Source organism: Psychromonas ingrahamii 37 (assembly GCF_000015285.1).
GTDB classification, from domain to species: Bacteria; Pseudomonadota; Gammaproteobacteria; order Enterobacterales; family Psychromonadaceae; genus Psychromonas; species Psychromonas ingrahamii.
This window is the reverse complement of sequence record NC_008709.1, coordinates 3,344,946-3,806,318: the sequence shown is the minus strand read 5'-3', so window position 1 is coordinate 3,806,318 and position 461,373 is coordinate 3,344,946. Positions and strand designations below refer to the sequence as shown.

Here is a 461,373-nt window from a genome sequence, read left to right as displayed (position 1 = left end):
CATTAGTTACCTGGTGGAATAGGCGCAGGTAATTAGGGTTAGAAAAAAGGGGAATCGATTATTAACAGTTAAGTCATTTTCTTACAATTGTCTTCGCGCTAGTTTCATCAAACTGTTGATTTTGGGGCTATGGAGTATGGCTTTGTGGGCATACTTTGTATTTGTTTAAATTTTACGGTTACATGATTTTTTGGGTCTTTATTCCTAGCCAAATAGGTTTGTTTATAAGGATACTGCATAGCCACCCATAATTATTTTTAGAAAAATGGGAGGCATTATCATTATATGTTTTTTAAGCTAAATTAGTTTATTTATCAAGCAACCATTGACTTTTATTGTAGATTCTTTAAAATAAAACTCAGCAAGAAAGAAAGCCTTTTTTTTACATTCTCCGTTACGTTGTTTTATTGATAATACCTCGCTCTGTAGTTTTTAAGTTCCAGTCTGTTTTTACGCTATTCAAGCCTTTTGAAGGCAACCTCACATTCAAATTACAGGATATTATTATGTCTAATAAAGAACAAGGAACCGTTAAATGGTTCAACGAAGCAAAAGGTTTTGGTTTTATCGAACAAGCATCTGGTCCAGATGTATTCGTTCACTTTAGTGCTATTGCAAGCGAAGGTTTTAAAACCTTAGCTGAAGGCCAAAAAGTAGAATTCACTGTAAGCCAAGGTCAAAAAGGCCCACAAGCAGACAGTGTCGTAGGGCTTTAATTTCTATGATATTTTAGCTCCCATACAGAGCTAATTTAATATCAAAAAAATGGTAAACCTTTGCGGGTTTGCCATTTTTTTTGTTCATTTTAAAATGAGAATGAAATCCAGCTAATATTTTAACAGCCCATATCACCTTCTTCCCGAATTAGTTACAGTGTAACTAATAGATAAAAAAAGGACACCGTTTGGGTAGCCTTTGAGTAATTTATATCTTGGGCGTTATGGTAAATGAAGAAGTAACACCTAACGGATCTTTAGGTGTTTATAGGATTTTTATTGCTTTGCTAGGGAATTTTTACTGATTCCTTACAAGCGAATCTCATAGCGTTGATAGCTCGTGTATTATCAAAGAATACTTTAAGTTCATATACCCAGTGAGCTCACCCAACAGGTCAAATACAACTGCTACATTTATATTCATATTTTCGCGAGTCGTTTTGGAAAAAATCATCAGAGTGGGGTGGGGGCGTTAGAAGAATTAGCCTCTTACGCTGAATATACTGGTAAATATTGGATTTTCAAGAAGAATGTCTTGCATCTATCTTTACATTAAACCTCTGATTTAAAAACGCGTTAAATTCAGCCCATCTAACTATTTAGCGTTCTTTTCAATGATGCTACCTTAATAAACACTTAAATTCTGCTGATTAGGGCTGATATTTGTGAGTCTTTATATTAAATGATGGTCAGTGTAATTAATGGATGTCCGTAATTGTTTAGCAATTGTTATTCTCGAAATTTTAATTAGTAGAACAAGTGAATAAATTAAATTTTATTAGATGAACTTTTTTGTCTATGGGGTTATTTAAATTTTGTGAAATTGGTAATATTACTATTTTCAGTTAAAGCGATATTCAGTCTGTGGAATTATTTTCAAAAGCAATAAGGCCTAAAAAATGATTTATAGAAAGGTAATGCGAGACCAAAGCCATCGGAAAGGAATTTCATGATACGAATACTTGCTCAGATCTGGCCCCTTCTACTCGGCATCGTCTTTATCATGCTGGGCAACGGTATGCATTTTACACTTATCGGCCTGCGCGGAGGGATAGAAGGTTTTTCGTCGGCAGAACTGGCGATTGTGACCTCGGGATATTTCCTTGGTTTTCTCTCTGGGGCACGTATCAGTCCGTTGATGATACGGCGTGTTGGCCATGTGCGAGTCTTCGCGGCACTTGGTAGTTTTATGTCGGCAGGTTTAATCGCTTTCCCACTAGTTACCGAACCCTGGGTTTGGACGGTGCTGCGGGTGATTGTCGGCTTTTGTATGTCAGGCATTTATGTCACTGCCGAGAGTTGGCTTAACAACTCTGCGACGAATGAGACACGTGGCTCAGTACTGTCAGCCTACATGCTCGCTCAGACTTTGGGTATCATTGGCGCTCAGGGGTTATTGACGTTGGGCGATGCAGGCACCGCTGTGCTATTTATTGGTGCATCGATGTTGGTGTCAATTTCTTTTGGGCCAATCCTGCTATCTGCAACCTCGGTTCCAAAGGCTGAGATTACTCGCCCGATGCCCTTGCGTCAGCTCTTTACGAACTCTCCACTAGGTACCGTGGGCATCTTCTTGCTGGGCAGTGTTTATGCAACTCAATCAGGTATGGGTGCGGTTTTTGGTACCAAAATCGGTCTCTCGGCGGAGCAGATTTCGCTGTTCATTGCGATGCTCTTTGCTGGAGCACTATTGCTGCAATATCCTATTGGATGGCTTTCGGACCGGATGGACAGGCGCAAGCTAATTTTTGGGGCGGCCTCTCTCGGAGCGATATCCTGTGCATTCGCATGGTTTACTAGTGCTGGCCTCTGGCCTTTAATGGCGGCTGCCTTCTTTGCCGGTGGGGTTACAACACCGCTTTACGCACTGTTTCTGGCATACACTAATGATTATCTTTCGGCCGAGGATATGCCAGCCGCGTCTGGCGGTCTTGTTTTCACCTTTGGACTGGGCGCTATCGCGGGCCCCCTAATCACCGGTTGGGCGATGCATGGATTAGGCCCGTTCGCGTTCTGGCTAGTGCTTGGTGTGACCTTCGGTGTTATCGCGCTCTATGCGCTTTACCGAATGACACAGCGCGCGGCTGTGCCTCAGACTGAAACTGAGAGTTATCTGGGTGTGCTTCCGACTGCGTCTCCGGTAACGGTGGAGGTCGCTGGTGCGTGGGCCGCTGACCGTGCGCAGGCTGAACGAGATTCCGAAGAGCAGTCCTGACGCAATGTCTTAAAACATCATTAGCCGGCAACAAAGATCGACCTTAGCGACAAAATATGATCTGTCATAATAACTGGACATTGCGAGGCCGATACCGGGAGCGTCCATCTTAGTACCTAACTAATTAAGTAAATATTAATCCGCTTCTCTATTTTATTCAGGCGCTGTTTTGAATGATTAGAAGCGCATTATGGCGCAATCTTGTGCAACACCGGTTTCCTGGTTGATACGCCTTACTTTATGAATAACATCCCTGTTATTCACTTCTTCAAAGTCGGCTGAAGCTGTTCAAATTTATTCCCTAAAAATTTATTATTGTATTTCCCGTTGTGTACGTCGTGCTTTTTTATGTGGCAAGGATAAGTTCAGCGTGCAAAGCTTTGAGTATCGCAGACAATGTTTGGTCGGGCGCCTCCAGTTCTTAACCTCTATTTTTTAACTTCTATTTTCAATATTGATACCTGAGTTCATGCCATTAAGGCTAATCACTAGCATCTGGTTTTGCATGTTAATGAATTAGACAAACAGTGAGTTAACCAATTAAAAGGTTAGACAAATGGGTGGTTTGGTTGTTTTTTATGGTTGTTTTTTGGCTTGGTTGTTTTCTAGCCATCATTCAATTGTTTGTGTTATATTTTTTTTAAGCTAGATTAGCTCATTTATCAAGCAATCATTGCTTTTTATTTTAGATTCTGTAAAATGATCTTCAGCAAGAAAGAAAGCCTTTTTTTTACATTCTCCGTTACGTTGTTTTATTGATAATACCTCGCTCTGTAGTTTTTAAGTTCCAGTCTATTTTTACGCTATTCAAGCCTTTTGAAGGTAACCTCACATTAAAATTACAGGATATTATTATGTCTAATAAAGAACAAGGAACCGTTAAATGGTTCAACGAAGCGAAAGGTTTTGGTTTTATCGAACAAGCATCTGGTCCAGATGTATTCGTTCACTTTAGTGCTATTGCAAGCGAAGGTTTCAAAACGTTAGCTGAAGGCCAAAAAGTAGAATTCTCTGTAAGCCAAGGTCAAAAAGGCCCGCAAGCAGACAGTATCGTCGGGCTTTAATTTCTATGATATTTTAGCTCCCATACAGAGCTAATTTAATAGTTAGAAAATGGTAAACCTTTGCGGGTTTGCCATTTTTTTTGTCAATTGAAAAATAAGAATGAAATCCAGCTAATATTTTAACAGCCCATATCACCTTCTTCCTGAATTAGTTACAGTGTAATTAATGGATGTCCACTATTTTCTTAAGCAGGAGATTAAACTTTAATCTCCTGCTTAAGAAAATGCCCAACCATAATATCTGCACATAAGGCTAAATTTAGGGTACTTGAACTCACCGGCTTATTTATCGGAAAATAATTTAAAAAACATTCTACATCATGATTCCCCATCTCTTAAGAATGTTTGAGATCATTAAAACCTGCAAATCTTCTAATCCAATATAAATAGGTTTTTTCAGTGCAGATGCTATAAGTGCCGTGTTCTCAATTCGGACCATCTTGATTCAATAAAAGGAGAATTTAAAATATTTACGCTCCTTACTATCTAACTGTTTTTATGCATATTATATGAACTCTGATGCACAAATTTTACACTGCAAATTATTTAACAAATTGAAAATAAACAGTTTATTTTCATTATTTTCATTTTTAGAGGTCTTTATAAATGAAAACCCGTCATTTCCTCAACATAAAATGTCAATTTATAATCATGATTTGGATCTATCTAACTGTTTTATAAGTCTGTTATTATATAATTATTATCAAAAAATAAAATTTTAAATGTGTATCGTGAAAATGCAGATGAATACACTGTTAGAGCGAATAAAAAATCAGAAGGCAATAATGACTGAACTCATACACTTGATATACGCAAGCAAAGCTTCTATCGACTTTTCTAAAGACGAAATAGTGGTTTTGCTGGAAAAAGCTAGAAATACGAACAAATTTCTTGATGTCACCGGAATGCTACTTTCTGATAGCGGTGGTTTTTTACAGGTTCTAGAAGGCGAAGAAAAAACTGTAAACCAGTTATTTTCGGTGATAAGCGGAGACGGTCGACATAACAACGTTGTAAAGATAATATCTGAAGCGATACCAGAGCGCCAATTTGATGATTGGACTATGGGCGAGGCATCTATATCGAGACAAGAGTTGGTGGAAATTGAAGGAATGAACGATTTTTTTACTGGAAACACGTGTCTGGTCAATATTAACGTAGGCAGAGCAAAGAAAATTCTTGATGCTTTTGCGCAAGGGCGATGGAGATTGGAATGATCAAAGGTATTGAATATACTCACGCATTTCAACCAATCATTAATATTGACGCTGGCAAAGTGGTTTCTTATGAAGTGTTGTTGAGAGGAAAACATAATGAACCTCCCGGTTTCATATTTGACCAAGTGCCCACTGAAAGCTTAATGGAATTCGATCAAGCTAATCGAGAGCGCGCTATAAAGCAAGCTTCTAATCTTGGGCTTGAGTGCAGCTTAAATTTAAACTTTACACCTGGTTCTATTTTGTTTGAAGGCGGAAAATATGTGGAGGAGACCATTGCTGTTTCTCAATATCACGGTATAGATGCCAAACAACTCGTCATAGAGATGACAGAATGCGAAGCAATTAATACCGCCAGCGAGTTGTCGAATGTACTAAATAAATTGCGTAGAACTGGGGTTACAATTGCACTTGATGATTTTGGTTCCGGATATGCCGGTTTAAACTTGCTCGTAGATGTGCAGCCTGACTTGATAAAGCTGGATATGTATTTGCTAAGGAATATTGATAAAAATGGTCCACGGCAAGCAATCGTCAGGGCTATATTTGATGTTTGTCTGGATCTTGGGATAGATGTGCTCGCTGAAGGAGTTGAGACCGAAGAGGAATTCGACTTTTTAAATAAATTAGGAGTGTCCTTATATCAGGGATATCTTTTTGCAAAGCCAGGGTTTGAGAGTTTTCCGCCTGTTTCAATCCAATATCTGAAAAGATGATCAAGCTATAATGAATAACATAGTCAGCCATAATCCTTGGCGCTCACCCTTAGGGCCAGCTAAAGCTGTTCTCATTTATTCCTTATAAATGATTGGGAAGGGCACTTTAAATCCCAGGTATTACTTGATGAAGTAGCAATACTCGCTTGCATGGCGTATGTTGATTTAAACCCCATTCGCGCCAAGATGGCGACAACCCCTGAAGCCTCAGACTACACCAGCATTCAACGCCGAATTCACTCCGCCATAAAAGGTGAGCAACCAGCAGAATTACTGCCATTCGTAGGTAATGAACGTTTGAACATGCCTGAGGGGTTGAAGAAAGAATAATATAGCCACCCATAATTATTGGCGAATATTTGCGCATTGGTCTAATCTTTAGTTACCTTTATTTACTGCAGGTAATAAATGATGGCCAAACCAAGAAAAACCATAGTGAGCTTAGATGACACGCCTTACTATCACTGCTGTTCACGTGTTGTGCGTAAAGCATTCTTGTGTGGTATTGATAGTGCAACAGGTGAAAACTATGAACATCGTCGAGAGTGGGTTGACTCTCGTATTGTTGAGCTTGCCACCATCTTTGCGATTGATATCTGTGCTTATGCTGTCATGAGTAATCACCTGCATGTTGTCCTTAAAGTGAATGCTGATAAAGCCGTAAACTGGTCTGATAAAGCAGTGCTTGTTCAATGGCATAAAGGCTTTAAAGGCACGTTACTGACGCAGAAATTTATTAAAGGTGAAGACCTTAATACATTTGAGCTTGAAACCGTTAATGACTGCATTACCGAATATCGTCGACGTTTAATCGATATTAGCTGGTTTATGCGCTCACTCAGTGAGCCGATTGCAAGACAGGCCAACAAAGAAGATAGCTGTACTGGCAGATTCTGGGAAGGACGCTTTAAATCTCAGGCATTACTCGATGAAACAGCCGTATTAGCTTGTATGGCGTATGTTGATTTGAATCCTATTCGCGCCAAAATAGCGACGACACCTGAAACCTCAGATCACACCAGCATCCAACGCCGAATTCACTCCGCCATAAAAGGTGAGCAACCAGCAGAATTACTGCTGTTTGTAGGTGATGAACGCCTTAATATGCCTGACGGGCTTATGTTCAGTGTGAAGGATTACATTGTGCTTGTTGAAGATACCGGTCGAATCATACGAGAAGATAAGCGTGGTGCCATCAGCTCAAGCAGCCAACACATTCTAAACCGACTTAATATTCCGACAGAGAACTGGCTTAAAATTAGCACTGAATTTGGTCATTTATTTAAAGGGGCGGTAGGTGCCTTACCCGCATTAACCGAATACTGTGAACATTTAGACCGCAAGCGACGCCACGGTGCAGCAAACTGTCAACGTTGGTTGCGTGCTTAAAGCTTAATTTTTTAACTACCTGTCAGTCATTCGCTCACTTGATTAAAATCAAGATTCTGCTGTTGGTTTAAAAGGACCATATTCCTCATATTTGACAATCTAAAGCCCCATTTCTTGAAAAAAGTTCAATTGGTGTGTATCAATCGTCATCAAAGACTACCGCAATGAATGTTGAAAGAAGCTATTTTATTGGTTAGAAAAATGGGTGGCATAGTTATAGCAATATTATTGGTTAGAAAAATGGGTGGCATAGTTATAGGCATAGTTATAGCAGCATAGTTATAGCTCGCTGACATATTGCGTTAGTTAAAAAATCAGCTCTATCCCTGAAAGAGAAATCCTGAAGTCGAACGCCTTATATAAAAAGGGTGGACGATAACAATTACGTTGCTGTGCTTTAGAAGAATAAACCCTCGTAATTTTTGATCTTACAGTCGATAATCCAACATAATTAATAGCGACGTTACTATTATTGCGATGATGTTTGAATCAATTCGCACACACTTCTTTGACAGATGATAGTTTATCGAGGACTTTCAAGCCTTAATGTTGCTTGTCTCTATCGCTATAGGCTTCGCAGTTAAATAGTACCTACCACTATTTTTCTTTTATCACTTACAGGATTTTTATGACACCAATTACAACCTTACCTAGCCAATTGAATACCACCGCCATTTTACTGGTTTTAGCGTTAGGCACATTTATTTTGGGATTATCGGAGTTCTCGATGATGCCAATGCTGCCCTTAATCAGTGAAACATTTGCCTCAACACCGTCACAAAGCGGTTATGCTATTAGTGCTTACGCGATAGGGGTTGTTGTTGGGGCACCCATTTTAATGCTGACGACGGCCAACATGAAAAAACGCGATGTCTTGGCTATTTTTCTGACATTAATGTTTATTGCCAATGGCTTAAGTGCCATGGCAACCTCACTTGAGCAGCTAATGGTTTTTCGTTTTTTAAGTGGCCTGCCCCATGGCGCTTACTTTGGTGCCGCCATATTATTAGCCGCAGATATTGCCCCACAAAATAAACGCGCCAGCTATATGTCCAAAGTGTTTATGGGCTTAACCATTGCGACTATTGTCGGGGTGCCTATAGTGACATTAGTCGGCCAATATTTAAGCTGGCGCTATTGTTTAGCAGGTGCATCTGCTCTCGCCTTAGTGGCACTGGTGTGTGTGTATTTAGTGATCCCTAAAATAGAAAATAGCCAGCCGTCAAATTTAATTAATGAATTTGGCGTGTTGAAAAATAAATTGGTCTGGTCAATTCTAGGTATTGTGATTATTGGCTTTGGCGGCGTATTTTGTATTTACACTTACATTGCCGACACTATTTTAGTGGTTACCGAAACCCCCGCATACACGATTTCAATCGCGATGGTAATGTTTGGTATTGGTTGTACATTAGGTAACTACGTATTAGGCAAAGCGGCCGATCGTGCGGCTTTAAAAACCACCGGCATAGCCTTAATTTGTATGATTATATTTTCCCTCGCCTACGTCAGTGCCAGCCATAATATTTTGCTATTGTATGCGGTGATTTTCTTTATTGGCTGCAGTTTGGGCTTAGCCACCTTAATTCAAACCTTGCTAATGGATGTATCACCAAACGGCCACGCAATGATAGGTGCTTTGGTGCAGTGCTCATTTAACATTGCCAATGCCATCGGGCCTTTGCTGGGCGGCATGGTTATCGCACAAGGAGCATTACCCAACGAGACGGGTTATGTTGCGGCGGTGCTATTTACTGGCGGCTTAATAATGTGGCTGCTAAGTTATCTGCAAATGAATAACAAAAATGCCCAATTGAAGCAGTGCAGAGCCTAATTAAATTGTCGATAACCTACTCGATGAGATTGCGCTTAATGAACCTATTACGTATATGGGGTCGCGTCTGAATGGCGCTATCTTAAGTTATATCTATATGATTATACCGATTTAATATTTTAAAATTCGGAAAGAGCAGCGAGGAAAAATTGAAAGTGGTTGGAAAAATGGGTGGCATAGCTAGCGACAATCATCATCCAGATGGATCAAAGTCCAACGATGCATTAGCATTCAAACGGGATCAGTCGTTGAGAGACGATATTCGAAAACGGGTTAAGCAACAGATCAGTCTTTCGACAGCTTAGCGTCAATTGCTAACACTGACCTGAAAACCTGGTTCACGATGCCAGGAATGAGAGCAGCAGGTGCAGGCTTGGCATAATAGTAGCCCTGAACTACATCACATCCCATTTCTTGAACCATCATGATTTCCTCAATAGTTTCTGTTCCTTCAATAATAACTTTAAAGTCGAGCTCAGTCGTGAGTGAAAGAATACCCCGCATGACCTTCTGCTTGCGGCTATCTATATCAATATTGGTGACGAAGCTACTGTCAATTTTCAGCTGATTGAAGGGCATGTTGTTGAGATAGCTTAGCGATGAATAGCCCGAGCCGAAATCATCGAGTGATAGCATCACACCAAGTGATCGAATAAGCTCTAGAACCCGTAGCGTGTTGTGTTTGGTATTGTCGATAAACACACTTTCTGTAATTTCGATGCAGATACAATTAGCCGGCAGTTTGTATTTTTCTAATGCAGCACTCAAAACGTCGATAAAATTGTCCTGCCATAACTGGATGGGTGAGACATTGACTGCAATATGTTTAAAGTCGAAGTTTGCCTTACGCCATTGCGCCGCTTGTTGGCATGCCATATCAATGATCAGGGTGCCAAGCTTGACAATCTGCCCGCTGTCTTCGGCGATAGGAATAAATTTAGCGGGTGGAATCTGACCCAAGCTTGGGTGGTTCCAGCGGGCGAGGGCTTCTAACCCAGCTAATTTATTAGATGACAGAATGATCTGTGGCTGGAAATGGATCTCGATCTCCCTTTTTTCGATCGCCATCTCAAGTATTTTTATCAACGTCACCCGTTCTTGGTGCTCGTCGTTTAATTCTGAGGAGAAAATCGCATATTGATCGCCTCCTGCTCTCTGGGCTTTGCGAAGCGCTAAATTCCCATTGAGATGTGCCTCGTCAGGCTCATCAAAATCTTTGAGCACATCGATTACACCTATTGAACCGGTTATGAAAATTTTGCCAACCTGAGTCTGGAACCCTTTGCGCATGGTCTCAATAAGGTTTTGGGCGAGCACTGTAATTTTGTCAGTTGCCAGACGATTATCGATAATGATAGAAAAATCAGCTGCGCTGGGACGCGCTACCTTTGCCTGATTTCCTGCAACCTGCTGAATTCTAGACCCAAGCCTTTTGAGAATCTTATCGCCCATTTCCTGCCCATAGGCATCATTGAGGTGGCTAAATTTGTCGATGCTGAGGTGTAACAATACCCAAGATCCGTTGCCCGATTGGCTCTCCCTCAAAGCCACCTGAAGATCAGCAAGGTAACGGCTGCGATTACCAAGACCTGTGAGCTCGTCTGTATAGGCCAGATGAGCGAGTTTACTCTGCAGGCCAGCCACACGATTAAGGCCTTCGGACAGTGCGCCGACCTCGTCGCTTTGGCCGAGGAAGGGTACGCTTCCCAAGACTTTTTCAGAGGCCATATCCTCAGCATATTTTGCCAAAACCCGAATTGGCCTGAGTGCGTGACTGATATAGGCGGCGCCGAGAAGGGCTTCCAAAATAAGGATTATGCCGGCAACCAGTATGCTTTGGTTGCGCAACTCATCCCGCGCGGCGATCAAGTCATCAACCCAGCCCACGTCAACGGCAAGCACGCCTTTCACCGATTTGTCCAAGGCTATGATCGGCATCAGCTCTGCTAATCTTAAACGCCCCATAACGGGCACTTGCCCGCGATGGATCCGACCATTGATAATATTTTTATAGGCGGGGTGACCGACACTGATAGACATCGGTGGTGGCATGGAGCCATCAGGTTTCCGGAAGGTCGTGACAAAACGATCAAACGCCTTGGTTTGAGAGTTGAACTTAAAAAGGTTAGCCGCACCGTGATTAGTCGACCCTATGTCCTTTAGAATGACATCATACTCGTCGCGAAAAGACAGGGATGTTGCAGCGGTATCGCCTTTGAGCTGGATTGCCTTCACATTACCCTGGTCATCGAATACCGCAGTAAATTCCTCCGCAAAGCGTTCGGACAAGATGACTGCTGCGGCATGCGCGGCGCGTCCAATTCGGATTTCTGAGTTGTTCGCGGTAACTTGGTAGATCTTGATATAGCCAATAGCGGCAATAATTAGGATCGACAGTGCCGCGAAAAGCAAAAAACGCGATGTGATTCTGCCCGTAATACCGGTTATTAAATGTTGAATATTTATCATATTACTTCACTCCAAAAAACACTGAATACAAGATAGCTTCATTAAGCAGTGAAAGCGGCCAAGGGCTTGTAAGCCAATCGGGTTTTCTGTGGAAAGAGATGCGACGATGAGGACCCACATGCCACTGACCTATGAACAAGTATTTCAGATAGAAATGTCTCTTTCTCTTTTTATACCTTGATTTTAGATAAACTACTATAATTATTAATGTTTATATTGTATTACATAATATTACATTGGTGGCGTCCTTTCTTATGAAAATGACCAACTACGCAGAAATAAACACAGGAACTGGTTCGCAATTTCCTTTGTGCCGTTTAAAATTCTGTGTGTTGATGATGAGCTCAGTGTATTAAGTGCGTTCAAACGTTGATTAGTTAGGCCCGTCTATGACGTATTTCTGAAGGCAATGGGCGAGATGCGTTAACACTGATGTAATAACACCCTATCGAACAGGTGATTTCTGATATGTGTCTGCCCGAAATAAGGGGCATTGTAGACAATAATTATTTTTCTGTAATAACTGGACCCAGCTAATTGACTAAATATTAATTGGCTTCTCTGTTTTATTCAGAGACTGTTTTAAATGATTCGGAGCGCGTTATGACGCAATCTTGTGCAACACAGTTTTTCCTGGTTACTTTAATAAATCACTTAAATTCAGCTTCTCAGAGCTGATATTTAGGCATCTTTATATTAAATTATAGTCATTATAATTAATGGATTTCCGTAACTTATTCCTTTTCCTATTTAAGATAACTCTTTGTATTTAAAAGAAGTAAATTGCCTTAGTTTGAGGGAAGATTAAATACGGCTTTATATTACGTTTAGATATTCATTTCGCCATCAGTTTGACATGGGATAGACGACCGGTCTAATATGGGTATCATGAAATCAAACGATACTCGCAAAAACATTATTCAGGTTGGTGCCAGCCTGATTGCTCAAAAGGGCTTTGGTGCAACTGGGCTGAACGCGGTGCTTACTAAGTGTGGTGTACCAAAGGGATCCTTCTACTATTATTTTAGCAGTAAGAATGATTTCGGCCTGGCGGTGATTGATACCTTCGCTGAAGAATACGATGCCAAGCTGGATCGGATCCTTACGGACAAAACGCGCTCCTGTATCGAACGGTTGCAGGTCTATTTTTCTACCAGTCTGGAAACCATGACCAACTGTGAATACAAAGAGGGCTGCCTGATTGGTAATCTAGGTCAGGAACTGGCGGGGCAGAATGAAATGTTCCGAACCCGCCTGAACACGGTATTTACAGCTTGGGAGATGAAGTTTGCCCTATGCCTGGCTGAAGGCCAGACCGATGGGGATATCAACCCAGACCTTGACCCCCACGATGCAGCCAGCTTTTTGTTGTCGGGTTGGGAAGGCGCTATTTTGAGGTCTAAAGTACTCAAGTCCTTCGAACCAATGGAGCGATTTATTCGGGTGTTTTTTGAACACTGCCTGCGGCCCAGCTAATTTTTTGAAAACCATTGTTAGTAAACTGGCCTAATTAATTCCAATTCATTTAAAAGGAAATAACACTATGAGTAACGAAAATCAGAAAGACGTATTGTTCGATACATTTAAGCTGGGCAACCTGTCGCTGCGAAACCGCGTGCTGATGTCTCCGCTAACCCGCTCGCGCTCCAGCCAGCCGGGTGATATACCCAATGCGATGAACGTCCAGTACTATGAGCAGCGTGCCAGTGCAGGCCTTATCATCAGCGAAGCGACCCAGGTATCGCCACAGGGCAAGGGCTACGCTTTTACCCCGGGCATTCACTCGCAAGAGCAGATTGCCGGCTGGAAGCGGGTCACCGACGCAGTTCATAAAGCGGGCGGTCTTATTCACATGCAGCTTTGGCATGTTGGCCGGATTTCTCATCCGGACCTGCAACCCGATGGCCAAAAGCCAGTTGCTCCCTCTGCGATTGCACCCAAAGGTGCTAAAACCTTTGTCAGTGCAACTTCCGGTATGGTGGATATTCTTGAGCCACGTGCTCTGGAAACAGATGAGATCCCCTCTATCGTTGAGCAGTTCAGGGTTGGTGCGGAGAATGCTAAAGCCGCAGGCTTTGATGGTGTTGAAATCCATGCTGCCAACGGCTACCTGCTGGATCAGTTTCTTAAGAGTGACAGCAACCAGCGTACCGATCAGTATGGTGGCTCCGTCGAAAATCGTATCCGTCTAACCTTGATGGTAACTGAGGCCGTTGTCGAGGTCTGGGGCAAAGAAAACGTTGGTATTCGCGTTAGCCCAACCGGGAGTTTTAACGCAGTGCATGATCAGAACCCAATTGAAACTTTTGGCACGCTGGCTAAACATCTGAACGATATCGGTATTGCTTATATCGAGGTGGTGGAAGACTCGTTTCAGGGCAACCATGCCAATGGTCGACCGCAGACTGTGATTGATGCTATTCAGGCGGCTTTTAAAGGTGTATACATCGCCAATGGCGCCTACACCGCGGACGAAGCAAGAACGCGGATAGGTAAAGGCCAGTGTGACCTGGTCACTTTTGGACGCCCATTCATCGCCAATCCGGATCTGCCTGAACGCTTCCGAACCCATGCAGAGCTTAACCGCTGGGACGACAGCACTTTCTACGGTGGTGACGCTGAGGGTTACATCGACTACCCAACGTTGTCTGTTTAACCGGGGTCTGTGGAGAATTACAGAGACCGCCAATATAAAAATAACGGCTCTGTAGGGCTTCTATTATAAGCCATGAAGGAAAATAACCGCGAATATTAAGTTGTCTAAGTGGGATACTTTACTGAATGTAACTATTGTATTTTGCTAAACAGCGTCGCGGTGATTTTTCTCGATTTATTGCTTCCGAGTAGCGCAAATTTATAAAGAATAATGTTCAGGGGTGAAACTGGCTTCTTTAGAAACACTGTTTTCCCCAATTGAACGGCGCGCCAAAGATGGCAAGACTGGGTGATAATCATCACGGATGTTTTATAGGCGAACTAACAATAAGATAATGTATCGCGTAATCATATTCTGTTTTAACCAAGGTGCGTAGCACGGATGTGGTTGTTAGCAGCACGCAGGAGCGGTTATATCAATGCGATTCATTAATTTCCCTCATTTATTCAATCTCTTGAGCTAAGTGTTTACACTTTCTATATCTCTGATAAAAATATCCTACGCTCGGCTACATTCTTTAACCATATCTTAGTAAGTTAAAGGAGAAAAAACGTGTCAGTAAACGAGGACAGCCAACCCTTTTTGACTAATTGTAAATTTATACCTGTTATAAAATAAGGTTTTTTATCTTTATGTGAAAGATAGGTATGACGCAATCACGCTCTTCATTAATTTCGCTTGTTGATACCCCTTATTTTATGAATAATATCCCTGTTATTCGTTTCTTCGAACCCAGCTAAAGCTGTTCAAATTTATTCCCTAAAAATTTGTCATTGTATTTCCCGTTAGCGTACGCCGAGATTTTTTGTGTCGCTAAGATCAATCTGAATTGAGTATAGGAAGAATAAAAGCCTTTTATCCTGCCTATATTCACCCACCAGACTTGCCAGTAGATTTTATTCAGCTCTATTTTTCTAGTTTATAAGCCACCACATAGTCACCTAAGGTAGTGCCAAGTGAACCATGTCCACCCGCGACCTGAACCACCATCTGTTCACCTTTGCTGTTTAGGTAGGTCATGGGTGTGGCTTGTCCACCGGCAGGTAATCTTGCCGTCCATAACACTTGCCCGGTTTTGAGATCGTACCCACGTAAATAGTCATCCAGTGATGCTGCCATGAATGCAACACCGCCTTTGGTGATAATCGGCCCGCCAATGCCCGGCATCCCCAATGGGATAGGCAGTGGCAGTGCAGTCATATCTCGAGTCGTGCCATTTTTGTGCTGCCATACCTTTTCACCTGTTCTTAAATTCACACCGGCAACAGAACCCCAAGGTGGCTGCTGACAGGGTATGCCAAGTGGCGATAAGAAAGGCGATAGTGACACAGAATACGGGCTACCAGTATTAGTGCTCACACCCTGTTCACCCGTATTGACCGGACCAAGATCTTGCTGATTATCATTGGGGATCAATTTCGATACAAAGGCCAAATCCAGTGGCATAGCAAACATCACCTGACGTTCAGGATCAACCGCAACGCCGCCCCAGTTGAACACGCCAAAGTTACCCGGGTAAACAAGAGTACCTTGTATAGATGGTGGTGTGTACTGGCCTTCATAGCGTAATTTTTTAAACTGAATACGGCAAATCAGTTGATCAATAGGTGTTGCACCCCACATCTGCGCACCGGTCATTTTCTCTGGCTTAAAGTTTAACGCAGAGCTTGGTTGTGTAGGCGAAGCATAATCTTCAGGAATGGTTCCTTGTGGGGCTGGTTGCTCGGTGATCGGTATAATCGGTTCACCTGTCTTACGATTCAGTACATACACGTCACCCTGTTTGGTCGGAACGACCAATGCAGGCTGAAGGCCGCTTTTAGTTTGAAGATCTAGTAACGACGGTTGAGCGGGTGTGTCCATATCCCACAAATCATGGTGGATGAACTGTTGCACCCAAGCAACTTTACCCGTCTCGATATGCAGCGCAACAACCGATGTTGCATATTTCTCTTCGGCCGGTGAGCGATACATACCTAACTGATCGGGGGTACTGTTGCCCATCGGTAAATAGATAAGACCGAGTTTGTCATCTGCACTCGCGATCGACCAACTATTGGGTGAGCTAACTGCGTAGGTTTCATTTGGGCCTATCGGGGCAGTCTCATCTGGATTTCCCGAATCCCAGTTCCATGCCAATTCACCCGTACTGGTATTGTAGGCACGAATAACACCCGAAGGCTCATTCACATCATAGTTATCGTTAACCGAACCGCCGACAACCACAAAACCATTGGAAACTAAAGGCGGTGATGTAGAGTAATAGTAACCGGCCTGCTTAAAGGGCATGTTTTTGGTTAAATCAATAACGCCATCGTCACCAAATCCTTGGCAACGAGCGCCAGTAACAGGATCCAACGCAATCAGGCGTGCATCTGATGTTGGTAAAAATAACTTCGCGTCACAGCTAACCGAAGCTAGATTTTCGGATGGCTGAGTTTGATTTATCGCCATTGGGATAGTCCCTGATGCAGGGGGTTGATAAGAAACTCCCCGACAGGTTTGGTGCTGACGTTGCATCTCAGGCAAGACTTTAGAGTCATAAACCCAACGTTTCTCACCACTATCCGCATCTAACGCCACCAACCAATTATGTGGTGTACAAAGATATAAACTATTACCCACTTTTAATGGTGTCGCCTCATAGGTGGTTTCACCGACGTCTTTAGGCCCCTTCATATCACCGGTTCGGTATACCCAAGCTTGTTTGAGATTAGCGATATTATCTGGCGTGATATCCTCAAGTGGAGAATATCGCTGCCCGAGATTAGAACGACCATACGCATTCCAGTCCCCTTTAGGCACACTGTCCTCGGTATTTGCATTAATACTTGCCATAGGTAATTCACCTTGCTTATCGAAAGGTGCATTTATTAAACTTGCCAGCATCACAAGCGTAATAATTGTCCATACCGCCACAAGTATTTTCCGGCTTACGGACCATGAGCGTGTAAAAAAGAGTGGCAGAGCGATGGCTAAAAAGAGACCAAGGCGTGGTGCTAACCCCCACCAATAATAACCCGATTCGCTAAGCGCCCAGATAAAAGTGCCAAGCAGAAAAATACTATAAAGATACAAAGACGATGGTTGGCGTTTAAATGCTAAACCACTGGTAATCAGTAGCACAATTCCCGCTATCAAGTAGTAAGCACTGCCACCAAGAGAGAGTAAATATCCTCCACCAAGGGTAAGGGTAAGACCTACAATCCATCCTAATATGGAAAAAAAACGCATAGATGACTCCATTTGAATAGAAGCTGAGCTGAATGGATATGGCGTAAATTATTCATCAAAGCTTTAAGGTTTATTTGTAACATTTTGTTATCACAGTAAAGTAAAATGTGTTTAATATCAATAGGTTTGAATTAGATGAAGATTTTATGATTAATCAGAATGATAAACAATAAGTTATAGATGATGGAAATATGATGATAAAAAGAAGATGAGTAATCAAAATAGAGATTAAAAAAGAGCTCAAAATACTGAAAAAATTCAGGACAGCCAATCCTTTTTTCCTGCTTGTAAATTTTTACCTACTATAAAATAAGGGACTTATATTCATGTGGTTGTCTTTATTTTATTGCTATCAATAGCTTTAAATTATCCTTTTTTGATAAAAAACAAGATTCACTTAAGGAGTTTGACCTTTAAATTAATGAAATATTTTCTATCTTGTTAATTTTGCATTACCTTTATATTATTTTTATATTTACATTTATATAAATATTTCTCTGCCTTGTGTCGGCCGTGCTGTCTTAATGCTAGTTAATTCAAATTTAGTATTGAGCTAAAGGTCGAAAATAAAATTAATCGTCGGTGAAATTGTAAATTTTTAACTTCATATTTTGCCAATTTAGTAGGAAAATAAGCATCGCTCAAAGTGTATAAGCCATTAAGCTTCACAAGCAGCTCTATCAGGCTATTATTACAGTTGTCACTGTGTTCGCTAAAGATTAAAATCTGCAAAAATAACACCAACCTAGGTGCGTGTATTTGCTGTGTTATGCGCTTATATGTCTTTTGAAATAATCAAATGTTTTTATTAATAGGTAATTAATTTGGTAGGCCTAAAGCAATTCCCCTCAATAGAGGGTAGTAGTATGAGTGATGAAACACTTTTTGGTATTATAGCTCAAGATATTGAAAATAAAGGATATAGCGTCCTCCCAAGCGCGTTGCCAGAAAAGTTGGCTAGTGCATTATTTTCTTATCAGCAAACCATGGAGGCAGAACAATTTAAAAGTGCAGGCATAGGTAGGGGGAATGAATACCTAGAAAATAAATTTGTCAGAACAGATGAAATTTGTTGGATTACGGGGGACACTGAAACAGGTAAAAAGTGGCTAGATTGGTCTTCAAATCTGCAACGTTTCTTAAACCGACGTTTATTTTTAGGTCTTTTTTCATTTGAAAGTCATTTTGCCCACTATGGACCTGGAGATTATTACAAAAGACATTGTGATGCCTTTAGAGGTGAAGCTAATCGCATTTTATCAATTGTTGTATATTTTAATACCGGCTGGACGAGTGCTGATGGTGGCGAATTAGTGATATATAAAGATGAGCACGATCAAGACGGGATTAAAGTCGTCCCTCTTTTAGGTACATTGGTTACTTTCTTAAGTGAGGAATTTCCTCATGAAGTGCTTGCTGCTAATCGGGATCGTTATTCTATTGCGGGATGGTTTCGTGTTAATACATCCGTTACCGCTAAAGTAGATCCGCCCCTATAGGCTACGCAAGGTAAAGGCGGCGAGGCTGGCCCGAATGGCATGTTCACCTCGGGTGATGCATGGCATCTTAAAAAGGCACGGGCATCTCCGGGTTACTGGTATCAAGCAACGGGATAAGCGCGTCCTTCGGCAGTGTTGCGTGGCCTTTGATCCAATCTTTCATCCACTGTGGATCTGCCTCTTTTCTGGGATTAAAGCCGGGCAGCAGAGCCCTGAACATAAAAGGACCAACCTCTACACACAAATTAACTATTTCTTTGGCTATCTGAAACAGCGTTTTTAGACGATACAATATTTTGTCTTTTTTAAGCGCAATGCACATCCCCCAAAATCCCAGTCCCATGACGTGGCAACTGCCGTGAAAAACACCCAGGAAGCGAGCGAAGTACTGGCCTGAACAAGCCATATAGGCATCGTAAGCTACCGTTTTGTGCTCTCCTTCTTCAATCATATGCATGATCCAGAAGGAACTGACATGTCGGTCCGCACCGCCGAAAAGCGCAACGCGTTTGTTGATAAGCCAGTGAGTAAAGCCATTTGTAATAGACTCAAAACCAGCTGAGTAGGCCAACTGAGTGCGTAAGCTTCTTTTCTCAAGGCGGGCATAAGCCTTGGTCATATGCTTCTCCAGCCGCTCCAACTCAGGATAGCCATTGGCTTTCAATAACTCATTGTACTTGCGATGACACTTGAAATGATTTGCCTCCTGCCGATTAAAGCCCGCGAGATCTTTCAGCAGCTCAGGGTCAGTAATATGCTCGCGCGCTCTCAGTATCGAATGTATCAGGTAGGGTTCAAGGTAAGGCATGATCAGGGAAAAGCCATTAAATAAGTGCGAGCGCACCGGGTTACCGGGTATCCAAACCGGATCAAGGTCCTCCGGAAAATCAAAAGTGAAATTCCTTACTACGATCTGATCGACATCCTTGGGCTGATATTCATACAGGGGTTCTGTCATAGCTGACTCCGTTATTTTTATTGTGCAGCGCTAAAAGCCTGCGTCTTATATCGCTACTTGACCAAGAAATCCCGGTACAGATGTTGTGTGGATGCCCATCTGCAGATGGGTCAGAAAACCCTAAATTATCAGCTGCGTCCTAATCTCACTGGCACAGTATAGGGCATAAAACTGATGCGCCTGTCCATAAACAGACGAATCGACCATCGTCGGTTCAAGATCGAATGGTTACTTTGGTTAAGTTCCGGAATGTTGCTGCTTCAGTAATAGTGATCAGCTGAGGTCTCTCTTTTATCAGGGAATCCATGCTGTACAACTTCTGTTATCGGTTAGGTATAACTTAAAATATCAGAAAGATAACATAGATAGACTTAATTACTAATCAATAGAAAAATATTGGAAGCACATGATCCCGCTATTTATTAATTAAATATAAGTAAATTCGATACTTGCCGATAATCAGGCGGCTAGATCCCCATTGACGGTTATAGCTTAACCCTTTATTAAAAGAAAATTTAGATAAAAAGATTTGGGTATCTTGTTTTTTGTCAGAAATTACGTCAATCTCACAGGGAAGGATTAATATTGTCGATGTCCGATACAACTTGGTTTCTACCATTTTCTTTGGCGTAGTATAAAAAATCATCCGCGCGTTTGAGTGTTTCATCAAGAGATTCATTTACTCTTTTTTGAGTAACACCGATACTGCTGGTGGTTTTTATCACCAAACCATCGGTTAATTGCACCGATTCTTGACTTATCATCCGTCTTATCCTCTGCCCTATTCGAGTGGCTTGTTCTAACCCTATTTCAGGAAGAATAGCGACAAATTCTTCCCCACCAAAACGTGCAACAATATCACTCTGTCGTAACTCTCGTTGAATAACCTGAGCGATGGAAACGAGCACTTTATCACCTACACCATGGCCGTAAGTATCATTAATACGTTTAAATCGGTCCAGATCAAACATGATCAGACAAAAGTTTGATTGTTTTTCCAGATCATTGGCAGCCAATCTAAATAGCACTCTACGATTGATTAATTTGGTTAATGGATCAACGGTTGATTCTCGATAAAGCTTCATCAACATTGACAATTGCCCTACTTGTAACCATAAACTTATGCCTGCAAATAAAAGAAATAGCCAAATATCATTAAAAATGACCCAGTAACTGTTATTGCTAATCCATAATTCAAAACCGACAAACTGGATGGAAATCAATGAAATAACTAAAGCACCACCGCTGATAGTTAACGGGAATAACCCTAACATGGCTAAAATAAAATATGGCATCATCTCAAAAATGGCAGGAATGTTTTCATTTGGCGTAGGGGAAATAATTACCATAGTGAAAATAAAGAAAAACATTGGTACTAAAAACACTATCGGCATAACGATACGTACCGTACGTACGCTAGGCTGGTTTTTAAGGATAAAAGCTAAAATAAATAAACAAAAAGAAAGGAGCAAACGCGCAGCAAACAAATAACGCGCTTCTTGTTGAGAAAATAGAATAAAATCAAGAAATGAACATACTGGAACAGACAAAGCAAAAAATATACATATCAGCCAAAGTCGAGAAGTTATAAAGCTGGTACGAGTATTAACAAAGTCTTTAGAATGCAGATTAGTAGAGAGTAGATCTGTCAACGCAGTACGGCCTAAGCTAAAAAATGAGCGGGTTATGTTGGTTGATGAGACAGATTTTCTTCGTTCCGTCTGTTCATTAGCATCATTTGATACTGTTAGCTCATAATCAATACAGGCTTCCTGTGTGACGTCTTTGTTAATCATCTCTTTTACACTGCCTCAAAGGAATTTTTTTGGTGAATCGTCAATTAATTTTATTATTCAATGGCGGTGACCATATAACATACAGAGACAGTTTAGTTTGTTCTAAATCAAACCTTAACAAAATAAACATAATGTTAACAAATATTTACCTTCTCTAAAAAACAAAAAAGCAGGCCAGCCAGTGCGCTGGGATAAATAAGTAGAAGATGAGAGGTGAAATCCGTTAGCTAGGTAAGGTACCTAACCATCTAAATATTGCGTTATTGGCTTTTTACCATAAGGTGTCGTTTAAGTTAAGGGAATGGGTGTTGACAGAGGAAGCGATAGGCTGCTTATTTTTCAATCTTGGGAGCTTCGAAATTATAATTATGCCAAAATAAATTAAATGATGATCTTAATTAAAAAGTGGGAATATTAATTTAAATTAACAGTTGAAGGATTTATGCCTTTTTACAATGTAATCACTTAATTATTTCTTTTGGTATTAAGCGTGCCGACCTTGTTAGTTGAAAGGGAAAACAATACGATGAGCAGACATAAAAGCAAATGTTAACGCTAGTCACCTGTCAGCTCTCGCAGTCTATAGACCTTGCGCAGGTGGTGATGTCTTTTATCTGATATTACAAAAAGATTGTTCTTTTTCCCTCTTATTATTTTGCTATTTTATCTCTAGCAAGTGAATGAAAAATTAGAGTGAGCTGAGGGGCTAATCTGAATGGCCTTTATATCGATAGCATCAATCAATACGTCAGACTAGATTTCCGTGTTAAAATATTACAAATCATCAATAAACTGAATTAAAAATAATGTATGAAGAATTATTAGCGCCTATTAACTCCTTTTTAAAATGTAGTACGCCTGATTCTTGGGTTGATCAAGCTAAAAAAGCAGAAAATTTACCCATTCTTCTTCGGGATCACTTGATATGTGAATTAAAAGCTTCTCAAAGTGCCCTGTTTTTACTTAAGCGTTATGCCCTAAGAGAAGAGGGGATAGAGCAACTAGGGGAACTTGTAAAACCTTATGAACAATTTGCTTATAAGCGTATCGGTAATCTGGAAACCCTTAAAGGTAAGAATGCTATATCAAAGTCGATTAAGGCGCGTTCAGACTGTCCTTACGGTCAGGATATGGTCGATAAAATGGTTTTATTGATAAGAGAAGAATTACATCACTTTTATCAGGTATTAGAAATTATTGAAGACAATAATATTGCTTATGAACCAATACCTGGATCACGTTATGCAAAAGGGTTGTTAAAAAATGTTCGCACTTATGAACCGGAAGCGCTTATTGATAAATTGATAATCGGTGCTTTTATAGAAGCAAGATCCTGTGAAAGGTTTGCTAAAATCGCCCCACATTTAGATCCTAAAATAGGAAAGTTTTATTTATCTCTACTCCGTTCAGAAGCACGACATTATCAAGATTATTTAGCATTAGCAGAGCATATTTCAGGGCAAGACATAACCGAGAGAGTTACTTTTTTTGCTGTTGTTGAAGCTGAGCTCATTCAATCACCGGATTCTGACTTTAAATTCCATTCAGGAAAGCCAAACTTTTTTTAAGGCTCTATTCCATTTTATTGTTGCCCCCATGTATCTCTTTTAGCTGGGTTTTGCTTGAATCTTATTCGTAGGTCGAAGATCACTATACCAATGTTATTTATTTTTACTCTCGCCGGAAAATATTTAATTGCCAAGCCTGATTTATGGCTGCACATTTATGACCCGCTTCATTTTGTTGCAGCCTATTTTTTGTGAATGATTTTTTACAAAAAATCTAATTTTTAACTAAACTTTATTTGTTATCACACTATTAGCCAGTAGCAATAAAAGGATGTTGAATGCTAAATTTTCCTGCTCTATCACCTATCAAAATAATTCTTTATCAATTAAGCAATAATCACGTTATCAAGGAGGCAAAAGAAGACTGCTGGATAAACACTTCAAACAACAAATTGACAGCAACTATCTTTACCGCCATCTGTTTATTACTATCACCTGTTACTCTTGCTAAGCAATCAGACTCGATCGCGGTTTCCGCTGGCGTGTTTGATATAACAAATGATAATAATGATATGGCAACAGAGGTTGGTATTGAGTATCGTTTTTCACCACTCAAATCAGTATATAACCTGATACCAGCAGTGGGCTTTACCGTTAATGCTGATCAAGCGTACTGGTTCTACGGCGGTGTTCGTTATGATTTCCCGTTAAATAAAAAGTGGGTACTGACACCAAATTGGGCAATCAGCTACTATAACGAAGGTGACAGTACAGATTTGGGAGCTGATATAGAATTCCGTACTGGTCTGGAACTGGCTTATAAGCTGAGCGCTAATTCCCGTCTGGGTGTGGGCGGTTATCATTTATCCAATGCGGGTCTTGCAAGTAGAAATCCTGGTTCAAATTCAATTATCCTGAGTTATAATTTTTCATTCGGTGGTTTTAAGTAAGGAATTGGAAGAGCCATCGTTCGATTGTAACAAAAAGGTTAGCTCGTAATAAAAAGCTCTATTCTAGTTTGGTCAATCTGTTGTTATAAAATAGTGCTTTGCGGGCATACTTTGTCCTCATTTGAGGGAAAATTAAACTGTCATCTCCTGCTTATTAACATGCCAACACATCAATATAACTGCGCATAATACTAAATACTGCTACTTAAACTCACTTGTCTATTTACGCTCCTTACGATACAGCTTTATATAATTTATATTAGGGGTTTTCCACTTTTATTGCACGTTATATGCACACTTGATGCGCAAGTTTCGCATGCCTGAAATTTAACTTTTTGAAAATAAATAGTTATTTTTTTTTTTGCATTTATAGAGAACGCTGTAAATGCAGATCCATCATTTTTCCAATATAAAAAGTCAGATGTATATCCTATCTAATCATTTTTCATACTTATTGTTCTATAATTTTTATCAATAAAGAATATTTAATATATTTATTAATAAGAATGTAGGCTAATACATGGTTAGGGAGGTGATAACGATATGAGGATTTAGAGAGCAGTGAAATATGGTAAGAATTTTAGTACTGGTAAAAGCCTTATCTTACGGAAAAGTTACCAGCCAAATCTTAAAAGTGCAAAATACACATATTAAGGAATTTATGTTATGACGAAGTACATATTTAAAGGGAAACTACGCGCCTATATTTGTAAAGAATGTCTGGACGTTCTCGCCAATGTCCAAGTGCGGATTTATCGGCACCGGAGCGATCAGGATGTCTCTGGCTTGGTGGCCGCAGAGTCGAAACATACTTTTGTAGTGCTTTCTGATGACGACGTAAAGGCCAAGGAGCAGTATCTGATTGCCGAGGCCCGCACCGATCAAAATGGCGAATTTACTGTTCAGATCAACGCCGAAAAGAATAAATATTCAGGTGAGGCATTTGAGGTAGATGTGCGTATGACTACTATGCCGGGCCGCGATCCGGATGCCAAGCCGATCCCTGTGCAATTCGCCATTACCTCGTTAGAGCCGGAATGGACTCAGCAAGACAAGCAATATACTACCGCTTACTGGGATTATATCATTAGCTCACGTCACTGGTGTTATCTGCTTGCCTATTATGATGTCTGGGTTATCTGTGGAAAATTTGTTACCTGCGAGGGGAAAAAGCCACTTCCTGGCGCCATCATTCGTGCTTTCGATTCTGACTGGGTCCAGCACGATTCGCTTGGCGAAACAACAACTGACTTTAACGGTCGCTTCCGTATCTATTACACCTCCGCCACTTTCAAAAAAACCCCATTCTCACCCTTAATTAACATTGAGCTCACCGGTGGGCCGGATCTTTTCTTTCAGGCCGAGTTTGGCGGCAGCCTGGTTATCAATGAAAGCTCCTTGGCAGGTCGTAAGCCCGGTCGCGAGAATGTCGGCCATTGCGTCTGTATTGAGTTATGTACTGATAAGATTGTCCCGCCGGACGCAGATGAAATTCCCCATTGGGAACGTGTCGAGGACTTGGAGGTGGACACGGATTTCTCTCCTGAAGGCTACGGTGGTGCGAGCTCACTGGTAATGCATGACTGTATCGAGCTATTTGGCAATATGCCACTGAAGAACACCGCCAATAACAAGGCGCTTAAATATCGCTTCCTTATTGCCCCGTGGACCTGGCCTGGCGCCGAAGATCCGGCGGTCATCCCACCCAATGCCCCGGCCGATGGCGACCTTGTCCCAGTAAAATCGATCTGCACCACCAAAGTGGGTTATATCTATTATACCGATGCCAATGGTGACCCTCGTTCTGCGCCGGTCAATCTGAATTCGAGTAATCTGGATGGTGACGGTTGCATTACCCTGCTTGGGACGTTGGTCAAGGTAGATATGCACGATGGCACAATGGCAGACAAAGCCGTTACTGAAGAAAATTTTGTCGGAGCATATTTGCTGATGCAATTGAATTCAATCGCCTATACTCCCGCACCTTACAGCCCGAATGAATATCTGGGACTGGCAGCGGCAGGCAGCGCAGTTGCAGTGGTGGATCGTGCTCCGATTCGGCGCTTTAAATTGCGCTTTCAGGTGTATGATGATGGCCAGGCAGTCAATCAGATCGCCAATAACAAGACACTCAATGCTCTTGTGATTGACAACTCACCGGTGAAATATGCGTTGAACCTGACTGAATTGGCGGGTGACTTGTGTAATAAGGTCACCAACGATGTACATATCCTTTACACCATCGACCACCCGCACTTGAGTTACTTCAACATTACGATTGAAAATAATAGCGGCATAGTGCACAGCGCGCCGCCACTACCTAACGGCGCGTTCAGCGGAAACTTTTTTTTCAGGGGTGGGGAAAGTGGCGCTGCTGGCTTTCCGGTGATTGTCTCAGGCGACCCCGTCTGTGCATACGCCGTCAAGCTTAGTTGGGCGACCAGGCACTATCACAGCAACAGGGGGTACAACATGCATACCCAGATACTTTATTGCAAATAAGATGTGACTTTTCGGGAAGTAGGCGCTAAGCGTTAAAAAGGGGGCAGGTTCAAGCCTGTCCCCTTTGAATTAAACGCAAATGAAAATGCAAAGCCCAATAAATAAACCGAGGTCTGAATGGCATGATCCTATTGACACTATAGCGAAATAATTGGTGAAAATAGTGTTTATGGTCGATGTGATTTTAAGATTGATTTTGATCGTGATATTGTTGAACTAGGGTCGGGATTAGAGGTGATATAGTGCCTGTTCAGCTGTACCTTAAGTACATGTAAGGCAATGTGTCAGGCTTTAAATTTGATGCCTATATACGTGTATTACTTAAATGCTGGAACAACGATCATTCCATCAGCTAATGAGAAATAGAGCGCAAGAAACAGATTTGTGAAGCTCAAAATTCTGGTAATCAATATACCGGTGAATGTTAGAGGAAATTTATGGCCAAGCCAAATACTAAAGCTCCCTCTAGAAGTGTGAATATTTATTGCAGTAAATGCCAACATCAACTTTTTAAATATAAAAAAGGCGGAAAAGGCTCTCTTGTAAAATGCTTCAAAGAGCGAATTACTAAAAACTTTACAACAGAAGAATGCACTTGTCCTGAATGCGCAACAGTGTTTGCTAGAGAGATGCTAATACGAGGCACCCCTGCCTATAAAATGATAGGCGGAAAAGTTTGGTTTAAATAGGTAAATTATTTTATATCGCTTAATGCTAAAAGAGTGAAGGCTTATTGCACATCAGTCATGTTTCTTGTGCTGATCACTTTGTAAAATCTTTTGAGTGTCTCCATGGTATTTTCTGCCATGATAATAAGGATTGCTGTCCAGCTTTCTGTTGCCACTTTCTTTTCTGGCTTGTTCAATAATAGGATTAAGTCGTGCTTCGCGTTGCTCACACGACCTGTCCTTATTTGTTATATGCCGCCATTGTTAATATATTATTTACTTTCTTTTGAACAGCTTGTGCCCGCATGAGCAGCAATAATGTTTATATTTTGGATCTTGAGGGGGAGTTAAAGGTTGGAAAGTAACCTTTTCAGAACCGCATGCATAGCACTTTGCATTTTCATCATTACTCATTTTGCATTCGGGATGCTTTAATAAATATTCTTTTAATGTTGGAATCTTTTCCCAATCTTCTTGCTGTACTGGTGAGTAATATACAAAATAATACATCAAAGCGCTTACTGCTATTAATGTTAAACCAAACCAAAACCAATAATCTATAATCCATAATTTATAATCCATCATTAGACTCCTAATAATCTACACATAATAGAATATTAGTCGTCATTCTTACTAATACACATTTTAAATCTTCATTTTTACAGGTTTCTATCAGCATATTTTACATTTCTTCTGTTTAATTTTAATAATCACATAAGCCATTCAATAAGGATAAGATACAGTTGAATTTTTCCCTTTGTCGCTAATTTTAGCCGATAATTTTTGTATCTTAAGCCGGTGTTGACGGTATAGAATAACTCGGTTGGAAAATTTAAGAGCCTTTTTAAAGGTTACAAACTGGCTAGAGAAATAGACGCGTTTAAAACTCGTTTATTTCTAAAATTAGGCCGTAACAATAATTCTATAGCCTCGTTAGGCGTAAGCAAATATTAGTCCTATCTAGTTGGAAAGGTTAGGCAATCTGGCCTATATAATGAGAATTATTGATCTGTTGAAGTATCAACTTAAAGGATTGGTTTAATGAGCCTGCGTACTAAATTATCACTGTTACTTGTTTTTCTCTTTGTCTTCTCTATTGGTAATACTTTATTTACTTTCGTCTTGGATAAGTTTGGAGAAGAAAAGCTTGGATGGGTAATACATACGCATGAGGTTTTAAATAGCGCACAAAAATTATTAAGTTCGATGACCGATGCAGAAACAGGGCAAAGGGGTTTTTTACTGACGGGGAATCCTGATTACTTAGCGCCATATCTTAAGGGCATACTTTCATCGGAACAAAGTTTCAATAATTTATCTGGTTTGACATCAGACAATCCTAAACAGACAAAACGCTTGAATGATATTAAAGCATTTATGGAAAAGAAGTTTATAGAATTAAAACTAACAATTGAACTTTATCAAAGTGGCAATACGGAAGATAAAAGAAAGGCGATTGAGATAGTAGAGCAGAATACCGGTAAAAAAATGATGGATGAGATAAGGCTTCAAATTACTTTATTCACGAATCATGAGCATTTATTATTAGAAAGAAGAAAGGCTGATTTCAGAGAAAGCAGAGCACAGTTGACTACTATAGTGATTATTGAGCTTATATTATTTGTATTTTTAGGAATAATAACAATGTTTTTCATAAGGGAAAGGTTATTTTCTCCACTCAAATTGTTGCTTTTAAATGCCGAGAAAATGGAAAGGGGAGAAAGACAAAATATTGAAGATATTTTGCCTAAAGATGAAATGGGCTACTTACTCTCTCGTTTTTATCAAGTAAGTGAAAAAATTTATACCGATACTGAAATATTAACCTATGAAGCAACTCATGATGCTTTGACCGGTTTAGCCAATAGAGTAGGGATTGATATAGCAATTAGGCACTCTATTGCAGCTATAGCAGGCAGTGATAGAAAAATGGCTGTTCTTTTTATCGATCTCAATAAATTTAAAAAACTTAATGATACTCTGGGGCATGATGCGGGAGATGCCGTTCTAAAAGAGACTGCTAATCGCCTTAAAGAGGCTTTACGTTCTGATGATAAGGCGTTTCGCTTAGGAGGGGACGAGTTTGTTATCGCTTTAAATGATCTTTCTGAGATATCACATATTAAAATTGTAGTGGATAATATATTAGATAAATTTAAATCACCGTTTATATTCAACAATGATCCTATTGAAATTTCTCTGAGTATAGGCATCGCGATTGCACCTGACAATTCAACAGATAGTGAAGCAATATTAAAATTCTCAGATATCGCAATGTACATGGCTAAACATAATAAAAATCATAATTACAGTTTCTCTGACAAAACCATGCTGAAACGTGAAAATGATAAATAGTATAGCTGGAAGTATTCAGCCTGCAAGTCCCACAGCACAACGCTCCGCACAGGGTGGTTCATTTTTCTTTATTAATATTAAATACTTACTCACACTTGCTGTTTTAAAAACGCATTACTGTTCGCAATAGTGATCCCCTTTTTTTAGTACTATTACATGGCACTTTGCTGGTTACTCCCCGGGTAATAGCAGATGTTCGCTAACTCCTCATTTTATTAAATTTCGTACTTTGGTGCGCGGTTTAAGCCATTGTCGCCAGTAATAAATCCACAATCCTATAACAATGCAACTAACAACCAATATGCTTGATCCACAAGTTTTGTATTTATGGGGAGCTTTATAAATAAAAGTGCGTCATTTTCCTATTATAAAAGTCAACTTATAATCATATATGTATACTATACGACTATTTTTTATATTCTTAATGATATAATTTTCATAAATAAATTGGTTTTTAAGTGCGAATGTAGATTAATACACTGTTAGCAGTATAAATTAGTAATGGATATATAATGAAAAAATTAGTGGTAGCCCTAGCAGTATTCATTATGACTGGTTGTACGACCGTAAAATATAACCAGGCGGATAATTATATAAAACAAGTTGATTATCCAGAAACTGGAAAAGTGATCACTGTTTATGTAGGTGGTCATTTAGTTCGAAAAGGGACAATTTCAGAGGAAAATGTGTTGATTGTTTATCGGACAATTGATGGTGCCTTTTATGATATACCAGAAAAAAAATACCTACAAATAGGGTTTGATAATAAAAAAGATTTTTACTCTGCCGTTGGTGTTGTACGTGGTGGTTTTTCAGATCCAATTAAGGCTTTAGCGCTAGGTAAACATAAAAATGCTGAATTGTGTGTAATAACAGTGTTTGGTGGCAGTGCTTGTTATGCTGGTGAATTCGAACGAAAAAAACAACTTTCTGAAAGAGGTCATAGCTTTCAGCAAGCACTTATTTACAGTGGTCGAGTAGGTAATCAAATCAATATTGGGTACAGAGAATTTAGCAATAACAGTCCGAGACCTGCTTTCAATAATGATGTTGAGTATGATTTATCTTCCTCAAATATCATCGGATATAAAGGTGCTTCTATAGAGGTTATCAAAGCTGATAACAGTAGTATTACATATAGGCTAATTCGGAACTTTCCGTGAAAAAATGCGAACAATTTGCCCAACATAGACGCTAATAGTTGTCGCTATTTCTGAAAAAGAAAAAACGTAAAAATACAGCGTTTTCCGACGATAATCAGACCGAGTCGATAAAAACATCGATGGTATTAAGACTTCCTTAATGATGATTAATCAATATACCTGCAAGCATTATGACTTTCTTTACCGTGTGCTTACTCAGCCTTTATATCATAGGTGCTGATCGTGACAGCATGGATGTTTATCATGGAGACGGACAGATTATTTGGTGAAAATGTTATTAGTACGCCGCAGCCAAGGCATATAAAAAGGTTAAAGGCGGGCTGTCACGGTTTTTTAAAATAAAAGTAGCAAAAAATAGCGTTAACCTACGCGAAGATCTTTGCAGCTTAATGCGAAATCTAATTCAGCAATAACTGAGTCATATTTAATGATTGATCCTAAGGCCGTTTTTATCGCGCGTTATTTTCCTGTTGAACCAAGTTTGTGCGAAATTTAAGGTGCATTAATATGAAAAGTGAAACATGCTTTGGAAAAAGGTCAAGGCAACCTCTAAGCCAGTATTTTTATGAAGATGAAGCACAAAATGCGGCTGAATACTTAAAGAAAAACTATCATCAGGATCTGGCTCCCTATGAATGTAATAAATGTGGTTTTTGGCATCTGTCACCTAAAACGAGGATAACACCCAGTAAGAAATGCACTAGATGTACTGCTGGAGATGGTACCTATAAAGAGACCTATCGCACAAAAAAAGAAGCCAATACCAGAGCTAATATTATATCTGGTGAACAGGGGGTTGATTTAAAAGTCTATAAATGCAGATATGGTGACGGTTGGCATTTAACTAAACAATTTTGGTGCTGAGTGTTTACGGCTCAAAAGACATAAGATAATTGGCTATAAAATAATATTAAGCTGTCAATTCACTAAATAATTATGCAACGGGAGCCGTCAGAAAGATGCTTTCACTTGTAATCTTTTATAATTTAACAGCTCATAATTGTCTTCGTTCGAGTTTCACTCCTTATTACATTTTTTTGAAAGATTATTAAAAATTACTTTAATGCTATTTTGGGCTTTATTGTTATCAGAAGAAGGGGGATTCGTCTTTTCAGTTTTTAGCCCGTTAACTTTTTAATCTGTTAACAAGGGCGTAGTGTATCAAATAGGGTTGGGTTCAATGATGAGTTTTAGAAATTGTGAATATGGTGTAGGAGACAACCCTTACATAATGGCGGGACAGTTGTCTGGTATTACTAAACTTGTTGATGATTTTTATAATAATATGGATGTTTTTTCAACATCAAAAAAAATTAGAGATATGCATTCGAGTGATTTATCAGAGTCTCGAAAAAAACTCTCCTATTTTTTGTCTGGTTGGCTTGGTGGACCGAAATTGTATACTGAGCATTACGGGAGTATCAATATTCCCTTAGCACATAAGCATTTGTCAGTAGGTATTGAGGAAAGCGAAGCATGGCTTTTATGTATGCAAAAAGCCGTAGATCAACAACCCTATGAACCATCATTTAAAGTTTATTTAATGGCACAATTACGTGTTCCAGCAGAACGAATTAGAACAGTGTCAGGCACCTAAGCGAACAAGAATGCATTCCAGCAGAACGAATTAGATCAGTGTCAGGCACCTAAGTGAACAAGAATGCATTCCAGCAGAACGAATTAGAATGATGTCAGGCACCTAAGTGAACAAGAATGCATTCCAGCAGAACGAATTAGATCAGTGTCAGGCACCTAAGTGAACAAGAATGCGTTTCAGCAGAAAAAATTAGAACAGTGTCAGGCACCTAAGCGAACAAGAATGCGTTTCAGCAGAAAAAATTAGAACAGTGTCAGGCACCTAAGCGAACAAAGACGCGTTCCAGCGGAACGAATTAGAACAGTGTCAGACACCTAAGTGAACAAAGACGCGTCCCAGCAGAACGAATTAGAACAGTGTCAGGCACCTAAGCGAACAAGAATGCGTTTCAGCAGAACGAATTAGAATGATGTCAGGCACCTAAGCGAACAAGGAAAATAGCATGCAACCAGATAAAATAATTCAGTTTCGCAAGCAGTTGATAGCCCTTAAGGAAGATCTTATTAGTGTGCTTGCCAGCACTGCAAATGAAATCAAGCCAGTGGTTCTGGATCAGGCCGCTGTTGGTCGCGTATCGAGGGTCGATGCCATGCAGATCCAGCAAATGGCACTTGAATCTTCGCGCCGTCGCGAACGTCGATTAATCAGTGTGGAGCAGGCGCTAAAGCGATTGGAGAAACAGATATATGGAATCTGTGTCGACTGTGACGAAGACATCAATGTTCACCGTTTGGAAATCGATCCAACGGCCATTCGCTGTATCAAATGTGCACAAGTACTTTCGCTGTGATCACCTTCAACGGGACGTGTCACGACAGTTATTTTTTTTTCAAAAGAAAAACCACAACCTGCACGACGGTTAACCAAGCGTTATGAGCATCTAGGAAAGCCATGCTAATCAGAATATTTCACGATAAAATCCTGAATAGCTTTCTATTTAAATGATTGGTATTTTAAATATCCATACCTGATATTGTTGTTTAAAAATAGACTCTGCAACCAAATCACCGCTCACCCAGAAATTTTTTTTGTTGATGGCAGATTAATGTTCAGATTGTCATCTTCATTTGCCTGATCATTTTTGGCTGTCTAGCTTTCTCCATGCCGCTTTCTGTGGCAGTATACGCACCATTTTGGGTCTTTTTTTATAGTGGAAGTCCCGATGACATTTATTTTTGGAGTGTATTTTGAACCTGAAACAAATACAAATCGCGATTTATTCGTTATTTTTAACCAACAAATTTGGCTTCAAATTAAATAAGGCGACAACAAATGCTGACAAAAAGAAGCTCCGCTTGGAGTACGCTGTCAGCTTGTTCTCCAAACTTAATATTGAAATCGTGGTTTCTGGCCTCGATAAGGTAAACCCTGACGGACAGTATCTTCTACTTTCTAATCACCGCAGTATTATCGATCCCTGTGTGATTGAAATGGCGTTAAAAGACACTAATGTTTTTGGCTTATGGGTTGCAAAAAAAGAACTCTATAACTCTTTTTTCTTTGGTAAGTTTGTCCGTAATGGAGGCTCTATTTTACTGGATAGAGGCTCAAATAAAATGAGTCAATTCTTTAAAGATATTAAAAAAAGTTTGAGCAATAATGCTTCTATTTTTATATTTCCCGAAGGTACGCGTAATGTGCAGGACACAGACCTTACCGAGTTTAAGAAAGGGACGCAGCTTATCGCGGTTAAAAACAAGTTGCAGATACTGCCTGTATATATAAGAACTAATTCAAATACGGCATTAAAAACAGCGATAAAAAACCGTGAAAAAAAATTACAGATAGAAGTCGAGTTTGGTGATGTGATCGATTATAAAGATAGAACGATGGATCTTGAGCAGGCATATAGAAACATGTTTGATACACAAGCCTAATCAGTCGGAATCAAATGAAGAGCTGGACCAACAAACTGCCAGGCGCTTTTTTGACCACGGATGTCGAGCGTTAAGACTGTCTAATAACTCACTTTTTATAATTCTATAAAAACGTTATAGGATTTCAACGTGTTGTATTTGGTGGTGTTTTCCATGGCCTGGGTATGATGCTATTAGCGCTAATCTCACTCACAAGGCAATGCACTGGACGCATTACTTTGTCGCTGAAGCAGCAACAATGGCATTTTATACGCTGTTGTTTATGTGGAGAGAGAAGTGAAAAAAAAAGCAACTAAGGCTGTAATGGCATTCGATGGCAAGAGAGTTAAAATGTCTTCATTTTGTGTTATGGAGGGAGAAATACTGGTTGTGAATATTCTTGGAACACCTGGCGCGAAGAAGGATGCTGTCGGAAAGGCGCAGGGAATTCAGCTGAGGGTTCGTGTTACTGCAACGCCTGTCGCCGGCAGAGCAACTGATCATATGGTTAGATTTCTCGCGAAAGAATTTAGTGTTTCACCCGATGATATAACAGTTGTTTTTGGTCGGTTGAACATCAATAAACAGTTGCGTATCAAAGCGCCGAAAAAAATGCCTTCCGTAGTGGCAAAAGCGCTTTCAAAAAAAGACAGTGCCTAATAAGCGTCGTCATGCTTAGAATACCAATTATCCCTATAATACGCTTAAAACAGATAATCCTGCCAATGTACTTTGATGAACCCTATCATGTCCCCGTTTTTCATTCTGTTAAATTATCCCCGCGGGGAGAAAACCTAAAAATATTCTACCAAAGGGAGTGGCTAAATCTAAGCAGTTAATTAGTTCTTTTACTATAAATTGCAAAAGAACGGCTATTATTATCAGATGGCCTAATTCTATGTAACTCCCTCTAAAAATCATTTTCTTAGATGTGCCTGTTTTATTTTTCACTGTGATCTGGAGTAAGTATGTTTTCAGCTTCGAATGGTAAACCAGATAAGTTAGGCGTGACCTATAGCAGCAAAGGTGCCAATTTTTGTATTTATGCGCGGCTGGCAGAAAGTGTCGAACTGCTTTTTTTTGAAGATAAAGATGCCGATGCAGCGAGCAATATATTTAAATTTTCAACTAATGATAATCGTACCGCTTATTATTGGCATATTTTTATTGAAGATGTAAAACCGGGACAACTCTATGGCTTTCGTGTCAATGGACCTTATCGCCCCTATCAAGGAACGGCTTTTTCCCCAAAGAAAGTGTTATTAGACCCCTATGGATTATTGGTTGAACGGGGTGATCACTTTTCCCGTGAGGCAGCACTTGGCAGCGGCTCCAATATTGATACCTGTTTAAAAAGTGTGGTGGTTGATATAGATGATTATGATTGGCAGGAAGATCAACATCCTCGGCACTCTTTTTATAAAACAGTTATTTATGAAATGCATGTGGGCGGTTTTACTCGCCATCAAAGTGCTAATATTGCAAAAAAAAAACGCGGTACTTATGCGGGCTTAATTGAAAAGATCCCCTATTTAAAAGAACTGGGGGTAACCGCCGTTGAACTAATGCCGATTCATCAGTTCGATCCGGGTGAACATCACGCCGGATTGGCTAACTATTGGGGATATAGCCCGTTATCCTTTTTCGCAGTGCATCGCGAATACAGCTCAGACAGATCCAGGCTGGGCCCCGTTAATGAATTTAGAGATATGGTAAAAGCCCTGCATGCGGCTGATATTGAAGTTATTTTGGATGTGGTTTATAACCATAGCGCAGAGGGTGGGGAAGGTGGCCCGTCTTTTTCGTTGCGTGGTTTTGATAACAATGATTATTACATCTTATCCAAAGATAGACAGCATTATATGAATTTTAGTGGTTGTGGTAATACCCTTAACGGTACACATTCCGTGGTTAGACGCATGATTATTGACAGTTTGCACTTTTGGGTAGACAAAATGCATATAGATGGATTTCGTTTTGATTTGGCCTCTATTCTATCCCGTGATGAGCTTGGTGCGCCTATGCTCAGCCCGCCGACGTTATTCAGTATTGATACTGATCCGATTTTGTCCTCAATTAAGCTGATAGCAGAAGCATGGGATGCAGGGGGATTATATCAAGTGGGTAGTCTGGCAGGGCAGCGTTGGCGAGAATGGAACGGTCATTTTAGAGATGATGTACGGCGTTTTGTGCGTGGCGATCAGGGTATGGTAAGTCAGTTTGCCAACCGTTTGATTGGCAGTCCGGATATTTACGGTGAACATCACTTTGAACCGGAAAAATCGGTAAACTTTATTACCTGCCATGACGGCTTTACGCTTAATGATCTGGTCAGTTATAATAACAAACATAATTTGCCCAATGGTGAAAATAATCTCGATGGATGTGATTATAATTTCAGCTGGAATCATGGGGTTGAAGGTGAAACGAATGATCCTAAAATCCTTCAGCTGCGCAATAAGCAAATCAAAAACATGCTGACGATAACTTTGCTCTCTTTAGGTACGCCGATGATTTTAATGGGTGATGAAATAGGGCATTCGCAAAAAGGCAATAATAATGGCTATTGTCAGGATAATCCGGCATTTTGGTTTGATTGGAGTCAGATTAAAAAGAACAGGGCGCTTTTTGACTTTACTAAGGGTTTAATTAAACAGCGTACCGCTATCTATCTCAATCCCAGTTTCCGCTATTCTTTGCATGATATTATTCTACGGTCAGACATTCATTGGCATGGTGTGAAACTCAATCAACCTGATTGGAGTGAGTGTTCTCATAGCATTGCCATGGAAAGTACACACCCTCACTCAGGGGTTGTCTCTTATGTTATTTTTAATGCTTTTTGGGAAGTACTTAACTTTGAATTACCAATATCTGCATGCGGGAAATGGTTGCGAATCGTTGATACTTCCTTAGTGGATGGTAACGATATTTATAAGAGTGGCGATAAAAAATACTGGTTTAACGATCAATACCTTGTTGCACCACGATCCGTGGTGATTTTGATTGGAGAAACACCCGATGATTAATATAAATCATCATACTACTGTCTTCAGACTTAAGTTTGTTACAAAAAAATGCAGCACCACAGAGCCCACGCACACTTCATCAGACTGAGAAACGTTGTTTCGATTCTTCTTCATCAACAGAGTCAAAGAAGGAAAACATTAGCAATAATATGTTTTAGTCTTTCCTCTGTGTAGCGCTTAGCGCCTCTGTGTTCTCTGTGGTAATACCTTTAAGTTTGTTACAAAAAATGCCCATACCCATAGTCTTTCATCTTAAGCTACGGGTGCTAATTTTTTATGCTATTTTAATTGTTCTTTGATTAATTTATCCAGTTGCTTGGCTTGGTCCAATCGCTTTTCATTGTTATCACGCTTTCCAGCTGTAACTCAGAATAGACGGGATCTTGTAAAATAACGCCGATTTTATTGGCTTTACAGGTGATACACCAATCAGCTGTTACATCAACAAAAACGGTATTTCCCTATTTTACATATTGATCAATGCTCTTTTTATTGAGTGGCAACCAGGTCAGATTATCCTCTATCAGTGTCGCCCAATGTCTTATGGTAAGGCTGGCAGTCAAAAGCCCGGCACTGGTTATTAATAAGCTAAGGGTTAAAATCACAATCACTGTTTTTTTACCCCGATTTTTAGCTATGTGGTATAACAAATAAACACAGAACAATAAACCGATGACGACGGTTAGTAAGCCACCGATAACAGGCACGAGCAAACTTAATAACCACAGTGTTGTTGCCAGCATCATTAACCCAAAAAGCGCTTTTATTTTATGTATCCACCGCCCTGGTTTAGGCATCAAGAAAAGAAGGTTTGGGTATAACGAAAAAAGCAGTCAGGGCAATGCCATGCCTAATCCTAAAAAGGTAAATACGATCCACATTTCAAAGATGCTTGCCCCTGATTACCCAAACGTTTTAATCCTGACAATAAAGCCTGACTGCCGATATTACATATAACTTGCGAACACTGGCATTTTAGCGCCTTGTTTTCGAACAGCGAACGTGCACATAAACTCCACCATGTTTTTGACTGGGTGATCATCTTTTTTCTGACGGTAAGCATCAGGAAGGATTGCATACTGTGGTCACGGAAACCCATGGTTTTCTGCTTAGGAAACCCGTTGTCAGGGGCAGAGAAGCCAAATGCCGGCAATACTCTGAATCAGAAAATTGAATGAATGGATGGCGTGGGAAAGTTTATTTAAGCGATTTTTTTATATACTATTTTTTTATGAAAATGATATTTTTCATTCTGTGTTTTTTATAATTAGGTAGATAACAGCTTGATTTAAGACTTAAACAGGGTAGCGTGTACTTAAGTTTTGAGAAGTTGATCACGAATTTGATGAAATATGGGCTGTAAAACGTCACTATAGAGCTCGTAGCATGGCAGCCAGTTGCCGAAAGTGAATAAACCCTTTTTTTATTTTTCGCTGTTGAAATTTACATATAACCACTTTATTTAAAAGTGGAGGTAATAGCTAAAAAGAACAATTTTGTTGATCAAGATAAAAGTAATCACCTTGTAATGGTTATCTATCAAACGAATTTCTGTGTGAATAAAAGAAGGACCTATGTTATGAAATCAATATTAAAAATAAGCAAATTAGCCGCGCTTATTACCCTAGTGACAACTGCAGGCTTAGCGAATGCAGCCTCTCAGGGGTCGACCGGAGGCACATCAACAGGCTCATCAGAGGTAACTGTCAGTGTCGAGCCTCGAATAGTCATTAATAATGTTGCTGACGTATCAACAACATCCACCGGTACTGGAGACCTTGAACTTATTAATACTATGTGTGTGGGTACCAATGTAGACGGAGGAACATATAAGGTAGCTGTAACAGGAACTGGTGGCACTACTGATGCTTTTTCATTAGTTAATGCTCTTGACGATGATACTATCCCATATACTGCATCTTGGGCTGACACTGTAGCAGCAACAACCGTTACTGCTTTAGTTTCTGGCGCTCCTTTAAGTTCTCAAACAAGTACTATCAACACAGCATGTGGAACGGATAATGCAACATTAATCCTTGATATCGCAGAGTCTGAGTTACAAGGTGCGACTGCAGGCGACTATACCGGTACAGTAACTATGGTTGTCACACCAATTTAATTGTATTTAGCCAAACAATCTAGGTGACTTGAGTTTATTAATTAAAGTCGCTTTTTTTATTTATAAGAAAGACAGATCACTACTTAACCCATTCTTAATAACCCCTCAACCTGATTGTTTATCCTTACTGCGTGATTAATAAACTATTCCTTTTCTACGCAATTATTGGAATAAGTGGCCACCAAATTACTTGTCAGACCAAATATATGGCTAGTATTGATGCTTTGGTCTTCCCTAAACGACACAAATATCGGCTCTGGACTCCATTTTGATTTGATTTTGAGTCAATTAACTCAATGAGGCTTGTTGTTATTTTAATGGTTTGACAAGCGCCTAATCGGCGCTTGTCTGATAACATTTGAGCTTGTTTAATAGGATAACCCCGCTTACCTTTATTACGGGAAAACTCTCTGCTGACCGTTGATTGGCTAAGACTTAGTTGCGTTGCTATTTTATTTTGGCTCAGACCTGTTTTTTCGACAGGTAATCTCTTTTAAATTAACTAAGTCATTATTAATTAAATCTTCTTTTTTTATATCAATAATACAAAGATCACTATTTTTAATGGTTAATTCAGTTTCACCTGTTATCTCAGCTTGGAAATAGCCAAATTGATCTGTCATTGCAATACCACTTGTACCCAAAATTTTACTGTTTATTATTGGTAATCCATCCTCATTAACGATTTTACCAAAAATGGTAAATACTTTGGTGATACTCCAAGTTAAGGTTTGTACATTACCTGGATATACAATGACACTTCTGGGCCCTGAGTCATAGATTGCAAATGGTGCATTACTGGCAACAAGTTGTATCTGGCTTTCTCGGTACGAACTCAAATAGACAGGAATAGAGTCACCTACTTTCAGATCCCTCATATAAAGCTGATTATTAACCTTAATATCAAAGCGCGCAGACTTCACATTGCCATCAACATTGACTATTACTGCGCTATTGCCAGACTCGCCCCCTATTACCATATTTCGGGTGGTTGAGATTAATCCTGCATTAAAATTGAGATATGTTCTTTTTGACGAATTGTTCTCATTATCATTGGCCCATTCGCCCCCAGCCGAATATTTTCCATATTGATTTTTTACTGTTGCATTAGAAAATAATCGTTGTAATCCATTTTCTTTTTGTTCTGCGCCAGCATCTAGAGTCCCTTTCCCACCTAAAATATCATCAGAATTGACTTGGGCTGAGCCAGAGGAATAGGTTCCCGAGGGTGTTGACTGTTGTTTTTTATATCCTGTAGCGACTTGATAAGATTGGTTTTCTGCTGAAAAGTTAACCTTTAGACCAAGTAAAAATAACGTGTCGTCGTTGGTTTTATTAGCACTAGTAGTTAACATGACGTTACTGCCGTATAAATGAAATAATGGCAGGCTTAAAGAGGCGCCATAACGGTAGCTCGGGTCAATTTCAATATCATGTAACGTATAAGATCCATTAAATGCCAATATGCTATTTTTTGGCAGTACCAAGGACAGCTGCGAATAGTACGTCGTTGTGCTTCCTCTAGAAAGGTAACTAATGGGGATTTCATCATTAGGATCGCTAATATGGGTATTGATTGTGCTGAAATTAAAAAATAGGTTGTCTAAATGAGTAAAAACAGAAAATGATTGTGCAAAATTTTCTTTACTGCTGCCTAATAATGCAAGTTTAAGGGTAGAGTTTGCGAAAAGTGTGCTGGCGTTTAGTTCTAATGAAAAAGAATCACCAACGGAAAGGAGATCAGCACCAACAGCATACTGGTCATTGATATGGTTCAAGAATCGAGTGTTGAGCCAGTATGTTTCAGATACATCAGGCAGCCAGTTATCAAGATCTTTTTTTGCCACTCTACCAATTTCTGCCTTGTAAAAGGGCTTTCCCACGGGGGGTAAGTTTATGCTTTTAATAAAAAGCTGTTGTTCTTCACGCACAACCCCACTGGTTCCCCTGATTTTTAAGTTAATGAGATAGGTGCCGTTTGGTAAACTGCTGGTATCTATTTCTTGATTTCCAGCTTCGTAGGAAGCTGTATTAAGTAAGTGGTCCTCTCGCCATATTTCTACTTGTGATGATTGTGACAAAAACAGAATAATTTTACTGCCTCTTTCTCTATTTTTATGAATAGCGGTTCTTCTTGAAGTTGCAATATTAGCGCCATACATGAGTGTAGAATCAGTAAGGTTTGATCCTGCCGTTCTAAATAGTCCACCACCATAAAAATAACCAGGCTGATCGTGTTGAAACAATGTTTTTTCTACGAAGCCTCTTGAAGCGCTAGAATGATAAGCGCCAAAAGCGAGATGAGAGTTGTTATAAGCAGCAATGGAACTGAGTGAAACAGAAGAGTTTACCTCTTCATCCGAAAATGCATTTTTACTATAGGAATAAGCACCGTTTAAGTTATTTATTATTGAAAAACCCGATTCAGGGAGAGGGAGGTACTCTTTTTCTGTCATCGTTTCTATTGTTAAAAACGAAGGATGAATAAATAATTGCAGTTTATAGCGTGAAGAGGTGTATATAAAGCCAACCGGGTTAGCCAGTGTCAGTTCTAATTCTCCACAACCGGGCTTTTTTATCGGCAGACATGATTTTGCAGCATTATCGGGTAGAGGTGAACTCAGCGCATTGATCACCATTTGTAGGTCTTTAATATTAGAGATTAAATTGGTAACGGCAATGGGCGATTTTAAGGTCAGTTTTCCTAATAAAGAGGTGGCTTGAGCTGTACCGATAAAGGTGTCTTGGTAGATAATATCGACAACCAGTTCCTGACTATCAAGTAATGACTCAAAACCTGGAGGTACGTTAGCAGCTTCTACTGGTTTAATTAGAAGGAGGATTAAACTGAGATTAACTAAATAAATGCCTAGCCTGTACAAATTTTACATTCCTCATCAATAGCCGTTATTCAGGTTCTACAGTAATTGTTATGGTGCCAGTATGGCTTCCTGACTTGGCTTGTTGTAGCTGAGCCGCAGATATTTTAACGATGAGAGTGGCATTTTTCGCGCTGCAGTCCGTTGATTGCCCCGATGGTTGACCTGTAATGTAAACACCACTAGTGGCAGAAAAACCGCTGGTTTGTCCGGATTGTGATGCCCATTCAATAGTGTACTCAAGAGTATCAGTTGCATTTTTTTGCAGTGAGAAACTATTACCTGAGCCGCTACCGGTCATTCTCACTTTATAGGTAGTCGCTGGAGCACCTAATCCTACACAAAGTGAATTATTAAACTGAATTGAGCCACCAGATAACCAGGATGTAGAAAGGTCTGTGGTACCCGTAATGATGCTGTCTGTGGCAATGGCGTTGGATGAAATAAATTGGCACAGGCAAATGAATAAGCCTAACGCGCTTTTTTTGGACATGATAATAATTCCTTAGACACTAATAAATAGAGCCTATTTACTGTTTGTCTCGAGTGTAAAATGTTGCTGTTTATTACCTGTACTAAGAATATATTTTAATACTGATGCGCTATATGGCAGAGGTATCTTATGGGTAATGCCGGGATAGAGTCTTTTAGCAGGAAAATGAGTACATTTATCGTCATTTGAATCGCATTGAACCGCGTTTAACAATAAAGCATTGGTATTGCCCGTATTGGTGAAAATAGCAACACCCTCTTTGATGCTTACTTGAATGTTAGAATCAGTATTTTTGGGTCTTGCTATCACTAGTACTTCGTATCCAACAAGAACTTTAACCATTATTTTTTGATTACTTTTAATTTCACCATAGGGAACGGGTTTGATTGTGGTGCGATAGATTCTCTCCTTGTCTTTTGACCCTAGCAGGGCAAATCTTACAATTTTCATTTCTCCGGGCTCTAGGATTAATTTTGCAGGGGAGACTAATAATCCGCGCTTTTCTGGATTGGGCTCATATGATCTTTTTTCATTCTCAGTGCCAGGTTTGATAATTTCATAGGGTGTCACCTCTACAAAAATTCTTTTTGAACCTTCGTTAAAAACAGAGATATCTTGCCTTGCGATCTGCTCTGGCCAAAAATCAATAATGGATTGACTAATACGAATGTTGGCGAATGAATACGAGGAAAAGAGAAGGCACAAGACGGGCATTATTTTGTAAAAAATCTGATAAACCATTGTATTAAATCCTTGTTAAAAAGAGGGCGGATTATATTTTATTTATTGTACATCATATATAAATAATAAATATTGGCCTAGTGCTAACCCGCAGCAAATCGCATTGAAAATATTTTGATACAGAGCTGTAGATTTTATCTATCCATCGGGCGAAGTACTCCATCTAAGTCTTGCGAGCAGAAGCGAGTAAACTTAGGTGGTGGTGTAAGCCCATGCAACATAGTTGCATTTATTTATTGGCAATCTACACAAATAGTGATATTTTACTAGAATGAAAAAGAAAGCGTATAAATACAGATTTTACCCAACCGACGAACAATCTTTGCTTCTAGCAAAGACTTTCGGCTGTGTACGCTTTATTTACAACCGGGTCTTAAAAGTGAGAACCGACGCATACTACAAAGATGGTGCTAGTGTTAACTACTCTGCCGCCAGTAAAATACTAACAGAGCTTAAAAAAGACCCTGAGCTTGTCTGGCTGAAAGAAGTCGCATCGGTGGCGCTGCAACAAAGTTTACGTCACCAGCAAACGGCATTTACCAACTTCTGGGATCGCCGTGCAAAATACCCAACCTTTAAGAAGAAAAATGCTCGTCAATCGTTTAGCTTGGTGGGCACTGCCTTCCGTTATCGTGATGGGAACATTTATATTCCAAAATCTAACGAGCCACTAAATATTCGATGGTCACAGGCGATGCCTTGTGAACCATCAACCATTACTATCTCAAAAGATGCCGCTGGGCGCTATTTTATTAGCTGTCTGTGTGAAATTGATATTAAACCAATGCCAATCTCAGCTAAACAGGTTGGCATCGATTTAGGATTAACCGATCTTTACATTACCAGCGATGGTTTTAAATCTGGTAACCCCCGCCATTTAAAGCGATATGAAGCGAAATTAGCATACTTGCAGCGCATGCTGTCAAGAAAGAAAAAAGGCGCTAAAAACCGCAATAAAATGCGTTTAAAAGTAGCCCAACTTCACGCTAAGATCGCTGATTGCCGGATGGACGCCACCCATAAGGCGACCCGTAAACTTATTAACGAAAACCAAGTTGTTTGCGTCGAAAATCTTGCTGTTAAAAACATGATCAAAAACCCCAAACTAGCGAAGCATATTGCTGATGCAAATTGGGGGGAATTCGTTCGCCAATTACACTACAAAGGTGTTTGGGCTGGGCGAAATGTGATTGAAATAGATCGGTGGTTCCCGTCATCAAAGCGCTGTAGCACCGAGGGTTGTGGATTCGTAAATGAATCATTACCACTTAGTGTGCGGAGATGGGCATGCCCGAAATGCGGTTCGCACCATGACCGCGACATCAATGCAGCAAAGAATATTAAAGCCGTCGGACTGACGGTGTTAGCCTCTGGAGCGACTGGATCGGGGGCAAAAGTAGCGTAAGTTATTTTTGTCTAGTGAAGGCGTGTTGATAGAGGAAACCCTAGCGAGTGATCACTAGGAATCCCCTTCAAAATATTGTGAGCTTTAAGCGAGCAAATTTAGTGGGGGAGGATGTCAATACTGTACTTTTAAAACAGTCTGATACCAATCATATGGTAAGTTCAACTTTGCAGTGTATAACCACTAAGCAGCCATTAATTTGGCTGACGTTTTGTAATTTATTTTCTTTCTTTCTTGGATGCTCATTGAGCTTTATTATTACACTGTGAACTACCGATTATGATACTTTTTTGAAGTCTAAAATTTTTTCCCGCTTTACCCATACTGAAAATCACACACTCAGGCATGAATCCTCAACCCCTTGAAAATCCTGTTGATAAAGAGATAAAAGTCAAGATAGTTTTGGCTCTGTTTCTATTAACTCCTTTGTCATTTCAGTCAACAAAATAAAACAAAAAAAAGACGAGTGAATTTAATTTTCAATAGGGCTTAAAATATGTTCAAAATAACCAAACTAAATTTTTTGCAGCGCGCCATAGAGAATGTCTGATGCTTGCCGATATCGATGATCCATTGTAAAGGGGTTGAGCAAACTTGTTGCAATGAACTTGTCGCAATAAAGAAGTGTGCTTATTCTTATTACATTCGAGGATAATTATTTGATATGAGGAAGCGATGATGGCTTTTAATCATGAAGTAGGCGAAAAACTACGCGAAATAGCGGCGTTACTAAAAACCCAGCGTGCTAACCCCTTCCGCTACCAGGCTTATTTTCATGCGGCGAATACTCTGGACAACTTGAGCGAGGATTTGCGCGAACTGGTGCAGGCTAAAGGCATGAAAGGACTAACAGATTTACCTGCCATTGGTTCGGGGATTGCGCAGTGTATTTATGAATACGTCGCGACAGGTCGTATCAGCCGTCTGGAAAGTCTGCAGGGTGAATCTGATCCGATAGGATTATTCCAATCTATACCGACCGTTGGCCGGACACTAGCACAGCGCATTTATGACCGCCTGCATATCGATACGCTGGAATCACTGGAAAATGCTACCCGCAATGGTCAGCTTGACAAGGTAGAAGGTCTGGGTGTTAAGCGTAAGGAGGCGATAGAATCCTGGCTGTTAAAGCATTTTAGTGAACGCCGCCAGACATCAATAGCAGCGTCAAGCCTTATACCCGTTGGTTTACTGTTAAAAGTGGATACTGAATACCGCAGCAAAGCCGCTGCCGGAAAACTGCCCCAGATTACCCCCAAACGTTTTAATCCTGATAATAAAGCCTGGCTGCCGATATTGCATATAACTTGCGATCACTGGCATTTTAGCGCCCTGTTTTCGAACAGCGAACGTGCGCATAAACTCCACCATGTTTTTGACTGGGTGATCATTTTTTTTTCTGACGACAACCACCGGGAAGGACAGCATACTGTGGTCACAGAAACCCATGGTTCTTTGCTTGGCAAACGAGTAGTTAGAGGCCGAGAAGGCGAATGCCAGGAATACTATCAATCGCAGAGCTGAGTGGATGGCATGAAAAAATCTATTTAACAGCTTTCTCTCATATACTTTTTTTTCATAAAAAGAATATTACTTATTCTCTTTTGGCTCCTTAAAATAACATTTTTTATTCCCTTTTTTTATAATAAGATAGATAATCGCTTGATTTAATATTTTAAATTGTTACCATGGACTCACGTTTTGAGATAACTAATTCGCAAACCTGGGGAAACCCTGGGGCGCAAAGCTATAGGGCCTGTAAAATGGTAGCCAGTTGCCAAGAGTGTATAGACACTTTTGCTATTGAGCTGATTTTTATGAATGGCCTTCCTTGGAAGGCCATTTTTTTACCTTTTTTTTGTGTACTGCTGTCTAAATGCGCATACAAGTACTTAATTTAAAAATGAAATGTTTTTTGATCCAAAACAAGGTGAACACTTTGTAAAGGTTATAAAATCAATTGGCAAACTTAGATAAAGACAAAACTATTGAGACGGTAAAACAGTAACCAGTTGCTACAGAAAATGAAGCATTTTTTATTTACTATTTTTAATTTTTTTATCTAAGCACTTGATGTGAAAATGAAAGATGATAGCCTTTAAATGTAGAAACGTTATTTAAATAAGAAAAGACATATTTTTTAAATAAGAAATAATATAATCGCTTTGTAAGAGTTATGAAGTTGATTCGCAAACCTGGGGAAACCTTGGGGCGCAAAGCTATAGGGCCTGTAAAATGGTAGCCAGTTGCCGAAAGCGTGTAGACGCTTTTGCCTTTTGAGCTGATTTTTATGTATGGTCTTCCCTGGAAGGCCATTTTTTTTGCTTTTTTTTGATAAAAAAGAAAGCAAAACAGAAAAACTAATAATAGGAAGTAACGCGGTTAATATGAAAAAGTACGTTGTTAAAGCGCTTGTCGTCATCTCATTGGCAGTTTGTTCCGCAAGCAGTTTCGCTGCATTCTCGGTCACTCGGACAAGCATGGGTGTCAACCTTGAGCAACCGGTGACAAAAGAGACCACTCTGATTAATTCAGGGAATAAACCGGTGAGAGTGAGGGTCAATTTTGAAAAACCCGCATGGGCTAAAGATAAATACTATCTGGGAGAGCAGCTGGTGGCTTATCCGAGAATAGTGGTGATTCCGCCAAAGGGTAAGATACAAGTAAAAGTTGCACCAAGAATAAAAAAAGATTTACAGGATGGGGAATATGTCGCTCTGCTTATGTTTAAAGAGATGCCCCCAAGAAGCAGTGGTAATCAGGTAACCATGCTGATGAATATCGGTATTCCCTACTACGGCAGGAAAGGAAAACTTGAAACCGGACTCGATTTTGACGCATTGCGGATCGAGAAATCAGGCAAGGGTTATGACCTGCTGGGAACGGCTAAAAACACCGGGAATTTTTCTTACCCGCTTGATATAGAAGTTAAGTTTTACAGCAATAAGAAACTGATAAAAGAGCAAAGCTTTAAACAGGGGTTCTACCGGGAACATTCGTTCGAGCTTAAAAAGTCAACGGAAATGGATAAAAAAGCCGATTATGCGCAGGTTGTTTTTGCAAATAAGCAACTTAATTTGTCCAAGAAATTTGACTTTGAACTCTGAAATGAATTCGAAAAGACCCTGAGATGAATAAAGCGCTGTTTATTCTTTTTCTTTTTCTGTCAACGCCTCTATCTGCAGCAAATGGACAGTTTACTATCGAAGGGCACGCGGTAAAAGAAATGACCCTGTCTCTTGGGGTGAGCAGCATCGATTTTGGTGATGTTTACAAGGACAGTGAGGTGGAGAGTGTTCTGGTGGATTTTTATGTCAATGCAGAAGATACCTTTGACTATACGGTGGAGCTAAGCAATGACGACAGCAGCGGCACTATACAGATGTCACGCAGTTTAAGCTCAGGATACACAGGGGGCAGTTTAACTTATATAGAGACAGCCAACGGATTAGACCAGAGACATGATTTTTATGTTGATCTGGCCACAGGAAATATGAGCGGCGACTTAGCCGTTACGATCACTGTGATGGTTATGTACAACAATATCGACTAATGATCTTTCAGCAATACCGCGGAAGGATTATTTAATTTAACGTAAAACTTATTTTAACTTAAAAATTATTTTAACGTAAAACATGGAGAGTGCAAAATGAAAAACTTATTCTTAACAACACCAAAAAAAGTATTACTAGCTACATCAATTCTAGCCATGTCAACAACGGCAATCGCTGAGTCATCAACTGAACTAGATGGTTCTAAAGATGCTGGTTTAACTGTCGCTGCGCACTATGTCACCCCACTGACAGTTGGCTTAGATTTAGCAGCAATTGATTTTGGTGATGTTTTTACTGATTCCGTTGTCGCAGATCAGGCAGTTAAAGCTACAGTCGCAGGTACACAGGGTGAAACATTTACTTACTCAGTTGTAAGCAGCAAGCCTTTATTAGTAACAGTAGATACTCTTGCTGCTACGTTAACAGGCGTTGCTTTTACAACGGGATCAACAACACTTGACTTTAATATAGGTCTTGATGCTTCAAAAATTGTAGATGGTGCGGACGTAGCTGAGACTATAACAGTTACAGTTACTTATGATTCAATAGATAGCACAACAAATACAACAGCAGCTTAATAGCTATTGTTGAAAGCGCTGCGGCCTAAAAGCCGCAGCGCTTTTTTTTATATGACTGAGACAATGAAGAAAATTTTTCTGGTGTTATTTGTACTCTATTCAGGGTCTGTTTTTTCTCTGGAGACCGTCAGAGTGAAAAATGCCGAACTGAACGAGCTCTATCTGTATAACGGCAGCAGGTTGGAGGTCATTCCCGCGGAAGGGGTGATTGTTTATGTCGAGGGCAATGCAAATAAAAGAGTAAAGTTAACAATTAAGGCGACTGGAGCTGTCTATCTGACCTCTGGAGTGAGAATTGACAATCTCAGGGCTAAAAATCCGATTATAAGGCTCGATAAATACGGCGAAGGACAGTTTGAAATAGGGTTTTCTCTGCTGGGGGAAAAAAAAGTCAGCGGTAAACACAAAAAACAGATAAAGTATGAGATTGAATATTTAGACTAACTGAATATCCTACCCGTTTACCATTTCCTATCCACTTGTGTTCAACTATTCAACTATTCAACTATTTAACTATTTAACTATTTAACTATTTAACTATGTAACCATACAAGCAGTTCAACCATTTCAACCATTTCAACTTCAAGTTACGCTTCCCTTAATAAGGCTAAACTCTCCATCGGTGACTTATATTAGAGGATTACAGGCAACTCAGAGCAGATTAATTCGATAAGGCAGGTTTAGTTTTGAATATAACTCCGTGTCCATTTTTACCTGACCCTTTCACTATTCAGAATGATTTAGCAGCTAACCTGAATAAAGTGATACAACAATGCCTGTCCGCAAAGAAAGCTTCTGCCAGCAAAAAAAAATTATTTCTATTACCATTCTTCGACTTGTTATTAAAAGCCATCTGCTGCTGTGATTATTTGCCCGTTGAAAAATTCATGGTTAAAAATGCCATTAAACCACATTCAAAAAAACTGGCTTATTATGTAATGCTTTTCGCAGCAGTGCTTCCCGTACTGACATTGTGGAAAGAATGATCTTGATAAGAGCGGCATTGCTTATGTTATCCAGCTTTCTTTTTTGTCATTCTGCTTTTTCCAGCGTCCAGGATGACTATTTTGAAAATATGGTAACCCTTCGAGTGGGCAGTTATCTGCAGCAGGAATTCGTTGAAGTAATGAGCGATTTTGACGGGGGTATCTATCTGGATATTGAAAATTTTCTGGAACTTACCGAGCTCACAGAATATACCCAGCTTTCGGTCGATCAGGGAAAGGTCACTCTGCTGATGGCGGGTAGCCTGTTTCCCGACAGGCAGAAGCGGCGAATAACAACAGAACTAAAAAAGCTTAACAGTATAGAAATCGATGGCAGGCTGTATATTGATAAGGATAGCATTAGTGAACTTATTCCCCTGAAGGGAGTTCAGTGGGTAGCGGAAAAATACACTCTGGTAATATTACCGAATTTCAATCTGCCTCTGAATAGCCGGGTAAGCGCCGAAAAAAGAAAGCGTAAGCTAGAAGCAGACAAAAACGCTAAGGAAGCCTCCCCGAAGGATGACTTGTTTTTGAAAGCGGATCGCAGAATAATCGATTTTGGTATGCTAAAGCTGAGGTATGACATAAGCAAACTTGGAAATTATTTTAAAAAAGAAGAGGAAAATGGCAATCTGGAGTTAGAGTACAGCTCCCAACTTTTCTACGGCGATTTTAATATCAGTCACAGTCTTTACCCCAGCGAAAAACTGCACAATATCAGCCTGAAATATCCTTACTTTCTTAAGGAGAAGACAGTTACTCTCGGGGATAACTATGTCGCAGGGCAGGATATTCTGGGGTATAACAGTAAGATTCGGGGGATATCGGTCAGTACTAATGACTACAGTGTCCAACGTTCAGGGCGGGATCTCACCATCAGGGGGGAGGCACCCAAAAATTCAATGGTTGAAATCTATCAAAACGGTAAGGTAATGGACTATTTGACAGTGGAAGGCAAGGAGTATCAGTTCACCCTAACGATGAGAAGTAAAAAAGATGCTTTTGAAATAAAAATATATGACAGAAATGGTGTCCTTACTGAGGTGAAAGATATTAATGTAATGTCGGGAAATGGTTTTCTCTCGCAGGGTAAGTGGGATTATGATTTTTTCTACGGACAAAACTCAGGAGCAGAAAATCGCGCCTGGGATGATCTTAAATACGGCCTCTCCTACGGCTTGACCAACAATCTCAGCTATTCCTTCGATTATTATAATACCCGCAATGAAGACAAGCTGTATCGATATGCAAAGCACCACGCCGGATACCGTTTTTCAAATTTAGCCGTGCCCTTAGTCATCAATATTGCCCATTATGATTCTTTTGAAGACCCCAGCAAGGGTTATATAACCGAATTGGAAAGTGAGCTTTTCTCTCAGCAATTATATTACAGCTATGAGCAGTACAGCAGCCTACTGGCGAAGGATGAAGGAAAGGATAGTTATCACGAGGCTGAAATAAGCGGGGATTATGGCCGAAGTGACTATTTTTTCCGCTTTTCAAATGAAAATTATGAGAGCAGAAAAAAATACAAATACGATACGGGACTGAGTTATAACATTACAAAAAAGATACGCATGGATTGGGATCTTGGTAAAACAATTATAAAGAATGGTGACATAAGTGCTAATTACACCAGCAATATAGGTTTTAAGGCCAGTCGGGGAAATTTTACCTATAGCTTGAATGCCGGGTATAATGTGGGAAGAGATCCCAAGTGGCAGTACAAGGGCAGTCTGAGGAAGAGACTCAGTAAGGGCAATAAATACTCTTATAATGTGAATGTTGATTATAATAAAAATGATCTTTTGACTCTGGGAATAGGTTTTCAGTATAAATTTAATGCGTTTTTAAAGATGAACTATGACTACAGCAGCAAAAATGATGAGATGTACAATGTTGGTGCCAACTACGAACAAGTTATTAATCTGAAAAAACCTTTCACACTCAATAGTGCTCGGGATCCTGATCATGGTTATGTCGAAGGAGCTGTTTTTATAGATAAAAATGGCAACGGGAAAAAAGAACTAGATGAACAACCCCTTGCCAATGTCGGTGTTGGCATAGGTAAAAACCAGGTGACAACCAATAAAGACGGGCTGTTTTATCTCTCGGGGGTCGCTCCCTATAAAAACAACAAACTGAGCTATGACTATTCTGGCACTATGATTGATCCCACCCTCAGAGCGGCTAATTCTCAGGAAATAAAGCTTATCCCCGCATCGGGTAGAAAAGTGGGTGTAGGACTTATCCCTTTGTCTATGATTATGGGCTCCATTAACCTGCCGGCAGTAGATAGAAAAATCAAGAAAAAGTTTTTCACTTATGTGGAGATAATAGTAGAAAAAGCAGGCGTCTACTACCGCAGTATCAAGCCTGAATACGATGGTTTTTATGTTATTCAGGATCTGCAGCCGGGAGAATATTCCCTTAAAATAAATTATCTGGGCAGTGAACAAGTGACCCTTGAAAAGGATGTTCTTGAGGTCGTTGTGAGCTCAGGAGAGACTGGGGATTTCTATGATGGAATAAATTTTAAAGTGACAGACATTCAAACTAAAAAAATTAAGAGCACCTTTGATGATGCAGACAATAACGATCAAACTATTTTAAAGTAAATGTTGAAAAAATGGTGTGCATCAGGTTTTATTTGCAATTTTCACACTCGATTCTAAAACGTGAAAAGATGTGACATTTGCAATACAGTTTGAAAATATCCAATTTATAATTGATCTTACCTTAAGGGAAGAGTCTAAGGTGTTTTTATCCATTCATCTATCGACTTAATATGACGAATAAACGAGTATAAGTATAGCCTTTGACGGAGTGATATTTTTAGATTAAAGTCTGAGCCGATTCTCTGATGTCTGATCCCAGTAGCTAAAATAAACGGCTATATCTGAATTAGCTGTTGTGGCATTGGCCCAACAGTCTCAAATAAACAAATATCAGGTGTTATCACTGATTAATCCCCCGGCCCAGATAGTGCCTACATATTTTGTGGCTGCACCATGAAATCAGTTCATCCATTGCTTTAGACGACTATCAAAAGCATTAATATTTTGGATAAGAAAACGCCACTGGCTCTGGGGCTCCTTGCTAGGGAAAGCTGACGTTTAATGTTCCTTATTATTTATATCCATTACAAAAAACACACTTTTTATAACTCCACAGCGTAATTATCCGATCATTTATGGTTATAACTTAACCTTTTATTAAAATAAAATTTAAGTGAAAAAGTGTGGTTGCCAGCTCTCTGCCTGTAGACCAAATTGGCTAAATCCAGGGTTGAAAACGATAGAGCCTGCAAAATGCTAGCCAGTTGCTAAGTGTGTATAGACCTTTTTTCTTTTTGAGCTGATTTTTACGTATGCTCTTCTTTGAAAGGCTGTTTTTGTTTTTTATTGATTTTTTTAAAAAATAGATAAAGAAATCAAAAGGAAGTAATACAGTTAATGTGAAAAGGTACGTTAAAGCGCTTGGTATTATATATTTCAGCCCCTCTTTTTTAATGACTTAAGGTTGTTTTATCACTTTTAGTTCATGACTTTTATTGTTAAAATATTATTGTGTGATTAAGTTTTTAGGAAAGTCATTCGCAAACTTGGGGAAATTCAAGGACGCAAAACTATAGGGCCTGTAAAATGGCAGCCAGTTGCCAAAAGTGAATAGACACTTTTGTTTTTTGAGCTGAATTTTATGTATGGTCTTCTTTGGAAGGCCATTTTTTTTGCTTTTTTTGACAAAAAACATAAAAACTAATAAAAGGAAGTAACACCGTTAATATGAAAAAATACGCTAAAGCATTTATCGGACTATTCCTGGCCGTTTGTTCTGCCAGCAACTTTGTGGCATTTATGGTCACGCGGACAAGTATGGACATAAACCTTGACCAACTGGTGACGTAAGAGAATACCCTGATTAACTCAGGGAAAAAGCCGGTAAGCGTGAGGGTGGATCTTGAAAAACCCGCATGGACGCCATTAAAAATACCGGAAATTTTTCCTATCCCCTTGAGATAGACGTTAAGTTCTACAGCAACAATAAACTGATAAAAGAGCAAAGCTTTAAACAGGGCTCCTACCGGGAGCATATGCTTGAGCTGAAAAAGTTAACAACAATGGATAAAAAATCTGATTATGTGTAGGTTTTTTTGTAAATGAACAACTTAACTTTTCCTAGAAATTAGACTTTGAACTCTAAAAGATATTTCCCTGTTTCTCCAGTATAGCAGTATCAATTTTGGGGATGTTTACCGGGATATCCAAGTGGACAGTGCTCCAGTCTATTTTGATGTGAATGCAGAAGCAGACTATAACTATAGGGTTGAAATAAATAATGATGACAGCACAGGAGTCGTACAGCTTTCATGCAGTTTAAGCACGGGTTACACCGGTGACAGTATAACTTATACAGTGACAGGCAACGGATTAGATCATCGACATAATTTTTATGTTGATCTGGACACAGGGAATATAAGCGGTGACCTTCCCGCGAAAATCACTGTAATGGTTGCCTACAAAGAGATCGCACAATAATCTTTCAGCAATATCGTGGGAGCATTATTTTTAAAGTGAAAAATGGGGAGTTACAAATGAAAAAATTATCAATATTAGCTATATCAATATTCGCAATGTCAACAACGGCAATGGCTGCGACATCTGGTACATCTGTTGATGGGCACTATGTAATACCATTGACGATCAACTTAGATTTATCATCAATTGATTTTGGTGATGTTTGGACTGATTCTATTGTCGCAGCTGAGAGCGTTGAAGCTACTGTAACAGGTGAAAACGGTGAAACTTTTACCTATAAAATCACAAGCAAAGAAAGTCTGATTAAGATAGTCGATAATTACAATACTGAGAACACCACAATGAGTGATCCACTAACTCTGGCCGATGCTACTCCAACAGTTATTCCCTTTACTGTCGGTCTTAACACTTCAGGTCTTACTGAGAATCAAGACATAGATACAGATGTAACAGTCACAGTTATTTATAATGATATTGCTGGAACAACATCAGCTTAATAACTATTGTTGAAAGCGCTGCGGCCTAAAAACCGCAGCGCTTTTTTTATATGGCTGAGATAATGAAGAAAATATTTTAAAAGGGGTGAAGTTAAAAATAATAATCAAACCAAACTTGGGTCGGTCACTTCCCCCTTTTCCTGCACGAGGTAAGGCACTAAAAATACTGCTACTGTTGATTATTTGAGCCTCTTATCTTGCAATTCAATGCATTAAAACCGATTATCCTAACTAACCTATTAACACTGCGTTATTCGTTTTATACCCAAGTCACCTGAATCTTCAGGCAGCTTAGGTATAAAACCTTCTTAAATTATTTGGGGTATTTTATGCGTAAAAATTTAGTTCCTTCTGTTTGTATTGATGCGGTTTTTAGTGGTCAATCTTTCGATCAGGCTTGTGCACAGGTTAAAGATGCTAATATCAGTCATATCGAATTTTGGGGCTGGTGGGACAAAGATCTTGATAGCTTACAAGCAGCGCAGCATAAACAGGGTTTAACAATAGCGGCTTGTTGTACCAAATTTATCAGTTTAGTTGAGCCTGCACTGCGTGATAATTATTTACAGGGACTGCAGGAATCGATTCAAGCGGCGCAGAAACTGGGCATTAAAATATTGATATCGCAGGTTGGTGATTTTATTGAATCTAGATCGCGAGCGGAGCAGCAACAATCAATTATAAATGGCTTAAAAGCCGCCGCGCCTTTATTAGAAGCGGCAGATATAACCCTAGTAATAGAGCCGCTTAATGAACGGGTTGATCATGCCGGTTATTTCCTGGTTCGCAGTGATCAGGCTTTTGATATTGTTAAACAAGTCGCAAGCCCAAAGGTAAAAGTATTATTTGATATTTATCATCAGCAGATAAGTGAAGGTAATGTTATCCGTAATATTGTCGATAATATTGATTATATCGGCCACTTCCATGCGGCAGGTAATCCGGGTAGAAATGAACTACAACGTGGCGAAATTAATTATCCACAGGTATTTTCCGCCATTCAAAAAACAAACTTTATCGGGCATGTCGGCCTTGAATATTGGCCAACGAACGATCAGCCGGTTGCGGCGCTGCGCGACGTTGCCACCTGGTTAATTTAATCTGTACAGCCAAATCGGCGCAACCATATCGATATAAGGAGTGGGTCCAAAGGTTTTGAACTCACTGCTTTGATGATTTTTTTTCTCTGGTTATTTTAATGGGAAAAGGCTCGGTAACACTGCCTGCGTAGAGACTAATATGCGGGAAAGGTATTTCGATTTCCTGTTTATCAAAAGCGATTTTTATCTGCTCGTAAATCGAATTTTTTAATTCCAAAAAATTTTCCCGCTTTGCCCAGACTGAAAACTGCAGACTTAAGCATGAATCTTCAAATCCTTGAAAAATATATAAAGGTTTTGGCTCCTCCAAAGATAACGGATTATCCGATGCGACCTGCTGTAAAATAGTTTTCACTTTATCAATATTTTCTTTATAGGCGATGCCAATCTTTAGATCCAGCCGCCTAATCGGGAATTTAGTGAGGGTGGTCACCTCGGATTTAATTAATGTTTCATTAGGCAAGCGGACAAATAAGTTATCAAAGGTACGCAACTTAACCGATAGCAGATCAATGGATAAGACTTCTCCTACTGTGGTGCCCACACGAATCACATCCCCGACGCTAAATGAGCGTTCAGCCATCAGGAAAATACCGCTAATAAAATTGGATGCTGAGGTTTGTGAAGCAAAGCCCACCGCCACGGTTAATACGCTGGCAGCACCCAGCAGAACGTTAAGATTAAAGCCCATCTCTAACATTGCTGAAAAGATAAAGAGTATAAAAATCAGGTGATAGATGATTCGCTTAATAAGACCGGCGGTCTGCAGGGTAAATACTTTTTCGCTAAAGCGTGTGCTGTAATAACTGAGCAATTTGGCAAAGATAAAGCCTAATATTAATAATAAAGCTGCGCGCAGCAGTTTGGCGATAAATTCGATATTAAAAACATCAGAGAGGTAATGCCCGATCTCATTCATTTTGTATCCTTAGTTAAATTTCGCTAAAGCGCGTACTGTAATAACTGATCAGCTTGGCAAAGATAAAACCTAATATTAATAATAAAGCCGCGCGCAGCAGTTTGGCGAGGAACTCGATATTAACAATATCAGTGAGGTAATGCCCTATCTCATTCATTTTATATCTTTAATTAAAAATGGCACTAAAGGCGCGAATTATCTGACTATGGCCTATGTTTTTTCTTGGTCCATTAACGAATGACATTTTCAGCGGAGCTTTGCCTAATTTTAGCTGTGCAAAATCACCATTATCTTCCCGGGTTAGGGTGATATTTTCGGTCCATAATTGACCATTTTTAGCGGCGTAAAGTGATAATAGGGGGGTGGGTAAGGCGACTCTTTCAAAAAGTAAATTATCATCGGCATTATTATGTATCAGCAGAGGGGTTGTCGCTCTTTGAATGCGATAGGGGAGTTTTTGCAAATCTAAACGACCACTGGTGGCACTGGCGTAACATAACTCACCACTGCAGGTTGACGGACCAAACCAGGTATCGGAAAGACGCTGAGTGGCGAGTTCCTGTAATAAGGAGGTTTTGCTGTTGACGACGTTAATCATCAAATAAATCGGGGTGCTAACATATAAAGTCACACTTGCACCGGCATCAAGGTTGATTGGCGCAACCGGCCGGCAAACGACTGACCTGTCGGCCAATGCCGGTAATAATTGAATATGATTGCTGCTGCTGTTGACAATATAGCGTGCGACATCCTGATAATAACAGGGCGAAAATTGGCCGACTATTTTGTGCAGACGATTATCATTAGTATCGACCTCCTTTTCCCGTTGAGAATGGATGCGCCACTCATGGGCGTCATGCTCTATCGCTACGGACAAAGGGCCAATGTCTAATTGCAGACAACGCTCTTTATCCAGATTAACCTCTCCCCACCAGGGAGTCTCATTATTCATAATAGTTATGCTCATTTATAATAGTTATGTATATTATTTATAATTATGATGCTCTATCGCCACGGACAAAGGGGTAATATTGTCTAGTTGTAAACAACGCTCTTTATCGAGATTAACCTCACCCCACCAGGGTGCTTTATTATCCATAATAGTTATGCTCTATCGTCACGGACAAAGGGGTAATATTGTCTAGTTGCAAACAACGCTCTTTATCCAGATTAACCTCTCCCCACCAGGGAGTCTCATTATTCATAATAGTTATGCTCATTTATAATAGTTATGTATATTATTTATAATTATGATGCTCTATCGCCACGGACAAAGGGGTAATATTGTCTAGCTGCAAACAACGCTCTTTATCCAGATTAACCTCACCCCACCAGGGAGTCTCATTATTCATAATAGTTATGCTCATTTATAATAGTTATGTATATTATTTATAATTATGATGCTCTATCGCCACGGACAAAGGGGTAACATTGTCTAGTTGTAAACAACGCTCTTTATCCAGATTAACCTCTCCCCACCAGGGAGTCTCATTATTCATAATAGTTATGCTCATTTATGATAGTTATGTGTATTATTTATAATCGTGATGCTCTATCGTCACGGACAAAGGGGTAATATTGTCTAGCTGCAAACAACACTCTTTATCCAGATTAACCTCTCCCCAGCAGAACGTTTCAGTATCCATTTGACTTGCTCTACATTGATTTTATAGTTAATTTTCACTGCAAAATTGTAGACCATTTAATGGCTTTTTTCTGTTTATTCTTTATTGATAAAGCGACTAAATGGATTTATTTAAAGTGACAGGCAATTAGCAAGTCATTGGGGGATGGCATTTTATAAAGCGCAGAGATAGCGGAGTATAAAGGTGTTTAGGAATGTCGAAATAGAGCGGTAAGCGTGGGCTCAGCTTAAGGAAAAGCATTAGTGTCTTCGGACTTAAGTTTGTTACAAAAAATGCACTACAGACACCTCATCATAAAAATGTATTTTCGTATTTAAGTCTGAAAGCACTAGAGACAGCCAAAAGGCAGCGGTAATCGGTGCATAGAATGCACCCTACGAGTTAGTCTTCACTCTGTGTAGCGCGCAGCGCCTCTGTGTCCTCTGTGGTAATACTTTTAAGGCAGCAATCGGTGCATAGAATGCACCCTACGAACTGTTGTTGCCCTATGCTGTTATCGCGAGCATATAAAGGTAATCGACTTATTTCAGGGCAGTTATCGGTAGGGTGCATTTTATGCACCGCAAGGAGCGCACCCTACGGGGTATGCGATTGTTATTATGGACTGTGCTAGTTGGCACTCAAATAAGACCGCCATTAAATTTGATCATTTCTTCATTATCCGCCTTGTTAGCTTTCATTTTCATCCATGATCTCACTTAACTCCTCTTCAAGCTCGATAAAGAGTTGCTGGTAGTCACTATCAAAAGTGTGTTCGGAGCTGCTTTCCTGCCATATTTTGTATAAAGAACGGCTGCCTTTTACCTCTGCATTCATGAATTTATGGCGCAGGTTAGTGACATTATCTTGAGCAAAGCCTAAATCTTTCAAGGCTTGTGTTCCCAACTCTACAGCGGACAGGTAGGTTTCACTGATAATATAGTCGGCCCCGGCGTGGGCAAGTGAATAATAATGACCGCGATCATAAGCGCGTGCGAGAATTTTTACCTGCGGGTGAGTGTGTTTTATATAGTTAACTAACTCAGTGGCACGTATTTTATCGTCGATCGAAACAATTAATAATTTTGCCTGCTCAATGCCTGCGGTACGCATAATATCCGGGCGTGTTACATCCCCGTAAAAACTTTTTACATTAACCTGCCTTAAGCGATCGATCATGCTTGACTCATGATCGATCACTACCGTGGGGACATTATTGGCGACCAGTAAGCGATTAACTACCTGTCCAAATCGACCCGCTCCGGCAATAATTACAGAGCCTGTTTGATCTATTTTATCTTGTGCGCGGCGGTTACTGGTTTGCTGATGATGCGGTAAAATAACCTTTTCGAAGAAAATAAACAGGGCGGGTGTCAGAAACATGGATAGCGTAATAACCAGTGATAAAGGCGCGGCCATTGCCGAGGGTAAAACATGCTGCTGTACCGTAAAGCTTAATAAAACCAAACCAAACTCACCCGCTTGGGCGAGGCTCAAGGCAAACAACCAACGGTCACTGTTCTTAATTTTAAATATTATCGCCAGAAAAAATAAAACAGTCGCTTTTAATAAGATGATGCCGAGGGTTAGCGTGAGGATCACCATAAAGTCAGAATATAAAAGATTAAAATCTATCCCTGCGCCAACGGTAATAAAAAACAGTCCCAGTAAAAGCCCTTTAAAGGGCTCAATATTAGATTTTAATTCATGGCGAAACTCTGAGTTTGCCAATACAACACCCGCTAAAAAAGTGCCCAGGGCGGGGGATAAATCCACTAAACTCATTAATGCAGCGATGCCGATCACCAGCATCAATGCCGAGGCGGTGAACATTTCTCGTAAACCTGAGCTGGCGACAAATCTGAATAAAGGGCGGCTTAAATAGTGTCCACCAGAGACGACCGCTATAATGGAGGTGACAACGGTCAGTGCGTAAGCCCAGCTCGGTAAGCCTGCCACTAAACTTAAGTGCTCGTTTTGCTGCGCTGCGGTTGATGCCAGCTGCTGTGATTTTTCGATAAGTTCGGGCAAAGCCATTAAGGGTATTAATGCCAGCATCGGAATAACCGCTATATCCTGAAAGAGCAAAATTGAAAAGGCATTTTTGCCACCTGTTGTTTTGCTTAACCCTTTTTCATTAAAGGTTTGCAGCACAATCGCTGTTGAAGAAGGTGACAAAATCAAACCAATCGTTAAGGCGGTTGCCCAATGATCGACAAAATAGAATGCAATCCCCATCACTAATAGGGTGCTTAAAATAACTTGAAGTCCACCTAATCCCAGCAGGCGATTACGCATTTTCCAAAGCAGTTTTGGTTCGAGTTCCAGACCGACCAAAAACAGCATCAGGACAACCCCAAATTCAGCAAAGTGTTTAATACTGCTGGTCTCATCACCCACTAAACCAATAATCGGGCCGATCACCACCCCTGCGATTAAATACCCGAGCACTGAACCGAGTCCGCAGCGTGTCGCAATAGGGACAGCTATTACAGCAGCAGCCAGATAAATAAAAGCATAAACAAAATATTCGGTCATAAGGTTTCTTATTGTGGTTGTCATACCAAAAGAATTAATGAAGTGATCAAGGATTTTAACCAGCAAGGGTGATCATCTTTTTCGTTCTTTTGGTATTAGCTGATTAATCCGTAAATAAGGTTAATAGATCATTAAGGTAACGATAACCTAATGGGCTTACTTGCCAACTCTGCTCATTTTCAACTAACAGATTTTTTGCAATGGCTGTTTGAAGTGGGAGTTTAATCGACTCAAGACTTAATCCGGTGAAATCTTCAAATTCAGTAAAAGGAACAGCCTCAAATAAACGCAGGCGGTTGATCATATACTCAAAAGCTAAATCACTTTTTTCGACCTGATTGATGTGATCAAGATAGGCGCGGGTTGGCTCTAAATAACCCTTGGGATGTTTGACTTTAACGGTGCGTAATATTTTATTCTGCAGGGGCAGGGTCAACTTGCCATGAGCACCGCAACCAATACCGATATAATCACCAAATTTCCAGTAGTTTAAGTTATGTAAACATTCAAAACCCACTTTGCCATAAGCTGAAATCTCGTATTGAATATAACCATTATCAGCCAGTAACTGCTGCCCTTTTTCTTGAATCTCCCATAATAAATCATCTTCAGGTAATACGGGCGGCTTGGAAAAAAACTGCGTATTGGGCTCTATGGTGAGTTGATACCAGGAGATGTGGGTAGGATTAAGATCGATAGCTGTCTGCAAATCACTTAATGCATCGTCAAGGCTTTGATCCGGTAAACCATGCATTAAATCTAAATTAAAGGTTTTCATGCCAACGTGATGGGCTTGCCTTGCTGCTGTTTTTGCTTCCTCTACGCCATGAATACGGCCCAGTTTTGTAAGTTTATCCTGTTGGAAACTTTGTACGCCAAAGGAGAAGCGATTAATACCGAATGCTTTGAAGTCGGCTATTTTTTGATTCTCAATGGCGCCTGGATTGGCTTCTAAGGTGATCTCCATATTCTTTTTGAAGGGGATTTTTTTCTCTATTTCGGTTAATAACCAGCCGATACCCGATGCTGATAATAAACTTGGCGTTCCGCCGCCAATAAAAATGGTTTCCAGGACGCGGCCCTGAACATAAACCAAATCATTGCTTAGATCTTCCAATAAAGCGTGCAGATACTCCTTTTCAGGCACCTCTCCACGTAATTTATGTGAATTAAAATCACAGTATGGACATTTTTCAATGCACCAGGGGATATGAATATAAAGGCTTAGCGGAGGAAGTTTTAACATGAAGTACTCGAAATTATTGGGAGAAAAACGCAGATGATAGTCTGCGTTTATTGTTATCTTAAATCTTAATTTAACCTAATTGCTTTTTAAGCAATTCAACTAATTTTCCCAGGGCTTGACCCCGGTGACTCAATTCAGCTTTACGTTGTTTGCTTAATTGTGCTGACGTTGATTGTTCACTTTCAACCCAAAATACGGGATCGTAGCCAAAGCCGTTTTCACCCTGCTGTGATTCTGTGATAATACCCTGCCAAGTCCCTTGACAAATAATCGGTGTGGGGTCTAATTCATGGCGTAAATAAACCAATACACATTGGAAACGCGCTCGGCGCTGCTCTGTGCCGATGCCTTCTAATTTACTTAATAAAAGTTCAATGTTTTCCTGGTCAGTGGCATTTTCGCCAGCGAAACGCGCAGAACGAATGCCCGGTTGGCCATTTAAAAAATCGACTTCTAACCCGGAATCATCGGCAATGGCGGGTAACCCTGTTACTTTAGCCGCATGACGTGCTTTTATAATGGCATTTTCGACAAAGGTTGTGCCAGTTTCTGCAACGTCTGATACTTCAAACTGACTTTGTGGCAGCACTTCGATCGAAAAGCTATTCAGCAGTTCGCTCATTTCTTGTACTTTACCTTTATTGCCGGTGGCGAGTACCCATTTTTTTTTCATGTGTTATTGGTCCTTTATGCTCTTTATTTAACTTATTCAATATAAAACTTATGTTGAAATTTTAATACATTGGTTTTGTTTGAGGTTTTAATAATAATGTTAAAATTAACAATTTCTTCATTAAGAAACGGATAGTCAGCAATATAATAAATACTGTCTCCCTCTTTAATTTCTTGAAATTTTAGCGCTTCACTTTGTCCTAAAAGGTTTTTTCCTGACCCGCTTAGACTGGCTGAAAGTGACTTGTTATTATTCCTTTTATCCAGTACCGATATATTAATCAGGCCATTATATTGACTGCGTTTGATATTGTATTTTTTGGCAATGTCGGGTTGTAAAAAGGTACTGGGCAGGGCAATGTAATGGACTTCCAGATTATCAAAATCTTGGAATTGTGCAGCCATACCCGTTTGGCTAAAGCAAAATAGTGAGGCAATAAATAAGACCTGATAATACTGTTTTATTTTAAGCATAATAACTCCTTTGAATTTTCATTCATTCAGACTGTTAAAAAATTCAGGCATTTTTTTCGGTGCGCAGACTCGGACCCGTTTATGCCGGCTTAATAACCCTTTTTCTATAATAATGGCACCTTTTGCAACTTTGAACTGCTTGCTCAAAAATTTAATCAGGTGCGCATTGGCCTTGCCGTCTACAGGTGGCGCTGTAATGGCGATTTTAAGCTCATCTCCCAGCAGTCCGATAAATTGATCGCGGCTGGATTTTGGTTGTAAAACAAGGCGAAGCAAAAGATCTTCGCCTTCATATTGGAGATTATCAACCGCCATTAAAATAATTTAGCCAATACATCACTGACCAGCATCTCTAAAAACTGCAATCCAATTAAGACGACTAACATAGAGAGATCTAATCCTCCCATTTGCGGCATAAAACGACGAATCGGTGCTAAAAGAGGCTCAGTAAGCTGGATCATCACCGCTTCAATAGGATTATTACCACGGCTTACCCAACTTAAAATTGCGCGTAATATCAACACCCAAAAGAGTATTTTAAAGATTGCCGCTATTAAGATGCTCAAACCGACAATAAGGATCACCACGGGATTGATTGCCGTCCCCGAGATTAAGGATAAAGTCGTTATTTTCAAACAGGCAACAGCAAAAGCAAATAAAATGGTGGCGAGATCCCAACCGCCAAGTCCTGGAATTATTTTGCGTAGTGGTCCGACAACAGGTTGTGTCGCTTTAATGACAAATTGGCTGAAAGGGTTGTAAAAATCGGCTCTCGCAACCTGTAACCAGATACGTAATAATACGATCATGATATAAAGATCAAACAGGGTCTCCGCTAAAAAATTTACTGCATTCATTATACTTTCTCTCTATTTTATGAACTGAAGTTTAGAATAATTTTTCCATTTCTTCACCACGATCAGAAGCTGCCTGCATCGCTTTAGCGACGATTTCAGTTAATTGTAATTCATTAAAAGTATCAAGCGCTTTTGCAGTTGATCCTTCTTTAGAAGTGACGTTTTCACGAAGCTTACCAATAGAGATATCTGGGTTTTGTTTGACCATTTCAATGCTGCCCAGTGCGGCTTGCGACACTAATAAACGTGCTTGTTCCGGATCAAAGCCCATTTCTATTGCTTTTGTCTGCATCGCTTCCATAAACAGGAAGAAGTACGCAGGTGAAGATCCTGACGCGGCGATAACGGAATTAATCATGCTTTCTTCTTTTACCCAGACTGTCTCACCCACAGCTGACATCAAGTCGCCCGCAAAGGTTTTATATTCTTCGCTTACCTGTTCCGATGCAAATAACCCGGTCATTCCTTTTTGTAATAAGCTTGGGGTATTAGGCATAGTGCGAATAATTTGGGCTTTCTCGCCTAATAAAGACTGCAGGCGCTGTACAGAGATACCAGCCGCAATGGAGATAACTAACTTATTGCTAAAATCTGCGCCCTGGTCAACCATCGCCTGACAAACATCTGCCATCATTTGCGGTTTAACGCCTAGCACAATAACTTCGGCCCAATCGACTGCAGTCACATTGTCTTGGCTGGCCTGAATTGAAAATTGGTCTGCTAGTTTTTGTGTATTGTTCGCACTGGGTGCACATGCACAGATCAAATCCGCAGGATAGCCAGATTTAGCTAATCCGCTGATTATACTGCCGGCCATGTTGCCGGCACCAATAAAGGTAATTTTCTTATGTAACATTTTATTTCTCCTGACGCCCTTTGTGACTTTAAACATAAATCAACTGTTCCAGTGCAAGGGCTTTTTTTTAAGTAAGGTATGGGCAAGCATGTCTAGTCCATGGTTTAATATCTTGCGACTTAATCGACCAGATAGTATCCATCCGATAATTCGAACATTTTCCTGCCCAAACCCGGTTCATATTAAATGCTTCCGTTAATTGACCTATCAAGGGTTCAACCAAACGCGTTTTTCAGACAAATTTCCTGCTGTTCTCTAACCTCTTGAACCAAAAATATCAGTTCCGATTCTGACCATAGTACTGCCGCAGGCAATTGCTTTTTCTAAATCCCCACTCATTCCCATCGACAGAGTATCAACTTGCGGGTATAACTGTTGTAGGTGCAGGTAAATGTTATGGAGTTCATTGAACTGTTTTTCAAGTCGCAGCTGATCGTCGGTTTTTTCCGGAATCGCCATAATACCACGCAGTGTTAAACGTGGTAGATTATTAACTTGTGAAGCCAGTTCGATAACTTGTAATAAAGTAGTACCCGATTTACTTTGTTCTCCGCTAATATTAACCTGTAAACAAACATTTAGTTTGGGTAAATGGTCAGGGCGTTGATCATTTAAGCGCTGTGCTATTTTTAGTCGCTCGACACTCTGTACCCAATCGAAGTTTTCAGCCACAGGGCGTGTTTTATTAGATTGCAGCGGGCCAATAAAATACCAGAAAACGGCTTGCTCAAAATCAGTATCAAGTTTGATCTGCTGAATTTTTTCGATGCTTTCTTGTACATAGTTTTCACCAAAATGACGTAAGCCTGCCAGGTAAGCTTCTTTTATCAGTGCTACCGGTTTGGTTTTACTGACCGCGAGTAATTGAATTTGATCAGCATTCCGGCCCGCTCGTTGAGCCGCCTGAATGATTGTTTGTTCTACATTTTTAATTTTTTTAGATATATTAGTCATAAATAAGGTTTTAATCACATGGATATAACAGAATTATTGGCTTTCAGTGTAAAGCATAATGCGTCAGATCTACACCTTTCTTCAGGAGTTCCTCCAATGATTAGGGTCGATGGGGAGGTGCGTAAATTAAATGTCCCTGCTTTAGATCCTAAAGAGGCACAGACTCTTATTTACGACATTATGAATGATAAACAGCGTAAAGATTTTGAAGAGGATTTAGAAACCGACTTTTCCTTTGAAATTCCAGGCTTAGCGCGTTTCCGTGTTAATGCTTTTAACCAGAACCGTGGTGTATCGGCTGTCTTTCGTACTATCCCAAGCAAAGTGTTAACATTAGATGAACTGGGCGCACCTGAAATATTTAAAACAATATCAGAATACCCTCGCGGTTTAGTCTTAGTAACGGGGCCAACGGGCTCGGGTAAGTCAACCACCTTAGCAGCAATGATTGACTATATTAATGAAAGTCGTCATGAGCACATTTTAACCATCGAAGATCCTGTCGAATTTGTCCATGAAACAAAAAAATCGCTGATCAACCAGCGTGAAGTTTATAGACACACCTTAAGTTTTCAGCGCGCACTAAAAAGTGCATTGCGGGAAGATCCCGATATTATTTTAGTCGGAGAACTGCGTGATTTAGAAACCATTCGTTTAGCAATCACAGCAGCGGAAACGGGTCACTTGGTCTTTGCTACCCTGCATACCACTTCTGCGGCTAAAACGATTAACCGTATTATTGATGTCTTTCCTGCGGGAGAGAAAAGCATGGTGCGCTCAATGTTATCTGAATCATTACGTGCCGTTATTTCGCAAGCTTTACTTAAAAAACCGGGTGGCGGGCGAGTTGCTGCGCATGAAATTATGTTGGGCATTCCCGCAATTCGGAATTTGATTCGTGAAGATAAAGTTGCGCAAATGTACTCAGTAATTCAAACCGGAATGGTACATGGCATGCAAACACTAGATCAAAGTTTACGTGATTTAGTTGGCCAGGGTCTTATTGCACACGCTGATGCTACGAAAAAAGCGGTCGATCCAAAAACATTCTAAGGGCAATTTATTATGTTAGAAAAGTTATTAATTAAGGTCGATGAATCAAAAGCATCTGATTTATATATTTCAGTTGGTTTGCCGGCAACAATGAAATTAAATGGAACATTAAAGGCTATTAATGAACATATACTGACCAGCGAAGAAGTTTATGATCTCTTAAAAGAGGTCATGGATGAAAAACATTTTAATGAATTTATGACTATTAAAGAATCCAATTTTGCGCACCATCCCAACGATGGTAAGCGTTTTAGGATCAGTGCTTTTATGCAAAAAGGGCAACCTGCTATGGTGCTCCGCCGTATAGAAACTAAAATACCTGAATTTGCTGAGATAAATTTACCGGAACGATTAAAAGATGTCTGTCTGGCAAAAGAGGGCTTAATTTTATTTGTAGGTGCAACGGGTGTCGGTAAATCAACGACACAAGCAGCAATGATTGGTTTTCGAAATCAAAATTCATGCGATCATATCCTGACCATTGAAGATCCGATTGAGTTTATTCACGAACATGGAAAATCTGTGATCACCCAACGCGAAATTGGTGTTGATACTGGTTCATTTGATGAGGCGCTGAAAAATTCATTACGCCAAGCGGCTGATGTTATTGTCGTCGGTGAAATACGAACACGACAAACCATGGAATTCGTTCTGTCATTTGCTGAGACCGGGCATTTATGTATGGCGACTATGCATGCTAAAAATGCGAATCAGGCTTTAGATCGTATTCTACATTTAGTGCCGCAGGAAAATCATCGCCAGTTTCTATTTGATCTGTCGGTCAATTTACGTGCAATAGTTGCCCAGCAGTTAATTCCAACAACAGATGGACAAGGGCGGCGAGCTGCATTTGAAATTTTATATAATACACCGACCATGGCTGAAGCTATTCGTACTGGCGAGCTGCATACCCTTAAACAGATTATGAAATCATCAGGACAACATGGTATGCAAACCTTTGACCAAGCGCTGTTTGATTTATATGAAAGCGGCATTATCGGTTATACCGAAGCATTGGCCTATTCTGATTCAGCAAATGATGTACGCTTAATGATTAAGCTTAAATCAACTGAAAGCCGAAAAAGTTTAGACAGTGGCAAGCTTTCTGATGTTACAGTCGACTTTTAATCTCTACCCCTTGTGATTATTTTAATAAAAAAGCGGCATGAGTCGCTTTTTAATAACCCGTTATTAATAGGAAGTCGAATGTTAGTTGTACTCTCTCCGGCTAAAACGTTAGACGTTGAAACACCCGCACCCGTGACCGCATTTTCGCAGGCTGATTTACTTGATGACAGTCAGTTATTGATAAATCGTTGTAATCAATTATCCATGCAGGATATTGCATCCTTGATGAAAGTGAGTGATAAAATCGCTGGATTAAATGTTGCTCGTTTTAGTCAGTGGCATAGGCCGTTTGTTTTAAATAATGCCAAACAAGCGTTATTTGCATTTCAAGGGGATGTCTATACCGGGTTGCAGGCAGAATCATTAAGTCTTGAAGCGATAAATTATGCTCAAATGCATTTACGTATTTTATCGGGATTATACGGTTTATTAAGACCACTGGATTTAATGCAGGCCTATCGTTTAGAAATGGGGACTAAATTAGAGAATGTGCGTGGAGCGAATTTATACCAGTTTTGGGGCAGTTTAATTACTCAAAGATTAAATAAAGCATTAGCAGCGCAAGGTGATAATTTATTGATTAACCTCGCTTCAAATGAGTATTTTAAAGCCGTGAAGATAAAAGAGTTAAACGGGCTGATTATTACACCGGTATTTAAAGATCAAAAAAATGGCCAATATAAGGTGATTAGCTTCTATGCCAAAAAGGCGCGAGGTTTAATGACACGTTATATTATTGAACAACAGGTGACTGCATTGGATAAGTTAAAAGAGTTTGATAGTGCAGGCTATTATTTTGTTGAATCTGCATCGAGTGCCACAGAATTGGTTTTTTATCGGGATGAAATGTAAATATCGGCTGTTAGCTGTCAGCTGTCAGCCGATAACTGACAGCTGAGATAGCTATTCTTCAGTTTTATTTTCTGTTTTACCTTTTCCAGCCCAGCTTGGTTTACCTTTCGCTTTTATATTACGATGGCGCTGTTTACCCATATCTTCTTTTTTCTTAAGACGTTTAGCTTTTTGTTCTTTTTTCAACTCTTCTTCGCGATTTTTACTTTTTTTATTGACGTTATTTTTTGTTTTACGCTGGCTAGGTTGCGCTTCTTTATGCGTCGGGCGCAGGGTTTTGACCACGCGGCGTTTTATAATTTGGTCTGTGTAACGCTCAACTTTTGCAAGCATATCAACATCATGTGCTTCAATTAATGAAATCGCGATACCTTTTTTACCGCCACGCGCAGTACGGCCAATGCGATGCACGTAAATATCGGCACTGCGCGGCATATCATAGTTAATAACATGGGTGATATCAGGCACATCAATACCACGGGCTGCTACATCGGTTGCAATCAAAATATTAATGTTACCCGCTCTAAATTGGTTTAAAGCCAGGTTGCGTTTTTCCTGATCCATTTCGCCACGCAGATAGGTACAAGGGATTTGTAACTCTGCAAGTTGTGCGACCAGTTCAGTTAAACGATCGCGTGTTTTTACAAACACTATTACTTTTTGTTGCTGTTCTTCTTCTTTTACTGGCTGTTCTAAAATAGCTGCTAGTAACTGCAGTTTATGCTCGGGGCTGTCCGCAAGATGAACCCATTGTAAAATCTTGCCACTTTCACGACGCGAAACTTCAGCCGTTAATTGCGCAGGATTTCTTAATACATCACGACAAAATTCACGCAGACCTCTACCTTCGAGTGTTGCTGAGAAAAGGGCGGTATGTTTACGCCAGCGAGTTTCACCTACAATCCTGTCCATCGCTTTGATAAAGCCCATATCTAACATGCGGTCCGCTTCATCTAGAATTAGGGTTTCGACTTCCCGACAATCAAAGGCTTCGGAATCGATGTATTCCATTAAACGACCCGGCGTTGCGATCACTATATCAACACTGTCAGTAATCACTTCTTCCTGTTCCTGGTAAGAAACTCCACCGATGATATTACCCACAACCAGCTGTGTCCCTTCAACAAGCGCAGAAGCAACACCGCTAATTTGCACCGCGAGTTCGCGTGTGGGTGTTAATATTAAAATTCGCGCAGAGCCGCCTTTTCGACGAGGAAAATCAATCAAACGCTGGACTGCAGGCAGCAAAAACGCCAATGTTTTGCCGGTGCCAGTGGGGGCACTTGCCATAATGTCACGTTCATCCATCGCGAGCGGGATAGCTAAGGTTTGAATGCTTGTTGGGCGAGTATGCCCCATTTTAGCAATGGCGTTTAATAAATGTTGGTCGAGCTCAAGCGCTTCAAAAGACATGCGTGTTTCCAGTTCCGATAGGTAATAATGGGCATTATAAAGCAAAGATTATAATAGTGTTCAAAATTGATAAAAAAAGAAAAAAAGTTAAACAACGGATCGGATGCTCAGCACAAGAACGAAACAGGTCATTGCAGATATTTGATTATTTCACTGCCACTTTGCGGGAGTGCAACACATTTTGAGCAGGACTTTATGGAGTAAGAATAAGTAAAAAGCCAATTTTATTCAAAAGTTGGCTTTTTACTTGTCTGGAGGCGTTTGTGATCAGAAATGTAGCTTTTTCAGCGCACTGTAATATAAATGTTCATAATGTTTAGCGGCATCAGACCAGTAGAAGTGGGATTGCATCGCTTTTGTTTTCAAGCGTAACATCTCTTCCGGATGCTCAATATAGAGTAATAATGCCCGCCGCAGTATATGAAGCAGTTGATTTGGATTCGGATCAAAGAACACAAAACCATTGGCACTGTCCGGATCCTGATCATAATCCAATACCGTATCTTTTAATCCACCTACAGCCCGGACAATGGGCAGTGTACCGTAAGCTAAACTATACAATTGGTTTAAACCGCATGGTTCAAAGATTGATGGCATTAAAAAAAAGTCTGCGCCCGCTTCAACCATATGTGCCAGTTTATCACTGTAAATATTTATAAATTTAAACTTATTTGGAAAGTGCGCCGCAATGGCGTTGAGTTGTCCGGTGATCGAAGGCTCGCCAGATCCAACGATAACAACTTGCACATTATGCTTAAGAAAACGCTCTAACATTGGCAGAATCAGACCAAAGCCTTTCTGATCTGTTATGCGACAGACCATGCCAAAAAAAGGATTATCGCTGCTTGGCAGGCCAACCTCTTTTTGCAGGGTATTTTTACAAATTTCTTTACCGCTGATATCCGTCGCGCTGAAATTTACCGGAATATAGGGATCCGTTTCAGGGTTCCAGTCGTTGTAATCACAGCCATTTAAAATGCCTTCAAAGTCATGAATACGCCTGATAAAAAGCTCTGACATACCATGGGAACCCAGTGGTGTAAGTAGCTCGCTTGCATAGTTGGGACTGACGGTGTTGATTTTATCACTGTAAGTTAATCCCACTTTAAGGTAGTTGATATAGCTGTAATTATCCAGAACACGATCATCCATGCACGAACCCACTTCGGGAATAATATTTAATTGAGATTTGTCAAAAATCCCCTGATAACAGGCATTATGGGTGGTGAATACGGTTTTGGTGTCGGCAAAACGGCTGTTATCTGCATAGCGGGTTTTCAGAAGGTAGGGAACCAATCCGGTGTGCCAATCATTACAGTGGATAATATCTGGGGTGAAATCCATCGCATCACAGGCTTTTATGGCTGCCCAAGAGAAAAATGCAAAACGTTCACCATTATCTTGATAAGCACGATTATCTTCCCCGTATAATCCGTCACGATCAAAATAATGCGCATTATCAATGGTTAAAACAGGAATTCCATCTAAATCCAGCTGATGCACTTGAAAATGAATATCGGGCCGAGAATAGTCTGTTTTGAGTACTAAATTTAAAAGCTGCTGAGCATCTTCACTATGATTAATAGCACGATAAAATGGCGTGATAATTTTAACTTCGTGGCCCAGGTTACGTAATTCTATGGGTAATGACTTGGCAACATCGGCTAATCCACCCGTTTTTGAGAATCCTTCAACTTCTGATGAAATAAAAAGAATTTTTAATTTTTTGTCCAATGGAGAACTCCTTCGGCAATTTTGCCATTACCAGTTAGATTAACAATAGCCCACTATTGCTCAATTAAACGCGTTTTTTTATTTTTATCTGGAGGCTTATGGCTTATAAATCAGACGAAATAGAAGCAAGAAGCCACATTATATGTGGCTTCCAGGTCTTATACTTATTTAGTTTTCGCCATGATGCCGGAGCAGTTAAAAGCCAATTCTTGCGCCCTTAGGAATAACAACAATCCCTTCCTCAGATACGGTAAAGCGTCTTTTGTCTTCTTCTAAATTAACACCTATCTGTACATTATCTGCAATATGTACATCTTTATCGATGATTGTTTTAAGGAGTATACAGTTTCGACCTATTGTTGATTCACCAAGCAGTACTGATTCGTGAATTTCCGTGTCATTGCCGACAATACATTTAAATCCTAAAACCGATTTTTTAATTAATGCACCGGTAATCAAACAGCCATCTGAAATAAGACATTTTCGGATATGACAAAACGACGTTTCACCATTTCTAAAATTAGCTGGCGGCAGTGCCGGGTAATAAGTGTGCATCGGCCATTTTCGGTTATAAAGCGAAATAGGGGGTGTTGATTGAATTAAATCCATGTTCGCTTCCCAATAGGACTCAATGGTACCTACATCACGCCAGTAGGTATTATGATCTTCACCAGGAATAGTATTTGTAGTAAAATCATAAACAAATACTTTACCCTGAGGGTATAGATAGGGAATGATATCTTTACCAAAATCATGGCTTGAATCTCCAACAGCGGCATCGCGGATTAGCTCTGCTTGTAATGCTTTAGAATCAAAAACATAGTTACCCATGGAAGCTAATACATGATCCGGATCGCCGGGGATGGTTTTAGCATCTTCAACGGCAGGTTTTTCGTCAAAACCTATCATGCGGCCTTCAGCATCAACTTCAATAATACCAAAGTGGTAAGCTTGCTCTTTAGGCAGTCTGATTGCTGATACCGTTAGCACCGCCTCTTTTTCCTGGTGGTATGCTATTTTTTGACGGATATCCATTTTATAGATATGGTCACTACCAAAAATACAGACCAGTTCAGCTTCATCGGATTCAATAAATTGCAGATTTTGATAAATAGCATCGGCTGTACCTGAATACCAATGTTTACCTTTGCGCATTTGCGCTGGAATCGCATCGATAAAGGTATCAGTAATATTATTTAGCTCCCATGCTTTTCTCAGATGTTGGTTGAGTGATTGAGATTTAAATTGTGTTAACACGTAAATACGTAATAAGTCTGAATTTACAAAATTGTTGAGTGCAAAATCCACTAACCGATAACTACCACCAAAGGGTACAGAAGGTTTAGTGCGAGATTGGGTTAATGGATAAAGGCGAGAACCTTCACCCCCCGCTAAAATCATTGATAGAACTTTTGCCATCTTAGAAACCTATTTATTTAGAATAAAAATTGATCAGGGTAATGATTTCATTACCCACTAAAAAGTGTCATTAAAAACCGATTCTACTGCCCTTGGCGATAGCGATGACACCTTCGTCGGACACAGTGAAGTTTTTACGATCTTCTTCCAAATTTTCTCCGATAATAGTATTCGGAGCAATTTCTATATCTTTATCAAGAATGACTTTGGTTAAGCGCGAGCCTGCCCCTATTTTTGCATTACCCAGAAAAATTGAATCTTTAATAATTACATTTTGGCAGACATGACTACGGAATCCTAAAATAGAGTTTTCAATTTTAGCGCCGTTAATATATGAACCTGCACCAATCAATGATTGAGCAACAGCCGTTTCGCAACCTTCTGGATCGCGGAAGGTTGCGGGTGGCAATGGTGGATGATAAGTATGTAACGGCCAATTTTTATTATAAAGAGAGAAGGGGGCTTCAGGTTTGAGCATGTCCATATGTGCCTCCCAGTATGAATCGAGTGTACCTACATCACGCCAATAAGCGGTGGCGGGTTCGCCGGGAATAAAGTTGTCACTTAATCGATACACAAAAACATTCCCAGCCGGGTAAAGTTTTGGAATGATATCGTTACCGAAGTCATGTTGTGATGTGCTATTAGCAGCATCTTCATATAATTCTTTTAGTAATACTTTTGACTCGAAAATGTAGTTACCCATTGAGGCTAATACATGGTCAGGATCACCAGGGATTGTTTTAGCATCTTCAACGGCAGGTTTTTCAGCAAAACCTATCATACGGCCTTCGTCATCTACTTCTATAATACCAAAATGATATGCCTGTTCTTTAACAATTCGAATGGCAGAAACGGTGAGTGCGCCGCCTTTTCGTTCATGGTGTTCAACCATTTGTTGGACATCCATTTTATAGATGTGATCACTACCAAAAATACAAACATGCTCCGCAGCACTTTTTTCTATAAAACGTGCATTTTGATAAATCGCATCTGCGGTGCCTGAATACCAGTTTTTATTAACACGTTGCTGTGCTGGAATGGCTTCAATAAAACGGTTTGCTTTACCTATGCCTGACAAACGCCAGGCTTTTCGTAAATGAATATTTAATGATTGAGACTTAAATTGCGTTAAGACATAAATTTTCATTAAATCTGCATTAACAAAATTGTTCAGTGCGAAATCGACTAAACGATAATTCCCCCCAAAGGGTACTGCGGGTTTTGTTCTAGTTTGAGTTAAAGGGAAAAGGCGAGAGCCTTCCCCTCCTGCAAGAATCATAGCAAGAATTCCAGCCATAAATGTCTCCAGATAAAAGTAAGATGAATGTTATGCGTAGTACATAACGAGGCAATTTCCCAAGGTTAATGCAATACTTCCATCATATACGAAGACTATGTCAGTTTTTTATTATTTATCAAGTTTTTGTGATGCAACTCAACACTTTAAATTTATTGCTTTCTTGATCTATTTTTACGTTTGAAAAAGCCTTAAAAAGTAACCCTTCGTAGTTCAAAAATCTATTCGCTACAATAGACAGTTTCCCTTTTGATTTCAGGTGGTTAGTTGATTGGTTTATAAAGGTTTCTGCAGCGGTATAGTCGGTGTTTTTTCCGGAATGAAAAGGCGGGTTAGAAAGCAGTATATTATATTTTTCTTTGATGTCTGAAAATACGTTTGATGGGAAGACGTTGCCTTCTAGTTGATTGCTTTGCAGTGATAACTTTGCACTCGCTAAAGCAAAGGCGTTAATATCCACAAGATCAACGCTAAGTTGCGGGTGTTTTTTTAAAACATAACATGCAATAACACCCGCGCCACATCCAAAATCAAGCACTCTGCCAGACATTTTATCGGGTAAGTTTTGTAATAATAACTCACTGCCTTTATCTAATTCTCCATAGCTAAAAACACCCGGTAAAGAACAGATCTGTAACTCAGTATTATTGATGTTTAATGGGTAAGTTTTTATCCATTGTGATTGTGTGAAGGCGTTGACCGGTTGATTTAATTCAGCATGGAGAATACTGCAGTGGCGAGCTGAATCAATCATATTTATTCTGTTTGAATAGGACGCTAATAATGAGTCGGCACTCTTGATGCCACATTTTTTTTCACCCACTAAAATAATACTCGCTCCTGGTTGCAAATGGGGGGTGAGATTCGCTAATAAGTACAAAGTTTCCTGCTTTGCTTTAGGTAAAAAAATCAGTAACAGGTCAAATTTTGTTTCACCCTGATAGTTATCGGTAAAGTGCACCTCAGATGTCGTTAATTTATCTTTTAACACACTATAATAACGATAATCACTGAAACAAAAGGTAGATGAATTGGCTAATGCCTGTAACTGCAACGGATACTCATCATCAATGTTACCTGCAACGAGAATATTCTTGTTTGTAAAAAGGGATTCATTGCGTTGCAATACTCGGCTGGGATTTGAAAATGTGTGATTCGCAAGTGACATTGGGTTTTCCTGTTGTTAACTCTACTCAAAATCGGAGTAAGTTCATATTAATGGGTAAGTTGATATTAATGGATGCGCGCATTATATTGTTATTTTTATATTTCTCACCCGCAGAATGTCATTTTTAATGGTTAAGAGATAAATTTAGAATTATAACCGCTAAAATTATCCCAACAGGCCTGCTCTACAAACACCTGTAGCGGCTCTTTATATATCCAAATTAAATTAAAATCTAGCGGGTTACACTTAAGTCAGATCTGTTCTCTCTTTCCTGTTCTCTTTTAATCCGTCTAACCCCTGCAGACCGCCAGTGTGCAGGGCAACGATATGTTCGCCTCGGTTAAAATAGCCTTGTTCGATAAGTTTAAATAAGCCATAAAACATTTTGCCTGTGTAAATAGGTTCAACGGGAATGCCCGTTTGCAGGCTAAACTGCTCACAAAAATGGTTTAATTCAAGCGGTACTTTGGCATAACCCCCATGGTGAAATTCTGTTTGTAAGCGCCAGTTATTCTTATTGTTGATCTTGGCCTGTTGCAATAGTAAGGCTATTTCTTGATTAAGATAGTGTGCATTTTTTAACACGGCAATACCTGTTACTTTCGGTTGTCGTTGCGATTGTGCTATGCCTGCAACCAGTCCTGCTAACGTACTGCCACTGCCGGTGGCCGTTATAATATGATCAACAGTAACACTTGCTTGTTGTTGAATTTCCTGTAGCGCTTCTATTACCCCGCGTAGGGCAAATCGGTTGCTGCCCCCTTCGGGCACAATAAAAGCGTTCGGATAGGCGCTCTGTAAAGATTGCAGGTAGGCAGGCTCTGCTCTTTGTTTATATTCCTGGCGAGTCACAAATTGTAACTCCATTCCCCATGCTAAGGCTTGTTTTAGTGTGGGGTTATTTGCATACCAACTCTCTCCACGGATAATGGCAGTGGTTTTAAAACCAAAATAAAATCCTGCAGCAGCAAGTGCATGAATATGGTTTGAATAAGCACCGCCAAAACTAATAATATGATCAACTTGTTGTCTGCGCGCCTCCAATAAGTTGTACTTTAATTTCCGCCATTTATTCCCAGATATTGCCGGATGTAAAAGATCATCTCTTTTAACCGACAGGGTTAACTGCCAAAAATCTAATAAAGGATGTTCAATTTTCTGCAATGGGGAGGGGGCAATAATGCTTTGCATTTTTTTTTCAAGTTGTTGTAAGCCATTGCTTGCTTGATCTTGAGATTGATTCTGTGGTGGGTGCAATATTTTCTTGCCTCAATAAATGGCGGTATATTGTTGTCTTACGCGGAAGGTGATAAAAAGGCGCCGTATATAACAGGAAAAGCGCATTCAATGCGCTTTTCCTAGTGGCGTGGGTAATTTTATTTCACTTCCTGGCCAGATGCTTGTAAATCCGCATGGTATGAGGAGCGAACTAAGGGGCCGCAAGCCGCTTGATCAAATCCGAGGGCTTTGGCTTTTACGCCTAATTCATCAAACTCTGAGGGCGGAACAAAACGCTGTACCGCTAAATGGTCCAGGCTAGGTTGTAAGTATTGCCCTAGGGTTAACATATTAACATCATGCGCTCTAAGGTCAGTAAGTACTTGCTCTATATCTTCATTTGTTTCACCGAGTCCCACCATTAAACCTGATTTTGTTGGAATATGCGGATGTTTCTCTTTGAATTTTTGAAGCAGTTTTAAAGACCATTTATAATCAGCGCCAGGTCGAACCTGCTTATATAAATGCGGTGCTGTTTCAAGGTTATGATTAAATACATCAGGCAGATCCTGCTCAAAACAGGCCAAGGCTTTATCCATACGGCCTTTAAAATCAGGCACTAAAATTTCGATTTTAATCTCTGGGTTTAATAAGCGAATTTCACGGATACAATCGGCAAAATGTTGCGCTCCTCCATCACGAAGATCATCGCGATCCACCGAGGTGATAACAACATATTTTAGTTTCATATCCTTAATGGTTTCAGCCAGTTTTTTAGGTTCGTTGGCATCGACAGCCAGCGGTTTACCATGACCGACATCACAAAATGGGCAACGGCGCGTACAAATATCACCCAAAATCATAAAAGTTGCGGTGCCGTGATTGAAACACTCATTGAGGTTTGGGCATGAGGCCTCTTCACAAACTGAATGAAGGTTGTTTTTACGTAATGCTGCTTTTATTTCATTGACGCGTGTATTGTCAGAAGAAAGTTTTATTTTCATCCAGGATGGTTTTTTTAATAGCGTCGATTTGTTCGAAGGGACAACTTTAATCGGAATATGAGACATTTTATCAGCGTCGCGTAGTTTTTTGCCTGCAGTTAATTGACTTGGTTTATTACTCATGGTGAAAACTCTCAATATGTGAATAGTCTAATTGTTGATTCATTTTTTCAATCAATAACGGTGCGAGTTCGTCAACTGAAAGCGTTAACCCCTCAGCCTTACATTGGGTCATCTCCAGTCCCGCGTAACCACAGGGATTAATTTGCAAAAAAGGGGATAAATCCATATCAACATTTAATGCCAATCCGTGGAAAGAACAGCCTTTGCGAATCTTCAGTCCCAGTGATGCTATTTTTTTACCATTAACATAGACACCTGGCGCATCGGGTTTAGCCACTGCGATAACATTATAATCTGCTAATAAATTAATAATGCTGTCTTCCATAACCGTGACTAATGCGCGTACATTAAGCGCTTTGCGGCGAAGGTTAATCAGTAAGTATACCACCAACTGTCCGGGTGCATGAAAAGTGATTTGTCCACCACGATCGCTTTGCACGATCGGGATTTCACTGTGCTTTAACAGGTGTTCAGCTTTGCCCGCAAGCCCTTGGGTAAACACCGCAGGGTGCTCGACTAACCATATTTCATCGATGGTATTTTCATCACGTTGATTAGTGAAGTCGCTCATTGCCTGCCACGAGGTTAGGTAATCTTGTCTACCTAAGTAACGTAATTTAAGCTGTGTATCCAATGTTTTCATTCAGTAACCATTAGTGTTAAAGAATATGGCGAACAAGTTCAAGTTCGCTCACCTTAGTGTAAATCGTTTCAATGTGGTCTTTGCTGGTGACAGTCACAGGAATGCTCAAAGCACAATAATTGCCCTTTGAACTGGGTTTTATGGTCGGCGCATAATCCCCGGGAGCGTGCTTTTGGATCACCTCAAGCACTTTCTCCATAAATTCTGGTTTAGCAAGCCCCATTATTTTAAAGGTAAATAAACAGGGGAACTCTAATAGGGTATCAAAGTTGGTATTTAACGCCATTTTAAACTCCAGGGGCAATGTTAATCGAATTTTTTATGTTCTATGGCGAACTCGCTCAGGAGAAAGCTCACTTATTATTATAATGTGGGGCTAAAATCAGCTAAACCAACCAATAAATAATAACTTAATATAATCTATCAAGCGACTAAATAAACCACCTTCTTCCACGGTTTCTAAGGCGATCAGATCGTAGGTCGCAATCGGTTCGTCATCCACTGTCTGTTGACCCGTCACTGAATAGTTTACCTTGCCGACCACATCACCTTTTTGGATGGGGGCGCGCAATTCATTTTCAATAATAAAATTAGCGGTTAAATTTTTGGCCTCACCTCTTGGCAGCGTAATAGGCGTATCATCTTTTACGCCTAATCGAATCATTGGCTGGCTACCCATCCAAATTCTTTCATTCGCTAATTGGTCGCCAGCATTGTAAGGAGTCAGCGTTTCAAAAAAGCGGAATCCCCAATTGAGTAATTTTTTACTTTCGGTTAGACGTGCAGAAGTTGAACGGGTGCCCATTACTACACTGATTAGACGCATGCCATCTTTGGTTGCCGAAGAAATCAAGCTGTAACCTGCCTCGTTGGTATGGCCTGTTTTGATACCATCTACGTCTAAACTTTTGTCCCATAATAAAGCGTTACGATTTGGTTGATCAATACCATTAAATTTAAATGATTTTTCACTGTATATAAGGTATTCATCGGGCACATCATTAATTAATGCTTGCGCCAAGATAGCCATATCATGCGGTGTTGTGTAGTGACCCTCAGCTGTTAAACCGTGGCTATTTTTAAATTGCGTATTATTCATTCCTAACTGGGCTGCCCAAGAATTCATTAAATCTGCAAAGGCACCTTCACTACCGGCGATATATTCAGCCATCGCCACACAGGCATCATTACCTGATTGTATGATAATGCCACGATTTAAGTCGGCGACGCTCACTTCCTTACCCACTTCAATAAACATCTTAGAAGACTCAGGGAAATTTTTTGACCACGCCTTTTCGGAAATAGTCACTTTATCGTCGGGTGATAAGTTGCCGGATTTAATTTCCTGGCCAATGATATAACTGGTCATCATTTTTGTAAGGCTGGCTGGATTAAGTCTTACATCACTATTATTTTCAGAAAGTACTTTTCCTGAATTAAAATCAATAAGCAGATATCCCTTTGCGCCAATTTCCGGTGCACTTGGCGTTATTGTTGGGTTTGCAAATAGGTTAAAGCTGAAAATGAGCGCGGTAACCAGAAGGCTTATTTTTTTCATGAAAGATACCTGTGAATGATTAGAATAAAAATATTTTCTTATCATAGCAGATCAACCTTTATTTGCTAAGGGGTGAAGAGTGATTTCTACAGATCAAGGATGCTTTAAAATCAGGCTGTCACATTCACCTATTCATTTTATTAATATGAAGGTCTATAAAGCGATTGCGGTTATTTAAGTCGCTTATTTATTTTTGTGCCCAAAGACGTAATAGTTGCACTTTTTTGGTGCATGGTTGAGATTGGAAAGATTAACGCTAATGATTAACCTATTGTATATTAAAGGTTTTTATTTTTGGCATGTTATTTGCTTATATTTAAACAAAGGTAAAAATAATCAACTCGTTATTTTTACCACCAATTGAAATTTCAAAATAAGAAGGGAATGCTGATGAAAATGTTAACCGCAATAATTAAACCGTTTAAATTAGATGAAGTAAGAGAAGCGATTATGAATGCTGGCATTGCTGGCGTAACCGTTTCAGAAGTTAAAGGTTTTGGCCGTCAAAAAGGCCACACTGAACTTTATCGTGGTGCTGAATATCAGGTGGACTTTTTACCCAAAGTGAAACTTGAAATTGCCATAAAAACAGAAGATGTAGAACGTCTAGTTGAAGCTATTTGTGCTGCTGCTAATACCGGGAAAGTAGGTGATGGGAAAATATTTATTCATCCCCTTGAGCAAGTTGTGCGTATTCGTACCGGTGAGCTTGATGAAGAAGCCCTTTAATCTATTAAGTAATTTTTAAAAAGAGGAATTATTATGGAAAACACAGTAACAGAACTCAGGTTTGCGCTCGATACCTTCTATTTTTTAATATCAGGTGTCTTAGTCATGTGGATGGCGGCAGGTTTTGCAATGTTAGAGGCCGGGCTTGTTCGATCTAAAAACACCACTGAAATTTTAACTAAAAACATCGTGTTATATGCCATCGCTTGTACCATGTTCCTGCTGGTTGGTTATAACATTATGTATGTTGATAATAGCGCAGGGGGCTGGTTACCTTCATTTGGCAGTTTGATAGGTATCCAAGCGGAAGGTGCTGACCATTCACTTGAATCAGATTTCTTCTTCCAAGTTGTTTTTGTGGCAACAGCAATGTCAATCGTATCTGGCGCAGTGGCTGAACGTATGAAATTGTGGGCATTCTTAATATTCTCGGTCTTTTTAACAGGTTTCATTTACCCAATGGAAGGATACTGGACTTGGGGCGGTGGTTTCCTTGCTGAAGCCGGTTTTAGTGATTTTGCAGGTTCTGGTATTGTTCATATGGCAGGTGCTGCTGCGGCATTAGCAGCTGTTATATTACTGGGTGCACGTAAAGGTAAATTTGGTAAAAATGGTTCAGTTCACCCTATCCCGGGTTCAAACATGCCACTTGCAACATTAGGTACACTTATTTTATGGATGGGCTGGTTTGGTTTTAACGGTGGCTCACAATTAGCACTGTCGAATGCAGAAAATGCCAGTGCGGTTGGTTTGATTTTTGTTAATACCAATGCGGCGGCAGCAACAGGTGCCATTGCTGCTCTAATAGTCAGTAAACTTAAATGGGGTAAAGCTGATTTAACCATGATTTTAAATGGTGCATTAGCAGGCTTAGTTGCCATTACTGCGGATCCTTTATCGCCTACTCCACTATTCTCAGCAGGTATCGGTGCGGTTGCAGGTATCATCGTTGTTTACAGTATCCTGACTTTTGATAAATTAAAGTTAGATGATCCGGTAGGTGCCTTATCTGTGCATGGTGTCTGTGGTCTGTTTGGTCTATTAGTGGTGCCACTAAATAATGAGGGTGCTTCTTTTGCGACCCAATTATACGGTGCTGCGGTTATCTTCGGTTTTGTCTTTGTTGCGTCATGGATTGTCTGGAGCGTTATTAAAGTCACTATGGGCGTTCGTGTTACCGCTGAAGAAGAAGAAACAGGTATGGATTTACACGATTGTGGTGTAGAGGCTTATCCGGAGTTCACTGCTCGATAACAGCTAAAAAAGTCATTTAATTAGCCCTGCCTTATTACTAAGTCAGGGCTTTTTTAGTTTTGACTAAAGTTAAAAATAGGCACGAATAAAGATATCTAGCACCAACGTACATATTAATCTGTTATGTTTATTACTTCATATAATCTTCTGTGTTAGCATTCAAATACCCCTTAATGATTGTCTTTGTACAAATATTATCCTTAAATTTATTAGGTTAAGTTCATGCTGCACTGCAAAATGCTGACGGTTGTCCGTGAGGATCGTATTTTATTCAAAGATCTAAGCTTTACCATCAAACCGGGTGAGATAGTGCAGATTGAAGGACCTAATGGCGTAGGTAAAACAAGCCTGTTTCGGTTGCTAATAGGTTTGTCCACGCCGTATTCAGGTGATATTTTTTGGCAAGGCTCCTCAATAGATAAAGATCGTGAATTTTTTTACCAGCAGCTTTTATATCTGGGTCATAAATCAGGTATAAAACCTGAGTTAACCCCTTTAGAAAATTTACAGTTTTTTCAGACGTTACATGCTGCAGAGCAAGATATTGATTTGTGGTTTGTTTTAGCACAGGTTGGGTTGGCAGGTTATGAAGATGTGACAACGGCTCAGCTTTCTGCCGGACAACAACGCCGGGTGGCTTTAGCCCGATTATGGATTAATAAATGCCCGTTATGGGTATTAGATGAACCTTTTACCGCCATTGATAAGTCAGGTATCGCCGTGTTGGAGTCTTTATTTATAAAGCATGCAGAAAAAGGGGGGATTGTTCTCCTCACTACACATCAGGATCTGAGGCTCGATGCTTCATTGTTACGGAAAATTCAATTAGGTGGGGTTGCTGCCGGTGAAGAATATGTTTAGCGCATTTTTTCAAGTCGTTGCTAAAGAGTTAAAAGGGGCTTTTCGTCACGGCAGTGATATTTTAAATCCGGTTTGGTTTTTTATTATTGTTGTCACGCTCTTCCCCTTAGGTATTGGTACAGATCCCGCTTTACTGCAGCGCATTGCACCCGGTATTATTTGGGTGGCTGCATTATTGGCGGCTTTATTATCCTTTGAGCGCTTATTTAAAGATGATTTTATTGACGGTTCATTAGAGCAGTTGATGTTGTCCCCTTTTCCGCTTGCGTGGCTGGTCAGCGCGAAGGTTTTTTCTCACTGGTTACTGACAGGGTTGCCTCTTTTATTGGTTTCTCCGCTACTGGCGGCTTTTTTATCACTTGATATTGATACCTATTTTGCATTATTTTTAACGCTTTTAATCGGTACGCCCATTTTGAGTTTATTTGGTGCTATTGGTGTTGCACTGACAGTTGGCTTAAGAAAAGGGGGGATCCTATTGAGTTTAATTATGCTCCCGCTTAGTATTCCCATTTTAATTTTTTCGACAATGGCGATTGATGCCGCATCCTATGGACAATCCTATATAGGGTTATTAGCTTTATTAGGGGCAATGTTAATTACCGCCATTATTTTAGCGCCTTTTGCAATAGCAGCATCATTGCGTGTCAGCGTCAGTTGATAATATGCACTTATTATTTGATCCTAAAACCTAAAACCTAAGTATTAACAAAAACAGATAGAGATAGATTATGTGGAAATGGCTGCATCCTTATGCAAAACCTGAAAAGAGTTATCAATTAGCGGGCAAACTATTACCCTGGTTTGTTGTTCTGACAATAATTACATTTATAATTGGCTTGCTGTGGGGACTGTTATTTGCCCCTGCAGATTATCAACAAGGTGATAGTTTTCGAATAATTTATATTCATGTCCCCGCGGCTATGATGGCGATGGGGGCGTATTCCAGCATGGCTATTGCCGCCTTTGTGGCTTTAGTGTGGCAAATTAGACTGGCAGAAATGACCGTTGCAGCAATGGCTCCCGTGGGTGCGGTGTTTACTTTTATTGCCCTGTTTACCGGTGCTGCATGGGGAAAACCTATGTGGGGGGCATGGTGGGTTTGGGATGCACGTTTGACCTCAGAGCTGATATTACTGTTTATCTATTTAGGTATTATTGCTTTATATAATGCATTTTCTGATAAAGTATTAGCCGGCAGAGCCGCTTCAATCTTGACCTTAGTGGGAGTGATTAACTTACCTATTATTCATTACTCTGTTGTGTGGTGGAACACCTTGCATCAGGGGCCAACTATCAGTAAATTTGGCAAACCATCCATGGCACTGGAAATGTTATGGCCCTTACTGATTATGATTTTAGCTTTTGCGACTTTATTAGGGGCGTTAACCTTGATGCGCTTTCGAAATGAAATTTTAGCACGTGAAAGTCATCGTCCCTGGGTAAGGCAGTTAGCGTTAAACAATGTTAAAATGACGGGAAAAAATTAAGATGGCATTTAATTCATGGGCAGATTTTTTTGCAATGGGGGGCTACGGTTTTTATGTTTGGTTGGCTTACGGTATCTCTTTTTTAGCGCTAGCTGTTTTAATCCTCAATACCCTAACAAAAAGAAAAAAAATATTAAAAACTGTCAATCAGCGTATCGCACGTGAAGAGCGAATAAAGAAAGCAAAAAACAGGAAAGGTACATTATGAATCCGAGACGTAAAAAGCGTTTGTTAATCACCTCCTTATTGGCGGTTGCCCTCTCACTGGCAGTAGGGTTAGTTCTTTTTGCTTTACAGCAAAATATCGATCTTTTTTATACACCGACAGAAATCATTGAAGGTAAAAAAGAAACCGGTATAAAACCCGAAGTCGGGCAACGCTTACGCATTGGCGGCATGGTCGTACAGGGATCAGTAAAACGGAATCCAGAGAGTTTAAAAGTAAGCTTTGATTTGGTGGATAACGGTGGTGGTATTGTGACTGTCTTTTTTGATGGTATTTTGCCGGATTTATTCCGTGAGGGGCAAGGTATTGTTGCTCAGGGTAATTTACTGAATGCCACAGAAATTAACGCTTCTGAAGTGCTTGCTAAACATGACGAAGAGTATATGCCCCCGGAAGTTTCTGAGGCACTGGTTGGCATGGATAATTTCAAAGCCAATAACAAATAACTATAAGGAAAAGACATTTCATGTTACCTGAAATTGGTCAAGTTGTGCTGGCAATAGCCTGCATGTTTTCATTATTACAAGTCGTTTATCCGCTCTATGGGATTTATGCTCACCAGCAAAGTGCCATTGAATCTGCTAAGATTTTAACTGTTTTACAGTTTGTTTTTGTTGCTTTGTCATTTATTATCTTAGCTTATTTGTTTCTGGTTAATGATTTTACGGTGGCTTATATTGCTACCAATTCTAACTCAGCGATGCCCTGGTATTACCGCTTGTCTGCCGTCTGGGGAGCACATGAAGGATCGTTACTTTTATGGGTGCTTCTATTGTCAATGTGGAGTATGGCTGTTGCGCTGATGAGTAAACGCTTACCTGTTGAGTCCGTTGCCCGAGTACTCGCTGTATTAGGTTTATTATCATTGGGTTTTTACTTATTTGTTTTATTAACCTCGAACCCTTTTGATCGCACTCTCCCCTATTTCCCCGTTGATGGCCGGGATCTTAACCCGCTACTGCAGGATATTGGCCTTATTTTTCACCCACCTATGCTGTATATGGGTTATGTCGGTTTTTCAGTTGCTTTTGCTTTTGCTATTGCGGCACTAATGGAAGGGCGCCTGGACAGTGCCTGGGCTAAATGGTCCCGTCCTTGGACAATAGCTGCCTGGACCTTCTTAACATTAGGTATCGCATTGGGAAGCTGGTGGGCTTATTACGAATTGGGTTGGGGTGGATGGTGGTTTTGGGATCCCGTTGAAAATGCTTCTTTTATGCCCTGGCTTGCCGGTACGGCTTTAATCCATTCGTTAGCGGTGAGTGAAAAACGGGGTGTTTTTAAATCCTGGACAGTGCTACTTGCGATCAGCGCATTTTCATTAAGCTTGCTGGGCACTTTTTTGGTGCGCTCGGGTGTTTTGGTGTCGGTGCACGCCTTTGCAAGTGACCCTACTCGTGGTCTATTTATATTAACCTATTTGATTTTAGTGATTGGTGGTTCATTATTACTTTACGCAGTACAGGCTTCGAAAGTAAAAAGTCGCGGTCGTTATAGTATTATCTCCCGTGAAACTATGCTGCTCAGTAATAATATTTTATTAATCGCGGCGTTAATTGTGGTTTTATTAGGGACACTATTACCGCTTGTCCATAAAGAAATGGGTTTAGGCAGTATTTCGATTGGTGAACCCTTCTTTAACCGTATATTTACTGTTTTGATTGTACCCTTTGCACTCTTTTTAGGCGTGGGCTCTTTAGTGCGCTGGCAACGTCAGAATCTAACCGATTTGTTTAAACCAATGGTTATTCTATTAGTCGTTAGTACTTTGTTAACGCTTGTTTTTCTAGGAACTCTTGCCTCCCATTTTACCTGGCTTGCTGTATTAGGCATCTTTCTGGCTATGTGGATATTGACAGGAACTTGTGTGGAGATTTACCTGCGTTCGACACACCGTTTTAGCCTGTGGACAGGTATGCGTAAATTAGGTAACAGTCATTGGGCAATGACTTTGGGTCATGCCGGATTCGCAATTATGTTAATCGGTATTACGATGACCCAAAATTTCTCTATTGAGCGTGATGTTAAATTAAGCGTAGGAGAAAGTGTTCGCTTTGAGCATTACGATTTTCATTTTGATGCAGTCAATGACCTGCAGGGCAAAAACTACGGCGGCATTGTCGGGAAATTTACCGTTAAATATGATCAAAAAACGGTCGCCGTTATGGAGCCTGAAAAAAGAATTTATAATGTGCAAAGAACGGCGATGACCGAAGCCGCTATTGATTCAGGTTTTACCCGTGATTTGTATATCGCAATGGGTGAAGTATTACCGGACGGGGCTTGGTCTGTACGTGTTTATTATAAATCTTTTATACGTTGGATCTGGTTTGGTCCGATGATGATGGCATTGGCGGGTGTTTTGGTGATCTTTGATCGCCGCTACCGGGTCAAAAAAGTGCCCGAATCAGCAGCGGAGGTTATCTGAAAATGGCCAATAGCAAAAAAATACTGACGCTATCAGTCCCTTTAGCGATCTTTTTGATTGCTTGTTATTTCCTGTTTCAAGGTTTGTACACTGATCCTCGAAAACTCGAGTCCACTTTAATTGGTCAAACTGTCCCGGAGTTTACTCTGCAGGATCTTTATGACCCGGACAAGCAGCACGATGCCTCTATATTTAAAGGTCAAAAATTATTACTTAATGTCTGGGCTACCTGGTGCCCAACCTGTTATGCCGAGCATCAATTTTTAACTAAGTTGGCCGGGGAGGGGCTGTATATTATTGGTATGGACTACAAAGATAATCGTATTAAAGCGATTAAGTGGTTAACGGATCTTAAGGATCCCTATGCAATCAGTCTGTTTGATAAAGATGGTATGCTGGGGCTTGATTTGGGTGTTTATGGTGCGCCTGAAACCTTCTTTATTGATAGCAAAGGTATCATCCAGTATCGCCATGTCGGGGATTTAAATGACCGCAATTGGCAAGATAAATTATCTGCTATCTTTGATAATATGGAGTAACCGATGCAATTGACTTCAGTAGATCTACATGTTCAAAATAATCGCTTTAAAACAGTTAATTTCAGCGCTTATCTGTTTTGTCTCATGTTTTTTTTCAGCCCTTTAGCTTTTAGTGCGACTGATCTTTTTGAGTTTGATAATGCACAACAAGAACAGACTTTTCATGACTTAACAAAGCAGTTACGTTGCCCTAAATGTCAGAATCAGAATATTGCCGATTCTAATGCAGAGCTCGCGGAAGATTTACGCAACAAAACCTATGAACTGGTGAAAGAAGGCAAAAATGAAGAGCAAGTTATTGCCTATATGGTTGCCCGTTACGGTAACTTTATACGTTATGATCCGCCGATGACACCTGCGACTATTTTCCTGTGGCTTGGTCCTTTGTTGTTTATTTTGGTAGGGTTCTACTTTATATATGCTCTGGTAAAACGACAAAAAAAACAGGCGCCACAGTTAGATCCTGACGAAGAACAGCGTTTGCAAAAAATTCTGGGTGATAAAAAACCCACAGATAAAAAGTCACAAAAAGGGAATAAGCAATGATTTTACAGTTTTGGTTGACCAGTATTTTGCTTGTAATAATCGCAAGTGCTCTGCTGACGATCCCTTTTATACGCAGCTATAAAAATCGCCAGCAAGGGGAGCGCCGTAATCAATTAAATCGCGCATTATATGATATTCGTTTAACTGAACTTGAAAACGATGAAGCACAGGATCTTATTGTTGATAAAGAAACCTTCCGCACTGAATTGCAACATAATTTGCTCGATGATGTGATTGATAAAGAGACACCTGATAATTATAAAAACAGTAAAATGTTGTGGCTGCCAGCGGTTCTTATTCTGGTTTTTGGCAGTTATGGACTGTATAGCTCCGTGGGTGCCTATCAAGAGGTTGAGCAGTGGCAATCGGTTATGGAGCGCTACCCGGACCTGCAAAATAAACTCTTTAATGATCAAGATAGCAGTCCAAGTGAGCAGGAACTGCGCGATTTAATGCTAGGTTTACGCACCCAACTAAGTCAAAACAGCAATAATGCCGATGGCTGGTTATTATATAGCCGCTTAGCAATGGTCTTTAAGGAGACCGAGGTTGCCTTAGATGCGATTAAAAAAGCGTTATTGCTCGATCCTAAGTCACTCAATATACGCCTTGTTGATATCCAGTTGAAAATGCAGACGGGTGATGCCGGCATCCAAAATCAAGCGGAATCGTTATTAACAGAGCTGTTAAGGGAGTATCCCAATGAGCTGCAAGCATGGTCTATGTACGCATTTATAGCACTTGAAAAGAAGGATTATGCGTTGGCCATCCAACGTTGGGAAAAAATGCAAACGCTGGTTGAGAATGATTCACCACAGGCAGAGACCCTGCGTGACAGCATTGGCTACGCAAAACAGCAAATGTCTAAAGATGCTGGTAGTGTTATTGATAATGCCACTCCTAATCTCAATAACAGCATTGACAATCTGCCTGCTGCCATTGGGGTGACTTATCGGGTGGAGATTTCTGTTGATGATAATGTTGTTGTGCCAAAAGATGGCTTTTTATTTGTTTATGCTCAAGCCGTTGGCGGCCCGCCAATGCCGATTGCAGCGCTCAAAATAAAACTACCCACTTTTCCTGCAACCATTGAGCTTTCTGATGCTAATTCTATGGTGAAGGGGGTAAAACTAAGTGATTATCCTAATTTCATTATTAAAGCACGTATTTCAGTTGATGGTAATGCAAGCAATAGTGCCGGACAGTGGCAAGGTGAAAGTCCTGCGATTGCCGCCGGAGAAAAACAAAATGTAAAAGTGCTTGTTTCACAACTGCTAGAGTAAATTTTTATTCAATTTAAAAAGTATAACGATTTAAATTTTGAATCGTTATACCTAATGCCGTGAGTTTTTTAACAACTAAGACCGATCACTTTTTCTTGGTATCGGATACTGTAGATTCATAATAAGTGACGCTGTATTTTCCCGTTGTAAAATCATACAAACTGGGTATCTACTTTAAGAACAAAGAGTATTCCAATATGCTAAAATTAACTTTTTTTATTTTTTTGCTGTTTTCAACTGCGCCGTTTGCGCAAACGGTTAATGGCGATAGTCAATATCAAATGAGTGATCCTATTGAACCTGTTAACCGTCTTATTTGGGAATTTAACTATAAGGTGTTGGACACTTACCTATACCGTCCAGTAACAAAAAGTTATATTTATGTAATGCCAAATAATGGCCGCAGAGCGATTCACAATTTTGTCTTAAATCTTGAAGAGCCGACAACGGTATTAAATAATTTAATACAGTTTGAGTTTAAGCATTCATTTGATGCATTAATGCGGTTTACCCTTAACTCTACTTTTGGAATTTTCGGGTTGATAGATGTAGGCAGTTCAATTGGGATTGAGCGACGTAGAGAAAATTTTAGTAACGTGCTTGGAAGATGGTCAGTGCCAAATGGCCCGTATTTGATGGTACCGGTGATCGGGCCTCGCAGCACGCGGAAATTGGTTGGGGATGTTGTCGACAGGTTGTTTTTTCCGACCAGTTACCTTAGCTTTTGGCAAAATGTAGGTGTGTGGGGGCTTGATGGTGCCGAAATACGGGCAGGATTTATCGATAAGGAACCCCTTCTTGAACAATCGCTGGATCCCTATTTATTTGTTAAAGAAGCCTACATTCAGTATGAAGCCTTTCAGTTTTACTCTAACAGTACAGATATCGAGCACTTTATAAAGAAAACGACTCAAGAGCAAAAAGAAGTAGAGCAAAACTTGAATGAATTTATGGATGAAATAAATTAATTTTTATAGTGATGGCAACTATCACCACTATTTGATTAGCTTTAGTTTTTGGTAATCACAATTTTTAAATATAATTTTTAAGCGATCCAAGGAGTTTATGTGTCTAACATTAATTTGGTCACTGTTGACGGCCCAAGTGGTTCAGGAAAGGGCACTGTATGCCATATAATAGCAGCAAGACTAAAGTGGAATCTGCTTGATAGCGGTGCCCTGTATAGAATTTTAGCTTTTGCAGCGCTACAAAAAAAAATAAGTTTGGATGATCAAAAAAGTTTGGCCAATTTGGCATTAAACCTGAATGTTTCTTTTCAATCTAATGGCGTTGGTGTTGATACTTTATTAGCAGGTGAGAACGTTGGTGATAAATTAAGAACCGAAACAGTGGCACAAGCCGCCTCTCAGGTTGCTTCATTGCAACTTGTTCGTGATGCTCTATTGACCCGGCAAAAGGCATTCTACAAAGAACCCGGTTTGATTGCCGACGGACGAGACATGGGGACAGTAGTCTTTCCCGATGCACCAGTTAAAATATTCCTGGATGCGAGCGCAGAGCAGCGTGCGTTGCGGCGTTTTAATCAGTTGCAAAGTAAGGGGTTTAATGTTAGCCTTGCGGAAATTTTAAGCGAAATCAAAGAACGTGATTTTCGAGATCGAAATCGTCCTGTTGCGCCTTTAAAACCCGCAGAAGATGCTTTAGTGATCGATTCAACGTCATTAACTGTTGTGCAGGTTGTGGATCAGATCTTTGAATTGATGAAACTTAAACTCAAATTAATAGTTGAATAAGCAACTATTAACTAATATTGCTTTATGGACGAAGCAGTAATCTTTTTCAGCCTCCCTTGCTAATGGACTGTAAGTGGTTGTATAAAAAATAAGTGTGAATAAATAGATGATGGAATCTTTTGCTGAACTATTTGAAGAATCTCTACAAACGGTAGAAACTCGTCCCGGTACGATTGTTAAAGGTACAATCGTAGGAATCCGTAACAACCTAGTATTTGTTGATGCAGGTCTTAAATCTGAAGCTGCAATCCCAGTTGAAGAATTTAAAAATGCTGCTGGTGAACTAGAAGTTGCTGTTGGCGATGTTGTCGATGTAGCGTTAGACGCGGTAGAGGACGGTTTCGGTGAAACTAAACTTTCTCGTGAAAAAGCGAAACGTCACGAAGCTTGGATCCAGCTAGAGAAAGCGTACGAAGACCAAGAAACTGTTATCGGTGTTATCAACGGTAAAGTTAAAGGTGGTTTCACTGTTGAATTAAACGGTATCCGTGCTTTCCTACCAGGATCATTAGTTGACGTACGTCCGGTACGTGACACTGCTCACCTTGAAAACAAAGATATTGAATTCAAAGTGATTAAACTTGATCAAAAACGTAACAACGTTGTTGTATCTCGCCGTGCTGTTATCGAAACTGAAAACAGTGTTGAACGCGATGAACTACTTGAAAACCTTCAAGAAGGTCAAGAAATTAAAGGTATCGTTAAGAACTTAACCGACTACGGCGCATTCGTAGATCTAGGTGGTGTTGACGGTCTATTACACATTACCGATATGGCTTGGAAGCGTGTTAAACACCCAAGTGAAATCGTCAATGTTGGTGATGAAATCAATGTTAAAGTGCTTAAATTTGATCGTGAGCGTACTCGTGTATCGCTAGGTCTTAAGCAACTTGGTGAAGATCCATGGGTAGCAATCGCTAAACGTTACCCTGAAGGCACTCGCTTAACGGGTAAAGTGACTAACTTAACTGACTACGGTTGTTTTGTTGAGATTGAAGAAGGCGTTGAAGGTTTAGTTCACGTTTCAGAAATGGATTGGACTAACAAAAACATTCACCCGTCTAAAGTTGTTAACCTTGGTGATGCAGCTGAAGTTATGGTACTGGATATCGATGAAGAACGTCGTCGTATCTCTCTAGGCCTTAAACAGTGTAAAGCTAATCCATGGGAAGAGTTCTCTTCAACTCATGATAAAGGTCAAAAAGTTTCTGGTAAGATTAAATCTATCACTGACTTTGGTATCTTCATCGGTCTTGATGGCAACATCGATGGTCTAGTTCACCTTTCTGATATTAGTTGGGAAGCTGAAGGCGAAAAAGCTGTTCTAGATTACAAAAAAGGCGATGAGATCGAAGCTGTTGTGCTTCAAGTTGATCCTGAGCGTGAGCGTATCTCTTTGGGTATCAAGCAAATTTCAATTGACCCGTTCAATAATTACTTAGCAGAAAACAAGAAAGGGTCTATTGTTGTAGGGACTATCTCTGAAGTTGATGCTAAAGGTGCAACTATTACTCTTGCTGAAGGCGTTGAAGGTTACATTCGTGTAGGTGATATCGCACGTGAGCGTGTTGAGAATGCAGCTACAGTGCTTAAAGCTGGTGACGCTATTGATGCTAAATTTGTCGGTGTAGATCGTAAAAACCGTGTAATTAGCCTTTCTATCAAAGCTAAAGATGAAGCTGATGAGAAAGAAGCTGTTGATAGCTTAAAACAACAAGATGAAGCAAGCATGGGTAATGCAATGCTTGATGCATTTAACGCAGCTAAAGGCAAATAATTATTGAGTGGCTGGTAATCAGCCACTCTTGCCTAAATAATTTGGGAAAAGCATCTCCGATTTTCCAGAGCGCTTAGGTAATAATTAGCATTAACTGGAGTCGGTTTACTGTATTCAAATTTGAACGCGAGGTAAGTTATGACTAAGTCTGATTTGATTGAAAGACTAACCAGTAAGCACTTTCAATTGTCGGTAAAAGAGGTGGAAGATAGTGTAAAAGAAACATTAACGCTAATGGCTAATTCACTTGCACAAGGCGAACGAATTGAAGTTAGAGGTTTTGGTAGTTTCTCTTTACATTATCGCGCCCCAAGAGTTGGACGAAATCCCAAAACAGGGGATAGAGTTGAACTCGATGGTAAGTATGTTCCTCACTTTAAACCTGGCAAGGCATTGAGAGAGCGAGTAAATGCAGCAAATGCTTAACTAAAAAATGGTGCTTTTATAGCACCATTTTTTTTACCTTAAATTCACCTTACCTCTCCTTTAAAAAATTAAATTCTTTGTTTTTATCCATTTTCCTTGCGCCTGAATAGATTACCTAATCACTGGAATGGGTATTCGCATAATAAAACCTGCAATACATACATATCAATGATTTATTCCCTGTGTAATATATACTAGACTGGTAACTCATCTTCTTTGCTAAGGTATCGCTATGAAACGTATTATTACTCTCATTATTACCATTTTATTCTTTGTGGTTGCTGCTTTGCTTGGTTTAAAAAATCAGCAGTTAATTAATATTAATTATTTGCTGGCGCAAAGTGAAATGCGCCTTTCTACATTATTAGCAATTATATTTTTAATTGGCTTTATTACCTCCGGTATTATTTCTGTGCTCTTTTATTTGAAGTTAAAAATAAAAAATAGGCAATTACTTAAAATGAATAAAAAGCACAGTAAGGAGCTTAATGAGTTACGTGCCTTACCAGTGAAAGATTAACTTTTAGTGCAAGAGCTGTTTTTTCTTTTACTCCCTGTCGCCGCCTTATATGGCTGGTACATGGGAGTCAGAAGCGTACATCAAAAAAAACAAAAAAAAGGTAATAAACTCAGCAGAGATTACGTCCAAGGGTTGAACTTTTTGTTAAGCGATCAACCCGATAAAGCGGTTGATCACTTTATTGCTCTGCTGGAGGTTGATAATGAAACCATTGAAACTCACCTTGCATTGGGCAACCTATTCCGTCAGCGTGGCGAAGTCGAACGTGCTATTCGCATTCACCAGAACTTAATCGCTCGTCCCTCACTGACACTAGAACAACGAGATTTAGCTTTGCTGCAGTTAGGCAAAGACTTTTACCAGGCAGGTTTATTTGATCGCAGTGAAGAAACATTTGTACAGTTAAAGGCATCGCCTGAGTATCAGGAGGTCGCACTGGAAAATTTGCTGCTAATTTATCAGCAGCTTAAAGAATGGAAAGATGCGGTGAGAGTGACTGAGTCTCTGTATAAATTATCTAAGGGGACAAAAAAGCGCAGAACGTTATCCTATCTCTACTGCAGTTTGGCGGATCAATTTAAAAATCCGAGCGATGACAAACAAAAAATTAAACTTTATCAAAAGGCATTAACTGTTTTTCCAAATTGTATGCGCGCAAATATCGCTCTCTGTGATTATTATATTTTGCAAAATAAGCCGCAAAAGGCGCTGCAAATTTTACAATCAATTCCTGAACTGGATATTGATTTTACCGAGGTTATATTAGACAGGTTATTAAAATTACATCAGCAGCAGGGCAGTGAACAGGAATTAATCGGCTACCTTTATAGTATCGTCAGTATAGGAGCAGGGGCCAGTGCCGTTATATTGTTAGCTGAACTTATTGCTAAATATCATGGCATTGAAAAAGCCCAGGAATTCATGCTGCAAGAGTTACGGCGTAACACTACGATGAAAGGCTTTAACCATTTAATGACTTACCATTTGCAGTTAGCCCAATCGATAAGTGAAAAAGAGAGTCTTACTTTTTTACAAAAACTAGTGTCAGAACAGATTAAACTGCGCCCTAAATATCGCTGTCAAAAATGTGGATATTCGAGCAAAAAATTATATTGGCAATGCCCTTCCTGTAAAAATTGGGGAAGAATTAAGCCTATTCGCGGCCTTGATGGCGAATAAAAAATGAATGCTTAAAGGCTGGAGCGCTGGAAAGTAGGAAGGCTGGAACGCCTTCTAGCTTTCCAGCCTTCTCGCCTTAATATGTAAATTATAGGAAATAGAATGAATCAGTTAGTAGATCCTAAAGTCGTTATTGCATTAGATTATCAGGATAAACAGCAGGCATTGCACTTTATCAGCCAGTTGGATCCAAAACATTGCCGCTTAAAAGTTGGTAAAGAGATGTTTACCCATTTTGGTCCTGAATTTGTTAAGCAGTTAGTTGCCAAGGAGTTTGATGTTTTTTTAGATCTCAAATTTCACGATATTCCCAATACCGTTGCCAGTGCTGTTAAAGTGGCTGCTGATTTAGGTGTGTGGATGGTGAATGTGCATGCCAGCGGAGGACGGCGCATGATGGAGGCGGCAAAAAAAATTCTAGAGCCTTATGGTACTAATGCACCGCTATTAATTGCAGTGACAGTGTTAACCAGTATGGATCAAAGCGACTTACAAGAGTTGGGTATTGAATTATCCCCCGCAGAGCAGGTAAAGCGTCTCGCTAAGCTGGCTAAATTAAGCGGTCTGGATGGTGTCGTATGTTCGGCCCATGAAGCGCAGGAATTAAAAACCTTATTAGGTGCTGAGTTTAAGTTAATAACACCAGGAATTCGTCCAATGGGCTCTGATGCCGGTGATCAGCGCCGAATTATGACACCCAAGCAAGCAATTGATGCCGGTTCTGATTATCTGGTTATTGGCCGACCAATCACACGGGCGACAAATCCTGTTGAAGTATTAAAAAATATTAATGACAGTCTAGTTTGACGGTGTTGCGTGACAAGCACATATCTTCCACCATTAACTTGGAATTGTTAAATGAAAAAGTTTGATATGAATAAATATAAAATTGAATTTATGGAAAAATTTGCCATTGACTTTAAAAAATGGATGTCTCCCTCTATTCGAGATTATTATTCATTATTTATTAAAAATGCCTATCACAATAAAAGCCAGCTCTTATTGTGGGTGAAAGAATATGCGGTGTTAGAAGATGGCCAGTCGGTCAATGTGGCGCAAAAACCGGTACAGTTGTTACCCGAGGTAAGGGAGCTGTTTTTCTCTTTGCAAAGTCAAATCGGAGAAGAAGTGCACGTCGGTGACTGGTTAACGGTTTCTCAACAGAGAATTGACCAGTTTGCTGATGTTACTGAAGATCATCAGTGGCTGCATAACGATGTTGAAAAGGCAAAAACGGATTCTCCTTTTAAAACAACCATTGCCCATGGTTTTTTAACTTTGTCGCTATTACCGCGTTTAACCGATAGTGTGAATCCTACAAAGCCACTTTATCCAAATGCAAAAATGATGGTTAATTATGGTCTTAACCAGGTTCGTTTCCCCTATCCGGTTAAAACAGGCAGTGTTATTCGAGCGCATAGTCGCTTAATTAAAGTGACCCCAGTCAAGAGTGGTTTAGAAATAGAAAAAGAGATTTCCGTTGAAATAAAAAACACTCGCCGCCCGGGCTGTGTTGCGGTATCTGTGGTACGTGTTTATTTTTAAATTGGGTACGATGACAAAGAGAGCTTATATCCGTTACATTTTTCTGTTGAACAGCTTCTTTAGTACAGGGTTATATTGACTTAAATCAAGAAAACCTCAATAAAATAGAAAACCGCTTGCAAATGGTAATGATTATCATTATTATTATTGTATCGTGAATTATTACCATTTAGGACAATATAATGTTTATAAAAAAATTACTTACCTCTGCCGCCATTTTCTCAACCTTAAGTGTCAGCAGCTTTACCGCTTATGCTGAAGAAGTAAATATTTACTCATTTCGTCAGCCTTTTCTGATCGAGCCTATTATGGAAAAATTCACTAAACAAACGGGCATTAAAGTAAATATATTATTTGCCAAAAGTGGTTTGATTGAGCGTGTCAAACGTGAAGGGAAATTATCGCCTGCGGATCTCGTATTAACCTCAGATTTTAGCCGCTTAATGATGATCAATGATGAGCGTCTTACGCAATCCGTTGACAGTAAAATATTAACCGAAAATATCCCCAGCCAGTATCGCGATCCGCAACAGCATTGGTTTGCATTAACAACACGGGTACGCAATATTTACTCTTCTGCTGAGCGGGTTGGGCCAACGCCGAATATTACCTATCAAGATTTAGCCAGCCCGGAGTTTAAAGGTAAAGTATGTATGCGTGCAGGCAAGCATCCTTACAATGTATCACTGCTTGCTTCTGTGATTGCTCATGAAGGTAAGGCAAATGCAAAAACCTGGCTTGAAGGCCTAAAAGCGAATCTTGCGCGTAAACCCCAGGGTAATGATCGTGCTCAAGTGAAAGCGATTAAAGATGGCCTCTGTGATTATGCCTTAGGTAACAGTTATTATCTGGGTAAGATGCTTGCCGATCCGCAACAGTTAAGTTGGGCTGAAGCGGTCAATATTAACTTCCCGAATCAGACAACAACCGGTTCACATATTAATGTCAGTGGTGTGGTATTGACTAAGTATGCACCTAATAAAGCAAGCGCCATTAAACTGATGGAATTTTTATCAGGTGAAACTGCCCAACAGATTTACGCAGAAGCTAATTACGAGTATCCTGTAAATGCAAACGTGGCTCCTTCTGAATTAGTCGGATCATGGGGCGAATTCAAAGCAGATTCCATTTCGCTTTCTGATATTGCCAAGCAGCATCGAACAGCCGTTAAGTTACTGGATGAAGTGAAATTTGATCTCTAGAATAAATCTTTACAAGTTACTGCCATGGGCAGTAACTTGCCTTTTAATTACGCCCATATTAGCACTTATTTTAAGTGCTTTTCAGATCGATGATAGTGGTAGTTTTCAACACTTAATTGATACAGTATTGTGGGATTACAGTTTAAATACATTACTTATGGTTTTAGGAGTGATTACTTTAAGTTGTATTTTTGCACTGCCCGTTGCCTGGTTTGTTGCCTGTTGCGAATTCCCCGGTCGTAGCATTCTGCAGTGGGCATTAATGCTACCGCTGGCTCTTCCGCCTTATATCATTGCCATTGTATACACTGACTTGATGGACTTTTCAGGTCCAGTGCAGCATTTTTTACGTGCATTAATGGGCTGGCAACAGACATCTGATTATTATTTTCCCGATATTCGTACTATTTCCGGCGCCATCATTATTTTAAGCTTAGCGCTCTATCCTTATTTATATTTGTTATTGCGGGGTGCTTTTTTAGGTCAATCGGGTGGATTATTTCAAGCTGCCCGTACTCTGGGCTTATCACCTATGCGTGCTTTTTTACGTGTCTCCTTACCGCTTTCTCGTACTGCTCTTGCGGTGGGATTATCATTAATTGCGATGGAAACATTGGGTGATTTTGCAACAGTTCATTATTTTTCAGTCAGCACCTTAACCACGGCCGTTTATAATACCTGGCTAGAGTTAGGCAGTTTGACGACCGCTGCAAAAATATCATCACTGATGTTATTGGCTCTGGTTATTTTAATCAGTCTCGAAAATTACAGCCGCCGCAGACAAAAATTATACCAAGGTAGTGGTTCAACCCATACCGAGTTACGTTTTGTTTTACAGGGCTGGCAGAAGTGGGGTGTATTAAGCTTTTCCTGGGGACTGTTATTTTTTGCTTTTATTCTGCCTTTAGCGGTTTTGTTTTATTATGCGAGCCTCTATTTCAGCCAGTCATTTAACCTTTCTTTATGGAAATACACCCTAAACAGTGTTTGGCTGGCAACCATTGTTGCCTCTTTAGCACTATTAATCGCATTAATTGTTAATTTCTACCAGCGCTTATCACCGGGAGTATCGGCTAAAGCTACAATACGATTATCCTCTTTAGGTTATGCACTGCCCGGTACCGTAGTTGCGATCGCAGTGCTTATTCCCTTCACCAGTTTAGATTTGTGGCTCAACAGACAGCTTGTTGAGTATGGTTATTCAAGAGTAGGGCTGCTGTTTTCCGGTACGCTGTTCATTTTAGTGGCCGGTTATTTAGTGCGCTTTAGTGCGATAGCCGTTGGTAGTATCGACAGCAGTCTGGCTCAAGTTTCTCCGTCATTGGACAGTGCCTCGCGTACGCTTGGGCAAAGTGCGGCACAAACCATTCGCCGCGTTGATTTGCCGTTAATCACAAGAGGAATGTTAAGTGCCTTTATTTTGGTTTTTATCGAGGCTATGAAAGAACTGCCTACGGCTTTATTATTGCGCCCGTTTAATTTTGAAACGCTGGCAACTTATGCTTATCAATTTGTTTCTGATGAGATGATAGAATATGCAGCCTTACCCGCTTTATTAATTGTTTTAATAGGGCTTGTGCCTTTTATTGTTGTCAGCCGTTTAATGGAGAAATCCTCTTAATGTCCACCCTTATTGTTAATAAATTAAGTTGTTTTTATCAAAAGAACCAAGTGCTTAATTCTCTGGATTTAGAACTCGCAAATAATGAAATAGTGTGTTTATTAGGGGAGAGTGGCTGTGGTAAAACAACCCTGTTAAGGGCGATTGCCGGGTTACAGCTCGATCTTTCCGGCGAGATACAAATAAATGCTAAAACCGTTAATAATACAGGCATTAATATTCCACCGGAAGAACGAAAAGTAGGTTTGATTTTTCAGGATTATGCACTTTTCCCCCATCTTAATGTTTTTGACAATATCGCGTTTTCATTACAGAAACTGAGCCGTAGCGAGCAACGAAAACTGGTTACTGAAGTATTAACCCTGGTACGACTAAAGGATTATGCCGATCGTTTTCCACATCAACTTTCCGGCGGACAGCAGCAGCGTATTGCGATTGCCCGTGCGCTGGCTTATCAACCTGAATTAATGCTATTAGATGAACCTTTCTCGAACTTAGACCCGCATGTTCGTTTTCAGTTAATCGATGAAATCAGACAGTTACTTAAAGCGCATTCCATGAGCGCATTATTTGTTACTCATTCTAAAGAGGAAGGTTTTGCTTTTGCAGATAGAATTGCTTTGATGCGGTCGGGTAAAATAGTGCAGATTGATACTGCTCAAATGTTATACAGTCATCCCAACTCAAGGTATGTGGCTGATTTTATGGGCTTGAGTAATTATCTCAGGGTCACGGTAAAGGATAAATACTCTTACCAGTCCGATCTTGGTTTACTCAACTGCAATGCTATTATTGAACACCCAATAAATACACCATTAACCCTGTTATTACGACCCGAGCAGCTCGCAGTTGAAGTTGATCCCGTTGGCAAAGGGACTATCAAAAAGGTTGATTTCTTAGGCGCATACCAGCATGTCAGCATTGTCTATTTAAGTAAGCATTATATCGTTAAGCAGAGTAATCATTATGGTAACTGTATGCAGTTGAAGGTCGGAGATAAAATTTCGTTGATTGTATTAAGCCATGATTTTGTTGCCTTCCAAACAGAATAATAAAATTTCGTTGACTGTATTAGAAGCTCGAAGCTCGCAGCCTTAAAGCTCAGCCATGATTTTGTAACCTTTGAAACAGAATAAAATTAATGGCGAGTTTCCGCCATTAATTAGTTGCTGCAAATTTTTATCAGTCAGGGCTAAGCTTGATCATCAACTGGGCTTTTAAGTTTTCTTCCTGCTGCTCAGTCAGTGCATTCCCTTCGGCCGTTGAAATAATAAAGAGATCCTCCGCACGCTCGCCAATGGTGGTTATTTTAGCCGTAAAAAGAACCATGCCGCTGAATCTGAAAATCTCGCCAATATCAGCTAAAATTCCCGGTGCATCAAAAGCGACCAGTTCAATTTGGGTGCGTTTACGGCGTGTGGGTAAAAAAGTCACTTGCGGTTCAAATTTGAATTGGCGTTTAACACGTGCCAGGCGAGTTTGTTGTCTATTGACTTTTTCTGGCGCAAGCAGTGCCATTTCGATTTCTTTTTTGAGGCGCTGAATTTTCTCAGGATCAATATGGCTACCGTCCTCTTCCAATACAGTAAAAGTACTTAATGAAAAATCATCTCTGCTTGAGAGAATTTTTGCATCATGAATACTGAGTTTTTTATTATCAATAACAGTGACAACGCTGGAAAATAACGCTGGCATCTCTTTATGATAGACAAAAATTTCAGTTGCCTCACTGCTTTTTTGCTCACTGATTAAAACCATTGGTCGACTATGATCTTTATGGGCTAAAAGATTTTTAGTATGCCAAGCTATTTGTTTCGAGCGATAACGGAAAAAATAATCGAGCTTAAAGCGTTTCCAAAGTGTTTTTGCTTGAGAGTCTGTAACACCTTGCTGGCGTAAAAGAACCAGAGTCTTACGTTGCCTGTCGCGGATCCGATCACGAATATCCGGCGGGCTTTCCAATCCGCGCCGCAGTACTTTTAAGGTACTTAAATATAAATCGCGTAATAAAGCCGCTTTCCAACTGTTCCAGGTTTCTTCATTGGTGGCGCGAATATCAGCAACGGTCAAGCATTGTAATAGGTTTAAGCGCTTTTCATCGCGCACTATTTTTGCAAATTCAATGACCACCCGCGGATCACTGATATCGCGACGTTGCGCCGTTACCGACATGGTGAGATGTTGCTTAACTAACCAGGCAACTGTTTTACTCTCATAGCGAGTGAGTCCGTGTAATTCACAAAATGCCCGTGCATCAACCGCTCCCAATGTAGAATGATCTCCCTTTTGCCCTTTAGCAATATCATGAAAAATAGCCGCTATATAAAGGAGTTCAGGTTTATCTAACTGATTAAAAATGTCAGTGGTTATAGGGTATATCTGTTTATTCTCGTTAAAGTTGCAAATATTCTTAATCAATTTATGGGTATGCTCATCAACGGTGTAAGCATGAAACAAGTCAAACTGCATCTGTCCGACAATTCGGCTCCACTGTGGAATATAAGCCGCTAGAATGCCATATTTGTGCATCAGGGTGAATGCCAGTCCGATTCCCCGCGGGTGCCTGATAATTTCCATAAAAATATCACGGCACTCGGGAATGTCCTGCAACCAGTGTGTTAAGCAGCGTCGTGCGCCATGAAGTTCACGCAGAGTGGGAGAGTAGATCCCTTTAATTTTGGGATTTTCAGCGATATGCAGGAATAGCTGTAGGATTGATTCTGGTTGTTCGTTAAATAATGAGGTGGTTTTTAGCTCAATCATATCTTCGCGCAATTGAAAATTTTCATCAATAGATTCAATGTGCGTTGGAATATTACCTAAAATAGCTTCATCAAAATATTGCAGTAACATCTCATTGAGCTCTTTTACGCGATGGATAGTTTGATAAAACGCTTTCATCATCTGCTCAATAGCAGTATTACCAGATCCTGAATAACCAAGCATACGTGCAACCTCGGTCTGATAATCAAACAGCAGACGATTATCGGGTCGATTTGTAACAGAATGCAGCGCAAACCGAATTGTCCAAAGCATTGCCTGACAGTCGACTAATTCACGGTATTCCCCTTGGGTTATATAGTTGGAACCAGTTAATTCTATCAGGCTGTTGACACCAAAATGACGTTTGGCAATCCATGCAATAGTTTGAATGTCACGTAAACCGCCACTGCCATTTTTAAGATCCGGTTCGAGGTTATAACCATCACCGCGGCAATTTTTATGACGCTTAATTTGTTCTTCTTTTTTAACCGTAAAGAACCGATCCGAAGGCCAAAAATCTTTATCTTCAATGAGTGCCGTCAGCTTTTCAAACGCTTGTTTATTGCCACTGATATAACGCGCTTCGAGCATACTGGTTGCAACCGTAATATCCGCACTACCCTGTTCAAAACAATCTTTTAAGGTACGTACGCTGTTACCAATATCGAGTTTTAGATCCCATAATTGAGTAATAAAGGCGCTTATCTTTTTTTCTGATTCTTCATCAAATCCTTCTTTTGAAAGAATAAGGAGATCAATATCAGATTTAGGATGCAGTTCACCGCGACCATAACCTCCGACAGCCACAAGGCAGATATTTTCACTTAATGCGAGTCCCGCATATTTCCACAAACGTGTTAACAGTTGATCAATATAATGTGCCCGCAGTGTCACAATGTCGGCGATTTTATGTTTTTTATAAAAGCACTCAACCTGCCATTCGTGGAATTCCTTTAAATGATTTTTTAGGAAGGGCAGCGTCAGGTCATCTTCGGGTATATTGTTTGGGGCAAGCGCTTCAAAATCCATTGTAACCTCTGCTTAATTAGAACTAAATGATGGGTGTAAAACACCTAATATACCAAATCTACTCATTTTCTATTCATTTATGCTGGTTAAAATGGATGCTAGCTAGACATAAAACTCTGTTTTAGTCTGTGCTATTGATTTTATAATTAGAATAACTAGTTACTGCAATCAATGCCTTGCTTTCATCCATTTTTCCTACACCTAAATAGACCATCTAATGAGTGGAATTGGTATTAGAATGAAGAAAGGTTTAATTTTTAGGATTTAAATTAGTTATGATTAATAACACGTGCAATGGTTTCTTCAGGGCGCAGGGTTAATATCTCTACACCAGTTTCAGTGACTAATAAAGTATGTTCCCATTGTGCCGATAATTTTTTATCTTTTGTAATAACAGTCCAATCATCACCAAGGACTTTACAGGTTTTTTTACCCGCATTGATCATCGGCTCAATAGTAAAGCACTGGCCTACTTTAATCACTTCGCCTGTATTGGCTTTACCATAATGTAATACTTGTGGCTCTTCATGAAAGCCAGTGCCAATACCATGACCACAGTATTCACGCACTACAGAATAACTGTTTTTTTCTGCATGTTTTTGAATTGCTGCACCGATATCGCCCAAGCGTGCGCCGGGTTTTACTAAATTAATTCCCAGATATAAACATTCCTGCGTAATACGTGCTAGACGTTCCGCTTGAATAGAAGGTTTACCAACGAAAAACATTTTTGACGTATCACCGTGATAACCATCTTTAATAACCGTGATATCAATGTTTATTGAATCCCCGTCCCTTAATGCTTTATCATTGGGAATACCATGACAGACTACATAGTTAACCGATGTACAGACTGATTTTGGAAAACCGTGGTAATTTAAAGGTGCCGGGATACAGCCTTGTACGTCAACAATATAATCATGGCAGATTTTGTCCAATTCATTAGTCGTGACCCCTATTTGAATAAAAGGTTCGATCATCGTCAATACATCTGCAGCCAGTTGTCCGGCAATACGCATTTTTTCGATTTCTTCGGATGTTTTAATGATTCCAGTCATATTTTATTCTCTTTAATTGTTACTTATAAATTTAAATATTACTATAAAGAATTTATCGCAATGAAGCCAGCGAAGTTAAATCCTTTTATTGATATGGGAATAGCCGTAAAAGAGTAGTGTCAGCTGCCTTTTGGTTATCAACTTGTTGTTTTTTATTGCTTTTAAACCAGCCTCGCTTTAACCTCAACGGCTGAAAAAGGCGTCGCTAAAACAAAAGCAATGTTCGGTTGATAGCGTATTGACTTTTGGTAAGTCTTCTTTGCCCGCGTTCCTGCAGAAATAAAGAATAAGCTTATTTTTTTTAAAGGAAGATTGATGCGGCCTAAATTTAAAGCCTTTATTTTATGGTTAGAGGCTTTTCACCGTTAAAAAATAACTGTTTTTATGACAAGGCTGCAATTTTTACTTGCCTCAATTTACGGGTTTATCAGTTTCCCAGCAAGTTTTATCTTGGCATTATAGTGCTTATTTTTCGACCACCAATGAGTGTTATAAACGATTGAACATATTATTTAAGGAGTCCCCCTCATGACCCAAGTTATCAATAAAGAGACTAAAGTATGTATGTCTCTTGCCGCAAGGCCTAGTAATTTCGGTACCCGTTTCCACAATTTTTTATATCAGGCGCTGGATCTGGATTATTTGTACAAAGCTTTTTCAACCACGGATTTACCCGGTGCCATTGGGGGTGTAAGGGCCCTTGGTATTCGCGGCTGCGCGATATCTATGCCGTTTAAAGAGGAGGTTATCGAATTGGTAGATGAATTGGACCCATCGGCAAAAGCAATCAACTCAGTGAATACGATCGTCAATGAAAAGGGTTACCTTAAAGCCTATAATACCGACTATATAGCTATCGCTACCTTGTTATCACAATACCAGCTGAACAAAGATCTGGTCTTTGCATTAAAAGGCAGTGGCGGAATGGCAAAAGCGGTTGCCTGTGCGTTAAAAGATGCGGGTTTCCCTCACGGTTACATTGTCGCCAGAAGCGAAAAAAGGGGTAAGAAATTAGCGCAATTAAGTGGTTATCAGTGGCTCCCTGATACGCAAGGACTGGAAGCCGATCTACTGATTAACGTAACACCAATTGGCATGTCCGGAGGCCCGGATGAAAATGCCCTCTCTTTTACGGAAAGTGAAGTGGATACTGCAGAGATTGTTTTTGATGTCGTTGCACTGCCCGCCATTACCCCATTGATAAGTTATGCCAAATCACAGGGAAAAACAGTGATCACCGGCAGTGAAGTGTTTGCATTGCAGGCAGTAGAGCAATTTGTCCTATATACCGGTATTCGCCCTAGTGATGCCTTGTTTGAGGAAGCAGCAACATATTCTCGAAGCTGATAAAAATGGCGTCTTCTTTTGATCGTTGGCTGACGCTCCTTAAAGAGGCGTTGCACAAAAGCCAACAACGATAAAAAACAAGGCGACTTTATTGACGGTTGCTGCAGGAATAAAGTTAAATGGCGCTAGCTGATCACGAACTGTATCAATAAGTTAACGTGGAGAATCATGGTAAGAGTCTAATCTAAATTAGGTTTTCCTAAGGAAGGTTGCGTTAAAAGATGAACATTAAATTTAGTTGTAAAAAACGCTTATTGTGGATCCCGGCGTTGCTTTTAGGTGTATTAGTATTGCTGTTTGCCCTTAATTAAACAAGCGCCACCTGAAAGCAGTCAAGTTGCCAGCCCGAAAGTCGTTCGGGTGATTAAAATACAGCTGCGCAGAATACAACCTGAAGCTATTGGTTATGGTTATATTCAACCAGACCTGCGGTTTGCTTGAAAGCTGAGGGTTTTATTTTTATTATTGGTATTGTGCCCTGATTGCGTATTGCTAGTTCCGATGCTCCGTATGGTCATGTCGATGCCACATTGGTGATTGGCAAGCCTTATTTGTGGTAACTTTTTTTGTTTGTATTCCGCCCTTGACGGCGGGTTCAAGAAGGGGAAGTGCTGCTGTGCGGCAGCTATTCTTTACTTCCGCCACTGCTAAAAACTTCAGGTATAGAAATGCTGACGTACCCGCTCTTCAAGTAGTTCTCGCACCTTATCTTCATTTAAGCCATTTAATTTCTCTGAGATACCTTTGGACATGGGAACAAAAAGGCGCATTAGCGTTGCGTCAAAATGAGAGCCTGTATCTTTCTTAAGAATATCCATCACCTTTTCGTAAGGCATCGGCTCTTTATAGGGGCGTTTTGAAGAAAGGGCATCAAAGACATCCGCTATTGCAAAAATGCGTGCTGATAAAGGGATTTCTTCATGTTTTAATGCTCTAGGATAGCCGCTGCCATCCCACTTTTCATGATGAGCCGAAACGACTTCATTAGCGCCATCTAACCAGCCCATCCCCATGACGATTTCTTCGCCTTGTTGAACATGAGTACGTATCACTGCAAATTCTGACTCTGAAAGTTTACCCGGCTTTAATAAAATCGCATCGGGGATACCAATTTTTCCGACATCATGCAGGAAGCTTCCGGCAATCAAAGACTGCATTTTACCTCCAGATAAACCCACTTCTTCACCAAGCTTTGCCGCTATCCAGGCGACACGATAATTATGAGCACCCGTATCAGAATCCCGCTTTGCGATCGCGCGGCCCAAAGATTCCATCATTGCAATGTGCGAGTTTAGTATCTCTAGTGTTTTATTTTCATTTTCCTTGGACAGGCTTACAACGATTGGATAGATGATCATTCCGCACAATAAGGCTGCAAGACTGACAAGCATTGATACAATAAAAGAATTTTGGAAGATCTGTTTTTTTTGCCATTCGGGAACAATTCTCACCCCTTCTAAATAACCCAAATCGGTATTGAGTTTTGTTTCTGTTAATGAATGCAAAGGAACAAATACAGTTAAAACCCATTCTCCATTGGCTAAAGTAACACTTTCATATTCAGATTTATTTGTATTGAGGAAGACATGCTCTGGAAGTTGATCTTCTATTTTTTTGCCTTCAGCTGTTAATGATTCAGCCAGCTTTTTGCCATTCACATCATATATTTCAGCAATATCAAACAATCCCCCCGTTAACGTTTGCACGCCTTGCTGAATAACTGTTTCTCCATTATCACTTTTTTGATCAATAGACTTGTGATGCATGATTAACCGGTGTGATTCTTCATAAGCCAAAGAAATAATACTTTTTTCAAAGTTTTCCTTAGAAATATACCAGGCAAAAACACTGGAGATAATCGCCAATATCAGGCTTGCGCAGCCAATCCGTATAGCCGCTTTTTGTTTGAAATTTGTCATACTGCGATCCTTCCCATTTGGATTCCATTAACTTTTTATCAACGGAACCTAGGATACGCTTTAAATTTTCTTTTACTTCGATGAATTATTTTATTGTGAACTTCGGATAATAAAATATCAGCCGTTCTTTTAGATGCACTAAAGTCGGCTTTTCTGTAGAAAAATAAGAATGAAAATAAGAAGACACCCATCATAACGTACCTGTTTTTTGAGCAGTTCTAAACTTATTAGGAGGTTTATTTTTAGTCCGGTCGGTGGGTTATGCCACAGTCTTGAAAAAGCCAAGTTAGTTTAATTGAGAGACCTTATTTTATGAGTAATATCTCTGTTCTTTACTTCTTCGAAGCGAGCTGAAGCTGTTCAAATTTATTCCCTCAAAATTTATCATTGTGTTTCTCGTTGTGTGTGTCTCTCATTTTTGTGCGGTACTCAGGAAAAAGTTACGATCAACGTTGGGTTGGGTAGAAGACTGCTTGCTGTTTTTATCTGCTCATATTTTTTTTTGTTACTATACTGTTAAAAACAGCAAACTTATTCAATTTCCGAAGGAGAAATAAAATGGACAGTAACATTATGTTGTTGATGCATCCCATGACCGGAGTGCTTGCCATTCTGTGCGCATTATGGGTTTTTGTTGATACGCTGAATGTTAGTGAGGCCTCTGTAACACGGATAAAAAATGTAAGTATTCTTTGCTCTATACTGATCTGGCTAACATATATAGTTGGAGGATATTGGTATGTGGTGTATTACGGCATTGACAAAGAAATCATAAAATCCGGGCCATGGCCTTTTGCTCATAATATATTTATGGAAATTAAAGAGCATGTTTTTCTGATGCTTCTTTTGTTAGGCACTTATCTTCCAATTGCCGCAAACAAAAATATCGCCGTCAGCAAGCCAGCACGCAAGATTCTTCTATGGGTATCAGGCTTCATTATTCCAATCTCCCTGTTTATGGAAGGTTCCGGTGCCATCATTTCCAGTGCGGTTAAAATCGGGCTGCTATTTAAACTGTCATAAAGAGGTGAATCATGGAAAAAACAGAAATTGGAAAATATACCAGAAGTTTTGGTTTGTCTTTTAGCATTACCAGTGTTTTCAGCGCTGTTCTTGTTACTTTAAAAGAAACTTACCAGGAATCCCTTCTAGAAATAATGAAATCTTTGACAGGTCACCATTGGGTCACTCATGGAGTGATAGATATTCTCGTTTTTTTAATTCTTGGCTGGATATTATCAAAGATGAACAAAGGGCTAGGTGTGAATCTCTCAGCCAATATTCTGGTGGGTTGCATTGTTGGGGCGATAGTCGTTAACTTTGCTCTTACCTCCGGATTTTATCTTCTTTATTGATTCGCTCGCTGTCACTTTCACTATTGGTATTCTGCCTTGACGGCGAGTTATTTTTTCGTTGCCTCACTCAACGTGGTCTGGAAATTGTCTAGCTGCGCCGGTTGTTTGTAAGCTTTCGCTTGTTGCTGTTGGTTTAACTTTTTTGTTGGTATTCCGCCCTGACGGCATGTAGATGATGAAAAACCGAAACGCCGTTTCGCAGTTCGAGAGAGTCATGCTCTTTCAACAGCAAAAGAAAACAGGGTACGCAGAGATTAGACCGCTCGTGACATTATGCAGCAGCATAATGTCACGAGCGGAAAACCAACAATAAAAGTTAAAGGAAGCGCTCACCAGCGAAGGCCTATAAATAACCGATGCGTCATCAACATCACCATGCAAACTGTAGGGACCTGCAGCACGCCGTTAAGTGCCTAATACTAGTAAATAAATTTAAACCAATCGCTTACAAGCTAAAGTCTGCAAACCAATCAAATCAGCTAGGTTACAAATTCATTGAGATTCTCGACTAAACATCTCGAGAATGACGGTCAGGAATCGAAGAAAATAAAGTAGCAGTCAAAGGTGAAACTCCAAAAACTCAACAACCAGCTACTAAAGTAGGTGGGTGAGGATCTATGGACTAAAGTCCGGATACGGGTCAAAGACCCGTTGTTTTAGTGCTCAGTTCTAAAATTATCATCGACTTTTGGCTCAAAATGATGGGCTAAATACTCTTTAATCATTTCTTCAGTAACACCCCCAGATGTGACATAAAAATATCCTCTAGACCAAAAATGACGCCCCCAGTATCGCTTTTTTAAGTTGGGGAAACATTTAAATAGTTTAGATGAGGATCTCCCCTTCACCCTTCTCATTATTTTACTTGGTGCCATATTAGGGGGAGCTGAAACTAAAAGATGAACATGATCTTTGCTAACAACTTCTTTTAAAATCTCAATTTCAAAAGAATTACATGTTTGCCTGATTAATTCTCTGACCTTCAACCCAACATCACTTTTTAAAACTTGATACCTATATTTAGTAACAAAAACAAAATGATACTGAATCTTAAAAACCGTATGGCTACCATATCGATAATCCATTCCCATCTCCTAACCAAATACCTATTAAGATTTTATAGCTAAAGCTGACCGGCTAAAGCCGAGGGTTTTAACCTTTTCAGGAGACTAATAAAGTTAAACCAAACACTTATTAGCGAAGCTCCGGCTAAATCTGTTGGCTGTCAGCCGATCGCCAACAGCTGTTGCCTCTTTATTTCTCTGTTTTCTGATTTTTCTTATTCTTAAAATAACCAACCGCTTTCACCGTAACAACCGCACACAATCCCCAGAAAATGGCATGATAAAAAAGGTGTAATGACCCTTCACCAAGGGCGTGATCTTGATGAGCAAAGCCTTGTGCGCTGATAAGTAGGGTAAAGATAAAAGTAAAAAATTTCATAATATTTCCTTTTTATAAGTTGACGATAATAGGGTGCTTATTTAAGCATGCCTTCAGTTTCAATAAAGTCGATAATTTCAGCCAAACCCTGCTGGGTTTTCATATTACTAAACACAAAAGGCCTGTCGCCGCGCATCTTTTTGGTATCTCTGTCCATTACCTCTAATGACGCACCGACCAGATCTGCGACATCTATTTTATTGATAATCAGCAGATCTGACTTAGTAATACCCGGGCCACCTTTACGGGGGATCTTATCGCCCGCTGAGACATCAATAACATACAAGGTTAAGTCCGAAAGCTCCGGGCTGAAGGTTGCGCTGAGATTATCCCCGCCGCTTTCAACTAATACAAAATCCAGGTTGGGATGACGTTCGTGCAGATCATCGATTGCCGCTAAGTTCATTGAGGCATCTTCCCGAATGGCGGTATGCGGGCAGCCGCCCGTTTCAACGCCGATAATGCGATCTTCAGCCAGGGCATTATTGCGGGTTAGAAACTGCGCATCTTCATGGGTATAGATATCATTGGTGACCACAGCCATATCGTATTTATCACGGAGTGCAAGGCATAACTGGCTGAGCAGGGCGGTTTTACCTGAGCCAACTGGGCCACCGACGCCAATACGTAAAAGTTGTTTTTTTCTCATAATAAATAATCTCTCTGGTTAAATTTTTTAAGATCTAATTTTTTTTAGGATCTAAATAATCGCGTGTATTGGGTTTCATGCCAGGCGCTGGCCATCGCTAAACGCGGTAAGCTACCACCTATTTCATGATCTTTTAATTGGTTGGCGATGGTCAACAGATGATCCACTTCTGCGCTTAAATCAAATAAAAGGTTTTGTGCCTGGGTTTGCCCTAAAGGGACTAATTTAGTGGCTGCTGCAACCTGGTTATCAATATAGGTCCAGCAAAAACCGCTTTGTGCCGCGGTTAAATCCAGCTCACAAAGGTATGCGCTAATAGCAAATACGCTGACAAAACTCAGTTCTGGTTCATTTAATAATTCTGAATAAGGCTCGCTGTCGAGGCTGTCTAGCTGCTTTAATAAACGCACAAAGGCTTTACCCATGGCCAGATCCGCGAAACGCAATTCACTGCTTTCACGGCAGGCGATAAGGTGCTGGTTAGCCAGTTTAAAAGCTGTAAAATCACTGCTGTCTAAGGCTTGATATAGGCGTTTTAAAATGGCTAAATCGGTGCGCGAGAGCGACTCGCTTAAGTTCAGTTCAATCCACTCAAAGGTGCTTTTTTGGCCGCTTATCCAGTTCATCTCAACCGCATACTCGAGCCCCTGGGAGAATGAAAACCCGCCGACCGGCAAGTTGGCACTGCACAGTTGCAGTAAACGGTTAAGTTTCAGCGTAGAACTTTGCTTATCAGCTGTCATGTGCATGGCTATGACCGTGGCTGCGCACGCCGTAGGCCCCATTTTCAGGCTCAAAAACAGCCGGTATACTATTAACCGATAAACCGTAATTTTCAGCCAGCTGCTCGAGCACATGGTCGGGCTTAAAACGTACCCATAACTCGCCGATTTGCAGTGTGGTATGGCGGTTCCCTAAGTGGTAACAGACCTTGCTGAAATTCAGCCAGTCGTTCGCCACTGCGGTTGAAACATCTTCAGCTTTACCTTTGACTTCAATCAGTAAACCGCATTCTGTTTTTAATATCTCCCCGACTAATAGCGGGTGACCACGTTCAACGAAAATACCGATATTAGCCCCTTTATCGGTGACACTTTTAATCCGTGATTTTTTACGGGTATCCTGATCCAGAGTAATTGAATCACTGATTTCATCGTGGGTATGATCGAGTCTTTCAAATACTTGTAACATTTTTTTCCACCTTTCTTGTTACTATTTAGCTGCAATAACAATGCTCTACCACAGAGAAATAAGAGGCGCTGCGCGCTACACCGAGAAAAAAAACAGATGATCTTAAATTTTTATTTCTCGGTGTGCTCTGTGCACTCTGTGGTTAATTATTGTGTCTTTAGCCACTCTATTTCAATGCTGCTGAATAATAATTTCTAAAATAAGCAGTAGCGTTGTGTGAGTGGCAGTTCGGTGGCCGGCTCACAGGTTAAAAGCTCTCCATCAGCGCGCACTTCATAGGTCTGTGCATCCACTTCAATTTTTGGCTGCCAGTTGTTATGGATCATGTCCTTTTTGCCAATATTGCGGGTGTTTTTACACACGCCGACCATGCGGGTCATGCCGATTTTTTCTGGCACACCTTGATCAATCGCTGCCTGGGATAAAAAAGTCATGGAGGTTTTCGCCGCCGCCGATCCGAATGAGCCAAACATAGGGCGATAATAAACGGGTTGAGGTGTTGGAATCGAGGCATTGGCATCGCCCATCGGCGCGGCGGCAATAAAGCCCGATTTTAAGATCATCGCCGGTTTAATGCCGAAAAAGGCCGGTTTCCATAATACTAAATCGGCCAGTTTACCCACTTCAATGGAGCCAACTTCATGGCTGATGCCGTGGCTAATCGCGGGATTAATAGTGTATTTGGCGATATAGCGTTTTATACGGAAGTTATCATTGCGCTCGGTATCGGGTGCTAATGGCCCGCGCTGCTGTTTCATTTTATTGGCAGTCTGCCAGGTACGGGTGATCATTTCCCCAACACGGCCCATCGCTTGAGAGTCCGAGGCGATCATGCTGATTGCGCCGAGATCATGCATAATATCCTCGGCGGCAATACTCTCTTTGCGAATACGCGAATCGGCAAAGGCAACATCTTCAGGAATAGAGGGGTCAAGATGATGACAAACCATCAGCATATCAAGGTGTTCATCTATGGTATTAACCGTATAAGGACGGGTCGGATTAGTTGAAGAGGGCAGTACATTGGGCTCACCACAGGCGCGAATAATATCAGGGGAATGCCCGCCGCCCGCACCTTCGGTATGGTAGGTATGAATAGTGCGACCTTTAAAAGCGGCCATAGTATCTTCGACAAAACCCGCCTCATTTAAGGTGTCTGTATGAATGGCTACCTGCACATCATAGCGTTCGGCAACGGCTAAACAGTTATCAATGGACGCCGGAGTCGTGCCCCAGTCTTCATGGAGTTTTAAGCCGCACACACCCGCTTCAATTTGCTCTTCAAGCGCGAGCGGCAAGCTGGTATTACCTTTGCCGAGAAAGCCAAAGTTCATGGCGAAATCGTTGGTGGCCTGCAGCATTTTATGAATATTCCATGGACCGGAGGTGCAGGTTGTCGCATTAGTGCCTGTTGCCGGACCGGTGCCGCCGCCTATCATAGTGGTGACTCCCGACATTTGCGCCTCTTCAATCTGCTGCGGGCAAATAAAGTGAATATGCGCATCAATGCCGCCGGCGGTTAATATTTTACCTTCACCAGCAATCACTTCGGTACCCGGGCCAATTTCGATATCAATATTGTCCTGAATATCCGGGTTGCCTGCTTTACCTATAATAGCGATTCGGCCTTCTTTAATGCCCACATCGGCTTTAATTATTCCCCAGTGATCAACAATCAGCGCGTTGGTTATAACCAAGTCCACGGTATCAAAACAGGATGCCTGGCTTTGTCCCATGCCGTCACGAATGACTTTGCCGCCGCCAAATTTAACTTCTTCACCGTACTGGGTATAATCTTTTTCAACTTCTAACCATAAATCGGTATCGGCTAAACGTACCCGATCACCCACAGTAGGCCCGAACATATGTGCATAGGAATGCTTATCAATTGTTGCCATTTTATAGATCTCCTTGAATGCTTGCACGAAAGCCAAATACCCGGCGTTTACCGCGATAGGCTATCAATGTGACTTGGCGTTGCTGACCCGGCTCAAAACGCACGGCGGTGCCGGAGGTGATATCAAGACGATAACCGCGACACTTTTCCCGCTCAAATTTAAGGGCCGGATTGACTTCATAAAAATGATAGTGTGAGCCGACTTGAATCGGGCGATCACCAGAATTTGCCACCGTCACTGTTAATTGCTCACAACCCACATTTAACTGCAGGTCACCGGCATCTGTTTTTATTTCACCTGGAATCATAAATTGCTCCTTAAAATACTGCTGTCGGCGGTCGGCGGTCGGCCGTCAGCCCGCAACTCGAAGCTCGAAGCTCGAAGGCTCGAAGCTCGAAGGCTCGAAGCTCGAAAGCTCGCAGCTGATAGCTGATAGCCAATCGCCGTGTTAAATAATCGGGTTATGCACAGTCACAAGCTTAGTGCCATCGACAAAAGTGGCTTCAACCTGTACATCGGGAATCAGCTCGGCGATGCCATCCATTACCTGATCGCGGGTCAGTAAAGTACGGCCATAATCCATCATTTCCGCCACGCTTTTTCCGTCACGCGCACCTTCAATAATCTCCATGGAGATATAGGCCATGGCTTCGGGATAATTGAGTTTTAAACCGCGATTTAAACGTCGTTCTGCAAGTAACGCGGCGGTGAAAATCAGTAACTTGTCTTTTTCTCGAGGTAATAAGTCCATAATAATCTCTTTTTATGTGTGTCAGTTATGAGTACCAGTCAGGTGTGCCAAATTCGCGGTTGCACCGCCGTTTTATTCAATAATAAAGGTCGCAATAGTTGCCATAAGCTGATAAATAACTGCTTGCACTCCTGAGCGTGATGCCCTAAATAACGGATCACTAATAAACCGTTAATTTCCGTAATACTGACTTTTTCCTGGGCACTTTCTGCTGTTATTTTTGCTCGAATCTGCATCACTAAGGCTTTATGCTGCTGGGGTTTATTGGAATGCTCAGGGTTATTGTGCAAGATAGGGGCATAGGCTAAAAATGTCGCAAAAACCGTGTTGCCCGCGAGACCTGCCGGGTGCGCCAATAAATTATTGCTTGGTGACAGACTAATACGATCATGATAAATAAGTTTAGCGTCACAAAACAGGCGGTTTAACTGACAGTATTTTCCCTTAATAAAGGTTTGATCTGAATTAGGCAGCCCCAGGCAAGTGATATCCCAACCGAGATAAACACTTGTCGATGTTAAGTTTATATCCACGCTATTAAAGCCGTCGGCACCTTCATAAACGATGGTTTCCTGCGGAAAATTTTCACATTTTGCCTGCGCCTCAAGGTCAAATTGAGTGATTTGAGTCTGCTGAGAATCCCCAATAGTGAGATCTTCACGGGCGCGGTAAAAACGTCCGGCCCCTGGGGTGGTAAATAACAAATGGGCATTTTTTTTTACGTCAATGCCAATCCGCAGCTCATCCCCGGAGACTATTCCCGCGGGTGGATGTAGCAGATAAATATGCGCGCAGTCAGGCCCCTCAGGATAAAACGCTTTCTGCACTGACAGCGGCCCTTTACGTTTGGTGCGGGTCAGCTGCGTACCGACCGGAGTGTCGCTAAATTCCAGCATTAAATGCGCCAGCCATTGGTTTTTTGGCTTTGCTGTGATCGGCGGTTTTGTTATGACAGTGCTTAACATGCTTAAATTAATCATCCTTATTTAACCTTTATTCGGTTTGCCTATCCCGATCTAAGCTTATTTATACCGCTAAGTATTTACCCACCAGCTGATCTGTTAGTTCCTGCATTTCCCCAGAAGCGATAACCTGGCCTTTTTCCATCAGATGGAAATATTCACCAACCGCGCGTGCAAAGGGCAGCTTCTGCTCAACCAAAATAATGGTCATGCCCTGTTCTTTATTTAACTTTAGCAGCACATCGCGGATCAGCTGCACTATATTGGGCTGAATACCTTCGTTGGGCTCATCCAAAATAAGAATATCCGGATTGAGCACTAAGGCGCGGGCGATCGCCAGTTGCTGCTGCTGCCCGCCGGAGAGATCCCCTCCGCGCCGGTGAAGCATTTCCTGGAGCACCGGAAAGAGTTTAAAGATATGTTTTGGTATGCTTTTACTGGGTTGACGCGAACAATTTAAACTTATCTTTAAATTTTCTTCAACGGTCAACTGCGGAAAAATATGACGCCCCTGCGGCACGTAACCGACACCTATTTCAGGGCGCTTTTCGACGCTGCCTTTACTCATGTCGTGACCGTTAATCACTAAACTGCCTGAGCTTATCGGCAATAAACCCATAATAGTTTTCAGCAGGGTGGTTTTGCCTACCCCGTTACGGCCCATAATGCAGGTGCGCGATCCTTGTTTAATATCAAGGGAGAGATCCCATAATATCTGCGTGCCGCCATATTTTTGATCAACCGATTTTAATTCAATCATAATTCAGCCTGCTCCTCACCCAAATAAACTTCCCGTACATCTTTATTTTCCTGAATTTCATTCATTGATCCTTCAGCCAGTACTGAACCCTGATGCAATACGGTGACAGTTCGGGCAATGGAGCGTACAAAGGCCATATCATGTTCAACGACGACCACTGAATGTTTGCCTGCCAGTGAGGTTAATAACTCGGCAGTACGCTCGGTCTCCTGCGCTGTCATCCCCGCAACGGGCTCATCAACCAATAACAGGCGCGGCTCTGCAGCGAGCAGCATGCCAATTTCGAGCCACTGTTTCTGGCCGTGGGATAAACGCCCGGCCGGGTAGTGGCGCTCGGCAATCAAGCCGATAGTCTCAAGCACTTCATCTATTTTATCTTTTTGTGCGCCGCTGAGTTTATGAAACAGTGCGCTCCAAATGCCTTTATCGCCTTTAAGGCTGAGCTCTATATTTTCAAATACGCTCAGCGCTTCAAAGACCGTAGGTTTTTGAAACTTACGTCCTATTCCCGCGCGGGCAATCTGCGATTCATCAAGCTCCAGCAGATCTATCTGCTGACCGAAACTGACTTTACCTGTGTCGGGCCGGGTTTTGCCGGTAATAACATCCATCAAGGTGGTTTTACCCGCCCCGTTGGCACCGATCAGGCAGCGCAGCTCGCCATCTTTGATATACAAGTTGAGATCGTTAAGGGCTTTAAAACCGTCAAAGCTCACACTGACCCCTTCCACATATAAGATCATGCCGTGCGAAGTATCCGGGCTAATCGACTCTTTTGAAGAGATGGGCGAGCCGTGTTTATTTACTATCATGATTTACTCTCCGCGGCTGTAGTTGCAGTGGTGGAGGGGGCTTGTGGCTCGTTTGCCGGCTGTGTGGGTGGATCGAGTTTATTGAGCACACTGGCAAACAGACCCGCAATTCCTTTGGGTAATAACAGGGTGACTAAAACAAACAGGCCACCCAGTCCAAATAGCCATACTTCGGGCATAATCGCGGTAAAACGTGTTTTTGCATAACTGACCACGACTGCGCCAATAATTGCGCCATATAAAGTGCCGCGTCCGCCGATGGCGACCCAGATAACAATCTCAATGGAATTCAGAGGTGAAAATTCGCCGGGATTGATCATGCCGACCTGGGGGACATAGAGTGCACCCGCCAGACCTGCCAGCATTGCCGAGACAACAAAAATCCACACTTTGTAATGTTGGGGTTTATAACCAACAAAACGCACTCGGTCTTCAGCATCGCGAATCGCGGTGACCACTCGGCCCATTTTTGAGTTAACAATAAAATGGCTGACTGCGTATCCAAAAGCCAGTGCAACGGCTGTGGCGACAAACAGTGCCAGTTTGGTATCCGGTGACTGCAATGAAAAACCAAAAATCTCTTTAAAATCAGTTAAGCCATTATTACCGCCAAAGCCCATTTCATTACGGAAGAATGACAGCATCAGTGCATAGGTCATTGCCTGGGTTATAATCGACAAGTAGACACCGCTTACCCGGGAGCGAAAGGCCATCGTACCGAAAATGTATGCAAGCAGTCCGGGGCCGGCAAAGACCAGTAATACCATAAACAGGACATTATCCGAGCCCGCCCAGTACCAGGGCAATTCAGTCCAATTTAGAAAGACCATAAAATCGGGCAGATCCGGGTTGCCGTAGACACCGCGATCGCCTATCTGGCGCATCAGATACATCCCCATAGCATAACCGCCGAGCGCAAAAAAAGCGCCGTGGCCCAAGCTTAAAATACCGCAATATCCCCAGACTAAATCGACTGCCAGTGCGAGCAGGGCATAACAAAGATATTTTCCGAGCAGGGAGACAGTATAATTACTGACATAAAAAAATGAGCCGGGTGCAAAGGCTAAGTTACACACTGTCACATACAGGGTTGTGATAAATAAAATCGCAATCACAAAATGTAAACTGTTAAGTTTTTTAAAACCAGGTGAATGAAGTAAATTTTTCATTATTCAGCAGACCTCCCTTTTTGAGGAAACAAGCCCTTAGGTCGTTTTTGAATAAACAAGACTAACCCGACCAGGACGATGATATTAGCCAGAACAGGCCCCATCGACGGCTCTAAGAATTTGTTAAAGGTGCCCAGCGTCATTGCGGCCACTAATGTGCCCCATAGGCTACCGACACCACCAAATACCACCACCAAAAATGAATCAATAATATAGTCCTGTCCGAGGTTAGGGCCAACATTGGTTAACTGGCTTAATGCCACACCGGCGATGCCCGCAACGCCTGATCCTAAGCCAAAGGTGATGGCATCAACCCATGAGCTTTTTATGCTTAGCGCGCGTGCCATATCGCGGTTTTGTGAAACGGCCCGCACATGCAGTCCCAGCGATGATTTTTTCAAAATCATTAATAAAGAGAAAAACACCATCAGCGCGAATATAATGATATATAAACGGTTATAGGTTAATGAAAAAATAGGATTAATTTCCAGTGAGCCGCTCATCCACTGTGGCGCTTCCACTTGACGGTTGAGCGGTGAGAAAACCGTTCTTACTAATTGCTGTAAAATAAGGCTGATACCAAAAGTAGCCAACAGCGTTTCTAACGGGCGTCCTTTTAGAAAACGGATCACGCCGCGTTCAATTAACACACCGACTAAACCTGACACCAAAAAGGCAGCGGGCACCGCCATCAGCAGTGAATACTCTATTAAATTTGGAAAGGTTTGCTGAATCACATAAGTGGTATAGGCACCAAGCATCATCATTTCACCGTGGGCCATATTAATCACGCCCATGACTCCAAAGGTAATAGTCAAACCGATGGCTGCCAGTAATAAAACCGAGCCCATGCTTAAGCCAAAGAAGAGATAATCAAGCAGCTGGTAGAAATCACCATCCTGTTCCATTTGACCAATAGCACGGGTGAGTGCTTTATGAAGTTCGCTCTTATCTTGTGAAATAGATAAGTCTTGTGAAGCAGATAATTTTTTAAGCTCTTTTACCAGTGCATTTTTAACCGTCGGTTCCAATCTGCCTTCTAACTGGCTAATAGCGGCGAGTTTTTCAGCCGTCTGACCTTTCTCTAACTGCTCAATCAGCAGCACCACGGACATCAGTTCGCGTATCTCTTTTTCCTGCTCTGTTTTTATTAATCGCGTAATGCTGGTTATGCCGGTTTTACTCGGGTTATCTAAAAGCTGCTTAATAGCCTGCAGGCGAACGGCAGGAGAGCTATTGGATAAATACATATTGGCCAGCAAATCACGAATTTGCCCGCGGATACGGTTATTAGTTCTGATTTTTTTGAGTGCATAAATACTGACGGGTGCTAATGCTTCGGTCTTTAAAACAGACGTTAAATCATAGGTTTGTTGCTGGTTTGGCTGAGCATAGACAAGCTCGTTAGCGGCTTTCAGGTAATACAGCTCGCCCTCCATTAAGTGCTGCAGCAGTTCCGGTACTTGCGGTGATGGTTGCGCTGCGATTTTATCTACTAAAGGCGCCATTTTGGATAATTTGGTTGACGGTAACTGCGCAAGCAGTGTTTCGAATTGAGTGTTGCTCTCTGTTGCCGGCGCATTTTCGGCAAGGGCAAACCACGACATGCAGGAGAAAACCAACAGGGAAAATATTCGTAACATTAGCTTTTCCTTAATGTTAAATAATCTACTTCTTATAAAAAAGAGAGGTATTGTTACCTCTCTGATAATCACTTTATATTCACTATAACTGAGGTTTATTCACCAGAGCATTTAGCTGTTTTGATATTAAAGTTGCCACAGCTCACGGGGGCAGTCCAATCTGAGATTAAGTCTTTAGAGACGGGTAGAAAATCTGACCATGCATCACCGATAACTGTATCAGGTGTTGACCAAACGACTTCAAACTGACCATTTGCTTGAATTTCACCAATCAGTACAGGCTTAGATAAATGGTGGTTGGCGTTCATCACGGCAATGCCGCCGGTTAAGTTAGGTACTGCTATGCCAATCATCGCTTGTTCAACGGCATCAACGTCCGTCGTACCCGCTTTCTCAACCGCTTTGACCCACATTTTGAAACCTATATAGGTCGCTTCCATCGGATCATTAGTCACGCGTTCATCATCGCCAATAAATTTTTTCCAGCTTTTGATAAATTTGTCGTTTTCTTCTGTTCTAACACTTTGGAAGTAGTTCCAAGCTGCTAAGTGGCCCACTAGCGGAGTGGTATCAAAACCAGACAGCTCTTCTTCACCGACAGAGAATGCCATTACAGGAATATCTTCAGCTGAAATGCCCTGGTTACCCAGTTCTTTGTAGAAGGGGATATTAGCGTCACCGTTAATGGTTGATACAACAGCTGTTTTCTTACCTGTTGAGCCAAATGTTTTCACATCAGCAACAATATTCTGCCAGTCTGAATGACCGAAAGGTGTGTAGTTGATCATAATATCTTTCGCTTCGACCCCTTTTGATAACAGGTAAGCTTCTAATATTTTATTGGTGGTACGCGGGTAGACATAATCTGTACCTAGTAATACCCAACGTTCTGCCCCGATATCATTCATCAGGTAATCAACCGCAGGAATAGCCTGCTGGTTTGGTGCAGCGCCGGTGTAAAATACATTTTGCGATGACTCTTCACCTTCATACTGAACCGGATAGAACATCAGTCCATTGAGCTCTTCAAGGACAGGTAATACAGACTTACGCGATACAGAAGTCCAGCTGCCGAAAATAACATCGACTTTTTCTTTGGCAAGCAGCTCGCGTCCTTTCTCAGCAAAAAGAGGCCAGTTTGAAGCTGGATCAACGACCACTGCTTCCAGTTTTTTGCCAAGCAGACCGCCTTTGGCATTTTGATCCGCTATCATCATCAGCACGGTATCTTTGAGTGTTGTTTCACTGATAGCCATAGTGCCTGATAAAGAATGTAATACGCCGACTTTGATGTTCTCTGCTGCATAGGTTAAATTGGTCATTAACCCCGTCGCAACAATTGAACTGGCTAAAATAAGCTTTTTAAATTTCATAGTGAATTTCCTTTATCTTTATCATTAGGTGTTAAAACTTTTTTATCGGCTTAAATGACCGGCTAAAAATCTTAATCACAACCTTTACTACAAGTGGGCTTAGTATCCGGTAATTTAGGCAAGCATTAAATGCGCAGAAAGACGCAATAGACTACGTAAAACTACGCATATAAATGGCTCTGTTAGTGCTATAAAATATGCCGGCAAACTGAACTAACTACGTAAAACTATGCATACAAATGGCTTTGCTGGTGGTATAAAGTAGTTGGTCATTTACACAAAAACCAAACCTATTACGTCAATCTATGCGTATAAATGGCCATGCTAGTGGTATGAAATAGTAGAATATTTGCCCCAAACTAAGCCAGTTAAGCTCAACCTATTCATTTAGAAATATTTATTTAAACTAAGTCACTTAAAGCAAGTCGTACCTTATGATAGCTAATCAGAAAATAGTAAAAGCCCGCCGTACTTATAATAAGCTCGTTGCTAACGAGATGATGGAAGATTTTGCCCTACGTTTTACGGCGAGACGTGCCAGAAAGTGGTCATTAAACCGTATTTCCGTGACGGCATTAGGGACGGTCTCTTTTCTGGTATTAGAAGCGATTGGCGGGGCGATTACGCTTAACTACGGCTTTGAAAATTCGGCGTGGGCGATTTTGGCGGTGACTTTTATTATCTTTTTTACCGGGCTGCCGATCAGTTATTACGCGGCAAAATACGGTGTAGATATCGACCTGCTCAGCCGTGGCGCCGGATTTGGTTATATCGGTTCAACCATTGCCTCCCTTATCTACGCTTCTTTTACTTTTATCTTTTTTGCCCTTGAAGCCTCTATTATGTCAATGGCGCTGCAAATGCTGTTTGGATTGCCCTTATCAATAGGTTATATCATCAGCGCATTATTGGTCTTGCCCTTAGTGACACACGGTATTACCTATATCAGCCGTTTTCAGGTGTGGACACAGCCCCTGTGGATTGCACTGCAGCTGCTGCCGCTGTTTTTTGTTTTTACACACGCCGACAGTCAGCTCGATGCTTGGGTTAACTTTACCGGCAAAGTGGGGGAATCTGGCGGGTCATTTAACCTGTTATTGTTTGGCGCTGCGTCCGCGGTATTGTTATCTTTAGTGGCGCAGATTGGCGAGCAAGTGGATTTTCTGCGTTTTTTACCTGAAAAACCGCAGCAGGGTGCGTGGCGATGGTGGCTGGCTCTGATTGCTGGTGGACCGGGTTGGATTTTTTTTGGTGCATTGAAACTGTTTTTAGGATCCTTTCTGGCCTATTTTGCGCTGCAGCAGGGGATAGCGAGCGATCTTGCGGGCGATCCCGCACATATGTATCAACTTGCCTACGGTTATGTTTTTGCCAATCCTCAAATCAGTATGATTGTGGCCTGTACTTTTGTGGTCATTTCGCAGTTAAAAATCAATGTTGCCAATGCTTATGCTGGCTCGCTGGCATGGTCAAACTTCTTTTCGCGAGTGACCCTTACTCATCCCGGCCGTGTGGTGTGGATGTTATTTAATGTCGCGATTGCTTTATTGCTGATGGAACTTGGAATTTACCAAGCTATTGCCAGCATGCTGTCGGTTTATTCGGTGCTTGTTTTAGCCTGGCTAAGCTCAGTGGTTGCGGATCTTGTTATTAATAAACCTTTGGGGATAAGTCCCAAGCATATTGAATTTAAACGCTCCCATTTATACGATATTAACCCGGTCGGTGTTGGTTCAATGCTGATCGCGTCATTGGCCGGTTTTAGTGCACATCTCGGCTGGTATGGTGAAACCATAAAAGCACTGGCCTCTTTTATTGCCTGTTTTTTACCTTTTATCACTGTGCCCTTAATAGGCTGGTTAACCCAAGGTAAGTATTATTTAGTGGCAAGCGATAGAACCCCAATTCATAAAATCACTAAGTGCCATATTTGCGAAAATGCCTTCGATCCTGAAGATATGACATTTTGCCCTGCCTATGGCAAAGCGATTTGTTCCCTGTGCTGCAGTTTAGATGTGCGTTGTGGTGATAAGTGCCGTCCGAACGCAACTTTATCGCAGCAGACGCATGATTTTTTCAGTCGTTTTTTAAGCGCGCAATTGCTTAGAAAACTGGCCAGTCCTCTTAGCCAGTTTCTCGCGCTGACTTTTACCTTAAGTTTTCTCAGTGCTGGTATTTTGTTTTTGATCTATCAGCAGGTTCCTTTGGATGATCCCCGCGTTAAGCAGGTCTTTGCCAGTACTCTGGTCAAAATATTTTTTTTACTGCTTATTATTATCGGGGTGGTGAGCTGGCTGTTTATTTTAGTGCGCAGCGGCAATCAGACTGCATTAAAAGAGTTACGCTCCCAGACCAATGCGCTGGCCAAAGAGAGTAACGCTCATGAACAGACCTCATCTGCACTGCAGGTGGCCAAAGAAGTGGCAGAAGCGGCTAATGAAGCAAAAAGCCGTTATCTGGCCGGGTTAAGTCACGAGCTGCGCACGCCGCTCAATGTATTATTGGGTTATGCGCAGTTACTTAGCCGCGATCCGGCTCTGCCGTTCAAGCAGCGTGAAATCATTGGCATTGTGAAACGTAATGGAGAGCACTTAGCTGATCTTATTGAAGGTCTTCTGGAAATATCTAAAATTGAAGCCGGCCGGGTCAACCTGCAGCGTGATGAATTTAATTTAAAAGCGATTCTGCAGCAACTTGTTGATATGTTTCAGATGCAAGCCAGTAAAAAAAGGCTTAAATTCTATTATCTTGCCAGTCCTAATCTGCCCGATTATGTGGCCACGGATAAGCAGCGCCTGCGGCAGATTCTGATTAATTTAATCTCCAATGCCATTAAATACACTGAGCAGGGGTCCGTCACTTTTAAAGTCACCTATCGCAGTGAAGTAGCGCATTTTAGCGTGATTGATACAGGCCCGGGTATTTCTAAAAGTAATCAGGAGCTGATTTTCAAACCCTTTGAGCAGATTAGGAACGATCATACAAAAGCGATTAGCGGGACTGGGCTGGGGCTCACTATTTCCCGCTCCTTGGCAGAACTGATGGGCGGGGAGATAAGTTTAACTAGCAGTATAGGCCAGGGGTCGACCTTTAATTTCCGCTTAATGCTGTTTAAATTGCATAAAGATCCGAAAGAGCCTGAGTTTAATAAATTGCAGGCAACAGGCTATAGCGGCAAAAAACAGACCTTGTTAGTAGTTGATGATGAACTTAATCAGCGCGCCTTAATGTCTGATTTATTAAAGCCGATTGGTTTTGATGTGTTACTGGCAGAAAATGCTCAGCAGGGTTTCACTCTGCTCGAAGATGAGGATGTAGATCTGATTTTATTGGATGTGCGCATGCCGCAAATGAACGGTTGGGAGATGGTTAAACTGCTACGTGAAAGGCATTATGCTATGCCTGTGCTGATGGTCTCGGCAAATGCCCGTGATGCCGAGTATAATTTACAGGCAGAAGGTTATCATAGCGGCTATATTGCAAAACCGGTCAATTTAGATGCTTTACTGGGAAAAATTGCGCAGTTATTGAATCTCCACTGGCGCTATAAAGAGAGCGAAAAAAACCAGACGCCAGCCCTTAGCAGACCGGATAAACCAGGGGTGCCGAGGGAGCAGTACCAAGCCTTAATCGCCCTGGCTGAAATTGGTTATTTGTCGGGTTTTAAAGATAAATTTGCCGAGATAGAATCTCAATATTGCTATCCGCAAGCGAGTGCATCACAAATTAAGGAGTATGTTGAAGTGTGTGATTTTCCTAAGATCATTGAATATTTAAGTGAGTTAAATCATGAAGCATAATAACAGTGATGTTGTTTTAGTGGTTGATGATTCCCCGGAATCTTTAGGCATGCTCAATGTTGCTCTTAATAGTCAGGGTTATACTGCGCTGGTTGCTCTGAATGGCTTACAGGCGTTAGCTATCGCCGAGAAAGTGCCACCTGATGTGGTGTTATTGGATGCTATGATGCCGCAAATGGATGGTTTTGAAACCTGTCGGCGTCTTAAGCTTATTTTGCCTAATACCCCGATTATATTTATGACCGGATTAACCGATGTTGAAGATGTGGTGAAAGGTTTTGAAGCGGGAGGGGTCGATTATGTCACTAAACCTATTTCACCCGATGAAGTTATCGCGCGCATTAAAAGACATATTGAAACGGCGAAATTGGCATTAAGCGCGCAGGATGCACTTGACCATGCGGGTAAAAATGTATTTTGTGTCAGTGAATTAGGTCGGCTTTCCTGGGCAACTCCTTATGTGCATGCTTTAATAGAGCAGACATCTGGGGACAATCCAAGTCCGTGGGCGAGTATGGCGCTATTAATAGAAAACTGGTTAAAAACCGACAAATCGCAAAATCTGAAAATAAACTGTTTTTCGGATCAGATAGAAGTGTATTACGAGCGCCAGCAGGAAAATATGCATCTTCTGCGCATTGTCCAAAAAGCACCGCAAAAAAATCCGCAGGATTTAAAAAATAAACTTCCCATCACCAAACGTGAATCGGAAGTGCTGTATTGGGTTTCCTATGGTAAAACAAGCTGGGAAATTTCACTTATTTTAGAGATGAGTCCGCGCACTGTTAATAAACATTTAGAGCAGATTTATAAAAAACTGGGTGTCGATAATCGTACCTCCGCGGCGGCAATATCTATTCGCATACTGGAAGCTTAATCTGTGGCAGCATTGGTTTATTTATAAAGGTTTGGGTTATGTCCCATCTTTCTCTTTGCGCAATATACTCAAATATTGTGCTGTGGAGTAAAGTTAAACCATCTGCATTCAGTAGGCTATAATTTAACTTATTCATTTTAATATGATTTATTTTTATAAAAAAGTGCATACTTACAGGTATAATAATATAATGTTGGAAAGGTATAAGATAGAAACCTTATGAAATTTAAACTTATCCCCTCTATTGAATAACCTGGTGTCAATCAACAAACACTAAAAAAAAGCACATCCTAATAAAGATTTTTTAGTTCAATAGGGCCATAAAAAATAAGGGTAATTTGTTTGAGTGTTTACAATGTAAAACGTAAATGTTCTAAATAGGTTGATGGGATTACATGGGATTACATGGGATTACATGGGATTAATGAAACAGTATAAAAATGCTATAATGTTTGGTTATAGTTTTGTTGTCGAGTGCCTTCCTGAAAATAAAAAAGAGTGAATGTCTCTACTGTGCGCCATTTATGCTTATCGTCCATCATTTGCCTGATAAAAATAGGCTTAACTTTAATATAAGAAACTTAAAAAAACTATGAAATTCAGTGACATAAAAACTGAGCATAAATTTAATGACAATATCACCCCGTTAGTGATGTGCTCGCGGTGAAGCGCCCAAGGAAATATTTAGGCGTGATTCCGGAAAGTAGTCCATGCTTAAAAGATTTAGCAGTCAATTTAAAGGACTTTGTTGTTATGTGGAAGGGTAGCTATTACCTGACAACCATTCTCCATAATGCGCACCCTCCCCCCTACCATAGTAAAAAAATCTGCAACTTGTTATGGTAAATCTAATAAAAATACACTTCGGAAAATATTGGGTTTAACCACATAACTATTGGACTTAACAATATAACAATATAACTATTAGATTTTATGACCTAACCAAAGGGAACGTATGAATATAACTTTAGCGCTACCGTGCATCGTTTATTGACGACTTATATCAATATGGGCCAAAGATGATTATAGAAGTACAAATTTATTTATAAACTAGCAGGTTAAGCAATAGCAAGATAATGATCTTTTTTGGACTGATAAAACAGCGCGAATTAGGCTGCGGAATTTATAGAAGCCTAAGATTCATGAACAATCAGATAATAACTAATAGAGAAAAAATTATGCCATTAGAAATAACAAAATATAACTCAAAAGAAGCCTTAGTAGATGCGTTTGCTGAACATATCTACGAACATGGATATAAGCGCGAAGAGTTTAAATTTTTAGATGTAGACGGCGGAAGATCGGGTATGTCATTAGCGAAAGGGGCAGCTAAATGTCTCCTCGAATTTGTTGAGCGCTACGAGACGGCGGAAATCGGTGTGCCTGAAACTGCAAGATGGTGTATTAATGGTTCTCCCTCTTTTGGCTATGCGGAATAAAATAAAGCTGATGAATGACGGGGAAATATTTTTACGTTATGAAATGAATTTGATGATGCTGCACAGCGATTTTCCTTGACTATGTTCGGTTTTAAGTCTGTTTTTTGGATCGCAAAGACTCAGTTAAGGTGCTTTTCTTTTATTTTGCTAATGGCGCGCCAATGCAAACGATCAATGTTTTTATTTTACTAAGCAATCAGATAAAAATTTAATCCGCTCAATCAAACGCCTATCATTCCCGAGCTATATCGGTTATTCGTCAGCTTGTGCTTGAGAGCACTTGTTATAGTTTTTATTGTTGTCTTTCGCCCTGACGGCGTGCAGATGAGAAACCAAAATGCAGTTTCACAGTGCGAGAGAGTTATGCACTTTGGCAGTTCAAATTGCATGTGCGAAACTGCATTTCGGTTTTCACCAGTAACTCGCCGCCAAGGGTGGAATACCAACAAAGAAAGTTCAATCAATTGCTTACAAATGATAGCGACCAGATCGCTGATTACCCTGCAGATATAAAAAAGGCGAGCTAAGCTCGCCATTTCTCTAATTAAACAACTAAAAAATATCTGCAAATTGTTTTAAACCGCAAAATTATTTGGAAAAGGGTGTTTTTCTTAAAGGAGTGAAAATCGGGATGCTTCGCGTGCTTGTTCTTCTTTACCTGCCATAATTGCCACATAAATTGCGCGACGCTCTTTAATACATACACCAGTATCTTCTGATGTATAGAGAATAAAACTCATAAAGATGGTTGCTAAAACGTTACCGAAAGGTAAATAGAAGTCATTGCCTGTTGATAAGAAAATCAAACGATGGAAATGCATGTCTACTTCTGCCCAACGGTCATGATCAAAATCTTTTGCAATTTCTTCCATCTTTTGAAAAGTATCTGAAAGTTCGATACGTTGTTCAGCCGAAGCATTTTTTGCAGCTAATGCGCAGGCTTCGGGTTCAATCGCTTTTCGTAAACCTAGAAATTGTTGATAAAAAACCTTTGAATTTTCAAGGCCATCCATCCATTCAAGTAATTGCGGATCGATAAAATTCCAATTGGTTTTATCCGTTACAGTTGTGCCTATTTTCGGTTTAGATCGTAATAAACCTTTTGAACTGAGCAACTTTATCGCTTCACGTAAAGCTGTTCGACTGACACCGAATTGGTCACATAAAGTCATTTCATTCGGAATTTTGGATCCTTGAGGTAAAGCACCAGACAAAATGCCTTGCGCAATTGTACGAGCAACTTGTAGATGCAAATTACGTGCTGAGGCTGAGATTGTGCTAAAACTTGAAGACGACATTGTAACCCTTATGCATGCGAAATATAAGACAGGAGTCAATAGCACCGTTAGTAATAATAATACTTATTACTGTTATATACATTAACAATGCATAGGTAACATATTAACAAAGCATTGACAAATTATTAACAATAAATTAATAATTTTTTATGATTGCTCGCTAGTAATAAATCGATGTTATGTATGACAATAATACATTTTTTTGCTAATTGAAGATAATTAAATTTTATGTTTTTTATAAATCGTCTTTTTCCCGTGACGCTCGTTGTTTTGTATTACATAAATAGAATAGACAGCAAATAAAATAAAAGCTAATAAGATTGGACGCTTATATAATAATTATTAGCTTCCTTCACACATTATCATCGATCTTTTTAATTTAGTCTCAGCCATTGTGCCTAATATTCTTGCTAGCAACATAGGGAAAAGGGGGACTCCAATTGATTTTGATTTCATCGAAAATGAATGTGACTATATTATTCCGTCTATTTTTTCTGAAGATATTGATTAATTAAGAAAAACGTAAATGATAATTAGCTTGCCGCTATAATTGGGTTTACATGCTTAAAAATAAGCGACTGCTACCTTTATGAGGGGGTCGTAAAGGTTTGTGATTAAATATTTTTATTTTAAAGTCTATAATTTATCTACTGAATTGTTAAAAATAAATTTATTAACCTGAAAAGCTTTGGTTGTTCTTTTTTTAATCAATAAGTAAATCGGTTCGCTAATTTTAATTACTAGATAAGGAAGTTACGATGAAAACTATATTAATAGTATTCTCATTGGCATTAGGACTAATATACCCCCCCCTTTCATTGGCAGAAGGAGATTTAAGCCGCGCGAATGTCATCACCCTTAAATTAGAAATGGGTAGCAATACAAAGGGCATGTACTTTTTACCCAACGAGTTCAATTTAGTCACCGGACAGGCGTATAAAATTGTTCTGGCGAATACGGATGCAATTAAACATGAATTTGAATCCGTTGAATTTGTTGAAAAGATATTCACCCGTAAAGTTGAACTAGTTACTCAAAAAGGAGATTTTTTGGCGGAGGTTAAAGGTCATATCAGTGAGATTGAAGTCGGTCCTCATGCTTCGATAGAGTGGTATTTTGTGCCCGTACAAACCGGTGCTAATATCGAAATGGTCTGCGCGCTTCCCGGGCACAAAGAAGCTGGCATGTTGGGGTTGATTAATATCAATTAAACAGAGGATAAAGGAGAGTAAACCACTGCCGTTGATTAGAACTCCGCGACTTTTTTTACTCTTTAATACCCTTTTTTATTGTCCAATAATCTGCACAATAATATTGTAAAGGCCAATTATCATCACATACATTAATTAATTGAAAAACCAGCATGGTCTGACCGCCATTAAAATAGATGGCAGAGCCTATGCTGATCATAAACCTGAACAGAAATTTTTTAGCCGCTACTAATTAGGTATTTGTTAAGTTAAAAGGGGCTGATTTTAGCGCTCAATTTAAAATTTTAGCATTCTCCTCTTGCCAGCATCCTTGTCTTCATACTTCTTTTTGTACTACTCTTATAACTGTCGAGACTTATGCAATTAATTAAACTAATACCGTCGCACCTGACAACATTATAAACAAGGATTTGAAAAAGAGGGCACATTATTGAGTGGTATCTAAAAGCTTTAAGCCCTTTTTCAAAGCAATTATTACAGCGATAGTCTGATAGCGAATAGGAAAGATTAATGGATACCTACTACCCCTTGCTGATTACATCCGCCATGCTTTTGTTGCCATTAATTCCAGCAGCGATTATTTATCTTCTTCTCACTCCTCGAAATAAAAAAAATATAAATGAAGCAAAAGGAGAATACGAGGGGCAATTTCTCAGTTTGGGAAAAATTCGGGTTGAGTTTAATGTTTTTGGATCGACAGCGACCTATGCGTTAGTGCTTTTTGCCGCGTATTACATGCATAGCGATATGGAGTTACAAAAAATACAGAGACTGTCAATGCAAGACCAGCAGGCTTGGTTGGTTGAGGTTCCTGTGAGGCTAAAAGATTCTAATGGCAAACCTCTTCAAGCTAATAATGAAGAGATGCAGCAGGTTATGGTGACCCTGGAACCGGGCAATATTGAAGCGTCAGCCAGTATGCTACAGTTTTGGGTGGTGCCCGATAAAGGACGATTCCCTACTGCAAATTTCTCTATGCCGGGGGCCCGAAATCGCGTAACACTTGATCTTAACGATAAAAAAATTATTGCCCACAAATATGGTGCTAGAAAAATGGAAGGCATTGTGCCTGTTTGGCTTGATTTTGGAGAGGCATATGGGCATTAACACTATAAAATGGTTAACAGGTAAAGCTATCTTGTCACTTTCTGCTTTATTATTGCTTACTTCGATGGCGGCTCATGCAACCGATGTTAGAGGACGAATCGATTTTAGTGCTCGCAATGGCATTTTTCCAATGAACGGTGCGTTTGTTGAGCTCTGCATCATGGGCGGAGGCTGCTTATCCTATCGAACTGGATATGACGGAATGTATTATTTCCGCGCTGTCCCCGGTAATCATGAGATCTTAGTTAATGGGAGATTGCTGCTCAGACAATTTATCCCTAATCAACAATATTTTGATATACCGCCACTGATAGGTAATTAGCCCAATGCCTTACCTCAATAAATTTAAAATTAGAGTGCTACTGTTATTCGGTTTAATCTATCCGCTATATGCAAATACTTGTGATCTGGAGTTTGACGGATCTGAGTTTTTAGAGGCATCTTATAGTAAGGGGATCAGTCCGGGGTCTACATGTTACGAAATAAATATAAGCAAAAATCTTTTTTTTGCGTTCCCGGATAAACCCTGTGAATTAACTTTTGCAAGATCCGGTTGGCTTAATGACGGGTGGGATTTCAAAGGTATTCAGGGCAGTGGAACCTTTAGTACAAAAATATCCGATACTGATTTTATAGTTATTATAGATGCCACGGGAGGATTTCGATTGAACAGTATTATGCTGCACTCCGATGCAGATAACTGTGAAAATACCACGCTGGAGACGGTGTTATAGTTGGCCGACAGCCGCAAGTCATCAGGTATCAGCCCTCAGCCAACCACCATCAACGATTAGCCGATAGCCGTCTCTGTTTTTTCTTATTATTAAAGTAAGCAACTGCTTTCACCGTAACAACAGCTCACAATCCCCCAGAAAACTGCGTGGTAATGTTGATGCAGCATTGGTTATTCGTAAGCCTTCGCTTGTGAGCTTTTGGTGTTTCCTTCATTGTTGGTCTTCCGCCATTGACGGCGTGTTACTTTTCTTTCAACAGCAAAAGAAAAGTAACCAAAAGAATGCCGTTCCGAGACGTTTTTTTATCTTACTAAATAAATTCCTTTTTAACGCACCAGTCCGGACAGCACATCCATGTGCAGAGCCGAACTTAGCAGAAACATCCATGTTTCCACTTGCTAAAGGAATTGATTGAGGAAGAAAAACGTACGGAAATTTTCGTAGCCGCACTGGTTTAGTTTATTTATAAAAAGGTTTGGGTGTCCAGTTTGTTTTCTTATAATTCATATGAGGGTTTTGCCATTTTTATTGCACATTATATGAATACTTGATGCACAAGTTTTACATTCATCATGCATTAACTTGTTGAAAATAATAAGTTAATTTTTATGGTTTGCATTTATAGAGGTCTCTATAAATGCAAATGCGTTATTTTTCCAACATAAAAAATCAATTTACAATCATGCGATGGGTCTATCTAACTGTTTTATAAGTCTGTTATCATATAATTTTTTATCAATAAATAAATTTATAACAGTGTATTAGTAAGAATGGATACTAATACACTTGAAGTTAACTTCTACTTTAGGATGAAAATGGAGTTTCATGTCAAAAAATAAAAAAGTTTGTATAGTCTTAGGCAACGGTTTTACTATTGATTTTTTAAATTTAATATCAAAAAAAACCACAACTATTTGGGATGATATTGATGTATCTAATTTGTTCTCTCATGGGGCGAATTTAAAATGGCCATCTAACAATAACCCTGGATTTTTGTCTAAAAAGTATACACCGTATCTTTGGGATTTAGGGGCTCGCCCATATATGGACAAAAACGAAACTATGCACTTAATTGAAAAAATCGTTACGAGCGTAAATGTCTATGCACTTAAAGGCGCAAATGATATTAGTAAAGATCAAAAATATTTATTAGCGTACAAAGAACTCACTTCGTACCTAAAATATTTATTTATTTACTTTAATGGTAAGCAAGACGTTATACCAGATGAAATTGAGAATTGGGCATGGGCTTTATTTTTTACCACATTAAATAATTCCATTGATGTGGAAGAGGTAATAATCATAACCTACAACTATGACATATGGCTCGAAAGGATATTAACAAAACTAAATATAGAATTTGATTTGCCTCCTATGAACAAGGGAAGTAGCAAATGCAAATTTAGACTTTTTAAACCTCACGGTTCCATTAGCTTTAAATATAAAAAAGATTTACCACTATCTAGTTTTAACATCAACTACCAAGATCTTAAATCTGAATGTTCATCAATGGATATAGATATAAAATATGAAGATTTATGCACAAATAACCCTATCATATTTTTAATCCCTCCCGCTGGTGATGTAAACCGAACCAAAGTTGGTTGGAATGCGAGCTTACGTCAAATTTATGAGCCTAAAATAAAAGAGTTTAAGAAAAATGATCTTATGATTATCTCAGGTATTTCTTATTGGCATGTTGATAGGGCTGAAATAGATAATATTTTAATTTCTCCTTCGAGTGATATTGACTTAGTAAATATTAACCCTTCAATGGATAAGTATTTTGAATCAGTAATTAATAGCCTTTTTATGAATTATATTCACTTTGACTCAAGTGAAGTATTGAAGGAATTTATAATATGAGTATCCGATTAAAAAGAAAATCAAACACAGTTACTATATCTTCACTAAATGAGTGGAGAACACTTGATAAGCTTAACATGACACCTAGATATCAAAGGAAGAGTGTTTGGGGAACAGAGCAACAGTCATTGCTTATTGACAGTATATTAAAAAACATCCCAGTCCCTCCTGTGTTTTTGCGTGAAAGTATTGATAAAAAAGGTATAACTACCTTTGAGGTTATAGATGGTAAGCAAAGGTTAACATCTATTTTTAAATTTATAGATAATCAACTTTCTACTGCTGACGATGATAATGATGCTTTACATGTTCCCGAATTAGCCGGCTTAAAAATCTCCGATTTGGAGGAAGATGAATTTGAAGATATTTTGAGCGATTTTTGGGGATATCCTATTCCAGTTGAATATGTGTACACAAAAGATAACAACGCTGTTGAAAAAATATTTGACCGACTAAATAGGAGTGGTGAAAAACTTAATGGGCAAGAGTTAAGAAATGCAAAGTTTTACGACTCAAAACTAATCAATATAGCTTACAAATTTGCACAGAGTATCCATTGGAAAAAAGAACTATTAATTACAAATAAAAATAGAATGGAAGATATTGAACTCATTTCTGAGTTTATATTTCTACTTATTGAAGGTGAAGAACTTGCTTCTTCACCTAAAGTTCTAGACGAACTCTATAAAAAATATGCTAATAGTACAGATATTAATTGGGACGAGATTGAATCAAAAATGCAAGACGTAAGTAACTTCTTCCAAGAGATGAAAATCGACTTTAACGAGTACAATGTTTCTGGTGTTAGCCATTTATATGGTTTGTGGGCTTTTTCGTATCACTGTGTCTCAAACCAAATACAAGCTGCAAAAGTAAAAGATAAGCTCCATGCTTTTTATGCTGCTTATAAGGAGTCTAACTTTAAAGAAGACAATCCTTTAACAACTTATAAATCTAGTATGATGAATGCCACTAAAGGTAAAGGACAGCGTAAGAAACGTAAGCATGCCCTTATAGAGTACTGTTTATCGGAAAAAATTGGATAGAAAAGATTGGATGATGAAAAGATTGGACACCCAAATCTTTTTTAAACCAAACCAACGCGGCTACGGAAATTTCCGTACGTTTTTCTTGATCAATCAATTCCTTTAGCAAAGGAAATCAGGGATGATTTCATTAGGCTTGGTTCTGCACATGGATGTGCTGTCCAAGCCGGTGCGTTAAAAAGGGATTTATTTATCAAGATAAAAAAACGTCTCGGACGGCACTCTTTTGCTTACTTTGCTCTTGCTGTTGAGAGAAAAGTAAAGTCGCCGTCAAGGGCGAAACTCCAACAAAGAATTTTAAACCAAACGCTTACAAGCGAAGGCTTACGAATAACCGATGCATCGTCGGAATTAACACGCGAAGCGTAAAAACAAGTAACACGCCGTCAGGGCGGAAGACCAACAATAAAAGTTACAACAAGCGCTTCCAAACGAAGGCCTACAAATAACCAATGCTTCGTCGGAATTAACACGCGAAGCGTCCGTATACAGTTAATAAAATATTAAAGTAGAAGTCGAATAGGCTGGGTCGATCACCGCACCTCTGTGGCCGCGATTTCAACTGCAATATAAGAAGCAGAACCATTCAATGGGCAAGCTATTTAATAATTACTTTACAGGACACTTATTGAGTTAAAATTAGTTCTATGGTATAAAGCGCGTCGAGATTGTAACATAACTTAGTTGTAACAAATCTCACTTAACTGGCGCGTACTTTATGGTTTGCAGATTCACTGGTTGAATCCTTAAATTTAAAGACGTTCTTCAAATAACACACACACGTCGACACGTCACTCGGGGTGCCTGATTTCAAATGATTTGAAATTCGGTCGAGTGTATGGGATGTGTGGAGGCCTAACCCCTTAAAAGGAAATTCTCATGGCAAATGTATCAATGCGCGATATGCTACAAGCAGGCGTTCACTTCGGTCACCAAACTCGTTACTGGAATCCAAAAATGAAACCGTTCATTTTCGGCGCTCGTAACAAAGTTCATATCATCAACCTTGAAAAAACTGTTCCAATGTTCAACAGTGCACTTGATTTCTTAGAGCAGAAAGCAGCTAAGAAAGGTAAAGTTCTATTTGTTGGTACTAAGCGTGCAGCTTCAGATGCAGTAAAAGAAGCAGCTATCAGCTGTGACCAATTCTACGTTGATCACCGTTGGTTAGGTGGTATGTTGACTAACTGGAAAACAGTTCGTCAATCGATTAAACGTTTGAAAGACCTTGAAGTTCAAAGCCAAGACGGTACTTTTGACAAAGTAACTAAAAAAGAAGCATTAATGCTTGCGCGTGAATTAGAGAAACTTGACAAAACGCTTGGTGGCATCAAAAACATGGGCGGCATCCCAGATGTAATCTTCGTAATCGATGCAGATCACGAACATATTGCAATCAAAGAAGCGAATAACCTAGGAATTCCAGTTATTTCTATTGTTGATACTAACTCATGCCCAGACAACATTGATTATGTTGTACCTGGTAATGATGATGCAATCCGTGCTATCAAACTTTACTTAGAAGCAGCTGCTACAACGATTAAAGCAGGTCGTGAGCAAGATGTTATAGTACAGGCTGAGCAAGACGGTTTTGTTGAAGAAGTTAGCGAATAATTAGCCTTTTTGAGCTAAATATCTCTTATTAATCAGTCTATGATTGATTATTGGGGGGCTATTGCCCCCCCTTTTTAATTGAAATAATAGGAATTCGACAATGGCTATTACTGTAACAGCTAAGCAAGTTAAAGAACTTCGTGACCGTACTGCTGCGGGTATGATGGATTGTAAAAAAGCATTAGTTGAAGCTGAGGGCGACCTTGAGCTTGCAATTGAAAACATGCGTAAATCAGGTGCAGTTAAAGCCGCTAAAAAAGCTGGCCGAGTTGCTGCTGAAGGTGTGATTTTAGCAAAAGTTGAGGGTAGTGTTGCCCTTCTTGCTGAAGTAAACTGTGAAACAGATTTTGTAGCAATGGATAAAAGCTTTCTTGCTTTTGCAAATAAAATTGCAGAAATCGCATTAGCCAATAAAGTGGCTAGCGTGGAAGCTCTCAATGAATTAGCTTACGATGGTGATACTGTAGAAGTTGCTCGTGCTAATTTAGTGTCTAAAATTGGTGAAAATATCTCTATTCGTCGTTTACATATCGTTGAAGGTGAAAACCTTGGTGCTTATGTACACAGTGGCAAAATTGGTGTTATCTCTGTGCTTAAAGGTGGTGATGCAGATCTTTCTAAAGATATCGCAATGCACGTTGCTGCAGCTGCTCCTCAGTATGTTAAAGCTGAAGATGTACCTGCTGATGTTGTTGCTAAAGAGAAAGAGATTCAGCTTGCAATCGCAGTAGAAAGTGGTAAACCTGAAGCTATTGCTGAAAAAATGGTTGCTGGCCGTATGGCTAAATTTTCTGGTGAAGTTAGCCTGACAAGTCAACCCTTCATTAAAGATCCTTCTATCAAAGTTGCTAAGCTTCTTAAAGACGCTGGCGCTGAGGTTATCTCATTTATTCGTTTAGAAGTGGGTGAAGGCATCGATAAGAAAGTTGAAGATTTTGCTGCTGAAGTTGCTGCGACAATGGCTGCTTCTGCTAAGTAATCAATTTCTCTAAATAAGACGCTTTGTTTATTGTCTTTGAAGAACCGCAGCTACGTCTGCGGTTCTTTTGCATTCAAAATAGGGTTTAATATTGTCTTTAAAATTTAATTAGTTATACCTGTTAGGTTAACAAATTACGACACAATTTATTAACCTAACCGGTATTAAGTCTACATTAAGGAACTAGCATGAAAACAAAACCAAAATCTGCATATCGCCGCATTTTATTAAAATTAAGTGGTGAGGCTTTGGTCGGCGAGGAGGGCTTTGGTATTGATCCTAAAGTGCTGGATCGCATGGCGCTTGAAATTAAATCATTAATAGAAGTAGGTGTGCAGGTTGGGTTAGTTATCGGTGGCGGCAATATTTTCCGTGGCGCAGGTCTCGCTGAAGCTGGGATGAACCGCGTTGTTGGTGACCATATGGGTATGCTGGCGACGGTAATGAACGGTCTTGCAATGCGCGATGCCCTGCAGCGTTCGCATGTTAATTCGCGTTTAATGTCAGCGATTCCTTTAAATGGTGTTTGTGATGATTACAACTGGGCAAAGGCAATAAGATACCTTAAACAAGGCACTGTGGTGATTTTTGCCGCTGGCACAGGTAACCCATTTTTTACTACGGATTCGGCAGCTTGTTTACGTGGTATTGAAATTGAAGCCGATGCTGTTTTAAAAGGTACAAAAGTAGATGGAGTTTTTGATGCCGATCCGGCTAAAAATCCTGATGCAAAATTATATAAAGAGATTGATTATCAATTAGTATTGGAAAAAGAGTTAAAAGTAATGGATCTCGCTGCGTTTACATTAGCACGGGATCATAGTTTACCTATACGCGTATTTAATATGAACAAACCCGGTGCGTTAAACCGTGTTGTGTTAGGCGAAGATGAAGGTACAACTATTAAACATTGTGAGACAATAATAGAAAAAGAATAATCAATTTATAACCGAAAATTAGGGAAATTTTTATGATCAATGAAGTTAAAAGTGATGCTCAATCCCGTATGGATAAAAGTGTTGAAGCATTTAGAAGCCAACTTTCAAAAATTCGCACGGGTCGTGCACACCCAAGTTTATTAGATGGTATTATGGTGCCGTATTACGGCAGTAATACACCGCTTCGTCAGGTTGGTAATGTCTCTACTGAGGATGCCCGTACATTAACGGTCACGGTTTTTGATGCCTCGTTAATTAAGGCAGTGGAAAAAGCGATAATGGGCTCAAGTTTAGGTTTAAACCCGATGTCTGCGGGTACTGTGATTCGTATCCCTTTGCCTCCGCTAACAGAAGAGCGTCGTCGTGATTTAATTAAAATTGTGCGTGGTGAAGCTGAAAATAGTCGTATTGCTATCCGGAATATTCGTCGTGATGCAAATAACGATTTAAAATTACTGGAAAAAGATAAAGATATCAGTGAAGATGAACAACGTGTTGGCGAAGAGCTAGTGCAAAAAACAACTAATGATCATATTAAACAGATTGAAGATCTGCTTGTCGTCAAAGAAGCTGAGCTACTTGAAGTTTAACTATCTAGTGTTAGCGTATCCCTATTTTGGATATGCTAACTAATGTTCCGCTATTTTTCAATTCATCAAGGTTGATTGTGACCACATCAAATGAAAATTTAAAACATGCCAGGCATGTCGCTATTATTATGGACGGAAATGGTCGCTGGGCACAAAGCAAAGGTAAGCATCGTGTATTAGGGCATAAGCACGGCGTTCAATCTTTACGTCGGGCAATTGCTTTTGCAAGCGAGCAAAAGCTTGAAGCATTAACCTTGTTCGCCTTCAGCAGTGAAAATTGGCAACGCCCGGTGCAGGAAGTTGATATGCTGATGGCGCTTTTTTTTACTGTATTAAGCAGTGAAGTCAAAAAATTACAGAAAAACAATATTAAACTTAAAGTGATTGGTGAGTTGTCCGGATTTAGCGAAGGGCTACAAAAAAAAATCATTGAAGCTGAAAATAGAACCCAAGCTAATACTGGTTTAGTGGTCAATGTTGCCGCAAATTATGGTGGCCGCTGGGATATAACGCAGGCAACCAAAAAGTTAGCTACTTTAGTGGCGGCAGGTAAGCTTAAGGTAGAAGATATCAATGAGCAGCTGCTTAATAACGTTACCTGTTTGGCAGAATTACCGCCAGTGGATCTTCTAATCCGCACGGGGGGGGACCAACGTATTAGTAACTTTATATTATGGCAACTGGCTTATGCGGAATTTTATTTTACCGATGTTTTGTGGCCGGATTTTGATGGTCAAGAATTTCAATATGCGCTAGATGTATTTTCAAGTAAAGAACGCCGCTTTGGAAAAACCGGTGCACAACTAAGTTAATAATTAATTTGCTGGTTTTCTCAGTACAAACGTATTTAATCAAGGTGTTTCTGTGCAACAACGAATTATAACTGCTTTAATTTTAGCTCCTCTTACCATTGCTGGTATATTCTTTCTTCCGTTAAAGTTTTTTATGCTTTTGGGTGCGGCCATTTACCTGCTATCCAGTAAAGAGTGGGCGGGCTTCGTGAGTAAAACGCCTTCCGGTTTCGTTCTATTTGTTTTCGGTTTAGTGCTTGGGGGGACATTACTATTAATACCCGTTGAACAAATCTGGAGCGCTGGTAAAGTCAACGGTTATATTATCTATGGCCTGTTAGCTGCCTCTCTTTGGTGGTGTCTCTCTCTACTGATGGTTATTAGTTACCCAAAATCAGCAAAGCTATGGCAAAAAAGTAAATTCATTAAATCTGTTTTTGGTTTGCTAACCCTTGTACCCCTATTTTGGGCAATGGTTGTTTTACGTTCGGTCAATATTGATGATGATTTTTATTTTGGTGCTGAGCTATTAATGTACGTTTCCTGTCTTGTTTGGGCCGCCGATATTGGCGCTTATTTTTGCGGGAAAAAATTTGGTAAACGCAAGTTGGCGCCTAAGGTGAGCCCAGGAAAAACCATAGAGGGCTTTTTGGGTGGACTGTTGAGTGCCATGTTTGTGGCGCTGCTTGGCTCAGCCTTCTTTGCTATTCCAACGGATCAAATGACCATTTTTTTGATTGGCTCTTTGATCACTATTATAGTTTCCTCGCTCGGTGACTTAAGTGAAAGTCTATTTAAACGAGAAGCCGGTCTAAAGGACAGCAGCAATTTATTACCGGGCCATGGTGGCATTTTAGACAGGATAGATAGTTTAACCGCTGCTGTGCCGGTTTTTACCCTTATTTATCTATTTTGGTTAAGTTAGAAAATGAAAAAATTAGCTATATTAGGCGCAACGGGTTCGATAGGAGATAGTACACTCAGTGTTTGCCGGAGTAACCCTGAGTTATATCAGATTACCTTATTAGCAGCCTCATCCAGTGTTGATAAAATGCTAGCGCTGTGCCGCGAGTTTACCCCATTGTATGTTTCAATGAGCAGTGAAATATCGGCTAAAAAATTGCGCGGTTTACTCAAAAGAAACAATTTATCATGCCATGTGCTTGATGATGAGCAGCGGTTATTAGAATTACTCGCAAGTGATCATGTGGATTCAGTGATGGCTGCTATCGTTGGAGCTGCAGGGTTAAAAACAACACTTGCGGCGGTTGATGCGGGTAAAGAAGTTTTTTTAGCCAACAAAGAAGCGTTGGTTATGTCCGGCGCACTGTTTATTGATGCGGTTAAAAAGTCTGGCGCAAAGCTTTGGCCCGTTGATAGTGAGCATAATGCTATTTACCAAGCGTTATCACCCAAGTTGCAAAATACTATTGGTGCTTGCGATTTATCCGGGGAAGGTGTCTCTAAAATACTATTAACCGGCTCTGGTGGCCCCTTTTTAGAAAAGCCCTTAGCAGAATTTGCAGCGATCACCCCGGCACAGGCTGTTAAGCATCCCAATTGGTCGATGGGTAAGAAAATATCAATAGACTCGGCCACCATGATGAATAAAGGGCTTGAGTATATTGAAGCGCGCTGGTTATTTAATGCCAATAAAGAGCAGCTGCAGATAATAATACATCCTCAATCAGTCATTCATTCCATGGTGCAATATAAAGATGGTAGTGTGATAGCGCAGATGGGCAACCCTAATATGCGCATTCCGATTGCCTACGTCTTAGGGGGTGAGCAGCGTATCGAAAGTGGAACTGATTTTTTAGATTTTTTTGCAGCGCCTGATTTTAGTTTTACCGCGCCTGATTTTGATCGTTACCCTTGCCTGAAATTGGCCATTGACGCTTGTTTTGAAGGACAGCAGTCAACCACTATTCTAAATGCAGCAAATGAAATTGCGGTTGAGGCTTTTTTAAATCAGACCATCAAATTCACCCAGATATCACAACTTGTTGAGCGTGTTTTAAACCAGCATGAAAGTGCCGCTATTGAGTCAGTCGAGCATTTATTAGAGATTGATACAGAGGCGAGGTTAAGCGCAAGTGAGATTATTAAACGGGATTATTTATGCTGAGTAGTTTATTGTATTTAGCTGGTGCGTTTTAAAACCACATGATGGTGTTGTTATTAAGTCAGTCGATCATTTTTAGGGATTGATACAGAGGCGAGGTTAAGCGCAAGTGAGATTATTAAACGGGATTATTTATGCTGAGTAGTTTATGGAATTTAGGTGCTTTTATAGTCGCATTAAGCATTCTGGTTGCTGTTCATGAATTTGGACATTTTTGGGTGGCCAGAAAATGTGGCGTAAAAGTGCACCGTTTTTCTATCGGCTTTGGTAAAGTTTTATTTAAATGGTTTGATAAACAGGGAACTGAATTTGCTGTTGCAGCTATCCCTCTCGGCGGTTATGTTAAAATGCTCGATGGCCGAATCGACAAATTAAGTGCCGAGGATGAGGCATTTGCCTTTGATAAAAAAACCGTTTGGCAGCGCATTGCAATTGTTTCTGCGGGACCTGCGGCTAATTTCATATTAGCCGTTATTGCCTTCTTTTTTATGTACATGATCGGCGTGAACAGCGCTAAACCTATCGTTGAAACAACGCAGGTAGGTAGCCCTATGAGTGTTTTACAAGACGTAAAGCACTTTCAAGTAATGGCTATCAATAACCAACCGGTTGAAGATTGGGATTCATTGAACTTAGCCTTGGTTAATCAAATTGGCGAAAATCAGTTTAATATTACTGTTCAGCCGCTAAAAGAGAGCAATCCTGAACTCTCCAGCGAACCAACAAAAAGTTTCACTGTCTCATTGCAGGATTGGCAATTTGATCCCAAAACAGAGTCAATTATCAGCAGCTTAGGCTTGATTCCCTATATGCCGGAGATCTATTTAGAGGTTGGGCAACTGACTCAGGGCGGGGCGGCAGACAAAGCAGGTTTACAAATAGGTGATAAGTTATTAAGCATTGATGGTGATAAATTAAACAATTGGCAGCAATTTGTTGCGCTTATCCAAAAAAATGCTGAGCAAACGCTGCAACTTGAAATTGAAAGAGGCACAATAACACAAATAGTTAAGCTGACACCGGCTGCTCGAAGGCTTGAATCTGAAATTATTCAAGGGCATATTGGTGTTTCTCCGGTCATTGAAACTTACCCAGAACAATACCGGGTTAAGTTGCAGTTTGGTCCATTAGCGGCAATGGATCGCGCCATTGAACAAACAGGGCTGCTTACAAAATTAACTTTTAATACCATCGTAAAACTGGTGAGCGGTGATATTTCAGTTAAAAATCTCAGCGGACCTGTGGCAATTGCTAAAGGTGCCGGTATGAGCGCAAATTATGGTATTGAATATTTTTTGGGATTTTTAGCCTTAATTAGTGTCAACTTGGGATTAATGAACCTAATTCCTTTGCCGGTATTAGATGGCGGGCACCTATTATACTATTTTTTCGAAGTTGTAACGGGTAAAGCGGTGCCAGAAAAGGTTCAAGAGATAGGCTTTAGAATAGGTGGAGCTATTTTAATAACGCTGATGCTAATTGCTATACTGAATGATTTTGATTTATTATAGAACCTCCGAAACTATCGTTTAAATAATGATGGTATTGAAACTTCGGTCATTTGTTTATAAACTCCACATCTTTGATATTTGGTTACATATTCCAGCTGTTTAAGGTTTTACTTAAGTCGCATGCTGGCAGTTTCCTTAAAAAATGATGTGCTTAGTAAGTATAAAAAACACGCTATAAGTGTTGTAAAGGATTAGCTAATAAAATGATTAAAAAATTTTTACTTACTGGTGCATTAATAATCGGCAGTTGTATTTCGGGATTTTCGTTTGCAGAAAAATTTACTGTTTCTGATTTGCAGTTTGAAGGTCTGCAGCGAGTGACTTTAGGTGCAGCTCTGCTCAGTTTGCCTATTCGGGAAGGTGATGCTGTTGACGATTATACATTAGGAAAAGCGTTAAAACAGCTTTATGCCAGCAGTTATTTTGAGTCTATTGAGTTACTCAGACAGGGTGACGTTTTAATATTCAAAGTAAAAGAACGTCCTACAATCAGTAATGTAGAACTCTCCGGAAATAAAAAGCTCAGCGAAGAACAAATTTTTGATTCGCTTAAATCATCCGCGCTGAAAGTTGGCGAATCTCTGGATCGTACGACGCTCTCGGGAATTGAAAAAAGTCTTGAAGATTTTTATCATAGTGTGGGTAAATACAGCGCCAAAGTTGAGACTGTCGTTACGGCATTGCCACGTAATCGCGTCTCGATTAAATTTAGATTTAAAGAAGGCCGCACGGCAAAAATTGAGCAGATAAATATTGTCGGTAACAATGCTTTTACGGATCAAGATTTATTAAAACGCCTGACCCTAAGTGATTCCGGTGGTTGGTGGGACTTCTTTGCTGATGATAGTTACCAAAAACAAAAACTGGCGGGTGATCTTGAAGTTATCAAAAGTTATTATTTGGACCGTGGTTATATTCGTTTTTCTATTGATGAATCGCAGGTCGCATTAACGCCCGATAAAAAAGGCGTTTACGTGACCGTTAATATTAATGAAGGGAAAATATATAGCGTTTCTGATGTCAAATTTATCGGCAATCTGCTCGGTTATGATGATGATATTGCATCCTTGGTGCCTTTTAAGCGCGGTGATACTTATGCGGCTTCCGATATTACTTTTGCAGAACAAAGTATTCGCAAGTACTTTGGCCGCTTAGGCTATGCCTATCCGGAAATTACGACTTATCCTGAAGTTAACGATGCGACAAACACTGTTGCTATCAGTTTTTCTGTGGATCCGGGATCTCGTGGTTATGTACGCCACATCAATATTTCTGGTAATACAACAACAAAAGATGTGGTTATACGCCGAGAGATGCGTCAAATGGAAGGGGGTTGGTTATCAAGCGAAAATATTGAAACCTCAAAATCGCGCTTAAATCGCCTTGGATTTTTCTCTAAAATTAATATTAATACAGAAAGAGTGAGTGATGATTTAGTTGATTTAAACCTTAACGTCGAAGAGCAGGCTTCTGGTTCATTTAATGCAGGTATCGGATATGGTACCGAATCCGGGATGAGTTTAACTGCTGGGGTGCAGCAGAATAACTTTTTAGGTTCGGGTGATAAAGTTGGCTTTGAAGTAAAAACCAACCAATATAACCTCAGTGCAAATGTTAACTATACGACGCCTTATCTGACTAAAGATGGCGTGAGTGCCGGTGGTCGACTCTTTTATGATAAATTTGAAGCAGGTGATGCAAACATTGTTGATTATACCAACACAACTTATGGCGTGCGTTTAAACAGCGGTTTTCCGGTGAATGAAACCAACCGTTTAGGTTTTAGTCTTGGTTGGGAGAATAACAATATTTCACAATTAAAGTCCTATGAGCAATTACAGCAATTTTGGGATATTTATAACTCTCAGTTAGCGTCCGACGGCTCAGCAACATTTCAGAACTTTGATATCTCCGCTAATTGGACAAGAAATAATTTAGATAAAGGACAGTTAGCGACACAGGGTACGAAGCATTCTTTATGGAGTAAAATTACGGTTCCTGGTTCTGATCTACAGTATTTTAAAATTAATTTTAATATTAGTCATTATCAGCGCATTACCGATTCGGGGGATTGGACGACTTTATTAAGAGCCTCGGGGGGATACGGAAACGGTTATGGACAACTTGAAGGTAATGATCAAATTTTACCTTTCTTTGAAAATTATTATGTTGGCGGCTATCGGACCCTGCGCGGTTTCGCGAGTAATACTGTAGGTCCTCGTGCTATGTATGTCAGCAATGGCAATGTATCATTAACCGATAATGCAGTGGGTGGTAACGCCAAATATACCCTCAGTGGCGAAGTGATTTTCCCCGTCCCCTTTTTAGATGAGGCTTATGCAAGGCAGGCGCGAACAAGCTTATTTGTTGACGCGGGCGAGGCATGGGACACGGAGTTTAATAATGATTATTACAGCCAGCTAGGGTGTGTATCTAATTGTGATTATTTTTCCGATTACTCAAAACCCGGTCAGATTCGTGTTTCAGCAGGTACTCAAATCACTTGGGTATCGCCAATGGGACCGTTAATCTTCACACTGGCATGGCCTTTAATCGAGTATGAGGGCGATCAAACTGAAATTTTCTCATTTAATATCGGTGAAACTTTCTAAGTACTTATTGTAGTATTATGACTCAGATTACTTGCAACAAGTGACATGAGTTTCTCAAAAATTTAATTATCAAGGAGTTAAAATATGAAGACGTTTTTTAAAGCAGTGACATTAGCCGCAACATTGATTTTCGTTCCCTATACGACAGCGGTACAGGCAGCACAAAAAATTGCCGTGGTATACCCGTCAAAAATTATGCAAGAATCTCCGCAACGGAACAAGATTATTAAAAAATTAGAAGATGAGTTCAAGGGCCGTTATCAAGCTCTGCAGCTATTAGAAAGCGAAATTAAGAAATTAGAAAAAGCAGTTCAGCGTGATGCTGAATTATTAGGTAAAGACAAAGTGACCGCGATGAAACGTGAGATTGAGGTTAAAGTCTCTGAGTACAAATTAAAACGTAAGGCATTTGAAGAGGATAATCGTCGTCGTCAAGGCGAAGAGCAACAAGAGGCCTTAATGGTACTGCGTGAGGTTATTAATGATATCGCCGCACAAGATGATTACGATATTATTCTTAATGGCGAGCAAATTGTTTTTTCTAAACCAGCACTTGATATATCCGAGCGTGTTATTAAAGAAATCAGCAAAAAGTAGGTTATTAAGTATGGTATACAATTTAGGGCAATTAGCACAACAACTTAACGCGCAATTGGTAGGAGATGCTGAGCTCAATATATATCGACTTGCAACCTTTGAAAAAGCCGCGCAGGGCGACATTACTTTCGTCTCTGACAAAAACTTATTAACCAGATTAGATGAATGTAACGCGAGTGCAATTGTATTACCGAACTCTTTTAAACAGGGCTACCAAGGTAATGCGCTGTTTATGGAGACCCCCTATGTGGGTTATGCATTATTAGCCAGGATTTTTGATACCACGCCAAATCCGCAACCTGCTATTGCCGCCTCGGCACAGATTCATAAAAATGCAATCATAGGTCAGAACGTGACTATTGCTCATAATGTTGTGATTGAAGAGGGTGTGGTGATTGGTGATAACTGTCAAATTATGGACAATGTTGTTATTGGGCAGTACAGCACCTTGGGAGAAAACACCAGAATCTACCCTAATGCCACTCTTTACCATCAAACGGAGTTGGGTAAGCGTTGCATTATTCATGCTAATGCGGTTATCGGGTCGGATGGTTTTGGCAATGCGCCATATCAGGGTACCTGGATTAAAATTCCGCAAATAGGAAAAGTGATTATTGGTGATGATGTTGAAATTGGTGCTTCAACAACAATTGATCGTGGTGGGCTATCGGATACACTTATTGCCAATGGGGTCAAAATTGACAATCAATGTCAAATTGCCCATAACGTTTCCATTGGTGCACATACTGCTATAGCAGGGGGGTCAAATGTTGCGGGCAGTACTAAGATAGGCTCAAACTGTATTGTAGGCGGATGTGTTGCAATCAATGGCCATATAACCATTGTAGATAATGTTGTTGTTACGGGTGACAGCATGGTAATGCGCAGCATTACAGAGCCGGGTATTTATTCATCCGGTGTGCCGGCACAAAAAAATAAAGCATGGCGTAAAACAACAGCTCATACATTAAAAATTGATGATCTATTTAAGCGTGTGAAAGCACTTGAAAAACAACTAAAAGATAATACTTAAGGAATAAAAAATCGTGACCAACGAATTAAATTCACTAGACATCAAAGAGATCATGGATCTTTTACCGCATCGTTACCCCTTTTTACTGGTCGATCGCGTGCTTGATTATGTACCCGGAAAAAGACTGCATGGTATTAAAAACATCTCTTTTAATGAACCCCAATTTACAGGGCACTTTCCTGATACACCCATTTATCCCGGTGTAATGATCCTTGAATCATTAGCGCAAGCAACGGGTGTGCTTGCCTTTGCAACCTACGGAAAACCTGCTGTCAATGAACTGTATTTTCTGGCATCAATGGATAAAGTACGCTTTAGAAGACCCGTTATACCAGGTGATGTGTTAGATCTTGAAGTCATCTATCTTAAGGATCGCCGTGGCATGGGTAAATTTGAGTGTGTTGCAAAAGTGGATGGACAAGTCGCCTGTGAAGCGATGATCATGTGTGCAAGAAGAGAGATTTAATGACTAAAAAAATAGCAATGATTCATCCAACGGCGATTGTGCATGAAAATGCCATCATTGGAAAGGATGTAGAAATTGGACCTTATACAATTATTGGCGATCGCGTTGAAATTGGTGATAATTGCTGGATTGCACCGCATGTTGTGATCAAAGGTCCGACTAAAATGGGTAAAGGTAATAAAATTTACCAGTTTGCTTCAATCGGAGAAGATTGCCAGGATCTGAAATATAACGGTGAAGAAACTTTCCTGGAGATTGGCGACAATAATGTTTTTCGTGAAAGTTGCACTGTCCACCGCGGAACGGCTCAGGATCAGGGGACGACGCGCATTGGTAATAATAATTTATTGATGGCTTATGTGCATGTGGCGCATGATTGTGTGCTAGGTAATAACATTATTTTATCAAATAATGCCACTTTAGCCGGCCATACTAAGCTTGCTAATAATGTAATTATAGGCGGCCTTTCTGCACTGCATCAATTTACCCGTGTGGGTGAGTTTGCCATGATTGGCGGCTGCTCTGCCGTCAACAAAGACATTCCTCCGTACTTTATGGCAACGGGAAATTATGTGGAAGCGCAAGGTGTTAACTCGGTCGGTTTAAAACGCAGTGGTTTTAACAGCAAAGCGATTATGGAAATAAAACGTGCCTATAAAATACTTTGCCGCGAAGGTAATTCCCTTGAGCAGGCAAAAATTAAAATTGCAGAAAAACTAGAAGGTTGTCCGGAATTACAGGTTTTATACGATTTTATCTGTGAAGAAAGTCGCGGCATTGTTCGTTAAGCATTTTGTGCTTTAGTTTTATATTTAAAATAGGCTCATTAGAGCCTTTTTTTTTAAGAGCGAATTAAAATATGAATAAACCATTAAGAATAGGTTTAATTGCCGGTGAAGCTTCAGGTGACATCCTAGGTGAAGGTTTAATTAAAGCATTAAAAATACATTATCCCGATGCTGTTTTCGAAGGGATCGCCGGGCCAAAAATGATTGCGCAGGGCTGTACGGCTTTGCACCCGCTGGAGGCCTTGTCGGTGATGGGATTTGTTGAAGTGCTGGGCAAATTAGGCAGTATTTTACGTATTCGTAAGTCTATTATTAACCATTTTATCGCTAACCCACCGGATATTTTTATTGGTATTGATGCACCAGATTTTAACCTGACCGTCGAGCTTAAATTAAAACAACATAATATCAAAACAATCCATTATGTAAGCCCTTCTGTCTGGGCTTGGAAGCAGTGGCGTATTCATAAAATTGCAAAAGCCACGGATCTGGTCTTAGCTTTTTTGCCCTTCGAAAAAGCGTTTTATGATAGATTTGATGTGCCTTGCCGGTTTATTGGCCATACGCTTGCGGATCAATTACCGCTTGAACCTGAAAAGCAACAAGCTAGGCAAAGCTTAGGTCTTCAGGCCGATGCTAAATTACTGGCTATTTTACCCGGTAGCCGAAAAGCCGAAGTTGAAATTTTAGGTCCCATATTTTTACAGTCGGCAGCGTTAATCAGCAGACAATACCCGGACTACAAATTTATTGTCCCTATGGTCAATGGGGCACGTAAAAAACAACTTTTAGAACAACAACAGCAATATGCACCTGATTTACCCCTACAAATTTTTGACGGTCAGGCAAGCGCTGTTCTACAGTCAGCTGATGCTGTACTGCTTGCTTCGGGCACGGCAGCATTAGAGGCAATGCTCGCTAAAGTGCCGATGGTGGTTGCCTATAAAGTGAACCTTCTTACTTATGTTATTGCCAAAGCCTTAGTAAAGGTTAAATATACGTCATTGCCGAACTTAATCGCCGATAAAGAAATTGTAAAAGAGCTCAGTCAATATAATTGTACTGTGGAAAATATCGTCGCAGCATTACAGCCCTTATTGGGCCAAGACAACCACCAGATGATCAATACTTTTATCCGCCTGCACAAGTTGATTCGTTGCGATGCTGATCGGCAAGCAGCCCAGGCTGTGGTTGATGTGTTAAATAATAAAAAATAATAAATAGTAATAGAGCATAATATGAGTAAATTGAAAATTGACTTTCCAGCTGTTGTGTATCCCGATTTTACTTTGATTGCCGGTGTTGATGAGGTGGGTCGAGGTCCCTTAGTCGGCGATGTGGTGACCGCCTGTGTTATTCTGGATGCCAATAATCCTATATCGGGTTTAGCCGATTCTAAAAAACTTAGTGAAAAGAAACTGGCACTGTTGTTTGATGAGATCCAGGAAAAAGCCTTGTTTGTTGCCGTGGGCCGCGCCTCTCCTGTGGAAATAGATGCGCTTAATATTTTGCATGCGACTATGCTTGCGATGCAGCGTGCGGTTGATAATCTAAGCATTTCCCCGGAATTTGTCTTTATTGACGGCAACCGTTGTCCTCAATTGAGCATGCCCTGTGAAAGTGTTGTGAAGGGCGATGCGCGTGTTGCCGAAATAAGTGCCGCATCTATTATTGCGAAGGTCACCCGAGATCGGGAAATGTGTGAACTAGATAAACAATATCCACACTATGGATTTGCTAAGCATAAAGGCTATCCTACCAAAGCGCATTTTGCAGCAATTGAAAAACACGGTGTTACCCCTGAATATCGTAAAAGTTTTAAACCCGTTAAAAAAGTACTGGGTTTGTTATAATGGTCAATTGAAGCAAAATAAGATCAGTGTATATTGTTAAATTTTTAAGCCGTTAAATACCTGCGGGTAGGTTATCTGAATAATAGTAAAGTTATAAAATAGAGATGGTATGTCAGCAGAGCAAAGCACAAGTATTTCAACTAAACAGCCAAAGTTTATTCACTTAAGAGTGCACAGTGATTATTCGATGGTCGATGGTGTCACTAAAATTAAACCCTTGGTTGCTAAAGCGGCTGCACTGAATATGCCTGCATTAGCTATCACCGAACAAACTAATTTTTGCGGTTTGGTTAAGTTTTACGGTGCAGCCCATGATGCCGGTATCAAGCCGATTGTGGGTGTCGATTTTTGGGTGAAAAGTGAGCTGCTTGCAGATGAACAGTTTCGTATTACGGCATTAGCAATGAATAATGCCGGTTATAAAAATCTGACCGAATTAATCTCGAAAGCTTATTTAAGGGGCCATGTCGGAGGCCGTGCTGTGATCGATCAGGACTGGTTGGCTGAGCATAATCAGGGCATTATTTTACTTTCCGGCGGTAAAGATGGCGATCTTGGCAAAGTGTTATTAAAAGGTAATCATGAGCTTGCGGTTGAAATTATCCAGTTTTATCAACAATATTTTGCACAGCGTTATTACATTGAATTAATACGCACCAATCGCCTTAATGAAGAAACCTATCTGCATTACGCCTTAGACTGGGCTGAAAAATACCAGCTGCCTGTTGTTGCAACCAATGAAGTCGTTTTTGCTGATAAAGCGCTTTATGATGCCCATGAAATTCGGGTTTGTATTAATCAGGGTTATACATTGGGTGATAATCGCCGTCCTAAACAATACAGTGATGAGCAATACCTGCGTAGCCAGGAGGAGATGTGCGAACTTTTTGCAGACATTCCCGAGGCGCTTAAAAACAGTGTTGAAATTGCGAAACGCTGTAATGTGACGCTGCGCTTGGGTGAATATTTTTTACCTGACTTCCCAACAGGTGATATGTCAATAACGGACTATTTTTGTGACGTTTCACGAAAAGGTTTAGAAGATCGTTTAGCCATTTTATTTGATAAAAACGCGCCTGAATTTGCCGATATTCGTGCCCCCTATGACCAGCGTTTACAAATTGAGTTAGACGTGATTAATACCATGGGGTTTCCTGGATACTTTCTGATCGTGATGGAATTTATTCAGTGGAGTAAGGATAATAAGATCCCTGTTGGACCCGGACGAGGTTCAGGTGCCGGGTCATTAGTGGCTTATGCACTGAAAATTACGGATCTTGATCCCCTTGAGCTTGAATTACTGTTCGAACGATTCTTAAATCCGGAACGTGTTTCGATGCCCGATTTTGATATCGATTTCTGTATGGACAGGCGTGATGAAGTAATCGATCACGTTGCTGAACTCTACGGGCGAGACGCAGTATCACAAATCATCACCTTTGGCACTATGGCGTCAAAAGCGGTAATACGCGATGTTGGTCGGGTATTAGGGCACCCCTATGGTTTTGTTGATGGCATTTCCAAGCTTATTCCTCCGACACCGGGTATGACCTTAAGCAAAGCATTTGCAGAAGAGCCGCGTTTACAGGAACGTTATGATGGCAGTGAAGAGGTACGCGCATTAATTGATATGTGCCGCACCTTAGAGGGGACCATTCGTAATGCCGGTAAACATGCTGGTGGTGTGGTTATTTCGCCAACCACTATTACGGATTTTTCCCCGTTATATTGTGATGAGCTGGGTAATAACCCGGTGACCCAATTTGATAAAAATGATGTTGAAACCGCAGGGTTAGTAAAATTTGACTTTCTGGGGTTACGTACCCTGACGATAGTGCAATGGGCGCTGGATATGGCCAATGCCCATAAACATGCCCGTGGTGAAGAGACGCTCTTTATTGAAAAAATCTGTCTGACCGAACCCGCCTGTTTTGAGTTATTAAAACGTTATGAAACCACGGCGGTATTTCAGCTAGAGTCGCGTGGCATGAAGGATCTTATCCGCCGTCTGCAGCCCGACAGTTTTGAGGACATGATAGCCTTAGTGGCGCTGTTTCGTCCAGGACCCTTGCAATCGGGCATGGTCGATAACTTTATTGAACGTAAACATGGCCGGGAGGCGGTTTCTTTCCCCGATGAAAAATGGCAGCATCCATCCTTGGAAGAGATTTTAGCGCCTACCTACGGCATTATTCTCTATCAAGAACAGGTTATGCAGATTGCGCAGGTGTTATCGGGTTACACACTTGGCGGGGCGGACATGCTGCGCCGAGCAATGGGTAAGAAAAAACCTGAAGAGATGGCCAAACAGCGTGAGACTTTTGAGCAGGGTGCAATTGATAATGGGATTGATGGCGAACTCGCTATGAAAATCTTTGATTTAGTTGAAAAATTTGCGGGTTATGGTTTTAATAAATCGCATTCTGCGGCCTACGCTCTGGTGTCATATCAAACACTGTGGATGAAAACCTTTTATCCTTCATACTTTATGGCCGCTGTTATGTCGGCGGATATGGATAATACCGAAAAAATTGTTACTTTAGTGGCAGAGTGCCAGAGTATGGGACTCGATCTTGGCCCACCAGACGTAAACGAAGGTTTATTCAAGTTTAATGTCGATCCTGATCTGCGTATTATCTACGGTATCGGCGCTGTTAAAGGCGTTGGGGAAGGACCCGTTGATGCGATTATCGAAGCGCGGACAGCGGGCGGTAAATTTATCGATCTGTTTGATTTTTGCAACAGAATTGATCTTAAACACTGTAATAAACGCATTTTAGAAAAACTTATTTTAGCGGGCGCACTCGATAAACTCGGTCCGCACCGTGCCGCTTTGATGGAAACGTTGCCGAATGCCCTGAAGTCTGCGCTGCAGCATAAAAAAGCGGAATCCTTTGGGCAAAGTGATCTTTTTGGTGTTTTAACCACGGACAGTGAAGAAATTGCGGATAAATTTTCCTCGGTAGATAAATGGCCGGAGAAACAATGGTTAGCGGGTGAAAAGGAAACCCTGGGTTTATATCTGACGGGCCACCCCATTAATCAATATGAAACAGATATCCGTGCTTTTCATTGTCTAAAATTATCTGATCTGGTGGCTAACCGCCGCGGTCAAAATAGCCGTGTTGCGGGTCTGATTCTAAGTATGCGTATTATGGTGACTAAAGCAGGTAAACGTATGGGCATTATTACCTTAGATGATAAAAGTGCGCGTATGGAGATTACCGTCTTTGCCGATTTGCTGGATCAGTATGAAGATCTTTTGGTCGCTGACAATGTTATTGTCCTGCAGGGGCAAGTCAGTGAAGATTATTTTAACGGGGGGTTAAAAATGAACGCCCGTGAAGTGATGAGTATTGAGCAGGCACGTGAGCGTTTTGCTTCAAAACTGCGTTTAAAAGTCAATAGCGATAATATTGATGCTGATTTTCAACGGCTGTTAAAGGAGGCACTGGTCCCTGCCAAAGGCGGATTATGTCCTGTGTATATTGAATATACTAATTCACTGGCCCAAACTGAGCTGGTATTAGCACGACAATGGTCGATCACCCCGAGTGATGATCTTTTATTTTCATTATCCAGACTGCTTGGGCCTAAAAATGTGACTTTGCATTTTGATCATGTTAACTAGTTAAACAGACCCTAAAGGATCATAAATGAATAAAGCTGATTTACTTAATGCATTTCAGGCGCAATTAAACTTAATCCTTGCCCCGAAAATAAGCTTTGATCAAAATTTTCATATCGCGCTTAGCGGGGGATTGGATTCAGTGGTGCTATTGCATCTATTTACACGATTGCGCGCATTTGATAAAAAATATTCTCTTTGTGCCCACCATATAAACCATGGTTTAAGTGATAATGCTGCCCATTGGCAACTGTTTTGCGAAAATTTATGTGCTTCATTAGCGGTTGATTTTTGCTGCTCGCCGGTGATTTTAGAGAAAAAAAATCGTACTAGCCTGGAAGCCCTGGCAAGGGAAAAGCGCTATGCTTGTTTAACCGGAAACCTGCTCGATAATAGCTATTTAATCACCGCCCATCATCAGGATGATCAACTGGAAACTGTTTTGCTTGCTTTAAAACGCGGCTCGGGCAGTACAGGTTTACAAGGCATTCAAAAAATGCAAAAACTGCAAAAAGGGCATTTAATTCGGCCTTTATTAAACTTTTCGCGTCAGCAGTTAGCGGCCTATGCAGAGCTTTTTCAGTTAGATTGGGTCGAGGATGAAAGTAATCAGGATCAGGATTTTGATCGTAATTTTATTCGCCAGACTATTACGCCCTTATTAAAAGAACGCTGGCCGGGCATGGGCAAAGCCGTAGCGCGTAGCGCTAATATTTGTCAGGAACAGCAGCAGCTCTTAGATGAAATTGCACTGGCAGATTTTAATCAACTGGTTGAATTTTCACTCAATCAACAAGTATTACCCATTGAAGACTTAGCGGCACTCAGCATTGGCCGGCGCAATAATCTATTACGCTTTTGGTTTAAAAAAAACCAACTAGACTACCCATCGGCAAAACAATTACAGGCACTTTGGACTGATGTCGCGTTAGCCATTATTGACGCACAACCCTTGCTGCAATTTAAAGGTTACTCAGTTCGCCGCTACCGTAACTATCTTTATCTGGTTAATGATAATAAGCTCGCCGCCAGTATTGCCCAGAAAATTGAGTGGCAGGGGCAGGATAAAATTGTTTTACAGGGTGGATTAGTTGAATTGTCCTTTAGTATTGAGGAAGACGCTAAGGCCGCGGGAAATTTACTTAACTTGGATGGTAATGCAAAAGTTGAAATCTGTTTCCGCTGCCAACTACCGGCCAATTTAGCCTGCCAGCCCTTGGGGAGAAAGGGTTCCCGCAGTATCAAAAAACTTCTGCACGAATACCATGTTGCTCCCTGGTTACGCGATTTAGTGCCCTTTATTCTGCTCGATGGCAAGCTTAAAATGGCGGTCGGATTATGGTCTTGCCAGTCTGAAAAAACAGCCGGCAAGCCACGTTATTTAAACTGTCAGCTGAAGGCTATCGGCTGACAGCTTTCAGATCGAAGCCCTCAAGCCTTAAAGCACGCAGCTCGAAACTCGAAGCTCGCAGCTATCTGTTCTTCAAATAAGGTGCCAGTTGTTTAGCCATATATTGTGCTATCCAGGGTTGAGCTTCTGCGGTCGGGTGCAAGCCGTCATTCATCATCCATTGTGGCTTGACTATTACCTGTTCCAGAAAAAACGGGATTAACGGCGTATTGTATTTTTCACTTAATTGTGGGTAAAGTGAACTAAATGCTTCGCTGTAACGTTTACCGTAGTTAGGCGGAACTTGGATTTGCATCAAGATGGGAGAGCCATTTTGAGCTTTAATTAAGTTAATCATCTTTTTAAGATTCCCCATCACCAATGCGGGGGGGAAACCACGTAAGCCATCATTTGCACCCAGTTCAATTAATACGGAGCTGGGTTGATGTAACGACAGTAATTCAGGCAAGCGGGCTAAGGCATTATCTGTTGTATCGCCAGAAATACTTGCATTAACAACCGTGGTTGATTTATCCAGTGCCTGCAATTCTGCACTTAACAAAGAAGGCCAACTCTGCTCGATGGACATATTATAACCGGCACTTAAACTGTCACCCAGAATAAGCAGTGTTTGACCGTTAGCTGCTGCACAAAAAAGCAGAGCAAAATAAAAGGAAAGTATTTTTGTCATGTCATTATCCATTATAAAAGCAATATCAGTGAGTAAATCCGTTATTTCCAATGGAAACGAATTATCTATTCTAAAAGATATCACATTTGACGTCGTTGCGGGTGAGACTGTTGCCATTGTTGGCACCTCCGGGGCGGGTAAATCCACCTTAATGGCTTTGTTGGCGGGATTAGATATTGCCAGCTCAGGTGAAATTGAATTACTGGATCAACCTTTATCACAATTGAATGATGAGCAACGAGCGCAAATTCGCAGCGAATCAATCGGCTTTGTTTTTCAGAGCTTTTTGCTAATACCATCGTTATCTGCGTTAGAAAATGTGACCTTACCGGCTATTTTACGTGGGGAAGGGGAAGATATAGAGAAAGCTAAACAGCTACTTGAATCGGTTGGACTGACGGGGCGTGAAACGCATTTGCCTGACCAGTTATCCGGTGGCGAGCAGCAACGAGTCGCATTAGCCAGGGCTTTTATGACCCAGCCAAAAATCCTCTTTGCCGATGAGCCAACCGGCAATTTAGATGAGCATACGGCAGAAAATATTATTGAACTTTTATTTGAAATGAATCGGGATCATGGCACGACGTTAGTATTAATAACCCATGACACTAATTTAGCCAAACGCTGCGATCGTACGCTCTCTATTCACGCCGGCCAGTTGCAGGAGGTCTAAATGGACAAGCGTAAAATGGCTTCCGGGCGGAAGATGGTAATACGTTGGAGTTGGCGTGAGATCTGGCAAGGGCAATTGTGGCCGGTCATGGCTGCGCTTACCTTGATTATTGCTTGTGTTGTGGCGCTATCAGCATTAGCTATTCGCGTTGAAAAAGTGATGACAGATCATGGCCGTTCAATGATCGCAGCTGATTTGGTTTTCTCTTCAGCGAACCCGACACCTGAATTAATATTGACTAAGGCTGAACAACTCGGCTTAACAACGTCAGATCAAACCCGTTTTCAAACCATGGCATTTAGCGGCAGTAAGATGCAGTTAGTGAGCGTTAAAGCGGTGCAAAGCAGTTATCCGCTGCGCGGTGAGTTAATTTTAATCGGCTCGGGTGACGCGTCGAAAGGGTCTTTGCAACCGGGAGAGTTATGGATTGCTGAACGTTTGTTTTCTTTATTAGGGGTTAAAATTGGTGATCAGCTTGATATTGGCGATTTAAAATTAAAGGTCTCCGGGAAAATAGCGTCGGAGCCTGAACTGACCTATAACCCTTTTCGAACTATGCCCAGTGTGTTTATCCATCAATCTGATCTGGATAAAACGGGCGCGGTACAAGTAGGCAGCCGAGTACGATACCGGACTTTTTTTAAGGGCGGTGACAGTGAACTTAAGCTGCTGCAGAAAGTTTACCCGGTACAAGCGGGTGAACGCTGGATAAGTGAAGGCAATCAGGGGCGAACAGCCGATTTAATCATAAAAGCCAAACAATACCTGTCGCTGACTATTTTGATGGTGATCTTAATGGCAGCGGTCACCCTTGTGCTGACCTGCCAGCATTACGCCGATAGTCGGACCAATACGGTGGCGATGTTAAAAAGTATGGGCGCCGGTAGACGCTGGTTGCGTCAATGGTTATTAAGCCAAGTTGGTTTAATGTTTGCAGCGGCTATTATTTTAGGTTCACTAATTGGCCTGGGTCTGGAGGCCCTGCTGCGTTTACCTTTGACAGGCATTTTACCGGATCAATTACCAAGCTATGGTTGGCAGCCTTTTGTTTTTGGCAGCGCGGTGGCATTGTTGATTGGTTTGCCTGCATTAGGAATACCGCTAATAAGGTTATTGGACACATCGGCTATTGCAGTATTACAGGCTCAGGCTGTAAAACCCTCTAAAAAGGGATTGTGGTTAATCGCTGTGCCTGCTATTGCATTTTTACTTATGTATGGCGCGAATACCTTAGTATGGATGGTATTTGGCGGATTAATTATGCTCTTTGTGGTGCTTGCGAGTGCCAGTTATGTTTTATTGCATCTTCTCAGTAAAGCCAAGTGGGGGCCAGCTATGTCCCTTGCCTTAAGCCGTATTAAACGTTCTGCAAAAAGCAGTCTGATGCAGCTTGCCGCATTGTCGGGATCACTTATGCTGGTGGCGGTAATTTGGCTGGTAAGAACAGATTTATTAGGTGATTGGCAGCAGACCTTACCGGCCGATGCGCCAAATGTCTTTGCCATCAATATTGCCCCAACCGACCAACAAGCCTATTTAAAAAAGTTAGATGATAATGATATTCCAAGATCTTCAGCTTATCCTATTATTCGCGGCCGCCTGACGGAAGTTAACGGTAAAGATGCAAAACAATATGAAGATAATGCCAATGACCATATTAACGCATTACATCGGGAATTAAACTTTACCTGGGTAACTGAGCTCCCTAAGGATAATCCAGTAGTTGCAGGGAAGTGGACAGATCAAGGAGGAGTTTCTATCGAGCAAAGCTTAGCGGCAGATTTAGGGATTAAAGTTGGAGATAAATTAGGATTTATGGTTAATGGCCAACCCTTCAGCGTACCGGTAAATTCAATTCGTGAAGTGCAATGGCAAAGTATGAAGCCAAACTTTTACCTTATTTTTACCCCCGATATTGTTGAAGGTCTACCTGCTACCTGGTTAGTCAGTTTTCGTATTAACGATCAGCAGCTCCCTTTCCTGAATCAGCTTGGACGCGATTACCAAACGGTCAGTTTATTAGATTTACGCAGCATGGGCGGCAAACTGCAAGCTATTTTAGGGCAAATCACCTGGTCACTAACGGTGCTTGCGGGTGTTGGCGTGCTCAGCGGACTATTATTAATTTTTACTTTATTACGTTTAAGTTTGAATCAGCGGCAACGTGAAATTACATTATATCGAACATTAGGGGCAAGCAGGAAAAGAATCAGCCAAACCCTCTGGAGTGAATATGGGATAATGGCCATTGCGGCAGGTTTTGTGGCCGTCGCCGGGGCTGAGTCAATCGTTTTTAGTTTGCTAAAATGGGGGTTTAAGTTAGAGCCGAGCTTACATCCTTTAATGTGGTTTACTTTGCCATTTTTAGCGCTGTTAGTGGTTTTTGCCAGCTTGATGAGTGTGATTAAGGGCTTGTTAAAACCCTTAAAGTAAAAATTAAACCATTAATAGCAGGCATTGTACTGCTATTAATGCCTTTTGGAGACTAAGCACAGGCATTACCCGTACTATACCCGCACCCTATTAAAGTTCTTTTAAATCTAAATGGAACTCACTTTATAACAATTTACTTTATAAGAAAAAATTATTAACAATAAACTTTTCTTAGGGATATTATTAAGCTGTTTTATGACTTGATTAGCTATACTTGGTGAATAAATTTTAATTTGCTTTATATGCCGGTTGAATTCAGAGGGAGCTAGCGGAAAAAGTGCTTAATGATCTGTTATTATTACTCTTTTTTGCAATTGTCAGCGTACTTATCTTTAAACGCCTGAGATTGTCGAATATTGTCGCCTACCTCTTTACCGGATTTGTGCTGGGTCCCTCGCTGTTTAATCTTCTTAACTCTTATCATGAAATAGAGCTGGTTGCCGAGTTTGGTATCGTTTTTTTAATGTTTTCACTCGGATTGGAGTTTTCATTAAACAAATTGATTAAAATGAGTCGGGCTGTTTTTGGCATTGGGGCACTGCAGGTATGTGCTTCATTTTTTCTGTTCTATTGGTTATGCCAATTATTTGATCTGAACTGGCAGCAGGCATTTACCGTTGCTGCGGTCTTAACCATGTCGTCAACGGCCATTATTGTTAAAGTATTAAGCGATCAGCAGAGGTTACAATCAAGAATTGGTCGACTGGCAATCTCCATTCTTCTTTTTCAAGATCTTGCCGTGGTCCCCTTCTTAATTATTATTCCTATTATTGCAATGCCGGGGCTTGAAGGCGATATCGTGACCGCTTTGTTGCTTGCCTTTGTAAAAGGGGCGTTAGCTGTCGCTGTTATCTTATCCGTTGGGCGCTGGTTACTGCCAATGTTTTTTGATGAAATGGCGAGTATGCGTTTTGATGAGATTTTTATTCTATCAACGCTGTTTGTCACTATCTTAGCCGCCTGGTTTACGCAATTATTGGGTCTATCTATGGCATTAGGGGCTTTTTTGGCGGGTATGATGCTTAGCGAAAGTCATTACCGCCATCAACTTTTGGCCGATATTAGGCCATTTAAAGATATTTTGATGGCCATTTTTTTTATCTCAATTGGTACGCTTTTACAGTATCAGGTGTTACTCGATGATTTTGGCATATTAATTTTAATCGTAATAGGTGTGATGCTGGCAAAAATCTTAACCATCACCTTAGCGGCCGTTATTATGCAAGAGAAATTATCAACAGCGCTGGGAACCGGTATTGCTTTAGCACAAATGGGTGAGTTTGGTTTTATATTGGTCGCATTGGCAAGTAAATATAAATTATTAGACGCGCAGTTATCCTCTCTGATTATTGCAACAGGAGTAATTAGCATGACGCTGACGCCCTTATTGGTAAAATACAGCAGTTATATCTCACGCGAATTATTACACCATTCGGCCAACGCTTTTCGTTTTCAAAAAACTTTGCCCGGGCAATTTACAAAACATACCATTATTTGTGGTTATGGACGTGTCGGGCAAATTGTTTCACGGTTTTTAAAAAATGAATCGCTGCCCTTTATTGTTTTGGACAGAGATCCTATGCGGGTTAAAGAAGCTAGGGAAGGAGGGGAACTCATTGAGTTTGGCGATGCGAGCCGCAGGGAAATATTGTTACTTGCCGGTATTGAAAAAGCCAATTTATTAATTATCACTTTTGATGACCTGCGGCGTTCAATGGCTTTATTAGGGCTGATTAGGGTGCTAAATCCAAGCCTGAAAGTGCTAGTGCGCACCAAGGATGATAAGGGTCTGGATCTGTTAAAAGAGGCGGGTGCTACCGAGGTTATCCCCGAGGTATTAGAGGGCAGTTTGATGTTGGTTGCCCATGTTTTGTTTTTATCGGGCGTACCAAGTAGGCGAATTTTGCAGCGTTTAGAGAGTGAACGCAACATTAAGTACCAACATCTGCATGGTTTTTATTATGGACAAAATAGCCGAAGTGAAAAAAATGCATGGCATATAGAACAGTTACATGCGGTAACTTTAACTGAAGAGGCTGAGGTAGTGGGCAGTTGTGTGCAGGAATTTCACCTTGCCGGCGTTATAATAAAATCTCTGCATCGGGAAAATGGAGCAGAGGTGCTCATTTCAGAAAAAGTACTTTTTGAACCGGGTGATCTGGTTTTGCTGCAGGGCGATAAAGACAGGTTACAACTTGCTGAGAAAATTTTGCTTGGAAAGTGTTACTATGTTCCTGTTTAAATCCTAATAATTTCGATGTATCTTTAAGTGGTTGGGGAAGAACTGCTTAAGCAGGTAAAAATTGTGCCAGCTAAAAAAAGTGAGGCGCAGGAAGAGTATTATTATGACTCTTTTTTATCAGCGCTCATTTTCAGTAACATTTATCCCTGATTTTACTTTATTCCTAATCTAACGCCATTTTCAAAACGAGTGTTCTATGTCTGAAAATTTATCTGAAACGCTGTTTGTACATAAATCTAATGTACAAGAAACATCAACTATTGTTGCTAACTCTGCAACGAAAAAAAACCATAAACAAAATAATGTTGTTATGGAGGGAGAAGAAAAACCGGGTTGGTATCGTTTATTAAAGTTTATGCTGTGGTCTTGGCAAGGTTTAGACCTTATTGAGTGTTCCGAGGTGCTCGCCCGTATTGCTGTGTCAACACATCCCCGCAGTGATCAAGAGTTATTAGATAGCGTAATAGGTTTTCATTCGGGAAATTGGAGCTATGAGTGGACGCAGAAAGCTATGTTTTATTACAAACAAGGTAAAGCATATGCTCAGCAGGGTGAGCCTGAAAAGGCCAAAAAAGCGTATTATTTAGCGTCACAATTTTATAGTGTTGCCAGTTACCCACACTTAAAAGGAGATGAATTAAGCCTCCAGGCTCAAGCGTTAGCATTTAATAATTATAAAGAGTCAGCAAAATATAATCATAATATGATTTTAAAAGAGATTAAAGTGCCATTCCAAGGTAAAGAGGTCACTTGTTATTTGCATCTTCCAAATGATGAAACGATTCATCCTGTGGTGATTATTAGTGGTGGACTCGATACCCTGCAGTGTGAATTATTACCCCTGTTTGAAAAGGAGCTTGCCCCGGCAGGCATTGCGATGCTAACCGTCGACTTACCCGGCATTGGTTTTGCCTCGCATGTCAAACTGGATCAAAACTCATCCAATTTACATCAGGCCATTTGCCATTTTTTAAAAGGAGTACCTTGGGTTGATCATGATCGTATTGCGTTGATGGGAATGCGCTTTGGCGGTAATGTGGCTGCTCGTTTAGCCTTTTTAGAGCCTAACTGTGTTAAATCTGTTGTCTGTGTAGGTGCTGCTGTGGGCAGTATCTTTGATAATTTAGATAATTTTAAAAAATTACCGCCGATGCTATTAGATTGCATTGCATCACGTATGCAGATTAATAATTCCAGCGTTGAGATGTTGTATAAGTTTTGTGTGCCCCTTTCACTTATTAAACAGGGATTGCTTGCTCGGACGCGCATCAAAACCCCTTTATTAAGTATTGGGCACAAAGATGATTTAATTTGCAACGAGCAAGATTTAAAGTTGATTGCCCGTGCCAGTCGTGAAGGAGAATCACATATTATTGATAAACCTCCCATATTTGAATCATATTTAAAATCTTTAAGTTATTCTGCTGAATGGTTAACAATACATCTTGCTGAGTAGGTGTATGGTAGTAAAATATTTATCAAAAAAAAGGATATTATTATGACCATGGACGTAAAAAAATCACCATCCCACGGACGAATCACCAAATTACTCACTGATTTGGGGCCTTATTTTCGTCGCCTGAATTCAACGGAATCATCCTATTTTTTTGATTGTTTAGAAATCTGTGTGGATGATCAAAAAGAGCCAGAAGAAAGGGAGTTTTTAGGCTGGTGGATGATTGTTAAAAAACAGGAGGATAGTTTTGAATATGAACGCTTTAACGGCCGTTATAACCTGCCGGGAAATTGGGTAGATGAAACTATTTATAAAAAAAATCAGCAACAACTTGATAACTCTTTTGAGTTGTTTTTAGCGCGATTAGAAACATTACTTGAAGTTGAAACTGAATTACCGTTAAATCTGCGGGAAGTGGTCTGCAGCGAAGTATAAAACAGAGTCATAAGATCAGCGCTATTGAAAACGCAGATTTACTATATTAAATTGAATAATGTTATAGTCACAAACAGTAACGAGTCGCTTGTTGCTGTTTTTTTGGTTAATGAACTTCTTGATAAACGAAACCAGCATGAAAACCAGTAAAAAAACCATTGTCGTAAAATTAGGAACAAGTGTGCTGACCAGCGGCACGACAAAGTTAGATCGCGCACAGATGGTTGAAATTGTACGTCAATGTGCGCTATTGCACCATCAGGGTCATCATATTATTGTGGTAACCTCGGGCGCTATTGCTGCTGGTAAAGAGCATTTAGGGTTGCATAATATTGAGCCTACGATAGCAAATAAACAGATGCTTGCGGCAGTTGGGCAGGGGCAATTAGTGCGTGAGTGGGAAAATCTGTTCAAAATATACGGGTTACATGTTGGACAAATGTTATTAACCCGTGCTGATTTAGATGATCGCCTGCGTTTTTTGAATGCGCGAGATACGATAAAAACACTGTTAAAATACCGAATTATTCCTTTAGTTAATGAAAATGATGCAGTCGCTACCAGTGAAATTAAAGTGGGTGATAATGATAATCTGTCGGCATTAGTGGCTTTATTAGCCGATGCTGATCAGTTACTATTATTGACCGATCAACTGGGTCTGTTTACCGGTGATCCGCGTAATAACCCCGATGCGCAGCTAATCCCCGAAATCCAAAAAATCACTCAGGAAATTCACGAGCTGGCAAGTGGCAGTATAAGCGGCCTGGGTACGGGAGGCATGGCGACGAAAATTGAATCAGCAATGATTGCCAATAGAGCGGGCATTGAAGTGGTCATAGCATCGGGTCATAAAAAAGATGTGATTATCAAGGCCGCTAATAATCAGTCGGTAGGAACGCGTTTCAGCTCCGAAAATACCCGTTTAGAAGCGCGTAAAAACTGGATTTTTGCCGCGTCGCGCAGCAGTGGTAAAATTATTGTTGATGCGGGGGCGGAGAAAGCCATTGTACATAACGGCAGCAGTTTGTTAGCAAAAGGCATTGTAGCAACAACGGAAAATTTTTCGCGCGGTTATGTTGTTAGTATCGTTAATCAGGCCGGCCAAGAGTTAGCCCGAGGGCTGGTACGTTATAAAAAAGTCGATATAGAAAAAATAAAAGGGTTACACTCAGAACAAATTGAAGCAGTATTAGGTTTTGAACATGGTAGAGTCGTTATACATCGAGATGATTTAGTACTCTTATAAACGATAATTAATACTTAATTAAGGAAAAGTTCATGGATTTACAATCATTAGGTAAATTAGCAAAAGAAGCAAGTTATGAACTTGCAATTACTGGCAGCGAAAAAAAGAATGCCGCATTAGAAGCGATTGCTTTAGCGTTAGAGGCTAATCAGGATAAGATTGTTTCAGCCAATAAGGAAGATATTCAAGCGGGTAAAGAAGCCGGATTAACGGAAGCGTTATTAGACCGTCTGTTGCTTGATGAAACGCGTTTAGCTGGCGTTGTTAGTGATGTGCGCAGTGTGATTAAATTAGACGATCCTGTCGGTGAAGAGTTTGATGGTAAGCTCCTTGAAAATGGCTTGAAACTCAGTAAACGTCGCGTGCCAATTGGTGTGATTGGCGTGATTTATGAAGCTCGCCCAAATGTGACTATTGATATCGCGGTATTGAGTTTGAAAACCGGTAATGCGTGTATTTTACGTGGTGGTAAAGAGACTATTCGCTCTAATATCGTCTTAGTAGAAGTGATTCAAGCGGCTTTAAAATCCGTTGGTTTACCAGAAACCTCAGTGCAGTATATTAAAAGTACGGACCGCGCTTTAGTGGGCGAGCTTTTAAAAATGGATGACTACGTGGATATGATTATTCCACGCGGTAATGCCGGACTGCAAAAATTCTGTAAAGAAAACAGTAATATCCCAGTGATCGTTGGCGGCATTGGTGTCTGTCATCTGTTTGCTGACAAAAGTGTCGATCAGGAAAAAGCCTTGGCTATTGTTGCCAATGCCAAAGTACAAAGACCGACAGTGTGTAATGCATTAGAGACGCTATTAGTGCATCAGGATATTGCTGAGGAATTTTTGCCTAAACTGCATGCTCACCTTGCCCCTATGGGCGTGACACTGATTGCAGAAGAAAAAGCAAAAGCTATTTTAGGTGACAAAGCAACCCTTGCGGAGGCAGGTGATTTCGATCGCGAATGGTTATGTTTAAATTTAGGGGTTAAAGTAGTTGCTGATTTCCATGAGGCTATTATGCATATTCGCACCCATAGCTCTGGTCATTCTGACGGTATTTTAACCAATGATTTTACCATTGCGAATAAGTTTATTAATGTCGTCAATTCTGCTGCTGTTTACATCAATGCGAGCACGCGCTTTACCGATGGCAGCCAATTCGGATTAGGGGCCGAAGTCGCTGTATCAACGCAAAAACTGCATGCACGCGGCCCGATGGGATTACAAGAACTGACCACTTACAAGTGGATTGGTATTGGCGAAAACTTAATCCGTCCTTAAATAACAGCCGTCAGTTTTCGGCTGTCGGCTGTCGGCTTTCAGCTCGAAGGCTCGAAGCTGGAAAGCTTTCAGCCTTATAGCTTTATAGCCTTTCAGCCTCTCGGCCTTACAGCTCGCCACCTAGCACTTGTGCTTCAAATTCTCCCTTATCTAAACGCACCTCTATTTTATCCCCAGGTTGCAGCATGGCCGTATCCGTGGTGATTTTCCCGTTCTTATCTTTTACAATCGCATAACCGCGTGCCAGCGTTGCCAGCGGGCTGACGGTATTGAGTCGACTGCTTTTATTTTGTAGTAAAGTCGTTTTCTGATTGAGTGTTACCTGCACAGCATGTTCTAAACGGTGCTGAAGTTGTTTCTGTTTTTGTTGTTCGACGGAAATAATGCCTTCTGGGCTATGTTGAAATAAACCACTTTGCAGTCTTTGCAGATCTCGTTTGGCTTGATTCATGGTTGCCTGAAAAGCATGCTGTAAGCGCAGGCTGAGTTCATCTAACTGTAAGGTCTGTTGCTGGAGCTTATGCTTCGGGTGGAGATTAAGTAATTTTTCTCTGATTAAAGCATGTTGATGTGATTTTAGCTGCAAGCGCGCCAGAATTGCCTGCTTCATGCGATTTGTTAAGGTATCTAATTGAGTTTGGTGAAAGGCTTTATTCTGACTAACAAGCTCAGCCGCTGCTGACGGGGTTGCCGCGCGAACATCGGCGACAAAATCTGCAATAGTGACATCAATTTCATGGCCAACGGCACTGATAATAGGCAACTGACTGTCATATATTGCATAAGCCACCAGCGCTTCATTAAAACACCATAAATCTTCCAGAGAACCACCGCCGCGACCGACAATTAATAAATCACATTCATGACGGGCATTGGCTAACTTAATTTGCGCAGCAACCGAGGCTGCACTGCTCGCACCCTGGACTAACGACGGATAGATAATTACCTTCAGGCGGGGATCGCGACGTTTTAAAATACTGAGAATATCATGCAGTGCAGCCCCCGTTGATGAGGTAATAATACCAATACATTTAATTAACTGCGGCAGGGGTTTTTTGTGACTTTCAGAAAATAAACCTTCAGCGGCCAATTTAAATTTTAATGCTTCAAATTGTTGTTTTAATAGACCATCACCTTCAGGTGCCATGCTTTCAATAATTAGCTGATAGTCACCGCGTGCCTCATAAAGGCTAAGTTTGGCGCGCACTAAAACCTGCTGGCCATGTTTAGGCGTAAAACCGCTACGCCGATTATTACCTTTAAACATGGCACAACGTACCTGTGCACTGTGATCTTTTAGGGTGAAGTACCAATGGCCGGAAACAGCAATGGTTAAATTAGAAATTTCGCCCGATAACCAAATAACGCCCAATCCCGTTTCCAGAAGGGCCTTTGCCGCGCGATTGAGTGAACTGACGCTATAAATATTTTTATTTTCAGAAATGTTCATGGTTTTTCGCTATGAGTTACCCGTAAAAATTAATTTAGATTCTAACAGTTAGGTGGAATGATAAAAAGAGTTGCCCTTAAGGTGATTTTTTAATTGTACTTAGCTCACAGAACGATTAAAATCCCAGCGCAATATGATACTCAGAAATTTGAGTATATTGAATAATCCTCCCAACTATAAGTGAGATATTGCAATGCTACGAATTGTCAAAGATGCATTAACATTTGATGATGTACTATTAGTACCCAGTCATTCGACTGTACTGCCAAATACTGCTGACCTAAGAACTAAACTAACGCCAAATATCTCATTAAATATTCCGGTGGTTTCAGCTGCCATGGATACTGTTACTGAATCTCGTTTTGCTATTGCTTTAGCACAAGAGGGCGGTATTGGTTTTATCCACAAAAACATGTCAATTGCATTACAAGCTGAAGAAGTCCGTTTGGTGAAAATTCATGAGAGTGGTGTGGTTGCAAGCCCAATTACGGTTTCTCCGAAGACAACACTTGAAGAAATTAAAGAGTTAACCGACAAACATGGCTTTGCAGGTTATCCTGTTGTTGAAGATTCAGGTGAATTGATTGGGATTATTACTGGCCGTGATGTTTTATTTGAAACCGATTTAAACAAACTGGTTTCTTCTGTTATGACGGGGAAAAAAGATCTGGTCACTGCTAAATCAAATACCCCGCGTGATGAAATTGAAAAATTAATGCATGCCCACCGCATCGAAAAAGTATTGTTAACCGATGATAACTTTAAATTGTGCGGCATGATAACAGTAAAAGATTTCCGTAAGGCGGAACAGAAACCTAATGCATGTAAAGATGAATTAGGCCGTTTACGCGTAGGCGCTGCAGTTGGTGCGGGTGCGGGTAATGAAGAACGCGTTGCGGCATTAGTTGCAGCGGGGGTCGATGTACTGTTAATTGACTCTTCACACGGTCACTCTCAAGGTGTTTTAGATCGTATTAAAGCCACCCGCCTGGCTTTTCCTGATTTAGATATTATTGGTGGTAATGTGGCCACGGGTGACGGCGCTTTAGCTTTGGTTGAAGCGGGTTGTAGCTCGGTTAAGGTTGGCATCGGCCCTGGTTCAATCTGCACAACACGTATTGTGACAGGTGTTGGTGTGCCGCAAATCACGGCTATTTCAGACGCAGTCGCAGCCCTTGAAGGTACGGGTGTGCCGGTTATCGCCGATGGTGGTATTCGTTTCTCCGGTGATATTGCCAAAGCATTAGCTGCTGGCGCGTCATGTGTGATGATGGGCAGTATGTTTGCCGGTACTGAAGAGTCTCCCGGTGAGATAATTTTATTCCAGGGACGTTCATACAAATCATATCGTGGTATGGGATCGGTAGCTGCCATGTCGCAGGGTTCATCGGATCGTTACTTCCAGTCAGATAATGCGGCGGACAAATTAGTACCTGAAGGTATTGAAGGGCGCGTTGCTTATAAAGGCAAAGTAAAAGAGATTATTCATCAGCAGATGGGCGGTGTACGTTCCTCTATGGGTCTAACCGGCTGTGCAACTATTCATGATATGAATACTAAAGCGATGTTTGTGAAGATCACCAGTGCAGGTATGGGTGAAAGCCACGTGCACGATGTGGCTATTACCAAAGAAGCGCCAAACTACCGCGCCGATGGTTAATCGCTGAGCAAGTTATTTACCGGTGCACTGCCTGCACGGGTAAATTATTATCAGTCACTGTCAATGGCAGAGAACTGAAAAATTATTACTAAGACGGTTTTTACCGTCTTTATTTTTTATAAAAAGGGATCATCCAATGGACAAAAACATTCATGAACAGCGAATTCTGATTTTAGATTTCGGTTCTCAGTACACCCAATTAATCGCGCGTCGCATTCGTGAAATAGGTGTTTACTGTGAACTTTGGAGCTGGGATGTTGATGAGCAGGATATTAAAGATTTTGCTCCTAACGGCATTATTTTAGCGGGTGGCCCTGAAAGTGTCACCGCTGAAGGTTCTCCTCGTGCACCTGAATATGTCTTTACTGCGGGGGTTCCTGTATTAGGTATCTGCTACGGTATGCAGACTATGTCCGAGCAACTCGGTGGATCGGTCATTAAAGGTGAAGGCGAAGGCGAATTTGGTTACGCACAGATTGAAGTCAAAGGGGCCTCTGAACTATTCAAACTGATTGAAGATGCGGTTGCACAAAATGGTAATGCTTTATTAGATGTTTGGATGAGTCATGGCGATAAAGTGTCCGCTATTCCGGCCGGTTTTACGACTATTGCTAATACTGCTACCTGTCAGTTTGCTGCTATTGCCAATGAAGAAAAACGTTTTTATGGTGTACAGTTTCATCCGGAAGTCACTCATACTCGCCAGGGTGAGCGTATGTTACGCCACTTTGTGATGGATATTTGTGGCTGTGAGACGCTTTGGACATCAAGTTCAATCATCGAAGATGCGGTTGCGCGCATGAAAGCGCAGATTGGTGATGATGAAGTTATTCTTGGTCTTTCCGGCGGTGTTGATTCCTCCGTTGTGGCAATGTTATTACAACGCGCTATTGGTGATAAACTTACCTGTGTCTTTGTTGATAACGGTTTACTGCGTTTAAATGAAGGCCAGCAGGTGATGGATATGTTTGGTGATCACTTCGGATTAAAAATCATTCATGTTAATGCAGAACACCGTTTCTTGGAGCAGATGGCTGGCGAAAGCGATCCTGAAGCGAAACGTAAAATCATTGGCCGTGTTTTTGTCGAAATTTTCGATGAAGAATCTAAAAAACTTAAAAATGCCAAATGGTTAGCGCAGGGTACTATCTACCCCGATGTAATCGAATCAGCAGGCTCTAAAACGGGTAAAGCACAGGTGATTAAATCTCACCATAATGTGGGCGGATTACCCGATGATATGGAAATGGGTCTGGTTGAACCACTGCGTGAATTGTTTAAAGATGAAGTACGTAAAATCGGCTTAGAGTTAGGTCTACCTTATGAGATGCTTTACCGTCATCCTTTCCCGGGGCCGGGTCTAGGCGTACGTGTGCTGGGTGAAGTGAAGAAAGAGTACTGCGATTTACTGCGCCGCGCCGATGCGATATTTATTGAAGAGTTACATAAAGCGGATCTTTACCATAAAGTCAGTCAAGCCTTTGTGGTCTTCCTGCCGGTACGCTCCGTGGGTGTAATGGGCGATTGTCGTAAATACGATTGGGTTGTGTCCCTGCGTTGTGTGGAAACAATCGACTTTATGACCGCGCGTTGGTCACATCTTCCTTATGATTTAATCGGTCATGTATCAAATCGTATCATCAATGAAATTGATGGTATTTCCCGTGTAGTGTACGATGTTTCAGGTAAACCGCCTGCAACCATCGAGTGGGAGTAGTTATTTAAGTATAACTCATTGATTTAATTATATTAATTACTTACACATTTGTTTCACACTTAAAATCAATCGTTGATTTAATTGAAGTTTTCTCATACAGTTACACAGAATGTTGCACAAACGTGTGACTACTGAAAATAATAGTAACTCTGCGAGCAAACTTGGCACTTAAAAAACAAAACTTTGCTGAAGGCGAAATAGCAATATTTGATGAAGCTTGTGTGTACAAGTGAGGCGAGTATTGGCAGTTTCGCTTGTGGTTGCCTAAAGAGAACAAGTACGCACGTAAAAGCCTACGCACACGCAGTGAAAGCACAGCAATTGAACGTGGCAAAGCAGCTTACTTAGAGATTTACGGCAACTTACAACAAGGAAAGAGTTACTTTTCAATCACCACCAAAGAAGGTGTTGAGAAGTATCTTAGCTTTCGACAGCGTGACGTTGAACTAGGGCATATTGTTAAGGGACGACACGCAACAATAGCAACGCATCTACAGCACTTTCTTAGCTTCATTGGCAAAGACACCAAGCTCAAAGAACTAGAACGCACTGATTGCGAAAACTACTTCTACCATCGCCACAAAAGCACCAACACCAAAGTCAAGCAAGTCACAGTTCAGAATGAACAAAGCACTATAAATGCACTGATGAAGTGGCTGCACAAGAATGGCGAAACACACATCGATGGCTTCGACTTTAAGAAATTACCACGCTTAGACAAAGGCAATGATGCTATTCGTCGTGCAACACTGACTAACGATGAATACGAAACACTATATCGTGCAATGCGTACTTACTGTGCCAAACATAACAAGCTTGATGACGCTGAGATTAGAGTGCGAAAAATCGTGCAGCACTACGTGCTAGTTGCAGCTAACAGTGGATTGCGTGTTGGGGAACAGCGACAGTTACGTTGGAGTGACGTGCAACTTGAGCGACACACAGTCAACGGTACGGAACAAACGCTAGCACGTATCCACGTTCGCGCAGAGACAAGTAAAGTGCGTACTAGCCGTACCTTCTTGTGTCGTAATGGGCAGTACTTCGAACGCTTACACGATATTGTTAAGCCTAAAAGCGCAGATGAACTTGTGTTTACGATTGATGGTGAAAACCAAATCACACAGCGTACGATGCTGTATCACTGGCACAAGATGATTGAACTAGCTGATATTGCTGACAGAGAAACACGTGACTTAGTACCCTACAGCTTACGTCACTTTATGATTACGCAGCGTATTATGAGTGGTTTATCGTTTCGGCAGATAGCAGATATGTGTGGCACTAGCGTGGCGCAGATAGAGAAGACGTACTATCACTTGAACGATGAAATACGCTTAACCAACGCTGTAGCTGACTACAGACGTAACGCAGATGGCACTATTGAAGTGCTTTAAGGAGTGAGAATGATTGGAACTAACTACACAAACAAGCTTCCTAAAGTGATTAGTGAAGCTATGAAGCAAGTGTCTAGTGATGATTGTTATCTTATTAAACGTCGCATTAAAGGTGTAACTGGAACGGGCGCAGTGCTGAATTGTCACCAAAACGTACAAGACTTAGTTGACAGAATTGGTGGTGAGCGAATTGGTGGTTGGCTGTTGATGCGTAGGAAAGAGCTTTACCGTCATGGTATGTACATTTGGATGTTTCATAGTATTTGGAAAACTCCAGAAGGTGAGTATGTAGATGTTACGCAAAGCGATGTGTATGGAAATGAGAAAATTGCAACATTCTGGTATGACGCAAAGCGAAATGCGGACTTAATTGAAGGCACAGCTCACAATCACATTATCTCTTTGGAAAATGAAAAAGCTGTACAATATATCGCTAAAGCAACTAACACACGTTTAACATTGGGTGCGCCGTATTGGACAGAAAGCAGTGTTCGTTACTTCACTCAATTAGATGAACATAACGGAGTGTATCGTATGTTAAATAGTGATTATCCACAGAACACAAAGATGTTAGAGGAGCAATACAATTGCCGTTCTGAAGGCAATAGATTGGTGCCAAACAGTAAAGATGACAAAGTATCCACACAGATATTCTTTGACTTCTCTGTTAGCTAATCAACTCTGCTGCGTTACGTTTCATCTCATCATTAACTGTAACGTAACGCTGCGTTGTTTGAATGCTTCTGTGTCCAGCCATATCCGCTAGTACAAACACGCTAACACCTCTCTGACTAAGTGCTGTAAGCCAAGTGCGTCTACCACTGTGTGATGTAGCACCACTAATCCCAGCACGTGCATACAAGCGTTGTAGATGCTGTGTAGCTGTATTTGCACTAAAGTGTGCTTGCTTCTGTGTAGAGAACAAATAACCGTGCTGTGGCTGTTTGTTTAAGCTGTTAACGTATGCTTGTAGCTGACGCTGCATCTGCTTTGGTAAGAATATCTTACGTGCTCGTTTGCTCTTTGTTCGCGCAGCATCAAGTGTCATTTCGTCTCGTACTGTGCCGTTTGCATCAAGTATGTCGTCAAAACGCAGCGCAGCTACTTCGCCAACACGTAAACCACACAAGTGCGTAAACAGCAGCATAGTGCTATCACGTGCCGAATATCGACTGCACGAATTTGTTACGTCTAACAGCTGCTTAAGTTCTGATTTGCTAAGTGTCTTTGCTTGTGCCATATAAACCACCTAAATGTAATGTTTTCGTACATACAGTGTATTTTCTGACGTTTGTTTTGAGCAACCAGAATGTGCCTTATAAATACCTTCGATAACTCAAAGACTTAAGTCTAAATGTAAGATAATTGTACTTTTCTTAGATATTCTTAAGTGTTGTTTCTAAGTGTCAGCTTCGCTAACACTACTTGTGCCGTTTGTTCTTTCGCATTCGCTCAATCTCAAACAACACAGTGTATTAATCTTCTTATAGTTATTGATAGGCTCATTTAGATTGTGTTTAGCCATAAGAAGGCTTAAGCAGCCTTCCTACAGCCTAACAGCGTCTCATTTGAGTTGCTTATCAGCCACTGTGTATCAAGCCTTCTTAGTTTTACCTAAGTTTCGGTGCAGTTGGGCTGTCACCGTTTACTTGCCTAAGTACCAACGCAACTACGCAGCAATACACAGTGTGCTACGCAGCCCCTACAGTTTCATCATCCGTAGGCTTAGTGCGCTTCTTATTTTATATAGCGATTACGAAGCTACCGCTGTTGTGCGTCTCTGCTAAAACGCTACGTGTGCTGACAAAATCCGATGGCTACAGCTTTCACTGGCAAACTCTTTATCGTTAACAAGGCACTATGTGCAGATAAATACACAGCAACATTAACAAGCTGTGCATATAGTTATTTATCAACAGAGGAAAAAACGATGCAGAAAACGGTTCTAAACGACGTATTTGAGTTATTGCAGCAGATTGGTGCTGTGAGCAGTGAGAGTGAATTTAGCAGAGATTTGGCTGTGTAGAAGCGAGTGCTACATGCGTACGCTGCGTTTTAAGCGTATCAAACCAAGTGTGGGTACATTGGCTATATGTGCCAGCAAGCTACATCACTACGGACGCTGTATGACGGCTACAAAAGCCCACACTCAGCTTGGCAAACAGTTCATAGAGCTGAGTGAACGTTGTCACAAGCAGATAAATGCAGATGCTGTGGGGTGGTGGAAAGAAGAGCTGAGAGTTTGACAAGTAGCACTGTAACTTCAAACGAGCAAAGTCGTCATCCGAAATGGGTATTTAGACAGTAAATTTTCGTGCTGCGAATTATTGTGGTGGAGTACTTACAAAAGTGAGGTGGTGATTTTAACTCACCCAAATCTGCAAGTTGCTAAATAACTGTATGAACAAGAGTGCGCTGCAAGATATTCAACAAGCCTTAAACGCCATACGTAACGATATAGAGCGTGTGGATGATGAAACAAAGTGGGCAGCACTTGAGTTGATGTTGAGCACAAGCAACAGCGTGGTAGCATTAGCAAAGAAGATGGTAAAACCAGAAACAAAGACTGTCACACGCACCATAGCTGTTCCTAAGACCAGAAACAAAGACTGTCACACGCACCATAGCTGTTCCTAAGACAAAGATAGTCAAGCAACAATCACCACCACAGAAGACACCAAAAGACACAGAACGAACAGACTTCACGCCTATTCGTCCGCAACCACCGTTACCAAATCAACGAAACCAGTAAGTTACTATAGTTAAAAACGTCAAAACTGCACGGTTTATAGCTGTATGGCAGTGTGGTTGACATAATGACTGACTGGCATAGTGAGGTGCTGTGCAAATACTTTCCCCTAAAAGCATTTAATCTCAGAAGACGTAGAAAAAACGTGCTGTTCATCTCAGAAATAAATCTATAATATCAGACTGATACTCAACTAACGGATATGTGAGATGAAATCTTACGACGAATTGAAAGCTGAAATGGAAGCAATTCAGCAGCAGATGGCTGAAGCAAAGAAGAACGAACGTACGAACGCTCTCAAAGAAGTGAAGCGGTTATGCAAAGAGTTTGGCTTTACGGCTGGCATGTTGAAAGGCTCGTTGGCTGAAGGTAGAAAGAGTAAAATTTGATGTATTTTCAGAACTCTTATGCTTGGGTTATTGCATGCATCTTGCTCGTTGTTGTTTCAGGTAGCTTCGAGGTTGAAAAACTTCTAGTTCCACTACTTGCTGTACTGGCGTTTACTTTTTTCAACACAATATATCAATTACCGTATCTTCAGTATCTGCTGTTCTTCAGTATTTCCGTTGCAAGTCTACTGGGTTTTACTGAAAATCTTACTGGTTCTCATGCTGAGAGCAGTAACGTACTTTTGTATGGCTTGTCATTTTACACTGCATCAATGGCGTATTTGATAACACAAAATAAACTCAACTATCAAAGCGTGTTATCTGTCTCTAATCCATTGTTATTGAGTACTGGGCCCATCGCGTTGTACTTCAAGCGCATAAGCTACAAGAGCTTAAGGCAGAGAATTGAATATTATGTGCCCTTTATCATTGTTGGTACATTTATGTTTCAAATCGTTGGGAGTCCATTAACTGAATTTTTCTTTTTAATAGATAAGAGGGATATTGTTTCATCACTTATTTTCGCTGCTATCTTTGAGCTTTTTGTCTACGTGAATTTTTGTGGACTTTCATTGCTTATATATGGTGTGTTTGGAGTGTTGGGTTTTCGTATACCACTTAACTTCAGACAGCCATTCTCTAGTAGTAACATTATAGAGTTTTGGAAGGGGTGGCACACATCACTCTCGCAAGTCTTAAAAGTTCTTTTCTATAACCCTATGCGAAAAAAATACTCATTATTATCCGCTCTGCTTGTTGTTTACGTAGCGTCTGCGATGTGGCATGGAGTTACATTTAATTTTTTGCTATGGGGTTTATTCCACGCATTCTTTTTTTGGCTAACTATAAAAATTCTTAAACAAAAAAATTCATTACTGCCGCTCCTGTTGCTTCCAATTATTATCGTCGTTGGTAGATTGATATTTGCTGATAGCAACACGGCTAGGTTGCTCGATAAGTTAACATTTTCTTTTGATGGGTTTGGAGTTATTGATGCATTACTAACTGTGCCGTCGCAATCCCTTGTTTCGCTGCTGTTTGGAATTTTAATAGTTGCTTGCGAGTTTATCTTTAAAAAGTCAAAGATTATGCAGAAGAGGAATTACAAGTTCCTGCGAACTCCAATGTCATTATTTATTTTATGTACGCTTGGTATTTTGTTCGCATCAAATGTAGGGGTGGATTATGCTGTATATGGGCAACGTTAATCGTGTTATCTTTTGGGTTTTTATACCTAGTGTCCTTCTTTTTTACATCGTATTTAGGGTTGTCGAGTGGCAAAACTATGATGATGGAGGGCGTCAATTAATTTCTGAGCAGCATGCTTTAAATTTGAGTGTCAGAGATGACATAGACTGCCTCATATTAGGAGGCTCAAATGCAGTATTCAGTTTAAGTGCGGAGCAAATGTCAAATCAAAGTAACTTAACTTGCTACAATCTTAGTTTGCTTAATGAAGGTTTTTCGGATGGTGCATACTTTGATTTCATACGCAATCTAGCTATAGAAAGAACGCAAATTAAAAGCATCTTTTATAGTTCTGTCATTCCTCTTACAAACACAGTTTTTTTGGACAGGTTAGAGTCAAATCAGAGCCAGATTGGCATCAGTGGTGACGGTCGAGTAAAATTTCAATTCACTGGACGTTCGCTAGCAAGCTACTTAAAAGATTTTTTACAAGATAAGCCTCCGTTTCAGAGTTTGCAATATCCAATGCCCACACCTAGTGGTGATTTTAATTTTGATGAGTTCGATGGTTGCCAACGAGAAAAAATACGTGACGAATGGATTCCAGTAACAATTGACGAAGATTTCAAGCAGTGGCTTGGCGATAATCTTTTGACAGTTAGTACTTTATTTCCAAACGCTAATATATCATTTGTTTTGCCATCTACGCTCAGAAGTCAATTAAGTGAAGATGACATTGGAAAATTCTCAGACACGTTAGAGTCAGAAGTGGTTAGTAATTCTGCACACTATATTGCTCAATCTACGTTCTCAGACGTCAGTGTACTTTGCGATGGGACACATCATGCTAATGCTAATGGACGTGAAATTAGAACTTCTGAATTACTTTTGCTAATGCAAAATCGTTAGTGAGTAGTAATGATTGAAGTGCTTGATAGATGAGTGAGTGGTACGACAATCAAAAAAAGCCAGCTAGTAACTTTCGGAAGTTACTGCAAGAGCGTTTAGATAAAGTAAATCCACGTCGAAAACTGTCAGCTGAAGAAGAAAAACGATTATCTAAACTCGAAGCAATAGCTGTTAAGTTAAAGCGTGGAGATAACGTGCAAAACCGTCAACTGCAGACGTGGCTAAGTGTAGATGAATACGAACAGATAGCTGCTGAATGGGACACGCAAAAGCTGTTTAGAGAAGAGCTTAAAGATAAGCCAAGTGAGCTAAAACGATACGAGGACAAGTTGAAAGAAGCGATTATGATGCGTAATCGTTCTGATGCGTGCCATCGAAAGGGTAAGAAGTCTGCAGCATATAAGTTGGATGGCAAATGCGAAAGCTTATGTGAAGATGCACTAGAGATACTTCAAGAAATTGTTGCTGCTGATGCTAGCTTACAGATTTGGTTTGATAGGCACTTGGACTTTGGACACGGTAGTTTAATTGATGCAAGTCTTGGCAACTTACCGCGCTTGGTTACATCACGCAGTATAGAGAAGCTGAGTGACGATAGTCGTCTAGTGAAGAAGATTGACGTAAAAATAAGTGTTGTTGAATGTGCAATTTATAGTATCGGTAGAGACACAACAGTATCGTCCAAAGGTGATAGGCTTATGCTAGAAAAGTTTCTGAACACTGACGACTAATCTTCGGATGACAGCCACCTAACTCTGAAAGCACAATGCTTAGAGCTAACAAGGAGGCTGTTATGACTGTACTTGATACACTGAATTTCGTTGCATTTAACCCACTTCAAAACAACAATCCAATCGCTGTGCGTCGTCGCAAGTTGATGGCAAAGATAGATGAACAGATCCAACTTGCAACAAACAAAGACTACACTCCCACGCAACATAAATGGGTTACTGATGGCGAAGGCAAACAAACCAAAGTTGAAGTTGCCAAGCGTTGGTGGACAGCTAGCGTTGATGGTAAAATCAACCTTGTTGTACGTTATGGAAGCAAGCCACTAGAGTTTGCTAAAGGTAAGAATGCCATCGAACTAGCTAGCGAAGCTGAGGTGGCTGATACACTGCGTAAGGTACGTGAAGCTGCTGAACTAGGCGAGTTAGATGTGCTGATAGAACAGCAAGCACAGTTTGGTAGACGTTTGACACTAAAGAACAAGTGAACAAACGAACAGAAGAACGTGTATAATTCAGCACGTTCTACGTCGTACAGTGTGCGAGTGTAGATTGCGTAAACTATTGAATTGCAATATGTACGTAAGTGTAGAAAAAGCGTGCAGAGTGGTTGGTGAGTTACACACTTGTTACACACGTACCATTAGGTGTCTATAAATTATTGATTATAAACAAGAAATACTCAACGTGGCTACTGAGTGGGAATAAATTTTTTAGCTGCGAGCCAGTTAATGATTGAAAAAAGGCGCTTTTAGCGCCTTTTTTGCTGTCTATGATTCAGGTCAGCCGTCAGCCGTCAGCCGTCAGCCGTCAGCCGTCAGCCGTCAGCCGTCAGCTCGCAGCCTTCTAGCTTTAACGCCTTTCAGCATTCTGGCCTTTTCGCCTTTTTTAAGGAGCATTATTTGTGATTAATAAACTCGGCTTTTATCAAAATGCCAGACAGATATCCAGTCCCTTTTATAATCAACGACCTGCAGGCAGCGAGATTAGCTTATTGGTTATTCATTGTATTAGTCTGCCCGAAGGTTGTTATGGCGGCCCGGAAATTGAGTCTTTATTTACCGGATGTTTAGATTGTTATGCTCACCCTGATTTTAGCAGCCTTGAAGGGCTTGAAGTCTCTGCACATTGTGTGATTCGCCGTAATGGTGAGATTGAACAATATGTGCCTTTTGAAAAAGGTGCCTGGCATGCCGGGGCATCCTATTTTGCCGGAGTTGATCGATGCAATGATTATTCCATTGGTATTGAGCTTGAGGGCACAGATAAAAGCGCCTATACAGAAAGACAATATCGTTCACTTGCAACCTTGACTCAAAAAATACAGCAACGTTATCCTGCTATCAGTAAACAACGAATAGTCGCACATAGTGAGATAGCGCCGGGCAGAAAAACGGATCCCGGCAGTGGATTTGACTGGGTTTATTATTTGAGTTTGTTAAGTGATTGAACCCTTGTCTTAGTATTATCTTCTCTGGCGCTGAGGCGCTAATATATGAGTCTGCCAACCTACCCCATATTATACTTTGGTTATTGCCGCACCTTATTATTATTATTCTGCACCATAATGGGGCGGGATAATAATCAACAGAGGCAGTTGTATGGATTATCAATAAAGCGATTGATAATGACTGCGGCCAAACCAGCCTGTTTTCAGCTTGAAAAATAGGTTATAGGGCATAAATGAAATAATTCTTTACAAAAAACCATAAACACTCAGTAAAGATGCTGCAACGCAGTATGGATTCCGCAGTTAATTCCATTCAATATTTTAATTAATATAAGTTGGCGTGTTAAATGCATATAACCTTTACCTTGCTAAATTTCAGGGAAAATTTTCATAAAGAGGGGTCTTAGCTGGCTAGTTTGGAGGGTGAAACATCTGTTTTATACTCTTAACTTCAACCGGCAAGACCCTATAAACATTTGTGTCGAGCGAGCAATTTCTATTTTTTATCAAAGACGCAAATGACAGTCTTAAATTTCCAACTATCAGGTAAAATCAATTATGGATACAAGTGTTTATTGTCGACAAGGGCCTAAAAGCATTGCTGCAATCAAGACACGTGGCGTACTCTCAGGTTATCGGTTTGTGTTTAAGGATGTTTTTGATGTACAAGGGTATGTGACAGGTGCGGGAAATCCAACCTGGTTAATGAGTCATGAGCCAGCGCTTCACACTTCTCCTATTATTACACAATTATTAATACAGGGAGCACATTGCTCGGGTCGAGTGCAATCCTCTGAATTAGCTTGTGGTTTTGATGGTATGAATACCCATTATGGTACTGCTATTAATCACTTAGCACCTAAATGCCAGTCTGGCGGTTCATCAAGCTGCTCAGCAGCTGTTGCTCGTGGTGATGGTGATTTTGCTTTAGGAATTGATGCTGCTGGTGAAATAAGAATATCTGCAAGTTACTGCGGGCTTTTTGGATTAAGGGCAACTTATGCCGCATTGCCGCTTGATCATAGCTTTTCGCTGGCAAAAAGCTTTGATACAGCAGGCCTTCTTACGCGTAACCTCACTGTAATGAGCAATGTTGTTACCAGTTTATTCCGGGAGCAACCACCCGTGGATCAATTTGAGGATGTTTTTATTTTTGTGGAAAAAAGAGCCTTAGAATTGATGGATTCGGAAGTGAAAGAGGAATTAACTAACAAGTTAAATAGACTGGCGCGTAATCGTTATGTTGTCTCAACTGATTCGTTACTTGATATTTGCGAGGTCAGTTTAGAGGAGTTAGCGGAGTGGTTCAGCATTATTCAAGGGTATGAATTGATTCAAGAGCATAGTGAGTGGTTGGCAGAACATCAAAGTGCTGTTACTAAGGATGTCTCCAGACGGTTTGATAAATCAAAAAATATAAGCATCGATGAGTACGTTGAAGCGAAACAAAAAATGGCTAATTTTAGCACTTTGTTTATTTATTTATTAAAGAGCAAAGGAGGCTGGTTATGTCTTCCAACAACACCTGGGTTGCCACCGGAGCTGAAACAATCTGTTAATTCATTAATTTATTATCGTAAAAGGTTATTGGGCCTGACCGCGTTAGCCAGTTTATGCGGTTTACCCCAGCTGCATTTACCCTTAGGTAAAATCAATGGAAAATCCTATGGTCTATCCTTGATTGGCATGCCTAATAGTGAAAAAAAATTGATAAAACAGGGGCAATATCTGCTGCAAAGCCTGGCTGTCAATGAGTCTGTTAATAGCAAGAGTTGGTTAAATAACAAACTCTGAGCGAATCAGCGAGGGATATACGTCATAATCAGCAGTCTTTATTAGGTAAAATTAAGCAACAACTTTAATATACTTATTTAAATAAGGTTGTGAATAAGGTTGTGAATAAGGTGTTAGTTAAATGGAATTTTCAAATGAACTGTTATTTGTCATCCTTAGTTTAATGGCGACAGGCTGTTTAGCCGGATTTTTAGCGGGTCTGCTTGGTGTAGGAGGGGGCATAATAATAGTCCCTGTATTATTTTTTGTTTTTCAAGTGATAGGTGTTAGCCCTGAAACGGCAATGCCTATTGCTACCGCAACCTCACTCGCTACCATGGTTTTTACCTCCCTTAGTTCTATTCGTGCCCATATTAAAAGAGGAAATGTAGATTTACCCCTGCTTAAAATCCTCGCACCCTTTGTGATTATGGGAGTGCTCGCAGGCTCTGTGATAGTGACTCAAATTAATGGTTTGTGGTTAAGCGGATTATTTGGTTTTATTGCGATCATTGCCGCCTTGAATATGATTTTAAGAGCAGGCGCCAAACCTCTGGCCACTAAATTACCCGGCACGCCGGGTAAAGGTGTAATGGCTGGAACTATTGGCTTTTTAAGCGTGATGGTTGGGATTGGCGGCGGAACCCTAACGGTGCCCAGTTTAACGGCCTTTAGTTATCCTATGCATAAAGCCGTGGGAACTGCTGCTGCAGTGGGATTTTTAATTGCTTTTCCAGGGGCGCTAAGTCTATTAATTATTGGTGAATCAGCAGCTGATGCCCCGCCTATGACCTATGGTTTAGTGAACTTGTTAGCTTGTTTTTTTCTTATTCCTTTAACGGTGTTTTTTGCTCCAATCGGTGCTCGCGTATCATCTTACTTGGATGCTAAGTTATTAAAGCGTATTTTCGCCATTAGCCTTATCATCACAGGGTTACGTATGTTATTGCAGGTTTTTTAAACGCGCATGATACTCGGACTGTCATGTTTTATCGGCAAAACGTTACTAATATCCACTTTTTTCTATTCATTTTAACCGGGATAAATGGATAGAAAATCAGTGGATTTGATATTAATGCTCAGCCGTTTGTTCACCACTACCAAAGTGCCAATCATAATGGAAACTTTGTCTTGAATCCCGATCTTTACGCAGGTACGTATGGCCGCCAAAATAATCACGCATTGCCTGAATCAGGCTGGCAGAGGAATCAGCTTCACGGTAGCAATCGTAGTAGCTGATCGCAGCGCTGATAGCGGGCATTGGCATCCCCTGCATAATCGCTTTGGCTAAGACTTCCCGCCAGGATAACTGACCTTTCGCCAGGCTGTCTGTGAACCTTTCCGCCAGCATTAAATTAAGTAATTCAGGCTCAGTTTGATAGGCCTTGGAAATATCATCTAAAAAGTGAGCGCGTATCACACAACCGCCACGCCATATTTTAGCGATTGAAATATAATCAAGCGTCCAATTATGCTCTTTTTCAGCAGCAGACATCAGCTCGAACCCCTGCGCATAGCTACAGATTTTTGAGCAGTACAGCGCATCTGCCAGTTTATCAATCCATAAGGTTTTATCGTCAGTGCTGATAATAGGACCGGTTAACTGCACTGCAGCGATTTGACGAATCGTTTTTTGAGTACTCAGGCAGCGAGCAAATACCGAGGCGGTAATGGCCGTTGCCGGTACGCCGAGTACTAATGCTTCACGTGCAGTCCAGTTTCCTGTGCCTTTTTGACTGGCCTGATCCATAATCACATCGACCAGTGGCTGGCCTGTTTTAGGATCGACCGTTAGAAGAATGTCAGCCGTAATTTCAATCAGATAACTTTGCAGTTTTCCTTTATTCCAGCGGCGAAATACCGCACCGACTTCCACTGCCGACATGGTCAATATTTGACGCATAAATTGTACTATTTCGGCAATCATCTGCATGTCTGCATATTCAATACCGTTATGCACCATTTTTACAAAATGACCGGAGCCAATCGGGCCAATATACTCAGCACAAGGTTCGCCTTCTGGTAAGGGGTGCTCTACTTGGCTGCGCACAATTTCTGTACCGGTAACGGGATTGACTTTTGCTGCCATTGCCTGCCAGATAGGTTTTAACTGCTGCCATACTTTTTTGTCACCACTGGGCATTAATGAAGGTCCAAAACGTGCACCCATTTCTCCGCCGGAAATGGCGCAGGTAAAGAAGTTAAATTTACCTGCGTATGTTTGCGCCCGATCAATCGAGTCGCGCCATTGGCTGTTGCCCGTATCGACAACAATATCATCTTGCTGTAAACCTGCTGCCAGCAAGTCCCGACAAATAATATCCACAATAGAGCCCGCAGGAACCGAGAGTATGATGCAGCGCGGTGTAGCAAGTTGGTCGATTAACTCAGAAAGAGAAGCAACAGTGGTGAGTGCTGCAGCCGATAACGCTTGGTGGCGTTTAGCGGTGTCGAGACGGCGAGCCTCATTAGTGTCGAAAGCGGCTATTGAAAATCTCCGCTCTGCTAAATTTAGTGCCATATTGGCACCCATCACGCCTAAGCCTATCACGGCAATATCTATTTTAGTCTTCATTCGGCTCTCAGTGTTTCGATAGATTAGGAAAATTTTATTTATTGTTTAAATCACTTAGTTTTTGAATAATATCCGCTACAATTTCACTCACATTTTGACGGATGTCAATAATTAACGCTTCCGAAGCATTGGGTTCAACTAAGGTGGCAAACTGATTTTCAAGCAGGGTTTTACCTTTAAAATAATGGTCGGTTCTATTTTGATGACGCTGCCAAATCGTATCAAAATCCCCTTGTAAATAAACGAACAGCAACTCTTTATTATTGTGTCTTAAAATCCGTCTGTATTCAGGTGTTAGTGCTGAACAAGCCACAACCCCTTCAGCGCGTTGCTGAAACAAGTTATTCAAGCTTGATAACCAGCCCTGCCTGTCCTTATCCGTAAGCGGAATACCTTGGCTCATCTTGTCAACATTCTCAGTGCAATGATAATCATCGCCATCAAAGAAAGTCAGACCTAATTGCTCAGCAAGCTTGCTGCCGATTGAACTTTTGCCACAGCCTGAGACCCCCATTATGACTATTTTTACGCCCGTAAAGGATGAATGAGCCCCATTAATATTAGCCATTATCTCCACCATAAAGCGAGAACGGGGAAAATGATAACCAAACTAAGGGTGACAATTTGCAGGCAGATAAAAGGCACCAGTGCACTGAATATTTCCCCCAGACTGATATCTTTTGGTGCCACGGATTTCAAATAGAAGGCGGCGGGGCCAAAGGGAGGTGAAAGGAATGATACCTGCATATTAAGGCAGAAAACCACACCAAACCAAACGGGATCCATCCCTAAACCGACAATAATGGGCACAAAAATAGGCATGGTTAATAACGCGACACCCACCCAATCAAGGAACATGCCTAACACTAATAAGATACCCATCATAATCAGCAGGGTAGCCGTTGCATTTCCGCCACTGAGGGACAATATAGTCACTTCCACAAAATCAATGCCGCCCATCAGGTTGTACACACCTACTAAGGCGGTTGCACCTATCCCTATCCAGATGATCATACCGCAGGTTTTCATGGTCGCAATCGCTGCATCTTTCAGCATTGCAAAACAAAGCTCTTTACGAATCCAGGTACTGATTATAATACCGACAACACCGAGGGCCGATGCTTCGGTGACCGATGCAACGCCGGTATAGATACTGCCTAATACAACGAGAACCGATAATAACGGGAATAACAGCGCCTTGAAAAAATTCGGTTGTGTTTCGGCATCTTTAGCCAATTCTTCTGCACTGGGTATAGGTGCTAGGGATGGATTTATTTTACAGCGTATTAACACATACAATATATAGAAGACGGCGAGTATCAAAGCTGGTAAGAACGACGCTTTAAACAGATCGCCGATAGAGACACTGGCCGTTAAACCATAAATAATTAGTACTATACTGGGCGGCAGCATCGTCCCTAATGCGCCGCCGGCACAGGTGACCCCAATAGCCAACTTACGATCATAACCTAAACGCAGCATCTGCGGCAGCGCAAGAATACCCAGTAACACGGTTTCACCACCGATAACACCGGACATAGAAGCCAATATAACCGCGACCAGTAAAGTCTGAACCGCCACACCACCGCGCAGACGTTTGCCAAATAATTTCATCGCCTCAAAAAGGTCATGGGCAATACCGGATCGGTCCAGCAGTGCGGCCATCAATACAAACATAGGGACAGCAAGAAAAATATAACTATCAACAAAGCTATATAAACGACTCGTCACCAAAGGCAGCGCATCAATTCCAAACCAGCCAATAGTGAAAAATAGCGCCACAAAACCGGTCACAAACGCAAGCTGCATGCCGGTTAACAGCAGGGCTATCATCATCACTAACATTAATAAACTGCCATAGCCTATGCCAATAGCGGATAAATCAAACATGAGAATGCTTCCTTAGCACTTTGATTTCAGCAATCAAATGCAGTAAAAATTGAATAGTAAGAATACAAAAGGCAATAACAATAATTGCTTTTAATAGAGCAGGAAAAGGGGGATTCCAGGCGCTGCCGGAGGTGTTTAGACGTAATTCACCCGAGGGGGAAAACCAGGCATTTTTTGCTAAGGTATAAGCACCATAAGTCATGAATGCGGAGAAAGTGATGCCTATTATATGATGCACTAAGTTAAGGTAGTGACGGGTACGCTGTGAAACAAGATCATAGATCAGAACAACACGCACATGTTTGTCGGCAGCAAAGGCATATAATCCGCCAATGACGAATAAAGAAGCACCAATAAATGAAGCTGTCTCATGCACCCAGATAGTAGGTGAGTCAAAAGCATAGCGCATCACAACCTCATAAAAAGAGATAAAAACGGTAAAGATAAACAGTAAACTGAGCCAGTTGCCTGCATTGATAATAGTGGCGTCCAGTTTGTTTTTAGGTTGTTCATCTTCGGGGGGTTGATGATCCGGTACGGGGTGTTTAATAGACATAATGCATTTCCAGAGTGGGCAAGGGTTGCATCAACCCTTGCATAATGAGTTAAACAGCGGCTTACAGTAGACCGTTATCACCTAAGAAGCTGGTCACTGACTGATATACTTTTTCCGCATTATCTGAACGTTCAGCAAATACTTTCCATTGACTTTTAGCGATGGCACGGAATTTTTTACGCTCAACAGCAGACCAGTCATGAATAGTGATATCTGGATTTGCCTGTGCGATTTTGACTGCCGCCTGGTCTGCAATTTTCAGCTGGGTGGTCATATCGTAAGAAAAATTACGCACTGATACGGTTAATATTTCCTGCAGATCTATGGGTAATTTATCCCATTTTTTCTGGCTAACGGAGATGTCTATTAAGGGTAAAGAGTGGAATCCCGGCTGTACCGGATGCGGAGCAATATCATTTAAGCCATTGGTTTGATTGGTTGAGAAGACCGTATAATCCGCTGCATCAATAACCCCTTTGCTAAGGCCGGTGAAGACTTCAGAGCCCGGTAGATTAACTGGCGATGCACCAGCGGCAGCAAATACCAGCTGCACTAATCCTTCTGGTGCGCGGAGTTTTAAGCCTTTTAAATCATCGACACCATTAAGGGGCACTTTAGAGACAAAAGATTCTACACCCGTTGTTGAAGCGCCGACAAAGTGCACGCCATAAGGGGTGTATAACTCAGTCATTAACTCATTACCACCGCCGTAGTTCATATATTGTAAGAGCTGTGTTGTATCTGACCATGCCCCCACCATATTACCAATTAAACCAAAAGCCGGATCCTGGCCCGAGAAATAACCTGTCGCGGTTATATGACCATCTAATATACCCATTTTAATTGCGCCCAGGGTTTCAGTATGTTTAACAATACTGCCTACGGGTAATAATTTAATATCGATACGCCCACCGGACATTACCCCAACACGTTCAGCCCATTGCTGTTGAACTTGGTAGTTTTTATCACCAGAAGGATCTGAGGATTGCATTTTAAATACAAAATCTGCAGCCAGTGCAGAGGTTGAAAGGGTACTTGCAATAACAGCAGATAATATTTTCTTGTGAAGCTTTTTCATATTTAGATTCCTTGTTTTAATGAGCGTATATTTAAATTATAAATACGTAGTCACAAATAGGTTACCGGTAACTGATGCGAATGTTACCGGTAACTTACGGGTAAGTCTGCGTGTTGAGTCACAATTTGATAAGCAGTTAAGTTTTGCCTTGCTTTTGGAAAGACAGTCTATTTTAAAGCGGTTTTCGCCTACTTTATTATTTGACCTAGGAAAATTTATATCTATTTGAATTTATAAAATTAATTTTTTTATTTTGTGCATTTCTTATTAAATATTAAATATTATCTTATATTTTCTCTTTTTAATGCTTTTTATTATTATGCCATGCTTCACAACCTATCAAGTTACGGCTAATATGTTACCCGTAACTTAGTAGGCTTAGCGGTAAGTTTTCTGAAAAATAGGATGGTGGTGAAAATGGATAAACAACTGAAAGGCAGAGTATTTATTGTGATGGGGGTGGCAGGAAGCGGTAAATCATCACTAGGCGAAGCCCTCGGTAAAGCATTAAATATCAAATTTATTGATGGTGATGATCTCCATCCTAAAGCAAATATTCTAAAAATGGCTGCTGGCCAGCACTTAAATGATAATGACCGCATACCTTGGCTTGAGCGCATTCGAGATGCCGTATTTAGTATCGAAAAAAACAATGAAAATGCCATTATTGTCTGTTCGGCTTTAAAGCGGCAATATCGTGATTTAATTTGTGAAGGTAATCATCAAGTTACCTTTTTATTATTGTATGGAGAGTTTGAATTAGTCTTAAAACGTATGCTCGCCCGCAAAAATCATTTTATGCCCACTGCATTGCTGAAAAGCCAGTTTGATGCATTAGAGCTGCCTCAAGAAGATGAAAAAAATATTATTAAAATAGATATTGATGGCAGCTTTGAAGAGGTCGTAGAGCGCTGTATTATTGCCATTAAAACCATTCAATAGGTTCGTATAGAGAGATTAATTAAGCAAAGATCGTGTATGAATAAGGTTATTGAACAAGCTACAAAAAACATTAAATTGCGCAGTGAATATTTATTGTGTAACCGGAAACAAGCCGAGCAGGGCTATCTCGCTTGTGTTAATTTAGCCCATACTGTTGTGTTCTGCGGGGCCGGGAAAAAATCAACGATGTTTGATTTTATCTACGTTAATGTGGGTATCATTAGCGCATATAATGATATATTAAGTGCTCACCAGCCCTATCAAAACTACCCTAATCAAATCAAAACGGCGTTAAAAACCGACTGTCATCGTGCCTGCTGTCATTCATATTACGTCGGAATCTTTATATGACGGTTCGTTAAGTCAACGGCAGGAGAGTGATCTTCTTTGTTTAGATGCCAATAACGGCAGTCTTTGTGTTAAAACAGATATTAGTCACCGCGCATTGTTTCATCCTAACTTAGCTCATGATCATGTGGCGCAGATCGAGAGCCTTTCTCAAGCGGACTATTTTTAATTAATAAGGAGTTAACATGAATTGGACTATTTCACCTGCAGAGGTCTTTGCTCACTCCCCGATTGTGTCAGTGATAGTAATCAAGAAGGATTTAATATGAATTGGACTCTTTCACCTGGAGAGGTCTTTGCTCACTCGCCTGTCGTACCAGTTATGGTGATTAATAATATTGAAGATGCGCTGCCAATGGCCAGGGCGCTAGCGGCAGGAGGAATTAATATTTTTGAAGTGACCTTAAGAACAAAGGTTGCTTTAGAGGCGATTAAAGCTATTGCGACAGCGATGCCCGAGGCCATGATCGGTGCCGGGACTATTATCAATGCACAACAATATGACGCTGCCGTTGCCGCCGGTGCAAAATTTATTATCTCTCCCGGATACAGCCAGCGCTTATTAGAGCATGCCAAAACGGGATATGCACCTTTGATTCCAGGCGTTGCAACGCCTTCGGAAATCATTACTGCCTTAGAGCTCGGTTATGATCATCTGAAGTTTTTCCCGGCAGAGGCGAATGGTGGCGCTGCTGCATTAAAAGCAATTGCAGGGCCCCTACCTCAGGTGCGTTTTTGCCCAACGGGTGGAATAAGCCTGAACAACGTGGCTGATTACATGGCCTTAAATTGTGTGGCAACTGTCGGTGGTTCCTGGATGCTCCCTAATGACGCTATTGCACAGGGTCATTGGGATAAAGTGACTAAGCTTGCCGGGCAGGCAGTGTCTTTGATGGCAAACTTAAAGGCTTAATTGATCAACAGTGCAGTGCTATTAAGATTATTTATGTTACAACAGGGCAGATATCATTGATTGATGCCTGTCTTGATAACAAAAATCAGATACTTTCACCCAGTTGGATTTTAAAACCCAGATCGATAACTTTATGTTTAATCGCTTGACCATTTAATCGGGCAATAAGCTGCTCTGCCGTTACTTGGCCAATTTTTTCGCGGGGAGTGATCACCGTTGCTAATTTAGGCACCATAGATTGGCCAACATTATGGCCATGAAAGCCGGCAACGGCAATCTGATCGGGGATTTTAATGCCGCAACGCTGTGCTTCAAAAATAGCCCCAACCGCGAGATCATCATTGGTACAAAATAAACCATCTGTTTGTGGATGCTCAGCCATTGCCCGGGTTAATAATTCAGCGCCTAAGGTAAAGGAAGAAGGCGCTTCAGTCATCACACTTTTAGCGACTAAACCGTGCTCCTGCATCGCTTTTTCATAACCCTGTTGTCGAAACTGGGTACGTGCATCTAAACGAGCCCCCAGATAAACAATATTTTTATAACCTCGACCAATCATGGCTGAAACCATCTGATAACCGGCTTCGAGATTATCAACACCCACAGCCTGTTCAATAGCTGGTGATGCGGCATCCATCATTTCAATAACGGGAATACCCGCCGTTTTGATCATTTTTAAAGTGCGGGCCGTATGGTAACTGTCAGAAAGAATTAAACCATCAATATGATAGGATAGCAGGAAGCTAATTCGTTCTTCTTCAAGCTCAGCGCTATAGCCGTAATGAGCCAACATGGTCTGGTATCCTGCGGCTTTGGTCACTTTTTCAATACCGCGGATAACCTCAGAGAATACCTGATTGGTTAAAGAGGGAACAAGGATGCCTATCGCATGGCTTTTAGCATGAGAGAGCAGATCCGGTGCCCGGTTGGGAATGTAACCCAATTCTTCTAATGCGACTGCAATTTTAGCCTGTATTGCAGAAGAGACCAGAGACGGGTCGCGAAGGTATCGACTGACGGTCATTTTGGTCACGCCAACAATATTGGCAACATCCTGCAGGGTGGGTCTTTTTTTCTTGCTCATAATATTATCCATTAAATGTTACCTGTAACATAACAACAATTAATATTGTATTCCACTTTTCTTACATTTATCTTAAGCATAAACGGGAAAATAATAACTTTTAATAGAACAACAGCTTGGCCTGAAATTTCCATTGTGACCCAAAGAGGCGCTTTATCAGAGTCGATTAATTGTTATAAAAAATTGGTCTTACCTTTTGTCTGTTTGATAATTAAATGACCTATGCGCCGTCAGCACTAATGGATATTTTTTGATTTTTGTCAATATTCACTAGACGTCTGCTAAAATAATTGTTAATTTAGATGGCTAAAAGTTAAATGGTAATACCAATTAACTTGCTGGCAAAGTTTCTGTTTATTAAGGACATTATGACTTACGCAAAAATCAAACAACCCAAACTTGCGGATGTGATTGAAAATCGTCTTGAAAGCATGATTCTAGATGGCTCTTTGGAGCTCGGTGAAAAATTACCTTCGGAACGTGAACTGGCTAAACAGTTTGATGTCTCTCGCCCTTCACTGCGTGAAGCGATGCAGCGCTTAGAGTCAAAAGGGTTACTTAACCGTCGTCAAGGCGGCGGGACCTATGTTAAAGAAGAATTACGTCAGCGTTTAACTGATCCCTTATTTGAACTGTTAAATACCCATCCTGAATCTCAATATGACTTACTTGAGTTTCGTTATGCACTGGAAGGCGTTTCTGCGTATTACGCAGCCCTGCGTGGTACTTCTGCTGATTTTGAAAAAATCAAAAATAGTTTTGCAGCGATTGAAAAATCCCGTCAAACACGCGATCTAGAAAAAGAGGTTCAGCATGTTGCACAGTTTTATCTGTCTGTAATAGAGGCTTCTCACAACGTGGTTTTTTTACATTTAGCGCGTGGAATTCAACCTCTGCTGGAAAAAAATATCGCCGATAATGTACAGCAACTTTATGGTTATCCTGAAGTGGCTGATAAAATTCATCAGCATCGTCTGCAGCTGCTTGACGCGATTCTATCCAAGCAACCCGCAAGTGCACAACAAGCATCAGCACAGCATTTAAGTTATATTGAAGAAACACGTCTTGTGATGTTACGTGAAGAGAGTTTATTTAAACGCGCATTAGGGCGTTTTTAACTTGCTAAAAAAACAGCTCAATCAAGTAACTATTTATATTACTTATTGCCGAGACGGCATTATCCAAAACGTGTTTTAAAACAGGTAATGGTTAATCTAAATAGTTATACATCAAACGCTTAACCTTAGGGTTGAGATTTTCTAGTGATAAGAAGGAAAGTGTCATGACTGACATCCTAAATGATATTGATGCACAAGAAACGTCAGAATGGCTTGATGCCCTGACAACAATTCTTGAAGATGAAGGGACTGAGCGTGCCCAGTTCATCATTAAAAAAGTAACCGAACAAGCCCGTAAAGAGGGGGTTAAGTTACCCACGGATATTAATACAAATTATATTAATACTATTCCGCTTGCACAGCAGCCGGACTATCCTGGTGATATCAAAATAGAACGTCGCATTCGTTCTATTATCCGCTGGAATGCGATCATGATCGTGATGCGTGCTTCTAAAAAAGAGTTGGACTTAGGGGGGCACATGGCCTCTTACCAGTCTGCAGCAGCATTCTACGAAGTCTGTTTTAACCATTTCTTTCGTGCAGCGAATGAAACCGATGGCGGTGATTTAGTTTATTACCAGGGGCATATCTCTCCCGGTATCTATGCGCGTGCATTTCTTGAAGGTCGTTTAAGCGCTGACCAACTTGATCATTTCCGCCAGGAAGTTGATGGCAAAGGGTTACCGTCCTATCCACATCCGAAACTATTACCTGAATTTTGGCAGTTCCCTACCGTTTCGATGGGACTTGGTCCAATTGCTGCTATTTATCAGGCACGTTTCCTAAAATATCTTGATGGTCGTGGTTTAAAACAAACGGCTAATCAGCGTGTTTATGCTTTTCTGGGTGACGGTGAGATGGATGAGCCAGAATCGCGTGGTTCTTTATCATTTGCATCGCGTGAAAAACTCGATAACTTGTGTTTCTTAATTAACTGTAATTTACAGCGTTTAGATGGCCCGGTAATGGGTAACGGCAGCATTATTCAAGAACTTGAAGGCCTATTTCATGGTGCTGGCTGGAATGTTGTTAAAGTTATCTGGGGTGGCAACTGGGATTCTCTGCTTGCACAGGATTCATCGGGTAAACTGCTGCAATTAATGGAAGAGACCGTTGATGGTGATTACCAAACCTTTAAATCAAAAGATGGTGCTTACGTTCGTGAACATTTCTTTGGTAAATATCCTGAAACAGCCGCACTAGTTGCAACTTGGACAGATGAAGAAATCTTTGCATTGAAGCGCGGTGGTCATGATTCATCTAAACTCTATGCCGCCTTTAAAAATGCTCAGGAGACGCAGGGCAAACCAACGGTTATCTTAGCTAAAACAGTTAAAGGTTACGGTATGGGTGCAGCGGCTGAGGGCAAAAACATTGCTCACGGCGTGAAGAAAATGAACGAAACACATATTCAAACCTTACGTGATCGTTTAGGCCTGCAGGACCTGTTAAGTGATGAGAATGCGTCAACACTACCTTACTTAACACTGGAAGAAGGCTCGGAAGAATACAAATATTTACACGGTCATCGTGAAGCACTATTAGGTTATACTCCTAAACGTTCTACTAAGTTTTCTGGAAAACTTGAGGTACCGTCGCTTGAGAAATTCGCACCGCTGTTACAAGAGCAAAAACGTGAAATCTCAACCACCATGGCTTATGTGCGTATTTTAAACCTTTTATTAAAAGACAAAAGTATCGGTAAAAATATTGTCCCGATCATTGCCGATGAAGGCCGTACTTTTGGTATGGAAGGTTTATTCCGTCAAGTCGGTATCTACAATCCGGATGGCCAGGAATACACCCCGGAAGATCGCGGAGTTGTTTCTTACTACAAAGAAACAAAATCGGGTCAGGTACTCCAAGAAGGTATCAATGAATTAGGTTCAATGTCTTCTTGGGTGGCAGCTGCCACGTCTTATAGCACCAATGATTTACCGATGATTCCATTCTACATCTACTACTCTATGTTTGGTTTTCAGCGTGTTGGTGATATGGCATGGATGGCGGGTGACCAACAGGCTCGTGGTTTCCTAATCGGTGCGACCGCTGGTCGTACAACGCTAAATGGCGAAGGCTTACAGCATGAAGATGGTCACAGTCACATTCAGGCTAATACTATCCCTAACTGTATCTCTTATGACCCGACTTTTGTGTACGAACTGGCCGTTATTATTCAAGATGGTATTGAGCGTATGTACGGTGAGAAGCAGGAGAATGTTTTCTACTACTTAACGGTGATGAATGAAAACTACGCCATGCCGGCAATGCCTGAAGGCGCTGAAGAAGGTATTCGTAAAGGTATCTATAAACTTCAATCGCACACGGGTAGTAATAAAGTACAGTTATTAAGTTCAGGTACGATCATGAATGAAGTACGCAGAGCGGCTGTCATTCTAAGTGAAGAATATGACGTAGCCTCTGATATTTTCTCGGTGACTTCATTTAATGAATTAACCCGTGAAGGTCAGGATGCAGAGCGATACAATATGCTTAACCCGGAAGCTGAGCAAAAAGTCGCTTACATTACCCAAATATTAGGTGATGAGCCAACGATTGCGGCAACGGATTACATGAAAAACTATGCTGAGCAAGTACGTGCCTTTGTTCCAAGTGATTCCTATAAAGTGCTTGGTACCGATGGTTTCGGTCGCAGTGACAGTCGTGAAAATTTACGTCGTCACTTTGAAGTGAATGCAGGTTATGTTGTTGTTGCGGCATTAGCTGAGCTTGCCAAACGTGGTGATATCGAACGTTCAGTCGTCACCCAAGCCATTGCTAAATTTGCTATCGATGTAAACAAAACCAACCCATTATTTGCGTAAATTAAATGCGCTGTTATTAAACAATAACAGCGTCTTTTATTGATTAGGAAAATTATTATGTCTGAATTAAAAGAATTTTTACTGCCTGATATTGGTGCCGATGCGGCTGATATTACTGATATTTTAGTATCTGTTGGTGACACTATCGCCGTGGAGCAAGATGTATTAACCATTGAAGGTGACAAAGCCTCGATGGATGTACCCTCATCGGTTGCCGGTGTGGTTAAAGAAATTAAAGTGAAAGTAGGTGACAGTGTTTCTGAAGGTAACCTAGTACTGATGGTTGAAGTTGAAGTTGCTGATGCTGATGCGCCTGCTGCCGATGCACCTGCTGCTGAGGCACCTGCTTCACCTGTGGAAGAAGCGAGCCCTGCGGTTGAAGCGCCTGCTGCTGCAACGACTCAATTAAAAGAAATATCTGTTCCCGATATCGGTGGTGACGAAGTTGAAGTGACGGCAATCCTTGTTTCTGTTGGAGATAGCATAGCGGAAGAGCAAGATATCCTAACGGTTGAAGGCGATAAAGCGTCAATGGATGTCCCTGCACCCTTTGCGGGTGTAGTTAAAGAAATTAAAGCCGCTGTGGGTGATAAAGTTTCTGAAGGTTCATTAATTTTAGTGGTTGAAGTACAAGGTGCTGCTCCTGCTCCTGCTCCCGCTGCTGCTGAACCGGCTCCTACTCCTGCTGAACCCGCTCCTGCAGCCGCTGCGCCTGTTGCTGCCGCTGCTGAAGCACCAAAAGCTGCTGCTCAACTTAGCCCCTCACAGGTTTCTGTTGCCGGCTCAATTAAAGCTTCTCCTTCGGTGCGCCGTACTGCGCGTGAGTTTAATTTGGATCTTTCGGTTATTCCAGCAACGGGTATTAAAGGTCGTACGACCAAAGAAGACGTACAGACTTATGTTAAAGCACAGCTATTGCTGGCTAAATCTGGCGGCGGTGGTGGCTTGCAAGTGCTTGCTTCTCCAAAAGTTGATTTCGCTAAATTTGGCGAAGTGGAAGTTAAGCCACTTTCACGTATCCAAAAAATATCAGGTCCGACTCTACACCGTAACTGGGTAACTATCCCGCATGTTACACAATTTGATGAAGTCGATATCACTGAACTTGAAGCGTTCCGTAAAGAACAAAATGCGATTGCAGTTAAGCGCGACTTAGGTCTGAAAATCAGTCCGTTAGTCTTTATGATGAAAGCAGTGGCTAAAGCACTGCAACAATATCCTGATTTTAACTCTTCATTATCAGCCGATGGTGAAAGTTTAATCCTGAAAAAATACATCAATATCGGTATTGCGGTCGATACACCAAACGGTCTGGTTGTCCCCGTAGTAAAAGATGTCATAAACAAAGGGATCTATGATCTGTCGCGTGAACTCGGAGAAATTTCGAAAAAAGCGCGTGCCGGTAAATTAACCACCAGAGATATGCAGGGTGGCAGTATGACTATCTCCAGTCTTGGTGGTATTGGCGGTACACAGTTTACCCCTATCGTAAATGCGCCTGAAGTTGCTATTTTAGGTGTTTCTAAATCGGCAATGAAACCATTATGGAACGGTAAAGAGTTTGAGCCTCGTCTGATGGTTCCACTTGCACTTTCCTATGATCACCGTGTCATCGATGGTGCAGAGGGTGCTCGCTTCATCACTGCGATTAATAATTACTTGTCTGACTTACGGACATTAATCTTATAATTATGTTAACAGGTTGGCATTTGTCGACCTTTTATTTTGCATTTATTTGACAATAAAATAGACTCGCAAAACTTCAATCGTTTTTCTGGCGTAACGGCTAAAATATAGAGGTCAAAATGAGTAAAGAAATTAAAGCACAAGTTGTAATATTAGGTTCAGGTCCTGCAGGATATTCAGCCGCCTTTCGCGCCGCTGATTTGGGATTAGAAACAGTTATAATAGAAAAATACAGCACATTGGGTGGCGTTTGTTTGAATGTTGGTTGTATCCCATCTAAAGCACTGTTGCATGTATCAAAAGTGATAGAAGAAGCCAAAGCACTTTCTGAACATGGTGTTTTATTTGGTGAGCCGTCAACGGATATCGATAAAATCCGAATCTGGAAAGATAAAGTGGTTACGCAACTTACCGGTGGCCTGCAAGGCATGGCTAAAATGCGTAAAGTGACAGTAGTGAATGGCTTTGGTAAATTCACTGGCGCCAATACCATTGAGGTCCAGGGTGACGATGAAAACACCACTATTACTTTTGATAATGCCATTATTGCAGCGGGGTCTCGTCCGATTAAATTACCTTTCGTACCGCATGATGATCCGCGTGTATGGGATTCAACCGATGCACTAGAGCTGCGCTCAGTGCCAAAACGCCTGCTTGTGTTAGGCGGTGGTATCATCGGTCTGGAAATGGGAACTGTGTATAAATCACTAGGCTCTGAGGTTGATGTGGTTGAGTTTGCAGATCAGTTAGTACCCGCTGCCGATATTGATATCGTTCAGGTTTACACTAAAAAAGTGAAGAGCAAATTCAATATTATGCTGTCCACTAAAGTGACTGGCGTTGAAGCCAAAGAAGATGCGCTTTATGTCTCTTTTGAAGGCAAGAATGCACCTAGCGAAGCAAAACCTTATGATGCTGTACTGGTTGCTGTTGGTCGTGTACCAAACGGTCTTTCTTTGGATGCTGAAAAAGCCGGTATTACTGTTACCGAACGCGGCTTTATTGAAGTTGATAAGCAGCTGCGCACTAACGTGCCGCACATCCATGCGATTGGTGATGTCGTTGGTCAGCCAATGCTTGCCCATAAAGGGACGCATGAAGGACATGTTGCAGCAGAAGTGATTGCCGGTAAAAAACATTACTTTGATCCTAAAACAATCCCTTCAGTTGCTTACACTGAACCAGAAATGGGTTGGGTTGGTCTGACTGAAAAAGAAGCCAAAGAGCAGGGCATTAACTATGAGAAATCTGTTTTCCCATGGGCGGCTTCCGGTCGTGCAATAGCATCTGATTGTACTGCGGGTATGACTAAGCTTATCTTTGATAAAGATACGCATCGTGTTATCGGTGGTGCAGTTGTGGGCACTAATGGCGGCGAACTGTTAGGCGAAATTGGTCTGGCGATTGAGATGGGTTGTGATGCTGAAGATATGGCTTTAACTATCCATGCACATCCTACACTTAATGAGTCAGTTGGCCTTGCTGCTGAAATTTATGAAGGTTCAATTACAGATTTACCAAATGCAAAAGCGGTAAAAAAATAAATAATTGATTGTTTGAATTGATATCAGAAAGGCGCTTTTTTAAGCGCCTTTTTTTATGGCTATAATTCGGCTGTCGGCTGTTGGATATCAGCTATCAGCTTTCTGCATCTAGCTTCGAGCTTCGAGCTTCGAGTTTTCGAACTTCTAGCCTTTCTACTTTTCCCTCTAGCCTTCCAGCTTTCAGCCTTGCAAATCTTTCCCCCGCTCATGAACCTAGACTGTTGTTTAATTTACTCCATGTTTTCATTTGCTAAAATTATCGTTCGAATTAGAAAAACGTAACGAAAATTGCCTACTCGCATTAGTTTTGTTTCTTTATCAAAGGTTGGGGTATCCCATTTTTTCTTAAATTTTTATAGGTATTACCCTGCAGGTTATATTTATATTTAGATAAATTTTACTTGTAAGTCAATAGGTTAGGATCTATTTTGGAAGTGGAATCGGTGCCATGTTAACACCTATTTCAAGTTAAAAACCCACTAAAAAACTACTTAAAACATTGATTTATTGAGGTTAAATGGATATTGTTATGATGTATTTAATGTGAGATAGGTATCACGGCTTTTCGTGCATAGTGATGCTTATAAAGCTGTTAGGTATCCATAATTTTCCATGCTGTAGTATAGTGTTCCATAAATTTATACTTTGGATTTTTCCCTCAATGCGATCAGTTCTTAGTCTTGTTTTTGTTATTTCACTATCTGCTTGTTCAACTAAACCTAGTCATGTTGGTACTCCTCAGGAGAATAAAAATGGTGATGGGTTTAGTATTCAAGAAGTTCCAAAAGGTTTTGTAATAGTTGGCCATTACAGTGAATACCAATTCGTTCGAAGCAGTAGTGATGGCTTTGTTGGTTGTACTAATTTAATTAATACAGCGGCAAAAAATACTCACTAAAATAGGGGAAGGGTGTTTATTTACCTAAATCAGAAGAAGTGACAATAGTGGATCATGGCCGTGACATCATCTCGGCAACAATGAATGTAAACTGCCAATATGAATATCATTTTGAAGTTGAAAGTGTTGCCTCGAATATAAAAAACTAAATCAATTGTCTGAACTTTATAAGCAAGGTCTACTTACTGAATCTGAATTTAGTCATGCCAAATCCAAACTATTTAGTCTATAAAATACCCAGGTAGGCACTTAAATGCAACAAAAACAGTTGGTTATGTTTCTTCCTCAACATTGCAACCAACTATTTTCGTCCGCTTAGTGCGGCGTTGAGGTTGTAGAATAATTATTTTTTGAAATTTAAGGCGTATTTGGGAGTTGCAAATACATTACCTAAGCACTTTAAATAGTTTAGGCCGTGTTATAGGAGCTCGTTTTTTAATGGGATTTAGCTGAAAGAGTGATTCTACAGCCTCGTTAGGCATTATTTATACTGGAGTAATAATGGAAAATTCAGGCATTCCTTTTCAAACAGTAGACTGGAAAAATATTCCTAGAACTGAGCATAAGGGAGAAACGGGTATTGCATATTGGCAAACTATGCAATTCAATGGTTTGCGAGTCAGATATGTAGAATATTCAAAAAATTACAAAGCTGATCATTGGTGTAAAAAAGGGCACATAGTATATTGCCTTGAAGGTGAAGTGATAAATGAACTTCAAAATGGAACTAAATCAATTTTACGTAAAGGCATGTCGTATATTGTTTCTGACGATTTAAGTTCTCATCGTTCGGTAACTGAAAATGGTGTCCACTTGTTAATAATTGATGGCGATTTTTTAAAGTAACATACCTGAAAAATAAGGATAGGTGTCGCGCAGTCGATATCTTATCTGGTTGTTGAACAAGCCCGTGACTACTTATTTATAGTTAATTGTGGGATCTGTATTGGGCGGTGTTTCGCCTTGTTGCTTTTTTAAAGGCGAGTGAGGTTAGAATTTGGCTGAGAGAGTAATTCTACAGCCTCGTTATACAAATATTGGAGTATGTAATTAGTGGATAAAAATATAGATAAAGCTGTTTCTTTGATTCACACAGTAAAAAAATGGATGTCGTTTATTGTTCTTATTTTGATGACAATAATTGTCGCTATCTCGATAGTAGAGCTTGGTATAGTGCTTTATGTAGATTTATTTGATCCGACAGATGGTGTGCTTTTTCTTGAAATAGATGAATTGTTTAGAATATTTGGCTTCTTTTTTATTATTCTTATTGGATTCGAGCTTGTAGAGACAGTAGAGATGTATTTCAAAGATAATGTCATACATGCTGAGGTTGTTTTATTAGTAGCAGTTATAGCTGTTTCTCGGAAGGTGATTTTATTAGATCTAGAAAAATATGATCCCTTAGCAATAGTAGGCTTAGGCATTATTATTATCGCTTTAGGAGCTTGTTATTGGTTTATCAAGTTGAGTTATAGAGGTAAAGATAAATAACAATACCTGAGTAATGGAGAACAGCTATACCTTTTTTATTGAGCTTCTAGTTTTGAGCTTCCAGCCCGTGGCCCGCAACTCTTTGCTCGCAGCTCTTTGCTCATAGTCTCGCAGCGCATATCAACCACTATTATTAGGATAAATAAGATGAAATTTAAAGGGATTTTGTTTGATTTAGACGGCACGCTTATTGACTCTCTGGCTGTCGTGGAGCGTGCATGGCGGAGCTGTGCTAAGCGTAATGCCTTAGATGCGGAACATGTGATGCAGGTGATCCACGGGCGTCCGGCTCGCGAATCGGAAAAAGGTTGGACATCCACTTAAATACATTAGAATTCCAAACCAATGCGGTTACGAAAATTTCCGACCGTTTTTCTTGAAAAATCAATTCCTTTAGCAAGTGGAAACATGGAGCGATTTGAGCGTCAGTTCAGGATTATGAGCGGGCTAAGCTCTGCGTGCCCTTGTTGTTTCCACTAGGCTTGGCTCTGCACATGGATGTGCTGTCCAAGCCGGTGCGTTAAAAAGGAATTTATTTACCAAGATAAAAAACGTCTAGGTGAATTGAGCGGCAGCTCAGGCTTATGAGCGGGACAGGCTCTGCCGTCCCTGTATACGGCATTCTTTTGGTTACTTTTATTTTGCTGTTGAAAGATCATGACTCCCTCGAACTGCGAAACTGCGTTTCGGTTTCTCATCGTCTACACGCCGTTAGCGCGGAATACCAACAATGAAAGTGACACCAAGCGCTCACAAGCGAAGGCTTACAAATAACTGATGCGTCGTTGGGAGTAACACGCTGTCAGGGCGGAATACCAACAATAAAAGTTACACCAAAAGCTCATAGCGAAGGCTTACAAATAACCGATGCGTCGTTGGGATTAACACGCAAAGCGTGGAAAAAAGTAACACGCCGTCAAGGGCGGAATACCAACAATGAAAGTGACACCAAAAGCTCAGAAGCGAAGGCTTACAAACAATCCGTAGGGACTGTGTAACATTATTTAGACTTACCATCGAATATTAGAAAGGGCGGTAAACCAATATTGTTTGCTGAATATTCTGCAAAAAAATTGATGCAAAGACAGTTCTTTTGTAGATGCATGTCTCGTCCTGAATGTGTAAGCTTATTTTAGGACGAGACTGGCCGTTTAATTAAAGGGTAAATGCCAAATTAGCTGAAGCACCAAACTGATTATTTCCTGCATAAGATCCCGCTATATCTAAACTCACAACGTCGAATGGACTGATGCCAATACCTGCTGTGATTGAGTTATCAAGCGTATCTTGCAAATCTATCTCATATCCTGCACGTAACTGAGCCCAGTCCCATGCATTGCCTTCTATCCCAAAGCGTACAAATTGGGTATTATCATTTTGATTTTGGAAGCGAGTCTGTTTAGTGAGATCCCCATCAATGGCGGCTGTAAAATACTCAGAAGCATAGGCAAGACCAAGAGTGACTTGTGTGTCTAACTTATAAGTATCCTTTAACCCGTTTCCTCTTGCTTCAATACTTTGGGATAGCAGATCTTTAACAGCTAAACCTGCACGAAAATTATCTTTATACCACATCGCACCTAAATCAAGATTGAATGCATTTTTTGTGATTTCACTTTCATTGTAATTAGATATATCAAAATCAGAGACAGTGACCCGTTGTGCATAGGTGGCCATTTTTTGGTATTTAGGGGTTATACCGAAAGAAAATTGTTCTTCTGAAATGATAAATTCTTTAGCTAAAGATAAACCTACTTCAACATAATCAAACGCTAGCATATAGACAGTCGAGTTTGTATAACGATCTACAATATCGAGATCTGTTGCTATATCGGTAGTCGCAATGATTTCAGCATAACCGCGAGCAAATAAGTTAGAGGAAACGGCTTTCGCTGGTAATGCGATGGCAAGCCCAATACCTGCCGTAACCGCAAAAGGTTGATTACCGTCCAGTTGATTGAGGTATCCATCTATCTTATTAAGCTCTGCTGTTGAAGTCGAACCTGAATTTTCATATTTTTCAATAGACGTTTGTAAATCATCAATAGTCGTTAAACTATCACTTGTATCACGGGCAGAAACGCTAATTGCGGGAATCAGAATAGCAAAGTCGTCGTTAGCTTTGAAATCAGCCCCAAGTGCTGGATTATAAAATGGTGCCGTCAAATAACCAGCAGATGCAACACCTGTATTGCCCATCGCATTGCCTGTTGCATCAGCAACTTGGTTGGCTGCACTGACATTTGATGCCAACAAGATACTGCTAATGCTTAATGCTAGTATTGATACTTTATTCATATTGAAAAATTCCTTTTTAGTTTTGTTGAGATGCAAATAACAAGTGCATAACTTTAATCGGTAGAAAAAATGGTCAGCTGGATATATGCTAATCGCTTTTTTCTCCGGTAAGAGATGCAACAATGAAAATATATAAATAACTGACCTATAAACAACGATGCCAGATTTATGTACTAAATAGAACAGATTGGAGTCAAAATAAAATATCAAAATAACTTAATGTGAATGGCATTCGAGTCAGGTCTTCAATTTTGACTGTTAATGACTTTGAGCTGGTTTGGGGTTGGTGTTTGTTATTTGAATCAGGAATTTAAGAGTCATCTTCTGCTTTTTAAAGCAAACCTCTGTGGCTAGGTGTTTCCCGTCCATTTTTATGGAAATGAACGACTGCCTTAACAAGAGGAAAAAGAAGGCATTACTTAGCGTCATTTGCTGTACCCTTTTGAAAATAAGTATTTATTTTTTCAGCATAATGTAGGATCATATTTTAATGTCTATTAATTGATCTTTGAGCTTACAGCCCGTAGCTCTTTGCTCGCAGCCTCGGAGCGCATATCAACCACTATTATTAGGATAAATAAGATGAAATTTAAAGGGGTTTTATTTGATTTAGACGGTACGCTTATTGACTCTTTGGCTGTCGTGGAGCGTGCATGGCGGAGCTGGGCTAAACGTAATGCCTTAGATGCTGAACATGTGATGCAGGTGATCCACGGGCGTCCCGCTCGCGAATCGGTAATGGAACTGCTTAACGGTGCGGATGCGCTTAAAATAGAGCAGGAATTTTCCTGGCTGGAGCGTTATGAAGCTGAGGACATCAAAGGCGTGCATGCATTACCTGGCGCCATTGCGCTGTTAAATCAACTCAATACATTGCAGATACCCTGGGCAATTGTAACCTCTGGCACCCTGCCCGTGGCAAGTGCCCGTATCAAAGCGACCGGGTTACCAGCACCTAAAGTATTAATAACGCCTGAACAGGTAAAAAAGGTAAACCGGATCCCGAACCGTTTTTACTGGGAGCGGAAAAAATCGGTCTCGCTGCCCGGGACTGTCTAGTCTTTGAAGATGCCCCCGCAGGCGTAAAAGCGGGATATTCGGCAAACTGTACCGTGATTGCTTTGCTGATGCATTTTAAGCCTGAGCAATTACCTGGCGCACAGCACTATATTAATTCCTTAGAGGATCTGCGGATTATGGAAGATAAGGGCGAATTTATATTAAATTTGACTTGTTAAAATAGCTGACTCTGAGAGGGTATACTAATATTGATAGAGCCATTAAAAGAGCGAGTAGACCGCGATAAATAGAGCGATGATTAAAGATAATATGCCTTAGTTCCGTAAGGTTAGCTCACCGCCTAGACTCCGATTATTGGGGCTTTTAGGGTAAAGTATTACTTGTTATTTTAACATTATTGATAGCGGACGCTATTTTGTATTATTAAGCTATTCTGCTTATTCTGAGGGATTGATATGTTTGAAAGTTTTGGTGTCATTAATATCTGGACTTATATTGCCGGTCTTATTTTTATTATTCTTGCTCCCGGACCTAATTCACTTTATGTGTTGAAAACCGGAGCAAGTTACGGCATAGCGACTGGCTATCGCGCTGTGGCAGGGGTGTTGTTAGGGGATGCAATTCTGATTTTATTGTCTTATCTTGGTGTCGCCTCGTTGGTTCAAGCGTCTCCTATTTTGTTTACTGCAATGCGTTATTTAGGTGCGGCTTACCTTTTGTATCTTGGTGTTAGTTTAATCTACAGTAACTGGGTAGCCCCAAAAGTTAAAACATCTTCCCCAAAAATAAAGACAGAAAAAGTTTTCCGTAAATCGCTTAGCTTGAGCTTAACCAATCCTAAAGCCTTGCTTTTTTATGTGTCATTTTTCATTCAATTCGTTGATTACAGTTATCACAGCACTTGGATTTCATATTCAATTTTGGCAACAATCTTAGAGGTTTTTAGTTTAATCTATCTTAGTGTGTTAATTGTGTTGGGCAGTGCGATGACCCAGTATTTTCATCGAAATAAGTCCTTAGCTAAACTGGGAAACAGCCTATTAGGAGTGTTTTTTATGGGCTTTGCGGCAAGATTGTCTATCCTAAATTAGTATTGCCATTTTTATGAGCAGGGGCTGGCAAGTTCAGTATTGATAACTCAGCTAAAAACAAGATCGCAGTGGCCTGCATTAAAACAGAATTTAGGTGTATGGTTTTATTTTAAGCAAATCAGAGGAGTTTGATTATGAAAAATAATGTTGGTGGTATTGATCGTGCCCTGCGTATTATTGTTGGACTTGTTGTTATTGCTGCGGGGGTTTATTTTCAAAACTGGTGGGGCGCGGTGGGGTTAATTCCACTGTTTACCGGCAGCATGCGCTGGTGCCCGGCTTATTTACCTTTTGGCATATCGAGCTGTGCTAGTGGCAAAAGCGAGAAGTGAATATTGTTAGTCAAATTACTTGGGGATGCCAAATCAGCATTCTCAGGTAGTTTAGGTCTAGTCAGTCAGTCATTTATTACCCATAATATGGAATCATAATTTGAAAACCATCATCTAAAAACCATAATTTTAAAATAATAAGTTAAAAAAAATAATTTAATTGTGTATTGGAGTTGCCTGATCTATTTCTTCAAAAAAGACTGCTCGTCCTTTACCTGCCTGCTTGGCATGATACATTGCTTTATCAGCATCTTGAATAAGTGTTTCCGTATCGATTTCTTCAAATTCGAGCATCCGTACCCCAATGCTTGCTCCAACTTGCAATTTGTTACCTTTATAATCAATTGGTTCCATAATTATCTTAACCAACTTTTCTGCAATACCTGAAATAGTGTCGGTTGCGGAAGATTCAACACTGTTAATATGGTGTATCAGAATCACAAATTCATCGCCGCCCAATCTACTCACAATATCTTCTTCACGAACGGTCGCGTTTAGGCGTAATGCAACCTCAATAAGAACCGCATCACCGGCATCGTGTCCATAGATATCATTTATTAATTTAAAACCATCTAAGTCTACCAACATCAGTGCGCCACGAATACTCTTCTTAAGGGAACCTGCAATGAATTGGTCAAAATGCAATTCTAGGTGACGGCGATTGGGTAACTTAGTTAAAGGATCCGAATGTGCCATATCGCTAAGCTCCGCGAGAGTCACATCTCTTTCATCAACAAAAGGTTTTATAACCCAGTAGAAAATAAATGGCGTACTGAATAATGTTAACAGAGCCACATCCAATATAGCTTCAGCATAGATATTTAAGTTGTTATGATAATGTCCAATGATTAACATCACCATAAATTCAATAACCAAAACAATACCAGCAATCCTAAAGACGACTTGTGATCGGGTGAGCGAAAGACTGGGAAAATTTTGTGAATATTTTTTATTCATTTTATCTCATTTACGAATAGGATATTGGCACTTTATTGACGATATTTAGTGATGAATATTAGAATAAAATGTATGAAGGCGGTAGAGCATCGAGATGCTGAAAAGTTAACTAGCGCTAATTGAATCACTGTATCTTATGGCCAGATTTAAGTTGGCTTAAGCCGCTAATTTAGAATCTAGACTAGCATAGATTATGCTGAGTTTTGTGCCTCTGTTTGATGTTTTTACTATTAATTTTTGTTTTTATTCGATTATATCCGGTCACTATTATTTTTCACATAATAATGAAGTCAAAATAAAGACTTTGTAACCTTATCGCCAAGCTATTTGTCATTACCTCTCAGCACTCCTGTGTTTTAACACCGCAAATGGGAAAAATAGATGGAAATACTAAATGACATTATGATGACGCTGTTAACTACATTATCACTTGCTTTGGCTTTGCCGCAAATGCTCTGGCCCAGAACTTAGGCTTAGATCCGCTTGCGCCACCGATAGGAAGAGAGAAAACGCAATTGATATTACGTCGCAAGAACAGATTCAGTAGCAGGAGTCGCTGTAGAGCCCTTTTATGAAATTCGAAAATTCGACAATTTGAAAATTTGAAGCTGCAGGCGATGCTGTTAAGGCCTGCGATCAACATTTAAGTGCTGTTTATGACAAAGCAGAAGTCTTCAAAAAGAGGAATGATGCGAAATTTCATGACCCACGAGGCTGTTTGTTATACGACAAAAAATAACCACAGGTCTATACTGAATAGCTTCGACCATTTTTTACAACCTTGATTATTTCAAACAGAGAGAGTTGTTGAAAATGGTGCGCTGATTCGGGCAGCCCTCTAGCCCTCTTATAATTCTTATTCGCAGACAAGTCCTTGCCATTCGCTGGTAGTTGGCGTTTAATAACAGAGTGTTATGTTCCAGCATAGCTTATTAGTTCATATCCATGCTGGACGTACTCAAGGATACATTACGCTGTGCTAAAAAAAGCGCCAACCATGCTCAGATGTTTGTAGCATTAGCGGGATCGAATCATATAGTGCATCAATAATTCTTAATCAAGGCAAGTGAAGTATATGAATCCAATAAAAATCACAATAGATTATCTGCGCGAAAGGCAGTCTTTTACCGTTTTAGTTCTCCATATCACAATATTAATCTTAGTGTTAAGCCAGATACTGGTTAGTGATTTTATGGGCTTTAATGAGGCGGGGGAAATTAGTCAAAATACCCTCGATTTTTACGGGACATGGATACATATCATTACTGGGTTATCTCTTATTCCAATTACCCTGATTTTTATTGCTGTGGAAATAAAAAAACAGGGTGTTAAACACTTCTTTCCTTATCTATTTAGTGATTTTTCACAATTAAAAAGTGATCTATTCGAACTGCGGAAATTTAAAATTCCAGAAGTGAAAACGGGTGGTTTAGGCGCTATCATAGAAGGGCTTGGTTTGGGCGCTTTGTCTTTGGTTCTTTTGTCAGGCTCGGCTTGGTATCTGTCATGGAATTTAAACGGAGCTTGGACTCATAATATAAAAGATATCCACGAACTTTTCACCGGATTAGTTCAAGCCTATGTTATCGGACACGGCTGCATGGGGCTTATACATATTTTTATGGGCAGATGGAATCACGGACGCAGTTAAGCAAATATTTTTAAGTGGAGAAAAAGCAGCCAGTGCCATTCAGACATGACCTTTATTCTTCTTAATTATCTGGAATAGCTGCTATACATCGTTTTTATTACCGTCTCATTTATATTGCGGTCGTTGATGAGAATCAAATTATGAGTGAAGAATTTGATTCTTAGAGGTCGGTGAGTGTTAGAAAAAAGCGATAATATCTGGTAATCCAGCCTTTTAGCCTGCTTTTTTACCTAGAGTAGAAACGATGAAGATAAAACCTCAGGCAGTTCACTGAGGTTTTATGTCGATTAAAAAATAATTAGAGGTAACGTAACGAGATTCCGTTGGCATCAAAAAGATGTGTTTTATCGGCATCCACTGTCAGGTAGATGGTTTCTCCTTTGTGTTTATTAATAATACCCGGAATTTTTACTATGACAGGCGTTGTCGATTCAGCGCTATCAAGGTGTAATAGGGTCACTTCGCCTAATGATTCTACAAAGGAGATAGTGCCCGACAACATGCAACTCGTCTCATCTGCCAAACGGAAATCCTCCGGACGCACGCCAACGGTAAGTACTTGATTTTCAATATCAGGGTGACTCTTTATAGGGATATCCACCTGGTGACCGTTTTGACTTTGAATGCTGGTGATTTCTCCCGATTTAATCAGGGTAACAGTAAAAATATTCATGGCAGGGGAGCCAATAAACTGTGCGACAAACAGATTAGCCGGTTGGCCATATAACTCAAGCGGTGTACCCACTTGCTCAATTTTTCCCGCCGACAGCACGACAATACGATCCGCCAGGGTCATCGCTTCAATCTGATCATGGGTGACATAGATCATGGTGGTTTCTTTCAGGCTCTCATTTAAATTGGCAATTTCAATGCGTGTTTGTACCCGCAGTGAAGCATCAAGATTGGAGAGAGGCTCATCAAAGAGAAATACTTTGGGATTTCGTACAATAGCACGTCCAATCGCGACCCGTTGTCGTTGTCCGCCTGAGAGTGCTTTGGGTAAACGATATAAATAATCGGTTAATTGCAACATCGCTGCCGTACTCGTTACGCGCTCGTCGATCGTGGCTTTGTCCTCTTTAGCAATGCGCATGGAAAAGGCCATGTTGTCATAAACGGTCATATGCGGGTATAACGCATAGGATTGAAATACCATGGCAATACCGCGCATGGCCGAGGGGATATCATTGACGTTATGACCCTCGATAAACAAATCGCCACTGGTAATATCTTCAAGACCTGCAATCATGCGCAGCAGCGTTGATTTACCACAGCCGGAGGGGCCAACAAAGACGACAAACTCACCCAGTTTGATATCCAAGTCAATACCATGTAATACCTCGGTTTTGCCGTAGGATTTTTTAATGTTTTTTAATGTTAAACCAGTCGAACTAGTCATAGTGTGTCCTTAAATTCTTATTATTTGACTGAGCCTGTCAGCAATCCGCGCACTAGGTAGCGTTGCAGCGTGAAAAATACGGTGAGCGGCACCGCAATGGAGACAAAAGCGGATGCTGTTAAGATTTCCCAATTTCCTCCTCTTGATCCCAATAACTCCCTCAAGCGTCCGGTTAATACCAATTCATGTTCGCCATTACCAAGGAATACCGTCGCAACCAAGAGATCATTCCAGACCCAAAGAAATTGGAAAATGGCAAAGGAAGCAAGCGCCGGAAATGACAGGGGCAGTATAATTTTAACAAAAATATCAAAGTCATTAGCACCATCAACACGCGCTGATTCAATGATTTCTTTAGGGAGACCTGAAATGTAATTTCTTAATAAATAAATAGCCAAGGGTAAGCCGAATCCAGTATGGGCAAGCCAAATGCCGAGATAGCTTTTTGCGCTAACGCCGAAGTATCCTCCTATTGTATTGTAGAGTTGTAACAGTGGAATCAAAGACATCTGCAGGGGCACAACCAGTAAACCAACCACCAGAGCAATTAATATTCCCCGCCCGGGTAAACGCATCCAAGATAGTGCATAGGCGGCAAAGGCTGCGATCAAAATCGGAATAATAGTGGCCGGTATGGTGACTGTTAGTGAGTTAATAAATGACTGACCAATGCCCTCTGAGTGTAATACTTCATCATAATTGTCGAGGGTAAACTTAGGCGAAGCTAATGCGGTGTAAAATATTCGGTTGCCACGACTGCCGGTAAAAGGCATCGGTGATACCATGCTATAGTGACCATCACCTGCAACGGTTAAGGTACTACCATTGCGCATTTTAGCAATACTTCCTGCCAAATAGGCTTCCGGCTCCTGAGATGTCCAACCAAAGCGTAAAATTTCATCCTTAGGATTAAAATCCTCAATTTCTCCCGCTAAAATATACTGACCGTCAACTAAAACTTGTTGATCTGGTGCATCTGTTCTGCCAATTAAATTTTGCTCCGAGGAGGACAGTGCCTCCCACCAACCACTCACTGCCAGTTGGTCTTTATCGCGGAAAGAGGAAATCAATAATCCCGCAGTGGGAAATGTCCATAACAGCACCAGAAATAACACACTCAGGTGTACCACCAGCATTAAAGGGGAACGCCTCATTTGTTTCAGACTCATCATGACCCGATTAGACTTGTTACTTGGTATTGATTGCATGATTAACGTCCTTCCATTTGTGCATTTGCCTGTCTAACATTCCAAACCATCACCGGAATAACCGCAATCATGATAATCACCGCTATCGCCGCGCCACGGCCAAAATCACCGCCGCCTCTAAACATCCAGTCAAACATCATGTTGGCCAATACTTGGGTGTCCCATTGACCGTTGGTCATGGCTAAAACGATATCAAAGACTTTAAGCACTAAAATAGTGATAGTGGTCCATACCACGGCAATCGATCCCCAAATTTGCGGGATAAGAATTTTGAAGAAAATCTGTATGCCATTGGCCCCGTCTAATACGGCAGCTTCTACGGTTTCCTCCGGAATACCACGCAGTGCAGCTGATAAAATCACCATGGCAAAACCCGTTTGGATCCAAATCAAAATCACCATTAATAAAATATCATTCCAAAATGGGATAGTTATCCAGGCTTGTGGTGTGCCACCAAAATAGACCACTAGCGCATTAAGCAGACCAATTTGATCAGAGCCTTCGGCGCGGTAATCATAAACAAATTTCCAGATAATAGAAGCACCGATAAAAGAGATTGCCATGGGCATGAAAATAAGACTTTTGGCAATATTTCCCCAACGAATACGATCCGTGAGCGCGGCAATAATCAAACCAAAAAATGTGGATAATGCGGGTACAATCAATAACCACATTACGTTATTGATTAAACTCTCAATAAATTCATTGTCGTTAAATAGCCATTGATAATTAGCTAATCCAACAAAATCTTCGCCATTGCGTCCGTGTAATGACAAATACACTGAATCAAAGACCGGATAAACAAGATATAAACCAAGAAAAAACAAGGCGGGACCTAAAAATAACCAAGGCCGGATGGCTGCTGCCCGGCGAATGTTTTTTGCCATCTTTTCGTTGGAAACATGGTTGATTGGGAACATTATGATCAACAACCAGTTACTACCAAAAAAATAAAAAACACAACCTAAAACACCCAGTAGCATAACCAGTAAGGAGTAATATAATTGTTCCATTGTAAAACCTCACACAGGGATCATAATAAAAAAATAAGCCGGTGATACACCGGCTTATGAGGGGAGCTTTTATTTAAGCGCATCCCACGTTGCTTGAATGTTGTTACCTACTTCTTGCGCTGATTTACCACCCGTGTAATCAACCATACCGGTCCAGAATGCACCTGCACCAATTTTGCCGGGCATTAAGTCTGAGCCGTCAAAACGGAAGGTGGTTGCATCCAGTAAAATCTTACCCTGTTTTTTCAGTGTATCATTACCATAGGCGTTGATATTAACCCCTTTATAAGGTGTTAAGAAACCTGATTGCGCCATCCAAATTTCATGGGCGATAGGTGTTTGCAGGAAGGCAATAAAGGCTTGCGCTGCTTTTGAGTCATCGGTGATGCCCCACATAGTACCTGCACCTAAGACCGGTTTACCCAGATCTTTAGACGCATAAGCTGGGAAGTAAAAGAAGTCGGCATCGAGACCCAGTTTTGTTCCTTCAGGGAAGAAGCTTGGAATAAACGAGGCTTGTCTGTGCATATAACATTTAGCAGGAGAGCTAAACAGACCAAGCGGACTTTCACGGAAATCAGAGGTGGCGACAGCACGGGCGCCACCATCAACAAATTTATCATTACCGGCAAACCAACCAAACTCTTCAATGGCCTGCACAACTTTAGGATCGTTAAATTTCAAATCATTGCTTACCCAGCGATCATAATCCTCGGGTGACTGCGTTCTTAACATTAAATCTTCAACCCAATCGGTTGCTGGCCAACCTGTTGCAGCGCCGCTTCCCAGACCAATACACCAAGGCGTTCCGCCATCGGCAACAATCTGCTTGGTTAATCCTTTTAATTCTTCCATCGTTTTGGGGATTTCATAGCCTGCATCTTCAAAATTTTCAGGGATAAACCAAACCAGTGATTTCAAATCAACTTTATAAAAGAAACCAAATAAATTTTTATTGCCTTTTTTATCGGTAAAAGTACCCAGATCGACCCATGATGATCCTGCTGCATAATTTTCTTTCACCCATTTTTCCGTATCAGCACTGAGTGGTGATAAAAACCCTTTTGATGCAAGGTCAGCGGCTAAGCCGGGTTGTGGGAAAATAGCAATATTAGGTGCGCTGCCTGCCTGAACATCAATCACAATTTGTTGTTCAAAAGAATCTGATCCTGCATATTCTACGTCAGCACCCGTTGCCGCTTCAAAATAAGCAATCACACTTTCGGCGAGATCTTTATCCGCCCCTAGCCATGGTCCTTTAATAGTTAGTTTTTGTCCTTTTAAGTTAACGTCTTTTTTAAATTGCTCATAACTTGCCCAGTTAAAGGTGTTGTCTTCACCGGGTTGGAATTTTAAATCATCTGCAAAAGCGGATGAAGAGGTAAGAATTGCCAGAGCAATCGCGCTATTGAGTATCTTGTTTTTCATCTTTATTTAACTCCGTTTTCAACAAAAAAGGAACATTTACTAAATCATTTAAGATAGAAACTATCAGGCGCTGATAATAGACAGAAATGTTAATAAATATAGCTAATTGTATGGATAATGTGTGCAAAACCTCTTTTTTGTATAAATTGTGCACTTTTTTGGTGATGGTTATCACTTAATTTATAAATTTAGCTTTATAGTATATGAACAATTTACTAAAACGATTTAGACTGGGTGGCAATATAAGGGGCATCCGAGTGAAAATTCCACAAAAACACACATTAAAAAATATTTCTCAGCAACTGGACGTCTCTCCGGCGACGATTTCTAACGCCTTTAATAAACCGGCTCAGCTCTCAAAGTTGCTGCGTAATAAAATATTAAAATACTGCGAAGAGATTGGTTATTTAGGGCCAAGTATGGCGGCAAGAAGCCTGCGCACGGGTAAAACGGGGGTCTATGGTATTGTCTTATCCGATGATCTCTCGGAGTCATTAATGAACCCGGTGGCCAATCAATTTTTAAGCGCCGTTGCTGAGGTATTTGATAAACAGCATGTCAATATGCTGCTGCTCGCCTCTGATGCAGACCGTTATCTTGTTAATCAAAGTGATAGTCTGGCGGATGCTTTTATTGTTTATGGTCAACCGAAAAGCAGTAAAATATTAAAACGTCTGGAGTTACAAAATAAACCCATTATTACGGTGGATTTTAAATATAAAAACTATCCGTCCATTAATATTAATAACCATGAAGCCGCCTATTCGATCGCTAAATATGCCATTGATCATACTCAAGCTAGCAGTGTTCATCCGGTTATTTTAGGGCTGCATCTGACCCAGAATAGCGATTCGCAATCTATTGGTGATCTGGCGTTATTTTCACCCATTGAGTCTATTAGTCGCTGTCGATTAGAAGGCTATAAAGAGGCATTAAATGACGCTGATATTGCCATTGAAAATGATGCTATCTGGCAAATAGAACCCTATGATGATCGCATGATCCAAACTATTATTCGCGGCATATTAACAGCCTCTGAGCCCATTAATTTACTGCTCTGCATGAGTGATAAAATCGCCATTGCCGCTTTACACGTGGCCTCTGAGCTTAATATTGCAGTGCCTGGTAAGTTACAGATTGTCGGCTTTGATGGTATAGCCAGTGCACTTGAGCAGGGGATTACTACGGTAGGCCAACCTATTAAAGAAAAAGGCAATATCGCGGCAGAGGTCTGCCTCGGCATTCGCAAAAGCGAATCAGTTACCCTGCTAACTGAGTTAATTATTAATAAAAGTGCATAACCAGACAGATAATAACCAATTATTTTATCCAATGATTCATTAATATAAGGAACAGCAGTATGAAGGGCGCAATAACAAAAAGATGGTGGCATAACTGTGTGGTCTACCAAATTTATCCACGCAGCTTTAATGACAGCAACGGTGATGGTCTGGGCGATATTCAGGGCATTATCAATAAACTGGATCATATTCAGGCATTGGGCGCTAATATTATCTGGTTAAGCCCGGTAAACCAGTCACCCATGGATGATAATGGCTACGATATTTCTGATTATTATAAAATTGCGCCAGAATACGGCACCATGGACGACATGGAATTATTGATTGTGGAAGCTAAAAAACGCGACATTAAAATTTTAATGGATCTGGTGGTCAATCATACCTCCGATGAGCACCCCTGGTTTGTTGAATCTAAAAGCAGCTTAGATAATCCAAAACGGGATTGGTATATCTGGAAAGATCCTAAACCCGACGGCAGTGAGCCCAATAACTGGGAATCCTTTTTTACCCCGAAAGCCTGGGAATTAGATGCTGCGAGCAAGCAATACTATTTACATTTGTTCAGTAAAAAGCAGCCCGATTTAAACTGGGCAAATCCGGAGGTACGTGCAGCAATTCATGACGTTTTACATTTTTGGCTAAAAAAAGGCATTGGTGGCTTTCGCATGGATGTTATCAATATGATTGGCAAACCCTCTGACTTTCCCGATGCGACCATTTTTGATGAAGGTGTTGCCGGTTGGGAGCATTGGGCAAATAACCTATTATGCCATCAATACCTGCGTGAAATTGATGAAAAAGTCTTGTCCCACTACGATGTTATGACCGTTGCAGAAACGCCTTTTACTACTACCTTAGACGGCCGTTATTACTCACATCCGGACAGACATGAAGTCAGTATGATTTTTCATTTTGAACACATGAGCATCGACAGAGAAGAGCACAACGCTGTGCGCAAACCTTTTGATCTTGTTGAATATAAAGAGATCATGACACGCTGGCAGAATGATCTCTATCAGAAGGGCTGGAACAGCTTATATTGGAGCAATCACGATCAGCCCAGAACGGTTTCCCGCTTTGGCAGCGACTGTAAAGAATATCGCAGTATCAGCGCGAAAATGCTAGGTACTCTTACCCATATGATGAGTGGCACACCCTATGTCTATCAAGGTGAAGAGATTGGCATGACCAATAAAATCTTTACCGATATCAGTCAATTTAATGATCTGATGGCAAAATTTCATTATCAAAAAATATTAGCCAGTGGTCGCAGCGCGCAACAGGCTATCGATTTTCTTAACTACTTTTCCCGTGATCATGCCCGTTTGCCGATGCAATGGGATAACGGTATTAATGCCGGATTTACCACCGGCACCCCCTGGCTGGCGCTTAATAATAATCAAGCCGTAGTGAATGCGCAGGCCGAAAGAGAAGATGAAAATTCAATCTTTCATTATTATCGCAAGCTTATTGCCCTGCGAAAATCTGCGCTCTATGGTGAGGTCATTACTTATGGTCAATATCAACTGCTTGATCAAGATGATGCTGATGTTTATGCCTATCAGCGCAGCTATAATGGTAAAACCTTATTAATCATCTGTAACTTTACCCAGCAGAGCTTAACTCGACATTATAACGGGGAAATTAAACAGCTTATATTAAACAATTATCAAAATAATCCGCGAGCACTTTCATCATTAAGCCTTGCTCCTTATCAGGCACTGATCCTGGATATTTCAGACAAATAACAAACAGAAATAAAGACCAGATTTGTTAATAATTACACAGAAAAAACCATAGCGTTTTCTATCCGCGTTATGGTTTATTTGATCAATGAATTTGCCGCAATTTTAAATGAGTGGAATAGACCGCATTAAACCCTAAGATTAAATAACTCTGCCTGTAGATCTCTTAGATTCAAATAATAAGTGCATAACTTGAATAGTCAATAAATGTAAATTAGGGTGGTTTTTATTTTAAATAAAGGAGATGTAATGAAACTCAGAATATTTGTTTTTTCGATACTATTTTTTCAGTTCAATATTGTTTTCGCAGCAGACGCACACACAGGGATGACGAATCATAGTCATAATGATGTAATGCTGACTGAGGGTGGGAATGAGGCTTTTGGAACGATTCAGGAAGTTATTTTAAAGCTAAATAGAGACCCTAATACGGCTTGGAATAAAGTTAATCTGGAAGCGCTTAGACAACACTTGCTAGATATGAATGATATGACCTTTAATATTGACGTTATTTCCCAAGAACCAATAAAAAATGGATTGAAGGCTACTATAAGACCCACTACAAATAGGGCAAAAAAAGCACTGGAGAGGATTTTTGCGGCACACCCGAATCAGCTAAAACGTGATACAGGATGGATCATGAAAGTGGTAAAAGATAATGACCAGTATATTTTGATGACCACTTCAGGGGATCCAAAAGATTCAGATAAAATTAGAGGTCTTGGTTATATAGGTTTAATGGCATATGGTACACACCATCAGCAGCATCATTGGGCAATGGCAACAGGCAAAAATCCTCATGATAAGCATCATTGAATATACCTGATAATGCGCACCATGACTGAATTATCCTATTGAATAAAAATAAGTTTTTATAAAAAAGGCAATGAGGGGCAGGTGTTTAATTTTGACTGTCAATGACTTTGAGGTGGTTTTGAGTTTATGTTTGCCGCTTGATTAAGGAATTCATTGCTTAAAAAAAAGTAAAGTAAAGTGCTAATCAAGTTGGACTGTTTGTTTATAAAAAGTTTGTGTGTCCCTAAATTTGTCTTTATTAAAAACAGAACAGACCTTGAATAGTAAACAAATGTAAATTAGGGTGGTTTTTATTTTCAAAAAAACAGGCTTAGAATGAAGCATTCGACCGCCTTATTATGTGTAACCATAAAGATGGAGATGACTTATGTACTATATAGTTGAAACCAGTAAATCATTCGAACAAGCATCAGCAGATCTTGATGCAGCCGTTAAACGGCACAACTTTGGGGTGTTGTATGTCCACGACTTAGGGGAGACCCTGCGTGGTAAAGGTATTTCATTTGATGAGCAGTGCAAAGTTTTTGAGGTCTGTAATCCGGGGCAGGCTGCAAAAGTTATGTCTGTCGATATGCGCCTAAACATGGCCTTGCCATGTCGTATATCGGTTTTTACCGAGAAAGGTAAAACTAAGATTGGCCTTATTAAGCCCGAGCAAATGCTGGCGGCACTCTCAAAGGATGCAGCCTTAGTGCAAATCGCCAAAGAGGTTGAGGAAAAGACCATACAGATGGTTGACGAGGCGAAATAAATACCCGCAAGCACAGATTATAATAAGGTGTCGCTGCGCGGCACCTGTTCTTATTTTAACTCACCATACTGTTCCGGTAAAAATAATCCAACAAAAAAGCCGTTCACCTCCCGCGGTTTAACTGTGCGCATTTATCGCTGATTCAGGCAAATACACTTAAAATACTCTTTAAATACCAAAGGTTTTATTTGGGTTTTATTTGCATCTTTTTAAATATGCATTTAAGATGCCTCTTAAATAAAAAGAAGTATTTTAAATGCATATTAAGGAGTTGACATGTTAACGCAAACTGAAATTAATATAATTAAAGACAGCGCACCGGCACTCGCACAATACGGAGAAGATATTACCGGGCGGTTTTATCAGATTCTATTTCAGTCTCACCCGGAATTAAGTCATATATTCAATATGACCAATCAGAAAAGTGGTAGTCAGAAAGCCGCGTTAGCAACGGCTGTTTATGCATTTGCAAAATATGTCGATAATCTTGAAGTGATCTTAGGCGATGTCGAGCGTATTGCGCAAAAGCACGCCAGCTTGGGCATTAAAAGTGAACATTATCCTTTAGTCGGCAGCGCATTATTACAGGCGATTGACGAAATTCTACAGCCTCCGCAGTCAGTAATTGATGCCTGGGCAAAAGGTTACGGTATTTTAGCTGATGTTTTCATTAATCGAGAACAGGCACTCTACGATCAGAAATCAGAGCAGCAGGGCGGCTGGAGGGGCACGCGGGAATTTACTCTCGTGAATAAAGTCATGGAAACGCCTTTGATCACCTCGTTTTACTTAAAACCGAATGACGGTTTGGCCATTTCTGACTTTGTTCCCGGTCAGTATATCGCCGTTCATATGCAGCCAGCGGGGGCTGAAAACCATCAAATTCGTCAATACAGTCTGTCAAGTGCCTATAATAAAAACAGCTACCGAATCTCGGTAAAAAAAGAGCAGAGTCCGCATGGTGAGGGACTGATTTCAAACTACCTGCATGACAGTGTCAATGTTGGCGATACGCTGAATCTGAGTAATCCCTTTGGCGAGTTTTATTTACAGGAAAGCAGCAATCCAGTGGTGCTGATAAGCGGCGGTGTGGGCATTACTCCGATGCAGGCGATGCTTGAAACCTTAGTATCGGGCGGCTCCCGGGAGGTTCATTTTGTTCACGGCGCGCTGAACAGCGAACATCATGCTTATAAAGAGATGCACAATAATATAACTGATACGGAGCAGGTAACAACGCATGTTTTTTATGAGCAGGCACCCGCTGAGCCGGCAGATAATCATTATCAGGGGCTTATTAATCTGGAACTATTAAAATCAGATTTACCGCTGAACAGTGCCGAATTTTACCTTTGCGGCCCGCTTGCCATGATGAAAGCCGTCTATAAACAGTTAAAAACGTTACAAGTAGCGGATGAAAATATCTTCTATGAAGTATTTGGTGCGTCTAAAGCACTGGCGGAATAAAGGCCCGCTCATTTTTCTGCATAGCCCTTTTGCATCGTACTTTTGTATAGAAGATGGGCGCATTTACTTAGCATGTGTCACTGCAGAAAATTAAAGTATTCCTCCTGATTAAAATCTAAACAGCTTATGTCTTCACTGCATAAGCTGTTGTATATATTCTCCTGTCATAGGTGCAATAAAGATTTTCATGCCAACAATTGCGCATAATTAGCCTGTTTTTAACCCTTTTCTGATAAAAAATATTAACCGCTCACATCTAACCTTTTGTCGCATATTACGCCTATCCATGATTACAGCATTTAAATCAACTTTATGATCGAGTTTAATGATTTCTCTGTCCCAATATTAGCGGAATGTTAGAATAATTAATTGAATAGCAACTCAATCAACTTGATGATCGAGTTTAATGATTTCTCTGTCTCTGTCTCAGTATTAGCGGAATGTTAGAATAATTAATTGAATAGCAACTCAATCAACTTGATGATCGAGTTTAATGATTTCTCTGTCTCTGTCTCAGTATTAGCGGAATGTTAGAATAATTAATTGAATAGCAACTCAATCAACTTGATGATCGAGTTTAATGATTTCTCTGTCTCAGTATTAGCGGAATGTTAGAATAATTAATTGAATAGCAACTCAATCAACTTGATGATTGAGTTTAATGATTTCTCTGTCTCAGTATTAGCGGAATGTTAGAATAATTAATTGAATAGCAACCGAATCAACTTGATGATCGAGTTTAATGATTTCTCTGTCTCAGTATTAGCGGAATGTTAGAATAATTAATTGAATAGCAAAGCAATGTAAATTAGGGTGGTTTTTGTTTTAAATAAGCAGGCTGAAAAGGATAAATTCTACAGCCTCGTTAGCTTTTTTTACCTGTTAGGAGATGATAGTGAAAGAGATTGAATATCCGATTAAAGGGGCATGTCAATGTGGCAATGTCACCTATGAACTTTTAGAGCCGCCAACAATGATTGTCGCTTGTCATTGCAAAGCATGCCAAAAATTATCTACGAGTGCATTTAGTATTACCGCAATGGTTCATTCAGATAGTGTAAAATTCAAAGGAAAAATGAGTGAGTGGAGCCGGGTAGTCGATAGCGGTAATACTAGCACCGCGAAATTCTGTCCTTCTTGCGGAAATAGAATATACCATTTTAATCCCAGTGAACCCGAAAAAATAAAACTCAAACCAAGTACCTTATCTGATACAAGAATCATCAATCCTACCGCTCATATTTGGGTAAGTGAAAAACAAGATTGGTATAAAATTCCTAACGATGTGAAAATCTTTGATAAGCAGCCTTAACTATGTAGCTGTTTTGTACCATTGCTCCGGGCAGTTAGTGCTGATGATTCCGCAGTTATGGATTGGTTTATATCGTCCGTTGGTATTGTTGCCAGCTTACTGGCCTGTTATTTAATCAATCGCTTTGCTGCCACCCAGTTTCGCTAGTAGGCAGGTCAGCGATGCTAAAAGGGTTTTTTCGATATTATAAGCGATTTTTTTCTGCCCGACAAAATTGTTATACTCCTCAAATGCCCTATCAACGGGCATTTCAGCTAGGTGGCTAAGATAGTGACTGATCACTTTCTGTGATATAGCCAGTACGACTTCCAGCAATTTTCTTTGCTTATAACCTGCAGCATAAAATATAAAATATAAAACATAAAAACTTGAGATCTCCGTATGTCAGGACCTGTTAACCTTTTGTGTGCATTTTTGCAGCCATTAACTGAGTAGTCATTTGTTGCCGCCTAAAAAAAATTAACATGGAATTACAAGCCTGCTCAGGTTATAATTGAACGTCCGTTCATGGCTTTGTTTTAGAGGAGTAGTACGTTATGAGTAAATCAGCAAAATTTGATCGCGCTGATGTTGTTGACAAAGCCACCAAGCTATATTGGGAAAAAGGTTTTCATGGAACATCCATGCGCAACCTGCAAGATGTGGTTGATATGCGGCCAGGCAGTATCTATGCGACCTTTGGAAACAAAGAAAATTTATTTAAAGAAGCGTTGCAACACTACGCACAAGTCAGTTTTTCTCATCTTTCGGCCTGCAAAAAAGCATCTTTATCACCCCTTGAAGCACTGAGAACTTTTGTTAAAAGTATCCTTATGGACACGGGTAAATCAGTCCCTAGCGGTATGTGCATGCTGGTTAAATCAGTTGCTGAACTGACCGTTGAAAATGCCGAACTGTTGTTGGAAACTAAACGATTACTGAGCCTGATAGAAAGCGAATTTGCAGTAATCTTCAAAGAAGCGATTGAACAGGGGGAAATAAGTGTCTCTAAAGATCCAAACCATCTGGCTCAATATCTGCAAATTCAGATAATGGGGTTACGCACCTATGCGAGTGCTAATGATAATGCCCAGACTATTGAAGCCCTTATTGATGATGTTTTTGACAGCAGCATGGTTCGCGGATAATTTTCTGATCCATATGATAGCAGTTAAAACGGGCAGTCTTATCTAATGTTTATACTTCTTAATAATCAAAATAGGGAAAAATTTAGCAGATCTTTACAATAGCATGTAAAGATCTGCTGACTTTCTAGCTTTTTTGATTGAGCGCATCGTTTATGTCAGATGCATTGTGGCGTTCGCTAACCTGCTCCCAAGGTTCTCCCCAGGTGCGGTTTACTATTCTTCCGCGCTGTACTGCCGGGCGCTGTGCTATTTCTTTTGCCCAGCGCTGAACATTTTTGTAGCTATTAACATCCAAAAATTCGGCTGCGCCATAGAGCTTGCCTAATACTAAGTTTCCATACCATGGCCAGATAGCGATATCTGCAATACTGTATTGATCACCTGCGATAAAATGCTTTTCAGCTAATTGTTTGTCGAGCAGATCAAGCTGACGTTTAACTTCCATAGTAAAACGGTCAATGGGATACTCTAATTTCTCTGGTGCATAAGCATAAAAATGACCAAACCCACCGCCTAAATAAGGTGAAGCGCCTTGTAACCAAAATAACCAGTTGAATACATTGGCGCGTTCTTCAAGTTTTTCTGGTAAAAGACACCCAAACTTTTCAGCTAGATACAGGAGGATTGAACCAGACTCGAACAAGGGAACGGGTTTATCGGTGGAACTATCCAATAAGGCTGGAATTTTAGAATTTGGATTAATTGCTACAAAACCGGAAGAGAATTGTTGCCCTTCACTAATGTCAATAAGATGAGCATCATACTCAGCCTCTGAAATACCTAAAGCCAGAAGTTCTTCAAGCATAATAGTGACTTTCTGACCATTGGGTGTTCCCATAGAATAAAGCTGCAAAGGGTGAACGCCGACAGGAAGGGCTTTATCATGTGTTGCCCCTGATATTGGGCGGTTTATCTTTGCCCAAGTACCCCCGTTTTCACTGTTATGGGTCCAAACCTTTGCTGGAGTGTATTCCCTTTCCATAGTATCTCCTCATACAACTAGTTGTATTTTATATTGTAAAGAATCAATTGAACATTCGTTCATATTCCTTCATGCTAACTGGTTAAAATTCATTGATCAAGTCATTATTGAACATGTGTTCAATAATTTAATCTTAAGGTCGGCGTCATTACAGGGGCGCGAATTCAATGTTGTTACAAATATGCGAGAGGCTAAAAATTCGCCTATTTGGCAATAAATGTGAAATTAGATGGTATTAGAGGCAGAGCCCGGCACAAGTATCAAAAGCTGGATTCTGTGTTTTAGTCCGGCTTGGGTAGCACGCCTTTAAGCTCTTTAAGGCTTGTAATAATCGCCGTTGGATCAACATCCCAGGGATCAAAAATGGCATCCTGAGAACGCTGTACCCATGCAGACAGCATCCCTGTTGATATTGCGCCAATTACATCAAAGGGATTGCTTGATATTAGCCATGCCTGGTTGTGTTTAGCACCTGATTCTCGTAAAAAATGGCAGTAGACAGCTGGATTAGGTTTAAATGATTTAAGATCATCGCAACTGACAATTCCATCGAAAAACGCCCTTATTCCTGCACCGGTAAGCAGCTCTTCAACGGCTTCTTTAGTGCCATTAGAAAAGGCATAAAGTTTAAAGCCGGCACCCTTTAATTGCGCTAACGCATTTGCTGCATCATCAAAGGCTGGCAGGGTTTTATAACCGTCCATCAACGCTTGCTTCTGCTCTTTTGAAAGTGAAACCCGATAGAAATTACAGGTATAGTCCAAAGCATGACGGGTGCAAACTGCAAAGCTTTGGTAATTCTGCATTAATCCCCTGCGGAAAGAGTATTCCAGTTGTTTATCTCGCCAAGTCTGAGAGAAAGCCTGTGCATTTTTACCTAACCATTTTTCTAAAATAGTCACTATTCCATGTGTATTAATTAATGTTCCATAGACATCAAAAGCAAGTATCACTGACATTTTTATCTCCTGAAATTGTGATTAGTGGTCTTGAATTACCTCTTGTTGAGGAATTAAGAGCGTTCTGTCTAGGGGAAGATTAACGCTAATAAGCGCTTATTGGCTAGGAGCTTGAGTGAAAACTATGCTCGTCACGAGATAAAAACTATTTTTACGGGCGCGCCACCGCTGGAAAGTTTTTAATATTGGCGAACCAGCGGTGCAGATTTGGATAATTCACTGCCTGCCAATTGCCCCGTTTTCTCTTAATAGAGCGTAATCTTTATTGGATTAGGGGAGTGTGAAAATAAAATAGGATCATTTCTGCTAATGAAAAAAGTACGATCTGCGCCAGAAATAGAGTTCCTTTATTCAAGGTGCTCCCGCCTTATTGAGATTTTAATATTATAGAAAAACAATGACCCTGACGGATTAATCATAATCGATTGAGCTGTGCACCCATCGGTGTGGCAGCATTTCGCGCAATGTTATAAGTACGGCTTCAGTTGTGCCTGATTTATTGTTAATAATCGATTCTTTTACGCCGATAAGCATTCAAGCCAATTATCCACCAGGGTTAATAAGCTAGCCTATTGACAAAGCTTTGTCTTATAAAAAAGTGATCAGTTAGGCTTTTTGCCGGGTTGTTACTTATTAAAGTGGTATTAAACCTTTGGCGAAGATTCGTCTATATTTAAACTGTTTTGATAGCATTGCAGATTGCTCTAGATAGTGAAGCAATCTAAGCTTTGATGGTATCTGTTGTTGAACCTTTGAAATATGACTGGGAGAGTTTATGAAACGCATCTTGCTGTTTATTGCGACCAACTTTGCAATACTTATTGTACTCGGTATTGTTCTTAATATTGTATTACCATTGATGGGGATTCATCTGCAAGATACAGGCGGGCTGTTAATGATTTCTGCTGTATTTGGTTTGGGGGGCTCTTTTATTTCTTTGGCGATATCCAAGTGGATTGCAAAACGAAGTGTGGGTGCTTATGTAATAGAGGAGCCGCGTAATGCACAGGAGGAGTGGTTATTAAAGACCGTTAAAAGACAGGCTGTAAAAGCAGGTGTCGGCATGCCGGAAGTCGCTATCTATGACTCTCCTGACATTAATGCCTTTGCGACTGGTATGAATAAAAATAATGCCCTGGTGGCGGTGAGCAGCGGTTTATTGGGCAATATGACGGCAGACGAAGCAGAAGCTGTGCTCGGACATGAAATGAGCCATATCGCTAACGGTGATATGGTTACTATGACCTTGCTTCAGGGGGTAATGAATACCTTTGTATTTTTCTTTGCGCGGATAGTCGCACGGGCGGTAAGCAGGGGCAGTGACAATCAGTTTTTCTACTTTATGACGGTTATGGCGTTTCAGATAATATTCGGTATGTTGGCCAGCATCATAGTGATGTGGTTTTCCCGTTATCGTGAATTCCGTGCCGATGCTGGCGGTGCGAATTTAGCGGGTAGAGAAAAAATGATCAATGCCTTAAAGCGCTTACAAAGAAATAAACTCGAAAGTCAGCTTAATGGTCAGTTAGTTGCCTTTGGTATCAGTGGTAAGCAAGCGTTTTCTGAGCTGCTGATGAGTCATCCCCCGCTTGAAAAAAGAATTAAGGCTTTACAAAGGCAAGCGTAGGGCGGTCGCATCACTGCACAATCGCTGGTGTTATGTGCACCATAACAGGCAGAAGCAGATGATCTGATTGATGATTGCTTATCCGATACTCTCGTGTATTCGGACCTAAGTAAGTGCGTATTTTTATGGATAATCTTATTTTCAAAAAATTTGTATCAGAAATTAATCATGTGAATTTAAGTCTTTGACACTGAAGAGTATGATCGGTTTTATTTTTAAAAACAGTAAAGAAATAACTCACCTTCCAAAAGCCGCGGCGCGCGGCAACCTTATATACAAAATCTACTCATTTTATATTCTTTAGATTTAAATAATAAGTGTAGGTTAAAATCAATTCTATCTGCATTTATAAAAAATACTTGAGACAGGAGCCGTACTTACTCTCCTGTGATGGGGATGGCGCGCAGGTATCAGCCTGTTTGATGTGAAATAAATTTTCACATCAAGGGTTGTGTTAACATTTTTGTAACTTACTCTATACTAGCTTGCGGGTTTTATATTATTTGTCCTGCTGATGCGGTATAATTTTTGGGAAATTTTTATATCAAACTTATATCAAACGATTCCAATAACGCGAATTATTTCGCTGCAACAAGAGGTTACTATTGTGCTAGAAGCTTATCGTAAACATATCGCTGAACGTGCCGAGCAAGGCATAGTCCCACAACCTTTGAATGCTGAACAAACTGCGGCATTAGTTGAATTGTTAAAAACTCCACCACAGGGCGAAGAAGCCTTTTTGGTTGATCTTTTAGAAAACCGTATTCCTCCTGGTGTTGATGAAGCTGCCTATGTTAAAGCTGGGTTTTTGTCTGCCATTGCATCTGCTGAAACCATTTCTCCCATTATCTCTCGTGAGCATGCTGTTAAGCTGTTGGGTACGATGCAGGGTGGTTACAATATTCAACCGTTGATTAGCCAACTTGATAATGAAAAGCTTGCGCCGTTAGCCGTCACAGCTCTTTCCCATACATTATTGATGTTCGACGCTTTCTATGACGTTGAAGAAAAAGCGAAAGCGGGTAACGTTTTTGCACAGGAAATAATACAGGCATGGGCTGATGCAAAATGGTTTTTAAAGAAACCTGCTGTTGCAGAAAAAATGACCATGAGTGTATTTAAAGTGTCTGGGGAGACAAATACTGATGATTTGTCTCCAGCCCCCGATGCCTGGTCTCGTCCCGATATTCCATTACACGCTTTAGCGATGTTAAAACTTTCACGAGAAGGCATTGTTGCTGACGAGGAAGGTGTCGTTGGACCGGTTAAACAAATTAATGCACTGAAAGATAAAGGTCACCCGTTAGTTTATGTTGGTGACGTTGTCGGTACCGGCTCTTCGCGTAAATCTGCAACTAATTCAGTTTTATGGTTTATGGGTAACGATGTTCCATTTGTACCTAATAAACGTGCTGGTGGTGTGTGTATTGGTAATAAAATAGCCCCTATTTTCTTTAATACGATGGAAGATTCAGGCGCATTACCTATTGAGATGGATGTCAGTAAATTAAATACCGGTGATGTGATTGATATATATCCTCATCAAGGAGTTGTTAAAAACAACGCTACCGGTGAAGTTATTACTGAATTTCAATTAAAAACAAATATTATTCTTGATGAAGTACGTGCCGGTGGACGAATTCCACTTATTATCGGTCGTGGTTTAACAGATCGTGCGCGTAAATCTTTAGGGCTTGAAACATCGACTGTCTTTCAATTGCCAGTTGAAGTTAAACCTTCAACAAAAGGTTATACGCTGGCACAAAAAATGGTCGGTAAAGCTTGTGGTACTGAAGGCGTACGAGCAGGTCAATATTGTGAGCCTAAAATGACCAGTGTTGGATCGCAAGATACAACAGGCCCAATGACACGTGATGAGCTCAAAGATCTTGCCTGCTTAGGTTTCTCCGCTGATTTGGTTATGCAATCATTCTGCCATACGGGTGCATACCCTAAACCCATTGATGTTATTACGCATCACACTCTGCCTGATTTCATCCGAAATCGTGGTGGTGTTTCTCTGCGCCCTGGTGACGGTATTATCCACTCGTGGTTAAATCGTATGTTATTACCGGATACGGTAGGAACAGGTGGTGATTCTCATACACGTTTCCCGATCGGCATCTCTTTCCCAGCCGGTTCAGGCTTAGTGGCATTTGCTGCAGCGACAGGTGTTATGCCGTTGGATATGCCAGAATCTGTGTTGGTGCGTTTTAAAGGCGAAATGCAGCCAGGCATTACATTACGTGATTTAGTGAATGCAATTCCCCACCAGGCGATAAAAGAGGGCCACTTAACGGTTGAAAAAGCGGGCAAAGTAAATGTGTTCTCTGGCCGTACTTTAGAGATTGAAGGGTTACCAAAACTTAAAGTTGAGCAAGCATTTGAATTATCAGATGCCTCAGCAGAGCGTAGTGCTGCGGGTTGTTCGATCAAGCTTGATAAAGAACCTATTATTGAATACTTAAACTCTAACATTGTGATGCTTAAGTGGATGATAGCCGAAGGTTATGGTGATGTTCGTACTATTTCTCGTCGTATTGAAGAGATGGAAGCCTGGATTGCAAAGCCTGAGTTAATGGAAGCGGATGAAGATGCAGAATATGCCGCTATTATTGAGATTAATCTGAACGATGTTAAAGAGCCTCTTTTAGCTTGTCCAAATGATCCCGATGATGTGAAATTACTGTCAGAGGTTGCTGGCCAATCAATTGATGAAGTCTTCATTGGTTCTTGCATGACCAATATAGGTCATTTCCGTGCAGCAGGTAATTTGCTCCAACAATTCCCTGGTCAATTACCGACCAAGTTATGGATTGCCCCACCAACAAAAATGGATGCTGCGCAACTTTCTGATGAAGGTTATTATGGCATCTTTGGTAAAGTGGGTGCACGAACTGAAATGCCGGGTTGCTCTCTTTGTATGGGTAATCAAGCGCGAGTGGGTGATAATACCACTGTGGTTTCAACTTCAACACGTAACTTCCCTAACCGTTTAGGTAATAATGCTAATGTGTACCTGAGTTCAGCTGAACTCGCTGCAGTTGCCGCTATCGAAGGGAAACTGCCAACGGTTGATCAATATATGAAGTATGCTCAATCCTTGAATGCGACTGCCGCAGATACCTACCGTTACCTGAACTTTGATCAAATAAAAAGTTATATGGATAAAGCAAATAGTATTATTCCGGTGAAAGCTGCCAGCTAACAAGTATTATTTTTTTATAACTTAAAAAATTAGGCCTCTCTTCTGGTTATTCGTTGAGGGGCTTTTTTTATGATGGTAAATATATTATTCATTTATAATAATTATAATAATTATAATGAGTATAAATACTCAGAATATTTTTTAATGTCTTTAGTAATACAAATAAGAGTTGTTTTTTTGTTTTAATTTGCTAACATGGTTGGCTCAAAGTTTAGCAGTTCGCTTGTTAAAACTTTCACAGCGTTGCGCATAGGCTTTACTGATAGGATGATGAAAGGTTGGTGTGAAACCCAAATTCAATAAAGAGAATGAGTATTCCTATGTTAGAAAAAAATTTAGTAGTTGGTGAGTTTCTTATCGACACAAGTCAAAACAGCTTAATCCACACAAACCGAAAAGTTTACCTCGGTCCTTTGCGTACATCTCTTTTGCATTTTTTGTGTAAAAATGTGAATAAAGTGGTCACTCGAGAAGATCTTGCCCAACATGTATGGGGTAGATTAGTGACGGATCATACAATTAACCAGCATATCTCTCAACTGCGTAAAAGTATCGGTACCTTAGTCCTGCACGGATTAAATATTTCGACTATTCCCAAGCGTGGTTATATTGCGCGTATGGATGGTATTGGCCTTTCAGAAAATCAGGTTGCTCCCATGGCAAGAGCCGAAGGGAATGCACATTCTGTTAAAAACATGAAAGTATTGGTTGTTGAGACCGAAACCTCTGAGCGAAATCTGTTAATTGAGCAATTAAACACACTACAAGTGTCTTATGTAGAGTGTGTTGCAACAAGTCTTGATGCAGAGCGTTCTGTTGCACTTCAAGATTTTGATTTGATTATTGTGGACTCTCTACTTGTCGATAATACGGGCATCAAGTTAATCAAAGATGTTCGTACAGGAAAAACCTCTGCTGCTGCTGATATCAGTATTTTAACCTCTCACTTTGATGTCCAACGTGAATTGTTAGGGTTAAATAGTTTGTTAGACATTCAGGGCTTATTGCTTAAACCATTCGACAGTCAGCGTTTAAAACAGATGTTAATGGTTGCTAATAAAGCCAATGTTATTTTAAAACCTCAAGCTGCTTATGAACTTGTACCAACCGATGTACTAAGCGATTTTGTTCAACCTAAGGTTGCGGTTAACGATTAATATTCGTTGATTGCATTAAAGCTCCCACGGCAACGTTGGAGCTTTTTTTTTGTCATTTTTAATATGATAGAAAATTATAGTGAAAGAAATAGTTAAGTGACTAGATTGAAAAACAGGCATCATTATTAACTTTTAATTGAGATTAAAATATTATCTCTTTTGCTATTAACTAAAAAGATGAGCCTTTTTTTCTACTTAAAATTAATACTGTCTGCGTTGCGGATTTTATTCAAAATACCCTGTTTTTCATTATGTAGTGGTCAGTTAAAGTATATTCCATGCGTTTGTTGGAAATATGCAACTCATGCCTTGTTATCCTGCGCAATGGTTATGGTTTTTATTAACTCGTTTTATTGGCTGACCTCTGATGCTGGCAAGGTTTATTTTTCACGCAAGTTGATTTACCCTAACTAGTGAGATGTTTGTTCTAATTGTGAAATTAACAACAGAGACTAAAACATCGTTTTATATCTCACCAGGATGTGTTTTAAGCTGTATAAATAAACAGAAAATGAATGGATTTGGTATAACCTATAGGTTTGAAATAAAGTATGGAATTTGAATTTAGAAAAGATTTTTTTAGTGACCAGGCGACTGTAAAGTTATCGATGGATCATGAAGCTTTTGCCACTTGGTTAGAGCAGGAGGGGCAGTCTATCCCTTGGGTCGAAGCGCTGTTAGTTAATATTTCAGCGGTGCAAAAGCGCGTGGTGACTGATTTTAAATTAGTCGGCAGCGAGTTTTCGTTGTTACTCAATAATGACGAAGCTCAAGTTATTAATCATAGTTTGTTAAATGATTTTGATGAGGTTGATTTAGAAGGAGACTTATCATTTTATGACTTGGAGATTGAAGCATCCTGTGGATTCGATGATTTTAAGAACTTCATCGAATCATGGTCAGAATTTTTACACAGCCAATAAAATTATACTTTTAATACTATTATGATTTAGATGATTTAGATGATTTAGATGATTTTATGAATTCATTAAAGCAAATTATGGTTATCATTTTTACACAGCCAATAAAATGATACTTTTAAGACTAGATGATTGTATGAAGTCATTAAAGCAAATCATGGTCAGCATTTTTACACAGCCAATAAAATTATACTTTTAAGACTAAGGTTGCCATACCCAAGAACGAAAACAGGCCAATCACATCGGTCAGGGTGGTGAGGGCCATTCCACCAGCGAGAGCGGGATCAATTTTATATTTATGCATAATCAGCGGTATAGTGACACCTGCAATGCCAGCCACAGATAAATTGATAAACATCGCCCCGGCAATAATGTAACCAACAGTGATATCGCCCTTCCACAGGGTTACCGCAGTCGCGACTAAGGTCGCCCAAATCATACCATTAATTAAGCCGATTGCGGCTTCTTTGCCAATTAACCAACGGGCATTTGTTTTGCCTATATGACCAACCGCCAGTCCGCGAATAACCAATGCAAGTGTTTGATTCCCTGCAATCCCACCCATACTAGGGACTATTGTCATTAATACAGCAAGGGTTGCCATCTGCTCTAAGGTGGCTTCAAACATATTTGATACTGAGGCAGCAATAAAGGCGGCAACAAGATTTAGAGCCAGCCAAACAGTGCGTCGTTTAGCGCTTGAGAGAACGGGCGCATAGGTATCTTCATCATCGTCCATACCGGCCATACCCATCATTGTGTGCTCAGCCTCTTCGCGGATAATATCAACTACATCATCAATGGTAATACGGCCTAAAAGGTGTTTATTTTCATCCACAACAGGAGCGGAAATCAAATCATACCGTTCAAATAACTTGGCAATTTCACCGTCATCCATTCCGACTTCGAGCATTTCTGTTTTGCTATTCATGACCTGCTCTATAGAAAGAGAAGGATCAACGGTTAATAAGGTGGATAGGGGAACATCGCCAATCAATTGGTCTTCTTTATTAACCACATACAGCGTGTCTGTTGCGTCCGGCAATTCACCTTTCAGGCGTAAATAGCGTAATACGACATCAACCGATACATCTGCGCGCAGTGTAATAGTATCGGTATTCATCATAGAACCTGCGGTCTCTTCTGGATAGGAAAGCGCCTGCTCTACACGGTGTCTATCCTGCGCATCCATAGTATCCAATACCTCTTGGTATAGGCTATCTGGAATACCCCGCAAAATAGACGCGAGATCATCGATATCCATACCTTCTGTGGCGGATACTATATTGGTTGCATCCATTAATGCGATGATGCTGTCCTGTGCATCTTCATTTAATTCGTCGAGTATTTCCCCCTGTTCATCATGATCTGTCAAACTCCATAATATTTTACGCTTGGTAGGGGGGGATGATTCAAGCAGTAAAGCCACATCACAGGCGTGCATTTTGTCAAGAATACTACGAGCTAATACGAACATACCACTTTCGAGGGCTTTATCTATTTCATTGAATCTTTCTTGGGTATTTTGAGCATCGCTATTTTCCAGCATGACATGACCTTATATTATTCATTTTCTTCTAAAAACTTATTTTCTATCAGTCTGGTAACAGCAAGCATGGCCCGCTCCGCTTCACTTCCTTCTGCTAGTATTTCAATTTCTTGACCATAACAAGTCTCTAATACTAACAACCCAAGGACACTACTGGCATCGGCTTGTTTGCCTTGATGTTTGATTATGATAGTAGCATCAAAAGACGCAACTAACTCAACAAGTTTGATTGTAGCGCGTGTATGCAAGCCTAATTTATTTTGGATGGTAATAGTTTGTGTGATGGTGCTCATTACAGGTGCTCCTTTAGCCCCTTATGCTCAATTTGAACCTGATATTCTTGATTGTAGCGCGTGTATGCAAGCCTAATTTATTTGGGATAGTAATAGTTTGTGTGATTACAGCTGATCCTTTAATCCTTTATGCTCAATTTGAACCTGATATTTTTGTTTAAACTGAGCAGCAAGCTGTTCTGCTACATAGACAGAGCGGTGTTTTCCGCCCGTACAGCCAATGGCTATGGTCACATAATTACGATTATTTTCTTCAAGGTACGGCAACCATGAATGGAAAAGGTTTTCAATTTGGTTAATCGTTTGTTTTACCACAAGATGACCATTAAGAAATGCTTTTACAGGTTGATCTTTACCCGTGTATTTTTGTAAAGTGGGCTCCCAATGCGGGTTGGGTAAAAAACGCACATCAAAAATATAATCGGCATCATCAGGGTGGATATTTTTAAAACCAAAAGATTGGAAGATGATCAATAAGTTACTTTTAGTCGACCCCTGTAAATGAATTTTAAGACGTTCATTTAAATTATGGATAGAAAGGGTAGTTGTGTCGATCGACAGTGCAGCCCTTTTGTGGATCGGCTCCAGCAATTCATTTTCTAATTCGAGAGCTTGAGAGAGAGACAGTTTGTTTTTAGATAAAGGGTGTAAACGCCTTGTTTCACTGTAGCGGCGAATTAATTCAGCGCTAATGGCATCAAGGTAGATAATCTCTACCTCAACTTTTTGTTGTAATGACGACAGCAGCGTCTGGATTTGGCTGGCATCGGTGGGTAAATTACGAATATCTAAACTAATCGCAACTTTATTATTTTTAGGGTCTACAGTATCGATTAATTGCGCAAGTAACTGGAATGGCACACCATCGATACAGTTATAGCCTAAATCTTCCAACACATGAAGTGCAATGGTTTTTCCTGAACCGGAGCGCCCGCTGATAACGATTAATTTCATTGTACCCCCTTGTTATTACTTAACTGCTAGCAACAGACATAATATTTTGTTGCTTTGCGCATTTCTTAGTTGACGTAAAAGTTTATGACTGATTTCAGATAGCGCAGACAAATACTGCCATTATTGCAATTATTTAACTGCTAGCAACAGACATAATATTTTGTTGCTTTGCGCATTTCTTAGTTGACGTAAAAGTTTATGACTGATTTCAGACAGCGCAGACAAATACTGCCATTACCGCAATTATTTAACTGCTAGCAATAGAGATAATATTTTGTTGCTTTGCGCATTTCTTAGTTGACGTATTTCAGACAGCGCAGACAAATACTGCCATTATTTAATTTCTAGCAACAGACATAACATTTCGTTATTTTTCGCATTTCTTAGTCGACGTAAAAATTGTTTATCCAATAGTTTTTGACTGATTTCAGAAAGAGCAGACAAATACTGTTTACAACGATCTTCCGGTACAAAAATGGCAAAGAGTATGTCAACTTTATTACCATCGTATGCATCGTAATCTATTGCTGATTCACATTGTATAAAAACAGCTGTAGCGGGTAAAGCGCTATCTATTTTTACGTGTGGAATCGCAATACCCGTTCCAACACCCGTAGAGCCGATTTTTTCACGCGCAATTAAACGATTAAATAATATTTGCGGATCTATATTTAATTTTTCACCCGCAATATGGCTAATTTTTTCTAATGCGCATTTTTTGCTTGTACAAGCAGTTTTGGCAAAAACAGATTCTTTATTTAATAAGCTTGAAATATTCATATTTGATTTAGCTATTACAAAAATTTGCGCGATGTTAGCACTTGCGCTATGAATGATCATCAACAAATATGGTTTTCTTGATCTTTATAAAATCAGAGCAGCATTTTTCGTTGGCTTGATGATGAAATCCCCAATAATTCCCGATATTTTGTGATAGTACGGCGCGCCACTTTAATACCCTGGTGTTCAAGTAACAGTGCTATTTTATTATCACTTAAAGGTTTGCTGCTGACCTCTGCAGAGATTAATTTTTTGATTAATGCCTTAATTGCCGTTGAGGAGCATTCTCCTCCACTTTCTGTCGCAACATGGCTGGAAAAGAAAAACTTCAATTCAAAAATACCTCTTGAGGTATGCATGAATTTTTGTGTCGTGACCCGGGAAATGGTCGATTCATGCATATCTACCTCTAACGCAACATCATTAAGCACCATGGGTTTCATTGATTCTTCCCCATATTCGAAGAATGCTTGTTGTTGGCGCACAATACAATGAGAGACTTTTAATAAGGTTTCGTTACGGCTTTCCAGGCTTTTAATAAACCATCTTGCTTCTTGTAAATGACCTTTAATAAACTGAGAATCAGCTTTACTAATATTACCTTTACATAAATTTGCATATGTTTGATTTATGGAAAGCTTAGCATCTGAATCTGGGTGGAGCGATACACGCCATTGACCTGCAATTTTTTTGACATAAACATCGGGCACAATATATTGGGGTTGGCTATTTTCGATTTGGTTTCCAGGTCTGGGTTCAAGCGTTTGAATTAAATGCAATACCTCTGCTAATTCAAACTCTTTTAATTTACTTTTTCTTGCCAGAGTACGGTAATCCCGGTTACCCAGTAAATCCATGTGATGAGCAAGTATTGTTAACGCTTCACTGCGCCATGGTGTTTGTTCCGGTAGATGTCGCAGTTGGATTTGTAAACACTCCTGAGTTGAACGAGCAGCAACACCGATTGGATCAAAATGTTGAATGCGTTTTAGGACAACCAGTACTTCATCTAATTCAATATCATCAGCTTCAGTGATTAAGCTTTCCAAAATTGATTCACAACTCGCGGTTAAATAGCCAGACTCATCTATCGAGTCAATGAGGGCAGCGGCTATGACAAGATCCGTATCGGAAAATGGGGTCAGTTGCATTTGCCAAATTAAATGATCTTGTAAAGAGGTTGAAGATTCTCCCTGGTAAATACTGTCCTCGCCTTCATAACTTGAAGAGGATGAGGGAGAAGTTGTGGAGCTGCTTGAATATTCAGAATAAGATTCTTCCCAGTTATTTTCAGCGGGTAAATCATTAGAGAACTCTTGCTGGGTTATTGCTTCAGAAGTATCAATCTGACTGCTATCCTGCTTTGCGATGACTTCCTGCGTACCGTTGTTATCTTCTTGTTCTAATAGCGGGTTTGAGTCGAGAATATTCTGAATTTCCTGCTGTAAATCCAGTGTAGAGAGTTGTAGCAATTTGATTGCTTGCTGCAATTGTGGGGTCATTGCAAGTTGCTGCCCCATCTTTAAATGCAAACCTTGTTTTATCAAAACATTCCCCCTGAATCTGGCTGATTATATAAGTTATTGAGTTATTATTAATGCGGAATTTGGTTTAAAAAATAGCTTTTTATATACCCTGTATAAGTCTTTTATAATTTAAATTCTTCTCCCAGATAGACCTGTTTTACCTGGGCATTGGCTAATATTTCATCTTGATTACCTACTGCAATAATTTCACCGTGACTAACGATATAGGAATGCTGGCAGACATCTAATGTTTCTCGAACATTGTGATCGGTTATTAAGACACCCAAACCACGATTCCTTAGGTGTTGGATAATAGTCTTGATATCAATCACTGAAATAGGATCTACGCCGGCGAAAGGCTCATCTAAGAGAATAAATTTAGGTTCGGTTGCCAGTGCTCGCGCGATTTCAACCCGGCGTCGCTCCCCGCCGGAAAGGCTCATCCCTTTATTATTACGAATATGAGAGATATGAAATTCATCGAGTAATGTATTGAGCTTTTCTTCACGTTGGGTATTGTTTAACTCTTTACGCGTTTGCAAAATACCCATAATATTTTCGGAGACCGTTAAACGGCGAAAGATGGACGCTTCCTGAGGAAGGTAACCGATACCCTTTTGAGCTCTGATATGCATAGGATGATGGGAAATATCTTCTCCGTCAATGCAGATACTTCCTTCATCCTGTTTTACGAGTCCGACCACCATGTAAAAAGAGGTTGTTTTACCTGCTCCATTTGGGCCAAGTAAACCGACGATTTCACCCGTTTTTACCGTTAAATCGACACCGTTTACAACGGTTCTGCCTTTATAACTTTTTACTAAACCTTGCGCGATTAACTCTGCCATTTTTATTCTTCTTTCCCCACAGTACTTTTTTTCTCAAACTGAGCGGGTAAAAAAACTGTTGTTACACGTGTTTCTTTGCCATCGTTGCTCACGGTTAGTTCTTCTGTTTCCATAAAATAAATAATTTTTGAACCATTTATTTGGCTCTTAAGTTGTTTAACCTGGGCATTGCCAGTAAGCGTTACTTGGGCCTTAGCCACATCGTAACGAATAACATTTGCCTCTGCATCGATGGGTTTTCCATCTTCTTGGGTTTGGTAAAAAGTGGCTACGCTACCTTCTGCAATCATGATCTCTTGATTAGATTGTTTTCCTTGAATAACGGTCAGTTTGTCAGCAGTTAATTTAATAGTACCTTGGGTTAGTAATACATCATCTTGAAATACAACCCGATCATTTTTCATCGTCACGTGCTGGCTCACAGAACTGACGTGAATGGGCTGAGTGAAGTCGGACTCCAGCGCAATACTTGCAAAAGAGATAAGGAGTGTACTGATGATTAAGCTTAATTTATTTATTTTCATTGAAGTATACCGCTTTTATTTGATCTTTTATAATGACCTCTTCAGTGACAAGAGAAGCCCACATGCCAACACCCTGCTGATGAATCTGAGGGCCTTCCAAAGTGACTAATAAGTCACTGCTTAACTCCTTTTTATCTAGAAAAAGAGTGAGTTGTTCCGTCTTTATCGTTTGTACAAGTTGATCTAAACTGAGATTTTTGACTAATACATTTTTCGAAAGCACTAGTTTATCTTGTTGATAAAGAGCACCTACTGCGCTGGTTATTTGCCAAATTGTGGTCGTATCTGTTTGGTCATTATGTGTATAAACAATCACTTTAGGTTTTTTAAAATTAGTCAACTCATCTTCATTAAAGTTGGTGGCTTTATCTGCAAATATTTTATAATCCAAAAAACCTGTTTTATTAAAATGAGTACTATTGATATCCGTCGCAATATAACTAGGGTGATGGACTGACAACGAAGGTAAAACAGCTTCCTGTTTGAAAAATAACCAAATCAATAAAGCGGCTAATAATAAAACAAATGGGATACTCTGGCGCTTATTCATTTATTCACTTTTGCCTTGGGTAATATATAGTTGGTTATGGCACTGCAAAAAAAGATCACAGACTTCGCGTACTGCGCCATAGCCCCCTTTTATTTGGGTGACAAGGTTTGCCCCTTTTAAGACAAGAGGATGCGCATCCTGTACTGCGACACCCAAACCACAATCTTCGATAATAGGCAGATCAACCACGTCATCACCAATATAAGCAACCTGATCAGGCGTTAAACTAAGCTTGGTTAATAAAGATTGGTAAATGCTTAATTTATCTTCTTTGCCCTGAAATATAAAAGGGACACCCAAGGCCTGCATTCTCTTTTCAACAATGACCGATTGACGGCCGGTGATAATCGCGACATTAACGCCCATCTTGATAATAGCTTTGATCCCGAATCCGTCTTTAGTATGAAAGGCTTTTAACTCTTCGCCGTGATTGCCTAAATAAATTCTACCATCAGAAAAGACACCATCAACATCGCAAATAAGTAATTTTATCTTTGCGGCGCGGTGGTAATTTTCGACGCTAATTTTACCATAAGGTGTTGTGATCATTAAAATTCTCAGTTGATTAATAATTATGTGTTACTAATAAGTTAGTGATGACTGACAAGTTAGTAAAAAAATAATAAAATAACAAAATGGATGCGTTAACGCGAGCTATGATTATTGGTCTAACGGCTAAGATTATATTGACCGCCATAACAGACATTCATAATATCAAAACCAGCGGTTAACAGACTTTCAAAATAGTCAAGCGGTTGGCGTCTTAAAAGTGCGTTGTTATTTGCGTTGTTATTCACATTGTTACCGGCATTTTTCTAAAAATAAAGCCTCACAAAAAACATGTGCTAATCCCAACTCACCTTTAAACAATATTTAATACTCGCGAGGCCAGAGTATTATATCGCATTATTTTAGATTACGCAGTCAATGAGTAAATAATTTATTTTAGATCGCGCAGTCAATGAGCAAATAAGTTATTCTAGATCAATGTGTTAAGTTCAGGAGTTGGATGTCACTGGTTGATCCTAGGATCTGCCAATAAATAAATTCTCAATTTTCTATTTTCAATAAATATTTGTATAAAAAATCCCATCACTTTACACTGTCGATTCGTGTTTATATAAAGAGCGTAACCATCTATGAAAACCCCGCTTCACCTTGAAATAAAAAACTTATGCTTCTCTCGAAGTGATAAATTATTATTTAATAATTTATGTTTTGAGTTTGAGCGCGGTAAAATCACTGCGATATTAGGTCCTAGTGGCATAGGAAAAACAACATTATTAAAACTTATTGGCGGGCAACTGGCTGTCGATAGTGGTGAGATATTTTTTAACCAAAGCGCACTTCATAACTGCTCAACGGATGAACTTTATCAAGCACGTAAAAAAATGGGTATGTTATTTCAAAGTGGCGCATTATTTAACGAGCTTTCTGTTTTTGAAAATGTCGCATTTCCTTTACGAGAGCATCACCAACTCGATCAATCTTTGCTCGAAATATTAGTTTTAATGAAGTTAGAAGCGGTTGGTTTAAGGGGAGCACGAGATTTAATGCCGCAACAATTATCCGGTGGCATGGCGCGCCGTGTCGCATTAGCTCGCGCAATCGCACTTGATCCTGAGCTGATTATGTATGATGAGCCGTTTAGCGGGCAAGATCCTATCTCAATGAATGTGTTGTTGAAATTAATTAAACAGCTCAATGAGAATTTAGGCTTGACCTCTATTATTGTGACCCATGATGTTAAAGAGGTCTTGTCTATTGCAGATAATGTTTACGTATTAGCGGATGAGAAAATTATTGCGCAAGGCTCTGTCGAGTCAATACTCGCGCAAACTGAAAATGAATTATTACAACAGTTTTTGCTGGGCAAAAGTGAAGGGCCTGTCCCTTTCCATTTCAAAAGCGATGATTTTCAATCTGATTTACAAAAGGTAAGTCGATAATGTTAGATTTTGCTGGCGCCGTCGGGCGTTTATCTTTATATTTTATAAAAACGACGGGAAAGTCCTGCGTAATGTTGTTCCATACAATGTTCGGCATGCCGCACCCTAAATTGTTTCCTTTATTTATCGGACAGATATTTCAACTTGGTATTTTATCTTTACCGATTATATTAACCGCTGGTTTGTTTATCGGCATGGTATTAAGCTTACAGGGTTATAATGTGCTGGTTGATTATGCTGCCGAGGAAAGTTTAGGCAGCATGGTGGCTTTATCGTTATTAAGAGAGTTAGGGCCCGTTGTAACGGCCTTACTTTTTGCCGGGCGAGCAGGCTCTGCGCTGACCGCTGAAATTGGTTTAATGCAAAGCACCGAGCAAATTGCCAGTATGGAAATGATGGCAGTTTCCCCTCTTAAACGTGTGATAGCACCGCGTTTTCTTGCCGGCATCGTGACGCTGCCGTTGCTAACATTGATGTTTAATGTGGTGGCTATTTGGGGAGGATATTTAATCGGTGTCTCTTGGATGGGGGTTGATGGCGGAGCGTATTGGTCTGTGATGCAGGGCAGTGTTGATTATCTGCCGGATGTTATGAATGGCGTGATTAAGAGTATTGTCTTTGGTGTAATGATTACCTGGGTAGCACTTTATAATGGTTATTATGTGATGCCAAACGCTATCGGTATTAGTCGCTCAACAACACAGACAGTAGTCGTTTCATCATTATTAGTGTTAGCAATGGATTTTATATTAACGGTGTTTATGTTCGGAGCGTAATCCGTCATATAACAAGTGGTTGTTTCATCACCATTATTAAATGTTAGCAATGGACTTTATATTAACGGTGTTTATGTTCGGAGCGTAATCCGTCATATAACAAGTGGTTGTTTCATCACCATTATTAAATGTTAGCAATGGATTTTATATTAACGGTATTTATGTTCGGAGCGTAATCCGTCATATAAAAAATGGAAATAAATATGTCTCAGAAAAAAACAGAATTATGGGTTGGCATTTTTGTCATTGGCGCAATGATCTCATTGGCCATATTAGCTTTTAATGTTGCCGGTCTTTCCTTTAAGGGGGAAGGCCGCAGTTATACTCTGTATGCCAGTTTTTCAAATGTTGGTGGTTTAAAAGTTAGATCGCCAGTGAAACTTGGTGGTGTTGTTGTCGGCAGAGTTGAAGAAATTAGTTTAAATAAAGAGAGTTATATGCCAGTTGTGCGTTTGGCTATGTTCGAAAATAAAGGGTATTATCCAGAAACCTCTTCAGTTTCGATTTTAACCTCGGGTTTATTAGGTGAGCAATATATCGGCCTGCAACCCGGTTTTATTATCGAGGGGGTTAATATGTTAGAAGAAGGAGGACGTTTTGAGGATACTAAATCTGCTATCGTTCTTGAAGATTTAATTGGTCAATTTATCTATTCAATGAATAAGGGGGATTAATGCGTTATTTATTAATGGTAATGACACTGCTTTTTTCAGGTGGAGTATTTAGTGATGAAATAGATATGAGTAACCCAAATAAGGTTATTCAATCTGTATCAACTAAGACATTTGCTAGAATTACGGCTGAGGAAGCTCGTTTAAAAACGGAGCCCGATTATATAAAAGTGGTCATTGAAGAGGAGTTAATTCCTTATTTTGATTATAAGTACGCAGCTTACAAGGTATTGGGAGCACATTTAAGAGACACCACTGTTGATCAGCGTAATGAATTTGTTGAAGTCTTCCGACTCTATTTGATTAACTCCTATAGCAATATTTTATTCAAATATGATCAACAAGAGATAGAGATATCCGCTAATACGAACTTTAAAAATGCGAATATAGTGACCATTCCGGTTAGGATTCGGAGTAAAGATGGTCAAGTAGCTCAATTGAGTTTTAAACTGCGGGAAAATCAAAAATCCGGGGAATGGAAAGTGTTTGATGTTATCGCAGAGGGGATCAGCATGTTAAATACTAAGCAGTCAGAGATAAGTGAACTTATTCAAAGAGAAGGTATTGATCATGTTATCAAATTGCTAAAAAAGAAAAATAGCGAGTTTTCCTCGTGACTACAAGCATCAATGACGAGACAATAGTACTGAAGGGTGACCTGCTGTTAAGCGAGTTGTCCGCGAAAAAATTTTCGAATATTAAAACCTATAAAAATACAAAAAAAATAGATTTACAGCACCTTACAAATATAGACTCAGCCGGTATTGCATATTTGGTACAAATTAAAACAATTAGTCCAAATGTCTGCTTTGAGGGTGTGTCTGATAAAATATTAATCTTAGCGGGTTTATATGGGGTGAGTTTTCTCTTCAAGTAGCGAGTTATACCATGAATACTGAAACAATGAATACTGAAATAATTAAAGAAAAATTAGAACAAGCGCTAGCGCTTGATGAATGCATAGTCAAAGGCGAAAATGGCACTTTTCAAGTGATCGCAGTCAGTGCCATGTTTGCAGATATGAGTAGAGTGAAAAAACAGCAGGCTATTTATGATCCGTTAACCGAGGAGATAGCAAGTAATGCCATTCATGCTCTCAGCATTAAAGCCTTAACACCCGATGAGTGGCAAAAACAAAAGCATTTTATTTAAAAGAGATAAGGACAATTTAATGGGTCAGTTTTTAATTCAAGGTGGTTGCCAATTAAAAGGGGAGGTGACAATATCCGGTGCCAAAAATGCTGCATTACCAATTCTATTTGCGAGCTTATTATCAAAAGGTAATGTGAATTTAACGAATGTCCCGCTGTTAAAAGATATCTCGACAACACTTGAGCTTTTAAAAGAATTAGGTGCAGAAGCATCACAAGATGGACATGAAGTACATATTAATGCTTCATCGGTGAAAAACTATACCGCTTCCTATGAGTTAGTACGCAGTATGCGTGCGTCTATTTTGGCGCTAGGCCCTTTAGTTGCCCGTTTTGGTGAAGCCGATATCTCATTACCTGGGGGCTGTGCTATTGGCGCTCGCCCGGTTAATCTGCATATCCATGGTTTAGAGCAGATGGGGGCAATCATTAAAGTGCAGAATGGCTTTATTAAAGCGCGTGTTAATGGGCGTTTAAAGGGTGCACATTTGTACATGGATATGGTCAGTGTTACCGGCACGGGTAATTTAATGATGGCAGCGGCGCTTGCTGAGGGTGTTACGACCATCGAAAATGCAGCGAAAGAACCTGAACTTGTTGATCTGGCTAACTTTATTAATGGTATGGGTGGCAAGATTTCAGGCGCAGGAACAGATACTTTAACAATTGAAGGTGTTGAGTCTTTGGGTGATTGTAGCTATCAGGTGCAGCCGGATCGCATTGAGACGGGGACTTTTTTAGTGGCAGGTGTGGTAAGTGGTGGTAAAGTTAAGTGTCTTAAAACCGCCCCGCATTTATTAACGGCTGTACTGTCTAAATTAGAAGAAGCGGGTGCCGCAGTGACAACGGGCAGTGATTGGATTGAGGTTGATATGATTGATCGTCAATTGAAATCAGTGAATATCTCAACGGCTCCGCATCCTGCATTCCCAACGGATATGCAGGCACAATTTACGGTGTTAAATACCGTTGCTCCCGGCACGGGACGAATCAAAGAAAACATTTTTGAAAATCGTTTTATGCATGTGCCTGAATTACAACGAATGGGCGCAAATATTATATTGGAAGGTAATCTTGCCATTTGTGGTGATCCTGATCCGCTGTGTGGCGCAGAAGTGATGGCGACAGATTTACGTGCATCGGCAAGTTTAGTGATTGCAGGCTTAATCGCCGAGGGTGAAACGATTGTTGATGAGATTTACCACATTGACCGGGGTTATGAAGCAATAGAAAATAAGTTGATTGCGCTGGGTGCAAAGATTAAGCGTATTGAAAATTAACGTTAATTCATTTTTTACAGGCTGTTTTGATGCTGTGAATAACAAAAAAAGGGAAGCTTAGTGCTTCCCTTTTTTTTGTTCTATTAAGGGTTAATTTCTTTGTCAGTGCTATTTGTATTTTGAGGGGGATTACTCAGCTCGCCAATAATGACGTCGATATCCATTTCCTCTCCTTTACGTAATACCGTTAATACGGCCTTTGTGCCTGGCGGTATTTCTGCCACCATATCCATCGCAAAAATTAAGTTTTCAACAGCCGTATTATTGATTTTTAGTAAAATATCATTGACTTCAACCCCCGCAATACTAGCAGGTCCTCCTTCCTGAACTTCTTTTATGATGGTGCTGTTTTGTGCTTTTAAGCCCCAAAGACGCGCTAAAAGCGGATCTAAATTTTCGGCCACTATACCTAAGGAGCCACGAATAACGCGACCATCTCTAATTAGGCTGTTCATTATCCGCTGCGAAAGCTGATAGGGAATAGCAAAACTAATACCATAACTAATATTTTGACGACGACTGTAAAATTCAGAGGTATTAATACCAACTAACTCACCTCGGCTATTAATTAATGCTCCCCCTGAGTTTCCTTCGTTAATAGCCGCATCTGTCTGCAGGAAATCCTGACGGCCAGATGAACTCATACCACTGCGTCCGGTGGCACTGATAACACCCTGAGTGATGGTTTGCCCTAAGTTATAGGGATTACCAATAGCGAGTACTATATCGCCAACTTGAGGATTATATTGACTGTTCTGAGGGATCACCGGCAGGTTATTGCCCTCAATTTGCAGTACCGCTAAGTCGGTTATTACATCACTCCCGACCACAGTGGCGGTAAAGAGACGGCCGTCCTGTAAAGCGATAAGTATCTGATCAGCCTGTTTAATAACATGGTAGTTGGTTAAAATGTAACCTTTTTTATCAACAATAATGCCGGATCCTAACCCCGTCGGTTGAAGCTGTTGTTTGTTGTTGTTGAAAGTCGAGTCTACATATTGTTGAGAGTAAATATTAACCACTGCAGGGGATGCTTTTTTGACTGATTCGCTATAACTTGCGACTTTATCGTTGGCTAAAAGCGATGTTAAAACTGTCCCTAACCGTGCGCCATAAACGATTAATATCGCAATAATAATCCCCCAAAAAATGGGTTTTAAAAAATACAGCAAGCGCGTTTTAAAGTTCATTTTGTTAACCAGGTCGATAAGTGAAAGTGACAACAAAGATTATATACAAAATAGGAGAGGGAAGGGTGTTTATTGTATGTTATTGAGAAATTGGTAAAAAAAAGCACCACCTAATACCAAATCCATTAATTTTCTGCTCATTTATGCGTGTTAAAACACATGCTAGCTAGACATAAAACCCTGTTTTAGTCTGTGCTATTGATTTGATTCATAACATCCTGTTATTCACCACTTCGTGGCCAGCTGAAGCTGTTCAAAATAGTTCCCTACTATTTTGTATAATTAGAACAACTAGTTACTGCAATCAATGCCTTGCTTTTATGCGTTTTTCCGGTGCCTAAATAGATCATTTAATTAGTGGAATTGGTATAAGGTGATGCTTAAATAGTCTGATTATTTATTGATTAAACAATAACGTGTACAGAAGAAGTGTTTGTCGTACCGGAAGCCACAAGCGCACCAGCGACTATTATGACTTTATCACCAGCAGTAACAAGACCAAGCTGTTTACTCATATCCATACCAAGTTGGTAGAACTCTTCCATTGAATTTTGAGCTTCAACAATTTTAGCAGAAACCCCTTTTACTAATGCAAGTTGTTGTGCTGTTTTTGGATTACTGGTTAACGCCAGGATTTGAGTCCTTGGAAAGTATTTACGTAAAGAGCGTGCAGACTTGCCGGCACCCGTTGCTACTATGATTAATTTAGCATCTAGTTGCTCTGCATTGTTAACTGCACCGCTGCATACTGCTTCTGTGATACGGATATCTTTTGTAATATTATCAACTCTGACATGCATGACTTGATCGGTTCGCTCACAGATAGTTGCCATAATTTCAACCGCTTCTGCAGGGTATTTTCCTTTAGCACTTTCACCTGAAAGCATGACTGCATCAGTGCCATCTAAGATAGCATTGGCAACATCGCCCGCTTCAGCACGCGTTGGTCGTGGATTTTTGATCATTGAATCAAGCATTTGTGTCGCTGTAATAACAGGCTTTCGAGCAGCATTTGCTTTTTCGATCATCATTTTTTGTGCGAAGATCACTTCTTCAACTGCAATTTCAACGCCTAAGTCACCACGAGCGACCATAATAGCGTCTGAAGCTGCTAGGATTTCATCAAAGTTATCAACACCTTCTTGGTTTTCTATTTTAGAGATGATGTGAATTTTTTCGCCACCGTGAGCTTTTAATAACTCACGGATTTCCAATACGTCTTCTTTTTTACGAATAAATGATGCTGCAATAAAATCAACTTGTTGTTCACAACCAAATATTAAATCGCCTTTATCTTTAGGAGACAGAGCAGGCAGCTGAACTTTAACACCTGGAAGGTTAACGCCTTTATTTTCGCCCAGTTCACCGGTGTTCATAACATCACAGATAACCTCTGTATCGGTAATACGTTTAACGGTTAGTTCAATTAGGCCGTCATCAAGTAATACCGTGTTACCTACCGCTAAATCATTGGTTAGATTTTCATAAGTTACGGCTACCACAGTGTTGTCACCCACAACAGTTTGATCCGTTGTTAAAGTGAACTCTTGTCCTGCCGTTAATAATACATCAGCACCGTTGGTTAGTTTAACTGTACGAATTTCAGGACCTTTGGTATCTAATAAAATGGCAACATTTTTACCCGTTTCTCGGCAAATTTCACGGATAGTATTAATTCGACCACCATGTTCGTTAAAATCACCGTGCGAGAAGTTAAGGCGCATTACATTCATGCCATTTTTGACTAATTTACCTAACATCTCTTTTGATTCTGATTTTGGACCAATAGTACAAACTATTTTAGTTTTTCTCACCGTTATTCTCCGATAGTTATTAAGTTTATTAAGTTTATTAATTGTAATTTTTTTAATAGAGATTAAAACGTGTTTATCAATATCTGTATTTGATGGGCATATTTTACAGAAATTCTTTTGATAAAGTATGATTTTGAAGCATTTAATTTCTGTTTTTTTATATTTGTTTAATTTTTACTCTATTTTTGTTTGTTTTAAATTCAATTTGTGGCTGTTTTTTGGGCGGGATCATTTAATGTTAAATATAATGTTCTATTATCACGCACTATATTGAGCGCTAATATTTGGGGTGAACTGTTAATCAACTGGGTTAGTTCGGTATGATTTTGAATTTTTTTCGATTAAGGCGAGACTAAAAGTATCACTGCCGGCAACGGTTAGAGACAAAGCAGCATTTGTCCTTGCACTAAATGCGATTAAGCTGTGGTTAATCAGAAAATAAGCAATTAACTTCTTCACGGTAGATTCTCCATAGGTAATGACTCAAAATAATAGTTTCAATAGCGCTAAAATTAAATATTTTTTGGGAAATTGAAATTTAATCAGTAGGGTTATTACCTTTTGAGTTCTTTTGGTATTAACAAGAAAGCAGTGATTAAAATATCTGACATTAATCAATTTGTGTAAATTGGGTACAAATTCAAATTTTGTCGACTTGGCTTTACTGTTATGATGCTCCAATAATGTTATAAAAAAACTTGTGAGTGCTCTGTGACCCCCCTAAATTTATATCGCGCCGATTTACAAAAAAAGAACTTCTTTGAGGATCCTGCACAGGCAATTGCTATACAGCAGCTGCAACGTTTGTATATGGATCTGCAAACACCGCCCATTGAAAATAAAAAAAGCAGCGTGTTGTCACGCTTGATTAACAAACTATCCACACCAACAAGCAAAAAAAAGCAATTTAAAGGGATCTATTTTTATGGCGGGGTGGGCCGTGGTAAAACTTACCTTGTGGATCTTTTCTTTCATAGCTTACCAACAAAGCGCAAACAACGACTGCACTTCCATCACTTTATGCTTAGAGTGCACAAAGAACTTTCTGAATTGCAGGGACAGGCGAATCCTTTAGTTAAAATTGCGCAAAAGTTCTCATTTGAAACTGATGTTTTGTGTTTTGATGAGTTTTATGTTGATGATATAACCGATGCAATGATTTTAGCCGGCATGTTAACCGCATTATTTGAACAGGGCATTGTATTGGTTGCAACCTCCAATATTCACCCCGATGATCTTTATAAAAATGGTCTGCAACGCGCACGTTTTTTGCCTGTTATTGACTTAGTTAAGGTCCATTGTGAAGTGTTCAATTTAGACGGTGGGCGCGATTATCGCATTGGCCGTTTAATAAACAGTGAAATTTATCACTACCCTCTAGACAGCAGTGCCTCCCTGCAGATAAAAAATGCCTTTGAAAATTTAGCGGATGGAGATAAAGTTTATGGACAAAATATAGAAATCAATTCCCGCCTGATCCCCAGCATCGCCAATAGTATTGATACCTTAAGTATTGAGTTTGATTCACTTTGTGACGGACCAAGAAGCGTATTGGATTATATTGAAATAGCCATATTATACCGCACTGTTATTATCGCGAATATAAAGCAGATGGATGATTTGCATAATGATATTGTCAGGCGTTTTATTGCGATGGTCGATGAATTTTATGATCACCATGTGGCTGTGGTTATCTCTGCTGAAGTTAAGATAATGGATCTGTATATTGGAGAGCAACTTAATTTTGAATTCCAACGTTGTGTATCACGTTTGTCAGAGATGCAAAGCAAAACCTATTTAATGCAGGCTCACCATGTTGAACAAAAATAACGGCTTAAGGTTTTTTTGCCCCCTCGTTTTGCATAAATAAAGCGACGACAAAGAAAGACATTAATGTTATCAATAATTATTTCAATATTAAGGTGATTTCTGCCTCCATTTTCTGTACAATTCTGTCGCCCACGTTATCCACCTCCCCAAAGTTTAAAGGGTGGATCTGTTTACGCTTGACGTATTCGAAGGGATACGAAATGGCAAAATACATTTTTGGTTGTCAATATTGACAATCATATTTTTTAATATCATTAATTTGGGTATAACTTAATGAAAACTTTTGTTGCTAAACCAGCTGAAGTCAAACGCGACTGGTTTGTAGTCGATGCTGAAGGTAAAACTTTAGGCCGTTTGGCTACTGAAATCGCTTTACGTTTACGTGGTAAACATAAAGCAGAATACACTCCGCATGTTGATACTGGCGATTACATCATCGTTATCAATGCAGAGAAAATTACTGTAACAGGTAATAAAGCTAAAGGTAAAATCTATTATCACCATACTGGTTTCATTGGTGGAATTAAAGCGATTAGCTTTGAAGATCTTATCAAGCGCGCACCTGAACGTGTTATTGAAAAAGCTGTTAAAGGTATGTTACCACGTGGCCCATTAGGTCGTGCAATGTACCGTAAGTTGAAAGTTTATGCTGGTACTGAGCATCAACATTCTGCACAGCAACCACAAGTTTTAGACATTTAATAGGATTAAAACAATGGCAAATCAATACTACGGCACTGGTCGTCGCAAAAGCTCTGTAGCTCGAGTGTTTGTAAAAGCAGGTAGTGGTCAAATCACTATCAACAAGCGTAACATTGACCAATATTTTGGTCGTGAAACTGCTTGTATGGTTGTTCGTCAACCACTAGAACTTATCGGCGTTACTGATAAATTCGATCTGAACATCACTGTTAAAGGTGGTGGTAGTACGGGTCAATCTGGTGCTATCCGTCTGGGTATCACTCGTGCATTAATGCAGTATGACGAAACACTTCGTTCTGAACTACGCGCCGCAGGTTATGTTACCCGTGATGCACGTGAAGTTGAACGTAAGAAAGTGGGTCTACATAAAGCACGTAAACGTCCACAGTTCTCAAAACGTTAATATTTCGTTTTCAAGAATTGCAAAAGCCCAGTTTATACTGGGCTTTTTTTTGCCTGCTATTTAGATATTTTGAGCTTATGCTTCCTTTACATCTGTTTTTAATATAGGGGATATATTATGTTGGCAGAGCTAATGGTTTAAAAGCTTAATGAGCAAATTTATTGGTCAAATCTATATTTATAAATGTGTGCATAGTGTGAGGATAAAGGTTTTGAGGGCCGACTTTATGACTGTGAGGGCGTGCAATACAAGCAATTTTTCGTCTTAATCTTTTGTCACCTATGCAAGTGAAACAGGCGCATTGGCCGTTCTAGTCTCTATAACAGCACTGCTACATCAATATAAATCATTAAAAATATTTTTACTGATATATTCTTTTATGATTTTTTTATCATAAAAAACAAACCCATACTGCATTCTCCAAACATGATTATTCAATTTTTTATTTTTTACAATGCTACGTTGCCGAGCATTAGCAAGTGGATAAATTATTCAAAGTAATATTAAATAAAATTGACCGGGTAGGAGGGGAGGATAAAGCGCTGTTTTGGGTTTATAAAAATCTCGACATATTAGTAAAAGCTGGTGTAGCATCAATGATAGATAGCGTAAATAAAGACCAGTAAGTGCCTTTAAATTTATATTTTTATGATGAGTTATCATTAAGTTCCGCTTGCTAATGAGAGCATGGTCAATTAAGTACTGCTTTTCTCTATTCCTTGTCGCAAAACAATGTTAATCGCTTGTAAGTAAGCTCGTATTTCTTTAGAATTCAGAAAGTTTTATGCAATACCCTATCAAGCTATCTGTTTGAGAACGTATGCATTATCAGTTTGGCATAGAGAACTGCTTGAAAGTAGCTCTGAATGGAGATGGTTAAATGAGCAATGCGCCTGTTAATTCTGGTCGCCGCAAGTTTTTGACATTAACAACAGCTGTTGTTGGTGGAGTCGGAGCCGTTGCAGTAGCGGTACCCTTCGTGAAATCTTGGAGCCCAAGTGAAAAAGCAAAAGCAGCTGGAGCACCAGTTGCTGTTGATATTAGTAAAATCGAACCGGGACAATTAATTCGCGTTGCATGGCGTGGTAAACCTGTTTGGGTCGTATCCCGCACACAAAAAGTGATTGATGAATTACCGACTCATGACGGTCAGTTACGTGATCCTGATTCACAAGAACCGCAACAACCCGATTACATAACAAACTTAGGCCGTGCACTAAAACCTGAGATTTTTATCGCTGTGGGTATATGCACCCATTTAGGTTGTTCACCTAGTTATCTACCCGATTCTTTTTCTGAACAAGTTCAGGGTATTGAGTCTGGTTTCTTTTGTCCATGCCACGGTTCGAAATTTGATATGGCAGGTCGTGTCTTCCAAGGTGTCCCTGCGCCATTAAATTTAGTTATCCCTCCTCATTATTACACGAGTGATACAACGATTCTTATCGGCTCAGATAAAGGAGACGCCTAATGCTTAATAAATTAGTCACTGGAACAGTCGATTGGATAGATGCACGGATCCCGATGACGGAAACGTGGAACAAACATTTAGCGCAATACCCAACACCGGCCAATTTCAACTTTTGGTACTTTTTTGGTGGCTTAGCCATGCTGGTTCTGGTTAACCAAATATTAACCGGTATCTGGTTGACAATGCACTACAACCCCTCTGCGGAATTAGCTTTTGCATCGGTTGAATATATTATGCGTGACGTGCCTTATGGTTGGTTATTACGTTATATGCATTCAACAGGCGCTTCTGCGTTCTTTGTGGTTATCTATTTACATATGTTCCGCGGCTTGATTTACGGCTCATACCAAAAACCCCGCGAGTTAATTTGGATCTTCGGCATGTTGATCTTTCTGGTGTTGATGGCCGAAGCCTTTATGGGTTACTTACTTCCTTGGGGACAGATGTCTTTCTGGGGTGCACAGGTAATTATCTCTTTATTTGGTGCAATTCCAATTATTGGCGATGATTTGACCCTTTGGATACGTGGTGATTATGTAATATCAGGTGCAACCTTAAACCGATTCTTTGCATTACATGTAATAGCATTGCCCTTAGCACTGGTTGCTTTAGTCTTTTTACATCTTATCGCATTGCATGAAGTGGGATCGAATAATCCTGATGGTATTGATACTAAAGTGAAAAAAGGAACCGCTTCTGCTGATGCAAAAGGTAAGTTTACTTTCCACAAACAATACAGCGGTAAAAAAGATATTATCGACTCTATTCCCTTCCACCCTTACTTTACAGTAAAAGATATTATGGGGGTTTGTGGATTTTTAATCTTATTCTGTGGGGTTATCTTCTTTATGCCGGAAGGGGGAGGTTACTTCCTTGAGGCGCCAAATTTTGAACCTGCAAACGGTTTGAAAACACCGACACATATCGCACCAGTTTGGTATTACACGCCTTTCTATGCCATTTTGCGTGCCATACCCGACAAGTTAATTGGTGTTATGTTCTTTGGTGGCTCCATTGTAATTCTTTTCTTCCTGCCTTGGTTAGACCGTTGCAAGGTAAGATCAATTCGTTACCGTAGTTGGATACATAAAGCTAATATTGCACAATTCATTGTTTGTTTTATTGTCTTAGGTGTATTGGGGGCTTTGCCCGCAACACCTTTATTAACCATGTTTGCGCAGGTTGGTACTGTCGGTTACTTCGGTTTCTTTATTGCTCTTTGGCTATACAGCAAAAACGAAAAAACTAAACCACTACCAACGAGGTTAACATTCAAATGAAAAAATTAATGATTGCCTTATTGGCATTATTACCGACACTGGTTTTTGCAGCAGGTAATGTTCAACTGGATAAAGCTAATTATGATTTAACGGATAAAGCGTCACTGCAAAGTGGTGCTAAACTGTTTATGAATTATTGCATGGCATGTCATTCTACGGCACACCAACGTTATCAGCGGGTAGCAAACGATTTGGATATCCCTGAGGATTTAATGGTTAATAATCTGATGTTCACTGACAGTAAAATTGGTGACTTGATGAAAAATAACATGGATCCAGCCGATGGCGGGAAATGGTTTGGAGTGGTTCCTCCTGATTTAACCTTAGTAGCACGTCTTCGAGGTCCGGATTGGATCTATACTTACTTACGCACTTTTTATGCCGATCCAACGCGTCCATTTGGAGTTAACAATCAGGTCTTTCCTCTCGTGGGTATGCCCCATGTATTGGAAGAGTTACAGGGTGTTCCTACGGCTATTTATGAAACAACAGAGCATAATGGTGTTGAGCATAAAGCAATCGTCGGTTTTGAAAGTAACGGACAGGGTGAAATGAGCTCCGATGAGTATGACAAAGCGGTCCTAAATCTGGTAAACTTCTTAGTCTATGCAGGTGAACCAAATAAATTAGAGCGTCAAGCCCTAGGTTTTTGGGTGATAGGCTTTTTAGTTATCTTATTCATTCTTAGTTATTTACTGAAGAAGGAGTATTGGCGCGACATTCATTAATCGTGAACTTTTATCTCACCTAATTTAATCGGCAGCAGTGATATTTATCACTATTGCCTTTTTAGTTTTTAAACATTCAACATTTTATCCATATATTAGGGGATTTTCATGGCCGTAGCTGCGAATAAACGTTCTGTAATGACACTGTTTTCAGGTGCTTCAGATTTATATAGTCATCAAACACGTATTGTACTGGCAGAAAAAGGCGTCACAGTTGAAATTACTTTTGCTGATGAAGACAATTGGCCTGAAGAATTAGTAGAGTTAAATCCTTATAACACAGTGCCAACGTTAGTTGACCGTGAATTGGTTTTATACAATTCACGCATTATTATGGAATACTTGGACGAGCGTTTTCCGCACCCGCCATTAATGCCTGTTTATCCCGTTGAGCGTGGTAAAGGGCGTTTAATGATGCAGCGTCTCGAAAGTGATTGGTATCCATTAGTTGATACTATTATGAATGGTAATACAGAAGCGGCAGATGCTGCACGTAAAAAACTCCGTGATGCCATTTTATTAGTGGCGCCAGTATTTGATCACTTTGCCTACTTTATGTCGGAAGATTTTACCCTTATTGATTGTTACATGGCACCCTTATTATGGCGTTTACCTGAATTAAATATCGACTTAGGTTTTGATAATGTCGCGGGCATAAAAAGTTACATGGTAAAAGTTTTTGAACGCGAGTCATTTCAAGCGTCAATGACTGAAACTGAACGTGAAATTAGAGTGGGAGCATAATGACAACTATGTTAGTGCAAAGGCCGTATCTTCTTCGTGCCTTTTACAATTGGATCGTTGATAGTGAATGTACACCGCATATTATTGTTGACGCAACACAAACTGGTGTTGAAGTGCCTCAGAAATTTGTTGAAGATGGCAAAATTGTCCTTAATATTGCACCTCAATCAGTTATGCAGTTTTCAATGGATGATGATGCAGTGGCATTTAATGCCCGTTTTTCAGGGCAGCCAATGCAGGTTTATGTGCCTTTATATGCGATAGAAGGTATTTACGCCCGTGAGAACGGCAGCGGAACTATCTTTCCTGAAGAGCCGGCCTACCAGGCTTTGGACGGGTCAGTAGAAACTGTTAAAACAGAAAAAACGGATACTAAGCCAAGTAAGCAACCCACACTGACTATTGTAAAATAATCTTATTTTATCTGATTTAAAAAACCGAGAATTATCTCGGTTTTTTATTGCCTGTAGCTTTCGGCTTTAAGCTTTAAGATATCAGCTCGCAGCCCTCAACTCGTTCTCAACTTAAACAAAATCAATCGGATCAACATCAATAGACCATCTTACTTTTCGCCCTTCCGGCAGGTTATCAAAAGCGTGTAATGCCCGATGTAGTATCTGCGTGATCACGGCGCGTTGTTCACTTTGTAATAAGAGTTGAAAACGATACTTTCCTGCGCGTCTTTCCATTGATGCAGGAATCGGTCCTAAAATTAATAACTTATCAAGGCTGTTATTGTTAATGCAGATTTGTTGCAAGATTTGCTGACATAAAGACAGGAAGTTTTCAGCCAGCGTTGCATTATCGGACTCCGCTCTTAATAAAGCTTGAAATGTACTTGGCGGTAACTGCGCAAGCTTTCGCTCCTGCAGCGCATTACGGGAAAATTCAAAATAACCGTTATTGATAAGATCCTGAAGTAAACTGTGCTCAGGGTGATGTGTTTGCAGTACCACTTGACCCTTTTTTTCTGCTCGTCCTGCGCGACCTGATACTTGCGTAAACAGCTGTGCTAATCTTTCGCTGGCACGATAGTCATTACAAAACAGTGCGCCATCAACATCTATTAATGCGACCAGCGTGACATCGGGGAAGTGATGGCCCTTTGCCAGCATCTGGGTGCCGAGTAAAATTTTATATTTACCGCTGTTGATATCGGTTAAATATTGATTAAAGCTCTCTTTTTTGCGGGTATTATCACGGTCAATACGGACCGTCGGATGATCCGGGAAAAGGTCGTTTAAGGTCTCCTCTAACTGCTCTGTACCCACTCCTGTTGAGTTTAATTGTGTCGAGCCACAATCATCACACTGATGAGGAACGGGCAGAGTGGAAGCGCAGTGGTGGCAGTGCAGGTAATTAGCTGATTTATGGTAAGTGTAAAAGGCATCACAACGGCCACATTTAACTAACCACCCGCATTCATGGCACATTAAGACAGGGGCATAACCACGGCGGTTTAAAAAAAGAATAACCTGATTATTTTTATCCAGGTGTTTTTTCATTAATTCAATTAACTGCGGAGATAGTCCTGATTTTAGCGGTAAACCGGCTAAATTAATCAGGCTGTTGGTGGGTGGTTTAGCATTACCCGGGCGCTCGGTCAGATGCAAGTGCTGATATTTTCCCTGCAGGGCATTGTTTAATGTTTCTAAGGACGGCGTGGCAGAGCCTAAAATAATGGGGATTTTCTGCAAGGCGGCACGTTTGATTGCAAAATCACGCGCATGATAACGAAAACCATCCTGTTGTTTAAAAGAGGCATCATGCTCTTCATCTAAAATGATTAAGCCTAAATTTTTAAAATCGCAAAATATGCTGCTGCGTGTACCGATAATAATGGCGCCGCTGCCTTGTTTTGCATGCAGCCAGGTATCGAGTTGCTCTCTTGGGTTTAATCCTGAATGTTTAAGATAAACAGGGACATTAAAACGTGCCTGAAAACGTTTAATGGTTTGCGGCGTTAAACCGATTTCAGGTACTATTACCAATGCCTGTTTACCCGCGAGTAAGACTGGTTTAATAATATTAAGGTAAACTTCGGTTTTTCCACTGCCTGTTATGCCCTCTAATAAAAAGCAGTTAAAAGCCTCTAACTGCTGATTAACGCAGCTTATAGCAATAGCTTGTTCGACGGTTAAAGCCGGTTTTTGTGCCGATTCTTCAAATTGAGCTAACCAATTGAGATTGCTGACCGGTTGTTTATCAACGGACTCAATAACCCCTTTTTCCTGTAATGCTTTGAGCGTTGGGCGACTTATCCCCTGTGCGCTTAACTGCTGATTGGATAAACTTGATTCGCTTAAAATTTGTAAGGCAGACTGCTGCTTTTGGGCACGTTTAAAATCATTCAAATTAAAAGGATTGGCGGTTAATTGCCAATGTTCATAACCCTTAAAAATGGCTTCTTTACCCTGGCGTAGTGAAGACGGTAATGCCTGCTGAAAGACATCACCAAAAGCATACTGGTAATAAAAAGCCGCCCAACGCAGCAGTGACCAGATGTTTTTATCCAATAAAGGGGTCTGATCAATCAATTGGGTGATTTTTTTTAGTTTATCGATGGCGTAATCACATTTTGGATTCACTTCGCAGATCACCCCAATAAGTTGTCGTTTGCCACCAAAGGGCACACGTACTCGGCAGCCTACCAGGTTGTTGGGCTCTGTTTTTAACAGATAATCAGGCAGCAGATAATCAAATTGTTTATGCAGAGGAATCGCTAATGCGATGCGGCAAATGATAGGTTGGGTCATACACTCAATGTAATGAAGATAAAAACTCATTGTAACCTGTTTCACATAAAGCGGGTAAAAAAACGCCCATGGAAATGTAACCTGTTTATAAACAGCAACAGGAAGTGCCGGGAGAGTACGCTTCTAATATCAATTCGACTAATTAAATGATTTGTTTAGGCGCTGGAAAAATGCATGAAAGCAAGGCATTGATTGCAGTAACTAGTTGTTCTAATTATAAAATCAATAACAAAGACTAAAACGTAGTTTTATGTCTAGCTAGCATGTATTTTAACCAGCATAAATGAACAGAAAATTAATGGATTTGGTATAAGTACTCTTAATATAGATTTCCCGGCATTTCGAGCAGTTTACTCAAAAAAGGTGCTCTTTAAGATCAGAAAACTTTAGGGTGAGTATTTTAACCAGCAAGAACTAACAAGATGATCGTTCTTGCTGGTTAAAATTATCCCTAACTGCGTTGTGAGTTTTATTCAGAACGTCTTGTTCTTCACCACTTCGTGAACAGCTAAAGCTTCACAAAATTGTATGGAACAATTTTGTGAAGGAGAACAACGATCGAATGCAACTCACGCCTTGTTCGTGTTAATTTTTCCTTCGCAATAATTGATCACTTCATTAATTTTTTTGGTATTAGTTATTTATGCCGAGTTAAGCTAGCAGTTTTCTGGCCGCCGCAACGACAATGGATATGGCACTGACTTCTGTTTTTTTCATTGTTGACTGATCCGGAATTTCTTGTTGTGTCCGGTTGACTATAACACCTGCAACACAGGCAGCCCGCCATCCTTGGGTGGCGCACATAGTAAAAAGAGTTGATGATTCCATTTCATAGTTCAGTACGCCTAATTCCTGCCATTCTTTCATTGAACCTTTAAGATGACGGGTAACACGTCCTGAAACAGTATCGTAACGCTCCTGACCCGGGTAGAAAGTGTCCGAGGATGCAGTAATGCCAATATGGGGCTCAATGCCCGTTTCCCTGCACGCAGCAACTATCGCCATGGTACATTCAAAGTTAGCAACAGCAGGGTATTCTAAAGGTGCAAAATGCAAACTGGCGCCATCAAGACGAACTGACGCCTGGGTAACAATAATATCGCCGGGATTAACCTCTGGTTGAATTGCGCCGGTAGTGCCGACCCTTAAGAAGGTAGTAACCCCTAACTGCGCTAACTCTTCGACTGCAATCGATGTGGATGGGCCACCGATACCGGTAGAACAAACTACCACGGCTTTACCCTCAATATAAGCCAGATAGCTGGTATATTCGCGGTGACTTGCCAGAAAAGTGGCGCCATCCATTAACTCTGCTATTTTTTTTACACGATCCGGATCGCCGGGTACTATTGCGAGGCTCGCACCATCGAGCATTTTTTTGCTTAGGCCTAAATGAAATACATCTGACATAATAAAACTCCTGTGTAAATTGAGAACTGTTGGACTGTTATAAATCATCACCTAAAAAAGCAAAGGGTAATAACTCATTGATACTATGCTGCTCTATTTCGAGCGCTGAAGCATAACTGTAAACAATGGCATCATTGCCTGATTGTTCAGCAATCACTTGTCGGCACCCACCACAGGGCTGTGCTTTAATAAGCGCTTTTGCTGCGTTACGGGCGATTAGGTGAATTTCTTTAACCTCACCTTTCTTCATTCCTTCAGTAACAGCCGTGTGAATAGCATTACGCTCAGCACAGATAGTGGTCGGGTACGCGGCGGATTCAACATTGACGCCTTTATAAAGATTACCGTTACGGGTTATTACAATGGCTGCAACATTAAATCCTGAGTAGGGCGCTTGAGCATTATCAAGTAGTTTTTTAAGTTCAGTAAAATAGTTTTTTTGCATAATGTTAGAGCCTTTTTATATAGGTTTGTGATTGATTGTCCGGCTGTGCAGCAAAGCCCATTTTATTAAGATATAAACAATGATCCTGATCGCTTGCGGTTGTCTTCAGCGCCGTGATCCCTTTCTCTTTCAGAAATTCTGGGTGAGTTTGATAATAATAGCTACCCAGCTTAAAGTCACGATATCTAGGGATGACGTAATCAAGCATAATGGCAAAAGTACCGTCAGCTTCTTTTGTGCCTGCAAGCACGCCGGCTATATTATTATCGCGCAACATATAAAATAATGTGTCAGCTGATCTTAACTGCTCCAGATTTATCTGCTTTTCAATATCCTGGCGATTAATATTAATAAAATGCTGAAAATATTCAGAATTTTTCGACGCTGAAATTATTTTAAATTCTTCTTTGGTGCGATAAATTTGATACAGGAAATAAAGGTTAATACAGGCAATGCTGAGATTCATAAAGATCGTTGGTACTGAATCAATAAAATAGGCAAAGCTTGCAAAGAGCAGACAACCGATAAAGTTAATCACTCTTAGTTTGATAATTGAAGACATAGTGAGAGAAATCAGCACCACCAGCGACGCTAAATAACCAAACCATTCTACCCAATCCAATTCCATACTCATTCCTCTGTTATTTTTCAGCTCAAGCGAATGTTTCGCTTGAGCTGTGTTGATTTAACTCTCTAACCTCAACGCTTTTATAGTTTAAGAGATGTCCGGTAAACGAATATGACGATAAACCTGAGTCTGAGCTTGAAGACTGTCTGTGCCACAAATAATGGCGCTTTGAATGGCGCGCTGTGCTTCGCTGAACTGCTTCTCACTCTGTGCATGGATCATTGCCAGCGGCTTTTCAGAGTCTGCTGACTCACCCAAAGAGAGTATACCGCTGAGACCAACGGCATAATCAATCGAATCCGATGCACTATGTCGTCCTCCGCCCAGATTAACCACTGCCATCCCTAATGCTCTGGTATCCATAGATTGTACAATCCCTGAATGTTGGGCATAAACAGGACGGACAATGGCCGATTTTTGCAGATAATTATCCTGATTTTCAATAAAATCAGCGGGGCCGCCCAGCGCGCCAACCATTTTGGCAAAGACTTCTGCGGCTTTACCGTTATCAAGTACTTTTTGTAATTTTGCTTGAGCCTCTTTTATATCTGCTGCCAAGCCGCTTAACAGCAGCATTTCAGCGCATAATGCCATGGTGACTTCATGTAAACGGGGATTAACAACTTCCCCTTTAAGAAAGCGCACGGCTTCACGTACTTCAACAGCATTACCTGCACTGCTGGCAAGTACCTGATCCATATTAGTAATTAAAGCACTGGTTTTACATCCAGCACCATTAGCAACGCCAACAATACTGTTGGCCAAAGCCTCGGACTGCTCAAAAGTTGGCATAAATGCACCACTGCCGGCTTTAACGTCCATTACTAGGGCATCAATACCTGCGGCCAATTTTTTCGATAAAATTGATGCGGTTATTAACGGAATGGACTCCACCGTCGCGGTAATATCACGGGTTGCATAAAACCGTTTATCAGCCGGCGCTAAATCACCCGTTTGACCGATAATTGCAACACCCACTTCTTTGACTATTTTGCGGAAATGATCCAGGCTATCGGGCGTTGTTTTATAACCGGAAATAGCATCGAGCTTATCCAACGTGCCGCCGGTATGACCCAATCCACGGCCTGAAATCATCGGCACGTAACCGCCACAGGCGGCCACCATCGGGCCTAATATCAGTGATGTGACATCTCCAACCCCGCCCGTTGAATGTTTATCCACCACGGGACCATTCAGATTAAGCGACTGCCAGTTTATTACCTGCCCTGAATCACGCATTGCAGATACCAGTAAAACACGTTCATCCATGTTCATATCCTGGAAATAGACAGCCATCGCAAAGGCGGCAATTTGACCTTCTGTGACTGAGTTATCGGTGATCCCTTTAATAAAAAAATCAATTTCTTGCCTGCTGAGGGTTTTGCCATCACGTTTGTTACGAATAATTTCTTGTGGCAATAATATCATCTGTTGTACTCCTGTAGATTTTCGAGTCCGCTGCAGAACGTCTAAATTTCTGCTATATAATGGCTAATACGCGTTGTTGAAAATTCACCAACTAGCATTTTTAAGACTGTTAATATCTTGGCATAAATCGACCTTTTCCTCGTCAATCTCCATTTTTAAAGTAAAAGCATCCATGGGGCATATAAATTTTATTTTTATGCCCTGAACGTTGTCATTATGTGGTTTTTTTAGATGCCTAAAATCGTTGTGCTAAGCCACTTTTTCGTCACGTGGGCAGCGTTACAAGCTTTATTCGGCAACAATTGAATCTAAAGCAATGATCAACATTTCATTAAAGCTGCTTTGACGTTCATCTGAAGTGGTTTTTTCACCTGTGCGGATATGATCCGATACGGTTAAAATACACAGGGCATTTTTACCTTCTTCAGCTGCGACGCCATACAAACCTGCCGCTTCCATCTCGACGCCAAGAATGTTGTATTTTTCAAGCGTATCAAATACTTCTGGCTCAGGAGTGTAGAAGGTATCGGCTGAAAAGATATTACCCACACGCGCTTTAATGCCGAGTGCTCTGGCAGCATTAACTGCTTTTTCTAACAGTTCATAGCTTGCGATAGCGGCAAAGTCATGACCTTTAAAACGAATACGGTTTGCTTTAGAATCCGTCGATGCCCCCATTCCAATGATCACATCCCGTAACTTAATGTCACGACTGACTGCACCGCAACTGCCCACACGAATAATATTTTGTACGCCGTATTCGCGGAATAATTCCGTTGCATAAATTGAACAGGAAGGGATACCCATACCACTGCCCATTACCGAAACCCGTTTGCCTTTATAAGTACCGGTAAAACCAAGCATGTTACGTACATCTGTTACCTGCACTGCGTCTTTCAAAAAGTTTTCTGCGATATATTTTGCGCGTAACGGGTCACCGGGCATCAGAACAGTTTCAGCAAAAGCGCCATCTACTGCATTAATATGAGGGGTTGTCATAAATTATTTCTCCATTTTATGGGTGACTAACGATGCCGCTTGTTAGTCATCCATATTAGTTGTGTTTTTATATAATATTTAACTTTATTCAGCTAAAAATACTTTTACCGTACGCCAGTGCAGGTAACTTGTGAAAATCAGCAATTGACTGACCGATATCTGCAAAGGTTTCCCGTAACCCGATTGGGCCAGGCTTAACAGCGTGACCGTAGAAAATAGCCGGAATATGCTCACGAGTATGATCCGTTCCTTTCCATGTCGGGTCACAGCCATGATCTGCCGTTAACACCAGCAAATCATCTTCTGTCATTAATGCGAGCATTTCTGGTAAACGTTTATCGAAGTACTCTAAAGCGGCTGCGTAACCGGGTAGATTACGGCGATGGCCAAAGTCTGCATCAAAATTAACAAAGTTGGTAAAGATAATAGTTTGATCTCCAGCTTGTTTAAGTTCATTCAAGCTGGCGTCAAACAGGGCCTCCAAACCGTTTGCTTTGGTCGCTTTAGTAATGCCTTGTTCAGCGAAAATATCTGATATTTTTCCAATACTGACAACCTGACCACCGGATTCTTTCATACTCTCAAGCAGAGTGGGTGAGGGCGGTTTCACGGAATAATCATGGCGGTTACCGGTGCGCATAAAATTGCTGCTTGCCGATCCGCTAAACGGACGTGCGATAACGCGTCCAATATTGTATTTATTCACTAACTCACGTGTCAGTTCGCAAAGTTTATACAGTCTTTCAAGCCCGAATGTTTCTTCATGACAGGCTATCTGGAAAACGCTGTCTGCCGAGGTATAAAAGATGGGTTTACCGGTTTTAAGGTGCTCTTCGCCGAGATCCTCCAAAATAGTAGTGCCCGATGCATGGCAATTCCCCAGATATCCGGGCAGGTCAGCACGCTCAACCAATTCGTCCAGAAGCTCCTGCGGGAAGCTGTTTTGTTTTTTATCAAAATAGCCCCAGTCAAATAAGACTGGCACACCGGTGATCTCCCAATGCCCGCTAGAGGTATCTTTTGCCGTGGAAATCTCTTTCGCGTAACCGTAAGCCGCAATCGGTTCAACTAATGGGTCTAATCCGGCGGGGAAAGTGGATGAGCTTTCCGCACAAGCGCGTCCAAAACCCAGTTTATTTAAATTTGGTATAGTAAGCGGGCCATGGCGGCCCTCATTCGCGTTACCTTTTGCACATTGCTCTGCTATATGCCCTAAGGTATTTGAGCCCATATCATCATATTGACTGCCGTCAGCTAATGAGCCAATAAATTTATCGGCATCAGCTGCGCCGCCAACACCAAAAGAATCAAGTAATAAGATAACGGTACGTTTCATTAGTAACCTCCTGTTTCAGTGGCTTTATCAGCCAAATTAAGTGCCGATAATAAAGCGCCGAGTAAGCTCGATGCGCCAAATCGGAAATGTGTTCTATCGACCCAGTTATCGCCCATAATACTGCTTGCCAATTGCATATAATCATCGGCCGTCTGCGCATCCTTAACACCACCGGCAGCTTTAAAACCAACATTAAGGCCAGACTCTTTGATCGCTTCAAGCATTATCTTAGTCGCTTCTAACGTTGCATTAACAGGCACTTTACCTGTTGATGTTTTAATAAAATCAGCGCCGGCATTAATACAAATTTCACTGGCTGCTTTTATTAATTCAGGGGTTTTTAATTCTCCTGACTCAATAATCACTTTCAGGGTAACGTTATCACCACAAATATCTTTGCAGGCTTTAACCATAGTCGTCCCGATTTCAGCATTGCCTTCGATCAGTGCGCGGTAAGGAAAGACAAGGTCAACCTCATCGGCACCATAGGCCACCGCCGCCCGCGTTTCTGCCAAAGCGATATTCAAATCATCATTACCGTGTGGGAAATTAGTGACTGTCGCAATTTTAATTTGTGGTGTATTTTGCAATGTAAGTGTTTTACGTGCAATAGGAATAAAACGCGGGTAAATACAAACTGCGGCCGTATCACCTGCTATGGTGTGTGCCGCTTTACAGAGTTGTATCACTTTTTGATCGTTATCATCGTCATTTAGCGTGGTGAGATCCATTAATTGGATGGCTAAACGGGATGCTTGTTGTAAGTCGCGCATAATTTTCTTCCTTTAATTCGGGTGATGACAGCCTATATTATTATTAAGCCGGCCCTAGTGATGCGCATTGACATCCCTAAGGACTTGTTTATTGATGGTGGTATTTAAGCAACACTTAAAGCAAAGAATATACCAACCAAAGTTGCACTCATAAAGTTAGATAAAGTGCCCGCGAGCACGGCTTTTAAACCCATTCGAGCGATATCAGGGCGGCGAGAAGGAGCCAATACACCCAGACCACCTAATAAAATAGCCATAGAAGATAAGTTGGCAAAGCCGCATAGAGCCACGGTAATAATGACCTGAGTGTGTTCGCTTAAGGTGTCTTTAATACTAACAAAGTCAATATAAGCAACAAATTCATTAACCACCAATTTTTGGCCTAATAAACTGCCTGCCTGCATCGCTTCAGACCATGGGATACCAAGAAGAAAGGCAATAGGAGAAAAGACATAACCGAAGATTTGCTGCAGGGTCAGGGCTTCGAGACCAAATAAACCACCGACAGAGCCTAAAATAGTATTAACTAATGCGATTAATGCGATGAACGCGATCAGCATACCACCGACATTCATTGCCAGACTAAGACCATCGCCAGCGCCGACTGCTGCAGCATCGATAACATTAACCGGTTTGTGCTCTTCTGCATCAATATCTGACTCCGATAACGTGTCGATCGGGGTTTCTGTTTCAGGCTCCAATATTTTCGCCATTAGTAAACCACCGGGCGCGGCCATAAATGATGCGGCAATAAGGTAATCAAGGCTAACACCTAATGATGCATAACCTGCTAATACTGCACCGGCAACCGATGCTAAACCACCCGCCATCACCGCAAAAAGCTCTGAGCGAGTCATGGTTTTTATGTAGGGTTTTACGACTAAAGGGGCTTCAGTTTGTCCAACAAAAACATTGGCCGCCGCTGACATGGACTCGGTTCTGCTGGTGCCCAATGCTTTTTGCAAGCCACCGCCAAATATTTTGATAATAAACTGCATCAGACCTATGTAATAAAGCACGGCCATTAATGAAGCAAAGAAAATAATGATTGGCAGTACTCTAAACGCAAAAACAAAACCACCTCCGCCGAATACTTCAAACATTGTATTGGAAACAAGACCACCGAAAAGAAATCCGATACCTGCATTGGCACTGTCGATAACGGCTTGTACCCCGCTGGATATACTGCCCAATACGCTTGCGCCGGAATCTGTGAATATTACAAAAGCGGGTATTGCCGCCTGAAGAAGAAATGCCCCGCCTATTGTTCGAAAGTTAATTGCTTTTCGATTACTGGAAAAAATTACCGCGATTAACATTAACGATAATATTCCGACTAAACCCATTACAATTTCCATATTGTCTCTCCATTTTATTTTATAAATTTGACTAAAAAAATTAAATAAGCTATCTGCTAAGCGCTTTATTTAATTAATACTGTAAGGGGGTAATAGTCCCAAAATCTGCAATTATTACCCCTTTTAAATTTGTATTTGTTCAAAATGAAGCGTCGTAATATTGTCTTTTTACGCATTTTATTTGTAACAAAGAATCTCTGGAATCGAGTTATTGAGCGCAGTTTATTTGCTAAGCCCCCTCTGGAATGTGATCTGGCCCGAGATAATAATGAATATTTCAATCTTATTAAATCTATTTACATAATATGTTGTTTTTAATATAAGCTACTATTTTATAGTTATTTTGTGGAATATGATGCATAAAAAGTGCAATGATTAATTAATTGACTTTGTTTATATAAAACCAAGTTATTTTAATTGGATTATTGGTGAATCATTAAAGGGTCTAGGGATCCGGGGGATAAAATGTTTACCTTCACTAAAGATTTTAATTGCTGCAAAACAGTGCATTGTGAGAATTTTGCCGTTATAAATAGTGCTGATTACATTCAAAAAAGTAGGCAGTTAGGGTATTTGTCCACTGGCTGTAAATTATGTGGTAGCTACCCGCCCTGGGTGAATAATAAGCTGGTTGAAAAAATTATAAATGAAAAACTTGAGCTTAACTTCGCCCGGAAATTAACCGGTTGTCGCAAATGCGCGCAATATTTTTTCTTTGAAAAAAGCACTAAATCAATATCACATGGTTATACATCGGCAGGCACGCAAAGAAAAAAGTGCTCTGATTGTCATGCTGTTTTCACTCTGCCATACTTTAAAAATATTAATGCGCTTAGACTCATTCTCAACAGTATTATGGCCAATCAGGAAATAAAGGAATCCATTAAAGCCACTGGACTCTCGGCTCGATTATATTATTTTTACCTTAATAAATTAGCCCAGATTCTGGTGACCTTTAGTCGTTTAAATGAAGAAAAAGTGATTCAACAAAAACAGCTGTCACTCTACACTCAGGGCAAAGTAGTTCATCTTGCTCATAACAGAGGTTTTTATACTTTACTGACTTCAGAGGTTGATAGTGGTTATCTGTTATTACAAAACAATAACTTAACCAGAGAGTCTTTGGTTAAGAAAGCGCTCTATGATGAGCAGGAAAATACAATAATATCTGCTAATAATAAGGATAATTTAGAAACGGCGCTGATAAAAAGATATGAACAACACTTTAAAAGAAGACATTTTGAACAACTACTAGTCGGAGAATTAAAACCGACCACAAAGTGTTATTTAATCTACCCCGATAAATTGGCTTATGCTCATTTCCAACTATTAACGGTTTTTACTGCAAAAGCATCTTCTTACACCCATTATATTGAACATGAAAGTTGTTTTAGAGCTGCCGCCTTAATGGCGTCCGCCGCAGATATCAAAACCGCTAAAGCAGACATTTATTTCTATTTGTCATCCTATAAAACAGGTGAGCATTTACAAGGGAGAAAAATTGGCTGGTGGGGTGATAAATGGTTCAGTAACGATTTTGGCGCTTATTGCCCAATCGCATCCAGCACAACATTGAATGCTGATTTAAAATTAAGTGATACGAGCAGCAATGGGTTATTTTATGCCTACCTGGATAGCCATTTGAATAAAGGGATAAATAGTATTAATGTCATTGATAATCTATCTGAAATACATCGTACTATATTTAATTACTGCGAACTGAAAAATAAGACCAGCAGAGCAAAATTATTAAAGGTCACAGACAGAATTTATACGCCGCAAAGTTTACTTGATGCCGCATTAAAAACCATAATGAACGGTTATTAATAAATAGTGCTGAGAATACACTTTATAGTTGTATTTTTATTAAACAAATGAATATTCCTATCTGGATACCCATTTAAATAAAGAAATAATGAGTATTAATGTTATTGATAATCTATCTGAAATACATCGTATTATATTTAATTACTGCGAACTGAAAAATAAGACCAGCAGAGCAAAATTATTAAAGGTAACAGACAGAATTTATACGCCGCAAAGTTTGCTTGATGCTACATTAAAAACCATAATGAACGGTTATTAATAAATAGTGCTGAGAATACACTTTATAGTTGTATTTTTATTAAACAAATGAATATTCCTATCTGGATACCCATTTAAATAAAGAAATAATGAGTATTAATGTTATTGATAATCTATCTGAAATACATCGTATTATATTTAATTACTGCGGACTGAAAAATAAGACCAGCAGAGCAAAATTATTAAAGGTAACAGACAGAATTTATACGCCGCAAAGTTTGCTTGATGCTACATTAAAAACCATAATGAACGGTTATTAATAAATAGTGCTGAGAATACACTTTATAGTTGTATTTTTATTAAACATTGCTATACAATTTGCAACCTGAAATTTAATGATAAATACGTATGGTACTTTGTTGAATGAAATGATTCATTCAAGCAGAGCAGCGATACGGCCCAATAGAGGTTTTCCAAATGAAAAATGCTATTCATCCAGAATACAAAGAAATCACAGCGACTTGTTCATGTGGTAATATAGTTACTGTTGGCTCAACAGCTGGCAAAAATTTAACACTAGATATCTGTGGCGAATGTCACCCGTTCTACACTGGTACTCAGCGTGTTGTTGATACTGGCGGTCGTATCGAAAAATTCAAAAATCGTTTTGGCGCTCTGGGTAAAAAATAAACCCTATCGGTTTATTTTCCCTGTTAAAATGAAATTAAGAAGGTGCCTTTTGGCACCTTTTTTTGTGTCTGTGATTCGGGGTTAGAGCTTGCGGTATACAGCACTGCTTGTTGATACTGGCGGTCGTATCGAAGATCGAAGCAAAGATAAGCAAAAATCGCTTTGGCGCTTTGGATAAAAAATAAACCCTATCGGTTTATTTTCCCTGTTAAAATGAAATTAAGAAGGTGGCTGCTGGCACCTTTTTTTGTGTCTGTTATTTATACTAAAAGCATTAAGTTTATGATCACTTTATTAATACGTTTGGTATAAACGCGCTGTTCAAAAGATTGAATCGACATGAGAAGCTAATTAATGAAATTGGTCTATGTTATCCGTAGGGTGGGCTCCGCGCCGCCTACGGGCTGTTCCATAGCAAATATATTGCACAAGTCAGGCAATTAAATTCGATAATTTAGCCAATTTTGTATTTAAAAATTATGTACATATAGTTAATCGGGTTAGTCGAAGATGGAATAACGTTAGGTATCAGGTACAAGAGGTAAAAATATTCTGCCAAAGGTCTTTAAACATGTGTTAAATTCAGCCAATCTAACCATTTAATGTGTTTTTTAATGAGATTTTGCTGGCTACTTTAATAAATAACTTAAATTCTGCTTATTAGGGCTGATATTTATAAGCCTTTACATTAAATTATAGCCATTGTAATTCATCGATGTCGGTAACTTTTACTTCTAGATTCAAGTGTTTAACATGGTCAGTTTAAAGCCCTTGTTAGCTGTAAATTACATTAGAAAGTGAAAAAATTAAGGGCGCTTAAGTTCTATATTTTTAGAGGTTAGGCTAAAGTAATCTCCACCCATTTTTCCTACAGAATCAACTAATTGCTGGTTTATATTTCCGTCTTTATACAAATCATCTCGGACATAAACGAACTTAACATCTAAAAGTATAACGGTACCACCTGTTGGTAAATCACTAACAGGAATTATTTCTCTTAAAGTACACTCGTAACGAATTGGAGATTCTTTAACTGAGCGAGGCACCACTCTATAGCTTGAACAACTCTCCACATCCGCAAAATCAAATTCGCTTTCATCAATGTTAATACTTGCACTTGTAAGGTTCATTTTTTCTAATAAAGCAAGGTTCACTATATTGACAACGCATTCACCTGTTTCAATTAAATTCCGTAGTGTATCTTTATCAATACCACTTCTCTGAGTTATCTGCGTATAAAGAAGGACTGGAGGATTACAACTTGCAACTGTAAAAAATGAATAGGGTGCTAAATTATCAATATTTTCGCTTGAGCGTGTACTAATCCATGCAATGGGTCTTGGCGTTACTCCACCATTTAAGAGACGATATTTTTCCTGGTTTTCTAATTCCGACACATCAAAAATCATTTATTTTCCCTTGTAATGCTAAATGTTAACAGTATACATGCCAAGCCTTATTTTACCGCTAACACTGCGCTTATTAGCGAGTAAGTCAGTGCTATTTTTGCTGTCTTTATTTTTAGTAAAACAGCGACAACAGTATCGAATCCGAGTGCAGTCATTTATAGTTTGTCCATTCCACTTATTCATTTAATGCTAGGGCTAGACTCTAAAAATATGACAGGGCTCAAAAGCGAGTAATACAAGTCGATATTAGCGGTTCGGTCGAAGCGCTGCAGATAAGTAAATTTAGGTCTGCATATTATCTGCTAATGGCCTTCAGTGCTGCGATTAAATATTTTGGATTATGAGCCGAATCGTACATTGGATGAACTTCTTTGTCGGTGTCAAATAAACCATAAACTGCGATCTGCGCGGTTCTAACCGAATATTCAACGGTAAACACACAATCTTTCGGGGCTTCCGCAAATTGCCCTATAAATGCAAAGTTAGTTGATCCCTTTGGTATAACATCGGGCCTGTCACCCAATTCACGGGGCATAAATAAGCTATCAACAAAAGGCATTGCAACAGGAATACAATTGACTTTCCCAGCATCGCTGATCGGTTTCATTAAATCCTGTATTTTTAAATGGTAATACAGTTCCTGCAGTATTTCAGCACCGCTGCATTGCGCCATTGTTTTATCAATATAATTTCCTTTTTTATCAGCATACAAACCATAACCCCAGAAAACTTTGACATCATCGGGTTGATTGGGAAAGTGAGGTTGACGCGCAATCACAAAAGACATCAGCCAATTTGAATCGGTTAGCGTGACTAAACCGCCGGTCCCGTCAACATTACCGGAAAAGTTTTCCATATAATCGTGAAAGGTGGGGTCTTTGAGGGTAGCGGTAAATGAATACCATTTTTGTAAATCTATATTGTCACAAAAGGTAGACGGGTTTCCAAAAGCCGCATCTTTGGCTGCAATCTTTTTCCAAAGCTGCCAGGAACTTGATTCTGCAAGTCCTTTCAGTTGAGCCGGGGTATCCCAAGTGCCACTGTCTGTGCTATCAGTAATTGAGCCATTGGTAAAAAACACTACATCATGTTTTTCCAGTTGTATTTGACTGTTATCTTTAAAGTGCAGTGCGGTGGCTGTTTTCTTTCCCTGTGAAAAGTCAAAATCAATATCGATTACTTCTTTACCCATATTGAAATTGATCCCTTTTTCTTCGAGATATTTTTTCATTGGTCTAATAACGGAATCATATTGATTGTACTTGGTGCGCATTATTCCGCCTAAGCGGTGAAGACCGTCAACAAGATGAATAAAACGTTTCATATAGCGGCGCATTTCGGCAAGGCTGCTCCACTTTTGGAAGGCAAACATGGATGTCCATATCAGCCATAACTTAGTCTCAAAGAAACTTGGCTCAAACCAATCTTGGATTTGTTTATTTTTCAAGGATCTTTCTGACATGAAGGTGAGTTTTAAAAAATCTGCCTGCTGACTGAGTGATAAACCATAGGATGAGACATCTAATTTTTTCCCCTCCTTCAGAAGCCTTGCCTGTGCATTTGAAACAAATCGTTCATTAAACGCATAGGATTCATCGCGCACGGAAATGTTTGGGTTTTCTAATGAAGGGATCAGCGAAAGCAGCTCCCAATAACATTCATAATGCATTTCATGCATTCTTCCTCCTCGAATAATAAAACCGTCATATTTATTACCTGCTCCATCACAGGCCCCCCCGGGGATGTTGTCTTTTTCAAAGATATGGATGTTCTTTCCGGGGACTCCTGCATCTTTTTCTAAATAAATCGCACTCGCAAGAGCAGACATTCCACTGCCAATTAAATACACTTTTGCATTCTGGGAATGCTGATTCTTTTTGCTGTTCATACGGACTCCGTTTAATGAGGGGCTCTGGTCATCATATTCTTCGCGCCAGGAAAACAATCTTATTAGAACACGATACCGACGATGCTTAGGTGGGGTACGCATTCAAAGTAATTGCCTATTTGATTTTAGAAAGTACTGCCTTCCGTCTCTTGCAAACAGGGCATAATGAGGCGTTGAATTATTTTACTTCTAGACAAAAGGTATTATGAAAATTTTATAACTTTTTAGGTCAATAACTTAAAAAGTTATTTTTTTAAGCCACTTATAAAAAGTGCGTGATGTTATAACCTCAATGTGCTAAAAAAATTGCCAATCAAGTAGCAAAGATCAACTAAAAATTAGTTTAAATTCATTCAAAGTCAACGTTAAATAGCGGCGAAGAAAAATAGCCTGTTTGTGTCTATTGAAGCTTGTGTTTAAGTCAAAAACGGGCTGTTAGTGACGGTTGTCATAATAGTGCTCAGCTGTTTATAAAACGCATATTCTATTTTAGCAAAACGTTGCGAATAAACCTGTTTGTGCACCGCATTTAGCGATAGACTATGATTGCAACATTCTCTTATTTAAGGAAAATAAAATGATTGAACAAGGTCAAAAACTAGCGCCGGCAGTATTGAGTGAATTAACCCCTGATGGCATGATAAATCATCCGATAACAGAGCTTTTTGCGGGTAAAAAAGTACTGTTATTTGCCGTACCTGGCGCGTTTACACCGACTTGCTCTGAATCACATTTACCGGGTTATGTGGTATTGGCGGATAAGTTTAAAGCTAAAGGAGTGGATCTTATCGCTTGTGTAGCAGTAAATGATGCTTTTGTTATGAAGGCGTGGGGGGAAGCACACAACGCCTCTGAATTGATGATGTTAGGGGATGGAGATGCCAGTTTTACCAAGAGCTTAGGGCTGGAAATGGATACGGCCAATTTTGGCGGTGTACGCTCCCAGCGTTATGCCATGATCATTGATGATGGTGTGGTGACGCAGCTTAATGTAGAAGCGCCAAAAGAGTTTGAAGTTAGCAAAGCAGAAGTGATGCTCGAAGCGTTGTAACGCTGGCCAGCACCATAAAAGAACAGTAAAAAATAGTGCGGCTATTATTTTCTTCGCTATAAGGGCAGCTCAATGAGCTGCCAATCCTTAGCTCCTTAACCGCCATTTATCTTTAATAAAGGCTGAAAATCTGTCGGAACAACGCCATCGGAATAAGGTTCTTAGAACACCGTTATCAGAACTATTTGAAGATAAAAAAAGAATCCGAATTCAATTAAATGTCCGATTAATAAAAAAGAAAGATAAATGTTTCGGCAAGCTTATTAAGTCAACAATCAAAAATAAGCACAGGTAATGCGGTTAACAAAAGTAATCAACCAGAGCGTTTTTTTCGCGGTGTTATCAGCTTTAAGGAAACAGTATGGCTAATCTTTTCGCAAATATTCCAACGGATTTACCCGAAGAGGTTTTTGAGGGTCTTGTCTCAACAGAAAACGTCAGAATTGAGCGTATTCTTTCCCAAGGTCAAAGCTCTCCAGAAAGTGGTTGGTATGAGCAGGATGAACATGAATGGGTACTGGTGGTCTCTGGTTTTGGCGTTATTGAATTTGAAGATGGTCGAGTAATTACGCTGAATAAAGGCGATTACCTCAATATCAAGGCGCGTGAAAAACATAAAGTTCAGGCTACATCGCTCGATCAAAAAACGGTTTGGCTGGCGATCTTCTATAAATCAAGCAACATATTATAAGTTGCTGTCCCCGGACCGGATACCAAGAATAATTGAGATAAAAACTTTTTTCACCCCAAATTTTTCCGCTTATAAACCTGAACGTGTCTTTAATTCAAGCCATGTTTCCTGTTGGTAAAATCACTCCCCAAACAATAAAAACATAAAAAACATAAACCGAAGCTAAGACGCTAGCCGAATTAGTCGGTTTATTTATCATGCTAAGTAAAGACGCCAAACCTTTTTTGGCGGGTCACTCATTTATGCCGATAAGGAAAATATTGGCTTCAGGCTTTCTGCTATCTCTTTTTTTTAAACTTGATAATGGTATTTGCTTACAAACACAAAGTGATACTGAATTTTGAAAATTCTGTGGTCAACATATAGATATCCTATTACACCTTCGAAAATTGGCTCTATGGAAAAGAGGGACTATCGCTAAAGCTTGCTGACTAAAATTGCTGGTTTAAATCTTAATAGCCGACTAATTAAGCCTTTTAGGTGAAATGAGCAGGTAGTTGTCTGATGATTATTGAGGAAATTCAATATGAGTCTTAGACTAATAAGAAGTAGAAAATGCGCTTCAATATTTAATTAAAGGGCTCAGCTCCCATAACAATTAAAACCTTCATCCCAAAGCAAACAGTTGGTACGACGAGGAGAAAAATAATGGATAAAAATAAAAGCGATTTATCAGAAAATAGAGAAAAACTTGAGGATGAAATCAAACAAGCAGTGCAAACGGGGGACGATATTAGGGATGCCGTTCGTCGTATCACTCTTAAAGCTTTAAACCAAGGCAAGCTGAATACAAAAGAGGTTCAGCAGGTGGTAAGTGCCGTAGTAAAAGGCGCCAGTGAAGGTGCGGTTAATCAGGGCTTAAAAAGTAAGGATAGTCTGTTGAGCGCTGTGTCCGGTCTGGATGACGCTTTGTCTTGGGTGGCCGAGGCTTCTAAATTAGCGCTTGAAGAGGCCGCTGGGGATATAAAAACCTTTGCTAAGCAAGATGTTAAAAAAATAACGGATGATCTTCTGGTATTGGAAGATATCTATTTGGAGACGCTCAAACGTGTTGCAAAAGAATCAAATAAGCTTATTGGTAGCACCTTGAATAATATAGAACGGCATGCCCGTGATAGTGGTACGGCTGTAGGCCGGCAAACAACTGAAATTGTCAATATGTTAAATTATCAGCTGGGAGAAAACTTAAGTGAGACGGTTGCTGCGGGCAGTGATTCAGCATTAAAGCTCGCAAGCCAGCTCTCTTATGCGGCGGCAGGTTTTCTTGACGGCATTGCACAAACATTGGAAAGCAAATTAAAAACGACTTCTTTGAAAAACAAAAAATAGGAAGCGCTATGCTTTGGGAAACACTAGGTGCTGCCCGTGATATCAGGAGAATTAATGATATTGCCACTATATTGATCCGTTATGGTTTTGGAAATATGGTGCACAGATTAGGATTAGCGGGTGTAATAGAGCGTGCGGGTAAGGTGCTACATCGGACACAAGCTACTGAATTAGCGCTACTTGAGCCTCCGGTAAGGTTCCGACATGCCTTGGAGGAGATGGGGCCTACTTTTATTAAACTTGGGCAGATTTTCTCCACGCGTGTCGATCTTTTTTCTCCCGAATGGATTATTGAATTTGAGAAGCTGCAGGATCAGGCTCAGGCTGTTCCATTCGCGGCAATCTGTCAGCAATTGCAGGAAGATTTTGGATGTGCGCCACAAGAGGTATTCGCTGAATTTAATCCCGAACCCTTAGCCGCTGCATCGATAGCGCAAGTACATCGAGCACGTTTGCATGACGGTAGTGCAGTTGTTATTAAAGTGCGTCGTCCGGGGATTCGGCCAATAATGGAAGCGGATCTGCGTCTGCTTGCACGTATAGCCGATCTTATTGAATCCGAATCCACAACGTTGAGCCGCTTCAAGCCCCGTGAGGTGGTGCATCAGTTTACACTTTCTCTGCGACGGGAACTGGATTTGCTGGCTGAATGTCGTAATGCGGAAAGGATTGCGCTCAATTTTAGTGACCATCCTGAGATTATTGTTCCGAAAGTTTACTGGCCGTGGTGTAGTGAACGGGTGAATGTCCAGGAATATATTGAGGGTATTCCAGGTCGCAATCTTGATGCCATAGATAAAGCTAATCTTAACCGAAAAATTTTGGCTCAGCATGGCGGTGAAGCTGCCTTGAAAATGATCCTGATAGATGGTTTTTTTCATGCAGATCCTCATCAGGGTAATATTTTTTATCTGCCGGGAAACCGCATTGCTTTTATTGACTTTGGTATGGTCGGACGCCTCTCTGAGCGTCGCCGAAATCAAGTTGTGAATCTTTTGTATAGTATGGTGGAGCAGGACAGTGCAAGTGTCGTTGAAGTGCTGCTCGATTGGGCTGGAGATTCATCCATAGATACCGAAGGTCTGCTTCTTGAGGTTGAAGGTTTTATCGATCAATATTACAAGGTTTCATTAAAAGATTTTAACCTTGGTTCGATGCTGATCGAGTTGACCACATTATTTCGTGAGCATGGTTTAAATTTACCGCCTGATCTGGTTCTTTTGATTAAGCCACTTATCACTCTTGAGGGGGTCGCCAGACAACTGGATCCTGATTATAATATGGTGATACAAGCATCTCCCTTTTTAGAGCATGTTATGCGCGAGCGTTATGCACCCAATGTTTTGGCGAAGAGAAGCTGGCAAGCTGTGGTGGGTACCGTTGAGCTATTATCTGGACTGCCTCAGGATCTTCGCCAGTTTTTGCGCTCCGCCCGTAGTGGCCGGTTTCAGTTACATGTCGATGTGACGCGGTTGAAGACATTTGGTAATCAACTCGATCGTGCTGCCAGCCGCATGGCGTTGGGAAATGTTGTCGCGTCATTAATTATCGGTTCTTCTATTGTGATGACAGTTGACGGGGGACCGACCCTATTTGGTTTTCCCTTGTTTGGAATGCTCGGATTTATCGCAGCATTCCTTGGCGGGATTTGGCTGTTGGTCTCAATCTGGTCCAGTGGACAAGAATGAGTCTCTGTTTGTGATCTGCAGTATGTAAAAAGAGAGGGGGATTGCTAATTGAGGACGCTTTTAGATGAATTCGAAGGGTAGTATTTGTGCGCACGATCGACTGCGTTATCGCAACTTATTTAGAATAACGACATAATACAATACAAGCGCTGCCTTGTATAAAACAGGCACAAATTGCTGCAAAAATACACATGAAAGGTCAACAGATCCTAGATCTGGGATGGCTGAAAGATATATCTATGATTTACCTGCAGTTGCGCTGATTGGAGTGATTTCAATCAAATGTTAATCTGTTTTTAAATTGAAGTTGTGCAGGTCAGCAAGCAAAATGTGTTTGTTGATGGCGAGCAGAATATAATTACAGAAATGCGCTGGTCCTGTTCTGTGTGGGGTCAACTTCGTCACTATCCCATTCCTGAGAGAGTAGATGAAACTTCAAGGTAAGGTAACAAATTGGAATGACGATAAAGGTTTTGGTTTTGTCGATCCAAATGGTGGTGGTAATAGGGCATTTATTCATATAAAAGCCTTCACATCGGGTTCTCTAAGGCCTGTTAACGGCGACATTATTATTTATGAGTTAGTTCGAGATCAGAATAATCGCTATCAAGCGGATAAAATTAAATTTGCTGGTGATAATAAAAATGCTAATAAAACGCGACAGTCTAAAAGCGGTCATTTCTTTGGCACTTTTTTAACCATGATTTTTTGTGTCGCGCTGGCAGGTGCTGTTTTTACCGGAAAGTTGATTTCTGTCGTTGCGGGTATCTATCTATTGATGAGTTTTGTCGCTTTTATTGCCTATGCAATAGACAAATCGGCAGCACAAAAGGGACGATGGAGAACAAAAGAGAGTACCTTACATTTATACTCTCTTCTTGGCGGTTGGCCTGGTGCCTTTTTTGCGCAAAAAATCTTGGGCCACAAATTAAAGAAAGATAAATTTAAAACCCTTTATTGGGTGACCGTAATGGTCAATATATCGGTTTTATTCTGTTTCCTAAGCGCAAAAAATGCTGATTTTATTAATTCTATTATTCAAAATAGTTAAAAAATTAACAAGTTAACCGATAAAAACGTCCTGAAAAACAACGCTAATAAACATTTATTAAACTTTTTTTACTTTTTGTTCCGCTTTTTTTTATACGTTTAGGCGGGCGACTTTTTATCAATATTACAGCATGATGAACTGCTTTTTTTGCATGGATAAGGTATTTTATGACGCTCTATTTTCTTCTTTTTACCCCTACTCTTCCGCTATTTTTACAATTGAAGAGCTCGATTTTAAATAAAAAATCGTTAATTTAAATTATCAATAAAACCACAAATCTATATGCAAGTAGGCGCAACTAAGTCCAGTGGCTTCGGAAAAAGCGGGCAAAAGAACTCAACAATCACTCCTTATAATGTGTATGGTTATTACAGCCTATCCCATCTGAGACCCAAGTGGATTGGAGGCGCAATTTTTGGCAATAACATAATATTTGTCATTATTATTTTACAGATTTAAAATTTCTCATGGAGGAAAAATTGATGAACACACTTAAAAATTATTCAAAAAAAATATCACAATCTTTACTTATTAGCGGGTTGTTAGTGGGTAATGCCGTCGCCGGTTATCCGGAGTCTCCTGTCCAGCTTAACAGTGCGGACAATTTTGCCGTATTAAGTAAATCGGGTATTACCAATGTTTCTGACTCGATAGTTACAGGGGATGTTGGTGCAAGCCCTATCACAGGTGCTGCGACACTGCTTACCTGTAGCGAAGTGGTTGGTGATATATACGCCACCGATGCAAATGGTCCTGCACCCTGCTCAATCAATGCCCCCGGCACTCTAGGTTCTGCTATTGGTGATATGGGAATTGCATACAATGACGCTGCAGGGCGAGTTTCACCGGATGAGACCGAATTGGGTGCGGGTGAAATTGGCGGATTAACGCTGACTCCTGGTCTTTATAAATGGTCTACGGATGTGGGTATTACGAGCGATGTGACGCTTAAAGGCAACGCTACGGATGTGTGGATCTTACAGATTGCAGGTACACTAAGCCAAGCGGCTTATAAGAATGTAACATTGGCTGGTGGCGCATTAGCTGAGAATGTTTTCTGGCAGGTTGCCGATTCGGTTACGATTGGAACAGGTGCCCATTTTGAAGGTATTATTCTGGGTCAAAAACTGATCGCAGTAAATACCGGTGCCACTGTTAAGGGCAGATTGTTTGCACAGACAGCGGTTACTCTGCAGAAGAACAAAATTACTGAGGCGCCTGTTAGTCATGAGCCGTCTGTTAATAATGAATCTGAGTAATCAGGAAAACTGCTTGGCTTAATTTAATATTTGGCCACAGCGATTCGTTTAAAAGGATCACAGATTTAGTTCTGTGATCCTTTTTTTTTTGAGCTTCGCCTGCCTTGGATCGAATGCCCAAGCTGCCAATAAACCACGATCAGTTCATGATCATTTCCCCCCATCCCATTCTATTCAGGGTTATTTCGTAAATACTTTGTTGCTATGTGATCCAATTGACTGACCCACTTGTTGAGCCGGCGGATAATTTTACTGGCATTTTTAATCGGGAAAGCATCTCCTCTTGAGCTATAAGTGCGTTTATACCAAAAAATTAATGGAGTGATCAATGATTGCGAAGGAAAAATTAGCCTTAACAAGGCGTGGGTTGCATTCGATCTTTATTCTCACTTCACACAAATCGTATAGAACTATTTTGAACAGCTTTAGCTGACCACAAGGTGTTGAAGAACAGGATGTTCTGAATAAAAATCACAACGCAGTTAGGGATAATTTTAACCAGTAAGGGTGATTATCTTTTTAGTTATTTTGGTATTAACAGCCTGTCAATATAGACAGTATCTACTCGGTCTAAAATGATTCTGGTGCTCATGTTTTTCCAGCAGAACAGACATTGGGTGATCGTTTTTCCCCCTGTTTTATCAGCAGCTCATTGTTGATTATTATTAATAATCTTCCTTCAATTGGCGCTTTGATTAGGTTGAAATTCCTTATAATTTAATACCACCTGTCATTTATAAGGTGTCAGTAAGCCTTTCAATAATGCGGTTTGTGATTGGATCGCTTTTTTTATTGCTTCTCTATATTGTAAACGACTATCGCTTTTTCGTTTGCAGTTTTTAGAGCGAAATAATCTTGAGGTAATCTTGCAATAACCTTGAAATAATCTTGAAATAATCTTGAAATAAGTAGCCTTCTGCAACTAAAATGCCTTTATTTTCAATATCTCCATGTCATAAAGACAAGATTGCAGGTGAGTAATCTATTTAGGTGCATGATAAAAAAATGAAAAATCAGAGGTTATCCAAGCTTCTTTGTATCTAGGTGTTTTATTAGTTGATTATTGGTGAGTTATTTGTTAATTATTAGTCACTTACTTACTTACTTACTTACTTGCTTTTTAATTTAGATAAAAATACAATAAGTTGACTATAACGAGCAGATTATAAATTTCTATTACCACTCAAAGGATTTGAAATGAACAAATTGACCTTGATTGTTGCGTTACCGGACGGTAAACAACGAACGCTTGCTTTATCCGAATTACAAACTCTTACTGCATTAAATGGCGCTGTCTATACCTTGATTGAACAGGATACTCAGCAGGTACCTGAAGGGTTGGTATTAAAGCGTAAGGTTGATGCCTTATACATTGAAGTTGAAGGGAAGAGTGTTGCGAATATTGAAGATTTTTATAGCGCAGGGATGAATGCAACTTTCTCTGCGGATGGCACATTAACACCTGGCGATGGCATGGCAGTGAGCAGCTCAGATGTATTAGATGGCAGTTTGGTGAATGATAGTGGCGAAGCAACTGTTGTCTGGGTAGCACAAGAGAGTGGTTTGTCACCTTTAGTCTGGACTGGTGGCATCCTTGCTGGCGGTGCTATTGGCGCAGTGGCGTTGTCTGGTGGAGGTGGCGGAGAAACAGCTGCACCCAAAGATTCCAGCGCAGATGTGGTAGTGGTAAATGCTATCACCGACGACAATATAGTGAATAGTAGCGAATCAACGGAAGGTTTTAATATTACGGGTTCAGGTGAAGTGGGTGCAACGGTTAACTTAACCTTTGCAAGCGCGATCACCTTGGCTAGCGGTAATAGCGCAATTGTAGACGATGCTGGTAACTGGACGATTGCGGTGACCGCTGCTGATATTACTGCAATGGGCGAAGGCGCAGAGTCTGTAACGGCTACTCAAACAGACCTTGCCGGTAATAGCAGTAATGCCAGTCTTGCCAAAGAGTTTACTATTGATACCATAACACCAACGGCATCGGCCCTATCTGTAAACGATGATCAGGGCGCTCCAGTAGACCCAGACACCAGCACCAACAGTGCGGAGTTGATACTCAGTGGCACCAATGAGGAAGGCTCAAGCGTTAATGTTTATAACGGCAGCACCTTACTAGGTGCGGCAACTATTAGTGGTACGACCTGGAGCTACAGCGTGAGCGTTGCCGATGACGCTTATCTGTTTAATACTCAGGAAACTGATGCCGCCGGCAATGAAAGCGCTGCTACCGACAACTTTGCAGTAACTGGGGATATCACGCCTCCTGCTACACCGCCCACGGTCACCGTTTTGGCAACCTCAGACACCACTCCCGTTATTACGGGCAGCGCAACCCTGGCCGCGGGTGAAAGTTTAAGCGTGACGGTCAATGGCGCAACCTATAACAATGTAACGGTTGTCGATAATGCATGGTCAATTGACACGGGAACCGTGGCTGATAGCGGTGCTTTAGCTACCCTTATGGATGGTAACAGCTACAATGTAGTGGCTACCGTTAGCGACGCTGTTGGTAATACAACAAGTGATAACAGCACCAATGAGCTGAGCATCGATACCACGGCGCCTACTACAGTACCCACTGTCACGACGCTAATCACTTCGGACCTCACACCTGTTATTACAGGTACTGCAACCCTGGCCGAGTTTGAAAGTTTAAGCGTGACGGTCAATGGCGCAACCTATAACACTGTAACGGTTGTCGATAATACATGGTCAATTGACACAGAAACCGAAACGGCTGATATCGGTGCTTTAGCTACCCTTGTGGATGGTAGCAGCTACAATGTGGTGGCCACCGTTAGCGACGCTGCCGGTAATACCACAAGTGATGACCCCACCACCCCTGAACTCAGCATAGATACGGCATTACCGAACGTTACGATTACGAATCCCGGCACCCCCGAGATAGCAACCGGCGCGGTGACCTATAAATTCACCTTCTCAGAACCCGTTAACGGTTTTGCCGTGAATGACGTCACTGTCACCGGCGGTAGTAAGGCCGGCAGCCTTACTCCTGAAGGGACCGGCACCGGCCCGGCTGGAGATTTATTTAGTACTTACACCCTAGTAGTGACGCCTGACGATGGCAGCCCTGCCGATGGCAGCACTACCGACATAACCGTTAATGTGGATGCCGCTGTTGCCCAGGATGGGAGTGGCAATAACAATATTGCCGCAGACAAGTCGGTACAGGCGGTCGATACTGCCGTACCGACCGTTGTGATTACGTATTCCCCCGCAGAGACGGCAACCGGCGATGTGACCTATAACTTCACATTCTCAGAAGCCGTCGCCGGCTTTGCAGTGGGTGATATCGTTGTCTCTGGCGGCTCCCCAGGCAGCTTTACGGGTGCCGATAGTTTCTATACCCTAGTGGTGACGCCGGATGCAAATAGCATTGCCGATATAAAAGTTAATGTGTCCGCCGATGTTGCCACGGATGTGGCTGGTAATAACAACACTGCCGCGGACCAGTCTGTGCAATCGGTGGATACCCAAGTTCCTACTACCACCTTTACCGGTGCAGTTTATAATGAGGCGAACGATACGCTGGTCTTGACCGGTACTAATATTCATACCTTATTAAGCGGTGCTGAAGACTTGACTACCGATCTTAAGGGTAACTTAGACTGGAGTAAACTGCAGTGGGATATTGATAACGATAATACGGATAATATCCTTTTTAGCGAAAATGAGATCGCCACCGCTGTGGCGACGGATGATTTGACCTTAACTATTACGTTAAAGACGGGTAAAGCCGCCGCGTTGGAAGGCAATACTAATTTATTATTGTCAGGAGGGATTGATAATCTTGAGATAACGGCAGGTTTTGCCAAAGATGCAGCTGGTAATGTTGCGACCACTGATAATTATGATGGCGGAATGGCCGATGCATCTGTGGTTGTATTTGATCTGGTAAACAGTGTGTCATCAAGTCACAGCGGGCGCACTTTCGACGCGGGTGTTGATTATACCGTGTATATATTGGTCGATTCGGCCCCATTGAATGACCTTGCTATTTCAGAGATGTGGAGCGGAGCCGGAGATGGAACCCCAGACGGAGCTGGAGGCGGAACTGGAATAGATGGTTTGGGTGCTGGCGATCAAATTATTATCGTTGGCAAAAATGGGCTGATCGACCTTAATGGAACGAGTAAACAGGGTAATCTGACCAATAGTATGATGGCGGCGACTACGAATAATGTGGCGCTCAAAGGGCCGAAAATAACTCTAACTCCTGGTGGAACAACATATCAGCAGGGAATCAATCTTGGTAGTAAAGGGGGAATTCAGGAGACTACCAAGTGGTCACAGAGTGCTAGTAACAAAGGGAATAGGAGCACGCTGGTTGATCTGTGGAATGGCACAGCAGGCAATATGGCCGGCTCCGCCACGGCTAATAATCATTATCTGCAAACCATGCCAAGCGGAGTGTTAACGTCGCAGGGGCTGGCTCCTTAATGTTTGCTTATATTGTTAAGCCCACGAACAGTCATTGCTGCCTGTGGGCCTGATTATCCGCCACAGTGAATAACTGAATACCCATAAACTTTGACGAGCTTATATTATTAATCTATCTCCTGGTTATGCTTTTTTGCATGCCAGGAGATCGTTATAACACAATCTCGTCACCCTCAATTTTCCCTTTCAAGTAGAGCTTATTAGCATTGGATTTCTTATTATGTTCGCCGCGCTTATCGGTGTGGTGAAGATAAATGCACTAATTGACCTCTATCTTTAGTTTTAATATTTATGCTTATCTCCAACCTTTGTTATGCAATTGTGCTACGCCATCCTAAATTACTCACTAGACTTGGTTTGCAGTCGTTTGGGGAAGGTGCTGGATTGCCGGTAACAACCAACTATGGCAATGTTTGTCTTAATGTCGCGATAATCCCATCTTATATAACTGCTAAGCTTTTCAGTGTCTAAAATTTATCACAATATTTGCCCAGCCTTTCCTGCGCTGTAAAGTTTCTAAAAATCCAGTTTCAATAACGGACTCTGCAGGATTTTCAATACTGGGCTGCTACGCTCTGCAACTTTGAACAGCTGAACATGATTGCCATCATTTTCCATTTTCATCATAGATTCTGGCGTTGGCCTATCAGGCCAAGCCATATAAATCGCTGTGCTCTCTCCATTGAAAGATAATAGCAATAAATCATCTTTTTTCTCTTTGCACATGTGACGATTTTGTCGGTGTCAATTATCGAAATCCTGCCATTGTAAACGTTGACTATGACTTTTTAGTTTGCAGTTTTTAGAGCGAAATTATCTTAAAACCATTTCAAAAAATATATGTTAGTCATATTAAAGTCATAATTAAGTCATATGTAAACTATTTTTAAATAAGCCACATCTGACCGCTCGATCTCCTTAATTTTTAATATTTTTTCAATCTAGCTTTTTTTATAGTGATAGTGACGATATTTCGGTAAAAATCTGTTTATTTTCATCAGTAAATTATAAAAAACAAGAGGTTGTTCAAATTTTTTGTCTCTAGATGCCTATTATTTGATTAATAATTGATTATTCCATCAATATTGATTATTTGATCTATTATATTAAATTCACGTAAAAAATATAATAAATTGATTTAAAAAGAAAAAATAACAGACCTCTATTACCATTCAAAGGATTTGAAATGAATAAATTGACTTTAATTGTTGAGTTACCAGACGGCACACAACAGACGCTTGTTTTATCTAAATTACAAATTCTTGCTGCATTAAATGGCGTTGTTTATACCTTGGTCGAACAGGATACTCAGCGGGTGCCTGAAGAGTTGGTATTAAAGCGTAAAGGTGATGATTTATACATTGAAGTTGATGGGGTGCCTATTGCGCAGATTGACGGTTTTTATAGCGCCGAGATGAATGCAATTTTCTCTGCGGATGGCACATTAACACCTGGCTATGGTATGGCAGTGACCAGCTCAGATGTGTTAGAGGGCAGTTTGGTGAATGATAATGGTGAAGCAACCGTTGTCTGGGCAGCACAAGAAAGTGGTTTGTCACCTTTAGTCTGGACTGGTGGCATTCTTGCTGGTGGTATTGTTGCGGCAGTCGCGCTGTCTGGTGGTGGAGGTGGTACGGAAACGATTGCACCCAAAGATTCCAGCGCAGATGCGGTAGTAGTAAATGCGATCGCCAACGACAATGTAGTGAATAGTGGCGAAGCAACGGAAGGTTTTAATATTACGGGGTCAGGTGAAACGGGCGCAACGGTTAACTTAACCTTTGAAAGTGCGATCATTTTGGCGGCCGGTAATACCGCGATTGTGGACGGGGATGGTAACTGGACGGTTGCGGTGACCAGTACTGATATCGCTGCAATGGGCGAAGGCGCAGAGTTGATCTCTGTCACTCAAACCGATATCGCAGGTAACATGAGTGCCCCAAGTGTTAAAACGATTGACATTGACACGACCGCACCGACCGCCCGTTCGATGGCGGCGAGCCCTATGGTTGCCCGCGATGATCAGGGTTCAGTGCAAGGCGATTTAACTTCGGGCGATAGCACCGACGACACCACGCTAATACTCAGTGGCAGCAATGAGGCAGGCTCGAGGGTTAATGTTTATAACGGCAGCACCTTACTGGGTGCGGCAACTATTAGCGGAACGACCTGGCGCTACAGCGCGACTATTGTCGATGGCACTAGCTACCAGTTCAATGCTCAGGAAACCGATGCTGCGGGCAACGAAAGTGCTGTCACCAGTAACTTTGCAGTAACCGGTGATACGACAGCACCGACCGCCAGTTCAATGGCGGCCAGCCCAATGGTGGTCAGCGATGATCAGGGTTCAGTGCAAGGCGATTTCACCGATGGCGATAGCACCGACGACACCGCGCTAATACTCAGTGGCAGCAATGAGGCAGGCTCAAGGGTTAATGTTTATAACGGCAGCACCTTACTGGGTGCGGCAACTATTAGCGGAACGACCTGGAGTTACAGCGCTACTGTTACCGATGGCACTAGCTACCAGTTCAATACTAAAGAGACCGATGCTGCGGGCAACGAAAGCGTTGCCACCAGTAATTTTGCAGTAACCGGTGATACGACAGCACCAACCGCCAGTTCGATGGTGGCCAGCGATGATCAGGGTTCAGTGCAAGGCGATTTAAGTGATGGTGACAGCACCGACGATACTATGCTGGTGCTTAGTGGCAGCAATGAGGCGGGCTCAAGGGTTAATGTTTATAGTGGCAGCACCCTATTGGGTGCGGCAACTATTAGTGGAACGACCTGGAGCTACAGCGCTACTGTTACCGATGGCACTAGCTACCAGTTCAATGCTCAGGAAACCGATGCTGCGGGCAACGAAAGTGTTGTCACCAGTAACTTTGCAGTAACCGGTGATACGACAGCACCAACAGCTAGTTCAATGGCGGAGAGCCCGATGGTGGTAAGCGATAATCAGGGTTCAGTGACAGGTGATTTAACCTCGGGCGATAGCACCGACGATACTGCGCTAGTGCTTAGTGGCAGCAATGAGGCTGGCTCAAGCATTAATGTTTATAATGGCGGTGTCTTACTGGGTGCGGCAACTATTAGCGGAACGACCTGGCGCTACAGCGCTACTGTTACCGATGGTACTGCCTACCAGTTCAATACTCAGGAAACCGATGCCGCGGGCAACGAAAGTCCTGCCACCAGTAACTTTTCAGTGACCGGGGATATGACCGCACCGACCGCCAGTTCAATGGCGGCGAGCCCGATGGTGGTCAGCGATGATCAGGGTTCAGTGCAAGGCGATTTAACCTCGGGTGATAGCACCGACGACACCGCGCTAATACTCAGTGGCAGCAATGAGGCAGGCTCAAGTGTTAATGTTTATAACGGCAGCACCTTACTGGGTGCGGCAACTATTAGCGGAACGACCTGGAGTTACAGCGCTACTGTTACCGATGGCACTAGCTACCAGTTCAATACTAAAGAGACCGATGCTGCGGGTAACGAAAGCGTTGCCACCAGTAATTTTGCAGTAACCGGTGATACGACGGCACCGACCGCCAGTTCGATGGTGGCCAGCGATGATCAGGGTTCAGTGCAAGGCGATTTAAGCGATGGTGATAGCACCGACGATACCACGCTAATACTCAGTGGCAGCAATGAGGCAGGTTCAAGGGTTAATGTTTATAACGGCAGCACCTTACTGGGGGCGGCAACTGTTACTGGAACAGGCTGGATCTACAACGCACATGTTGCTGATGGCACTACCTACCAATTCAATACTCAGGAAACCGATGTCGCGGGCAACGAAAGCCCTGCCACCAGTGACTTTGCAGTAACCGGTGATACGACAGCACCGACCGCCAGTTCAATGGCGGCCAGCCCAATGGTGGTCAGCGATGATCAGGGTTCAGTGCAAGGCGATTTAACCTCGGGTGATAGCACCGACGATACCACGCTAATACTCAGTGGCAGCAATGAGGCTGGCTCAAAGGTTAATGTTTATAGTGGCAGCACCCTATTGGGGGCCGCAACTATTAGCGGAACAACTTGGCGCTACAGCGCGACTATTGTCGATGGCACTAGCTACCAGTTCAATGCTCAGGAAACCGATGCTGCGGGCAACGAAAGTGTTGTCACCAGTAACTTTGCAGTAACCGGTGATACGACAGCACCAACAGCTAGTTCAATGGCGGAGAGCCCGATGGTGGTAAGCGATAATCAGGGTTCAGTGACAGGTGATTTAACCTCGGGCGATAGCACCGACGATACTGCGCTAGTGCTTAGTGGCAGCAATGAGGCTGGCTCAAGCATTAATGTTTATAATGGCGGTGTCTTACTGGGTGCGGCAACTATTAGCGGAACGACCTGGCGCTACAGCGCTACTGTTACCGATGGTACTGCCTACCAGTTCAATACTCAGGAAACCGATGCCGCGGGCAACGAAAGTCCTGCCACCAGTAACTTTTCAGTGACCGGGGATATGACCGCACCGACCGCCAGTTCAATGGCGGCGAGCCCGATGGTGGTCAGCGATGATCAGGGTTCAGTGCAAGGCGATTTAACCTCGGGTGATAGCACCGACGACACCGCGCTAATACTCAGTGGCAGCAATGAGGCAGGCTCAAGTGTTAATGTTTATAACGGCAGCACCTTACTGGGTGCGGCAACTATTAGCGGAACGACCTGGAGTTACAGCGCTACTGTTACCGATGGCACTAGCTACCAGTTCAATACTAAAGAGACCGATGCTGCGGGTAACGAAAGCGTTGCCACCAGTAATTTTGCAGTAACCGGTGATACGACGGCACCGACCGCCAGTTCGATGGTGGCCAGCGATGATCAGGGTTCAGTGCAAGGCGATTTAAGCGATGGTGATAGCACCGACGATACCACGCTAATACTCAGTGGCAGCAATGAGGCAGGTTCAAGGGTTAATGTTTATAACGGCAGCACCTTACTGGGGGCGGCAACTGTTACTGGAACAGGCTGGATCTACAACGCACATGTTGCTGATGGCACTACCTACCAATTCAATACTCAGGAAACCGATGTCGCGGGCAACGAAAGCCCTGCCACCAGTGACTTTGCAGTAACCGGTGATACGACAGCACCGACCGCCAGTTCAATGGCGGCCAGCCCAATGGTGGTCAGCGATGATCAGGGTTCAGTGCAAGGCGATTTAACCTCGGGTGATAGCACCGACGATACCACGCTAATACTCAGTGGCAGCAATGAGGCTGGCTCAAAGGTTAATGTTTATAGTGGCAGCACCCTATTGGGGGCCGCAACTATTAGCGGAACGACCTGGCGCTACAGCGCTACTGTTACCGATGGTACTGCCTACCAGTTCAATACTCAGGAAACCGATGCCGCGGGTAACGAAAGTCCAGCCACCAGTAACTTTTCAGTGACCGGGGATACGACCGCACCAACCGCTAGTTCAATGGCGGCGAGCCCGATGGTGGTCAGCGATAATCAGGGTTCAGTGACAGGTGATTTAGCCTCGGGCGATAGCACCGACGATACTGCGCTAGTGCTTAGTGGCAGCAATGAGGCTGGCTCAAAGGTTAATGTTTATAGTGGCAACACCCTATTGGGGGCCGCAACTATTAGCGGAACAACCTGGCGCTACAGCGCTACTGTTGCCGATGGCACTGCCTACCAGTTCAATACTCAGGAAACCGATGCCGCGGGCAACGAAAGTCCTGCCACCAGTAACTTTTCAGTGACTGGGGATACGACCGCACCAACAGCTAGTTCAATGGCGGCGAGCCCGATGGTGATCAGCGATAATCAGGGTTCAGTGACAGGTGATTTAACCTCGGGCGATAGCACCGACGATACTGCGCTAGTGCTTAGTGGCAGCAATGAGGCTGGCTCAAGCATTAATGTTTATAATGGCGGTGTCTTACTGGGTGCGGCAACTATTAGCGGAACGACCTGGCGCTACAGCGCTACTGTTACCGATGGTACTGCCTACCAGTTCAATACTCAGGAAACCGATGCCGCGGGCAACGAAAGTCCTGCCACCAGTAACTTTTCAGTGACCGGTGATACGACCGCACCGACTGTTGCGATTACGGATAACACCGTTGATACGGCCACCGGCGAAGTGATCTATACCTTCACCTTCCCGGAAGCCGTCAACGACTTTACCGTGGCTGATGTTACTGTCACCGGCGGCAGCAAAGTTGGCAGCTTTGACAGCGGTGTCGATGGAGACAGTGTCTACACTCTGGTAGTGACGCCTGACGCGAACAGCATTACCGACATGACCGTTAATGTAGCCGCTGATATTGCTAAGGATACCGCCGGCAATAACAATCTGGTTGCGACCGAATCCGTGCAAGCAGTGGATACGGTTATTCCGACGGTGGCCATCAGTGATAATACTACCGGCACCGCAATTGGCGAGGTAATTTACACCTTTAACTTTAGCGAAGCGATGAGTGGTTTTACAATTGATGATGTGATCCTAACGGGGGGCGCAAAAGGCACGTTTACTGAGGTTTCAGCCAGCCAATATACCTTAGTAGTGACGCCTGACGCGAACAGCATTACCGACATGACCGTTAATGTAGCCGCTGATATTGCTAAGGATCCCGCCGGCAATAATAATCTGGTTGCGACTGAATCCGTGCAAGCAGTGGATACGGTTATTCCGACGGTGGCCATCAGCGATAATACTACCGGCACCGCAATTGGCGAGGTAATTTACACCTTTAACTTTAGCGAAGCGATGAGTGGTTTTACAATTGATGATGTGATCCTAACGGGGGGCGCAAAAGGCACCTTTACTGAGGTTTCAGCCAGCGAATATACCCTAGTCGTGACGCCTGATGCGAACAGCATTACCGACATGACCGTTAATGTAGCCGCTGATATTGCTAAGGATACCGCCGGCAATAATAATCTGGTTGCGACTGAATCCGTGCAGGCAGTGGATACGGTTATTCCGACGGTGACCATCAGCGATAATACTACCGGCACCGCAATTGGCGAGGTAATTTACACCTTTAACTTTAGCGAAGCGATGAGTGGTTTTACTGCCAATGATGTGACCTTGACAGGGGGCACAAAAGGCACCTTTACTGAGGTTTCAGTCAGCCAATATACCCTAGTAGTAACGCCTGACGCGAACAGCATTACCGACATGACCGTTAATGTGGCCGCGGATATTGCTAAGGATCCCGCCGGCAATAATAATCTGGTTGCGACTGAATCCGTGCAGGCAGTGGATACGGTTATTCCGACGGTGACCATCAGCGATAATACTACTGGCACCGCAATCGGCGAGGTAATTTACACCTTTAACTTTAGCGAAGCGATGAGTGGTTTTACTGCCAATGATGTGACCTTGACAGGGGGCACAAAAGGCACCTTTACTGAGGTTTCAGCCAGCCAATATACCCTAGTAGTAACGCCTGACGCGAACAGCATTACCGACATGACCGTTAATGTGGCCGCTGATATTGCTAAGGATCCCGCCGGCAATAATAATCTGGTTGCGACTGAATCCGTGCAGGTACTGGATACAGTTATTCCGACGGTGACCATCAGCGATAATACTACGGGCACCGCAATTGGTGAGGTAATTTACACCTTTAACTTTAGCGAAGCGATGAGTGGCTTTACTGCCAATGATGTGACCCTAACGGGGGGCACAAAAGGCACCTTTACTGAGGTTTCAGCCAGCCAATATACCCTAGTAGTAACGCCTGACGCGAACAGCATTACCGACATGACCGTTAATGTGGCCGCTGATATTGCTAAGGATCCCGCCGGCAATAATAATCTGGTTGCGACTGAATCCGTGCAGGTACTGGATACAGTTATTCCGACGGTGACCATCAGCGATAATACTACGGGCACCGCAATTGGTGAGGTAATTTACACCTTTAACTTTAGCGAAGCGATGAGTGGCTTTACTGCCAATGATGTGACCCTAACGGGGGGCACAAAAGGCACCTTTACTGAGGTTTCAGCCAGCCAATATACCTTAGTAGTGACGCCTGACGCGAACAGCATTACCGACATGACCGTTAATGTGGCCGCTGATATTGCTAAGGATCCCGCCGGCAATAATAATCTGGTTGCGACTGAATCCGTGCAGGCAGTGGATACGGTTATTCCGACGGTGGCCATCAGCGATAATACTACCGGCACCGCAATTGGTGAGGTAATTTACACCTTTAACTTTAGCGAAGCGATGAGTGGTTTTACAATTGATGATGTGATCCTAACGGGGGGCACAAAAGGCACCTTTACTGAGGTTTCAGCCAGCCAATATACTCTAGTAGTAACGCCGAGCGCGAACAGCATTACCGACATGACCGTTAATGTAGCCGCTGATATTGCTAAGGATACCGCCGGCAATAATAATCTGGTTGCGACTGAATCTGTGCAGGCAGTGGATACGGTTATTCCGACGGTGACCATCAGCGATAATACTACCGGCACCGCAATTGGGGAGGTAATTTACACCTTTAACTTTAGCGAAGCGATGAGTGGTTTTACAATTGATGATGTGACCCTAACGGGGGGCACAAAAGGCACCTTTACTGAGGTTTCAGCCAGCCAATATACTCTAGTAGTGACGCCTGACGCGAACAGCATTACCGACATGACCGTTAATGTAGCCGCTGATATTGCTAAGGATCCCGCCGGCAATAATAATCTGGTTGCGACCGAATCCGTACAGGCAGTGGATACGGTTATTCCGACGGTGACCATCAGCGATAATACTACCGGCACCGCAATTGGCGAGGTAATTTACAGCTTTAACTTTAGTGAAGCGATGAGTGGTTTTACTGCCAATGATGTGATCCTAATGGGGGGCACAAAAGGCACCTTTACGGAGGTTTCAGCCAGCCAATATACCTTAGTCGTGACGCCTGACGCGAACAGTACGACCAATATGACCGTTAATGTGGCCGCGGATATTGCTAAGGATACCGCGGGCAATAACAATCTGGTTGCGACTGAATCCGTGCAAGCAGTGGATACAGTTATTCCGACGGTGACCATCAGCGATAATACTACCGGCACCGCAATTGGCGAGGTAATTTACACCTTTAACTTTAGCGAAGCGATGAGTGGTTTTACAATTGATGATGTGACCCTAACGGGGGGCGCAAAAGGTACCTTTACTGAGGTTTCAGCCAGCCAATATACCCTGGTAGTAACGCCTGACGCGAACAGCATTACCGACATGACCGTTAATGTAGCCGCTGATATTGCTAAGGATCCCGCCGGCAATAACAATCTGGTTGCGACCGAATCCGTGCAGGCAGTGGATACGGTTATTCCGACGGTGGCCATCAGCGATAATACTACCGGCACCGCAATTGGGGAGGTAATTTACACCTTTAACTTTAGTGAAGCGATGAGTGGTTTTACAATTGATGATGTGATCCTAACGGGGGGCACAAAAGGTACCTTTACTGAGGTTTCAGCCAGCCAATATACCCTAGTTGTGACGCCTGACGCGAACAGCATTACCGAGATGACCGTCAATGTGGCCGCTGATATTGCTAAGGATACCGCCGGCAATAATAGTCTGGTTGCGACTGAATCCGTGCAGGCAGTGGATACGGTTATTCCGACGGTGACCATCAGCGATAATACTACCGGCACCGCAATTGGGGAGGTAATTTACACCTTTAACTTTAGTGAAGCGATGAGTGGTTTTACAATTGATGATGTGATCCTAACGGGGGGCACAAAAGGCACCTTTACTGAGGTTTCAGCCAGCCAATATACCTTAGTCGTGACGCCTGACGCGAACAGCATTACCGACATGACTGTTAATGTAGCCGCTGATATTGCTAAGGATCCCGCCGGCAATAATAATCTGGTTGCGACTGAATCCGTGCAGGTACTGGATACAGTTATTCCGACGGTGACCATCAGCGATAATACTACCGGCACCGCAATTGGGGAGGTAATTTACACCTTTAACTTTAGCGAAGCGATGAGTGGTTTTACTGCCAATGATGTGACCTTGACCGGGGGCACAAAAGGCACCTTTACGGAGGTTTCAGCCAGCCAATATACCTTAGTCGTGACGCCTGACGCGAACAGTACGACCAATATGACCGTTAATGTGGCCGCTGATATTGCTAAGGATACCGCCGGCAATAACAATCTGGTTGCGACTGAATCCGTGCAGGCAGTGGATACGGTTATTCCGACGGTGACCATCAGCGATAATACTACCGGCACCGCAATTGGTGAGGTAACTTACACCTTTAACTTTAGCGAAGCGATGAGTGGTTTTACTGCCAATGATGTGACCTTGACCGGGGGCACAAAAGGCACCTTTACGGAGGTTTCAGCCAGCCAATATACCTTAGTCGTGACGCCTGACGCGAACAGTACGACCAATATGACCGTTAATGTGGCCGCTGATATTGCTAAGGATACCGCGGGCAATAACAATCTGGTTGCGACCGAATCCGTGCAGGCAGTGGATACGGTTATTCCGACGGTGACCATCACTGATAATACTACCGGCACCGCAATTGGGGAGGTAATTTACACCTTTAACTTTAGCGAAGCGATGAGTGGTTTTACTGCCAATGATGTGACCTTGACCGGGGGCACAAAAGGCACCTTTACGGAGGTTTCAGCCAGCCAATATACCTTAGTCGTGACGCCTGACGCGAACAGTACGACCAATATGACCGTTAATGTGGCCGCTGATATTGCTAAGGATACCGCGGGCAATAACAATCTGGTTGCGACCGAATCCGTGCAGGCAGTGGATACGGTTATTCCGACGGTGACCATCACTGATAATACTACCGGCACCGCAATTGGCGAGGTAATTTACAGCTTTAACTTTAGTGAAGCGATGAGTGGTTTTACTGCCAATGATGTGATCCTAATGGGGGGCACAAAAGGCACCTTTACTGAGGTTTCAGCCAGCCAATATACCCTAGTCGTGACGCCTGACGCGAACAGCATTACCGACATGACCGTTAATGTGGCCGCTGATATTGCTAAGGATCCCGCCGGTAATAATAATCTGGCTGCGACTGAATCTGTGCAGGCAGTGGATACAGTTATTCCGACGGTGACCATCAGCGATAATACTACCGGCACCGCAATTGGGGAGGTAATTTACAGCTTTAACTTTAGTGAAGCGATGAGTGGCTTTGCAATTGATGATGTGATCCTAACGGGGGGCACAAAAGGCACCTTTACTGAGATTTCAGCCAGCCAATATACCTTAGTCGTGACGCCTGACGCGAACAGCATTACCGACATGACCGTTAATGTAGCCACTGATATTGCTAAGGATCCCGCCGGTAATAATAATCTGGCTGCGACTGAATCTGTGCAGGCAGTGGATACAGTTATTCCGACGGTGACCATCAGCGATAATACTACCGGCACCGCAATTGGGGAGGTAATTTACAGCTTTAACTTTAGTGAAGCGATGAGTGGCTTTGCAATTGATGATGTGATCCTAACGGGGGGCACAAAAGGCACCTTTACTGAGATTTCAGCCAGCCAATATACCTTAGTCGTGACGCCTGACGCGAACAGCATTACCGACATGACTGTTAATGTAGCCGCTGATATTGCTAAGGATACCGCGGGTAATAATAATCTGGTTGCGACCGAATCCGTGCAGGCAGTGGATACGGTTATTCCGACGGTGGCCATCAGCGATAATACTACCGGCACCGCAATTGGGGAGGTAATTTACACCTTTAACTTTAGCGAAGCGATGAGTGGTTTTACTGCCAATGATGTGACCTTGACCGGGGGCACAAAAGGCACCTTTACGGAGGTTTCAGCCAGCCAATATACCTTAGTCGTGACGCCTGACGCGAACAGTACGACCAATATGACCGTTAATGTGGCCGCTGATATTGCTAAGGATACCGCCGGCAATAACAATCTGGTTGCGACTGAATCCGTGCAGGCAGTGGATACGGTTATTCCGACGGTGACCATCAGCGATAATACTACCGGCACCGCAATTGGTGAGGTAACTTACACCTTTAACTTTAGCGAAGCGATGAGTGGTTTTACTGCCAATGATGTGACCTTGACCGGGGGCACAAAAGGCACCTTTACGGAGGTTTCAGCCAGCCAATATACCTTAGTCGTGACGCCTGACGCGAACAGTACGACCAATATGACCGTTAATGTGGCCGCTGATATTGCTAAGGATACCGCGGGCAATAACAATCTGGTTGCGACCGAATCCGTGCAGGCAGTGGATACGGTTATTCCGACGGTGACCATCACTGATAATACTACCGGCACCGCAATTGGCGAGGTAATTTACAGCTTTAACTTTAGTGAAGCGATGAGTGGTTTTACTGCCAATGATGTGATCCTAACGGGGGGCACAAAAGGCACCTTTACTGAGATTTCAGCCAGCCAATATACCTTAGTCGTGACGCCTGACGCGAACAGTACGACCAATATGACCGTCAATGTGGCCGCTGATATTGCTAAGGATACCGCGGGTAATAATAATCTGGTTGCGACCGAATCCGTGCAGGCAGTGGATACGGTTATTCCGACGGTGGCCATCAGCGATAATACTACCGGCACCGCAATTGGCGAGGTAATTTACACCTTTAACTTTAGCGAAGCGATGAGTGGTTTTACTGCCAATGATGTGATCCTAACGGGGGGCACAAAAGGCACCTTTACTGAGATTTCAGCCAGCCAATATACCTTAGTCGTGACGCCTGACGCGAACAGTACGACCAATATGACCGTCAATGTGGCCGCTGATATTGCTAAGGATACCGCGGGTAATAATAATCTGGTTGCGACCGAATCCGTGCAGGCAGTGGATACGGTTATTCCGACGGTGGCCATCAGCGATAATACTACCGGCACCGCAATTGGCGAGGTAATTTACACCTTTAACTTTAGCGAAGCGATGAGTGGTTTTACTGCCAATGATGTGATCCTAATGGGGGGCACAAAAGGCACCTTTACTGAGGTTTCAGCCAGCCAATATACCCTGGTAGTAACGCCGAGCGCGAACAGCATTACCGACATGACCGTTAATGTGGCCGCTGATATTGCTAAGGATACCGCCGGCAATAACAATCTGGTTGCGACCGAATCCGTGCAGGCAGTGGATACAGTTATTCCGACGGTGGCCATCAGCGATAATACTACCGGCACCGCAATTGGCGAGGTAATTTACACCTTTAACTTTAGCGAAGCGATGAGTGGTTTTACAATTGATGATGTGACCCTAACGGGGGGCGCAAAAGGTACCTTTACTGAGGTTTCAGCCAGCCAATATACCCTGGTAGTAACGCCGAGCGCGAACAGCATTACCGACATGACCGTTAATGTGGCCGCTGATATTGCTAAGGATACCGCCGGCAATAACAATCTGGTTGCGACCGAATCCGTGCAGGCAGTGGATACGGTTATTCCGACGGTGGCCATCAGCGATAATACTACCGGCACCGCAATTGGCGAGGTAATTTACACCTTTAACTTTAGCGAAGCGATGAGTGGTTTTACTGCCAATGATGTGACCTTGATAGGGGGCACAAAAGGCACCTTTACTGAGGTTTCAGCCAGCCAATATACCTTAGTCGTGACGCCTGACGCGAACAGCATTACCGACATGACCGTTAATGTGGCTGCTGATATTGCTAAGGATACCGCCGGCAATAATAATCTGGCTGCGACTGAATCCGTGCAAGCTGTGGATACCGAAGTCCCAACCACCACCATTACCGGTGCGGTTTATAATGAAGCGAACAATACACTGGTATTGACTGGTACGAATATCACTACGTTATTAAGCGGTGCTGAAGATGTTAATACCGACCTCAAGGCCAATTTAAATTGGAGTAAACTGCACTGGGATATGGATAACGATAATAATGATACGAATAATGTCCCTTTTACCGTAGATGATATCAAAAGTGCCGTGGCAACAAATAATTCGACCTTTACTATTACGCTAAATGATAGCAAAGCAGCAGCATTAGAAGGTGATGTAAATTTATTAGCGAACGGTGGGAGTGATAACCTCGATATAGCGACAGGTTTTGTTGGAGATACCGCTGGTAATATTGCTACCACAGATGATTATAATGGTGAAATAAACGATGCCTCTGTGGTTGTGTTTGATCTAGTGAATGGTGTGTCATCGAGTCATAGCGGGCGGATTTTCGACGCGAATATTGATTATACCGTGTATATATTGGTCGATTCTGCTAACTTGGAATTTAAGACTGTCAGCGATGAAAGTTGGGGGAGATGGACCGCAGCCAATAATTTGGATGCGAGCGATCAAGTGATTATCGTTGGCAATGCCGGGTTGATCGACTTAAACGGAGCTGATGCAGGTAATCTGGCCGATAGTATGGTGGCGGGGTCAGCGAATAAGTTGGAGATTAGAAATACGAAAATTACGACTGGATATAAGCAGGGAGTCAGTATCATGAGAACAGGATTCTTTAAGGAGACTACTAGTTTCAGCAGTGTGCAACATATGGTGCAGGGTAAGCTGTGGAAGGGAACAGTGGCAGATATGAGAGGTACTACCGTGGGTTCCACCCCGGTGGATCACTATCTGCAATCCATGCCAATCCACGTGTTAACGTCGCAGGGGCTGGCTCCTTAAGGTTTGCTTGTATTGTTAAGTCCGCAGGTGGAATAACTGTGGAGTAACTGCACACCCATAAATGGTGACGAGCTTCTATTATCAATCTATCTTCAGGCATGCTTTTTTGCATGCCAGAAGATAGTTATAACAACATCTTGTCACCCTCAATTTTCCCTTTCAAATACCCTTTATTGCCTTTATATTTCTTATTACGTTCTCTGCGCTTATTGCTGCGGTGAACATAACTACACAGAAAAATCCTTTGAGGATCGGCGGCAGTGGATGATTGAGTCTACGCACTAGCTGACCTCTATGTTTAGCCTTAATATTTGCGCTTATGCGATTATGTCAAACCACAATCACCTCACATGCAGATTAATAAATTAGTATGCGCAACTTAAAGGAATTGATCACCCGTAAAGGAAATAAATAAGATGTTTTGTTGCGGCGCTTTTATTCGCTGTCATCAATGGCGCTCAGCCTTTTTATCTAGAAAAAAGGTTTCATTTTCCTCCCTCATTTTTTTATGAATAGCTTGCTCTAAGGTGAAAAATCGGTGGCCATACAAAGCAGGGTTCTTACTTGCAGCTCATTATTTGGCCACTTTTCTAATCGTTAAATCCTTTCTTTGTTAGACCCGTGCCATAAAACCTAAGTTCGCATTATTATTTTCCAACTCAACACTTTATTTTCCAACTCAACACTTTATTTTCCAACTCAACACTTTATTTTCCAACTCAATACCTTGTTTTAAAATGAAATTGACAAGAAAAATGAATAGGTTTATTTAAGTCGAAGACACGAGTCACTTATCCCGTTTACGTGGCTTCGTTAGAGAGAACGCAGTAATTGGTCAATTCTTTATTTATTTCTTATTTATTTCTTATTTATTTCTTATTAATTTCTTATTAATTATTAGTTTTTTTTTGGTCAATTTATTACTATTTATTTATTAATTTTGGAATAGTTGTTATCTCAGGTATAGATAAAAAATAATAATAGATTATTATAATTTATTATTATTATCTTCCGTTACTTCTTAAGGTACTGAAATGACTGCATTAATTTTACGTATTGCGTTACCAGATGGTAAGCAACAAACGCTTGCTTTACTTGAATTACAAACCCTGACTGCATCAATGGGTGCTGTTTATACCTTGGTTGAACAGGATACTCAGCAAGCACCAGAAGCGTTGGTCTTAAAACGTAAAGGTGATGATTTAGAGATTGAAGTTGAAGGTGATCTCGTTGCGCATATTGACGGTTTTTATAGTGCAGAGATGAACGCAACTTTCTCGGCCGATGGCACTGTCACCCCTAGTGAGGGCATGGCGGTGAGCAGTTCAGATCTGCTGGAGAGCGTTTCAGTAAGTGATAGTGGCGAAGCCGCCGTTGTCTGGACAGCACAAGAGAGTGCTGATTTTTTAGGTTTGCCGCCTTCAGCATGGGCCGGTGGCCTGCTTGCCGGTGCTGCTGGAGCAATTGCACTGGTTAATAATACGGACAGTTACGAGGTTACCTTAAATCCCGCCGCCGGGCCCTTTATAGCAGTTGCTACTGTAGAATTATATGATAAAAATGGCAACCTGCTGGGAAGCAAAACCCATGATTTTAGCACTGGGCCGGTGAGTTTTACTATTGACAATGGTTATCAGGGACCACTATTAGCTAAGTTGATTGATGCTAATGGCGATGGTGGCGACTATTTGGATGAAACGACCGGGCAGCTTGTCAGCTTGGGCAGTTCACTGCGCGCCATGACGGTGACGGACGGCACAGGTAATGTCAGCATGAGTATTACCCCTTTGAGTGAGCTGGCAGTACGTCAGGCGGGCGTCCTAGATGACAATAAAGTCACTGAAGAAAATGTAACAGAGAATGAGCAGGTTGCTAAATTATTTGGTGTTGAAGATGTTTTAGCGCTGGTAACAACGGTACTGGACGAAAATTATAACAGTATTGATGGCACGAGCAATGCAGAGCAATACGGTAATGTGTTGGCGTTGTTATCGGGCATCGACAGTACCACCGGTAGTATCGATGCCACTCTTGCGCAATTAACAGCATTTATGGTTAGGCAGGAAGATGGCACCTTGGCGTTAACTCAGACTGGTGTTGAGCTGTTGCAGGCTGGGGTGGTTAAATTTGAAGCCAGTGATAATGCTGATTTGGCCGATTTGGCCGATGCGCTTATTGTGGGGCCAGTGATTGCGGCAGCAAAAAACGGTATTAATAAAGCTGAGGCTGATCAGGGTGTCAGTGTGCAGGTTGCAAATGTTACTGCCGGGGATACGGTCAACATTCACTGGGGAGATCAAAATCAGAGTGTTGTGGTCAGCGCTGACAATCTGCTGGAGGGTGTTGCCACTATTTTGGTGCCAAAAGCCAAAGTTGATGTAGCGGGTGAAGGCAGTATTGGGATCACATCGCAAATAAATACCCAACAAGTAAGCCCGGCAACAATCATCAGCGTGGATTTCACCGGGCCTGTGATCAGCAGCGTAAACTTCAGTGATACAGCCCTTAAAGTGGGTGAAACCAGCTTAGTCACTATTACTTTTAATGAAGCGGTAAGCGGCTTTGATATTAATGATATCACCGTTGAAAACGCCATTTTGAGTGAGTTGAGTGTCACGGATAACCCGCGGATTTACACTGCGATCTTAACGCCTGATGCAGGTGTTGATGATGCCACTAACCTGATTTCGCTAGGTAGCGATTATACTAATATTGAGGGTAATACGGGTTATGTCAGTAACAGCAGTAATTATGCCATTGACACCACTGTACCGACAGTAACGATCACGGATAACATTAGCGAAACGGCTATTGACGATGTGACTTATACCTTTACCTTCAGTGAGAATGTGCGCCTCTTTGGTGTTGAGGATGTCACTGTAACCGGGGGCACAAAAGGGGCATTTACTGCCGTTTCAGGCAGCCAATATACTTTGGTCGTTACCCCAAGTGCAGAGAGTGTTGTGGATATCACCGTTAATGTGGCAGCTGATATTGCGCAGGATGCCGCGGGCAATAATAACCTTGTTGCATCTGAATCCGTGCAAGCCGTGGATACTGTTATTCCGACGGTAATTATTAGTGATGATACAGCCGCAACGGCCACGGGCGATGTCACCTATACCTTTACCTTTAGTGAGAATGTGACCGGCTTTGGTGTTGAGGATGTCACTGTAACCGGGGGCACAAAAGGGGCATTTACTGCCATTTCAGGCAGCCAATATACTTTGATCGTTACCCCAAGTGCAGAGAGTGTTGTGGATATCACCGTTAATGTAGCAGCTGATATTGCGCAGGATGCCGCGGGCAATAATAACCTTGTTGCATCTGAATCCGTGCAAGCCGTGGATACTGTTATTCCGACGGTAATTATTAGTGATGATACGACCGCAACGGCGACGGGTGAAGTGATTTATACCTTTACTTTTAACGAAGATATAGATTTTAGTGCTGCTGATGTTACCTTGACGGGTGGCACAAAAGGCGCGTTTATTGCCGTTTCAGGCAGCCAATATACTTTGGTCGTTACCCCAAGTGCAGAGAGTGTTGCGGATATCACCGTTAATGTGGCAGCTGATATTGCGCAGGATGCCGCGGGCAATAATAACCTTGTTGCATCTGAATCCGTGCAAGCCGTGGATACTGTTATTCCGACGGTAATTATTAGTGATGATACAGCCGCAACGGCCACGGGCGATGTCACCTATACCTTTACCTTTAGTGAGAATGTGACCGGCTTTGGTGTTGAGGATGTCACTGTAACTGGGGGCACAAAAGGGGCATTTACTGCCCTTTCAGGCAGCCAATATACTTTGATCGTTACCCCAAGTGCAGAGAGTGTTGCGGATATCACCGTTAATGTAGCAGCTGATATTGCGCAGGATGCCGCGGGCAATAATAACCTTGTTGCATCTGAATCCGTGCAAGCCGTGGATACTGTTATTCCGACGGTAATTATTAGTGATGATACAGCCGCAACGGCCACGGGCGATGTCACCTATACCTTTACCTTTAGTGAGAATGTGACCGGCTTTGGTGTTGAGGATGTCACTGTAACCGGGGGCACAAAAGGGGCATTTACTGCCGTTTCAGGCAGCCAATATACTTTGATCGTTACCCCAAGTGCTGAGAGTGTTGCGGATATCACCGTTAATGTGGCAGCTGATATTGCGCAGGATGCCGCGGGCAATAATAACCTGGTGGCGACTGAATCCGTGCAAGCCGTGGATACTGTTATTCCGACGGTAATTATTAGTGATGATACAGCCGCAACGGCCACGGGCGATGTCACCTATACCTTTACTTTTAGTGAGAATGTGACCGGTTTTAGTGCTGATGATGTCACTTTGACGGGGGGCACAAAAGGGGCATTTACTGTCCTTTCAGGCAGCCAATATACTTTGGTCGTTACCCCAAGTGCAGAGAGTGTTGCGAATATCACCGTTAATGTGCCAGGTAATGTTGCGATCGATGCTGTGGGTAATAATAGCCTTGTTGCATCTGAATCCGTGCAAGCCGTGGATACTGTTATTCCGACGGTAATTATTAGTGATGATACAGCCGCAACGGCCACGGGCGATGTCACCTATACCTTTACCTTTAGTGAGAATGTGACCGGCTTTGGTGTTGAGGATGTCACTGTAACTGGGGGCAAAAAAGGGGCATTTACTGCCCTTTCAGGCAGCCAATATACTTTGATCGTTACCCCAAGTGCAGAGAGTGTTGCGGATATCACCGTTAATGTAGCAGCTGATATTGCGCAGGATGCCGCGGGCAATAATAACCTTGTTGCATCTGAATCCGTGCAAGCCGTGGATACCGTGGATACTGTTATTCCGACGGTAATTATTAGTGATGATACAGCCGCAACGGCCACGGGCGATGTCACCTATACCTTTACCTTTAGTGAGAATGTGACCGGCTTTGGTGTTGAGGATGTCACTGTAACTGGGGGCACAAAAGGGGCATTTACTACCCTTTCAGGCAGCCAATATACTTTGGTCGTTACCCCAAGTGCAGAGAGTGTTGCGGATATCACCGTTAATGTGGCAGCTGATATTGCGCAGGATGCCGCGGGCAATAATAACCTTGTTGCATCTGAATCCGTGCAAGCCGTGGATACTGTTATTCCGACGGTAATTATTAGTGATGATACAGCCGCAACGGCCACGGGCGATGTCACCTATACCTTTACTTTTAGTGAGAATGTGACCGGTTTTAGTGCTGATGATGTCACTTTGACGGGGGGCACAAAAGGGGCATTTACTGTCCTTTCAGGCAGCCAATATACTTTGGTCGTTACCCCAAGTGCAGAGAGTGTTGCGGATATCACCGTTAATGTGGCAGCTGATATTGCGCAGGATGCCGCGGGCAATAATAACCTTGTTGCATCTGAATCCGTGCAAGCCGTGGATACTGTTATTCCGACGGTAATTATTAGTGATGATACAGCCGCAACGGCCACGGGCGATGTCACCTATACCTTTACCTTTAGTGAGAATGTGACCGGCTTTAGTGCTGATGATGTCACTTTGACGGGGGGCACAAAAGGGGCATTTACTGCCCTTTCAGGCAGCCAATATACTTTGGTCGTTACCCCAAGTGCAGAGAGTGTTGCGGATATCACCGTTAATGTGGCAGCTAATGTTGCGCAGGATACCGCGGCCAATAATAGCCTGGTGGCGACTGAATCAGTACAGGCGGTAGATACGGTGACTAGCAGCGCAGTCGAAGTGTTTTTCAACCTCAATACTGGCGATACAACGGATAACGGGACTAATGCCTTTGCCGCCGGCACTGTCTATCATATTACCATTTATACTGCAGCGTCCGATTCAGTGGCAACCAATTCGACGCAATGGACCGGGGGGGCTAACCTTGATGGCGATGATACTTTTACCTTCTCAACAGACAGTATCTTTGATGGAGATTACCTGGATGGCAAGCTTGAATGGACCTCTCCGGGGCCTATAGTGCCGTTTGGGCCGACAGGAGTGCCGTTTGGGCCGATAGGAGTGCCGTTTGGGCCGATAGGAGTGCCGTTTGGGCCGCCAGGAGTCCCTGTCACCACACCTATTCCCAGAACATTGACTTTCTGGACAGGGGGAGCAAGTTCCGCTGGCTGGATGACTTAATTAATTGCCTTTAGGTATTTATTAAACCTGTTTAAGACCCCCACAGTTAAGACTGCCGGGGTCTTTTTAATTTAGCGGTTAAAAGAATCTTCTCTCTGGCTTGATCTGATTAATTTCACTGGCTGTTTTAAACTTCAAAACTACTTTAACTTAAAAAGAATTTTGAACTTAAAAATAACCATACAGTAAGCCGTTATAAATGAACTGAAAATATTAAGAAAATTGGCTGAACAGCTGGCTAGGGCCCATTTTATGCACTGTTTTATGTTTCGTTAATAATGCTTGTTACGCGTGGGGACACTCTGCTATACAATCGCTAGGGTGCCTTTTTATAAACCACAAGCCGCGGTTATCTGCATAGGGTGTTTATGATAACCGTTGGGCTAATAACGAATGATAATGAATTTTCTGAATAACACAGACAATCGTTGCGCGCAGCGCCCCCAGCGGGTTATGTTATTAGTCGTGAGTATTTTATCGACCATAATTACAAAAAATCGGAGCACCTCCTGCGGGTTATGTTATTAGTAGGGTGCATTCCATGCACCACAAGCGCTATATATCTGATAAGTGAACGCTTTATGAATGAACTGAATATATTAAGAAAAATGGCTGAACAGCAGCAACATGGCCCGTTAAAAGAAATGGCTGAAAGCCTGTATCAGCAAACTGAAAATCCGGCTATTTTACCGTTATTGGCAACTGCCTGTGCCCATCTGGGCTTGAAACAGCAGACAGAAATACGTTATGAGCAGGCATTTGAGTCTTTGGCTGAGCTGGACTGCGATGGCCGTTGCGATCTGGCTGCGGTGTTAATTGTGATGCAGCGACTCGAACAGGCTAATAGCATGCTCACGGAGATTCTGATTGAGCAGCCGATGCATGCGCTGGCGTATGCGCGTCTGGGTTATTGCTGTTTATTACAGGACAATCTTAGCAGTGCGCAACAGCATTTTGAGCAGTCGCTGGCATTGCAGCCTTCACGGCTAGTGGTGCATGGTAATCTGCTTAACTTGTATTTGAATCAGGCCCACTATCAACAGGCGCAGGGGCAGCTGGACGAGGCTTTTGAGCAGCTTGAGCAACAGTATGACGAGCTGCTTACCGGCATTTATCAGCAGTACTGGTTACAGTTTAATACTGTGCAGCTGCAGCTTTGGTTAAAAAATGAAGACTTTGCCCAAGCCGAAGACTGGCTGCAGCAGTTGTGTGAGCAGCAGCAGGCGGGAGAGTGCGAAGAAGCATTGTTTATTCATTGCCTTAAACAGTACAGCCGTTTACTGGCCGAGTCGGATTTACATCAGCAGGCCAGCGATATTCTGCGCGAGTATTTTAAGCAGTATTCAGGCAACAGTGACTTATGCCTGACCCTGTCGGAACTCGCGCAGGTGCAGGGACACTTTATGCAGGCGGTCAATCTGCTTCAGAATGCGCTTAAAAATGATGATCAAAACATTAATCTCTGGGTGCAGCTCTCTAGCGCCTGTGTGCACCGGTTTGATCAAAAAGCGCGCAAAGCGGCCGAAAAAGCCGTGGCATTGGCGCAGGCATTGACAGAAACACCCGAGCAGCCGCTTGCGGAGATAAAGTGGCTACGGGCGCAAGCCAGTAATGTGCTGGCGCAGGTAGAAAGTCAGGAGCAGAATTTTGACCTCTCGGAAAAACTCTACCGTGATATTCTTACCGAACACGCGCATTTTCTGCCTGCACTGCAGGGGCTAGCACAACAGCTGATGCAGCAGGGCCATATTGATGAAGCCCTTGAACTGTTTGAGCGGGTTAAACAAATTGATCCGATCAAAGGTCATTCGGCGCTGATCAATGCAAGGCGTTTTCCCGAAGATGTCGAGACCCTCGATAAAATGGCCGCCGCCGCTAAGCAACCGAGCATTGAAGGCAGCCTGAAAGCGGGCATTTTGTTTCAGTTGGCCTCAGCCTGGGAAAAACGCAAGGAATTTGATAAGGCGTTTGGCTTTGCAAATCAGGCTAATGCTGCCAGTAAACAATTTTTGCCCTATGACGGTAAAGCGCACCGCAAACAGTGCGCGCGTCTGCGCCATGCTTTTTGTAAGCCATTATTTGAACATCGAAAAGACAGTGGTATTGATTCGAATGTGCCCGTTTATGTCCTGGGCATGCCGCGTTCGGGCACCACGCTGGTTGAGCAGATTTTATCGGGCCACAGTGATATTTTTGGCGCCGGTGAGCTGGGAGTGATCCCCCAGGTTGTACAGGGACTTAGCCGCTGGGAACGTCACGTTGGTTCGGGACGCAGTTATCCCGACTGCATCGATGATATCAATGCTTATACCAGTTCAGGCATTGCCAATAATGTCCTTACAGAGCTTATCGAACTGGCCGCTGAGGAGAAACCCGATGCCAAACATATCGTTGATAAATTGCCCCATAATTTTGAAAATATCGGTCTGATCAAATTTCTTTTTCCTAATGCTAAAATAATTTCGGTGCGCCGCGACCCGCGTGATATTGCCATTTCCAATTATTTTACCGATTATCAGGCTAAACACGGTGGTATGGGGTTTGCTTATGACCTTGAAACCATCGGTGAGCAACTGGCCGACCACAATCTGTTAATGCATCATTGGCAGCAGACCTTTCCCGGTGAAATTTTGGAGGTCAACTACGAAGATGTGGTCGATGATCTGGAAGGCTCTGCGCGTAAGATGCTTGATTATATCGGCGTGCAGTGGCAGCCGCAGGTGCTTAAGTTTAATGAACTTGAACGGACTGTTAAGACCGCAAGTGTCTGGCAGGTGCGCCAGCCTATCTATAAAACTTCGAAAGCGAAATGGAAGCGTTATAAAAACCATCTGCAGCCGTTAATTAAAGGCACCAATGCTAAAATCATTGCCCCTCCGATTGACGATATGCTGACCTTACCCAAAGCGGGATTTTTAACCGAAGGTGTGGCGCTGTATAAAGAAAACGATTTAGATGGGGCTGAGCTGAACTTTAAAAAGATGCTGCATCACAATCCTGAACATGCGGCGTGCAATTATATGCTGGGCTTGGTTTATTTAAGTAAAAATCACTTTGATGATGGTATCGTGCTGCTTGAAAAAGCGCTTGAAAAAGCGCCCTGGCATAAAGAGTGGCGGGATAATTTAATTAAAGCGTACCAGCTAAATGGTGAGACAGAAAAAGTGCAAGCGCTGCAAGCTGCTCAGGATCCTCAGGCTGCGGATTCGCAAATCGATAATAATGATTTTGCAGTCCCTAACAGCCTGTAGGCACAAGTGAATTAGGCTGGTAAATGTCACCCTTTAGCTGCTTTTTTGAGTGAGATCTTAAAGCTGCTAGTGGTTGTGCTAGATGGACTGATTTTCCTGCTCCTGACCATTTTTTTAGGCAAAATAATAACCAAGAAGATAATTAAATATGCAAATAAAATATGCCAACTTTAAACCTGTAAAGCTCTTATTGTTAACACTCTGCAGTGTTATGGTAACGACGGGACAGGCCGAGACTGATCCGCTGTTGCTAGAAGCCGCTCGTTTGCCGTTAACGGCTCAGGCAAACGTGGATAAACCGTTTACCGGGCTGGCTGCTGCACTGCGTGCGACCATGACTCATAACCCCATGATAAAAGGCAAGCAGGCGGAACTTGAAGCGCAGCAGTTTGGGGTCTCCAGTGCCAAAGCAAAACGTTATCCGACACTGTCCACGCTGGGCAGTAATGTGAATAATAATTATGATCAGGCTACCTTACGGCTGGATCAGCCTCTCTGGGCCTTTGGTAAAATTGATACAGAAATTGCGCGGGCAGAATCTGAGGTTAATGCCGAGCAGTGGCGTTTATTGGATATTCAACGCCAGCTGCTTGAAGATACGGCAACAGTTTACGCAAAAATAGAGGGTATAAAACTGCGCGCAGAGGTTGCGGAAATTAATACTGAGGCGCATCAAAGCTATTATGATCGCCTTGCTCGCCGCCAAGAAGGCCAGTTATCCTCAGAAGCGGATATGCGCTTGGCTTATGCACGTTTGCTGCAGGCACAGACGCAGTTGCTGTCCATTAAAGGAGAGCTGTCGGATGCGCAATCTGAGCTGCAAAACCTGACTCAGATTTTAGTCTCAACCGAGCTTGCCGTTGATCCTCAATTGGCCCTATTACCCTCAAATGTAGCTGTTCAGCGTCTGGCGATTGATCAAGAAGCCAATATTCTCCTTAAAAGGCAGAATTTACAGGTGGTCAAACTGGGGCTTAAAGCAGAAAAACTGGCGTCATTACCGACTATCTACCTTAGAGCGGAAGCCGATCTTTTAGACAGTACAAGCGGCAATAAGGATCTGCGTGCCGGCCTGACTTTTGAAAGCAGTTTTGAAGGGCTGGGACTCGTCGCGCGAGGCCGGGTAAAAGGGGCTGAGTCTCGTCTGGCGGCTGCGCGCTATGATTTGGACAGCTCGATTAATGATACCCGCCGCCGCATTAGCTCATTGATGCTTAACCGCCAGGTACAGCAGGGGTTAATACATGCTTATCAACAGACCGTTAATGCCATGCAGGAAACTCTGGATTCATTTTTGCGACAATACGAAACAGGCCGGAAATCATGGTTGGAGCTGTTAAATATGCAACGTGAATTGACTGCCTCACAAATGCAATTAGTGCAGAGTAAAAATGACTGGTTAATTTTATCCTTACGCGTGGCATCACTGACCGGTGGTTTAGATCAACAAGCCGGGCTAAATCAAAACCGTTTAAACGAAGCTGAAGAATAACATGACTGATATGCAAAAAAAGGCAGCACAGCTGGACTCAGGAGAGGATAGCTCAGCAAAATTTGACGGTTCTCTGCAAGAGCAACCTTTACCCGCCAAAGTATTAAAATTACTTTTTGAACGTCTGGATATTTCAGTGCAGATGGGCGCATTAATACAAGCCTGCGAGCAGGCCGATAAATCGCTAACCGATGCAGCACCCGCCAAGCGTTTCAGTTTTATTGCGCATACGCTGAAATTGCAGGGGGTGCAGGCCGCACAGCTTCGCTGGAGCCGCTTTGATCAACGCCGTTTACCCGCGCTGATTTTTTATCAGGGTAAATGGCAGCTGATTGAGCAGGGCAGCGACGGGCAATTAACCTTAACCGATGACGCGGGGGAATGCCGTGATTTTTCTGAAGAGGTCTTAGAAGAGGCAATTGTATTGTGGTTGCGCACACCGCCAAAACAGGAGCAGAGCTCTATTTTTTCGCTTAAGGGAAATATAGCAGCGCGATTAGTGTTTACTGAAATGTTTAAAACGCGGCGCTGGTTAGTCGATATTATCATCGCCACTGTGATTATTAATTTTCTGGCCGTGGCCACCTCGATTTTTGCCATGCAGGTTTATGATCGTGTTGTACCGACGCTGGCTTATGCGACGTTAACGACCCTGGTGACCGGCATGTTTATTGTACTGTCGCTTGACTGGCTGTTAAAAACGGTGCGCGCTCGCACACTGGACAGTGTCAGCTGCGCCGTTGATAAAGCGGTCTCGCAACAGGTATTTGATCATGTCACGCATTTGCAGTTAGACTCGCGACCGCGCAGTTTAGGGACGCTTGCAGCACAGGTGGGCGGTCTGGATTCGGTACGGCAGTTCTTTAGCTCCGGTGTTGTATTTGCGCTGGTTGATATGCCCTTTGCACTCTTTTTTATCGCTATTATAGCAATTATCGGTGGCCATATCGGTTGGGTTTATCTGGCGCTGCTACCCGTTGCAGCAATATTAGGATGGATAACCCAGAAACGCTTACGGCGTTTATTAAAAGCGCAGATGATGCGCTCTAATGAACGTCAAGGGCTGCTGGTGGATGTTATTCAAGGCGCAGAATCAATTCGTGCGAGTAATGCGAACTGGCGTTTTTCAACGCAGTGGCAGGAGATCACCACGACTATTTCCCGTTATAATATCCGTCAAAAAGCGATCAGTAATTTTGCCACTGTGACTACCGGCAGCCTTTCGACCGCGGCCTATGTCTGTGCAATTGTGGTGGGTGTCGGACAGATTGAAGCGGGTAATCTGACCATGGGTGCCTTGATTGCCTGCAGTATTCTTGGCGGGCGGGTGATTGCCCCGGTTTCACAGGGCATTCAGTATCTTTCTCAATGGCAAAGTGTCTCTCAGGCGTTAGACATGGTTAATCAGGTCTTGCTGCTTGATAGTGAGCGCCATGCTGATCAAAACCTGCTGTTGCCTGAACAGGCGCCTGACAGTGTGGCATTGGACGCCGTGAGTTTTTCCTATCCGGAATCCCCTGTTCGGCAGTTAAAAATAGATACATTAACCTTTAAGGCCGGTGAGCGAGTGGTGTTGCTTGGTGCGATTGGCTCAGGTAAGTCAACGTTGTTAAAGGTATTGGCCGGCTTATATCGCCCCAGTGAGGGCCGAGTACGTTTGGGTGATGCTGACTTATGGGAGATCGATCCTAATATAGTTTCGGATCATGTCAGTTATTTACCACAGAATGTGCATCTTTTTAAGGGTACATTACGCAGTAATCTGGCACTTTCCGGTGCAGTGAGTGATTCCCATCTCCTGCAGATTTCAAAAGAGTTAGGGATTGAACGTATTGTTGCCGACAGTCCGATGGGGATGGATTTGGCGATCAGTGAAGGGGGAGAAGGTTTGTCGGGCGGACAGAAGCAGTTGGTTGGCTTAGGACGGGTATTTTTAGCACAGCCGAAGATCTGGTTGCTGGATGAACCAACTGCGTCGCTGGATAATGAAAGTGAACAACAGATTTTAGCTGCCATTAGTGCACATGTAAAAGCCGATGACATTCTGATTATTTCCACCCACAAGCCTGCTTTAGCTGCTCGATTGGCCAGCCGGGTGATTATTATGCAGCGTGGTGAGATCTTAGCCGATGGCAAACCGGAAACCGTACTGCCGAAAATAATGCAGCGCAACACCCCCGCCGCTACTAAGCCATCGGGACTGCGGACGCCTAAAAGCTTTAATCAGGACGTAATAAAGAAGGAATCAAACAATGTTATTTGATAGTTTTTTTGGAGATGATGACGCTGGCGGTAAAGAGAAGGCCGCGCGATTAGAAGGGTATTATCGGCGCAATTATTCCGTGGTTTTATGGGTATTATTATTAGGTATGATAGGGTTTGGCTTCTGGTCAGCAAGCTTTCGTATCGATCAAGTTGCGCGGGCGACAGGTGAGGTGATTGCCAGCAGCCGTGTGCAGATTATACAAGCGGTCGATGGAGGCGTCCTGTCGACCTTGAATGTTAAAGAGGGCGATCGTGTTGCTAAAGGCGAAGTATTGGCAACGTTAGATCAAACGCGTATTGGTGCGGCGGTAAAAGAAGTCGATGTGCGCTTATCGGCTTTAAAAGCTAAGGCGACACGCTTACGTGCTGAAGTGACCGGATCTAAGCGCTTAATTTTTCCGGAAGGGGTGCAGCGTTTTCCTGATTTAATGAAGGTTGAACGCGCTTTGTTTGAGCAGAAACAAACGGGTTTATCGGAAGAGTTACGCACCCTTAAGGTAGCCGTTTCATTAGCAGGGGAAGAGGCTGAATTAATTAAGGAACTGTCTGGCTCGGGTGATGTTAACCGCACAGAAGTTATCCGTTCTGCGCGGGCCTTAAATGATGCACAGGCGCAGCTTATTAACCGTAAAAACAAGTACCTTGAAGAGGTCAGTTCGGAATTGGCAAAAGCGGAGGATGAAATAGCGCAGAATGTGCAGATTTTAACCCAGCGTCAGCAGCAGCTAGCCGACAGTGTTTTTATTGCCTCGCTGCCCGGCATTGTTAAGAATGTGCGTGTAACGACGTTGGGCGGCGTATTGCGCGGCGGGGATGAATTAATGCAGATTATTCCGGTTGATGATGAGCTGATTATTGAAGCTAAGGTCAGCCCGGCTGATATTGGTCAAGTGCAAAAGGGGTTGCAGGCCACCATACGTTTTGATCCCTTTGATTATACCATTTATGGTGGTGTTATCGGCGAGGTTATCTATGTCAGTGGGGATACACTAAAAGAAGAGACCGGTCAGGGGGAAGAAATCTATTACCGGGTGCATGTCACAACTCAAACTTCGCCGGTCACCACAACGTCAGGTCGGGTATTAGAAATACTGCCCGGTATGACGGCGCAGGTTGATATTAAAACCAGTGACAGAACTGTGCTTAATTATTTGTTAAAACCACTGCGCAAAACGCTTTCTGAATCCTTTGGCGAGCGCTAGTTTTAAGGCTTTTTGGCGCAATGCTGTGACGCTGCCGTTTATCCCAGAGCTAATACAATATATCCTGCCGGTAAAGGGATCTTGGCTTTAGCCTGATCCCCACTGCATTACTGATTAAAACTCTCCTTTATAAGCGCTGAAAATGCGCTTATACCAAAAAATTAAATCCTTAAAATAACCATTAAATCAACAGTTGAAGTCTTTCTGCATTTTATACACAGCAAGCAGTGGAAATCGGAGCGCACCCTACAGGTATCGGATTATTGTTATCATATTCGCTGAAAAATGGATTGTGATGCAACCTGAAAATCTTCAAGAATATACCCGAAAAAAAGTCTTTTAAAAAATCCAAAAAGCACAATAGTGGGCTAAGCTTTTGAGAAGAATAAAGAGAAAAAATGGAAGGCGAAAGTGACAGATATTTATATGACTTAGCCTTATATGCGAACCTCAGAATCAAAGATTAAGATTAAGATTAAGATTAAAAGTAAAAATGGAAAGTCGTCATCTGCAGAAGCTCAATATCGCAGCGCGTAATAAACGTGTGTGGGTCAGTATTGGACATTCTGGATAATTCGATTTGTATTGGCTGCAGCCCGGCGGGATGGTTTTTATCTCGTTAATCTGTTTTTTGGCATGCAATGGCAGCCAGATAGGCAGACTTTGTTAATTTGTTGAACAACAAAAAAGAGAATTGTTATGATATCCAATATTATTGAAGTGATTAGCCGCGAGCGTGCACTTGAAAAGTATTCAAACAGAAATCGTTTATTCAGGGAAGCTGTCCCTTACGTTGGGCAAGCGAAACAAAGTGCATCCGAACCGAATAAAATTTTTTTGCGCCTGAATCCCCTGTCAAGCAATGGCACTTTGCTTGAATTCAAAAGCGAAGATATTATTGTTGCCGAAAACGTAGAAACCGTCGCTGACAAAGAAGGGGAAACATTTCAGATTGTTAAAATATGGGTTCGTATAGGCAGTATAGGTGTTAAGCTTGAACCCTTCTCCGTACAGAATTATTCGAATGTTTTGGGCAAAGGTTTTAATGCATTAGCAGATGAAAAGTAAAAAAAGTCGTGATTTTTATCTATTTAAGCGCTGTTTTGAACGTCAATAATGTGACTTCGATTTATATTCGTAGCGATCACAACAGCACCTATGCCAAAGAAGCTGGTGAGTCATCCGGTTAAGTTAAAGGAAAAGTATTTTCTTTAACTTAACTCTGAGTCTTATGCAGATGGCGGGGTGAGATTTTCACCCTGTGACTTAATCAGATCCTGATACCAGTAAAAGCTTTTTTTACGTTTGCGCACTAAGCTGCCTTTGCCCTGATCATCGCTGTCAACATAGATAAGGCCATAACGTTTCGACATCTGCGCCGTTGAGGCACTGACTAAATCAATCGGTCCCCAACAGGTATAACCCATCACCTCTACACCATCCTGCAGCGCTTCACCCACTTGATAGAGGTGATCATTAAGATAGGCAATACGATAATCATCCTCAATCTCGCCCTTCTCATTGGGCTTATCAACCGCACCTAAGCCATTTTCAACAATAAATAACGGTTTCTGGTAACGATCATAGAGTAAATTAAGCACAATCCGCAGACCTTTAGGATCAATTTGCCATCCCCAGTCGGTGGTTTTTAAATAAGGATTACTGCCCATTTTTAATGCTTTTTTATCGAGTATTTCCACCTCTTGATGGGTGCTGACACAGCCTGTCATGTAATAGCTAAAAGAGACAAAATCAACTGTCTCTTTTAAGGTTTCTTTATCGGCCTCACTAATATCCAGCTTAACACCCAGCTCTTTAAATTTACGTGCCATATAACTTGGATAATAACCACGGCATTGCACATCACCGAAAAATAACCAATCGCGATTTTCCTGCATAGCAGCAAAGATATCATCGGGGTGGCAGGTGTAAGGATATTGAATTGCGCCTAACATCATATTGCCTATTTTCGCATCGGGCAACAGCTCATGGCAGGCTTTAACGGCTTTGGCACTGGCCACAAGTTGATGGTGCATGCCTTGATAAAGGCTTTGTGCGTCACTGCCGCGCGGAATGCCCGCCCCGGTGAAAGGTTCATGCAGGGAGATATTTATCTCATTAAAGGTTAGCCAATGTTTTACGCTGTTGCCGTATCGGGCAAACACAGTACGAGCATAACGTTCAAAAAAACCGATTAATTCTCTGCTTTTCCAGCCCTGGTATTGCTCTGCCAGATATAAAGGCATCTCATAGTGGGAGAGGGTAACAATAGGGACAATGCCATATTTCTCTAATTCATTAAATATTTTATCGTAATAGGCCAAACCTAATTCATTAGGCTCTTGTTCATCCCCCTTGGGGAAAATTCGGCTCCAGGCGATAGATAAACGAAAACAGGTGAATCCAAGTTCTGCAAATAATGCAATATCCTGCGGATAACGATGGTAAAAATCGATAGCAATATCTTTAATGTTAAAATCACCCTCTTTACGCGATTTTAGTTCACCGAAGGAGCCAAAAGGTTGTACATCAGAAGTTGATAACCCTTTTCCATCAATGGTATGTGCTCCCTCAATCTGGTTGGCAGCGGTTGCTCCACCCCATAAAAAATCATTTGGAAAACGAAAAGACATAAAAGCTCCTAATAAATGCGCTGGATTGTACTTAAGATAAGATACACTAATTTAAAAGGAAATAAATGCGCTCCACAACCCAATTATAATAGGTTATGGATTAGTTAATTTAATGCATGGTGGATACAGTGGGTCGCAAAAAACTCATAATGGCCAATCTCTATACCTTCAGCGTGGCGGCTAAATATTTAAGTTTTACGAAAGCAGCAGAAGAGCTTTATTTGACTCAAGGCGCGATAAGCCAACGTATCAAACAACTTGGGTTTAAACTGTTTGTTCGTTTAACCAGAAAGTTAGCCTTAACAGAGGAGGGGGCAGCTGAGTGAAACGGTTAATAGCGCCTTTTCCTTAAGTGAGGAGCGCCAACATGGGTGCCGCGAATATTGCCGTGCAGCATCTTAGCAACTAAATGGTTATATTCCTGATGAGTTAGTTTAAGCAAGTTTTGATGATCTCCTGACTCAATATAAACAGTTTCGGAAGTGAGTAAACTGTTATCGATTAACATCTTTAGCTTGTAGGGGTGACCTATTGCGGGAATAGCGCCCGGGGAACAGTCTGGAAACAGTTCCTGTAGCTTATTTTCACTGACCAACCGGTAATGCTTGCCTGTGAGATTATTAACACCAATCAATGATAGGCGGCTATTTGCAGGCACAGAGGCCATCAGGTAATCACCCTCTTCATTTTGCAGTACAACAACTTTAGTAACTTCATGAGCGGATAGATGAGCCGAACGAGATGAGTCTAACAGTGTTAATGCACGACGGTGCTTAAAACCGTATCGTAGTGGATTTTTCATTGGTAAAATACTCTTTAAGTGTGATTGCAATGCCCATAAATACCTCCTTAAAAAAGACTAAAGACACACCTTCAAGTATAGTCTACTCTCCTTAATAGCGGCTAATAACAGAGAGGCTCTGCAGTTTGATAAACTGACCTGTCATCTGGTTTAAACAAGTTGTCATGTACAAAAGAGCGATTCATTAAATATCGACGAAATGTGATTTATGGTGTTTTATTTGAATGCTGTTCACCGACAGCCTATTTTTAATAATGCTGCCGGGGATAAATTATTTTTAATCTGTTTTACGGCTTGAATCTTGAGTGAAAGTTTAATAACGAGCGAGGGTTTTGTTTGTGCGAATAGTTAGCTTGCTATTGTGTATTCTTTTTTCAACATCATTACTGGCTAATTGTCCGAAATTGTCATGGCATAAGACCGTCACGTTAAAATACATTAATGACGGTGATACTGTGACTCTGGATAATGGTCAATTAGTTCGCTTTATCGGTATTAATACGCCCGAGATTGATTATTCGAATAAGCATCAATCAGAGCCTTTTGCACTGGCGGCAAAGCGTCTATTAGAAGAACAACTCAAAAGGGGAGACAAGTTACATTTAATTTTTGATCATACCAGATATGATAGATATGGCCGATTATTGGCCTATGTATTTACCGACGCTGGGACGAATTTAGGCTTGCTACAGTTAAAATCCGGTCTTGCCAGACATTGGGTAATAGGAAAAAACGATTTGTTCTGGCAATGCTTTCAGGATGCAGAGCGGCAAGCGCGCCTAACAAAAGAAGGAGTATGGGCAGACTTTAATCCTTTAAAGGCGCAAAGTTTATCGTTTAAAGATAAAGGTTATCAATACATTCAAGGGAAAGTTACCGCGCTGCGGCAAACTAAAAAAGGTTTGCAGTTGACTTTAGATGGTAAATTGAACGTGAATATTAATAGAAAAACATTAACCTATTTTAAAACACTGGGCACACAATTTAGACTACATAATAGTATTTTATTAACAGGTAATTTAAAATGGTCTCAGGGTCAGTTACAATTAAAGATTTATCATCCAGCGCAAATATTGCCCTGAATTAATATCGGCTTTAACTATTAACATGCTGAATGTTAAGTGTAATTACAATTTACTGAATTATTAATTTTTGGAACAAGAGCGCTTAACTCAACCTTAATTTTTCTGCAGAAAAATTTAATCATGACCGCTATTGTAAAGGTCATTGCATATATCTTGCTCATAACAATCAACTTTGTAAAAAACAGCAAGACCTAACCTTTAACTTTTTTTGCTGTTAAAGGCATTTTTTATTAATTTTTATTACGCATATTACTGTTTATTAATTTGTTTTTTAATCTGAAGTTAAAATCAACAGTGGATTCATAAGTTAATAAGTTGTAAATTATAGTAATTTATTTTTTCTATCACTATCTTTAAGGGTATCGTATGCCAGTGAAACCTTCTTCTTCTCATTTTGAAGCAAATAAAATTGCAGATCCTTTATTTCTTCATGCTGAGCATATTGCGAAAGATTTCTCATTATTTCCAGACAATTCTCTTCCTTCAAATACTGAAGGCTTAGAAGGGTTGATTGATCGCACGCGAATCAAATCGAATCTTTCTACTATCAATGAGCTTGATGTTGACGCCTATATTGCGCGAACAGTACAACCGGCCGAAGATAATAAACGTCCCGGTGCTAAAAAAATAGTTGCTGGTTTTAACGGGAAAATTATCACAGAGCAGCTAAATGGTGCTTTTTATAGTGCTGAAATGGAGTTTGATTTTGGCGGTTATATGCGCCGTATCGGTATTATTGCGCAAGAACGCAGCTCCAATAACGGCGCTTGGATGCCAGAGCATCACTTGGCTGCAAGTAAGACAATTCGTAAGTTTGCTGATTTGTCATTACCCATTGTGTACTTAATTGATACCCCTGGAGCCGATGCAGGCGAAGAAGCCAACCGTCAAAATCAAGCACACAGTATTTCACAAATGATCACTGAAAGTGCAAATGTTGATGTACCCACCGTTGGGATTGTTGTTGGTGTCGGTTATTCTGGTGGTGCAATACCGCTGGCGACTGCGAATATTTTACTGTCTGTGCGTGACGGTATTTTTAATACCATCCAGCCAAAAGGGTTACAAAGCATTGCCCGCAAGTATAATCTATCATGGCAGGAGTGTGCCCAGTCTGTTGGGGTTTCTCCCGAGGAGTTGTACGAGAACGGCTGTATTGATGGGATCGTTGACTACTCTCCGGTGGATCAGGATGAACGTCAACATAATCTGCAAAAAGCCATTGTCTCGAGCATTTTATCTATTGAGGCAAAGTCGGTTAATTTCGTTCGTGAGTATCCGAATATTTTAGAGCATTATAACCGCAGCTTGATGCGTTATTTAGATCCATCTAATAAATTAGTTGCCGTTGAAAATGCCTCTGATAATGTCCACTTAATTGCCAAAAATCCAACTGTTCATAACAATGCTTTCGGCACTACCTACCGCTATATGCGTTATTTAACCTTACGTTCTCGTATCAAAGCAATCCAAATGAACGAGTATGGGCGTCTCTCTAAACTGACAGCGCCAGAAGGTGATTTAGACTCTCGTATTGAAGCGGATCGTAAACAAGTTTTTGTTAATTGGCTGGAGAATCCTGACAAAATAATTTATGACGATACGCTCAATAAAAATTGGAAAAAATTCCTCTCTAAACGTGATGATATCAGCGTTGAACGTAATATTTTCACCAAATTTATTCTTGGGGAACCACAGCAAAATTATGATAATGCCAGAAGCGAATTATTAATTAATTTAACTTGGGCTTTATATAACCGTTGGAAAACCAGTGCCGCAAATAATTTCCGTGCAGTCATTGACTACCTTGAAGACGAGAATAACTTACCCCTGACTGATTCATGGCCGGAACTCAGCAAGCTGACTGCAATAGATGTTGTTGCACATAAAGAAACCCGTGAATGTTTTATTGTTCATTGCCGTCATATGCTGGTGTTTAATGCGCTTTATGACAATACCATGGGCAACCTTGCTTCAATTGCTAAAGAAGCGATGGAAACAAAAGAGTTATCCCGTGATTCGGTTTCATCATTAGTACGCAGTTCGTTAAAAGGCGCGCTAAACAAAGTAAGTGATGATGATTATGAGCAATTAAAATCCACTTTTAACGCATGGTTAAAGTATTTTACAGATCAAAGTGGACGTGGTGACATTCTGGCGAAAGTGGAAGAGTGGAAGAGTGTTGGTTATCCACAGATGAACTCCAGTTTATTCGTTGTTTTGACCTATATATTTGAAAAATTATTACCTGAGTATTATAAAAGTCGCGATGGTGCATCGGAATATAGCGGTGCCATTAACCCAGTGCGCATAGGACGTCGTAAAGATTTCTGGAATCGTTTAACAATGGGTTATCAGGATCTGTTGATTCAAGGTGTACTGCGCGAAGAGAAAAATAAAAAGAACAATTCTTCTGACGTTATTTTGGGCAAATTCTTCACTGATTTTAAGGAATCGAAAGCCGATTTAATGACCGCCAACTTATTAGAGTTTCCTGGTTTCCGTTTGTCAATTGAAGATGCACTTGATAAAAAAATTAAACCTTGTGGTTTAATAACTGGCATTGGTGAGTTTACATTAGAGTCAGGTGCAAGCCAAAAAGTAGGTGTTGCTGTTTCCAACCTGGCATTTCAAGCGGGCGCCTTTGATATGGCAAGTGCAGAAAAATTCTGTGCTTTGTTAGTGGAATGTGCCAGGCACCATTTTCCCGTCATTGCCTTTATCAGCTCTGGTGGTATGCAAACCAAAGAAGGTGCATCTGCATTATTTTCTATGGCCGTTGTTAATGACCGAATAACACGTTTTATTCGTGATAACGACCTGCCGGTTGTGATGTTTGGTTACGGTGACTGTACGGGTGGTGCGCAGGCAAGTTTTGTAACCCATCCTTTAGCACAAACCTATTACCTGTCCGGTACCAATATGCCCTTTGCAGGACAAATGGTTGTACCCGCATACTTGCCATCAACAGCGACTTTATCTAACTACTTATCTCGCGTGCCGGGTGCAATGGATGCGTTAGTTATCAATCCATTTTCAGACGATCTTGATAACAAATTAAGTGACATTGATAAAAACATGCCCTTGCCGTCGATCACCATTGAAGAGACTATCCAGCGTGCGCTTGAGGGTTTTGTGCCAATTTGTGATCTTAGTGAAGATGATTTCTCACAGGCAGATCCGCGCGAGTTAATGGAACCGGTGAGGAAAGTACTGATCCATGCGCGTGGTTGTACAGCAGTTAAATTAATTCGTATCGCTCAGAAAAATAATATAAAAGTTGTGTTGGTCGCTTCCGATCCGGATATGACATCTGTCCCTGCAGATATGTTAGGTAAAGGCGACAAACTGGTTTGTTTAGGCGGAAATACTTCCGATGAAAGTTACCTGAATGCCAGTTCAGTATTAAAAGTTGCAGCCTATGAAGAAGTTGATGCGCTGCATCCGGGTATCGGCTTCTTATCTGAAAGCCCTCATTTTGCTGATTTATGTGTTGGCCATAATATTAACTTTGTTGGCCCAAGCATGAACAGCATGTTGACTATGGGTAATAAATCCAATGCGATTAAAACTGCTCAAGACAACGGCGTTCCTGTTGTGCCCGGCAGTCACGGTATTCTTACGGGCGCTGAGCAGGCACTTGATATTGCTAATGCTATGGGTTATCCGGTGTTACTCAAAGCCGTAAACGGTGGTGGCGGTAAGGGTATTCTGGTGATTGAAAAAGCGGAAGATATGTTTGCAGGTTTTAGTCAGGTTTCAGCAGAAGCACGTAGCGCATTTGGCAACGGCGATTTATACCTTGAGAAATACATTACTTCATTACGTCATATTGAAGTTCAACTATTACGCGATAAACATTGTAATACTAAAGTATTGGGTATTCGCGATTGTTCGGTACAGCGTAATAATCAAAAAGTGGTTGAAGAATCAGAATCAACCATGTTACCTGCTCATTTAGAAGTTGAAGTATTAAAGCATACAGCAGCGCTTGCTGACGCGGTTGATTACATGGGGGCAGGTACGGTTGAATTTATTTACGACTTAGATCAAGACAGCATCTACTTTATGGAAATGAATACACGTTTACAGGTGGAGCATCCCGTTACGGAGGCAACATCAGGTATTGATATCGTCACTGCACAGTATGATATTGCATCGGGTAAGAGTATTGAAGGTCTTCAACCGCAGAAGAAAGGTTATGCCATTGAAGTTCGTGTGACAGCGGAGAAAGCGGCATTGGATAATAATGGTGTTATGCAGCTACTGCCGCATCCTGGCAAAGTGGTTGAATATTCTGTTCCTGAGCAGGATGATATTGAAATAATGTCGATGATTGCTGAGGGTAAAGAGGTGTCGCCCTATTACGATAGCTTAGTTGCGCAGTTTATCTGTCACGGTAATGATCGTAATGATACTGTTCAGAAATTACTTAAATTCTTAGATAAAGTGGTTATCAGAGGGATTGCGACCAATATTCCTTTATTGAAACGTATTCTAAAAGATGAAACATTCTTGAGCGGTGTCTACGATACGACTTACTTACCAAAATTCATGGCCAGACTTGACCAACAGGTGATGATTGATGAAATGGAAGCTTCTGCTTCAACAAGTGAATCTAATCTGTCTATCCAAGTTGATGGCAGTAATGAATTAAAAGTAATGGCACAAAGTGCCGGTATTTTTTACCGCGCTTCCTCACCCGCAGAGCCTGATTTTGTAGCAGAGGGTGATATTGTTAATGTTAATAAAACGCTCGGTTTAATGGAAGCGATGAAAATGTTCTCACCTATCACACTGGCAAGCTTTAATCGCCAGGATGCTGAGTTATATGACGGGGATATTAAGTTCCGTATTGAACGTATTATCAATGCTAACGGTCAGCAAGTCTCTAGTGGTGATTTGCTCTATATCGTAACGCCAATGTAATTTTTACTATTAAGCTCAAAAAGCCAGTCAATTGACTGGCTTTTTTTATGTTTTTTGAAAATTCTGATAGTAATTCCTCTGATGAGTGGGCTTGCTATCAATAATAGTATTTGCTATAAAATCCAACATTATTGTCAGTAGGTGAAATGGAATGGATATTCCTTTAATTTGTAACGATTCAGCATTAAGTCAGAAAGCAAAAATATTACGTAAAAAATGGGGTTTTCTAAGTACCCAAAGTGATCATTTTCAATTGCATCTTTTACCGGAATATTTGGCGCTTGAGCAAAAAGACGATCCCAAGCAAGGATTAGTCTTTGTGGATTTTGTCTCAGGTAGCGTTGCGCATCGGCGTAAATTTGGTGGTGGAAAAGGGCAGGCGATTGCTAAGGCGATAGGTTTAAAACCCGGCGTGCAGGTTGATGTGATTGATGCGACGGCAGGCCTCGGTCGAGATGCTTTTGTATTAGCCTCACTCGGTTGTAATGTCACTATGATCGAGCGCTCCGCCGTTGCTGCAGCATTGCTTGAAGATGGTTTAGAAAGGGCTTATTTAAATCTGGAAATAGGTACCTGGATGAAACAGCGAATGAGACTTCATTTTGGGTCGGCAAGCGAATATTTACAACACCACCAGACAGGTGTTGTTTATCTGGATCCTATGTTTCCTCATAAAAAGAAATCTGCATTAGTGAAAAAAGAGATGCGGGTTTTCCAAGGTGTGGTGGGGGAAGATCTGGACGCCGATAGTTTGCTTGAAGCGGCATTAAACGCTGCGCGTTATCGAGTGGTTGTTAAACGACCTGACTATGCGCCTTTTTTAAATGATAAAAAGCCAACAATGAGTATTAAAACCAAGAAAAACCGCTTTGATGTTTATGTCAAACAGGCGATGCCGCAAAATAAAAGCTAAACCGGGTATTATCCCCCGGTTTATATTAAGCATTAGGCCGCTAAAAACTAACTCATAAATTTAAAATTGCATTATGCCGGTTTACCGATAGGTAAAATATTACTATCATGCTGCTCATTAATCACTTCAGCCATAGCCAAATAGATTGCACTTAAACCACAGATAATACCTTCAAAACCAGCGATTGTGCCAAGCAGTTTTGAGCCGGTTAAATCTTTGGCTGCTAATAAGAAAAATAGAAGGGTTAAGCTGGCAAAGACAAACTGTAAAGCTTTATTAGCACGTAAAGTGCCAATGTACATAAAGCCTGTAAAGATACCCCACATTATTAGATACCAGGCCATAAATCCACTGGGTGTTGGATCGGCTAAACCCAATTTAGGCAGAATAAGCAATACTACTAAACTTATCCAGAAAAAACCGTAAGAGATAAAGGCGGTTAATCCAAAGGTATTGCCTTTTTTGTATTCCAATATTCCGGCTATAATCTGCGCAGCTCCACCGTAACAAAGACCCATTGCAAGAATCATTGCACTGATCGGGAAAAAACCAGCATTGTGAATATTAAGTAAAACTGTTGTCATGCCAAATCCCATCAGACCTAAGGGGCCTGGATTTGCGTAGTTACTAGCCTGTGTCATTTTATATACCATTTTTTTGCATGTGATTAATTGATGCGCGAAGATAGCATGAGAAAAAAAATTGGAACAAGGTTAATTATAAAAATAAACGACAATTCACTCTGTTAGAGCACTAAAACGACAATTCAGTCTATCAGAGCATTAGTTTATTAACAGCCTGTTAACAAGCGCAGAAATAACGTACATTATGAAACTTATATTCAGTAAGCTTTAAATTGTATTCAGTAAGCTTTAAATTGTATTTAGTAAGCTTTAAATTGTATTTAGTAAGCTTTAAATTGTATTTAGTAAGCTTTAAATTGTATTAACAGATAAGCTTTATATTATTTTTATTAATTTGTCTTACAATAACTGTTAGAATATGGAAACTATTTTACCCATAGAAAATGAATTAAATTATATGATATTACCGACACTGTCGATTAAAAATCTCCATAAGTCATTTGCAGCTAATGAAGTATTAAAAGGGATCGATTTAGAAGCCTACAAAGGCGATGTTATCTCTATTTTGGGCGCTTCAGGCTCGGGTAAAAGTACTTTATTGCGCTGTGTTAATCTTCTGGAAACACCCAGCTCAGGCGAAATCCGGGTGAATGGTGAATTGATTGAAATGAAACAGGATAAAAAACGGGGTGCAGTGCCCGTTTCAATTAAGCAAGTTGAACGTATCCGTTCACGCTTAGCAATGGTTTTTCAAGGTTTTAATTTATGGTCGCATATGACCGTTTTAGAAAATGTAATTGAAGCCCCCGTTCATGTTTTAGGTGTGCCTAAAAAAGAAGCCATTGAAAAAGCTGACGCTATTTTACAGCGTGTCGGTTTGTATGAAAGAAAATCTTTTTACCCCGGGCAGCTATCAGGCGGCCAGCAACAGCGTGTAGCGATTGCACGCGCGCTTGCTGTTGAGCCTGAAGTGATGTTATTTGATGAACCAACATCAGCACTTGATCCTGAACTGGTAGGGGAAGTCTTAAGTGTTATGCGCGGGTTAGCTGAAGAGGGACGTACCATGCTGGTTGTTACCCATGAAATGGCTTTTGCCCGTGATGTGTCTAATAAAGTTATTTTTTTACATGAAGGTTTAGTTGAAGAGCAGGGGAAACCAGAAGATATTTTTTCAAACCCTTCATCTGAACGTTTTAAACAATTCATCTCCTCAGTTTACTAACCCTGAAACTTCACTTTACTTTACTTAAATTAAGGATATAACATGAAAAAAATGAGTATGTTGATTGCTCTCTTTACCTTGTCAGTTAATGTTGCACAGGCGAAACAATGGACACAGATTCGAATTGGTGTTGAAGGTGCTTATCCGCCCTTTAGCCAAACAGAAGCTGATGGTAGCGTGACCGGATTTGATATCGATATAGCGAATGCCTTGTGTGCTGAAATGAAGGCAGACTGTACCTTAATCAAACAAGATTGGGATGGTATTATTCCTGCATTAATGGCACGTAAATTTGATGCGATTGTAGCAACAATGGATATTACCGAAGAGCGCAAAAAACGTGTTGCCTTTACCAATAAATACCAGCATATTCCGGCTCGATTTGCGGCTTTAAAAGGGACTGAGTATCAAGCATCTCCAGCGTTTATGGCGGGTAAAAAAGTGGGTGTACAGCGTGCAACTTCGATGGATCTTTATATTTCTGATAACTACCCGGAAGCTGAAATCAAACGTTATGGCTCTGCCGATGAAGCCTATCTGGATCTTAAAGCAGGTCGCCTAGACTATATAATGGCCGACTCAGCGGCAATTACCGGTGGCTTATTAGAAAAAGAAGGCGGTGATAAATTTGAACTTGTGGGTCCTAAACTAAACGATCCTAAATGGTTTGGTGAAGGTGCTGGTATTGCCGTGCGTCAACAAGATAAAGATCTTGTTGACCAATTTAATGCTGCTATTAAAGCGATTCGTGCCGATGGGACTTATCAAACAATTCAAGATAAATACTTTACCTTTGATGTTTATGGTAGTGAAGAATAAGCGCTGATTAAATGCTTATCTTCCCCCTTGTTTTGAATCTATAGGTTCAAAACGAGGCAGGACTGAAAGGATGGGAAACCATCCTTTTTTATTAAAAAAGAAATAATTATGCTTGAACTACAAAATTACTCGGGAATATTGCTTGAAGGTGCATGGCTAACTATTCAAGTGGCATTGCTGTCACTCTTGTTAGCTGTTTTTCTTGGGCTACTGGGGGCCTCGGCTAAACTGTCTCATTCTGTTTTTTTAAAAGGCATCGGGACACTGTATACGACGCTCATTCGTGGTATCCCGGACCTGATTTTAATGCTCCTGATTTTCTTTGGTGGGCAGGTATTAGTCAATAATCTCAGTTACAGCTTAAATGAATGGATCAACCGGACGTTAACCGGCTTTAATCCAAACCATGAGTGGGCTGCATATTTACCCGATTATATTAATATTAGCCCTTATATCGCGGGCATTATTACCATAGGTTTTATTTTTGGTGCCTATATGGCAGAAACATTCCGTGGTGCTTTTTTGGCTGTTGAAAAGGGGCAGTTAGAGGCGGCTACGGCTTATGGTATGAACAAATACAAACTGTTTTTGCGGGTGATGTTTCCTCAGATGATGCGCCACGCGCTACCGGGAATAGGAAATAATTGGTTAGTTTTATTAAAAACAACAGCGTTGGTTTCAGTTATCGGTTTACAAGATATGGTTAAAATTGCAGGGGATGCGGGTGGTTCGACTCAACAACCTTTTACCTTTTATATCGCCATTGCGCTGGTTTTTCTTTTTTTTACGTCTGTTTCCAGTCTCCTTTTTAGTTGGGCTGAACGTAAATATACAATTAAAACGAGGTAGAGATGGATTTTTCAATATTTATTAACGAATACCAGTTTTACCTTGCGGGTTTATGGACAACGGTGTGGTTAGTGGCACTTTCATTGTTATTGGGGCTGTTTATTGCGGTTCCGGTAGGGCTTCTGCGCAGTAGTGAAAACTGGTTGATTAAGGGGCCTGCCTGGTCTTTTATGTACTTTTTTCGGGGAACCCCCCTGTTGGTGCAACTGTTTCTTATTTATTACGGTGCGGCACAGTTTGACTTGATCCATGAAACTTGGTTATGGCACTATTTCCAGGAAGCGTGGTTTTGCGCTCTATTGGCTTTTACACTGAATACGGGGGCTTATACTGCTGAAATAATAAGGGGTGTTATCTCGACAATGCCAAAATCTGAGTTAGAAGCCGCTAAAGCCTACGGTATGAGTGAACGTCAAATTTTACGCCGTATCACCCTGCCAAATTCACTACGTCGTGCGCTGCCGGCTTACAGTAACGAAATTATCTTTATGATTCATGGTAGTGCTATTGCCGGCATCGTCACTATTGTTGATATCACTGGTGCTGCGCGGGTAGTCAATGCGCGTTATTATGCACCCTTTGAGGCTTATTTTGGGGCGGCTTTATTATATATGTGCCTGACATTCTCAGTCATTTTTGCTTTTAAAAAATGGGAAAGCCGTTACTCAACTCGTTAAATTTTATTTAGTCTCCAGTCAAAAGCAGAAGTAAAATGCAGGTTATTTGCATTTTACTCTGTCCAAACCACTCTTTAATAAAATCTATTTGCACGTTTCTCTATCCGGTTAATTTTTGCTTAACTGACTTTCACCTCTATAATTTATAAGCTATTGCTACTCTTGGCATAAATAAAAGTAGTAATATAATAATAGCTGTTTAAAATGCATTTTTTTGCCCCGACAGCGCTTAATATACGGAGTTATAAAATGAAAGATGCTGGATTGATCTACGGATATTACTTAAATGAGAATCATGAAATAAAGCCTATTGATAACCTTAATAGACTTGATCCAGATAAAAGTTATTGGCTGCATTTTGACTACACTTTTGCGCAAACGCAGGACTGGATTGAAAACCACAGTCAATTAAACCCCGTTGTAATTACTGCTCTGTTAAATGAAGAAACACGACCTCGTGCGACTTTTATTGATAATGGTTTTCTTATTTCATTACGTGGGGTCAATTTATCACCTGACAGTGATCCTGAAGATATGGTCTCGATCCGCATCTGGATAGATCAGAATCGGATTATCAGCACCCGACGACGTACGTTGCTTTCTGCACAAAAAATAGCTCTCGACATTGAGTCAGGAAACGGTCCGACATCTGCGTGTGAGTTATTGACTCAACTAAGTTCAGAATTGATCTCTCGAATGAGTCATACCATTAATGATATTGAGGAAAAGTTAGCCAATATAGAAGAAAAAATTCTGGATAAAAATGTTTATATCTTAAGAAATGACATAGTTGATTTAAGAAGGCAGATTATTGCATTACGTCGCTATCTTGCTCCTCAGCGGGAAGCCATGATGCAACTGCAAAATGAAAAACACGCTTTCTTCAGCAATGATCAACGTTTTGAATTACGTGAAGCGCTGGATAATTTAATGCGTTATATTGAAGATCTCGATTCTGTTCGTGACCGGGCAATAGTAGTGCAGGAGGAAATTGCCAATAAATTAAATGAGCAGCTAAACAGCCGAATGTACGTTTTATCCATTATTACCGCTATTTTTCTTCCTTTAGGTTTTTTGACCGGATTACTCGGTGTTAATGTTGGCGGTATACCCGGCTCTGATAATACTCATGCATTTGCATTATTTATTGGATTTTTGTTGCTAATAATCATTGCCCAAGTGGTCATTTTAAAAAGAAACAAATGGTATTAAAAATTATATTTATCAATATATTATGGAAAAATAATGCAATTAGATGCGGTGCTTAAAATATTAAACTACCCAACGATCTCGCTCGTTGGTCAGACAATTACTGTGGGCCAATGGCTGGTTATACCCTTGGTCTTGTGTATCGGATACTTGTTAACTAAAAGCTTTATAAATATTTTATCGAAGCGTATGCTTGCCCGGAATATGGACCCCAATCAGATTCATCTCATTAGAAGAATTATCTATGTTTTAGCCATTTCCATTTTATTAATCACTGTCTTAGATTTGATCAATATTCCTATTGCCGCTTTTGCCTTTCTCTCCGGTGCGATCGCAATCGGGTTTGGTTTTGGTGCGCAAAACATTATTAATAATTTTATCAGCGGTTGGATTTTAATGTGGGAACAACCAATTCGAATTGGAGATTATTTAGAAGTTGATAATGCCAAAGGAGTCGTGGAGGAAATTAATACCCGTTCAACAAGAATTAGACGAGTTGACGGCGTTCACCTGTTGATTCCTAACAGTAAATTATTAGAAAATACCGTGGTAAACAGAACACTTGTTGATCATATTATGCGTACCTCTGTGTCTGTCGGGGTTGCCTATGGCTCACCCGCTAAACAGGTGGCAGCTTTAATTCTGCGCGCGGCTAAAGAGCAATCTATTATCTTGGAAAATCCGCCACCCGTGGTTACTTTTGAAGATTTTGCTGACAACTCTCTGGTCTTTGAAGTCAACTTCTGGATAAATGCAACCGTCGATGGCAGTTTACGAGCGGTCAGAAGTAACGTCCGTTTTCGTCTTGATGAGCTCTTTGCCGAGCACAATATTGTGGTTGCATTCCCACAACGAGATCTGCATATAGACGGCAGTTTAACGCTGCTTAAAAATCCATTAAAAGTCGCTTATGAACGATAATAAAAACACCAACTGGATGCGATCACATTTGACTGCTATTATCATAAATTACAAGGTGTTATAAATCACAAGGTGTTATAAATAATAAGGAGTTATAAAAAGCGATAATAACAATTTATGTCAGCAATCGAAAACACGGGATTCGAATATTCATTGACTCAATCAGTTATATAAGACTGCAAAGAATATCCATCTTATCTAACCCACTGTCTGAAAAAAGTTTTTTGTCAAACACCGCAAAATAATGATGTTGCTATTGAGATGTTTTCACCTAAACTCGCGGAAATTTAACGAGGGTGGGCTATCCTTCATAAAACAAAAGTAATGGATTTAAGTTGAAGCTGATTTCAAAGGAAAAATTATGAAAATTGTTATTTTATCAAGAAATAAAAGTTTGTATTCGACAAGAAGATTAAAAGAAGAAGGCGAAGCCCGAGGTCATCAGATTGATATTATTGATACGCTGCATTGTTATATGGATATAACCAGCAGCCGCCCAACGGTTCGCTATCAGGGTGAAGAATTACCCGTCTATGATGCACTTATTCCGCGGATCGGCGCCTCTGTTACTTTTTACGGGACAGCCGTTGCCCGCCAATTTGAAGTAATGGGGACATTTAATATCAATGAATCGGTAGCAATTAGCCGTTCAAGAGATAAATTACGTTCAATGCAATTATTATCACGTAAAGGCATCGGTATGCCAAGAACGGGCTTTGCCAGTAAACCTGATAATATTAAAGACTTGATTAAAAATGTCGGTGGCGCACCTGTTGTTATCAAATTGCTAGAAGGTACTCAGGGGATTGGCGTAGTGCTGGCTGAAACCGCTAAAACAGCTGAAAGTATTATCGAAGCTTTTATGGGGATCAAAGCCAACATTTTGGTACAGGAGTTTATTAAAGAAGCCGGTGGTGCAGATATTCGCTGTCTGGTCATTGGCGGTAAAGTTGTTGCGGCAATGAAAAGGCAGGGTGCTGAGGGTGAATTTCGTTCTAACCTGCATCGTGGTGGGTCTGCTGTGGTGGTTAAATTAACAAAAATAGAGCGTGAAACTGCCGTTAATGCGGCGAAAATAATGGGTTTAAATTTTTGTGGTGTGGACTTGTTACGCTCGGAAAGTGGCCCTAAGGTGATGGAAGTGAATTCCTCTCCTGGTTTAGAAGGTATTGAGACGGCTACCGGCAAAAATATTGCGGGTATGGTATTCGAATTTCTCGAAAAAAATATGAAAGCTGAGCATTCGAATAAAACCCGTGGACGTGGCTGATTAAGGATTGATCATGGCGGTATTACGCATTGGCGATTTTGATATTTTACCTGGAACAGATCAAAAAATAGATCTCCCTGTCGCAAAGTTGTACACAGATTCGAATGTTTCCTTACCAGTTCATATAATTCGGGCTAAAAAACCTGGTCCAACCATTTTTATAAGCGCGGCTGTACATGGTGACGAGCTTAATGGTATTGAGATAATTAGACGTTTACTCAAGTTGAAAAGCTTTAAGCTGACCCGTGGAACTTTGATTGCAGTGCCGATGGTGAATGTTTACGGTGTGGTCAACCTAAGCCGTTATATGCCGGATCGTCGTGATTTAAACCGCAGTTTTCCAGGTTCGTCAAAGGGCTCTTTAGCGGGGCGAGTCGCGCATATATTCCTTACCCAAATTGTTAAACATTGTGATTACGGTATAGATTTACACACCGGGGCTATTCACCGCTCTAATTTACCCCAAATTAGAGCAGATTTATCTGATCCTGAAACGAAAGAACTGGCACTTATTTTTAATGCGCCGGTTATTCTAAATTCAAATCTGGTCGATGGATCCCTAAGAGAAGCTGCTGTTGAAAATAACACTAAAGTATTACTTTATGAAGCGGGTGAAGCATTACGATTTGATGAATTTTCAATTAGATTAGGTATTAAAGGCATTTTAAATGTATTAGCGCACTTAAACATGGTCAAAAAACAACTTTCAAAACGCAAAAAAATTGAACCCTTTATCGCTAACAGCAGCAGTTGGTTACGCGCTAATGCAAGTGGCATAGTTAATCATGAACGCCATCTAGGTGACCAGGTTAAGAAAGGTGATCTTTTAGCTGAAATTGGTTCTCCTTACGGAGAGATCATTAATGTTGTGAAAGCCGCTCGTGCGGGCATTATTATTGGAAAACAAAATATTCCATTAGTGCAGGAGGGGGAGGCGATGTATCACATAGCCTACTTCAGCGAGGATGATGCTTTAATCGCAGGACAAATTGAAAATGTGCAGGGCCAGGTAGAAGCTGACGGGCAAGCAATATTTTAAAGAGTTATAAAATATATAGCCATTCAAGCGAAGATTAATGTGCCGGCATAGGGTACTTATTTGCTTAAAATGATTACGCTATAATTTAAAAATAGGTGATCTTATGACACAAAATAATAGAATAATTATTGGCCGACTGGAATCTATTTCACTGCCAGATTTAGCGATTGATGACTTACCGGTTAGAATCGATACGGGTGCTCAAACCTCATCATTACATGTTGATAATATTAAGAAATTTTATAAAAATGGAAAACCCTGGGTAAAATTTGATATACACCCTGATATTCATAATGTTGACAGCATTGTTCCCTGTAATGCATTAATCTCCGATATCAGAAGAATAAAATCTTCAAATGGCAGCATCGAGCAACGTTATGTTATTAACACTCAGATGATCCTTGGCGATAATAGCTGGCCCATTGAAATTACCTTAACAGACCGTTCTGATATGAGCTATTTAATGCTATTGGGAAGGGAAGCGATGGCAAAACGAATATTGGTTGATCCATCGGGTGTTTTTTTAGTGTCTAAGCATTCAAACAAGAACTTAAAATAAGTTCATTCGAATTTATGATCGATAAAAGTCAGGGGAGTTTGTAAAAAAAGGTTAAGCGCAAAAGCCGCTTAACCTTTTTTAGGTGATTTTAAGTGCTTTTTAATGCGATAAAATCTGATCTAAAAAGAGTTTTAAACGCTCCGATTGTGGATTATCAAAGAATTCATGGGGTTCATTCTCTTCAATAATTTGTCCCGCATCCATAAAAATCACCCGGTCTGCCACTTTTTTAGCAAAGCCCATCTCATGGGTCACACAAATCATGGTGATCCCTTCATCGGCCAGTTCAACCATCACATCCAGTACTTCCGATACCATCTCAGGATCGAGTGCCGAAGTGGGTTCGTCAAAGAGCATGATTTCAGGACTGATACATAAGCAGCGGGCAATCGCAACACGTTGTTGCTGGCCCCCTGAAAGCTGATTCGGGTATTTGTGCGCCTGATCGGCAATTTTAACGCGTTCAAGGTAATACATGGCGGTTTTAAGTGCCTCAGCCCGTGGTTTGTTATGTACCCAAATAGGGGCTAATACCAAGTTTTCCAGTACTGAAAGGTGCGGGAAAAGATTAAAATGCTGAAATACCATGCCCACCTGGGCACGGATATCACGCACAACTTTCACATCATCAATCAGCTCTGTCCCATTAATATTGATTTGGCCCTGCTGAAATTTTTCAAGGTGGTTTAAGCAACGAATAGTGGTTGATTTACCGGATCCTGACGGACCACAAATAACCACTTTTTCGCCTTTTTTAATATTTAAATTGATATCTTTAAGCACATGGAAATCACCATACCACTTATTAACATTTTTCATCGTGATCATAACTTCTTGTTCGGACATGATATTTCCTTAATGCTCAGTATGATATTTGCGTTCGACTGATTTTGAGTATTGCGACATGGAGAAGCAGCATACCCAGTAGATCATAGTGACAAACACATAACCTTCGATTTCATAACCTAACCAGAGGGCATCACTGGTGGTTAGCGTCACCATGGCTAGCACATCAAATAACCCAATGATTAACACCAGTGTTGTATCTTTAAACAGCGAGATAAACGATCCCACTAAATTGGGGATAGATATTTTTAATGCTTGCGGCAGAATGATTAAAAGCATGCCTTGCCAGTAACCTAAGCCTAATGACTCAGCAGCTTCATATTGCCCTTTTGGAATGGCCTGTAAACCACCTCGGATGACCTCGGCGATATAAGCGGACTGAAATAGCGTGATCCCTATTAATGCCCGTAATAATTTATCAAAATCAATACCGTCACTAAAAAACAGCGGTAAGACAACTGATGCCATAAACAAAATGGTAATAAGCGGTACACCGCGTATAAATTCAATAAATCCGACACATAATGTTTTTAGAATCGGCATCTCCGATTGGCGTCCTAAGGCCAGTACAATACCAATAGGAAATGAGGCAATAATTCCCACGGCAGCGACCAGTATAGTCAGCATTAAACCGCCCCATTTTTCAGTGGGTACTTCTTCAAGCCCAAACCAACCGCCACTGATCAGTACAAAACAGACAAATGGGTAGATTAACATTAGCCCGAGTTTAACTTTAATATTAGGGATAAACTTCAGCGATAATAAAAAGGCAATAGAAATTAAGCCCACTAAATTTGGACGCCAGTCTTCTGCTACCGGGTAAAACCCGTACATAAACTGGTCAAATTTTTCGATGATAAAAATCCATCGTGCACCACTGTTAACAATCTCCTTTTGTGTACCACTCCAGGTTGCATCAAAAATCATCCAGTCAAGCAGCGGGGGGATCATGATATAAACAATGTAAATACCCAGCAGGGTTAAGACACTATTTTTAATATCAGAAAATAGATTCTCTCGTAACCAGAACAGAACACCTCTGCTGGTTGAGGGTGCTGCTTTAGCTTCTTTAAACGTATAAACAGCCATATTACCTTCCTTTTATTTCCATTTTTGCATTGACCCAATTAAGTAGCAGAGAGATAACAATACTGAAGGTGAGGTAGACCGCCATGGTCATCATAATAATCTCAATAGCCTGACCCACTTGATTCAGAGTTGTTCCTGAAAACAGCGTCACAATTTCAGGGTAACCAATGGCCGTGGCCAAGGAAGAGTTTTTCACCAGGTTAAGATACTGGTTAATGACCGGCGGAATAATGACCCGCAGTGCTTGCGGCAAAACGACTTTGCGTAAAATGACATGTTTTTTTAAGCCCAGAGATTCTGCTGCTTCTTTTTGTCCCGATGCGACAGCTTCAATACCGGCACGCACCGCTTCTGCAATGTAAGTGGCGGTATAGATGCTGAGTGCAAAAGTAAGCGCTAAGAACTCCGGAATAATAGCTAAACCACCTTGAAAGTTAAAGCCTTTCAGTGCGGGATATTCAGCGGTGATCGGCTGACCGGTCACAAAATAAGCCAATAAAGGAGATACTATTAAGATAGCGAGTGAGACTTTAATTAAGGGGAACTCTTCACCTGTTTGATCATGGCGTTTTTTTGCCCATCGGGTTAAAAAAATAACCGCGGTGCAGGCGATAACAAAAGCAATCAGTATAAAAATACTGCCCGACTGAAAAATAGGCTCAGGGAGTAATAATCCGCGATTGTTTAGGAAAATAGATTCGAAATAGCTAAAACTCTGGCGCGGGCCGGGTAAGGCCGCAAGCACAATGTTATACCAAAATAAAATTTGTAATAAAATAGGAATATTACGGAAGGTTTCAATATAAACAAGCGACAGCTTAGCCACTATAAAATTAGAGGATAAACGGCCAATACCAATTAATAATCCAAATACAGACGCACAGATAATGCCGATCACTCCAACTAAAAGAGTGTTTAGTATGCCGACAATAAAGACATCTAAAAAAGTAGACGTTGTATCATCATAGGCTATCAGTGACTGACTTACGCCAAATCCTGCTGTTTCACCTAAAAATGAAAAACCGGTAGTAATGCCTCGTTTTTCAATATTGTCGAACATATTACTGGTAAAGTAAAATGCACAGGCAACCACAGCGAGCAGCGCAAGACATTGGAAAATAATAGCGCGATTTCTGGGGCTACTTAATAAGCCGCCGGTGGTAGCAGGGGGGAGTTGTGATTTATTCATAACAAGACAAGCCTTTGAAAAAGGGGGCATAAAGCCCCCCTAAATAGTATTTAGCGGATTGGCATTGAGTACATTAAGCCGCCTTGATTCCATAACTTATTAAGGCCGCGATCAATATTAAGAGGGGAGTCTTTACCGACGTTTTTATCAAACATTTCGCCGTAGTTGCCTACTTGCTTAACAATTTGGTAAACCCAATCACCTTTAAGACCGAGGTTTTCACCGGCAGTACCTGATTTACCTAATAAACGCATAATACTTGGATTTTCTGATTTGAGCATAGCATCAACATTCGCTGAAGAAACACCTAACTCTTCCGCTTCTAATGTCGCAAACATAGTCCAACGAACGATATTAAACCATTCATCATCACCTTGACGTACAACCGGCCCTAGCGGCTCTTTAGAAATAATCTCTGGTAATACAATCGCAGAATCTGGATCGTCTAATTTAAGTTTTAAACCATATAATTGTGATGCATCGGATGTAATCACGTCACATCGACCGCTTTTAAAGCCATTAACTGTTTGCCCTGAAGTATCGTAAGTAACCGCGCGATATTCCATGTTATTTGACTGGAAATAATCGGTTAAATTAAGCTCAGAAGTGGTGCCTGCTTGAATACAAAAAGTTGCGCCGCTGAGTTCTTTTGCTGAACTAATGCCCAGTTTTTTGTTTACTAAGAATCCCTGTCCATCGTAGTAGTTTACGCCGGCAAAGTTTAAACCTAAGGAGGTATCTCGTGTTGCCGTCCAAGTGGTCGCACGTGATAAAACATCAATTTCACCACTTTGTAATGCGGTAAAACGCTCTTTTGCTGTTAACGGAATATATTTTACTTTTGATGCATCACCAAAAACGGCTGCAGCAACTGATTTACAAAAATCAACATCGAGCCCTTCCCAAACACCTTTTGAGTCCGTTGACGAGAAACCAGCAATACCGGTTGATATACCACAATTTATATCGCCTTTTTTAACGACTTCTTCTAAGGTTGAGGCAGAAGCAAGACTCGGTACAAGTGCAGCAGCACCCAGTAATAAAGCTATCTTTGTAACTTTCATAAAATTTCCTTGTTTATGTGGTGACCAAAAGTATTAAAAATAATACTACTCGCTTAACACAGCATATTTTGTGCCAATATAATGGAAATGTTTTTATTTTAATTTAAATAATATAACTAATTGTTTTTAATGATATTTAATTTAAATGAGAGGATTGTGTCTGAGGGAGGAAGGGTATAACAATCAGCTTCAAGCCGTATGCTGCACCGAAATAAAGCATATTTATTTTAAAAAGAGCAATTATTGATAAACTTTTTTAAGAATTTTTATAATGAGCTATATTATATCTGTTCTAGGTCTTGGTGCGCGAATGAAGGTTGAACATTGTTTTTCTTCGTTGATTACACCAACTTTACTCATTAGAAAATCTATTTAAGCGCAGGAAAAAAATGATGTTGATTACGGTAACGATTGCAGTAACTATTATAGTTGGCCTAATGATACTAAATTCTATGGAGCGATTGTGGAGAGCTTCTGCTCGGAGATAAAAATTGCTCAATGATGATAATCATAATTAATGTACGATCATAAGTGTCACTATTAAATTTTATAGCGGGTATAAAAAAAGCATGTTTTAAACATGCTTTTTTTTAGTGTTAGCCAGTGTTTTTTAATGCGATAAAATCTGATCTAAAAAGAGTTTTAAACGATCCGATTGCGGATTATCAAAGAATTCATGGGGTTCATTCTCTTCGATAATTTGTCCCGCATCCATAAAGATCACCCGGTCTGCTACTTTTTTAGCAAAGCCCATTTCATGGGTCACACAAATCATGGTGATCCCTTCACCGGCCAGTTCAACCATCACATCCAGTACTTCCGATACCATCTCAGGATCGAGTGCCGAAGTGGGCTCGTCAAAGAGCATGATTTCAGGGTTGATACATAAGCAGCGGGCAATCGCGACACGTTGTTGCTGGCCCCCTGAAAGCTGATTCGGGTATTTATGCGCCTGATCGGCAATTTTAACGCGTTCAAGGTAATACATAGCCGTTTTAAGTGCCTCAGCCCGTGGTTTGTTATGTACCCAAATAGGGGCTAATACCAAGTTTTCCAGTACTGAAAGGTGCGGGAAAAGATTAAAATGCTGAAATACCATGCCCACCTGGGCACGGATATCACGCACAACTTTCACATCATCAATCAGCTCTGTGCCATTAATATTGATTTGGCCCTGCTGAAATTTTTCAAGGTGGTTTAAGCAACGAATAGTGGTTGATTTACCGGATCCTGACGGACCACAAATAACCACTTTTTCGCCTTTTTTAATATTTAAATTGATATCTTTAAGCACATGGAAATCACCATACCACTTATTAACATTTTTCATCGTGATCATAACTTCTTGTTCGGACATGATATTTCCTTAATGCTCAGTATGATATTTGCGTTCGACTGATTTTGAGTATTGCGACATGGAGAAGCAGCATACCCAGTAGATCATAGTGACAAACACATAACCTTCGATTTCATAACCTAACCAGAGGGCATCACTGGTGGTTAGCGTCACCATGGCCAGCACATCAAATAACCCAATGATTAACACCAGTGTTGTATCTTTAAACAGCGAGATAAACGATCCCACTAAATTGGGGATAGATATTTTTAATGCTTGCGGCAGAATGATTAAAAGCATGCCTTGCCAGTAACCTAAGCCTAATGACTCAGCAGCTTCATATTGCCCTTTTGGAATGGCCTGTAAACCACCTCGGATGACCTCGGCGATATAAGCGGACTGAAATAGCGTGATCCCTATTAATGCTCGTAATAATTTATCAAAATCAATACCGTCACTAAAAAACAGCGGTAAGACAACTGATGCCATAAACAAAATGGTAATAAGCGGTACACCGCGTATAAATTCAATAAATCCGACACATAATGTTTTTAGAATCGGCATCTCCGATTGGCGTCCTAAGGCCAGTACAATACCAATAGGAAATGAGGCAATAATTCCCACGGCAGCGACCAGTATAGTCAGCATTAAACCGCCCCATTTTTCAGTGGGTACTTCTTCAAGCCCAAACCAACCGCCACTGATCAGTACAAAACAGACAAATGGGTAGATTAACATTAGCCCGAGTTTAACTTTAATATTAGGGATAAACTTCAGCGATAATAAAAAGGCAATAGAAATTAAGCCTACTAAATTTGGACGCCAGTGTTCTGCTACCGGGTAAAACCCGTACATAAACTGGTCAAATTTTTCGATGATAAAAATCCATCGTGCACCACTGTTAACAATCTCCTTTTGTGTACCACTCCAGGTTGCATCAAAAATCATCCAGTCAAGCAGCGGGGGGATCATGATATAAACAATGTAAATACCCAGCAGGGTTAAGACACTATTTTTAATATCAGAAAATAGATTCTCTCGTAACCAGAACAGAACACCTCTGCTGGTTGAGGGTGCTGCTTTAGCTTCTTTAAACGTATAAACAGCCATATTATCTTCCTTTTATTTCCATTTTTGCATTGACCCAATTAAGCAGCAGAGAGATAACAATACTGAAGGTGAGGTAGACCGCCATGGTCATCATAATAATCTCAATAGCCTGACCCACTTGATTCAGAGTTGTTCCTGAAAACAGCGTCACAATTTCAGGGTAACCAATGGCCGTGGCCAAGGAAGAGTTTTTCACCAGGTTAAGATACTGGTTAATGACCGGCGGAATAATGACCCGCAGTGCTTGCGGCAAAACGACTTTGCGTAAAATGACATGTTTTTTTAAGCCCAGAGATTCTGCTGCTTCTTTTTGTCCCGATGCGACAGCTTCAATACCGGCACGCACCGCTTCTGCAATGTAAGTGGCAGTATAGATGCTGAGTGCAAAAGTAAGCGCTAAGAACTCCGGAATAATAGCTAAACCACCTTGAAAGTTAAAGCCTTTCAGTGCGGGATATTCAGCGGTGATCGGCTGACCGGTCACAAAATAAGCCAATAAAGGAGATACTATTAAGATAGCGAGTGAGACTTTAATTAAGGGGAACTCTTCACCTGTTTGATCATGGCGTTTTTTTGCCCATCGGGTTAAAAAAATAACCGCGGTGCAGGCGATAACAAAAGCAATCAGTATAAAAATACTGCCCGACTGAAAAATAGGCTCAGGGAGTAATAATCCGCGATTGTTTAGGAAAATAGATTCGAAATAGCTAAAACTCTGGCGCGGGCCGGGTAAGGCCGCAAGCACAATGTTATACCAAAATAAAATTTGTAATAAAATAGGAATATTACGGAAGGTTTCAATATAAACAAGCGACAGCTTAGCCACTATAAAATTAGAGGATAAACGGCCAATACCAATTAATAATCCAAATACAGACGCACAGATAATGCCGATCACTCCAACTAAAAGAGTGTTTAGTATGCCGACAATAAAGACATCTAAAAAAGTAGACGTTGTATCATCATAGGCTATCAGTGACTGACTTACGCCAAATCCTGCTGTTTCACCTAAAAATGAAAAACCGGTAGTAATGCCTCGTTTTTCAATATTGTCGAACATATTACTGGTAAAGTAAAATGCACAGGCAACCACAGCGAGCAGCGCAAGACATTGGAAAATAATAGCGCGATTTCTGGGGCTACTTAATAAGCCGCCGGTGGTAGCAGGGGGGAGTTGTGATTTATTCATAACAAGACAAGCCTTTGAAAAAGGGGGCATAAAGCCCCCCTAAATAGTATTTAGCGGATTGGCATTGAGTACATTAAGCCGCCTTGATTCCATAACTTATTAAGGCCGCGATCAATATTAAGAGGCGAGTCTTTACCGACGTTTTTATCAAACATTTCGCCGTAGTTGCCTACTTGCTTAACAATTTGGTAAACCCAATCACCTTTAAGACCGAGGTTTTCACCGGCAGTACCTGATTTACCTAATAAACGCATAATACTTGGATTTTCTGATTTGAGCATAGCATCAACATTCGCTGAAGAAACACCTAACTCTTCCGCTTCTAATGTCGCAAACATAGTCCAACGAACGATATTAAACCATTCATCATCACCTTGACGTACCACAGGACCTAGCGGCTCTTTAGAAATAATCTCTGGTAATACAATCGCAGAATCTGGATCGTCTAATTTAAGTTTTAAACCATATAATTGTGATGCATCGGATGTAATAACATCACAACGACCGCTTTTAAAACCATTGATAGTTTGTCCTGAAGTATCGTAAGTAACCGCGCGATATTCCATGTTATTTGCCTGGAAATAATCGGTTAAATTAAGCTCAGAAGTGGTGCCTGCCTGAATACAAAAAGTTGCGCCACTGAGTTCTTTTGCTGAAGTAACACCTATTTTTTTGTTGACTAAGAATCCCTGTCCGTCGTAGTAGTTTACGCCTGCAAAGTTTAAACCTAACGAGGTATCTCGCGTTGCCGTCCAGGTGGTCGCACGTGATAAAACATCAATTTCACCACTTTGTAATGCGGTAAAACGCTCTTTTGCTGTTAACGGAATATATTTTACTTTTGATGCATCACCAAAAACGGCTGCAGCAACTGATTTACAAAAATCAACATCGAGCCCTTCCCAAACACCTTTTGAGTCCGTTGACGAGAAACCAGCAATACCGGTTGATATACCACAACTTATATCGCCTTTTTTAACGACTTCTTCTAAGGTCGAGGCAGAAGCAAGATTGGGTACAAGTGCGGCGGCACCCAGTAATAAAGCTATTTTTGTAATTTTCATAAAATATCCTTGTGTATGTTTTTGTAATACATGTCAAAAAAAATAGGTATATAAATCAGCTAATCTAACTGGCTGCTTTACTTAATACGATGAATACAATAAGAGAGATTTCTAATAGAAGCCACGTGGTTTTTGTAATTCTAAGAGCTGTCTCACAAAAAATACAATAAATCAATTGTTTTTGTTAATTCGTGCCATAAAAAATGGTTGTTTACGCTATTTAGATTTTTTGTCTCCCTTGTAATTACCCTGTAGAACCTATCAATGCTGGATTCATTGGTGTTGATTTTTTTTTGAAATTATTTTGATTTCTGATATAAGATTGATATTTATCAATTTATCTGAGTGGTTGCACTAAGCAATATTTAGGGATTTAAATCCATAATACTCTTACCTTGAAGCGCCGTCGTTTGCTTTAAATGTTTTTTTATTAAGCTGCTGAGCTTTGTCGCATCCCAATGCTTTAGTTCGCTGCTACATGCTTGCTCTAATATTTTAATTTCCTTCAAAAACTTTTTTTCATCTTCTTTAGATAAAAGGATAAATTCGGTTAATTGTGAAAGACTTTTCAGATTGACCTTTTTTCCGTGTAAAAAAATGAGCAATTTTTGATAAACCAGTGGTGCATTATTTTGCTGCAGCGCATCCTGCAGATTTAAATATGCCTGATTAGCAACTGGCATTGAGTGCACTTTCTGTTGTACATGCCGGCGACGATAAGAGAGGTGGTAAAGGAGTAATGTTATTAATCCTAATAGCAACAGAGCTGTTATTATCTGCCAGTAGATTAAGTGGCCATTATCAATTTTAACGGTTGTAGCAGCAGGTTTATTGATGTTTTCCTGCGCTTTTTCGGAACGGGTCGCTTGTTTATCGACACCTAGAATAGTCAGGGTTTGTGCCGGCAAAACCGCATATTCCTGTTTGTCCGTAAGACTATTCCACCAGGGGATTTTTATTTCCGGCAAGGTTAACTCTCCCGCTTGGTCTGGTATTATTGCGTGGCGCATGGTTCTTTGTGAATATAATAGTCCATTTGACTGTCCCTCTTTTATTTCATCTTGATCCGGGTAAAAGCGTAACCCCTTCGGATAATTGAAAGAGATAGTTGGTAATTTATCTTTATTAATGGAAGCAATTTGCAGTGTAATAGTGCGAGTGATGGGGTCGCCCAGATGATAATCTGGTTGTGTTAATGGGGTGTTGTCAAGCAAACGTACATCTTCACTGACTAGCCATTCGCCCTGATAATCGGTAGGTTTATCTTTTACTTGTAGCTGGAGACCGTCACCGCGAACATTAATGGGGACAGAAATGACCTGGTTTTGCCGATTACTGAGATTAACTACTTTTCTTAAATCTCCGCTTAACAATGGAGAATTGATCATAAAATCACCGGCTTTACTGGTGGTTATTTGGAACTGTCGTGTAATCGTCTTATAACGAATACCGTTGCGAACGGCCTCCCCATTTTGATCTTGGCCATAAACCTCAATCTCCGCATCCTTTAGTTCCGGGCCGATAAGATTCATATTTTCAGTCGCTTGCGAAATATAGAGTCGCGTGGTGAAGATCAACGGTTGCCCTATATAAAGGCTGGCTTTGTTAATACTGTTTTCCATAAAAACTTGGTTATCGGCTATTTTAGTCGCCTGCTTTGAGGCTGGAGTAACAGATATTTGGATTTCCCGTGTTTTTAGCGGGCCAATTTTTAATACTGGAATACTCAGATTTCCAGTGATTTTTGCTTGTAGCCTGATTTGCCACTGGGTTTGTTGGGTGAAATTGCCGTTAATATATTGGCTGCGCTGACTTTTTGAAGGTCGAAAAACAGTGAACTCTTTTTCAAGTGACCTTGTATCTAGTTGGTAATCGGAATCACTATCATCAATCTCGATGTTTAAAACAAAAATATCACCTAATGAAACCTGATTATTACTCACTGAGGTAAGTACTTGCGGCGTGGCTGATAACAGCTGACTATAAAAAAATCCTACAAACAGGGCGATAAAAATTGATGATTTAATGCGCATTACCAGATAACTCCATTGTTTTCTTGCTGGACTGAATTTGATTGTGCTCTTTTTTGATATTCAAGACGCATTTTATTACGTAATAATATTGAGGGATCATCAGGCATATTTTTTAACCAATTAGGCAGCGCCTCAAGCTCCTGATTCACCTCGGGCTGTTCTGTACTCTGTACTTCTTTTGCTGTCATTTGCTGCTTGTCGTTTGTCTGCTGCTCGTTATTTTTTTGCTGCTCGTTATTTTTCTGCTGCTCGTTATTTTTTTGCTGCTCGCTGTTTTTCTGTTGCTCGTTATTTTTTTGCTGCTCGCTGTTTTTCTGTTGCTCGTTATTTTTTTGCTGCTCGTTATTTTTCTGCTGCTCGTTATTTTTCTGCTGCTCGTTATTTTTCTGCTGCTCGTTATTTTTCTGCTGCTCGTTATTTTTCTGCTGCTCGTTATTTTTCTGCTGTTCGTTATTTTTTTGCTGCTCGCTGTTTTTCTGTTGCTCGCTATTTTTCTGTTGTTCGTTATTTTTTTGCTGCTCGCTATTTTTCTGTTGTTCGTTATTTTTTTGCTGTTCGCTGTTTTTCTGTTGCTCGCTGTCCTCCTGTTTACTTTGTTGTTCTTTTAATTGTTTTAATAAATCAATATTCTCCTGAGCCTCTTTTAACGTCGGGTTTAACTTGAGCGATTGTTGATATGCGGCAATGGCTTTATCTGCATTGTGCAACTGTGCATAAGCATTACCCTGATTATAAAAGGCGGCAGCACTTTCGGGTCTATTAATAGTCGCTTGGGTAAATTTCGTTAATGCCTGCTGATATTGTTTGTTTTTATATAAAGCACTGCCTTTTTCCAGTGGGCTATCATATAACTCACGAGCTTGTGCATAGTCTTGATTTTGGTAGGCCTGAAATGCATTTTGTTGGTTGTTTTTCCATATTGAAGCTTGCACTTCGGGTGTTGCAACCGGCAGCGTCAGGGCTAATAACAGAGTGTAAAAAAGGCCTTTTCTAAACAGTAATAAAAACAGTGGCATTAATAAAAAAGCCAGCCAATAACCATCATCGACAGCCAGTTTATTTTTTCCCTGCTGCTGCGATTCTTTTTTAACACCCTGGTTAACCGAAAACTGTTTGGATAATTGCTCTATATCAGTGTTTCTATTACTCACATTGACATATAAGCCGCCGCTTGCACGGGTTATATCAATCAAGGGGGGGATATTTAAGGTAGGAATCACTATTTGTCCGGCCTGATCTTTTAATAAACCACCCTCAGGCAGTTTAATGGGGGCTCCCTGTTGACTGCCCATGGCAAGTATTGAAACAATCCAGGGACTGCCTTTTAATCTGTTTATCATTATTGCTGCGCTGTTTGGGTCAATGCCATCGGTGATAAAAACAATATGCCCCTGCTGATAACCGGCATTTTTGAGCAGTGTGATAGCTTGCTCTAAAGCCAAATCGGCTCGCGAACCTGTCACCGGCATAATCGTTGGTGAAAGAGAGGGAATATGGTTGATGATAGCATTCCCGTCTGTGGTTAAAGGCGAAATAGTAAAGGCATCTCCCGCATAGGCAATTAAGCCTTTTTCACCTTCTTCCCAGCTTTTAACCAAGTCAATGACTTTATATCTTGCCTGACTTAAACGGTCTGGTTTAGCATCTGTGGCATACATCGAATAGGAAAGATCCAGGGCAATGACTTGTGCTTTGTGCATTTCGTAAACCGGTAAATCATGCTGCCGCCAAGAGGGCCCCGACAGGGAAATGCAGGCAATAATCGCTAGTAAGTTAAAGGCTAAGAAGACTGAAAAGGTATTTTTAGGGACCTTTACTAAGTGCTCGCTTAAGTGTGCGGCAATCAAACTCTGATGTTGTTGTTTTTTGCCGGTTTGATAACGAAATAAGGCCAATAAAAAAACAGCAGCAAGACCCAGCAACCAAAATGGACGTAAAAATTCTAAAGGTATTAAACTGGTGTCAGGCAGCATACGATCCCCTTAATTTAAGCGTAATAACAAAAACAGATAACAGTATCAGTGCCGTTGATAATGGCCAATAAAAGAGATTTTTTTCCGGGCGAAACGTAAGAGAATCAGTGTCAATCGGCTCTAATTTATTCAGTGTTTGATAGATATTTTGTAATTCAGTTTGGTTACGTGCTCTAAAGTATTTTCCGCCGGTCAGATTAGCTATTTCAGTTAATGTTTTTTCATCCAAATCAGCTGAAGGGTTGATACGTTGATTGCCAAACAGTCCGCGTTTAATCATCTGCTCTGCCCCCATTCCTATGGTATAGATAGTGATATTATTTTTAGCGGCTTGTTTAGCCGCCTGTATCGGCTCTATGCTGCCGGAATTATTTGCACCATCACTGACTAGAATAAGAACGCGCTGCTCATTTTTGTTTTCTACAAAACGCTTTATGGCCATGGCAATTGACTCACCAATCGCGGTGCGGGTGCCTGCCAAACCTATTTCACTTTCATCAACCATTTGTTGAATCGTTTTTAAATCAAAGGTCAGTGGTGTTTGCAGATAGGCATGATCGGCAAACAGGATCAGCCCTAAACGATCGCCCTGACGTTGCTTAATAAAGGTTTTTAATAAATCCTTGAGCAGGGTTAATCTGTCGACTGTTTGCCCGTTTAGGGGCATATCCACTTCCTGCATGCTGCCTGATAAATCAAGGGATATGATCATGTCACGACTTTGTTGCTGCAGGCGGATGGGATCGCCAAACCAAACGGGTTTGGCTAAGGCCGTTAGTAATAACAACCAGGCGAGCCAGGGAATACTCGATTTTAAAATTCCCCTTTGAGAGGATGAATGTTGTTCGCTCAAACCTTCTGCCAGTGGGATCCAAACCTGGGTATAGTTTATCTTTTTTGCTTTTAATAAATACCTGACGAGTAGCGGCAGCGGCAGAAGGAAAAAGATCCATAAATAAATAAATTCAAACATTATTGTGTTTCTCTTCGGTTATGTCGCGTGTTTTTTTTATCTGTTTATGCAAACCGGTTATCCATTTTTTGGCCTGCTCAAAATCACCTTTGGAACAGGCTGGCGCAGGGTTGTCATAGAGCCGTTTTATAAAATGCGGTTTATCATTAAAAAGGGGCGTTTGTGAATAAGACTGTAAAAAATCAAACCACTGCTCTCCATGTAATGATGCGACTTGCCCGCGCGGGAAATATAATAGCGCTACCCCTTTAAGTAATTGATTTAACGTAATGAAGTCAGCGTTAGATTGTTGCAGATGGATTAACTGCTTTAATGCTTTTTTTTGCTTAACTTTTTGTGTTTTATGCTTTTTGAATAAATAGACCGACCCCAGCAGGCAAATAATAACCGCGCTTAATAAAAACCAGTAAATAAGTGCAGGCGGCCAAAACGAGGGCAAAGAGGGGGCCAGTATGTCATTGAGTTGTGCCAGTGGATTTTGATTATTTTGCAGAGACATGAAACTGATCCAATAATGAGCGTGCAGCTGAAATCTGATAAAGGGGAATGCCCTGTTTTGTAAACAGTTTAGCTACCTTGTGCTGGCGTTGACTGGCTGCCTTCTGGTAATCCTGCAGCGATTTTTTTTGCTTGAAAAACCCACTGCCCTGTAAACTATTTATTTTAAGATTGTCCTGCTGCACACTGTTGGGTAAGGCTAACTCCAGCGGATCAGATACCTGCCAGGCATTAATTTGATTATGCCTGCGGATCTGGCTAATTAATTTTTGGCACTGCTCATCGAGCTGCGAAAAATCACTGATTAAATGCACTTGGCTGCCGGTCTGTACTAAATAGGAAAGGCGTTTAAGCTGCACTAATAATGATTGTGATTGTGATTGTGATTGAGATTGAAGTTCCGCTTTAAAGGGGCGGCTCGCACAGAGTTGTGCACTTTGATGCAGAAATGCCATTAAACCAGTATTTCTTCCGGTCGGTTTTAGTTCAGCCACTTGTTGCTGGTTAAAGACGATGCCGCCAAGGCGATCATTACGCTGCTTTGCCTGCCAACTGAGCAGGGCGGCAAGATGACAGGCCTGCACTGACTTAAACACAAACTGACTGCCAAAAATCATACTGTCAGAAAGATCTAACAGGATAAAAACCGGACGTTCTTTTTCTTCCTGAAATAACTTGGTATGTGCTTTACCGGTGCGCGCAGTGACAGACCAATCAATGCTGCGTATATCATCACCCGCCTGATAATGACGTACTTCGGCAAACTCCATGCCCCGGCCTTTGATTTTGGCCAGATAATTTCCGGAAAGCGGTTTGTAAGCAGCGCTGTTTGCCGGCCTTAATTGTATTTTGGCCTGCTTTTTATAACACAATAATTCGCTTAGGCTGACATCAATACCGGTTTGATAAGGGCTATCGTTAAACAGGGCATTTTTTGCTTTTAGATTTGTCATTAGGCTGGAATGGCTACCTGATTGATGATCTCTTGAATAACACTATTCGCATTAATACCTTGCGCTTCCGCTTCGTAGCTTAAAATAAGGCGGTGGCGTAAAACCGGATAAAGATTTTGAATAATATCATCGGGCATTACAAAGTCTCGGCCGTCAAGCCATGCACGGGCTTTTGCCGTGCGCATTAACGCCAATGTCGCCCGCGGGCTGGCACCATAACTGATCCACTCTTTTAATTGCGACCCGTAATTCTGCGGCTGGCGTGTTGCAATGATTAAATCAATCAGATACTGCTCTAAATGAGGTGCCATTTTGACGGTCATTATTTCCTGGCGAATAGTGAAAATCTGCTCATTTAAAAGTGGCGTGACCTCGGCAATTTTTTCTTTGAGGATCTCTTTCTGATTGAGCTTTAAAATTTCTTTTTCTGTTTCAGCATTAGGGTAATCAAGCTCCAGATGCATAATAAAGCGGTCCAGTTGCGCTTCAGGCAATGGATAGGTACCTTCCTGCTCAAGCGGATTTTGGGTCGCCATCACTAAAAAAAGTTCCGGCAACGGGTAGGTTGTTTTACCAACCGTAATCTGCCGTTCAGCCATTGCCTCAAGCAATGCTGACTGTACTTTTGCCGGCGCGCGGTTTATTTCATCTGCAAGAATTAAGTTATGAAAAAGAGGGCCTTTTTCAAAAATAAACTCGCCTGTTTCCTGGCGAAAAATATCTGTACCAGTGAGATCAGAAGGCAGTAGATCCGGGGTAAATTGAATACGGTGAAAATCGCCCTCAATACCCTTGGAAAGAGCATTAATAGCGCGTGTCTTAGCGAGTCCCGGCGGGCTTTCAACAAGAATATGACCATCAGCAAGTAATGCAATGAGTAAACCATCAACGAGTTCACTTTGTCCTAGGATCATTTTATTCAGATAACTGCGTAATGCGTCAAGCTGTTGTTTTGCCATAGTTATAATCTACTTAAAATTAAGGTGGTGGAAAATATACTGCGATTAAGGGACTATCTCAAGTGAAAAAAGTTCCCCGTTTTTAAATATTCACTGGCAGTTAATCTGAGTAATTTGGGTATGTAATGATTAATCACTAATATTTATGACTTTTCTCATGGTTTTTCAACCTAAAGTAAGTATCCTTGCTGTTAGGCAATTTTGTGTTAAATTTTGGATTTTTTAATAAAAAATTGCGTATAATCGTCCATTATACTCATATCCTTAATATTTTTGGAAAAAGGAATCAATCAGTCTTAGATTCAGGATCTAATATTGGGTGTGTTTTATTATTAGTTTCAAGGAGAAAATAATGAGTGAATTAGAATCCGTTCTTTGGCATATTGCAGGTTATGCTGCGATACCTACTATTTTTGTTGCCGGTTTTATTGGCGTTTCTGTTGCAGCCATTATTGTTTTAAAAATATCCGGTGCAACCCCAATCACAGATAAAGTCTCTTAATAGACGATTGATGTCGAGCTTAATATTTACTGGAGGGTAAGTTATTGCATATCTATATTATGCGTCATGGGGAAGCTGAGATGCTCGCCCACTCAGATTCAGAAAGAGCATTAACTGCGCTTGGACGTTTAGAGTCAGAAATGATGGCTAGTTACTTGGCGAATCAAAATATATCTTTTGATGCTGTGTTGGTCAGCCCATATTTACGTGCCCAACAAACTTGGCAGTCGGTTTGTCCTTATTTTTCTGCCGTTGCAAATGTACAAACCTTGCCGTTTTTAACCCCGGGAGGCAGCGCTCGTAAATCGGTTAATGAAATTCTGGCTTTGCAGGCTGCAGGCGTGCAAAAACTGTTGATTGTGTCTCATTTACCTCTGGTGGGATATATAGTGGGGGAGTTAGCCCCAGAGGCCGGTGTACCCGCTTTTTCGACTTCCGCCGTTGGCATTGTCGAACTGGATGAAGATGGCTTCGGAAATCTTCATAGTTTAACCAGTGTTGCACAACTTTCGAATCAATAAGACCAAATCAATAAGACAATGGCTTTAATATATCCAATTAAGTGACTGCATTAATATCACTATGTTAATGTTGTTTGTGATCATTTTTTCCTGATTTTAGGCATTTAATCTTCACTATTATTGGTGCTTGGTGCTTGGTGCTTAGTGTTTGCGTACCCTATTTGCACAGTCAGCAATATCAGCGTGGGTCTTATTATTATCTTCTTCTTCTTCTTCTTCTTTATATCTCGCGTTGGGGACAGTATAAAAGTGATGGATAAAGATGATGATATTTTCAGGGTTATTGACGAAATGACCTTATTTCATGTATTGATTCGAAAATGGACTGAGCTGATAACCTATCCCAACAGTTTAATTCTGCAAAAGTCAGTTATTAAATATCAAAGTTCAACATTAAAACAGGTAACAGTATAATCCGCCAGCACCACTGACCTTTCAGGCAGCTACTATTAACTTAGCCGTGGTTTAGGACGTTCAATGCTGTCTATTCCTTTGAGCTTAGCTTGCACTTCAGCTTGTGCTGCAGCTAACTGACTATCTCTTTTGGCAACACTTACAAGTCCTTACGAGAACGGCTTGTTTATCTGCCTATGGTGTTTCTCCCTGCCCGATTTTTCTGATTTTAGCTCGCGAGAGACAGAATAAAAAGACAATCTTATTTCCCCCATCAACAATTAACCATAAACCGCTCACCACCTCCCGTTCAAGCTTTCTTCTGCAAATTTTGTGCATCATGTCTAGTTCCGTAATCTCATAGCAATCAATTGCAGCCTGTTAACTGCGTTTAATCTGTGACAGTTGTCGCGCTTTTTTCAATAAGTCAGAGTAAAAACTTCACTGTTAACAATTCATTAACAATTGAGATAAACGGTTAATACAAACTTTCTAATATACAAAAATACCAACACCGCAGTCTATTGCCCGCTTTGCTTATTTGAGGAGATGAACTTTCAATGGAACAACAAGTTCAACAAATTCACCAAGACAAACCCGTACTTGAGATGAAAAATGTATCCAAAACATTTCCGGGTGTTAAAGCGCTGAATAACGTTTCTCTTACTGTCTATCACTCGGAAGTACATTCTTTAATGGGTGAAAATGGCGCGGGCAAATCCACCCTGATGAAAATACTCTCTGGTGCATATAAGCCGGATCAAGGTAGTCAGATTTTGGTTAATGGCGAGGTAGTTAATATTACCGATCCGCTTTCCGCTAAAAAACAGGGTATAGCGGTTATTTATCAAGAACTTTCTTTATCGCCTAATTTATCCATTGCGGAAAATATTTTTTTGGGAAGCGAAATATCCCGTTATGGCATCGCTGATCAGAAAAGCATGGAAGCACAATCTCAGGATACTTTAGACCGTTTGGGAGTGATTTTTTCACCGAGTACTAAAGTTTCTATGCTTTCAATTGCCGAGCAGCAGATGATTGAAATCGCCAGAGCAGTGCATAGCAATGCCAAAATATTAGTGATGGATGAGCCAACAACTGCACTTTCTACACGTGAGACAGGACATCTTTTTACCTTGATTCACAAACTTCGGGAACAGGGGTTGGCCATTATTTATATTTCCCATCGAATGTCTGAAATATATGAGTTGTCCGATAGATGCTCAGTATTAAGAGATGGTTGTTATGTGGGTACCTTAAGCAAAGAGGAGCTGTCATCTGATTCGTTAGTGAAGATGATGGTTGGCCGGGACATTTCTGGCTTTTATAAAAAAGATCCTTTACACCTCTGTACACGGGGAGAAAAAATCCTTGAAATTAAGGGGCTTTCCGATGGACAAAAAGTAAAAAACTGCTCTTTCGCGCTACATCAGGGAGAAGTTCTGGCGATTGCCGGTCTGGTCGGATCCGGGCGCACCGAATTAGCCCGATTAATTTTTGGGGCAGATAAAAAAAGCACTGGCGAGATTTTTTTGAACGGTAAGCTGGTGAATATCACGTCACCCAAAGTGGGGATCGATATGGGCATACTCTATCTTACGGAAGATCGCAAACATCAGGGTTTATTCCTCGATATGGATGTGTCTAATAACATTAATATCCTCGCTTTTTCTAAAGACTGTAATAACTCTAAAATGCTCAACTTACCTAAGAGCGAATCAAGAGCGAAAAAGGCTATCGCCTCATTAGGTATTCGCGTCGCTAGTGCAAAAGTGGGAGTGGGTACCTTGTCAGGGGGGAATCAGCAGAAAGTTTTGTTATCTAGGCTCCTTGAAATAGCGCCTAAGGTACTGATTCTTGATGAACCAACACGCGGTGTTGATGTTGGTGCCAAATCAGAAATCTACAAAATTATTAATGATCTGGTTCAAAAAGGGGTTGCCGTATTAGTGATTTCAAGTGAATTGCCAGAAGTGATCGGTCTCGCTGACCGGGTGTTGGTGATGCACGAGGGAGAGATTTCCGGTGAATTGACACATGGAAAAGATGAACTCAATCAAAACAATATTATGAAGCTGGCCGCTGGTGCCTAGACAGTTGTTTTTTACTAAAATTAAGAAAGAGAGTCATGATGAATACTACTACAAAGAGTTCAACTGCACCTGCTGCTTTAACAAAATTAGCAGCTCAAAAAAATAAATTTTCTCTGCGTCTGATGCTTAAAACCGTTGGCATGTTACCTGTTCTCATTATTTTGTGTATCGGTTTTGAAATGCTGAGCGGGCGTTTTATGTCCTGGAGTAACCTGTCGATCGTTGCCCAGCAGGCTTCAATAAATACGGTATTAGCCGCAGGCATGACTTTTGTTATTTTAACTGGCGGGATAGATTTATCGGTTGGTTCGATACTTGCCGCTTCGGCAATGGTTGCGGTGATCGTCTCCAAATTTCCTGAACTGGGTATGCTCGGCATTCCCGCTGCGCTGTTAGTTGGTACATTTTTTGGACTGTTAAACGGCAGCCTCATTGCTTATCTAAAGTTACCTCCTTTTATTGTCACTCTGGGGGCTTTGACGGCAGTACGAGGAATTGCAAGGTTAATGGGCAACGATACGACTGTTTTTAACCCTGATATGCCCTTTGATTTTATTGGTAACGGTACTCTTTTTGGCATCCCCTGGTTGATTATTATCGCATTCTTCGTCGTTATCGTCTCCTGGTTTATATTAAAAAGAACAGTGTTAGGTATCCATATTTATTCTGTAGGGGGTAATGAGAATGCGGCAAGACTGTCAGGTATTAAAGTTGCCGGCGTATTACTTTTTGCTTACGGAATGTCAGGACTACTTTCCGGGCTAGGCGGGGTTATGTCAGCTGCCCGTCTGTATGCAGCTAATGGTACACAGCTAGGTACCGCCTACGAACTTGATGCGATCGCGGCCGTTATTTTGGGTGGTACCAGCTTTGTTGGAGGAATAGGGTCGATTTGGGGAACTTTAATTGGGGCATTAATTATCGCCGTGCTGACTAACGGGCTGGTTCTAACCGGGGTTCCTGATGTTTGGCAATATATTATCAAAGGCTTAATTATTATCGGTGCTGTGGCTTTAGACCGTTATCGTTTACAGGGCAATACAAGAACATAAAAGATTAACTAACAGTTTACCCACGGGTCGCCATAAAACGGTGGCAACCCAACTACTTGAATGAAAAATGGAGATTACAATGAAAGGCTTAAAATATTTGGCAATGACTGGCGTGCTTTTTGCGGGAATCAGCACTTCTAGCTATGCAGGAGAACTCAATAAAATAGGTGTATCACTCGGCTCTATGGGCAATCCGTTTTTTGTGGCTTTAGCCAGCGGTGCTGAAGCTGAAGCAAAAAAAATCAATCCTAACGTTGAAGTGCTGGCATTAGGTTATGATTACGATTTGGGTAAGCAGTTTAATCAGATTGATAACTTTATTGCAGCCGGTGTGGACTTAATCCTGTTAAATCCAGGCGATCCTAATGCGATTGAACCTGCGATTAAAAGAGCACAAAAAGCGGGTATTGTTGTTGTCTCAGTTGATACGGCTGCTAAGGGTTCTGATGCCACAGTGACGACTGATAATGTCAGTGCCGGTGCCGTAGCCTGTCAATATATTGTCGAAAAATTAGAGGGTAAAGGTAATGTTATTATTCAGAACGGACCGCAAGTGTCGGCTGTTATCGATCGCGTGAATGGTTGTAAGGAAGTCTTAAAAGCAGCACCGGGAATCACCATTTTATCTGATGATCAAGACGGTAAAGGTTCTCGAGATGGTGGTATGTCTGTGATGTTAGGACATCTGACTCGTTTTAGTGAAATTGATGCCGTATTTGCAATCAATGACCCGCAGGCAATTGGTGCAGATTTAGCGGCTAAGCAGCTTAAAAGAGATAATATAATTATTACTTCAGTTGATGGCGCACCGGGTATTGTTGCTGCATTAAAAAATCCAGACAGCCCTATGATTCAAGCATCTGGTAGCCAAAATCCATTTGTTATGGCATCAAAAGCAGTGGAGCTCGGATATCAAATAATGAATGGAGAGGTACCTGAAGAGAGTGTAATATTACTTCCTTCTGAGTTGGTGACCCGCGATAATGTTAATGAATACAAAGGTTGGGATGCAGTTCGATAAATTAAAATTTGAGCCATGTTAACTAACATGGCTCTTACCTAATTTCTTATTCCATTTATTTTAAAAAAAAGCGAGTTATTACTTTCGCATGCAGCAGGATGATAAGTGCTAAAAAAACGGATCAAGAATCGCGCACTGACTGCCATGATCACCGCGTGCGTTATGTCTTTTGCGTTAGTTCTGGTAGCCTGGATCGGTTTGAATAAAACCGACCGTATCATTACCCAAATTGAATCAGAGTCTTTACCCGACATTCGAGTGGCTTTAAGACTGGCGGAAGGTGTAGCACAGTTAACTGCATTAGCTCCTAACGTCTCCTTGACAAACCAACCCTCTCTGCTTAATCAGCTGCAAATTCGTTTACAGCAACGCTTTGATAAACTCTTTGAAATTGTCAAAATCATTTCTGACGATGAGTTCAAAACAAAGCTGCTGCAGCAGTTAAACGGGATTCAAAAAAGTTCCTTACAATTAATCTCTGTGGAGCAGCAGAATTTATTCCTGTCAGAAAAACTACTCAGCCGACGTTATCAATTGAAATTTTCTGCTTTTAAAAATGAATTAAAACGTTTTTCCAGCAACATCCCTGCACTGCAGGAGATTGATTATTTAATCGACTTCCTGATCGATCCCGGTGCTTACCAAAATGATTTAATTGTTAACATCTTAAATGGGTTACCGGAGCAAAAAACACAAAATTCAAAGGAATTATTAGCATTTTTGAATTTCGCTAAAGAAAATATCAGCGCGCGCGTCAATAATGACAAACGTAAGCGATTTTTGCTGGTTTCGATGCGTGTACAATCGGAATCCTTAAGTAACTTTGTCAACGTGTTTGCTAATTCAATTCAAGATAAAGTTGTTACTCAGCAGCAGCAGGCCCATCGCTTGATAAAACAAGTGTTCTGGGGAATGCTGGTCATGATGGTTCTCTTAATTCTCACTGTGGTTATTAACTATGGTAGGAACCTGCGCGTTTTAAATGATCTGACGACGGTCACCGATGACATGGTCAGGTTATCTAACGGAGGGATGCGCGAGGGCGCAGTATCAAAAAAAAACCAGGATGAAGTTGGGGAGTTGTTCGAGGCATATTTAATTTTTCAAGAGTATACGTTGCAGATCCAGCAAGTCGGTAATGATCTAGAGCAACAGAAATTACTGTTAGAAACAATTTTTAACAGCATGAATGACGGGTTAAGTGTTTTTTCTGCTGATAATCGCTTACTTACCTGGAATAAAAACTATATTAATTTACTCGGCTTGACTGAGCGGGATATCTATCCACAAATGCCGCTTGAAGATATTATTCGGTTAATAAGTCGTGCAGGGGAAGAGTTTAAAGATATTAATGGTCACTTTATCGATATTCATCAATGGACAATCAAGCGCCATACTTCTAGTCAATTTGTTGAGCGCCATGATCAAGCAGGAAGAATTATTGAGTTTCGCAGTCAGCCCATGACTAATGGTGGGTTTATCACGCTGATTCAAGACTTAACCTATCGCCGCGAGACCGAGTTGCAGTTACAGCAAGCTATTAAGATGGAAGTGCTGGGTAAATTAACCGGTGGTGTATCCCATGATTTTAATAATTTTTTAACCACCATTCTTGGTAATCTGCAATTATTAGAGTTACAACCTGGCTTGAATGACCGCCAGCGAAAATATTTGAATCGTGCTTTGAAAGCCACTGAAAAAGGCACTGAATTAATAAAAAAACTGCTTGCCTTCAGCCACAATAGATTTCTTGAGCCCGAACTGGTTATTTTGGATGAGTCGATTAAAGATATTGCGGATTTACTTCAATACAGTGTATCAGATGGTATTCAATTTATTTTTGATTTAGGAAATATAGATAAACCGGTAAAAATAGACAGAATTCAATTTCAAAATGCGTTACTTAATTTGACTCTGAATGCTAATGCGGCTATTTCCGGAAAAGGCAGTATTAAGATCAGCACGCGCATAATCCGTAAAAAAAATACCCATTGGCTAAGGATTTCCGTTGCAGATAATGGTAAGGGGATCCCCTATGAAATTCAGCATCGTGTATTTGAAGCCTTTTTTACCACTAAAGAGATCGGCGCCGGCACGGGATTAGGTTTAAGCTCTGTGCACGGATATGTGCAGCGTTCGGGGGGGGAAATTGGCATTAAATCTAAACCCCATGAGGGCACAACCGTATGGATGGAATGGCCGGTTGAGGAGCAATCATTTCCTATCAGTAAGATTGGTTCTACCCGTACCGAAGCAAAGGCAGAGCCAAGCGTATTACTCCTTGTCGAAGATGATCTGCAAGTTGCCGAGACAATGAAAGATTTTTTAGCGATTAGATTTCCTGACGTTAAACATTTCCCAAGTGCCGACAAAGCTTGGCGGTGGATTTTAAAAAATAATCAAAAAATTATTGGCATACTCAGTGATGTTCATTTAATCAATTCAATTTCCGGCATTGAACTAAGAGATAAAGTACAGTACCGCTATCCTGAATTGCCCTATTTTTTATATTCTGGAATGGCAAAGGAAGCGATTGAAAAACAGTTTGATTGTAAGATTGAATGTAATTTTATTAATAAACCAGTGACTTATAAAGACATAGCTAACATCATTATTGGTACAAATGCAGATAATGACGTAAAAGGAGAGGTATGAAAAATATCATTAGCAAGATTATGATCGCTGGTATTGTGTTGTTGGGAAGCGTCACCTCTAAAGCCTTTGCTTTAACGGTTGCAATCAGTTTGGTGGATCTGTCCAATCCTTTTTTTATTATGCTTGCCGAAGAGATTTCTGCACAGTTAGAGGCTCAGGTTGAAGGCCAGTTAACTATTTATGTGCATTCAAGTGCCTACGATCTTAATCAGCAAAACCAGCAAATTAAAGATTTTATTAACAAAGAGGTGGATATCATTTTCATCTCTGCTTCTGCCAGTGATGCTATTGAACCGAGTATAATAAGCGCTCGCGAAAAAGGAATAATAGTCGCCGCAGTAGATATTGAATCACGGGGGGCTGATATCAGCATTACCTCTGATAATTTTCAGGCGGGTCAGTTATCCTGCCAATATCTAGTGGATAGGCTTGGGGGAAAGGGTGAAATTGCAATTATCAATGGTTGGACAACAATATCATCAACCAGTAATCGTGTCGCAGGCTGCCGTGATCTATTAAAAAAATATCCCGGAATCAAGCTTGTTTCATACTCTCACAATGGCAGCGGAAGTTTCAGTGGCGGACTGGAAAGTATGACTTATCTTATGCTCGAATATCCGAATCTAGAGGCGGTATTTGCCATTAATGATCTCGCCGCCTTAGGCGCAGAAGAAGCGGCCAAACAGTCCGGAAACAATAAGATCATAATAGCTTCTGTGGATGGCTCCCCTTTGTTCTTAGAACACCTTAAATTAAAAGACAGTCTATTAGTCGCCACCGCTGCACAGTTTCCTCGCGCGATAGCCCAAAAAGCAGTTATTCTCGCGTTACAAAAACTCAGAGAAACATCCGCAGGCCATACGACAGAGTTAATACCTACTGAATTAGTGACCAAACAGAATGTCAGTCAATTTAGCAACTGGGATAAAACAAAATGAAAGATTATGACCAACTTGCCGATCAGCTACGCGACAAATCATTAAAATTAAGGGCTGGAGCGCAATACTGGATTGCATTAGCAGGCGCTCCGGGCAGTGGGAAAAGCACACTTGCCGAGGCATTGAAGTCTCGTTTGGGTGAACTGCTTACCATTATTCCGATGGACGGTTTTCACTACTATCGCCATGAACTGGATAAAATGAACGACCCTGCAGAAGCTTATGCCCGCCGCGGGGCGCCATTTACTTTTAATGCCCCAAAGTTTGTCAATGCAGTGATTAAAGCGCGCCAAGAAGGTGAAGGACTGTTTCCCGGTTTTGATCATAATAGCGGCGACCCCGTTGAAAATGATATTTCATTAAACAAAGATAGCAAGATCGTTTTAATTGAAGGTAACTATTTATTGCTCGATGAGAAACCCTGGTCACAACTGCAGAATAAGGTGTTTGATGAAACTTGGTTCTTGTATGTGCCGCTGCCTGAATGTAATAGACGTGTCTGCGCACGTCATATGAAAACGGGGTTAACAAAACAACAAGCACAGCACCGAGTAGCAAGTAACGATAGTCTTAATGCGCAGCTGGTGACTGAGGTTTCAATCAAAAATGCGCAGCGAATAATTCGCATAAACTAAAGATCAGATAGAAATCAAAAAATAAAAAACTAGCCGCTTAATACTTAAAACAGAGGCGATTTTTCCTGATTTGTTGTTGTAGTTTATAATTATGGAACATTTTTATTGTTATTTATTATGAAAAACGGCTAAATACAGAGAATAATATTTCCTAAAATCAAGGTGTAAATTGTAGATGGATGATCGTTCTAAAAAACCGATTCTGATAGTTGATGATGAAGTTGACGTGCGCATTCTGGTAAGCGATGTTTTAAATCAAGCAGGCTATCCCTGTGTTGCCGTTGCAGACGGAAATACCATGTTTGGCGAAATGAAAAAGGCGCTCTTTAGTTTATTAATCATTGATCTGCGGTTGAAAAATGAAGATGGTTTAGTACTTGCGCGTAGCGTAAGAGAAAACAGCAATATACCTATTTTAATGTTGACTGGAAAAGGTTCTGAAACGGATAGAATTTTAAGTTTGGAAATTGCTGCCGATGATTTTCTGATGAAACCTTTTAATATTAGAGAACTGGTTGCCAGAGTTAACGCATTGCAGCGCAGAGCCGTGATGACTATAAACAATGATCCTGCCGACTTATCTGATTCACATGAGTGTTTATCTTTTGGTCACTGGATTCTTGATTTATCCGCCCGTGAATTACGCAACAGCAGCGGAGAAGTTACCCTGCTAACCTATGGCGAATTTACGCTGTTAGAAAGTCTGGCTACAAGACCTAAACGGGTCATATCCCGAGAGCAGTTATTAGAATATCTTCGTGGTGCGGAGGGGGATACCTTTGACCGTACTGTTGATGTGTTAATATCTCGCTTACGCCAGAAGTTGGAAATCAATTCAAGAAGTCCCAGATACATACGCACAGAACGGGGCATAGGGTATAGTTTTTCTGAAAATGTAAGTAAAAGCATAAGATGATTATCCTTTTTTATTGACCTCGTTTAATGTGAAGTCGATAAAACGCCTGTTGGCTATTGATAAATAACCGTCTTTTCGCCACGCAAATGCAAGGTCGAGATAGACAGGCTCTTCAAAAGGAATACCCAGTACTTCAGATTCGCGGTCTGTTACCAATTCCAGCAGGGCGGTTATCGCAAATTCGTTTTTAACAATGTTTAACATCATCGCCAGTAAATTTGTTTCAAAAGAATATTTTGCCGTGTACTGATATTGCTCGCAAAGTTTATCAATCACTTCGCGGTGAAAGTAACCCACTTTAAACATCACCAGTTCCTGTCCGAAAAAAGTACTGTAATCGAGTTTTTTAAAGCCTGCTAAGGGATGATTTGTACCCACCGCAGCAACCATTTGTGACGTTACCAAGTGTCTGGCCTGCAGTTCATTGGGTAAATGGTCATTGACAATCACTCCCAGATCCAACTCGCCGCTTAACAGTTGTGCTCTGATGGTTTGTGTGCCGGATTCCACGATTGACAGTTTAATATCAGGGTACTTAAAGTTAAAAGCCATTAATATTTCAGGGAAAAAATAGGATCCCATCATGCTTGGAATGCCAATTTTTACTTCTCCCTTCTCAAAACCGCGTAATTCATCAATGGCAATTTGCGCATCGTTTATTTTCGTTAAGATAGCTTTAGCATGGGTTAACAGAACCTCACCTTCTTTAGTCACCGTGACGCCTTTACTGCTGCGGTGTAATATTGTCACCCCAATTTTTTTTTCTAACTTGCGGATTGCAATACTTAAAGCGGATTGCGCAATACCCAGCGCTTGAGCTGCCTTGGTATAACTGCCATGTTCAACGATGGTCACAAAATAATACAATATTTTAGAATTTAGCATAACTTTAATATATGGCAACTATGAGTTTAATATATTTTTAATATTAGCATTTAATGGCTAATCTAGGTAAAAATAAATTACCGAGTAGATAAAGTGATAAAATTACATTCCCCTTCATACAAACGCGTCACCCTTGGGCTAGGCCTAGGCTCTTTTCTGGTTTTCTGTAACCTCTATTATTTTCAGCCATTACTGCCCTATTTTATGGACAAATTTTCGGCCTCTGAACTGCAGGTAAACTGGCTTTTTTCCAGTACTACTTTTGCCGTCGCCTTTTCGCTTATTCCCTGGGCCATTATTTCTGAAATATATGGTCGAAGACCGGTCATGTTATGCAGCTTAATATTAATTCCTTTAGTTAATCTACTGATGTTTTTTAGTCAGGAGCTGTCACATTTTATCTTTCTGCGCACGTTATTAGGCATCGCACTGGCAGGGTTTATTGCCGTGGCAGTGGCTTATATGGCGGAAGAATTTGAGCCGCAGGCTCTCTTGGTCGCGGTTGGCGGTTATATCAGTGCAAATTCACTCGGCGGTGTTATCGGGCGTATCTATGGCGGGGTAATGACTGATTTTGTCGGCTTAAAGTGGACCATCTTTAGTATGTCTATTTTGAGTCTAATTATTTTATTTTTTGTTGTTTCCTTAATCAGTAAACAAAAACATTTCAAACCGCAAAAAGCCCGTCTTTATTATCACAACAGACTGTTATTTGATCATATTAGAAATCCTGCTATTTTTCTTGTGATGATCATTGGTGGTCTCAATTTTGCAGTCTTTATTAACGTCTATAGCGTGATGGGATTTAAATTATCCGCAGCGCCATTATCATTACCTGCCAGTATCACATCGTTAATATTCTTATGTTATTTGATGGGCACTGTTTCGGCAAAACTAAGCGGACGTTGGATAAAGCGTTATTCTGCTATTTCCGGTATTTTGTGTGGCTTAGGAGTGAGTTTTTGCGGCTTAGTGATTATGTTTCTGCCGAATATTGCCGCCATTGTAGTCGGCTTATTATTATTAAGTGGCGGTGCATTTTTTATCCACTCTCTCGCTTATGGTTACATAGGGAGAAACGTGACACAGGGTAAATCAACAGCAACCGCTTTATATCTTGTTTTGTATTATGTAGGAGGCAGTATTGGCGGTTTTGTGCTGATATATTGCTGGCAGCTAGGTGGTTGGCCAGTGGTGTTTGCAGCATGTGCCTTTATTTACCTGTTAATTATATATTGCGCCTTAACTGTTCAAAAAATAATTATTCCGGTTGCAGCCCCAATGCCGTTATAGCAATCGAATAATAGTTAATCAAATATAACATCGTTGTTTAATTGTTAGACCTCAGTTATGGTTCAGTCAACCGCCCAATATTTTTTGTCTATTTTTAAGGGCAGTGGCAGTCTGACTGATTGCCTTCAAAACAGGATATTCTTATCGGGAGCGAGTACTGATGGTTTAAGCACTTGCCTCTTTTGATATCGGCAACCTTTGCAGACAGTTTAAAACCCTATGGAATTTTTATTATGCTTATTATCAGAAAATATGTTGAACAAGATGCAAGAGAAATCTGGTTGCTTTTTTTTAATACCATCAGAAATATTAATCGTCATGACTATACCGAGTTGCAGGTGCAGGCCTGGGCACCCGATTCAATGGATCTTTTTATCTGGAATAAACGTATGATCGATATTGAGCCCTTTATTGCAGAAATTGACGGCACTATTGTCGGTTATGCAGATTTACAGAATGATGGTCTGATAGATCATTTTTTCTGTCACTATCAATATCAGAGACAAGGAATAGGCAGTGCGCTAATGGCGCATATTTTTGATCTCGGCGGCAAGAAGAAAATTAACAGCTATTTTTCGCAGGTAAGTATCAGTGCAAAACCTTTCTTTGAGCATTTTGGATTTAAGCTGGTAAAACAACAGTCAATTGATGTAAAAGAGCAGCAACTGATTAATTTTCATATGCAAAAAAGAGTCTGATATTTTTTTAACTGGTATGGTCGATTAACTGATTACCATTGACTCTTTTTAGAAGGCTGCCCATCGCCATGTCTATTAGGCTTAAAATAATAAATGCAGGCATTGAAGCAATTATTAATATAACAATTGATCAATAGAGTACTTTTAATCCTCACTTCTTGACAATCTTAGTGATCATTCCATAGTCAATATAGGGCATACTTTTGTGCCGTTAATAGGGGTTATTATGTCGACAGAAAATGAGCAGGACCCCCGAACTCCTTGGGATAATAATCAAGGTTTTCCTCCGGAATATGGTTTATTAATGAAGAGAGGATATTCGCACTATAAAAGAAGGCTTCTGGGTAGACACTCAAGGGGAGCTGGCCGGTATGTTTTTTATATTTTGTTTTTATTGCTGGCTGGAATAAGCCTCTGGTCCGCTATTTACACTATTCCCAGTGATTCTGTTGCGGTTGTACAGCGATTTGGAAAATATTTAAAAGAAGTGCCTGCCGGACTGCATATTAAAATGCCACTTGGTATTGACCGTGCCACTATTGTTCCGGTTAAAAGACAATTAAAGCAAGAGTTTGGTTTTACCACACCGGATGCGACGGATCCTTATCAAAGTTCCGGTGTGAGAGCGAGCGAACAGGAAACACAAATGGTCACCGGTGATTTAAATGCCGCCCTTGTGGAGTGGGTAGTTCAGTATCGTATTGCCGATCCGGTTAAATTCTTATTTAAAGTGCGCCAGCCCAGTGAAACCCTGCGCTCAGTTTCAGAATCAGTGATGCGTGAAGTGGTGGGGGATCGTACCGTTGATGAAGTGATCACTATTGGCCGTCAGGAGATTGAGTATGAAGCATTGACCAAAATGCAGGCGCTTTCCAGTAAATATGAAATGGGGATCAGTATTGATCAGGTACAGCTAAAAAATATTAACCCGCCAAAGCCAGTTCAGGCATCTTTTAACGAAGTAAACCAAGCGCAGCAGGAAAAAGAAAAGCTAATTAATGAAGCTCGGCGTGACTACAATAAAGTTATTCCATTAGCGCTGGGTGAAAAAGATCAACGTATTCGTGAGGCTGATGGTTACCGGCTTAAACGCATTAACGAGGCTGAAGGTGATGTTGCGCGATTTAATGCACTGTTCGCTGAATACCTTAAGGCGCCTGAAGTCACAAAGAGACGTATCTATCTTGAGACAATGCAGGCGGTGTTACCACAGATACGCTCCAAAATAATTATCGATTCAAACAGCCCGAGTATTTTGCCATGGTTAGATCTTAATGCGGCCCAGGGAGAAAAGCCATGAAGAACATAACAACAGGATTTGCATTATTATTGATAGCACTGGTGGTTATGACATTAAAATCGACGCTTTACACTGTGGGTGAAGTTGAGCAGGTTATTATTACACAGTTTGGAAAGCCGGTAGGTACCCCTGTTACCAATGCGGGTTTGAAGGCAAAATTCCCCTTTATACAAGAGGTCAACAGCATAGATAAAAGAGTCTTAGAGTGGGATGGCGAACCATCGGATATGCCGACTAAAGATAAGCTCTATATCTCTGTGGATCTTTTTGCCCGCTGGCGGATAACCGATCCTCTGCAATATTTTCTGCGCTTGCGCGATGAGCGCAGCGCCCAATCAAGACTGGACGATATTCTTGGCAGTGAAACCCGTAATGCTGTGGCAAAACACGAATTAATCGAGATAATCCGCACCACAAAAGATCGGGAGCCGCTGCGTGATGATCTTCTGACCGATGCCGAGCGCGCGCTGAAAATGGGTTCTCTGGTGCCCATTCAGAAAGGCCGTATGCTGGTGGAGCAAGAAATTTTTATTGCTGCAGCCGAAAAAGTGCAGGTGTTTGGTATTGAGCTTCTGGATATCCGCTTTAAACGCATTAATTACAATGCGAGTGTGCGGCCCAAAATTTATGATCGTATGATCAGTGAGCGCAGGCAGATTGCCGAGCGTTTTCTGTCCGAGGGAAATGGTGAAGCCGCCAGAATTCGAGGGAATCGTCTTCGGGATTTAAATAAAATACAGTCAGAAGCCTATCGGCAGGTAGAGGAGATTCAGGGCGTTGCTGATGCCAAAGCCTCTGAAATTTATGCGCGGGCATACAATCAAAGCCCTCAATCTGTTGGTTTGTATGAGTTTACCCGCACGATGCAGGCATACCGGAGTATTATTGCGCAGAATACAACTTTGGTCTTATCGACAGACAGTGACCTGTTTAAATTTCTTAAGGGAATTAATGTGGATAAAATGCCATTGCCAAAAGAGGGGAATATTCCTTAAGCATTATTGCCTTCGAGCTTCCTGCCTTACAGCTGACGGCTTACAGCCGTCAGCCCTTTTTAATCACGAAAAACGATATCAAAGTTACCTGAGCGTACCCCTATTTGAATACCTAAGCGCCGTGAACGATGATGATCCTTGTTGATTACTACGTAATGAGGCCGGTTGTGATGGCGATTTCTGTGTTTGCCATGATCAGAATATTTATGTTTGCGGTGATCAGAACGTTTGTGTTTCATATGATGACGAACACGGTTGTGGCGCTCTCTAATATTTTCAGCATGGTGGTTTCTTTGCTGGTTGTGTAGCTGCTGTGATTCATCGTTTCGGCGTCCCTCATGGTGATCTTTGTTTACCTGCTGTGATTTACCGTTTCGGTTTCCCTGATGGTTATCATTGCCTGCGAACGAGGTTGCCGGTATTAAGGTCAAGCCGAATAACAATGAACCTGTGATGATTACCATTTTTGATTTTCTTCTCAATTTTTTAATAATATTCATTTTATTCTCCAGTCTATTTCAGCTATCACGGGTTTGTCCCGATGAAGTTAATGTAACGCCCGTTAGCTGAACGAAAGCTGAATGGATAGATTTGATAGCTGATAACTGATAGCTGATAACTGATGACCGATAACTGATAGCTGATAACCAATAGCTGTTAGCTCCGAATGTTCAATATTATGGTCATTTAGATGTTTTCAATTAAGTGGGATATCACGTAAACTACGCATATTTTTCCAGCCATTTGCTCCCAGGTGAACCGATGATACGTCTAAACCAAGTTAAACTCCCGCTAGATCATACTGATGATGCGCTCCAAAAATATGTTTTAAAGGCACTATCAATTTCAGCTGAGCAATTAACTGATATCCATATTTTTAAACGCGGTTATGACGCGCGTAAGCGTAATGCGATCACCCTGATTTATACTCTGGATGTGACCTTAGCCGATGTTGATGAAGAGGCTATATTAGTGCATTTTGTCAAATCACCGGATGTCCGTAAATCACCGGATACCGAATATAAATATGTCGCACAGGCCCCTGATAATCTTACTGAGCGTCCAATTGTTATTGGAATGGGACCCTGTGGTTTATTTAGCGCTTTGCTTCTTGCACAAATGGGTTTTAAGCCGATCATTTTAGAGCGTGGTAAATCGGTACACGAGCGTTCTAAAGATACCTTTCGTTTCTGGCGAAAAGGAGAGCTAAATACAGAATCCAATGTGCAGTTTGGCGAGGGGGGAGCCGGTACATTTTCCGATGGCAAATTATACAGTCAGGTAAAAGATCCAAATTTTCTCGGTTTAAAGGTAAAGCAGGAATTTGTTGCGGCGGGTGCACCGGCTGAAATTATTTATGTTAGTAAACCGCATATTGGTACCTTTAAACTGGTCACTATGGTTGAGCGCATGCGCCGTAAGATCATTGCATTAGGTGGGGAAATTCGTTTTGAAAGCCGTGTTGAAGAAATTCATATTGACGATGCGCAAATCACCGGCGTGACACTTAACGGCGGGGAGGTTATCAAATCCAAGCATGTGGTATTGGCAATCGGTCATAGTGCGCGTGATACAGTGCAGATGTTATCCGATAAAGGGGTGTATCTTGAAGCGCAATCGTTCTCGATTGGATTTCGCATCGAACATAAACAGGAGCTGATTGATCAAAGCCGTTTTGGTATCAATGCGGGTAATCCTATTTTGGGTGCTGCCGATTATAAATTAGTACATCACTGTAAGAGTGGGCGCAGTGTTTATAGTTTTTGTATGTGTCCGGGAGGTGTGGTTGTTGGCGCAACATCGGAAAAAGAAGCCGTTGTGACCAACGGTATGAGCCAATATTCACGCAGTGAACGTAATGCGAACAGTGCTATTGTTGTCGGTGTTTCTCCCAGTGATTTTAATAATGACCCGTTACAGGGAATTGCATTGCAGCGTCAATTGGAACGTCAAGCTTATATTCTTGGTGGCAGTAATTATGATGCACCGGCGCAACGTGTGGGGGATTTTCTGGCGGGCAATGAAGCTAAGCCCGTTGGGGAGATTGAACCTTCCTTTAAACCCGGTGTAAAAATGATAGATTTGAGCAGCAGTTTGCCTGATTTTGCCATTGATGCGCTTCGTGAAGCATTACCGGCATTTGATAAAAAAATACGTGGCTTTGCAGCTGCAGATACAATGCTAACCGGGGTCGAAACACGCACTTCTTCACCGCTGCAGATTAAACGTGGTAGGGACTATCAAAGTGTTAACGTGAAAGGTTTATACCCGGGTGGCGAAGGAGCTGGTTATGCCGGAGGCATTTTATCCGCCAGTATTGACGGTATTAAAATAGCGGAAGCCGTGGCATTGGATATGCTTTTGGAAAAGTGATGTTATGTAGATAAATTGATCATGATTAACTTCTATGTTATTTTTTTGAGTCTATTTATTAGGCACCCAAACCTAATGGAGCTTCAGGTTTGGGGTTATCAATATTAACATTAGGGAAGAGTATGAAAATTGTATTATTGGATGCAGAAACATTAAGTGATAGTGATTTATCTCCATTTGAAAATTTGGGTGATTTTATAAGCTATCCGCTGACCAGCAAGGAACAAAGATTATTACATATTGGCGACCGGAATGTCATTATCACCAATAAGGTTGTTATTGATCAGGAAATTATAGCGGCAAATCCACAATTGAAATTAATCTGTATTGCAGCTACGGGAATGAACAATGTTGATTTAATTGCTGCTGAAAAAGCCGGTATAATGGTTAAAAATGTGTCTGGCTATTCTACCGAGAGTGTCGCCCAATCTACTTTTTCAATGCTCTTTCAGTTAATACATCAAAGCCGTTATTATGATCATTACACACAGTCTAAAGAATGGTGTAACAGCCCCACCTTTACGCATCTCAGCAAACCCTTTGGTGAAATAAAGGGTAAACGTTGGGGCATTATCGGCATGGGCGAAATTGGTCGACGAGTTGCTGAAATTGCAAGCGTATTTGGATGTGAACTTTGTTATTTTTCTGCTTCGGGTAAAAATAATCAGCAAGATTATCCGCAGGTTGATTTGGCAACGTTATTATCTACCTGTGACATTATTAGTATTCATGCACCGCTTAATGAACATACGCATAATTTAATTGATAAACAGGCGCTAAAAAAACTAAAAGCAGGGGCTGTTCTACTTAATATGGGCCGCGGTGGGATAGTCAATGAAGATGCAATGGCTGAAGCGCTTGATCAGTCGGATATTTATCATGGTACTGATGTGCTCGAGATTGAGCCTATGATTCAAGACCATCCCTATTTATCTGTGCAGGCAAAAGAGCGCTTGGTGATGACTCCCCATACTGCATGGGCCAGTCAAGAAGCAAGAACAAAACTTATCAATATGATTGTTGATAATATTAAATCTGCGAATTTTTAGCATTGGTCTTAATCTGTAGCAGCTCATTTATTGAGTTATAAAGATTGTTACAGCAGAAAAATAAAAAACACCCTTTATGCAAATAAAGGGTGTTTTTTTTGGCAATTAAAAAGTGAATTTAAACTTTTTAACCCGGGAAGAAAATCATTTTTGCCAGGAATAATGCCGCTAAGAACCAAACGCTTGCACTTAGGTCTTTGGCTTTGCCACTCATTACTTTAATGGCCGCATAGGCGATAAAACCAAGCGAAATACCATTAGCAATAGAAAAGGTTAATGGCATCATCAGGGTAACAACAACAACCGGTGCGGCTTCTGTAATATCATCCCAGTTAATTGTTTTCAGCCCTTCCACCATCAATACTGCAACGTATAATAATGCGCCAGTTGTAGCATAAGCAGGTATCATTCCCGCTAATGGAGCAAAGAATAAAGCGACTAAAAATAACAGACCAACCGTCACCGCAGTTAACCCGGTACGACCGCCTTCGGCAACACCCGCAATACTTTCAATATAACTGGTGGTGGTTGATGTACCCAGCATTGAACCGGCGATTGATGCGCCACTGTCAGCTAATAAGGCACGATTTAAACGCGGTAAATTTCCTTCTTTATCTAATAGTTTTCCTTTGTCTGCCACGGCAATTAAGGTGCCCGAGGTATCAAACAAATCAACAAACAGGAAGGCAAAAACAATACTTATCATACCCACATTGAATGCACCTGCAATATCCATCTGTAGAAGTGTCGGTGCAATACTTGGTGGCATTGACATAATACCATTATACTCCACATCACCGGCTAAAAAACCGATCAGTGTTATCGCTAAAATTGCGAACATAACACCGCCTTTAACACGGTAATGTGCCAGTGCGATAGTGAGAAAGAAACCCACACAAGCAAGAATAGCCGGTAAAGCGTGCATATCACCCAGTGAGATAAGTGTCGGCGGGTTAGAAATAACAATCCCTGCATTTTTCAGTGCAATCAGCGCTAAAAATAAACCGATACCCGCTGCAATACCTTTACGCATCGCCATTGGAATTGAGTTTATAATCCATTCGCGAATTTTAAACAGGCTTAGCAGTGTAAAGCAGATGCCCGACAGGAAAACCGCGCCTAATGCAACCTGCCATGAGTAACCCATATGGCCAACAACCACAAAAGAGAAAAAGGCATTCAGACCCATTCCAGGGGCGAGTGCAACAGGGTAGTTCGCATAAAATCCCATAATAAAGCAGCCGAGTGCAGCTGCTAAACAAGTTGCTACAAAGACAGCTCCGGAGTCCATACCGGCGGCAGATAACATTTGCGGGTTAACAAAAATGATATAAGCCATGGTTAAAAAGGTGGTGGTACCTGCAATAAGTTCAGTTTTTACTGAGGTTCCGTGTTCGTTGAGTTTAAACAGTTTTTCGAACATAGTAGATCCATATTATATAAGTGATCCTATCTAACAGACTTTAGACAGGGGGGCATGCATAAAAATGACGGGATTATAAAAGATACAAACGGATAAATCAGCTTTAATGCTAATATTTTAAAATAATGAGATGGATTTGATGATCAATGGGTAAAAAAGGATAAGCTGACCGGAATCAGCTACCCTTTTTTTTTATTTTTTAACTTCGTTACTGACGTGAGAGTTAAAGACAATACCCTGTTGATTGATGTCTATATCAAATTTGATGCGCATATTGTAGTTCTGTAAAAACATCGCCTCACTGGGCATGCTTTCTCCGCTTAGCTCCGTGGCTGTTATTATCGGGTCAAACATTCTTGTTAAGTCGAATGAAAAAGTGAAAAGACCATTTTTAGTCAATGCTTCACTGCTCATTAAATCTGCCTGCTGTTCAGATTTCTCACCATTGTAGATAACCAGATTCTGACCTTTAATGGCCATCTTAGGGCTGATATTTAACCCCTTAGGTATAAATTCCGATAAATCCACCGCACTACCATCAGCTGGTGGCTGCAGGCGCTGCAGATCCGGGCTGAACATTTTTAATGAGTTGAACAGGGCCAGTGGATTATCTGCAGAATAGCTAAGCAGGGCATCGAGACTTTCTAATGAAGGCGTACCTTCTTGTTTACTGATACTGTAGTCCAGCACTGCAACACTAAAACCTTTAAGGCCATTTGCCATGCCGCCTGCCATGCCCAGCATCATAGAATAGTTTTGCCCCTGTTGCTGTAACGTATCTTGGATCTCTTGTAATGGCGCACATTGATAATTTGGTGTTTTTAAATCTGTTAATATGGAGGCTGTTGCCGAGCTTAATTGATTGATATCCACGCCAAAACCTAATGCAAAGGCATTGTCTTTAATATTTTGTGTGTATTGCGGTATATAACCGCGCAGCGATTGCAGGGCGGTTAGAATTGTTTGGTTTTTACTTTCAATAACAGTGGACAAATCCATTGTGGATTGAGTCCCTGTTACCGATAAATCTGTATAACCAAAAACGGTACGCGGCCAATTATTGGCGACAGTGGTCAACTCTGCCTGACATTCAGCGGTTCTGAACGCTGACAGAGGATTTTCCTGATCCTGTTGCGCAAACAGTAGGCTTAGGTGACGTGCAAGCTGGTTAGCATTGACCGAGGTTAATCCCTTTATTATTTCCTGATGATTGATAAAAGCGATATTTTGATCTGTAAAATTATATTTACTGGCAATCTCTTCTAAAATGCCCGATTCGGTAATCGGATTTTCAGCTTTAAGTAAACCTAACGCGCTGCTTAATAAGGTTTCTTTATTTAATGAACTGTTTAGCGTGATGGTTAATAAGCCATTATTTTGAGAGATAATCAGATCTGTTGTTTGTGCTTCTGATGAATCATTCAACCGGTAAGCGCGATATTCAGTCTCTTGTCTTTTGCCGGTACGGTGAGAGTAACCACTTTCCTGTTCCGCTTTATCTAATAAATCCCAAATTGCCTGTGTATTTTCCACTTCAATTTTTAAGACGGGTAATGCGCCTAACATATAAAAATAAGCGCGGATATTATCCGCCAGGCCGAAGGTATTAAGAAACATCTCGGTATCCGGTAATGACGTTTGATAACTTTTTGCGATACTTAAGAAAAATTTTGACTGCGGATCGCCTTCAACTGCAATATTCTGCAATGTTTCTTGGTCTTTAGCTGTGTTTAACTGCGGTGAGCTATTTAAATAATCTTTAAGCGGAAAGGGTTTAAGTTGAGCGCTTAATAAGGGGGTGTCAGCAGGTACGTAATCAAGTACATTGTAAGCTTGGGGTGACGTTTGTAGCTGCTGGTTAGCAAAATATGCAGCGGCTCCCGCTGCTGCGATCGCGGTTACTATTAATATTTTTTTCAAGTTTGACTCTCCCGTTGGTACTCTATGGAAATTGATTATAACCTTGCGATACAGAGTTGTAACAATTAGAAATATGCGTAACAACTTAACTTAACTGAATGAAAATGGAAGATATAATTTTTATTCGGGGGATGTTGCTGTCAGAAAAATAAAATTATCCCAAAGCTGAAGGGAAATCCAAGAATAAGCAACTTGTCACGCAGTAAATTTAATCTTTGTTATAAGAGGGCATGATAATTAATAGCTTCAAGCAGAGAGTCATTATCAGTAACCGCATTTTTAGCGCGTCACGGGCTCCTTTGTTTAATTTAGTGTCCATAATTTCTGTGTTGTTATTTTAGCGATGACGAAACGAAGAATAAATATTTAGTTGTTCATTCTCCGTTGAGTTTTTTTAGAATGAGAATGAGAATTCTACATTCATTAATCTCAAGGTAATGCAGCTACGGAAATGATTGTTAACATTTTTCTCATTTCAATAATAATGTTAGCAAGTGGAAACAGGATGTTTCTACAGAGTATCAGGATAAAATTATGCAGCTTATTGTTTGAGCGCGCGTAATTTTATCCTGCATGATTTTTAGTGGCTGCAGTTTAAACTATGGGCATGGTCATGATTTGCATGATTTGCGTTATTGTCTTCCATATCTGCAACCATTACCTCTGTTGTCAAAATCAAACTCGCGATAGATGCTGCAAACTCTAAAGCACAACGTGTTACTTTTGTTGGGTCAATAATACCAAACTCCATCATGTCACCATATCGATCGTTTTTTGCATCAAAACCAAAATTTCCGGTTTGCTTTTTAATTGTACTAAGCACTTCAACAGGTTCATTTCCAGCATTTTTAGCAATTTGCTTTAATGGCGATTCCATGGCTTTAAGTAAAATTTTAATGCCAAAGCTCTGATCCGGATTGTCGCCCTCAAGAGAAGCGAGAGTTTGTGCTATACGTATATATGCAACGCCGCCTCCTGGTACAATACCTTCTTTAATGGCTGCTTTTGTTGCATGCAAGGCATCTTCAACACGATCCTTTTTTTCCTTCATGGCGACTTCTGTCGCAGCGCCGACCTTAATGATGGCGATAGCACCCGATAATTTAGCAACACGTTCGGCTAATTTTTTCTGGTCATATTCAGAAGATGAATTAAGGAGTTGAGAATTTAATTGTTTAATTCGTTGCATAATAAGTTGCGGATCGCCTTCACCGTGAACAATAGTGGTGTTTGAATCTGTAATAATAATTTTTGAAGCATTACCCAGTTTATCGGTATCCACCTCCGACAGATCCATGCCAATCTCAGGCGAAATAACTGTACCACCGGTATAAATAGCTAAATCTTGTAATATCTCAGTCCGTCTGCTACCGAATGCGGGTGATTTAATAACAGTCACTTTTAGATTGTTTTTCATATTATTACCAATGATCCGCGATAAAACCTCATTGTTAATGTCTTCTGCAATCACAAGAAGCGGGTTACGATTGTTTGCTAACTTTTCAAGTAAAGGAAGTAAGTCCTCCATATGGGTTAATTTATCATCAAGTAGTAAAATAGAAGGGTTATTTAATTCAACTGTCGATTTTTCATGATTGTTAATAAAATACGGTGATAGGTAACCACGATCAAAGGCGAGTCCTTCTTTAAAAATCAATTCATCATCGTATCCTTGAGCATCTTCGACACTAACAACACCATCGGTTCCAATTCTTTCCATTGCTTGTGCAATTAATTTACCAATCTGTTCCTCACCGTTGGCTGAAATAGTCGCAATTTGTTCGGCTTTTTCTAAGTTATCACAATTTTGAGATAATAAATTTAATTCGAGCAGAGCATAGTGTAAGCATTTATCAATCCCTTTCTTTAAATCAATCGGGTTCATATTAGCTGATATTGCATTCACACCTTCATTAACAATAGCTTGAGTTAATACAGTTGCTGTTGTGGTGCCATCACCAGCACTGTCACTTGCCTGAAAGGCGACTTCTTTTGTCAACTGGGCACCCATGTTTTCAAAAGGGTCAATTAATTCAATTTCTTTCGCAACGGTGACCCCATCTTTAGTAATAATGGGACGGCTGTATTTTTGGGCAATAACAACATTTCGCCCCTTTGGACCTAAAGTCACTTTAACCGAATCGGCTAAGATGTTAACTCCTTTTAACATCTTCTCACGGGCATGGTGGTTAAATTTAATCGCTTTAGCTGACATATTTAAATAATCCTTATTTGGTAACAGTAGATATTCAGTTTGTGCAAACGATTGCACCACTATGGGGGTTTTAAGTCAATTTAATTTTTCAAGTGGGTTGGAGTTAGTCTATAAATGTGATTTAGGTCATAAATCAACCTGCAATGTAAAGATTGGTGTGTACTATTGTTAAATATATGTTAATTTTTATAAATCAATTGCATTTGACACAATCATTTAAACAATCGATTGCAGAGAGAGGTTGATTGATACAAATCCTAAATTAATAGAACTGATTATGAGAGAGGAATTACCCATGCAAAAGAAATTAGCCATTACTGGATTAGCATTTTCAATATGTTTTTCAACCTTTAGTTTTGCAAAAGACTACGTGATAGGTGTGACTCAAAACAATGTTGGGGTTGATAGCTACCAAACAACATATGACATTGCGTTAAAAGACACCATGACTAAATACCCAAATGTAGAAGGGATTGTCTTGGATGCCGGCGGTAATGTTGCGAGACAAATTGCACAAGTTCAGGACTTAATACAACAAGAGGTAGATGCAATTATATTGTGGCCTACCAATGGTCAAGCATTAACCCCAATCGTTCGTAAGGCTAAACAAATGGGGATTCCGGTCATTATTACAAACTCAAATATATCTGAGAAGGGTCAAGAATTCATAACTGCTTTTTCAGGACCAAATACAATTACACAAGGGCAATATGCCGCAGAACTGATGTGTGAAGGGTTGAATGGTAAAGGTCAAGTTGTTCAGATTACAGGCCAACCTGGGTATCAAACCGCAATTAACCGCCAAAAAGGATTCGAAGACTCTTTAGCTGCAGATTGTCCAGGAGTTTCAATTATCGACAGCCAACCTGGTGATTGGAATAGAGAAAAATCGCAAAGGGTGATGGAAAACTTTATTACTCGATTTGGTACGAAAATTGATGGTGTCTATGCCGCAGATGACAACATGGGAATTGGCGCACTGAATGCGATAAAAGAAGCTGATTTGAAAAATATTAAAATTGTAGGAGCAACGAATTTTGCTGTTGGTTATGACGCAATTAAAGAAGGGTCATATTATGGTTCAGTTGTCCAATCTCCTGTAAGTGATGCCATTGCGGCGTTAGCTATCACAATGAAAATCTTAAATGGAGATAAAGTAGAAAAAGACAATTATTTTGACACGCCTAAAGTTACTTTAGCAAACATAGACGAATTTGAAAGACCTGTTTTTTAAAGTCTGATCATAAATATTGTTGATTAATTTATTTTATTATTAAGATTTCAAAGGCATTCTTATTTGTATATAACAATGCCTTTGTTAATGATTAATCGCTAGTACTTTAATCAACAAACTCAACTGTAATGGTGATATATGTTTAGTGTGATAAATAGATATATGTATGATATATATGCTAAAAATGTCAATCTTGGCGTTGTTGCAAAACAAGGGTTTTTGATCGGTTTTATTGTTCTTTTATTTGTATTTTCATTGTTTTCTGATGAGTTTTTACAATCAAGAAACGTAATGACAGTGATCAGTCAAGCAGCGATCATCGGTGTGATAGCGATAGGCGTCACCTTTGTTATTGTAGGCGGAAATTTAGACCTTTCCGTAGGTTCAATGTTGTCCTTTGGCGCGGTATTGGTGGCAGATCTCCACGATAAAATAGGGGCATATCCAGCCATCGCTTGCATGATGATGGCATTATTAGTTATTGGCTCAGTCAACGGTTTTTTAGTTGCATATTTAAAATTAAATTCATTAATTGTTACCTTAGGGATGCTTTCAGTTATCCAAGGTATGACACTGATATATACCAGTGGAAAAAATGTGGACATCACCGCTCAGGATACGAGCGTATTTGACTTTATTAATAAAGGTACTGTGTTTGATATACCGGTTCCAATAATTTTATTTATTCTGCTCGGTTTGGCAATGGAAATATTATTAAAAGGCACAGTGTTTGGCCGTAAATTATTTGCTACAGGTGGTAATCCTAAAGCCGTTTTGTTTTCTGGTATCAACAGTGCAAAAGTTGTATTTTCAACCTATTTATTATCTGCTTTTACGACGGGATGTGCCTCCATTCTTATTGCTTCAAGGGTCATGGGTGCACAAAATACGGTAGGTCAAGGTTATGAATTAGTTGTACTCGCAGGGGTAATCTTAGGCGGAGCAAGCCTATTAGGCGGCTCAGGCAGTATTATTAAAACAATACTCGGCGTTCTAGTCTTAAAATTTCTACAGAATGGATTATTACTATTAGGTTTTCAATATTATATACAGTGGGTCGTGACATGGGTGGTAATTATATTTGCTGTTTGGCTAGATATAGCAGTGACGAGACGAAAAGTATTGCTGGATTAACTAATAAGTATTAAAGGATCACCTATGAGATGGAATAATTTCAATAAATTAAAGATACAACCAATCTGGTTTTTTGTGCTTATCTTAATTGTATTTTTTAGTAGCACATCGGAATATTTTTTTGAATTCAGTAATTTTAAAAATATATTTATTCAGACATCGACGATTGGCTTAATTGCATTAGGACTTACATTTGTAATGATCAATGGAAATATTGATTTGTCCGTGGGTTCAATGGTTGCTTTATCCGCTTCAATTACGATAGGCCTCCAGGGATACGGGTTAGGATTTTCAATATTTGCGGCACTGTTAGCTGGCGTCCTGTTTGGAGCTCTAAATGGGATTATAGTTTGGAAAACAGGGGTTGATTCATTTATCGTCACCTTAGGCGCGATGATTGGAATAAGAGGCGTGGTGTTTATTTATACAGAAGAACAATCCTTCTATGCATTAGATTTTGCCTTTTCAGATTTTGGAAGTAGTTCTCTTTTAGGTATACCAAGTTTAGTACTTATATTTTTATTTTTTTCATGGTTAATGCATTTTATTCTGAGTCGAACGATACATGGTAGGAATATGTTAGCCATTGGAGGCAGTCGTACAGCTTCGCTCAATGCCGGTATGAAAATAGGCAGGCACTTAATGATTAACTTTATGATATGTGGATTTTTAGCTGCACTAGCAGGTATTACTTTATCTTCCCAGATGGGAGCATCTACTCCTAATTTAGGTCGAGATTTTGAACTTTGGGCTATCACAGCTGTTGTTCTTGGTGGCACTCATTTAAAAGGTGGCTCAGGTAGTATTATTGGTACTTTAGGGGGAGTTATTGCAATTGGTGTTCTACGAAATGGGATGAATCTCTTACATATACCCTCGTTTTATGTCCTTGTTATCTTAGGCGTCATCTTAATTAGTGTTATTTATTTTGATAGCTTGATGAAAAATAAAATGGAGCTAAGTCAATAATATGTCTAATCCAAATTTAATATTGTCGATCTCAAATATAACAAAAAAATTCCCGCCGTCAGTTGTCGCTTTGTCTGATGTGTCATTAGATATTTACACAGGAGAAGTACATGCCATAGTCGGGGAGAATGGCGCTGGAAAATCTACTTTAATGAAAGTGATTGCGGGTGTTCATAAGCCTACATCAGGGACAATTAATTATGAGGGTAATGATGTTGTTTTATCCAACCCAATTATAGCTAAAAAAATGGGTATTTTATTAATACATCAAGAATTATCTTTAGTAGAAGAAATGACCGTTGCTGAAAATATTTTTATAGGTGAATATCCTACAAAAATGCAGGGTCTAGTTGACTATAAGCTGCTCTATAAAAGAACGGACGAAATAATTACAAAGCTCAAATGTAATTTTTCGTCAAAGGATAAAGTGAGTCACTTAAGTATTGCTCAAAAACAAATGGTTGAAATTTCAAGAGCATTAGTTATGAAGCCTAAGGTTATCATTTTTGATGAACCTACCGCATCATTAACAGATACAGAAAAATTTGTATTAATGGACTTGATCAATACATTAAAAAAAGAAGGTGTTGCCATTGTCTATATCTCTCACCGTATGGATGAAATATTCACGTTATCAGATCGTATCAGCGTTTTACGTGATGGCGAGCATCGGAAAACCGTAAAAACTCAAGCTACTGATATAGATGAAGTTATTAAGTTAATGATAGGTAGAGAGCTTAATTTAGATCATATAGAACGTAATAATAAATATGATAAAACGGTTATTGAACTAAAAAACTTAACCCAAAAAAATGTTTTCAAGGATATTTCATTCTCTGTTAAACAGGGAGAAATACTGGGAATGTATGGCCTTATTGGTGCCGGCAGAACGGAAGTGGCAGAAGCAATATTTGGCATAAGAAAAATTGATTCAGGCGAAATATATATAAATGACCAATTAGCCGATATCAACTCTAGCGAAAAGGCAGTTAAAAATGGTATTGCCCTTGTTCCTGAAGACAGGAAAGAGCAAGGCCTGGTTTTGGAGATGAGTTGTAAAGAGAATCTGACATTATCAATTTTACAGACAATAGGTAATTTTGGATTTTTGAATAGTGATCTGGAAAAAAAATTGATGCTGGAATACAAAGACTTATTGAGCATTAAAATGGCAGATATAAACGATAAAATATCTACATTAAGCGGCGGAAATCAGCAGAAAATCATCATTGGAAAATGGCTAGTCACCAATCCTAAATTGCTTATATTAGATGAACCAACAAGAGGTATTGATATTGGTTCTAAAGCTGAAATTCATAATTTGATTAGAAAGTTAGCTAATGAGGGATATGCGATTTTAGTTATTTCATCTGAGATGCCAGAAGTGATAAGCCTTTCCGATAGAGTCCTGGTCTTGAGGGATGGGCAAATTTCAGGCGAATTTTCGGGTAAAGATATCACTGAAGAAGATTTGGCTCTTACAATTTAATTGGAGAAGATGTTATGCCTATTTATACCTATGAGACATTACCGACTGATAATCAAAAAATGGAACAGTTTGAAATTTTTCAACATATTACAGATAAACCATTAACAGTTGATCTTAATACAGGGTTCCCGGTAAGAAAAGTCTTTACCCCTGGTGGAGATATACATAATAAAGGCTTAAAAAGATCGACCGTGGTGAATAAATTAAGCGCTGCCGCGACAGCATGTGGTTGCAGTAAAGGAAACAAACTTTAGATGCCTCATATGAATAAAAAGACGACGTTAAAAGATGTCGCCAGCGAGCTTGGAATTAGCAGCTCAACGGTCTCAAGGGCGTTAAACGAAAAGACAAAAAGCATGATCAATGCAGCGCTTGTTTTGAAAATTGAGAAAACCGCTGCAAAAATGGAATACAGCATTAATCATATAGCCCGTAGTTTGAAAAATGGGAAAAAGTACACGATTGGAATAATTATTCCCGATTTAACAAATCCTGTATTTGGTGAAATATCCGATGAAATAATTGAATGTCTTGCAAGTTCTGAATACAAAGCGATTATCATTTTTGCACAATCTAACTCAAGTGAATATCTTAAAAACATAAAATATATCGCTAGCAACCAAGTTGATGGGTTTATTTTTACCAATGCATATATAGAGGACATTGGTGTTAAGTATTGTAAGGATCATCGTATTCCCTGCGTCACTGTTGGTAGAACAACAGTGAACAAAGACATCAGTCAAATTTATACTGACAATTGCCAAGGCATGAAATTAATCATTGAGCATTTAGTCGGCTTAGGTCATGAAAATATTGCTTTTATTGCTGGGCCACAAGATATTTCTGATGGCTACGAGCGACTTAAATATTTTGAACAATGGATGAAATTTTATAAAGCCAATTATTGTGCCAAATCTATCATTAATACTGAAAAATTCAGCCGTTACTCAGGTTATAAAGCGGCAGATAAATTGTTTAATAAAAAATTAAGATTTACCGCAATTGTTGCAGCCAATGATCTCTTGGCGGTTGGTATTATGGATTATTTAAAAGAGCACGACATAATATGTCCCAGAGAGGTATCCTTGGTTGGTTTTAATGCAATGCTATTTAGTGATGTATTTTCACCACCTTTAACCAGTGTTTATGTCGATAGAAAATTAATGGCGAAACAATCTGTTTTATATTTACTCGACGCTTTAAACAAGAAAAATGATGCCATTAATAAAGTCAAACTAAATATCGTTGAACCTAAATTAATCATTAGAGATTCAACTTGTCCACCTAGAAAAATCGCAATGAACTGAATTTAGTTAGTCATCTTACAATATTTCATCAGGAGAAATTTACATGGTAGAGCCTAAAGTGACACAAGAGAAAGATCTTGAACCTAATTGGAACTGGGACCGACCTATCCCATCACCGGGTCGTATGGCGGTGGATTTTGAAGAGAGAGTTAATTTTAGACGTTTACACAAATACAGAGTAGCACGAGCTCGGCAAGCACTTGCCAATTCGAGCATGGGTGCCATTTTATGTTTTGATAATAACAATATTCGCTATTTAACCAGCAGTGTTATAGGTGAATGGTCACGAGACAAAATTTGTCGATATTCTCTTTTTACGGGAAATTCAGACCCATACCTTTGGGATTTTGGTTCTGCTGCCGCGCATCATCGTCTCAATATGCCTTGGATAGAAAATGACCATCTATTTGCTGGAATGCTTGGTTTACGCGGATCTGTTGCTGAAGATGCAGGCTTATTTAAATCTGCGGCTAAGGAAATTGCTGATATTTTGAAAAAAGAAGGTGTTGCTGATATGCCATTAGGCGTTGATGTGATGGAGCCACCAATGTTTTTCGCTTTACAAGCGGAAGGCATTACTGTTGTTGATGCACAGCAAGTAATACTTGATGCGCGTCAAATTAAAAGTATGGATGAAATCACGCTTCTAAATACGGCGGCATCTATGGTTGATGGTGCATACCAAGTTATTGCTGATAGTCTGAAACCAGGCGTCCGTGAGAATGAAATGGTAGCGATAGCCAATAAGTTTCTTTATGACAATGGCTCCGATGATGTTGAAGCGATTAATGCCGTCTCAGGTGAGCGCTGTAGTCCACACCCGCATAATTTTACTGACCGTATGTATCGTCCTGGCGACCAAGCTTTTTTTGATGTTATTCAATCTTATATGGGATACAGAACTTGTTACTACCGCACCTTAAACGTTGGTTCAAAAACGCAAGGACAAGTAGATGCTTATAAACAAGCGAGGGAATGGATAGATAATGCGATTGCGCTTGTGCGCCCAGGTATGACCACCGATAAATTAGCCGCAGTTTGGCCTAGTGCACAAGAATTTGGCTTTGAAAATGAAATGGAAGCATTTGGTTTACAGTTTGGCCACGGTTTAGGTATGGCGCTCCACGAAAGACCTATTATTAGTCGTTTAACATCATTTGATAATCCATTTGAATTAAAAGAAGGAATGGTTTTTGCGTTAGAAACATACTGTCCTGCCTCAGATGGTTCGGGTGCTGCAAGGATTGAAGAAGAAATCGTAGTGACAAAAGATGGTTATAGGATTATTACACTATTCCCGGCGCAAGAACTATTTGTTGCCAACGCTTATTAAATACAGAGTGATAATATTATATGGGTATTTTAAATCTATTTGAAAACAAGCCTTACATTAATGGTCAATTTATTCTTACAGCAACTAAAACGACATTTAATGTTTATAATCCTGCGAATAATGAATGCCTGGCCAGTGTTGAAAATGCTGGCGAAGAAGAGGTGGTTAATGCGATTAATGCAGCTGATCAAGCATTCGCATTATGGCGAACGGTTGCTCCCCGAGAACGTGCAGAAATTCTGCGTTCTTGCTATAACATAATGATAAAAAACAAAGAGAATATTGCAAATCTTATTTCATTAGAAGAAGGGAAAACTCTGAGTGAATCCTTAGGTGAAGTGAATTATGCAGCTGAATTTTTCCGTTGGTTCTCAGAAGAAGCCGTTCGGATTAATGGTGATTTATCGCGTTCTCCAAGTGGCAATAACAATATCTTAGTGACTAATGAGCCTGTTGGCATCTGTTATTTGATCACTCCATGGAATTTTCCAGCGGCAATGATGACCCGCAAGATTGCACCCGCCTTAGCGGCAGGATGCAGCGTAATAGTCAAACCGTCAGAAGAGACACCTTTAACAGCGCTTTATTTAGCGCAACTATTTTCTGAAGCGGGTGTGCCAAAAGGTCTGATTAATGTACTGCCTTCAAATAGACCAGAAGAACTATCTGAAGCCATATTTAAAGACAACCGTATTAGAAAAATATCTTTTACAGGTTCAACTAATATCGGCAGTCATCTGTTAAGCAAAGCCAGTAAAAAAGTAGTTAACTGCTCAATGGAGTTAGGTGGTAATGCGCCCTTTATTGTTCTGGATGACGCTGATCTTGATGTGGCGATTGATAGTGCAATGATCGCCAAAATGAGAAATGCAGGTGAGTCATGTATTGCAGCCAATAGATTTTATGTTCATCAATCTTTAGCCGCTTCATTTACTGAAAAATTGACCAAAAAAATGGCAGTATTAAAGGTCGGTAACGGCTTAGACAGTACGACTGATGTAGGCCCATTAATCAATCGGAAAGCGGTGATTAAAGTGGATGGTTTAGTTCAAGAGGCGATTAAAAAAGGCGCTAAATTACACTGTGGTGGCGGTTTGATCGAGAGTGACTCTTGTTATTATTCCCCAACGGTATTGAGCAATATTCCTAAAGACGCGGATATATTCAGCCAGGAAATATTTGGGCCTGTTGCCGCAATTTCTACTTTTGATGATATTGATTCAGTTATTAGCAGTGCTAATAATACCGATTTTGGACTTGCCGCTTATATTATCAGCGCTGATATAAAAAAAGCACTGAGAGTCGCATCATTACTTGAAGCCGGTGTCATTGGTATTAACCAAGGCTTTATTTCAGATCCTGCCGCCCCGTTTGGTGGTGTAAAGCAAAGTGGTTTAGGAAGAGAAGGTGGAGGTGATGGTATTTGGGAATTTATTGAAAAAAAATATATAGCAGTCGATTGGTAGGGCTATTTAAAATAGATCACCCTTTACATTATCTCATTTAGTAAGGATATAGCAGATGCCTAAAACGGAAAAATTATTAACAAATGTTGAGTGGCTTAAAATCGAAGCCGATAGCAAAGATATAAATAAGATCGGTGCTAAAGAAAGCATAAAAATATTCACTCAAACTCAGATTATTAGAACCTTTGAAGAAGAAATGATTAAGCTGGATAAGCTTGGTTTAGTACATGGTCCTTTACATACCAGTGTTGGTCAGGAGGGGGCGATGGTCGCTGCATTATCCGTTATGCGGGATAGTGATATTGCCAACGGTTCACATCGAGGACATCATTTATTTTTAGGGAAATCATTAAACTATGTTCTTCCTGACGATTTTGACCCAAAAAATGATGACTATGACGTAAATATGGATGAGCTCATTTATAAAACCATGTCTGAAATTTTAGGGCTGAGTGATGGCTTTTCCGGTGGTCGTGGGGGGTCAATGCACTTGCGTTGGGAAGAGTCTGGTGTCATTGGCACCAATGCGATCGTTGGTGGTGGTGTACCTACTGCATTAGGCGCTGCATGGTCTAAGAAACGTTCAGGAAATCAAGATATTGTATTTACATCATTTGGTGATGGCTCTTGTCATATTGGTAACGTTTTAGAGTCATTTAACTTAGCCTCTTTATATGAATTACCGCTTTGTTTTTATATCGAAAATAATGGTTATGCGGTTTCGACAACATTAGAAGAACAATCTAAAGATATTCGAATGTCGTCTAGAGGACAAGGTTTTTCAATCCCAGCCTATAAAGTGGATGGGCAGGATCCCTTCAGCGTGCGTACTGCTATGGAAATGGCAGAAAAACACATGCGCGCAGGTAAGGGGCCATTTATTCTTGAAGTCGATGTCTATCGTCACTTTCATCATAGTGGTGGCATTAAAGGCAGTGCTTTTGGCTATCGTTCCAAAGATGAAGAAAAAAAAGAAACGGAGAGAGATGCATTAAATTTCATACAAAAAATATTGATTGAAAAATCATGGATCACGCAAAATGAAATTGATGTTATAAAAAATAGAATTGAAGTGATGGTTCAGAAATCGGTCAAACGCATTCTGATAAAAGACAATGATAAAAATATAATCAACCCCGTGTTGTGGCCTAGTACGACTACACGTGATGATGGTTTAAGAAGTGATAAAAGTGAATTCGAGGGTGTTAAATACACTGAATTTAATGACTTCAATGGTGGGTTAGAAAATAAGAGATTCGTGGACGTCATTGCACAAAACATGGTCAGACGTTTTGAGGATGATGATCGCTACTTTGTTATTGGTGAAGATGTTCATAAATTAAAAGGCGGCACTAACGGCGCAACAAAAGGAATTCCTGAACGTTGGCCTGACCGTTGTGTACCAACACCCATTGCTGAGCATGCTTTTGTCGGTTTGAGTGGTGGTGTGGCTATGCTTGGAGAGTATCGTCCGATCGTAGAATTAATGTATCCTGATTTTGGACTTGTTGCGGCAGATCAGCTTTTTAATCAAATTGCAAAAGCCCGCCATATGTTTGGTAATACGGTGAAAGTACCCTTGGTATTGCGCACTAAAATAGCAATAGGAAGCGGCTATGGTTCTCAACATTCAATGGATCCTGCCGGTTTATTTGCGATGTGGCCAGGTTGGAGAATCGTTGTCCCTTCAACACCTTATGATTATGTTGGATTAATGAACTCGGCATTAAAATGTGAAGATCCCGTTCTGGTGATTGAAACCGTGGAGCTTTATTCTAAAACCGGGTTGGCACCCACTGACAACTTCGATTACTTTATTGAGTTAGGCAAAGCTAAAGTGGTGAGAGAAGGTCAGAAATTCACCGTGCTGACTTATTTAAATATGATTTCACTGGCTGAAAAAGCCTGCGAAAATTTAGGCATTGATGCTGAAGTTATTGATTTACGCAGCCTGGATAGAGCGAGTTTGGACTGGGATACGATTGGAGAGAGTATCAAGAAAACCAATCATGTGATCGTTCTTGAGCAAGGTAGTCTGACCAATTCTTACGGGGCTATGTTATCCGATGAAATTCAGAAGCGCTATTTTGATTATTTAGATCACCCTGTTAAACGTGTCTATGGTGGTGAGTCTTCACCTAATGTATCTAAAGTCTTGGAACGTTCAGCCTATGTTGGTTTGGAAGAGATTGAAAAGGCTTTTACTGAATCAATGAACGATAAGGGTATTAGGGGTTAATAAGATGAGTCATAAAATACCAGGTCTTCGAGGCATTGATCATATTGGATTAACAGTACCCAATTTAGAAGAAGCGGTAGACTTTTTTGTCAATGTCGTGGGATGCACTCCTTTCTATGATTTGGGACCCTTTGAGAGTGGCGAGTGGCTTGCCACCGCGCTTGATATCAGTAATACGACAACGATGAAAAAATTGAAGTTTTTACGTTGTGCCAATGGTTCCAATTTAGAGTTATTTGAATATGAAGCTGATCACCAAAATAAGACATTACCAAAGAATAGCGATATAGGAGGTCACCATCTTGCGTTTTATGTTGATGATTTTAATTTGGCATTAGATTATTTGAAAAATAACAATATAGAAATTTTAGGTGAACCTACCGTCAGAACAGCAGGGCCAAGCGCAGGTCAAACATGGATATACTTCAAAGCACCATGGGGACTGCAGCTTGAATTAGTGAGTTACCCTAATGGAAAAGGTTATGAAGCAGAATCTATTCATAAATTATGGCACCCAGCTTACCCTGCTGAATAATAAAAAGGATTTATAATGCCTATTGAAATAAAATTGCCTGAAGTAGTCAGTGGTTTCGAGAGTGGAGTCATTGCATCTTGGTGCGTTAATGAGGGAGATAACATTAAAAAAGGTGATGTTATCTTTGAAGTGGAAACAGATAAAGCTGTTATTGAAGTTGAAAGTCCAGGGGCAGGTGTTCTGGGTAAAATATTGGTTGATAGCAATAGCTCTCCTGTTGCTGTTGATACTATTGTTGGTATGATTTTATTAGAAAATGAAGACCCCAGTGTACTTTCTGGTGAACCTGTCATTACTAATGATGATGCTAATACGCCTGCACCTGTAAGTGATGTTAAGCCTGACAAGATTCAAGCAGTTCCTTCTGCATCTTCGGGCGCTAGCCGTATAATGGCAAGTCCATTAGCCAAGGTTATAGCAGCAAATAATAATATAGACTTGAGCAATGTTGTTGGGACAGGACCACGCAATAGAATTTTAAAAGCTGACGTCGAAAATATTATTAATAATAAATCAGATAATTCACCTGCCATAATGACAACGAGTGCAGAAAATAAGCCTGATAATAGTGTTCCTCTTGATAAGGTTGCCAGTACAGTAAATACTGAAAATAGTGATATTACGCCTCATACTGCAATGAGAAAAGTGATTGCTAGCCGCCTAACTGAATCTAAAACTACGATACCGCATTTTTATGTGTCTATTGATTGTGAAGTTGATAACTTAAACTTATTAAGAGCTGAGTTTAATGCTTTTTACAAAGATCACGAAAATGTGAAATTGACCGTTAATGATTTTATTATTAAGGCGGTTGCATTAGCTATCCATAAACACCCTGAAATTAACTCAATGTGGCTTAGTGAGGGTGTTAAGAAAAATAAAAACATCGATATTTCAGTGGCTGTTTCTACTGACGATGGCCTTATGACTCCCATTGTATTTAATGCAGACAGAAAAGGTTTAATTACTCTTTCACAAAATATGAAGAGTCTAGTCAGTAAAACCCGAAGTGGTAAGTTACAACCCAATGAATATCAAGGGGGAGGATTTACTATTAGCAACCTGGGTATGTACGATATTGATTCTTTTAATGCCATCATTAACCCTCCACAATCTTGTATTTTGGCTGTTGGTCGTGCCAAGAAAATACCTGTTGTGAAAGATGATCAAATTTTAATTGCCAATGTAATGAATTGTACTTTATCTGTAGATCATCGTGTTATAGATGGTTCAGTTGCTGCTGAGTTTTTACAAACATTTAAATTTTATATTGAAAACCCTAAACACATGATGCTGTTTGGAGGCGAATAAGATGAGTTCTGCAGATATTGAATATGATGTCATTATTATAGGGGGTGGCCCCGGAGGTTATGTTAGTGCAATTAAAGCTGCTCAAAACAACCTGAAAGTCGCCTTGGTAGAGAAAGATAAGATGGGTGGTATATGTCTTAATTGGGGGTGTATACCCACTAAAGCCTTGTTAAAATCAGGTGAATTCATTAATAAACTTCATAAAGCAAATGACTTTGGTGTTGTGGTTGATAAGTTTTCTTTTGATTTGAAATCCATCGTTAATCGCTCTAGGGACATATCTAAAAATTTAAATAAAGGTGTTGATGCGTTAATGAAAAAAAACGGCATAACCGTTTTTAATGATACCGCTAAAATCATAAGTAACCATAAAGTAGCGCTAAGTAATCAAACATTAAATACTAAAAATATAGTGATAGCGACAGGGAGTAAATCTAAAATAATTCCTGGTTTAGAGCCTGATGGTAATGTTGTTTGGAATTACAGGAATGCTATGACACCTAAAAAAGTACCAGAAAACCTCTTGATTATTGGTGCTGGGGCTATTGGTGTTGAATTTGCTTGTTTTTATAATTCATTAGGCAGCAATGTCACTATTGTTGAAAATCAAGAAAATATATTGTCAACAGAAGATGATGATGTGTCAGCGCTTGCAAAAAAACATTTTATTAAATTAGGCATTTCAATTTTAAATAGCACAAAAGTTAATTTTATTGAAAAATCAAAGGACAGCATTACTTTTGAACTAACCAGTGAGAATTTTAAAGAAACAAAAGTTTTTGACAACGTAATAATGGCTATAGGCGTTTCAGGCAGTTTTGATAATATTGGTCTGGAAACATTAGGTATTAAAACTAATCATGGTTTTATTGAAACGAATGAGTTTATGCAAACTAATGTACCTAATATTTACGCCATTGGAGATGTGGCAGGTGCACCTTGTCTCGCTCATAAAGCCAGCCATGAAGGTATTATTTGTATTGAAAAGATTTTAAATAAAAATAACATTAAAACGCTTAATAATAATTCTATCCCATCTTGTATTTATAGTTACCCGCAAATTGCCAGTTTAGGATTAACTGAAAAAGCCGTTATTGCCTCGGGTGAAACCTACACAGTAGGGAGATTTCCATTTAATGCTAATGGTAAGGCGATTGCTTCTGGTGAGACTGATGGTTTTATAAAAACGTTATTTTCAGCGAATACGGGTGAGTTGTTAGGCGTGCATATGATTGGTGCCGAAGTCACTGAGATGATCCAAGGATATGCTATTGGAAAAGAATTGGAAACAACACAAGTTGAATTGGAACATGTGATATTTCCACATCCAACAATGTCTGAAGCGATGCATGAAGCTGTATTGGATGCTTCTGATAAAGCAATTCATATATAAAAACAATTACTTCCACTTGATTGTGCGCGTTTAGCCGCTCGTTTAATTGATAGGAAATAAGCTTATTGAGATTAGATTAATCAGATCCTCTTTCTTTGCCCGGTTTGGCAAAGAAAGGCCTAGTGTAATATTTGATTTCATATTAAAAAATTAACAATTTATTACATTGTTATTATTGACCTGTATTTTTGCTCTTTTACATAAATTATTTTTATGTGAATATTTTATTAAAAAGGAAAGTGTATTATGGATAAAACAAGATTAGCTTCAAAAAACATTCTGATTACTGGTTCAGCAAGAGGAATGGGGGCTGCAACGGCTGAAAATTACGCCGCACAAGGTGCAAAAGTGTGTATTGCCGATTTAAATATCGATGGTTGTAATGAAGTGGTTGCACGTATTATAGCCAATGGTGGCCAGGCAATAGCAGTGCAAATGGATGTGACTAATCGTGAATCTATTGCTGCTGGTGTACAAGCAACAGTTGATGCTTTTGGTTCAATAAATGTCATGCTTAATAATGCCGGTATCAATAAACCATTAATGTTTATGGATATCACAGAAGAGAATTGGCATCAAATTATGACCGTTAATGGTCTTGGTTGTTTAATGGGCATGCAGGAAGCAGCTCGTCAAATGATCAAACAAGGTCCACAAGATGAACCTTATAAAATCATTAATGTAGGGTCTATTCTTTCCCGTCAGGCTTTCGATGATGTTGTACCTTATTCTTGCAGTAAACATGCTGTCTTAGCAATGATTAACGGCGGTGCTAAAGCGTTGGTTCAGCACAACATTACGGTTAATGGCTATGGTCCTGGTGTGGTTCGAACAGAATTGTGGGAACAGTTGGATAAAGACCTGGTCGCAATCGGTAAATTCAAAAAAGAAGGTGAGTCTATGGATACATTAGCAGCTGACAGTATTCTTTTAGGTCGTTACTCTTACCCTGAAGATATTACAGGCACGGCTTCATTCCTTGCGAGTAAAGATTCAGATTACATGACGGGTCAATTAATTATGATTGATGGCGGCATGATAATGCAATAAATTCTATTTTTATCAAGTTGTTTTATCATATGGATATTGCTAGCTCATATTTTTAATTGTGATTATGAGCGAGTAATATCCACTTTATCTAAACGTTAGCAAACGATCAGATGAGAAGATCCATCTTAAAATATTTTTAATACGATGACACTGTACCTCCAACCAATAAATTGCTTTCCTGCGTATAACTCAATAACTCAATAACTCAATAACTAAATTAACGAAATTAGTATTCTTTACCTAACTACGAGCGGATTTCTCCTAATGTTCTGCAATCACCATCACGGACGAGCTGTAAGTTCTAAAGTGAGGTATTTCGCCTTCCAATAAGCAGATAGACAGAAAAATTTTCAAGATATGTGAGCGGGTAATTGCGGTGGTTACCAATCGCTCTTTTAATCTAGTACGATGAATTTCTCGGTAAGCGGGTTATCATTCCTCTGGTGCCTGAAAACCAGTCCATTAAAGAGGCAAAAAAAAAATAAAAAAAGCGGGTCACTCGCGACCCGCTTTGGTAAATGTTGTCAACAGATTTTATTGCTTGCTGCGCTTGCGGGAATATAAGCCGAAGCCAAGAAGCCCCGCCCCCAACAACAGAGTTGTGGAAGGCTCCGGGACAGGAGTCGTACCCGAATCAAATCGTGATACATGGCTGATTGGATCCCCTAACTTACCTAGGTTCATTTTATCTGGTAAGTCTGTAAAATTGAACACTCCCCAACCCAGCTCGTTTGTATTCTGATACAGGGCCCTGTATGTCGCATTTTTAATAACAAAGTATTCTGGCGTGTTAGGAGCCATAGAAAATGCAAAAGTATTAAGGGCATCAGTTCCGTAAAACTTGACATCTTCATCTTTGCCTGTGAATGATGTGGTTGTTCCAGCGCTTGATAGCTCGCTGTTAACCCAAGCCTCTTCAGCTGTTGGATCAGAACTTCCCACGATTTTTACCGAATTTTTATAAGTATCAACACTACCAACATCAGTGCCATAATAAGCCCCTGCATCCGTAATCGTTATTCCCCAACTTGGCGCGGCGAACAGTACTAATAAAGAAGAAACTAATGCAAATTTTTTCATCTATACCTCCACATTATTATTTAGTAAATCGATTAATTTACTAATAATGCAATGCATATTGTATGCCATATTGTAACTTACTGTTTACCTTGTTATTTTTTTTGATGAAATCCATTGTCAGTTGAAAGTGTCAATTTTTTCGACATGATTTATTTCTTATACTTCACAAATAATGGGAGTCTCTAACGTCCACACAAAACACCACTGTAATACCATATCCATTCATTTTCTGTTTGTTTATGCGGCAAAATCAAATTCAAAAACTCTTTATAGAATAAACTTTCTAACGCATTCCCCCCAAATCCAGGTTTTAGGGCCCAATGTCCACGGGTATCGCTGTTCATTGGCCCCATTGAAAATGGTTATACTGTTTTTGTACACTGTTGCGGGCGAGGCTCAGGTCTTTAATCTTGAATGTTTAAAAGACGCATTTAATTTAAATTCAATGCATTAAATTTTATTTTATGATTTTTTTAACAAAAAATATTGTCAGTTGTCAGTGTAAATTTTTTCGACACTGTTGTGGGGTCTTTAATATTGAATTTTTAAAAGAGTTATTTGATTTAAATTCAGTGCATTAGAATATCAAGTCAATGCAGTAACGGAAATTTCCACTAGATCTTTCTAATCTGAAAAATGATTTTAGGGAGTGAAAATAGGGAGTGAATTGAACGCCAGTTTAGGCTTATAAACGGACTGAGCTGTGCTTGCACTTTGTTTACACTTAGCTCTGCACTTTTTTGCTTACTGTGCTCTTGCTGTTGCTGTTGAGAGAGCGTGACTCTCACGAACGTCTTATCGACACGCTGTCAGGGCAAAATTCCAACGTATAAGCACCTTAATCGCTCACCTAATCAGTGGAATCGGTATAACGTAAATCTTTTAAATTAAAACCGAGCTTAATATCTGTTTTTAATGTCACCAGCTGTTTGGCTAATATTGCATTACTTTGCTGGGATTTTATTTTCGTTAGCAGTTTGTTGTTGGAATCCTCTGCTTGTTGAAAGATATTATTTAAACTGCCGTATTGTTGTAAAAGGGATAATGCGCCTTTACTGCCAATACCTTCAACACCTTTAATAGCACTGCTTGAAATACCGGTAATAGCCCAATAATCATTAAGTTGCTGGATGCTTATCCCCATTTTTTGGTGGACTTGTTGGCGGATGACAAAGCTGTTTTGAAAATAATCATAAAGTTGAATAGATTCATTTAATAATTGATAAAATCCTTTATCGGTCGAGACAATAATACATTTTTGTTGTTGTTTTGCGATTTTATCAGCAAGGCAGGCAATCAGATCGTCGGCCTCATCTTCTTCGGTCACTAAAGAGTCAATACCAAGATCAAAAAATTGCTCTTGAATAGCCGGTAAACCTTGTTTGAGAAGTTCGGGAATGGGTTTTCGTCCCTGTTTATATTCAGGATAAATTTGATGACGCCAACTGGGGGCATGACTGTCAAAGACACAAATAGCGTGGGTTGGCTGATGAATACGCAACAGTTTTTTAAGGGCATTGGTGGTTGTGCTTTGTGTCGCAATCAGTGCTGTGGGCGTATCTCCATGCTGTTTTTGCTGCACCGCATAGATGCGTCGAACAAGGTTCATTGCATCTATGATTAATAGGGTTGATATCATTTTTTAAAGGGCCTGAAGAGTCAGTTATTGCTATTTTTAGCTTTTAAATAAAAGATAATAAAATGCTTAACAGCTTGTTACCTTAACTGTAACTTATTTTATTATCTTATAACAAGGGGTGTAAACCGTACCCGGTAATTTCATCCGTCCCTGTTTAATAAAACTTTCTAATAAAACATCTACTTTTTTCATTAACTGCGGATCACCTTTAAGTTCAAAGGGACCGTATTTTTCTATCGATTTAATGCCTTCATCTTTGACGTTGCCACCAACTATACCTGAAAAAACACGGCGTAAATTTGATGCCAATTGTTCACTTGGTTGTTCATTGTTTAATACTAAATTTTTCATATTAGTATGGTTAGGATAAAAAGGTTCTTGGAAGGATTCCGTTATTTTAAGTGACCAGTTAAACGAAAAAGCATCACCAATAGCACGGCGATATTCAGTGACTTTTGACATCGATTTTTTGAGTGTTTGCGCGACTAAAGCAGGATCTGCAATAATTATTTGATAATGTGACTGGGCCTCTTCACCTAGGGTGCCGGCGATAAATTTATCGATTGCCTTAAAATAGGATTCACTGCCTTTGGGGCCGGTCAAAATAATAGGGAAAGGTTGACGTTTATTTTCCGGGTGCATCATTATGCCTAACAGATACAATAACTCCTCTGCGGTTCCCGGGCCGCCGGGGAAAATAACAATACCGTGTGCGATGCGTATAAATGCCTCAAGACGTTTTTCAATATCGGGTAAAATAACTAACTCATTAACAATTGGATTAGGTGGCTCAGCGGCGATAATACCCGGCTCTGTAATACCGATATGTCGACCATTATTAACCCGTTGTTTAGCATGGCCGATGGCAGCCCCTTTCATCGGACCTTCCATCGCACCGGGGCCACAACCGGTACAGATATTAAGCTCTCTTAATCCTAATTGGCTGCCCACTTCCCGAGTATAATCATATTCCTCTGATCTTATCGAATGCCCGCCCCAACAGACAATAATATTCGGCTCTACACCTGCTTGTAAAATACTCGCATTACGTAAAATAGAAAAAACTAAACTAGTGATTTGCGAGGACTGATTTTCATTTTCACCCCCGATTCTAATTTGGGTATTAACATATAGCAGATCGCGTAATACCGCAAAGAGATGCTCCTGAATACCCTTGATCAGCTGGCCATCAATAAAGGCGTCTTCCGGCGGGTTGTGCAGCTCGATTTTTACGCCTTTTTCCTGATGTAACACTTTAATTTCAAACGTTTTATATTTTTCTAAAATTTCTTTGCTGCTGTCCGTATGGCTGCCTGAATTAAGCACTGCAAGGGAGCAGTTACGAAATACATTATAAATATCGCAATCTGCATTTTTTTGTAATTCATTCACTTCAAGTTGCGATAATAAAGCCATGCTTCCGATAGGGTTTATATGGGCGATCATGGAATCTCCTTGTATATTGATCTATATCCAGCTAACTGAGGATACGGGAGTAAGGAGGTGATTATCTCCTTAACACTTTTTGATTTATAAAAAGTACGCTTGTCTACTTACGGTAATCCCTACGTCTGGGTATGTAAGTATAAGAAAAATATGCATAATTTCCATGTTACGGTAATTACATTTAATAATGTTTTGTTTTTACAGCTATCTCGCTAGGCATTAGTCTTGCAACCGTTGATTGATCTCTTCAACTGTTTTTGGATTTTTAAGTTCAGGCCAAATAAACAGATAATCCCTGTTGCAGGAATGGATTTTGACCAGTCCTTTAGCAATCGCAATTTGGCCTAATCGCCATAAATCGCCATCAAAAAAAGCGGGTTGCAAATTATCAATGGCATAGAGTTCAACCCAGCTGTTTTGCTGTTTTGAACTGCTAATTTGGCTTGCGGCAAAAAGTGCCAAACTATTTAGATTTAAAGTCTGGGAGGCGCTGATGGCCCGGCTGGCATTGTTTAAAAACGGGTACGCGACAATGCCTGTCGAAATCGTTTTTGGTAAATGGTATTGGGTCGTGAAGTGATTAAAAAATTGTTCAATTTTATCTGCTAAGCCGGCTGCATTTGGGTAGTTAGTCTGCTTGCTAATAAATAAAATTTGATTATCACGTAAATGGAAAATGTTAACCCTGCCAGCAAAGTGCCTTTTCAATGTTTCGCCAAGTTTTGCTTCTATTTTATCTGCCAATCTGACGCCATACAACTCATTAAGCTGAGTTAAAAATGGCACATTAACCAATGCGTAAAATAGGGGCATGCCGTTATAGAGAGTCGTAAAGTCATTAATATTATTTTCTTGCGTGGGCAGTTTAGTGCGCGCATGAAAGGCAAGTCGTTGTTGTGTTTTTTTCTCTAGCGCTCGCAGTTTATAGTAGCATTTTGTTCTGGATAAAAGCATCAGTGCTGACAGAATAAATAGAATGATTGCTGTATAACTTAATGTTTTATAAAAGTTGGATTGTGTCAGTAATGCTGTGTTTTGGATTTCTAATCTATTTTGCTGTTGCACCTGATCAATGCGTTGCAGCTGTTCGTTAATCTGCAGCTGTTGTAATTTAAATGCGTTTTCTTTAATCTTATTCTGTAAAGAGTGAAAATGTTTAAAATGTAAAATAGCGAGCTGAGGATGGCCGGTTATTTCATAGCTTAATGCAAGCATTTCATGGGCTTGGATACGTAATAAGGGGTTATTTTGTGCTGCCAGTTGTAACACTTTTTCTAATTGTAAAATAGCCGGAGCAGGGGACTCATTGAAAAGGTTCAATTTGGCCAGCAGTAAAAGACTTTCTATTTGAAACTGTACTTTATTTAATCGCTTGAAATGAAAATGTGCATTCTGCAAATATTTTCGCGCCAGTGCCAGCTCTTCCCGATGCTTTTCATTACTTCCTTTTTCAGCGTAAGTTCGGCCTATTTCAAGATAGACAACAGCTAACAGTGCACCGTATGAGTTTTCTTCAATCAATTCCAACGCATTAAACAGGTAAATTAAGGCTTGGTTGTGTTCATTATTTTGCCGTTTTAAAACGGCAAATTGAATAATACTGTCGATTTGCTTGGGGGTGTTTTTAGTCCTCATATAAAGCTCAACTCTTCTGCCGGAAAAATCTAAAGCCCGGGTGAAGCGATACTTATTTTGGTACATTAAAATAATACTGTTTTTTACTTGGCCACTGAGTTTAATAAAACCATGTTGATCGGCTAGCCTGTCTGCCGACAGAAAATGTAAACTGGCTAATTGCTCCTGTTTAATCTGATCAAAATAGAGACCCTGATAATAAGCTAACCAGGCATGTAGATTGTTATTATGATTGTTATTGCTTTTCAGCAAGTCTTTGGTTTGTTCTAAAACGCGATGGGCATCCTGATAATTATTTTCTTCTAAATACAATTTAACGACGGTTAATAATCTGGTAATAGTTAAGTTCATTGAACTGATTAATGGCGATTGGGGTGTTACGATCTGTTCATTGAGTCTTTTAATCAGATCGGTATTACTTAATTGCGGGCGTTCTTCCTGAGGAATTTCCAGCGCAATAATATTCAATGTTTCTATTTGATCGTTTTTACTGCCAGGTTTTTTTAAAATAGGCTGCAATAAATCCAGCGCTTTTGAGTATTCCCCAAGTTGAGCATAACAATATGCCTGTAATTGTATTGCGAAATTCTTGTTGTTTTGCCGCTTAGTTCGCGCAGTCGTGTTTTGCGGCGTGTTGATATAGATTATTGCCGTATTAATACAGCTGCGCGGGGCAGTATCACGTAATGAAAAAGCATTTTTTAGTGTATTAGGGAGCGTAGGATCGGTTAATTCCAACGCCCCGCTTGATTGACTGACCTGAACTAAAAATAGCGCACAAACAGCGCGAAAGTATTGACTGACATATCTCATAACAGCTAATTTTTATTGTCGTAATAAACGAAGATTATTAATCTCATTAATGTGTTCCGTGGTACGCAGCGGGTTAATATCTAATCCGCCCCGGCGAGTATAACGCGCATAAACACAAAGCGAATCAATTTGTCCAAATTTCATGATGTCACAATAGATTCGTTCAACACACTGCTCATGAAACTCGTTATGTTGACGGAAAGAGATTAAATAGCGCAATAATTTCTCACGATCTAATTTTTTTCCGGTATAACTGATTTCGATACTGGCCCAATCCGGTTGACTGGTAATTAAACAGTTTGACTTTAATAAATGAGAATACAGCGTTTCGGTTACCTGCTCCTGTGAGGACAGGTCCTGAAGATAGTCTGCGTTCAGCTGGTAGTTATCAATTTCAATGTCTAAGACATCTAAACACTGTCCGCTAAAAGTACCCAGCTTATCGCTGAAGTTATCTAAATCAGTGTGAAGTTCAACGCTAACGGCTTTATCGGCACAATGCGACAGATCGGCCGTTAACACTTTCTGTACCGCCTCGATAGAAACAAACTTGCTTTGGTTAAAACTGTTTAAATATAACTTGAAGGATTTTGATTCAATTAAGTTTTTACTGTCAAAGGGGACTTTTACCACCCCGGTTGCAACAACAGGTTTGCCTTTACTGTTTAACCAGGAAAGCTCGTAAATATTCCACAAATCAACACCATAAAAGGGCAGATTATGTTCTGAAAGTTGCAGTTCATTACGGTTTAAACTGCGTGGCACAGCTTGTAATAATGTTGGATCGTAGCTGCTTTTATATTCGGTTATTTTTCCGAGAGACAGATTTTTTAGTGTGCTATCTTGATCGTAGAGTGGTTTATTAGTCATTTTTTTCGCTTTTATTTTTTAAAACAATACAATGGCAGTATTGTAAACAAAATAAAGAATTATTCGAGCTATGAATCATACAACGCAAACACAGCTATTCGATTTTTTCGAACGTTTTAAAGCCCATTGGCAAACACAAAAAAAATCATTACCTCAAGCGATTTTTGAGCCGCAATGGATTTCACCCTGCCAGATAGGAGAGGTTGAAAACCAACTTATTTTCTGGTCACCCATTAAGCGTGAACCCGCTCTTGATATGAGCAATATTGAGCAGGCACTGGATATCAAGCTGCATCCCAGTATTGTGGATTTTTTCTGCTCTGCCTATTCGGCCGGTTTACCTGCTGTTTATCAGGATCATCCAATCGAGTTGATCCAAGCCTGGAATGATGAGGATTTTAATCTCTTACAAGAAAATATGCTTGCCCATTTTATGATGCAAAAACGTTTAAAACAACCGGCATCCATGTTTATTGCCAGTTGTTCCGATGAAATGCAGATAGTGTCGGTGTTAAATGCAACGGGTGAAGTACAGTTGGAGACATTAGGAAAAGGGCAGGAAGCTATTTTAGCAGAAAATTTAGCGGATTTTTTGGCTACTTTAACCCCAGTCATTATTGAGTAGTTAGGTGGCGATTAACTCCTAAAATAAGACTTAGTCTATTTTAGTAGTTAATCGCGGTTGTTATCTGTTACTGTTTGAGTGTCAAATAACCTGTCCAAATTCGAGTCACTGTGGTGAGCCAGCAAAGAAAACTGAAAATATAAGCAATAGTTGAAAAATGCTGTGGTAATAAACATAAAAGCGTAAAACAAAGAATCGTTTCTGTTCCTTCTGTTAATCCTCCGATGTAATAAAGTGATTTTTTGCTGTGGGTTGGACTACTAACGTTCTCTATATTCCTTTTTCCGGCCATCACTGCGAAGGCTAAGAAGCTGGAGCCTGATCCGATAAAAGATAAAATCAAAAAAGCACCAGCGATAGCATTCATCTCAGGATTTGCCAAAACAAAACCAAAGGGGACTAATGAATAAAAAATAAAGTCCAGTGTAATATCTAAAAAACCACCACTGTCAGTGATCCCCTGCTTTCTAGCCACCGCGCCATCAATGCCATCAAAGATACGATTGAGGATAATAAAAAAGAGGGCAAGATAATATGCCTGATAGGCTAAAGCCGGCAGGCTCAGAAGACCTAAAAAAAATCCGAATAAAGTGACTTGGTCAGCCTTAATCCCCAGTTTATCTATCTTTTTCGCTATGCCGTTAAGCGGGGAGCGGATAATTTTAGTTGTAAAGCGGTCTAGCATGTATTTTCCTTTATTGGCTTGTTATAAGCTCATTTTCTATTTTTCATTCCAAGGCCATTGTAAACACTGACCATTATCAGGTCGATCTGATTCATCATGGGTCACCATTAAAGCGGGCAGTTTTCTTTTTCTTATCTGTTCAAACACCCAGACTTTAAAGTCATTGCGTAAGGATTTATCTAATTTACTAAAGGGCTCATCAAGTAAAACGGCTGCAGGCTCGGCGAGCAGCATTCTCATCATACTGATTCTAGCTCTCTGTCCCCCAGATATTTGTGAGGGGCCTTTTTCAGCTAGGGTTTGTAACTTTAATTCATTCAAGGTATTCATTGCAACTGCTTTACGTTGCTCTTTTTTAAATTTATTGGGCAGGGCAATAGCGAGGTTTTCCCAAATATTCAGATGCGGGAATAACAGATCATCTTGAAATAAAATGCCAATGTTACGTTTCTCGACGGCTATCTTATTGAGTAAGCAGTTATCTAAATAATATTCACCTTCGTTGCTAAAATCGGCTGAGGCATGACCGGCTATCGCACTTAATAAGGCCGATTTTCCGCAACCACTCGGGCCCATTAAGGTTAATATTTCACCGGGCAGAATAGAAAATGAAACGGGAGAAAATAGCGGTTTTTTATTGGCATCAATAATAGTCAGATTCTTTACTGTCAGGGACATGGTGAGCAATACTCCTTTTATTGATTGTGCTTTGATTTATTATTATCCCGGTTTTTTGACTGGCAAAAATAGCGAGGAAATAAAAGAAAAAGGGGACTAAAGATTGCAGTAGAGCATAAATAGCACTGATGCGTCGATCTTGACCGCTAGCGAGTGCCACAGCTTCAGTGGTTAAGGTGGAAATACGTCCCCCCGCAAGCATTAATGTCGGTAAATATTGCGCTAAACTGACACTGATGCCAACCGCCCAGGCAATACAAAGGGTAGGTAATAATACCGGTCTTTTAATTTTCCACCAAACCTTAAAAGGTGACATTCCTAAACTTAGCCCAATCATATCTAATCTCTTGTCATAACTTCGCCATGGTCCGTCTAATACCAGATAAACATAGGGGAAAACAAAGAAGATATGCGCCCAAATTACCCATAAATAATAATACTGATGGGCAATAAAAAGCGTCGCAACTTGTATTCCAAATAAAATGGACAATTGCGGTGCCAGCATGGGGATTGAAATGATTAACCTTGGTACGACAAATCGCTGCCTATCAGCCATCGCTCTAGTACTATGTTCATGAATAATGATGGCAAATAAAAGTGCCACGGTCGCACTGATTAAGGCAATGAAGATACTATTGCCGATAATACCCCACAAAAAACTCCACTCCTGTTGCCAAAAGCGTAATGACCAGTGAGTTGGAAAAAGTTCAGGAAAAGGCCAGCGCTGAGCAAAAGACCACAGGATTAGAAGCGGCAGAGGAGTTAATGAAATAACGTAGGTGACTAAGAGTGCACTTTTACCGGCAAGCGGTAGGGCGCGACGCCCGCTGGTTTGCCAGCTGCGGTATTTAACTATTGTTAACCATTCTATAAAACGGATTAAATACAATAAAACAAGACACATCAGTAAAAGTGATAACGCGCCAGCCGATGCTTTGGGTAATGTGGCTAAGTCAGGATCATTTAACCACTGCCAAATCAGAACAGGAAAAGTGGCTGGTGAGGTAGGGCCTATTACCAGTGCGACATCAACTACGGACAAGCTGTATGCCATTACGGCAAAGAGCGTAAAACGTATTTTAGGCAACCATTGCGGTAATATTATTTTCTGCCAGGTTTGTGCTTTGGAATAACCTAAACTCTGCGCTGTCATCAGCGTGCTGTTAACATTTAGCTGCTTAAGGAGCGGGATGCTCATAAACAGTAAAAAGGGAATTTCTTTGATTGTGAGGCCTAAAATCAGCCCCAAACCATAGGGATCATTAATTAAACTCCAATGAGTAATGCTAAAGTCATTAAAAAGGGTGTTTAAAAGTCGCGCAATAAAACCAGTTGGGGTGAATAAAAAGGCAAAACCAATAGCAAAAGCCACATGGGGTAATGCTAATATCGGGGCGAGCAGGCTTTCTAATTTTTTCCAGTAAGCTTTATTCCAGCATGATTGCAAAATAGAGAAAGCCAGCAGAGCAGATAAAAAAGTACTGCTTAGGCTGACAAAAATAGTGATTAAAATCGACTCGCGCAGACCCGGCCATAATAAAAGTTCAGAGAACCCCATTAAAGAGAAGTTCTGCATATTTAGGGCAGGAATATAAGAAAAAGCAGAAAAAAGTAATCCCAGTAAACCCGGTAATAAAGGTGTAAAGCAGACCAAAATGGCCAATACCAGTAAAAAATGAAATGAAATTTTTTGTATTGAGCCATTCATCGCCAGCAGCAACTATTTTTAATGACCATATCTTTTTTGCCATTCAGTTTCCAGGGCGATTTGCCAACTGGGGTGCGGCTCACTAATGGATTTAAATAAAGTTGTTTTTTGGCTCGAACTACTGACCTTTGATGATTGTAAAACAGTCGGATCACCCCAGACCGAAATATCTGCTTTTTTTAGCTGTGCTTCAGGGCTGAGCAGAAAATTAATCGCCACTAGCGCACCCTCTTTTGCAGCGGCATTCCAGGGAATTGACAGGAAGTGAATATTAGACAGTGCACCGGCTGCAAGCGCATAAGCTGTGGTTGAATCTCTTAATAAACCGTTTGCCTGGGCACTAAATACTTCATTAGGATTAAAGGAGATAGCCAAGTCTAATTCACCATCATCAAGTAATTGCAGTGTTTCCGCACTGTTAGCCGGGAACTGTTTACCTTGACGCCAGGCAACCTGATGAAAGTCCTCTAAATATGACCATAAGGGTGCAGTTATCTGTGCAAAAGTAGTGTCATCAACGGGCGAATACAAAGCGTCAGGATTTTCACTGAGTTCGATCAATGCAGATTTAAGAAAACTGGTACCATGAAATGAAGGCGGGCGGGGATAACTGAGTTTATTTGGATGGCTCTTTGCATATACCAGCATTTCGCTATGGCTCTGCGGTGGATTATCTACTTTATTTTTGTCATAAATAAACACCAGCTGCCCAACGCCCCATGGGGCTTCTAACCCTAGTGTCGGCTCTGCAAAATCACTGTCTACGGGCAGTGATTTATCAACATATTGCCAGTTAGGAAGATTGGTTACAAAGGGCTCGGTTAATAGATTAAAGTCCTTCATTGATTTAAAGTTTTCGCCATTAATCCAAACCATATCAATACTGCCATTGCTATTTTTGTTGGCGCTTTTTTCTGCTACTAGACGCGTAATGGCTTCAGAGATATCGGTGACTTTTACGTGTTTTAGGGTGACACCGTATTCTGCTTGTAGGCGTTTATCTGCCCAGCGTAAATAGTTGTTAATATCCTGACTGCCACCCCAAGCGTAAAAATAAACTGTTTGACTCTGAGCTTTTTCTTCAATCTTCTGCCAATTTACATCTTCTGCCTGAGCAAAGGTTGTCAGTAGTAACAGGCTGAACAGAGTGATTAATTTTTTCATGATAGATCCTTTTTACGCGTCCAATTAAAATATTTCTCGACCCACAGCAGCAGCGTTTGCGGCGCATGGTCTTTCTTCCACATTCCGGCTGTCGCTTTATTTGCTTCGCTCATGGTGGGGTAGGGGTGGATGGTGCCGAGAATCTTATTTAAACCCAGTTTGTAACGCATTGCCAGGGTGAATTCTGTAAGCAGGTCGCCAGCATGCGAGCCGACTATGGTTGCCCCTAAAATTTTATCACTGCCGGTTGCGGTTAATACCTTTACAAACCCCTGGTCATGGTCATCGGTAATGGCCCTGTCTAAATCATTTAATTCATATTGTGTGATTTCATAGTTTATATCAGCCTGCTTAGCTTCTTTTTCATTAAGTCCAACCCGCGCAACTTCAGGATAGGTGTAGACTGCCGCGGGCATCACCGAATAATCGGTTTTGAATTTTTTAAAGCGACCGAATAATCCGTTTACAGCGGCATACCAAGCCTGGTGCGCCGCTGCATGGGTTAATTGAAAAGGCCCTGCAACATCGCCAACGGCATATATATTTGCGTATTTTGTTTGTAAGTAGTCATTAACTGCAATGGTTTTTGTCTCGGTCAATTCAATACCCAACTCTTCTAAGCCAAAGCCGCCTACATTTGCTTTTCGGCCAATCGCGACAAGCACTACATCAAATTCTTTCAAAACAGTCTGCTGTTGAAACTCTAATGCCACTGACTGGGTATTTTCATCACGGGAAAAACCGGTCACGTTATGATTAACTAATATTTCAACACCTTCTTTCATTAATTGCTTGCTGACCAGATCTGCTGCATCTTGATCTTCTCGTATTAGTAATTGTGGTAAGCGCTCAACAATAGTCACCTCACTGCCAAGGAGGTTAAAGCACTGGGCTAATTCACAGCCGATAGGGCCTCCGCCAAGCACTAATAGCTTTTTAGGTAACTCGGGTAATGACCAAATTGTATCGGAAGTCACGTAACTTACCTTATCTAAACCGGGAATCGGCGGTATAAAAGGTTTCGCCCCCGTTGCGATAACAATATTCTGAGTAGTGATAACGTTACCGTTTAATTCAACCTGCCAAGGGGAAATGATTTTTGCTTCACCCTGCAGGCAAGTCACACCCAAGTCTGAATAACGTTCGCTTGAGTCATGTGGCTCGATTTTTTTGATCACATTTTGTACGCGGGTCATCACTTTTTTAAAATCAATACTGTTTATTTGTGCGTCCACGCCAAACTGCTGAGCATTTAATATCTCTTTAATATTATGAGCCGTTCTAATTAATGCCTTGGATGGAACACAGCCCGTATTTAAACAATCACCTCCCATCTTATGTTTTTCAATTAATGTCACTTTGGCTTTTACTGCGGCTGCAATGTAAGCCGTTACCAGTCCACCTGAACCCGCCCCAATCACGACCATATTTTGATCGAAAGATTTGGGTTTCTGCCAGCCTCGATAAACTTTATTTTGCTTAATACTATTGATAATAAATTTGCTTATAAGGGGCATTAATCCTAATGCCGCAAGAGACAATAAAACAGAAGGTGAGAGTAAGCCGGCTAATGAGTTGATATCGGCAAGCTGTGTACCTGCATTGAGGAAAACTGCAGTGGCGGGTAACATACCGAGTTGACTAAATAAATAATATTTTTTTGCCGATAGGGTGGTTAAACCCATCAGTAAGTTGATCATAAAAAAAGGGAAAATGGGAATCAGTCTCAGTGTTAGCAGGTAAAGGCTACCATCTTTTTCTATTCCTCGATTTATCGCTTTGAGCTTTCCGCCAAATCGTCTTTGTACCCAATCCTGCAGCATATAACGGCTAAAGAGAAAAGCTAAGGTAGCCCCTATGCTGCTCGCAAATGAAACGAATAAAAGACTCCACCAAAAGCCAAATAATGCAGCACCGAGCAGAGTGAAAATAATGGCACCGGGAACTGAAAGAGCAGTACTAACAGTGTATAAGATAAAATAAAGCACACTGGCGAGCAGGAAGTTGTCATTGATATAACCGTTCAGTTGCGCTTGATAAATTTTGGCATTTTCCAGCGTTAGCAGATGATTAAACTCAAAAACGAACCACAGTGCGATGCACGCTAAGATGGCAATAATTATTTTTTTTCTGTCCATTGATCATTTTCCTGAGGTTAAAAATAAATTGTAGTTTTCAATAGACCGGGAAGATCTATAAAAAATTTCCGTGTTAATTATTTATACTTTTCGCTTAATAAAATAGACAAAAAATCGCATAGGAAAAATTAATGAGATAAAAACTTTCGATTCAGGCTATTAAGATTAAAAACAACGTATTTATTTAAGCTAGGCTGTTTACCTTTTTCGTATTAATCACCCTGCAGTTGATCAGAAAACATGTCATCTAGCCGTGATGTTAATAAATAAATAAAATACTGCTCACCGGGAAAAGTATTTGTTAGCGTGATTTTATAAAGATAATTTAACGGGTGGGTAATTTTTTTCTGATAAATTAATCTAAATTGAGATGATTTCCATCACCAAAATAGGACTATTTTGGTGATGGAAATATCAAACTTCATAATATGTACAATTAATTGTGAAGTTGATAAAGATTTTGTTATTCAACAAATATTTGCATTTCTTCACCAATTTTTTTACGCATTTCCATCAGTTTACGGGCAGTTTCATTCTGTTGTATATCCTCTTCGCTTTCCGGCACCCATGCTGGAACATAAATCGGATGGCTATGTGCATCGACCGCCACCATAATGACGATGCAATGTGTCGTCAAACGTCTGTTTAACGATTTTGGATCACAAGCATTTACTTCAAGGGCAATATGCATCGAGGATTTTCCCGTATAAATCACTTTCGCCTCCACCTCAACCAGGCTACCGACATGAATAGGTGTGACAAATCTGATCCCGCCAGCATAGGCAGTAACACAATAATGACCGCTCCAGCCCGCGGCACAAGCATATGCCGCTAAATCGATCCATCTCATTACTGCTCCACCATGTACCTTTCCACCAAAATTAACATCTTGAGGTTCAGCTAAAAAACGTAGGGTGATGTCTCTTTGGGGCTTTTTCATTCACTTATCCTCTGAATTTTTTAATCAATTCTTAAAAATAATAGTTATATCAAATGTATTAAAGATGTGATCTTGCATCGCGTAGGAAAAATTAACACTAGCAAGGCTGATCACTTATTTGATGCGTTTGGTATTATTGTATGTCCGACCTTATAACGTAAATAAGTGTTACATGGGGAAGGGAATAATAATAACCAATTGAGCTTTAAGCAAGGGTTGATTTAGCGTCATGCAGGGTAGAGAGAATTATGATAAAGGATTGTAAGTGCTTAAATCCGCGACGTTATGGTATTTAAAAAATATTAATAAGGTTGATAACCAAGTAAGTCATCACTGTCCAATTCTTTCTGATCACTGCCAAGCACTTTTGAGCGCAGTATTTTATCTGAATGGATACTAGAATAGAGAATGACATCATAGGGCATTTTTTCAAAATGCTTGAGTGTTGGTATAATTTTCATGCTCAGCTAATCTGATTTTACCGAGAGCATTTTATTAAATATTAGCCAAATTGCTACAGTTATTAGCTTTTAATAAAGGCATTAGTTGTAACAATCTGTAAAACTAATTAATCCGTTCATAAATCAATTTAAGTAAAGTAACTATTGCGCTTATCTATTATCACTGCCTAACTATTAACATAGAATATAAGTTGCAGGGAGAGAGATAGATTTATATAAACCATTTTTAGGCTGGTGGAGCGAATAGTCGGGTAGAAAAGAGCCTCTTAAATTAAAAAAGATGCCATCTTCTATTGAAATAGTTTACTTTTAAAACACATTGTATGTTAAATAATCGTTCGCGCATTTTATTGAAAGAATAGTCATTAAAGCCCTTGCCAATGTACTTTAAATCCCTATAATGCGCCCCACGGAAACGGGAAAGACGCAAGTCAGTCCGGTTACTAAGAACGAAAGAGATTAAGCTTCTAATAACGTATCACGTTGATTAGAAACATAAATTAATCATTGACATCGTTTACAGGTAGCGTAATATACGCACCTCGCCGAAAGGCACGCTCTTTAACAATTTAATCAAACAATCTGTGTGGACACTTATTGTTGATGTGATTTCAAAAAATCAAAGTCCTTTCTTGTAAAGGCAGTAACTTTTTACTTCGTAAATAGCTTACTCATCAATAAAAGTGACACACGAATAAATTTATTTATTCAGAATAATAAGTTATTCATTATTTTTATACTGAAGTTTTTATACTTAGGTGTTGAGATAATAGTAATTAGTTTTAGTCAGTTATATTGAGTCGCAGCGTAAGCTGCAAATTAAACTTTAAATTGAAGAGTTTGATCATGGCTCAGATTGAACGCTGGCGGCAGGCTTAACACATGCAAGTCGAACGGTAACAGAGAATAGCTTGCTATTTTGCTGACGAGTGGCGGACGGGTGAGTAATGCTTGGGAATTTGCCTTGTTGCGGGGGACAACAGTTGGAAACGACTGCTAATACCGCATAATGTCTCCGGACCAAAGGTGGCCTCTATTTATATGCTATCGCGACAAGATGAGCCCAAGTGGGATTAGCTAGTTGGTAAGGTAATGGCTTACCAAGGCGTCGATCCCTAGCTGGTCTTAGAGGATGACCAGCCACACTGGAACTGAGACACGGTCCAGACTCCTACGGGAGGCAGCAGTGGGGAATATTGCACAATGGAGGAAACTCTGATGCAGCCATGCCGCGTGTGTGAAGAAGGCTTTCGGGTTGTAAAGCACTTTCAGCGAGGAGGAAAGGGTATTGGTTAATATCCATTATCTGTGACGTTACTCGCAGAAGAAGCACCGGCTAACTCCGTGCCAGCAGCCGCGGTAATACGGAGGGTGCGAGCGTTAATCGGAATTACTGGGCGTAAAGCGCGCGTAGGCGGTTAATTAAGTCAGATGTGAAAGCCCAGGGCTCAACCTTGGAACTGCATTTGAAACTGGTTAACTAGAGTTTTGTAGAGGGTGGTAGAATTTCAGGTGTAGCGGTGAAATGCGTAGAGATCTGAAGGAATACCAGTGGCGAAGGCGGCCACCTGGACAAAGACTGACGCTGAGGCGCGAAGGCGTGGGGAGCAAACGGGATTAGATACCCCGGTAGTCCACGCAGTAAACGATGTCTATTAGAAGTTTGTGGCTATATGCCGTGGGTTTCAAAGCTAACGCATTAAATAGACCGCCTGGGGAGTACGGCCGCAAGGTTAAAACTCAAATGAATTGACGGGGGCCCGCACAAGCGGTGGAGCATGTGGTTTAATTCGATGCAACGCGAAGAACCTTACCATCCCTTGACATCCAGAGAATCTGTTAGAGATAGTAGAGTGCCTTCGGGAACTCTGAGACAGGTGCTGCATGGCTGTCGTCAGCTCGTGTTGTGAAATGTTGGGTTAAGTCCCGCAACGAGCGCAACCCTTATCCTTAGTTGCCAGCACGTAATGGTGGGAACTCTAGGGAGACTGCCGGTGATAAACCGGAGGAAGGTGGGGACGACGTCAAGTCATCATGGCCCTTACGGGATGGGCTACACACGTGCTACAATGGCAAATACAAAGGGTTGCTAACCTGCGAAGGTATGCGAATCTCATAAAGTTTGTCGTAGTCCGGATCGGAGTCTGCAACTCGACTCCGTGAAGTTGGAATCGCTAGTAATCGTGGATCAGAATGCCACGGTGAATACGTTCCCGGGCCTTGTACACACCGCCCGTCACACCATGGGAGTGGGCTGCACCAGAAGTCATTAGCTTAACCTTCGGGATGGCGATGACCACGGTGTGGTTCATGACTGGGGTGAAGTCGTAACAAGGTAGCCCTAGGGGAACCTGGGGCTGGATCACCTCCTTACGTAAAGAGACACATCAGTTAATTCGCTTGCGGATTGACACATTAGAGACTTGCTTGCAAGTGCTCTGCAGTACAAGCCTTTCGGCGATTTTGCTCTGCAAATTCACCTTTCGGCATCACTGTTTGCTACGCAAATAATGATTGAGTGTTCACACAGATTGTTTGATTAGAATGATAAAGCGTAATAGCAAATACACTTATTAACTGTTCTTTATAAAGAATAATTAATAAGTGTTTTTTTAACACTGCTCTTTAACAATTAGGAAAGCTGATAAAAGTTCTTTTTATCACACAAAAACAATGGCACTCAGGTGTTGATTGGTGTGATAAATTAAACGAAATTGTTCTCAATTATTAAGATTTATTTTAATAATTGTAATCAAGCAAAAATAAATATTATTCAAACTGATACTTTGGATAATGTACGTATCTATTGAGTGATTGTTAATTCAATTATTCTTAGGTGCACGAAAAACGAATGTTGTTTTTTGTATTGTAAAATATGAGAAATCGCAAGCGTCTTGGAAACTCAAATAAATACAAAATCTAAATGATTGCGTAAAAAGAATGTAAAAATTGATTAATAATCAATTTTTATGCCTGGAACGTGACACTTTTTAGGTGTTGTATGGTTAAGTGAATAAGCGTGCACGGTGGATGCCTAGGCAATTAGAGGCGATGAAGGACGTGGTAATCTGCGATAAGTCCAGGGGAGTTGATAACAAGCGTTATATCCTGGAATTTCCGAATGGGGCAACCCGGCACTTAGTGTCATCGTTAAGTGAATACATAGCTTAACGAAGCGAACGAGGGGAACTGAAACATCTAAGTACCCTTAGGAAAAGAAATCAACCGAGATTCCGATAGTAGCGGCGAGCGAAATTGGAACAGCCCTTAAGCTGTTTAAAAGTTAGTGGAAGGCTCTGGAAAGTGCCGCGATACAGGGTGATAGCCCCGTACACAAAAACTTCTTTACAGTGAAAGCGAGTAGGTCGGGACACGAGAAATCCTGACTGAATATGGGGGGACCATCCTCCAAGGCTAAATACTCCTAATTGACCGATAGTGAACCAGTACCGTGAGGGAAAGGCGAAAAGAACCCCTGTGAGGGGAGTGAAATAGAACCTGAAACCGTGTACGTACAAGCAGTAGGAGCGGACATTGTGTTCCGTGACTGCGTACCTTTTGTATAATGGGTCAACGACTTAATTTCAGTAGCAAGGTTAACCAAATAGGGGAGCCGTAGGGAAACCGAGTCTTAACTGGGCGAATAGTTGCTGGGATTAGACCCGAAACTTGGTGATCTAGCCATGAGCAGGTTGAAGGTTGAGTAACATCAACTGGAGGACCGAACCCACTAATGTTGAAAAATTAGGGGATGACTTGTGGCTGGGGGTGAAAGGCCAATCAAACCAAGAGATAGCTGGTTCTCCTCGAAAGCTATTTAGGTAGCGCCTCGTGTATCACTGTTGGGGGTAGAGCACTGTTTGGGCTAGGGGGTCATCCCGACTTACCAACCCCATGCAAACTCCGAATACCAACAAGTGCAATCACGGGAGACACACGGCGGGTGCTAACGTCCGTCGTGGAAAGGGAAACAACCCAGACCGCCAGCTAAGGTCCCTAAGTATATGTTAAGTGGGAAACGATGTGGAAAGGCTCAGACAGCTAGGAAGTTGGCTTAGAAGCAGCCATCTTTTAAAGAAAGCGTAATAGCTCACTAGTCGAGTCGGTCTGCGCGGAAGATTTAACGGGGCTAAACATATCACCGAAGCTGCGGATGCTTATTTATAGGCATGGTAGAGGAGCGTTCTGTAAGCCGTCGAAGGGAAAGGTGTAAACCATCCTGGAGGTATCAGAAGTGCGAATGTTGACATGAGTAACGATAAGGGAGGTGAAAAACCTCCCCGCCGGAAGACCAAGGGTTCCTGTCCAACGTTAATCGGGGCAGGGTGAGTCGACCCCTAAGGCGAGGCCGAAAGGCGTAGTCGATGGGAAACGGGTTAATATTCCCGTACCCTTTATTATTGCGATGGGAGGACGGAGAAGGCTAGGTGGGCCTGGCGATGGTTGTCCAGGTTCAAGTGCGTAGGCGGGAGACTTAGGTAAATCCGGGTTTCTTTTAACGCTGAGACACGATGTCGAGTCACCAAGGTGATGAAGTCATTGATGCCATGCTTCCAGGAAAAGTCTCTAAGCTTCAGATAATAGAGGATCGTACCCCAAACCGACACAGGTGGTCAGGTAGAGAATACTAAGGCGCTTGAGAGAACTCGGGTGAAGGAACTAGGCAAAATGGTACCGTAACTTCGGGAGAAGGTACGCCTCCGACGGTGACGAGACTTGCTCTCTAAGCTGTTGGAGGCCGAAGATACCAGATGGCTGCAACTGTTTATTAAAAACACAGCACTCTGCTAAATCGTAAGATGACGTATAGGGTGTGACGCCTGCCCGGTGCCGGAAGGTTAATTGATGAGGTTAGACTCAGGTCGAAGCTTTTGATCGAAGCCCCGGTAAACGGCGGCCGTAACTATAACGGTCCTAAGGTAGCGAAATTCCTTGTCGGGTAAGTTCCGACCTGCACGAATGGCGTAATGATGGCCATGCTGTCTCCACCCGAGACTCAGTGAAGTTGAAATCGCAGTGAAGATGCTGCGTCCCCGCGGCTAGACGGAAAGACCCCGTGAACCTTTACTACAGCTTAGCAGTGAACTTAGAGCCTACATGTGTAGGATAGGTGGGAGGCTTTGAAGCGTTGTCGCTAGATGACGTGGAGCCAACCTTGAAATACCACCCTTGTATGTTTTGAGTTCTAACCATGGCCCCTGAATCGGGGTTTGGGACACTGTTTGGTGGGTAGTTTGACTGGGGCGGTCTCCTCCTAAAGAGTAACGGAGGAGTACGAAGGTTGGCTAATCACGGTCGGACATCGTGAGGTTAGTACAATGGTATAAGCCAGCTTAACTGCGAGACAGACACGTCGAGCAGGTACGAAAGTAGGTCATAGTGATCCGGTGGTTCTGAATGGAAGGGCCATCGCTCAACGGATAAAAGGTACTCCGGGGATAACAGGCTGATACCGCCCAAGAGTTCATATCGACGGCGGTGTTTGGCACCTCGATGTCGGCTCATCACATCCTGGGGCTGAAGTCGGTCCCAAGGGTATGGCTGTTCGCCATTTAAAGTGGTACGCGAGCTGGGTTTAGAACGTCGTGAGACAGTTCGGTCCCTATCTGCCGTGGGCGTTTGAGAATTGAGAGGAGCTGCTCCTAGTACGAGAGGACCGGAGTGGACGAACCGCTGGTGTTCGGGTTGTATCGCCAGATGCATTGCCCGGTAGCTACGTTCGGAATCGATAACCGCTGAAAGCATCTAAGCGGGAAGCGAGCCTCGAGATGAGTTCTCACTGGAGCTTTAAGCTCCCTAAAGGGCCGTTGGAGACTACAACGTTGATAGGCAAGGTGTGTAAGTGCAGTAATGTATTGAGCTAACTTGTACTAATTACCCGTGAGGCTTAACCATACAACACCTAAGACGTGTTGAGTTGCAGTAGACGTATAGTTGGTCAGTGAATGTTATTAACATTCACTCTGATTGAGCTAAGCGTTGAAACAACAGTAACCAAGAAAAAATATGCTTGCGAAACATATTTTACAAATATTTACGATTGCTTGATAAAAACAACAATAAAATCGGCTTTTCTAATTAACTTTTTATAAAGACTTTAGATTGTTGCCTTACGGAAGATTAACAAAAAGACGTTAATCTCCTACCGGCCAAAACAATTTAAAGCTAAAAAAAGCCTAAGCTTTAAAAAGTTTTTGCTTGGCGACCATAGCATTGTGGTACCACCTGATCCCATTCCGAACTCAGCAGTGAAACGCAATTGCGCCGATGGTAGTGTGGGGTCTCCCCATGTGAGAGTAGGTCATCGCCAAGCGCCTAATAAACGATAAATCCCTGTTGACTAACGTCAGCAGGGATTTTTTCGTTTAAGCGCTTGAGACGATGACCAACTCGAACATGGGAAATAAAGAGCAGCCACGGAGTGGCATTCAAGCCATGTGACAGTAGGGCGAATTTGGCGCCAGCCAAGGTTTATGAGCGGACGAGCTCTGCGAGTCCTGTTCCATCGCTAGTCTTTCGCACAAGCTTGGCAATTAAATCCAGATAAATCCCTGTCCTTCGAAAGAAGCGTTGGAATTTTTTCGTTATTAGGGCTTTGACGCGATGACCAACTCGAACATGGGATATAAAGAGCAGCGACACAGTGGCATTCAATCCATGTGAGAGTAGTGGCGAGTATTGCGCGAGCAATGTGTCATGAGCGGGCTAAGCTCTGCGTGCCCTGTAGAATCAGGCGACAGCCTGGGTTATGAGCGGACGAGCTTTGCGAGTCCCGTTCCATCGCCAGTATTCCGCACAAGCTTGGCAATTAAATTCAGAAAAATCCCTGTTGACTAACGTCAGCAGGGATTTTTTCGTTTAAGCGCTTGGACGATGATCAACTCGAACGTGGGAAAAGGAAAAAACATGCTGGAGGGCTAGTATCGCAGCAGCGATGGTTTGCGAGCTGACGAGCTCTGAGAGTCCTGTCCCATTGCCAAGCTAGGCAATAAAGATTTATTTGCACATTGAGTTGCAGGTAATTTCAAATAATTATATTGTCTTATACCAATTCCACTAATTAAGTGATCTGTTTAGGCGCTGGAAAAATGCATGAAAGCAATGCATGAAAGCAATGCATTGATTGCAGTAACTAGTTGTTCTAATTATAAAATCAATAGCAAAGACTAAAACATAGTTTTATGTCTAGCTAGCATGTGTTTTAACCAGCATAAATGAACAGAAAATTAATGGATTTGTTATTACAATCGTTCTTATCTACATAGTATAGATCTACGTATTTTATAAACTAATTCCGAGCATCGGTAAGGCATATAATGAAAGAACAACAACAAACTGATTTAGTAAAGCCAAGCCCCAAAAAATGGCAAGCGAAAGAGAAATTGGCCTGGTTAAAAAAACAGACAATTAAACGTTCGTATCAAAATGATGTACTCAAAAAGATCGCCGCTTTAGCGGAAGATTTTACGGTTGAGCAATATGGCGAACTTTGTTATCCGCCCTATCACTACCCGCTTTATATTGTGACAACCCGCGATTGGGATAATAATAAACCTTCAATTTTGATAACGGGTGGTGTTCATGGTTATGAAACCAGTGGAGTCCATGGGGCACTAAGTTTTATTGAGAAACATGGCCTAAAGTATGCTGAAAAATTCAATATTGCTGTCGCCCCCTGCATTAGTCCGTGGGGGTATGAAACGATTAACCGTTGGAATGCGAATGCGACAGATCCAAATAGATCATTTTATCAATCAAGCCCCTCGCTAGAGGCATCTCAATTGATGGAATATGTTAAAAAACACGATCTAAATTTTATGACACATATTGATTTACATGAAACCACGGATACCGATAATACTGAGTTTAGACCTGCTTTAACTGCCAGAGATGGTGTTGAACAAGAACTTACGGATATTCCCGACGGTTTTTATCTGGTTGCAGATTCGAATAACCCTAAGCATGATTTTCAACGTGCTATTATTGAATCGGTTAAAAAAGTGACTCATATTGCCCCTGCTGATGCAAATGGTAAAATTATTGGAGAGTCTGTTAGCCAAGATGGTGTTATTCATTATGACACTAAAAAATTAGGGCTGTGCAATGGTTTTACTGACGCACTCTACTGCACAACAACAGAGGTTTACCCCGATAGCCCTCATGTTACTGGGGCATATTGTATCAATGCGCAGGTTGCTGCGGTAACTGGTGGGCTTGACTATTTAATTAAGAACAATATTGTGTAATTACATGGTGCTATAAATTAACCCTGACCTGACAAAATGGCTTATTCAGCTCAATAAAGGGATAAGCCGCACTTCTGCATCTCTTAAAGGGCTGTGTAATTTGCTGATTTTCTCCCAAAAAGCGAACACCTATATACTATGCTCCCATTTGTATTAAAATAGACCTTAATCTTTGACCTGTTAGGTCTCAACTCTATTTATTAAAAAGGATTAATTGAATGACCCCTGAATTGTTTTTTATATATGATTCTCACTGTCCGTGGAGCTACGCGAGTACTGCTTTAGTTAATCAGATCGAAAAATCATACCCTGAAATAACAATCCATTTATGGCATTGTGCTCATTATGATGGCAGTGATCGTGTTGGCCATGAGAAGATGGACCGGGTAGCAAAAGAAAGTGTTGTGAAATTTGGCCAACACTATAAACGTTTTGTTGATAGTCCTAAAAATGCGATTATGACTGCTAATTTTATGGCCTGGCTGCAAAACAAACAACCAGAGAAAGAATTAGCTGTCTTAAATGCATTACAAAAAGCTCACTTTATTGAAGGTAATCCCTTTGGATGTAAACACGATTTTAATGAGATTATCGAGCAGTTTAAGTTATCGCCACCTAATAAAATATTCAAAGATGAATTAACCAGTGAAGCTGAATATACTTTGTCTGATATCAGTGAAATTCAAGCGTTTATAAAAACGACCGACTTCCCCGCTTTATTGTTAACTGTGGATGAAAATGCGGTGTTATTAAACCATTCTCTTTATTTAAGTAAACCTGAAGCGGTGATAGAGGCGATAAAACAAGAGTTAGCTTAAAAGTCTAAAAGTTAAAACCTGTTTTTTATTGCTGCGTTTTGCTATACCAAATATATTAAAGATGTGATCTTGCATTGCGTAGGAAAAATCAATACTAGCAAGGCGTGAGTTGCAGAAGATAGTTGTTCTCACTTCACAAAATTGTCTGGAACAATTTTGAACAGCTTTAGCTGACCACGAAGTGGTGAAGAATAGGATGTTCTGAATAAAATTCACAACGCAGATAGGGTTGATTTTAACCAGTAAGGCTGATCACCTATTTGATGCGTTTGGTATTAGCCTTACAATATTATTGTAGGGCTTTTTTTTTGATAAACGCGTATAAAGCATGCGGTTATTTAACAACTAATACTCATTCCACTAACCAGTATAAATGCATATAAAATGGGTGGATTTGGTATAATTTGCAATTGTTGTTTATTCTATTGTAAAAAAAAGAACAGACCCTGATAGATTATATTATTAAATAAACATCAAAGGATAAGGTTAATTAATGATTAATACCGTTATTAATAAGTATCAAACAATTTTTTCAGATCAAGCATTAGCAATAGATATTTCAGTTATCTCAATGCTGTTAATGCTTATCTTAATCTCGATGATCGCAAATTATATTACCAAAAAAATAATAACTGTTTTTGTTAAAAAATTTATTGATAAGACGAGAAGTCAATGGGATAACATCTTTTACGACTGTCATGTATTCACCCGTTTATCCCACTTGATACCAATATTGTTCTTTAGTGTCGGTTCAACAATCATTTTTCCAGCAGATGCTTACCCGCTTTTATTGGATAATCTTTCTAAATTTACTTCGCTGTATTTGATTCTTGCCTTTGCCCTTGTCATTCATAGCCTACTGGCGGCATTTGATGCTATTTACCGTACCTACAAAATGTCAAAGCAACGGCCAATCAACAATTATGTTCAAGTTCTAAAGATTATTCTGTGGATTTTTACCACGGTTGCCTCCATCTCACTTCTGCTCAGCAAGGATCTTTGGGCATTATTTTTAGGTATGAGCGGCATGATGGCGATCATTATGCTGGTCTTTAAAGACACTCTCCTTGGACTTGTGGCCGGTATGCAGATTACTGCTAATGATATGTTACGTCTTGATGATTGGTTGGAAATGCCAAGTCGTAATGCGGATGGTGATGTGATTGATATAACCCTTAATACGGTTAAGGTCAGAAACTGGGATAAAACGATCACGACTATTCCTACCCATGCTTTGATGTCGGAGTCGTTCAAAAATTGGCGGGGAATGACCGAGTCGGGAGGGCGGAGAATCAAGCGTTCTATCTCAATTGATATGACATCGGTAAAATTTTGCGATCAAGAAATGCTTCAGTCTTTTATGAAAATTGAGATTCTTAAGGATTATTTACTTAAGAAACAAAAAGAAATAGAGACTTACAATAAAGAAACAGGAAACGATTTAAGTAACCCTGCTAATGGCAGGCGGCTCACTAATATAGGTACCTTTAGGGCATATCTATCCGCTTATTTGAAAAAAAATCCTAAAATACATCAAGAGTTGACTTTTATGGTGAGGCAGTTGTCACCAAGTTCTACGGGCGTACCTATTGAAGTTTATGTTTTTAGTAACGATCAGGATTGGGTTAATTATGAGGGAATTCAAGCGGACATTTTTGACCATATTTTAGCCGTTATTCCTGAGTTTGGCCTGAGAGTTTTTCAGGATCCTACTGGTTCTAATTTTGAAAAAGCCTTCAGTCGATCCGCTAATAATTAAATAATGTCATACTATTTTTGCGCCTTTGCAGGCGCATTATTAACTAATATCCTTAAAGTTGCTAAGTCTTGCCGACATTTTACCTCAGTATAAATTCTACCCTATCACCCATAAAAAGCGCGTAGTTATAGCAAAAGAAATAAATTGTGCCCTTAATTAAAAGGCGACTACCCTCAAAGCAAAAATTTAAGTCTTTTTGCCTGTTTTACAATGTGCTCATCTAATTATTACTTTTGCTATCAGGCAACTATTTTGCATTTTTATCAATCGTACTCATACTTAATAAACAGATCAAATAGTTAATAATTAATTCATCTTAAAATTACTTTTTTAAAATAGAGCGTGCTCTATTTTTCTGCTTATATGCTAAGAGGCAATGATCATGGCAAAATATGTTTATTTATTTACTAAAGGCCAAGCCGACGGTGATCGCTCACAACGCGAGTTACTTGGTGGAAAGGGGGCTAATCTCGCTGAAATGGCTGCAATCGGCCTGCCCGTTCCTTCCGGATTCACTTTAACAACTGAAGTCTGTAAGTCATTTTATCAACACGATCGTCATTACCCTGAAGGAGTGGAGTCGCAGGTTAATAATGCACTTAAAAAGCTTGAGCAGGAGATGGCAAAAGGTTTTGGTGATCCGGTAAACCCTTTATTGTTATCAGTACGCTCCGGTGCGCCTACCTCTATGCCCGGCATGATGGACACCGTACTTAATTTGGGTCTCAATGACCAGACGGTGCAGGGACTTATTAACCTGAGCGGCTCACCGCGTTTTGCCTATGACTCATATCGGCGCTTTATCCAGATGTACGCTAATGTTGTTAAGGGAGTAGATGGTGATATTTTTGAAACGTTATTAGAGGATAAAAAACGCGCGAAAGGTATTGAAAATGATAACGAGTTGAGTGCGGAAGACCTGCAGCAGTTAATTACCGAATTCAAAGACAGCTATCGGCAAGTGCTTAATCTTGATTTTCCAACTGATCCGCAGCAGCAACTTTGGGAGGCTATTAGTGCTGTATTTGGATCTTGGATGAATCAGCGAGCGGTAACTTATCGCAGCTTAAATAACATTCCATCCCATTGGGGAACAGCTGTCAATGTGCAGGCCATGGTATTTGGCAATATGGGCAATGATTGTGCGACCGGCGTTGCCTTCACGCGTGATCCCTCAACAGGAGAAAATTATTTTTATGGCGAATTTTTAGTCAATGCTCAGGGGGAAGATGTTGTTGCTGGGATCCGGACACCACAACCTATCAATAAGGCTAAATATAAACCGGGCGACTTGCCGGCATTGGAGGATGTTTTGCCGGGGTGTTACGCACAGTTATTGGATCACCGTAATACGCTGGAAAAACATTTTCGTGATATGCAGGATATTGAGTTCACTATTGAATCTGGCAAACTGTATATGCTACAAACCCGAACGGGTAAAAGAACTGCCCAAGCTGCGATCCGGATTGCTGTGGAGATGGTTGGTGAGAAACTGATCAGTAAAAAAGAGGCAGTATTAAGAGTCTTACCGGAACAGCTCGAGCAATTACTACACCCTTCTATTGACCCTTCTGTTGTCAAAAATATAATCGCCAAGGGTTTACCCGCCTCTCCTGGTGCTTGTAGTGGCAAGGTGGTCTTTAATGCCGATGAAGCTGAACAACAAAACAAATTGAAAGAGAAAGTCATTCTTGTTCGGATTGAAACCAGCCCTGAGGATATTCATGGTATGAACGCCGCACAGGGCATTCTAACCTCGCGTGGCGGAATGACGTCACATGCGGCTGTTGTCGCTCGGGGGATGGGTAAAAGCTGCGTTGCAGGTTGTGGAGATCTGCATATTGATTACGAAAAACAGGTAATGGTGACTAAGTCGGGACATACCATCAAGCGCGGGGATATTATTACCCTGGATGGAGCAGCTGGTGAAGTTATTCTGGGTGATGTAGCAAAAGTACAACCCGCCGTCAGTGGAGACTTTGGTACATTAATGAGTTGGGCCGACACATTCCGTACACTTAATGTAAGAGCCAATGCAGATACTCCTCATGATGCCAAGATTGCGCGAGAATTTGGCGCTGAGGGAATAGGTTTATGTCGTACTGAACATATGTTTTTCGATGTTAAACGGATCCAAGCGGTGCGTGAAATGATTGTGTCAGCCGATCTGCAAGGTCGGGAAAGGGCGCTTTCTAAAATCATGCCGATGCAGAAAAGTGATTTTATCGGGCTGTTCCGCGAGATGAGAGGGGTGCCTGTCACCATTCGATTACTGGATCCTCCACTGCACGAATTTTTACCACAGAATAACGATGATATTGCCGATCTTGCGGCCCTTGCCGGAATGCGTTTCTCGGAAGTGAAAGAGCATGTTGAAGAACTGCATGAATTCAATCCGATGCTCGGTCATCGTGGTTGTCGACTCGGTCTTACTTATCCGGAGGTTTACGATATGCAGGTGCGAGCTATTATGGAAGCCGCTTGTGAACTGGTTAAAAATGAGCATTATAAAATTGTTCCGGAGATCATGATTCCGCTTGTGGCTGATGTTAATGAGTTGAAGGTGCTGCGCGAAAAAGCGATCCAGGTAGCAGAACAGGTAATGGCTACTTATGGCGTTAAAGTTGACTACCAAATCGGCACTATGATTGAATTGCCACGGGCAGCCCTATTGGCTGATCTGATTGCAGAGCAAGCTGATTTCTTTTCCTTTGGCACTAATGATCTCACTCAGACTACCTATGGTTTGTCGCGCGATGATGCTGGACGCTTTTTGCCTTATTATATAGAAAATGGGCTATTTTTAAGTGATCCCTTTATTAAATTGGATCGTGCCGGGGTTGGCCAACTGGTAAAAATGGGCACTGAAAAGGGCAGACAGACCCGGCCGGGTTTGAAAGTTGGCATCTGCGGAGAGCATGGTGGAGAGCCTTCTAGTGTTGAATTTTGTCATCAAATTGGTCTCGATTATGTTTCCTGTTCGCCATATCGTGTTCCCATTGCGCGCTTAGCTGCCGCCCACGCAGCTCTAAAGGATGAATAGTAAATAGTCAATAACCTAAACTTAAAACGCTTGGTAATCTCTTTACCCGGCGTTTTTTGACAGTACTGAACGCTATAAAGGCAATAATGGATATGTATATAGATGCAAAAGAGCAGGGTTTAAGCATCAGTCGATACGACCTGTCGATTGCAGGAATATGGCGAAAATCGTCTTTCCTCATCAAAGTCCAGCAGTCTTATTCTCAGTCTTTTATTGCGGCTTTGATATGAAATTTTACTTACCTGAAATGCTTACATGATTCTTAGTGCCTAAAAAAACAGCATTTTCCCTATCGTTTGATCCAATGAATATATCTTATTGGTATTAAAAGCTGTAAAATTTCATGCCATCTTTAAAATAAAAAAAGGGTGGAATCGGGTTAAAGACACCCTTAGTAAATCTGTTGGTTTTATCGGATTGATGAGCGGTTTAACATTTTTTTACAGGAATATTGGATGATTATCTTAACCATGATGCGTCATTATTGGTTTGCCTGCACTGTTGCCATGCTGACAGTTATTACGCTGCTGTCGCTCAACCCTATGAGTGATTTACCTTCAGTGCCAGGCGGAGATAAAATGCATCATTTCATCGCCTATGCATTATTAATGTTTCCGGTCGCGTTAAAAAAACCTAAGCATTGGCTGTTTATTGCTTTATTATTTCTTTTTTTAAGCGGTGGAATTGAGTTACTGCAACCTCTGGTTGGACGTACTAATGATTGGCTTGATCTTTCTGCAAATTGGACCGGTATTATGTTCAGTATCTTATTAGCACAGTTAATACACAGGATTTTTCCCTCCTTGCTAAACCAGAATCGCTAATTCATAAATGCAGTATCCATAAGCATAAAGTTCATGAGCATAAATTCCATGCGCATAAAATTTATAATAATCCGGTGCCTATCGGGCTGTGCCGGATTAAATTAAAAGCTTGTAATCCTTAGTGTTATTACAAGCTTTACTGTCAATAAAATAGCGGCAATTAAGCGCTGACTAACGCTAATGTATCACGGGCAATAATCCACTCTTCATTGGTTTGAATAACCATTGCGACCGTACTACCCGGTTCAGTAATAATGCCCTGATTCGATGATTTACCAAAGCGGTTTGCCAGGTTCTCTTGCTGGTTTACTTTAAAACCTAATAAACTTAAACGCGCCAGTGTTAGCTCACGTATTGGTGCTGAATTCTCACCAATACCACCAGTAAATACCACTGCGTCTAATCGTCCGTCTAATGCTGCCGTGTAACTGGCAATATATTTGGCCAGACGGTAGCAGTAGAGATCCATGGCACGTTTAGCTGCCGGATCCGTATCGTAGTTATCTTCAACAAAACGACAATCAGATGTTTTTTCAGTTAACCCTAATAATCCAGACTCTTTGGTCAGCATAGTATTTATTTCTGCCATGCTATAACCTAATTCATCATACAGGTGGAAGATAACAGCCGGGTCAATATCACCACAACGTGTCCCCATTACCAAACCCTCTAAGGGAGTCATTCCCATAGAAGTATCAACTGACTTACCGTTTTTAATCGCACAAACTGAGCCGCCGTTACCAAGGTGACAGTTAATAATATTTAACTCTTCAACGGGTTTGTTTAATATGCCGGCAGCTTCAAGGCTAATGTAAAGGTGGCTAGTACCGTGCATGCCGTAACGACGGATACCCTTTTCGCGGTAAAGTTTGTAAGGTAGTGCATATAAGAACGCTTCTTCAGGCATAGTCTGGTGAAAAGCGGTATCAAATACGGCTACATTTGGCAGTCCGGCAAAAGCATGCTGTGCCGCACGGATACCGACTAGGTGAGCAGGATTATGTAAAGGCGCGAGTGACACGCAATCTTCAATGCCTTGGATGACTTGATCTGTTATCACGACAGATTGAGTGAATTTTTCACCTCCGTGCACGATACGATGACCAATTGCAAAGAGGTTTTCTTTTAATTCAGGTTGGTTGGACAGAATCTCATTGACAATATAGTTCAGAGCTTCTTCATGAGCGGCGCCAATACCTAAATCTGCACTTCCTTTTGCGCCTTCTAATTTCCATTTCATGCGCGCATCATCCAAATGCAGACATTCAGCAAGACCGGATAGTTTTTCTTCACCTGTTGACATGTCGATGATGGCAAACTTCAGTGAAGAACTGCCGCAGTTAAGTACAAGAATTAGCTTGTTGCTCATGTATTATATTTCCTATTTATTATGTAAAAACAGTGGGTCAGATTGAGATTTTGATGGATTTTTGTAAAGGTTATATTGTCTATTTTTAGAAAATGCCAGATAGCGAGAAAACACTCTATTGACTAGCCCGTATCAAAGGGGGCGTAGGATACAGGCGAAGTTTAAAGATAACAATATAGTTTTCATTAAGCTCGCTTTGGCATTATATTTTAAGCTTATTAAGCTAACTGTAAATCTTATGATTAAAGCGCTAACTTGATGATTTATTGTGCGATAAATATTTTCCACTGCTTTGAATCGGCATTAATAAAAAGGTAATGAGTAAACGTAAAAAAACGCCAAAAAATGGCTAATAACTGCAGGACAACTGCGATTACCTTCACCGAGGTTATACTTGCATCCCAATAACGCTTTATGCTGATTTTAATGACCATTATTAGCCTCTTTTTTAGCCCCTTGAAAAGCCACTTATTATTTTTAGTATGACTGCAACAATAGAGGTACAATAAATCATAATTTTGATTGTTTGATAAAAAAAATTGATTAATTGAGAGTTGCCAGTAAATGAAAATTGAATTGCTTAAAACATTTTTAGAGGTCAGCCGAACGCTGCATTTTCGTTTGGCGTCTGAATCTTTATTTATCACTCAATCTGCAGTGAGTGCAAGAATTAAACTGCTTGAAGATGAGCTAGGAGTACTATTATTTGATCGCCGTCAAAAGCATCTTAAATTAACACCGGCAGGGCATCGTTTAATTAAACATGCGAACGAAATTATTTTTATGTGGCAAAAAGCGAAACAAGATGTCGGTGTTTCAGGCCAGAAAACCACACAGTTAGCGATCGGTTCAATGATGTCTATTTGGGATGTTATTTTACAGACCTGGTTACAAAAAATACATCGAAACATGGGGGAGATTAGCTTGTTAACCAATGCCAGTTCGCCCCTTGAGTTACGCAAAAGTGTTTTAAACCGTGTTACTGATATCGCCTTTTTGTTTGAACCTCCCTTTGTTGAAGAACTGGTAACGGAAAAGGTAGCGGCAGTACCACTGCATCTTGTTTCAACACAATCTAATATTGATATAAAAACCCAGAATTTAAATGATTATGTCATGGTTGATTATGGTGAATCAGTCAATACTCAGTATCTGAGAGAGTTTAAAAATGCACCGCCTGCAAAACATTTTATGAGCCAACCTCGTGTTGCATTAGAGTATATCTTAGAAGCTGGGGGCTGTGCCTATTTGCCTCGGCAGATGGTTATCGATCATCTTCGCAGCGAAAAACTCACCCTTATTAAAGATGCACCGGTATATTCTCGGGAAATATTTGCTATTTATCTGGCGAAAAGTCATAAAGCAGATGTTATCAATCAGGCAATCCAATACTTTCCGGAGATTACTTATTAATAAACGCTTTCATTGATGCCGTTTGTGAATGTTGCAACGGCAAAAATGAAAGTTGACTGACTTAAGTCAGAAATAAGGCACCTAAGCCTAAAAAGGTAATAAAACCAAAAATATCTGTTACTGTGGTTAATATAACAGCGCCCGAAAGTGCAGGATCAATTTTTAGTTTAGTTAACAACCAAGGCACCCAGACACCGGAAAGAGAAGCAATAATGATATTGCCCAAAATGGCGATATAAATAGCCAAAGATAATAATGGATTTTCAAACCAGAGATAGGTAATGCCCGCAATGATCGCCGCCCACAGTAATCCATTTATGCAGCCCACTTTAAGTTCTTTTAGTACAATGGCTTTCTGATTAGCATCGGTTATTTGTCCCAACGCAAGTCCGCGAATAATCAAGGTTAATGTTTGGCTTCCCGATATCCCCCCCATTGAGGCGACAACCGGCATTAGTACGGCAAGTGCGACAACTTGTTGCAGTGTCCCTTCAAACAGGCCAATAAACCAAGAAGCTAAAAAAGCAGTCACAAGATTAACACCTAACCAAACCGCGCGATTTTTACTACTGATCCATATATTGGAAAAAAGATCTTCTTCTTCGATCATGCCTGATGATTTAAATAACTGAATATCTTTTTGTTCTTCCCTTATAGTATGGGCTTGCTGTAAATCTAACCTGCCAGTTAAACATCCGGTCAAATCTACAACGGGTAAGGCGGATTTACCCGATATAATAACCTTTTCAGCAGCAGAATAAATATTATCTGTAGTAAGTAAAACCTCATAATCTCTATTCATAACGGTAGAGATTGGGGTGTCATCTTGCATTACAATAAGTTTCGCAATGGCAACTTCTCCAATTAATTTTGCATCATGCTGAGTGACATAAAAAACTTCAGTGAGAGGCGGTAAAGAATTTGAAAGAATTTTTTTTATCGCTGATGTTTTTAGTCGTTGGGGAATTTGTATATCGTCAAAACTTTGCCAATGGCCAACCTCATCATTTGAGAATTCTTGTGCTTTCTTAAATAATGCTCTTTGTTTATCTGTCATTTTAGAGACAGCGTAATCAACAAAGCGATCACTCAGATTTTCTGAAAGATCTAATAATTCATCCGCATCTAACTTCTCAAATAACGGGAAACATTGCTCATCTTCACTGGCATTTAAAATTAATTGCCGTGATTCATTGCGCATTTCAATAAAAACTTGCTGCTGTACTTCCTGGTTTATCAATTGCCAAATTAATTTTCTTAATGGGATTGGGAATGCTTCCAATAAGACCGCTATTTGTTCAAAAGACAAGCTGTTTTCTAATTCAGTTACAATATCGGCCAATGCTGATTGGTTTTCAATATTATCATTAAGCATTTCAATGAAAAAAGGTAATTTTTCAAATGACATAAACAGGATCCTTGTAGGAGGTAAACTCATTTTACTATAAAAATGCTATAGGTAGTTTTTAATAAGCTGAAAAATAAATGAAGTTTAACGGATTAGTAACAAATATTCTTTATCCCAAGGCAACCGGAAACCGTCGATTACCTTATATTCCTGTGGATTAGGTCACGTTATTGAATAATTTTCTTTGCTGTGAAGTTAAAAAAACAAATATAGGACCTCTTTTTTTTAACAAAAAAAATGAATCATTAAGAACAAAATTTTTCGCTTTTTTTTTGCAGGAAAAAGCCTGATTATGCATCAAATTATGACCCAATAGAGATTTCAAATGAATAGCAGTAATAGCGTAGCAGAATCAGATCTTGATCAAGAAGATGAAACAAGTACTTATTTTAAGGATTTAGCCGATCTAGAATTAGAAAATAATAACGAAGAATCTAATGTTCAAAAAGTGCGTTCTAAAAATAGAAATAAACGAATTCTTAAGGGGCAAATAGAGATGCAACTTGAAAAAATAAGAGAAAAAAAAGAATTCGACTATTTATATGATGACTGGAGCTAAAATTCATCGGATTATTGGACTAAAGTTTTTTTGATGATTGGGTTAAAGGTATAAATAAATTGGCGAATGAATAAAACGGATTCGATTTTAATACAATGACCAGAATAACGGCCAAAATCATTCGGCATTAGCAACGAATGATGACTTTTTTATGCTTTAAAAATTGCTTTGCACAGACAACGCTGAAAATGTGCAAGGCCATTTTAACCTCTTGCTAACTGTGTTGCAGATATTCCATAAAGTGCTGCCGATTTTCCATAAATAGACATGTAAATTTCAGTCTGCATAAGACATTAATATTCTGGTTCTGCCTTGTATAAAGAATTTACAAAGGTCTGCAAAAAATCCCGAAAGATAAATAGACCTAATTCAGAGGTGAATAAAATAGCGATGAAAAATATTCGCACACCCTGTTGCTCTATAGCAAGTGCGCCTTTCTATTTTTGCTGACCTTCGCCTTTCTTATTCGATAATGTAACCATAAAATATTCTATTGCTTCCTGGTAGGAATAATAAACAGGACGCGCCAGCTAAATTTTCAGTAACAGTTGATAAAAATATCGGTAGTTGTAATAGTGACGCATTAATTAACAGGAGTGATTATGATTAAAAATTTAATAGCAGTGTTAATCGTTGTAATGGTATCTGGATGTACCACATTGCAAAAAGAGCTGAAAAATTATGTAAAACAACCTGAGGTAAGTTACAAATCGATTTCAATTGGTAAGGTCTCGACGAGTGTTATTGAGTTAAATCCTACTTTTAATATTGCCAATAACAATAATTTTTCTATCCCCATTGACGCTGTTACTTACGATCTTTCATTTAATAATAAAAAAATGTTATCGGGAGAGAAAAAGTCGATAGGGTTGCTACCAGCAAATAACGGCAAAGATATCACTCTGTCCTTGGATTTGACTGAACAAACATTAACGTCATTGCAGCAACTGCTGTTTAAAGATAAAAAACTGGATTATCAGGTTAAAGGCGGTGTAAAAACCATGGGCTTAACTATTCCTTTTGAAAAATCTGCCACCTTATATGTACCGGAAATCAGCATTAAAGAGGTCAAAATGGTGAAGGGGAGTTTCACTCAGTTAGATATTCTATTGAGTGTTGATCTTAATAACCCTAATGAGTTTGTTTTACCTTTAGGGTTGCTCAATTATACGGTATCAAGCAGTGGTAAGACTTTATTTAAAGGGGATCTTAAAAATAATAAAATAAGCACAGGTAAAAATAATATCCAGCTACCTTTAACTATTAAGCCCGGTGATTTATTTAGCACTGTGTTTGGTTTACTGAGTAATCCCACGCTCCCTCTGCATTTTGAAATAAGCAGCCCAATGTTTAAAAAATCCCATGACCAATCACTGGATCTGAGTAGCTTCTTTTAGCTGAACAATATTCACAAACAAAATCCATATAAAATATTTACCAAAAACTAAAAAAAGGGCGCGCTGTCCCTTTTTAGTTTTCGAACCGCAAAAATGTTAACCGTCAGAAAGGCTGATATTATGATCGATGCCAGTTTTTAACTGCTGATTGTTAAATAACACGTCCGCAAATAATTTCTGAGACGGGAGAGTCAGTATTAAACGCTGACACTAATTGAGCAGAATGTGCCGCGATAATAACAACTTGTTGGTTATTATCGGCCAATTTTTCAATACTATGTTTATCAATTTTTTGGAATTTAGCTGCATCGCGCCGCCCATAATCAAAAAATAACGCTGTAATATCAGAGTCTAAAAATATTGCATCGGCCTGCTGCATTTTTTGATACGCCTGCAGGGTTAAATTATCAGGTTGCTGATCATAAATTCTGATAACACTTATACTGCCGCTTTCTTTAAATTTGTCAGTGGTCAGCGCCTGATTAAACAGCTGTACAGCTTGTTCTTCATCACCCGCCAGTAACTGTTTGGCGACATCACCCGTCAATATTTTTTTCCAGAACAGTTTACGTTCGGAAAACTGTTTGATTCTGGCCTGTACTTCAATACGGTAGCGGCCACAAAAGCGCGCTAATCTGCCATAACCTGCGGGTAACATCTGTTCTATTTGAGATTTTAACATTTGTAATAATATAGGGGCATTACCTGAGCTTGACATAGCAATAATCATCGGATCCCTGTCAATAATTGCGGGTGTGATGTAATTGCAAAGATCAGGATCGTCAACCACATTGAGCAGCATACCGCGATGATTCGCCGCAATACTGATTGTAATGTTGACCGATCTGATATTTGTTGCTGCTATCACTAACTGATGGTTGTCCAGAAAATGAGGCGCATATTCAGCTTCAATCCAAGTGAGTTGCTGGTTTGCTAACAGTCCTTTTACACTCTCTTTAAGTGCCGGGCTGACAACGGTAATCTGCACTTTTGACTTGAGCAAAAGTTCAATCTTTCGCGCAGCAACATTACCGCCTCCAATAACCACGGCATTAAACTTTTTAGCATCTAAAAAAATCGGGAAATAGTCCATCATCTTGGCCTTAGTTAACAAATATATTGATTAAAGCAGATACGGTTAAGTATCACCCCGATAAATTATTTTTTAACTTATTGTTTATTCTTCAAAATAAGAGGGTAACAATCATAACGTAAGTTTGAATATTAACAAAGAATGGTGTCGTGGCTATTAAGTACTCTTACATAAATTTTCCAGCATTTTGAGGGGTTTACTAAATAAGTGCGCTCTTTAAGATCAGAATACTTTCGGATAAGTACTTAGAAATAATTGTTATTCAGAGAAATTAACTTAAGTAAGTACTCTAAAATTGTGCAGGAAAATGAATGATAGCAAGGCGTTTGATTGAGTATCGCCGGCTATTGCTAATAAAAAAAAAAAGGGTTATTGTTTATTTAAACCCGTGAAATGGACTATTCCTTTATGCTAATTGTTATCATATTGGCTATTTAGGTAACTTTAATTTGTGTCTGCAGTCGCAGTTATTATAAAATCTCAAGTTACAATAATCTGTTCAGGTATTCGCAACCTCAGATTAAACTGCACGTTACATTTGCGCTAAATATTTTGTTATATAAGGACTCTCAATGTCAGTCATCGATACCAGCTGTATTGTCATATTTGGCGCTTCAGGCGATCTTACGCAGCGTATGCTTATTCCTGCGCTTTATCATCTTTATGTCGATCAGAAGCTGCCAAAATCCTTCGCTATTCTGGGGGTAAGTCGCAGTATTTACAGTGATCAGGCATTTCGTAGTAAATTAATAAAAAACATTAAATCTGATAAAAAAATTAATGAAGAATTATTAAATAAATTTTGTGAACATCTGTTTTATCAGGCGATTAATACCAGTGATGTGAATGATTACACACTGCTGAAAAAACGCATTTCCCGTATTAATGCTGATCGAGAGCTTAAAAATAACACCCTTTTTTACCTTGCCACGCCGCCCAGTTTATATTCTGTTATTCCCGAGCATCTAGCCGCTGTCGGTCTTAATGAAGAGACGGATGGCTGGAAACGGCTAGTGGTTGAAAAACCCTTTGGTTCTGATCTTAAATCTGCAGTGAGTCTCGATGAATCTCTGTATCGGCATTTTCAGGAACAGCAAATTTATCGTATTGATCATTACCTCGGTAAAGAAACGGTACAGAATATGCTGGTATTACGTTTTGCTAACAGCATTTTTGAGCCATTATGGAATGGCCGGTATATTGATTATGTAGAAGTCACCGGGGCTGAAGCATTGGGTGTAGAACAGCGTGGTGGTTATTATGATGGTTCTGGTGCCATGCGGGATATGCTGCAAAACCATTTATTACAGGTGATTGCAATGGTTGCAATGGAGCCCCCAGCCGTTATTAATGCCAAGTCAATGCGCGATGAGGTGGTCAAAGTTTTACAATGTTTAAAACCACTTTCTCAAGATGACCTGGAAAATAATCTGGTGTTAGGGCAATATATTCAGTCGCAGGTAAGAGGGAAATGTCTGCCGGCTTATCGCGAAGAAGAGGGTGTGCCGAATAACTCGAGAACAGAAACCTATGTCGGTCTTAAGCTGTTTATTAATAATTGGCGCTGGGATGGGGTACCATTTTATCTGCGTACCGGAAAGCGGCTGCCAACCCGGGTCACTGAAGTGGTTATCCATTTTAAAAAAACGCCTCATCCGGTTTTTTCAGCCGATGCCCCCGAAAACAAATTAATTATTCGCATTCAGCCCGATGAAGGGATCATGTTAGGTTTTGGCTTAAAGGAGCCTGGCGCGGGTTTTGATGCCAAAGAAGTTGCCATGGACTTTCATTACAGTGACTTGAAAGAGACTGAATTATTAACAGCCTATGAGCGTTTACTCCTGGATTTATTAAAAGGTGACGCCACACTTTTTGCCCGAAGCGACGCAGTACGGGCCTGTTGGGATTTTGTTCAGCCCATTTTAGACTATCAAAAAAAATCATTTCCTCTGCATGGATATGCGTCTGGCACGTGGGGGCCGATTGAAGCGGAAAAATTATTAAACCGAGATAACCATGAATGGCGCTTCCCCTGTAAAAATTTAACCGATACAGATTACTGTGAGTTATAAAATGAATTATACAATTTTTTCTGCAACCCAATTACTGCTAGATAAACTGGCCGAGGATTTTTTGCTCTTAAGTCAAAAAGAGACCGTAAGCCATATCTCTTTATCCGGTGGCTCAACCCCGATCCTTCTGTTTAAATATTTAGCCAACTCTCCCTATGCACAGAAAATAAACTGGCAAAAGTTGCATTTTTGGTGGGGGGATGAACGCTGTGTTGCAGCGACTGATTCAGAAAGTAACTTTGGGCAGTGTAAACAATTTTTATTCGACCAAATTATTATTCCGGCAGAAAATATTCATCGCATTCGAGGGGAAAACTCCCCACAGCAGGAAGCGATTCGCTATGCACAGGAAATAAGAAATTATATTGATAGCGTTAATGGCATTCCACAGTTTGACTGGATTCTTTTAGGCGTGGGCAATGACGGTCATACCGCCTCACTTTTTCCCGGACAAACAAACTATCAGGATGCTCATTTAACCTTTGTGGCAACACAGCCGCAAAGCGGGCAATTACGGGTATCTAAAACAGCCGGCTTAATTGAAAACAGCCGGCGTATTACTTATCTGGTACTAGGTGAAAATAAAGCCGATATTATTCATAAAATTAACAGTGAAAAAGCGGGCAGCGAACGCTATCCAGCGGGCAAAATAAAAGCTAAAGCAGGGCTAACCCAATGGTATTTAGATTCAGGATCCGCAATGTTATTAATAGAGGAAAAAAGTGATGAATGCTGATATTGCAGTAATAGGTCTGGCCGTGATGGGGCAGAATTTAATTTTAAATATGAACGATCATGGTTTTAAAGTTGTCGCATTTAACCGCACCGTCGCAAAGGTTGATCAGTTTCTTGAGGGGGCAGCAAAAGATACAGATGTTATCGCTGCGCACTCTCTTGAAGAAATGGTGAGTTTACTGGGATTGCCGCGTAAAATTATGCTGATGGTCAAGGCAGGGGAGGTCGTCGATGATTTTATTGATAAGTTAATCCCTTTATTGTCTAAAGGCGATATTATTATTGACGGCGGCAATTCCAATTTTATCGATACCAACCGCCGTGTTGAGAAGTTAAGCAAACTGAATTTACATTATGTCGGTGCAGGTGTATCTGGTGGGGAAGAGGGGGCTCGCTATGGGCCGTCAATTATGCCCGGAGGAGATGTACAGGCATGGCCTTCTATTAAAGCTATTTTTCAAGGGATTTCAGCTAAAACAGAGAAAGGGGAGCCTTGTTGTGACTGGGTTGGCCATGGCGGCTCGGGTCATTTTGTTAAGATGATTCACAACGGCATAGAATATGGCGATATGCAGTTAATTAGTGAAGCTTACCATTTTATGAAGGATGTTTTACGGATGTCCCACGAAGAGATGCAGGCGACCTTCAGGGATTGGAACAAAACAGAGTTAAATAGCTACTTAGTTGAAATAACAGCCGATATTTTGGCTTATAAGGATATCGACGGGAATCCCCTGGTTGAAAAAATAATGGATACCGCAGGGCAAAAAGGAACTGGTAAATGGACTGGAATCAATGCATTAGATGCTGGCATTCCGTTAACCTTAATCACCGAATCTGTGTTTGCCCGTTGTCTGTCTGCATTAAAGCTACAGCGTGTGGAGGCACAAAAACTATTTAATAAATCCATTGGCGAAATTCATGACGATAAACAGCAATGGATAGCGGCATTACATGACGCATTGCTTGCGAGTAAAATAATTTCCTATGCGCAGGGTTTTATGCTGATGAAGCAGGCATCAGAAGATAATAATTGGGATCTTAATTATGGTAACGTAGCACTGCTGTGGCGCGGTGGTTGTATTATACGCAGTGCATTTTTAGGCAATATTCGTGATGCTTTTGCAGCGAAACCCGAATTAGATTTTCTGGTCTTAGATCCCTACTTTAAAAATATTTTAGAACGCTGTATGCCGGCCTGGCGAAAAATTGCCGCCACCTCTTTTGAGACCGGATTACCTATGCCCTGCATGACCTCCGCATTGTCTTTTCTGGACGGTTATACAACAGCAAGATCATCTGCAAATATGATCCAAGCGCAGCGAGATTATTTTGGTGCGCATACTTATGAAAGGGTAGATAAAAAACCCGGTGAATTTTTCCATACCAACTGGACTGGACAGGGTGGAAATACCGCTTCAACAACCTATGATGCTTAACCGTTCAGCAAAGTTGTACATTGTGTAATGTATTCATTTAAAAAACAGCGCCAACGGGGTATTAGACTTTTGGCGCTGTTTTTTTCGGGTCAATTCCTCTCTAGCCGCGCTGCAAATAGACCTTCACAAAACTGCTTTTGAGCTTTTTACCCTGTGCTGTCAGCTGTTCAACCGCGCCACTTTTGGCGAGCTTGAATAATGTCTCCAGATTGTCGCGGATAGCCTGAATGTCGGCATCGTTGGCTTCAACTTCTATGGCCTGCAGTTTTTTGTCTACTTGTGGGTAAAGGGCCTTTACTTGAGTTGCATCCTTGAGCGTTGCAGCTGTGAGCATTAACTCCATGGTATCGTGAAAATCAATCAGTGTGACCGCCAGCATCGAGAAGTTGTTACGTTTAAAAATATTCTGAAAAACAGGGCGGACTTTTTCGAGCATCAAGTGTGCCTGATGCAGATCACCGCTTCGAACATTGTCTGCTGTTTCGGTCAGTATCTCTTCAATTCGGATTAGATCGTCATTAAACTGACCATCACCTTTAAGAGCGTAGGGATGATAGGCCAGATATTTATTCTTAAAACGCGCGTAATTGATTCGAAGTTGGTCGTAATTGTCTATCGCCTTTGCCCTGTTTTCCTGTCCGGTAAAAAATAGCGCCTGTTTGTAGTTGTTATTCATAACATTAAAGTCTTCAAGGTAAAATTTCTTGGAAAAGAAATGACTGGCGTAACTGCCAAGCACAAGTTGTGTAATAAAAACCAGTGCGGCGATCGTCAGCCACACTTTACCGGCGGTACTCTGTTTGTTGTTACTGCGCAGACCTAGCACCCGGTAAAGAGGGCAAAATCCAACAGCGGCAGTCAAAAACAGAACTGCGCTTAACAGATAAAAAAGGGTCATCCACCATCCACTGAGCCAAAAGTAAGCAATTTGCAGGCAGGCAAGCCCCACAAAAGCACGCAGGCTGCGGTCAATTCGATTTTCGTTGATTAGCTCGGTATTTTTTATTGCCATTATTTATTCTCCAATTGAATCTTTTACTATTAGAGTATATAAAAAAAAAGTGGATAATCTATGCCGTAGATACAAAATTGTGCGCAGTACCAGTGCAAAATAAAACCTATTGACGCTCACTTTTGTGCTAACTGCTAACTGCTAACTGCTAACTGCTAACTGCTATAGGCTTTAGATTAATCTATTTACTTTCTTATCGCATTTTTAGTTGAAAAAAATACATTCTGATTTTAATCGGCATAATATTAATTTCATCAATAAAAGGTTTGGATATTCGGCACTTTAGCCTTTTATATTTCCATAGCCGTTTATCATTTTTAATCACTCATTTATTCAAGAAAGGAGCATTATTATGAAGGTTGCATTTATCGGCTTAGGCGTTATGGGTTACCCGATGGCAGGATTTTTAAAGCAGGCGGGTCATGATGTTTGTGTCTATAACCGCACATTAGCCAAGGCACAGAAGTGGCAGCAACAATATCAGGGCAGCATAGGCCTGACTCCACGTGAAGCCGCTCAAGACGCTGAAATTGTGTTTAGCTGTGTTGGCAATGACAATGATTTACGCGCGGTTGTTTTGGGTGAAGATGGCATGCTGGCAGGAATGAAGAGCGGCGCTATATTAGTTGATCATACAACGGCATCTGCCGATGTTGCTCGTGAACTGGCAGCGCTCTGTGCTGAGCAAGGCAAAGGATTTCTCGACGCACCGGTATCCGGTGGTCAGGCGGGCGCAGAAAAGGGTATTTTAACCATTATGATTGGCGGTGACAGCGCGGTATTTGAGAAAGTGTGTCCGGTTATTGATGCCTATGCTCGCTGTGCTGAACGGATTGGTGATGTGGGCAGTGGTCAGCTGGCTAAAATGGTTAACCAGATCTGTATTGCCGGCGCGGTGCAAGGCTTGGCTGAGGCGATTCATTTTGCCAAATGTGCCGATCTTGATGTCAATAAAGTCATTGATGTGATCTCCAAAGGCGCGGCGCAGTCGTGGCAAATGGAGAATCGTCATCAGGCAATGATCGACAATAGTTATGAATTTGGTTTTGCGGTTGACTGGATGCGCAAAGATTTAGCGATTACGCTTAATGAAGCACGCCACAATAAGGCAAACTTACCAGTGACAGCAGTAGTCGATCAGTTTTATGGTGAAGTGCAAGGCATGGGGGGAAGTCGCTGGGACACCGCAAGCTTACATGCCCGGTTAGAAAAATTTACCGATAAATAATCTTTGGTCAGGCTCAGATTGACTAAAGCCAATCAAACAAAACGCTGAAAAGATTGACGTTGTACACTGTGGTTGTAGAATAAAATATAAGCGGTAAAGCGGCAGATGCGTGTGGTAAAAATAGAACAATGATAAAAAAAGACCTTTTATCTCAACTTGTTTAGAGGGCTAAGTTATTTCAGCCCTCTAATTTAAGATAAGGGTTCAGGGGTAATTGTTATGGACGCTCACCTTTGATTAAACGTAACTCAATCTCTTTGATCACAGCAGGTAAATCGTTAATAGTATCAATCAAATAATGCGGATTGGATTTTTTCATAATTAAACGTGCTTTTTCACGCGCTTTATTCAAGGTCTGTACACTTGCCTGTTGATATTCCTGTGCCGTTAATCCCGCTTCATTTCCTGACAATAAAAGTGCCACCGTCCACATCCCTGCATTATGGCCTTCCTCAATACCCGGTGTCGAATCATCGACTTTAATACAGTTTGTTACACTGTTAACCCCAAGTTCAATTACATTTTTAAGGGCCATATGAGGTGCAGGTCGGCCACCGTAAGGTAAATCGTCAGTGGCCACAACACAATCGGGTAAATAGCCATTTTCGGCAGCAGCAGGAATCAATACATCCATTACGGCACGCGGATAACCGCTGCATGATCCAATTTTGATGCCCTGTTTTTTTAAATCATTCACCACGTTAATCGCATTTAAAATAGGGTCTGCATGATCAACCACTTTGACTTTTTGCAGGGGAATAAAAGTATTGTAGATCTGGTCAATATCGGCATTGTCCATGGCTTTACCAAACTGTGCTTGCCAGCGGGTTGCTACACTCGGTAATTTACCCACCGCTTGAATATGATCCCATTTACCGAGTCCCATGGGTACACGTGCTTCCTGCAGGGTAATGGCAAAGTCATACTCTTTTTGAAAAGATTCCACAAAAATAGTGGTTGGTGCAAATGAGCCAAAGTCAACAATAGTACCGGCCCAGTCAAAGATAACTGCTTCAATAGGGGAGTTTGATTGTGTGTTATTTATGTCGTTATTTATGTCGTTATTTATGTCGTTATTTATGTCGTTATTTATGGTGCTGTTCATGGCATTCTTCATAATGTGAATCCTGAGTTATATTTTTAAGGGCTTGTTCAAAGAGATCAAGTGCATTCTGTAATTGTGTGTGGCTGATAATAAGCGGGGGGCTGAGCTGGATCACATTACCCTGAGATATTTTAAAGCTAAGCCCTTGTGCCAGGCATTCATATAACAGGGCTTCGGCTTGATCAAATGCGCGGGTTTTAGTGTTTCTATCGGTCACTAATTCTACCGCCCAGAGCAAACCAATGCCGCGGATATCACCAATCAAAGGGTGATTTTCTTTAAGCTTTAATAAACGCTGCTCAATATATAAACTATGCAGCTTAACTTGACTGAGCAGTTGCTCCTGTTCAATGATTTGGATGGTAGCAAGTGCCGCTGCGCAACCAATAGGGCTTTTCTCATGGGTATAATGCCCCAGAGAAATATGGGTAGCGGTATTGTATTTATCTTTGGTTATCATGGCGGCCATCGGTACTAATCCGCCCCCTAAGCCTTTGCCGATACAAAGAATATCGGGTTCAATATCAAATGCCTGATGAGTAAACCAGTGGCCACTGCGGCCCATGCCGTTAGGGATATCATCGATAATTAATAACACATTATGTTTATCACAAATCTCACGAATACGTTTCCAGTAAGCTTTGCTTGGCACCTGCACATCGGTATTTCGCACGGCTTCTGCAATAAAAGCCCCAATGCCGCCTTCTTTTTCAATTACATATTCAAGGTAATCCGCATAATGCAGATCACTACCATCGGGACTGGTCAATGCACCACGGTAGGTAACAGGCGGTGGAATACGCTCAACGCCTGCCATTAATGGCCCCATACCTTCACGAAAACAGGCTTCTCCCCCGACTGAAATCGCATCCAGTGACGCTCCGTGAAAGGAATCCCAAAGGGAAACTACTTTATAATTTCCACTAATATATCGCGCCAGTTTTAATGCCATGCCAATCACCGAGGTGCCACCGGGTGCAAATAACACCCGGTTTAACTCTCCACCGCAAATCTCACTGAGCTTTTCAGCGCATTCAATGGCCGTTTCATTAGTAAAACGCCGCGGTGAAAAGGGTAATTGACTTATTTGCTTGGTTACTTTTTCAATCAGTACAGGGTGGCCATAACCTAATTGATGGACATTATTACCGTGGAAATCCATATAAGAATGACCACTGCTGTCGGTGATATAAATACCTTCAGCTGACGCTAAACTGTTTAAACAGGGTGTTGACATAGCTTGATGTAAAAACACATCGGCATCCCGTTTTAGCAGTGTTTTTGTCTGTTGATGCTGCTGTTTATGTTGCCAGTCTTGCCTGGCTTTTGTGGTATTTAGATCACCTTCACTGCGCAGATGTGCCTTATCAGGCATGACTTTATTCATGCAGCGACTTGCCAGTAAATAACATTTTTTATGGCAATCATTAGCTTATCAATATCTTCAGGATAAACCTCGCCAATATTGCCAATACGGAAACAATCGGCATTGGATACTTTGCCCGGATAAATCACAAAACCTGCTGCTTTTAATAACACATAGAAACGTTTGAAGTCATATTCAGGTGAGCTTGGAGAATGGAATGAAGTGATAATCGGCGAATGTAGAGCATCGGGTAAAAGTGTTTTAAAACCTAATTCACGCATGCCTGTTACTAATTTTTTTTGGTTAGTGATATAACGTTGTTGACGCTCTCCAATGCCGCCTTCTTCTTCTAATTCCAGCAAGGCCTGATAAAATGCACGTACCGTATGAGTGGGTGAGGTGAATCGCCATTTACCATTATTTTCCTGCATACATTGCCACTGAGCATATAAATCTAAGGTCAGTGAACGGGCTAACCCTTTGCATTCCTGCAAAACACTCTGTTTAGCAATCACAAAAGCAAACCCGGGCACACCTTGAATGCATTTATTGGCAGAGCTAATCATAAAGTCGATATTCAATTGCCCAATATCCATCTCAATGCCACCAAAACTGGACATAGCATCGACAATAGTGACTTTGTTATGGGCTTTAGCAATGCGACAAAAATCTTCAAGGGGATTTAACATTCCCGTGGTGGTTTCGCAGTGCACCATAGCAACATGAGTAATCTTCGGGTCATTAAGCAGCGTGCTTTCAAGCAGTTGTAAATCAGGCTGAGTTGTTTCACCGGGTGCAAGCACAACACAGTCAAGCGCAAGATAGTGCGCAATTTCGGCCATTCTCGCACCATAGGAGCCATTATCAATGACTAATAATTTGCCTTGTTTGTCGATAACACTGCCGATGGTCGCTTCAACGGACGCCGTGCCCGAGCCCTGCATTAAAACGCAGGTATAGTTTTTTTGTGTGGTGGCAAGCTTTACCAGTTTATCCCTAATCACCTCAACAATTTCTTTATTATATTGATCATCCCAAGTACACCAATCTTTAAGCATGGCATTACGCACTGTTTTAGAGGTTGATAACGGCCCGGGGGTCAGTAGTAAATATTCATTGTTCATAATGCCTCTTTTTATTTGGTTTTTGGTGTAGACCAGAATTGTCTATTACTTTAATACTAAAAAATACCCTGGTAAAGAGTGAGACAGCAAGTTTCACAAAAGCTTAATATTTGCATTTTGCTATTTATAAAGGGGTTGTGGCTATAAATAACACCATCATATTTATTTAATAATTCTGTCACAAACGGGCTGTACAGTTAACACTTGAAACTGGTACATACCAATTAGCGCACAACTTATTAAGAACCTGGAGATTAATATGAAAACTCGTTTGATAAAAACAACACTCGCAGCAGCGTTGGCATTATGTGCTGCAAATAGTTATGCAACACAGAATGTAACGGTTTATACCGCATTTGAAACAGACCTTTTAGCAAAATATAAAAACGCTTTTGAAAATGATAATCCGGATATTTCTATCAAATGGGTACGTGATTCAACGGGTATTATGACCGCAAAATTATTAGCCGAAAAGAATAACCCCCGTGCCGAAGTTGTTTGGGGACTCGCAGGATCTTCAATGGCTTTATTAAAAACTGAAGGCATCTTAAAAACTTATACACCAAAAGGTCTCGCCGCGTTAGATCCCTCGTTAAATGATCCTCAGGCGGATCAGGCCTGGTTTGGTAATGATGCCTTTTTTAATGCTATTTGTTTTAACGATATAGTGGCTGAACAGTACAACTTACCACTGCCAACATCATGGGATGATTTAACAAAACCTGTCTATAAAGGTCATATCGCTATGCCAAATCCAGCCTCATCGGGTACGGGTTATATGCAGGTATCAGCATGGTTACAAAATATGGGTGAAGGAAAAGCCTGGAACTACATGACAGAATTGGATAAAAATATCTCTCATTATACACATTCGGGTTCAAAACCTTGTGTGCAGGCAGGCATGGGCGAAGTGGCTATTGGTATTTCCATGGCAAGTCGCGGCACTAAGCTAAAAACACAAGGTGCACCACTGACATTAGTGACGCCCGAGGGAATTGGTTGGGAATCTGAAGCGGTGGGTTTAGTAAAAGACAATGCTGCAGCTAAACGTGTTGTTGACTGGTCTGTTTCCAAACAAGCGAATGAATTATATATAGAAGTGTACCCTGTGGTTGGGCATAAAGACGTACATAAAGAAGTCAAAAACTTCCCGAATGTGAAACCCGTGATGGCAAAAATGGATTTTGCGCGTATGGGTGACCAGAGAGCACAAGTGTTAAAAACATGGTCTGAAAAATTCGATAGCAAATCAGAACCAAGAAGTTAAGTCATCCCAAAAATAAGGAGGTTAACCTCCTTATTTTCTTTTTTTAGATCCAAAGAATAAGTGCATTATTATTTTTATTAATAGTCAGGTTTTTATTATGCAAACATATCTTAATATCGACAATGTAGTCAAAAAATTTGGCCAATTTACTGCACTGGAGAAAATATCTTTTAGCATTAAAGAAGGCGAATTTGTGTGTTTTTTAGGCCCGTCAGGTTGTGGAAAAACCACACTGCTGCGCTGTATTGCGGGGTTAGAAGCGGTGACTTCCGGCCTTATGGTTCAAGCGGGTACTGATATTACCCATTTGCCGCCGGAAAAAAGAGATTTTGGCATCGTTTTTCAATCCTATGCGCTTTTTCCTAATTTAACGGTGCAGGATAATATTGCACTGGGTTTAAAGAATCAGGGTCACTCTAATTATGACTGCATTAATCTAGTTAATAAATGGCTTGCAATGGTAGGACTGACTGACTTTGCAAATCAATACCCTAACCAGCTGTCGGGTGGACAACAACAACGTGTCGCATTAGCGCGTGCATTGGCATTATCACCGGGATTATTATTATTAGATGAACCACTGTCAGCCTTAGATGCAAAGGTGCGTACTTATTTACGTGAAGAAATCTGCCGGTTACAAAAAAAATTAGGCATCACCTCGGTAATGGTCACACATGATCAGGAAGAAGCATTAGCGATGGCGGATCGTATTGTCGTAATGAACCAGGGCGTGATTGAGCAAATTGGGTCTCCACAGGAAATTTATGAACAACCTGCAACACGTTTTGTTGCGAACTTTGTCGGCACCATGAACTTTATTTCAGCTTCAATTATTAATAAATCGTTTATCAGAATCGGAGAGAGTCTATTAAAGATCCCGGAAAACACCCCGATTAAGGGTATTAAGAGCGGTCTGGTGGATCTTGCTATTCGCCCGGAATGTTTATATTTTTGCTCTGAGAGTGAAAACAGTATTTCAGTTAAAATTCAATTTATCGAATTTCAGGGCGCTTATTATCAGGTGGAATGCCAATTGTGGGATGAATTATCGGCACCGAGCATTTACGTTAACGTACCCGTACGAGAAGCCAGAAAACTAAATTTAAAATCACAACAAACACGCAATCTAGCCATAGATACGACCCAAATACGCACTTATTCACCAACCTATAAAAGCAAGCCTACCGTTGTCGCCGCTTAGGAATTTATTTATGAATGTAATAGATACGGCACTTAAAACCGTCGCGCAGCCTTCCCTTATCAACACTTATTTTAAGCGGGTGAGTCGAGATAAAATTATTCTGCTTTTAATACTGCTACTACTCACGGGTGTACTGCTGCTCTTTGTTGTTGCCCCTTTATTGTCGATATTAAGCAGCAGTATTTTTAATAGTGATGGACAGTTTGTGGGCGTGGCAAATTTTCTTTTATACTTTTCATCTGCGGCGTTATGGTTCTCGGTTAAAAACTCATTTACCCTGGGTATTGTGGTCACTGCAATTGTGGGCAGTTTGGCCTTTTTTTATGCCTTTGCTTTAACCCGTTCATGTATGCCGTTTAAGGGATTATTTAAAGTCTTAGGCATGGCACCCATTTTAGCGCCTTCTTTATTACCCGCGATTAGTTTAATTTTTTTATTTGGTAATCAAGGTATTGCAAAAGAATTGTTATTAGGAAATTCAGTCTATGGATTTATCGGTATTTCAATAGGACTGGTTTTCTGGACTTTTCCTCATGCGTTAATGATCTTAAGTACCTCACTGAGTACCTCCGATGCACGGCTTTATGAAAGTGCCAAAGCCTTAAAAACATCGTCTTTTAAAACCTTTTTTGTGATCACCTTGCCCGCGGCAAAATATGGCCTGATCAGCACTTTGATTGTTATTTTTACCTTGGTTATCTGTGATTTTGGTGTACCTAAGGTGATTGGAGGGAGTTATAACGTGTTAGCCACGGATATCTTTAAACAAGTCGTTGGTCAGCAGAATTTTTCGATGGCGGCGGTGGTCAGTTTGCTTCTGTTATTACCGGCATTATTAGCCTTTGCGGTGGATCGCTGGGTACAAAAAAAGCAGCAAAATCTCTTTGATAGCCGCTCTGTGCCTTATCAACCATCCCCTCAGCCGGTAAGGGACAGCATCTGTTTTATCTATTGTTTACTGATTTCACTGATGGTTTTAATTATTTTAGGCATGGCGGTTTATGGATCATTAGTGACTTTCTGGCCCTGGAATAAGGCGCTGTCTTTTAATCATTATAACTTTGCTGAGATGAGCGCTTACGGCTGGAGTCCATTTTGGAACTCTCTACAGTTGGGTAGTTGGACAGCATTAATAGGGACGCTATTCATTTTTGTTGGTGCCTATTCAATGGAGAAAAGTCGTTCTTTTACCGTGCTTCGCCGTACCCTGCAAATGTTAAGTCTTTTGCCGATGGCGATTCCAGGTATGGTACTAGGATTGGGTTATATTTTCTTTTTTAATCATATCGATAACCCCTTAAATATATTGTATGGTTCGATGTTATTATTGGCGCTTAATACGGTTATTCACTATTACACTGTCGGGCATATGACTGCCGTCACCGCGCTTAAACAATTGCCTGCGGAGTTAGAATCGAGTGCCGCATCGATTAAGTTACCGCAATATAAATTGTTTTATAAAGTGACTCTGCCGGTGTGTTTACCTGCCGTATTAGATATTGCGGCGTATCTTTTTATTAATGCGTTAACCACCACCTCGGCGGTTATTTTTCTCTATTCAACGGACACTATACCGGCATCGGTGTCGGTATTAAATATGAGTGACGCGGGGCAAACGGGCTCGGCTGCCGCGATGGCGGTAATGATTATGTGCGCTGCGCTGTTTGCTAAAATAGTGCATTTACTGCTTTATAATTTTTTTGAAAAAAGCACTCAGGGTTGGCGACAAAAGTGATATCAATTCCACTAATTAAGTGGCCTGTTTATAAACTCGGTCAGAATGATTTTATTAAAGGAAAAACGGTGCAGTATTTAAAAATAAAAGAAACCATTGTTGAACAAATTGACAGCGGACTGTTGCCCGCAAGACAAAAGTTACCCTCAGAGCGTAAATTAGCCGAGGCATTTTCCACAACACGCGTAACAATGCGCGCTGCACTTTCATCTCTTGAAGCTGAAGCGCGTCTTTATCGGGAAGACAGGCGCGGCTGGTTTGTTTGCCCGGAACCTTTACGTTATGACCCAAGTTCAACTTTTAATTTTATGAGCATGGCAAACAATCAGGGCCGTGCAGGATTCAGTAAATTGATTGAAGCCAGAAAAGTGCTCGCTACTAAGCAAGCAGCCGCATTATTACAGGTGCCTATGCTAACTGATATTTACCATATAAAGCGCGTCCGCTTTTTAGAAGATAGGCCGGTGGTTTACGTCAGTAATTTTATTAAAGCGGCCCATTTTCCAGATTTATTGGATCATGATTTTACACCTTCGCTGACGGACGTTTATTTAAAATATTATGCAGTGCGTTATCAAACCACTCATTATCGCGTCAGTACCACCTGTTTATTTGGCGAAATTGCACAGGTATTACGTGCAACGCCTGGTAGCCCCGCGATGCTGGTGGAGCGTATTAATTACGATCAAAATGGTCTGTTAATTGATTGTGATTTAGAGTATTGGCGGCATGATGCAATTTGCATTGAATCAACTGCACAATTAAATGCAGAATCAACCCTCGGCTGAGTGTTCGCTGGGTGCTTGTAAAGGGTGCTTGTAAATGGTGTTTGGGAAAGTCTGTTAAACAATCAGTCTGATCGCTCTGCTTTCAGCTGCTTCGGGCAGTTTTTTTGTGTTTATTATTCTATTTACTATTCAGCGCTATCGGCTGGTGAAGGTTTGTGTGTATGCCTGTTGCGGCAATTATTTTAGTTGTTCTTTCGGCTTTATTACATGCAAGCTGGAATATTATTGGGAAATCGAATAAAGGCTCAGTGCAGGCATTCTTTTTTATGAGTGCATTTTGTTCTGCTTTATTACTTAGTCCTTATTTATTATGGTTTTATTTTCAAGCGGGTGATGCCGTTTTTTCTGCCGAATTTTGGGGTTTGTTATTGATCGGTGGACTCTTCCAAATTATCTATTTATTAGCATTAGGTTTTGCTTATCAGAAAGCAGAGGTGGGGCTGGTTTACCCTATGGCTCGAGCATTACCGGTACTTTTGGTAGGCAGTTTATCCTTTTGGATGGGACAAGTGCTTTCACCATTACAGTGGTTAGGGTTTGCCTTAATCACCCTTGGTTGCTTATTTGTACCCCTGCAACGCTTCAGGGAACTAAGTTTCAACCGCTATTTAAACACAGGAATATTATGGGCTGCGGTTGCTGCACTCGGCACCACGGGTTATTCAATTATTGATAAAATGGCTCTGTCTATTTTATCTGAACAGTTGAATAAGATTGATAATGATCAACTGACTCCGCCTATTTTATCTGATCAACTGATTTCAATATTTTATTTAGGGGCTCAGTTTTGGGCAACGGCTTTGCCATTAGCGATTTATTTTATATTAAGGGGTCAATACCAAGAGTTTACTGAAGCCTGGAGAATAAAAAAGCAAGCCTGTATAGCGGGGTTAATGATGGGCATAACCTACGCTTTGGTCCTTAATGCGATGTTATTAACTGATAATGTCAGTTTAGTGGTGGCATTAAGACAAATAAGCATTGTTTTTGGTTTGCTGATGGGGTCGTACTGGTTAAAAGAAAAACTCTATTTCACACGAATAATAGGCTGTGGTTTTATTTTCTGCGGTTTGCTGGTGGTTATTTAACAAGGTGAATAATAAATAGTGCTCTGTGATTATCCTTAGCCTTCCGGCTTAGTGAAATCGAGTTGTTACTTAAAGAAAAAAGCGAAGTGAGTTATTCGATTAACTCACTTTATAGGCGATAAAAAAAGGGCTTTGCCCGATCATTAATGGAATAGTGATAGGAACAAGTTGTTTTAACGGCTATCACCAAATCAAAGACCCTGTTAGGTATTAATGACTATTTTTGTTTTTCCTGCCATGCTTTCGCTTTATTAATCAGCGGCGTGATGGTTGAACCTTGTACTAAAATTGAGAAAAATACAGCTGAGTAGGTCATCACCAGAATGATTTCGCGCACATCTATTTGTTTGCTCGGGATAATTATAACACCGGCTGGGATTGCCATTGCCATCGCTAACGCCAATCCACCACGCAAGCCTCCCCAGGTTAATACCGACACAGAGTAAGGGTTATATTCACGGAATCGTTTAAAAGCCACATAAGAGAATTTAATACTGAGGTAACGTGCTGTTAATGTTAATGGAACAGCAATCACCATTAAAACCCAATCTTCCCGATGGAAGCTGTATTCCAACATACTTAAACCAATCAATAGAAAAAGAATGCCGTTTAAAAATTCATCAATCAGCTCCCAAAAATGATCGAGCAGTTTGATACTTTCTTTGGAGAAGCCATTAATACGCGTCCAGTTGCCAATCATAATACCTGAGACAACCATAGCAAGCGGGCCGGAAACGCCAATAATAGGAGCAAAAACATAACCTGCACTGGGGATACCAAGCGTCAGCAATAATTCCATCGAGTGATCATTGGTGGCACTGATCAAATAATGGAACAATAAACCTAATGCAAGTCCGTATATAATCCCGCCTATGGCTTCATGCAAAAATAACTCTGTAATGCTTAAAGCGGTCGGCTGGGTATCTGAAAATGCAATGCTGTAAAGTGTAACAAAAATAACCAGCCCAAACCCATCATTGAATAATGACTCGCCTTCAATTTGTGTCGATATACGTTTTGGAGCATTAAGCTTTTTAACAATCGCAAGTACTGCAATAGGGTCGGTAGGGGATATAAGCGCACCAAATAACAGACAGTAGATAAGGTCGAACTGGAAATCTAAAAATTGACAGATATAAAACAGCACATAACCGATAAAAAAGGTTGAAAATAAAGTCGCCCCTAATGCGAGTACAGCGATTTCCCATTTTTGATCTTTGATATTACCGAGCTTAATACCTAAACCACCTGCAAATAATAAAAAGCCCAAAATACCATTTAGCAGAAAACTGTTAAAATCAATTTTAGCAAGCTGCTCCGAGGCAATCTCTTGTAATGGAGAAAAGCCATTTTTACCCGCAATAACTATTAGTAAAGATAAGATTAAGGAGCCTGCGGTAATTGCAATAGTACTTTGCATCTTACCTATCTTACTGTTTAAGAATGTAATTAGCATCGCTGCTGCGGCTAAAAAACATAGAGTTGCGTAGACCGTCATTTAGAGTTCTCGTATATTAGTAAATAAGTTTAGTTTAAAGGAGCTATATAGGCTGTCGGCTGTCAGCAGTAAAGCTATAAGGCTGTCGGCTGTAAATAATGAAGCTCTATATTAAATGTTTTAGCTTTTTTTTCAAAAAATAATAATAGCTGTTACGGATTTAATCTATGGCTGTCCAGCTTTCTTCTTTCCGTTTTTTACTCAGTTTTCTATTATCCGTCAGATATAATAAAAAGTGACTAAGCCAATAGATTAGCTTATAAATCAACTTTATTAAGAGTAAACTGCACTAAAAGTGAGAAGAATTGATTCAATAAAGAGAGCTAACCACTCAATATTAATACAAGCTTTCTATGTTTTAGAACAAAATAAATTGATGAAATTCTGCTGATATAAATACCGCCCAGAAAGGGGATGTTATGAATGACGAAAAGTACAAAGAGGCCAATAAACGTGTGAAAGAATTAAAAGGCTTCTATCAAAACTTTATCATGTACATTACCATTAATATAATACTTATGGTTATCAATTTAGTCACAAGTTCTGACAGTTTATGATTTTATTGGGTAACTATCTTCAGGGGGATTGGTATTGCTATCCATGCGTCAAATGTTTTTATTATTAAAGGCAAGCTTCTAGGTAAAGATTGGGAGGAGAAAAAGATAAAAGAGATAATGAAAAAATAAAATTCGCATTGTACATTAATTTAATATTATATTAAAAGGGGCGAAATGTATGGTCCGCCTTGATACTGCAGGTAATAATATCGAGGATAATATGGTTGGTTGGCACTAATGTATTCTGAGTCTTCGAAGCTCAGCAATAATTATACCAAACGCATTAATTAAGTGATCAGATTTTCCCATTTCCTTTGGCAGAGTGTTTTTACCTCTTCGACCTGATGCCTAAAATCATTCGATCCTCGACTAACTTGATTAACCATATTTACATCATCTTTAAATACAAAATTGGCTAAATTATCGAATTTAATTGCCTGACTTGTGCAATACATTGGAGATGGAGCGCACCCTACCGATAACATAAGAGCAATTCCATTAATTTGTATCGATTATAGAATCAGGGTCTCTATATTAATAAAAAGATATGGCTGTCGAGCTTTTCAATATTCAGCCTTTCAATATGAGATTGAACTAATCCTAACTTATTCATTTATTTTACTTATTAAACTCACCTGAATATGCATTATCTCTACTGAAAATGTTACTCTTTTCAAAGACTAACGCGACAAACTCATATACGATGCAGCATAATAGTCGTATTTGATCCGTTAGATACATACCTAGGTTTAAATCTGAAGTTTTATGGACATGTAACAATGACAAAAATATCTTTCCCTGTTGGGCAGATCGCCGATTATGAAATTAAGCAATTAAAGATATTTAAAACAGTTGCTGATTGTGGTGGTTTTTCTGCTGCTGAGACCGAACTGAATATCAGTCGTTCAACAATCAGTCTTCATATATCAAACCTAGAGTCTCGCCTGCACTTAACGTTGTGTCGTCGTGGTCGAGCTGGTTTTTCACTCTCAGAAGAAGGGCAAGTGGTTTATGATGCTACGGTGCAGTTATTAAGTGAGTTGGATCACTTTAGAAATATTATTAGCAGATTAGATGAGAAGTTATCGGGCTCTTTAACGGTGTTATTCAGTGATACGATAAGTTTAGATTCACGTGCTGGTATCCCCACCGTATTCCGGAATTTTGCTGAAGTGGCAAGTGAAGTATATTTGACTTCAGAAGTCGCTAAGATGGCTGAAATTGAACGACAAGTATTAAGTGAAGAAGCTGATATCGGTTTTATTCCTTATCATCGTAGCCTCGATGGCTTGGAGTATCAGATGATTTTTACTAATACATGCTATTTATATTGCAGCAATGATTGCCCGCTTTTTAGCTTGTCGGACAGTGAGCTTAGTGATGATGTTATTGACGGTTTTCCTGCGGTTTATTCGGGTATGAAGTCACAGAAAATATGAATGGCCACTTCGCCAATATGAGTATTAAAGCAACAGCGTATAACTATGACTCTCGCTTAGCTTTGCTGCTTTCTGGTCGTTATATTGGATTTTTACCCGAGAGTTACGCTCAGTCTTATATTGATGCTGGAACATTAAAATGTTTGGCTCCGCAACAGCGTGTTTATCGTTCTGAAATTATGGCTATTACTAAAAAAACCACCACAGTCAGCCGAGTTCGCTCTTTGTTTATTAAAACATTAGGTGATTTTTATAATCGTAAGATTTAAACAAAAATTCTGTAACGCATTATTATATTACAATATGATCTGTTATCAAATGGTGTGGATGTGCTTTTCATTATAAGGGTCTTATTCAAGACCCAAACGAGATGCCAGAAATAAAAATCCGCTTATCTTAAGTGAACAGAACTAGATGTTATGCCCTGGTTGCTTTTAAATCAGAAAGATAAGCTTTAATTTAAACTAAGATGATTTCTGGGATAATTCGTCACTCTTAGAAATGCCTTGTTTTGCCATTATTTTGTCACAAATATAATTGCCGATCGGGATTGCCGATGTGGCTGCGGGTGAGGGTGCATTACAAACGTGCAAGCTGCGAGGGCTTTCTACAAAGAGAAAGTCATGAACTAAGCTTCCATCTTTTAATACTGCTTGAGCTCGTATTCCGGCTGGATAAGGCAGTAAGTCAGCAAGTTTAATCTGGTCACAGTATTTATTGACCATTTTCAAATAACCTGGTTTCCACCATGAATTTTTGGTTTCAATTAATCCTGATTTTAAGTTGTTCTTGGTGACTTTCCAGAATCCTGAGAAACTGAGCATATCCAGAATATCGCGGAAATTAATATTTATTTTACCATAACCTTCGCGTTTCCAGCCCTGCACCGCATTCGGTCCCACAGTGACAGAACCATCAATCATTCGAGTTAGATGCACACCAAGAAAAGGGAGTTCGGGATCTGGAATCGGATAAATCAGATGATTGACAATATTATTGTGCTTTGCGGGCAATTGATGGTATTCGCCACGATAAGGAATAATTTGAAAGTCGGTCTCTATATTGAGCATTTTAGTGATTCGGTCAGCCATTAGGCCTGAGCAAGAGACGAGAAAACGACTCGTAATGCTCACTTCTTCAGCGCTGCTTTGGCAGGTTAAAATGGTGTTTTCAGCAGACTCCACTAAATTGATAACCTTGGTATCTAACATCACTTTACCGCCAAGTTTCACAAATTCTTCTGCCATTTTTTGGGTGACCAGGGTGTAATTTACTATGCTGGTAGAGTCGACAAAAATGGCCCCAAGTCCCTGAATATTGGGTTCTCTTATTTTTAGTTCTGCCTGGTTTAATAGTATTGCGTGAATCTCGTTCTCATGACAGCGTTGATAAAGATCCTGCATACGCTCTAATTCGAGCTGGTTGGTTGCGACCAGTAACTTGCCACAATTTTCCACCGGGATATTGTGTTTTTTGCAAAATTCGGTCGTTGCTTTCACGCCCGCTTTACAGAACTTCGCTTTCATACTGCCTGGTTTATAGTAAACACCCGCATGGATAACACCACTATTATGACCGGTTTGATGACGTGATAATTGTGATTCTTTTTCTACTAATAAAATCGATTTTTCAGGATATCTTTGTTGCAGTTGCCATGCTGTTGATACGCCAATAATACCACCGCCGATGATCACATAATCATACATTGCCTTCATTCTTTATTTCCTTTTCTGAATTAGTATTAATACCAAATCCATTAATTTTCTGTACATTTATGCTGGTTGAAACACATGCTAGCTTCGTTTTTGATTTTGTAATTAGAACAACTAGTTACTGCAATCAATGCCTTGCTTTCATGGGTTTTTCCAACGCCTAAATAGATCACCTAATTAATGGAATTGGTATAACCTCACCTGGGTGAAAAATAACCTGATTGAGGTTATATTCGCTCATTGGATTAGTCCATATCTTATTTATTTATTTGTAAAATGACCACGTTGACGCAGCAATTCACGTTTTAGACCTGGATTAGAAATAAACTTGTCACGGCCGTGTAACCAGCAATGATTTTGTGCAACCAACATCGCACCTGTTTTAACACGGATATTAAAGCAGTTACTCTCATTTTCTAATGATTCGCTCATTTGATGTAAATATAATCCTTCCTGCATGCGTTGCGGGCAAGCGAATTGGTCGATAAACAGCATGTGTGGTTTGCCGTTTTTATCTTCTTCAAAGAAGATGGGATGTTCAATTTGGTAATTAATATTTTTACTGGGTGGTGTTGTCCAAACAATGTCTTGTTTAGCAAGCGGATGATTATAAAAATGCGGCAGATCTTTCCAATCGTCAATATGCAGAAGCAAAGAGTCACCCATTTCCATGTTCTTCTCGTCCATTTTCATCATCAGCACAAAATCCGTGCGCTCATCGACATAGGTTCCATCGTTATGCAGTTCCATTCTACGGTGCGGTTGGCGCAAATAACTGTCGCTATTATCTTCATTTACAACCGTGAATCGAGCGTAATACTTACCGTACATTGAATCAAAATTGGGCAGGCCAATCAGGTGAGAAACAGCTGTTGATAGAATAACAAAAAAATCACGTTGCTCGTCGCTGTCGATAAAGTCAGCTTGTGCAGATTCATCTGCTTCTAATAAAAATGCCGCTCTGTCACGATCCTGCATAATTTCATTGAGTAATTTTCCTAGTTCGTAATTACAAGCTTGATCCAGTTTATCTGCCACTGCATAGCGTAAAAACGGTTTGTATTCTACTGCTTGTAGCCCGAAGTCACGTGTATTTTCTATGAAGTTTTCCAGTGTGGCTTTTTTAATGATGACTACTTGTAGACGAGAGTTTTCAGTATGCGGCGTAACGGTGAAACCATGATAATTACTATTTCCAGTGCTCATAATTGATGTCCTTCTCTTTATTAAACTGCTTAATAAGTTTGGCAAGTAAAGCGTACGGACTCAATATGAGTCATCTGCCGCGAGTTAACAAAACTTTAACAAATAACTTACTATATTAACAATATATGATAAGTATAGTTTCCATCAATTTTATTGATATGTGGTATTGTTAATAATCCCCTGCTGTGTTGATCCGTGACGCTATAGTCGAGCTACAGTATTGATAATTTAACCGCTGTGTCGTAGCAGTATTGAAATGTAATAAGGACCTTGAGTAATGGATTTTAAAAGACTGTATTATTTTACTGTATTAGCGCAAACCGGAAACTTTACTAAAGCTGCTGAGGAATTAGGGATTGCACAGTCAGCATTGAGTATGAGTATTCAGAAGTTGGAGAAACAACTGGCACTGAAGCTGATTAATAGAGCTGAACGCAAGATGAGTATTACCAGTGATGGGCAAGTATTGCTGAAGCATGCGCAGAAAATTTTAGACAATGTTAAACAAGCAAAAATACAACTGCAAGAACTTAAGGGACTTGAGTCCGGCACCATCAACCTCGGTACTCCTGCGATGATCGGCTCCTACTATCTGCCTGATACGCTGGCATTATTTAAACAGCGCTACCCGGGTATTCAAATTAATATTCATGAAGCGGGTACGGCGACTTTAGCCAATATGCTGCTTGATGGTGAATTAGATCTGGCGATGATCCGCGCCGATAGACACCATGACAATATTCGCTGTATTACCTTAGCTAAAGAGCAAATAGTGGCTTGTGTACCGCGGGAACATGAATTTGCCAAATGCTATAACATCACACTCGAGCAATTTTGCAACCAGCCTTTGGTTCTGTTCCGTGAAGGTTATTTTCTGCGCGAAGCGGTGAGCAGTTATTGCCAGCAACATGGAATTAATCCTGATATTCGTTTTGAAACGAATTTAATTGAATTATTGAAATCGTTAATCCGCAAGAAAATAGGTATCTCGACTTGTTTACCTATTATTTTGACCGAAGATAGTGAGCTTGTGACTGTGCCTTTTAATCCCCCTATTCCAATACATTTGGGGATAGGGTGGAAAGCAAGTCACTACTTATCCCAAGCATCCCAAGCATTGGTTACATTTCTACAAGAAGAAATGGATGGCGGACAGGGCTAATGTTTGTCTGACTTCCCGTTAGTGCATCACTAACGGGAAGTTAGAAGCTATTATTGCGCCTTTGGTAATATAGAAAGATCACTTGGCCTTTATTTCTACAGCAACCTACTTAAAAATATTAAGATAATCACTTTCCCGCCTTAAACATTATCCATATCTCAATTTAAGCATTATCCATACGTCACCCTATGGATTCACGCTGTTTTATCTTAAAGGTATTGCACCGCCAGGCGTTACCATGATGGATATCTACCGTTCTATCACGCCGTTTATTTTATTAAAGCTGTCGGTATTAATTTTGTGCATGGTCTTTCCTGAAATAGTTTTATGGTTACCTAATAAATTAATGGGAGAGGGGTAGATGAGCTTAAAACATATATTAATGCCGGTTGATTTAGCATTTAACGAACTTGTCGAAAGAGAGGTCAGCATGGCACTTAAGCTTCTCGATGACGATGGGGTTATTGATATACTCTTTGTTGATGATACCGCAAGCCATCGGCGCATGGCGATAACGGCGGTCAGTGATCGCCTTACTGAAAAACATTCTGCGACAGAATTAGCCGTGCAGGCGATGTTTGATGCCATTATTCCTAAGTGGAACAGGGGGCGTTGCATTATTCGTCATGGTGCTGTGTCCGATGAAGTGGTTGCGCAAGCGAAAAAAAGTAATGCTGACGCGATTGTGATGGCATCGGCTAAACCCAAATTTCGATCCTATCTATTGGGATCTAATGCGGCAAAAATAGTGCGTCATGCGCATTGCTCTGTCTTTGTAGTGCGCTAATCTAGGATTGACAGTTATATAGACTGAGATCGCATGCAGAGATAATTATCAGCAATCAGTAAGTAGCCCATTCATAATACTGAACTGTCGTTCAATTGAATCTCTGATTAAAGCATTTCGGAGAATGAAAATTGAATGGCTGTTTTTTCCGTTATTCCTGAAATGATTCGGCTTCGATAAATATTCGCTGTACCATTCTATGCTCCGCCTTGATCGCAGCATCAAGTGACTGAATAACCTCTTCGAGTTCACGGGTTAACTGCTCACGTTTAAAACGAATACTAATATTGACCAGTATAAATTCGGGCCCCATGTGCATAGTAAGAAGCTCATTCACTTTCTCAACTTCTTCAAAAGAATTTGCGATCTTTCTGATACTGTTGATGACTTCTTTATTGGCTCCCTCACCGATCAGCAAGCCCTTGGTTTCAATCGCCAGCCAGATAGCCGTACCGCCAAGAATCAATCCGATTAAGATAGAAGCGATGCCATCGAAAAGAGCAATACCGGTGACCTGAGTTAACCAGATACCCAGCAAAGCTATCAACAAACCTAACAAAGCGGCGGAATCTTCAAACAGCACAACAAACATAGAAGGATCTTTACCTTTCTGGACCGCTTCGATATAACCGTGTTTTCCCTTAACTTTGCCAAACTCTTTAAAGGCAAAAAACCATGCAGCGCCTTCAAACAGAAGCGCAAGGCACAATACGATATAGTTGACCATGGGGTTTTTTATCTCAGCCGGGTGGATCACATGACGAATGCCCTCATAGATAGACACACCGGAACCCACAGCAAAGATCAGTATCGCCACAATAAAACTCCAGAAATAGATTTCTTTACCATGTCCAAAGGGAAATTCATCATCAGCCGGTTTTTTTGCCTGTTTCATCCCATAGAGCAATAATATCTGATTTCCGGTATCAACCAGTGAATGTATGCCTTCAGAGAGCATAGCTGAACTGCCGGTCATAAAAGCGGCAAAAAACTTGGTGATCGCAATAGCTGCGTTGCCTATTAAAGCTGCGATAATAACTTTGGTAGAAGCATTGGTTGACATATTTATTCCTGAATTTTACTGACTGAGCCATGCATTTGTTGATAAGCCCGTTAACTCACATTGTCGATATATTCTTAAAAACAGCTTATAGACAGACTGACCTGAAGCGCTCAAACAATGAGTTTGCTATAAAATCAGCTAACGTCAATAAAGTTAAATAAAAAGCCAAGCATTCAGCGTTGACTGGTAACAGCATCTGCATTAGTACATTTAATATAGTTTAACTAATTAATAACTTATGTTTATGAATAGCATTATTTTTTAAATTTATAGTGATTTTTCTGGTTGAGTATAAAAGCATAAAGCCCCGCTCAAGGTTGATTTAAACAGATCGTTTTATTGCATAGCATTCCCTCTTATCGCGTTTCGATGAGAGTAAAACCTTATTGAAATTTTATATTATCTTTTGTAACGACCTGTATTTTTCCCTTATACCGATCCGCTGCAGAGTTCAATCCAGAGCGGATCCTACCGCTTATTGCACACCAGGCATTTGAAATTGAAAGGGGGTGTTTGTTAACCATCAGCCGAGTTGAGGCGCTGCCCTACCTTCAGGCAAAAAGTTTGGAAAGAAACAAGGCAAGCGATTACTTTTTATAAGTGAGCTAACACTCGGCCTACTTAGCGCGCTGAATTTAGACAGGAGAGCATGGTTAGCATTCGCCAGTATTTTTGGCTGCCCGCACTTGTGCGTTTCTGGTGATCCCCGAAAAAAGTGTGAAGCTGGGGCCAGGTATTTAAAAATGGTGACTTGACTGGGAAAACGGTTGTAACAGTTGATGGTATTGGGGGATTTATCTTGTAATGTTAATATGTTGATATAATATTGATCTAAATTATCAAAAGGGTTTGTTCAGTGGATTGATAACAACCTTCAAATAAAGCCGTCAATATTGACTGTATCTTATTTGGAGCTTAGATTTTTGTAGTTTTTTCTGCCGTATAGCGGCTTCATTCAATAAATGATGACTCTCTAACACAATACCGTTTTTGAGGTTTTTCCAAAACAAAATGCAAAAAACAGCAGCCACTTAACGGCCAGTGAGCGCGGCGTTGGTTCTTATTCAGTCATCCAAATAAATTGGGCTTAAATTTGTTATTACTGCTATCTAACAGTCTGGTGCTGGTGGGCATATTAATCCTTCTGGGATCTCTTCTTACGGTTAGGCGAATTCTCCGAAGTTTTCCTGAGGGGCGATCTCATAAGGGCTGGTTTACCATGGGCTGCCTGATTAGTCTGTTTGTGCTTGGTTATCTGGCTTATGTCAATATTTTTTGGGAAAAACATACACAAGCAACGGATCTCATTGTGCCTGGTGTATTCTTTTTTGGCGCCTGTTTTGTATTGTTATCAACCTTCCTGTCTTTAAACACTGCGCTGGATATTATACGCATCTGCGAACTGGAAAAAGAGTCTTCCACTGACCCTCTGACCGGTGTATATAACCGCCGACATATGGAAAAATGCCTGCAGGAAGAGATAGCAAAAGCGCAGCGATACAAATTTGATCTCTCACTATTACTGATCGACTTGGACAATTTCAAACTGATAAACGATCAGCACGGGCACCAAGTCGGCGATCAAGTGCTTACTGACATTAGCGCGTTAGTGCTTCAAGAGCTTCGCAGCTTCGATGTTATGGCGCGTTACGGGGGGGAGGAATTTCTTGTAATTGCACCCAATACGGGTCCTGGATATGCCCATATTCTGGCAGAACGATTACGCAAAAGAATTGAGATGCATCATTTTTTTGTGGGTTCCAAAGCACTTAAAATCAAACTAACCATCAGTATAGGGGTGTCGAGTTACGGTGGTTCTATCACAACTCAAGAAAGCTTAGTTCTTCGAGCAGATAATAATCTTTATCTGGCAAAGGGACAGGGGCGTAACAAGGTAATAGCAGACCAATCAAAATATCCTCTTCAAGTGTAACCCTTTCTGGCAAAGTGCTAACGTTTTAATATTGGTAAAAATCCTGCAAATATAAAAACCGTTTTTATGCTTAAAAAATAGCATTTCAAATTTATTTTTAATCAGCTCTTTTGAGCTTGATAGAGGGTTGAGTGTTTTTTGAGTGCTTTGTATTGATCTTATAACAAAGCCATTATTTAGATAGGAAAAAATGAGTCGTTTAGCTAACAGGTGTTTTGTATCTGCTTCTGTTAGTAAAGGTGATTTTGAAATTTTAGCATACAATAAAATAAAAAGATGATTGTATTAAAGGTCATCTATACCAACTTCAGTAAAGCTGGCCGAAGATGTAGAAATACTTTGGTGTTCTTTAGTGTCTAAAACAGGCAGTACTAAAGCAGTTTATATCAGAGAAATGAATCTGTGTTGCCTAAGATTGAAGCGCTTTACCCTGCAGAGAAAATGACAATTGATGACGCTTAAGGGAAATAGATAACTTGGACAAACTGGAAAAGCTACTGATCTGAAAGGTTGAGCTTTCTGCAGGTGTTATTCGAATTTAAGCGCATTTTCGAAAAACAGAATAGGTGGAAAATTCGAATGCCAGTTGAATGGGGAAAACCATTAAAAGACGGGTTAAAATAATTTTGGTTTTACAGTTGCCGTAAAGGGAAAGTGGGGGGATTATCAAATATCCTGCCCTTCCTAAGACACGGTTTAAATGTAAGAGGGTTAAACAAATGAGTAAGGACGCAGAATACGACAGTAAAATTAATGACAGGAAAGGCTATTTGTCAGAGCTTGCTATTGCCAACAATAAGCTGGCCGTTGCCAACAGTGCGCTGGCGATTGCCAACAAGAAGCTTACCATTGCCAACAAGAAGCTTACCATTGCCAACAAGAAGCTTACCATTGCCAACAAGGAGCTTGCCATTGTCAACGAGGAGCTTGCCATTGCCAACAAGGAGCTTGCCTTTCAAAACGAAGAGAAGGATAAACGGGCAGCGGAGCTTGCTATTGCCAACCAGGAGCTTACCTTTCAAAACAAAGAGAAAGCTAAACGGGCAGTGGAGCTTGCTATTGCCAATAAAGAACTTGCCTTTCAAAGCAAAGAGAAAGCTAAACGGGCAGCGGAGCTTGCTATTGTCAACCAGGATCTTACCTTTCAAAGCAAAGAGAAAGCTAAACTGGCAGAAGAGCTTAATGACCTTGCCTTCTATGACACGCTTACCGGCTTGCCCAACAGGCGTCTTTTGATAGACCGGCTGCATCACGCATTAGCTTCCAACGTGCGTCAAGGCTGTGAAAGTGCGGTGATGTTTATTGATTTGGATCATTTCAAGGATATCAACGACACCCTCGGCCATGAAGTCGGTGATTTACTGCTGATACAGACAGCGCAACGCCTGGAATCCTGTCTACGCAAAGGCGATACCGTGGCGCGTCTGGGAGGGGATGAGTTTATGTTGATTCTGGAAAACCTGGACGAAAATCCCATTGAAGCCGCAACAAAGGCGAAGGCTATTGCTGATAAAATTTTAGCTGAGCTCAACAAACCTTACCAACTCGACATGCACAAATGTCACAGCACCGTAAGTATCGGTGCGGTCTTTTTCGACCATCAGGGTAATACGGCAGAAGATCTGATCAAACAAGCCGATATCGCCATGTATCAGGCCAAACAAGCAGGTGGCAATCTGATCAGGTTCTTTAACCCGAAAATGCAGGAGAGTATTAACGCGCGCATCACCCTCGAAAATGAATTGCGCATTGCCATTGAAAAGTCGCAATTTCATTTGTATTACCAAATTCAGATGGACAGTGACAACCGGGTATTGGGAGCCGAAGCATTGATCCGCTGGACGAACCCTGAACACGGGCTAGTGTTACCTGCTACCTTTATCCCTATAGCGGAAGAAACCGGATTGATTCTGTCCATTGGGAAATGGGTTATCGAAACGGCTTGTGCGCAGATCAAAGTATGGCAGAAAAAGTCGCAGACGCGCGACTTAACACTGGCAGTCAATGTGAGTGCAAAACAATTCCGGCAGAAGGATTTCGTGGATCAAGTCCAGTCAGCTGTACAACGACATGCTATTCCCGGAAATTTACTCAAGCTGGAATTGACCGAAAGCCTGCTGCAATATGACACCGAAGTCACCATTGCCATGATGAAGGCATTAAATAAGATTGGCGTGCAGTTCTCTCTGGATGACTTTGGAACAGGTTATTCATCCTTACAGTACCTTAAGCGGCTGCCCCTCGATCAGTTCAAAATCGACCAGTCCTTTGTGCGCGATATTGCGACAGATAATAACGATAAAGCGATAGTCAAAGCGATTATTGCTATGGCACAGATTCTGGATATAGACGTCATTGCCGAGGGAGTGGAAACTGAAGAGCAACAACAATTACTCTTAGGAAAAGGTTGCACTCTTTACCAAGGATATTTATTCAGCAAACCAATACCTATTGATCAGTTTGATGCATTAATCGGTCGTTTTACTGACAGCTAATATTAAGCACTGAGGGTTAGTGCTGTTGGTATTATTGGTAGGGTGCATTCTATGCACTGCAAACAGTGTTAATGCACCCTACGAGCTGACCAAATAAGCCGCGAGTGTCAGAGAATGCTATTAATACAAAACGCGTTAAGTTTATGATCAATGCCTTCAAAGGAAAAACTGACAATCATAAAGCAGTAGTGATGATTATTGAATAATAAATCTGATCACTTAAATTTATGCGTTTGGTATTATTGTTAGGGTGCATTCTATGCACCGCAAACAGCGGTAATCGGTGCGCACCCTACGGGCTATTAATAAATGTAGCCGAGTGTGGAATATTTTTATTTTTGATGTAGAGAGAGTGCAAATACTCTGTTCAATAAATTGAATCGAGATTGGAAGTTAATTAATGGAATTGGTATTAGATATTCAAATTAAAAAAAGGCGAGCCATTTCTGGTTCGCCTTTTTTATTTATAGTGGTTAATAAGTAACTTGATTAAGATAACTGTTTTTATTAAATCCGAACTAATTCTAATTATTGGTGCTTATTCTTCCATATAACTTTCAATACTTGGACATGAGCAAATCAGGTTACGGTCACCAAATACGTTATCAACACGGTTTACTGTCGGCCAGTACTTACTGTCTTTACTGTGCTTTGATGGGAAACAGGCCAGCTCACGGCTGTAACCATGGGTCCACTCGGACTCCATTAAATCAACCTGTGTATGGGGAGCATTGACCAGCGGATTATCCGTTGCAGACCATTCACCATCTTCTATCTGCTTGATTTCGTGGCGGATAGCTATCATGGCATCACAGAATCTGTCCAGTTCAGCGGTGCTTTCTGATTCAGTCGGTTCAATCATAAAGGTACCTCCCACCGGGAAGGACATAGTCGGCGCATGGAAGCCATAATCCATCAGACGTTTAGCGATGTCTTCATTGGAAATACCCGATGCTGCTTCAAGCGGGCGAATATCGATAATACATTCGTGCGCAACGCGGCCCTCTTTACCCTGGTATAAAATCGGGTAATGCGGACGTAAACGCTCCATTATGTAGTTCGCATTTAAGATAGCGATCTGGGTCGCTGAGGTTAACCCCTGTTCACCCATCATGGCAATATAGGCATAGGAGATAGGCAGAATAGAAGCGGAGCCTAACTCGGCCGCAGAAACGGCATAATGTTTATTATCTGCAGATTCGGTGACTTCGATATGTCCCGGCAGGAACGGAATAAGATGTTTTTTGACACCAATCGGACCCATACCTGGACCACCGCCACCATGCGGTATGCAGAAGGTTTTATGGAGGTTAAGATGGGATACGTCGGAGCCGATAAAGCCTGGGCTGGTAAGACCTATCTGAGCATTCATATTTGCGCCATCAAGGTAGACTTGACCACCGGCTTCATGTACCCATTCACATATTTCCTGAATCCCTTCTTCATAAATACCATGTGTAGAGGGGTAGGTGACCATAATGCAGGAGAGGTTATCTCGGTGCTTATCAATTTTAGCTTTTAAGTCTGCGTGGTCGATATTACCTTGTTGATCACAGCCTACAACTACTACTTTCATGGACAGCATTGATGCGGTAGCGGGGTTAGTGCCGTGCGCTGAGCTGGGTATCAAACAGATGTTTCGCTGATCTTCACCGTTACTTTGGTGGTAACGGTGAATTGCGATAAGACCTGCATATTCCCCCTGTGCACCGGAATTAGGCTGCAGTGAGAAACCATCGTAACCTGTTACTTCACAAAGCATTTTGGATAATTTTTCAGCCAGCTCCTGATAACCAAAGCTCTGCTCGGTCGGTGCGAAGGGGTGCATTTGTGAAAATTCAGGCCAGCTGACGGGCAGCATTAACGCTGCCGCATTAAGTTTCATGGTACAACATCCGAGCGGGATCATGCCATGGGTCAGCGAATAATCTTTATTCTCTAATTTTTTCATGTAACGCATCATTTGCGTTTCACTGTGGTGCTCATTAAATATCGGATGGGTTAAGTATTTACTCCTGCGGCGACATGTGGCCGGAATACCGGCAAACTCATCTTCTGCTACCTGGGCTGCAAAACCTGCAGATGAAAGTGCTTTACCGGTAATAACACGTAATAAATCTTCAACATCGGTAATAGTGGTTGTTTCATCAAGGCTGATACCAAGCTGCACGGGCATATTATCGGGCGTTGGGAATTTGCGTAAATTCATGCCTTCTGCAAGTGCTCTGTGGTAAATCGCTTTACTGTGCTCGTTGCTATTTAAGGTAATAGTATCGAAGAAGTGCTGGTTTGCTAATTCAAACCCTTCACTGCGTAAACCCGCCACTAGAATAGCGGTTAAATGGTGGACACGGCGCGCTATTTTACGCAGACCTTCAGGGCCGTGATAAAGCGCATAAAAAGCGGACATATTAGCTAGCAGGGCCTGAGCGGTACAAATATTTGAAGTCGCTTTTTCGCGGCGAATATGCTGCTCACGGGTTTGCATTGCCATACGTAATGCCGGCTTGCCTTTGCTGTCTTTTGATACACCGATAATACGGCCGGGCATAGTACGTTTGAATTTTTCTTTGGTTGCCATAAATCCGGCGTGCGGTCCGCCAAATCCCATTGGTATACCAAAACGCTGCGCACTGCCGATAACAATGTCTGCGCCCATTTCGCCGGGTGCTTTAAGCAGGGTTAATGCTAACAAGTCGGAAGCGACAGAAACCAGAGTCTTTTTAGCATGTGCTTTTTCAATGATTGCGGTTAGATCTTGAATATTACCCGTGGTGCTGGGGTATTGCAGCAGTGCGCCAAACAGATCATGGTTGTCAAGATCTTCCATTGAACCGCTAATAATCTCATAACCAAAGAATTCAGCACGGGTGCGTACAACGTCTACGGTTTGCGGGTGAATGCCATCGGCCACAAAGAAAGCTAAACTTTTGCTTTTACCGGCACGTTTGCATAAGGTCATTGATTCTGCGGCAGCAGTGGCCTCATCCAGCAACGACGCATTGGCTATTTCCATTGCGGTTAAATCCATCACCATTTGCTGATAGTTTAATAACGACTCTAAACGGCCTTGGGAAATTTCCGGCTGATAGGGAGTGTAAGCTGTGTACCAGCCGGGATTTTCTAAGACATTACGTAATATGACGTTAGGCAGTAACGTATTGTAATAACCCTGGCCAATAAAACTGCGGTTAACAATGTTTTTTTCAGCGATCGCTTTGAGCGATGCCAGCGTCATGGATTCGCTTTGCGGCTCAGCTAACTTCATTTTCTCGGGCAGACGAATGGCTGCTGGTACAGTTTGATCAATTAGCTGCTCAATGCTCTGCACGCCGATAGTCTCCAGCATCTTTTTTTGTTGTGCTGCACCGGAGCCATTGTGACGAGTCGCAAACTCTTTACTGTCACTTAATAAATCGAGAAGCGTTGTATCTGTCATAGGGGATTCCTGAATAATATTTACTTATCCCCCTGTTTTATGTTGATTAAGAGGGGAGATAGCAGAAAAAAAGCAAGGCAGCTTCATTCGAAGCAGCCTAATTGATTAGATAGGTTGTGAATGAATGATTATTCTGCATTCGCCGCGAGATAATCTTCACTGGACATAAGATTATTAAGCTCATTGCGATCAGCTAATTTGATTTTGACAATCCAACCTGCAGAATAGGGGGATTCATTAATTAATTCGGGGCTATCTTCAAGTTCTTCGTTAATCTCAATAATTTCACCTGTTACGGGTGCATAGAGATCCGAGGCTGCTTTAACTGATTCCACTAAAGAGAAAGTTTCCCCCGCTTGCGTGTTATCACCCACTTCTGGCATATCAACAAAGACAACATCTCCTAAAAGTTGTTGAGCCTGGTTTGAAATACCGATAGTGACGCTACCATCACCGTTATCGAGTATCCACTCATGTGTATCAGTAAACATTAATGCGCTTCCCATATTAAATCCTTAGCTAATTGGTTGTGTGAAATATTTATTGCTAATGACTCATCGAGAGCTAATGACAATAATGAATGTGGTTTTATTTAAATCGATAAGATGACAGGGTTAAGTTAAAGCCTAACCAACATTTTTTCATAGGATAAATTATTACCTATCCTGATAAGTCAAAAGGACGACCAGGCAGCCATTATAGGTTGATTATTCTATTCTGCTTGACCAAAAGTTTCCAAAAGGAAACTTTTTCTCTTTTATGAGATCAGGATCCTGTTTTTTCCTGTGCGCTTTTATTTTTGATGTTTACTATATAGCAAGAGAAAAGGAGAACAGTGATGACTGATCTGAATGAACAAGATATTTATCCGTCAATGAAAATTTCTAACGATCGGGGATCAGACAAAATAGAGCCCGTTAAACTCGGAGAGCGTTTAAAAGAAATTCGCAAGTCATTCGGTTTGACGCTGGAAGAAGCCAGCAAGAAAACTGGACTAGCACGTTCTACGTTATCTAAAATAGAAAATGAACAGATATCACCAACCTTTCAGGCAATGCAGAAATTGACTCGGGGTTTACAGATAGATCTTCCGCAGCTTTTTGCGCCGCCCAAACAGGTCAGTGCGACCGGTCGCCGTGACATTACGCGTAATAACGAGGGCAAGGCGCATCCGACTTCAACCTATGAACATGAATTATTGGCCACGCAGTTAACCAATAAAAAAATGATGCCCTTCAAGTCGCGGGTCAGGGCGCGTGATTTTTCGGATTATTCGGATTGGATCCGCCACGCCGGAGATGAATTTTTATTAGTATTAAGTGGTGATATAACCTTTTTTTCAGAATTTTATGAACCCGTCACGTTAAATGAAGGCGATTCGGTCTACTACGATGCGAATATGGGGCACATGCTTATTTCCAGTAGCGAAGAAGATGCTTTAATCCTTTGGGTGACCGCTTCATAAACAGAACTGACGCTGCACCATAAGTTGAAAAATAACCACCAAAACGATTGTCTCCATCTGACAATTAAATGAACCAGCCGCAACTATTGCGCAATATGGAGTATTAAACCTATGTCCGATTCACTGTCCGAAGAACTTTTGGTTACCCCGCTGCACGCACTGCACATTGAAATGGGGGGTAAAATGGTCCCTTTTGCGGGTTATGATATGCCCGTGCAATATTCACTGGGAGTGCGTAAGGAACATCTGCATTGCCGTGATGCTGCTGGCTTATTTGATGTTTCACATATGGGGCAGGTGCGTCTTTTTGGTGAAAATGCAGCGGAGGGATTAGAGGCCTTAGTCCCCGTTGATATTATGGATTTACCCGTGGGCAAACAACGTTATGCTTTCTTCACTAATGAGCAGGGCGGCATTAATGATG

376 protein-coding genes, 3 rRNA genes, 5 pseudogenes and 3 riboswitches (1 of these 387 cut by a window edge) are annotated in these 461,373 nt (G+C 40.8%); of the genes and pseudogenes, 243 read left to right on the top strand and 141 right to left on the bottom strand.

Annotated elements, in window-relative coordinates; genetic code table 11:
* Positions 1-506: 506 nt before the first annotated feature.
* The 8 genes and pseudogenes from PING_RS15930 to PING_RS15890 all read left to right on the top strand — a co-directional run bounded on the left by PING_RS15930 (position 507) and on the right by PING_RS15890 (position 9,151).
* Positions 507-716 carry a cold-shock protein gene (locus PING_RS15930; RefSeq protein ID WP_011771349.1) on the top strand — a complete coding sequence of 70 codons (210 nt, stop codon included), beginning with the start codon at positions 507-509 and terminating at the stop codon, positions 714-716.
* Positions 717-1,665: 949 nt separating this feature from the next.
* Positions 1,666-2,931, top strand: coding sequence for an MFS transporter (locus PING_RS15925; RefSeq protein ID WP_011771348.1), 1,266 nt, complete (start codon positions 1,666-1,668; stop codon positions 2,929-2,931).
* A gap of 854 nt (positions 2,932-3,785) precedes the next feature.
* Positions 3,786-3,995 (top strand): cold-shock protein, encoded by a 210-nt coding sequence (locus tag PING_RS15920; protein ID WP_011771347.1) that lies wholly within the window; start codon positions 3,786-3,788, stop codon positions 3,993-3,995.
* A gap of 743 nt (positions 3,996-4,738) precedes the next feature.
* Positions 4,739-5,212, top strand: a complete 474-nt coding sequence (locus PING_RS15910) for a BLUF domain-containing protein (protein WP_011771346.1) — start codon at positions 4,739-4,741, stop codon at positions 5,210-5,212.
* On the top strand, positions 5,209-5,928 hold the full coding sequence (locus PING_RS15905; protein ID WP_011771345.1) for an EAL domain-containing protein: 720 nt from the start codon (positions 5,209-5,211) through the stop codon (positions 5,926-5,928). Before PING_RS15910 ends, PING_RS15905 begins: the two co-directional genes overlap by 4 nt.
* 93 nt (positions 5,929-6,021) lie before the next feature.
* Positions 6,022-6,246 (top strand): annotated as a pseudogene (locus PING_RS15900) (transposase); the annotation flags it as partial.
* Between the two features lie 93 nt (positions 6,247-6,339).
* On the top strand, positions 6,340-7,317 hold the full coding sequence (locus tag PING_RS15895) for a transposase (protein ID WP_041766599.1): 978 nt from the start codon (positions 6,340-6,342) through the stop codon (positions 7,315-7,317).
* Between the two features lie 628 nt (positions 7,318-7,945).
* Positions 7,946-9,151, top strand: coding sequence for an MFS transporter (locus PING_RS15890; protein WP_011771343.1), 1,206 nt, complete (start codon positions 7,946-7,948; stop codon positions 9,149-9,151).
* A 285-nt stretch (positions 9,152-9,436) separates the two neighbouring features.
* Here PING_RS15890 and PING_RS15885 read toward each other — a convergent pair whose 3' ends face one another.
* Entirely contained in the window at positions 9,437-11,620 is a 2,184-nt protein-coding gene (locus tag PING_RS15885) for a bifunctional diguanylate cyclase/phosphodiesterase (RefSeq protein ID WP_011771342.1), read from the bottom strand.
* Between the two features lie 888 nt (positions 11,621-12,508).
* Between PING_RS15885 and PING_RS15880 the strand changes: the two genes are divergently transcribed.
* A complete protein-coding gene (locus PING_RS15880) occupies positions 12,509-13,096 on the top strand; it encodes a TetR/AcrR family transcriptional regulator (protein WP_041766596.1) in 588 nt (195 codons plus the stop codon).
* 67 nt (positions 13,097-13,163) lie between these two features.
* A complete protein-coding gene (locus PING_RS15875) occupies positions 13,164-14,276 on the top strand; it encodes an alkene reductase (protein WP_011771340.1) in 1,113 nt (370 codons plus the stop codon).
* Between the two features lie 906 nt (positions 14,277-15,182).
* Here PING_RS15875 and PING_RS15870 read toward each other — a convergent pair.
* Entirely contained in the window at positions 15,183-17,510 is a 2,328-nt protein-coding gene (locus tag PING_RS15870; RefSeq protein WP_011771339.1) for a glucose/quinate/shikimate family membrane-bound PQQ-dependent dehydrogenase, read from the bottom strand.
* An 866-nt stretch (positions 17,511-18,376) separates the two neighbouring features.
* On the opposite strand from PING_RS15870, the gene PING_RS15865 reads away from it, so the two are divergent.
* On the top strand, positions 18,377-19,009 hold the full coding sequence (locus tag PING_RS15865; RefSeq protein ID WP_011771338.1) for a 2OG-Fe(II) oxygenase: 633 nt from the start codon (positions 18,377-18,379) through the stop codon (positions 19,007-19,009).
* Positions 19,010-19,076: 67 nt separating this feature from the next.
* Here the strand turns inward: PING_RS15865 and PING_RS15860 are convergent, their stop codons facing one another.
* Complete coding sequence (locus PING_RS15860) at positions 19,077-19,967, bottom strand: metal-dependent hydrolase (RefSeq protein ID WP_011771337.1); 891 nt, start codon at positions 19,965-19,967, stop codon at positions 19,077-19,079.
* A 566-nt stretch (positions 19,968-20,533) separates the two neighbouring features.
* Positions 20,534-21,763, bottom strand: a complete 1,230-nt coding sequence (locus tag PING_RS15855) for a GGDEF domain-containing protein (protein ID WP_011771336.1) — start codon at positions 21,761-21,763, stop codon at positions 20,534-20,536.
* Between the two features lie 806 nt (positions 21,764-22,569).
* Here PING_RS15855 and miaE point away from each other — a divergent pair.
* The 4 genes from miaE to PING_RS15835 all read left to right on the top strand — a co-directional run bounded on the left by miaE (position 22,570) and on the right by PING_RS15835 (position 27,412).
* Positions 22,570-23,331 (top strand): tRNA isopentenyl-2-thiomethyl-A-37 hydroxylase MiaE, encoded by a 762-nt coding sequence (gene miaE / locus PING_RS15850; RefSeq protein WP_011771335.1) that lies wholly within the window; start codon positions 22,570-22,572, stop codon positions 23,329-23,331.
* 278 nt (positions 23,332-23,609) lie between these two features.
* The gene (locus PING_RS15845) at positions 23,610-24,221 is read left to right on the top strand and encodes an acyloxyacyl hydrolase (protein WP_011771334.1); all 612 of its coding nucleotides are present in this window, start codon (positions 23,610-23,612) and stop codon (positions 24,219-24,221) included.
* A gap of 666 nt (positions 24,222-24,887) precedes the next feature.
* Positions 24,888-26,723 (top strand): transthyretin-like family protein, encoded by a 1,836-nt coding sequence (locus PING_RS15840; RefSeq protein WP_011771333.1) that lies wholly within the window; start codon positions 24,888-24,890, stop codon positions 26,721-26,723.
* A 437-nt stretch (positions 26,724-27,160) separates the two neighbouring features.
* The gene (locus tag PING_RS15835; protein ID WP_011771332.1) at positions 27,161-27,412 is read left to right on the top strand and encodes a hypothetical protein; all 252 of its coding nucleotides are present in this window, start codon (positions 27,161-27,163) and stop codon (positions 27,410-27,412) included.
* A gap of 255 nt (positions 27,413-27,667) precedes the next feature.
* Here the strand turns inward: PING_RS15835 and PING_RS15830 are convergent, their stop codons facing one another.
* Positions 27,668-27,976: a hypothetical protein gene (locus PING_RS15830; protein ID WP_011771331.1), complete on the bottom strand. Its 309-nt coding sequence runs from the start codon at positions 27,974-27,976 to the stop codon at positions 27,668-27,670.
* A 456-nt stretch (positions 27,977-28,432) separates the two neighbouring features.
* On the opposite strand from PING_RS15830, the gene PING_RS15825 reads away from it, so the two are divergent.
* From PING_RS15825 to glgX, 8 genes are all read left to right on the top strand, one after another.
* Positions 28,433-29,746 (top strand): diguanylate cyclase domain-containing protein, encoded by a 1,314-nt coding sequence (locus PING_RS15825; protein ID WP_011771330.1) that lies wholly within the window; start codon positions 28,433-28,435, stop codon positions 29,744-29,746.
* A gap of 512 nt (positions 29,747-30,258) precedes the next feature.
* Positions 30,259-30,909, top strand: a complete 651-nt coding sequence (locus PING_RS15820) for a hypothetical protein (RefSeq protein WP_011771329.1) — start codon at positions 30,259-30,261, stop codon at positions 30,907-30,909.
* Between the two features lie 507 nt (positions 30,910-31,416).
* Positions 31,417-31,773 (top strand): hypothetical protein, encoded by a 357-nt coding sequence (locus tag PING_RS15815; RefSeq protein ID WP_041766592.1) that lies wholly within the window; start codon positions 31,417-31,419, stop codon positions 31,771-31,773.
* Between the two features lie 316 nt (positions 31,774-32,089).
* Positions 32,090-32,506 (top strand): group II truncated hemoglobin, encoded by a 417-nt coding sequence (locus tag PING_RS15810; protein ID WP_011771327.1) that lies wholly within the window; start codon positions 32,090-32,092, stop codon positions 32,504-32,506.
* Positions 32,507-32,948: 442 nt separating this feature from the next.
* Entirely contained in the window at positions 32,949-33,296 is a 348-nt protein-coding gene (locus tag PING_RS15805; protein ID WP_011771326.1) for a TraR/DksA family transcriptional regulator, read from the top strand.
* A gap of 397 nt (positions 33,297-33,693) precedes the next feature.
* Positions 33,694-34,383: a lysophospholipid acyltransferase family protein gene (locus PING_RS15800; RefSeq protein ID WP_011771325.1), complete on the top strand. Its 690-nt coding sequence runs from the start codon at positions 33,694-33,696 to the stop codon at positions 34,381-34,383.
* A gap of 276 nt (positions 34,384-34,659) precedes the next feature.
* Entirely contained in the window at positions 34,660-35,022 is a 363-nt protein-coding gene (locus PING_RS15795; RefSeq protein ID WP_198134713.1) for a DUF167 domain-containing protein, read from the top strand.
* A 308-nt stretch (positions 35,023-35,330) separates the two neighbouring features.
* Complete coding sequence (glgX, locus tag PING_RS15790; protein WP_011771323.1) at positions 35,331-37,391, top strand: glycogen debranching protein GlgX; 2,061 nt, start codon at positions 35,331-35,333, stop codon at positions 37,389-37,391.
* Positions 37,392-37,690: 299 nt separating this feature from the next.
* Here the strand turns inward: glgX and PING_RS21920 are convergent.
* Positions 37,691-37,834 (bottom strand): annotated as a pseudogene (locus PING_RS21920) (thioredoxin family protein); the annotation flags it as partial.
* A gap of 18 nt (positions 37,835-37,852) precedes the next feature.
* A complete protein-coding gene (locus PING_RS21110) occupies positions 37,853-38,137 on the bottom strand; it encodes a hypothetical protein (RefSeq protein WP_198134712.1) in 285 nt (94 codons plus the stop codon).
* A gap of 833 nt (positions 38,138-38,970) precedes the next feature.
* On the opposite strand from PING_RS21110, the gene PING_RS15780 reads away from it, so the two are divergent.
* Positions 38,971-39,510 (top strand): hypothetical protein, encoded by a 540-nt coding sequence (locus PING_RS15780; protein WP_011771321.1) that lies wholly within the window; start codon positions 38,971-38,973, stop codon positions 39,508-39,510.
* A 452-nt stretch (positions 39,511-39,962) separates the two neighbouring features.
* Here PING_RS15780 and PING_RS15775 read toward each other — a convergent pair whose 3' ends face one another.
* From PING_RS15775 to PING_RS15765, 3 genes are read right to left on the bottom strand one after another with little or no spacing between them, the layout of a single operon-like run.
* Complete coding sequence (locus PING_RS15775) at positions 39,963-42,392, bottom strand: CS1-pili formation C-terminal domain-containing protein (RefSeq protein WP_011771320.1); 2,430 nt, start codon at positions 42,390-42,392, stop codon at positions 39,963-39,965.
* Between the two features lie 25 nt (positions 42,393-42,417).
* Positions 42,418-42,882, bottom strand: a complete 465-nt coding sequence (locus PING_RS15770; RefSeq protein WP_011771319.1) for a hypothetical protein — start codon at positions 42,880-42,882, stop codon at positions 42,418-42,420.
* Between the two features lie 33 nt (positions 42,883-42,915).
* Complete coding sequence (locus tag PING_RS15765) at positions 42,916-43,623, bottom strand: fimbrial biogenesis chaperone (RefSeq protein ID WP_011771318.1); 708 nt, start codon at positions 43,621-43,623, stop codon at positions 42,916-42,918.
* A 271-nt stretch (positions 43,624-43,894) separates the two neighbouring features.
* On the opposite strand from PING_RS15765, the gene PING_RS15760 reads away from it, so the two are divergent.
* The 8 genes from PING_RS15760 to PING_RS15725 all read left to right on the top strand — a co-directional run bounded on the left by PING_RS15760 (position 43,895) and on the right by PING_RS15725 (position 52,767).
* Positions 43,895-45,028 (top strand): RNA-guided endonuclease InsQ/TnpB family protein, encoded by a 1,134-nt coding sequence (locus PING_RS15760; RefSeq protein ID WP_011771317.1) that lies wholly within the window; start codon positions 43,895-43,897, stop codon positions 45,026-45,028.
* A gap of 675 nt (positions 45,029-45,703) precedes the next feature.
* Positions 45,704-46,552, top strand: a complete 849-nt coding sequence (locus PING_RS15755) for a DNA-binding protein (protein WP_011771316.1) — start codon at positions 45,704-45,706, stop codon at positions 46,550-46,552.
* Between the two features lie 182 nt (positions 46,553-46,734).
* A riboswitch (cyclic di-GMP riboswitch) is annotated at positions 46,735-46,810 on the top strand.
* 396 nt (positions 46,811-47,206) lie between these two features.
* Positions 47,207-47,282, top strand: a riboswitch (cyclic di-GMP riboswitch).
* 133 nt (positions 47,283-47,415) lie between these two features.
* Positions 47,416-48,135 (top strand): fimbrial biogenesis chaperone, encoded by a 720-nt coding sequence (locus tag PING_RS15750; protein ID WP_232279373.1) that lies wholly within the window; start codon positions 47,416-47,418, stop codon positions 48,133-48,135.
* 23 nt (positions 48,136-48,158) lie between these two features.
* Positions 48,159-48,581, top strand: coding sequence for a hypothetical protein (locus PING_RS15745; RefSeq protein ID WP_011771314.1), 423 nt, complete (start codon positions 48,159-48,161; stop codon positions 48,579-48,581).
* A 96-nt stretch (positions 48,582-48,677) separates the two neighbouring features.
* Positions 48,678-49,160: a hypothetical protein gene (locus PING_RS15740; RefSeq protein WP_011771313.1), complete on the top strand. Its 483-nt coding sequence runs from the start codon at positions 48,678-48,680 to the stop codon at positions 49,158-49,160.
* Between the two features lie 132 nt (positions 49,161-49,292).
* The gene (locus PING_RS15735) at positions 49,293-49,604 is read left to right on the top strand and encodes a hypothetical protein (protein ID WP_232279372.1); all 312 of its coding nucleotides are present in this window, start codon (positions 49,293-49,295) and stop codon (positions 49,602-49,604) included.
* A 242-nt stretch (positions 49,605-49,846) separates the two neighbouring features.
* Positions 49,847-50,146 carry a hypothetical protein gene (locus PING_RS15730; RefSeq protein ID WP_011771311.1) on the top strand — a complete coding sequence of 100 codons (300 nt, stop codon included), beginning with the start codon at positions 49,847-49,849 and terminating at the stop codon, positions 50,144-50,146.
* On the top strand, positions 50,143-52,767 hold the full coding sequence (locus tag PING_RS15725; RefSeq protein WP_011771310.1) for a fimbria/pilus outer membrane usher protein: 2,625 nt from the start codon (positions 50,143-50,145) through the stop codon (positions 52,765-52,767). The genes PING_RS15730 and PING_RS15725 overlap by 4 nt, the downstream gene beginning before the upstream one ends.
* A gap of 969 nt (positions 52,768-53,736) precedes the next feature.
* Positions 53,737-53,812, top strand: a riboswitch (cyclic di-GMP riboswitch).
* A 34-nt stretch (positions 53,813-53,846) separates the two neighbouring features.
* Here PING_RS15725 and PING_RS20725 read toward each other — a convergent pair.
* Entirely contained in the window at positions 53,847-54,242 is a 396-nt protein-coding gene (locus tag PING_RS20725) for a hypothetical protein (protein WP_011771309.1), read from the bottom strand.
* Between the two features lie 175 nt (positions 54,243-54,417).
* Here PING_RS20725 and PING_RS15720 point away from each other — a divergent pair, with 175 nt between their 5' ends.
* The 3 genes from PING_RS15720 to PING_RS15710 all read left to right on the top strand — a co-directional run bounded on the left by PING_RS15720 (position 54,418) and on the right by PING_RS15710 (position 56,284).
* A complete protein-coding gene (locus tag PING_RS15720; RefSeq protein ID WP_011771308.1) occupies positions 54,418-54,687 on the top strand; it encodes a hypothetical protein in 270 nt (89 codons plus the stop codon).
* A gap of 56 nt (positions 54,688-54,743) precedes the next feature.
* On the top strand, positions 54,744-55,184 hold the full coding sequence (locus PING_RS15715; protein WP_011771307.1) for a hypothetical protein: 441 nt from the start codon (positions 54,744-54,746) through the stop codon (positions 55,182-55,184).
* Between the two features lie 329 nt (positions 55,185-55,513).
* Positions 55,514-56,284, top strand: a complete 771-nt coding sequence (locus PING_RS15710) for a hydroxypyruvate isomerase family protein (protein ID WP_011771306.1) — start codon at positions 55,514-55,516, stop codon at positions 56,282-56,284.
* A 61-nt stretch (positions 56,285-56,345) separates the two neighbouring features.
* Here PING_RS15710 and PING_RS15705 read toward each other — a convergent pair whose 3' ends face one another.
* The 12 genes and pseudogenes from PING_RS15705 to PING_RS15660 all read right to left on the bottom strand — a co-directional run bounded on the left by PING_RS15705 (position 56,346) and on the right by PING_RS15660 (position 66,425).
* Positions 56,346-57,203, bottom strand: coding sequence for a mechanosensitive ion channel family protein (locus PING_RS15705; protein WP_011771305.1), 858 nt, complete (start codon positions 57,201-57,203; stop codon positions 56,346-56,348).
* Between the two features lie 13 nt (positions 57,204-57,216).
* Complete coding sequence (locus PING_RS20720) at positions 57,217-57,360, bottom strand: hypothetical protein (RefSeq protein WP_198134711.1); 144 nt, start codon at positions 57,358-57,360, stop codon at positions 57,217-57,219.
* 9 nt (positions 57,361-57,369) lie between these two features.
* Positions 57,370-58,155, bottom strand: a complete 786-nt coding sequence (locus PING_RS15700) for a hypothetical protein (RefSeq protein WP_049752993.1) — start codon at positions 58,153-58,155, stop codon at positions 57,370-57,372.
* Between the two features lie 1,363 nt (positions 58,156-59,518).
* Positions 59,519-61,366, bottom strand: a complete 1,848-nt coding sequence (locus tag PING_RS15695) for a monovalent cation:proton antiporter-2 (CPA2) family protein (RefSeq protein ID WP_083761773.1) — start codon at positions 61,364-61,366, stop codon at positions 59,519-59,521.
* 103 nt (positions 61,367-61,469) lie between these two features.
* Positions 61,470-62,612 carry a radical SAM family heme chaperone HemW gene (gene hemW, locus PING_RS15690; RefSeq protein WP_011771302.1) on the bottom strand — a complete coding sequence of 381 codons (1,143 nt, stop codon included), beginning with the start codon at positions 62,610-62,612 and terminating at the stop codon, positions 61,470-61,472.
* 70 nt (positions 62,613-62,682) lie between these two features.
* Positions 62,683-63,285 (bottom strand): XTP/dITP diphosphatase, encoded by a 603-nt coding sequence (locus PING_RS15685; protein ID WP_011771301.1) that lies wholly within the window; start codon positions 63,283-63,285, stop codon positions 62,683-62,685.
* A 32-nt stretch (positions 63,286-63,317) separates the two neighbouring features.
* Positions 63,318-63,758, bottom strand: a complete 441-nt coding sequence (locus tag PING_RS15680) for a DUF4426 domain-containing protein (RefSeq protein WP_011771300.1) — start codon at positions 63,756-63,758, stop codon at positions 63,318-63,320.
* An 18-nt stretch (positions 63,759-63,776) separates the two neighbouring features.
* A complete protein-coding gene (yggU, locus tag PING_RS15675; RefSeq protein WP_011771299.1) occupies positions 63,777-64,073 on the bottom strand; it encodes a DUF167 family protein YggU in 297 nt (98 codons plus the stop codon).
* Positions 64,073-64,615 carry a YggT family protein gene (locus tag PING_RS15670; protein ID WP_011771298.1) on the bottom strand — a complete coding sequence of 181 codons (543 nt, stop codon included), beginning with the start codon at positions 64,613-64,615 and terminating at the stop codon, positions 64,073-64,075. Before PING_RS15670 ends, yggU begins: the two co-directional genes overlap by 1 nt.
* A 31-nt stretch (positions 64,616-64,646) precedes the next feature.
* Positions 64,647-65,471 (bottom strand): pyrroline-5-carboxylate reductase, encoded by an 825-nt coding sequence (proC, locus tag PING_RS15665; RefSeq protein ID WP_011771297.1) that lies wholly within the window; start codon positions 65,469-65,471, stop codon positions 64,647-64,649.
* A 39-nt stretch (positions 65,472-65,510) separates the two neighbouring features.
* A pseudogene (locus PING_RS22005) lies at positions 65,511-65,697 on the bottom strand (hypothetical protein); the annotation flags it as partial.
* Between the two features lie 29 nt (positions 65,698-65,726).
* Complete coding sequence (locus PING_RS15660) at positions 65,727-66,425, bottom strand: YggS family pyridoxal phosphate-dependent enzyme (protein ID WP_011771296.1); 699 nt, start codon at positions 66,423-66,425, stop codon at positions 65,727-65,729.
* Positions 66,426-66,443: 18 nt separating this feature from the next.
* Between PING_RS15660 and PING_RS15655 the strand changes: the two genes are divergently transcribed.
* From PING_RS15655 to yaaA, 3 genes are all read left to right on the top strand, one after another.
* A complete protein-coding gene (locus PING_RS15655) occupies positions 66,444-67,478 on the top strand; it encodes a type IV pilus twitching motility protein PilT (protein WP_011771295.1) in 1,035 nt (344 codons plus the stop codon).
* Positions 67,479-67,490: 12 nt separating this feature from the next.
* Positions 67,491-68,606 carry a PilT/PilU family type 4a pilus ATPase gene (locus PING_RS15650; RefSeq protein WP_011771294.1) on the top strand — a complete coding sequence of 372 codons (1,116 nt, stop codon included), beginning with the start codon at positions 67,491-67,493 and terminating at the stop codon, positions 68,604-68,606.
* A 78-nt stretch (positions 68,607-68,684) separates the two neighbouring features.
* Positions 68,685-69,458 carry a peroxide stress protein YaaA gene (gene yaaA / locus PING_RS15645; protein ID WP_011771293.1) on the top strand — a complete coding sequence of 258 codons (774 nt, stop codon included), beginning with the start codon at positions 68,685-68,687 and terminating at the stop codon, positions 69,456-69,458.
* Between the two features lie 51 nt (positions 69,459-69,509).
* On the opposite strand, the gene srmB is transcribed toward yaaA, so the two are convergent.
* The 10 genes from srmB to PING_RS15595 form a co-directional block, all read right to left on the bottom strand.
* A complete protein-coding gene (gene srmB / locus PING_RS15640; protein ID WP_011771292.1) occupies positions 69,510-70,871 on the bottom strand; it encodes an ATP-dependent RNA helicase SrmB in 1,362 nt (453 codons plus the stop codon).
* Between the two features lie 267 nt (positions 70,872-71,138).
* Complete coding sequence (glgA, locus tag PING_RS15635) at positions 71,139-72,605, bottom strand: glycogen synthase GlgA (protein WP_011771291.1); 1,467 nt, start codon at positions 72,603-72,605, stop codon at positions 71,139-71,141.
* A 195-nt stretch (positions 72,606-72,800) separates the two neighbouring features.
* Positions 72,801-74,024 (bottom strand): glucose-1-phosphate adenylyltransferase, encoded by a 1,224-nt coding sequence (gene glgC / locus PING_RS15630; RefSeq protein WP_011771290.1) that lies wholly within the window; start codon positions 74,022-74,024, stop codon positions 72,801-72,803.
* Positions 74,025-74,094: 70 nt separating this feature from the next.
* The gene (glgC, locus tag PING_RS15625; RefSeq protein WP_011771289.1) at positions 74,095-75,324 is read right to left on the bottom strand and encodes a glucose-1-phosphate adenylyltransferase; all 1,230 of its coding nucleotides are present in this window, start codon (positions 75,322-75,324) and stop codon (positions 74,095-74,097) included.
* A gap of 118 nt (positions 75,325-75,442) precedes the next feature.
* Complete coding sequence (gene rsmC, locus PING_RS15620) at positions 75,443-76,492, bottom strand: 16S rRNA (guanine(1207)-N(2))-methyltransferase RsmC (protein WP_011771288.1); 1,050 nt, start codon at positions 76,490-76,492, stop codon at positions 75,443-75,445.
* 246 nt (positions 76,493-76,738) lie between these two features.
* Positions 76,739-77,749: a 1-aminocyclopropane-1-carboxylate deaminase/D-cysteine desulfhydrase gene (locus tag PING_RS15615; RefSeq protein ID WP_011771287.1), complete on the bottom strand. Its 1,011-nt coding sequence runs from the start codon at positions 77,747-77,749 to the stop codon at positions 76,739-76,741.
* A gap of 119 nt (positions 77,750-77,868) precedes the next feature.
* Entirely contained in the window at positions 77,869-78,837 is a 969-nt protein-coding gene (lipA, locus tag PING_RS15610; protein ID WP_011771286.1) for a lipoyl synthase, read from the bottom strand.
* Positions 78,830-79,480, bottom strand: coding sequence for a lipoyl(octanoyl) transferase LipB (lipB, locus tag PING_RS15605; RefSeq protein ID WP_011771285.1), 651 nt, complete (start codon positions 79,478-79,480; stop codon positions 78,830-78,832). The genes lipA and lipB overlap by 8 nt, the downstream gene beginning before the upstream one ends.
* Before the next feature lie 16 nt (positions 79,481-79,496).
* Positions 79,497-79,766, bottom strand: coding sequence for a DUF493 family protein YbeD (gene ybeD / locus PING_RS15600; RefSeq protein WP_011771284.1), 270 nt, complete (start codon positions 79,764-79,766; stop codon positions 79,497-79,499).
* Positions 79,767-79,862: 96 nt separating this feature from the next.
* Complete coding sequence (locus PING_RS15595; protein WP_041766584.1) at positions 79,863-81,038, bottom strand: serine hydrolase; 1,176 nt, start codon at positions 81,036-81,038, stop codon at positions 79,863-79,865.
* A 390-nt stretch (positions 81,039-81,428) separates the two neighbouring features.
* Between PING_RS15595 and PING_RS15590 the strand changes: the two genes are divergently transcribed.
* The 22 genes from PING_RS15590 (at position 81,429) to PING_RS15485 (ending at position 101,470) form a co-directional block, all read left to right on the top strand.
* On the top strand, positions 81,429-81,767 hold the full coding sequence (locus tag PING_RS15590) for a P-II family nitrogen regulator (protein ID WP_011771282.1): 339 nt from the start codon (positions 81,429-81,431) through the stop codon (positions 81,765-81,767).
* 33 nt (positions 81,768-81,800) lie between these two features.
* Positions 81,801-83,021 (top strand): ammonium transporter, encoded by a 1,221-nt coding sequence (locus PING_RS15585; protein WP_011771281.1) that lies wholly within the window; start codon positions 81,801-81,803, stop codon positions 83,019-83,021.
* A gap of 222 nt (positions 83,022-83,243) precedes the next feature.
* Positions 83,244-83,882, top strand: coding sequence for a cytochrome c biogenesis heme-transporting ATPase CcmA (ccmA, locus tag PING_RS15580; RefSeq protein WP_011771280.1), 639 nt, complete (start codon positions 83,244-83,246; stop codon positions 83,880-83,882).
* The gene (ccmB, locus tag PING_RS15575) at positions 83,875-84,543 is read left to right on the top strand and encodes a heme exporter protein CcmB (RefSeq protein WP_011771279.1); all 669 of its coding nucleotides are present in this window, start codon (positions 83,875-83,877) and stop codon (positions 84,541-84,543) included. The genes ccmA and ccmB overlap by 8 nt, the downstream gene beginning before the upstream one ends.
* Positions 84,544-84,613: 70 nt before the next feature.
* A complete protein-coding gene (locus tag PING_RS15570) occupies positions 84,614-85,372 on the top strand; it encodes a heme ABC transporter permease (RefSeq protein WP_011771278.1) in 759 nt (252 codons plus the stop codon).
* Between the two features lies 1 nt (position 85,373).
* Positions 85,374-85,580 (top strand): heme exporter protein CcmD, encoded by a 207-nt coding sequence (ccmD, locus tag PING_RS15565; RefSeq protein ID WP_011771277.1) that lies wholly within the window; start codon positions 85,374-85,376, stop codon positions 85,578-85,580.
* Positions 85,577-86,044, top strand: a complete 468-nt coding sequence (gene ccmE / locus PING_RS15560) for a cytochrome c maturation protein CcmE (RefSeq protein ID WP_011771276.1) — start codon at positions 85,577-85,579, stop codon at positions 86,042-86,044. The genes ccmD and ccmE overlap by 4 nt, the downstream gene beginning before the upstream one ends.
* Before the next feature lie 20 nt (positions 86,045-86,064).
* Complete coding sequence (locus tag PING_RS15555; RefSeq protein ID WP_011771275.1) at positions 86,065-88,026, top strand: heme lyase CcmF/NrfE family subunit; 1,962 nt, start codon at positions 86,065-86,067, stop codon at positions 88,024-88,026.
* Positions 88,027-88,028: 2 nt separating this feature from the next.
* The gene (locus PING_RS15550; RefSeq protein WP_011771274.1) at positions 88,029-88,565 is read left to right on the top strand and encodes a DsbE family thiol:disulfide interchange protein; all 537 of its coding nucleotides are present in this window, start codon (positions 88,029-88,031) and stop codon (positions 88,563-88,565) included.
* A gap of 3 nt (positions 88,566-88,568) precedes the next feature.
* Entirely contained in the window at positions 88,569-89,111 is a 543-nt protein-coding gene (locus PING_RS15545) for a cytochrome c-type biogenesis protein (protein ID WP_011771273.1), read from the top strand.
* Positions 89,108-90,394 (top strand): c-type cytochrome biogenesis protein CcmI, encoded by a 1,287-nt coding sequence (gene ccmI, locus PING_RS15540; RefSeq protein WP_011771272.1) that lies wholly within the window; start codon positions 89,108-89,110, stop codon positions 90,392-90,394. Before PING_RS15545 ends, ccmI begins: the two co-directional genes overlap by 4 nt.
* 197 nt (positions 90,395-90,591) lie before the next feature.
* Positions 90,592-91,362 carry an MlaA family lipoprotein gene (locus PING_RS15535; protein ID WP_011771271.1) on the top strand — a complete coding sequence of 257 codons (771 nt, stop codon included), beginning with the start codon at positions 90,592-90,594 and terminating at the stop codon, positions 91,360-91,362.
* A gap of 99 nt (positions 91,363-91,461) precedes the next feature.
* Positions 91,462-92,148, top strand: coding sequence for a (d)CMP kinase (cmk, locus tag PING_RS15530; RefSeq protein WP_011771270.1), 687 nt, complete (start codon positions 91,462-91,464; stop codon positions 92,146-92,148).
* Between the two features lie 106 nt (positions 92,149-92,254).
* A complete protein-coding gene (rpsA, locus tag PING_RS15525) occupies positions 92,255-93,925 on the top strand; it encodes a 30S ribosomal protein S1 (RefSeq protein ID WP_011771269.1) in 1,671 nt (556 codons plus the stop codon).
* Positions 93,926-94,063: 138 nt separating this feature from the next.
* On the top strand, positions 94,064-94,351 hold the full coding sequence (ihfB, locus tag PING_RS15520; RefSeq protein WP_011771268.1) for an integration host factor subunit beta: 288 nt from the start codon (positions 94,064-94,066) through the stop codon (positions 94,349-94,351).
* Between the two features lie 232 nt (positions 94,352-94,583).
* Positions 94,584-94,871, top strand: coding sequence for a LapA family protein (locus PING_RS15515; protein ID WP_011771267.1), 288 nt, complete (start codon positions 94,584-94,586; stop codon positions 94,869-94,871).
* A 6-nt stretch (positions 94,872-94,877) separates the two neighbouring features.
* Complete coding sequence (lapB, locus tag PING_RS15510) at positions 94,878-96,050, top strand: lipopolysaccharide assembly protein LapB (protein ID WP_011771266.1); 1,173 nt, start codon at positions 94,878-94,880, stop codon at positions 96,048-96,050.
* A 102-nt stretch (positions 96,051-96,152) separates the two neighbouring features.
* Positions 96,153-96,857: an orotidine-5'-phosphate decarboxylase gene (gene pyrF, locus PING_RS15505; protein WP_011771265.1), complete on the top strand. Its 705-nt coding sequence runs from the start codon at positions 96,153-96,155 to the stop codon at positions 96,855-96,857.
* Between the two features lie 51 nt (positions 96,858-96,908).
* A complete protein-coding gene (locus tag PING_RS15500) occupies positions 96,909-97,595 on the top strand; it encodes a MaoC family dehydratase (RefSeq protein ID WP_011771264.1) in 687 nt (228 codons plus the stop codon).
* Between the two features lie 182 nt (positions 97,596-97,777).
* Positions 97,778-98,797, top strand: a complete 1,020-nt coding sequence (locus tag PING_RS15495; protein WP_011771263.1) for a Fe(3+) ABC transporter substrate-binding protein — start codon at positions 97,778-97,780, stop codon at positions 98,795-98,797.
* Complete coding sequence (locus PING_RS15490; protein WP_011771262.1) at positions 98,787-100,418, top strand: ABC transporter permease; 1,632 nt, start codon at positions 98,787-98,789, stop codon at positions 100,416-100,418. The genes PING_RS15495 and PING_RS15490 overlap by 11 nt, the downstream gene beginning before the upstream one ends.
* Positions 100,418-101,470: an ABC transporter ATP-binding protein gene (locus PING_RS15485; RefSeq protein WP_011771261.1), complete on the top strand. Its 1,053-nt coding sequence runs from the start codon at positions 100,418-100,420 to the stop codon at positions 101,468-101,470. Before PING_RS15490 ends, PING_RS15485 begins: the two co-directional genes overlap by 1 nt.
* Before the next feature lie 130 nt (positions 101,471-101,600).
* Here PING_RS15485 and glnD read toward each other — a convergent pair whose 3' ends face one another.
* Complete coding sequence (glnD, locus tag PING_RS15480) at positions 101,601-104,210, bottom strand: [protein-PII] uridylyltransferase (RefSeq protein WP_011771260.1); 2,610 nt, start codon at positions 104,208-104,210, stop codon at positions 101,601-101,603.
* 269 nt (positions 104,211-104,479) lie between these two features.
* Complete coding sequence (gene map, locus PING_RS15475; protein WP_011771259.1) at positions 104,480-105,268, bottom strand: type I methionyl aminopeptidase; 789 nt, start codon at positions 105,266-105,268, stop codon at positions 104,480-104,482.
* A 528-nt stretch (positions 105,269-105,796) separates the two neighbouring features.
* On the opposite strand from map, the gene PING_RS15470 reads away from it, so the two are divergent.
* Positions 105,797-106,615 carry a shikimate 5-dehydrogenase gene (locus PING_RS15470; protein ID WP_011771258.1) on the top strand — a complete coding sequence of 273 codons (819 nt, stop codon included), beginning with the start codon at positions 105,797-105,799 and terminating at the stop codon, positions 106,613-106,615.
* Between the two features lie 656 nt (positions 106,616-107,271).
* Here the strand turns inward: PING_RS15470 and PING_RS15465 are convergent.
* The gene (locus tag PING_RS15465; RefSeq protein ID WP_011771257.1) at positions 107,272-108,534 is read right to left on the bottom strand and encodes an HD-GYP domain-containing protein; all 1,263 of its coding nucleotides are present in this window, start codon (positions 108,532-108,534) and stop codon (positions 107,272-107,274) included.
* Between the two features lie 558 nt (positions 108,535-109,092).
* Here PING_RS15465 and PING_RS15460 point away from each other — a divergent pair.
* Both PING_RS15460 and PING_RS15455 read left to right on the top strand, forming a co-directional pair.
* Positions 109,093-109,557 (top strand): hypothetical protein, encoded by a 465-nt coding sequence (locus PING_RS15460; RefSeq protein WP_011771256.1) that lies wholly within the window; start codon positions 109,093-109,095, stop codon positions 109,555-109,557.
* A gap of 11 nt (positions 109,558-109,568) precedes the next feature.
* Complete coding sequence (locus PING_RS15455) at positions 109,569-109,889, top strand: hypothetical protein (protein ID WP_011771255.1); 321 nt, start codon at positions 109,569-109,571, stop codon at positions 109,887-109,889.
* A 656-nt stretch (positions 109,890-110,545) separates the two neighbouring features.
* Here PING_RS15455 and tnpA read toward each other — a convergent pair.
* The 14 genes from tnpA to urtA all read right to left on the bottom strand — a co-directional run bounded on the left by tnpA (position 110,546) and on the right by urtA (position 122,540).
* Positions 110,546-110,974 carry an IS200/IS605-like element ISPin5 family transposase gene (tnpA, locus tag PING_RS15450; protein WP_011771254.1) on the bottom strand — a complete coding sequence of 143 codons (429 nt, stop codon included), beginning with the start codon at positions 110,972-110,974 and terminating at the stop codon, positions 110,546-110,548.
* A 169-nt stretch (positions 110,975-111,143) separates the two neighbouring features.
* Positions 111,144-111,332: a hypothetical protein gene (locus PING_RS15445; RefSeq protein ID WP_041766578.1), complete on the bottom strand. Its 189-nt coding sequence runs from the start codon at positions 111,330-111,332 to the stop codon at positions 111,144-111,146.
* Positions 111,333-111,369: 37 nt separating this feature from the next.
* Positions 111,370-111,981 carry an urease accessory protein UreG gene (gene ureG / locus PING_RS15440; protein WP_011771253.1) on the bottom strand — a complete coding sequence of 204 codons (612 nt, stop codon included), beginning with the start codon at positions 111,979-111,981 and terminating at the stop codon, positions 111,370-111,372.
* Positions 111,982-112,025: 44 nt separating this feature from the next.
* Complete coding sequence (locus tag PING_RS15435; RefSeq protein WP_232279370.1) at positions 112,026-112,730, bottom strand: urease accessory protein UreF; 705 nt, start codon at positions 112,728-112,730, stop codon at positions 112,026-112,028.
* Positions 112,714-113,172 (bottom strand): urease accessory protein UreE, encoded by a 459-nt coding sequence (gene ureE, locus PING_RS15430; RefSeq protein ID WP_011771251.1) that lies wholly within the window; start codon positions 113,170-113,172, stop codon positions 112,714-112,716. Before ureE ends, PING_RS15435 begins: the two co-directional genes overlap by 17 nt.
* A gap of 194 nt (positions 113,173-113,366) precedes the next feature.
* Complete coding sequence (ureC, locus tag PING_RS15425; RefSeq protein ID WP_011771250.1) at positions 113,367-115,070, bottom strand: urease subunit alpha; 1,704 nt, start codon at positions 115,068-115,070, stop codon at positions 113,367-113,369.
* Between the two features lies 1 nt (position 115,071).
* Entirely contained in the window at positions 115,072-115,377 is a 306-nt protein-coding gene (locus PING_RS15420) for an urease subunit beta (protein WP_011771249.1), read from the bottom strand.
* A 141-nt stretch (positions 115,378-115,518) separates the two neighbouring features.
* Entirely contained in the window at positions 115,519-115,821 is a 303-nt protein-coding gene (locus PING_RS15415) for an urease subunit gamma (protein ID WP_011771248.1), read from the bottom strand.
* A gap of 38 nt (positions 115,822-115,859) precedes the next feature.
* Positions 115,860-116,801, bottom strand: a complete 942-nt coding sequence (locus tag PING_RS15410) for an urease accessory protein UreD (protein WP_011771247.1) — start codon at positions 116,799-116,801, stop codon at positions 115,860-115,862.
* A 46-nt stretch (positions 116,802-116,847) separates the two neighbouring features.
* Entirely contained in the window at positions 116,848-117,543 is a 696-nt protein-coding gene (urtE, locus tag PING_RS15405; RefSeq protein WP_011771246.1) for an urea ABC transporter ATP-binding subunit UrtE, read from the bottom strand.
* A complete protein-coding gene (gene urtD / locus PING_RS15400) occupies positions 117,540-118,355 on the bottom strand; it encodes an urea ABC transporter ATP-binding protein UrtD (protein ID WP_011771245.1) in 816 nt (271 codons plus the stop codon). Before urtD ends, urtE begins: the two co-directional genes overlap by 4 nt.
* Positions 118,352-119,524: an urea ABC transporter permease subunit UrtC gene (gene urtC / locus PING_RS15395; protein WP_011771244.1), complete on the bottom strand. Its 1,173-nt coding sequence runs from the start codon at positions 119,522-119,524 to the stop codon at positions 118,352-118,354. The genes urtD and urtC overlap by 4 nt, the downstream gene beginning before the upstream one ends.
* Positions 119,524-121,167 (bottom strand): urea ABC transporter permease subunit UrtB, encoded by a 1,644-nt coding sequence (gene urtB, locus PING_RS15390; RefSeq protein ID WP_011771243.1) that lies wholly within the window; start codon positions 121,165-121,167, stop codon positions 119,524-119,526. The genes urtC and urtB overlap by 1 nt, the downstream gene beginning before the upstream one ends.
* A gap of 95 nt (positions 121,168-121,262) precedes the next feature.
* A complete protein-coding gene (urtA, locus tag PING_RS15385) occupies positions 121,263-122,540 on the bottom strand; it encodes an urea ABC transporter substrate-binding protein (RefSeq protein ID WP_011771242.1) in 1,278 nt (425 codons plus the stop codon).
* A gap of 434 nt (positions 122,541-122,974) precedes the next feature.
* On the opposite strand from urtA, the gene PING_RS15380 reads away from it, so the two are divergent.
* The 3 genes from PING_RS15380 (at position 122,975) to PING_RS15370 (ending at position 128,656) form a co-directional block, all read left to right on the top strand.
* A complete protein-coding gene (locus tag PING_RS15380) occupies positions 122,975-126,340 on the top strand; it encodes a hybrid sensor histidine kinase/response regulator (protein WP_011771241.1) in 3,366 nt (1,121 codons plus the stop codon).
* Positions 126,330-127,217, top strand: coding sequence for a response regulator transcription factor (locus PING_RS15375; protein WP_011771240.1), 888 nt, complete (start codon positions 126,330-126,332; stop codon positions 127,215-127,217). The genes PING_RS15380 and PING_RS15375 overlap by 11 nt, the downstream gene beginning before the upstream one ends.
* Positions 127,218-128,395: 1,178 nt before the next feature.
* The gene (locus PING_RS15370; RefSeq protein WP_041766575.1) at positions 128,396-128,656 is read left to right on the top strand and encodes a hypothetical protein; all 261 of its coding nucleotides are present in this window, start codon (positions 128,396-128,398) and stop codon (positions 128,654-128,656) included.
* Positions 128,657-129,267: 611 nt separating this feature from the next.
* Here the strand turns inward: PING_RS15370 and PING_RS15365 are convergent.
* Entirely contained in the window at positions 129,268-129,954 is a 687-nt protein-coding gene (locus tag PING_RS15365) for a FadR/GntR family transcriptional regulator (protein WP_011771238.1), read from the bottom strand.
* Positions 129,955-130,712: 758 nt separating this feature from the next.
* Here PING_RS15365 and PING_RS15360 point away from each other — a divergent pair.
* The 23 genes from PING_RS15360 to tilS all read left to right on the top strand — a co-directional run bounded on the left by PING_RS15360 (position 130,713) and on the right by tilS (position 156,854).
* Positions 130,713-131,165, top strand: a complete 453-nt coding sequence (locus PING_RS15360; RefSeq protein ID WP_011771237.1) for a cupredoxin domain-containing protein — start codon at positions 130,713-130,715, stop codon at positions 131,163-131,165.
* Between the two features lie 510 nt (positions 131,166-131,675).
* Complete coding sequence (locus PING_RS15355; RefSeq protein ID WP_011771236.1) at positions 131,676-132,272, top strand: hypothetical protein; 597 nt, start codon at positions 131,676-131,678, stop codon at positions 132,270-132,272.
* On the top strand, positions 132,262-132,594 hold the full coding sequence (locus tag PING_RS15350) for a hypothetical protein (protein WP_041766573.1): 333 nt from the start codon (positions 132,262-132,264) through the stop codon (positions 132,592-132,594). The genes PING_RS15355 and PING_RS15350 overlap by 11 nt, the downstream gene beginning before the upstream one ends.
* A 4-nt stretch (positions 132,595-132,598) precedes the next feature.
* Positions 132,599-133,006: a hypothetical protein gene (locus PING_RS15345; protein ID WP_011771235.1), complete on the top strand. Its 408-nt coding sequence runs from the start codon at positions 132,599-132,601 to the stop codon at positions 133,004-133,006.
* An 825-nt stretch (positions 133,007-133,831) separates the two neighbouring features.
* The gene (locus PING_RS15340; protein WP_011771234.1) at positions 133,832-134,872 is read left to right on the top strand and encodes a hypothetical protein; all 1,041 of its coding nucleotides are present in this window, start codon (positions 133,832-133,834) and stop codon (positions 134,870-134,872) included.
* Positions 134,869-135,918: a DUF262 domain-containing protein gene (locus PING_RS15335; RefSeq protein ID WP_011771233.1), complete on the top strand. Its 1,050-nt coding sequence runs from the start codon at positions 134,869-134,871 to the stop codon at positions 135,916-135,918. The genes PING_RS15340 and PING_RS15335 overlap by 4 nt, the downstream gene beginning before the upstream one ends.
* A gap of 879 nt (positions 135,919-136,797) precedes the next feature.
* Positions 136,798-137,532 carry a 30S ribosomal protein S2 gene (rpsB, locus tag PING_RS15330; protein ID WP_011771232.1) on the top strand — a complete coding sequence of 245 codons (735 nt, stop codon included), beginning with the start codon at positions 136,798-136,800 and terminating at the stop codon, positions 137,530-137,532.
* Between the two features lie 106 nt (positions 137,533-137,638).
* Positions 137,639-138,511 (top strand): translation elongation factor Ts, encoded by an 873-nt coding sequence (tsf, locus tag PING_RS15325; RefSeq protein ID WP_041767379.1) that lies wholly within the window; start codon positions 137,639-137,641, stop codon positions 138,509-138,511.
* Between the two features lie 188 nt (positions 138,512-138,699).
* On the top strand, positions 138,700-139,449 hold the full coding sequence (pyrH, locus tag PING_RS15320) for a UMP kinase (protein ID WP_011771230.1): 750 nt from the start codon (positions 138,700-138,702) through the stop codon (positions 139,447-139,449).
* 32 nt (positions 139,450-139,481) lie between these two features.
* Positions 139,482-140,039: a ribosome recycling factor gene (gene frr, locus PING_RS15315; protein WP_011771229.1), complete on the top strand. Its 558-nt coding sequence runs from the start codon at positions 139,482-139,484 to the stop codon at positions 140,037-140,039.
* Between the two features lie 128 nt (positions 140,040-140,167).
* Positions 140,168-140,851 (top strand): polyprenyl diphosphate synthase, encoded by a 684-nt coding sequence (gene uppS / locus PING_RS15310; RefSeq protein ID WP_408635129.1) that lies wholly within the window; start codon positions 140,168-140,170, stop codon positions 140,849-140,851.
* A gap of 52 nt (positions 140,852-140,903) precedes the next feature.
* Positions 140,904-141,755, top strand: a complete 852-nt coding sequence (locus PING_RS15305) for a phosphatidate cytidylyltransferase (RefSeq protein ID WP_011771227.1) — start codon at positions 140,904-140,906, stop codon at positions 141,753-141,755.
* Positions 141,756-141,758: 3 nt separating this feature from the next.
* Positions 141,759-142,958: a 1-deoxy-D-xylulose-5-phosphate reductoisomerase gene (gene ispC, locus PING_RS15300; RefSeq protein WP_011771226.1), complete on the top strand. Its 1,200-nt coding sequence runs from the start codon at positions 141,759-141,761 to the stop codon at positions 142,956-142,958.
* Between the two features lie 131 nt (positions 142,959-143,089).
* Entirely contained in the window at positions 143,090-144,466 is a 1,377-nt protein-coding gene (rseP, locus tag PING_RS15295) for a sigma E protease regulator RseP (RefSeq protein ID WP_011771225.1), read from the top strand.
* A 203-nt stretch (positions 144,467-144,669) separates the two neighbouring features.
* Positions 144,670-147,078 (top strand): outer membrane protein assembly factor BamA, encoded by a 2,409-nt coding sequence (gene bamA, locus PING_RS15290; protein ID WP_011771224.1) that lies wholly within the window; start codon positions 144,670-144,672, stop codon positions 147,076-147,078.
* Between the two features lie 84 nt (positions 147,079-147,162).
* Complete coding sequence (locus PING_RS15285) at positions 147,163-147,675, top strand: OmpH family outer membrane protein (RefSeq protein WP_011771223.1); 513 nt, start codon at positions 147,163-147,165, stop codon at positions 147,673-147,675.
* A gap of 10 nt (positions 147,676-147,685) precedes the next feature.
* Positions 147,686-148,708 carry a UDP-3-O-(3-hydroxymyristoyl)glucosamine N-acyltransferase gene (gene lpxD / locus PING_RS15280; protein WP_011771222.1) on the top strand — a complete coding sequence of 341 codons (1,023 nt, stop codon included), beginning with the start codon at positions 147,686-147,688 and terminating at the stop codon, positions 148,706-148,708.
* A 13-nt stretch (positions 148,709-148,721) separates the two neighbouring features.
* Entirely contained in the window at positions 148,722-149,174 is a 453-nt protein-coding gene (fabZ, locus tag PING_RS15275; RefSeq protein WP_011771221.1) for a 3-hydroxyacyl-ACP dehydratase FabZ, read from the top strand.
* A complete protein-coding gene (gene lpxA / locus PING_RS15270; protein WP_011771220.1) occupies positions 149,174-149,962 on the top strand; it encodes an acyl-ACP--UDP-N-acetylglucosamine O-acyltransferase in 789 nt (262 codons plus the stop codon). The genes fabZ and lpxA overlap by 1 nt, the downstream gene beginning before the upstream one ends.
* 71 nt (positions 149,963-150,033) lie before the next feature.
* Complete coding sequence (gene lpxB / locus PING_RS15265) at positions 150,034-151,179, top strand: lipid-A-disaccharide synthase (RefSeq protein ID WP_011771219.1); 1,146 nt, start codon at positions 150,034-150,036, stop codon at positions 151,177-151,179.
* A gap of 21 nt (positions 151,180-151,200) precedes the next feature.
* Positions 151,201-151,815, top strand: coding sequence for a ribonuclease HII (gene rnhB / locus PING_RS15260; protein ID WP_011771218.1), 615 nt, complete (start codon positions 151,201-151,203; stop codon positions 151,813-151,815).
* A gap of 109 nt (positions 151,816-151,924) precedes the next feature.
* Positions 151,925-155,446, top strand: a complete 3,522-nt coding sequence (gene dnaE / locus PING_RS15255) for a DNA polymerase III subunit alpha (RefSeq protein ID WP_011771217.1) — start codon at positions 151,925-151,927, stop codon at positions 155,444-155,446.
* 25 nt (positions 155,447-155,471) lie between these two features.
* Positions 155,472-156,854, top strand: a complete 1,383-nt coding sequence (gene tilS, locus PING_RS15250; protein ID WP_011771216.1) for a tRNA lysidine(34) synthetase TilS — start codon at positions 155,472-155,474, stop codon at positions 156,852-156,854.
* A gap of 61 nt (positions 156,855-156,915) precedes the next feature.
* On the opposite strand, the gene tesA is transcribed toward tilS, so the two are convergent.
* Positions 156,916-157,524 (bottom strand): multifunctional acyl-CoA thioesterase I/protease I/lysophospholipase L1, encoded by a 609-nt coding sequence (tesA, locus tag PING_RS15245; protein ID WP_011771215.1) that lies wholly within the window; start codon positions 157,522-157,524, stop codon positions 156,916-156,918.
* Here tesA and PING_RS15240 point away from each other — a divergent pair.
* The 7 genes from PING_RS15240 (at position 157,523) to PING_RS15210 (ending at position 167,289) form a co-directional block, all read left to right on the top strand.
* A complete protein-coding gene (locus tag PING_RS15240) occupies positions 157,523-158,197 on the top strand; it encodes an ABC transporter ATP-binding protein (protein ID WP_011771214.1) in 675 nt (224 codons plus the stop codon). The genes tesA and PING_RS15240 overlap by 2 nt on opposite strands.
* Positions 158,198-160,630 carry an ABC transporter permease gene (locus tag PING_RS15235; RefSeq protein WP_011771213.1) on the top strand — a complete coding sequence of 811 codons (2,433 nt, stop codon included), beginning with the start codon at positions 158,198-158,200 and terminating at the stop codon, positions 160,628-160,630. It abuts the gene before it with no gap.
* A gap of 277 nt (positions 160,631-160,907) precedes the next feature.
* Positions 160,908-162,872, top strand: a complete 1,965-nt coding sequence (locus PING_RS15230) for a monovalent cation:proton antiporter family protein (RefSeq protein ID WP_011771212.1) — start codon at positions 160,908-160,910, stop codon at positions 162,870-162,872.
* A gap of 196 nt (positions 162,873-163,068) precedes the next feature.
* Positions 163,069-164,328: an esterase FrsA gene (gene frsA / locus PING_RS15225; RefSeq protein ID WP_011771211.1), complete on the top strand. Its 1,260-nt coding sequence runs from the start codon at positions 163,069-163,071 to the stop codon at positions 164,326-164,328.
* Positions 164,329-164,370: 42 nt separating this feature from the next.
* Positions 164,371-164,763, top strand: a complete 393-nt coding sequence (gene crl, locus PING_RS15220) for a sigma factor-binding protein Crl (RefSeq protein WP_011771210.1) — start codon at positions 164,371-164,373, stop codon at positions 164,761-164,763.
* A gap of 136 nt (positions 164,764-164,899) precedes the next feature.
* Positions 164,900-166,009 (top strand): glutamate 5-kinase, encoded by a 1,110-nt coding sequence (proB, locus tag PING_RS15215; protein ID WP_041766568.1) that lies wholly within the window; start codon positions 164,900-164,902, stop codon positions 166,007-166,009.
* A 32-nt stretch (positions 166,010-166,041) separates the two neighbouring features.
* Positions 166,042-167,289 (top strand): glutamate-5-semialdehyde dehydrogenase, encoded by a 1,248-nt coding sequence (locus PING_RS15210; protein WP_011771208.1) that lies wholly within the window; start codon positions 166,042-166,044, stop codon positions 167,287-167,289.
* A gap of 106 nt (positions 167,290-167,395) precedes the next feature.
* Here the strand turns inward: PING_RS15210 and xseA are convergent, their stop codons facing one another.
* Positions 167,396-168,739, bottom strand: coding sequence for an exodeoxyribonuclease VII large subunit (gene xseA / locus PING_RS15205; protein WP_011771207.1), 1,344 nt, complete (start codon positions 168,737-168,739; stop codon positions 167,396-167,398).
* Positions 168,740-168,932: 193 nt separating this feature from the next.
* On the opposite strand from xseA, the gene guaB reads away from it, so the two are divergent.
* From guaB to PING_RS15185, 4 genes are all read left to right on the top strand, one after another.
* Entirely contained in the window at positions 168,933-170,399 is a 1,467-nt protein-coding gene (gene guaB, locus PING_RS15200; RefSeq protein WP_011771206.1) for an IMP dehydrogenase, read from the top strand.
* Positions 170,400-170,535: 136 nt separating this feature from the next.
* Positions 170,536-172,116, top strand: coding sequence for a glutamine-hydrolyzing GMP synthase (gene guaA, locus PING_RS15195; protein WP_011771205.1), 1,581 nt, complete (start codon positions 170,536-170,538; stop codon positions 172,114-172,116).
* 647 nt (positions 172,117-172,763) lie between these two features.
* Positions 172,764-173,513 (top strand): tyrosine-type recombinase/integrase, encoded by a 750-nt coding sequence (locus PING_RS21105; protein WP_198134710.1) that lies wholly within the window; start codon positions 172,764-172,766, stop codon positions 173,511-173,513.
* A 9-nt stretch (positions 173,514-173,522) separates the two neighbouring features.
* A complete protein-coding gene (locus PING_RS15185) occupies positions 173,523-174,188 on the top strand; it encodes a hypothetical protein (protein ID WP_011771203.1) in 666 nt (221 codons plus the stop codon).
* On the opposite strand, the gene PING_RS15180 is transcribed toward PING_RS15185, so the two are convergent.
* Complete coding sequence (locus PING_RS15180; protein WP_011771202.1) at positions 174,181-174,753, bottom strand: tyrosine-type recombinase/integrase; 573 nt, start codon at positions 174,751-174,753, stop codon at positions 174,181-174,183. The genes PING_RS15185 and PING_RS15180 overlap by 8 nt on opposite strands.
* A 799-nt stretch (positions 174,754-175,552) precedes the next feature.
* Between PING_RS15180 and PING_RS20170 the strand changes: the two genes are divergently transcribed.
* The 9 genes from PING_RS20170 to PING_RS15140 all read left to right on the top strand — a co-directional run bounded on the left by PING_RS20170 (position 175,553) and on the right by PING_RS15140 (position 183,660).
* Complete coding sequence (locus PING_RS20170; RefSeq protein ID WP_198134709.1) at positions 175,553-175,759, top strand: DUF6626 family protein; 207 nt, start codon at positions 175,553-175,555, stop codon at positions 175,757-175,759.
* 712 nt (positions 175,760-176,471) lie between these two features.
* On the top strand, positions 176,472-176,651 hold the full coding sequence (locus PING_RS15175) for an H-NS family nucleoid-associated regulatory protein (protein ID WP_041766565.1): 180 nt from the start codon (positions 176,472-176,474) through the stop codon (positions 176,649-176,651).
* Positions 176,651-177,859 (top strand): MBOAT family O-acyltransferase, encoded by a 1,209-nt coding sequence (locus PING_RS15170; protein WP_041766563.1) that lies wholly within the window; start codon positions 176,651-176,653, stop codon positions 177,857-177,859. The genes PING_RS15175 and PING_RS15170 overlap by 1 nt, the downstream gene beginning before the upstream one ends.
* Positions 177,837-178,748 (top strand): hypothetical protein, encoded by a 912-nt coding sequence (locus PING_RS15165; protein ID WP_041766562.1) that lies wholly within the window; start codon positions 177,837-177,839, stop codon positions 178,746-178,748. The genes PING_RS15170 and PING_RS15165 overlap by 23 nt, the downstream gene beginning before the upstream one ends.
* 29 nt (positions 178,749-178,777) lie before the next feature.
* Entirely contained in the window at positions 178,778-179,479 is a 702-nt protein-coding gene (locus PING_RS15160) for a hypothetical protein (protein WP_011771198.1), read from the top strand.
* Between the two features lie 35 nt (positions 179,480-179,514).
* A complete protein-coding gene (locus PING_RS15155) occupies positions 179,515-179,964 on the top strand; it encodes a DUF6641 family protein (protein ID WP_332248854.1) in 450 nt (149 codons plus the stop codon).
* Positions 179,965-180,380: 416 nt separating this feature from the next.
* Positions 180,381-180,926 (top strand): 1,6-anhydro-N-acetylmuramyl-L-alanine amidase AmpD, encoded by a 546-nt coding sequence (gene ampD, locus PING_RS15150; protein ID WP_011771196.1) that lies wholly within the window; start codon positions 180,381-180,383, stop codon positions 180,924-180,926.
* A 558-nt stretch (positions 180,927-181,484) separates the two neighbouring features.
* Entirely contained in the window at positions 181,485-182,720 is a 1,236-nt protein-coding gene (locus PING_RS15145) for an amidase family protein (protein WP_011771195.1), read from the top strand.
* 121 nt (positions 182,721-182,841) lie between these two features.
* Positions 182,842-183,660, top strand: coding sequence for a sulfite exporter TauE/SafE family protein (locus PING_RS15140; RefSeq protein ID WP_011771194.1), 819 nt, complete (start codon positions 182,842-182,844; stop codon positions 183,658-183,660).
* A 111-nt stretch (positions 183,661-183,771) separates the two neighbouring features.
* Here the strand turns inward: PING_RS15140 and gndA are convergent, their stop codons facing one another.
* The 5 genes from gndA to PING_RS15115 all read right to left on the bottom strand — a co-directional run bounded on the left by gndA (position 183,772) and on the right by PING_RS15115 (position 188,798).
* A complete protein-coding gene (gene gndA, locus PING_RS15135; protein ID WP_011771193.1) occupies positions 183,772-185,274 on the bottom strand; it encodes an NADP-dependent phosphogluconate dehydrogenase in 1,503 nt (500 codons plus the stop codon).
* A gap of 34 nt (positions 185,275-185,308) precedes the next feature.
* Positions 185,309-185,842, bottom strand: a complete 534-nt coding sequence (locus PING_RS15130) for a gluconokinase (RefSeq protein ID WP_011771192.1) — start codon at positions 185,840-185,842, stop codon at positions 185,309-185,311.
* Positions 185,842-187,164, bottom strand: coding sequence for a TRAP transporter large permease (locus PING_RS15125; RefSeq protein ID WP_011771191.1), 1,323 nt, complete (start codon positions 187,162-187,164; stop codon positions 185,842-185,844). The genes PING_RS15130 and PING_RS15125 overlap by 1 nt, the downstream gene beginning before the upstream one ends.
* Positions 187,157-187,720 carry a TRAP transporter small permease subunit gene (locus tag PING_RS15120; RefSeq protein ID WP_011771190.1) on the bottom strand — a complete coding sequence of 188 codons (564 nt, stop codon included), beginning with the start codon at positions 187,718-187,720 and terminating at the stop codon, positions 187,157-187,159. Before PING_RS15120 ends, PING_RS15125 begins: the two co-directional genes overlap by 8 nt.
* Positions 187,721-187,781: 61 nt before the next feature.
* Positions 187,782-188,798, bottom strand: a complete 1,017-nt coding sequence (locus PING_RS15115; protein WP_011771189.1) for a TRAP transporter substrate-binding protein — start codon at positions 188,796-188,798, stop codon at positions 187,782-187,784.
* 417 nt (positions 188,799-189,215) lie between these two features.
* On the opposite strand from PING_RS15115, the gene PING_RS15110 reads away from it, so the two are divergent.
* The 3 genes from PING_RS15110 (at position 189,216) to PING_RS15100 (ending at position 191,001) form a co-directional block, all read left to right on the top strand.
* Complete coding sequence (locus PING_RS15110; protein ID WP_011771188.1) at positions 189,216-189,740, top strand: gluconokinase; 525 nt, start codon at positions 189,216-189,218, stop codon at positions 189,738-189,740.
* A gap of 36 nt (positions 189,741-189,776) precedes the next feature.
* Positions 189,777-190,091: a hypothetical protein gene (locus PING_RS15105; RefSeq protein WP_011771187.1), complete on the top strand. Its 315-nt coding sequence runs from the start codon at positions 189,777-189,779 to the stop codon at positions 190,089-190,091.
* Between the two features lie 262 nt (positions 190,092-190,353).
* The gene (locus PING_RS15100; protein ID WP_011771186.1) at positions 190,354-191,001 is read left to right on the top strand and encodes a bifunctional 4-hydroxy-2-oxoglutarate aldolase/2-dehydro-3-deoxy-phosphogluconate aldolase; all 648 of its coding nucleotides are present in this window, start codon (positions 190,354-190,356) and stop codon (positions 190,999-191,001) included.
* Between the two features lie 85 nt (positions 191,002-191,086).
* Here the strand turns inward: PING_RS15100 and gntR are convergent, their stop codons facing one another.
* Positions 191,087-192,085 carry a gluconate operon transcriptional repressor GntR gene (gene gntR / locus PING_RS15095; RefSeq protein WP_041767370.1) on the bottom strand — a complete coding sequence of 333 codons (999 nt, stop codon included), beginning with the start codon at positions 192,083-192,085 and terminating at the stop codon, positions 191,087-191,089.
* A gap of 368 nt (positions 192,086-192,453) precedes the next feature.
* Between gntR and pdhR the strand changes: the two genes are divergently transcribed.
* From pdhR to PING_RS20710, 9 genes are all read left to right on the top strand, one after another.
* The gene (pdhR, locus tag PING_RS15090; RefSeq protein ID WP_011771184.1) at positions 192,454-193,203 is read left to right on the top strand and encodes a pyruvate dehydrogenase complex transcriptional repressor PdhR; all 750 of its coding nucleotides are present in this window, start codon (positions 192,454-192,456) and stop codon (positions 193,201-193,203) included.
* A 164-nt stretch (positions 193,204-193,367) separates the two neighbouring features.
* Positions 193,368-196,028 (top strand): pyruvate dehydrogenase (acetyl-transferring), homodimeric type, encoded by a 2,661-nt coding sequence (aceE, locus tag PING_RS15085; RefSeq protein ID WP_011771183.1) that lies wholly within the window; start codon positions 193,368-193,370, stop codon positions 196,026-196,028.
* A gap of 57 nt (positions 196,029-196,085) precedes the next feature.
* The gene (gene aceF / locus PING_RS15080; RefSeq protein WP_011771182.1) at positions 196,086-197,717 is read left to right on the top strand and encodes a dihydrolipoyllysine-residue acetyltransferase; all 1,632 of its coding nucleotides are present in this window, start codon (positions 196,086-196,088) and stop codon (positions 197,715-197,717) included.
* A gap of 116 nt (positions 197,718-197,833) precedes the next feature.
* Positions 197,834-199,258, top strand: a complete 1,425-nt coding sequence (gene lpdA / locus PING_RS15075) for a dihydrolipoyl dehydrogenase (protein WP_011771181.1) — start codon at positions 197,834-197,836, stop codon at positions 199,256-199,258.
* Positions 199,259-199,919: 661 nt separating this feature from the next.
* A complete protein-coding gene (locus tag PING_RS15070) occupies positions 199,920-200,156 on the top strand; it encodes a hypothetical protein (RefSeq protein WP_041766557.1) in 237 nt (78 codons plus the stop codon).
* Positions 200,157-200,310: 154 nt separating this feature from the next.
* Positions 200,311-200,388: a hypothetical protein gene (locus PING_RS21915; RefSeq protein ID WP_157035466.1), complete on the top strand. Its 78-nt coding sequence runs from the start codon at positions 200,311-200,313 to the stop codon at positions 200,386-200,388.
* A 269-nt stretch (positions 200,389-200,657) separates the two neighbouring features.
* Positions 200,658-201,002: a DHCW motif cupin fold protein gene (locus PING_RS15065; protein ID WP_011771179.1), complete on the top strand. Its 345-nt coding sequence runs from the start codon at positions 200,658-200,660 to the stop codon at positions 201,000-201,002.
* A gap of 207 nt (positions 201,003-201,209) precedes the next feature.
* A complete protein-coding gene (locus PING_RS15060) occupies positions 201,210-201,650 on the top strand; it encodes a phosphate-starvation-inducible PsiE family protein (protein WP_011771178.1) in 441 nt (146 codons plus the stop codon).
* 147 nt (positions 201,651-201,797) lie between these two features.
* On the top strand, positions 201,798-201,974 hold the full coding sequence (locus tag PING_RS20710; protein ID WP_011771177.1) for an HAD family hydrolase: 177 nt from the start codon (positions 201,798-201,800) through the stop codon (positions 201,972-201,974).
* Positions 201,975-202,805: 831 nt separating this feature from the next.
* Here PING_RS20710 and PING_RS15050 read toward each other — a convergent pair.
* Positions 202,806-203,948: a conjugal transfer protein TraF gene (locus tag PING_RS15050; protein ID WP_011771176.1), complete on the bottom strand. Its 1,143-nt coding sequence runs from the start codon at positions 203,946-203,948 to the stop codon at positions 202,806-202,808.
* A 582-nt stretch (positions 203,949-204,530) separates the two neighbouring features.
* Here PING_RS15050 and PING_RS15045 point away from each other — a divergent pair.
* The 4 genes from PING_RS15045 to PING_RS15035 all read left to right on the top strand — a co-directional run bounded on the left by PING_RS15045 (position 204,531) and on the right by PING_RS15035 (position 206,391).
* Complete coding sequence (locus tag PING_RS15045; protein ID WP_198134708.1) at positions 204,531-205,007, top strand: HAD family hydrolase; 477 nt, start codon at positions 204,531-204,533, stop codon at positions 205,005-205,007.
* Positions 204,965-205,186 (top strand): HAD family hydrolase, encoded by a 222-nt coding sequence (locus PING_RS21910; RefSeq protein WP_198134817.1) that lies wholly within the window; start codon positions 204,965-204,967, stop codon positions 205,184-205,186. The genes PING_RS15045 and PING_RS21910 overlap by 43 nt, the downstream gene beginning before the upstream one ends.
* Before the next feature lie 237 nt (positions 205,187-205,423).
* Positions 205,424-206,059: a leucine efflux protein LeuE gene (leuE, locus tag PING_RS15040; protein WP_011771175.1), complete on the top strand. Its 636-nt coding sequence runs from the start codon at positions 205,424-205,426 to the stop codon at positions 206,057-206,059.
* A gap of 134 nt (positions 206,060-206,193) precedes the next feature.
* A complete protein-coding gene (locus PING_RS15035; protein WP_041766555.1) occupies positions 206,194-206,391 on the top strand; it encodes a YgaP family membrane protein in 198 nt (65 codons plus the stop codon).
* A gap of 156 nt (positions 206,392-206,547) precedes the next feature.
* On the opposite strand, the gene PING_RS15030 is transcribed toward PING_RS15035, so the two are convergent.
* Positions 206,548-207,348, bottom strand: a complete 801-nt coding sequence (locus PING_RS15030) for a GGDEF domain-containing protein (RefSeq protein ID WP_011771173.1) — start codon at positions 207,346-207,348, stop codon at positions 206,548-206,550.
* 1,075 nt (positions 207,349-208,423) lie between these two features.
* On the opposite strand from PING_RS15030, the gene PING_RS15025 reads away from it, so the two are divergent.
* On the top strand, positions 208,424-208,999 hold the full coding sequence (locus PING_RS15025) for a cytochrome b/b6 domain-containing protein (RefSeq protein WP_011771172.1): 576 nt from the start codon (positions 208,424-208,426) through the stop codon (positions 208,997-208,999).
* Between the two features lie 298 nt (positions 209,000-209,297).
* On the opposite strand, the gene PING_RS15020 is transcribed toward PING_RS15025, so the two are convergent.
* The 4 genes from PING_RS15020 to PING_RS15005 all read right to left on the bottom strand — a co-directional run bounded on the left by PING_RS15020 (position 209,298) and on the right by PING_RS15005 (position 214,047).
* Positions 209,298-210,398 (bottom strand): ABC transporter ATP-binding protein, encoded by a 1,101-nt coding sequence (locus tag PING_RS15020; protein ID WP_011771171.1) that lies wholly within the window; start codon positions 210,396-210,398, stop codon positions 209,298-209,300.
* A 20-nt stretch (positions 210,399-210,418) separates the two neighbouring features.
* A complete protein-coding gene (locus tag PING_RS15015) occupies positions 210,419-211,606 on the bottom strand; it encodes a carbohydrate ABC transporter permease (protein WP_198134707.1) in 1,188 nt (395 codons plus the stop codon).
* Positions 211,607-211,608: 2 nt separating this feature from the next.
* Positions 211,609-212,619, bottom strand: a complete 1,011-nt coding sequence (locus PING_RS15010) for a carbohydrate ABC transporter permease (RefSeq protein WP_011771169.1) — start codon at positions 212,617-212,619, stop codon at positions 211,609-211,611.
* Between the two features lie 69 nt (positions 212,620-212,688).
* Positions 212,689-214,047 carry an ABC transporter substrate-binding protein gene (locus PING_RS15005; RefSeq protein ID WP_011771168.1) on the bottom strand — a complete coding sequence of 453 codons (1,359 nt, stop codon included), beginning with the start codon at positions 214,045-214,047 and terminating at the stop codon, positions 212,689-212,691.
* 257 nt (positions 214,048-214,304) lie between these two features.
* Here PING_RS15005 and PING_RS14995 point away from each other — a divergent pair, with 257 nt between their 5' ends.
* The 6 genes from PING_RS14995 to PING_RS14970 all read left to right on the top strand — a co-directional run bounded on the left by PING_RS14995 (position 214,305) and on the right by PING_RS14970 (position 221,439).
* Positions 214,305-215,348, top strand: coding sequence for a LacI family DNA-binding transcriptional regulator (locus PING_RS14995; RefSeq protein WP_041766550.1), 1,044 nt, complete (start codon positions 214,305-214,307; stop codon positions 215,346-215,348).
* Positions 215,349-215,407: 59 nt separating this feature from the next.
* On the top strand, positions 215,408-217,096 hold the full coding sequence (locus tag PING_RS14990; RefSeq protein WP_011771166.1) for a glycoside hydrolase family 13 protein: 1,689 nt from the start codon (positions 215,408-215,410) through the stop codon (positions 217,094-217,096).
* 246 nt (positions 217,097-217,342) lie between these two features.
* Positions 217,343-217,909 carry a hypothetical protein gene (locus tag PING_RS14985; protein WP_011771165.1) on the top strand — a complete coding sequence of 189 codons (567 nt, stop codon included), beginning with the start codon at positions 217,343-217,345 and terminating at the stop codon, positions 217,907-217,909.
* A gap of 367 nt (positions 217,910-218,276) precedes the next feature.
* Complete coding sequence (locus tag PING_RS14980) at positions 218,277-218,660, top strand: DUF302 domain-containing protein (RefSeq protein WP_011771164.1); 384 nt, start codon at positions 218,277-218,279, stop codon at positions 218,658-218,660.
* 276 nt (positions 218,661-218,936) lie between these two features.
* A complete protein-coding gene (hmpA, locus tag PING_RS14975) occupies positions 218,937-220,127 on the top strand; it encodes an NO-inducible flavohemoprotein (RefSeq protein ID WP_011771163.1) in 1,191 nt (396 codons plus the stop codon).
* A gap of 889 nt (positions 220,128-221,016) precedes the next feature.
* Positions 221,017-221,439 carry a GFA family protein gene (locus PING_RS14970; RefSeq protein WP_011771162.1) on the top strand — a complete coding sequence of 141 codons (423 nt, stop codon included), beginning with the start codon at positions 221,017-221,019 and terminating at the stop codon, positions 221,437-221,439.
* 111 nt (positions 221,440-221,550) lie between these two features.
* Here PING_RS14970 and PING_RS14965 read toward each other — a convergent pair whose 3' ends face one another.
* Positions 221,551-221,754: a hypothetical protein gene (locus tag PING_RS14965; RefSeq protein ID WP_041766547.1), complete on the bottom strand. Its 204-nt coding sequence runs from the start codon at positions 221,752-221,754 to the stop codon at positions 221,551-221,553.
* 221 nt (positions 221,755-221,975) lie between these two features.
* On the opposite strand from PING_RS14965, the gene PING_RS14960 reads away from it, so the two are divergent.
* Entirely contained in the window at positions 221,976-222,566 is a 591-nt protein-coding gene (locus PING_RS14960) for a TetR/AcrR family transcriptional regulator (protein ID WP_011771161.1), read from the top strand.
* A 124-nt stretch (positions 222,567-222,690) separates the two neighbouring features.
* On the opposite strand, the gene yghU is transcribed toward PING_RS14960, so the two are convergent.
* Positions 222,691-223,548 carry a glutathione-dependent disulfide-bond oxidoreductase gene (gene yghU / locus PING_RS14955; RefSeq protein WP_011771160.1) on the bottom strand — a complete coding sequence of 286 codons (858 nt, stop codon included), beginning with the start codon at positions 223,546-223,548 and terminating at the stop codon, positions 222,691-222,693.
* 281 nt (positions 223,549-223,829) lie between these two features.
* Positions 223,830-224,507 (bottom strand): haloacid dehalogenase type II, encoded by a 678-nt coding sequence (locus PING_RS14950; protein WP_011771159.1) that lies wholly within the window; start codon positions 224,505-224,507, stop codon positions 223,830-223,832.
* A gap of 775 nt (positions 224,508-225,282) precedes the next feature.
* On the opposite strand from PING_RS14950, the gene htpX reads away from it, so the two are divergent.
* The 4 genes from htpX to PING_RS14930 all read left to right on the top strand — a co-directional run bounded on the left by htpX (position 225,283) and on the right by PING_RS14930 (position 231,422).
* Positions 225,283-226,134 carry a protease HtpX gene (gene htpX, locus PING_RS14945; RefSeq protein ID WP_011771158.1) on the top strand — a complete coding sequence of 284 codons (852 nt, stop codon included), beginning with the start codon at positions 225,283-225,285 and terminating at the stop codon, positions 226,132-226,134.
* A 607-nt stretch (positions 226,135-226,741) separates the two neighbouring features.
* Complete coding sequence (acnB, locus tag PING_RS14940) at positions 226,742-229,342, top strand: bifunctional aconitate hydratase 2/2-methylisocitrate dehydratase (RefSeq protein WP_011771157.1); 2,601 nt, start codon at positions 226,742-226,744, stop codon at positions 229,340-229,342.
* Positions 229,343-229,662: 320 nt separating this feature from the next.
* Positions 229,663-230,499, top strand: a complete 837-nt coding sequence (locus PING_RS14935; protein WP_041766545.1) for a winged helix-turn-helix domain-containing protein — start codon at positions 229,663-229,665, stop codon at positions 230,497-230,499.
* A 551-nt stretch (positions 230,500-231,050) separates the two neighbouring features.
* A complete protein-coding gene (locus PING_RS14930; protein ID WP_011771155.1) occupies positions 231,051-231,422 on the top strand; it encodes a YacL family protein in 372 nt (123 codons plus the stop codon).
* Between the two features lie 184 nt (positions 231,423-231,606).
* Here the strand turns inward: PING_RS14930 and mgtE are convergent, their stop codons facing one another.
* From mgtE to PING_RS21640, 10 genes are all read right to left on the bottom strand, one after another.
* Entirely contained in the window at positions 231,607-232,968 is a 1,362-nt protein-coding gene (gene mgtE / locus PING_RS14925; RefSeq protein WP_011771154.1) for a magnesium transporter, read from the bottom strand.
* Between the two features lie 14 nt (positions 232,969-232,982).
* A complete protein-coding gene (locus PING_RS14920; protein WP_011771153.1) occupies positions 232,983-233,261 on the bottom strand; it encodes an HPr family phosphocarrier protein in 279 nt (92 codons plus the stop codon).
* A gap of 105 nt (positions 233,262-233,366) precedes the next feature.
* Complete coding sequence (rapZ, locus tag PING_RS14915; protein ID WP_011771152.1) at positions 233,367-234,215, bottom strand: RNase adapter RapZ; 849 nt, start codon at positions 234,213-234,215, stop codon at positions 233,367-233,369.
* A gap of 333 nt (positions 234,216-234,548) precedes the next feature.
* Positions 234,549-234,995, bottom strand: coding sequence for a PTS sugar transporter subunit IIA (locus PING_RS14910; RefSeq protein WP_041767361.1), 447 nt, complete (start codon positions 234,993-234,995; stop codon positions 234,549-234,551).
* Positions 234,996-235,087: 92 nt separating this feature from the next.
* Positions 235,088-236,539: an RNA polymerase factor sigma-54 gene (locus PING_RS14905; RefSeq protein WP_041767359.1), complete on the bottom strand. Its 1,452-nt coding sequence runs from the start codon at positions 236,537-236,539 to the stop codon at positions 235,088-235,090.
* A gap of 104 nt (positions 236,540-236,643) precedes the next feature.
* On the bottom strand, positions 236,644-237,369 hold the full coding sequence (lptB, locus tag PING_RS14900; RefSeq protein WP_011771149.1) for an LPS export ABC transporter ATP-binding protein: 726 nt from the start codon (positions 237,367-237,369) through the stop codon (positions 236,644-236,646).
* A 2-nt stretch (positions 237,370-237,371) separates the two neighbouring features.
* A complete protein-coding gene (lptA, locus tag PING_RS14895; RefSeq protein WP_011771148.1) occupies positions 237,372-237,893 on the bottom strand; it encodes a lipopolysaccharide transport periplasmic protein LptA in 522 nt (173 codons plus the stop codon).
* Positions 237,880-238,443, bottom strand: coding sequence for an LPS export ABC transporter periplasmic protein LptC (gene lptC, locus PING_RS14890; RefSeq protein ID WP_011771147.1), 564 nt, complete (start codon positions 238,441-238,443; stop codon positions 237,880-237,882). Before lptC ends, lptA begins: the two co-directional genes overlap by 14 nt.
* Positions 238,444-238,992 (bottom strand): 3-deoxy-manno-octulosonate-8-phosphatase KdsC, encoded by a 549-nt coding sequence (gene kdsC, locus PING_RS14885; protein WP_011771146.1) that lies wholly within the window; start codon positions 238,990-238,992, stop codon positions 238,444-238,446. It lies immediately after the preceding gene.
* Between the two features lie 119 nt (positions 238,993-239,111).
* Positions 239,112-239,240: a hypothetical protein gene (locus PING_RS21640; protein WP_269571527.1), complete on the bottom strand. Its 129-nt coding sequence runs from the start codon at positions 239,238-239,240 to the stop codon at positions 239,112-239,114.
* A 342-nt stretch (positions 239,241-239,582) separates the two neighbouring features.
* On the opposite strand from PING_RS21640, the gene PING_RS14880 reads away from it, so the two are divergent.
* From PING_RS14880 to murA, 6 genes are all read left to right on the top strand, one after another.
* A complete protein-coding gene (locus PING_RS14880; protein WP_011771145.1) occupies positions 239,583-240,392 on the top strand; it encodes an ATP-binding cassette domain-containing protein in 810 nt (269 codons plus the stop codon).
* The gene (gene mlaE / locus PING_RS14875; protein ID WP_041766543.1) at positions 240,392-241,168 is read left to right on the top strand and encodes a lipid asymmetry maintenance ABC transporter permease subunit MlaE; all 777 of its coding nucleotides are present in this window, start codon (positions 240,392-240,394) and stop codon (positions 241,166-241,168) included. The genes PING_RS14880 and mlaE overlap by 1 nt, the downstream gene beginning before the upstream one ends.
* A 203-nt stretch (positions 241,169-241,371) precedes the next feature.
* Positions 241,372-241,842 carry an outer membrane lipid asymmetry maintenance protein MlaD gene (gene mlaD, locus PING_RS14870; RefSeq protein ID WP_041766541.1) on the top strand — a complete coding sequence of 157 codons (471 nt, stop codon included), beginning with the start codon at positions 241,372-241,374 and terminating at the stop codon, positions 241,840-241,842.
* The gene (locus PING_RS14865) at positions 241,842-242,456 is read left to right on the top strand and encodes an MlaC/ttg2D family ABC transporter substrate-binding protein (RefSeq protein WP_011771142.1); all 615 of its coding nucleotides are present in this window, start codon (positions 241,842-241,844) and stop codon (positions 242,454-242,456) included. Before mlaD ends, PING_RS14865 begins: the two co-directional genes overlap by 1 nt.
* A gap of 286 nt (positions 242,457-242,742) precedes the next feature.
* Positions 242,743-242,991: a BolA family protein gene (locus PING_RS14855; protein WP_011771140.1), complete on the top strand. Its 249-nt coding sequence runs from the start codon at positions 242,743-242,745 to the stop codon at positions 242,989-242,991.
* A gap of 19 nt (positions 242,992-243,010) precedes the next feature.
* Positions 243,011-244,270, top strand: coding sequence for a UDP-N-acetylglucosamine 1-carboxyvinyltransferase (gene murA / locus PING_RS14850; protein ID WP_011771139.1), 1,260 nt, complete (start codon positions 243,011-243,013; stop codon positions 244,268-244,270).
* Between the two features lie 83 nt (positions 244,271-244,353).
* Here murA and degS read toward each other — a convergent pair whose 3' ends face one another.
* From degS to PING_RS20705, 3 genes are all read right to left on the bottom strand, one after another.
* Positions 244,354-245,460 carry an outer membrane-stress sensor serine endopeptidase DegS gene (gene degS / locus PING_RS14845; protein ID WP_011771138.1) on the bottom strand — a complete coding sequence of 369 codons (1,107 nt, stop codon included), beginning with the start codon at positions 245,458-245,460 and terminating at the stop codon, positions 244,354-244,356.
* Between the two features lie 404 nt (positions 245,461-245,864).
* Positions 245,865-247,274, bottom strand: a complete 1,410-nt coding sequence (pykF, locus tag PING_RS14840) for a pyruvate kinase PykF (protein ID WP_011771137.1) — start codon at positions 247,272-247,274, stop codon at positions 245,865-245,867.
* A 297-nt stretch (positions 247,275-247,571) separates the two neighbouring features.
* Complete coding sequence (locus PING_RS20705; protein WP_157035384.1) at positions 247,572-247,733, bottom strand: hypothetical protein; 162 nt, start codon at positions 247,731-247,733, stop codon at positions 247,572-247,574.
* Positions 247,734-247,985: 252 nt separating this feature from the next.
* Here PING_RS20705 and zapE point away from each other — a divergent pair, with 252 nt between their 5' ends.
* From zapE to PING_RS14795, 9 genes are all read left to right on the top strand, one after another.
* Positions 247,986-249,104 (top strand): cell division protein ZapE, encoded by a 1,119-nt coding sequence (gene zapE / locus PING_RS14835; RefSeq protein WP_011771136.1) that lies wholly within the window; start codon positions 247,986-247,988, stop codon positions 249,102-249,104.
* Between the two features lie 273 nt (positions 249,105-249,377).
* Positions 249,378-249,806, top strand: coding sequence for a 50S ribosomal protein L13 (rplM, locus tag PING_RS14830; protein WP_011771135.1), 429 nt, complete (start codon positions 249,378-249,380; stop codon positions 249,804-249,806).
* A 13-nt stretch (positions 249,807-249,819) separates the two neighbouring features.
* Positions 249,820-250,209, top strand: a complete 390-nt coding sequence (gene rpsI, locus PING_RS14825) for a 30S ribosomal protein S9 (protein WP_011771134.1) — start codon at positions 249,820-249,822, stop codon at positions 250,207-250,209.
* Positions 250,210-250,688: 479 nt separating this feature from the next.
* On the top strand, positions 250,689-250,835 hold the full coding sequence (locus PING_RS21470; RefSeq protein WP_232279369.1) for a hypothetical protein: 147 nt from the start codon (positions 250,689-250,691) through the stop codon (positions 250,833-250,835).
* A 254-nt stretch (positions 250,836-251,089) separates the two neighbouring features.
* Positions 251,090-251,680 (top strand): ubiquinol-cytochrome c reductase iron-sulfur subunit, encoded by a 591-nt coding sequence (petA, locus tag PING_RS14815; protein ID WP_011771133.1) that lies wholly within the window; start codon positions 251,090-251,092, stop codon positions 251,678-251,680.
* Positions 251,680-252,960, top strand: a complete 1,281-nt coding sequence (locus PING_RS14810) for a cytochrome b (protein ID WP_011771132.1) — start codon at positions 251,680-251,682, stop codon at positions 252,958-252,960. Before petA ends, PING_RS14810 begins: the two co-directional genes overlap by 1 nt.
* The gene (locus PING_RS14805; protein ID WP_011771131.1) at positions 252,957-253,688 is read left to right on the top strand and encodes a cytochrome c1; all 732 of its coding nucleotides are present in this window, start codon (positions 252,957-252,959) and stop codon (positions 253,686-253,688) included. Before PING_RS14810 ends, PING_RS14805 begins: the two co-directional genes overlap by 4 nt.
* 108 nt (positions 253,689-253,796) lie before the next feature.
* Positions 253,797-254,432, top strand: coding sequence for a stringent starvation protein SspA (gene sspA, locus PING_RS14800; protein WP_011771130.1), 636 nt, complete (start codon positions 253,797-253,799; stop codon positions 254,430-254,432).
* Positions 254,432-254,845: a ClpXP protease specificity-enhancing factor gene (locus PING_RS14795; RefSeq protein WP_011771129.1), complete on the top strand. Its 414-nt coding sequence runs from the start codon at positions 254,432-254,434 to the stop codon at positions 254,843-254,845. The genes sspA and PING_RS14795 overlap by 1 nt, the downstream gene beginning before the upstream one ends.
* 111 nt (positions 254,846-254,956) lie before the next feature.
* Here the strand turns inward: PING_RS14795 and priA are convergent, their stop codons facing one another.
* The 9 genes from priA to PING_RS14750 form a co-directional block, all read right to left on the bottom strand.
* Positions 254,957-257,188, bottom strand: a complete 2,232-nt coding sequence (priA, locus tag PING_RS14790; protein ID WP_041766539.1) for a primosomal protein N' — start codon at positions 257,186-257,188, stop codon at positions 254,957-254,959.
* Positions 257,189-257,839: 651 nt separating this feature from the next.
* Positions 257,840-258,598 carry a uridine phosphorylase gene (gene udp / locus PING_RS14785; RefSeq protein WP_011771127.1) on the bottom strand — a complete coding sequence of 253 codons (759 nt, stop codon included), beginning with the start codon at positions 258,596-258,598 and terminating at the stop codon, positions 257,840-257,842.
* Positions 258,599-258,635: 37 nt separating this feature from the next.
* The gene (gene cdd / locus PING_RS14780) at positions 258,636-259,043 is read right to left on the bottom strand and encodes a cytidine deaminase (RefSeq protein WP_011771126.1); all 408 of its coding nucleotides are present in this window, start codon (positions 259,041-259,043) and stop codon (positions 258,636-258,638) included.
* Between the two features lie 4 nt (positions 259,044-259,047).
* Positions 259,048-259,671, bottom strand: coding sequence for a GNAT family N-acetyltransferase (locus tag PING_RS14775; protein WP_011771125.1), 624 nt, complete (start codon positions 259,669-259,671; stop codon positions 259,048-259,050).
* Between the two features lie 87 nt (positions 259,672-259,758).
* Positions 259,759-261,096 (bottom strand): thymidine phosphorylase, encoded by a 1,338-nt coding sequence (gene deoA, locus PING_RS14770; RefSeq protein WP_041767358.1) that lies wholly within the window; start codon positions 261,094-261,096, stop codon positions 259,759-259,761.
* Positions 261,097-261,387: 291 nt separating this feature from the next.
* The gene (deoD, locus tag PING_RS14765) at positions 261,388-262,098 is read right to left on the bottom strand and encodes a purine-nucleoside phosphorylase (RefSeq protein ID WP_011771123.1); all 711 of its coding nucleotides are present in this window, start codon (positions 262,096-262,098) and stop codon (positions 261,388-261,390) included.
* 88 nt (positions 262,099-262,186) lie between these two features.
* A complete protein-coding gene (locus PING_RS14760) occupies positions 262,187-263,434 on the bottom strand; it encodes a phosphopentomutase (RefSeq protein ID WP_011771122.1) in 1,248 nt (415 codons plus the stop codon).
* Positions 263,434-264,207: a deoxyribose-phosphate aldolase gene (gene deoC, locus PING_RS14755; RefSeq protein ID WP_011771121.1), complete on the bottom strand. Its 774-nt coding sequence runs from the start codon at positions 264,205-264,207 to the stop codon at positions 263,434-263,436. The genes PING_RS14760 and deoC overlap by 1 nt, the downstream gene beginning before the upstream one ends.
* A 104-nt stretch (positions 264,208-264,311) precedes the next feature.
* Complete coding sequence (locus PING_RS14750) at positions 264,312-265,565, bottom strand: NupC/NupG family nucleoside CNT transporter (protein WP_011771120.1); 1,254 nt, start codon at positions 265,563-265,565, stop codon at positions 264,312-264,314.
* 465 nt (positions 265,566-266,030) lie between these two features.
* Between PING_RS14750 and PING_RS14745 the strand changes: the two genes are divergently transcribed.
* From PING_RS14745 to rpmE, 4 genes are all read left to right on the top strand, one after another.
* Positions 266,031-267,392, top strand: coding sequence for a hypothetical protein (locus PING_RS14745; RefSeq protein WP_011771119.1), 1,362 nt, complete (start codon positions 266,031-266,033; stop codon positions 267,390-267,392).
* Between the two features lie 88 nt (positions 267,393-267,480).
* Positions 267,481-267,651, top strand: coding sequence for a hypothetical protein (locus PING_RS20700; protein ID WP_198134706.1), 171 nt, complete (start codon positions 267,481-267,483; stop codon positions 267,649-267,651).
* A gap of 88 nt (positions 267,652-267,739) precedes the next feature.
* Positions 267,740-267,910 carry a hypothetical protein gene (locus PING_RS20695; protein ID WP_198134705.1) on the top strand — a complete coding sequence of 57 codons (171 nt, stop codon included), beginning with the start codon at positions 267,740-267,742 and terminating at the stop codon, positions 267,908-267,910.
* Between the two features lie 157 nt (positions 267,911-268,067).
* Positions 268,068-268,280 carry a 50S ribosomal protein L31 gene (gene rpmE / locus PING_RS14740; protein ID WP_011771118.1) on the top strand — a complete coding sequence of 71 codons (213 nt, stop codon included), beginning with the start codon at positions 268,068-268,070 and terminating at the stop codon, positions 268,278-268,280.
* A gap of 806 nt (positions 268,281-269,086) precedes the next feature.
* Here rpmE and PING_RS14735 read toward each other — a convergent pair.
* Together PING_RS14735 and PING_RS14730 are read right to left on the bottom strand one after the other, a co-directional pair.
* A complete protein-coding gene (locus PING_RS14735) occupies positions 269,087-269,689 on the bottom strand; it encodes a flavin reductase family protein (RefSeq protein ID WP_011771117.1) in 603 nt (200 codons plus the stop codon).
* Positions 269,690-269,984: 295 nt separating this feature from the next.
* Positions 269,985-271,577 carry an oleate hydratase gene (locus PING_RS14730; RefSeq protein ID WP_011771116.1) on the bottom strand — a complete coding sequence of 531 codons (1,593 nt, stop codon included), beginning with the start codon at positions 271,575-271,577 and terminating at the stop codon, positions 269,985-269,987.
* A 577-nt stretch (positions 271,578-272,154) separates the two neighbouring features.
* Here PING_RS14730 and PING_RS14725 point away from each other — a divergent pair.
* The 14 genes from PING_RS14725 to PING_RS14655 all read left to right on the top strand — a co-directional run bounded on the left by PING_RS14725 (position 272,155) and on the right by PING_RS14655 (position 313,163).
* Positions 272,155-272,628: a peroxiredoxin gene (locus tag PING_RS14725; RefSeq protein ID WP_011771115.1), complete on the top strand. Its 474-nt coding sequence runs from the start codon at positions 272,155-272,157 to the stop codon at positions 272,626-272,628.
* Between the two features lie 361 nt (positions 272,629-272,989).
* A complete protein-coding gene (locus tag PING_RS14720) occupies positions 272,990-273,319 on the top strand; it encodes a cupin domain-containing protein (RefSeq protein WP_011771114.1) in 330 nt (109 codons plus the stop codon).
* A gap of 648 nt (positions 273,320-273,967) precedes the next feature.
* Positions 273,968-274,648, top strand: coding sequence for a DUF6781 family protein (locus tag PING_RS14715; protein ID WP_011771113.1), 681 nt, complete (start codon positions 273,968-273,970; stop codon positions 274,646-274,648).
* Positions 274,649-274,656: 8 nt separating this feature from the next.
* On the top strand, positions 274,657-276,336 hold the full coding sequence (locus PING_RS14710; protein WP_011771112.1) for an ABC1 kinase family protein: 1,680 nt from the start codon (positions 274,657-274,659) through the stop codon (positions 276,334-276,336).
* A gap of 427 nt (positions 276,337-276,763) precedes the next feature.
* Positions 276,764-277,387, top strand: a complete 624-nt coding sequence (locus tag PING_RS14705; RefSeq protein WP_011771111.1) for a DUF1294 domain-containing protein — start codon at positions 276,764-276,766, stop codon at positions 277,385-277,387.
* Positions 277,388-277,869: 482 nt separating this feature from the next.
* Entirely contained in the window at positions 277,870-278,646 is a 777-nt protein-coding gene (locus PING_RS14700; RefSeq protein WP_011771110.1) for an ice-binding family protein, read from the top strand.
* A gap of 1,197 nt (positions 278,647-279,843) precedes the next feature.
* The gene (locus PING_RS14695) at positions 279,844-283,122 is read left to right on the top strand and encodes a beta strand repeat-containing protein (protein WP_011771109.1); all 3,279 of its coding nucleotides are present in this window, start codon (positions 279,844-279,846) and stop codon (positions 283,120-283,122) included.
* A gap of 1,186 nt (positions 283,123-284,308) precedes the next feature.
* On the top strand, positions 284,309-297,751 hold the full coding sequence (locus PING_RS14685; RefSeq protein WP_011771108.1) for an Ig-like domain-containing protein: 13,443 nt from the start codon (positions 284,309-284,311) through the stop codon (positions 297,749-297,751).
* 1,034 nt (positions 297,752-298,785) lie between these two features.
* Positions 298,786-303,885 (top strand): beta strand repeat-containing protein, encoded by a 5,100-nt coding sequence (locus tag PING_RS14680; RefSeq protein ID WP_011771107.1) that lies wholly within the window; start codon positions 298,786-298,788, stop codon positions 303,883-303,885.
* Between the two features lie 581 nt (positions 303,886-304,466).
* A complete protein-coding gene (locus PING_RS14675; protein WP_011771106.1) occupies positions 304,467-307,136 on the top strand; it encodes a tetratricopeptide repeat-containing sulfotransferase family protein in 2,670 nt (889 codons plus the stop codon).
* 148 nt (positions 307,137-307,284) lie between these two features.
* A complete protein-coding gene (locus PING_RS14670; protein ID WP_011771105.1) occupies positions 307,285-308,628 on the top strand; it encodes a TolC family protein in 1,344 nt (447 codons plus the stop codon).
* Between the two features lies 1 nt (position 308,629).
* On the top strand, positions 308,630-310,891 hold the full coding sequence (locus tag PING_RS14665) for a peptidase domain-containing ABC transporter (RefSeq protein ID WP_011771104.1): 2,262 nt from the start codon (positions 308,630-308,632) through the stop codon (positions 310,889-310,891).
* On the top strand, positions 310,881-312,095 hold the full coding sequence (locus tag PING_RS14660) for an HlyD family efflux transporter periplasmic adaptor subunit (RefSeq protein WP_011771103.1): 1,215 nt from the start codon (positions 310,881-310,883) through the stop codon (positions 312,093-312,095). Before PING_RS14665 ends, PING_RS14660 begins: the two co-directional genes overlap by 11 nt.
* 699 nt (positions 312,096-312,794) lie before the next feature.
* A complete protein-coding gene (locus PING_RS14655) occupies positions 312,795-313,163 on the top strand; it encodes a hypothetical protein (RefSeq protein ID WP_011771102.1) in 369 nt (122 codons plus the stop codon).
* 161 nt (positions 313,164-313,324) lie between these two features.
* Here the strand turns inward: PING_RS14655 and PING_RS14650 are convergent, their stop codons facing one another.
* Positions 313,325-314,728, bottom strand: coding sequence for a glycoside hydrolase family 1 protein (locus PING_RS14650; protein WP_011771101.1), 1,404 nt, complete (start codon positions 314,726-314,728; stop codon positions 313,325-313,327).
* Between the two features lie 149 nt (positions 314,729-314,877).
* On the opposite strand from PING_RS14650, the pseudogene PING_RS21090 reads away from it, so the two are divergent.
* A pseudogene (locus PING_RS21090) lies at positions 314,878-315,042 on the top strand (LysR family transcriptional regulator); the annotation flags it as partial.
* Positions 315,043-315,059: 17 nt separating this feature from the next.
* Here the strand turns inward: PING_RS21090 and PING_RS14640 are convergent.
* Positions 315,060-315,530, bottom strand: a complete 471-nt coding sequence (locus tag PING_RS14640) for a YbaK/EbsC family protein (RefSeq protein WP_011771099.1) — start codon at positions 315,528-315,530, stop codon at positions 315,060-315,062.
* Positions 315,531-315,868: 338 nt separating this feature from the next.
* Here PING_RS14640 and PING_RS14635 point away from each other — a divergent pair, with 338 nt between their 5' ends.
* The 3 genes from PING_RS14635 (at position 315,869) to PING_RS14625 (ending at position 322,457) form a co-directional block, all read left to right on the top strand.
* Positions 315,869-316,612: a thermonuclease family protein gene (locus tag PING_RS14635; RefSeq protein ID WP_011771098.1), complete on the top strand. Its 744-nt coding sequence runs from the start codon at positions 315,869-315,871 to the stop codon at positions 316,610-316,612.
* Positions 316,613-316,981: 369 nt separating this feature from the next.
* Complete coding sequence (locus PING_RS14630) at positions 316,982-321,544, top strand: ATP-binding protein (RefSeq protein WP_011771097.1); 4,563 nt, start codon at positions 316,982-316,984, stop codon at positions 321,542-321,544.
* A 151-nt stretch (positions 321,545-321,695) separates the two neighbouring features.
* Complete coding sequence (locus PING_RS14625; RefSeq protein ID WP_011771096.1) at positions 321,696-322,457, top strand: class I SAM-dependent methyltransferase; 762 nt, start codon at positions 321,696-321,698, stop codon at positions 322,455-322,457.
* A gap of 71 nt (positions 322,458-322,528) precedes the next feature.
* Here the strand turns inward: PING_RS14625 and PING_RS14620 are convergent, their stop codons facing one another.
* Positions 322,529-323,098: an acetate uptake transporter gene (locus PING_RS14620; RefSeq protein WP_157035383.1), complete on the bottom strand. Its 570-nt coding sequence runs from the start codon at positions 323,096-323,098 to the stop codon at positions 322,529-322,531.
* Between the two features lie 361 nt (positions 323,099-323,459).
* Between PING_RS14620 and PING_RS14615 the strand changes: the two genes are divergently transcribed.
* The 9 genes from PING_RS14615 to PING_RS14575 all read left to right on the top strand — a co-directional run bounded on the left by PING_RS14615 (position 323,460) and on the right by PING_RS14575 (position 331,609).
* Positions 323,460-324,266: an ABC transporter ATP-binding protein gene (locus PING_RS14615; RefSeq protein ID WP_011771094.1), complete on the top strand. Its 807-nt coding sequence runs from the start codon at positions 323,460-323,462 to the stop codon at positions 324,264-324,266.
* 42 nt (positions 324,267-324,308) lie between these two features.
* The gene (locus PING_RS14610) at positions 324,309-325,085 is read left to right on the top strand and encodes an ABC transporter substrate-binding protein (RefSeq protein WP_011771093.1); all 777 of its coding nucleotides are present in this window, start codon (positions 324,309-324,311) and stop codon (positions 325,083-325,085) included.
* Positions 325,086-325,193: 108 nt separating this feature from the next.
* Entirely contained in the window at positions 325,194-325,934 is a 741-nt protein-coding gene (locus tag PING_RS14605) for an ABC transporter permease (RefSeq protein ID WP_011771092.1), read from the top strand.
* A 2-nt stretch (positions 325,935-325,936) separates the two neighbouring features.
* On the top strand, positions 325,937-326,611 hold the full coding sequence (locus PING_RS14600) for an ABC transporter permease (RefSeq protein ID WP_011771091.1): 675 nt from the start codon (positions 325,937-325,939) through the stop codon (positions 326,609-326,611).
* Between the two features lie 249 nt (positions 326,612-326,860).
* On the top strand, positions 326,861-327,823 hold the full coding sequence (locus tag PING_RS14595) for a zinc transporter ZntB (protein WP_011771090.1): 963 nt from the start codon (positions 326,861-326,863) through the stop codon (positions 327,821-327,823).
* Positions 327,824-327,856: 33 nt separating this feature from the next.
* Positions 327,857-328,741 carry a mechanosensitive ion channel family protein gene (locus PING_RS14590; protein WP_011771089.1) on the top strand — a complete coding sequence of 295 codons (885 nt, stop codon included), beginning with the start codon at positions 327,857-327,859 and terminating at the stop codon, positions 328,739-328,741.
* A 361-nt stretch (positions 328,742-329,102) separates the two neighbouring features.
* Positions 329,103-330,011 carry a 30S ribosomal protein S6--L-glutamate ligase gene (gene rimK, locus PING_RS14585; RefSeq protein WP_011771088.1) on the top strand — a complete coding sequence of 303 codons (909 nt, stop codon included), beginning with the start codon at positions 329,103-329,105 and terminating at the stop codon, positions 330,009-330,011.
* A gap of 13 nt (positions 330,012-330,024) precedes the next feature.
* Positions 330,025-331,050 carry a succinylglutamate desuccinylase/aspartoacylase family protein gene (locus tag PING_RS14580; protein ID WP_011771087.1) on the top strand — a complete coding sequence of 342 codons (1,026 nt, stop codon included), beginning with the start codon at positions 330,025-330,027 and terminating at the stop codon, positions 331,048-331,050.
* 103 nt (positions 331,051-331,153) lie between these two features.
* Entirely contained in the window at positions 331,154-331,609 is a 456-nt protein-coding gene (locus tag PING_RS14575; RefSeq protein WP_011771086.1) for an ATP-dependent zinc protease family protein, read from the top strand.
* A gap of 99 nt (positions 331,610-331,708) precedes the next feature.
* On the opposite strand, the gene PING_RS14570 is transcribed toward PING_RS14575, so the two are convergent.
* The 14 genes from PING_RS14570 to PING_RS14505 all read right to left on the bottom strand — a co-directional run bounded on the left by PING_RS14570 (position 331,709) and on the right by PING_RS14505 (position 347,885).
* A complete protein-coding gene (locus PING_RS14570; RefSeq protein WP_011771085.1) occupies positions 331,709-332,455 on the bottom strand; it encodes an amino acid ABC transporter ATP-binding protein in 747 nt (248 codons plus the stop codon).
* A 9-nt stretch (positions 332,456-332,464) separates the two neighbouring features.
* Positions 332,465-333,544 carry an amino acid ABC transporter permease gene (locus PING_RS14565; RefSeq protein WP_011771084.1) on the bottom strand — a complete coding sequence of 360 codons (1,080 nt, stop codon included), beginning with the start codon at positions 333,542-333,544 and terminating at the stop codon, positions 332,465-332,467.
* Between the two features lies 1 nt (position 333,545).
* Positions 333,546-334,733 (bottom strand): amino acid ABC transporter permease, encoded by a 1,188-nt coding sequence (locus PING_RS14560; protein WP_198134704.1) that lies wholly within the window; start codon positions 334,731-334,733, stop codon positions 333,546-333,548.
* 50 nt (positions 334,734-334,783) lie between these two features.
* Entirely contained in the window at positions 334,784-335,797 is a 1,014-nt protein-coding gene (locus PING_RS14555) for an amino acid ABC transporter substrate-binding protein (RefSeq protein WP_011771083.1), read from the bottom strand.
* Between the two features lie 610 nt (positions 335,798-336,407).
* Positions 336,408-337,154 (bottom strand): amino acid ABC transporter ATP-binding protein, encoded by a 747-nt coding sequence (locus PING_RS14550; protein ID WP_011771082.1) that lies wholly within the window; start codon positions 337,152-337,154, stop codon positions 336,408-336,410.
* 9 nt (positions 337,155-337,163) lie between these two features.
* Positions 337,164-338,243, bottom strand: a complete 1,080-nt coding sequence (locus PING_RS14545) for an amino acid ABC transporter permease (RefSeq protein WP_011771081.1) — start codon at positions 338,241-338,243, stop codon at positions 337,164-337,166.
* Position 338,244: 1 nt separating this feature from the next.
* A complete protein-coding gene (locus PING_RS14540; protein ID WP_198134704.1) occupies positions 338,245-339,432 on the bottom strand; it encodes an amino acid ABC transporter permease in 1,188 nt (395 codons plus the stop codon).
* Positions 339,433-339,482: 50 nt separating this feature from the next.
* The gene (locus PING_RS14535; protein ID WP_011771079.1) at positions 339,483-340,496 is read right to left on the bottom strand and encodes an amino acid ABC transporter substrate-binding protein; all 1,014 of its coding nucleotides are present in this window, start codon (positions 340,494-340,496) and stop codon (positions 339,483-339,485) included.
* 365 nt (positions 340,497-340,861) lie between these two features.
* A complete protein-coding gene (locus PING_RS14530; RefSeq protein ID WP_011771078.1) occupies positions 340,862-342,529 on the bottom strand; it encodes a BatD family protein in 1,668 nt (555 codons plus the stop codon).
* Entirely contained in the window at positions 342,529-344,502 is a 1,974-nt protein-coding gene (locus PING_RS14525) for a vWA domain-containing protein (protein ID WP_011771077.1), read from the bottom strand. Before PING_RS14525 ends, PING_RS14530 begins: the two co-directional genes overlap by 1 nt.
* Positions 344,492-345,475, bottom strand: coding sequence for a VWA domain-containing protein (locus PING_RS14520; RefSeq protein ID WP_011771076.1), 984 nt, complete (start codon positions 345,473-345,475; stop codon positions 344,492-344,494). The genes PING_RS14525 and PING_RS14520 overlap by 11 nt, the downstream gene beginning before the upstream one ends.
* Positions 345,468-345,974 carry a DUF4381 domain-containing protein gene (locus PING_RS14515; protein ID WP_011771075.1) on the bottom strand — a complete coding sequence of 169 codons (507 nt, stop codon included), beginning with the start codon at positions 345,972-345,974 and terminating at the stop codon, positions 345,468-345,470. Before PING_RS14515 ends, PING_RS14520 begins: the two co-directional genes overlap by 8 nt.
* Positions 345,958-346,926, bottom strand: a complete 969-nt coding sequence (locus tag PING_RS14510; protein WP_011771074.1) for a DUF58 domain-containing protein — start codon at positions 346,924-346,926, stop codon at positions 345,958-345,960. Before PING_RS14510 ends, PING_RS14515 begins: the two co-directional genes overlap by 17 nt.
* Positions 346,926-347,885, bottom strand: a complete 960-nt coding sequence (locus PING_RS14505; RefSeq protein ID WP_011771073.1) for an AAA family ATPase — start codon at positions 347,883-347,885, stop codon at positions 346,926-346,928. The genes PING_RS14510 and PING_RS14505 overlap by 1 nt, the downstream gene beginning before the upstream one ends.
* Before the next feature lie 352 nt (positions 347,886-348,237).
* Here PING_RS14505 and PING_RS20165 point away from each other — a divergent pair, with 352 nt between their 5' ends.
* The 10 genes from PING_RS20165 to PING_RS14460 all read left to right on the top strand — a co-directional run bounded on the left by PING_RS20165 (position 348,238) and on the right by PING_RS14460 (position 358,611).
* Positions 348,238-348,387 (top strand): TIGR02808 family protein, encoded by a 150-nt coding sequence (locus PING_RS20165; RefSeq protein WP_011771072.1) that lies wholly within the window; start codon positions 348,238-348,240, stop codon positions 348,385-348,387.
* A gap of 44 nt (positions 348,388-348,431) precedes the next feature.
* Entirely contained in the window at positions 348,432-348,908 is a 477-nt protein-coding gene (gene sixA, locus PING_RS14500; protein WP_011771071.1) for a phosphohistidine phosphatase SixA, read from the top strand.
* 144 nt (positions 348,909-349,052) lie between these two features.
* Positions 349,053-349,322 carry a hypothetical protein gene (locus PING_RS20690; protein WP_157035382.1) on the top strand — a complete coding sequence of 90 codons (270 nt, stop codon included), beginning with the start codon at positions 349,053-349,055 and terminating at the stop codon, positions 349,320-349,322.
* Positions 349,323-349,861: 539 nt separating this feature from the next.
* Entirely contained in the window at positions 349,862-351,394 is a 1,533-nt protein-coding gene (locus PING_RS14490) for a sugar ABC transporter ATP-binding protein (protein ID WP_011771070.1), read from the top strand.
* 35 nt (positions 351,395-351,429) lie between these two features.
* Entirely contained in the window at positions 351,430-352,446 is a 1,017-nt protein-coding gene (locus PING_RS14485) for an ABC transporter permease subunit (RefSeq protein ID WP_011771069.1), read from the top strand.
* A gap of 79 nt (positions 352,447-352,525) precedes the next feature.
* Positions 352,526-353,467, top strand: a complete 942-nt coding sequence (locus tag PING_RS14480; protein WP_011771068.1) for an ABC transporter substrate-binding protein — start codon at positions 352,526-352,528, stop codon at positions 353,465-353,467.
* A 105-nt stretch (positions 353,468-353,572) separates the two neighbouring features.
* The gene (locus tag PING_RS14475; protein ID WP_041766532.1) at positions 353,573-356,122 is read left to right on the top strand and encodes a PAS-domain containing protein; all 2,550 of its coding nucleotides are present in this window, start codon (positions 353,573-353,575) and stop codon (positions 356,120-356,122) included.
* Positions 356,119-357,060 (top strand): substrate-binding domain-containing protein, encoded by a 942-nt coding sequence (locus tag PING_RS14470; RefSeq protein ID WP_011771066.1) that lies wholly within the window; start codon positions 356,119-356,121, stop codon positions 357,058-357,060. Before PING_RS14475 ends, PING_RS14470 begins: the two co-directional genes overlap by 4 nt.
* Positions 357,057-357,695, top strand: a complete 639-nt coding sequence (locus PING_RS14465) for a nucleoside/nucleotide kinase family protein (protein ID WP_011771065.1) — start codon at positions 357,057-357,059, stop codon at positions 357,693-357,695. Before PING_RS14470 ends, PING_RS14465 begins: the two co-directional genes overlap by 4 nt.
* Positions 357,696-357,870: 175 nt before the next feature.
* Positions 357,871-358,611, top strand: coding sequence for a winged helix-turn-helix domain-containing protein (locus tag PING_RS14460; RefSeq protein WP_011771064.1), 741 nt, complete (start codon positions 357,871-357,873; stop codon positions 358,609-358,611).
* On the opposite strand, the gene PING_RS14455 is transcribed toward PING_RS14460, so the two are convergent.
* Entirely contained in the window at positions 358,612-359,496 is an 885-nt protein-coding gene (locus tag PING_RS14455; protein WP_011771063.1) for a LysR family transcriptional regulator, read from the bottom strand.
* Positions 359,497-359,589: 93 nt separating this feature from the next.
* Here PING_RS14455 and PING_RS14450 point away from each other — a divergent pair, with 93 nt between their 5' ends.
* The 4 genes from PING_RS14450 to hflC all read left to right on the top strand — a co-directional run bounded on the left by PING_RS14450 (position 359,590) and on the right by hflC (position 363,782).
* The gene (locus PING_RS14450) at positions 359,590-360,789 is read left to right on the top strand and encodes an MFS transporter (RefSeq protein WP_011771062.1); all 1,200 of its coding nucleotides are present in this window, start codon (positions 359,590-359,592) and stop codon (positions 360,787-360,789) included.
* 233 nt (positions 360,790-361,022) lie between these two features.
* Positions 361,023-361,487, top strand: a complete 465-nt coding sequence (locus tag PING_RS14445; RefSeq protein ID WP_011771061.1) for a GNAT family N-acetyltransferase — start codon at positions 361,023-361,025, stop codon at positions 361,485-361,487.
* 226 nt (positions 361,488-361,713) lie between these two features.
* Positions 361,714-362,787: an FtsH protease activity modulator HflK gene (gene hflK / locus PING_RS14440; protein ID WP_011771060.1), complete on the top strand. Its 1,074-nt coding sequence runs from the start codon at positions 361,714-361,716 to the stop codon at positions 362,785-362,787.
* Complete coding sequence (gene hflC / locus PING_RS14435) at positions 362,784-363,782, top strand: protease modulator HflC (protein ID WP_011771059.1); 999 nt, start codon at positions 362,784-362,786, stop codon at positions 363,780-363,782. Before hflK ends, hflC begins: the two co-directional genes overlap by 4 nt.
* Before the next feature lie 59 nt (positions 363,783-363,841).
* Here hflC and PING_RS14430 read toward each other — a convergent pair whose 3' ends face one another.
* The gene (locus PING_RS14430; RefSeq protein ID WP_011771058.1) at positions 363,842-364,282 is read right to left on the bottom strand and encodes a hypothetical protein; all 441 of its coding nucleotides are present in this window, start codon (positions 364,280-364,282) and stop codon (positions 363,842-363,844) included.
* Positions 364,283-364,544: 262 nt separating this feature from the next.
* On the opposite strand from PING_RS14430, the gene PING_RS14425 reads away from it, so the two are divergent.
* Together PING_RS14425 and PING_RS14420 are read left to right on the top strand one after the other, a co-directional pair.
* Entirely contained in the window at positions 364,545-366,155 is a 1,611-nt protein-coding gene (locus PING_RS14425) for an NAD(P)/FAD-dependent oxidoreductase (RefSeq protein ID WP_011771057.1), read from the top strand.
* A gap of 122 nt (positions 366,156-366,277) precedes the next feature.
* Positions 366,278-367,204 (top strand): D-2-hydroxyacid dehydrogenase, encoded by a 927-nt coding sequence (locus PING_RS14420; RefSeq protein ID WP_011771056.1) that lies wholly within the window; start codon positions 366,278-366,280, stop codon positions 367,202-367,204.
* A gap of 127 nt (positions 367,205-367,331) precedes the next feature.
* Here PING_RS14420 and PING_RS14415 read toward each other — a convergent pair whose 3' ends face one another.
* The 3 genes from PING_RS14415 to groL all read right to left on the bottom strand — a co-directional run bounded on the left by PING_RS14415 (position 367,332) and on the right by groL (position 372,762).
* Complete coding sequence (locus PING_RS14415; RefSeq protein ID WP_011771055.1) at positions 367,332-368,627, bottom strand: NCS2 family permease; 1,296 nt, start codon at positions 368,625-368,627, stop codon at positions 367,332-367,334.
* Between the two features lie 192 nt (positions 368,628-368,819).
* Positions 368,820-370,547 (bottom strand): hypothetical protein, encoded by a 1,728-nt coding sequence (locus tag PING_RS14410; RefSeq protein WP_011771054.1) that lies wholly within the window; start codon positions 370,545-370,547, stop codon positions 368,820-368,822.
* A 580-nt stretch (positions 370,548-371,127) separates the two neighbouring features.
* Positions 371,128-372,762 carry a chaperonin GroEL gene (groL, locus tag PING_RS14405; protein ID WP_011771053.1) on the bottom strand — a complete coding sequence of 545 codons (1,635 nt, stop codon included), beginning with the start codon at positions 372,760-372,762 and terminating at the stop codon, positions 371,128-371,130.
* Positions 372,763-373,057: 295 nt separating this feature from the next.
* Here groL and PING_RS14400 point away from each other — a divergent pair, with 295 nt between their 5' ends.
* The 13 genes from PING_RS14400 (at position 373,058) to PING_RS14340 (ending at position 388,222) form a co-directional block, all read left to right on the top strand.
* The gene (locus PING_RS14400) at positions 373,058-373,996 is read left to right on the top strand and encodes a sugar ABC transporter substrate-binding protein (RefSeq protein WP_011771052.1); all 939 of its coding nucleotides are present in this window, start codon (positions 373,058-373,060) and stop codon (positions 373,994-373,996) included.
* Positions 373,997-374,134: 138 nt separating this feature from the next.
* The gene (locus PING_RS14395) at positions 374,135-375,130 is read left to right on the top strand and encodes an ABC transporter permease (RefSeq protein WP_198134703.1); all 996 of its coding nucleotides are present in this window, start codon (positions 374,135-374,137) and stop codon (positions 375,128-375,130) included.
* Positions 375,131-375,154: 24 nt separating this feature from the next.
* Complete coding sequence (locus PING_RS14390) at positions 375,155-376,099, top strand: ABC transporter permease (RefSeq protein ID WP_011771050.1); 945 nt, start codon at positions 375,155-375,157, stop codon at positions 376,097-376,099.
* A gap of 1 nt (position 376,100) precedes the next feature.
* Positions 376,101-377,588, top strand: a complete 1,488-nt coding sequence (locus tag PING_RS14385) for a sugar ABC transporter ATP-binding protein (protein ID WP_011771049.1) — start codon at positions 376,101-376,103, stop codon at positions 377,586-377,588.
* 14 nt (positions 377,589-377,602) lie between these two features.
* Positions 377,603-377,842: an FmdB family zinc ribbon protein gene (locus PING_RS14380; RefSeq protein ID WP_011771048.1), complete on the top strand. Its 240-nt coding sequence runs from the start codon at positions 377,603-377,605 to the stop codon at positions 377,840-377,842.
* Positions 377,843-377,851: 9 nt separating this feature from the next.
* Positions 377,852-378,895, top strand: a complete 1,044-nt coding sequence (locus PING_RS14375; RefSeq protein ID WP_198134702.1) for a LacI family DNA-binding transcriptional regulator — start codon at positions 377,852-377,854, stop codon at positions 378,893-378,895.
* A gap of 43 nt (positions 378,896-378,938) precedes the next feature.
* Entirely contained in the window at positions 378,939-380,228 is a 1,290-nt protein-coding gene (locus tag PING_RS14370; RefSeq protein WP_011771046.1) for a M24 family metallopeptidase, read from the top strand.
* 20 nt (positions 380,229-380,248) lie between these two features.
* The gene (locus PING_RS14365) at positions 380,249-381,694 is read left to right on the top strand and encodes an NAD-dependent succinate-semialdehyde dehydrogenase (protein ID WP_011771045.1); all 1,446 of its coding nucleotides are present in this window, start codon (positions 380,249-380,251) and stop codon (positions 381,692-381,694) included.
* A 55-nt stretch (positions 381,695-381,749) separates the two neighbouring features.
* A complete protein-coding gene (locus tag PING_RS14360; protein WP_011771044.1) occupies positions 381,750-383,933 on the top strand; it encodes an alpha-ketoacid dehydrogenase subunit alpha/beta in 2,184 nt (727 codons plus the stop codon).
* Between the two features lie 4 nt (positions 383,934-383,937).
* On the top strand, positions 383,938-384,468 hold the full coding sequence (locus PING_RS14355) for a VOC family protein (RefSeq protein WP_011771043.1): 531 nt from the start codon (positions 383,938-383,940) through the stop codon (positions 384,466-384,468).
* A gap of 15 nt (positions 384,469-384,483) precedes the next feature.
* Entirely contained in the window at positions 384,484-385,779 is a 1,296-nt protein-coding gene (locus PING_RS14350) for a pyruvate dehydrogenase complex dihydrolipoamide acetyltransferase (RefSeq protein WP_011771042.1), read from the top strand.
* A gap of 1 nt (position 385,780) precedes the next feature.
* Positions 385,781-387,172: a dihydrolipoyl dehydrogenase gene (gene lpdA / locus PING_RS14345; protein WP_011771041.1), complete on the top strand. Its 1,392-nt coding sequence runs from the start codon at positions 385,781-385,783 to the stop codon at positions 387,170-387,172.
* A gap of 246 nt (positions 387,173-387,418) precedes the next feature.
* Complete coding sequence (locus PING_RS14340; protein ID WP_011771040.1) at positions 387,419-388,222, top strand: SDR family NAD(P)-dependent oxidoreductase; 804 nt, start codon at positions 387,419-387,421, stop codon at positions 388,220-388,222.
* A 534-nt stretch (positions 388,223-388,756) separates the two neighbouring features.
* Here the strand turns inward: PING_RS14340 and PING_RS14335 are convergent.
* The 5 genes from PING_RS14335 to queF all read right to left on the bottom strand — a co-directional run bounded on the left by PING_RS14335 (position 388,757) and on the right by queF (position 395,705).
* Positions 388,757-389,302 carry a PEP-CTERM sorting domain-containing protein gene (locus tag PING_RS14335; RefSeq protein WP_011771039.1) on the bottom strand — a complete coding sequence of 182 codons (546 nt, stop codon included), beginning with the start codon at positions 389,300-389,302 and terminating at the stop codon, positions 388,757-388,759.
* An 850-nt stretch (positions 389,303-390,152) separates the two neighbouring features.
* The gene (gene xni, locus PING_RS14330) at positions 390,153-390,941 is read right to left on the bottom strand and encodes a flap endonuclease Xni (protein ID WP_011771038.1); all 789 of its coding nucleotides are present in this window, start codon (positions 390,939-390,941) and stop codon (positions 390,153-390,155) included.
* 93 nt (positions 390,942-391,034) lie between these two features.
* The gene (ppnN, locus tag PING_RS14325; RefSeq protein WP_011771037.1) at positions 391,035-392,387 is read right to left on the bottom strand and encodes a nucleotide 5'-monophosphate nucleosidase PpnN; all 1,353 of its coding nucleotides are present in this window, start codon (positions 392,385-392,387) and stop codon (positions 391,035-391,037) included.
* Between the two features lie 219 nt (positions 392,388-392,606).
* Positions 392,607-394,835 (bottom strand): hypothetical protein, encoded by a 2,229-nt coding sequence (locus PING_RS14320; protein WP_011771036.1) that lies wholly within the window; start codon positions 394,833-394,835, stop codon positions 392,607-392,609.
* A gap of 12 nt (positions 394,836-394,847) precedes the next feature.
* Positions 394,848-395,705, bottom strand: coding sequence for an NADPH-dependent 7-cyano-7-deazaguanine reductase QueF (gene queF, locus PING_RS14315; protein WP_011771035.1), 858 nt, complete (start codon positions 395,703-395,705; stop codon positions 394,848-394,850).
* Between the two features lie 70 nt (positions 395,706-395,775).
* Here queF and syd point away from each other — a divergent pair, with 70 nt between their 5' ends.
* Positions 395,776-396,330 carry a SecY-interacting protein gene (gene syd / locus PING_RS14310; RefSeq protein ID WP_011771034.1) on the top strand — a complete coding sequence of 185 codons (555 nt, stop codon included), beginning with the start codon at positions 395,776-395,778 and terminating at the stop codon, positions 396,328-396,330.
* Positions 396,331-396,397: 67 nt separating this feature from the next.
* On the opposite strand, the gene PING_RS14305 is transcribed toward syd, so the two are convergent.
* The 7 genes from PING_RS14305 to PING_RS20685 form a co-directional block, all read right to left on the bottom strand.
* The gene (locus PING_RS14305) at positions 396,398-397,015 is read right to left on the bottom strand and encodes a CDP-alcohol phosphatidyltransferase family protein (RefSeq protein ID WP_011771033.1); all 618 of its coding nucleotides are present in this window, start codon (positions 397,013-397,015) and stop codon (positions 396,398-396,400) included.
* A 36-nt stretch (positions 397,016-397,051) separates the two neighbouring features.
* Positions 397,052-397,693, bottom strand: a complete 642-nt coding sequence (locus tag PING_RS14300) for an ATP-binding cassette domain-containing protein (protein WP_011771032.1) — start codon at positions 397,691-397,693, stop codon at positions 397,052-397,054.
* Entirely contained in the window at positions 397,659-399,401 is a 1,743-nt protein-coding gene (locus PING_RS14295) for an ABC transporter permease (RefSeq protein ID WP_011771031.1), read from the bottom strand. Before PING_RS14295 ends, PING_RS14300 begins: the two co-directional genes overlap by 35 nt.
* 18 nt (positions 399,402-399,419) lie before the next feature.
* A complete protein-coding gene (locus tag PING_RS14290) occupies positions 399,420-400,565 on the bottom strand; it encodes an ABC transporter substrate-binding protein (protein ID WP_011771030.1) in 1,146 nt (381 codons plus the stop codon).
* Positions 400,562-402,703 carry a dihydrolipoyl dehydrogenase gene (lpdA, locus tag PING_RS14285; RefSeq protein ID WP_011771029.1) on the bottom strand — a complete coding sequence of 714 codons (2,142 nt, stop codon included), beginning with the start codon at positions 402,701-402,703 and terminating at the stop codon, positions 400,562-400,564. The genes PING_RS14290 and lpdA (PING_RS14285) overlap by 4 nt, the downstream gene beginning before the upstream one ends.
* A 463-nt stretch (positions 402,704-403,166) precedes the next feature.
* Positions 403,167-403,643, bottom strand: a complete 477-nt coding sequence (locus PING_RS14280; protein ID WP_011771028.1) for an acyl-CoA thioesterase — start codon at positions 403,641-403,643, stop codon at positions 403,167-403,169.
* Positions 403,644-403,945: 302 nt separating this feature from the next.
* Complete coding sequence (locus PING_RS20685; RefSeq protein ID WP_157035381.1) at positions 403,946-404,104, bottom strand: hypothetical protein; 159 nt, start codon at positions 404,102-404,104, stop codon at positions 403,946-403,948.
* 828 nt (positions 404,105-404,932) lie between these two features.
* On the opposite strand from PING_RS20685, the gene PING_RS14275 reads away from it, so the two are divergent.
* From PING_RS14275 to PING_RS14240, 8 genes are all read left to right on the top strand, one after another.
* A 16S ribosomal RNA gene (locus PING_RS14275) occupies positions 404,933-406,477 on the top strand.
* Positions 406,478-407,107: 630 nt separating this feature from the next.
* A 23S ribosomal RNA gene (locus PING_RS14270) occupies positions 407,108-409,999 on the top strand.
* Positions 410,000-410,301: 302 nt separating this feature from the next.
* Positions 410,302-410,417: ribosomal RNA gene (rrf, locus tag PING_RS14265) — 5S ribosomal RNA — on the top strand.
* The 16S, 23S and 5S rRNA genes sit together here, the layout of an rRNA operon.
* Before the next feature lie 1,003 nt (positions 410,418-411,420).
* Positions 411,421-412,350, top strand: a complete 930-nt coding sequence (locus tag PING_RS14260) for a M14 family metallopeptidase (protein ID WP_011771027.1) — start codon at positions 411,421-411,423, stop codon at positions 412,348-412,350.
* Positions 412,351-412,568: 218 nt separating this feature from the next.
* Positions 412,569-413,168 (top strand): protein disulfide-isomerase, encoded by a 600-nt coding sequence (locus PING_RS14255; RefSeq protein WP_011771026.1) that lies wholly within the window; start codon positions 412,569-412,571, stop codon positions 413,166-413,168.
* Positions 413,169-413,661: 493 nt separating this feature from the next.
* Complete coding sequence (locus PING_RS14250) at positions 413,662-414,927, top strand: mechanosensitive ion channel family protein (protein WP_011771025.1); 1,266 nt, start codon at positions 413,662-413,664, stop codon at positions 414,925-414,927.
* Positions 414,928-415,309: 382 nt separating this feature from the next.
* Positions 415,310-417,970 carry a pyruvate, phosphate dikinase gene (gene ppdK / locus PING_RS14245; RefSeq protein WP_011771024.1) on the top strand — a complete coding sequence of 887 codons (2,661 nt, stop codon included), beginning with the start codon at positions 415,310-415,312 and terminating at the stop codon, positions 417,968-417,970.
* A gap of 455 nt (positions 417,971-418,425) precedes the next feature.
* Positions 418,426-418,794: a VanZ family protein gene (locus PING_RS14240; RefSeq protein ID WP_011771023.1), complete on the top strand. Its 369-nt coding sequence runs from the start codon at positions 418,426-418,428 to the stop codon at positions 418,792-418,794.
* A 160-nt stretch (positions 418,795-418,954) separates the two neighbouring features.
* On the opposite strand, the gene PING_RS14235 is transcribed toward PING_RS14240, so the two are convergent.
* On the bottom strand, positions 418,955-420,163 hold the full coding sequence (locus PING_RS14235; RefSeq protein ID WP_011771022.1) for an acetate kinase: 1,209 nt from the start codon (positions 420,161-420,163) through the stop codon (positions 418,955-418,957).
* Between the two features lie 263 nt (positions 420,164-420,426).
* Positions 420,427-420,597, bottom strand: a complete 171-nt coding sequence (locus PING_RS20680) for a hypothetical protein (RefSeq protein ID WP_157035380.1) — start codon at positions 420,595-420,597, stop codon at positions 420,427-420,429.
* A gap of 130 nt (positions 420,598-420,727) precedes the next feature.
* On the opposite strand from PING_RS20680, the gene PING_RS14230 reads away from it, so the two are divergent.
* Positions 420,728-421,576, top strand: coding sequence for a LysR family transcriptional regulator (locus tag PING_RS14230; protein ID WP_011771021.1), 849 nt, complete (start codon positions 420,728-420,730; stop codon positions 421,574-421,576).
* Between the two features lie 61 nt (positions 421,577-421,637).
* On the opposite strand, the gene PING_RS14225 is transcribed toward PING_RS14230, so the two are convergent.
* Positions 421,638-422,984, bottom strand: coding sequence for a magnesium transporter (locus PING_RS14225; RefSeq protein WP_011771020.1), 1,347 nt, complete (start codon positions 422,982-422,984; stop codon positions 421,638-421,640).
* Positions 422,985-423,309: 325 nt separating this feature from the next.
* On the opposite strand from PING_RS14225, the gene PING_RS14220 reads away from it, so the two are divergent.
* A complete protein-coding gene (locus PING_RS14220) occupies positions 423,310-423,543 on the top strand; it encodes a hypothetical protein (protein WP_011771019.1) in 234 nt (77 codons plus the stop codon).
* A 602-nt stretch (positions 423,544-424,145) separates the two neighbouring features.
* The gene (locus PING_RS14215; RefSeq protein ID WP_011771018.1) at positions 424,146-424,940 is read left to right on the top strand and encodes an NDR1/HIN1-like protein; all 795 of its coding nucleotides are present in this window, start codon (positions 424,146-424,148) and stop codon (positions 424,938-424,940) included.
* Between the two features lie 151 nt (positions 424,941-425,091).
* Here the strand turns inward: PING_RS14215 and PING_RS14210 are convergent, their stop codons facing one another.
* On the bottom strand, positions 425,092-426,036 hold the full coding sequence (locus tag PING_RS14210) for a precorrin-2 dehydrogenase/sirohydrochlorin ferrochelatase family protein (RefSeq protein WP_011771017.1): 945 nt from the start codon (positions 426,034-426,036) through the stop codon (positions 425,092-425,094).
* Between the two features lie 569 nt (positions 426,037-426,605).
* Between PING_RS14210 and zwf the strand changes: the two genes are divergently transcribed.
* Genes zwf through gnd form a run of 3 tightly spaced genes read left to right on the top strand, consistent with a single transcriptional unit; the run spans position 426,606 to position 430,279 of the window.
* Positions 426,606-428,105 carry a glucose-6-phosphate dehydrogenase gene (gene zwf, locus PING_RS14205; protein ID WP_011771016.1) on the top strand — a complete coding sequence of 500 codons (1,500 nt, stop codon included), beginning with the start codon at positions 426,606-426,608 and terminating at the stop codon, positions 428,103-428,105.
* 1 nt (position 428,106) lies between these two features.
* Complete coding sequence (gene pgl, locus PING_RS14200; protein ID WP_011771015.1) at positions 428,107-428,841, top strand: 6-phosphogluconolactonase; 735 nt, start codon at positions 428,107-428,109, stop codon at positions 428,839-428,841.
* Positions 428,831-430,279 carry a decarboxylating NADP(+)-dependent phosphogluconate dehydrogenase gene (gnd, locus tag PING_RS14195; RefSeq protein WP_011771014.1) on the top strand — a complete coding sequence of 483 codons (1,449 nt, stop codon included), beginning with the start codon at positions 428,831-428,833 and terminating at the stop codon, positions 430,277-430,279. Before pgl ends, gnd begins: the two co-directional genes overlap by 11 nt.
* Positions 430,280-430,379: 100 nt before the next feature.
* Here the strand turns inward: gnd and PING_RS19605 are convergent, their stop codons facing one another.
* A complete protein-coding gene (locus tag PING_RS19605; RefSeq protein ID WP_011771013.1) occupies positions 430,380-431,291 on the bottom strand; it encodes a YgaP family membrane protein in 912 nt (303 codons plus the stop codon).
* 349 nt (positions 431,292-431,640) lie between these two features.
* On the opposite strand from PING_RS19605, the gene PING_RS14185 reads away from it, so the two are divergent.
* Positions 431,641-432,519 carry an NAD(P)-dependent oxidoreductase gene (locus PING_RS14185; RefSeq protein ID WP_041766526.1) on the top strand — a complete coding sequence of 293 codons (879 nt, stop codon included), beginning with the start codon at positions 431,641-431,643 and terminating at the stop codon, positions 432,517-432,519.
* Between the two features lie 217 nt (positions 432,520-432,736).
* On the opposite strand, the gene phnX is transcribed toward PING_RS14185, so the two are convergent.
* From phnX to phnW, 3 genes are read right to left on the bottom strand one after another with little or no spacing between them, the layout of a single operon-like run.
* Positions 432,737-433,624, bottom strand: coding sequence for a phosphonoacetaldehyde hydrolase (gene phnX / locus PING_RS14180; RefSeq protein ID WP_011771011.1), 888 nt, complete (start codon positions 433,622-433,624; stop codon positions 432,737-432,739).
* Positions 433,605-435,011, bottom strand: a complete 1,407-nt coding sequence (locus PING_RS14175; RefSeq protein WP_011771010.1) for an aspartate aminotransferase family protein — start codon at positions 435,009-435,011, stop codon at positions 433,605-433,607. Before PING_RS14175 ends, phnX begins: the two co-directional genes overlap by 20 nt.
* On the bottom strand, positions 435,008-436,114 hold the full coding sequence (phnW, locus tag PING_RS14170) for a 2-aminoethylphosphonate--pyruvate transaminase (RefSeq protein WP_011771009.1): 1,107 nt from the start codon (positions 436,112-436,114) through the stop codon (positions 435,008-435,010). Before phnW ends, PING_RS14175 begins: the two co-directional genes overlap by 4 nt.
* A gap of 259 nt (positions 436,115-436,373) precedes the next feature.
* Here phnW and PING_RS14165 point away from each other — a divergent pair, with 259 nt between their 5' ends.
* From PING_RS14165 to PING_RS14145, 5 genes are all read left to right on the top strand, one after another.
* On the top strand, positions 436,374-437,381 hold the full coding sequence (locus tag PING_RS14165) for a putative 2-aminoethylphosphonate ABC transporter substrate-binding protein (RefSeq protein WP_011771008.1): 1,008 nt from the start codon (positions 436,374-436,376) through the stop codon (positions 437,379-437,381).
* Between the two features lie 97 nt (positions 437,382-437,478).
* Complete coding sequence (locus tag PING_RS14160; RefSeq protein ID WP_011771007.1) at positions 437,479-438,582, top strand: putative 2-aminoethylphosphonate ABC transporter ATP-binding protein; 1,104 nt, start codon at positions 437,479-437,481, stop codon at positions 438,580-438,582.
* Between the two features lie 10 nt (positions 438,583-438,592).
* Positions 438,593-440,317: a putative 2-aminoethylphosphonate ABC transporter permease subunit gene (locus PING_RS14155; RefSeq protein WP_011771006.1), complete on the top strand. Its 1,725-nt coding sequence runs from the start codon at positions 438,593-438,595 to the stop codon at positions 440,315-440,317.
* Between the two features lie 68 nt (positions 440,318-440,385).
* Positions 440,386-441,105, top strand: coding sequence for a phosphonate utilization transcriptional regulator PhnR (phnR, locus tag PING_RS14150; RefSeq protein ID WP_041767334.1), 720 nt, complete (start codon positions 440,386-440,388; stop codon positions 441,103-441,105).
* Between the two features lie 161 nt (positions 441,106-441,266).
* A complete protein-coding gene (locus PING_RS14145; RefSeq protein WP_011771004.1) occupies positions 441,267-442,193 on the top strand; it encodes an EamA family transporter in 927 nt (308 codons plus the stop codon).
* Positions 442,194-442,410: 217 nt separating this feature from the next.
* On the opposite strand, the gene PING_RS14140 is transcribed toward PING_RS14145, so the two are convergent.
* Positions 442,411-443,691: a cation:proton antiporter gene (locus PING_RS14140; RefSeq protein WP_011771003.1), complete on the bottom strand. Its 1,281-nt coding sequence runs from the start codon at positions 443,689-443,691 to the stop codon at positions 442,411-442,413.
* A 419-nt stretch (positions 443,692-444,110) separates the two neighbouring features.
* On the opposite strand from PING_RS14140, the pseudogene PING_RS21905 reads away from it, so the two are divergent.
* The 3 genes and pseudogenes from PING_RS21905 to PING_RS21075 all read left to right on the top strand — a co-directional run bounded on the left by PING_RS21905 (position 444,111) and on the right by PING_RS21075 (position 445,956).
* Positions 444,111-444,377 (top strand): annotated as a pseudogene (locus PING_RS21905) (2TM domain-containing protein).
* Between the two features lie 650 nt (positions 444,378-445,027).
* Positions 445,028-445,687, top strand: coding sequence for a LysR family transcriptional regulator (locus tag PING_RS14125; protein ID WP_198134700.1), 660 nt, complete (start codon positions 445,028-445,030; stop codon positions 445,685-445,687).
* Positions 445,688-445,704: 17 nt separating this feature from the next.
* Positions 445,705-445,956, top strand: coding sequence for a type 2 periplasmic-binding domain-containing protein (locus tag PING_RS21075; RefSeq protein WP_198134699.1), 252 nt, complete (start codon positions 445,705-445,707; stop codon positions 445,954-445,956).
* 195 nt (positions 445,957-446,151) lie between these two features.
* Here the strand turns inward: PING_RS21075 and lhgO are convergent, their stop codons facing one another.
* Together lhgO and glaH are read right to left on the bottom strand one after the other, a co-directional pair.
* Positions 446,152-447,402, bottom strand: coding sequence for an L-2-hydroxyglutarate oxidase (gene lhgO / locus PING_RS14120; RefSeq protein WP_011771002.1), 1,251 nt, complete (start codon positions 447,400-447,402; stop codon positions 446,152-446,154).
* 258 nt (positions 447,403-447,660) lie between these two features.
* Positions 447,661-448,605 carry a glutarate dioxygenase GlaH gene (gene glaH, locus PING_RS14115; protein WP_011771001.1) on the bottom strand — a complete coding sequence of 315 codons (945 nt, stop codon included), beginning with the start codon at positions 448,603-448,605 and terminating at the stop codon, positions 447,661-447,663.
* Positions 448,606-448,882: 277 nt separating this feature from the next.
* Between glaH and PING_RS14110 the strand changes: the two genes are divergently transcribed.
* From PING_RS14110 to PING_RS14105, 3 genes are all read left to right on the top strand, one after another.
* The gene (locus PING_RS14110) at positions 448,883-449,767 is read left to right on the top strand and encodes a LysR family transcriptional regulator (RefSeq protein ID WP_011771000.1); all 885 of its coding nucleotides are present in this window, start codon (positions 448,883-448,885) and stop codon (positions 449,765-449,767) included.
* A 238-nt stretch (positions 449,768-450,005) separates the two neighbouring features.
* Entirely contained in the window at positions 450,006-450,128 is a 123-nt protein-coding gene (locus tag PING_RS21465) for a hypothetical protein (RefSeq protein ID WP_232279368.1), read from the top strand.
* On the top strand, positions 450,129-450,554 hold the full coding sequence (locus PING_RS14105; RefSeq protein WP_011770999.1) for a universal stress protein: 426 nt from the start codon (positions 450,129-450,131) through the stop codon (positions 450,552-450,554).
* A 151-nt stretch (positions 450,555-450,705) separates the two neighbouring features.
* On the opposite strand, the gene PING_RS14100 is transcribed toward PING_RS14105, so the two are convergent.
* On the bottom strand, positions 450,706-451,617 hold the full coding sequence (locus PING_RS14100; protein WP_011770998.1) for a cation diffusion facilitator family transporter: 912 nt from the start codon (positions 451,615-451,617) through the stop codon (positions 450,706-450,708).
* 1,093 nt (positions 451,618-452,710) lie between these two features.
* Between PING_RS14100 and PING_RS14095 the strand changes: the two genes are divergently transcribed.
* Both PING_RS14095 and PING_RS14090 read left to right on the top strand, forming a co-directional pair.
* A complete protein-coding gene (locus PING_RS14095; RefSeq protein ID WP_041766521.1) occupies positions 452,711-453,550 on the top strand; it encodes a GGDEF domain-containing protein in 840 nt (279 codons plus the stop codon).
* 719 nt (positions 453,551-454,269) lie between these two features.
* On the top strand, positions 454,270-456,045 hold the full coding sequence (locus tag PING_RS14090) for a putative bifunctional diguanylate cyclase/phosphodiesterase (protein WP_011770995.1): 1,776 nt from the start codon (positions 454,270-454,272) through the stop codon (positions 456,043-456,045).
* A gap of 538 nt (positions 456,046-456,583) precedes the next feature.
* Here PING_RS14090 and gcvP read toward each other — a convergent pair.
* Both gcvP and gcvH read right to left on the bottom strand, forming a co-directional pair.
* Positions 456,584-459,484 (bottom strand): aminomethyl-transferring glycine dehydrogenase, encoded by a 2,901-nt coding sequence (gcvP, locus tag PING_RS14085; RefSeq protein ID WP_011770994.1) that lies wholly within the window; start codon positions 459,482-459,484, stop codon positions 456,584-456,586.
* A 128-nt stretch (positions 459,485-459,612) separates the two neighbouring features.
* Positions 459,613-459,990 carry a glycine cleavage system protein GcvH gene (gene gcvH, locus PING_RS14080; RefSeq protein ID WP_011770993.1) on the bottom strand — a complete coding sequence of 126 codons (378 nt, stop codon included), beginning with the start codon at positions 459,988-459,990 and terminating at the stop codon, positions 459,613-459,615.
* A gap of 332 nt (positions 459,991-460,322) precedes the next feature.
* On the opposite strand from gcvH, the gene PING_RS14075 reads away from it, so the two are divergent.
* Both PING_RS14075 and gcvT read left to right on the top strand, forming a co-directional pair.
* The gene (locus PING_RS14075) at positions 460,323-460,949 is read left to right on the top strand and encodes a helix-turn-helix domain-containing protein (protein WP_011770992.1); all 627 of its coding nucleotides are present in this window, start codon (positions 460,323-460,325) and stop codon (positions 460,947-460,949) included.
* Positions 460,950-461,060: 111 nt separating this feature from the next.
* On the top strand, positions 461,061-461,373 hold the 5' portion of the coding sequence (gcvT, locus tag PING_RS14070; protein ID WP_011770991.1) for a glycine cleavage system aminomethyltransferase GcvT. The gene runs 818 nt beyond the window's last position; the window shows 313 of its 1,131 coding nt (coding positions 1-313); the start codon lies at positions 461,061-461,063; its stop codon lies off the right edge, out of view.

Coding starts and splice junctions, on each gene's coding strand:
- PING_RS15930 (WP_011771349.1), top strand. CDS start 507: ATGTCTAATAAAGAACAAGGAACCGTTAAATGGTTCAACGAAGCAAAA.
- PING_RS15925 (WP_011771348.1), top strand. CDS start 1,666: ATGATACGAATACTTGCTCAGATCTGGCCCCTTCTACTCGGCATCGTC.
- PING_RS15920 (WP_011771347.1), top strand. CDS start 3,786: ATGTCTAATAAAGAACAAGGAACCGTTAAATGGTTCAACGAAGCGAAA.
- PING_RS15910 (WP_011771346.1), top strand. CDS start 4,739: ATGAATACACTGTTAGAGCGAATAAAAAATCAGAAGGCAATAATGACT.
- PING_RS15905 (WP_011771345.1), top strand. CDS start 5,209: ATGATCAAAGGTATTGAATATACTCACGCATTTCAACCAATCATTAAT.
- PING_RS15895 (WP_041766599.1), top strand. CDS start 6,340: ATGGCCAAACCAAGAAAAACCATAGTGAGCTTAGATGACACGCCTTAC.
- PING_RS15890 (WP_011771343.1), top strand. CDS start 7,946: ATGACACCAATTACAACCTTACCTAGCCAATTGAATACCACCGCCATT.
- PING_RS15885 (WP_011771342.1), bottom strand. CDS start 11,620: ATGATAAATATTCAACATTTAATAACCGGTATTACGGGCAGAATCACA.
- PING_RS15880 (WP_041766596.1), top strand. CDS start 12,509: ATGAAATCAAACGATACTCGCAAAAACATTATTCAGGTTGGTGCCAGC.
- PING_RS15875 (WP_011771340.1), top strand. CDS start 13,164: ATGAGTAACGAAAATCAGAAAGACGTATTGTTCGATACATTTAAGCTG.
- PING_RS15870 (WP_011771339.1), bottom strand. CDS start 17,510: ATGCGTTTTTTTTCCATATTAGGATGGATTGTAGGTCTTACCCTTACC.
- PING_RS15865 (WP_011771338.1), top strand. CDS start 18,377: ATGAGTGATGAAACACTTTTTGGTATTATAGCTCAAGATATTGAAAAT.
- PING_RS15860 (WP_011771337.1), bottom strand. CDS start 19,967: ATGACAGAACCCCTGTATGAATATCAGCCCAAGGATGTCGATCAGATC.
- PING_RS15855 (WP_011771336.1), bottom strand. CDS start 21,763: ATGATTAACAAAGACGTCACACAGGAAGCCTGTATTGATTATGAGCTA.
- miaE (WP_011771335.1), top strand. CDS start 22,570: ATGTATGAAGAATTATTAGCGCCTATTAACTCCTTTTTAAAATGTAGT.
- PING_RS15845 (WP_011771334.1), top strand. CDS start 23,610: ATGCTAAATTTTCCTGCTCTATCACCTATCAAAATAATTCTTTATCAA.
- PING_RS15840 (WP_011771333.1), top strand. CDS start 24,888: ATGACGAAGTACATATTTAAAGGGAAACTACGCGCCTATATTTGTAAA.
- PING_RS15835 (WP_011771332.1), top strand. CDS start 27,161: ATGGCCAAGCCAAATACTAAAGCTCCCTCTAGAAGTGTGAATATTTAT.
- PING_RS15830 (WP_011771331.1), bottom strand. CDS start 27,976: ATGATGGATTATAAATTATGGATTATAGATTATTGGTTTTGGTTTGGT.
- PING_RS15825 (WP_011771330.1), top strand. CDS start 28,433: ATGAGCCTGCGTACTAAATTATCACTGTTACTTGTTTTTCTCTTTGTC.
- PING_RS15820 (WP_011771329.1), top strand. CDS start 30,259: ATGAAAAAATTAGTGGTAGCCCTAGCAGTATTCATTATGACTGGTTGT.
- PING_RS15815 (WP_041766592.1), top strand. CDS start 31,417: ATGAAAAGTGAAACATGCTTTGGAAAAAGGTCAAGGCAACCTCTAAGC.
- PING_RS15810 (WP_011771327.1), top strand. CDS start 32,090: ATGATGAGTTTTAGAAATTGTGAATATGGTGTAGGAGACAACCCTTAC.
- PING_RS15805 (WP_011771326.1), top strand. CDS start 32,949: ATGCAACCAGATAAAATAATTCAGTTTCGCAAGCAGTTGATAGCCCTT.
- glgX (WP_011771323.1), top strand. CDS start 35,331: ATGTTTTCAGCTTCGAATGGTAAACCAGATAAGTTAGGCGTGACCTAT.
- PING_RS21110 (WP_198134712.1), bottom strand. CDS start 38,137: ATGATGCTGGCAACAACACTGTGGTTATTAAGTTTGCTCGTGCCTGTT.
- PING_RS15780 (WP_011771321.1), top strand. CDS start 38,971: ATGAAATCAATATTAAAAATAAGCAAATTAGCCGCGCTTATTACCCTA.
- PING_RS15770 (WP_011771319.1), bottom strand. CDS start 42,882: ATGTCCAAAAAAAGCGCGTTAGGCTTATTCATTTGCCTGTGCCAATTT.
- PING_RS15765 (WP_011771318.1), bottom strand. CDS start 43,623: ATGGTTTATCAGATTTTTTACAAAATAATGCCCGTCTTGTGCCTTCTC.
- PING_RS15760 (WP_011771317.1), top strand. CDS start 43,895: ATGAAAAAGAAAGCGTATAAATACAGATTTTACCCAACCGACGAACAA.
- PING_RS15755 (WP_011771316.1), top strand. CDS start 45,704: ATGATGGCTTTTAATCATGAAGTAGGCGAAAAACTACGCGAAATAGCG.
- PING_RS15750 (WP_232279373.1), top strand. CDS start 47,416: ATGAAAAAGTACGTTGTTAAAGCGCTTGTCGTCATCTCATTGGCAGTT.
- PING_RS15745 (WP_011771314.1), top strand. CDS start 48,159: ATGAATAAAGCGCTGTTTATTCTTTTTCTTTTTCTGTCAACGCCTCTA.
- PING_RS15740 (WP_011771313.1), top strand. CDS start 48,678: ATGAAAAACTTATTCTTAACAACACCAAAAAAAGTATTACTAGCTACA.
- PING_RS15725 (WP_011771310.1), top strand. CDS start 50,143: ATGATCTTGATAAGAGCGGCATTGCTTATGTTATCCAGCTTTCTTTTT.
- PING_RS20725 (WP_011771309.1), bottom strand. CDS start 54,242: ATGCTCCCGGTAGGAGCCCTGTTTAAAGCTTTGCTCTTTTATCAGTTT.
- PING_RS15715 (WP_011771307.1), top strand. CDS start 54,744: ATGAAAAAATTATCAATATTAGCTATATCAATATTCGCAATGTCAACA.
- PING_RS15710 (WP_011771306.1), top strand. CDS start 55,514: ATGCGTAAAAATTTAGTTCCTTCTGTTTGTATTGATGCGGTTTTTAGT.
- PING_RS15705 (WP_011771305.1), bottom strand. CDS start 57,203: ATGAATGAGATCGGGCATTACCTCTCTGATGTTTTTAATATCGAATTT.
- PING_RS20720 (WP_198134711.1), bottom strand. CDS start 57,360: ATGAATGAGATAGGGCATTACCTCACTGATATTGTTAATATCGAGTTC.
- PING_RS15700 (WP_049752993.1), bottom strand. CDS start 58,155: ATGAATAATGAGACTCCCTGGTGGGGAGAGGTTAATCTGGATAAAGAG.
- PING_RS15695 (WP_083761773.1), bottom strand. CDS start 61,366: ATGACCGAATATTTTGTTTATGCTTTTATTTATCTGGCTGCTGCTGTA.
- hemW (WP_011771302.1), bottom strand. CDS start 62,612: ATGTTAAAACTTCCTCCGCTAAGCCTTTATATTCATATCCCCTGGTGC.
- PING_RS15685 (WP_011771301.1), bottom strand. CDS start 63,285: ATGAAAAAAAAATGGGTACTCGCCACCGGCAATAAAGGTAAAGTACAA.
- PING_RS15680 (WP_011771300.1), bottom strand. CDS start 63,758: ATGCTTAAAATAAAACAGTATTATCAGGTCTTATTTATTGCCTCACTA.
- yggU (WP_011771299.1), bottom strand. CDS start 64,073: ATGGCGGTTGATAATCTCCAATATGAAGGCGAAGATCTTTTGCTTCGC.
- PING_RS15670 (WP_011771298.1), bottom strand. CDS start 64,615: ATGAATGCAGTAAATTTTTTAGCGGAGACCCTGTTTGATCTTTATATC.
- proC (WP_011771297.1), bottom strand. CDS start 65,471: ATGTTACATAAGAAAATTACCTTTATTGGTGCCGGCAACATGGCCGGC.
- PING_RS15660 (WP_011771296.1), bottom strand. CDS start 66,425: ATGACTAATATATCTAAAAAAATTAAAAATGTAGAACAAACAATCATT.
- PING_RS15655 (WP_011771295.1), top strand. CDS start 66,444: ATGGATATAACAGAATTATTGGCTTTCAGTGTAAAGCATAATGCGTCA.
- PING_RS15650 (WP_011771294.1), top strand. CDS start 67,491: ATGTTAGAAAAGTTATTAATTAAGGTCGATGAATCAAAAGCATCTGAT.
- yaaA (WP_011771293.1), top strand. CDS start 68,685: ATGTTAGTTGTACTCTCTCCGGCTAAAACGTTAGACGTTGAAACACCC.
- srmB (WP_011771292.1), bottom strand. CDS start 70,871: ATGTCTTTTGAAGCGCTTGAGCTCGACCAACATTTATTAAACGCCATT.
- glgC (WP_011771290.1), bottom strand. CDS start 74,024: ATGGCAAAAGTTCTATCAATGATTTTAGCGGGGGGTGAAGGTTCTCGC.
- glgC (WP_011771289.1), bottom strand. CDS start 75,324: ATGGCTGGAATTCTTGCTATGATTCTTGCAGGAGGGGAAGGCTCTCGC.
- rsmC (WP_011771288.1), bottom strand. CDS start 76,492: ATGTCACTTGCGAATCACACATTTTCAAATCCCAGCCGAGTATTGCAA.
- lipA (WP_011771286.1), bottom strand. CDS start 78,837: ATGAGTAATAAACCAAGTCAATTAACTGCAGGCAAAAAACTACGCGAC.
- lipB (WP_011771285.1), bottom strand. CDS start 79,480: ATGAAAACATTGGATACACAGCTTAAATTACGTTACTTAGGTAGACAA.
- ybeD (WP_011771284.1), bottom strand. CDS start 79,766: ATGGCGTTAAATACCAACTTTGATACCCTATTAGAGTTCCCCTGTTTA.
- PING_RS15595 (WP_041766584.1), bottom strand. CDS start 81,038: ATGAAAAAAATAAGCCTTCTGGTTACCGCGCTCATTTTCAGCTTTAAC.
- PING_RS15590 (WP_011771282.1), top strand. CDS start 81,429: ATGAAAATGTTAACCGCAATAATTAAACCGTTTAAATTAGATGAAGTA.
- PING_RS15585 (WP_011771281.1), top strand. CDS start 81,801: ATGGAAAACACAGTAACAGAACTCAGGTTTGCGCTCGATACCTTCTAT.
- ccmA (WP_011771280.1), top strand. CDS start 83,244: ATGCTGCACTGCAAAATGCTGACGGTTGTCCGTGAGGATCGTATTTTA.
- ccmB (WP_011771279.1), top strand. CDS start 83,875: ATGTTTAGCGCATTTTTTCAAGTCGTTGCTAAAGAGTTAAAAGGGGCT.
- PING_RS15570 (WP_011771278.1), top strand. CDS start 84,614: ATGTGGAAATGGCTGCATCCTTATGCAAAACCTGAAAAGAGTTATCAA.
- ccmD (WP_011771277.1), top strand. CDS start 85,374: ATGGCATTTAATTCATGGGCAGATTTTTTTGCAATGGGGGGCTACGGT.
- ccmE (WP_011771276.1), top strand. CDS start 85,577: ATGAATCCGAGACGTAAAAAGCGTTTGTTAATCACCTCCTTATTGGCG.
- PING_RS15555 (WP_011771275.1), top strand. CDS start 86,065: ATGTTACCTGAAATTGGTCAAGTTGTGCTGGCAATAGCCTGCATGTTT.
- PING_RS15550 (WP_011771274.1), top strand. CDS start 88,029: ATGGCCAATAGCAAAAAAATACTGACGCTATCAGTCCCTTTAGCGATC.
- PING_RS15545 (WP_011771273.1), top strand. CDS start 88,569: ATGCAATTGACTTCAGTAGATCTACATGTTCAAAATAATCGCTTTAAA.
- ccmI (WP_011771272.1), top strand. CDS start 89,108: ATGATTTTACAGTTTTGGTTGACCAGTATTTTGCTTGTAATAATCGCA.
- PING_RS15535 (WP_011771271.1), top strand. CDS start 90,592: ATGCTAAAATTAACTTTTTTTATTTTTTTGCTGTTTTCAACTGCGCCG.
- rpsA (WP_011771269.1), top strand. CDS start 92,255: ATGATGGAATCTTTTGCTGAACTATTTGAAGAATCTCTACAAACGGTA.
- ihfB (WP_011771268.1), top strand. CDS start 94,064: ATGACTAAGTCTGATTTGATTGAAAGACTAACCAGTAAGCACTTTCAA.
- PING_RS15515 (WP_011771267.1), top strand. CDS start 94,584: ATGAAACGTATTATTACTCTCATTATTACCATTTTATTCTTTGTGGTT.
- pyrF (WP_011771265.1), top strand. CDS start 96,153: ATGAATCAGTTAGTAGATCCTAAAGTCGTTATTGCATTAGATTATCAG.
- PING_RS15500 (WP_011771264.1), top strand. CDS start 96,909: ATGAAAAAGTTTGATATGAATAAATATAAAATTGAATTTATGGAAAAA.
- PING_RS15495 (WP_011771263.1), top strand. CDS start 97,778: ATGTTTATAAAAAAATTACTTACCTCTGCCGCCATTTTCTCAACCTTA.
- PING_RS15485 (WP_011771261.1), top strand. CDS start 100,418: ATGTCCACCCTTATTGTTAATAAATTAAGTTGTTTTTATCAAAAGAAC.
- glnD (WP_011771260.1), bottom strand. CDS start 104,210: ATGGATTTTGAAGCGCTTGCCCCAAACAATATACCCGAAGATGACCTG.
- map (WP_011771259.1), bottom strand. CDS start 105,268: ATGACTGGAATCATTAAAACATCCGAAGAAATCGAAAAAATGCGTATT.
- PING_RS15470 (WP_011771258.1), top strand. CDS start 105,797: ATGACCCAAGTTATCAATAAAGAGACTAAAGTATGTATGTCTCTTGCC.
- PING_RS15465 (WP_011771257.1), bottom strand. CDS start 108,534: ATGACAAATTTCAAACAAAAAGCGGCTATACGGATTGGCTGCGCAAGC.
- PING_RS15460 (WP_011771256.1), top strand. CDS start 109,093: ATGGACAGTAACATTATGTTGTTGATGCATCCCATGACCGGAGTGCTT.
- PING_RS15455 (WP_011771255.1), top strand. CDS start 109,569: ATGGAAAAAACAGAAATTGGAAAATATACCAGAAGTTTTGGTTTGTCT.
- tnpA (WP_011771254.1), bottom strand. CDS start 110,974: ATGGATTATCGATATGGTAGCCATACGGTTTTTAAGATTCAGTATCAT.
- PING_RS15445 (WP_041766578.1), bottom strand. CDS start 111,332: ATGAAATTTTTTACTTTTATCTTTACCCTACTTATCAGCGCACAAGGC.
- ureG (WP_011771253.1), bottom strand. CDS start 111,981: ATGAGAAAAAAACAACTTTTACGTATTGGCGTCGGTGGCCCAGTTGGC.
- PING_RS15435 (WP_232279370.1), bottom strand. CDS start 112,730: ATGCACATGACAGCTGATAAGCAAAGTTCTACGCTGAAACTTAACCGT.
- ureE (WP_011771251.1), bottom strand. CDS start 113,172: ATGTTACAAGTATTTGAAAGACTCGATCATACCCACGATGAAATCAGT.
- ureC (WP_011771250.1), bottom strand. CDS start 115,070: ATGGCAACAATTGATAAGCATTCCTATGCACATATGTTCGGGCCTACT.
- PING_RS15420 (WP_011771249.1), bottom strand. CDS start 115,377: ATGATTCCAGGTGAAATAAAAACAGATGCCGGTGACCTGCAGTTAAAT.
- PING_RS15415 (WP_011771248.1), bottom strand. CDS start 115,821: ATGGACTTATTACCTCGAGAAAAAGACAAGTTACTGATTTTCACCGCC.
- PING_RS15410 (WP_011771247.1), bottom strand. CDS start 116,801: ATGATTAATTTAAGCATGTTAAGCACTGTCATAACAAAACCGCCGATC.
- urtE (WP_011771246.1), bottom strand. CDS start 117,543: ATGATTGAATTAAAATCGGTTGATCAAAAATATGGCGGCACGCAGATA.
- urtD (WP_011771245.1), bottom strand. CDS start 118,355: ATGATAGTAAATAAACACGGCTCGCCCATCTCTTCAAAAGAGTCGATT.
- urtC (WP_011771244.1), bottom strand. CDS start 119,524: ATGAAAAATTTACTTCATTCACCTGGTTTTAAAAAACTTAACAGTTTA.
- urtB (WP_011771243.1), bottom strand. CDS start 121,167: ATGTTACGAATATTTTCCCTGTTGGTTTTCTCCTGCATGTCGTGGTTT.
- urtA (WP_011771242.1), bottom strand. CDS start 122,540: ATGAAATTTAAAAAGCTTATTTTAGCCAGTTCAATTGTTGCGACGGGG.
- PING_RS15380 (WP_011771241.1), top strand. CDS start 122,975: ATGATAGCTAATCAGAAAATAGTAAAAGCCCGCCGTACTTATAATAAG.
- PING_RS15375 (WP_011771240.1), top strand. CDS start 126,330: ATGAAGCATAATAACAGTGATGTTGTTTTAGTGGTTGATGATTCCCCG.
- PING_RS15370 (WP_041766575.1), top strand. CDS start 128,396: ATGCCATTAGAAATAACAAAATATAACTCAAAAGAAGCCTTAGTAGAT.
- PING_RS15365 (WP_011771238.1), bottom strand. CDS start 129,954: ATGTCGTCTTCAAGTTTTAGCACAATCTCAGCCTCAGCACGTAATTTG.
- PING_RS15360 (WP_011771237.1), top strand. CDS start 130,713: ATGAAAACTATATTAATAGTATTCTCATTGGCATTAGGACTAATATAC.
- PING_RS15355 (WP_011771236.1), top strand. CDS start 131,676: ATGGATACCTACTACCCCTTGCTGATTACATCCGCCATGCTTTTGTTG.
- PING_RS15350 (WP_041766573.1), top strand. CDS start 132,262: ATGGGCATTAACACTATAAAATGGTTAACAGGTAAAGCTATCTTGTCA.
- PING_RS15345 (WP_011771235.1), top strand. CDS start 132,599: ATGCCTTACCTCAATAAATTTAAAATTAGAGTGCTACTGTTATTCGGT.
- PING_RS15340 (WP_011771234.1), top strand. CDS start 133,832: ATGTCAAAAAATAAAAAAGTTTGTATAGTCTTAGGCAACGGTTTTACT.
- PING_RS15335 (WP_011771233.1), top strand. CDS start 134,869: ATGAGTATCCGATTAAAAAGAAAATCAAACACAGTTACTATATCTTCA.
- rpsB (WP_011771232.1), top strand. CDS start 136,798: ATGGCAAATGTATCAATGCGCGATATGCTACAAGCAGGCGTTCACTTC.
- pyrH (WP_011771230.1), top strand. CDS start 138,700: ATGAAAACAAAACCAAAATCTGCATATCGCCGCATTTTATTAAAATTA.
- frr (WP_011771229.1), top strand. CDS start 139,482: ATGATCAATGAAGTTAAAAGTGATGCTCAATCCCGTATGGATAAAAGT.
- uppS (WP_408635129.1), top strand. CDS start 140,168: ATGGACGGAAATGGTCGCTGGGCACAAAGCAAAGGTAAGCATCGTGTA.
- ispC (WP_011771226.1), top strand. CDS start 141,759: ATGAAAAAATTAGCTATATTAGGCGCAACGGGTTCGATAGGAGATAGT.
- rseP (WP_011771225.1), top strand. CDS start 143,090: ATGCTGAGTAGTTTATGGAATTTAGGTGCTTTTATAGTCGCATTAAGC.
- bamA (WP_011771224.1), top strand. CDS start 144,670: ATGATTAAAAAATTTTTACTTACTGGTGCATTAATAATCGGCAGTTGT.
- PING_RS15285 (WP_011771223.1), top strand. CDS start 147,163: ATGAAGACGTTTTTTAAAGCAGTGACATTAGCCGCAACATTGATTTTC.
- lpxD (WP_011771222.1), top strand. CDS start 147,686: ATGGTATACAATTTAGGGCAATTAGCACAACAACTTAACGCGCAATTG.
- lpxA (WP_011771220.1), top strand. CDS start 149,174: ATGACTAAAAAAATAGCAATGATTCATCCAACGGCGATTGTGCATGAA.
- lpxB (WP_011771219.1), top strand. CDS start 150,034: ATGAATAAACCATTAAGAATAGGTTTAATTGCCGGTGAAGCTTCAGGT.
- rnhB (WP_011771218.1), top strand. CDS start 151,201: ATGAGTAAATTGAAAATTGACTTTCCAGCTGTTGTGTATCCCGATTTT.
- dnaE (WP_011771217.1), top strand. CDS start 151,925: ATGTCAGCAGAGCAAAGCACAAGTATTTCAACTAAACAGCCAAAGTTT.
- tilS (WP_011771216.1), top strand. CDS start 155,472: ATGAATAAAGCTGATTTACTTAATGCATTTCAGGCGCAATTAAACTTA.
- PING_RS15240 (WP_011771214.1), top strand. CDS start 157,523: ATGTCATTATCCATTATAAAAGCAATATCAGTGAGTAAATCCGTTATT.
- tesA (WP_011771215.1), bottom strand. CDS start 157,524: ATGACAAAAATACTTTCCTTTTATTTTGCTCTGCTTTTTTGTGCAGCA.
- PING_RS15235 (WP_011771213.1), top strand. CDS start 158,198: ATGGACAAGCGTAAAATGGCTTCCGGGCGGAAGATGGTAATACGTTGG.
- frsA (WP_011771211.1), top strand. CDS start 163,069: ATGTCTGAAAATTTATCTGAAACGCTGTTTGTACATAAATCTAATGTA.
- crl (WP_011771210.1), top strand. CDS start 164,371: ATGACCATGGACGTAAAAAAATCACCATCCCACGGACGAATCACCAAA.
- proB (WP_041766568.1), top strand. CDS start 164,900: ATGAAAACCAGTAAAAAAACCATTGTCGTAAAATTAGGAACAAGTGTG.
- PING_RS15210 (WP_011771208.1), top strand. CDS start 166,042: ATGGATTTACAATCATTAGGTAAATTAGCAAAAGAAGCAAGTTATGAA.
- xseA (WP_011771207.1), bottom strand. CDS start 168,739: ATGAACATTTCTGAAAATAAAAATATTTATAGCGTCAGTTCACTCAAT.
- guaB (WP_011771206.1), top strand. CDS start 168,933: ATGCTACGAATTGTCAAAGATGCATTAACATTTGATGATGTACTATTA.
- guaA (WP_011771205.1), top strand. CDS start 170,536: ATGGACAAAAACATTCATGAACAGCGAATTCTGATTTTAGATTTCGGT.
- PING_RS21105 (WP_198134710.1), top strand. CDS start 172,764: ATGAAGTGGCTGCACAAGAATGGCGAAACACACATCGATGGCTTCGAC.
- PING_RS15185 (WP_011771203.1), top strand. CDS start 173,523: ATGATTGGAACTAACTACACAAACAAGCTTCCTAAAGTGATTAGTGAA.
- PING_RS15180 (WP_011771202.1), bottom strand. CDS start 174,753: ATGGCACAAGCAAAGACACTTAGCAAATCAGAACTTAAGCAGCTGTTA.
- PING_RS20170 (WP_198134709.1), top strand. CDS start 175,553: ATGCGTACGCTGCGTTTTAAGCGTATCAAACCAAGTGTGGGTACATTG.
- PING_RS15175 (WP_041766565.1), top strand. CDS start 176,472: ATGAAATCTTACGACGAATTGAAAGCTGAAATGGAAGCAATTCAGCAG.
- PING_RS15170 (WP_041766563.1), top strand. CDS start 176,651: ATGTATTTTCAGAACTCTTATGCTTGGGTTATTGCATGCATCTTGCTC.
- PING_RS15165 (WP_041766562.1), top strand. CDS start 177,837: ATGCTGTATATGGGCAACGTTAATCGTGTTATCTTTTGGGTTTTTATA.
- PING_RS15160 (WP_011771198.1), top strand. CDS start 178,778: ATGAGTGAGTGGTACGACAATCAAAAAAAGCCAGCTAGTAACTTTCGG.
- PING_RS15155 (WP_332248854.1), top strand. CDS start 179,515: ATGCTTAGAGCTAACAAGGAGGCTGTTATGACTGTACTTGATACACTG.
- PING_RS15145 (WP_011771195.1), top strand. CDS start 181,485: ATGGATACAAGTGTTTATTGTCGACAAGGGCCTAAAAGCATTGCTGCA.
- PING_RS15140 (WP_011771194.1), top strand. CDS start 182,842: ATGGAATTTTCAAATGAACTGTTATTTGTCATCCTTAGTTTAATGGCG.
- gndA (WP_011771193.1), bottom strand. CDS start 185,274: ATGAAGACTAAAATAGATATTGCCGTGATAGGCTTAGGCGTGATGGGT.
- PING_RS15130 (WP_011771192.1), bottom strand. CDS start 185,842: ATGGCTAATATTAATGGGGCTCATTCATCCTTTACGGGCGTAAAAATA.
- PING_RS15125 (WP_011771191.1), bottom strand. CDS start 187,164: ATGTTTGATTTATCCGCTATTGGCATAGGCTATGGCAGTTTATTAATG.
- PING_RS15120 (WP_011771190.1), bottom strand. CDS start 187,720: ATGTCTATTAAACACCCCGTACCGGATCATCAACCCCCCGAAGATGAA.
- PING_RS15115 (WP_011771189.1), bottom strand. CDS start 188,798: ATGAAAAAGCTTCACAAGAAAATATTATCTGCTGTTATTGCAAGTACC.
- PING_RS15110 (WP_011771188.1), top strand. CDS start 189,216: ATGGATAAACAACTGAAAGGCAGAGTATTTATTGTGATGGGGGTGGCA.
- PING_RS15105 (WP_011771187.1), top strand. CDS start 189,777: ATGAATAAGGTTATTGAACAAGCTACAAAAAACATTAAATTGCGCAGT.
- PING_RS15100 (WP_011771186.1), top strand. CDS start 190,354: ATGAATTGGACTCTTTCACCTGGAGAGGTCTTTGCTCACTCGCCTGTC.
- gntR (WP_041767370.1), bottom strand. CDS start 192,085: ATGAGCAAGAAAAAAAGACCCACCCTGCAGGATGTTGCCAATATTGTT.
- pdhR (WP_011771184.1), top strand. CDS start 192,454: ATGACTTACGCAAAAATCAAACAACCCAAACTTGCGGATGTGATTGAA.
- aceE (WP_011771183.1), top strand. CDS start 193,368: ATGACTGACATCCTAAATGATATTGATGCACAAGAAACGTCAGAATGG.
- aceF (WP_011771182.1), top strand. CDS start 196,086: ATGTCTGAATTAAAAGAATTTTTACTGCCTGATATTGGTGCCGATGCG.
- lpdA (WP_011771181.1), top strand. CDS start 197,834: ATGAGTAAAGAAATTAAAGCACAAGTTGTAATATTAGGTTCAGGTCCT.
- PING_RS15070 (WP_041766557.1), top strand. CDS start 199,920: ATGCGATCAGTTCTTAGTCTTGTTTTTGTTATTTCACTATCTGCTTGT.
- PING_RS15065 (WP_011771179.1), top strand. CDS start 200,658: ATGGAAAATTCAGGCATTCCTTTTCAAACAGTAGACTGGAAAAATATT.
- PING_RS20710 (WP_011771177.1), top strand. CDS start 201,798: ATGAAATTTAAAGGGATTTTGTTTGATTTAGACGGCACGCTTATTGAC.
- PING_RS15050 (WP_011771176.1), bottom strand. CDS start 203,948: ATGAATAAAGTATCAATACTAGCATTAAGCATTAGCAGTATCTTGTTG.
- PING_RS15045 (WP_198134708.1), top strand. CDS start 204,531: ATGAAATTTAAAGGGGTTTTATTTGATTTAGACGGTACGCTTATTGAC.
- leuE (WP_011771175.1), top strand. CDS start 205,424: ATGTTTGAAAGTTTTGGTGTCATTAATATCTGGACTTATATTGCCGGT.
- PING_RS15035 (WP_041766555.1), top strand. CDS start 206,194: ATGAAAAATAATGTTGGTGGTATTGATCGTGCCCTGCGTATTATTGTT.
- PING_RS15030 (WP_011771173.1), bottom strand. CDS start 207,348: ATGAATAAAAAATATTCACAAAATTTTCCCAGTCTTTCGCTCACCCGA.
- PING_RS15025 (WP_011771172.1), top strand. CDS start 208,424: ATGAATCCAATAAAAATCACAATAGATTATCTGCGCGAAAGGCAGTCT.
- PING_RS15020 (WP_011771171.1), bottom strand. CDS start 210,398: ATGACTAGTTCGACTGGTTTAACATTAAAAAACATTAAAAAATCCTAC.
- PING_RS15015 (WP_198134707.1), bottom strand. CDS start 211,606: ATGCAATCAATACCAAGTAACAAGTCTAATCGGGTCATGATGAGTCTG.
- PING_RS15010 (WP_011771169.1), bottom strand. CDS start 212,619: ATGGAACAATTATATTACTCCTTACTGGTTATGCTACTGGGTGTTTTA.
- PING_RS15005 (WP_011771168.1), bottom strand. CDS start 214,047: ATGAAAAACAAGATACTCAATAGCGCGATTGCTCTGGCAATTCTTACC.
- PING_RS14990 (WP_011771166.1), top strand. CDS start 215,408: ATGAAGGGCGCAATAACAAAAAGATGGTGGCATAACTGTGTGGTCTAC.
- PING_RS14985 (WP_011771165.1), top strand. CDS start 217,343: ATGAAACTCAGAATATTTGTTTTTTCGATACTATTTTTTCAGTTCAAT.
- PING_RS14980 (WP_011771164.1), top strand. CDS start 218,277: ATGTACTATATAGTTGAAACCAGTAAATCATTCGAACAAGCATCAGCA.
- hmpA (WP_011771163.1), top strand. CDS start 218,937: ATGTTAACGCAAACTGAAATTAATATAATTAAAGACAGCGCACCGGCA.
- PING_RS14970 (WP_011771162.1), top strand. CDS start 221,017: ATGATAGTGAAAGAGATTGAATATCCGATTAAAGGGGCATGTCAATGT.
- PING_RS14960 (WP_011771161.1), top strand. CDS start 221,976: ATGAGTAAATCAGCAAAATTTGATCGCGCTGATGTTGTTGACAAAGCC.
- yghU (WP_011771160.1), bottom strand. CDS start 223,548: ATGGAAAGGGAATACACTCCAGCAAAGGTTTGGACCCATAACAGTGAA.
- PING_RS14950 (WP_011771159.1), bottom strand. CDS start 224,507: ATGTCAGTGATACTTGCTTTTGATGTCTATGGAACATTAATTAATACA.
- htpX (WP_011771158.1), top strand. CDS start 225,283: ATGAAACGCATCTTGCTGTTTATTGCGACCAACTTTGCAATACTTATT.
- PING_RS14935 (WP_041766545.1), top strand. CDS start 229,663: ATGTTAGAAAAAAATTTAGTAGTTGGTGAGTTTCTTATCGACACAAGT.
- PING_RS14930 (WP_011771155.1), top strand. CDS start 231,051: ATGGAATTTGAATTTAGAAAAGATTTTTTTAGTGACCAGGCGACTGTA.
- mgtE (WP_011771154.1), bottom strand. CDS start 232,968: ATGCTGGAAAATAGCGATGCTCAAAATACCCAAGAAAGATTCAATGAA.
- PING_RS14920 (WP_011771153.1), bottom strand. CDS start 233,261: ATGAGCACCATCACACAAACTATTACCATCCAAAATAAATTAGGCTTG.
- rapZ (WP_011771152.1), bottom strand. CDS start 234,215: ATGAAATTAATCGTTATCAGCGGGCGCTCCGGTTCAGGAAAAACCATT.
- PING_RS14910 (WP_041767361.1), bottom strand. CDS start 234,995: ATGAATATTTCAAGCTTATTAAATAAAGAATCTGTTTTTGCCAAAACT.
- lptB (WP_011771149.1), bottom strand. CDS start 237,369: ATGGCAGAGTTAATCGCGCAAGGTTTAGTAAAAAGTTATAAAGGCAGA.
- lptA (WP_011771148.1), bottom strand. CDS start 237,893: ATGAAAATAAATAAATTAAGCTTAATCATCAGTACACTCCTTATCTCT.
- lptC (WP_011771147.1), bottom strand. CDS start 238,443: ATGAATAAGCGCCAGAGTATCCCATTTGTTTTATTATTAGCCGCTTTA.
- kdsC (WP_011771146.1), bottom strand. CDS start 238,992: ATGATCACAACACCTTATGGTAAAATTAGCGTCGAAAATTACCACCGC.
- PING_RS14880 (WP_011771145.1), top strand. CDS start 239,583: ATGAAAACCCCGCTTCACCTTGAAATAAAAAACTTATGCTTCTCTCGA.
- mlaE (WP_041766543.1), top strand. CDS start 240,392: ATGTTAGATTTTGCTGGCGCCGTCGGGCGTTTATCTTTATATTTTATA.
- mlaD (WP_041766541.1), top strand. CDS start 241,372: ATGTCTCAGAAAAAAACAGAATTATGGGTTGGCATTTTTGTCATTGGC.
- PING_RS14865 (WP_011771142.1), top strand. CDS start 241,842: ATGCGTTATTTATTAATGGTAATGACACTGCTTTTTTCAGGTGGAGTA.
- PING_RS14855 (WP_011771140.1), top strand. CDS start 242,743: ATGAATACTGAAATAATTAAAGAAAAATTAGAACAAGCGCTAGCGCTT.
- murA (WP_011771139.1), top strand. CDS start 243,011: ATGGGTCAGTTTTTAATTCAAGGTGGTTGCCAATTAAAAGGGGAGGTG.
- degS (WP_011771138.1), bottom strand. CDS start 245,460: ATGAACTTTAAAACGCGCTTGCTGTATTTTTTAAAACCCATTTTTTGG.
- rplM (WP_011771135.1), top strand. CDS start 249,378: ATGAAAACTTTTGTTGCTAAACCAGCTGAAGTCAAACGCGACTGGTTT.
- rpsI (WP_011771134.1), top strand. CDS start 249,820: ATGGCAAATCAATACTACGGCACTGGTCGTCGCAAAAGCTCTGTAGCT.
- petA (WP_011771133.1), top strand. CDS start 251,090: ATGAGCAATGCGCCTGTTAATTCTGGTCGCCGCAAGTTTTTGACATTA.
- PING_RS14810 (WP_011771132.1), top strand. CDS start 251,680: ATGCTTAATAAATTAGTCACTGGAACAGTCGATTGGATAGATGCACGG.
- PING_RS14805 (WP_011771131.1), top strand. CDS start 252,957: ATGAAAAAATTAATGATTGCCTTATTGGCATTATTACCGACACTGGTT.
- sspA (WP_011771130.1), top strand. CDS start 253,797: ATGGCCGTAGCTGCGAATAAACGTTCTGTAATGACACTGTTTTCAGGT.
- PING_RS14795 (WP_011771129.1), top strand. CDS start 254,432: ATGACAACTATGTTAGTGCAAAGGCCGTATCTTCTTCGTGCCTTTTAC.
- priA (WP_041766539.1), bottom strand. CDS start 257,188: ATGACCCAACCTATCATTTGCCGCATCGCATTAGCGATTCCTCTGCAT.
- udp (WP_011771127.1), bottom strand. CDS start 258,598: ATGTCAGATGTATTTCATTTAGGCCTAAGCAAAAAAATGCTCGATGGT.
- cdd (WP_011771126.1), bottom strand. CDS start 259,043: ATGCAAAAAAACTATTTTACTGAACTTAAAAAACTACTTGATAATGCT.
- PING_RS14775 (WP_011771125.1), bottom strand. CDS start 259,671: ATGGAATTGGATTGGGTAGAATGGTTTGGTTATTTAGCGTCGCTGGTG.
- deoD (WP_011771123.1), bottom strand. CDS start 262,098: ATGACAACCCCTCATATTAATGCAGTAGATGGCGCTTTTGCTGAAACT.
- PING_RS14760 (WP_011771122.1), bottom strand. CDS start 263,434: ATGAAACGTACCGTTATCTTATTACTTGATTCTTTTGGTGTTGGCGGC.
- deoC (WP_011771121.1), bottom strand. CDS start 264,207: ATGCGCGACTTACAACAAGCATCCCGTTTAGCCATCCAATTAATGGAT.
- PING_RS14750 (WP_011771120.1), bottom strand. CDS start 265,565: ATGGAAATTGTAATGGGTTTAGTCGGAATATTATCGTTAATGTTAATC.
- PING_RS14745 (WP_011771119.1), top strand. CDS start 266,031: ATGTTTACCTTCACTAAAGATTTTAATTGCTGCAAAACAGTGCATTGT.
- PING_RS20700 (WP_198134706.1), top strand. CDS start 267,481: ATGAGTATTAATGTTATTGATAATCTATCTGAAATACATCGTATTATA.
- PING_RS20695 (WP_198134705.1), top strand. CDS start 267,740: ATGAGTATTAATGTTATTGATAATCTATCTGAAATACATCGTATTATA.
- rpmE (WP_011771118.1), top strand. CDS start 268,068: ATGAAAAATGCTATTCATCCAGAATACAAAGAAATCACAGCGACTTGT.
- PING_RS14735 (WP_011771117.1), bottom strand. CDS start 269,689: ATGATTTTTGATGTGTCGGAATTAGAAAACCAGGAAAAATATCGTCTC.
- PING_RS14730 (WP_011771116.1), bottom strand. CDS start 271,577: ATGAACAGCAAAAAGAATCAGCATTCCCAGAATGCAAAAGTGTATTTA.
- PING_RS14725 (WP_011771115.1), top strand. CDS start 272,155: ATGATTGAACAAGGTCAAAAACTAGCGCCGGCAGTATTGAGTGAATTA.
- PING_RS14720 (WP_011771114.1), top strand. CDS start 272,990: ATGGCTAATCTTTTCGCAAATATTCCAACGGATTTACCCGAAGAGGTT.
- PING_RS14715 (WP_011771113.1), top strand. CDS start 273,968: ATGGATAAAAATAAAAGCGATTTATCAGAAAATAGAGAAAAACTTGAG.
- PING_RS14710 (WP_011771112.1), top strand. CDS start 274,657: ATGCTTTGGGAAACACTAGGTGCTGCCCGTGATATCAGGAGAATTAAT.
- PING_RS14705 (WP_011771111.1), top strand. CDS start 276,764: ATGAAACTTCAAGGTAAGGTAACAAATTGGAATGACGATAAAGGTTTT.
- PING_RS14700 (WP_011771110.1), top strand. CDS start 277,870: ATGAACACACTTAAAAATTATTCAAAAAAAATATCACAATCTTTACTT.
- PING_RS14695 (WP_011771109.1), top strand. CDS start 279,844: ATGAACAAATTGACCTTGATTGTTGCGTTACCGGACGGTAAACAACGA.
- PING_RS14685 (WP_011771108.1), top strand. CDS start 284,309: ATGAATAAATTGACTTTAATTGTTGAGTTACCAGACGGCACACAACAG.
- PING_RS14680 (WP_011771107.1), top strand. CDS start 298,786: ATGACTGCATTAATTTTACGTATTGCGTTACCAGATGGTAAGCAACAA.
- PING_RS14675 (WP_011771106.1), top strand. CDS start 304,467: ATGAATGAACTGAATATATTAAGAAAAATGGCTGAACAGCAGCAACAT.
- PING_RS14670 (WP_011771105.1), top strand. CDS start 307,285: ATGCAAATAAAATATGCCAACTTTAAACCTGTAAAGCTCTTATTGTTA.
- PING_RS14665 (WP_011771104.1), top strand. CDS start 308,630: ATGACTGATATGCAAAAAAAGGCAGCACAGCTGGACTCAGGAGAGGAT.
- PING_RS14660 (WP_011771103.1), top strand. CDS start 310,881: ATGTTATTTGATAGTTTTTTTGGAGATGATGACGCTGGCGGTAAAGAG.
- PING_RS14655 (WP_011771102.1), top strand. CDS start 312,795: ATGATATCCAATATTATTGAAGTGATTAGCCGCGAGCGTGCACTTGAA.
- PING_RS14650 (WP_011771101.1), bottom strand. CDS start 314,728: ATGTCTTTTCGTTTTCCAAATGATTTTTTATGGGGTGGAGCAACCGCT.
- PING_RS14640 (WP_011771099.1), bottom strand. CDS start 315,530: ATGAAAAATCCACTACGATACGGTTTTAAGCACCGTCGTGCATTAACA.
- PING_RS14630 (WP_011771097.1), top strand. CDS start 316,982: ATGCCAGTGAAACCTTCTTCTTCTCATTTTGAAGCAAATAAAATTGCA.
- PING_RS14625 (WP_011771096.1), top strand. CDS start 321,696: ATGGATATTCCTTTAATTTGTAACGATTCAGCATTAAGTCAGAAAGCA.
- PING_RS14620 (WP_157035383.1), bottom strand. CDS start 323,098: ATGACACAGGCTAGTAACTACGCAAATCCAGGCCCCTTAGGTCTGATG.
- PING_RS14615 (WP_011771094.1), top strand. CDS start 323,460: ATGGAAACTATTTTACCCATAGAAAATGAATTAAATTATATGATATTA.
- PING_RS14610 (WP_011771093.1), top strand. CDS start 324,309: ATGAAAAAAATGAGTATGTTGATTGCTCTCTTTACCTTGTCAGTTAAT.
- PING_RS14605 (WP_011771092.1), top strand. CDS start 325,194: ATGCTTGAACTACAAAATTACTCGGGAATATTGCTTGAAGGTGCATGG.
- PING_RS14600 (WP_011771091.1), top strand. CDS start 325,937: ATGGATTTTTCAATATTTATTAACGAATACCAGTTTTACCTTGCGGGT.
- PING_RS14595 (WP_011771090.1), top strand. CDS start 326,861: ATGAAAGATGCTGGATTGATCTACGGATATTACTTAAATGAGAATCAT.
- PING_RS14590 (WP_011771089.1), top strand. CDS start 327,857: ATGCAATTAGATGCGGTGCTTAAAATATTAAACTACCCAACGATCTCG.
- rimK (WP_011771088.1), top strand. CDS start 329,103: ATGAAAATTGTTATTTTATCAAGAAATAAAAGTTTGTATTCGACAAGA.
- PING_RS14580 (WP_011771087.1), top strand. CDS start 330,025: ATGGCGGTATTACGCATTGGCGATTTTGATATTTTACCTGGAACAGAT.
- PING_RS14575 (WP_011771086.1), top strand. CDS start 331,154: ATGACACAAAATAATAGAATAATTATTGGCCGACTGGAATCTATTTCA.
- PING_RS14570 (WP_011771085.1), bottom strand. CDS start 332,455: ATGTCCGAACAAGAAGTTATGATCACGATGAAAAATGTTAATAAGTGG.
- PING_RS14565 (WP_011771084.1), bottom strand. CDS start 333,544: ATGGCTGTTTATACGTTTAAAGAAGCTAAAGCAGCACCCTCAACCAGC.
- PING_RS14560 (WP_198134704.1), bottom strand. CDS start 334,733: ATGAATAAATCACAACTCCCCCCTGCTACCACCGGCGGCTTATTAAGT.
- PING_RS14555 (WP_011771083.1), bottom strand. CDS start 335,797: ATGAAAGTTACAAAGATAGCTTTATTACTGGGTGCTGCTGCACTTGTA.
- PING_RS14550 (WP_011771082.1), bottom strand. CDS start 337,154: ATGTCCGAACAAGAAGTTATGATCACGATGAAAAATGTTAATAAGTGG.
- PING_RS14545 (WP_011771081.1), bottom strand. CDS start 338,243: ATGGCTGTTTATACGTTTAAAGAAGCTAAAGCAGCACCCTCAACCAGC.
- PING_RS14540 (WP_198134704.1), bottom strand. CDS start 339,432: ATGAATAAATCACAACTCCCCCCTGCTACCACCGGCGGCTTATTAAGT.
- PING_RS14535 (WP_011771079.1), bottom strand. CDS start 340,496: ATGAAAATTACAAAAATAGCTTTATTACTGGGTGCCGCCGCACTTGTA.
- PING_RS14530 (WP_011771078.1), bottom strand. CDS start 342,529: ATGCGCATTAAATCATCAATTTTTATCGCCCTGTTTGTAGGATTTTTT.
- PING_RS14525 (WP_011771077.1), bottom strand. CDS start 344,502: ATGCTGCCTGACACCAGTTTAATACCTTTAGAATTTTTACGTCCATTT.
- PING_RS14520 (WP_011771076.1), bottom strand. CDS start 345,475: ATGTTTGAATTTATTTATTTATGGATCTTTTTCCTTCTGCCGCTGCCG.
- PING_RS14515 (WP_011771075.1), bottom strand. CDS start 345,974: ATGTCTCTGCAAAATAATCAAAATCCACTGGCACAACTCAATGACATA.
- PING_RS14510 (WP_011771074.1), bottom strand. CDS start 346,926: ATGACAAATCTAAAAGCAAAAAATGCCCTGTTTAACGATAGCCCTTAT.
- PING_RS14505 (WP_011771073.1), bottom strand. CDS start 347,885: ATGGCAAAACAACAGCTTGACGCATTACGCAGTTATCTGAATAAAATG.
- PING_RS20165 (WP_011771072.1), top strand. CDS start 348,238: ATGAGTGAATTAGAATCCGTTCTTTGGCATATTGCAGGTTATGCTGCG.
- PING_RS14490 (WP_011771070.1), top strand. CDS start 349,862: ATGGAACAACAAGTTCAACAAATTCACCAAGACAAACCCGTACTTGAG.
- PING_RS14485 (WP_011771069.1), top strand. CDS start 351,430: ATGATGAATACTACTACAAAGAGTTCAACTGCACCTGCTGCTTTAACA.
- PING_RS14480 (WP_011771068.1), top strand. CDS start 352,526: ATGAAAGGCTTAAAATATTTGGCAATGACTGGCGTGCTTTTTGCGGGA.
- PING_RS14470 (WP_011771066.1), top strand. CDS start 356,119: ATGAAAAATATCATTAGCAAGATTATGATCGCTGGTATTGTGTTGTTG.
- PING_RS14465 (WP_011771065.1), top strand. CDS start 357,057: ATGAAAGATTATGACCAACTTGCCGATCAGCTACGCGACAAATCATTA.
- PING_RS14460 (WP_011771064.1), top strand. CDS start 357,871: ATGGATGATCGTTCTAAAAAACCGATTCTGATAGTTGATGATGAAGTT.
- PING_RS14455 (WP_011771063.1), bottom strand. CDS start 359,496: ATGCTAAATTCTAAAATATTGTATTATTTTGTGACCATCGTTGAACAT.
- PING_RS14445 (WP_011771061.1), top strand. CDS start 361,023: ATGCTTATTATCAGAAAATATGTTGAACAAGATGCAAGAGAAATCTGG.
- hflK (WP_011771060.1), top strand. CDS start 361,714: ATGTCGACAGAAAATGAGCAGGACCCCCGAACTCCTTGGGATAATAAT.
- hflC (WP_011771059.1), top strand. CDS start 362,784: ATGAAGAACATAACAACAGGATTTGCATTATTATTGATAGCACTGGTG.
- PING_RS14430 (WP_011771058.1), bottom strand. CDS start 364,282: ATGAATATTATTAAAAAATTGAGAAGAAAATCAAAAATGGTAATCATC.
- PING_RS14425 (WP_011771057.1), top strand. CDS start 364,545: ATGATACGTCTAAACCAAGTTAAACTCCCGCTAGATCATACTGATGAT.
- PING_RS14420 (WP_011771056.1), top strand. CDS start 366,278: ATGAAAATTGTATTATTGGATGCAGAAACATTAAGTGATAGTGATTTA.
- PING_RS14415 (WP_011771055.1), bottom strand. CDS start 368,627: ATGTTCGAAAAACTGTTTAAACTCAACGAACACGGAACCTCAGTAAAA.
- groL (WP_011771053.1), bottom strand. CDS start 372,762: ATGTCAGCTAAAGCGATTAAATTTAACCACCATGCCCGTGAGAAGATG.
- PING_RS14400 (WP_011771052.1), top strand. CDS start 373,058: ATGCAAAAGAAATTAGCCATTACTGGATTAGCATTTTCAATATGTTTT.
- PING_RS14395 (WP_198134703.1), top strand. CDS start 374,135: ATGTTTAGTGTGATAAATAGATATATGTATGATATATATGCTAAAAAT.
- PING_RS14390 (WP_011771050.1), top strand. CDS start 375,155: ATGAGATGGAATAATTTCAATAAATTAAAGATACAACCAATCTGGTTT.
- PING_RS14385 (WP_011771049.1), top strand. CDS start 376,101: ATGTCTAATCCAAATTTAATATTGTCGATCTCAAATATAACAAAAAAA.
- PING_RS14380 (WP_011771048.1), top strand. CDS start 377,603: ATGCCTATTTATACCTATGAGACATTACCGACTGATAATCAAAAAATG.
- PING_RS14375 (WP_198134702.1), top strand. CDS start 377,852: ATGAATAAAAAGACGACGTTAAAAGATGTCGCCAGCGAGCTTGGAATT.
- PING_RS14370 (WP_011771046.1), top strand. CDS start 378,939: ATGGTAGAGCCTAAAGTGACACAAGAGAAAGATCTTGAACCTAATTGG.
- PING_RS14365 (WP_011771045.1), top strand. CDS start 380,249: ATGGGTATTTTAAATCTATTTGAAAACAAGCCTTACATTAATGGTCAA.
- PING_RS14360 (WP_011771044.1), top strand. CDS start 381,750: ATGCCTAAAACGGAAAAATTATTAACAAATGTTGAGTGGCTTAAAATC.
- PING_RS14355 (WP_011771043.1), top strand. CDS start 383,938: ATGAGTCATAAAATACCAGGTCTTCGAGGCATTGATCATATTGGATTA.
- PING_RS14350 (WP_011771042.1), top strand. CDS start 384,484: ATGCCTATTGAAATAAAATTGCCTGAAGTAGTCAGTGGTTTCGAGAGT.
- lpdA (WP_011771041.1), top strand. CDS start 385,781: ATGAGTTCTGCAGATATTGAATATGATGTCATTATTATAGGGGGTGGC.
- PING_RS14340 (WP_011771040.1), top strand. CDS start 387,419: ATGGATAAAACAAGATTAGCTTCAAAAAACATTCTGATTACTGGTTCA.
- PING_RS14335 (WP_011771039.1), bottom strand. CDS start 389,302: ATGAAAAAATTTGCATTAGTTTCTTCTTTATTAGTACTGTTCGCCGCG.
- xni (WP_011771038.1), bottom strand. CDS start 390,941: ATGATATCAACCCTATTAATCATAGATGCAATGAACCTTGTTCGACGC.
- ppnN (WP_011771037.1), bottom strand. CDS start 392,387: ATGATCGCCCATATAAACCCTATCGGAAGCATGGCTTTATTATCGCAA.
- PING_RS14320 (WP_011771036.1), bottom strand. CDS start 394,835: ATGAGATATGTCAGTCAATACTTTCGCGCTGTTTGTGCGCTATTTTTA.
- queF (WP_011771035.1), bottom strand. CDS start 395,705: ATGACTAATAAACCACTCTACGATCAAGATAGCACACTAAAAAATCTG.
- syd (WP_011771034.1), top strand. CDS start 395,776: ATGAATCATACAACGCAAACACAGCTATTCGATTTTTTCGAACGTTTT.
- PING_RS14305 (WP_011771033.1), bottom strand. CDS start 397,015: ATGCTAGACCGCTTTACAACTAAAATTATCCGCTCCCCGCTTAACGGC.
- PING_RS14300 (WP_011771032.1), bottom strand. CDS start 397,693: ATGTCCCTGACAGTAAAGAATCTGACTATTATTGATGCCAATAAAAAA.
- PING_RS14295 (WP_011771031.1), bottom strand. CDS start 399,401: ATGAATGGCTCAATACAAAAAATTTCATTTCATTTTTTACTGGTATTG.
- PING_RS14290 (WP_011771030.1), bottom strand. CDS start 400,565: ATGAAAAAATTAATCACTCTGTTCAGCCTGTTACTACTGACAACCTTT.
- lpdA (WP_011771029.1), bottom strand. CDS start 402,703: ATGGACAGAAAAAAAATAATTATTGCCATCTTAGCGTGCATCGCACTG.
- PING_RS14280 (WP_011771028.1), bottom strand. CDS start 403,643: ATGAAAAAGCCCCAAAGAGACATCACCCTACGTTTTTTAGCTGAACCT.
- PING_RS20685 (WP_157035381.1), bottom strand. CDS start 404,104: ATGAAAATTATACCAACACTCAAGCATTTTGAAAAAATGCCCTATGAT.
- PING_RS14260 (WP_011771027.1), top strand. CDS start 411,421: ATGAAAGAACAACAACAAACTGATTTAGTAAAGCCAAGCCCCAAAAAA.
- PING_RS14255 (WP_011771026.1), top strand. CDS start 412,569: ATGACCCCTGAATTGTTTTTTATATATGATTCTCACTGTCCGTGGAGC.
- PING_RS14250 (WP_011771025.1), top strand. CDS start 413,662: ATGATTAATACCGTTATTAATAAGTATCAAACAATTTTTTCAGATCAA.
- ppdK (WP_011771024.1), top strand. CDS start 415,310: ATGGCAAAATATGTTTATTTATTTACTAAAGGCCAAGCCGACGGTGAT.
- PING_RS14240 (WP_011771023.1), top strand. CDS start 418,426: ATGATTATCTTAACCATGATGCGTCATTATTGGTTTGCCTGCACTGTT.
- PING_RS14235 (WP_011771022.1), bottom strand. CDS start 420,163: ATGAGCAACAAGCTAATTCTTGTACTTAACTGCGGCAGTTCTTCACTG.
- PING_RS20680 (WP_157035380.1), bottom strand. CDS start 420,597: ATGGTCATTAAAATCAGCATAAAGCGTTATTGGGATGCAAGTATAACC.
- PING_RS14230 (WP_011771021.1), top strand. CDS start 420,728: ATGAAAATTGAATTGCTTAAAACATTTTTAGAGGTCAGCCGAACGCTG.
- PING_RS14225 (WP_011771020.1), bottom strand. CDS start 422,984: ATGTCATTTGAAAAATTACCTTTTTTCATTGAAATGCTTAATGATAAT.
- PING_RS14220 (WP_011771019.1), top strand. CDS start 423,310: ATGAATAGCAGTAATAGCGTAGCAGAATCAGATCTTGATCAAGAAGAT.
- PING_RS14215 (WP_011771018.1), top strand. CDS start 424,146: ATGATTAAAAATTTAATAGCAGTGTTAATCGTTGTAATGGTATCTGGA.
- PING_RS14210 (WP_011771017.1), bottom strand. CDS start 426,036: ATGATGGACTATTTCCCGATTTTTTTAGATGCTAAAAAGTTTAATGCC.
- zwf (WP_011771016.1), top strand. CDS start 426,606: ATGTCAGTCATCGATACCAGCTGTATTGTCATATTTGGCGCTTCAGGC.
- pgl (WP_011771015.1), top strand. CDS start 428,107: ATGAATTATACAATTTTTTCTGCAACCCAATTACTGCTAGATAAACTG.
- gnd (WP_011771014.1), top strand. CDS start 428,831: ATGAATGCTGATATTGCAGTAATAGGTCTGGCCGTGATGGGGCAGAAT.
- PING_RS19605 (WP_011771013.1), bottom strand. CDS start 431,291: ATGGCAATAAAAAATACCGAGCTAATCAACGAAAATCGAATTGACCGC.
- phnX (WP_011771011.1), bottom strand. CDS start 433,624: ATGAACAGCACCATAAATAACGACATAAATAACGACATAAATAACGAC.
- PING_RS14175 (WP_011771010.1), bottom strand. CDS start 435,011: ATGAATAAAGTCATGCCTGATAAGGCACATCTGCGCAGTGAAGGTGAT.
- phnW (WP_011771009.1), bottom strand. CDS start 436,114: ATGAACAATGAATATTTACTACTGACCCCCGGGCCGTTATCAACCTCT.
- PING_RS14165 (WP_011771008.1), top strand. CDS start 436,374: ATGAAAACTCGTTTGATAAAAACAACACTCGCAGCAGCGTTGGCATTA.
- PING_RS14160 (WP_011771007.1), top strand. CDS start 437,479: ATGCAAACATATCTTAATATCGACAATGTAGTCAAAAAATTTGGCCAA.
- PING_RS14155 (WP_011771006.1), top strand. CDS start 438,593: ATGAATGTAATAGATACGGCACTTAAAACCGTCGCGCAGCCTTCCCTT.
- PING_RS14145 (WP_011771004.1), top strand. CDS start 441,267: ATGCCTGTTGCGGCAATTATTTTAGTTGTTCTTTCGGCTTTATTACAT.
- PING_RS14140 (WP_011771003.1), bottom strand. CDS start 443,691: ATGACGGTCTACGCAACTCTATGTTTTTTAGCCGCAGCAGCGATGCTA.
- PING_RS14125 (WP_198134700.1), top strand. CDS start 445,028: ATGACAAAAATATCTTTCCCTGTTGGGCAGATCGCCGATTATGAAATT.
- PING_RS21075 (WP_198134699.1), top strand. CDS start 445,705: ATGAGTATTAAAGCAACAGCGTATAACTATGACTCTCGCTTAGCTTTG.
- lhgO (WP_011771002.1), bottom strand. CDS start 447,402: ATGAAGGCAATGTATGATTATGTGATCATCGGCGGTGGTATTATTGGC.
- glaH (WP_011771001.1), bottom strand. CDS start 448,605: ATGAGCACTGGAAATAGTAATTATCATGGTTTCACCGTTACGCCGCAT.
- PING_RS14110 (WP_011771000.1), top strand. CDS start 448,883: ATGGATTTTAAAAGACTGTATTATTTTACTGTATTAGCGCAAACCGGA.
- PING_RS21465 (WP_232279368.1), top strand. CDS start 450,006: ATGATGGATATCTACCGTTCTATCACGCCGTTTATTTTATTAAAGCTG.
- PING_RS14105 (WP_011770999.1), top strand. CDS start 450,129: ATGAGCTTAAAACATATATTAATGCCGGTTGATTTAGCATTTAACGAA.
- PING_RS14100 (WP_011770998.1), bottom strand. CDS start 451,617: ATGTCAACCAATGCTTCTACCAAAGTTATTATCGCAGCTTTAATAGGC.
- PING_RS14090 (WP_011770995.1), top strand. CDS start 454,270: ATGAGTAAGGACGCAGAATACGACAGTAAAATTAATGACAGGAAAGGC.
- gcvP (WP_011770994.1), bottom strand. CDS start 459,484: ATGACAGATACAACGCTTCTCGATTTATTAAGTGACAGTAAAGAGTTT.
- gcvH (WP_011770993.1), bottom strand. CDS start 459,990: ATGGGAAGCGCATTAATGTTTACTGATACACATGAGTGGATACTCGAT.
- PING_RS14075 (WP_011770992.1), top strand. CDS start 460,323: ATGACTGATCTGAATGAACAAGATATTTATCCGTCAATGAAAATTTCT.